Source organism: Bradyrhizobium septentrionale, assembly GCF_011516645.4.
In the GTDB taxonomy this organism is placed as follows: domain Bacteria; phylum Pseudomonadota; class Alphaproteobacteria; order Rhizobiales; family Xanthobacteraceae; genus Bradyrhizobium; species Bradyrhizobium septentrionale.
The window spans coordinates 6,026,945-6,488,317 of the sequence record NZ_CP088285.1 but is presented as its reverse complement, the minus strand read 5'-3'; the positions used below and the strand labels follow the sequence as shown (position 1 = coordinate 6,488,317).

The following is a 461,373-nucleotide window of genomic DNA, read 5'->3' as shown; positions in this document are numbered from 1 at the left end:
GCCGCTGTCGAGATGGTCGCGACCGATCACGATCGGCGCCTTGAGTTCGTCGCGCGCCACCATCTCGTTGAAGGCAAGGCCGAGACGATGGCGGTCGCCGAGGCCGACCCAGCAAATTCGCGCCGGCAGCCCCTGAAACTTGATGCGCGCCTTGGCCATGTCTAGCCAATTGTGCAGATGGCTGTCGTTGGGCATCAGCTCCTTGACCTTGGCATCGGTCTTGAAGATGTCCTCGGGATCCCCTGACAGCGCCGCCCAGCGAAACGGTCCCACACCGCGGCAAAACAGCGGACGGATATAGGCCGGAACGAAGCCCGGAAAATCGAACGCCTGCTTCAGGCCCATGTCCTTCGCCATCTGGCGAATATTGTTGCCGTAGTCGAGCGTCGGGATTCCCTGCGCGTGGAAATCCAGCATGGCCTGAACGTGATCGACGATCGAGGTCTTGGCCGCGCTTTCCACGGCCTTCGGATCGGCGGCGCGCCTGGCTTCCCACTCGGCGAGCGTCCACCCCTTCGGTAGATAGCCGTTGATCGGATCATGCGCACTGGTCTGGTCGGTCACGATGTCCGGCCGCACGCCGCGGCGCACCAGTTCGGGAAAGATCTCGGCCGCATTGCCGAGCAGGCCGACCGAAACAGGCTTCCGGGTCTTGGCCGCCTCGGCGATGATTGCCAGCGCTTCGTCGAGCGTCGCCGCCTGGCGGTCGAGGTAACCGGTGCGCAGCCGCATCTCGATGCGGCTCGGCTGGCATTCGACGGCCAGCATGGAGGCGCCCGCCATCGTCGCGGCGAGCGGCTGCGCGCCGCCCATGCCGCCGAGGCCCGCCGTGAGGATCCATTTGCCGGCGAGACTGCCGCCATAATGCCGGCGCCCGACCTCGACAAACGTCTCGTAGGTCCCCTGCACGATCCCCTGGCTGCCGATATAGATCCATGACCCCGCCGTCATCTGGCCGAACATCATCAGGCCCTGCCGGTCGAGCTCGTTGAAATGATCGAGCGTTGCCCAATGCGGCACCAGGTTCGAATTCGCGATCAGGACGCGCGGCGCATCCACATGGGTGCGGAAGATGCCGACCGGCTTGCCGGATTGCACCAGCAGCGTCTGGTCGCCTTCGAGCTTGCGCAGGGAGGCGGCAATCCGGTCAAAGCTCTCCCAGTCGCGCGCCGCACGTCCGATGCCGCCATACACCACAAGCTCGCTCGGACGCTCGGCGACATCTGGATCCAGATTGTTCATCAGCATGCGCAGCGGTGCTTCCGTCAGCCAGCTCTTCGCGCTGATCTCGGGGCCGCGGGGAGCACGGATGACACGTTCGTTATCCAGTCGGCGGTTCATGACGGATGTTCCTGTGGGCTAAGCAAGTCTTCTAGGCAAGTCTTGGAAACGGATCAGCTGAAAGGGCGGCGATCGCCGTGGCCGGTAACGTATCGGCCTCGATCAGCGCCGCAGCCTTGGCGAGATCGTCGGCCATGTAGCGATCAGCAGCGAGCGCCGGAACGTGCTCGCGCAACGCGGCGATGACGGCCGCGAGCGGCGCACTTGTCGAATGTGGTGCGCGCAGCGTGATCCCCTGCGCGGCAACCAGAAGCTCGATGCCGAGAATGGCCGCGAGGTTGTCGGCCATGTCGGACAGCCGCCGTGCGGCATGCGCGGCCATCGAGACGTGATCCTCCTGGTTGGCACTGGTCGGCGTCGAATCGATCGAGCATGGCAACGCCCGCTGCTTGTTCTCGGCATAGAGCGCGGCCGCCGTGACCTCAGCGATCATGAACCCGGAATTGATACCGGGCTCGGGCGTCAGGAACGGCGGCAGGCCAAAGTTCAGGGCGGGGTCGACGAGCGTCGCGATCCGGCGCTCGCTGGTCGCGCCAATCTCCGCCAAGGCAAGCGCGATCTGGTCGGCGGCAAAGGCCACCGGCTCAGCATGAAAATTGCCGCCAGAGACGATCTCGCCGGTCTCAACCAGGACCAGTGGATTGTCGGTTACAGCATTGGCCTCAATGGTCAGCCCCCGCGCGGCTTGCGTGAGCAGGTCGAGCACGGCACCCGCGACCTGCGGCTGGCAACGCAGGCAGTAAGGGTCCTGTACGCGTTCGTCGCCTTCGAGATGCGATTTCCGGATGTCGCTGCCGTCGAGCAACGCGGTCAAGGCAGCAGCGGCAGCGATCTGCCCGTCATGACCGCGCAACGCCTGGATTTCGGGACGGAACGGCACAGTGGAGGCCATCGCCGCATCGACCGACAGCGCACCGGTCACCAGCGCGGCACGCGCCAGACGATGCGCGCGCAGCAGGCCGGAAATCGCGTAGGCGGTCGAAAACTGCGTGCCGTTGATCAGCGCGAGCCCCTCCTTGGGGCCAAGCGTCAACGGCGCGAGGCCGGCGGCCGCAAGTGCCTCGCGGCCCGGCACGACCTTGCCATCCACGACTGCCTGCCCTTCCCCGATCATGACGGCGGTCATATGGGCGAGCGGCGCCAGATCGCCGGAGGCGCCGACCGAGCCCTGCTGCGGCACCAGCGGATCAACGCCGCGCGCCAGCATGCCCTGCAACTGCTCGATGACGTCGCAGCGCACGCCGGACGCGCCGCGGCCGAGCGAGATCACCTTTAACGCCATCATCAGGCGCACGATCGGCTCGGGTGTGGCCGGCCCGACCCCGCAGCAATGCGACAGGATGAGGTTGCGCTGTAGCAGCGCCGTCTGATCGGGCGCGATGCGCGTCGACGCCAGCTTCCCGAAGCCGGTATTGATGCCGTAGACGGGAACGTCGATACGCGCGGCCTTCGCCACGATCTCCGCAGCCGCCTCGACGCGCGGCCAACATGACGGATCGAGCACGATGGCCGCCCCCGCAAGCACCCGCGCCAGCACGTCCAGGCCGACGGTTCCGGGTGTCACGACGACAGGCGCATCGCGATCACTCATTGTCCCCTCCACACCCGGCTGTGCAGCGGGTTGAAGCCGATGCGGTAGACCAGTTCGGCCGGGCGCTCGATGTCCCAGATTGCCAGATCGCACCATTTGCCGGCTTCGAGCGTGCCGGTCTCGGCGAGCATGCCGAGCGCGCGGGCGCCTTCCCGCGTCACCCCAGTGAGGCATTCGGCTACCGTCATCCGGAACAGCGTTGCGCCCATGTTCATCGCAAGCAACAGCGAGGTGAGCGGCGAACTGCCCGGATTGCAGTCGGTCGCCAGCGCCATGTGCACGCCGTGGGCGCGGAACAACTCGACCGGCGGCTTCTGCGTTTCACGGATGAAATAGAACGCGCCGGGCAGCAGGACCGCTGTTGTCCCCGCCTTCGCCATCGCGGCGGCACCGGCCTCGTCGGTGTGCTCCAGATGATCGGCTGATAGCGCGGAGAATTTTGCGGCAAGTGCCGCGCCGCCGAGATTTGACAGTTGGTCCGCATGCAGCTTCGCGGGTAGTCCGAGCGCACGCGCCGCCGCAAAGACCCGCGCCGTTTGCTCTCCGGAAAATGCGATGCCCTCCATGAAAGCGTCGACCGCATCGGCAAGCCCGGCCTTGGCCACGGCCGGCAGCATCTCGTTGCAGACCAGATCGATGTAGCGATCCTTGTCGCCATCGGCTTCGGGCGGCAGCGCATGCGCACCGAGAAAGGACGTGCGGATCGCAACCTGCCGCAGCCGGCCGAGACTGCGTGCGGCGGCCAGCTGCCGCATCTCGGTCTCGGCATTGAGGCCATAGCCGGACTTGATCTCGACGGTGGTTGCGCCCTCGCCGATCAGCGCGTCGAGCCGCGGCAGCGCGCCGGCGACAAGCTCGGCCTCGGTCGCCTTGCGCGTTGCCGCAACGGTCGAGACGATGCCGCCGCCGGCGCGCGCGATCTCCTCATAGCTCGCGCCCTTCAGGCGAAGCTCGAACTCATGCGCGCGGTTGCCGCCAAACACCAGGTGGGTGTGGCAATCGACCAGCCCGGGCGTGATCCAGCGGCCGCCGCAATCGATCCGGTCGACGGCATCGGCATCCACAGGAAAATCCGATTGCGCGCCTGCATAGACGATGCGGCCGTCGCGCGCCGCGATCAGGCCTCGCTCGACCTCGCCGAGATCGGCGCGATCGCCGCGCATCGTGGCGAGCCGGGCGTTGTGCCAGATGCGGTCGAAGCGCTCTGCCATGCGATCGTCCCCTCGAGGTGGGATGCTTGACTTATATGTCTAGACATATAATCGTGTGCCGGTTCTGTCCAGCCGGCGTGGAAAAATGACACGACTGCATTTCGCATTCGCGCTGCTGACTTCGGGCTGGGCCAGTGACGTGCAGGTCGCCGTCACCGACGGCACGATCGTCTCGGTGACGGGAGGCGTGGCCCCGGCCGCCAGCGATGAACGGCACCAACTGGCGGTTCCGGGATTGGCAAGCCTGCACAGCCACGCCTTTCAGCGCGGCATGGCCGGCCTTGCCGAACTGCGCGGCGACACCACCGATACCTTCTGGACCTGGCGCGAGACGATGTATCGCTTTGCGCTGGCAATAACGCCGGACGACGTCGCAGCCGTAGCAACCCTGCTCTATGTCGAGATGCTCGAGCGGGGCTTTACTCGCGTCGGCGAGTTTCACTATCTGCACCATGATCGGGACGGCTCGCCCTACGCGAATCCCGCAGAGATGGCGGTGCGCATCGCGGAAGCGGCTGAAGCGTCCGGCATCGGGCTCACGCTGCTGCCGAGCTTCTATGCTCATAGCACTTTCGGCGGCGCCGCGCCGCATGCGGGTCAGCGTCGCTTCATCTGCTCGGTCGATCAGTTCGCCGCGCTGATGGCAGCCTCGCGCGAGGCGCTCCGAAAATTGCCCGGCGCCAACATCGGCATCGCCCCGCACAGCCTGCGCGCAGTAGCCCCCGATGAGCTCGCGGCGATCATCCCGCTCGCCGAGGCGGATCCAATCCACATCCACGCCGCCGAGCAGGTGCGCGAGGTCGACGATTGCCTCGCCTGGTCGGGGCAGCGGCCGGTTGAATGGCTGCTCGAAAACGCGCCCGTCGATCGGCGCTGGTGCCTGATTCACGCGACCCATATGACGGAACAGGAAGTCGTTGCGCTCGCCCGCAGCGGCGCAGTGGCCGGCCTCTGCCCTGTGACGGAAGCGAGCCTCGGCGACGGCATCTTTTCGGCGCGCGAATTCCTCGCCGCGGGCGGCCGGTTCGGCATCGGAACCGATTCCAACGTGCTGGTCGGGGTGGCCGACGAGCTGCGTCAACTCGAATACGGCCAGCGGCTGAAGCACCGGGAGCGCAATGTGCTTTCGGGGCGTCCCGGCGCATCCACCGGCCGCGCCCTGTTCGACCACGCGCTCGCGGGCGGCGCGCAGGCGCTGGCACAAACCAAGGCTGGGCTCGCGCCCGGCGCACGGGCCGACATCGTCACCCTCGACACCGCGCATCCGTCGCTGGCCGGTCGGTCAGGCGATGCCGTTCTCGACGGCTGGCTGTTTGCGGCTGGAGGCGACGCGATCGACTGCGTCTGGGCCGGTGGCGCCAAGGTGGTCGAAGGCGGACGTCACAGGCTGCACGCCAGGGCACGCGAGCAATTCAATGCAAGCGTCCGGAGGCTCGTGGCATGAGTTTCGCCTCCGATCGAGCCCGCCCTGATGCGACCGGCAAGCCGACGCTCTACAAACGGATCCGGCTCGACATCGAGACCCGGATCCTGACCGGCGAATGGCCGCCAGGTCACCGCATTCCCTTCGAACACCAGTTGATGGCGCGCTATCGCTGCTCGCGCATGACGGTGAACAAGGCGTTGTCGGAGCTGGCGCAGGCCGACCTGATCGAGCGCCGGCGCCGCGCCGGTTCCTTCGTGCGCCGTCCGCAGCATCTGTCGGCGGTGCTCAAGATCGCCGACATCAGGGCGGAGATCACCGCACTCGGGCGCAGCTATGGCTATCAGCTGATCGATTGCCGCCGGCGCACCGCCACATCAGCTGATCGCGCCCGGCTCGGCGCAAGCAAAGCCGGCAAGGTGGTCGCGATCGCCTGCCGGCACAGCGCCGACAATGTGCCGTTCGCCGTCGAGGACCGGCTGATCGATCTCACCACCGTGCCGGAGGCCGCGACGGCCGACTTTGCACGCGAACCGCCGGGATCATGGCTGCTGCATCATGTGCCGTGGACAGAGGCGGAGCATACGATCAGCGCCGTCGTTGCCGACGATCGCACTGCCAAGGCGCTCGACATCGCGGTCGGCGCGCCCTGCCTCGTGATCGATCGCTATACCTGGCGCAGCGCGCGGACGCTCACCTCGGTGCGGCTGCATTATCCGGGCGAGACGCACCGGCTGGTAGCGCGCTTCACGGGAGGCTGAGGACGTCTTGCGCGGCATAATTCAAGCAATGCATCATAGGGCCACCATTCACAGACGCGTCTCATGCGGCAATCGGCCGCGACTGACGTGAAGAGATCACTCTCGTGAAGAGATCACTGACGTGAAGAGAGCAACAGGGTTCAATCCATCGTCCAAGGGGTCGACAATCATGCGTTCCTTCAAGCTATTGCCTGCAGTCGCAGCTATGCTCGCGTCCACCGCCGCGTTCGCCGATGACGTCAAGGTCGGCGTCGGCATCTCCGGCTGGACCGGCTTCGCACCGCTGACGCTCGCCAGGGAGGCCGGCATCTTCAAGAAGAACGGCCTCGACGTGACGCTGAAGAAAATCCCGCAGAAGGACCGGCATCTCGCGATCGCCTCGGGCGACATCCAGTGCGCCGCGACGACGGTCGAGACCTGGATCTCCTGGAACGCCAACGGCGTCGCGACCAAGCAGATCTTCCAGCTCGACAAGAGCTATGGCGCCGACGGCATGGCGGTGCGCAACGACGTCGCCGCGATCAAGGACCTGAAGGGCAAGACCGTCGCCGCCTCTGCGCCCGGCACCTCGCCCTATTTCGCGCTGGCCTGGATGCTGAAGAAGAACGGCCTCACGGTGAAGGACGTCACCGTGGTGAATTTGGAGCCGGCTGCCGCCGCGCAGGCCTTCGTCTCCGGTCAGAACGATGCCGCGATGACCTACGAGCCTTATCTGTCGACGGTGCGCGCGGCGCCCGACAAGGGCAAGATCATCGCGACCACGCTCGACTATCCGATGGTGATGGATACGTTCGGCTGCACGCCAAAATTCCTCAGCGACAATCCGAAGGCGGCCCAGGCGCTCGCCGACAGCTATTTCGAGGCGCTCGACATGATCGCCAAGGATCAGGCCAAGGCCTACGAGATCATGGGCGCGGATGTGAAGCAGTCCGGCGAGCAATTCGGCAACTCGGCAAAATACCTGCGCTGGCAGGACAAGGCAGCCAACCAGAAATTCTTCGCCGGCGACTTCCTCACCTTCAACAAGGACGCCGCCGAGCTCCTGCTCGAGGTCGGCATCATCAAGGCTGCGCCGAAGGTCGAGGACATCTACGACGCAAGCTTCATCAAGTAACGCAACAATCATTTCGGCCAGCCCCGCCTCGCGGCACTGCGCGCGGGACCGGCGCATGAGATACGCCTGGATACCGTGATGCGTCCCCTCGAGCCCACGACATCGAAGCAGCGCGTGGCCTATGGCCTCGCCTTCTTCGTGCTGTTCGTCGCCCTCTGGTCCTGGGCCACGTTCGGCGGCCATGTGTCGAAGACATTCCTCGCGAACCCGCTGACTATGGTCCAGGAAGGCTACGAGCTGATCGCAAAGCAAGGCTTCCTGTTCGACATCGGGATGACGGTCTGGCGCGTCGTCGGCGGCTTTGCGCTTGCCGCCGCAATCGCAGTGCCGCTCGGCGTGCTGATGGGCGCCTACAAGCCGGTCGAAGCCTTCCTCGAACCTTTCGTGTCCTTTGCGCGCTATCTGCCGGCATCGGCCTTCATCCCGCTGTTGATCCTGTGGGCGGGCATCGGCGAGCTACAAAAGCTGCTCGTGATCTTCATCGGCGCAGTGTTTCAGATCATCCTGATGGTGGCCGTCACTGTCGGCGCCACGCGGCGCGACCTGGTCGAAGCCGCCTACACGCTCGGCGCCCGCGACCGCGGCATCATCCGTCGCGTGCTGCTGCCCTCCGCGGCTCCGGAGATTGCCGAGATCCTCAGGCTGGTGCTGGGCTGGGCCTGGACCTACGTCATCGTCGCCGAGTTGATCGGCTCGTCGTCGGGCATCGGGCACATGATCACCGACAGCCAGGCGCTGCTCAACACCGGGCAGATCATCTTCGGCATCATCGTCATCGGGCTGATCGGCCTGATCTCCGATTTCCTGTTCAAGGCCTTCAACGCCTGGCTGTTCCCGTGGAAGCTCGCATGACCACGCTCAGGATCGATCAGGTCTCGCGCACCTTCCCGGCCCGCGCCGGTAACGCGCCGACCCGGGCGCTCGAGCCGACGACGCTCGATGTCGGCGACAACGACTTCGTCACCATCCTCGGCCCCTCCGGCTGCGGAAAGTCCACCTTGCTCCGGATCATCGCCGGGCTCGACCGGCCCACCAGCGGGCGGGTCACGCTCGACGGGCGCGAGGTCACAGGCCCCGGTGCCGATCGCGGCATGGTGTTTCAGTCCTACACGCTGTTTCCCTGGCTGACCGTGCGCGAGAACATCGCCTTCGGCCTGCGCGAGCGCGGCGTTGGACAGGGGGAGCGTCACGAGATCGCCGACGCCTTCATTCGCCGGGTCGGGCTATCCGGCTTCGAAAATCACTGGCCCAAACAGCTGTCAGGCGGCATGCAGCAGCGCACGGCGATTGCCCGGGCACTGGCCAATGATCCGAAGATCCTGCTGCTCGACGAGCCGTTCGGCGCACTCGACAACCAGACGCGCGCGTTGATGCAGGAGATGCTGCTCGGCATCTGGGAGCGCGACCAGAAGACGGTGCTGTTCGTCACCCATGACATCGAGGAAGCGATCTTCCTCGGCAGCCGCGTCATCGTCATGAGCGCGCGTCCCGGCCGCATCAAGGCGGAGATTGCGGTCGACCTGCCGCATCCCCGCTCCTACAAGATCAAGACCACGCCGGAATTCGTCAGCCTGAAGGAACGGCTGGTCGAGGAGATCCGCACCGAGGCCCTGAAAGTCGCCGAACAGGCCTGACGACCAGCCACGCGTTCAGTGGCTGATCATCCAGGGACGCGCGGTCGGAAAGCCTTTTGCCCCGCTCTTCGTCTTGGTCATCAGCCGAGCCGGCTTCTTCTTGCCCGTGGTGGAGCAGCAGCCGCAGCCCGGCCCGTGCGCGGCCTTGTACTGATCGAGCGTCTTCGGCGCGTGCCGGCTCTGCTCATTGGTGGCGTGCGCCTTGCGCTTGTCCGAAGGCATGCAGAAGAACGCCGGCGCGGTCAGGATCACGCGCGGCGACGTCGTCTCGCATTGCGGGCAGTCCTGCGGCAGGTCGCATTCAGCCATCGGCCGCATGTCGGTGAAGGGACCGCAGTCGTTGCAGAGATATTCGTAGATCGGCATTTCCTTAATCCTTGCGCAATCTTGTGAGGTCTCCCGCGGCGGATGCGGGGCGGCCAATACGCAGCCGTCCCGCATCCTTCGCGCAGGGATCACTTGAAGGATCACTTGTCGGGCGAGATCGGCATCTGGATGTCGCCCTTGATGTGCTTGATGGGACCGGCCGACGACGGCATCACGTCGAAGTCGAAGATTTCCGTCGGCAGCCACAGCGTAGCGCAGGCGTTGGGCACGTCGACCACGCCGGAGATGTGGCCCTGGCACGGCGCAGTGCCGAGGATCGAATAGGCCTGGGCGCCTGAGTAACCGAACTTCTTCAGGTATTCGATCGCGTTCAAACAGGCCTGGCGATAGGCGATGTGGACGTCGAGATAGTGCTGCTTGCCGGCCTCGTCGACCGAGATGCCCTCGAAGATCAGATAGTCCTTGTAGTTCGGCGTGATCGGCGACGGCTTGAACACGGGGTTCTTGATGCCGTACTTCGCCACCCCGTCCTTGATGACGTCGACCTTGATGTGCAGCCAGCCGGCCATTTCGATGGCGCCGCAGAAGGTGATCTCGCCGTCGCCCTGGCTGAAATGCAGATCGCCCATCGAGAGCCCGCCGCCCGGCACATAGACCGGGAAATATATTTTCGAGCCGCGCGACAGATCCTTGATGTCGCAATTTCCGCCATGCTCGCGCGGCGGCACGGTGCGGGCGCCCTCCAGACCGATCTTGGCCTTGGCATCACCCTTGGCCTGGCCGGCATGTGCGGTCGGCGCGAACGGCGGATTGGCGAGACCCGGCACGCGGGTCGGATTGGTCGCGATCAGCTCGGCCTCGCGCTTATTCCAGGCCGCCAGCATCTTCGCATCGGGCAGACAGCCGATCAGGCCGGGATGGATCAGGCCGGCGAAGTTCACACCTGGGACGTGACGCGACGAGGTGTAGAGGCCCTTGACGTCCCAGATCGACTTCTGCGCCAGCGGGAAATGGTCGGTGAGGAAGCCGCCGCCGTTCTGCTTGGAGAAGAAGCCGTTGAAGCCCCACAGGCTCTCCTTCAGCGGACCGACGTCGAGCAGGTCGACAACCAGGAGGTCGCCGGGCTCGGCACCCTTGACGCCGATCGGGCCGGACAGGAAGTGCACGATCGACAGGTCGATGTCGCGCACGTCGTCGGCCGAGTCGTTGTTCTTGATGAAGCCGCCGGTCCAGTCGACGGTCTCGACGATGAAGTCGTCGCCCGGGCTGACCCACTCGACGATCGGAACCTCCGGATGCCAGCGGTTGTGGATCTTGTCGTTTTCATAGGCCGACTTGCTGAGATCGACCTTGATCAGTGTATCTGGCATCGCAATGCTCCCCTTCGTTTACGCGTGATGGTTAGACAGACAAATATTTCGAGATCTGTGCGGCATCGACGCTGTCGCGTGGATCGTCGCGGACGATCTCGCCGTTCTCGATGACGAGCACGCGGTCGGCGATGTCGAGCGCGAAGCTCAGGACCTGCTCGGAGACGACGATCGACAGCCCCCGCTCGTCGCGGATCCGCTTCAGGGTGCGCGCCATGTCCTTGATGATCGACGGCTGGATGCCCTCGGTCGGCTCGTCCAGCAGCAGCACCTTCGGCTTGGTCGCCAGCGCGCGGGCGATCGCGAGCTGCTGCTGCTGCCCGCCCGAGAGATTACCGCCGCGGCGGCCCTTCATCTCGAGCAGCACCGGGAACAGCTCGTAGATATCGCCAGGGACCTCAGAACCGCCGGAGACCACGAGCCCGGTCTCGATGTTCTCCTTCACTGTCATGGTGGAGAAGATCATGCGGCCTTGCGGGACGTAGGCGAGCCCTTTCGCCACCCGTTCGTAGCTCTTCATGGTGCCGAGCTCGGTGCCATCCATGGTCACCTTGCCGCTCTTGGCCGGCAGGATGCCCATCAGGGACTTCATCAGCGTGGTCTTGCCCATGCCGTTGCGGCCCATGATCGCAACGATCTCGTTGGGCGCGACGGAGACATTGAGGCCGTGCAGCACCTCGCTCTGGCCATAGGCGACGTGAAGATCATTGATTGCCAGCATCGACGCGCTCCTTAGTTCTTGCCCATGATCTTGTCCGGGAAACCGGACGCCACTTTCCGGGATCATGGGCTAGTGGCCCAGGTAAACTTCAATGACCTTCGGATCGTTCTTGACGTGCTCCATCGTCCCCTCGGACAGGATCTGTCCCTGGTGCAGCACCGTGACCTTGTGCGCGATGTCTTCGACGAACTTCATGTCGTGCTCGATCACCAGCACCGAGCGGTCCTTGATGATGCGGTTGAGCAGCTCGGCGGTCTTGGCGCGTTCGGACACGCTCATGCCGGCGACCGGCTCGTCGAGCATCAGCAAGTCGGGGTCCTGGATCAGCAGCATGCCGATCTCGAGCCACTGCTTCTGGCCGTGGCTCAGCTGGTCGGCATAGGTGTTGAGGCGATCCTTCAGGAAGATCATCTCGGCGACCTCCTCGACCCGCTGCTTCACCGCGTCGTCGCGCTGGAAGGCCAGCGAGCCGAACACGGTGCGGCCGCGCGGATAGGAAATCTCGAGGTTCTCGAACACGGTGAGATCCTCGAACACCGACGGCGTCTGGAACTTGCGGCCGACGCCGGCCTGCACGATCTCGTTCTCGCGCAGCCTGGTCAGCTCCTGGCCGCGGAACTGGATCGAGCCCGATGTGGCCCGGGTCTTGCCGCAGATCAGGTCGAGCACCGTGGTCTTGCCGGCGCCGTTCGGGCCGATGATGACGCGAATCTCGTTCTCCTCGACATAGAAGGAGAGATCGTTGACCGCCTTGAATCCATCAAAGGACACGGTGAGGCCGGAGACGGCGAGCAGGAAGTCTTTTGGCTGATGGCCGACGAGCATGTTGGTTCCTCCTCACTCGGCCGGTGCGCCGTCGGCGACAAGCCCCGCCGATTTTGATCTTCGCGATGCCAACAGGCGATCGATGCGCGGCTGGACGTGATCCGCCCAGATGCCGGACAGCCCGTTCGGGAACGCCAGCACCACCGCGATGAACAGCGCGCCGAGACCGAACAGCCAGAGTTGCGGGAAGGATTCCGAAAGGCTGGTCTTGGCGAAATTGACCAGCAGCGCGCCCCAGACCGCGCCGAAGATCGACATCCGGCCTCCGACCGCGGTGTAGATCACCATCTCGATCGACGGCACGATGCCGACAAAGGACGGCGACATGAAGCCGACCTCAAGCGTGAACATGGCGCCGCCGATCGCGGCGAATACCGCCGCGGCGCAGAACGCGAATATCTTGAAATTGGCGACGCTGTAACCGGAGAAGCGCACGCGGTCCTCCTGCTCCCTCATCGCCACCAGGATGCGCCCGAGTTTTGTCAGGCGGATGAACTGCGCGGCGACGATGCAACCGAACAGCAACACAACCTCGACAAAGTACAGAATGAATTTGGCGTGATCGGTGCGGATGTCCCAACCGTGCAGCGTGCGCAGGTCGGTGATGCCGTTGATGCCGCCGGTGTAGCCCTGCTGCCCCACGATCAGAATGGTAAGGATCGCGGCGATCGCTTGCGTAATGATCGCAAAGTACACGCCGCCGACCCGGCGCTTGAACATCGCCGCGCCGATGATCAGCGCGAAGAAGGCGGGAACCAGCAAGATCGCCAGCACCGTGACCGGAAAACTATGGAACGGCTTCCAGAACAGCGGCAGCTGCGTGATCTGGTTCCAGTCCATGAAGTCGGGAATGCCCGGCGTCGACTGGATCTTGGTGTTCGCAACCGAAGACGCCTCGAGCTTGAGGTACATCGCCATGCAGTAGCCGCCGAGGCCGAAGAACACGCCCTGCCCCAGGCTCAAGATGCCGCCATAGCCCCAGCACAGCACGAGGCCGATGCCGACGAAGGCGTAAGTCAGGTACTTGGCGACCAGGTTGAGGCGGAAGATATCCAGCGACAGCGGCAAGATGAGAAACAGCAGAACCGCGAGCGCAAGGAAGCCGATCAGTTCGGAGCGATTGAAAAAGCGCGAGTTGATGACCATGACCTGCCTGTTGTTCTTATTTGCGGACCTTGAGCGCGAAGAGCCCCTGCGGACGCACCATCAGGATCGCGACGATCGTCAGCAGCGTGATCACTTTGGCCATCGATCCCGACAGGAAGAATTCCAGCGTCGACTGGGTCTGCGAAATCGAGAAGGCGGAGGCGATGGTGCCGAACAGCGAGGCGGCGCCGCCGAACACCACCACCAGGAAGGTATCGACGATGTAGAGCTGGCCGGCGGTCGGCCCGGTCGACCCGATCATCGTGAAGGCCGAGCCTGCGACGCCGGCGATGCCGCAACCGAGCGCAAAGGTGTAGCGGTCGACCTTCTCGGTGTTGATGCCGACGGCGCCGGCCATCACGCGATTCTGCACCACGGCGCGCACCTGCTTGCCCCAGCTCGACCAGAACAGCACATAGGCCACCGCAATCGTGATCAGGATGGTCAGCGCCATCACGAACATGCCGTTGATCGGGATCTGGATCGAGTCGGTCGCCTGCCAGGAGCCCATCATCCATTCCGGCAGCTCGACGCCGACCTCGCGCGCGCCGAAGATCGAGCGATAGGCCTGCTGCAGGATCAGGCTGAGACCCCAGGTCGCGAGCAGCGTATCGAGCGGACGCTTGTAGAGATGGCGTATCAGCGCCCACTCGACCAGCATGCCGAGCGCGCCGGACGCGATGAACGCCAGGATCATCGCGATGAAGAAGTAGCCGGGAAACAGCCAGGGCGCGATGTGCTGCACCGTGTTCGACGTCATCCAGGTGACGTAGGCGCCGAGGATCATGAACTCGCCATGGGCCATGTTGATGACGCCCATCTGGCCGAAGATGATGGCAAGCCCCAGCGCCATCAGCACGTAGACGGAGAACAGGATGAGCCCGGCAAATCCCTGCATCGCAAGGATGGCGCCGAGATCGCTGATCGAGTAGTCGCCGAACATCGTCGTCCTCCAGTCCAAGGGGCATGCGACGCCGGTCAAGCGACGCTCGTTCCGTGGCGTGGACGATGACGTCCACGCCGCGATGCGTTGCGGAGCTTCGTAGCCCGGGTGAGCGGTAGCGATACCCGGGACTATCCCGCATATCGCTCCGCGCATGCGGGCTACTGGCTCACTGGTAGCCCTTGGGGAACGGATCCGGCTCGACGAGATCGGCGGTCTCGTAGATCAGCTCATACTGGCCATCGGCCTTGGCGCGTCCGACGCGGGTCTTCGACCACAGATGATGGTTCTCGTGGATCCGGACGTAGCCTTCCGGCGCGCCCTTGAACTCGACGCCGGGCGACGCCGCCGCGATCTTGTCGATGTCGAAGGAGCCTGCCTTCTCCACCGTCAACTTCCACAGCCACGGGCCGAGATAGGCCGCCTGCGTGACGTCGCCGATCACGGTCTTCTCGCCCCACATCTTCTTGAAGGCGGGCACGAACGCCTTGTTGTTCGGATTGTCGAGCGACTGGAAGTACTTCATGCAGGCATAGGCGCCGGCGATGTTTTCACCGCCGATGCCGTCGATCTCGTCCTCGGTGACCGAGATGGTCAGCAGCGTCTGCTTCGACAGGTCGATGCCGGCCGCCTTGAGCTGCTTGTAGAACGCGACGTTCGAGCCGCCGACGATGATCGCGTAGATCACGTCCGGCTTGGTCAGCTTGATCTTGTTGATGACCGAGTTGAACTGGGTCGAGCCGAGCGGGAAGTACTCTTCGCCGACCACCTTGCAGCCCTGCAGATGGTTCTCGATGTGCTTGCGTGCGATCTTGTTCGAGGTGCGCGGCCAGATGTAGTCCGAGCCGAGCAGATAGAAGCTCTTGGCGCCCTTCGTCTTGTTGACCCAGTCGAGGCCGGCGATGATCTGCTGCGTCGCTTCCTGGCCGGTGTAGATGACGTTCTTGGACTGCTCGAGGCCTTCATAGAAGGTCGGATAGTAGAGCATGCCGTTGTACTGCTCGAACACCGGCAGCACCGCCTTGCGCGAGGCCGAGGTCCAGCAGCCCATCACGGCCGCGCATTTGTCGTTGACCAAGAGCTTCTTCGCCTTTTCCGCGAAGGTCGGCCAGTCGCTCGCGCCGTCCTCCTGGATGAACTTGATCTTGCGGCCGAGCACGCCGCCGGCGGCGTTGATCTGCTCGATTGCGAGCTTCTCGGCCTCGACCGATCCGGTCTCGGAGATCGCCATGGTGCCGGTCACCGAGTGCAGGATGCCGACCGTGACTTCGCTATCGGTGACTGCAAGACCCGTCGTGTTGACCGCGGAGGTTGCAGGAACATCGGCAAATGCCGGGCGGCCCAGCATCGAAACGGCTGGCAAAGCGGCCATTCCCATCAAGAGCTTGCGCCGAAGCGGAGACTGCAGTCCTGGCTTTGTTTCGTCTGACATGAGCACCCCATCTGGTTCGAGAACGCTTATTGATGAGGCGAGGATTGCTTACTTTTGTGCACCGCACTGATACGTGAGATCGCGTATACTGCACCGCAAAATAGCGACGTAGGTTTTTGGTACGGGATTTGCCCGCGATCAGAGCATCGTGGACCAGGAGTAAGAACGAGTGGCAGGGCGGCAGCGGATAGACCGCGTCAGGCGCCAATACAATCAATGGGTCGCCAACCAGACGCTGGAAGACTACGCGCTGCGCTTCACCGCCAAGAGCGCCAGGCGCTGGTCCGCCGCCCGCGTCGCCAACACCGCGCTCGGCGCGATCTCCTTCCTCGCGCTGGAGGCCATCGGCGGCACCATCACGCTGAACTATGGCGCGATGAACGCCTCCGCCGCGATCCTGGTCGTCAGCGTCATCATCTTCCTTTGCGGGCTGCCGATCGCCTACCACGCGGCAAAATGCGGCATCGATATCGATCTGCTGACCCGCGGCGCCGGCTTCGGCTATATCGGCTCGACCATCACCTCGCTGATCTACGCTTCGTTCACCTTCATCTTCTTCGCGATCGAGGCCGTGATCCTGGCCAGCGCGCTCGACATGTGCTTCGGCATTCCGCGGCCGATCGGCTATTTGATCAGCGCGGTCGTGATCATTCCGCTTGTGATCTACGGCATCACGCTGATCAGCCGCTTCCAGCTCTGGACCCAGCCGTTGTGGATCATCCTCCACATCATGCCGTTCGCGGCGATCGCCTGGGCCAATCCGCACTCCTTCGCCGAATGGCGCAAGTTCGCCGGCGAGCACGGCGATCCCTCGGGCAATCTCGATCTCCTGCTGTTCGGCACCGCGGCCTCCGTCGTGTTCGCGCTGGTGGCGCAGATCGGCGAGCAGGTCGACTTCCTACGCTTCCTGCCGCGCGACCGCCGCACCTCGCGCAAGGCCTGGTGGATCGCTTTATTGAGCGCCGGTCCGGGCTGGATCGTGCTCGGCGCGCTGAAGCTGCTGGCCGGCTCGTTCCTGGCCTTCTTCGCGCTCAGCCACGGCGTCTCGGCCGAGCATGCGGCCGAACCCGCCAACATGTATCTCGAAGCCTTCCGCTACGTGCTGTCGCAACCGGATCTCGCGATGGCGCTGACCGGGACCTTCGTGATCCTGTCGCAGGTCAAGATCAACGTCACCAACGCCTATGCCGGCTCGATCGCCTGGTCGAACTTCTTCTCCCGCCTCACCCACTCGCATCCCGGCCGCGTGGTGTGGCTGGTGTTCAACGTCGTCGTCGCGCTGCTGTTGATGGAAATCGGCGTCTACAAGGCGCTGGAGCAGACGCTCGCGCTCTATTCCAACGTCGCGATCGCCTGGGTCGGCGCGCTGGTCGCCGATCTCGTCATCAACAAGCCGCTCGGCTTGCGGCCGCAGCACATCGAGTTCAAGCGCGCCCATCTCTGCGACATCAATCCGGTCGGTGTCGGCGCGATGACGATTGCGACCGTGGTCTCGATCAGCGCGTTCTACGGCCTGTTCGGCCCGACCGCGAAAGCGCTGTCCGCCTTCGTCGCGCTCGCCGTCGCGTTCATCGCTGCTCCCCTCATTGCCTGGGCGACCGACGGCAAATACTATATCGCGCGCAAGCCAAAACGCAGCTGGCAGAACCTGGAATCGATCCAGTGCTGTATCTGCGAGCATGCGTTTGAGCCCGAGGACATGGCCGCCTGCCCGGCCTATGCCGGCCCGATCTGCTCATTGTGCTGCTCGCTCGACGCGCGCTGCCACGATCTCTGCAAGCCGCATGCGCGGATCGGCGCGCAGGTCTCGGAAGCATTGAGCAAAGTGATGCCGCAGCCGATCTATGCGCGCCTCAACTCGCAGCTCGGACATTACCTCGGCGTGTTCGCGGTCTCGGCCGGTCTGGTGGCGCTGGTGCTCGGCCTGATCTACCTGCAGACCACGGCGGCCGTGCATGCCAACGAATTGCTGGCCGACGTGCTGTGGAAGGTGTTCTTTGCGCTGACCCTCATCATCGGCGTTGTCGCCTGGCTGTTCGTGCTGGCGCAGCAGAGCAGGCGCGCCGCGGAAGAAGAAACGCGGCGGCAGACCACGCTGCTGATCCAGGAGATCGACGCCCACAAGCGCACCGACGCCGAACTGCAGCGCGCCAAGGAAGTCGCGGAATCCGCCAACCTTGCCAAGAGCCGCTATGTCGTCGGCCTGAGCCACGAGCTTCGCTCGCCGCTGAACGCGATCTCCGGTTATGCGCAGCTGCTGGAGCAGGACAACAGCCTGCAGACGCGGCCGCGCGACCAGGTGCGCGTGGTCCGCCGCAGCGCCGACCATCTGTCGGGCCTGATCGACGGCATTCTCGACATTTCCAAGATCGAGGCGGGTCGCCTTTACCTCTCGCGCGACGAGGTGCGCCTGACCGATTTCCTCGATCAGCTGGTCGGCATGTTCCGCCTCCAGGCCGCAGCAAAAGGCATTGACTTCGTGTTCAAGCGGCCGGCGGTGCTGCCGGTCGTGGTCTATGCCGACGAGAAGCGGCTGCGGCAGATCCTGATCAATTTGCTCTCCAACGCGATCAAGTTCACGCAGGCCGGGCGCGTACAATTCATCGTCCACTACCGCAGCCCGGTCGCCGAGTTCGAGGTCACCGACACCGGCCCGGGCATCCAGCCTGACGACCTCGAACGCATCTTCGCGCCGTTCGAGCGCGGCGCGCTCGGGATTTCGCAGCCGCAGACCGGCACCGGGCTAGGCCTCACCATCAGCCGCCTGCTCGCGGGCGTGATGGGCGGCGACATCAAGGTGACATCTAGCGTCGGCGCCGGCAGCACGTTCCGGGTCAAGCTGCTGCTCTCCGAGGTCACCAATCCGCGCCGCGAAGCGCCGGTCGAGGCCCCCATCTATGGCTATCACGGCCCGCGCAAGACCATCCTGATCACCGACGACGATCCGACCCACCGCGACCTCTTGCGCGAGATCCTGGCGCCGCTCGGCTTCATTCTGCTCAGCGCACCGGACGGACCGGGCTGCCTCGCGCTGGCGCAGCATTGCCGGCCGGACATGTTCTTGCTGGATATCTCGATGGCGGGCATGGACGGCTGGACCGTCGCCGAAACCTTGCGCTCCGACGGCCATCACCAGGCCCGTATCCTGATGATCTCGGCCAGCGCGCTGGAGGCCCATGGCGCGCCGCTGGCGCAACCTTTCCACGACGGCTACCTTATGAAGCCGATCGACATCCCGCGGCTGTTAGAGACCATCCGCCTGCTGCTCAGGATCGAGTGGCAGTATGAGGCCGAGCAGGCTCCGCCCCCGCAATGGAAACCCGACAGTGGCTCTCGTCCGCCCGTGAAATATGTCGAAGAGCTGATCAGCCTCGGCCAGCTCGGCTATATCAGGGCGATCCAGCTCAAGCTCGATGAAATCGGCAATGAACATCCCGAACACGCCGACTTCGTCGGCCAGATGCGCACGCTGATCGACCGGTTCGATCTCGATCAGTATATGGCGACATTGAAGATATTGCACAGCTATGACCATTGAACAAAGAAAGCGCGACGTCGCGCTCGTCGTCGATGACTCGCCGGAGACGTTGCGCCTCCTCACCGACGCGCTCGACGGCGCCGGCATGACCGTGATGGTCGCGCTCGACGGGGCCTCCGCGATGCGCATCGTCGAGCAGATCACGCCGGATATCGTGCTGCTCGATGCCGTGATGCCCGGCATGGACGGGTTCGAGACCTGCAGGCGGCTGAAGCGCGACGCCGGGCTGGACGGCGTCCCGATCATCTTCATGACGGGGCTGGCCGAAACCGAGCACATCGTACGCGGGCTGGAGGCAGGCGGCGTCGACTATGTCACCAAGCCGATCGTGGTCGAGGAGATGCTGGCGCGCATCCGGGTCCATCTCGCCAATGCGCGGATGACGCAAAGCGCCCGCGCGGCGCTCGACGTCTCCGGCCGCTATCTGCTCGCGGTCAACAGGTCAGGCACGCTGCTGTGGGCGACGCCGCAGGCGCAGAAACTGCTGTCGGACACGCTCGCCGACGCTGCCGACAATTTCGCGCTGCCGGATCCGATGCCGCAATGGCTCGAGCAGGCGCAGAAAGGTGTTGCCGGGAAGAAGACCGCGACCGTGGCGTCGTTCCCCGGCAACGAGCAGCTTCGGCTGCAATATATGGGCAAGCTCGGCCCCAACGAATTCCTGCTGCGGCTGGCCAAGGACACCAGCGGCGACATGCCGACCGAGTTCTCCAGCGAGCTCGGCCTGACCACCCGCGAGGGCGAGGTGCTGTCCTGGCTCTCCAAGGGCAAGACCAACCGCGACATCGCGCAAATCCTGGGCTTGAGCCCGCGCACCGTCGACAAGCATCTCGAGCAGATTTACGCCAAGCTCGGGGTCGAGAACCGCACCGCCGCCGCGGCGATCGCGGTCAACGCGAGGCACCGCAAGTCCTGAGGCATCCCCCGCTTGGGCTGCGCGCCTCGTCCCGGCCGGCTAGACGTCGAAGAACACCGTCTCGTTGTCGCCCTGCAGATGGACGTCGAAGGTGTAGACGCCGCCCGCGGCGGCCTTGCGCTTTGCAATCAGTGTCGCGCGGCGATCGGCCGGCACCAGCGCCAGCACGGAATCGGCGGCGTTGCCGGCCTCGTCGTCGAAATAGATCCGCGTGTAGAGGTGCAGCAGCATGCCGCGCGCGAACACCGCGAGCGCGATATGCGGCTTCTGCGGCTTGCCGTCGGCGTCGGGCACCACGCCGGGCTTGATGGTGTCGAAGGCGTAGCCGCCGCTCTTGTCGGTGCCGCAACGGCCAAAACCCTTGAACGACGAGTTCGGCAGCGCGCGCTTGTCCTGCGGATCGGAGAAGCGGCCCTGGCTATCTGCCTGCCAGATCTCCAGCATGCAATCCGGGATCACGGCGCCGTCGCCGTCATAGACCTTGCCCTCGACCCGGATGCGCTCGCCCGAGACATCCGGTGTCAGAAGATTGTTGGTGAAGGCGTCATTCCATTCATACTCGCCGTTCGGCGTCAGGCCGTACTTGAAGTAGGGACCGACGGTCTGCGACGGCGTGATTCCATCAGGACGCGGGTTCGACACTTACTTGGTCTCCATCGGCGTGGCGTTGCGGCCGCGCAGCACGATATCGAAGCGGTAGCACAGCGCCCATTCCGGCTTGGTGTTGTCGAGATCGAACGACGAGATCATCCGCGCCCGCGCCTTCGCATCGGTCACCGAGTTGAAGATCGGATCGAACGGGAACAAGGGATCGCCGGGGAAATACATCTGCGTCACCAGACGCGAGACGAAGGAATGGCCGAACACCGAGAAGTGGATATGCGCGGGCCGCCAGGCATTGTGGTGATTGCCCCACGGATAGGCGCCGGGCTTGATGGTGATGAACTTGTAGTAACCCTCGGCATCGGATTGCGTGCGGCCGGCGCCGGTGAAATTGGGATCGAGCGGCGCCGGATGCTGGTCGACGACATGGATGTAGCGGCCGCAGGCATTGGCCTGCCACAACTCGACCAGCGTGTTCGGCACGCCGCGGCCGTCTTCGTCCAGCACATGGCCGTGCACGATGATGCGTTCGCCGAGCGGCTCGCCCTTCGCCTGGATGGTGAGATCATTGTCGTGCTCGCGCACGGTCTCGTGACCATAGACCGGCCCGGTCAGCTCGGAGAGCGTGTGCCGCATCGGGATCAGCGGCTTTTGCGGCGCGCGTTTGAACGCGCTCCGGTACGCAGGGGACAGCCGCGCGGGGTGGACGCTGTTCGAAGCGACCGGATAGATCAACGTCATGGGCTTGCTCCAGACCGAATTGCTGCCGACGCCACCGGCACTGGACGTCAGGCCGGTACCTTGAAATCGTAGGAAATGCGCCCGGCCGGCAGATAGAACAAGGCGATCACGGCGCCACCCCGGACCTCGGGATAGTGCCGGCTGCCCGGATCAGGCGCCGTCCAACCCGGCCCCTGCCAGCCCTGCAAGCCCTTCAACTGCGCGCCCTTGTCGAGGGGAACGACGAGGTTGAGTTCGCCATAGGGATGGCCGTGATACTGGCCACGCAGCACGTCATGATCGTCGTCGTCCTTGAAGCGGCGCGGATCGGCGCTGTTCATGTAGACTGCGGTGATGCTGAACTGGAATGTCTCGGGGACCGGCTCAAGGATGCGGCTGCGCCGATAGTTCGGCCCCTCCACTTCCTGGTTCGCCGCCCAGCCCTCCTCGACGCCCATTTTGATGAGGCGTGCGAGATCCTGGTAAAGCGCGCTCTCTTCCCCGTAGGTCTCGTTGAGCCATCGCTCCATCGCCGCGCTCGGCGTCATGTCCTTGACTTCGCGCAGAAACGGAATGCTGCGTTCGATAAGCTGTTCCCGGCTTCCCATGACTTTCTCCTGTTCTAGTTCTCGAATCCCTTGAAGGAGGCAAACGCCTCCACATCCGCGCGCGGCATCAGCCGCGCCCTCGCCTGCTCCCTCGGGTGGCCCATCGAGATCCCGCAAGCCACCATCTGCTCCGCAGGGATCGACAGCATCGGACGCAAGATCCGGTGGTACTTGGCGAGCGTTTCCTGCGGGCAGGATTGCAGTCCGCGTCCCACCGCAGCCAACATCATGGTCTGGATGAACATGCCGAGATCGAGCCAGCTTCCCATGGCGAGCCGGCGATCGATGGTCACGATCAATCCGACCGGCGCACCGAAGAAGGCAAAATTCTTGGCAGTCTGCCTGCTCCGCGCCGCGGCGTCGCTCTGCTCTATTCCGAGCGAGCCATAGAACAATCGTCCGAACTCCTGGCGACGGCTGAGATACGGCTCGGGGAATTCGGTGGCGTAGTATTGGTACTCGGAGACGTGCTCGCCCGGCTCCCGCTCATAGGCGTGCAGAAGGGCTGCCGATACCTCGGTCTTGGCAGCGCCCGCGAGCACGTAGACATGCCAGGGCTGGATGTTTGCGCCACTCGGCGCAAACCGCGCCACACGCAGGATTTGCTCAATGGTCGACCGCGCGACCGGACTGTCGGAGAACTGACGGCACGAAAGCCGGCTCGCGATCACGTCGTCGATCGGATTGCGCGCAGCCCCGCACACCCCGTTCGCATCAATCACGACTTCTTCACGAACGGGCATCCGCCGTCCTCCGTCGGTCTGAAAGCTTCGTCCCCCGGGATCGTCGCCAACAGCTGGTAGTAATCGAACTGGTACTTCGACTCTTCCGGAGCCTTGACGCGGAACAGATACATGTCGCGGACCAGCCTTCCGTCCTGCCGGATCTTGCCGTTACGGGTCATGAAATCATTCACCGGCAATTCGCGCATCTTGGCGGCGACGGTCGGCCCATCGAGCGTACCGGTGGCTTCGACTGCCTTGAGGTAGTGCATGACAGCGCCATAGGTACCGGCGTGAATCATGGTGGGCACTTTCTTCGTCTTCTCGATGAAGCGCTTCGACCACGCCCGCGTCTCTTCGTTGAGGTCCCAGTAGAAGGCTGAGCTGAGCATCAGGCCCTGCGCGTTTTGCAGGCCGAGGCTGTGGATGTCGGCGATGAAGACGATCAGGCCGGCAAGCTTTTGCCCACGCGTCACGCCGAACTCGCCCGCCTGCTTCACGGCGTTGATAAAATCGCCGCCGGCGTCGGCGAGCGCGATCACGTCGGCCTTGGAGGCCTGCGCCTGCAGCAGGAAGGACGAGAAATCGGGCGTGTTGATCGGGTGCTTCACCGCGCCGACCACCTTGCCGCCGGTGGCGTCGATCACCTTGCGGCTGTCCGCCTCGAGTTGCGCGCCGAGTGAATAATCGGCCGACAGGAAGAACCAGGACTTGGCGCCGAGACGCGAGATCGCGCGCGTCGTACCCTGCGACAGCGCATAGGTGTCGTAAGTCCAGTGGATGCCGGTCTGCGAGCACTCGTCGCCGGTCAGCCGCGACGTCGCTGCGCCGGTGGCGAGAAACAGCTTCTTCTTGTCGCGCGTGATGCCCTGCACGGCCAGCGCGACCGCGGAATTCGGAACATCGAGAATCGCCTCGACGTTCTCGTTCTCCAGCCATCGCCGCGCGATCGCCGAGCCGATATCCGCCTTGTTCTGATGATCGCCCGCGACGATCTCGATCGGCCGCCCAAGCACGTTGCCCTTCAAATCATCCACCGCCATCTGCGCCGCGACGACCGAGCCCAGGCCGCCATTATCTGCGTAGAGCGACGACATGTCAGTCAGCACGCCGAGCCTGACCGGCCCGTTCTGTGCAACCGCGGACGGCGCCACAGCCAGGAGCGTCAGCGCCAGTCCAACTGATTTGCGCACACCACTTCGGGCCGATCTCACGCAGGGCTTCATCGTTTTCTCCTCCCAACCCGGTGGCGACAATTTTGGCCAGAACGTCGCGTTGCGGAAGTGAAAGTCTTGCAGATTGATCCTGAACCGGCTTCAGATCGCCAATGGCAGCGATGCGGCGATGCGCTCCCGGACGATCCGGTCGGTTGCATCCACCGTACGCCTGGCCTTAACTGCACACGATCGTAACGATTTGCCGAAGCGAGCGATCCGCTACAGACGGGACTGCCATCGTGTCCGTTTCCTTCAAGACACTGGACCTGAACCTGCTCAAGGTGTTCGACGCCGTCATGGAGGAGCGCAGCGTGCTGCGCGCCAGCCAGAAGGTCGCGCTGAGCCAGTCCGCCGTGAGCCACTCGCTGGCGCGGCTGCGCGAGATGCTGGATGACGACCTGTTCGTGCGCACCGCGACCGGCATGCAGCCGACGGCCCGCGCGTTGACGATGGCCCCGCAGGTGCGCCAGGCGCTGCGATCGCTGGAGGCCGCGGTCGAGCTGCCGACCTTCGTTCCGGCGGTCTCGACCAAGCCGTTCACGCTCGCCGCCAACGATTTCACGACGATGGTGCTGGCGCCGCCGCTCTTGAAGATCTTGAGCCGGGAGGCTCCGGGAATCGATCTCACCATCAAGCCGGTGACGCGAATCGATCTCGCCGAACAGATCGACCTCGGCCGCATCGATGTCGCGATCGGCGTGTTCTCGTCGCCGCCGAGCCGCTTCCGCACCGCCCTGCTGTTCGAATATGACGACGTGCTGATCGTCGGCAAAAAGCGCAAGCTCGGCCGGCTCGACAAGGCAAAGCTCGCGACCCTGCCGCTGGTCGTCGTGTCCTTTGGTGGCGAACAGGAGGGCGCGATCGGCGGTTACATCTCCGAGCGCGGGCTTGCCAGACGTTCGGAGATGTATGACCGCTCCGCGCTTGAACGGGCGCTGTCCGACAGCGACCGGCCGCCACGGATCGCGGTTTCGCTGCCGCATTTCCTTGCCTTGCCGGCGCTGCTGATCGAGTCCGAACTGGCGGCGATCGTTCCGCGGCCACTGGCGCGCGCGCTCGAGCAGGCGCATGCGATCACGACCCATGAGCTGCCTTACAGCACAACGCCCGTCGAGGTTCGGCTGCTCTGGCACGAACGGGTCGAGGACGAACCGTCGCACGAATGGCTTCACGAGGTGCTCCGCCGCGCCACCGAGGAGTTGAGGCGCGGGCGTTAGCCGAGGGCTCGCACCGGCGCACGCGATGGTCAACCTTCGCAGCGCGTGGCAGAAAGGACGGACCGGCTCATTCCTGCGGAGAATATCGTGGACCGCCTGGCGGCAATGGAGACCTTCGTTCGGGTGATCGAAACCGGATCCTTCTCCGGCGCCGCGCGGCAGCTTCGGATCGGCCAGCCGGCGGTCTCGAAGTCCATCGCGCAGCTCGAGGAATTCCTCGGGGTCAAACTGCTCACCCGTTCGACCCGTGGCCTCACCCCGACGGAAGCGGGGTTGGGCTATCTCGAGCGCGCCAGGCGCGCTCTGGAAGAGGCCGCAGAAGCCGAGCTCGCCGCGCGCGGTGCCGGGGCCGGCCTCAAGGGCCGGTTGCGGATCTGCGCCGCCGTCACCTTCGCCCGCATTCATCTCATTCCGATGCTGCCGAAGTTTCTGGCGCAGAACCCGGAGCTCGAGCTCGAGGTCGTGCTCGACGATCGTCAGATCGACCTTGTGCAGGAGGGCATCGACGTGGCGCTGCGAATTGGCAAGATGACGGACTCGACGCTGACCGCACGCCGCATCGCCAGATGCAAACGCCTGGTGCTGGGCACGCCGGCCTATTTCAAGCGCGCCGGCACGCCGTCCACGCCGAGCGAGCTGAACCGGCATCAGGCCATCGTGTATCTGCGCGAGGGCAGCGTGTGGTCGTTCCGGCGCGACAGCACAGAGCTCGCCGTCACCGTGCAGAGCCGGCTGCGGGTGACCGCCGCCGAAGGCGTCAGGGCTGCAGTGCTCGCCGATGTGGGCATCGCCGTCGCATCGGAATGGATGTTCAGCCCCGAACTCCGGTCGGGCGCCGTACGGGCGGTGTTGCCGGAATGGAGCCTTCCCGCGCTCGATCTCTGGGCCGTGCTTCCGGGCGGGCGCGCCGCGACCGCCAAGGCGCGGACCTTCGTGACGTTCTTCGAGCGCGCGTTCAACGAATGACGAGGTAACCCCCGGGCCCGCGTCGGCGGCCGGTGAGACGAACGAGCATGTCTTCGATCCCCGATGGCATTCAGCGCGCCGCACCGGTGCGTAGGGTGGCGGCAATGGAGTTGCTCATCCCGAGCCTCCCGCCAAGGAGTGTCGCCATGTCCCGCATCTCGATCGTGAAGCGCGCTGTCCATGCCGCCGCCGCGGCCTTCGTCTTCGCCAGCCTGCTCTCACCTGCGAACGCCAACCAGTCCGACACGATCCGCGTCTTTCCCGAGCTTCCGATCAGCGCAACCGCGGATCATGCCAACGTCAAGGCGGCTGCGCTGACAGCGCGCCGGCCCTGGCTGGCGCCGGTCGGCCACCGGCAGCCGCAGCGCGCCGACGCTCCCAAGCCCGAGACCGTGTCGGCATGGGAGCGACAGCAAAAGCAGTTCGACCAGGACGTCGACCGCAAGCTGGTGATCTGCCGCGGCTGCTGACCACTCGATTTATTCCCAGCAGGAATATGCACTAGTCGGACGGCAGCGCTACCCGGCACGGCGGTCTCCCTTAGCTTGCTGCGTGTGAGTTCAACAAATACGGACGGCGCCGCCGTCCACCACGCAGCAGCCGAGGAGAACCGTCATGTCGCTTCAAGCCAAGCTCGATGCCTTCAAAGCCGATTTCGAAGCCGGAAAGCCGCCCTACAGCGTTCCCCGGCCGGTCGTCGAGATCATGCACCGCGCCACCGCGGAGCTGATCGCGTCCGGCGCCGCGCAACGCGCCAAGCGGGCCGGCGACGTCGCCCCCACCTTTTCGCTCAGGGACCCCGACGGCAATTTCGTCCACTCGGCGGATCTGCTTCAGCGCGGCCCGCTGGTGCTCAGCTTCTACCGCGGCGTCTGGTGCCCATATTGCAACATGGAGCTGCAGGCGCTCGAAGCCGCCAAGCCGGCATTCGACAAATACGGCGCCTCGCTGGTTGCGATCTCGCCGCAGACCGCACCGAACAGCCGCAAATCGGTGCGCCAGAACAAGCTCTCCTTCCCGATCCTGTCCGACGTGAAAGGCGAGGTCAGCGAGGCCTTCGGACTGCGCTTCCATCTGCCCGACTATCTGGTCGCGCTCTACATGCAGCTGAAAAACGATCTGCCGACCTTCAACGACGATCCGAGCTGGACCCTGCCGATGCCGGGGCGCTACGTGATCGGACAGAACGGCGTGATCCTCTACTCCGAAGTCAACCCGGACTACACAAGCCGCCCGGAGCCGGAAGACATGATCCCGGTTCTGCAGCAGGCCGCCGCCGTGCGGGCGTGATGGTACACGAAGCGGCCGGTGGCGATCGCCCATCGGCCGCCTCTCTCTCGCAGGCTATCGATCAACAGCCGCGGACATCGCCTTCGGATCGGCCGATGCGACACGCTCCGCCAGCACGTCCGGTCCGGAATGCTGCGCTTTTCGCCACTGCGCCGGGGTGACGCCCATGTGGCTCTTGAAGGCGCGCTGAAATGCGGCCTCCGACTGATAGCCGACCGTCTCCGCCACGCCGCCGGTCGAGAGCGACGATCGCCTCAACTCGTTCGCCGCCAGCGTCATCCTGACATCGGTGAGCAGATCGCTGGCCGATCGCCCGAGCTTGTCCTGGAACTGCCGTGCCAGCGTGGCGCGCGACATGTTGCACAACCGCGCAAGCTCCGGCAGCGACCATGCGCGCGCAGGCGCGTTGAACATGGCGGCCACCGCCGGCGCAAGGCGAGGATCGCCGACCAGTGCAAGAAGACCGCGCGACTTCGCGTCGGTCTCGCTCGCAAGCCGCAGCACAAGCGCAAACATTGCCGTGGACAGCGCGTTCAGCATGGCGCGGCCGCCCAGATGATCGTCCGCCGTTTCGCTGCGCATCAGGGACACGAGTCCGGCGAGCTGTGCGGCCGTCCCCTTTCCCACCCGCGGTCCGGCATGCACGACAAGACGCGGCGGAAGATAGTTGCGCAACAGACGGTCGTGCGGCGGTGCAATCGCGAAGTGTCCGCACAACAGGTCAAGCCGCTCGTCCGAACCCAGGTTTTCGCTGATCGTGAAATTCTGCGCCGCCCGGTTGCGCGCCGGCAGCGGTGTCGCCCCGCTGCCGTCATGCATCACGTGTCGCGGGTTGCCGGGAAGCAGAAGAATGTCGCCGGCCTTCAGCAGCAACGGCCGACCGCCCGCCGGATCGTCCAGGATCGCCGAGCCGGCAAGCACCGCATGATAGGGAATCTCGTTGGTCGCGCCCGGACCCTGGTCGATGCGCCAGGGCACGCTGTAGCTGCAGCGAAGGTCGAGCCGCCCGCGCACCGGCATCATCTCGAAAAGCCGGCTGAGCCAATCCAAGGCGACCTCCTGAAGCGACCGATTTGAGACGATTGAGCATATATGTGAGTTACGGTGACATTCAGTGTCTCACATCTCGATCCTATTGTCACTCCGCAATCGTTCACCAACCCCACCAAGGAGTGCCACCATGTCCCGTCTCTCAGTCCCCAATCTCGAAACCGACACCGGCCCGTCGGGCCAGATCTACGCCCAGATCAAGAAGGCGATCGGCAGCGTCCCGAACACCTATGCGGCAATCGCCGCCCACGGTCCGGCCGCGCTGAAGGCAGTGCTCGCCGCCGATGCCGTGCTCGCCGGCGGCAGCCTGCCCAAGCGCGATCAGGAGGTCATCAAGCTCGTGATCAGCGCCGCCGGCGGCTGCGATTACTGTGTCGCCGCGCATTCGCACCTCGCGAGACTCGCCGGCGTGAAGGCCGACGCGCTGAAGCAGATCCGCGACGGCGAGCCGAGCGGCGATACCAAGCGCGATGCGCTGGTCAATTTCGTTCGCAAGCTCGCGCAGTCGAGCGGCACCGTCAGCGCCGAGGACTTCGCCGCGATCCGGGCGGCGGGCTACAGCGACGCGCAACTGGTCGAGATCAGCCTGGCGTTCGCGACCACCGTCTTCACCAACGTCTTCAACCGCATCAACGACACCGACATCGACTTCCCCGCCGTCGCATGAAGCGACCGCGCGATGTCACGTCAAAAGGATCACGACCATGACCACGCTTTCCAACACCACGCTTGCCAACACCACGCAAAATCCGCTTGTTCGCGCGCTGTATCGGTCCGGCCTGCTCGCGGAGGATCTCGACTACCATATCGTCCGGGCCTCGATGGTGATCATGTTCCTGTTCTTCGGTTACCAGAAGTGGTTTCCGTACGAATTCGAACGGCTGGTCCCGTTCATCAGCAACGGGCCGCTGATCTGGTGGCTGTATCCGGTCTTCGGCCATGCCGGCGCCAGCTATTTTCTCGGCGCCTCGGAATGGACCTTCGGATCCCTGCTGCTCGCAGGCTTCTGGGACAAGCGGCTCGGCGTGCTCGGCGCGCTCGGCTCAACCGGCACGTTCATCGCGACGGTCACCATCATCCCGTTCATGCCGGAAGGCTGGGACGTTGCGGCCGGAGGTTTCCCTGCGATGACCGGCAACGTGCCCTTCCTGATGAAGGATGTCGTCCTGCTCGCCGTCTCGCTCTACCTGCTGAGGCAGGACGTGGTTCGCCTCATCAGGCAATAGGTGGCATCCGCTGATGGCGATGGATCGCCGGCGAACCCTGCGTTCGCCGGCGATCGCGCGTTCACTGGGGACGGGGATTGAGAACCGACGGGCATCGCGACGCGGCAGCGATTGCTGCGGTGCAGGCAAGGCCAGAACGTGCTTCGATGTCGCGCCATAACTCGTTGCCGAATTTGCGGAATACGTCGAAATTGCCGATCCATTTCCCGTGCGAGATCGAATTATCGGATCGGTTGTTCGACCCAGGTCGCGTCGGCGTTGCCATGCATGAATGATCCGCTGCTCTTCGGCCGTGACCATAGTTCCGCCGCGCGGTCCGGGTTACAAAATACCGCCGGTGTTGTTCTGCGGTAAGCCGATGAAGAAGGACGACGTCACGTGCCCGCGCTGCGGGGCTGGATTCCGACGCCTCGAGTTGACGTCCGGCTCAGGAAACAAGGGCGAGTATCGCTGCCCGGTCTGCGAGACGACGCTCGAACTGTTCGATGGCGACAAGCTCGTCGCCTACCGCCTGACGATCCAGCCGTCGATTCGCGCGTTCAAGGATTAGCGGCTCTGGAATGCCAATACGTCGGCACAGCCCCCAATCATGATTGTCGCTTGAGGATGTAGCAGTCCATGATCCAGCCGTGCCGCTCGCGCGCCTCACGCCGCGCGGCGACGATGCGAGGGCCGACCTCGGCCAACTCTCCGGCCATGATGATCTGATCCGCCATGCCGAGATAGGCGCCCCACCAGATCCGGAGCCCTGCCGGATCCAGCGTCTGGAAGGCCGCGCCGCCGTCGAGCATCACGACCACGGTGTTCACGCCGGACGGCCAGCCGCCCTCGCGCAGCCGCCGGCCGGTGGTGACCAGGAACGGCTCGCCGATCTCGTTGAGCGGCAGCGCATGCGCCGCGCACAGCGCCTGGATCGACGTGATGCCGGGGATGACTTCGATTGATGGCAGCGGATCGAGCCGTCGCGCAATCCGCAGGCTTGAATCGTAGAGCGACGGATCGCCCCAGATCAGCAGGGCAACCCGGCCCTCGCCGCCGAGATGGCGCGCGATTTCCTGCGACCAGGTCGCGGCCACCGCATCATGCCAATCGTCCACGCCCCTGCGATAATCCTCCTCGCCGGCATCGCGCACCGGCAGGTCGAATTCGGCGATGCGTGTCCGGTCGTTGCTCAATGCCTCCGCGCAAATCGTTCGCCGCAATTCGGCAAGATCCGACTTCGCGGTCCCCTTGCGCGGAATCAGGATCAGATCGGCTGCATTGATCGCAGAGATCGCAGCGAGGGTGAGCTGCCGGGGATCACCGCAACCGATGCCGATCAGCGAAAGCGTCAGCATGGCCGCGTCACCCTTGGTCCGGCGCCAAAGCACCGAACAGAATAATTGCGGCCGCCGTTGCGGCACCCGCATGCGTGAGCTGTTCGGCAAGGTCCGCGATCGTGGTGCGGACAAGCCGTTCGTCGGCATGACCGAGCGACTCGGCCAGCAGTGCCGGCGTCTCGGGCGCAAGGCCGTGCGCGATCAGCCTTGCCGCCAGCGCGGGGAAAGTCCGGCGGCCCATATAGACGACGGTGGTTGCTTCCGGATCGGCCAGCGCCGCCCAATTCAGGTCCGCCGGCAATTCACCGGTGACGTCGGCGCCGGTCACGAACTGCACCCGGCGCGAGGTTAGCCGTCGCGTCAGTGGAATGCCGGCTTGCGCGGCGGCGACCGAGGCCGAGGTCACGCCGGGAACGATCTCGTAGCCGGTGCCGGCCGCGCGCAGCGCCTCGATCTCCTCCTCGAGCCGTCCGAAGATGCCGGCGTCGCCTGATTTCAGGCGCACCACGCGCACGCCGGTCGCGGCATAATCGACCAGCAGCCGGCTGACATGATGCTGCCTGGCCGACAGCCGGCCGGCACGCTTGCCGACCGCGACAAGATTGGCGCCGCTGCGCGCGAGATCGAGGATCGCGCCCGAGGCAAGGTCATCGTACAGCACCACGTCGGCCTCGCGCAGCCGCGCGGCCCCTTTCACCGTCAGGAGTTCGGGGTCGCCGGGGCCGGCCGAGACGAAGGAGACGAATCCGCTCACCGGTCCTCCGCGATCAGATGAAAGAATGTCCCCGTTGCACGGCCGCGCCGCGATCCGGTTTCGGCCACGATCGCGCCGGTCGCATCGCGCACCGCCGCGAGCGGCGTATCCGGCTGCGCGATGATCGTCGAGTAGTGAAACTCGTGGCCGCGCAGGCGCGCGCCCGGCTCGTGCCCCGGCATCGGTGCAACGAGCTCGGCAAGCCGGTAGCCCAGATGCATGCGGCGTTTGGCATAGCTCGTCTCCAGGCCGAGCAAGCCCGCCATCTCATGGCGCACATCGTCGGCGTCGGTCAGCGCGCTGCCCAGCACCATGTAGCCGCCGCATTCGCCATGCACCGGCTTTGTCGCGGCGAAGGCACGAAGGCCGCCGAGAAACCTCCCGTTGGCGGCAAGCCGGCCGGCATGCAGTTCGGGATAGCCGCCGGGCAGCCAACAGACATCGGCGTCGGCGTCGGGGCCTTCGTCGGCAAGCGGCGAGAACGTCGTGATCTCCGCGCCCGCCGCGCGCCAGGCTTCGAGCATGTGCGGATAGACGAAAGAGAATGCGGCGTCGCGGGCGAGAGCGATGCGCTGGCCGGGCGGCGTGTCGACGAAGCTGCGCGTGGACGATTGCACTGACCGGACATGGGCCGATTGCAGCACGGCGTCGAGATCGACATGCTCGGCGACGAAGCGCGCGGCTTCCTCGATCAGGCCGTCGATCTCGGCCTGCTCTTCGGCCTGCACCAGGCCGAGATGACGCTTCGGCAAGGCAATCTCGGCATGGCGGGGCAGCGCACCCAACACAGCAATGCCCGCGCCTGCCATGGCGCCGCGCACCAGATCCTCATGCCGCTTGCTTGCAACGCGGTTGAGAACGACGCCCGCCAACCGCACGCCGGTGCGGAAATCGCGTAGTCCAGCCGCGATCGCCGCCGCGGTTTGTGCCTGGCCGGAAGGATCGATCGCCAGCAACACCGGCCACCCCATCATCTCGGCGATATCAGCGGTGGCGCCGGTGCCGGACACGCCGCGCGCGGCAACGCCGTCGAACAGGCCCATCGAGCCCTCGGCCAACACCAGGTCGGCGTCCGCGCCGCGGCTCGCCAGGCACTCGATCGCGTCGCGCGCCATGGCCCAGCTATCGAGATTGACGGACGCGCGTCCTGTGGCCACCGCATGAAAGGCGGGATCGATATAGTCAGGCCCGCTCTTCAGGCACTGCACCTTCAGCCCGCGATTCCGATAGGCGCGGGCGAGCGCCAAGGTCAGCGTCGTCTTGCCGACGCCGGATGCCGGCGCCGAGATCACAAGTCCCGCGCTCATCGCGATGGTTCCGGAAAGCGTGGCTCGGCTCCCACCGGACGGTAGCGGCGGTCGTAATCGGCCGCATAGAGACGGCTTTCGGCGAATTCATCCGCACCCAGCGTCTTGCCGACCAGGATCAGCGCGGTGCGTTCGAGTTCTGGGCCAATAGCGGCATCGAGGGTCGAAAGCGTGGCGCGCACGATGCGCTGGTCCGGCCAGCTCGCACGCCAGACGATCGCCACCGGACAGTCCGCGCCATAGTGCGGCGTGAGCTCGGCAACGACCTTGTCCAGCAAATGGATCGAGAGATGGATCGCGAGCACCGCGCCGGTCGCGGCGAAGGCTGTGAGCGTTTCGCCGTCGGGCATCGCGCTTGCCCTGCCCGGCGTGCGTGTCAGCACCACCGATTGAGTGAGGCCCGGCAGCGTGAGCTCGGACTCCAGTGCCGCCGCGGCTGCCGAGAAGGCCGGCACGCCCGGTGTCACCGAATAGGGAATCTGCAATGCGCGCAGCCGGCGCAACTGTTCGCCCATCGCCGACCAGATCGAGAGATCGCCCGAATGCAGCCGCGCGACGTCCTTGCCCTCCGCATGCGCCGCAGCGATCTCGGCGATGATCTCGTCGAGTGACATCGGCGCGGTGTTGACGATGCGCGCATCCCCGGGGCAATGCGCCAGAACACCATCCGGCACGAGCGATCCGGCATAAAGACAGACCGGGCAAGAGGCGATCAGATCGCGCCCGCGCAAGGTCAGGAGATCGGCGGCGCCTGGCCCTGCGCCGATGAAATGCACCGTCATTCGCCGTCTCCTTCCGCGATCGCCGCCGTGGCCATCCGATCCTGTGACGTCGCCCTGACCGAGATCAGGCGCGCACCGCGTCCTGCCGCAGCGATTGCCACAGCTTCGGCGACCGAGCCCGTTCCGAACCTCGCCTTGATGAGCTCGGATTGCGTTGCGGTCCCTGTCCCAGCCAATAGCTCGGCAGGAATGCCCCGGATCGGCAAGCCCAGCTCCTGAGCCAGAACTTTCAATGGCACGGCATCGGCCTTGTCACTCACCGTTGCAACCGCCGCAAGGCCTTCGGAGCCGCCGGCCGCGTCGAGCGCGTCGCGCAAGGATGCGGCGCTGGCGTCGCGCCTGAAGCCGAGACCTGCGACCTTCATCTGATAACGCTCCATTGCACGATCGGCCGCGCGGCCTTCCATGAGCGATACCGCCCCAACGGCTCAACGTGGGCGATCTCCACCCGCATCAGCTCGCCGCCATGGCGGCCGTGCAGATCGGCAAGCAGCGCGTCGGTTTCCAGGGTCACCGCATGCGCAACAAGTCGCGTTCCCGGCGCGATACGCGACCAGATCGCGTCGAACATATCAGCATCGAGGCCGCCACCGATGAACACGGCATCGGGCGCCTCGAGGTCCGACAGGATGCCGGGCGCCTCGCCCTCGATGACGGTGATCCGGTGCGTCAAGCCGAAGCTCGCCGCGTTGCTACGGATGTTCATGGCGCGCTCGCCGCGGGCCTCGACGGCGACCGCCGTCCCGCCGCACAGCGCCCATTCGATCGAAATCGAGCCTGAGCCGGCGCCGATGTCCCACAGCCGCTCGCCAGGCCGCGGCGCAAGCGCCGACAGCGCAAGCGCGCGGATCGGCTGTTTTGTCAGTTGCCCGTCATGCACAAAGAGTGCGTCGGGAAGACCCGAGCTACGCGCGATCCCTTGCGTTCCCCTCGCCTCCACGGCGATCGCGACCAGGCTGGCGCCTGCATCGCCCGCATAACCATCCGCGTGATGCTGCGTGATGGATTCACGCGGTCCGCCAAGCGCCGAAAGCGTCCACATCGAGGACGGCCCCCAGCCGCGGTCCGTGAGCCAGCGCGCGAGATCGGAAGCCGCCTTGCCATCGCGCATCAGGCAGATGATCCGTGCACCACACACGAGATGCAGCAACAGCCGCTCGAACGGTGCCGCATGAAGGCCAAGGCAGATGACGCTTTCGAGCCGCCAGCCCAAGCGCGCCGCCGCGAGCGAGAATGTCGATGGTCCAGAGTATGCGACCCACTCGCCGGCCTGCAGCGTCTCGGCGAGGCCTCCACCGACGCCATGCCAGAACGGATCGCCCGAGGCGAGCACCGCCGTCGGACGGCCGCGGCATTCAAGCACGATGCCCACATCGAACGGCACCGGCCAGGCACGGCCGCGATCGGTGATACCGGCCAGCGCGAGGTGCCGTTCGCCACCGAAAACCGTTTCGGCTTCGCGAAGCGCCTTTCGGCTTGCGTCGGAGAGGCCGGCAAGGCCATCTTCGCCGATGCCGATGATGGTCAACCAGGGATTATTCATGATACGCGCCCTGATCCTGGGCGGAACCGCCGACGCCAATCTGCTCGCCGCTGCAATCGCGCGCGCGGGGATCGACGCGGTCTATTCCTATGGCGGACGCACGCGTGCACCGGCCGACCAGCCGCTGCCGACCCGGATCGGCGGCTTCGGCGGTGTCAACGGTCTTGCCGAGTATCTTCGTTGCGAAGCCATCACGCACGTCATCGACGCGACGCATCCCTTCGCGGCCGAGATGAGCCGCAACGCGATCGCCGCCTGCGCGCAAACCGCAACGCCGTTGATCGCGCTCGAGCGCGCGCCGTGGGACAAGGAAGCCGGCGACCGCTGGATCGAGGTCGCGGACGTCGTCTCCGCAGTCGCGGCCCTGCCGGAGAACCGCACTCACGTATTCCTCGCCATCGGCCGGCAGCACATCGCGCCATTCGGCAGCCGGCCGCAACACGCCTATACGTTGCGATTTGTCGACCCGCCCGAGGGAACGCTGCCATTGCCCGATGCCGACGTCATCGTATCGCGCGGACCGTTCACGCTCGACGGCGAACTCGAGATGATGCGCGGGCGTCGCATTGATTGGATCGTTGCCCGCAACTCCGGCGGCACCGGCGCGCGCGCCAAGATCGACGCCGCCCGTGCGCTTGGCCTTCCCGTCATCATGATCACCCGGCCACCTCTGCCCGACCGACCACGGCTGGAAAGCGTCGGCGATGTAATGCAATGGCTCGATCATCGGACCTGCCTCGGCGCGTAGACCCAGCGCCCGACCCGCCGCGTCCCCGAATTGCCGACGATCACGAGCGTCCGCATATCGGCCATCTCGGGCCTTGCGTCGCGCAGCTCGACCGTCTCGATCCGCTGATCGGGCGTGCTGACGGCGCGCGCGAATACCACGATGCGGTCGCCGCAACCCGCTTCCCGCAAGATCTCGAGCGCGCGACCGAAACCTTCCGGCCGGCTCGCCGAGCGCGGATTGTATATTGCGATGGCAAAGTCGGCTTCGGCCGCGAGCCGCAGGCGCTTCTCGATCAAGGGCCATGGCTTGAGATTGTCGGAGAGGTTGATCGCGCAAAAATCATGACCGAGCGGCGCGCCGGCACTCGCTGCCGCCGCCAGCATCGCGGTCACCCCAGGCAGCACGCGAATCGAGAGGTCGCGCCACTGCGGCGCGTCCTCGAGCGCCTCGAACACCGCGGACGCCATCGCGAAGACGCCGGGATCGCCTGAAGACACCACGACGACGTGGCGCCCTTCGGATGCAAGCCGCAACGCGTCGGCGGCGCGCTGCAACTCGACGCGATTGTCTGAAGGATGCAACGTGAGCCCGGCGCGCGGCGGCACGCGCGTCACATAGGGTGCATAGCCGACGATGTCGGTCGCAGCTTGAAGCGCAGCTGTGACTTCCGGCGTGATCAGCGCCTCGTCGCCCGGTCCCAGTCCTGCGATGGTCAGCGTGCCGGTCATTGGGCCGCCTCCTTGCGCCGCCCCTGCCCGTGCACCAGCACGATCGCAAAATATGGACAGTCGGTTTCGCCGAGCTCCGCGAGCCGGGCGACGCGCTGATCCGGCATGGTGCCGCGTTCGACCAGCCACGCATCGTCGAGACGCCCCGCGGACGCGAGCGCGCGTCGGATCTTCTTCAGATTGCGGCCGGTCTTCATGACGACGAGCGCGTCGGAACTCCGCATCCTCAGTTCCAGCTCCGCCTCCGGCAGCGTGCCCATCAGCACGGTGGTCACGTCGTCGGCCAGCGCTATCGGCTGGCCGACCGAATTCCAGCAACCCGCCATGCCAGGAATGCCGGCGATCACCTCGATCTCGACACGCCCCTGCAGGCGCGAATGCAGATGCATGAACGAGCCGTAGAAATAGGGATCGCCCTCGCAGAGCACGATGACATCGATCGCGCGCGCAAGCCGCGCCAGGCGCTCGGCCCATTCGTCGTAGAAGCTCCCAAGCAGCTGCGCATAGTCCGGACTGTCGAAGGCGATCTCCGTGGTGACAGGATATTCCATCGGATACTCGCTGACGTCGGCGACGAGCAGCCCTTCGACGATGCGGCGGGCCTGGCCCAGCTGGCCCTTCTTGCGGAAATAGGCGACATGCTTGGCGGCACGCACAATGCGATCGGCGCGTACGCTCATCAGGTCCGGATCGCCTGGCCCGAGGCCGCAGCAGATGATGCGTCCCATCTATTCGCTCCGGCTCGCCAGCGCGTTGACGGCAGCGACCGTGATCGCCGAACCACCGAGACGCCCCTCGACCGTCAACGCCGGCGCGGGTGGCGCGGCCATCAATGCCGCCTTGGACTCGGCCGCCCCGACAAAGCCGACCGGGCAACCGATGATCGCCGCCGGCCGCGGGCAATCGGGGTCCTCCAGCATGTTGAGGAGATGGAATAGCGCCGTCGGCGCATTGCCGATCGCGACGATTGCGCCGGCCAGATGCGGCCGCCACAGTTCGAGCGCAGCCGCCGAGCGCGTATTGCGCATCGATTGCGCGAGTGCGGGAACCGCGGGGTCGCCGAGCGTGCAGATGACGGCGTTGCCGGCCGGCAGCCGTGCGCGCGTGATCCCCTCCGAGACCATGCGCGCGTCGCACAGGATCGTCGAACCGTTCTGCAAGGCAGCCCTTGCGCGCGCGGCCATACTGGGCGTGAAGCGGACATGCGCTTCCAGCCCCACCATGCCGGCGGCGTGGATCATGCGCACGACCACCGGCTCTTCATCCGACGTGAAGCGGCCAAGGTCGGCCTCAGTGCGAATGGTGGCAAAGGACTGCCGATAGATCACCGCGCCGTCGGTTTCATAGAAGTGCGGCATCAGCGACCTCCCAGCAGCACGGACGGATTTGCGACGAGGTACGAGTTGGTCAGTCCTCGCATCACCGGCGCATCCCGTGTCGTCCCACGGCGGATGAGATCAAAACCTTCGCTGGTGGCAACGAGGGTGACATCCGCAGGGCCGGAATGCGCACAGCCCTTGGCGCAACCGGATACGTGCAGGCAGGCCTCGGCCGGAATATGCCGCACGAGCGCCGATGCCAGCGCACGCGTATCGGCATGCGCCTCGCCGCAGCGCGGCGCGCCGCTGCAGGCGATGGCGCGGAGCGCCGGATCATCGGCATCAGTGACGAGGTCCGCCCCGCGGGGCATCTCGCGCATCCCCTCCACCAGCAGCATCCGCCACGGCGTCACGCGAAGACCCTGCGCGCAGCCGGCGAGATGGCTCAGCGTCTGGTGCGGCATGAGCCCGAACGCAACGCCGACCATCGCGCCAGACGAATAGAGTCCCGGCACAGGGTCCAACGATCGCGGCACCGGCTCGACATCGCCGCGAAGAGATTTTGGCAGGCGCGCGCCGCCGGCGAGATGAGCCGCAATCCGCCGCCTCTCACCCTTCGCTCCGCCGGTGGCGATGAACCATTCGGCCAGCGCCAGCGCGACCGCCACGGCCTCGCTCCGCGTGACCGAACGCCCGAGTTGCGCGCCATCGGCGCGCACCACCAGTCCTCCGTTGCGATCACGCTCGATCCTGATATCCGCAGACGCGCCAGCCAGCACCCGCTCGCTGCCGTCATCGATTGCGAAACCGAACTTGGTCGGAAGATCGAGCAAAGAACTGGCGAGTGCCCGCTCAAGCTCGGCCGCGAGCCCGCGCGTATCGTCGCCGATAGCCCAGAATGGCGTCACCAGAATGTTGCGCTGCGCCTCGATGTCGGCATCCGTATCCAGCAACCCGAGCTCGCCAATTCCTTCGATCAAGCGCGGATAACGTTGATCGCTGACGCCGCGGATCTGCAGATTGGCGCGGCTGGTCAGATCGATCAGGCCGTTGCCGTAGCGCGCGGACAGATCGGCGATCCCCGTTGCTTGCGCCGCGTCGAGCCGTCCGCCATGCGGGCGAATGCGCACCACGAGGCCGTCGCCTGATTGCATCGGCCGCAGCGCGCCGGGACACCAGCCCTTGATCGCAACAGCGCTCATGACGCCTCCTGCAATGCTGCCGCAATCGAATTGCGCCGCGTCTCCCAGAGCGACGCCTCGTGCAACCGGGTGAAGCAGGTTTCGATGGCAGCCAAGGCAGCCGGGTTCTCGCGCGCCATGAAGCCGCGAACGTCGTCATTGCCGAGCGTCGCGTCGTAATAGAGGTCGAACAGATGCGGCGGCACCGCGCCGGCGAGATGAGCGAACGCCGCCATATGCTCAAGCGTCGCCGTGATCTCGGCGGCACCTCGGAAGCCATGGCGCATCATGCCGGCGATCCATGCGGGATTGGCGGCGCGCGCACGCACCACCCGCGAAATCTCCTCGGTCAACGAGCGCGCATGCGGTTGATCCGGCCGCGTCGCGTCGAGATGATAGAGCGCCGGAACTTCTGCGCCAATGCGCCGGGCCGCCGCCGCGATGCCGGCTTCATGCGCGGCATAGTCCGCGGCCAGCAGCAAATCGGTCTCAGGCAAGTCCTGGGTATGGACAAAGCTGTCGGCGGCCGAGAGCCGCGCCTCGATGCCGGCGCGATCGGGCCGCATCTCGCCATCGGATGCAAAGGCCCAGGACGACGCCGACAGCCAGGCTTCGCCGGCTGCATCGCGCGCCGCCTCGGTGAAGACATCTGACATCGACGCGACGCCGGCGCCGTAGTGTCCCGGGCGGGGGCCAAACACGCGCGACGCGTGCTGTCGGTAGGGATTTTCGTCTCCCTCATCGCTGCGTTCGGACAATGCTTCCGTGGCCGCCTCGAACAACTGGGCAAGACCCGAGAAGACGTCGCGGAACAGCCCCGATACGCGCAGCGTGACGTCGATGCGGGGACGGCCGAGCTCCGCAGGCGCTATGATGTCATAGCCGGCCACGCGGCCCGATCCGTGATCCCAGCGCGGCGCGATGCCGGCGAGATGCAGCGCCATCGCAAAATCCTCGCCGGCGGTGCGCATCGTCGAGGAACCCCAGAGGTCGACGACGAGCCCTTTCGGCCAGTCGCCGTGATCCTGCAGGTGACGGCGCAGGAGTTCTTCGGCGAGCTTCACGCCTTGCGCATGCGCCGACGGCGTCGGCACCGCACGGGGATCGACGGCAAACAGATTGCGCCCGGTCGGCAGCACATCGCGCCGCCCGCGATAGGGCGAGCCCGACGGTCCTGGCGCGACGCGCCGGCCGGAGAGCGCATCGCGTAACGCCGCTTTCTCCTCCGCACCGCAAGCGCCCTGCCCGAACACATGCAGCCCGTCGCCGAACTGGCTTTCCTTGAGATCGCAGACGAAACGGTCGATCTGCGGAATCGCCTCGGCCGCGGAGACCGACGCGGCAAGACCGAGATCGTCCTCCAGCCCGGCGTGACGCGCTTCCTCGCGGATGTCAGCAATCAGGCGCTGCCGCCGTGCCGGATCGAGACCATCAGCTGTCGAATATTCATCGAGCAAGCGCTCGAGCCTGCGCAGGCCTTCCGGCACCGTCGCCTGCGCCAGCGGCGGCGGCAAATGGCCGATCGTCACGGCGCCGATCCGCCGCTTGGCCTGCGCGGCCTCGCCGGGATCGTTGACGATGAAGGGATAGATAACAGGCAGATCGCCGATCAGCGCTTCCGGCCAGCACGCGGACGACAGTGCAACCGATTTGCCGGGCAACCATTCCAGCGTGCCATGCGCCCCCATGTGGACGACGGCATCGATGCGCTGCTGCCTGAGCCACAAATAGAACGCGACATAGGCATGGCGCGGCGTGCGCGACAGATCGTGATAGTCGGCATCGCGATGACCGACATCGCCGCGCTCCGGCTGAACGGCGATGACGGACTTGCCGCACTGGATCGCCGCGAATTGAAACGCACCGTCATGGCAGTTCGGATCGTCCTCCGGCGCGCCCCATGCGCGCGCAAGATCGTCCTGCAGCTGCTGCGGAAGGCTGGAGATGGCCGCACGATATTCGGCCACGTCCCATGTCAGTTTCCGGCGCAAGAGCGCGTCGCCCAGCGACGCCACCGGCTCAAGATCAAACCCCGCGGTCGCGAGATCGGCCAGCAACGCCTCGACCGAGGCAAGCGCATCGAGGCCGACGGCATGCGCGATCTGGTGCGGACGGCCCGGATAGTTCGACAGCACGAGTGCGAGCTGCTTCTCCTGCGCGGGCTTGTCGGCAAGCCGATGCCGGGCTGCCACGCGCGCGGCAACCGCTGCGACGCGCTCTCCATCCGGCCGATGCGCAAGATGCGCGAACTGCAGATCGGGATCGCGCTCGCTCGCCGACTTGAAGCTCACCACGCCCGCAAACAGGCGGCCGTCGACCTCGGGCAACACCACATGCATCGCGAGATCGCCGGGCGACAGACCGCGCAACGACTCGGCCCAATCCTCGCGGCGAGCCGTAGACAGTGCGACCTGGAACACGGGGCATGACGCGGCATCGAACGGCGTGGTGCCGTCATCGCCGGCCGCGGAGAATGCGGTCGCGTTGACGATGGCGGCTGGGGCGCATTGCGCGAACTGAGCGCGCAGCCAATCGACGACATCAGCCGCCTTCAACGAGGCGACGAACACGCCGTAGGCCTCAAAGCCCTTCTCACGTAGCGCTTCGATCAAGGCATCGACCGGCGCCGTATCGCCGGCCGCGAGATAGGAACGATAGAAGGTCACCAGCGCCCGCGGCCGGCCATCCGATGCCGGCAGCGCCGCGACCACACCGCGCCGCGAATCGTAGACGCCGATCTCGGCCAGATCGATCTCGCCGACGACCGGCCCGGCATAGAGCCCGGACGCCAGCGCCAATTGCGCGATCACGGCCTGCGCGGCGACAGGCCCGCCCTTGTCGCACAGCACCTTCAGACGACGCAGCGTCGAGACCGGCAGCGTGGAAAATTCATCTAGCCGCAGATCGTCGCGGCCATCGGCCGGCAACACCACCAAAGCGATGCCGCGCTCCTTCGCCAGACGATGCACCGCGGCCAGCCCGTATGACCAATAGGGCTCGCCGCCGATCAGCCGCACCAGGATGCCGCGCGCGTGCGACAGTGTGCGCTCGATATAGGTATCGACCGAGAGCGGATGGCGCAGCTCCGCGAGATTGGCGAGCCGCAGCGACGGCAGCGCGGCGCGGCCCCGCCGCCAGCCGGCCGCGAAGGCGGCGAGATCGCTGTCGGAAAACGACAACACCACGAGATCGGCCGGATCCTGGCCGAGGTCCCTTGGCGTCGCGGTCTCCTCAAGGCCGCGGCTCTCGCGGAAGACGACGTGCATCAGACACCTAGTCGCGCCCTGATCGCAGCTTCATCGATGTCGCCATGCTCGCCGATCACGACCAGCTTCGACTGCCGCGGCCGTGTGCCCCAGGGCATGTCGAACTGATGCCGCACGCGTTCGCCGACGGACTGCACGAGCAGCCGCATCGGCTTGCCTTCGACCGCGATGTAGCCCTTGGCGCGCAGCACGTTCTGCTCGCGCGCCAGTCCCTTGATCGACGCCACCAGTTCCTCGACATCCGAAACCTCGGGAAGATCGATCACCACGGAGTTGAAATCGTTGTGCTCGTGCTCGTCCTCGCCATCGTGATGCGACGGACGCGACGCGAGATCATCCTCTGCCGCGGCCTCGAGCCCCAGGATCACGCGCGCATCGACGGCGCCGTCGACGATCGGCAACATCGGAACCTCGCGCGGCATTTCAGCTGCAATCACCGCTTTGGCCGCCTTGATCCCTTCCGCGCCGGCGAGATCGGCCTTGGTCAGCAGAACGATATCGGCACAAGCGATCTGGTCCTCGAACACTTCGGACAGCGGCGTCTCGTGGTCGAGATTGTCGTCGGCCGCACGCTGTGCATCGACTGCTGCGGGATCCGACGCAAAGCGGCCGGCCGCGACCGCCTCCGCATCGGCCAGCGCGATCACGCCATCGACCGTGATCCGCGAGCGGATCTCCGGCCAGTCGAACGCTTTTAGTAGCGGCTTCGGCAAAGCGAGGCCGGACGTCTCGATCACGATGTGATCGGGCCTCACGCGTCGCGCCAGCAACTGCTCCATGGCCGGGATGAAATCGTCGGCGACGGTGCAGCAGATACAGCCATTGGCGAGTTCGACGATGTTCTCGGTCGGGCAATTGGCGTCCGCGCACGACTTCAGTATCTCGCCGTCGACCCCTTCGCTGCCGAATTCATTCACTAGCACCGCAAGCTTCTTGCCGTTGGCGTTGCGGATCAGATGCTGGATCAGCGTCGTCTTGCCGGACCCGAGAAACCCGGTCACGACGGTGACCGGAACCTTGGCGAGCGTAGTCATTCTGCGGCCTCCGGCACGACGGCAAGGGGTGGGATTCGAGCGAGTGATTGCTTGCGGAAGATTTCCGGACGGCTGCGCCACGGCACGATGCCGTCAGGCGCCGCAGCATAGGCGGAGGCACCGGCGATCACATCCCTGGCATTATCAGCGGACAGGCGGCCGTAGACATAGGACCACCGCCCCGGCGCGCTGAGCGCGACCGAGCAACCCTGGCTGCACGCCGACAGGCATTCGACGGGAACAAGATTGACGTCATCTGGCACGCCGGCCTCGAGAAGCGCGGCATGCAGGCGCGCACCGGGCGCGAGCTCACCTTCCGCCAGCGTCTGGCCGGCGCGGCAGGTGATGCAGACATGAAGTGTAACGCTCATCGCCCATCCTGGATTGACAGCGGGAGGCGAAGAGGCACACGAACCGATGTGAATGGGTTCGTTCCCCGTCGCGGAACACCCCGTCCGCCGGTCTCACTACACGTTGCGTTGGCAGGTCTCCCGGCTTGCGGAGCAAGATTTCTCCCTCGATACCCACCTTCCCGATCCCTGAAGGGAATCAGTGGCTTTTGGGCATCTCTCCGGTCACGGTCGCGGGGGCGGCTGCTTTTCGGGCCCACCTTGAGCCCTATCGCATTCCCTCTTCGCCTGTCGTAGGACAGGAACCAACGCGGGCCCACCATTCGTCCGTGGCTCGAACTTGTCAAGCCGAAGGAACGTCATGATTTCTGAAGAAAACGGCGCCGAAGACGAGGTCGGCAGCAGCGAGGTTTCGCTGGATGCGCGCCACGCGACCAAGATGGCGAAAAAAAAGGTCGCCCGCGACAAGATCATGGCGACCAAGAGCGGCGAAAAGGGTCTGATCATCGTTCATACCGGCGCCGGCAAGGGAAAGTCCTCCTCGGCCTTCGGCATGATCGTGCGCTGCGTGGCGCATGGCTTTCCCTGCGCGGTGGTGCAGTTCATCAAGGGCGCCTGGGATACCGGCGAGCGCCGCCTGCTCACCGGGCATTTCGGCGAACTCTGCCAATTCCACGCGATGGGCGAAGGTTTTACCTGGGAAACGCAGGATCGCGCGCGCGACATCGCGGCGGCCCAAGCGGGTTGGGAAAAGGCCAAGCAGCTGATCGCAGACCCGAGCCTGCGCATGGTCGTGCTCGACGAGATCAACATCGCACTGCGCTACGATTATCTCGCCATCGCCGATGTCGTCGACTTCCTGACCACGTCGAAGCCGCCGATGACGCATGTCGTGCTCACCGGTCGCAACGCCAAGGATGAATTGATCGAGATCGCCGACCTCGTCACCGAGATGACGCTGGTGAAGCATCCGTTCCGCTCCGGCATCAAGGCCCAGCCGGGCGTCGAGTTCTGACAAGCACCATGGCGCGCGCATTGATGATCCAGGGAGCCGGCTCGGACGTGGGCAAGTCGCTCATCGTCGCGGGCCTGGCGCGCGCTGCCGGACGGCGCGGCCTGCGCGTCTTGCCTTTCAAGCCGCAGAACATGTCCAACAACGCCGCCGTGACCATCGACGGCGGCGAGATCGGACGTGCGCAGGCCCTGCAGGCGCTCGCCGCCGGTGTCGAGCCGCACACCGACATGAACCCGGTGCTGCTGAAGCCGGAGAGCGATGTCGGTGCCCAGATCATCGTGCACGGCAAGCGGATCGCGACCGCACGCGCGCGCGAATATTCCGCTATGAAACCGTCGCTGATGGGCGCGGTGCTGGAGAGTTTTGGGCGCCTCAAGGATCGCGCCGATCTGGTGCTGGTCGAAGGCGCCGGCAGCCCCGCCGAAGTCAATTTGCGCAAATCCGATATCGCCAATATGGGGTTTGCGCGCAAAGCTGACGTCCCCGTGGTGCTGGTCGGCGACATCGACCGCGGCGGCGTCATCGCGCAACTCGTCGGTATCCAGGCGGTGATCGATCCCGAGGATGCCGCGATGGTCCAGGGTTTTGTCATCAACAAGTTCCGCGGCGATCCGACGCTGTTCGACGACGGCTACCGCTTGATCGAAGCCCGCACCGCATGGCGCGGCTTTGGTGTGCTGCCGTGGTTTGCCCGCGCCGGCGAACTTCCGGCTGAAGACGCGCTCGGGCTCGCCGACGCGCGCAAGCCCGGCCGGTGCAAGATCGCCTTCCTTGCGCTGTCACGGATCGCCAATTTCGACGATTTCGATCCGCTGAAGCTCGAACCCGGCGTCGATCTCGTGATGGTGCGGCCGGGCGAAGCCATCCCGGGTGATGCGAAGCTCGTCATCCTGCCCGGCTCGAAATCGACCCGCGGCGATCTCGCCTTCCTGCGCGCGCAAGGCTGGGACATCGATCTCCTGGCGCATCATCGCCGCGGCGGCCATGTCCTTGGCCTCTGCGGCGGATATCAGATGCTCGGCGAGAGCGTCACCGATCCCGACGGGATCGAGGGTCCCGCCGGCGAAACGCGCGGCCTCGGGCTTCTTGATGTCACAACTATCATGACCGAACAGAAGACGCTGACACGCGTCAGCGCGCTGCATGCTGCCACAGCTCAGCCGATCAGCGCCTATGAAATTCACATCGGGCGCACCGACGGTCCGGATCGCGCGCGGCCATTTGCGTCGCTCGACGGCGCCGCTGAAGGTGCCGTTTCCGCCGATGGCCGCGTTCACGGCAGCTATCTGCACGGCCTGTTCACGTCGGACCAATTCCGCAAGGCGTTCCTTGCAAAGCTCGATATTCCCGTGGCCGACCAGCCATACGGCGCCCGGGTCGAGAGCGCGCTCGACGCGCTCGCCGAACACATCGAGACCCATCTCGATGTCGAGGGCCTGCTCGCACTGGCGCGCTAGCGCGACAGCGCGGCAGACAGCCGGGACCATTCGGCCTCGCTGCCGGGCAGACCGAGGCGCAGCCATCCCGGTTTTTGCTGAAACACGCGCGACCAGATCAGCCCGCGGGCAAGCCTGTCCTGCGCGGCCAGCGCGTCGCCGGTCTCGTAGAGACGGAACAGCGGCGTGCCACCGACCAGGGTCCAACCCTGCGATCGCACCGCTGCATCGAGCCTGACGCAGTCGTCCGCCAGCCGTGCGGCCGTCGCCTTTGCCCAGTCGTGATCGCGCAGCGCCCGCCGGCCGATCGCAATTGCGGCCCCCGAAACCGGCCATGGGCCCGCCATCGCCGCAAGCGCGGCGATATCCGTCTCGCTGCCGATCGCGAAGCCGAGCCGCAAGCCGGCAAGTCCGTAGAATTTGCCGAATGAGCGCAGGATCAAGAGTCCCGGTTGTCCGGCCTCTCCTGCAAACGACAGGTCCGGCACGGCGTCCGCAAAACTCTCGTCAATCACGAGCCGCCCAACGCGCGGCAGTAGCGCGAGCAACTCGCGCCGCTCATGGTGCCGGCCATCGGGATTGTTCGGATTGACGACGACGGCAAGATCGGCGCCCGCAAGCGCTGCGAGATCGGACACCTCGTCGACGTCCCATCCGGCGGCCGACAACACTGCGGCATACTCATTGTAGGTCGGCGCAAGGATGCGCGCCCGCCCCCGGGACGCCAGCTGCGGCAGCAGCTGAATGGCGGCCTGCGCACCGCCCATTGCCAGGATCGGCGCATCGGTCGCGTAAGCCTGCCGCGCGGCGGCGTGGAGGGATTCGATCTCGGACCGCGGCGGCAAGGCGCTCCATTGCCGCGGCTCCACATCGACGTCAGGATAAGGCACCCGATTGATCCCCGTCGACAGGTCGATCCAGTCCTCCGCAGCGCCGCCGAAGCGTTGCCGGGCGACATCGAGGTTTCCGCCGTGCTCGCGCATGCGCCGCTCCTTCACGCCAGCGCCAGGACTATGAACGCCCCGGCCAGCAGCATCATGGCGTAACGATAGAGTTTCAGCCCGGCGAAGATGTCGGCGGCAGCCGGATCGCGCGCGCCCTCGTTCAGCCAGGGCTCATCGGCGATGCTGCCGTGATAGATGCGGGGACCGCTGAGCCGCACGCCGAGCGCGCCGGCCATCGCCGCCACCGGCCAGCCGGCATTCGGCGAGCGATGACGGCGAGCATCACGCAACATGCATGACCACGCCTGCGATGGCCGCGGCGCGAGCACCACGAACAACAGCCCGGTCAGCCGTGCCGGAATGAGATTGGCGAGATCGTCGATCCGCGCGGCCGCCCAGCCAAAGGCGTCGTGCCGTTCGGTGCGATGGCCGATCATGGAGTCCAGCGTGTTGATCGCCTTGTAGCCGAGGATTCCCGGCAGGCCGAACAGCGCACCCCAGAACACCGGCGCGACGATGCCGTCGGAGGCATTCTCGGCGAGGCTCTCGAGGGTCGCGCGCGCGATGCCGGCATCGTCGAGCGTTGCCGGATCGCGTCCGACAATCTGCGCAACCGCCGAGCGTGCGCCCGTGATGTCGCCGGATGCCATGGGATTGGCCACCGCCGCGACATGCTCATTCAGCGAGCGCAATGCCACCAGCGGCCACGCCAACACACCCACAAGGACGACGCGCACCCATCCGGATGCGAGCACGGACTGAACCGCCCAACCGAGAGCCGTCGCCAGCGCGATCACCAGGAAAGCGGCCGCGACACCGGCGAGGCGGCGAAACGCCGGCGGATCGGCGTCCCGGTTCCAGGCGCTGTCGACAAGATGGATCAGCCGGCCGAGCCAGGTCACGGGATGCCCGATGCGCGCAAACAGCGGCGACGGCCAGCCGATCAGGGCATCCACCGCCATCGCCACCGCCATCGCTCCCGCAAAACCCACTTAACCCTCTCCTCGCCGCGATCCCCCTGATGCGCAAGACATTGGCCGAGTGCAAGCCCTCCGTGGCGGATTTCGGCTTTGTGTTTCACCGCGATTGGTGGTTAGAGCGGACGTAGACAGGAGATCCCATGGCCGTCATTCTGATCACGGGCGGAGCCCGGTCCGGGAAAAGCCGGCGCGCCGAATTGCGCGCGCGCAGCTTTCCGGAGCGGCCGGTCTATATCGCGACCGCCGAGGCGCTCGATGCCGAAATGGACGAGCGGATCGCCAAACATCGCGCGCGGCGCGGCGGTGACTGGATCGAACGCGAGGTGCCGCTCGACCTTGTCACCGCGCTGTCCGAGACCGACGGCGGCGGCGCAAGGCTGGTCGATTGCCTGACGCTCTGGCTGTCCAACCTGCTGCATGCGGAGCGCGACTGGTCCGAGGAAGTGACGCGCCTGGCGGATGCGCTGCCGCGTCAGCACAGCCCGGTCGTTCTGGTCACCAACGAGGTTGGTCTCGGCATCGTGCCCGACAACGCACTGGCGCGCACCTTCCGCGATGCCGCCGGCATCATGAACCAGACCATCGCCGGCGTGGCAGACGAGGTCGAGTTCGTCGTTGCGGGCCTGCCGATGAAGCTCAAGTGACGTCCGCGATGGATCCAGCCAAAGGCCCCGCGATGGTCTCGTTCGATGATGCGTTTCGCCGGCAACTGCAGGAGCTGTTCGTGTGGCGGCGCGACGTGCGGCGCTTCCGAACCGATCCGCTGCCGGATGGTACGATCGAGCGGCTGATCGAGGTCGCCTGCCTCTCCCCCTCGGTCGGGTTGAGCCAGCCCTGGCGGTTCGTGATTGTCGACGACGCGGCACGGCGCCGCGCGGTGATCGAAGACTTCAAGACCTGCAACGCCGATGCGCTGCGGTCTTACTCGGGCGAGCGTGCCGCGAAATATGCCGCATTGAAGCTATCAGGCCTCGAGGAGTCGCCCGGCCATCTCGCTGTATTTGCCGACAAGACCGACCACATCGGCTCCGGCCTCGGGCGTGCGACGATGCCGGAGACAACAGAATATTCCGTGGTGGCTGCAATCTGCTCGATGTGGCTTGCCGCGCGCGCCGAAGGCATCGGGCTCGGCTGGGTCTCGATCCTCAACCCGGCGCGCATTCAGGAGATTCTGGAAATACCGGACGCCTGGAAATTCATCGGCTACCTCTGCATCGGCACCCCCCAGGCGGAATGCGACCGTCCGGAGCTCGAGAAGGCCAAATGGGAATCGCGGCGAGGTCCGGGTGAATTCACCATCCGACGCTGACGGAGCTCCGGCCACCGGCGGCGCCCCAAGCCGCGACGCACATTGGCGCGCCGACATCGCCTCCCTGGTCTTTGGCGTCCCGGAGCACAGCGCGATCTGCGCGGTGCATCGGGGCGCATTCCGGACGTTGCTCGGCACGGACCCGACGCCGGATGCCTGTCTCGGCTATTTCTGCCAGTTTGAAGAAGCGTTTAGAGCAGCGGCGCGCGCGAAAATCCTGCGCAAGCGCATCCCTGTTGCAACAAATTTGCATCTTACCAGTCGCGACATCGCGCGAAAGCTGCTAGAAGCCGAGCAAATCGAACGTGGAGAACGACCATGAGCCAACCCCAGGTCACGCAAGCTCAAGTCACGGATCTGCCGGTTGCCACCGGACAGGTCGGACGGCTTGCCCAGTCCCTGATGGCGATGACGCTCGGTCTGTTCATCGTCGGCGTGGTCGGCTTCTCGCACATCGACGTGATCCACAACGCGGCGCACGACGTGCGCCACTCCAACGCGTTCCCCTGCCACTGACCGCCTTGGCATGAGCACGTTTCGCTCGATCGTCTTCTCGTCGGTCATTGCCGGTTTCATCGTTGGCCTGATCGTCACGGCGGTCCAGCAGTTCGGCACCGTCCCCCTGATCCTCAAGGCCGAGGTCTACGAGAAGGCGGCCGAGCACAAGCACGAGGCCTCAGCCCCGCCGCGTGCAATCCTGGTGCACGATCAAGCCGCTCATGATCATGGTGCGGAGGCCTGGGAGCCGCGAGACGGGTTGGAGCGCACCTTCTATACGGCGGGGGCGAACATCCTGACCGGGATCGGCTTTGCGCTTTTGCTGTGCGGCTTCTTCTCGGTTCGCAGCGGCGCAACTGGCGAGCCGATCTCGTGGCACGAAGGCTTGATGTGGGGCCTCGCAGGTTTTGCCGTCTTCACGATCGCGCCGGGTCTCGGGCTGCCGCCTGAACTGCCGGGTGTCCCCGCCGCACCACTGATGTCGCGTCAGATCTGGTGGGTGACGGCGGTGCTGGCGACTTCGGCCGGCCTGGGCCTGATCGTTTTCCGGCGTTCGGCACCGGCCGCGATCGCCGGCGTCGTCCTGATCATGCTGCCGCATTTGATCGGCGCGCCCGAGCTGGAGCATGTCGAGACCAACGTGCCCTCGTCCTTGTCGCATCAGTTCGTGGTCGCGGTCACGCTGACCAGCCTGGTGTTCTGGTCCCTGCTCGGCAGCCTGACCAGCGCCGCATTCGCGTATTTCGATCGGCCCACGTCGGCTTGACGGCGTGATGATGACGCGGCTCAGCTCGCCTGCCTGAGCCGCCTCCCGGCCCGCAACTCCCGGTCCTGCACCAGCACCTTCTCCGCATAGAGCTGGTCGATCTCCTGCTCGGACAGCCCGAGCTCGCCCAGGATCGCCTCATTGTGCTCGCCGAGCAGGTCGGCTCTCAGCTCGGTGTGCTGTGGCCATTCAGAGAAACGCATCGGGGCGCCGGGGATGGCAAACTTGCCGATCCGGGGATCGCTGACATGGCGGACCGTGCCGCGCTCGATCAGATGCGGCTGTGCCATGGCATCATTCAGGGTCAGCACCGGCGCGCAGGGAATTCTCTCCTTTTCCAATGCCGCGATCGCCGCATCGCGCGACGGAAACGTCTTGAGCCAGGCTTCGACGATCTCTCCCACCAGCACCCTGTTGTCGGCACGGGCGCGTGCGGACGCGAACCGCGGGTCCTTCTCGAGCTCCGGCCGCCCCAGCGCCCGAACCATTTGCGGCCATTGATGTGCCAGCGCGCAGATCACGAGAAACTCGTCCCGGCCGCAATCGAACACGCCGACCGGGCCGCCGTTCGGATGCAGCGAGCCTTCCCGCTGCGGCACAAAGCTGTCGCCGCGCAGCGAGACCTTCGGAACATTCGCCTCATGCATATGGAAATAGGTGTCGAGCAGCGTCGATTCGATGAACTGCCCTTCGCCGGTGCGTTCGCGGTGCAGCAGCGCAAACCCCACGGCCATCGCCGCAGCAACGCCCGTCGACGCGTCACCGATCGCGACAGGCACCTGCGCCGGCTTCCCGTTGGGGTCGCCGATCACGCCGGTGATGCCGGCGAAGGCCTGCGCAATATAGTCGAAGCCCGGCTTGTCGCTGAGCGGACCGGTCTGTCCGGCAAAGGAGATCGAGCACATGATCAGCCGCGGATTGATCTTTTTCAGCGTCTCGTAGCCAAGTCCGGCGCGCTCCATCACGCCAGGCGTAAAATTCTCCACCAGAACGTCGGCCTTGGCCGCGAGCCGGGTCAGGATCTCGCGGCTCTTCTCGTGCTTGAAGGCGAGCGCGAGGCTGCGCTTCGAATGGTTCTGCTGGAAGAAGTAGGTGCTCTGCGACGTGTTCTTGTAGGCGGGATCGCGCGGCTTGAGGCCCTGGAAGCGAGACCGGTCGCCAAACGGCGCGAGCTCGATCTTGATCACGTCGGCGCCGGCCTCGGCCAGCAGACGCGTGCAGGTCGGGCCCGCGACAAACTGGGTGATATCGAGCACGCGATAGCCGGTCAGCATCTTTGGAGGCAAGGTCATCTCGATCGCCTCTCGTTCAGGCCGGCTGCTTTTCGCGGGCGAGCGAAAGGCCGACCTCCTGCAGCCGCCGCTCGAGCATCGGCACACGGTCGTTGCCCCAGAACTGCTCGCCACGAAACACGCAGATCGGCACGCCGAAGATGTGATCGCCCTGGCTCTCCTGTTGCGCCTCCTCATATTCGCGGCGGCCGTCGCCCTCGAGATAGGCGCGATAGTCGGCACCGGACATGCCGAGCGAGACGATGAAGCGCTCCACCGCATCGACCTCGTCGACGGCGAGTTCGCGGCGGAAGAACAGCTCATAAACAAGCCGGCTGTATTCGATCAGGCGTCCCTGCTTCTCCGCGAACAGTCCGCCGATCAGCGCCGGCGCGGTGTCAAAAATCTTCAACGGGCCGCGGATGATCTTCTTGTCGCCGCGCTCGTTCGCGGACCGCCGCGCATCCATGTAGGAATACTTGACCTTGTATTCCGAATAGACGCTGCGCTGGCCGGAGCCCTTGATCCGCAGCTGGAACGGCCGCCACTGCACCTTGATGTCGTACTTCTTCTCCAGCTCGAACACCGGATCGAATGCCAGCCAGGCATAAGGGCTCTTGTAGTCCGAATACATCTTGAGGATTTCGCGCGACATGGTGTCTCCTTTGTGTCGATGTCATTTGCTTCAGATGATCCGCCTCGACTTCAGATCGCCGATCCTCTGCCCGGAGAGGTCGAGCAGACCGCCATAGATCTCCTGATTATTTTGCCCGAGCGTCGGGGCCGGCGCGGTGTATCCCTTGTGCGTCCGTCCCATCTTGATCGGAAAGCCGGCGCCGATGACGCGTTGCTCCAGCTTCTCGGTCGGATGCGCGACGGCCTGCAGCATGTCGCGGGCATTGAGATGCTCCCAGGCGAGGATGTCGTCGATGTCGCGGATCGGACTTGCCGCGACATCACCGCGATTGAGCGCCTCGATCGCCTCCGCCGTGGTGCGGCCCAGCGTCCATTCGCTGACGATCGCGTCGACGAGCGCATTGTTGGCAACGCGCCAGCCGGTGTTCATGAATTTTTCGTCTTGGGCGAGGTCGAGCCGGTCCATCACGCCCAGCAGCGCGAGCCAGTCCTCGTTTGTTGCGGCGCCGAGCGCGATCGCACCGTCGCGCGTGGCATAGGTGTTGAACGGCGAGAACCGCATGATGCGATTGCCCTGCCGCGGCGCCATTCCCATCTGCTTGTAGCAATCCAAGGGCTCGTCGAGCACCAGCGACAGCAGGCAATCGGCCATCGCGACGTCGACGAATTGCCCCTGCCCCGAAATCCGCTGCTCGGTCAGCGCCGCGAGGATGCCGGAGACGGCAAAGGCGCCCGTGATGCCGTCCGCAAGCGCGGTGCCCGCCTTGCTGGGACCGCTGTCCGGCGCTCCGGTGATCGACATCAACCCGGACGCCGCCTGGATCATCAAATCATAGGCCTTGAGACGCCGGTCGGCGCCGGTCGATCCGTAGCCGGTCAGCGCGCAATGCACGATCGCGGGGTTGACCTGCCGGTTCGCCTCATAGTCGATCCCGAGCCGCTCGGCGGCGCCGGGACGCAAATTCTCGACCAGGATGTCCGACTTGCGCAGCAGCGCATGGAACAGCTCCATGCCCTCCGCCGAGCGCATGTTCAGCGTGATCGACTTTTTGTCGCGGCAGCGCTTCAGATAGGCGAGGCCGAGATCGCTGTCGTGCTTGCGTTCGAGCGCGACGCCGTCCCTGCCGAGGAACGGCGGCCCGGTCATGGTCGGATCGCCCTGCTCCGGGGTATCGATGCGGATGACCTCGGCACCGAAGCCCGCTAGCATCAGGGTCGCAAACGGACCGGAATAGAAGCGCGTCAGATCGAGAACGCGGACACCCCTGAGCGCGCCCTGTGCCGTCATGTTCAGGCTCGCCGTCATCCGGAATTCCCTTCCCGCTCACCGCCCCGTCGTTGTCTTCATCGTTGACGCCGCGGCCATATAGGTCAAATATTTTCCGATCTGGATTATTGATGCCAAAATGGAATGAATGATGCGCCAGCGTCGCCCACGCCAGTTCGAGGTCAGCCTCAAACATCTACGCGCCGCCAACTCGGTTGCGGTGTATGGTAGCTTCACCGCGGCAGCGGCCGATCTCGGCATGACGCAATCGGCGGTCAGCCGCCTCGTGCTTCAGCTCGAGCGGCAGCTCGGCGTCTCGCTGTTCCTGCGCTCGACCCGCAACGTCATCCTGACCGCACCGGGCCGCGAATTCACCGCATCGACGCAGCGCCTGCTCGCCGATCTCGGCGCCCAGGTCGACAATGCCCGTGCGCTCGGCGATCAGATCAAGGGACGCCTGATCATCTCGTGCCTGTTGTCACTGACCCACCACGTGGTGCCGGAGGCCGTGCTGAAATACCGGAAGGCGCATCCGGGCGTCGAAATCCACCTGCGCGAGGGCCTCGGCAGCGAGGTCTATGAGGATGTCCGCAGCGGCCTTGCCGACTTTGGCGTCGGCAACGTCACCGCGCTGGGCCAGGAGGTGGTCAGTGATGACGCAGTGGAAGAGTCCTGCTTCGCGATCCTGCCTTCGCGCCATCCGCTGCGACACAAGAGCACCCTGAGCCTCCGCGAGTTGCGCAACGAAGCCTTCGTCTCGCTACCGACTGGTTCGGGCCTGCGGAAGCAGATCGACAGCGTCGCGACCACGAACGGCATCGTGCTCAATCACAGCACCATCGTCGAGCAGTTCGGCACGCTCTACGACTTCGTCGGCGCCAATGTCGGCATCTCGATCGTTCCGGCGTCGGCATTGCCGCCGCGCGCGCCGCGCGGCGTCGTGGTCAAGCGGCTGGTTTCGCCGCCGCTGGTCCGCAAGATCGGAATCCTGCGGCTGAAGAACCGTCCGCTGACGCCGGCGGCGACCGGATTTCTCGATATCTTCCGGCCGCTGTTCCTGAGCGCCTCACGGCGATAACCGGCACAGCCATACGATGGCGGCAACCGCCCAAATCCAGGTGGGGCGGCGCGATCCTGCCGTTGCCAGGCAAAGATGTCCGCCTGCCAGCCCGGAACCTGCCGGCGTTGCGGGTTCCTTTACCATGCCCGGCGTGACAGGCCGCGGACAAGCGCAATGTCGCGCGACGGGTTCCGATCGTGCCGCGGCCAATTGCAGCGACCGGGTTTACGCAACCTTAGACGATTTGATCCAAATGTTGCGCGTGCATGACGCGATTGGGATGAAGCGGCCGATGTCGCAAAAGTCGGGCCTCGAGGGACATAGGCTGGCCTTCGCTGACGATGCTACGCGTCACCTCGCGACGCCCCAGGATGCTGTAGGTCCGGGGGCCGTGACGCGGCGCGCAACCAGCAGCCAGACGTCCGGCACAGGCGCGCCGGTTTCCGCGTTACGCGAGGCCGACTGGCTCACGGCTGATCGCGTCACGGCGTTCACCCGCGTCTTTCTCCTGCTGTTCATCGGCTGCATCGCGATCATCCCATGGGCTGCGCCGACGATGGATGTCGGCCCTGACTTCGCGGCATTCTGGACCGCGGCAAAACTCGCGCTCGAGGGCCGCGCCGGCGACGCCTATGGCGATACGGGCCGCGCCGCCGTAGCGGCGCTGTTCGGTCAGAAGACCTACGCACCGTTCTTCTATCCGCCGACATCACTGCTGTTCTGGCTGCCCTTCGCGCTGGTTTCCTTTGCGACCGCCGCTGTCATCTGGATCGTCGCGACCGGCGCCGCCTATGCCGCCGCTGTGAGAGCCATCCTCAAGGGCGGGTCCGTCGTTCCCATTCTCGCTTTTCCCGGCGTCTGGGTGTGCGCGTTGTTCGGACAGAACTCGCTATTCTCGGCGGCCCTGCTCGGCGGATCAGCGGTGACGCTGGACCGCTATCCGGTGATCGCGGGCGTGCTGCTCGGCTGCTTCAGCTACAAGCCGCAGGTCGCCCTGCTTGCGCCGCTCGTGCTGATCCTGACGCGGCGCTGGCGCGCGCTCGCAGCGGCGGCTGCAACAACGCTCGTGCTTGTCGTGGCGGCCACCGCCTGCTTCGGGATCGAACCGTGGATCAAATTCATTGCCGTGCTGCCGGAGGCAAGCGCCTGGAGCCTCGGCGGCGAGCCCGGTTTCGAGAAGTTCGCGAGCCCCTACGCCGCGATCAGGCTGGCCGGCGGATCGAGCAACACCGCCTGGCTCGTTCAGGTGGCTGCGGCCGCGGTCGCTATATCAGTTCTGATCCTGGTGCTGCGGAAGCGGCCCGCCGGCGCCGCCGAGATCGCGCTGATGGTCGCGGCGACCGCCCTGTGCGTGCCATCCCTGGGCAGCTATGAGGTGGTGATCCTGGCGATCCCGGGCGCGTGGCTGATTGCGCAGGCGCTCGCGCACGGCTGGCTGCCGTATGAACGCATCGCGCTCGCCGCGCTTTACATGACGCCCTTCGCCATGGTGCCTGCGGGCGCCAACGGCCTGCAACTGGCGCCGCTCGCCGCCGCCGCGCTCATGGCACTTGTCGCGCGGCGCATCAGGCATCTGCCGGTTTTTGACGCTCCGGCCGAAATTGCCAATCACTGAGTTGCCCGACGGCGCAAGCCCCCGCAGCAAAAATATTTCGGTTTATCTGAACACCCAACTCGGTGTATGAATTCTCCGTCTCACCCGATCGAGGGGCGCTGCGCATCGTCACGGGTGTTGTGGTGAGATGCGGTGGACGCTGACGTCACAACTGACGAACGTGACTGATGCGGACGGCGAAGTCGTGTGGTCCTGACGCCCTAGCGGCCGGTGTCTCCCCGCAAAACGCGAAAGCGTTTTTGCGGAGACGGTGACAAACAAGCCCAGTCTCGCCGGGGAGAGCACGAAGTAAGCCGTAAAACCATCGCGCAGGGAAAGCCGGGATGTTCCCGGTTACACCTGTGGTCCTACCTCCGGTGCTTTTTGTTGCACCGGACCCATGGGTGCGATCGGCACCCGGCTTTCCCTGCGCCCTCTGCTCTCAGAGCGGCGAAACGAAATGCAAAGCTCGGACAAATCATGTCGCGAGAATGCGGACGTATGACTCACAAGCCGCACCACACATTCCGCGTCGTCCCGGGCAAGCGAAGCGCGACCCGGGACCCATAACCACGAATGCCAATTGCCTTGCGGCGCTGGGGCTACAGCCTTCTTCAACAATGCAGTCCTGTGGTTATGGGTCCCTGCTTCCGCAGGGACGACAGCGAGTATGGGGACACACAAGCGCAGGTCAAACCCCTATCCGGCCGGCGTCAGGATTGCCTGCTGTGCCGCATGCCAACTCTCTTCGTCGGGCGCACAGAGCAGGCCGCCCGTCAGGTTGACCGGCTTGTACGGAGATCCGTCGAAATGCGCGCTGTAGCCGCCGGCCTCGCGATGCAACAGCCAGCCGGCGGCATGATCCCACGGCATCAGCTTGTTGTAGAACAGCAAATGGCAATGGCCGGACGCCGCCATGCGATACTCGTGCGCGGCACATCGGAGCCAGGCACTGGCGCCAAGCCTGAAAGGTTGCCGGCGACAATCGTGCGCAGCGGCTCCGGCAGGAAGTTGACGCCGACCACCGCGTCCATCTGCTTGACCGGCACTGCCGGCGCCACTTTCAGATCATGCCGCCTGCCGTCCGGCATCTCGAGCCACGCGCCCTCGCCGCGCAGCGCGAATGCCGTGTCGTTGCTCACAGGATCATGGATCGCGCCGAACACGATCTCGCCCCGCATGGTGGCGGCCACCATGGTGCAGAACAGCGGCAGGCTCGAGGTGAAGTTCCGCGTGCCGTCGATCGGATCGATGATGAAGGCAAGCTCCGCGGTTCCGACCTGATCGAGCGCGGCCGGATCGCGCGACGTCGCTTCCTCGCCGATCACGACCGCATTCGGGAAAGCCCGGAGCAGCGCCGCCGATATCGCCTGCTCGGCAAGTTCATCGGCTTCGGTGACCACGTCGAACGCCGATGTCTTGGTACGGACCTCGATCTCCCGCACGCGGCGGAACCGCGGCATGATCTCGCTGCGGCCGACCTCGGCGAGGATGTTTCCGACGTTCAGCGCATCGGCATGAGACAGTTTCACGCGGTATCCTCCTGCGTTGCGCCGGCATCCTATCGTGGAAGTGTGACTGCGTGGCAGTCACCGGCGCTGATTGTAGACATCGATGCAGACGGCGCCGAGCAGCACGAGGCCCTTGATCACTTGCTGATAATCGATGCCGATACCGAGGATCGACATGCCGTTGTTCATCACCCCCATGATCATGGCACCGACCACCGCGCCGCCGACCCGGCCGACGCCGCCATAGGCCGAGGCGCCGCCGATGAAGCAAGCGGCGATCACGTCCAGCTCGAAGCCGAGCCCGGCCTTGGGCGTCGCGGTGTTGAGCCGGGCTGCGAACACCAGCCCGGCCAGCGCCGCCAGCACGCCCATGTTGACGAAGGTGAAGAAGGTCAGCCGTTCGGTCTTGACGCCCGACAGCGACGCAGCCTTGGCGTTGCCGCCGACGGCATAGATCTGCCGGCCGATCACCGTCCGCCGCGCCACAAAACCGTAGAGCGCGATCAGCACCGTGATGATGACGAGCACGTTCGGCAGGCCGCGATACGAGGCGAGCAGATAGGTGAAATAGAGCACCGCACCGGCCAGCACGATGCTCTTGGCAATGAAGAACGCGTAGGGCTCGACCTCGATGCCGTGCGACTGCTCGCGCGTCCGGCTCTTGGCGCTCGCCCATACCAGCGCGAACGCCAGCACGACGCCGATCAGCAGCGAGGTCGGATAGAGCGTGCCGGCACTCGGAAACAGCTCGGGGATGAAGCCGGACGACAGCTTCTGGAAGGTCGGCGGAAACGGCCCGACCGACCGCCCCTGCAGCACCGCGAGCGCAAGGCCCTTGAACACCAGCATGCCCGCCAGCGTCACGATGAAGGACGGAATCTTGAAATAGGCCACCCAGTAGCCCTGCGCCGCGCCGATCGCGGCACCGACCAGCAGACAGACGATGAAGGCGGTCGGGTAGTCGACATGGTAGCTCACCATCAGCACGGCCGCGACCGCGCCGACGAACCCCGCGACCGAGCCAACCGACAGGTCGATATGCCCGGTGACGATCACGAGCAGCATGCCGAGCGCCATGATCACGATGTAGCTGTTCTGCAGCACGAGATTGGTGAGATTGACCGGCTGCAACAGCGTGCCGTCGGTCACGATCTCGAAGAACAGCATGATCGCGAGCAACGACAGCAGCATGCCGTAATTGCGCAGGTTGTTCTTGATGAAGCCGGAATGCTTGGGGGTCTCGGGAAGTGACACCGTCTTGTCGGTCATTGTGCTCCGTCTCCCGCCCGCGCCTCGCCGCCATGGGCACTGGTTCCGGACATCCTGACATTGCGCATGATGGCGCGCATGATCTTCTCCTGCGTCGCGTCGTCCTTCGCGAACTCGCCGACGAAGGCGCCGTCATTCATCACGCAAATCCGGTCGCAGATGCCGAGCAATTCCGGCATCTCCGACGAGATCACCACGACCCCCTTGCCGGCCTCCGCGAGCTCGTTGATGATACAATAAATCTCGTATTTTGCCCCGACGTCGATGCCGCGGGTCGGCTCGTCCAGCAGCAGCACCTGCGGATCGGTCATCAGCCATTTCGACAGCACCACCTTCTGCTGGTTGCCGCCGGAGAGCTGCCCGGCCTCCTGATAGACGTCAGAACAGCGGATCCGCATCCGGTTGCGGTAGTCGCTCGCGGCCTTCAGCTCGACCACATCGTCGATCACGCCACGATCCGACACCTGGCGAAGGCTCGCCAGCGTCACATTCTTGCGGACGTCGTCGGCCAGAAGCAACCCGAGCTGCTTGCGGTCCTCGGTGACATAGGCAAGGCCGGCATGGATCGCCGCCGGCACGCTGGCAAGGTTGGCGTCGCGTCCGTCGAGGCTGATCCGGCCGGAGATATTGTAGCCCCAGGCCCGGCCGAACAGGCTCATGGCGAACTCGGTACGGCCGGCGCCCATCAGGCCGGCGATGCCGACCACCTCGCCGCGGCGCACCTTGAAATCGACGTTCTTGATCACCTGTCTCCCGGTGTGCAGCGGGTGATACACCGACCAGTTCTCCACCGTCATCGCGGGATCGCCGATCGCAACCTTCCGCTCGGGGAAGCGGTGCGCGAGATCGCGGTTGACCATGCTGCGGATGATCCGGTCCTCGTCGACCTGCTCTATCCGGCAATCGAGGCTGTCGACGGTGCGGCCGTCGCGCAGCACCGTAATGCGGTCGGCGACGCGCGCGACCTCGTTCAGCTTGTGCGAGATCAGGATCGAAGCGATGCCCTGCGCGCGGAATGCCAGCAACCGGTCCAGCAGCGCAGCGCTGTCAGCCTCGTTGAGGCTCGCGGTCGGCTCGTCCAGGATCAGCAGGCGCACCTGCTTCGACAACGCCTTGGCGATCTCGACGAGCTGCTGCTTGCCGACGCCAAGATCGGTGACCAGAGTATCAGGCGATTCCCGCAGGCCGACCTGGGTCAGCAGCTCCGCGGTCCGCCGGTACACCGCATCGCGGTCGATCACCCCGAACCGCGACGGCGCGCGCGACAGGAAGATGTTCTCGGCGATCGACATCAGCGGGATCAGCGCCAGCTCCTGGTGGATGATGATGATCCCCAGCGCCTCGGAGTCGTTGATGTCGCGGAACCGGCGCTCCTCACCGTCGAACAGGATCGACCCTTCATAGCTGCCGGCGGGATAGACCCCGCTCAGCACCTTCATCAGGGTCGACTTGCCGGCCCCGTTCTCGCCGACCAGGGCATGGATCTGCCCGGCCTCCACGGTGAAGTTGACGTCGCGCAATGCCTGCACGCCGGCAAAGCTCTTGCTGACGTCACGCATCTCAAGCATCGCCGTCATCAGATCGTGTCCCGCAGCGTCGATCGGTCTCGGCGTTATCGGTAGCCGCTCACCCGCCAGCTTGGCCTCTTGTTTGAGCATGATCTTTTCGGAAAACCGCTAAGCACTTTTCCGGATCATGCTCTAGTCGAATTGCGAGCGCTTGTAGTAGCCGCTGTCAATCAGGACTTTCTCCCAATTGGTCTTATCCACCACGACCGGCTTCAGCAGATAGGACGGAACCACCTTGACTCCGTTGTTATAGGTCTTGGTGTCGTTGACGCTGACCTCCTTCTTGCTCAGCACGGCATCGACCATGTCGGCCGTGACCTTGGCGAGATCGCGGGTGTCCTTGAAGATGGTCGAGTATTGCTCGCCGCGCAGCATCGCCTTGATCGAGGGCACCTCGGCATCCTGGCCGCTGACGAACGGCATCGGCTGGTCCTTGCTGCCGTAGCCGACGCCCTTCAGCGAGGAGATGATGCCGATCGACAGGCCGTCATAGGGCGACAGCACCGCATCGACGCGCTTCTTGCCGTAGAAGGCGCTGAGCAGATTGTCCATGCGGGCCTGCGCGGTCGCGCCGTCCCAGCGCAGGGTTGCGACCTTGCCCATGCCCGTCTGGCCGCTGCCGACCACGAGCTTGCCGCTGTCGATATAGGGCTTCAGCACCGACATCGCGCCGTCGTAGAAGAAGTAGGCGTTGTTGTCGTCGGGCGAGCCGCCGAACAGCTCGATGTTGAACGGCCCCTTGCCGTCCTTCAGCCCGAGCGCTTTCTCGATCGACTGTGCCTGCAGCACGCCGACCTGGAAATTGTCGAAGGTCGCGTAATAGTCCACATTCGGCGTGTCCCGGATCAGGCGGTCATAGGCGATCACCGTGATGCCCTGGGCCTTGGCCTGCTTCAGCACGTCGGACAGCGTGGTGCCGTCGATCGCCGCGATGACCAGCACCTTGGCGCCCTTGGTCACCATGTTCTCGACCTGGGAGAGCTGGTTCGGGATGTCGTCGTCGGCATATTGCAGGTCGGTCCCGTAGCCGCGTTCCTTCAGCACCTTGACCATGTTGTTGCCGTCGTCGATCCAGCGTGCCGAGGATTTGGTCGGCATTGCGATGCCGATGGTCGGCTTGCTCTGGGCGCGCGCGTCCGGCGCGACCGCGGTGAGACCTGCCAGCGCCAGCGCGATCAACGAGACCTTCAATCTGAACATGCGTCACTCCCCTTCTTCCTGGATTGGTTTCCGCGCTGCGGTCGCTGGCGTATCAACCATGACGAGCACGGCATATGGTATACCACCTCGCGACGGCCGAATCTGCGCCGTTGTCAGGGTGATTTGTTGCGAAAAAGTCGATGCAGCCCATGACTGGCACCACCATCCCTCGCGTCGCGTCGATCGCCAGTCCACGCGGCACCGGCCGGCTTCACTCGCCTGCGAGCAAAGGAATTGAAGGGGGCGCAACGGTGGATTCAGGCATCATGAGGCGCGGTCTCCCAAGCTCATTCGTGTGCGCCCCCCACCAGCGTTCAAGGTGGTGTGGCAGCGCAGGGCGACCCTCTTGCGGGGTACTTCGGTACTATTCCACGGAAGAAATGCGCCGACTAGTCACATTGTTTGTGACCTGTACCGGGCAGACCCGCCCGAACGACACGGCGCTGAGCTTACTTGTCGATCGCCGAGAGGTCGTCGACGACGAGCAGCGCCTCGGCGAAATCATCGTCACTGAAATACGCGCTTCGGGTGATGACCACGGGGATGCCCGCGTGCGACGCGGCAACGAGGCCGTTGCCGGAATCCTCGATGGCGATGCAATCCGACGGCGCCAGTCCAAGCCGGGCTAGGACCTCGACATAAACGTCTGGCGCCGGCTTCTTGCGCGGAACGTCATCGCCGGCAACGATCGCCTCGAACAGGTCGGCCCAGTCGAGCCCCAGCGCAACCGAGAGCAGCGCATCGATATTGCCATGCGAGGTCGTGGTCGCAATCGCCATCCGCTGGCCGCGGCGGCGTGCACCGCCGAGGAATGCTCTCACGCCCGGCCGCAGCGGGCAGCCGCCCGCCGCTATCAGCGCGGCGTAGCACGCGGTCTTGATCCGGTGCAGGTCCGCGATATCGGCGAATGTCAGCGACGGCACCGCGTTGCGCTGGTCGAACGCGCGGATGCGCTCCTTGCCTCCGGCGACGCGGAGCAGCCGCGCGTAGGTGACCTGATCCCAGAACCAGTCGAGGCCTGCCTCGGCAAACGCCTCGTTGAAGGCGCGACGGTGCACCTCCTCGGTTTCGGCCAGCGTGCCATCGACGTCGAAGATCAATGCACGGGCGCCCGCAATGATGTCGCGCATCCCGGTCCTTCGGATCACTGCGAGCGCCTGATTCATCGTCCCTCGCCCGCTGCACCGGCTCCTTTGCTGAACACGCGGCTGGCAAGCACGTCGCCGGCCTCGATCGACATCACGTCGTCGGCCGTCAGCGTACGGTCGAGCTTTGCCACGATCCGGTTGGCTTGGCGCAGCCGGATGCGGTCGAGCGCGTTGCGGATCGAGCGCGCATTGGAGAACAGCGGCTGTTCCTTGCGCACGGCGACGTAGCGGATGAAGGCCTCGCGTGCTTCCGGAGAAAGGCGATAATTCTGCTGCTGCAACATCAACTCGGCGATCCAGAGCAGCTCGCCGTCCGAATAGTCCGGGAAGTCGATGTGATGGGCGATACGGGAGCGGAAGCCCGGATTGCTCTGGAAGAATTTCTCCATGCGGTCGCCATAGCCGGCCAGGATCACCACCAGATCCTCGCGCTGCTGTTCCATGATCTGCAGCAGGATCTCGATCGCCTCCTGGCCGTAGTCGCGCTCGTTCTCGGGGCGATAGAGATAATAGGCCTCGTCGATGAACAGCACGCCGCCCATCGCCTTCTTCAATATTTCTTTCGTCTTCGGCGCGGTGTGGCCGATATATTGTCCGACAAGGTCATCGCGCGTGACGCTGATGACGTGGCCGCGGCGCACGAAGCCGAGCTTGTGCAGGATGCCGGCCATCCTGAGCGCGACCGTTGTCTTGCCGGTGCCGGGATTGCCGGTGAACGACATGTGTAGGGTCGGAAATGTCGTCGCCAGCGCCATCTTCTGCCTGATGCGTTCGACCAGCAGCAGCGAGGCGATCTCACGGATGCGGGTCTTCACCGGCTTGAGGCCGATCAGTTCGGAATCGAGCTGGTCGAGCACGTCGCCGATGCCGAGGTCGGCGAATTCATGCCGGAGGTCGATGGTTGCGAGCGGCGTCTCGCGGATTTGTTCGCTGATTTGTTCTTGCGCTTGGGTCATCATCCTCTCGCTTCGAAAAAGGCTCCGTCGCCGCGGCGGCGACGACGGAGAAGTGCATCCGGACCAGGACGGTCGAGGGAGCAATCCGCCTGGTTTACTGGCCGGACGCGGTCACTGGTCGGTGTAGCGTTCGCCCTCGGGGCGCGTCGCCGCATAGGAACGCGTCGCGTAACGGAGGTTACGTCCGGCGGCTTCCTGGCGGTCGAGCCGGAAGCCCGGCTCCTCGCGGGGCCGGTTGACGATGAAGGAGATGCGAACGGACTCCCAACCGTGGCCGGAATCGAAACCGGAGATCCGGATGTAGCGGTCGCCATAGACCCGCCGGCAGTCGGCGAGCTCCTTCATGATGCCGGCCGCATCGCGCAGGTCGAACATCGGCAGGCCCCACATCTCCCAATAGGTGTTGCGGGGATGCGGATCGTCGGTGAACTCGATGTTCACCGCCCAGCCCTTGTCGAGGCAGTATTGCACCTGTGCGGCGATCTGCTCGTCGGTCAGATCGGGCAGGAAGGAAAAGCAGCCTTGGGTAACGCGCATCAGAATCTCCTGTCAAACCGCCAAGCTCGGCGTGGGAACGAAATCGGGGGCATCCGTCGACTCGTAATTGAAGGTGACGTCCTTCCAGACGTCGAGCGCCTCGCGCAGCGGCGTGCAGGTCTGCGCCGCCTTGGCCAGGATCTCCGGTCCTTCATGGACGTAGTCGCGCCCCTCGTTGCGGGCGAGGACCATCGCTTCCAGCGCGACGCGGTTGGCTATGGCGCCGGCCTGGATGCCGCGGGGATGCCCGATGGTGCCGCCGCCGAACTGCAGCACGACGTCCTCGCCGAGCAGATCGAGCAGCTGGTGCATCTGGCCGGCATGAATGCCGCCGGAGGCCACCGGCATCAGCTTGTTGAGGCTAGCCCAGTTCTGGTCGAAGAACACACCGTGCTCGAGCTGCATCGGGTTGAAGTCTTCGCGGCAGATATCGTAGTAGCCGCGCGTTGTGTTCGGATCGCCCTCGAGCTTGCCGACCACCGTGCCAGCATGGATGTGGTCGACGCCGGCCAGCCGCATCCATTTCGCGATCACCCGGAACGAGACGCCGTGGCTGCGCTGCCTGGTATAGGTGGAATGGCCGGCGCGATGCAGATGCAGGATCATGTTGTTCCTGCGCGCCCACTTCGCCATCGACTGGATCGCGGTGTAACCGATCACCAGATCGATCATGACGATGTTGGAGCCGAGCTCATGGGCATATTCGGCGCGCTCGTACATATCCTCCATGGTCGCCGCGGTGACGTTGAGATAAGTGCCCTTGATCTCGCCGGTCGCGGCCTGCGCGCGGTTGACCGCCTCCATGCAGTACAGGAAGCGCTCGCGCCAGTGCATGAAGGGCTGCGAGTTGATGTTCTCGTCGTCCTTGGTGAAGTCGAGCCCGCCTTTCAAGGCTTCATAGACAACACGGCCGTAGTTGCGGCCGGACAGGCCGAGCTTCGGCTTCACGGTGGCGCCGAGCAGCGGACGGCCGAACTTATCGAGCCGCTCGCGCTCCACCACGATGCCGGTTGCCGGGCCCTGGAATGTCTTCACATAGGCGGTCGGCAGCCGCATGTCCTCCAGCCGCAGCGCCTTCAGCGGCTTGAAGCCGAACACGTTGCCGATGATCGACGCCGTCAGGTTCGAGATCGAGCCAGGCTCGAACAAATCGAGATCGTAGGCGATATACGCGAAGTAGCTGCCCGGCGAATTCGGCACCGGATCGACGCGATAGCACTTCGCCCGGTATTTTTCCGCGGCCGTCAGCCGGTCGGTCCACACCACGGTCCAGGTCGCGGTCGAGGATTCGCCCGCCACCGCCGCGCAGGCTTCGGTCGGATCGACGCCGTCCTGCGGCGTGACGCGGAACAAGGCGATGACGTCTGTGTCCTTGGGCTCGTAATTCGGCTCCCAATAGCCCATCCGCTTGTATTCCATCACGCCGGACTTGTAGCGATCTTTGCCACGCACCGTGATCGACTGCTGAATATTCATCGAAATCTCCTGTCGTTCGCCGCCATTTGCTCAAGCGGCCTGGGTCATCTTTCCAATCTGCGGATCGAGCGCGCCGGCGCGGTAGCGACGGGCCATCTCGGGCAGTGCCACCACCTTGATCCTGGCGGCATTGCCGGCCGTGCCGAATTGCTCGAAGCGGTCACGGCAGAGTTCGCGCAGCGCATCCATCGCCGGCTTCAGGAATTTGCGCGGATCAAACTCGCTCTTCGACTGCACCGCGACCTTGCGGAAGGCCGCAGCCATCGCCAGCCGGCAATCGGTGTCGATATTGACCTTGCGCACGCCGTGCTTGATGCCGCGGACGATCTCCTCGACCGGCACGCCCCAGGTTTGCGGCATCTCGCCGCCGAACTGGTTGAACATGTCCTGCAGCGGCTGCGGCACCGAGGACGAGCCGTGCATGACCAGATGCGTGTTCGGCAGCCGCGTGTGGATCTCCTCGACCACGCGCATCGCCAGGATTTCACCGTCGGGCCGGCGCGTGAACTTATAGGCGCCATGCGAGGTGCCCATCGCGATCGCCAGCGCATCGACCTTGGTGGCGCGGACGAAATCGACGGCCTGGTCGGGGTCGGTCAGCAGCTGATCGTGGCTCAGCTTGCCTTCGACGCCGTGACCGTCCTCCTGCTCGCCGCCGCCATGTTCGAGCGAACCGAGCACGCCGAGCTCGCCTTCGACCGAGGCACCGACCCAGTGCGCCATCTCGACGACCCGGCGGGTGATATCGACATTGTAGTCGTAGTCGGCCGCGGTCTTGGCGTCGGCCTTGAGCGAGCCGTCCATCATGACCGAGGTGAAGCCGTAGCGGATCGCGGTGGCGCAGGTCGCCTCCTCGTTGCCGTGATCGAGATGCAGGCAGAGCGGGATCTGCGGATACATCTCCTCCAGCGCATCGATCATCTTCGCCAGCATGATGTCGTTGGCATAGGACCGCGCACCGCGCGAGGCCTGGATGATGACCGGTGCGTCACAAGCGGCGGCCGCCTCCATGATGGCGAGGCCCTGCTCCATATTGTTGATGTTGAAGGCCGGCACGCCGTAGCCGCGTTCGGCGGCGTGGTCCAGCAATTGCCTCAGTGTTATCCGCGCCATAATGGCGTCCTCCTTTCAATTCACTCGTTGCATGAGCTGCTTTGCCGCCGCGGCAACGGCCGCAGGCGTGATGCCGAATTCGCGGTACAGCACGTCGCCCGGCGCGGAGGCACCGAAGCCGGTCATGCCGACGAACGCCCCGTCGTCGCCGAGCCAGCGCGCCCAGTCGCCTTCGACTGCGGCCTCCACACCGACGCGCGGGGCGTCGCCTAGCACCTGGGCGCGGTAGTCGCGCGGCTGCTGGCGGAACAGGTCGAGGCACGGGGCCGAGACGACCGCGGCCTGCACCCCTCCTTCCGCCAGCAGCTTTGCGGCTTCGAGCGCGATCGCCACCTCCGAACCCGTTGCAATCAGGGTGACGTCACGCCCGAAGGCCGGCTCGACGAGAACGTAGGCGCCGAGCGCGACCTGGTTGTCCTTGATATCGTCGCGGACCGTCGGCAACGCCTGCCGCGACAGGCAGAGGATCGACGGCGAGGTCTCCGCCTTCAGCGCGCAGTCCCAGGCTTCCGCCGTCTCCACTGCATCGGCCGGACGGAACACCAGCAGGTTCGGGATCGCCCGCAGCGCCGCCAGATGCTCGACCGGCTGATGCGTCGGCCCGTCCTCGCCGAGCCCGATCGAATCGTGGGTCATCACATGGATGACACGGATGCCCATCAGCGCGGCGAGACGGATCGCGGGCCGGCTGTAATCGGCGAAGCTGAGGAAGGTGCCGCCATAGGGAATGAACCCGCCGTGCAGCGCGATGCCGTTCATCGCCGCGGCCATGCCGTGCTCGCGGATGCCATAATGGATGTAGCTGCCGTCGAGCGTCTCCGGCCGCACCGAGACCTGCGACTTCGCCAGCGTGAGATTCGAATGCGTGAGGTCGGCCGAGCCACCCAGCAGGTTCGGCAAGGCCTCCGCGATCACGTCGATGACCTGCTGCGAGGCCTGCCGCGTGGCGAGTTTTGGCCGCTCGGTTGCAAACCGCCCCACGAGGTTCGCCATCGCCTCGGCATAGGCGCAGGGCAGTTTCCGGTTCAGCGCGTCGTGGAATGCAGACCGCTCGCCCTTGTCGCCCTTGCAGGCGATGCGCGAACGCTCGATCCAGGCCCGCCGTGCGTCACGGCCGCGGCCGCCGAGCTCGCGCCATTCGGCCAGCACCGCATCCGGGATTTCGAATGCCGGATACGGCCAGCGCAGCGCGCTGCGGGTCTTCGCCACCTCATCGGTGCCGAGCGGCGCGCCATGCACCTTCTCGCTGCCCTGCCGGTTCGGTGCACCGAACCCGATCACGGTGCGGCAGGCGATCAGCGACGGACGCTCGCTCGACCGCGCCTGCCTGATCGCCGCAGAGATTGCCTGCGGATCGTGGCCGTCAATGCGGCACACGTTCCAGCCACTGGCCCCAAAGCGCGCCGTCTGGTCGTCCGAGCAGGACAGCGAGGTGGCGCCGTCGATCGAGATGTGGTTGTCGTCGAACAGCACGATCAGCCGGTTCAGCCGCAAATGACCGGCGAGCGAGATCGCCTCATGGCTGAGGCCCTCCATCAGGCAGCCATCGCCGGCGATCACATAGGTGTAATGGTCGACTAGGTCGTCGCCGAAGCGTGCGTTCATCAAGCGCTCGGCGAGCGCCATGCCGACCGCGGTCGCAATCCCCTGCCCGAGCGGCCCGGTCGTGGTCTCGACCCCCGGTGTATGCCCGTATTCGGGATGGCCCGGGGTTTTCGATCCCCATTGCCGGAAGGCCTTGAGCTGACCGAGCGTCATGCTCTCGTAGCCCGTCAAATAGAGCAGCGCGTAGAGCAGCATCGAGCCGTGACCTGCCGACAGCACGAAACGGTCGCGGTCGGGCCAGGCCGGATCGGCCGGATCGAACTTCAGGAAATCGGTGAACAGCACGGTCGCGACATCGGCCATGCCCATCGGCATGCCGGGATGGCCGGATTTCGCCTGCTCGACCGCGTCGACGGCGAGGAAGCGGATGGCGTTGGCCATCTCGTCATGGCTGACGTCGGGCCGGCTGGCAACGGACGCAAGTGCGGTCATATCGTTTGCCTCTTTCGTTCGATCAGTTGCAGGATCAGCGGGGTGAGGATGAGCTGCATCGCGAGGTCGAGCTTGGCGCCGTGGATCACGATCGAGTTGGCGCGCGACATGAAGCTGTTCGGGATCATCGAGAGCAGATAGGGAAAATCGATGCCGCGCGGGTTCTTCAGCCGGATCACGACCATCGATTCATCCGGCGTCGGGATCCAGCGCGCGATGAACGGATTCGACGTGTCGACCGTCGGCACGCGCTGGAAGTTGATGTCGGTCTCGCTGAACTGCGGGCAGATGTAGTTCACATAGTCAGGCATCCGGCGCAGGATAGTGTCGGTCACCGCCTCGGTGGAGTAGCCGCGATGGCTGCGATCGCGATGCAGCTTCTGGATCCATTCGAGGTTGATGACCGGCACGACCCCGATCTTGAGGTCAGCGTGCTGCGCGACGTTCACCTTTTCGGTGACCACGGCACCATGCAGGCCCTCATAGAACAGCAGGTCGGAATTCTCCGGCAGCGGCTCCCACTTGGTGAAGGTGCCGGGCTTGGCGCCGTAGAGCCGGGATTCTTCCTCGTCGTGCACATAGTGCCGCGTCGTTCCGGTGCCGGTCTCGGCATAGTCGCTGAACAGCTTTTCCAGTTCCTCGAACAAATTGGTCTCAGGGCTGAAATGGCTGAAATGCTTGTCGCCGCGCTCGGCCTTCTCCGACATTCTGCTGCGCATCTCGGCGCGGTCGTAGCGGTGGAACGCGTCGCCCTCGATATAGGCCGCGACCACGTTCTCGCGGCGGAAGATGTTTTCGAACGTCTTCTTCACCGAGGTGGTGCCGGCGCCGGAAGAGCCGGTGATCGAGATGATGGGATGTCGACGAGACATGCGCTCCCCCTCAGCGGAACAGGCCGCGCCGCGCGAACAGCGGGGCATCGCTGCTCTCGAACAACGGCTCGACGGTCAGGTGGATCGCATCGACGTCGCGCACGGCGCGCGCCGATCCCATGATCAAGGGCACGCGCTGATGCGGCGTGCGTGCCGAGAGTTCGAGAATGCGCGAGCGGCCGTTCGACGCGGCACCGCCCGCCCATTCCATGATCAGCGCGATCGGATGCGCCTCATACAGCAGGCGCAGCCGGCCTTCGCGGTAGCCCTGGCGCGCATCCGCCGGGTACAGGAACACGCCGCCGCGCATCAGGATGCGGTAGGCTTCCGCCACCAGCGAGCCGATCCAGCGCATGTTGTAGTCCCGCCCGCGCTCGCCGTTCACCCCGGCGAGGCACTCGTCGATGTAGCTGCGCACCGGGCCGCTCCAGTGCCGCCGGTTCGAGGCATTGATAGCGAATTCCGACCCGTCCTGCGGCACCCGCAGGTCACGCGCCGTCAGCACGAACTCGCCGGTTCGCGGGTCCAGCGTGAAGCAGTCGACGCACTGGTCGAGCGCCAGCACCAGCACGGTCTGCGGACCGTAGATGAAGCAGCCGGCGGCACATTGCGCCGTGCCGGGCTCGAAGAAGGTCGAGATGACGTCGTTTCCCTTCGGCCGAATCGAGAAGATCGTGCCGATCGAGATATTGTTTTCCAGATTGGCGGATCCATCGAGCGGATCGATCGCGACACAGAGCGGCGCATCGGGATCGAGCGTCTCCGGCAGCTCGACTTCCTCCGACAGCACCGCGGCGACCGGCGCGGTGCGCAGCGCGTCGCGCATCAGTTGGTCGGCGACGATGTCGATGGTCTTCTGGCGATCGCCGTCGGGGTTGACGCCGCCGCTCTCGCCGCCGATCCCGGCGAGCGATCCGGCGGCGATGATGCGCGAGAGCTCGATCGCGGCACCGGCGAGGGCTTCGATCACCGCAACGGTCGCGGCGCGCAACGGGTTGTGTTGCGTCGGCCACTCCAGATGGGCATGCAATGCAGGACGAATCTCCACCGGCCTCTCCCTTTGATCGCCCTCTGTCCCGAGGTGTCGAGAGGCGACCGCGGGGAGTCGCCTTCCGCCGTATCAACGCGCGATTTGCCGAATTAGGGAAATTTTATTATCTTTGGTCCGGGCAAAGTATTTCTTATGGAGCTTGTCGTGGCCGGGAACTTCTCGCGGGACCTCACCATCCGCCAGCTGCGTGCGCTGTCCACCGTGCACCACGCCGGTTCGATCACGTCGGCGGCCAACCAGCTGAACCTGACGCAGCCGGCGGTGACGCTGCAGCTCCGCAACCTGCAGGCGCTCGCCGGATTGCCGCTGATCCAGCGCACCGGCGACGGCATGGCGCTGACGGATGCCGGCGCGCATGTGCTGACGCTGGTGGAGCGGATCGAGGCGGCGCTCAAGGACTGCGAGCAGTCGCTCGACATGATCGCAGGCCGCAGTGGCGGCCGCGTCGCAATGGGCGCGGTCTCGACCGCGAAATACTTCGTGCCGTTCGCGATCGCGGCGTTCTCGCGCCGCTTTCCCAAGATCGAGGTCACGCTCAGGATCGGCAACCGCGAGGAGATCCGCGACGCGCTGCGCGGCTACGATCTCGACATCGCGGTGATGGGCCGGCCGCCGGCCGATGTCGAGGTCGAGATGAAGCCGCTCGGCCGGCATCCGCACTTCATCATCGCCGCGCCCGATCATCGGCTGGCGCGGCGACGGCACGTCGCCACATCGGAGCTCGCCAATGAAACCTTCATCACCCGCGAGCAGGGATCAGGCACGCGGATGCTGATGCAGCAATATTTCGAGCGGGTCGGGCTGGAGCCGAAGCTCGGCATGGCGATGGACAGCAACGAGACCATCAAGCAGGCGGTGATGGCCGGGCTCGGCATCGCCTTCATCTCCCAGCACACGGTGTTTCACGAGCTGGAGGACGGCCGGCTGGTGGTGCTCAAGGTGAAGGGCTTGCCGATCGTCCGGCAGTGGCACGCGATCAGGCGCATCGACAAGATCCTGCTGCCGCCCGCGCAGGCCATGCTGGACTTCCTCGGCAAGGAGGGCTGGCGCTATCTACCGAATTCGCGCTAGCGCCGCGCGATGCCGCGATGCACGCGCGATCGAGAAAAACGAGGTGGCGCCGTATGTTAGGCATTGAAGTTCCGCGAAGCGCATGTCACATCTTGAGTGCGGCCACCTGACCGTATCCCCCAAGGGAGGATGAACTGCAGAACCAGTCCCCGCCGATGCCTGACTTCAAGGCGTTATTCGAGGCGGCGCCCGGCCTCTATCTGGTGCTGACCCAGCCCGACTTCCACATCGTGGCAGTAAGCGACGCCTATCTGCGTGCCACCAAGACCGAGCGCGCCGCGATCCTTGGGCGCGGGCTGTTCGAGGTCTTTCCCGACAATCCCGACGATCCGGCCGCCGACGGGGTGCGGAACCTGCGCGCCTCGCTCGAGCGGGTGGTCCAGTTCCGCCGCCTCGACACCATGTCGGTGCAGAAATACGATATCCGCAAGCCCGAGTCAGAGGGCGGCGGCTTCGAGGAACGTTACTGGAGCCCGCGCAATACGCCGGTTTTCGGACCAAGCGGACAGTTCGCCTACATCATCCATCGGGTCGAGGACGTCACCAGCTTCATCCAGTTGAAGCAGCGCGGCGTCGAGCAGGACAAGCTGACAGACCTGCTGCGCGAGCGCACCGAGCAGATGGAAGCAGAAATCTTCATGCGCGCCCGGGAGGTCGAGGCCGCGCGCGAACAGCTCGAAGCCGAGCAGAAGCTGCGCCAGGTGCAGAAGATGGAGGCCGTCGGGCACCTCACCGGCGGCATCGCGCACGACTTCAACAACATCCTGACCGTCATCACCGGCCTGATCGACATCCTGGCCGAAGCGGTGGAGCACGATGCCGCGCTGTCATCGGTGACGAAAATGATCAGCGACGCGGCATTCCGCGGCGCCGAGGTGACCAAGCATTTGCTGGCCTTCTCGCGGCAACAGCCGCTGCAACCGCGTGAAGCAGACCTCAACACGCTGGTGCAGGACACCGCGCGGCTGCTGCGCCCCTCGCTCGGCGAGCAGATCGAAATCGATACCGCGCTCGAGCCCGACGCTTGGCCGGCCTTCATCGACCCCAACCATATGTCGACCGCGCTGCTCAATCTCGCCCTCAATGCCCGCGATGCGATGCCCGACGGCGGCAAGCTGATGCTGGAGACCAGCAACGTCATCCTCGACGAGGTTTATGCCGCCGCCAATCTCGATGCGCGGGCGGGCGAATATGTGATGGTCGCAGTCAGCGACACCGGTGGCGGCATCCCGGAGCAGATCCGCGAAAAGGTGTTCGAGCCGTTCTTCACCACCAAGGACACCGGCAAGGGCACCGGCCTTGGGCTCAGCATGGTCTACGGCTTCATCAAGCAGTCCGACGGCCACCTCAAGATCTATTCCGAAGAGGGCCACGGCACGTCGATCAAGCTCTATCTGCCGCGCAGCAGCGGCGACATGGTCGACGTCGAGCCGCCCCCTCTGGTCGACACCCGCGGCGGCCATGAATCCATCTTGGTCGTCGAGGACGATCCGCTGGTCCGCAACTACGTCAGCGCCCAGCTCGAGCAGCTTGGCTATCACACGATGGTCACCGCCAACGGCCCGGAAGCGCTGGCTGCCGTCGACAACGGTTTCGTCTGCGACGTGCTGTTCACCGATGTCATCATGTCCGGCGGCATGAACGGCCGGCAGGTGGCCGATGCCGTGATCGCGAAGCTGCCGTCGGTGCGTGTGCTCTTCACCTCCGGCTACACCGAGGACGCGATCATTCACCACGGCCGTCTCGACCCCGATGTGACGCTGTTGCCGAAGCCCTATCGCAAATCCGATCTCGCCCGGATGATCCGCCAGGTGCTGGCCCAGCCGCCCGCATCGGCGGCGGCCAAGTAACGCCAACGTAACGCGGCTTGCCTAAAGCGCGATGAGATTGGGTTGAATCGTCATCGCGCTTTAGCCTTTTGTTTGAGCATGATCTTTTCGGAAAACCGCTTCGCACTTTTCCGGATCATGTTTTAGGGACCAAAGCTCGAGCGGCTCTGGATCTTCCAGGCGCCGTCGAGCAGGCTCAGCACGTAAAGCGAATCGTACACCCCGATCACCGATCCGTCCTCGCGATAGCGCGTGTAGCGGACCGCGTAATGCGCTTTCGCCGGCGAGGACTGCACGAGCGTCGTCTCGTTCCAGGCGCTGTGGTGCCAGCCGTCCTGTTTGCGCAGCCGCTCGAACAGGTCCATCGGATTGTTGCCGCTCTGCTGATAGACGGTAACCGCGCCGCCCGCGATCCGCACATGCGGGAAGTGCATCAGCGCATCCATGGCCGCGGCGTCATAACGATTGAGCGCCGCCATCCAGCGCGTCAGAACGTCCTGGCATTTGGCTTGGTCGGCGCGCGAAATCTGCGCCTCGACGGTGTAGGTCGGCGCGGACTCAGGCATCACGCGTCTCCACTCTGTTTGCTGGTCTGGCCGGCCGGCACCGCGCATCCGGACAGAAAGAGGGCCGCGCAGGCCCTGGCGCGCGCCTCGATCTCGCTGCGTGCCGGCGGCGGCTTGTGCCCGAACATGACGTCGCGTTGCGGCTTGAACACGAGCATGCCGAGCAGCATGCCCGCGGCAGTCTCCGCATCGTCGAGCACGATCCGCCCTCGCCTCTGCTGCACGCCCAGCCAGTTCGCCAGCGCGGCGATGGTGCGCTGCATGGCCTTTTCGTAGAACGTCTCGGCAATGTCGGGGAATTTGTCGCTCTCGGCCAGGATGATCCGTTGCAGCGCGATCACCTCGGCATCGAGGATGAGCTCGGCGCAGCTCAGCAAGGCGGCCTCCAGCGCCGCCGCAATATTGCGGCCGTCGCAGGCACCGAGATTCACGATGGACACGAACCGGTCCACCCTGTCCGTCACCATGCCTTCGAACAGCGCGAGCTTGGTCGGAATCAGCCGGTAGAGTGTCTTGGTGGAGACGCCGGCGCGGCAGGCGACGTCGGCGATGTTGGCCGCAGCGAAGCCGCGCTCCGAAAACTCACGCCGCGCCGCCTCATAGATGAGGGCGCGCGTCTCGTCATCGGAGCGCAGCTGCGGCCGCCCGCGGCCGCGCCGCTCCGGTGCCGGCGCGCTTTGTCCTGCCTGAGATCCTGCCTGACCTTTGCCCTTTCCGTTCATCAGTCGATCCGAGCCATGCTTTTGGATGATGCCTGTCATTCTATTGACAGTCCCAATATGGGCTTTATTTTGGAAAACATCAAGTTTCCTAATTAATCCCGCCGGCTGCCACTGAAATAGGTAAGATTTTCCAACGGGATAGAACAGATCAGGAGCGACGCCATGAGCCAGCATGAGACATCATTCAAGGCCGAGAGCCAGGTTCCGGCCGAGACCGCCAAGCAATTGATCGCCGCTCCGGAGGCCGCGAAGGCCCCTGCCGCCAAGGGCAAGCTACGCCGCCTGCTGCTGACCGGCGCAGCTCTCGCCCTCCTCGCCGGTGGCGCCTGGTACGGCTGGGATTACTGGACGCTCGGCCGCTTTCAGATCTCGACCGACGATGCCTATGTGAAGGCCGACAACACGACGATCGCGCCCAAGGTCTCCGGCTATCTCAGCGCAGTGCTGGTGGGTGACAATGAGCGCGTGCACGCCGGCCAGATGCTGGCGCGGATCGATGACCGCGATTTCAAGGTCGCGCTCGATCAGTCGAAGGCTGACGTCGCCGCCGCCGAAGCTGCGATCACCAGCAAGCGCGCGCAGCTCGACGTGCAGCATTCCGTGATCGAAGCCGCCCGTGCGACGCTCGATGTCGACACCGCAACGCAGACTTTCGCCGAGCAGGAGAACAAGCGCTACACCGACCTCGCCGGCACCGGCTACGGCAGCGTTCAAAACGCGCAGCAGGCGCAGTCGCGCTACGCCAGCGCGCAGGCTGCTATCGCCCGCGACACCGCCAACCTCGCCTCCGCCCAGCGCCAGGTGGAACTGCTCAAGGCCGAGATCGCCCAGGCGGTCGCGGCGTTGGGACGGGCCACAGCCCTGCAACACCAGGCAGAGCTCAATCTCAGCTACACCACGATCACCGCGCCGATCGACGGCGTCGTCGGCAACCGCACCTTGCGCACCGGCCAGTACGTCCAGGCCGGCACGCAGTTGATGTCGCTGGTGCCGGCTACCGGCGCCTATGTGATCGCGAACTACAAGGAGACCCAGCTCACCAATGTCCGCAAGGGACAGCCGGTCGAGATCGAGGTCGACATGTTCCCCGGTCAGGTCGTGCGCGGCCATGTCGACAGCCTCGCGCCGGCCAGCGGTCAGGAATTCGCGCTGCTGCCGCCTGACAACGCCACCGGCAACTTCACCAAGGTGGTGCAGCGCATCCCGGTGAAGATCGTGCTTGACGCAACTGCCGTCGAGCTGCGGCCGGGCATGTCCGTGATCCCGTCCATCGCGACGCTTTCACATCCTGCCGAGGACGCCCCGCACGCCAAGGCCACCTCGAAACTCGCTGTCGCCTCGTTCAAATAGGTGATGTCATGTCCGACCTCGCGCTCTCCTCCCCCGCCGCCGCGCCCCGCGCCGCGGCCGCCGCCGATCCCAACCGCGCCAGCGTGACCGTCTGGATTTCGATCCTGGCGGCCATGATCGGCGCCTTCATGGCGATCCTCAACATCCAGATCACCAACGCCTCGTTGCTCAACATCGAGGGCGGCATCGGCACCGGCGTCGACAATGGCTCCTGGATCTCGACCTCATACCTGATCGGCGAGATCGTGGTGATCCCGCTGACCGACTACCTCAGCCGTGTGTTCTCGTTCCGCAAGATCATGATCGTCCACGCGACGCTGTTCGCGATCTTTTCGGTCGCCTGTGCCTTCACCCACGATCTGCCGTCGATGATTGCGATGCGCGGCTTGCAGGGCTACTTCGGCGGCGTGCTGATCCCGATGGCGTTCACGCTGGTGTTCACCAAGCTGCCGAAGCCGCAGCAGCCGATTGGGCTGGCGATGTTCGCGCTCGCCGTGACCTTTGCCCCGGCGATCGGCCCGACCATCGGCGGCTACCTGACCGAGAATTACGGCTGGCAGACCATCTTCTTCGTCAACGTGATCCCGACCGCGGTGATGGTCATCACGCTCGATTTCACGCTCGAACGCCAACCGATGCAGCTGCATCTGCTCCGCGAGGGCGACTGGCTCGGCATCATCACGATGGCGATCGGCCTGTCGTCGCTGCAGGCCGTGCTCGAGGAAGGCAACAAGGACGACTGGTTCGGCTCGCCCTTCATCGTCAAGCTCGCGGTGATCGCGGCCGTCAGCCTGACCTTGTTCGTCGTGATCGAGCTCGTGGTCGAGAAGCCGCTGCTCCGGCTGCGGCTGCTGACCCAGCGCAGCTTCGGCTTTGGCACAATCTCGTCAGTGTTCGTCGGCTTCGCGCTGTTCGGATCGGTCTATTTGCTGCCTGCCTATCTCGGCCAGGTGCAGCGCTACAATGCCGAGCAGATCGGCCAGGTGCTGGCCTGGACGGGCCTGCCGCAATTGATCCTGATCCCGCTGGTGCCGATGCTGATGCAGCGCTTCGATGCCCGCCTGATCGCGTTCACCGGCATGGCACTGTTCGCGATCTCCTCCTTCATGAACATTCAGATGTCGCTCGACTATTCCGGCGACCAGTTCTTCGTCCCGAACATCGTCCGCGCCGTCGGCCAGGCGATTACGCTGGCGCCGTTGTCCGCGATCAGCCTCGGTAGCGTCGCGCCGCAGGATGCACCGGCGGCCTCCGGCATCTCCAACATGATGCGCAACCTCGGCGGCGCGATCGGCACAGCGCTGCTCGCGACCATCGTCACCAAGCGCGAGCAGTTCCACTCCAACATCATCGGCCAGTCCGTCCATCTCGGCCGCGAAGAGGTGCGGACCCGAATCGCCGAGGTCACCAACTACTTCCTCAGCCACGGCATCTCGGACCCCGCCACCGCACACAGCCAGGCGATCGTGGCGATCGGAAATATCGTGAAGCGCCAGGCGCTGGTGCTCGGCTTCAGCGATGCGTTTGCTGTGATCGGCGTCGTGCTGGTGCTGGCCGCGATCGCGATCGTTCTGACCGGCAAGCCGAAGAGCGCGGCAGGCGGCGCCGGCGCGCACTGAACTCTCGAGGGCGGCGGCCGCGGCCGTCGCCCTGCTCTCAACTTGCCTCGCGCAACTTGAAGCGCTGGATCTTTCCAGTCTGAGTCTTCGGCAGTGCCTCGACGAAGGCAATCGCGCGCGGATATTTGTACGGCGCGATCGTCGCCTTGACGTGATCCTGCAACAGCTTGACCTCGAGATCGTCGCTGGGCGCGCCCTGCCTCAACACCACGAACGCCGAGACGATCTGCCCGCGCTCTTCGTCGGGTGCACCGACCACCGCGCATTCGGCGACATCGGGATGCCCGAGCAGCGCCGCCTCGACCTCGGGGCCAGCGATGTTGTAGCCCGCCGAGATGATCATGTCGTCGGCACGCGCCACGAACGACAGCCGACCATTCTCGTCGCTGACAAAGGCGTCGCCGGTAATATTCCAGCCGTCGCGGACATATTTGGTTTGCCTGGAGTCCGCGAGATAGCGGCACCCGGTTGGGCCGCGAACTGCCAGCTTGCCAACCTGGCCCGGCGGCAGTTCGTTCATGTCCTCGTCGACGATCCTGGCCTGGTAGCCGGTAACAGGCGTGCCTGTGGTGCCGCCGACCGCGCTGCCCATGCGGTTGGTGATGAAGATGTGCAGCAGCTCGGTGCTGCCGATGCCGTCGAGGATCGGCTTGCCGGTCTTCGTCGTCCAGCTCTCGAACACCGGCGCCGGCAGCGTCTCGCCGGCCGAGACCGCGAGCCGCAGCGACGATAGATCGGCGCCCTTGTCCATCGCGGCCATCATCGCCCGATAGGCGGTCGGCGCGGTGAAGCAGATCGTCGCCTTGTAGGTTTCGATGATCCGGACCATCTCGCTCGGCGCCGCGTTCTCCAGCAGCGTCGCGGTGGCGCCGAAGCGCAGCGGGAAGATTGCGAGCCCGCCGAGACCGAAGGTGAAAGCAAGCGGCGGCGAGCCGACAAACACATCGTCGGGCGTCACCTCGAGCACTTCCCTGGCATAGCCGTCCGCCACGATCAGGAGATCGCGATGGAAGTGCATCGTCGCCTTGGGCTCGCCCGTGGTGCCCGACGTGAAGCCGAGCAGCGCGACATCGTCGCGGCCAGTTTTGACCGCATCGAACTTCACCGGCTTGTTCAGCGCAATCCGGTCGAGCTCGGCATCGTGGTTCTGTGTGCCGTCGAAATTGACGACCTGCTTGAGGAATTTGCTGGTCTTGGCGCAGGCCACCAGTTCGTCCGCGATGCGGCTGTCGGTCAGCGCCAGCGATATCTCGGCCTTGTCGATGATCTTGGCGAGTTCGCCCGCACGCAGCATCGGCATCGTGTTGACGACAACCGCGCCCGCCTTGGTCGCACCGAGCCAGGCCGCGACCAGCGCCGGGTTGTTGCCGGAGCGGATCAGGACACGATTGCCCGGCTTGACGCCGTAATTCTCCACCAGCGCATGCGCCAGGCGGTTCGACCAATCGGTCAATTCCTTGTAGGTGCGCTGGCGGCCGTTGCCGATCAGCGCGATGCGATCGCCCATGCCCTGCTCGACGATGCGGTCGGTCAGTTCGACCGCGGCGTTGAGATAATCGGGATACCTGAATTCAGGCCGGTCGAGCAGCAGCTGCGGCCACTGCTGCATTGGCGGCAGGTTGCGCCGCGCGAAATCGTCGACATGCCCGGATGGGCCGAGCCCGGGAAATTCACCTGACATTCGATTGCCCCTCGCTTTCCATCCAGAAAGGCCAAGATCAAATCAAGACCAACATCGAGAAGACCAGGATCGAGGACGCCCGGCAGCGTTCCAATCGCCAATCATTTTATACTTAAAATAGTTTGGCGCAAGGGTGGAAATGGCGTGGAAATGGCCGCGCCCCTCCCGAAACCTCAGATCTGCGTGAGCTGCTTCAGCCGTGCGACCATCGCCGATCCCGGGTCGGCGAGCGGTGCGATCGCGGTGAAATGATTGGCATCGAGCACGACGCCGAACTGCGTTGCCACGTCCGCCTTGCTCCAGGCATCGACAATGGTCCGGCTCTGTCGATGATATTCGCTGCTCTCATTGCCGCCGACGACGGCATCGAGCGTCGCGCCCGCGGGCGCTTTCCAGAACAGCGGGCTCACCGCCCTTGCTGCGGCGCGGTCGAGCCCGAGTGCCTTGTTGATGGAGGTGCCGACCAGCGGCTCGAGCTCGAACAGGCCGGAGATCGCGTAAGCAGCCTTGACCAGATTTTTTGGCAACGATGCATCGTAGGCCGGCCAATCGGTCGCGAGCATGCATGCGGCAAGATGTCCGCCGGCCGAGTGGCCGGACATCACCAACGGCCGGCCGAGCTTCGCCAGTTCGCGTGACGCCGCGCGCATCTCCGCGATGATATCGCCGACCGAGACGTTGGGGCAGAGATCGTAGCTTGGCACTGCCACACTGATGCCGTGGCCATTGAGGCCCCGTGCGCAGTGGCTCGATGACGAGCCATCGAGCGCCTGCCAGTAGCCGCCATGGATGAAGACGACGAGCCCCGTCACGATCGGCTTCGAACAGGTCGATGACGTTGCGGCTGCCCGGACCGTAGCTCAGCCGCCGCGGCGGGTGCTGCTCGCGATAGGCAGCGGAGTCCCTCGCCCAGCCGGCCATCAGCGCCGGGTTTTCCGGCACCCGCGCCCGGTTGTTGTACTCGACCTCGTAATCGATCCCGGTCACGGCGCTACGCCGTCCTCGCCTTGGCGGAGCGCTGCGCCGAGCCCTTGGCCTTGGCAAGCAGCCGCATCAGTTCGCGGATATCCTTCGGCGAGAGGTCGCCGAAGATATCGGCGATCCATTTCTCGTGCTCGGCCGCCATCTTGCGGAATTCGGCCCGGCCGAGCTTGGTCAGCCGGATGAACTGGACGCGGCGGTCGGCCTCTGAGGTACGGCGATCGAGGTGACCGGACTCGACCAGGCGCTCGACCAGCCCGGTGACGTTGCCGTTGGACACCATCATCCGCTTCGACAGGTCCGACAGCGTCATGCCGTCGGATACCTTGTCGAGCTGGGCCATCAGATCGAAGCGCGGCAGCGTGACGTCGAACTTCTCGCGCAGCTGGCTGCGCACCTCGCCTTCGATCAGCGTGGTGCAGGTCAATAGCCGCAGCCACAGCCGCAGCTCGGTGCCGTGATCGTCGGGCAGTTCGACGGCTTTGGTTTCGGAATCGAGGATCATGCGGCGATCGCGCCTCCACAGCGGGTTCCGGTCGGACCGATTACTTTGAGCTTCAAGCAATTCGCGGCGTCCCGCAAGGACAATTGCGAATCTTGTGTGCTACATCAGTGCCGATCCTGCAATTTCTTTAAACTTCAAGCAATTGGCGCGACGCTTGCATGTGCGGTGCGTGCATGGTGCGCGACGATCGCCCTGACGCGATGCCACATCGCTTGCAGCGGTCGCGCGCGTCAGACTAAGCTGAGGCCAAACAAGTTGAAGCCGAGGCATCGAGCCAGTGGCTGGGGGAGTGAGATGAAGCAATTGACGAAGCTCGCGGGATTGGCGGCGCTGCTGGGTATCGCGGTCAGCCCGGCGGCCGCCCAGGAGAAGATCAAGATCGGCGTGCTGGTGACGACCTCGGGACCGGCCGCAGCGCTCGGCCAGCAGGTCCGCGACGGCTTTGCGCTCGCGATCAAGGACCTCGGCGGCAAGATGGCCGGCCGCGATGTCGAGATCGTCAACGCCGATGATGAGCTCAAGCCCGACGGCGCAGTGGTCAAGGTGCGCGGCCTGCTCGAGCGCGACAAGGTCGATTTCGTGGTCGGCCCGATCTTCTCCAACATCCTGCAGGCGATCCACCGTCCGGTCACCGATAGCAAGACCTTCCTGATCAGCCCGAATGCGGGCCCTTCGAGCTACGCCGGCAAGGAGTGCAATCCGTTCTTCTATGTGACGTCGTACCAGAACGATCAGGTGCACGAGATCCTCGGCAAGGTGGCGCAGGACCGCGGCTACAAGCGGGTCTATTTGCTGGTGCCGAACTATCAGGCCGGCCGCGACTCCGTCGCCGGCTTCAAGCTCGATTACAAGGGCGAGATCGTCGAGGAATCCTACACGCCGTTGAACACGCTGGATTTCCAGCCCGAGCTCTCCAAGATCGCCTCGCTGAAGCCGGACGCGCTGTTCACCTTCATGCCGGGCGGCATGGGCGTGAACCTCGTGAAGCAGTACAAGCAGGCCGGCGCCACCGTGCCGGTGCTCTCCGCCTTCACCGTCGACGAATCCACTCTCCCCGCGCAGCAGGACGCCGCCGTCGGCATGTTCGGCGGCGCGAACTGGGCGCCCAACCTCGACAATGTCAGGAGCAAGAAGTTCGTCACGGCCTATGAGGCCGCCTACAATGGCGTGCCCGGCACCTACGCCATGCAGGCCTATGACGCGGCGCTGTTGATCGACAGCGCGGTCAAGGCGGTGAAGGGCGACCTCTCCAACAAGGACGCCGTCGCGGCGGCGCTGAAGAAGGCCGACTTCACCTCGCTGCGCGGTAACTTCAAGTTCAACACCAACGGCTATCCGATCCAGGATTTCTACCTCACCAAGGTCGCGAAGCGGCCCGACGGCAAATTCCAGACCGAGATCGTCGAAAAAGTGTTCTCGAACTATGGCGACCGCTACGCCAAGGACTGCGCCGCCAAGTGAATCACTCAAAGCGTTTTCAAGCGAAGTGGACACCGGTTCGCGTGAAGAAAACGCGCCAAACAAAGCGAGGGAAACATGACGATGAAAGACGAGATCGCCGGCATCACCCGCGCCAATGAAGGCATCCAGGGCATTTCCTGGAGCATCCTTGGCCAGACCTACGTGCCGAAGAGCCGCACCGAGCATTCGTTCTCCTGGCACGCCACCTTCCCGCCGGGCACCTTCGTGCCTCCGCATATCCATCCCGACCAGGACGAGTACCTCTATATCCTCGAGGGCAAGCTCGACTTCATGCTCGACGGCGCCGACGAGTCAGCCACCCCTGGTGATCTGGTGCGCCTGCCGATGGGCAAGCCGCACGGCATCTTCAACAAGTCGCAGCAGCCGGCCAAGACGCTGTTCTGGGTGTCGCCGACGCGAAGGCTCTACGACCTGTTCTGGGCGATCCACAACATGAAGGAACAGAACCCGGATGACGTGGTGCGGCTCGCCGCCGAACACAACATCCACTTCCTGCCGCCGCCTCCGGCGTAACTCTCTCCTCAGGCGCTACTGCCGCGCCACCACGCGCGCGGCGAAGCCGGCCTTCGCGGCATAGCCGCGCACGATCGCCTCGCGGGCCTCATAATTGAGGATGGTGTCGACGTCGGTGAAGCCCTGCGGCGCGAGCTGCTCGACGGCGTCGATCACGCCTTCCGGCCCGCCGCGGCGGTTGGAGGCGACGATATCGGCGGTCATCGGCAGCCGCTGCCGCTCATAGGCCGCCAGCGCCTGGCGCGGATGCTCCGCTCGCGCCAGCATATCGGCAAGACAGCGCGCATCGAGGATGGCTTGCGACGCGCCGTTAGATCCGACCGGATACATCGGATGCGCGGCGTCGCCGAGCAGCGTGACGCGTCCGCTCGACCAGCACGGCAGCGGATCGCGGTCGCAGCACGGGTACTCCCAGAACTCCGACGTCGCGTTGATCAGGCCGGTGAAGTCGACCTGCGGGATCGTGAAACCAGTGACGTAAGGCATCATCTCGTCGCGCCGGCCGAGATTGGACCAGCCCTCGCGGCGCGGCGGCGGCGAAGAGCCGTCGCCGATCCGCACCAGCACCGCCCAGTTGGTGAGCCGGCTCGCCGGGCTCGAGCCCGGCGCGATCGGATAGATCACGGCCTTGGCGTTCAGTCCGCCGGCGATGATCATCGAGCGTCCGGTCAGGAAGGCCGGCCAATCGGTGGCGCCGCGCCACAGCATCAGCCCGTTCCAGCACGGCCCGCCTTCATCCGGAAACAGCATCTCGCGCACCTTGGAGTGGATACCGTCGGCGCCGATCAGAATGTCGCCGCGCGCGGTGTGCACGTGGCTGCCAGCGCGGTCGAAGAAATAGGCCGAGACGCCGCCCTCGTCCTGCGTGAACGAGCCGAGCCGGCAGCCGGTGCGGATCGCATCCGCGCCAAGACGGTCGATCACGGCCTGATGGATTACGCCCTGCAGGCGGCCGCGATGAACAGAGAATTGCGGCACGTCGTGCCCGGCGTCGAGCCCGCGTTTCTCGTGCCAGACCTGCTGGCCGTGCCGCGTCAGATAGAACAGCTCAAAGGTGCGGATCGCGACGTCGTCGAGCTTGTCGAGCAGGCCCAGCCCCGCCAGCTCGCGGATCGCATGCGGCAGCGTGTTGATGCCGACGCCGAGCTCGCGGATCGTCTCCGACTGCTCATACAGCTCGCAAGCGATGCCGCGCGAGCGAAGCATCAGCGCAGTGGTGAGGCCTCCGATTCCGCCTCCGACGATAATCGCCTTCATCGTCCTTTACTCCACTCACAACAGGACGTTTTTACCCTTGCGCCTAAGGTCGCACGCCCGCTTGTCTGGCCGCAAGCGGGTTTGCGGCCGCCAGTCTTCGCCAATCCGCGCTGTTTCGCCTTAGGATTAACATTGGCTCAGCGCGCTCCCATCCATTCCCGTCACCCCCCGCGCAACGGCTTCGCCGTTGTCGCTGGAGGAGCCGCGAAGCGGCGTCTCGAAGGGTCGACGGCCACCGGCCGGGCCGTGCATCCTTCGAGACGCGCGTTCCGCGCTCCTCAGGATGACGGGTTAAGCAAGGGCCCTCATCCATCAATCCGGCACCACCGCGATCGCCTGGATCTCCACCTTGGCGCGGTCCTCGATCAGGCCGGCGACCTGGATCGCGGTCATCGCCGGAAAATACCGGCCGATGACGTCGCGATAGACCACGCCGATCTCCTTCAGCCGCGCCGAATATTCCTTGCGGTCGACGAGGTACCAGGTCATCGACACAATGTGCTCGGGCCCGGCCCCGCCGGCGGCGGCGACCGCAACGATGTTGCGCAGGGTCTGGGCGATCTGCGCCACCAGATCGTCGGTCTCGAACACGCATTGCCCGTTCCAGCCGATCTGGCCGGCGATGAATATCTGCTTGCCGTGCGCGGCCATGCCGTTGGCGTAGCCGATCGGCTTCGCCCATCCGTCCGGTTGCAGGATCTCGATCATCTCAATTGCCCTCGAAGGCGGGTTTCTGCTTGGCGGCGAAGGCCTCGAAGGCGCGGCGGAAATCACCGGTCACCATGCAGATCGCCTGCGCCTGCGCTTCCGACTCGATCATCTCGTCGACGCCCATCGCCCATTCCTGGTTGAACATCGTCTTCGTCACGCCATGCGCGAACCACGGTCCATCGGCGAGCGAGCGCGCCAGTTCGTGCGCGGCGCCGGCAAGCTCCGCCGGCGGCACCAGGCGATTGTGAAAGCCCCACGTGAAACCTTCCTCGGCGCTCATCGCCCGGCCGGTGTAGAGCAGATCGGCAGCATGGCCCTGCCCGATCACACGCGGAAGCAATCCGCACGCGCCCATGTCGGCGCCGGCCAGGCCGACCCGGGTGAACAGGAATGCGGTCTTGGCCTGCGGCGTCGCCAGCCGCAGGTCGGACGCCAGCGCCAGCATGGCGCCGGCGCCGGCGCAGATGCCGTCGATCGCGGCAACGATGATCTGGGGGCATTTGCGCATCGCCCGCACCACCTCGCCGGTCATCCGGGTGAAGGCGAGCAGGTCCGGCATCGTCATCCGCGTCAACGGCTCGATGATCTCGAACACGTCGCCGCCGGAGCAGAAATTGCCCTCGGCGCCTGTCAGCACGATGGCGCGGACATCGGAGGCATATTTGAGATTGGTGAAGAGGTCGCGCAGCTCCTCGTAGGACTCGAAGGTCAGCGGGTTCTTCTTGTCCGGCCGGTTCAGCGTGATGGTGGCGACACGACCGCTCGCATCGGTCGACCAGCGGAAATGCTTGGCGGGATAATCCTTGAACGGACGGAGCTTTGCTTTCATCTCGGACATGATGTGTTCCTTCACCCGGTAAGGACTTCGCCGCCGGCGACCGCCACGGCTTGTCCGTTGATTGACGATGCAGCCTCGGACGCCAGCCAGAGGATGGTATCGGCGACCTCCTCCGGCGTGACCAGCCGCTGCATCGGATTGACTTTGGCCAGCGCAGCGCGCGCCTCCTGCTCGCTGCGGCCGGTCTTGGCGACGATATTCGCGGCGGCATCCGCCACCAGCGGCGTATCGGTGTAGCCAGGGCAGACCGCATTCACGGTGACGCCGCGCCGGGCATATTCCAGCGCCAGCGAGCGCGTGAGGCCGACGACGCCGTGCTTGGCCGCGACATAGGCGGAGACATAGGCATAGCCGGTCAGCCCGGCAGTCGAGGCCACGTTGATCACGCGGCCGCGGCCGCGCTGCGCCATGGCGGGCAGCACTGCATGCGTCACCAGGAACACGCTGGAGAGATTGCTCGCCAGCATGTCGGCCCACAGCGTCGCGCTCGTCTTGTCGAACGGAGCGCTGGAGGCCTTGCCGGCATTGTTGACGAGAATATCGATCGTATCAGCCTCGGTCTCGATCTGCGCGACCCCCTTGGTGACCGCCGCTTCATCGGTCACGTCGATCGCAACAACAGCGCCGGTGTTCTTGCCGAGCAACGCCGCCGTCGCCTTCAGCGCGTCGATGCGGCGCCCGGCGATGCTGACGCGCACGCCGGCTGTTGCGAGCGCGACCGCTGTTGCGGCGCCGATGCCGGAACCGGCACCGGTGACCAGCGCATGCGCATTGGGCCAGAACCGGGTCATGGCTTCACTCCTGCGGATGCGCGCTCGAGATTGGCCTCATATTGCGACTTGCCCGACACGTACTGCTTCGGCCACGCGATCTGCTTGACGCCGATCTTGGCGGCCTCATGCAGCGTCCAGGCCGGATCGGCGAGATGCGGCCGCGCAATGGCACAGAGATCGGCGCGGCCGGCGGCGATGATCGAATTGGCATGGTCCGCTTCCGAGATCGCACCGACCGCGATGGTGGCGATGCCGACCTCGTTGCGGATCTTGTCGGCGAACGGCGTCTGGTACAGCCGGCCATAGATAGGATGGTCGTCGGCCCAGACCTGGCCCGACGAACAATCGATCAGATCGGCGCCGGCCGCTTTGAACAGTTTTGCGAATTCGAGCGCATCCTCGGGCGTGTTGCCGCCCTCGGCCCAATCGTGACAAGACAGGCGGACCGACATCGGCTTGTCCTCCGGCCACACCGCGCGGATGGCGCGGAACAGCTCCAGCGGATAACGCGCGCGGTTCTCGATCGATCCGCCGTAGCCGTCGGTGCGGCGGTTGGTCAGCGGCGAGAGGAAGCTCGACAGCAGATAGCCGTGGGCGCAGTGCAGCTCCAGAATGTCGAAGCCGGCGCCGGCGGCGCGCCTCGCCGCCGCGACGAACTGCTCGCGGACCTCGTCCATCTCGGCGCGGCTCATCGGCTCCGGCACCTGGCCGTCGGGCAGATAAGGCACTGAGGAAGCCGACACCAGCGGCCAGTTGTGGTCAGGCAGCGGCTCGTCCATGCCCTCCCAAGCAACCCGGGTCGAGCCCTTGCGGCCGGCATGGCCGAGCTGGATGCCGATCTTGGCCCCCGAATTGCGATGCACGAAGTCGACGATGCGCTTGTAAGCCGCCGCCTGTTCGTCGTTCCACAGCCCGCAGCAGCCCGGGGTGATCCGCGCCTCCGGCGAGACGCAGGTCATCTCGGTGAACAACAGGCCCGCGCCGCCGAGCGCGCGGGAGCCGAAATGCACCAGATGGAAGTCGTTTGGCACGCCCTCCTCGGCCGAATACATCGCCATCGGCGAGACGATGATCCGGTTGGTGAGCGACAGGCCGCGAATCTGGAACGGCGTCAGCATCGGCGGCGTGACGCGGTCGTTGGTGGCGGGCACGCCGCTCCGCTCCGCGAACCAGCGCTCATAACCTTCGAGCCATGTCTTGTCGCGCAGCCTTAAGTTCTCGTGGCTGATGCGCTGCGAGCGGGTCAGCAGCGAATACATGAACTGCTCCGGCTCCAGCGTGTCGGCATAGCGCGAGCCGACCACCTCGAACCATTCCATCGCGTTGCGCGCGGCATTCTGGATCCGTGCCACATCGACCCGGCGCAGCTCCTCGTACGCCTTCAGCACCGCCGGAATGCTCTCCCTGGCAGCGCCGTGGTTCTTGAACTGGTTGGTGAGCTCGATCGCGTCTTCCAGCGCGAGCTTGGTTCCCGAGCCGATCGCGAAATGCGCGGTGTGGGCGGCATCGCCCATCAGCACGACATGGCTGTTGCCGTTGAATGCGGTCCATTTGCCGCAGATCAGCCGCGGGAACGACAGCCAGGCCGAGCCGCGCAGATGCCGCGCGTTGGAGACCAGATGGTGCCCCTCGAGGATCTCGGCGAACACGTTTTCGCAGAACGCGATGGAGTCGCCCTGCTCCATCTTGTCGAGGCGGTGGGCGAGATATGCCTCCTCCGTGGTCTCGACGATGAAGGTCGCTGCGCCCTCCTCGAACTTGTAGATGTGCGCCTGGAACCAGCCGTGCTCGGTCTTGCGGAAGTCGAAGGTGAAGGCGTCGAACGGCCTGACGGTGCCGAGCCAGATATAGCGGTTCGGCCGCATCAGCATGTCGGGCTGGAAGGTCTCCGTGTATTTGGTGCGGACCTTTGAGTTGACGCCGTCGCACGCCACAATCAGATCGGCGTCGGGAAACTCAAGATCGGAATTGACCTCGCGCTCGAAGATCAGCTCGACGCCGAGCTCCTCGGCGCGCGCCTGCAGGATGTTGAGCAGCCGCTTGCGGCCGATGCCGACGAAGCCGTGGCCGGTGGTGCGCATCCGCCGGCCCTTGATCAGGACCTCGATATCGTCCCAATGGTTGAACGCCTGCTCGATCGTGTCAGCCGTGACCGGGTCCCATTTGCGCATGTTGTCCATGGTCGCATCCGAGAACACCACGCCGAACCCGAAGGTGTCGTAGGGCCGGTTGCGCTCGACCACGGAAATGACGTGCGCGGGATCAAGCATCTTCATCAGGATGCCGAAGTAGAGCCCGGCCGGCCCGCCTCCAATGCAAACGATGCGCATGGCGTTCTCCCGTTGGCTTCGGCGGGCTGGAGGCACTTCTCCAGCGAGCCGACGCTGGATATTATTTTATACTTAAAATAATTGTCAAGGGCGGATGCTGCCGTCCCACAGCCGTCGTCCCTGCGAAAGCAGGGACCCATAACCACAGGACCGCGCTGTTGGAATGAGCTGAGGCCCCAGCGTCGCACCACAATCGCCATCGGTGGTTATGGGTCCCGGGTCGCGCGGAGCCTGTCATCGGGCGGCGCTTCGCGCCGACCCGTTGGCTTGCCCGAGACGACATCGAAATGTGGCGCCGCCGGCAAGCATGTATCGGCATTCTCGCGGCGCGATGCGCCCGAGATTTGCGTCTCGTTTCGTCGCTCCGGGAACAGAAGGCGCAGAGAAAGCCGGAGTGCCGATCGCAGCGCATGTAAGGGAAGCACCGGCGGAAGGGTTCCCTCTCCCCTTCTGGGAGATGGTTAGGGAGAGGGGTGCCGCACGACGTGCGCTCTCCGTATTCGACACCGCAATAAAAAGAGAGCGGGATTGTGAGGACGTGCTCCCGTCAATCAGTTCGCCCGGGGGCCACCCCGCACCCCAACCCTCCCCCAACGCAAGTCGGGCTTGCCCGACTTGCGAAAATTTACGATGCGCAACCGGGGTAAACCCCGGTTGCGCGGGGAGGGAGCCTGAGAAGCGTGCTCACCTCACCTGCGATGACGACCTCAATGCACCGCCGCGTAAAGGATCTTGTCCTGCGTCGCGTCGGCGGCGTCGAATTCGGCGGCGATGCGGCCGGTGCGGGCGACCAGGATGCGGTCGGACACCGCGAGGATCTCCGGCAGATATGACGAGATCACCACCACCGCCTTGCCTTCGTCGGCGAGACGGCGGATTTCGCCATGAATGTGCGGGATAGTGCCGACATCGACGCCGCGCGTCGGCTCGTCGAAGAAGATGATCGAGGGCTCCTGCACCAGCGTCTTGGCCAGCACCACCTTCTGCTGGTTGCCGCCGGACAGCTCGACGATCCGCGCCTTGCGTTGCAGCGCGCTGATCTTGAGCCGCTCGACCCAGTAATTGGCGAGCTTGCTGCGCCTGGCGCGCGCCAGCAGGAAGCTCCAGCCCTTCCGTGTGGCAAGGCTGCCGATATAGACGTTGTCGTCGACCACCATGGTCTCGAAGAAGCCGTTGGCCTTGCGGTCCTCGGTGATGTAGGCGATGCCGTCATTGATCGCCTGCCGCGGCACGCGGTAGCGGATCGGCTTGCCGCGCAGCCGGATGGTGCCGCCATTGACCAGATTGCGCTTCAGCGCGCCGTAGATGATTTTTGCGATCTCGGTGCGGCCGGAGCCGATCAGGCCGGCAATGCCGACCACCTCGCCGGCATAGACCGAGAACGACATGTTCTTGACCGCCATGCCCATGGTGACGTTCTCGACCGTCAGCACCTTCTCGCGGCGCTGATGGGTCTTCTCCTTGCGGCCGTAGACCGCCTGCGCCACCTCGCGCCCGACCATGTGCTGCACCAGCGCGTCGCGGGTTAGCTGCTTGGCGGGCGCCGTGATTACCAGTTTGCCGTCACGCAGCACGGTGATGCGGTCGGCGATCTGGAGCGATTCCTCCAGCGCATGCGAGATGTAGATGATCGAGACGCCGCGGGCGCGCAGGTCGCGCACCAGATGGAAGAAGTGGACGATTTCTTCCGGCGTCAGCGACGCGGTCGGCTCGTCGAAGATGATGATGCGCGCCTTGTTGTAGATCGCGCGCGCGATCTCCACCATCTGCTTCTTGGCGGTGCCGAGCAGCGCCACCGGCGTTGCCGGATCGACGTGGAAGTTGAGCGACTGCAGCAGCTGCTGGGCCTGGATGTTCAGGGTGCGGAAACGCGTCAGCAGCTTCTCGTTGCCGAGCTCGATGTTCTGCGCCGCCGTCATGGTCGGCACCAGGCTGGTCTCCTGATAGACCATGCAGATGCCGGCATCGAGCGCGTCGCGCGGCTGCTCGAAATTGGCAGGCTTGCCGTCGAGCAGATAGTCGCCGGAGGTGAGATTGATCGCGCCCGCGATCGCCTTGCACAGCGTCGACTTGCCGGCGCCGTTCTCGCCGACCAGCGCATGGACCTCACCGGGATAGAGATCGAAATTGACGCCCTCGATGGCATGAACGCCGCCATAGATTTTCGAGCCGCTGGTGATCCGCAGCACCGGCTCGCGGGTCGCGGACGCATCCGCTGTCTTGGCGCTGGTTGTCGCCTGCATCACGCCGTCATTCATCGCAACTCTCCGGTGTAGCGCAGCAGCCGTCCGGCGCCGCGCGCGGCGATCACGACGCCCGAGGGCGTGGCGCAAGCGGCGGTGATGCCGTGGAAGCGGCGGCCAGCACGGCTGTGCAGGCTGTCGGTCGCCTCGCCGTCGGCATCGAGATGCAGCAGCAGGCCATAGGACCGCGGCGGCGCCCACGGCTTCTGGATGCCGAGTGCCTTGACGCTACCGATCTGCATCGGCTCCAGGCAATCGCTGCCGCCGGTGAGCGCCGGCGCCACCCAGTAATCCGGCGGCATCGTCGCCATCATCTCCTCGCGGAAATCGTCTTCCTTGAGCACGAACTCGATCAAATGGGTACGGCGCGCGAAGACGCCGAGCAGCAGCCCGCCATGGCCGTCCGGATGCAGCCGCGCCGGATAGCCCGCCATGTTGGCGGCGACAATCTCCCGGGCGCCAAGGGCGTTGCCGGCAAGCGCGAAGCGGCTGAGCCGATGCGCCCCGCTCTCGGTGAGCCACAGGCTCTTGCCGTCGTCCGAAACGCTGACGCCAAAGGGATAGGCGAGATCGCGCAGCAGCACCTGCGGATTGTCGAGGCCGGCGCCGCAGCAGACGAGGCGGCCATTGGTGCGCTTCTCCATCAAATCATGCCGCCACTCGCCTGGGCGGCGGCCGGCGCTGCCTTCGACGGCATAGATGCGGCCATCGGGCGCCGCCGTGACCGACAACAGCCCCGTGAGCGCGCTGCCGCCGGCAGCTTCCAGCCAGCGCGGATCCGGCTTTGCGGGATCGATCGCAGCAAGCCCCCTGCCCGCGACGCAGACCAGCAGGCGGCCGTCCGGATGCAATGCGAGCCCGCCGGCATCGTCCTCGAATTCGGCAACGACCGTGCGGGTCGAGAGATCATTGCCGCTGAGCTTGACCACCTGCCGTCCGGCGGAGACATAGACCGCGCCGTCGCCGGCCGCGATGACGTCGTCGATGCCGGGCAGCGGCTCGCCAATCGGTGTGGCTGTGTCGAGCCGATCGTTCGGGCTCATCGCGCCGTCGAGCGGCGGGATCGCGTTCTGGCCGCCGTCGCGGTCGATGACGCTTCTGATATCGCGCAGCAGATGATCGAAAAATCCCATTATTTCGCCACCCTGCTTTTGCGCCCCAATACGCGTCGTAGCCGGTCCAGCTGTCGTCGACGCCGTCGAGCTTGATGCGGCCGATCCGGTTGTTCTCGAGCCCGCCGAGATAGAGATAACCCTCGTGCTCGCGCATCGAGGTCAACGTCGAATGCGAGATGCCGGTCGGGTCCCACCACGATTCCAGCGCTTCGCCCTGCTCGTTGAACTTCAGCACGCAGCCATGGTTGAGCGCCGGCGCCAGCCACTCGTCGGTCGGCACCTGCTTGACCATGCGTAAGCGGAAGCCGGGTTTTCGCGCGGCGAGGTCGAAGGTCGGCGTGCGGATGCCGACCAAAGCCAGCCAGTAGGTGCCATCGGACGCACGGTTGATGTTGTCGGGGTTGCCCGGCAGCTCGTCCATCAGCACTTCGGTCTTGCCCTTGTTCGGCCCATCGACCCAGTGGCGGAACACCTTGCACAGCGAGGTCGACGCAATCAGGATCGACTTGCCGTCATGCGAGACGCAGATCCCGTTCGGGAAATAGAAGTGGTTAATCACGGTGCGCGTGGTCTTGGTCGCCGGGTCGTAGCAGACCACGCGGCCATTCGGCCGGCCCTCGAGGATGTCGAGGGTGTTGGTGGTCATCTCGTAGCGCGTGGTGCAGTCGCTGAAATAGATCTTGCCGTCGGGCGCGATGTCGAGATCGTCGGCCATCCGCAGCCGGGAATCGTCGTTCAGCTTGTACCAGGTGCGGTTGGTCTCGTCGGTGACCTTGAAGATGCCGCCATCGGGCGCGACGCCGTAGACCCCCATGCCGGCGACCGCGACGATCAGGTTCTCGTCGCGATCGAACTGCATGCCGAGCGGCCGCCCGCCGATATGGGCGAACACCTCGCGGGTCTTGAAGTCGGGCCCGGAGAAGCGGATCACGTTGCCGTCGCGGGTCGAGCCGTAGAGCCGGCCCTGGCGGTCGAGGATGACGTCCTCCGGCCCCTCGACCTGATCGACGCCGATCGCCTGGGCGTTGATCAGCCGGTCGTTCTGTGCGTAGGGCGAGGTCGCGCCGGGCTGCACCGCCGGCGCCGAGGCCAGCGGCACGAACGCCGGATTGACATAGATCTTCTGGATCGCCTTGCCGCGATTCTTCGACCATTTGACGTCGATACCGACGGCGGCGAGCAGGATCATGCCGGTTACCGCCGAGGTGACGTAGCCGGGGATGCCCATCCGCACGAGGCCGTTGATCAGCAGGAAGATGATCAGCGCACCGATCATCGCCCGCCACACCGTGCCCTTGCCGCCGGCCAGCGACACGCCGCCGAGCACCACGGCGGTGAGCGCCTGGAATTCCCAGCCGACGCCGGTGGTGGAATCCGTCGAGGCCTGGCGTGCTGCGTAGAAGATGCCGCTCGCCGCACACAGCGTGCCCGACAGCACATAGGTCATGAACAGCATCAGGCGGACACGGATGCCGGCGTGGCGCGCCGCCTTGCGGCTGGCGCCGATCGCGGTGAGATGCCAGCCATAGCGCGAGCGCGACAGGAAGATGTGGCAGATCAAGAGCACCACGAACAGCGTCGCGGCGTTGATGGGAATGCCGAGCACGCTGCCGCCGCCGACGAAGTCCCAGGCGTCGCTCTCGACCGAATTGGTCGCGAACACTTGGGCATAGCTGGTGTTGAGCAGATTGACCGAGGCGCGCAGGATGATCAGCGTCACCAGTGTGGTCAGGAACGGCCGCGTCTTGAGGAAGCCGATCAGGAAACCGTTGATGCTGCCGAGCAGCGCGCCGACCAGCAGCGTCGCCGGAATGGCCAGCCCAACCGGCCATTCGCGCACCAGCAGGAAATACAGCGCCGCGAAATTGCACAGCGCGAAGATCGCGCCGACCGAAAGATCGATGCCGCCGGTGACCAGGCAGAAGCCCATCGCGAGCGCAACGAAGCCGAACTCGGCGAACAGCCGCAGCAGCGAGACCGAGTTCTGCACCGAGGCGTAGTCGGGAATGGTGAGCGCGAAATAGGTCCACAACCCGATCATCACGGTGAAGGGAACCACCGGCTCGAACCACTGCTTGAGCAACAGCTCGGACAGCAAGAGCCGGGGTGAGAACCGCCGCACCGATGCGGCAAAGGAATCGACAGCCATCGACATCGTCAAAGCACTCCCTCGATCATGATGTGAGAACTCCCATCGTGATCTCGTTCTCTTATTGAGCATGATCTTTCGGAAAACCGGCTTCCACTTTTCCGGATCATGCTTGTGATACAGCCGGCGCGGGAATGCCCCCCGCGCCGGCTGTCTCGCGCCTTGTTAGTTCTTCTTGGGTAGCGCGAAGCAGTTGGCGCCCGAGGCGTTGGACTTATCGAGCCAGATCGGCCGCGTGTAATAGACGAGATTGCGCCCGCCAGGCTTCTCGCCGGATACCAGGAGGGTTTCGGCGGCGAACATCAGGTCATGGCCCTGCTCGGTCGCCTTGTAGCTCAGGAACTTGTAGAAATTGCCCGAATTGACCTGATCGCAATCGAGCTGCGAGCCCTCGCCCGAGGCGAACACTTTCACATCGTCGATCTTGCCGGCGTTGCGGATCGCCTGCGCGGCGCCCGACTCCATGATGCCCCAGAAGCCGATCGAGGCGCACAGGTCAGGATGCTGCTGGATCACGGTTGCGGTGACATTCAGCGCGGTGTTGGCGTCCCAGTTGGCGGCCTGGTTCGAAACCACCTTGATGTTGGGATCCTTGTTCAAGACCTCCATGATGCCGCCGACCTGGTCGACGCTGGCGGCTGCGGTCAGTTCGCCCTGCACGATCTGGACCTTGCCCGACTTGCCGGAGCCGGTGCCGCAGGCCTTCACAGTTTCGCTGGCGAGCATCTTGCCGATCTCGCGCCAGTCGGCACCGACAAAGGCGCCGGACTTGTAGTTCGAGGACATGTTGATCTGGATCACATGCGTGCCTTGGCTTTCGGCGCGCTTCAGGTCCTTCATCAACAGCGTGACGCTTGGATTCTGCACGATCAGCACGTCGGGCTTCTGGTCGACCAGCGCGGTCAGCGCCTGCTGCATCGCCGACGGATTGTTGTTGGGATCACGCACGACGTATTTCATGCCGCGCCACTCGGCCTCTTCCTGCACCACCCGGCCCCATTCGTCGGACAGCGGCACGCCGAGCGCGATCGGCAGATAGGCGATCGTCTTGCCCTGCAGCGCCTTGTCGTAGACGGCGCGCAGCTCGCGCGCGGTCTTGGTGCCTTCCTCCTGCGCGGATGCGGCAAACGGCATCGCGGCCAGCGTCGCGCCGGCGAGCAGGATCGTCCAGAACTTGGTCGTCTTCATCGTCTCCTCCACACAAAATTCTTTTGATTGATTGGGAATTGTTCTGATTGATTGGCGCGAGGGGCGCGCCCAGTCGTCTTGTTTCAGTCGCCTTCTTCTAGTCGCCTTGCCGCGCGGTCTCCTCGTCACGGGGATGCAGCCAGTTGTCGAGCACGATGGCGGCCAGCAGCACCACGCCCTTGACGATGTTTTGCACCTCGCTGTTGACGTCCATGATGGTGAAGGCATTGAGCAGCGTGCCGATCAGGACGCAGCCGACCACGACGCTGAACACGCTGCCGCGGCCGCCGATCAGGCTGATGCCGCCGATCACGACGACCAGCACGACGTCGAAGATCATGGTGCCCTGGGTGATCGCCATCTGCATGCTGCCTGTGGTGCCGACCCAGACCAGGCCTGCAATCCAGGCAAGCAGTGCAACCAGCACGTGCTCGAGCACGATCAGCGGCCGCAGCGGGACGCCGGTCAGCCGCGCTGCCTCCGGATTGTCGCCCTGCGCATAGATGAAGCGGCCGATCGAGGTGCGCGACAGGAACAGGTGCATCGCGATCGCGCAGACCGCAAACACCAGGATCGGAACCGGGATGCCGAACAGCCGTCCGGCGCCGAGATACATCAGGCCCGGCGCATCCTTCGGCGCATAGACCACCCAGGCCGGCGCGATCCAGAACGCAAGGCCATAGATCACGAAGCCCGCCGCCAGCGTCACGAACAGCGCCGGCGCCTCGACGAAGGCGACCATCACGCCGTTGACGACGCCGATCAGCACCGCGATCGCCAGCGCCAGCAGCACTGCCGTGAAAACAGGCATGCCGTTCTGCATCTCGATCAAGGCGATCGCCCAGGAACCCGCCATGATCGCGACCTCGGAGAGGTCGATGCCGCGGCTGATCACGATCAGCCCCATGCCGAGGCCGAGCACGCCGAGGATGGAGATACTCCGCAACAGATTCAGGAGGTTGGAGACGGTGGCAAAGCCGTTCAGCGTCAGACCGAACACGATCAGAAGCGCGAACGTGATCAGGAGCACGATCTGCTCCTGGCTCGGCTTTGCGAACATTGTGCCCGAGCGAGATGATGCCGCAGGGACAGCAACGCCGCGCGATGGCGATTGCACGCTCATCGTTTCCTCCAGGTATTATTTTGCTTGAGACTTTAAGAGTGCCGACTAGTATTCGTCAAATGCATTCGACGGATACGGGTAGATCATTTCCATGCATGTACGCGACGTCGACCTGAACCTGTTCGTCGTGTTCGACGCGATCTATTCCGAGGGCGGCGTCAGCCGGGCCTGCTTCCGCCTCAATCTGACACAGCCCGCGGTGAGCCATGCGCTGAGCCGGCTGCGCGCGATGTTCAACGATCCGCTGTTCGTGCGCCGCAACCACGTGATGACGCCGACGCCGCTGGCACGCCAGATCATCACCACGGTGCGCCAGGCGCTCAACGGCCTGGAGACGACGCTGACCCACACCCACCGCTTCGATCCGGCGAAGACGCCGAAGCGGTTCGTGATCGGCCTGCGCAACAATCTCGAGGCGCCAATGCTGAGCGCGCTGATCAACCGGATCAGCACGGTGGCGCCGCTGGTCGAGATTGCGACCGTGCGCAGCGAGCGCAACAATCTGGAGCGCGAGCTTGCCGCGGGCACGCTGGATGTCGCGATCGATACGCTGCTGCCGCTCTCGACGGAGGTGCGGCGCGAGCAGATCCTGACCGAACATATCGCGGTGTTCGCGCGGCGCAGCCATCCCGAACTCGGCACAAGGCTCGACAAAGGCGTATCTGCGCATGGAGCATGTCTGCGTGACGTCGCGGCGCAGCGGCTTGTCGTTCGAGGACTTCCAGTTCCAGCGCCTCGGCCTGACGCGTACCGTTCGCCTGACCTGCCAGAATTTCGCGACCGCCTGCCATGTCGTGAGCCGCAGCAACATGCTGCTGACGGCGTCGGAAAGCGCGGCCTCCGTGCTGGAGGATCCCGGGCTGTTGCAGTGCTTCCCCTGCCCGTTCCCGATCAGCCCGCACGTCAATTATCTCTACTGGCATGCCACCGCCGAGGGCGACACCACCAATCAATGGCTGCGCGAGCAACTGCGCGCCGCCGCTTCGCTGCTGGCCGGCAGCCGTTTCAGCAAGAAGAACCGGCGCGCGGCCAAAACGCGCCCCAGGGTCGGCATCCCGGTGCCGACCAGTATTGCCGCGGAATAGCGGCCACACTGCACACCGCTAAAGCCCGCTCAGCCCGCTGTCTACCGCCAGCGTCTGCGCGGTGACGTAGACGCTTTCATCCGACATGAAGAACAGCACGGCGTAGGCGATCTCCCATGCCGTCGCCTGGCGGCCGAACGGGACATGCCCCTTGCCGCGCGATGGCCGGCCGGCGCCGGCCTCGCGGCCGTTCGGGGTGTCGACCAGCCCGGGATAGACCAGATTGGCGCGGATGCCGCGCCGCGCGCCGGTGTGGGCGATGTTGCGCATCAGGCCGCCGAGCGCGGCCTTGGATGAATCATAGACCGCCATCTGCGATCCCGCCTTCAGCGCCGCGATCGAGGAGATGAAGACGATCGCGCCGCCGTCCGCGAATTTCGGCAAGGCAGCGCGGCAGCACAGCATCGGGCCGCGGACATTGACGTCGTAGATCCTGTTCCACTCCTCGGCGCTGACATTGTCGAGCCCGGTCTTGCCGAAGGTGCCGATGTTCAGCACCATGCCGTCGAGCCCACCCATCGTGTGGTGCGCCTCGTCGATCATCCCGATGACATCGGCCTCCCTGGTGACGTCGGCAGCGATCGCGAACGCGCGGCCGCCGTCATCAGCAATGCGCGCGACCGTATCCTCGGCGGAGGCGCGGTTGATGTCGGCGACCGCGACATGCGCACCCTCGCGCGCGAACAGCAGGCTCATGGCGCGGCCGTTGCCGATCGGATCGGTCACGGCATCGAACACGCGCTGGCCGCCGCCGACCACCAGGATGCGGCGGCCGTTGAGCCGCCCCCTGCCCGGCGCGGTGCCCGACGATTCCGCGCTCAGGGGACGAACATAGCGCTCCGGCTTAGAGTCTTGCGACGTCTCCGACATCTCATCAGCTCCGCTTCTTGCCGCCTTCGTAGACAGCCATGCCGGCGGCCGGATCGAGATCGGTCTCGGTCGCCTCGGTCAGCCGCGCCATCATCATGTAGAAGCCGAGCGCGACGATCGCCTCGACGATTTCCTGGTCGCTGAAGTGTTTGCGCACAGCGGCAAAGGCGGCATCGCTGACGCGCACCTTCTCGACCACCTCGCGGCCGAAGCCGAGCAGCGCACGCTCGGCCGCATCAAGTGCAGCATCGTCGTAATTGCCGCGCTCCACGGCATCGATCTGCGCCTGCGTCACGCCGACGCCGAGCGCGATCGGCACGTGCTGCCGCCACTCATAGGCGCCGCCCTCGAGCTGCGCGGCCTGCAGGATCAGAAGCTCGCGGTTGACCGCCGACAGCTTCTGCTTGTGCAGGATCGAATTGCCGAGCCGCATCACGGGAATCGCATTGGCCTCGGCATGGGCCATCATGCGGAAGATGTTGAGCTTGACCGGCATGCGGTCGAACGCGGCGCGGATGTCTCCGCCGGTCGTCTCCGGATCAATCAGGGGCAGCCTTGCCACGCGTCTCTCCCTTTTTTCGTTGTTTCTTGTTGGTCGTTTCTTGCCGTCCGTCCGGCTTCCCGGTCCGTCCACCTAATGCACCGCACCGGCCGAGATCAAGCGGCCACCCGGGATCGCCCGAATAGCGGGGTTCTGCCATGCGGTTCCGCGCTTGAATCCGCAGGCTTGGGCGGGCATAAGGGGCCCCATCTCCCCTAAAAAAAGCGCCCGTAGCCCAAGGATTTGAGAAGGATTTACGATGCCCGCCTATCGCTCCCGCACAACCACCCACGGCCGCAACATGGCGGGTGCTCGCGGCCTCTGGCGCGCCACCGGCATGAAGAACGAGGATTTCGGCAAGCCGATCATCGCGGTGGTCAATTCCTTCACCCAGTTCGTGCCGGGACACGTCCATCTGCAGAATCTCGGCCAGCTCGTCGCGCGCGAGATCGAGAAGGCCGGCGGCGTCGCCAAGGAGTTCAACACCATCGCGGTCGATGACGGCATTGCGATGGGCCATGACGGCATGCTCTACAGCCTGCCCTCGCGCGAGCTGATCGCCGACAGCGTCGAATACATGGTCAACGCGCATTGCGCCGACGCGATGGTCTGCATCTCGAACTGCGACAAGATCACGCCCGGCATGCTGATGGCGACGCTGCGCCTCAACATCCCGACCGTGTTCGTCTCGGGCGGCCCGATGGAGTCGGGCAAGATCCTGCTCAAGGGCAAGAAGCGCGCGGTCGACCTGATCGACGCGATGGTGGCGGCCGCCGACTCCAACGTGTCGGACGAAGAGGTCGAGGTGATCGAGCGCTCGGCCTGCCCGACCTGCGGCTCCTGCTCCGGCATGTTCACCGCGAACTCGATGAACTGCCTGACCGAGGCGCTCGGCCTCGCGCTGCCCGGCAACGGCTCGGTGCTGGCGACCCATGCCGACCGCAAGAGCCTGTTCGTCGAGGCCGGCCATCTGATCGTCGATCTCGCCCGCCGCTATTACGAGCAGGACGATGCCAAGGTGCTGCCGCGCAATATCGCGAACTTCAAGTCGTTCGAGAACGCGATGACGCTCGACATCGCGATGGGCGGCTCGACCAACACCGTGCTGCATCTGCTCGCCGCCGCGCGCGAGGGCGAGGTGCCGTTCACGATGACCGACATCGATCGTCTGTCGCGCAAGGTGCCGGTGCTGTGCAAGGTCGCACCCTCGGTGCAGGACGTCCACATGGAGGACGTGCATCACGCCGGCGGCATCATGGCGATCCTCGGCGAGCTCGACCGCGCCAGGCTGCTCACCACCGACGGCCCGACCGTGCATGCCGCGACGCTCGACGACGCGCTGAACCGCTGGGACGTGGTGCGAACCAGCAGCGACAAGGTGCGCAATTTCTACCGCGCCGCGCCGGGCGGCGTGCCGACCCAGGAAGCCTTCAGCCAGGACCGCCGCTTCGACGAGGTCGATCTGGACCGCGCCAAGGGTGTCATCCGCAACGCCGAGCACGCCTATTCCAGGGATGGCGGTCTCGCCGTGCTGTTCGGCAATCTGGCGGAAGATGGCTGCATCGTGAAGACCGCCGGCGTCGACGAGAGCATCCTGAAGTTCTCCGGTCCGGCCCGCATCTTCGAGAGCCAGGACGCGTCGGTCGACGCCATCCTCACCAACAAGGTCAAGGCCGGCGATGTCGTGCTGATCCGCTATGAGGGGCCGCGCGGCGGCCCGGGCATGCAGGAGATGCTCTATCCGACCAGCTATCTGAAGTCGAAGGGACTCGGAAAGGCCTGCGCGCTGATCACCGACGGCCGCTTCTCCGGCGGATCGTCGGGCTTGTCGATCGGCCACGTCTCGCCGGAAGCCGCCGAGGGCGGCCTGATCGGCCTGGTCGAGGAAGGCGACATCATCGAGTTCGACATTCCGAACCGCAAGGTCAATCTCAGGGTCGACGACGCCGAGCTGAAGCGCCGCCGCGCAGCGATGGAAGCCAAGGGCAAAGCTGCGTGGAAGCCGGCCGCACCGCGCAAGCGCGCCGTCTCGACCGCGCTGAAGGCCTATGCGGCGTTCGCGAGCAGCGCGGCCAAGGGTGCCGTGCGGATCCTGCCGGAAGAATAAGCGACGAGCTTGGCCGCGTTTGGCTCCGGTCTCGCGGCAGACCAGCTGCACCTCTCCCGCTTGCGGGAGAGGTCGTCGCAGGGGTGCCCTGCCAAAATATCGAAAACAACCCCATGCAAAGTAGCCGGCGACTGCCGACGGACACGGCAACTTGACTCGACGGGCAACTCAGCGGTATTCTTCGATTATCCAGAAATCGTGCAGACGCCCCCCTCGCCCAGGGACTATCGCATACGGCATTTGCGGACTTCAGCAACAGACGCATATGCTATTGCCCTCCCCCGCAAGCGGAGAGGGAGCGCAGAGCGAATGCGGCGCTGATCGCAAACTAGCGTCAGGTCACTTGCAAGTCGGCCGCTTCGATCCGGATGCGGTCGGCGTGCAGCGACCAGTCGCACAGCGCCTGCTCCTGACAGAATTTGAGCTTGGCCATTTCGGTGGCCTGGCCTTCGCTCGAGGCGTCGATCTCGAGCGCGCCCTGACAGACCTCGCGCTGGCGGCCATTGCCGCCGAGCACGTCCTTCATGAAATGAACGACGAAGCGTGACATGGAACCCTCCCTGCTGCGGGGGCAGAGCCCGGGGTTCACGTGCTAGCACTGACACGAGGCGGTGTTGAGTTAATTCGGCGCGCGGTTGCGGCGCACGGTGGAAAACTTACGCGCCGGCCTGCGGCAGGCTGGCAGCAGCGATCGCGACGATCTGCGCAATGCGGCGGCCGATCCTGGCCGGAGCTGCACGGAGGTATGACTGGACCTGTCGCATGACGCATCTTCCTTCCATGCCCGGAATGGACGGGCACAAAAGGAAAATGGCGATTTCTGGCTAAGCCGTCGATATCTCAAGGAAAATAACAACGGACGCTTCGCCCGGCCGCAGTTTGACAGTGGGTTTATTGCTTCATGTCGGGTTACGGCGAAGGAGATATTCTCCGACCCTCTGAGACGCTGCACCGCGGATACCGGCGCTCACCAAGTGTACCGCACCACGCCCTTGCCGGCGTAGGACGAGGTGACGTCGGAGAATTCGCCCTCGAAGGTTGCCGCGGCCGACCAGCCGTTCAGCCATTTCATGTCGATCGATGCCGTGGTCAGCACGGAGTCGGAGGCCTGCGCCGCGCCATTGACGACGAAACTCGCGCCGGGCAGCGCCTGGAAGGTCGCGGCGATCGAGCGGTCCGGATCATAATCATGCGCCCAGGCGAACCGGGTGCGCAGCGTCAGCACGCCATCGGACATTGCAAACGACTTGTCCGTGCGGATGCCGAGTTCGCTTCTGACATCGGTGACGCTCTTCGCACCGTAAGTGAGCGCGAAGGCGGATGAGCCGACCAGGGCCTGCTCGGCATAGCCGGGCAGATCGAAGGTCGTAAACTGGCCGGCGGCGTAGGGCGTGATGCCGATGCCGCCGGTCCAGGGTGCTGCGAAACGATAGCCGCCTTCGAGGCGGCCGGAATAGGTGTTGGCATTGAACTCGGCGCGGAGCTGGTCGATGCCGGCGACCGTGACGGTGCGGTTGGTGGTGATGTCCTGCCAGCCATAGGCGAGCGCGGCGGTGACATAGGCCGCACCTTCGGTGTGGCGGATATAGGCGCCGGCCTGGAACAGATCGGACCGGCCGCTGCCGCTGTTGACGACGGAGAAGTTGGTGCCGCCACCGGCCAGCGCAAAACCCGCAATGGTGTTCGGCGAGAACAGATAGTCGGCGCCGACAGCGGTGCCGTACACGCTGCTGGTGGTATCGTTCGATCCGACCACGGCGTTGCCGCTGGTCGATTGCGAGCCACCATAGCCCGCCGCCCAGACGCTCCAGCGCGGCACAAACGGTATCGGCGGCGCCTTGGTGAACATCGCGTAGGCGTTCGTCTTTCTTGTGGCCGCGTAGGCGTTTGTATCGCCCTCCTCCGCATAGCTCGGCGCGCCCGACGCCGAAGCTACTCCACCGTTCCGGTTCATGAAGGGATCGGTCAGCAGCCCCAGGAACAGGTTCATGGCATCGAACGTGGTCTGCTGCGAGCCGGTTGCCAGTTCACCCGAGGCCTGCGTCAGGCCCGATGGCGTCAGCGTGCCGTAGACCATCGGGATGCCGCCGGTGGTGTTGAAGTAATTGACCAGCGTGTTGGCAACGTTCTGCTGCTTGATCGACAGGCCGCGGCCGTAGTTCGGAGCGGATGGCGGCGGCGTGAAATTCAGCGCCAGATTGAAATAGGCGTGAGTCGCGTCGTAGCTCAGCGTGTCGCTGAAATTTGCCGGCAGATTGACGTTGGTAAGCGTGCCGAAGGTGCCGCTGACGCTGCCGGCACTCAGAATGGTGTATTGCTTGGAGATGTAACTGCCGTTGGCGAACGTTGCGTTGACGCTGGCGCCGCCGAGCGTCGCAGCCCCGCTGACATTGGCAAACGATGCGGTCGAAGGATTGACGGCGACGAGATAGAGCGCGCCGGACTGGAACGCGAGATTGCCGTTCACCGTCATCGACGTGCCCGGCGTGCCGGAGCCCGGCGCGAATGCGCCGCCGCTCTGGATCGTCGTATCGCCGACCGAGCCGGTGCCGTTGAGCAGGCCGCCGGCCCCGATGGTCGGATCGCTGAGCGAGCCGTTCACCGTCAGCGTCGCATTGGTCACCGTCGTGCCGCCGGTAAAGGTGTTGGTGCCGAGCACGAGCGTCGTGCCGGCGGTCGCGTCGAGGCTGGCAGCGCCACCGAGGCCGTCGATCGTGCCGCCTGTCGAGCTGATCGCGCCGTTGAGCAAGCCGTTCTGCAACGTGCCGCCGGCAAGCGCCAACGCCGCCTGGGTCTGCGTGGTGCCGCCGAGATCGAGCGTACCGCCACCATTGACGGTCGTCGTTCCGCTCGTCGCGCCCAGCGTACCGGCGCCGGACAGTTGCAGCATCCCCGCATTGATGATGGTGCCGCCGCTGTAGGTGTTGTTCCCTGACAGCACCAGCGTGCCGTTGCCGGTCTTGGTGACGGCACCCGTTGCGCCGCCCAAGTCCGAGATCACGCCGGAGAGTGCGAGCGAGCCGGTGTCGGCCTGCACCGCCCCTCCGTTGCTCCCGATCTGGACTGCACGGGACGAGGTAAAGCCGGCGCCGCTGACCTCCAGCGTGCCGCCATCGAAAATCAATCGTCCCGAGAAATCCCCAAGATTGGCATCCCCCGAAACAGAGAGCGTGCCTGATGAAAAGGTCGTCCCGCCCGTATACGTGTTGATTCCGGTCAGCGTCAGCGTGCCGGTGCCAACCTTGATCAGCCCGCCGGTCCCGCTGAAAACGCCGGAAACCGGAGTGATAACGCCGGAAAATGTCGTCGAGAGGTCATTGCCGCCGACCGTCAGGGTATTGGCGTCGAGCAGGATGTTGCCGCCCCCTTCGATCGACCCGGCCGTGGTGCCGCCGGTCGTGAGGCCCGAAATGTCGAGCGCACCGGTCCCGTTCAGGATGAAGCGCGCGGTGCCGCCGCTGGCCGTGTCCTGAATCGAAGTCGTGCCACCGCTGTTGGTCGTGATGGTGGCGTTGCCGGCCGTGCTCGAATTCACGAAAGCCAAATCGAAATTGTTGATGATCGTCGCATTGCCGGCCGTGCTGCTATCCCGGAACCTCATTCCGCTGCCGCCATTATTGGTAATGGTGGCGTTGCCGGCCGTGCTGGTGTCGTGGAAGACCAGAAAACCGTTCTCGATAATTCTGGCGTTACCCGCCGTGCTCGCGTTGAAGAAATCCATGAAGAAGTTGTTGCGGATGCTGGCATTGCCGGCCGTGCTGTTGTCGCCGAACTGGAGAGTCCAATTATTGGTGATGGCGGCGTTGCCAGCCGTGCTCGTGTTGGAGAACCCTATTGCGCTGCCGGTAAAGCTGTCGTTGACGATGGTGGCGCTGCCGGCCGAGCTGCTGTCGGAGAACGAGAGCGTGCCGCTGTTGTTGATCGTGGCGCTGCCGGCCGTGCTCGCGTTGAGGAATTGGATTTCGGACGGCGCGTGGTCGGTGATGCTGTTGATGGTTGCGCTGCCACCGTTGATAACAATGCCGGCGCCATTGAACGTAAGTGTCCGACCGAAGAATACTTCGCCAAGGGTAAACGTATAGGCTGAAGCCCCGGCATTGAAAGTCCAGCCACCGACGCTGGTGCTCGACGCCGAAAACGACAGGCTTGAGCTGTTCGTCACTCCGAATGTGGCGGTGCCGATCGGTACTGTTGCCGGTGTCCAGTTGGCGACGTTGTTGTAATCGGCCGTCCCCGGGTTGGGTCCACTTTCCGTAGGGTTGAGAACCCAGGTCGCGTCCTGAGCCGCGGCCGGCAGGCCAGTCACGAATAGCGCCACCGTCGCGAGCAACCCGGCACGCAACCAAGCCAGCGTTCGTCGCGCGCACACGCCGTGCTGGTCGGGCACCACAAAAGTTCCCACTGCATTCCCCTGGAGTCACCGCGAAGCGCCCCGCGCGCAGAGTGCAGTAGTCCTGGTCGTCCAGCAATGAAACTGCGCCCCTTCCTGCGGTTTGCTCTCGCGCGTTGCGAATAACCCACAGCTTGAGGTTTAGTCAGTTGCACAGAGTGCCGAACACACTTCACCTGTTCCAGTTGCGCCGAGCTGTATGACCGGTACCGGGCTTAACGGGGCCATCACGATGCGACGCCGACGCCCCAGGCACACGATATTCCACACTCCCGTCTGCTACTGCGGCATGAACCCGAACGCCTTCTCGAACCGCTTCGCGTAAACCGGCCAGACTTCGGGATTGATGATGCGCGGCGGGCGCTTGCCGTCGAGTGCGTCGAGGATCTGCTCGGCGGCGATCCGTCCCATGTTCATGCGCGCCTCGCGGGTGACGCCGGCGGTGTGCGGGCTTGCCAGCACATTGTCGAACTGCAAGAGCGGATGATCCGGCGGCGGCGGCTCCTTGTCCCAGACGTCGAGGCCGGCGCCGGCAATGCGTTTGTCGCGCAGTGCATCCTCAAGCGCCTTCTCGTCATGGATGAAGCCGCGCGCGGTGGTGACGAAATAGGCGTGCGGCTGCATCAGCGCGAACTGGCGCGCGCCGATCATGCCGCGGCTGTTCTTGTCGAGCGGGCAGGAGATCGAGACGAAATCGGCGCGGCGCAAGAGATCGTCGAGCTCGACCTTCTCCCCGCCCCGCTTCGCCATCTCCTCCGCCGTGAGATACGGATCGTAGGCGATCACCTTCATGTGCAGCAGGCCCTTGCACAGCTCGGCGATGCGGCGGCCGACATTGCCGAGGCCGACGATGCCGACGGTCTTCTCCTTCAGCTCGTTGCCGATCAGGTCGTTGCGGTTGACGTTGGCCTCGCGGCGCAGCCGGCGGTCGGACTGGATGATCCGTTTCGACAGCGTCAGCATCATGCCGAGCGCGTGCTCGGCGACCGAATTGGCATTGCCGCCGGACTGATTGACCACCAGCACGCCCGCCGCCGTGCAGGCATCGACGTCGACGGGATCGAACCCGGCGCCGTTCGACGACACGATCAAAAGGTTCGGCGCGCGCTTCAACAGCTCGGCATGGGCATGGAAGTGCGGCGCCAGCTCGTCGCGGGCCGCGCCGATCTGATAGGCATGCGCGTCGGCGAGGACAGGCGCGAACGTCGCCTCCGGCGTCTCGTTCTCCAAACGATCGAGCCGCACATCCGGCCGCTTCTTCAGGATGTCGACATAGATCTCGTGGGCGAGGTATTTGACGTAGAACACGCGCTTGTTGTTGACGGTCATGTCTTCGGACAGCTCTCAGTTTGGGAAGCCATAGAGTTTTGCGGGATTGTCGACGAGGATGCGGTGCCGGGTCGTCGCTTCCGGCGTCCACTCCTGGAACAGCGTCAGCAGATGGCCGGCGTCGGGCATCTCGCCCTCGACCCGCGGATGCGGCCAGTCACCGCCCCACACCAGCCGCTCGGAGTTGGCCGCGACCAGCGCCTCGTGGAACGGCCGCGCATCCGGATAATCAGGCGCTCGCTGGCTCAGGCGATGCGCGCCGGACAGCTTGGCCCAGCACCAGCCCTCTCCGACCGCGCGCAGCAGGCTCTGGAAGCCTTCGGTGTTGATGCCGGCGGCAGCATCGGTGCGGCCCATGTGATCGACCACGACCGGCAGCCCGAGCGCCTTCAGCGTCGGGATCGTGTCGGGCAAGTCCTTCACATCGATCCAGAGTTGCAGATGCCAGCCGAGCTCGGCCATCACAGCCGCGTGCGTCTCGGCGACGCCGAGCGGAATGCCGCCGCGATAGTGCAACTGGCCGGCGCGGAACAAATGGTTGAAGCGTAGGCCGCGGACGCCGAGCACATGCCATTGCCGCAGCGTGCCCGCCGCGACATCGGCATCGGCCACCGCGACGCCGCGCAGCCGCGCCGGCTCGCGCTGCAACGCGTCCAGCATCGCCGAATTGTCGTGGCCGTGCGCGCTGCCCTGCACCAGCACGCCGCGGCTGAAACCGAGCGCATCGAGCATGCCGAGATAGGTCGCGAGCGGCGCGTCCGGCGGCGTGTAGCTGCGATCAGTGGCATAGGGAAAGCGGTCCGCCGGGCCGAACACATGCGCATGGGTATCGCAGGCCTTCGGCGGCAACTTCTCTCTGGGCGGCGTCACCGGACGCGGCGGCAGGCAGGCGGGAATCTCTGACGCAGCCATCGGCTCACTCCGCTTTCATGCCGGCGGCCTTGATGATCGGCCCCCATTTGTCGTAGTCGGCCCTGATCTTGGCGACGAATGTCTCCGGCGTCGAGCCGATCGGGATCGCGCCGAGCTTGCCGAGACGCTCCTTCACGGCCTCGGTGTTAACCGCCGCGACGAAATCGTGCGAGATTTTTGCGACGAGATCGGCGGGCATGCCGCCAGGGCCGATCAGGCCCCACCACACCTCGGTGTCGTAGCCCGGCACGGTCTCCGACATGCTGGGCACGTCAGGCAGGAACGGCGCGCGCGAGCCCGTCGTCACCGCCAGCGCGCGAACCGTGCCGGCCTGCAATTGCCCGACCGATTCCGGCCCGTTGTTGAACGACATCGGAATTTGCCCGCCAAGCAGGTCGTTGATCGCGGGCGCGCCGCCCTTGTAGGGGATCGCGTTGAGATCGATCTTCGCAAGGCTCTTGAGCAGCTCGCCGGCAAGTTGGGTCGAGGTGCCGTTGCCGGCATGGGCGAAAGAAAGACTGCCGGGCTTTGCCTTCGCCGCGGCGATCACGTCGCCGACCGATTTGAACGGCGAGTCCGCGCGCACCAGCAGCACGTTCGGCGATGACGCCAAGAGCGAGATCGGCGAAAAGTCCTTGAACGTGTCGTAGGGCAGCTTTGGATAAAGGAACGGATTGGTGGCGTGGCCGCTCGCCACCATGATCAGATTGTAGCCATCGGGCGCGGAGGTCGCGATCGCCTGCGAGGCGATCACCCCGCCGGCGCCGGGCCGGTTCTCGACCACGATCGACTGCGTCCAGGTCTTCGACACCGCTTCGGCCAGCGTCCGCGTCAGCACATCGACGCCGCCGCCGGGCGGATATGGGACGAGAATGTGAACGGCCTTGGCCGGGAACGGCTGCGCGGACGCAAAGCCGGCCATCACCATGGCCGCTGCCGCAATGGCGGTCCGCCAGACCCATCCGGCCATCGACGCCTCCCGTCCCTTTATCGTTCCGTCCCTTTATCGTTAAGCCTCTATCGCACGTTGGTTCGGCGCTGGGATGACCGAATTCCGCAGATCGCGTTGCGGCCGCGGCATGTTGACAATCGCATGCACCGCGTCAAGTTGCGTGTCACAAGCGACAGCTAGAGCGTTTTCGAGCGAAGTGGATTCCGGTTCGCGTGAAGAAAACGCGTCAAGCAAAAGAGCTGGAGCCCCGTTCCGATCCAATCGGAACGGAAACGGCTCCGGTGTCGCGCGAGCAGGGAGAACAGGATGGCGGCCGCGGAACAAGCCTCGCCTCAGGACAAGGCTACCTGGCACGGCATCGTGCTGCAGACGCTGAAGCGGAACGAGATCAAGCTGGTGCCCTATGTGCCCGACCGGGTGCTGACCACGCTGATCAAGAACCTGCACGCCGATCCCTATTTCACGACGTTTCCGACCGCGCGCGAGGAAGAGGCCGTCGGCATCGTCTCCGGCGCCTGGATGGCGGGCATGCGCGGCGCGGTGCTGATGCAGACCTCGGGCTTTGCGACGCTCGCCAACGTGCTGGCCTCGCTCGCGGTGCCCTACCAGATCCCGCTGATCATGTTCGTCTCCGAGCGCGGCACGCTCGGCGAGTTCAATTACGGCCAGGCGCTGGTCTGCCGCACCATGCGCCCGGTCTTGGATTCGCTTGCGATGGAACATCACACCATCACCCGGCTCGACGAGCTCGAATTCATCGCCGACCGCTCGATCAAGCAGGCCGTCGCCACCCAGGCGCCGGTGGCGCTGATCCTCTCGCCGCTGTTGACCGGCGGCAAAACCTTCGACAAGTGAGATCAGCCATGACCAACACCCACGCGCGCAACACCAAGGTGATGAACCGCTTCGACCTCACCCAGCGCCTCGTCGCCAAACTGAAGGACGAGGCCGTGATCGGCGGCATCGGCAACACCAATTTCGACCTGTGGGCCGCCGGCCACCGCCCGCAGAACTTTTACATGCTGGGCAGCATGGGACTTGCGTTCCCGATCGCGCTCGGCGTCGCGCTGGCGCAGCCGAAGCGGCGGGTGTTTGCGCTGGAAGGCGACGGATCGCTGTTGATGCAGCTCGGCTGCCTCTCCACGATCGCAACGCTGGCGCCGAAGAACTTGACGATGGTCGTGATGGACAACGGCATCTACCAGATCACGGGCGCGCAGCCGACCCCTGCCGCCGGCCATGCCGACATCGTCGCGCTCGCGCTCGCCAGCGGCCTTGCCAACAGCTCCTGGGCCGCCGACGAGGACGATTTCGAGCGCCTGATCGAGCAGTCGAAACAGGCCTCAGGCCCGTCGCTGATCGGCGTCCGCATCGACGACAAGCCAGGCACCGGCACCACTCGCCGCGACCCCGTGCAGATCCGCGAGCGCTTCATGAACGGCATGGGGGTGAGGCAGCTGCTGTAGGGCGGCAAAGCAAGCAATCAAGTCGCCACGCACTCGCTAAAGTATACTTGCTCTCGCGCTCTAGTTGCGGTTAGCTCGCCGCAAAGCTGGGGCTTTTCAATGATCAAATTGTTCAACGCTGCATTCGCCGCGGGCGATCTTGTGCGGCTTCACTGCAGCTAAGATCGAGGTTTCAGAAGACCTCAAGTGAGTTTCAGATGACTAATGGATTGCAGCCATACGGGCGCCAATCTGCTCCTTTGACGGGAGGTGCCCGCTTTATCCGAGGGTTCAAGCGTATCGGCCTTGCTGTTGGTGGCCTCATCCTTCTAACCGGTCTAGGCACCTCGTTTTTCATTGCCATTGATGCTCAGAGGAACGCCGAAAATCGCTACGGGCAAGCATCCTGCGTCGTGGGAAAGATTCAGCGGAATGAGCCATTGAAGACACTAACTTACGACGCATCGAGCGTCGATTTGATCTCCTCAGGTTGTATGGGGAGTCGCTTCTCAATGAGCATCAACGACGCGCGTACTTACGGAACCCAGATGCCGGCTCCGATGGAAATGATGATCGAGCCGATCTATTTCGGCGCGCTGCTCAGCGTCGGCGGCGCGACCTTAGCCTTTGCCTTCTTTTGGCTTGTTGGCTGGCTTTGTGCTGGCTTTACGAAGGATTGAGTAATAATGACCGTCGATCACGAATTTGGCGGCCAGCACACCGAGATCAAGCTATCGATCGTTGAAGGATACTTGAAGGCGTATACGACTGCGCTTCGCCCCAATTTCAAGCACCTTTGGTATATCGACGCTTTCGCCGGCACAGGAAGTCGGACCGTGCGAACGGACCGCCGCGGCGCAGATCTGGTTGAGGAACCGGTCGAGGAAGTTGTTGAACATCGGCGCGGGTCTGCGCAGATAGCGCTCGGCGTCAGCCCACGCTTCGACTTTCTGATGTTCGTTGAACGCAATCCAAATTACGCCTCCGCTCTTCGCGATCTAGCCGCAAAGCACTTACAGCGATCCATCGTGGTCGCTGAGGATGACGCTAACGATGCATTGAAGAGGTTGGTTGCTGCCAATCGATGGCACGACAAGCGAGCGGTAGTCTTTCTCGATCCTTATGGAATGGAAGTCGAGTGGTCGACCCTTGAAGCGTTAGCATCAACACAAGCCATCGACGTCTGGTTTCTGTTTCCACTGGCTGGCCTCTACAGACAAGCAACGCGCCGTTTAGTGGATATTGACGATGCCAAACGAGCCGCCCTCACTCGGATGTTTGGCTCGTCGACATGGGAAGAAGAACTTTATCCCATCACCGGTGAAGCTGACATGTTCGGCGGTATTCCTGAGCGGCGTCGCGAGTTAGACCCGAGCGGGCTCGAGCAATATGTCCAAAAACGGCTCTCAGAGGTTTTCGCACATGTGCTAAAGCCGCTAGCCCTACCGGTTGACAAACATCCTCAGATGTTTTCGCTGTTTCTTTGCATATCGAACCGGGCGACTGGCGCAATCGGCTTGGCAACGCGTATCGGAAGCCATCTACTGGATCCCAAGCGGCATATCATCATAGGTCCGACCATGAAGTAGCCGGCCGGCCGCCTTCTTATTCTTTCCACCCCATTGCTTGAAGAAAAACGCGGCATCCGAACCGTCACATTGGACTCGAAGTGATTCCACCCAGGCTGGATCTATCGGCCGAGCTCCGGGTCCGCTTTCGCCTCCGACAATTACCCAATCGAGCGGCGGCCGCCAGCCGACGCATGCACCAGCGCGCCTGTCGGCGGCGCGGCCCGTGTTGATGCGATGGTCCTCGCGACCACGTACGTAACCGCGGATATCTAGAGGACCAAGCAGCGGTTCAGCTGAGATAAATCGCACCGAGGCGGGCGCCGTGAGCAGCAAGGGAATGCGCTCGTCTGCTTCCTTCTGGCGCTCCGTCGACACACCGAGCCAAACGTTGGGAAGTGGCTTTGGCCGACGCGCGGTGAGGTAGTCATGCAGTCGCTGCGCGCGCTTGGTCAGCACTTGAAAGATGTGGTGGTTGGCCTCACCCATGACACCAAACACCCGATCGATCCACGCATCCGGGCAGTCTTCATGAAAAAGATCACCCATCGAATTGACAAAGTATGTGGTCGGTCGCCGGCGGCGCAGCGGAGCCGAAATCAAATCGTCAGATGCTAAGGATAGTTTCCCGGTCCAAACCGCCCTTCCCTTCACGCGCTTGGTTGTGCCGTCATAGTGCGGTGCCGTGCCCATTGCTTCGATCCGAGCAGCCATCCGCATGGCGTAGCAATTGGTGCAGCCGGGCGTAGCGATGGAGCATCCGACGATCGGATTCCAAGTCGACTCTGTCCACTCGATCGACGTTTCACCCATGTGTTGCTCCTCGCGGGAAGCGACCCTGACTGCTTACGGTAAATATTCCTTATATCTTGTTGATTTTGCTTGTCACGCATGATGACAAGAGGGCTAAGCTGCCCCTGCGGAACTGCACGAGGAGGCGGGGAATCCATCGTTATCCTGAGCGGCAGAGTCGGGATCGGACGTGCCATCCGCACCTTTCGGCAACCCGCCAGTCCAAAAGTGATTCCTCCTTTGCAGGCGAGAAGCCTCCGAATCAATTCATCCGCAGCTCCGTGATGTGCCGCGGGTCCGGCGCGAGCTCGCCGCGTTCGACGCGCTTGACGATGTCGGTCAGCGCGGCGTTGGCGTTGCAGGCGATGCCGAGCTTCTCGCCTTCGCGCACCACGAGGCCGTTCAGGAATTCGATCTCGGTGCGGCGGCCCTTCTGCATGTCCTGGCCCATCGAGGGGCGCTGCGCCGATGATGTGCGCTTGGCATCCTTGAAGCGCTGCTCGTCGCAGGCGCGCGTCGCGGCCTCGTCGCCCTCGCCGGCCCGCGCGATGATCTCTGGCGACAGATGCAGGATTTCTTCCAGCTGATAGCCCTGGGCCTGGCCGACCCGGATCGCCTCGCTGCCGAGCCGGGTTGAAAAGCGGCGCAGCGGTTCGCTCTGCAGCACCTCGCCGCCCGGCAGGCCGGTGCAGGCCGACAGCCCGTTGCCCATCACATTGGCGACGAGCTTGGACCAGCGCTCGCCCCAGAGATTGGAGGTCGCTTTGGCGCTGTCGGAATAGCCGACGAGACGGCAAACCTCTTCGGCCCGCGCGGTGATGCGGCCATGCACCTCACCGGCGCGAAACACGGTGTGCGCAGCCCCGCCCTTGCCGGCGCCGCGGTGAATATGGCCGGGCTCGGGCAGATTGACGGTGATGCTGCTGGCGATGCAGCCGAGCGTCTTGCCCCAGCCGACAATGCCGGCGATGGTCTCCTCGTTCATGCAGTTCTGCAGCGACACCACGTAACCATCCGCCGCCAGATATTGCCGGATCAGCATCGTCGCCCAGGCCGTGTCGTACGACTTCATGCAGACGAAGGCGATGTCGACCGGCTTTTGCTTCGCCAGTTGCTGCGCGTCGGTGACGTGCAGCGCGCGCACCGGCACCGTGAACTCCGCGACGTCCATCGCGTGCGTAACCCGCAGTCCGTGCTTTCGCATGTGCTCGACATGTTCGGGCCAGGGATCGATGAAGGTGACGTCCTCACCCGCCTGCACCATATGCGCACCGGCGTAGCCGCCGACCGCACCCGCGCCGACGATCGCGATCTTCCGACCCATGGTTCCATCCCCTGCTCTTGGCGGACGCTGGCCGCGCCCGCTCGTTGGAGACAGTCTAGGGGATCAGGCCGTCAGGCCAACCGCTCGGTGCATGTAAAAAGCGGGCCTGTGCCATGCGGGTATTCATGGGATCAAACGAATCCCCGCGGGCGATGTGCCCGCGAGGATGTCGACAGTCAGAAATCCCGGCGCGATCAGTCGATGACCCTCACCACCCTGCGGGTCCGGGAATCCACGATCACGCGGTGATCGTTGACGATCGCATAGTGATATTCGGCGTAGCGCGGCACGGGGTGCAGCACGACTGTATCCGGCAGCGGCTCGCCGACCACGACGCGTTCGCGCACCACCACCGACGGCTCGCCGCGCGGGATCGATCCGATCACCGCATTCGGAATCTCGAGGCCGGCACCGACCGCAGCTCCAACCGTGCCGCCGACTATCTCGCCGACGGGACCTGCGATTTCACCACCGGTCCGCGCACCATTCGCGGCGCCCGCTGCAGTCGTGGACTGCGCGAAGGCCGAACCGGACGCAAGCAGCGACGCAGCAGCGACAAGGGAAACGGCAAAACGCTTGTTCATCATTCTTCTCCTCCGAGATGTGAGCTGCCCCTCAACATCGCGAGCAGTGAGAACGTTCCAGTTCCAACAGCGCAACTTGCGCGCAGACTCCGGTTCCGCGTGCAATTCCCTTCAGTTCCAGCGCACATGAAAGTGCCGCTTCGGAGATGTCCGAAGCGGCATTCATGATCGGTTCAGATTGAAGCGGACCACAGCGGGCGCGCGCCGCTCACTCCGCAGGTTTTCGCGGCGCTCGCCGTCTTGGCGGTCTTGGCGATCTTGGCGGCGGTGCAGCCGCCGGCTTGACGCGGATTCGCATCGTCCCACCCTTGGACTCGATCTCGAAAGCGTTTGTCCTGCGCACCAGCTCGCCCAGGGTGCGGAAGCCGTAGGTCCTCTGATCGAAATCGGATGCCAGATTGGCGAGCTGCCGTCCGACCTCGCCAAGCGTCACCCAGCCGTCCTCGCTCGCCATCTGGCCGATGACCTTCTTGAGGATGGGCGTCGCGGCGTCAGGCGGCTGCAACGGCTGGGCACGCACGGCCGCATCCTGATTGCTCGTCACCCCGCCGCGCAAATTCTCGGTATAGACGAACCTGCGGCAGGCCTGCCGAAAACTCTCCGGCGTCTTCTGCTCGCCGAATCCGAACACGTCGATGCCATGCTCGCGGATGCGGGCGGCCAGACGGGTGAAATCGCTGTCTGAGGACACCAGGCAAAATCCATCGAACCGGCCGCTGTGCAGCAGGTCCATGGCGTCGATCACCAGGGTGATGTCGGACGCATTCTTTCCGGTCGTATAGGCGAACTGCTGCTGGGGGATGATGGCGTGCTTGGACAACACGTCGGCCCAACCCTTGGACCTCGGATTGGAGAAGTCGCCGTAGATGCGGCGAACGCTGGCCTCGCCGATCTTGGCGATCTCCTCGAACAGCGCGTCGGCGATCCTTGCAGATGCATTGTCGGCGTCGATCAGGACGGCGAGTCGGGGCGAACGCAGTTCGGAAGGCATGGCTTTTCTCGGCTGGGAAGCGATGGATCGACGTCTCCGCAAACGGCAGCGGAACCGGCGCGGCCGCCGCATCGGAGCACATCGCGCGTCCCAAGCATAGGCTTCGTGGCCGTCGAGTGGATTTTCGCGGCGACGGCAGCCTTCAGGCGGTGCGGATCAGATCACTTCGCCCATGTCGATCGCCCGGCGGGCGAACTCGATGGCCTTCTCCGCGGTGATCGCATCCGCCGTCGTCGTTGCGTCGTCGCGCACCGAGGGCGGAAAGGCGATCCGGATCTTCTTGCCGTTCGACCGGCGGATGGTGGCGCGCCAGCGATCGACATCGCGCCGGTAGGCATCGATCACATAATCCTTGTAGGCGACGCCGCTCAGGGGCGGCTGCCGCGATGCCATGTCGAGACCGGGCGGCCGGCTTGCGATATCGCGAACCAGTTCGACGATGGCCTCGACGGCATGGTCGCGCGCCACGCCGGTCGCGTCCCTGAGCAGATGGCTCACCGCCGCGTCGATCTGCGCCCTCGCGCGATCGTCGCTTTCAAAATCCGAATCAAGCTGAATTGACATGGTAGGGAAAACGCCTCCTCCGGACCCGCCATCGGATACCTGCCGGGGTATCGCGCGCGTGCAACCACGAGACGTTTAATCGGCTCCCCGTTAAAGCCGGATTATCTGGTAGCCCCCGATTTCTCGGATGCCGTTAACCGGGTGGCGATGCCGCTCCGGAGGACCTCCCAAGCGGCACCGATTGTCGACCAGAGCCGAGCAGGCCCGCACCGTGCGCCGATTTGTCCGCGGCCGCATCTGGCGCCGCAGCCGGGTTCGCACCGCCAATTCCGCACTGATCATCAATTGACATATCACTGCTATCCGTGTGACATTTTATGGAAGGGCCGACAAGAGCCCCGCAACGTCCAGCTGGGGAGGACAGCAATGACCATTGCCGACGTCACCGCATCGGCCGGAAGCCGAGCTCCGGCCGCCGTCGCGCGCACCGCGCAAGCGCAGCAGGTCGCCGACATCGCGGCACGGCTCGAGCGTCTGCCGCTGACCTCCTATCAGCGCTGGATCTTCGGAATCATCGCAACCGCATGGTTCTTCGACAGCATGGACCTGGCCGCGCTGACCTTCGTGCTCGGCTCGATCCGCCAGACCTTCGGCCTCTCGACGGCGGAAGCCGGGCTGCTGTCCAGCATGAGCTTCCTCGGCATGTTCGTAGGCGCTGCGTCCGCCGGCCTGCTTGCCGACCGTTTCGGCCGCGCCCGCGTGTTCCAGGTCAGCATGATCTTCTGGGGATTGGGCAGCCTGTGCTGCGGTCTTTCCACGACGGCGACCGCGCTCGGCGCATCCCGCCTGCTGCTCGGCTTCGGAATGGGCATGGAGTTTCCGGTCGCGCAGTCGATGGTCTCGGAGATCATGCCGGCCAAGAACCGCGGCCGCTACATCGCCTTCCTCGAAGGGTTTTGGCCGCTCGGCTTCATCGCGTCGGGCCTCTTGACCTACTTCGTGCTGCAGGCCGCCGACTGGCGCTGGGTCTTCATCCTGCAGGCGATCCCGGCCGTCTTCGTGCTGGTGGTGCGACGCTACGTTCCGGAATCGCCGCGCTGGCTCGCGTCCCACGGCTATTCCGAGCGGGCCGAAGCGACGGTGCGCAAGATCGAAAGCAGGGTCCGCGATCGTCTCGGCAGCAAGGAACTGCCGCCGGTCGTGCGCCAGGCCGCCGCTCCCGCGTCCGAAGTGACGGGCCTGAGGACGCTGTTTTCAGGCATCTACGCCAAGCGGACCACGATGTTGTGGACCTTGTGGTTCTTCGCGCTGCTCGGCTTCTACGGTCTGACCACGTGGCTCGGCGCGTTGCTGCAGGCCAAGGGATTCCCGATTACCAAATCGGTGTTCTACACGATCCTGATCTCGCTCGCGGGCATCCCCGGCTTCCTGGTCTCGGCGTGGCTCGTCGAATCCTGGGGCCGAAAGGCGACGCTGGTGATGAACCTGCTCTGCGGCGCGATCGCCTGCCACTTCTACGGCTCGGCGGCGGACCAGACCCAGCTCATCATTGCCGGCCTCTGCATGCAGTTCTTCCTGTTCGGCATGTGGTCGGCGCTCTACGCCTATACGCCTGAACTGTACCCGACCCATGTCCGCGCCACCGGAACCGGTTTTGCCTCCGCGGTCGGCCGAATCGGCTCACTGATCGGCCCTTATGTGATCGGCGTGATCCTGCCTGCGGCGGGACAGAGCGGCGTGTTCGCACTGGGCGCCGGCGCGTTCGTGGTGGCGGCGCTGGCGGTGCTGTTGCTCGGCGAAGAAACCCGCGGCCGGACGCTGGAGAGCATTTCGCACTGATGATGCGCTGCTGTTCGCCGCATGCGGCCGGATTCGGCGTCGCGCTGATCGACTGGCCTTGTCAGTGCCATCGGGGCGTGTGAGATATCTGCTGTACACCAGCACGCGTGACCCCGATGGCCGATTCGAACAAGCGATCCAGCACGGTGCGCGCGCGCGCAGCAGGGAGCCGCCGGCCGGCGCGGCAATCGTCCGCCGCCGGTAAGCCGCGCGCTGCCGCGCAGGCCCCACTCCCGCAAGGCGATGTCACCCTCACCGATCGCGCCTATGCCGAGCTGGAAGAGCTGATCGTGACCCTGCAACTGCCGCCCGGCACCGCGCTCTCCGAGCTCGTGCTCGCCAAGCGGCTCGACATCGGCCGTACCCCGATCCGCGAGGCGTTGCAGCGGCTGTCGCGCGACGGCCTCGTCAACATCCTGGCCCGTCGCGGCGTGCTGGTGTCCGAGATCGACCTGCGGGCCCAGCTCCGCCTGCTCGAGGTCCGGCGCGAGCTGGAACGGCTGATGGCGCGCGGCGCCGCCGAGCGCGCCACCAGCGAGCAGCGCGCGCAGTTTTCCGAGATCGCCGCCGGCATGCGGCGCGCGGCGGAAAAATCCGACGATCTGCTGTTCATGCGGCTGGATCACCAGTTCAACACACTGATCTCCGCGGCATCACGCAACGAGTTCGCGACCCGCGCCATGGGCCTGATGCATGGCCTGTCGCGCCGGTTCTGGTACCAGCATTACAAGGAAGCCGCCGACCTGCCGCTCGCGGCGCGGCTGCATGCCGATGTCGCCGAAGCCGTCGCCGAGCGCCACGTCGACGCCGCTGGCGCGGCGTCCGACAGCCTGATCGACTACATCGAAAGCTTTGCGCGTTCGACGCTGTGAGAGCTTTAGATCATGATGCGATTACATCGAATCGCATCATGATCTCATCTCTTTGTTTGAGCATGATCTGTTCGGAAAACCGGATTCCACTTTTCCGGATCATGCTCTAGAACTCGACCACCGTGCGGATCGACCGCCCGCGCCGCAACGCCTCGAAGCTATCATTGATGCCGTCGAGGGTGCAGCGGCCGGTGATCAGTTCGTCGAGCTTGAGCCTGCCGTCGAGATAGGCCTGCGCCAGCAAAGGGAAGTCGCGCCGTGGCCGCGCGCCGCCGTAGCTCGAGCGGCGAAATCGCTTCTCGCCCATCAACGCTCCCCAGCGGAAACTCACGTCTTGCGTGACGTCGATCTTGCCGAGCCAGATCACCTCACCCCCCGGCCGCACCGCCTCCGCGGTCTGCCGAAACGCCAGCGGATGGCCCGCCGCCTCGAGGATGACGTCAGCACCCCGCCCGCGCGTCGCCTGCTTTGCGAACTGGACCGGGTCCTCGCGCGCCGCGTTGACGGCGTGCGTCGCGCCGAGCTGCCGCGCCAGCGCAAGCTTTGCATCATCGAGGTCGACCGCGATGATCGCACCGGCGCCGGCGAGCCGGGTCCGCCCGGACCGCAGCGCCGCGACCGCCTCGTCGAGATCGGCGGAGGAAAGTTCCCACTCATTGTCGAAATTGGCGACGACGCGCTGCATGAACGCTTCGTGCAGCGCCTTCGCCGCTGCGGCGTCGTGCAGATGATCATAGAGCAGCGCGAAGGCCAGTTGTGCCGGCTCCGGCCCCTCATAGCTCCATTCAAAACCGTGTTCGGTGAGCCGAAGCTGGTCGTAATGCTGTGACAGCGGCGCGCCGTCGACCAGCACGGAAATGCCGTCGATGGTGCGGTCCCCGGTATAGCTCGCCATCGGATCCTCCCTGTGCTGCCGCATCATATCAGGATCCCTGTCAGGATCTTGGCGGACGCATCGTGAGGTCCTTCTTGACGACCTCGGGGAATATCCACATCGCGACCGTGGCAAACACGCCGAGGAAAGCAACGGCGTAGCTCGGTCCCCGCTGTCCCAGATAGACCATGAAAAAGTATCCGCAGGCCGCCGTGGCAAGGCACGCCAGCGACAGCATGAGCTTGATGTGGCTTGGCATCGAGACCTCCCTTCAGGTCATCCAGATGTGAAAAGACGGTGCAGCCACGCCGACGAGCAGCGCAAGCGCCGCAATCATGGCGCAGCAGGACAGGCGCAATCCCGCCCGTCCGTCGCGCCACCATTCCGGCAGCGCCTGAAACAGCCCGGGCAGGAACAGGAACAACACACCGCCCACGACAACGACCGTGGTCCAGCGCAGCTCGACCAGGGCGAATGCCAGCGTGCCGGCGAGCAACATCACCCACAATATCGTCGTCACCGTCACCGGCAGAACGGCGCGTCCACGCAGCGGATACATCCCGGCCAGCTGCAGGAAGCCGATACAGCACACGCTCCACAGCAGGCCGAACCAGGCGAGGCCTACGAGATTTGGTTCAAGCTGCGGCATGCGGCACCGATTGCTCCTTCACCACGACCCGCGGCGTCCTCGCCGTCCGTCGCATGTCGGTCTTCACGTAACGCGTGCTGTAGCCGTTGAAGATGTGGCCGAGCAGGCCGCGATTGAGATCGGAGGTGCCCAACAGGCAATCCATCACCGGGAAGGTCAGGTTCATGTTCCGCTCCATCATGATCGACTGGTTGTGATGGGCGGTATGATGCCGGCGGATGGTGTTGACGAACGGCATGTTGCGCACGAAGGCATTTTCCTCGACGTGGCAGCAGAAGTGCATGAATTCGTAGATCAGGTACATCGACGTGGTCGTGGTGATCAGCAGCCAACCGATATTCGCCGAGATCACGAGACCGGCGACGATCGCCGGCGGGATCGACATCAGGGTGAACACCACCAGCGCATAAGGCGGGAAGAAGGTGACGCGCCAGTCGTGATGATCGGCAAAGCGCATTTCCTCCTCGGTGAAGAACTGATGGTGCATCAGCGTGTGGCGGCTGTAGATCGCGCGCAGCAGCGGCACGTTCGACGGCCGGTGCATGACGAAGCGATGCACCGCCCATTCGAAGAAGTTTGCAATCAGGAAGACCGCCGGAATAGTGAGGTATTCCCACCACTTCACGTCGTGCACATTGGCCAGGTAGACGTACAGCGCCGTGAAGCCGATCGTGTAGATCAGCACGACGTGCAGCCAGCCATTGTACCAGCCCACCACGCGCTCGCGATAGGTCGCGCGATATTTGCGCTGGCGGTCGGTCATCCCTGTTGCAGCCAACTCCATCGCGGCTCCCCTCCATCATCCCTCATCTAACATATCAGTAGCACATCAGATGCGAAAGGCAAGCTGCCTTGCTGGGCCGAACGCGATCGGGAAAAGGGATGGCGCGCGGAACCCGCGCAAGACGGAGCAGGAAGCCTGGGCTGGTTTTCGAACGACCGGGTGCTGGCATGAATAGGCCACTGTGGATGATGACCCCAGCGCCGATGCCTTGGGAGAAAAAAGAACAGAGCGCGCAAGTGCCCTTCATGATTACGCAGGCTCAAAAGGAAGCGCTACGGCAGAAGGGCTTCGATGACGATCAGATCGCTCATATGACGCCGGAGAAAGCCCATCAATTGCTTGGAATAACTCCCGCGCAGTCTTACTAACAAACGGAAAGAGGCCGCCAACTGAGGCGCCCTACTCATGGGCGGCCTCGGACCGCCGCCTAAACTGCTTGATTAGCCGGATCAGCGGTCGGATCAGGTGCTTAAAAGCAAGACCTAGGCATGTGATCAGCACCAAGATCGGCCAGTAGGCCACAATCGCAAGAGCGGCCAACCATTCCGGGCTTCGCTGCTCCCGCCAATAATACACCGACGCTGCAACGACGTGGGCCACCAATAGCGCGGCCCATATGGCTAGCGCGACGTTGACCGGCTCATCAAATGTCAACGCTTCCCACGCGGTTTCACCCGTTGAAGGCGTGCTTTCACTTTCCATGGCTGCTCGACCTCCCTCAGCTTTCAACCCCTGCGATGGCGGGCTTATTCCATTTGGAATGCTATGGGGGACGATAGCAGCGCCTTGGCTTGCTGGAGCTCCGTTCACCCACGGAGAACCCTGGGATCAGGACTAGGCCCTTCGATCTAGATCGTGGGAGAGAACACTTGGCGGACCATAAGGATTGCTAAGGCCAGAACATCCGGTGCGCGATCCAGTAGTCCTACCGAGAACAACGGCCAAGCCTTGGTTGCCGTTCGGTTAATTCAAAACAGGCCACTCCAAAAATCAAACTAGGCCACTAGGGGATAAAACAGGCCAGCATCAACGATCGGGCCGATGCCGCGCTTTCCCGCTCACCTCGGCGGCAAGGCTCAGACGGGGTGACTCAATAAAAAGGCCGCCCCGGACGATGTCCGAGGCGGCCTGTGGTCTTCGATGGATCAGACGATCAGAGCAGGCCCGCGCCGCGCGCCCACTTGTACTTGGCGCCCAGCACCTCGACCGGCAGCTCGGTCGAATAGGCGTAGGCCGGAATGCCGTTCTGGTAGAGATATTCGGCGGCTTCCTCGACCTCGACGTCGCCGGCGAGCGAGGCGACGATCGGCTTGACGAAGCCCTTCGCCTCCATCTCCTTCTTCACCTCGACCATGTTGCGCGCGAACACCATCGGCGGCGTCACGATGGTGTGCCAGTAGCCGAGGATCAGCGCGTGGATGCGCTCATCCGAGAGGCCGAGCTTCACCGTGTTGACATAGGTGATCGGCGGCTCGCCGCCGGTGATATCCACAGGATTTCCGGCCGCGCCGAACGGCGGGATGAACTTGCGGAAAGCGGCATCGAGATCCGGCGGCATCTGCATCAGCGACAGGCCGTTGTCGACCACGGAGTCGGAGAGCAGCACGCCGGAGCCGCCGGCGCCGGTGATGATCAGCACGTTCTCGCCCTTCGGCGTCGGCAGCACCGGCACGCCGCGGGCGAATTCCAGCAGCTGCCGCAGGCTGCGGGCCCGGATCACGCCGGACTGCTTGAACACGTCCTCGTAGATCTTGTCGTTGCCGGCAAGTGCGCCGGTGTGCGACGAGGCAGCCTTGGCGCCGGCCGAGGTGCGGCCGGCCTTGAGCACGACCACCGGCTTCTTCTTGGAGACGCGCTTGGCGGCTTCGGCGAAGGCGCGGCCGTCCTTCAGGTCCTCGCAGTGCTGCGCGATCAGATTGGTGTTGGGATCCTGCTCGAAGAAGGCGAGCAGATCGTCCTCGTCGATATCCGACTTGTTGCCGAGGCCGACGATCGCCGACACGCCCATCTTGGCCGACCGCGAGAAGCCGATGATCGCCATGCCGATGCCGCCCGACTGCGACGACAGCGCGGCGTGGCCCTTGACGTCATAGGCGGTGCAGAACGTCGCGCACAGATTGGCCGGGGTATAGTAGAAGCCGTAGATGTTCGGCCCCATCAGGCGGATATTGTACTTCTTGCCGACCTCGACGATCTCGGCCTGCAGCTCGGGCGCCCCGGCTTCGGCAAAGCCCGAGGGAATCAGCACCGCGCCGGGGATCTTCTTCTCGCCGCATTCGGCGAGCGCGCCGGCAACGAATTTCGCGGGGATCGCGAACACCGCCGTGTCGATCACGCCGGGGACGTCCTTGACGCTCTTGTAGGCCTTGTAGCCGAGAATTTCCTCGGCCTTGGGGTGGATCGGATAGATATCGCCCTTGTAGCCGCCGTTGATGAGGTTCTTCATCACCGAGTTGCCGATCTTGCCGTCCTCGGCGGAGGCGCCGATCACGGCCACGCCCTGCGGCTGCATGATGCGGCTCATCGCCGCGACGATCTCCTCGGTCGGACGCGGCGCCGGGCGCGGCTTGTAGTCGAAGTCGACGACGATGCGGACGTCGGCCGCGATCGCGTTCTTGCTGGTGGCGAACACCGGATTGAGGTCGAGCTCGACGATTTCGGGGAAATCGCTGACCAGCTGCGACACCTTGACGATGACGTCGGCGAGGGCCTCGCGATTGACCGGCTCACCGCCGCGCACGCCCTTCAGCATCTCATGGGCCTGGATGCCGTCGAGCATCGACAGCGCATCGTCCTTGGTCGCGGGCGCGAGGCGGAAGGTGATGTCCTTGAGGATTTCGACCAGCACGCCGCCGAGGCCGAAGGCGACCAGCTTGCCGAACGAGCCGTCGGTGATCGAGCCGACGATCACCTCGGTGCCGCCGCCCAGCATCTGCTGGACCTGGATGCCGTCGATCTTGGCATCGGCCTTGTATTTCTTGGCGTTGGCGAGAATGGTCTCGTAGCTCTTCTCGGCGTCCGCCGCGGTCTTGACGCCAACCACCACGCCGCCCGCCTCGGTCTTGTGGAGGATGTCGGGCGAGACGATCTTCATCACGACCGGGAAGCCCATGTCGGAAGCGATCCGGGCGGCCTCGGCCGCCGACTTGGCAACGCCCTCCTTCGGCACCGGAATGCCGTAGGCATCGCACACCACCTTGCCTTCGGGCGCGGTGAGACTCGTGCGCTTGTCGGCCTTGACCGCATCGAGAATTTTGCGGACCGCATCCTTAGAATTTGACATTGGCTTCCTCCTGGGACAGATTTCGTGGCATTTGGTATGCCAAAAACGTAATTGTCAAGGTCGCTTGATGTCGAAAAATATCGAAAAATATAGGCAGCTTGACATCCTGGTATTTGGCATGCCAAAAATCTAGGGTATTTCTTCTGCTAAGAAGACGTCTCCAAGAGGAGGAGACGAGTCGTGCCAGAACCGAAACAGACCAAGGCGTCACCCAACATGGCTGACACAGATATCGCCATCGTCCGGATCGCGCCGGAGACCAGCTTCAAGAACAAGGCCTATGAGGCCTTGAAGGAAGCGATCCTGAAGATGGACATCTACGCGACGCCGGAGCCGGTGATGCTCGACGAACGCGCATTGTCCGAGCGTCTCGGCGTCAGTCGCACGCCGATCCGCGAAGCGATCGCGATGCTCGAGCAGGACGGCTTCGTGAAGACCGTGCCGCGCCGCGGCATCGTGGTGGTCCGCCGCACCAAGGCGGAGATCGTCGACATGATCCGCGCCTGGGCGGCGCTGGAGAGCATGGCGGCGCGCCTGATCACGACCACCGCGCGCAAGAAGGACATCTCGTCGCTGCGCGACTTCTTCAAGGATTTCAGCGACGATCGCCTGCCGCAGGATCACGTCGAGGAATATTCCAAGGCCAACATCGCCTTCCACCAGGCGCTGATCTCGCTGTCGGAATCACCTGTGCTGGTCGACCTCACCAATGACCTGCTGCTGCATGTGCGCGGCTATCGCCAGCTCACGATCGGCCGCAAGGACCGTACCGCGACCTCGCTGCCCGAGCATCTCGGGATCATCGAGGCACTTGAGGCGCGCGACACCGAACTCGCGGAAAAGCGCGCCCGCGATCACACGCTTGGCCTTGCCGCCTATGTCGAGGCGCACGGCCAAGAGCTATTCACGTAGAGAGAACTGTTCACCTAAGACTTAGAGTTCACACACGCTTCAGACGACATTCAGATCGTCCGAACAAGAACGACCAGGGAGACGATGCCGATGCTGAATACCGCTACGAAGTCCGAGGCACCGGGCACCGAGCAAGAGCTGACCGATGGCTTCCATCTCGTCATCGATGCGCTCAAGCTCAACGGCATCGACACCGTCTATGGTGTGCCGGGTATCCCGATCACGGACCTGGGCCGCATGGCCCAGGCGGCGGGCATTCGCGTGCTCTCGTTCCGCCACGAGCAGAACGCCGGCTATGCGGCATCGATCGCCGGCTTCCTGACCAAGCGTCCCGGCGTCTGCCTCACGGTATCGGCACCCGGCTTCCTCAACGGCCTCACGGCGCTCGCCCACGCCACCACCAACTGCTTCCCGATGATCCTGGTCTCCGGCTCCTCCGAGCGCGAGATCGTCGACCTGCAGCAGGGCGACTATGAGGAGATGGACCAGCTCGCGATCGCCAAACCGCTGTGCAAGGCGGCGTTCCGCGTGCTGCACGCCCAGGACATCGGCATTGGGCTCGCGCGCGCGATCCGCGCCGCGGTGTCGGGCCGCCCGGGCGGCGTCTATCTCGACCTGCCCGCAAAACTGTTCTCGCAGGTGATGAACGCCGACGCCGGCCAGAAATCGCTGGTCAAGGTGATCGACGCGGCGCCGGAGCAGATCCCCTCCCCGTCATCCGTCAAGCGCGCGCTCGACGTGCTTAAGAGCGCAAAGCGTCCGCTGATCATCCTCGGCAAGGGCGCGGCCTACGCGCAGGCCGACGAGGCGATCAAGAATTTCGTCGAGAAGAGCGGCGTGCCGTTCCTGCCGATGAGCATGGCCAAGGGCCTGCTGCCCGATCTGCATCCGCAATGCGCAGGTGCTGCGCGCTCGACCGTGCTGAAGGACGCCGACGTCGTGATGCTGATCGGCGCCCGCCTCAACTGGCTGCTCTCGCACGGCAAGGGCAAGACCTGGGGCGAGGCCCCGAAGAAGTTCATCCAGGTCGATATCGAGCCGAAGGAAATGGATTCCAACGTCGAGATCGTCGCCCCCGTGGTCGGCGATATCGGCTCCTGCGTGTCCGCGTTCCTCGACGCGATGGGTGCGAACTGGTCGGCCGCGCCGAGCGACTGGCTCGCCACGGTGGCGAAGAAGCGTGACGACAACGTCGCCAAGATGGCGCCGAAGCTGATGAGCAACGCCTCGCCGATGGATTATCACGGTGCGCTCGGCGCGCTGCGCGCCATCATCGCGGAACGTCCGGACACCATCTTCGTCAACGAAGGCGCCAACACGCTCGACCTCGCCCGCGGCGTCGTCGACATGCACAAGCCGCGCAAGCGGCTCGACGTCGGCACCTGGGGCGTGATGGGCATCGGCATGGGCTATTCGATCGCGGCTGCGGTCGAGACCGGCCTGCCCGTGCTCGCGGTCGAAGGCGACAGCGCGTTTGGTTTCTCGGGCATGGAGGTCGAGACCATCTGCCGCTACAAGCTGCCGATCTGCATCGTGATCTTCAATAATGACGGCATCTATCGTGGCACCGACGTCAACGTTGCCGGCGACGATCCGGCGACCACCGTGTTCGTCAAGGGCTCGCGCTACGACAAGATGATGGAAGCGTTCGGCGGCGTCGGCGTCAACGCCACCTCCCCCGACGAGCTGAAGCGCGCGGTCAATGCGGCGCTGGATTCCGGCAAGCCGACGCTGATCAACGCGGTGATCGATCCGGCAGCGGGCTCGGAGAGCGGCCGCATCGGCAACCTCAATCCGCAGAGCGTTCTGAAGAAAAAGTAAGCCACCCCTTCAACCCATTTTCCCTGCGGGTGCAGGGGTAGACCAGAGTACACGGAGCAAACGATATGACCAAGGCGCTCAAGGGCGTTCGCATTCTCGATTTCACCCACGTCCAGTCGGGTCCGACCTGCACGCAGTTGCTGGCCTGGTTCGGCGCCGACGTGATCAAGGTCGAGCGTCCCGGCGTCGGCGACATCACGCGCGGCCAGCTGCAGGACATTCCGAACGTGGACAGCCTGTATTTCACCATGCTGAACCACAACAAGCGCTCGATCACGCTCGACACCAAGAACCCGAAGGGCAAGGAAGTGCTGACCGCGCTGATCAAGAGTTGCGACGTGCTGGTCGAGAATTTCGGCCCCGGCGTGCTCGATCGCATGGGCTTCCCCTGGGAGAAGATCCACGCCATCAACCCGAAGATGATCGTCGCCTCGATCAAGGGTTTTGGCCCCGGCCCGTATGAGGACTGCAAGGTCTACGAGAACGTCGCGCAGTGCACCGGCGGCGCCGCCTCGACCACCGGCTTCCGCGACGGCCTGCCGCTGGTCACCGGCGCGCAGATCGGCGACTCCGGCACCGGCTTGCATCTCGCGCTCGGCATCGTCACCGCGCTCTATCAGCGCACCCATTCCGGCCAGGGCCAGCGCGTCACCGCGGCGATGCAGGACGGCGTGCTCAATCTCGCCCGCGTCAAGCTGCGCGACCAGCAGCGCCTCGCCCACGGCCCGCTGAAGGAATACAGCCAGTTCGGCGAAGGCATTCCGTTCGGCGACGCCGTGCCACGCGCCGGCAACGATTCCGGCGGCGGCCAGCCCGGCCGCATCCTGAAGTGCAAGGGCTGGGAGACCGACCCGAACGCCTACATCTACTTCATCACCCAGGCCCCGGTCTGGGAGAAGATCTGCGACGTGATCGGCGAGCCGACCTGGAAGACCGATCCGAACTACGCCAAGCCGCCGGCCCGCCTACCCCGCCTGAACGAGATCTTCGGTCGCATCGAACAGTGGACGATGACGAAGACAAAATTCGAGGCGATGGAGATCCTCAACAAGGACGACATCCCCTGCGGCCCGATCCTGTCGATGAAGGAGATCGCGGAAGACCAGTCGCTGCGCGCGACCGGCACCGTGGTCGAGGTCGATCATCCGACCCGCGGCAAGTACATCTCGGTCGGCAACCCGATCAAGCTGTCGGATTCGCCGAGCGATGTCGCGCGTTCGCCGCTGCTCGGCGAGCACACCGACGAGATCCTGCGCGAGGTGCTCGGCTTCTCCGACCACCAGGTCGCCGAGATCCACGATTCCGGCGCACTCGATCCGCCGCGCAAGCAGGCGGCGGAGTAACGGCTGCACTCAGATCAAACGACAAATGGCCGCGGGCAACCGCGGCCATTTTTGTTTGTGGTGGTCGTCGGCTCCTCCAATCGATGGGGACATTGGGGTCCCCGGCGAAGCCGGCGTTCACTGCCAGCCCGCAACCCCACGCATGTCGGGCAAGTGATGTGCAATGCCCTTGTGGCAATCGATGCAGGTCTTCTCTCCGGTAAACAGGAAGCGCTGGTGCGCCACCGACGCCCGGGGGGACTGCTTGGTGATATCCATTGATTCCGCGCTGTGACAGTTGCGGCATTCGAGCGAATCGTTGGCCTTGAAACGGGCCCACTCATGCAGCGCGAGCTCGAGCCGCTTGTCGGCGAACTTGTCGCGGGTGCCGATGACACCGAACAAATGGCCCCAGACCTCCTTCGAGGCCTGCATCTTGCGCGCGATCTTGTCGGTCCAGTTATGCGGAACGTGACAGTCCGGGCAGGTGGCGCGAACGCCGGAGCGATTGGAGAAATGGATGGTCGACTTCAGCTCTGCAAACAGATTTTCGCGCATCTCGTGGCAGCCGGTGCAGAATTTTTCGGTGTTGGTCAATTCGAGCGCGGTATTGAAGCCGCCCCAGAAAATAACGCCGGCGACGAAGCCCGCGATCACCAGTACACCGAGCCCGAACACCGCGCTCGGCCGCACCAGCACACCCCACAGCTCGCGCGCGAAGGCCCATGCGCGTCGGAGGACACCATCTTTCGAGGTTTGCGAATCGGTTGCGCTCATCGACGGCCGCCCGGAGCCGCGCGGCTCAGCATGGTGTCGATGTCGACGAAGTCGTTGCTGACGGGCGGGTTGCTCACGCTCTGCGGTACGTGACATTCGGTGCAGAAAAACCGGCGCGGCGAGATCGACGCAAGGAACTGGCCGTCGCGGTCCATGAAATGGGTAATCGAGACCATCGGCGCCTGCGACTCGCCCGTGCGGGCGCGCGCATGACAGGACAGGCATTTGTTGCTGTTCAGATCGATCTGGTAGCCGTCGATCGAATGCGGGATCACGGGCGGCTGCTCGGGATAGTTCCTGATCTCCCTCTCGGACGTGTTGCGCGTCGGCATCATTGGCGGAGCCGGGCCTTCATTATCGAGCGGCGTCGGCCCGCGCAGCCCGGAATTCAGCGATTGCGCTGCCAACGTACCGGTGCCGGCCCCGATCGCCAGGACGAGCAGGACGATGCGCAGGTTCCTGATCATGAGGGCAGCACCTTCTCGATACGCACCGCGCATTTCTTGAAGTCGGTCTGCAGCGAGAGCGGATCGGTGGCGTCGAGCGTCACCTTGTTGATCAGCTTCGACTCATCGAACCAGGGCACGAACACCAGGCCCCGCGGCGGCCGGTCGCGGCCACGAGTCTCCAGCCGCGCCCGGATAAAGCCGCGGCGAGAGATCACCTTGACCTCGTCGCCGCGTCGTAGCTTGGCCTCCTGCGCATCATCCGGATGCATGAAACAGACGGCCTCAGGAAACGCGCGATAGAGTTCGGGCACGCGGCGGGTCATGGTGCCGGAGTGCCAATGCTCCAGCACGCGGCCAGTTGAGAGCCACAAGGGGTATTCGCTGTCAGGCGCTTCCGCCGGCGGTTCGTAGGGAAGCGCAAAGATGCGCGCCTTGCCATCCGCAAAACCATAGAACTGCACGCCTCTGCCCTGCCCGACGTACGGATCTGAGCCTTCGCGGAACCGCCACTTGGTCTCCTTGCCGTTCACGACGGGCCAGCGCAGTCCGCGCTCGCCGTGATAGGCATCGAACGGCGCGAGATCGTGGCCGTGGCCGCGGCCGAAGCTTGCGTATTCCTCGAACAGCCCTTTCTGGACATAGAAGCCAAACGCCTTGGCCTCATCGTTAGCGTAGCCCGGCGCGATGTCGGAGACCGGAAACCTGTCGACCTGGCCGTTGCGATAGAGCACATCGAACACCGTCTTGCCGCGATACTCCGGCTTCTTCGCCAGCAACTCTTCCGGCCAGACCTCCTCGATCTTGAAGCGCTTGGAAAACTCCATCAGCTGCCAGAGGTCGGAACGCGACTCGCCCGGCGCGGTGACGAGCTGGTGCCAGAACTGGGTGCGCCGCTCGGCATTGCCGTAGGCGCCTTCCTTTTCCACCCACATCGCGGTCGGCAAGATCAGGTCGGCGCCGAGCGCAGTGACGGTCGGATAGACTTCCGAAACCACGATGAAATTGTCGGGGTTGCGGAAGCCCGGATAGGTTTCCTCGTTGATGTTGGGACCGGCCTGCAAATTGTTGTTGACCTGCACCCAGTAGGCGTTGAGCAGACCGTCCTTCAGCATCCGGCTTTGCAACACCGCGTGATAGCCCGGCTTGTCGGGAATCGTGCCTTCCGGGAGCTTCCAGATCTCCTCCGCGTTGTCGCGATGCGCCTTGTTGGTGACGACCATGTCAGCCGGGAGCCGATGCGAGAAGGTACCCACCTCGCGTGCGGTGCCGCAGGCCGAGGGTTGGCCGGTCAGCGAAAACGGACTGTTGCCGGGCTCCGATATCTTCCCGGTCAGAAGGTGAAGATTGTAGACCAGATTGTTGCACCAGACGCCGCGGGTGTGCTGGTTAAAACCCATGGTCCAGAAGCTGACGACCTTGGTCTTCGGATCGGCGTAGAGCTCGGCCAGCGCCTCCAGACGATTGAGCGGCACACCCGACATCATCGCCGCCTTTTCCAGCGTGTAGTCGGTGAGGAATTTGACGTAGTCGTCGTAAGTCATATCGGTTGCATCGTTGGCCTTGGCCGCGCCCGTCGCCTTCTTCTGCAGCGGATGCTCTGGCCTCAGGCCGTAGCCGATGTCGGTCTGGCCACGTTTGAACACGGTATGCGCCGCGACGAAATCCTTGTTCACGCGCCCGGTCTTGATGATGTGATTGGCGATCGCATTGAGGATGTAGAGATCGGAGTGCGGCGTGAATACGATCCCGATGTCGGCGAGGTCGAACGAGCGGTGCTCGAAGGTCGAGAGCACGGCGACCCGCACATGCGCCGCCGACAGCCGGCGGTCGGTCACCCGCGTCCACAGGATCGGGTGCATCTCCGCCATGTTGGAGCCCCACAACACGAAGGCATCGGTGGCCTCGATGTCGTCGTAGCAGCCGGCCGGCTCGTCCATGCCGAAGGTACGCATCATGCCGACCACGGCGGAGGCCATGCAGTGGCGCGCGTTGGGATCGATGTTGTTGGAGCGGAAGCCGGCCTTGAACAGTTTTGAAGCCGCATAGCCCTCCCAGATCGTCCATTGGCCGGAGCCGAACATGCCGATGCCGCTCGGCCCGCGCTGCTTCAGCGCCGCCTTGAACTTCTCGGCCATGACGGCGAACGCTTCGTCCCAGGAGACCGGAGTGAAGTCTCCGTTCTTGTCGTACTTGCCGTCGGTCTTGCGCAACATCGGCTGCGTCAGGCGATCGTGGCCGTACATGATCTTGGAGAGGAAGTACCCCTTCACGCAGTTGAGGCCGCGATTGACCTCGGCCTTGATATCGCCGTGGGTGGCAACGACGCGATTGTCCTTGGTTGCCACCATGACGCTGCAGCCGGTGCCACAGAAGCGGCAAGGAGCCTTGTTCCAGTCGAGTTCGCTGGCATCGCGTTCGGTGACGAGGTTTGCTGCGACCGACGCAACCGGCATTCCACCGGCCGCGGCGGCGATCGCGGCGGCCTCCAGCTTCAGCATCTGGCGACGGTCGATCTTGATTTCGGTCATGGCTGGTCTCCCCGGCGCATTTCAGCAGACGTCGATGGCGTGAAACACGAGCGAGGCGGAATGGACGTGCGGTAACAGAGCGATCATGTTCAGCGTCGCGCCGAGCGCACCAGCATTGGGTGCGTCGACCACCACGACGAGCTTGCCTCTGGGGTCGCGGCCAAAAATCTCGCAGCCGGAAAGGGCGAGGATGTCGGCCTCGACCGCATCAAGGCGCTCGGGCCGGGCCTGGACCAAGATGCTGGCGATCTCGCCGCCGGGTGGCGCCACGACGCGCTCCGCCGTCAAGGCGCGGCCGGTGATCAGCGTACGGCGATTGATCGCGGTCTTGAGCACAACGATGTCTCTCCCTGTCAATGCGGCGGCGGCGGACCGGGAGGGCCGGCTACCATTTGGTAGATCCAGACCGCCAGTCCGTATGACCCCACCGTCGCGACCGCGAGCCCCGGCATCAGGATGGCGGTCAGGAACAGGAAAGCGAAGATTTCCATCCGGGTTTGGCGACGCCGCGCACCTGCGTCGCCGTCTGCGACCACCATGATCATGTCTCTCACTTGGGACGTTGGGGGACGGCATCCGGGCCGCTGCCTTGGACGTCAACTTAACCCGCGACGGTCCGCCGACCGTTGATTCAGATCAATGAACGGCACAACGGCCTCGCGCAGCGAACACATCTTGGCCACCGTCGCGATGATCCCTCGCGCTCGATCCGCCGCGCAAGCAGGCGGCGGAGTAAGCCGACCTTCTCACGGAGCAAAATTTCAAAGGCCGCCGGTTTCCGGCGGCCTTTTTGTTTTGGGGTGCGAAGCGAAATTGAATTCAGGACAGCCGCTCACTCCGATCGATCGCGGCGGGATCGGCGATGCTGCGACCGGTCAACTTCTGCGCACGGCGTCAGTCGTGCCTGACGCCAAGGGTATGCCGGATGATCGCGCTGATCTCGGCGGCGCAAGATCCTGGATAAAATCTCTCAGTGCCTCGGTATCGAACGGCTTGCGGAGTATTCTCAGGCTTGGCGGAGCTGCTTTTGCGGCATCGCTGTAACCGGTCGTAAGGGCTATCGGCAAACCGGGATATCGCGACCGAACTTCTCTCGCGAGCCCGACGCCATCGATGGTCCCTGGCATCACGATATCGCTGAAGACGAGATCGATCTTTGTACCGGTATCGAGCAATTTCAATGCCGCTTCGGCTGAATCTCGATAGATGGTTTCATAACCCAGATGCTCGAACAGCGAGGATGTCACATCCGCCACTTCGGGGCTATCGTCGACAACGAGAACCGTCTGCCGCTGCGGCTGCCTTGGCCTTGCCCGGGCAGCGGCGAGCTCTTTGCTGGTGATCTGCTCGTCTGCGCAGGACGGCAAATAGATTGTGATCGTTGTTCCCTGTCCAACCTTGCTGTCTGCCGTCACCGTTCCGCCCGCCTGGTGCGCAAAACCATAAACCTGAGACAAACCGAGCCCGGTCCCCTTGCCGACCTCTTTGGTCGTGAAGAATGGATCGAACATCTTGGACAGAAGATTCGGCGGAATACCGGTGCCCGTGTCGCCCAGTGTTATCGCAAAGAAGGCCTTGCCACGGCGATCGCCGCCGGTGTCCTGATCTGCGATCACCGCGTGGACGGATAACGTGAACGTGCCGCCGCTTGTCATTGCGTCTCGCGCATTGACGGCGATGTTGACGATCGCAAGTTCCAGCTCGGCGAGGTCCACCTTGACCGGCGCAACACCGTCACCAACGTTCTCGTTGTACACGATGTTGCCGCGCAGCGAGCTCTCGATCATGGTCCGCATGTTCTTGATGGACGCATTGAGATCAACGACCGTCGGGCTGAGATGCTGGTGACGGGAGAATGTCAACAATTGGCGCGTGAGACTTTCGCCGCGTTTGGCTGCGGTTTGTATGGCTTCGATCGCTTTTGGCAGTTTTGGATCAAGCAGGCGTTGAAATATCTGGGCGCTGCCTCCGATGATCATCAACAGATTGTTGAAGTCATGGGCAATCCCGCCAGTCAGCTTGCCGATTGCCTCCATTTTCTGGGACATCGCGAGCTGTTCGCGCGCCTGGACCAGCTTCTCCTCGGCGTCGCGTCGCTCCGTCGCGTCGCGCAGGATACTGATGAAACCGATCAGATTTCCTGCGTCATCACGGCTCGAAGAGACCGAGCCGGTGATGAAAAACGGCGTACCATTCTTTCTGATACGCCAACCCTCTACGTCGTACTTGCCTCCTTCGATTGCCGACTCCAGCGCGTGTGTCGGCGAACCCGCGCGGCGTTCATCCGGCCGATAAAATATCCCGAAGTGCTTGCCTACGATTTCTTCCGAGGTGTAACCGGTGATCTTTTGAGCGGTGCTATTCCAGCTCGTCACATGTCCTTCTCTATCAAGCGCAAAAATTGCATAGTCGACAACGCCTTCGATAAGGGTTTGGAAGTGCCGTCTGATGTTGTCGAGCGCCAAGGCTTTCCGTTCAAGTTGACCGTTCAGTTGGTCCTGGACAGAAAGCAAATGGGCTTCCCTGGTCTGGTGCGTCGCGATTGCCGCGGCCAAGGCAAGCGGCGGCGCCGATACGCTGATCGAAAGCATGAGCAAGGATAGCAGCGCTCCATTCGGATCCATTTTCGGAAATGGATCATTCCCCACCGAGAATCCCCACACGGCCACTCCGATGAAAATCAGCGCGGCCGTCGCCACGGTGCATCGACCGCCGCGCAGGCCGGCCCAGATCAAGGGGAGTAAGACCAGAAAGCCCAGAAGGCTCCGATGCGGCAGCAACACCTCGAGGTCGTTGCTGACGAGGTCGCTCCCGATGAGCGGGCTGTAAGCAACGAGCCCGATGATACCCGCGAGGGCAGCGACCGTGATCGATGCCAACAAGTTCCATTTGGAAAAAATGCGTAAGGGCATCGTCGCCCAGAGCACGATGACAGGAGCAATCACCGGGGCCGCAGCAGCGTCCGCAAGCCACCAGGTCAACCCGGCGACGACGGAATCGGACAAGCTCGATTCGTTGGCGAGCGTGACACCGGCCAAGGCGATGGTTGAGCTGATGATCGTGGTCGGCGCAAAGCAAATGATCGCAAACTTTGCGACACCCGACGATGTGGCAAACGTCTGGCTACCGTTCGACCAGCGGCCAATCAGCCATGTCCCGGCAAATGCAGCAAGCAGGCTGCCGATCCCGGCGGCGCCAAACTCCAGGAGCGATCGGTCGGCCATGAGGCAGGGAGAAACGGCCCCCACCAGGATCGCGGGCCAGATCCGGTAGCCGCGCAGCAGGACCAGCGCGAGCGCAAGCCCGGTTGGTGGCCATAGCGGTGTCGCGGTTGGATTGATCGCCGGAACCAACCGCGCGGATTCGGCAAGGCCACCATAAATCGCGGCAATGATCAGGATTTCGGCCGCGTAGGCGGCAACGCTCCGCGCGTCGCCAAAAGCGAAAATCTTGGCCTTGGCGAACCCTGCCCTTTCCATCGCGAGCCTTTGCAGTGGGCATCTCAAGAATGCGGATGCAGTTTTGACCAAAACATGGCCGCACGATCGTGCGTAGAGAGGCGCCCCGAACCAGCGGCCATCGGGCAGCACCATTGACCTAACAGCGATGGTACACTAGGCACGGCGCCCTCCGGAATACGAATCGGCCCGATCCCGCCGCCTGTCGGCGAGACCATCAGCGATCATTTTCCCTGTTGGCGCAAGAACTCTCGCTGCCGCTTTATTGACCGCTTCGGGTCAGAAGCGGACCTTAGCGCCATCTGCATCTTGTCCGGGCAAAAGGGGCAAACCACAGCCGTGATTTACGAGGCGCGGCGGAACTCCAAACCAGGGCGACAAACCAGAACACCCAAGCAGGCCGCCGAGTAATCGTAGCACTCGATCAGATCGACAAATGCCCGCGGGCAACCGCGGCCATTCTTGTTTGGATGACGGGAGCGCGCTCTCGGTCGGATATTTCCGATGGCTTGGTGGAGGGTGTCAGCGCGATCGTGGCGGCCGGTCTGAACCCTCTGCCCGCGCGATCGCCAAGCCATAGCGACGGCTGATCATCTCATACGGGTCGGCGTGGCTGCGCGGAAACGGATCGCTCGCGACGCCCAGACACAGGTTGAGTTGGCCTGCCGGCCTTACGCTGAAGTAGAACGGAAGTGTCGCGTATCGCGCCACCAACGTTGTCTTGATCTCGACCGGGATCAACTTGCCCTCATGCCGCTCCGCGATGGTCACTGTCGTGGGTCCATCCTGAATCCCGCGATAGGGAAGGACCTCACACGGATCGCTCGGACCGTTATCTTTGCGTACAGGGACAGGATCGGAGATCGACAAGACGACGTCGGCATCGGCGCTGTCGACAACGTCCTCGATCAGGCATCGTCCCTCCTGTGAGAGTTTGACGATGCTGGGGGTCGCGGGGCACGAGCCTTGTTGCTGTTGGAGGCGAAACCGCCGCCACCTCGGCTTGAAGAACTTGGTCGGGTTCAGCGCCTGCTCAACTGGAATTTCCTGAGCCGAACTGTCGTGGCTTAGGTCAGCCGGACGGAACGTATGCTTCGATCCGTCACTGACCAGGCGATAAGCCTTGGCTCCCGTGATCACGATTGTGCCATTCGCCAATGGATCCCCGCTCGAGTCACCGTGGACAAAAACCTGATCGACATTGCCCTCGAACAGCAATTGCTGGCAAAGATCAGCGCATGGCGGCGGCGGCTTGATCAATGGTTGTCCCCGCCAATTCGTCCAGGACATGTCCCTATCCTGATACGGCAGCTCGAAAGATCGCGGCTGAAATGAGCTCTGCGGATACGAGACGTCCGACGCGACGAGACGGTGCAGCAGGTATCCGTCGATGAAGTGGGGCAGCAGCGCAACGGCGGCCAGGCCGAGGAACGCCACGCCCGCTGCGAGCCAGCGCTTTCCAAGGTGTCGATTGATCAGATAAGCGGGCAGCAGGGCGATCGAATAGACGAGCAGCGTGACGGACACGATGAGCACCGAGCCGGGCACGATGAACAGCAATATCCCCACGGTAATCGCGCCGGGAATAAATGCTACGCACGTCAGCACGAACTGGACGACCAAATAGATCGTCACTTCGCGAGACAGGAGCGCGCGCGGATTGCGGTGCCCCGAAACAGGCGCTTGATCTGGCACGTTGCTTCCGCGCATAGGTTGCTGGCGGCTGTAACAAGATCACGAATCTTGGCCGCACGCGTCCGAATATCGGCAGCCACGCCGCAAATAGGTTGCATCAGCGAATTTCGTCAACCAGCAATTCGCCGAATGCTCAATTTTGAATGAAGCCCGAGCGATTTCGGTCAATCGCGCATCGGATCAGCCACCCTCACCGTTCTCAGTATCGCCGCCCTCATCGCCCGGCACATATTCCAGAATATCCCCCGGTGGGCAGTCCAGCTCGCGGCAGATCGCCGACAGAGTCGAGAAGCGCATCGCCTTGGCCTTGCCGGTCTTCAGCCCTCCAGCCCGAGCTTCCACAGCGGCGGCAGATCGGCGAATGGCGGCGTGGTGTGGGCGATGACGATCGCGGCACGCCGGCTGTCGGAATCGATCTTGCTGTTGATCGCCTTGACGTGCGCCTTCACGGCATCGAGCCCGACGCCGAGGATGCCCGCGATCTCCTCGTTCGACTTGCCCTGGGCGATCCACGACGCCACCTCGATCTGGCGCGGCTGACGCGACCACGGCGCAAATGTTCGGCGAGATCGGCTATGGGCTGTCGCTCGGCCGCACCGCGCTCGAGCCGTTCGCCGGCCTCGCCTGGGCCCACCTCGACACCGACAGTTTTGCCGAGACCGGCGGCACCGGTGCGGCCGCACTGCGCGGCGCCGGCACCAGCGAAGATGTCGGCTACTCCACCCTCGGCGCGCGCATCGCCCCGAGCTTCGCCCTGACGGGCGGCATGCAGCTGGCGCCGCGCGCGCCTCGGTGGCCTGGCAGTACGCCTTCGGTGACGTGACCCCGACGGCGGCGCTTGGGTTCCAGAACCTTGGAACCAGTTTTAGCGTGGCCGGCGTGCCGCTGGCCCGCAACGCGGCGCTGGTCGAAGGCGGGCTCGACCTCAAGATCACGCCGCTGGCCAGCCTCGGCATCGCCTATGTCGGCCAGCTCGCCGACCGGGTGCAGGATCACTCGGTAAAGGCAAGTTTTGGCTGGAGATTCTGACCCTTAGGGGTCCGGATTCTATCCGCGCCCCCCCTCAATCTGGGATGCCAACCAGCCGGTTTTGCTGCATTGCACAGTCGTGAATGCTGCTATGCAAACAAGCCCGTTGTGCCTGGCATCTGGTATACATAATTTGGCTGCAGATGATGAGCCGGCCCGTTGCTGGCTTCCAGCCAAAGGGGACACCAATGTCCAAGACCACCGCTTTCGCGCTCGCGCCCTCCTCCACCCTGTTCGCCCGCCTGCTGGCCTCGATCGACCGCCTGCTGATGAAGAGCGCGGAGATCTCCAACCGAAACGGCGATCTGCCGCGCTTCGGCCTCTAGAGCGTTTTCGAGCGAAGTGGACACCGGTTCGCGTGAAGAAAACGCGTCAAAACAAGAATCTAGAGCTTCGGTTCTGATTCAATCAGAACCGAAAAATGCTCTAGGCAAGGGTTTTCCGGCGCTCTCCACCGGATGCGGCTTTCGTCGCGAAACCCGACCCGACATTAAACCTTCGACCAATGGCCCCGATTTTCGGGGCCATTTTCTTTGCGCGCTGAATTACTGTTCCGCGATGCCCACTGAGTCCTGTGCGGCAAAAGCGCGCGTTACCGCTGCGACAGCTTGAACCTTGGCATATCAGATACCAAGATGCCGGTCGCGCGCCATAAGCAACGACAAGGGCGCACTGGGAGGATCAATTGGCGGACATGGTTCAGGCAACTGCGGCCCCGGCGGCCGCGCGTGTCAGCGACACATATCGTTGGACGCAACTCGCGATCGGCGTCGCCGCGATGGTGATGATCGCAAACTATCAATACGGGTGGACGTTCTTCGTCCCCGACATCCAGAAGAAGTTTGGATGGGATCGCGCATCGATCCAGTGGGCCTTTACGCTCTTTGTGCTGTTCGAGACCTGGCTGGTGCCGGTCGAGGGCTGGTTCGTCGATAAATACGGTCCGCGCATCGTCGTCCTGGTCGGCGGCATCCTCTGCGCGATCGGATGGGCGATCAACGCGCAGGCGACCACGCTGAACGGCTACTATCTCGGCATGATCGTCGCCGGCATCGGCGCCGGCGGTGTCTACGGCACCTGCGTCGGCAATGCGCTGAAATGGTTTCCCGACAAGCGCGGACTTGCCGCCGGCATCACCGCCGCCGGCTTCGGCGCGGGCTCGGCGCTCACGGTCGCGCCGATCCAGGCGATGATCAAGGACTCCGGCTTCCAGACCACCTTCCTCTATTTCGGTCTCGGCCAGGGCATCATCATCGTGCTGCTCTCCTTCTTCCTGCTGGCGCCGAAGGCCGGACAGGTGCCGGCGGTCGTGGCCAATGCCAACATCATCCAGACCCGGCGCAACTATCAGCCGACCGAAGTGCTGCGGCAGCCGATTTTCTGGCTGATGTACTTCATGTTCGTGATCGTCGGCGCCGGCGGGTTGATGGTGACGGCGAACCTGAAGCCGATCGCGGTCGACTGGAAGGTCGACAGCGTGCCGGTGACGCTGATGGCGGTGACGATGACGGCCGTGACCTTCGCGGCGACCATCGACCGCGTCCTCAACGGCCTGACGCGTCCGTTCTTCGGCTGGATCTCCGACATGATCGGCCGCGAGAACACGATGTTCATCGCCTTCGGCATGGAAGGTTTCGGCATCTGGATGCTCTACCTCTGGGGACACGATCCGGTGTGGTTCGTGCTGCTCTCGGGCTTCGTGTTCTTTGCCTGGGGCGAGATCTACTCGCTGTTCCCCTCGACCTGCACCGACACGTTCGGCAGCAAGTTCGCCACTACCAATGCGGGGCTGCTCTACACCGCGAAAGGCACCGCGGCGCTGCTGGTGCCGATCGCGAACTACATGCAGCAGTCGTCGGGCAGTTGGGACAGCGTGTTCATCATCGCGGCAGGCGCCAACATCCTCGCCTCGCTGCTCGCGATCGCCCTGCTCAAACCGTGGCGAAAGATCGTGGTCGCGAAATCGGCTATGGCCTGAACAACGACCTCACTCCTGCTGACGAAAGCGCCCGGCCAAAAGCCGGGCGTTTTCATTTCTTCCAGAGCGGTTTTCGAGCGAAATGGACCCCGGTTCCGGCGCTTCGTCTGCCAGATTTGCTGCGACGCAGCAGAAAGATGGGCTTGCTTTCTGGAATATAGTATACCAACTTCCAGCGGCGCTTGCGACGATACGCCACAATAATTGCGACACTCGGTCACAAGACCAGCGCGCTCGGGAGGACTTGATGGTTTCCAGCAATACTGCCGTCACACAAGATCAACCTTCGTCCAGTGGCTTCCGCTGGCTGCAGCTCGTCATGGGCATCGTCTGCATGGCGATGATCGCGAACCTGCAATACGGCTGGACGCTGTTCGTCGACCCGATCGACGGCACGCATCATTGGGGCCGCGCGGCGATCCAGTTCGCCTTCACGATCTTCGTGGTGACCGAGACCTGGCTGGTGCCGGTCGAGGCCTGGTTCGTCGACAAATACGGCCCGCGGATCGTCATCATGTTCGGCGGCGTCATGATCACGCTGTCCTGGGTGCTGAACTCGTACGCTGATTCACTCACCGCGCTCTACGCCGCGGCGGTGATCGGCGGCATCGGCGCCGGCTCGGTGTACGGCACCTGCGTCGGCAATGCGCTGAAATGGTTTCCCGACCGCCGCGGCCTTGCCGCGGGCGCAACGGCCGCAGGGTTCGGCGCCGGCGCGGCGCTGACCGTGGTGCCGATCGCCAACATGATCGCCTCGAGCGGCTATCAGACAGCGTTCTTCGATTTCGGCATCGGTCAAGGCCTGATCGTGTTCCTGCTCGCCTTCTTCATCCAGAAGCCTGCGGTCACGATCCCGCCGAAGAAGAAGCAGCTCAATCTGCCGCAGACCAAGATCGACTTCACGCCGCCGCAGGTGCTGCGCAGCCCGATCTTCTGGGTGATGTATCTGGTGTTCGTGATGGTCGCCTCCGGCGGCCTGATGGCGGCGGCGCAGATCGCGCCGATCGCGCACGATTACAAGATCGCCAACACGCCGGTGACGCTCGCCGGCTTCCAGATGGCGGCACTGACCTTTGCGATCTCACTCGACCGCATCTTCGACGGCTTCGGACGGCCGTTCTTCGGCTGGGTCTCCGACAATATCGGCCGCGAGCACACCATGTTCATCGCGTTCGGTACCGGCGCGCTGATGCTGCTGACGCTCTCCACCTGGGGCCACAACCCGCTGGTGTTCGTGCTGGCAACCGCGGTCTATTTCGGCGTGTTCGGCGAGATCTACTCGCTGTTCCCGGCGACCTGCGGCGACACCTTCGGCTCGAAGTTCGCGACCACCAACAACGGCATGCTGTACACGGCAAAGGGCACCGCCGCGCTGCTGGTGCCGGCCGCCAGCATCGTCGCCGCCAGCTATGGTTGGCAGGCGGTGTTCGTGATCGCGGTCGCGCTCAATGCCACCGCGGCGCTGATGGCGCTGTTCGTGATCAAGCCGATGCGCCGCGCCTTCATCAACGGCAACGAGGCTGCCGCCGCAACCGAAACCGCAACGAGCGCCAAGACCGCTTGATCGAGACCGCCTGACGAGACGGCCTGACGAGACGGCCTGATTTCGAGACTTCCTCCCGAACTGACAGAGGCGCACCTCGGTGCGCCTCTTTCTTTAGGCGCGGCCAGGCATGCCAGATACCAATCGACTTGGGTCGGTAGAAGGTCCGGTCGCTGCACCGGCTCAAAATCGTCCGAAATGTCAGCGACCCTGCCTATTTCAGTGAATTCCCGGTGATAGATTTCTGCCGTGGCCACGTTGACATTTGGTATTTTGTATACCAGAATCCTGTCAACGATAACCCAAGGAGGTTGCCATGCAAGTCGGAGATATCCTGTGCAAGAAAACCCCTCGCGTCGCCACGGTTCGCATGAACGAGACGGTCGCGATCGCCGCGCAATTGATGCGCGCCAGCAATATCAGCGCGCTGGTGGTCAAGGATGTCGTTCGCACCGAAGGCAACACCGCCGTCGGCATGTTCACCGAGCGCGACGTGGTGCGCGCGGTCGCCGAGCACGGCGCAGCCGGCGCCAGCATGAAGGTGTCGCAGTTCGTCTCGGTGCAGCAGCTGGTGTCGTGCACCTCGAGCGACACGCTCGAGCACATCCGTCATCTCATGACCAAGCACCACATCCGCCACGTGCCGGTGATCGACAATTACAGCCTGATCGGCGTCGTCAGCATGCGCGACATCGCAGCCGCGTTCGACGAGGAAACCGCCGCGTCGATGAAACAGTCTGTGCCGGCGTAACGCGCATCTCCGTTGTCGTCGCTCTCAACAGAGGGTTTTCGAGCGAAGTGGATACCGGTTCGCGTGAAGAAAACGCGTCAAAAAAAATCGAGAGCTCGGTTCCGATTCAATCGGAACGGAAATAGCTCGAGGCGCTGCGTGTTCGATCAGCAGCGCCTGGGCAATTGAACAAACACTTCTGCCCCGCTCTCGCCTGACCGCTGCGCGCCCCTTCATTTCCGCATGGGCGCGCCGCCGGCGGCCGGTAGACATTTGCCTGTCAGGACTGCATCCTTCCGCTCGACATCAAAAACAAACCGTGCGCGGCCGTCCGCGTCGCGGAAAATTCCAGCGGAAACCGAGGGCAGAATGATCAAGACACGTTTCACCGAGATGTTCGGCGTCGACCACCCGATCGTGCAGGGCGGCATGCAATGGGTCGGGCGCGCGGAGCTCGTTGCCGCCGTCGCCAATGCCGGCGCGCTCGGCATGATCACCGCGCTGACGCAGCCGACGCCGGACGATCTGCGCAAGGAAATCGCGCGCTGCCGCGAGCTGACCGACAAGCCGTTCGGCGTCAACCTGACCATCCTGCCCGCGATCAAGCCGCCGCCCTACGCCGAGTACCGCCAGGCCATCATCGAGAGCGGCATCAAGATCGTCGAGACCGCCGGCAACAAGCCGCAGGAGCATGTCGACGAGTTCAGGAAGCACGGCGTCAAAGTGCTGCACAAATGCACCAGCGTCCGCCACGCGCTGTCCGCCGAGCGGATGGGCGCCGACGCGATCTCGATCGACGGCTTTGAATGCGCCGGACATCCCGGCGAGGACGACACCCCCGGCCTGATCCTGATTCCGGCCGCCGCCGACAAAGTGAAGATCCCGATGATCGCCTCCGGCGGTTTTGGCGACGCGCGCGGCCTGGTCGCCGCACTGGCGCTCGGCGCCGAAGGCATCAACATGGGCACGCGCTTCATGTGCACCAGGGAGAGCCCGATCCATCAGCTCGTCAAGGAACGCATCGTCGCCAATGACGAGCGCGAGACCGAGCTGATCTTCCGCACCATGCGCAACACCTCGCGCGTCGCCAGGAATGCGATCTCGACCAAGGTCGTGCAGATGGAGAAGGAAGGCGCCAAGTTCGAGGACGTCCGCGAGCTGGTGGCCGGCGCCCGCGGCAAGATGGTCTATTCGACCGGCGATGCCGACGAGGGCATCTGGTCGGCCGGCCAGGTGCAGGGCCTGATCCACGACATCCCGACCTGCGGCGAACTGATCTCGCGCATCGTCCACGAAGCGGAAGCGATCATCCGCGAGCGGCTGGAAGTCATGATGTCCGGCGGCAAGCGCCAGGCTGCGGAGTAGGCATCGAGTAGAATGAGTTGCGGCCCGGCTTGCGTAATCCGTCACCCTGAGGAGGCCGCGCAGCGGCCGTCTCGAAGGGTCGACGGTCACCGGCCGGGCCGTGCATCCTTCGAGACGCCGCTTCGCGGCTCCCCAGGATGACGGAATTAATCTCACGCAAGCCAGGAACAATCCCATGAAAGCCTATGTGTACGGCGCCAACGGCCCCGAGATATCAGACGTCGCAAAACCCGTGCCGAAGGGCACCCAGGTGCTGGTGAAAGTCCACGCCTGCGGGCTGAATCGCGCCGACCTCGGCATGACCAAGGGCCACGTCCATGGCGCGGCCGGCGGCGTCGGCACCGTGCTCGGCATGGAATGGGCCGGCGAGGTCGCCGAGCTCGGCCCCGATGCCAAGGGCGTCAAGGTCGGCGACAAGATCATGGGCTCCGGCGGCGCGGCGTTCGCCGAGTACACGCTCGCCGATCACGGCAGGCTGTTCCGCAGCCCCTCGAACATGAATTTCGACGAGGCCGCCACCCTGCCCGTGGCGCTCGCCACCATGCACAACGCGGTCATTACCAACGGCGCGCTGCAGGCGGGCCAGACCGTGCTGATCCAGGGCGCGAGCTCCGGCGTCGGCCTGATGGCGATGCAAATTGCAAAACTGAAGGGTGCCAAGCTCGTGGTCGGGTCCTCGACCGATCCGATGCGCCGCGGCCGGCTGACGGAATTCGGCGCCGATCTCGCGGTGGACTCGAAGGATCCCGGCTGGGTCGATCAGGTGCTGCAGGCGACCTCCGGCGAAGGCGTCGACCTGATCGTCGATCAGATCTCGGGACCCGTCGCGAACCAGAATCTCAAGGCGACCAAGGTCAAGGGGCGCATCGTCAATGTCGGCCGGCTCGGCGGCACCCATGGCGACTTCAACTTCGACCTGCACGCGGCGCGCCGCATCCAGTATATCGGCGTCACCTTCCGCACCCGCTCGATCGAGGAGATCCGCGAGATCTTCGACGAGGTGCGCAAGGACATCTGGCCCGCGGTGGAGTCGCGAAAACTGCAGCTGCCGATCGACCAGGTCTACAAATTCGCCGACATCGGCAAGGCGTTCGCGCACATGGAAGCGAACAACCACCTCGGCAAGATCGTGGTGACGCTGTAGCGGCTTCGCAGGGATGGGTAGAGCGAAGCGAAACCCATCGACCGGGCCGCGCGGTGAAAGGATGGGTTTCGCTTCGCCCCACCCATCCTACGGTGCTACGGCGCGGCGAGTGCTAACCGCTCTTCGCGGCACGATGGAAAGCTTTGACCTTCGCCAGGTCCTTTGAGTGGACGCTTTCGCGATCGGTCTTCGTCTTTGAGTCAACACCCGCAGGTTGGACCAACCGGATGGCTTCTTTGACATTGTCTGGTCCGAGGCCGCCAGCGAGTATGACCGGAGTACGAACAGTCTCGACAATCGTTCGACTGATGCTCCAGTCATGCGTCACGCCCTGTGCACCGATTTGGGTATCACCTATGCGATGACTATCAAGCAGTATCCAATCAACAATTCCATCATATGCGCGCGCAACGTCTACCGCCAAAGGCCCCGTCACAGGGACGCTGCGCATGAATTTGATTTTTGGCAGAGACTTTCGCAGCGCTACGACATGATCAGGCGTGATCAATTCGATGGAAGCGCCAAGATGCACGATCGGCGGATTAAGCTCCCTGACCATCCGTTCGATGAGAGCGACATCCGACGAGAGGAACAGCGCTGAAAGCACGGACGGCGGCTGGATCGCTTTCATGACAGCCGCTGCTTTGTGAACCGGAAGCTCGCGAGGGAAGGCACCATCGCCGACAAGCACGCCGACATGATCCACACCGATCGCGGAAATCGCCTCGGCTTCGGACGGTGTCGCAACTTCATAGACTTGCGTCAGCATTGTTCTGCACTCTCCCTGAGTCCAGCTCTTTCGCGTACGATGTTCAGCCGACCGGTCCGGGGATCCAATAGTCCCCCGCGAGCGGGCTAACCCTTACGCCATTAATGACTCCGAGCTGCAGGCTTGGATCGAAATAGCGCATCGTCCGCTCATTGAGGTCAATGATGCGGCCAGGCGTTAGTGGCCCCACATCATTTATCTTGACGATGACCTTCTTGCCTGCAGCCTCAACGAGGGCATACTTCGGCCTCGCGCCAAATTGGACCCCACCAAACTTCCGACGCAAACTTGTCTTGATGGCAGCCGCCCACACCGAGCGATCATAACGCTCGCCGGAGGCTGTGCTCGGACCGCCCTCCTCCTTGCCGGGCATGAACGGATTGTACGTGGATGCTGCGCCAACGATCGCATCCCCACAAGCGGCACTGACGACGGCGCTTGAATGAACCGCACCGATTTCACTTCGAGCAGCGGTGCCAGAAATGGCAAGCGCAACTACGGCGCCGCAAACTGCGGCGCTCGAGCCGAACAGCATCATAACTCCTTGACTGATTTTTCGATCGTTCGGTTCCCGATTCCGCAAAACAGGGTCAAGCGAACGCGGAGGCGTTAACTCGTGCCAATTCTTTGCGGATTCGTGCCAATTCCGGCGACGGAACCATTGTGGGAACCGGGCGCGGTCCCACACAGTGTTTTTAATTCTCGCCCGTCTAAGACAGAGATTGCGTCAGCAACATGACCTGAACAGAACCTCTTCGACGACGCGTGAATAGCATATCGGCGTCACCTTCCGCGCCCGCTCGATCGAGCAGATCCGCGAGATCTTCGACAAGGTACGCGAGGACATTTGGCCCACGGATGCGGCGCGCAAGCTGCGGCTGGTGATCGACCAGGTCTACAAACTCGCAGACATCGGCAAGGCGTTCGACCACATGGAAGCCGACAATCACCGCGGCAAGATCGTGGCATCGCTGCAGCTTGTCCGCCACCGCACAGAAACGTTTGAAAACAAAGCCCTGACGCGACGTTTCGTCAGGCATCTGCTAACTTGGAGCGTCGCCCGGATGGCATCGCCATCCGATTTGGGAGGTAAACAGCCATGAGAGCCTCGTTCCGCTTGAACCAGATCGTCTCGGACAAAGCCGTCTTCAACAAGGTCGCCGCGACCACATCGATTGCAATTCTTCTGTGCGGCCCCGGCGGCGTGGCACCTTCAAACGCCGCAACGCCTGCGGGCGATCGCTCCACATCGCTCCCCAACATCACGGTCGACGCGCCGAGGCAAGTCACTTCTCCACATAGACCGAGCAAACGCGCAGCCGTCCACCGTGCCCCCTCCGCTCGGTCGTCGACGATCTCGACGAGTTGCATCGATGGTTGCGCATCCAGCTTCAGGTCGGGCGACCGGCCCTGGGTCGGCTGCTCCGTTTCCGGTCAATACGCCTACTCGACGACATGCAGAAACCCGGCCAACTTCAAGAACTACAACCAATGCCTCGAGGCCGGCCTGAACTTAGGCTGGCGCAGCGTCGAAGCTTCCTGGTATTGCCACAGCCTCGCTGCATCAAACAGCTATAGCGAAAACAAGACTCGCCAGTGAACTCGGACTGCTCCTCGCGCGGCCATCATCTCGACGGTGGTGGATCGTGAGTGGTGATCGCATTCGAGCGCAAAGCACCGGGTCCAAACTCGACCCCAGCGCGTAAGATGGGTAGAGCGCAGCGAAACCCATCCTCTCACGGCGCGGTCACTTGCAGAGCGCGGGGGAAACGCGCCGCGAGAACGAGGATTGATGTCCGAATGACGCCAATGAACCTGCGCAACGGGCCTGCTGGATTCGGAATAGTTCGCAACAACTCCGCGATCCAGTTTGCTGTTGCAAGTGAGTAGCGATTGCGCGTGACTGACGACACTTGATGTTCACAGTCGGCCTGCTACACCGCCGCCCATGAGCTCTTCAAACACCAGCGCACCCTCCACCAAGACCTCCGTCGCCGCGATCTCGATCCTCGCCAGCGGCACCATGGCCGTTGCAAAATTCGTCGTCGGCATCGCCATCGGATCGCTGGCGCTGATCTCCGAGGCGCTGCATTCGACGATCGACCTGGTCGCCACCATCATCACCTGGGCGGTGGTGCGGGTATCGGATCAGCCGGCCGACGCCGAGCATCATTACGGCCACGGCAAGTTCGAGAGCGTCTCGGCGCTCTTCATCATCGCCCTGCTCTACGTGCTGGCCGGCGGCATCCTGGTCCAGGCCTACAGCCATCTGCGCGAGGGCGCGCCGCCGCCGTCGATCTCGGCCGTTCCCTTCATCGTCCTGGTCATCGATATCGGCGCCAATCTGTGGCGCGCCCGCGCGCTGCACCGCGCCGCGCGCGACACCAAGAGCCAGGCGCTGGCCGCCGACGCGCTGCATTTCGCCTCCGACGTGATGGGCTCGACCGCCGTCATTGTCGGCCTGGTGCTGGCAGGCTTCGGCTTCTGGTGGGGCGACGCCGCGGCCGCGATTGCGGTCGCCGTGATGATCGCCCTGTTGGGCCTGCGCATGGCGCGGGAGACGGTCGAGACCCTGCTCGACCGCGCGCCCGAAGGCGCGCTGGAAAAGGCGACGACCGCCATCAAGGCGGTGCCTGGCGTCGTCGACGTCGACCGCCTGCGGGTCCGCATGGTCGGCGCCACCCATTTCATCGACGCCATCGCCAAGGTGCCGCGCACCTATCCGATCGACCGCGTCGAGGACATCAAGCGCAGGGCGCAGCAGGCGATGACCAAGACGTTCGGCGACGCCGACCTCACCTTCACCGCAGTGCCGGTGGCGCGCGACAACGAGAGCGTGCGCGAGCGCATCATGGTGATCGCGCGCAATTCCGGCCTCGCCATCCACCATGTCACCGTGCACAGTATCGGCGGCAGGCTGATCGTCGGCATCGACCTCGAGGTCGACAGCGACATGGCGCTGGTCGCCGCGCACGACATCGCCCACGAGCTCGAGCGCGCGATCCGCGAGGATTTTGGCGAGGACGTCGAGGTCGACACCCATATCGAGCCGCTCGAGCCGGAACTGCCGTGGGGAACCGACGCCGCACCCGACCGCGTCGAAGCCATCAAGGCCGCGTTGACCGGCTTTGCCTCCGGTGGCGCGATCCATGACATCCACAATGTGCGGGTCCGCAACACCGACGCCGGCGAGATCGTCAATTTTCATTGCCGCGCCGCGCCCTCGATGAGTGTGATCAAGGTGCACGAAAGCGTCGACGCAATCGAACGCAAACTGCGCCGCGCGTTCCCCACCGTGAAGCGTGTGATCAGTCACGCAGAACCAACGCGCGCGTAATTCTACGGAGCCGTTCCTGTTTCGGACTCACTTTGCGCGCACTGATTCTGATTTGGACAAGAATTATTTCGCATTAACGAATCGTTGACTCTCGACAGCCTGCGAAATCTGGATTCAAATCATCATGATTCGGATGCCTCGTGGGGAGCATCCGAACCGGGTAAAAAATCAGCTTAGAGCGGGGGTCTAAGGCATGGCGCGCGCGCATGCAGCGAATGCGTGCGTCCAATCCGATTCGATCAAGGGATTGGCGCAATCGATCGCAAAACCGGCCTATCACAGGCTCCTGACGGCCGAGCCTGCACTGCGCCGCGCTGTGCCCACTCTCATCATCGCCTTCCTCATCACGATCTGCCTCGGCGCCTTTGTCCAGGTGATCGACCAGACCCGGCAGAAGCGCGGCGCGATGAAGCGCGACCTCGCTGCGCTGTCCGACATCCTCGCCGAACGTCTCGATCGCCTGACCTCGGTCCGTCGCGAGCGGCTCGTCAACATCGAGCGGATGCAGGAGCTGCTGCCGGACCTGATTCCGTCCTGGGGCATCGCTTACGGCCGCCATGTCATCATCACCGGCGCCGATCACCGCGTGCTGGCGCGGGTGCCGATCGATAGCGCGGGCGAGAACGACCGCATCCTCGACATCGTCTCCACCGCGCAGCTGATGATCGCGCCGGGCCAGCAGGGGACGGTGAACGACATGACGTTGCCGGGCGGCACCGGCGCGCTGGCGATCTCGCAGCTTGTCAAGTCGCTGCCCGGCCAGGTCGTCGTCATCCAGGAGATGAACGAGCCGATCTGGGGATCGGACGCAGCGCTCTCGATAACGTTGTCGGCGACCACGAGCTTCGTGGTGCTGATCCTCGGCTTCGCCTTCCACTGGCAATCGACCCGCGCCCGCGAGGGCGATCTGATCAACGACGCCGTGCGCGGCCGGATCGACACCGCGCTCAATCGCGGCCGCTGCGGATTGTGGGACTGGGACCTGTCGCGCGGCAGGATCTTCTGGTCGCAGTCGATGTTCACCCTGCTCGGGCTCGACAGCCGCAACGACCTCCTCACCTTCGGCGAGGTCAACACGCTGGTGAATTCCGACGACATCAACCTGTTCGAGATCGCCGACCAGCTGATCGCCGGCAAGATCGATCACATCGACCAGAGCTTCCGCATGCGGCATGTCGGCGGCCACTGGATCTGGCTGCGCGTGCGCTGCGAGCTCAGCTACGCTGCGGCCGGCGGCGGCCTGCATCTGATCGGCATCGCCATCGACGTCACCGAGCAGAAGAGCCTCGCGGAAAAGTCGGTCGAAGCCGACCTCCGGCTGCGCGACGCGATCGAGACCATTCCGGAGGCCTTCGTGCTCTGGGACGCCGAGGACCGCCTCGTGCTCTGCAACTCGCACTTCCAGCGGCTGCACAAGTTGCCGGACTCGGCCGTCAGCCCCGGCACCTCCTACGAGACCGTGATCGAGGTCGGCAGCATGCCCGAGGTGCGTACCCGCCTGCACGAGAGCGGCGTGCCGGCGCCCGGCGCGCGCACCTTCGAAGCGCAGCTCGACGACGGCAGCTGGCTGCACATCAGCGAACGCCGCACCAAGGACGGCGGCTACGTCTCGGTCGGCACCGACATCACCCGCATCAAGGCGCACGAGCAGAAGCTGGTCGACAACGATCTGCGCCTGCGCGCCACCGTGATCGACCTGCAGCGCTCGCAATCCGAGCTGGAGCGGCAGGCGGTCGAGCTCGCCGACCTTGCCGAGAAATATTCGCAGGAAAAGACCCGCGCCGAGGACGCCAACGCCGCGAAGTCGAAATTCCTCGCCAATATGAGCCACGAGTTGCGCACGCCGCTCAACGCCATCATCGGCTTCTCCGAGATCATGGGCAGCGGACTGTTCGGCACGCTCGGCTCGGACAAGTACCAGGAATACTGCCACGACATCCTGACATCGGGGAAATACCTGCTCGAGGTCATCAACGACATCCTCGACATGTCGAGGATCGAAGCCGGCCGCATGAAGTTCGACATGGAGCCGCTCGACCTCTCCGGCATCCTCGCGGAATCCCTGCGGGTGGTCTCCGGTCGCGCCGAGCACAAGGGATTGTCGCTGGAATCGGAGATCGAAAGTACGATCTCGGTTGTCGCCGACCGCCGCGCCGTCAAGCAGATCATCGTCAACCTGCTCTCCAACGCGGTGAAGTTCACGCCGGACCACGGCCGCGTGCTGGTGCGCGGCCAGATGCTGGACGACTCGATCGTGCTGCTGATCGCCGACAGCGGCATCGGCATCGCGCCGGAATCGCTGCGCCGGCTCGGCAAGCCGTTCGAGCAGGTCGAGAGCCAGCTCACCAAGAGCTACCAGGGCTCGGGCCTCGGGCTTGCGATCGCGCGCTCGCTCACCAATCTGCATGGCGGCTCGATGCGGCTGCGCTCCAGGCTCGGCGTCGGCACCGTCGTCCGCATCACGCTGCCGCGCGATCCGCGCACCCTGCAGAGCAAGCTGCCGGAGGCGGCGTAAGGCAAATCCCGGCGGCGTGGGCGGCTGCAGCGCAAACGATGCCGCCAATGCATGACGGAGCTTCGCGGATCGCGATTGTTGGCGCGGTCGAAAGCTGCTATTCAGCTACCCTCTCGCGCGACTGGCGACCTTGGATGGAGCACCATCGGGAAGCGCGGAGCAACCTGCCGTTCGCCTGGGCAATCGGGACATCCCGATCAATCGCTTCCTGCAGGAGCTGCCCATGCGCACGTCGATCACGATCACCGGCCTCACAACATATGGCTATCACGGCCTGTTCGAGGAGGAACGGTCGCTCGGCCAGAGATTCACGTTCGATATTTCGGCAACGCTGCGCGAGGTACGGACCCATCGCAGCGATGATCTGGATTGCTCCGTCAGATATGACGCCGTGGTGGACGAAGCCGTGCGCATCGCGTCCTCGCGCAAATTCCAGACCCTTGAAGCGCTCGGCGAGACCATCGCGGCCGGCCTGCTGCGGCGCTTCGCGCTGATGGAAACCGCGACGGTCGCCGTGGCGAAATCGAGCCCGCCAATTGCCCACACCATCGAGCGCGTCGGCATCCAGATCAGCCTCGGCCGGGTCGATCTGGAAATCGAACCTGACAACACGCGCATGGTCACCGCCTGATGACGGACCTCCCGGCCTGCGGGAGCGAGGTTCGACGGCCGCGCGACGCTACGACGGCTCCAGCGTCGGCGCGACCTCACGCGCAACCTGCACCAGGGCCGCGATCAGCGGCGTCATCGGATCGCGCTGCGGGATCACCATGCCGATGCTGTAGTCCACGACCGGATCGACGATCGGAATGCTGCGCACGGCATCGGCAAGACCGAGCGTCTCGGCGAGCTTGGCCGGCATCACGCTGGCCCAGCGGCCGGTCTTCACATGGGTGTACAGCACCAGCAGCGAATTCGAGGTCAGCGTCGGCGTCGCCTCCGCGCCGACCGAGGTCAGCGCACGGTCGATGATGCGGCGGTTCTGCATGTCGGGCGTCAGCAGGCAGAGCGGCACGGTGCCGACTTCCTTCCACGTCACCTGTTTGCGGTCGCCGAACATCGCGTCGGGCGCCGTCAGCAGCCGGTAGCTCTCGTTGTAGAGCGGGATGGTGCGGACCTTGCCGATCGGCTCGTTCTCGATATAGGTCAGCCCGGCGTCGACCTCGAGATTTTCCAAGAGGCCGAGCACGTCGGCCGACGTGCAGGACTGGATGCGGAAGCGCACATCGGGATGACGCGCCCGGAACGGCGTGGTGAGCGCGGCCACCATGCCGAGCACGGTCGGGATCGCCGCGATCCGGATCTCGCCCGACAGCTTGTCCTTGAGGCTGTTGATCTCCTGCTTCATCGCCCGCGTATCGCCGACGATGCGCCGGGCCCAGTCGAGCGTCCGCTCCCCTTCCGGCGTGAAGCCCTGGAAGCGGGAGCCGCGCTGCACCAGCATCACGCCGAGGATCTCCTCGAGCTGCTTGAGGCTGGTCGACATGGTCGGCTGAGTGACGCCGCAGGCCTCCGCGGCCCGGCCAAAATGCCGCTCCTTGGCCAGCGCCAACAGAAGTTCCAGCTTGTCGATCAAGGATCAAACCCCATCGGAAAAACGGTGTCCCAACACTGTCACACGTACCACGACCGCGGCGCGATCCCCAATCCCAATACGCGACGGAAGTGCGTGATTCCAGACCATTATTGCGATCCTAAATGGTCCGATTGCGCAACGCTATTAATCGCGTTTCGCAATCGCCGCATGAGACAGCTTTATTGATGTTTCGAAGGATTCCAATGCAGATGTGCAAAGCAAAAAACTGGATCGTGAGATGCGCGAATGACGGTGCGATACGAACCCTGGGACGCGGCGCGCGGCGCTGACATCATCGCCGAACATGCCGGGCTTGAAGGCGCCACGCTGGTGATCCTGCATGCGCTGCAGGAGGCGTTCGGCTACGTGCCGGAGCCGGCGATCCCGATGGTCGCCGAGGCGCTCAACCTGTCCCGCGCCGAGGTGCACGGCGTGTTCACCTTCTACCACGACTTCCGCAAGCAACCGGCCGGACGCCACGTCCTCAAGCTGTGCCGCGCCGAGGCCTGCCAGGCTGCCGGCGGCGATGCGTTGGCGGCGCGTGCGGAGGCCAAGCTCGGCGTTTCGCTGGGACATACCACGGCCGATGAACGCGTGACGCTGGAGCCGATCTACTGCCTCGGGCTGTGCGCCACCGCGCCGTCGGCGATGCTGGATGGCCGCGTGGTCGGCCGGCTCGATGAGGCACGAATCGACGCGCTGGTCGCGGAGGCACAGCGATGACGATGCGGATCTACATCCCCCGCGATGCAGCGGCCGTCGCCGTCGGCGCCGACGATGTCGCGCTCGCCTTCGAGCAGGCTGCCACCGCGCGTGGCGCCGCGGTCGAGATCGTCAGGACCGGCTCGCGCGGGCTGTGCTGGCTGGAGCCGATGGTCGAGCTTGCGACCGCCCAGGGCCGCGTCGCGTTCGGCCCCGTGACCACGTCTGACGTCCCTGCCCTGCTCGATGCGATGGCCGGCAACGGCCAGCATGCCCTGCGGCTCGGTGTCACAGACGAGATCCCCTGGCTGAAGCGCCAGACCCGCCTGACCTTCGTGCGCTGCGGCGTGGTCGATCCGCGCTCGGTCGACGACTACCGCGCCCATGGCGGCTACAAGGGCCTGGAGCGGGCGCTGACGCTGACCTCCGACCAGATCCTGGCCGACGTCACCACCTCAGGCTTGCGCGGCCGCGGCGGCGCCGGCTTCCCCACCGGCATCAAATGGAAGACGGTGGCGCAGGCCAGCGCCGACCGCAAATACATCGTCTGCAACGCCGACGAAGGCGACAGCGGCACCTTCGCCGACCGCATGATCATGGAAGGCGACCCCTTCGTCGTGATCGAGGGCATGACGATCGCGGGCATAACGGTCGGCGCCACCAAGGGCTACATCTACATCCGCTCGGAATATCCGCATGCGGTCGCGGCGATGAACGCGGCGATCGCAGCCGCCCGGCGCGCCGGCTTGCTCGGCAAGCGAATCGGCGGCTCGGCGCATGAGTTCGATCTCGAGGTGCGGGTCGGCGCAGGCGCCTATGTCTGTGGCGAGGAGACCTCGCTCCTGGAAAGCCTCGAGGGCCGCCGCGGCATCGTGCGGGCGAAGCCGCCGCTGCCCGCGCACAAGGGCCTGTTCGGCCGCCCGAGCGTGATCAACAACGTGCTGTCGTTCGCGGCGATCCCCTTCATCCTCGACAACGGCGCCAAGGCTTACGCCGATTTCGGCATGGGCCGCTCGCGCGGCACGATGCCGATCCAGCTCGCCGGCAACATCAGATATGGCGGGCTGTTCGAGACCGCGTTCGGCGTCACGCTCGGCGAGCTCGTCGACGAGATCGGCGGCGGCACATTCACCGGACGCGAGGTGCGCGCGGTGCAGGTCGGCGGTCCGCTCGGCGCCTACTTCCCCCGCGCGCTGTTCGACACGCCGTTCGACTATGAGGCATTTGCGGCGCGCGACGGCCTGATCGGCCATGGCGGCATCGTGGTGTTCGACGACAGTGTCGACATGGCGAAGCAGGCGCGCTTCGCCATGGAATTTTGCGCGGTCGAATCCTGCGGCAAGTGCACGCCGTGCCGGATCGGCTCGACGCGCGGCGTCGAGACCATCAACAAGATCATCAACGGCGACCGCGTCGCAGAGAACCTCGCGGTGGTCGAAGACCTCTGCAACACCATGAAATTCGGCTCGCTCTGCGCACTCGGCGGCTTCACGCCCTACCCCGTGCTGAGCGCATTGAAACACTTCCGGGAAAATTTTGGCGGAGATTTAGGTCCCGCACCGGCCCGGCTGCAGGCCGCGGAATAGCAAGGAGATCACGATGTCGCTGATCCAGGAAACCGATTTCGGTACGCCAAAATCCAAATCCGAGACGATGGTCACGCTGACCATCGACGGCAATCAGGTCACGGTGCCTGAGGGCACCTCGATCATGCGCGCGGCGATGGAAGCCGGCACCCAGATTCCAAAGCTCTGCGCGACCGACATGGTGGACGCGTTCGGCTCCTGCCGGCTCTGCCTGATCGAGATCGAAGGACGCGCCGGCACGCCGGCCTCCTGCACCACGCCCGCGATGAACGGCCTCGTCGTGCACACCCAGACCGAGCGGCTGAAGAAGCTGCGCAAGGGCGTGATGGAGCTCTACATCTCCGACCATCCGCTGGACTGCCTGACCTGCGCCGCGAACGGCGACTGCGAATTGCAGGACATGGCGGGCGCGGTCGGCCTGCGCGACGTGCGCTACGGCTATGAGGGTGAGAACCACGTCTTCGCCAAGTCGCACGGCTGCGAAAACGACAACTGGATGCCGAAGGACGAATCCAATCCGTACTTCACCTACGATCCCTCCAAGTGCATCGTCTGCTCGCGCTGCGTCCGCGCCTGCGAAGAGGTGCAGGGCACCTTCGCGCTGACGATCTCCGGCCGCGGCTTCGACAGCCGCGTCTCGCCCGGCATGAGCGAGAGCTTCCTCGGCTCCGAATGCGTGTCCTGCGGCGCCTGCGTGCAGGCCTGCCCGACCGCGACGCTGACCGAGAAGTCGGTGATCGAGATCGGCCAGCCCGAACACTCGGTGGTCACCACCTGCGCCTATTGCGGCGTCGGCTGCGCTTTCAAGGCCGAGATGCGCGGCGAGGAAGTGGTGCGCATGGTGCCGTGGAAGGACGGCAAGGCCAACCGTGGCCATTCCTGCGTCAAGGGCCGCTTCGCCTGGGGCTACACCACCCATAAGGAGCGCATCCTGAAGCCGATGATCCGCGAACGGATCGAGGATCCCTGGCAGGAAGTGTCGTGGGACGAGGCGTTCAACTTCGCCGCCGCGAAGTTCAAGGGCATCCAGCAGAAATACGGCCGCGACTCGGTCGGCGGCATCACCTCGTCACGCTGCACCAATGAAGAGACCTATCTGGTGCAGAAGCTGATCCGCGGCGGCTTCGGCAACAACAATGTCGACACCTGCGCCCGCGTCTGCCATTCGCCGACCGGCTACGGCCTGTCGCAAACCTTCGGCACCTCGGCCGGCACGCAGGATTTCGACTCGGTGGAGGACACCGACGTCGTGATGATCATCGGCGCCAACCCGGCCTCCGCCCACCCGGTGTTCGCCTCGCGGCTGAAGAAGCGGCTGCGCCAGGGCGCCAAGCTGATCGTGCTCGATCCGCGCCGCACCGAGATGGTGGAATCGCCGCACGTGAAGGCGCTGCATCTGCCGCTGATGCCCGGCACCAACGTCGCGGTGGTCACGGCGCTCGCCCACGTCATCGTCACCGAAGGGCTCGTCAACGAGAGCTTCGTGCGCGAGCGCTGCGACTGGAGCGAGTTCGAGGAATGGGCGGCCTTCGTTGCCCAGGAGAAATACAGCCCCGAAGCGACCGCGATCATGACCGGCGTCGATCCCAAGGATCTGCGCGAGGCGGCGCGGATCTACGCCACCGGCGGCAACGGCGCAATCTATTACGGGCTCGGCGTCACCGAGCACAGCCAGGGCTCGACCACGGTGATCGCGATCGCCAACCTCGCGATGGTCACCGGCAATATCGGCCGGCCCGGCGTCGGCGTGAACCCGCTGCGCGGCCAGAATAACGTGCAGGGCTCCTGCGACATGGGCTCGTTCCCGCACGAGCTGCCGGGCTATCGCCACATCTCGGGCGATGCCGTGCGCGAGCAGTTCGAGGCGATGTGGAACGTCAAGCTCAACAAGGAGCCGGGCCTGCGCATCCCCAACATGTTCGACGCGGCGATCGAAGGCAGCTTCATGGGCCTCTATGTGCAGGGGGAGGACATCCTGCAATCGGATCCGAACACCAAGCATGTGGTGGCGGCGCTGTCGGCGATGGAATGCGTGATCGTCCATGATCTGTTCCTGAACGAGACCGCGAACTACGCCCACGTCTTCCTGCCCGGCTCAACCTTCCTGGAAAAGGACGGTACCTTCACCAATGCCGAGCGCCGCATCCAGCGGGTCCGCAAGGTGGTGACGCCGCGCAACGGCTATGCCGACTGGGAAGTGACGATCCTGCTCGCCAAGGCGATGGGTTTCGAGATGCACTACAACCATCCGTCGGAGATCATGGACGAGATCGCGGCGCTGACGCCGACCTTCACCGGCGTCTCCTACGCCAAGCTCGACGAGCTCGGCTCGGTGCAGTGGCCCTGCAACGAGAAGGCGCCTGAGGGCACGCCGATCATGCATATCGGCGGCTTCGTGCGCGGCAAGGGCAAGTTCATCGTCACCGAATATGTCGCGACCGACGAACGCACCGGCCCCCGCTACCCGCTGCTGCTGACCACCGGCCGCATCCTCAGCCAGTACAATGTCGGCGCGCAGACCCGGCGCACCGAGAACGTGGTCTGGCACGCCGAGGACCGCCTCGAGATCCATCCGCACGATGCCGAGCTGCGCGGCGTGCGCGACGGCGACTGGGTGCGGCTGGCGAGCCGCGCCGGCGAAACGACGCTGCGCGCCGAGATCACCGACCGCGTGGCGCCGGGCGTGGTCTACACCACGTTCCACCACCCGGACACCCAGGCCAACGTCATCACGACCGACTTCTCCGACTGGGCAACCAACTGTCCGGAGTACAAGGTCACTGCCGTGCAGATCTCGCCGTCGAACGGTCCGTCCGACTGGCAGAAGGCCTATGACGAACAGGCACGCCACTCCCGCCGCATCGCGCCGGTGGTGGAAGCCGCGGAGTAGCGATGCGCGAGCCCGTCTACCAGGCGAACCGGAAGGTCTGGCGCAACGGCGTCTTCAGCGACGGCGCGCGCCTGATCCCGGAGGAGACGCCGCTCGCGCTGACCTATAATGGCGGCACCTACGCCGTGATGATGGGCTCGCCCGAGGACCTCGGCGACTTCGCTGTCGGCTTCAGCCTCAGCGAAGGCATCGTGCAATCGGCCGACGAGATCGAGACGCTCGACATCGTCGAGCTCGATGAGGGCATCGAGCTCCGGATGTGGCTCAGGCCTGACAAGGCCGCGCAGATCGCCCAGCGCCGCAGAAATATCGCGGGCCCAACCGGCTGTGGCCTCTGCGGCATCGATTCCATCGCCGAGGCCGTTCGGCCGGCGGCAGTCGTCCCCGCAGGCCGTGTCTTCTCGCCGCGCGAGATCATGACCGCGGTGGCGGCGGTCGCGCCGCTGCAGGAGATCAATCACCAGACCCGCGCCGTACACGCCGCCGCGTTCTGGACCGCGGCGCGCGGCATCGTCGGGCTGCGCGAGGATGTCGGCCGTCACAATGCGCTCGACAAGCTCGCAGGTGCGCTGGCCCGCGACAAGGTCGTCGCCGGCGATGGCATGGTGCTGCTGACCAGCCGTGTCTCGGTCGAAATGGTGCAGAAGACCGCTGCAATCGGTGCGCCGCTGATCGCAGCGGTATCGGCCCCGACCGCGCTTGCGGTGCGGATGGCGGACGCCGCCGGCATCACGCTCGCCGCGATCGCGCGTGCGGATGGATTTGAAATCTTTACGCATCCGGAACGCGTCACTGGCGCGGTGGCCGGCAAGGAGTCCGCTTATGTCGTCGTCGCCTGAAAAACTGATCTACATGGCGAACCAGATCGGGAAGTTCTTCCACAGCCAGGGCCACGACCGCGCCGTACAGGGCATCTCCGAGCACATCTGGAAGTTCTGGGACCCGCGGATGCGCAAGCAGATCTTCGCCCATCTCGACGCCGGCGGCGCCGGCCTCGAGCCTGACGTGCTCGACGCGCTGCAGAAGCTGAAGCAGCAGGCGTAGCGGTATTGGAAGCGGCTTAGCTCCCTCACCGTCACCCTGAGGAGGCCGCAACGCGGCCGTCTCGAAGGGTCGACGGCCCGACTGTGGCCGTGCATCCTTCGAGACGCCGCTACGCGGCTCCTCAGGATGACGGGTCGAGAGTTAGCCGCCACCCACCATCGCGTTGAAGACGCGGCGCACCTCGCTTTGGGTCTCGCGCAGGCGCGCTTCCAGCGCGGAGAAATCCGGCGCGTCGCCGGCCCGCGCCATCACGCGCCGCAGGTCCTCGCCCGCGGTCTCCGGATTGAACTTGCCGGTGACGCAAAGTCGCAGGATCTGCGTCAGATCGTGATAGAGCCGCGCCGCCGAGCGCAATATCTCGGCCTCGGACTGGCCGAGCAGGCCGAGCCTGGCGGCATGCTCGAGCACCTGCAGCGTCGAGACGCTGAGGATTTCCGGCTTCACCGAGGCATGCGCGAGCTGGAGATATTGCGCGATGAAATCGATGTCGACGAGCCCGCCGGCGGCGAGCTTGAGATCCCAGACATCGTCCTCGCCCTTCTCCAGCGCGATCGCCCGCCGCATGTCGGCGACGTCGGCCGCAGTCGATGCCGCATCGCGCGGCCGGGTCAGCACGCGGCGAATGATCGCCTCGATCTGCTCGCGGAATGCAGGCGACGACGAGATCACGCGTGCGCGCGTCAGCGCCATGTGCTCCCAGGTCCAGGCCTCGCGCTCCTGGTAGTCGGCGAAGGCATCGATCCGCGAGGCGACCGGGCCGGCGCGGCCGGACGGGCGCAGCCGCATGTCGACCTCGTAGAGCACGCCGTAATTGGTGCGGGTCGTGAAGGCGCTGATCAGGCGCTGGGTGAAGCGGGCAAAATACTGCGCGCCGTGCAGCGAGCGCTCGCCGTCGGAATCCGGCGCCTCGCTGTCGAAATCGTAGAGCAGGATCAAGTCGAGGTCGGAGGACGCCGTCATCTCGCGGCTGCCGAGCCGGCCCATCGCGATGATCGCGGTTTCCTGCCGCTTGATCCGGCCATATTGCGCGGCGAACTGGTCGGTGACGAGGCCGTGCACGGTGTGCACGATGCCCTCGGCGACGTCGGCGAAAGCCGTGCTGGCGTGCTGCGCAGACACCGTGCCTGACAGGATCCGCGTGCCGATCAGGAACAGGCTCTCCTGGCCGAACAGGCGGAGGCGGTCGAGGAAATCCTCGTAGGACGACGCATCCTGCAGCGTGGCGGCAAGCCGCTCCGACAACTCCTTCTTGTCCGGCATCGCGCCGAAGAAGCGCGGATCGACCAGGCCGTCCATGATCTGCGGCTGCCGCGCCAGCATGTCGCCGAGCCGCGGCGCAGCACCAAGGATCAGCGCCACCAGCGCAACGAAGTCGCGGTTCTGGCTGAGCAGCGAGATCAGCCGCCCGCCCCGCTGCAGCGCGCCGAGGAAGCGGTCGAACGCCGCCACGGCATCGTCCGGCTCCTCGGCATCGGCGAGACCGTTGATCAGGTCCGGAATGAACTCGAGGAACGCCGCGCGCGTCGCCTCCACGCGCAACGCGCGATAGTCGCCGGCGATCCACTGCTGCACGGTGCCGGCGACCGCGATGGGCTTCTTGAACCCGAGATGGGCCAGATGTTCGATCAGGCGGGCGTCTTCGGGGCCAGCACCGTAGTCGATATCCGGCAGCTTCGCTGTGCCGGTCGGATCGTCACCCTCGAACAGCTTGCCGTAGTGGTTCTGCACGATCTTGAGCTGGCCGAGCAGGTCCTTGGCAAAAGCCTCGCGATTCTCGTAACCGAAGAAATGCGCGAAGCGCTCGACGGCTTCCGGCTCCTCGGGCAGCGAGTGGGTCTGCTCGTCGGCGATCATCTGCAGCCGGTGCTCGACCCGGCGCAGGAATTCGTAGGCCGTCGTCAGCTCGTCGCGCGCCTCGAAGGTGATCCAGTTGCTGTCGGCGAGCACATTGAGCGCCTCCAGAGTCGGCCGCACCCGCAGATCCGGATGGCGGCCGCCGGCGATCAGCTGCTGAGTCTGGGCGAAGAACTCGATCTCGCGGATGCCGCCGCGGCCGACCTTGACGTTGTGGCCCTCGACCGAGATCTCGCTCTGGCCGCGATAGGTCTGCATCTGCCGCTTCATGTCGTGGACGTCGGTCAGCGCGGCAAAATCCAGATGCTTGCGCCAGACGAAGGGCGCCAGCTCGGCGATCAACGCATCGCCGGCCTTGGGGTCGCCGGCGCAGGGCCGCGCCTTGATCATCGCGGCGCGCTCCCAGGTGCGTCCCTCGCGCTCGTAATAATGCAGCGCTGCGTCGGTCGAGATCGCGACCTGGGTCGAAGCCGGGTCCGGGCGCAGCCGGAGATCGACCCGGAAGACGTAGCCCTCGCCCGAGCGCTGCTGCAGCATCCGCGCCATCGCCTGGGTGACGCGCACATAGAACGGCTGCGGCTCGATATCCTCGGCAAGCGAGGTGGCGGCCGCGCGATCGAAGAACACGATCAGGTCGATATCGCTGGAATAATTCAGTTCGCCCGCGCCCATCTTGCCCATCGCGAGCACGATCAGGCCTGAACCTACTTCAGGATGCTCGGGATCGACGGCGGTCATCCGGCCGCGGGCGATTTCCTGCCGGAACAAATATCGCAGCGCCGACTGCACTGAAGTCACCGCGATGTCGGTCAGCGCCGCGGTCACCCGCATCACCGGCCAGACGCCGCCGATGTCGCACAGCGCGATCATCAGCGCGGCCTCCGCCTTCATACGGCGAAGCAGATGCATCACGTCGGCCTCGCTGCCGGCGGCGAGCACCTCGCGCGAATTGGTCTCGATCAGGTCGGCAAGATGCGACTCCGGGTTGCATGACAGGATCCGGATCAGCCGCGCGGCGTCAGTGCGCGCGAGCTCGAACAGATATGGCGAGAACTCGGCGATGCCGCGCAGGATGTCCCGCGCGAACGGATGCTCCAGCAGCGCCGCGAGCGCGGCCGATTGCGCCGGCTCGAGCTCGGCGAACCAGTCGGTCAGACGCTGATCGGCGGATACGGAAACGGCGACATGTGGTCCGGCCGCGAACCGCGCGGCCAGACGATGTCGATCCGCGTTTCCCGGCGCGGCGGCATTCATGCCGCCTTCTGTGGCACATCCTGCGTTTGAGCCGCAAGCCTGTCACTGCCGCCCGCCCGCGCCGGCAGCACCAGGGTCGCCACCAGCCCCGGATGGGCGTCACCGAGCCGCAGCTCGCCGCCGTGGAGCGTGGCAACCGCCGAGGCCAGGCTGAGGCCGAGCCCGGAACCAGGCAGGGTGCGGCTCGCCTCAAGCCGGACGAAGCGCTCCACCGCATGCTTGCGGTCGCCCTCGGGGATGCCCGGACCGTGGTCGGTGACGCTGAGCAGGACCTGATCGCCCGCGCGCCGCGCCTCGATCAGGATCTCCCGCGCATCCGCCTTCAGCGGCTCAACACCCGCGTCCGGCTTGCCATATTTGATGGCGTTCTCGACCAGATTGGCCACCGCCTGGCTGATCAATTCGCGGTTGCCGTGAATTGGCGCCGGCATGGTCTTGACCTGCAGCGTCATGCCGTCGTCCTCGGCCAGCGGCTCGTACAATTCGTGGATGCCGTTGGCGACGTCGGCGCCGTCGAAATCGTCCATGTTGCCGCGCGCCTGGCCGGACTCGGCACGCGCGATCATCAACAGGGCGTTGAAGGTACGGATCAGCCCGTCGGACTCCTCGATGGTCCGTTCCAGCGCCGCGCGATAGTCGGCCTCGCTCCCCGACCGCGCCAGCGCCTCCTCGGCGCGGTTGCGCAGCCGTGTCAGCGGCGTCTTGAGGTCGTGGGCGATGTTGTCGGAGACCTCCTTCAGCCCCGTCATCAGCGCCTCGATGCGCTCGAGCATGGCGTTGAGATTTTCCGCGAGGCGGTCGAGCTCGTCGCCGCTGCGGCCGACCGGCAGCCGGCCGGACAGATCGCCCGCCATGATGCGTTTGGTGGTGCCGGTCATGGCGTCGATCCGGCGCAGCACGCGGCGGGCGACGAAGATGCCGCCGCCGATACCGAGCACGACAACGACGAGGATCGACCATTGCGCGGCCTTGGCGACGATGCCGAACATCCGCCGCCGCTCCTCGAGGTCGCGCCCGACCAGGAGGCGAAAGCCGTTGTCCATCTCGGTGACCCGCACCAGCGCGCGGTGATCGGTGTTGTCCTGGTCGTCGAACCGGCGATAGGCGGTCTCGCTCCAGCCCTGGAGGCTCATTACGCCCGGCGCCAGCGAGCCGACATTGCCGGCCAGCGCCTGCCCGTTCGGCGCCGTCAAGAGATAGAGATTGGCGCCCGGCCGCAGCGCGCGGTTGCCCATGGTGGTCAGCAGGCCGTGCAGGCCGCGACGGTTATAGATGGCAGTGATCTCGCCGATCTCGACGTTGACGGTCGTCGTGATCTGCTCGGTGATCAGCCGCCGCGTGTTCCAGGCGAAATACGCCAGCAGCGAGGCGGCAAACAGCGCGAACAGGAACAAATAGACCAGCGTCAGCCGAAACGCCGTGGTCCGGATCAGTTTGCCGAAGGCGGTCACGATCTACCTGATGCCGTCACGGATCATATACCCCGCGCCGCGGATCGTGTGCAGCAGCGGCCGCTCAAAGCCCTTGTCGATCTTGGAGCGCAGCCGCGAAATGTGCACGTCGATGACGTTGGTCTGCGGATCGAAATGATAATCCCAGACGTTCTCAAGCAGCATCGTGCGCGTCACCACCTGCCCTGCGTGCTTCATCAGATATTCGAGCAGGCGGAATTCGCGCGGCTGCAAGGTCAGCTCATCCTTGCCGCGGGCGACGCGATGCGACAGCCGATCGAGCTCGAGATCGCCGACCTTATAGGTGGTCTCCTCGGCCGGCCCGACATTGCGCCGCGACAGCACCTCGACGCGCGCCAGCAGCTCGGCGAAGGAATAGGGCTTTGGCAGATAGTCGTCGCCGCCGGCGCGCAGGCCCTTGATGCGGTCATCGACCTGGCCGAGCGCCGAGAGGATCAGGACCGGGGTCCGGTTACCCTTGTCGCGCAGAATGCCGATCAGCGAGAGGCCGTCCCGCTTCGGCAGCATGCGGTCCACAACCAGCACGTCGTAATCACCGGTGTCGGCCATCGACAGCCCTTCCTCGCCGTCGGCGGCGAGATCGGCGATATAGCCGACTTCGCGGAATGCCTTGACCAGATAGTCGGCTGACTCGCGGTCGTCTTCGATGATCAGGATGCGCATTTGCGGAGCGGTTGCAGTCACGGGAATTGGCCCTCTGTCAGCATGGCGCGGCCGGCCTGCACATGCAAGACGACCGCGCATAATCTCGAATTGTTAGAGAAAAGTGGGCGGTGAAGCTGGGGGACCTCACCGCCCTGAGACCTTCCGACGGAGGGGGGCATATTCCATCGAAAGGCAACATAGGGAGCGAGCAAGGGGCCCGCCCCCCGGAAAGCGCCGTCGGCGGGGGCGACTGATGCCGGCGACACTTTCCAACTCATAGATAGTTATCCCTTGGCCAGCGGCACTGCCACAAAGCGCGACGAACCGCCGCTCTTCACGCGCATGAGAACGCTGTTCTTGCTGTCACTGCGCGCCGCGGTGATCGCATCACGCACCTCGCCGGCGGTGCCGACCGACTTGCCGGCGACCTCGAGGATCACGTCGCCTTCCTTGAAGCCCCGCTCGGCGGCGGCACTCTTGGGATCGACTTCGGTCACGACCACGCCTTCCTTGCCGGCACCGGCCACGCTGTTGGCAGGCGCCACGGTGAGGCCCAATTTCGGCACGTCGGTGCCGCGGGACGAGTTGCCCTTGTCGCTGTTGTCGGTGTCAGCCTTGGCTTCCAGGGTGTTCGGCAACTGGCCGAGCGTGAGGTTGATGGTCTTGTCCTGGCCCTTGTGCAGCACGTTCAGCTTCACGGCATTGCCTGGCGCGAGACCGCCGATGGTGCGGGCGAGTTCGCGCGCATCCTTCACCGGCTCGCCATTCACGGCGGTGATGACGTCACCGGACTCGATGCCGGCCTTGGCCGCGGGGCCGTTGGCCTGCGGTTCGGCAACCAGCGCGCCTTCGGCCTTCTTCATGCCGAGGCTGTCGGCGATGTCGGAGGTCACCGGCTGGATCTGGACGCCGATCCAGCCACGGCTGACCGAGCCCTTGTCCTTCAGCTGGGCGACGACGCTCTTCACGGTCGCGGCCGGGATCGAGAACGCGATGCCGACGCTGCCGCCGGACGGCGAGTAGATCGCCGTGTTGACGCCCATCACCTCACCGGACACGTCGAACGCCGGGCCACCCGAATTGCCCTTGTTCACGGGCGCATCGATCTGGATGAAATCGTCATACGGGCCATTGCCGATGTCGCGGCCGGAGGCGGAGACGATGCCCGCGGTCACGGTGCCGCCGAGACCGAAGGGATTGCCGACCGCCAGCACCCAATCGCCGATGCGCGGCTTGGTGTCGGAAAGCTTGGCAAACTGGAAGTTCGAGCCGCCCTCGACCTTGATCAGCGCGAGGTCGGTGCGCGGATCGGTGCCGATCACCTTGGCGGAATAGGTCTTGCCGTCGTCGGTGGTGACTTCGACCTTGTCGGCGCCGTCGACGACGTGATTGTTGGTCACGGCAAAGCCGTCAGCCGAGATGAAGAAGCCGGAGCCCTGGCCGGTCACGGCCCGGCCGCCGCCGCGCGGTCCACCGCGCAGGCCCGGAGGCAAGCCATCCGGACCGCCGAAGCGGCGGAAGAAGCGCTCCATCGGCGAACCCGGCTGGAACGGCGAGTCGTCATTGTTGCTGCTGTCGTCCTTGGCGACCTTCTCGTTGATGTTGACCTTGACCGAGATCACCGACGGCTTGACGCGCTCGACGATGTCGGCAAACCCGACCGGCTGCTGGACCTTGCGGACCTCGTTGTTGACCTGGGCGTGCGCAGGCGTCGTGAACAAGTCGGCCGGATTGTGCGACGGGCTGAGGCCATAGGTGGCGGCACCGAGGCCGGCCACGACCGACGCCATCAGCGCGAGTTTGCGGGCAGAAAACAGCGAGCGCTTCGGCGCCTTGTAGGACGGGAGGGTCGAGAGGTCGGGACGTTCGGTCATTGGCTGAAATCTCCAGGGCCAGAATCATTGGTGCGGGGGCAAGCACCTGATGTGTCTGAACATGGGGTCATCAGCCTTACGGCGCGCTGGCTGCGGAATTAAACTTTTGTAATTGAGCGGGCCGCTGCTGCGGCAGAATAGCGCAGGCAAATAAAGGGCTTAAAACGGGGAACTAAACCGGTCTGTCCGGCCCGGATTCAGCCGCCAAGAGCCGTTCCAGGCGGGCCTGCTCGTCGGAGGTCAATCCGGGGGTGGAATCGCCCTCGCCGGCGGCCGGATTTGCTTTGCGCCGGCCGAGCCGCCAGAGCGCAAAACCGCCCAGCAGCAGCGCCAGCGGTGGGGTCAGCCACAGCAGTAGCGTATGCTCGTTGAGGCGCGGCTTCAGCAGCACGAATTCGCCGTAACGGGCGACCAGGAAATCGATCACCTGGCGGTCGCTGTCGCCGGCCGCGATGCGTTCGCGCACCAGGAGGCGGAGGTCGCGCGCCAGCGGCGCCTCCGAATCGTCGATCGACTGGTTCTGGCAGACCATGCAACGCAGTTCCCTGGAGAGCTCGCGCGCCCTCGCCTCCTTGGCCGGATCCGCCATGATCTCGTCGGGCAGCACGGCCCGGGCGGGCATCGCGCCGAGCATCAGGGTCGCCGCAAGCACGGCGGCTGCAAGGTTGCGCGGCCGCATCATTCGGCCGCCTGCAATGCGCGCGCCGCCTTGGTGGCCGGTTTCGGCGCACCGACCCGCAAGCGGCGGTCGGACAGCGACAGCATGCCGCCAAAGGCCATCAGCACCGGTCCCCACCAGATCATCAGCACCAGCGGCTTGTGATAGATCCGCACCGCGATGGCGCCGTCGGCCGAGGTATCGCCGAGCGAGATGTAGAGCTGGCTGGCGCCGCGGGTCAGCAGCGCGGCCTCCGTGGTCGAGGCGCCGCGGGTCGTGAAGTTGCGCTTCGACGGGGTCATCACGCTGACCTTGTCGCCGTCACGCGTCACGGTGAATTGCGCGACCATCTCGCGGAAGTTCGGCCCCTGCCGTGCGTTCACGCCGTCGAGCCGCAATTCGTAGCCGGCGACGCGGGCGACGTCGTCCGGCTTCATCGAACCGATATATTCGCTGTTCCAGGTGGTCTCGCAGACGATCCCGATCAGCGCGACACCAAGGCCGGCATGCGCGAAGGCCGTCCCCCAGGTCGCACGCGGCAGGCCCCGCGCACGGCGCAGCGAGAGCGACAGCGGAATCCGGAACAGCGCGACGCGTTCGGCGAGATCGCACAGCGCGCCCATTATGACGAACATGGCAAGCCCGATCGCGAGCGGCGCCAGCGTCGCACCGCCATAGGTCCACGCCCAGACCAGCGCGATCGCAACCAGCGCGGCGATCCCAGCGACCATCAGCCGCTGCGCCGCGCCGAGCAGGTCGCCGCGCTTCCAGGCCAGCAGCGGCCCGAACGGCACCGCGAGCAGCAGCGGCACGAACAGCGGCGCGAAGGTAAAGTTGAAGAACGGCGCGCCGACCGAGATCTTCTCGCCGGTCAGCACTTCAAGCGCCAGCGGATACAGCGTCCCGATGAACACGGTCGCGCAGGCGGTGGTGAGCAGCAGATTGTTGAGCACCAGCGCACCTTCGCGCGAGATCGGCGCGAACAGCCCGCCCTGCTTCAGCGCCGGCGCGCGCCAGGCGTACAGCGACAGGCTGCCGCCGATGAAGACGAACAGGATCAGCAGGATGAACACGCCGCGCGTCGGATCGGTGGCGAAGGCGTGAACCGAGGTCAGCACGCCGGAGCGCACCAGGAAGGTGCCGAGCAGCGACAGCGAGAAGGTCAGGATCGACAGCAGCACGGTCCAGACCTTGAGCGCGTTGCGCTTCTCCATCACCAGCGCCGAATGCAACAGCGCAGTGCCGGCCAGCCACGGCATCAGCGAGGCGTTCTCGACCGGATCCCAGAACCACCAGCCGCCCCAGCCGAGTTCGTAATAGGCCCAGTAGGAGCCCATCGCGATGCCGAGGGTCAGGAAGATCCACGCCATCAGCGTCCACGGCCGCACCCAGCGCGCCCAGGCGGCGTCGATCCGCCCCTCCAGCAGCGCCGCCACCGCGAACGAAAACGAGATCGAGAAGCCGACATAGCCGAGATAGAGCATCGGCGGATGCACCGCGAGGCCGATGTCCTGCAGCACGGGATTGAGGTCGCGCCCCTCGAGCGGCGGATTGGCGATGCGCAGGAACGGGTTCGAGGTGATCAGGATGAACAGATAGAAGGCGCTGGCGACCCAGGCCTGCACCGCCAGCACATGCGCCCGCAGCGACAGCGGCAGATTGTTGCCGAAGGCTGCGACGAGACCGCCGAACAGCGCCAGGATCGACACCCACAGCAGCATCGATCCTTCATGGTTTCCCCACACACCGGTGATCTTGTAGAGCAACGGCTTCAGCGAATGCGAATTCTCGTAGACATTGGCGACCGAGAAATCCGAGGTGACGTGCAGCGTCACCAGCGCTGCGAACGACGCCGCGACGAACAGCAACTGGGCGAGCGCGGTCGAGCGCGCGACGTTCATCAACGCCGCATCGCGCCAGCGTGCGCCGACGATCGGCACGATGGACTGGATCAGCGCCAGCCCCAGCGCGAGCACGAGGGCGTAATGTCCGCTTTCGGCGATCACCGCATGGCTCCCTGGTTCGGCGCCGCGGAGGCGCTCGGCATGCTGTTCGGCTTGGCCCCGTAATCGTCCTTCCAGTGGCCCTGCTTCTTCAGCGCGTCGGCGACGTCCTTCGGCATGTAGGTCTCGTCATGCTTGGCAAGCACGGTGTCGGCGCGGAACACGCCGTCCGCATCGAGCGCGCCTTCCGCGACCACGCCCTGCCCTTCGCGGAACAAATCCGGCAGGATGCCCTTATAGGCCACCGGCAGCGTCGCGCCGCCATCGGCAACGGTGAAGGTCACGGCGAGATTGTCGCCGCGCTTGAGCGAGCCCTGCTCCACCAGGCCGCCGAGGCGGAAACGCTTGCCCGGCCCGAGATGCTTCTCGGCGACCATCGACGGCGTCGAAAAGAACACGATGGAATCGCGCAGCGCGTTCAGCACCAGGCCTGCGGCGATCGCGAGCACGACGAGCGCGCAGCCGATCAATGTCAAACGCCGTTGCTTCCTGGTCATGGCCCATCCTTGCGCATGACGTTCTCCGAAAACCGCTGTGCACTTTTCGGCGTCATGCTCTATCCATCCAGCCCGAGATTCTTCAGCCCCTCATTGAGCTGACGCAACCGATCGGCATCATTGGCCACCGCCTGACGGGCATCCGCGAGCGCGCTCATCGCCTTGTCGCGCTCCCCCATCACGAGATAGGCGCGGACCAGCCGCAGCCAGCCCTCGACATCGTCGCCATTCGTCTTGAGCCGCGTCGCCAGCCGATCGACCATACCCTGGATCATGGTGCCGCGATCGGCCTCGCTCATATCCTTGGCCGCGGCCATCGCACCGTCGGGCAGTGCGGGTGCGCTGACGCCGCCGACGCGCACCAGCGCGGCCTGCACCAGCGGCCGCCACGGCGCGTCAGACGGCGCCTTCGCCAGCATCTTCTGCCAGAGCGCCGCGGCATCAGCCTTGCGGCCGTCCTGCTCGGCGGCGAGACCGAGGAAGTAGTTGGCCTTGGCATCGTCGCCATTCAGCGCGATCGCGCGCTCGAACTCCGCCTTGGCTTCCGCGGTGACGACGCCGCCGGCGGTCCCGATCATTGCCTCGCCGAGATCGGCGCGGCGATCGGCGCTGTCGCCGGCGTAGGTAATGGCATTGCGATAGGCGCGGACGGCGTCATCGTAGCGGCCGAGGCGCGACAGCACCGGCGCCAGCACCGTCCAGCCGCGGCCGTCGGTCGGGTTCTTCTCCAGATGGGCCTCGACCTGCGCCACCAGATTGGCGAGCGGCTGGTTGGCGTCGGCGACCCGGCTGCGTTCGGCGAGCGGGAAGTCGCCAAGCCGCGGCGAGCCGAGCGCGAGATAGAAGCTGGAGGCAATGACCGGCAAACCGACCAGGGCCACGATCGCGGCGGCGCGCCGCAGCGTGAGACTGCCCTGCACCGGGGTTTCACGTCCGCTCTGGTCGGCGGCGGCCAGCAGCCGGCGGCTGATCTCGATCCGCGCGGCATCGGCCTCGGCGGCGCCGATGATGCCGGCGGCCATGTCGCGGTCGATTTCGGCGAGTTGGTCCCGGTAGACCACGACCTCGCTGCCGCCGGTATCCGTCCGCCCGCGCCGGCTGAGCGGCCAAAGCACGGCAAAGATCGCCGCGACCGTCATCAGCGCGAACACAAACCACAGCGTCATCAAGCGGTTCCCGGATGGAACGGCGGCTTCCGGCAAGCCGCCTTAGAATCGCTTTACACTACCGGCGCCAAGCCCGGCAATTGACAATTGCTGGATCGGCGGAAAGTCGAAATCAGGCGGTTTCCGGTGCCGTTCCGGCGGTATTGCAACGGCGTCTCCGGGGCGAAGGCGCGCGCGACCAAAATATCGAAAACAACCCCATGCAAAGGTGCCGGCGGCCGCCGGCACCCAAATGACGACTTGACATGTCGGGCAACTCAGCGCCACACTTCCATTATTCCGAAATTGTGCAAACACTCGTCGTCCCGCCGTGGGCTCGTCGGTTTGACGTCGAAAATGCTTGCGAACGACGGTGCATTTAATTGCTTGACCTATAAGATTGTCCGGCACGCTCAGGGCGCGACTTTGCAATTAAATGCACTGTCACCGTAATCCCCCAAGCTACGCTTGCTTGTTATCGGATCGTCTCAAATGACGCAGCAACAACATCAAACAGTTCAATGTAAGCTCGGATTCCAAGAACATGGTCGCTGGCATCCATGCCCCCCGAGTATAATCGACTCCCATAAACAAGCCGATCAAACGGACTGTTACCTCTCATTTCAAAAGCACAATCTGGATCGCTCTCGTGGGACATCCAGAATACCAACGGGTCCCCTACACGTTTGGGATCACCCCCGAAATCCAGTCCAACCTCGAAGGTAAGACCACAATCCAACTTCTTTTGCCAACGGTTCCGGCGACGCTTGAATGCGAGCGCGGTGCAGAAATGGTCGACGAAAGGAATGACCCCCCTCTTTTTTCCCGTCCATCCTGTCGTCTGGATCTCTAAACGCTCGCTTTCGCGCTTTCTCCAACTCCTAATGGCGATTAATTCGTTCTCTCTAAATTCCAGATCATGCCAGTACTTCCTGAAATGCTCGAGCAGGCATCTGACAAGAGGTCCATTCGGAACATCCGGGTGAGGAAAATCTTTGCGGGCGAACAGCTCATCCAAAAAGGCCGAGCGATATCGCTGCTCAATGAGAAATGTCCTGTTGTCCGAATTCACCTTTCCAACGGCTCGCATCGTCTCCATCGCTACCTCATCCCAATAGCGATTGAGCAAGTCCGCTTGGCTCGCTCCGCAGAACTCGATCATCCTGTTCTGCCACGCAGCCGGCATCAAGAAGCCGCGCGCTTCAAACGCAAGCTGCGTCGACACTCGGCCTGGCCAGTTTGCCAAGACATCAAAAATGGGGTGCTCGTCCATTCAGTTAAGTCTCATGGGGATTACGGTGACAGTGCACTTAGCTCGTTGGCGATTTAGTGCATTGTTACCGTAATTCTTGCCGTCGAAAATGCCCGCGAATTGCGCGGTCGCGCTACCCCGCGCGGGACGACTTCCGCTCGCCGGTGACGGCGTTTTCGGCCGCCCGGTTCATCAGGGAGGCGTAGTCGTGGCCGAACAGCACCTCGCAGAAGCGGATCGCGGCCTTGACCTGCTGCTGCCGGAAGGCACGGACCCGGGCGTCGCCGCCGCGCAGCGACTGCACCAGCCCCTCGGTCGATTGCTCGACATAATGTTGCAGGTCGGAGAAGGTCCGCAGCGTCACCTCGTTGATGGCGAGCTCGCTGGCATAGGTGCGGCAGACCGCGACGAAATCGATCAGGGCGGCGGCGTCCTCGACCTCGGACATGTCGATCTTGGCGCCTGCCGCGATATCCTTGTCGGCGCGCTGGCGCAGGATGCGGCGGACCCGGCCCGGCACGCTGTCGATCTCCGATTGCAGCGCGTTGGAGGTATCGGCACGGACCGAGGTGAGCTGGCGGCCCCAGGTCGAATCGTTGCGCAGATCGAGCTCGGTGCGCAGGCCGCGGACGCCGTCATGCAGGGTCTTGAGCTGCTCGCCGACATAATCGAAATGCCCGCGCTTGATGTCGGTGCGCAGACAAGCCGCGACGAATGACAGGTCATGCAGCGCGATGGTGACGGCGATGCCGTAGGGCGTGGCCGCGACCCGCAACTCATCGTCGGAGGCCGCCATCTTGATGGCGAGGCGGATGATCTGCCATGGCGCGGCGAGCCGCTGTACAATCAGCGACAATGCGAAGGGCAACAGTTGCGGCGTCTGCAGCGACGGCAATTTGAGCGCCTCCGTGGCCGAGGCGATCTGGGAATCGGCGAACACGCGGATCTGGCTCGGCAGCCGGCTTCCCAGGGTTTCCAGCGCCTCGCGGGCCTGCAGCACCAGGCCGATCGGCAGCAAATCCTCGACGACGCTGGGCGGACCGACGCGCGACAGCGCGCGCTGGCGGTCGTCGCCCTGAGCCGGCGCTGCGATCTTCAGAATGGCTTCCGCGGCAGCCAGCTGGAACCTGCGCGCGGAGATCTCCATCGGACCGCTCTCCGTGGCTGCGGCCAGCGCCGCCTCGAATTCGCGGGCCGCCTCGGGCGCGCCCTCACGAGCCAGCCACTGCCAGATCGGCAGCAGCGAGGCACGCCGGAGCTGGCCCGGTCGCGTCGGGAAATTGGTCTCGGCGAGGAACGGTTCGAGCGGCCGGAACAGGAGCCGCGCCGGGTCGTCGCTGCGCGGCTCGATCTGCTCGTCTTCCTCGGCCCCGCGCACGATCTTGCGCAGCTGCTCCAGGACCAGATTGGCAACAGTGACGTCGTCACCGCGTTCGACGGCGCGCTCCAGCTCGCGCATCAGCAGCGCCTGCGATTGCGGCGGAAGCTGTGCGAGATAATCCCTCAGACGCTCGGTCGATTTCTGGCTCATGCGCCCGGTCGTGAAAGCTTGGTGCCCGGCGAAACCGCCGCAGCCCGTCCGCCCGCGATGATAGAGGTGGGCGCGTTAAGAAGCCGTTTAGGAATAATGACGGCAGCGCCGCCCAAAAGGCCTGCGCCGCGTCCGCAGGGCAAATCGCATATGATGTCTGCGAAGATTGTCCGCGAGTTCGCCTCGCCTCTCCCGCTTGCGGGGGAGGCCGACGCGCCCAGCGCGCGGCGGGTGGGGGCTCTCTCCTCGGGTACAGACCGGATAGATACCCGACAGTTTAGACCGGCATGATTGCCGACAGGTTTCTAGAAGCATCGGCGGGAGGGCCCGACGATGCCGTTCAGAGAGACCAGTCGGATGGAAGAGCGTATCCGGATGCTTATGGAGTACGAGAGCGGGAACTGGAGCGTGTCGGAGTTGTGCCGCCGTCACGGTATCTGCCGCGACACGTTTTACGCATGGCGCCAGCGGAAGCAGAGCGGCGATCCGGAGTGGTTCAGGGACCGTTCGCACGCGCCGCAGCAATGCCGACAAACGACCGATGCGGCGATTGCAGAGAAGGTGATCGCGGCTCGGCAGCGCTTTCCCTATCTGGGACCGCGCAAGCTGCTCGCCCTGCTTGACCGCCAGGCGCCGGAGATCGATTGGCCGGCGGCGTCGACGATTGGGAGCATTCTCAAGCGCGCGGGGCTGATCTCGCCGGTGAAGCGCCGCCGCCGTCCGCTCGACCAGCGGCGTCCCTGCACGCCGGTGCAGGAGCCGAACGACGAGTGGAGCGTGGACTTCAAGGGTTGGTTCCGCACCCGCGACCAGTGCCGGATTGATCCGTTGACGGTGGCTGACAGCCACAGTCGCTTCCTGATCGAACTGCAGATCGTCGCACCGACGACCGAGGGCGTCCGCCCCCGCTTCGAGAGGGCTTTCCGCGAGCATGGCCTGCCGCGGGCAATCCGCTGCGACAATGGTTCGCCGTTCGGCTCGCGCGGCGCCGGCGGTCTCACCACATTGTCGGTCTGGTGGCTGAAGCTCGGCATTACGCCGCACTTCATCCGTCCGGCCTCGCCGCAGGAGAACGGTCGCCATGAGCGCATGCATCGCACCTTGAAGGCGCAAACATCGAGCCCACCGGCAGATAATGCGTCCGAGCAACAGGCCCGCTTTGACGCCTTCCGAGAGCATTACAATAAGGAACGTCCTCACGAAGCGCTGGGCCAACGGCCGCCGGAGGACGCCTATCGAGCATCTCAACGCACCATGCCGGATCGCGAGCAAGACCCCTGGTATGACGCCGATCACCAGGCCCGCCGTGTTCGCGGCAATGGGGAGATTAAATGGAAAGGCAAGTTCGTCTTTATCGGTCAGGCGCTGGTGAACGAACTTGTCGGCATCGCCGAACTCGATACCGGTGACCACGTCGTCCGCTTCTGCGACCTCGACGTCGGTCTCATCGACCGCCGCGGCCTGTTCACCCGGTTCGCTCCGCCTCGTGAGGGGCTGCGCGAACCGGGCGAACAGACCGCTTAACCCAAACTGTCGGGGATCATGCCGGTCCAAAATGTCGGGAATCATGCCGGTTGAACAGCGGAGAGAGCCCCCACCCCAGCCCTCCCCCGCAAGCGGGAGAGGGAGCGCACCGCCTTTGCGGCCGCCGTTCAACCCAATCTCATCATGCCTCTATACCGCCGGCAGCACGAGCTCGGCCCGCAAGCCGCCGATCGGCGCGTTATTCAGGGTGAGATTGCCGCCATAGAGGCCGGCGAGATCGGTCACGATCGACAGGCCAAGCCCCGAGCCGGGCTTTGATTCATCGAGCCGCTGGCCGCGCCGCGCCACCTGAGCGCGCTCGTCCTCGGACAGGCCGCGTCCGTCGTCATCGACCACGATGCGCAGCTTTGGCCCGGCACCCTGCGCCTCCGGCGGGACCACACTCACCTCGATGAACACCTGCGAGGCCGCCCATTTGCAGGCGTTGTCGACGAGATTGCCGACCATCTCCTCGAGGTCCTGCCGCTCGCCGCGAAACCGTGCCGCCGGATCGGCCTTCGCCTCGATGGCAAGATCGCGGTCGCGATGGATCTTCTCCATGGTCCGGCGCAGCGCCTCGATCGCGGGAGCGACATCGGTGATGGTGCTGACGATGGTGGCCCGGGCGGCGATCCGCGCACGCTCGAGGTGGTGCGCGACCTGGTCCCGCATCACGTCGGCCTGCTCCAGCACCTTGCTTGCGAAGGGATCGGCGGCATGCGCGGCCGCCTCGTTCACGATCACCGACAATGGCGTCTTGATCGCATGCGCGAGGTTGCCGACATGGGTGCGCGAGCGCTCGACGATCTCCCGGTTGGCGTCGATCAGCGCATTGGTCTCGCGCGCCAGCGGCGCGATCTCGACCGGAAACCGGCCTTCCAGCCGCTCGGCGCGGCCGGAGCGGATATCGGCGATCGCGTCCGAAATGCGCTTGAGCGGCGCGAGGCCATAGCGCACCTGGAAGATCGTGGTCAGCAGCAGCACGATGCCGAGGGCGGCAAAGGTGCCGAACAGATAATAGTCGAAGCTGCGCGTCTCATCGAAGATCTCGGTGGCGTCGCCGGCGACGCTGACCAGGAACTTGCCGTCGGCGCCGAGATCGACCGGACGCTCCACCACCCGCAGGCTCTGGCCTTCGGGTCCGTCGACATAGCCGAGGCGGACGCCGGCGGCGGTCAGCTCGGCGCCGTGCTCCTCGAGCTTCGGCAGCTTCTTGTCCCACAGCGAGCGCGAGGCGCGGGTCTCGCCCTTCTCGGTATCGGTGCGGGTGATCTGCCAGTACCACCCCGACAGCGGCAGGTCGAACAGCGGCTCGCCGAGCGACTGGAACTGGCGGTCCGCCGGCTCGTCCGGCGTCGCCACCTCGGCGATCAGGGTGCGCAGATAGAGATTGAGCCGCCGGTCGAAGGCGCGCTCGGTCGCGTCGCGATAGACCGACGACAGGATGACGCCGGTGATCGCCAGGATCACCACCACCCAGGCGGTCGCCGAGACGAACAGGCGGGTGGCAAGCGAGCTGCCGCCCATCAGGGCACGGGCCCGAACATCGTGTCAGCGCCAACAGACATTGCGAATCCAGTCCTCCTGGCGCGGATCATGCCAATGCCTGCGTACACCGATCAAGCGCTCTAAGAGCATGATCCGATTGAACAGGATATGCTCTTATCCTTTTGTTTGGTCGCGTTTTCTTCACGTGGAGCGAACCGGTATCCATCCCGCATCAAGTGCGGGACAGGCTTCGCTCGAAAACGCTTTAAGAGCATGATCTTTTCGGGAAACCGCTTCACACTTTTCCGGATCATGCTTTAAGTCGGCGGCGACAGCATGTAGCCCAAGCCCCGAACGGTCTGGATGATATCGACTTCCAGCTTCTTGCGGATGCGGCCGACGAACACCTCGATGGTGTTGGAGTCTCGGTCGAAGTCCTGGTCGTAGAGATGCTCGACCAGCTCGGTGCGCGAGACCACCCGCCCGGTGTGGTGCATCAAATAGTCGAGCAGATTGTACTCGTGCGAGGTCAGCTTGATCGGGTTGCCGTTGACGGTGACGCGCTTGGTGCGGGTATTGAGCGCCACCGGTCCGCACACCAGCTCGACCTGGGCATGCCCGGTCGCCCGGCGCAGCAGGGCGCGGATCCGCGCCAGCACCTCCTCGAGATGGAAGGGCTTGGCGACATAATCGTCGGCGCCGGCGTCGAAGCCCTGAACCTTATCGCTCCAGCGGTCGCGTGCGGTGAGAATCAGCACCGGCATCACCCGCTTGTTCCGCCGCCAGGCCTCAAGCACCGAGATACCGTCCATCTTCGGCAGGCCGATATCCAGCACAACCGCGTCGTAGGGCTCGCTGTCGCCGAGGAAATGCCCCTCCTCGCCGTCGAAAGCGCGATCGACCACATAGCCGGCATCCGTCAGCGCGGTGGTGAGCTGGCGGTTCAGATCCGGGTCATCCTCAACGACGAGCAGACGCACATTGGCCTCCGAGAGTGAGCATTGCGATATCCGGCATCAAATGAGGCTTCCCGCCGTGAACGGCCTATGAATGGAACAGCCAGACGAACCTAAATATTTCGTCAGGTGCACCATCCCCAAGACGCGCGCAAGCCTCGCGGGTTCCATCAATCAGATGCGGACGGAGCGCGTTCGGGTTTCAAATAGAAGTATTATAACACCTTTGCCTTGAACGTTTCGCCGGCCATCCCTTGGTCGCGGAACCACTGCCGTCAGCGCTGTGACCATTTGCACAGACAGCGGGCAGTTAACCTTCGGCGGCCATTTCCATGTCGCTGGCACCGGCGATGGGCTAATCCAGCGACGGTGCGGCGGGGGCACAGGGATCGGAAAAGATCATTGCTTGTTTCAAAAATCAGGACGTTCGCAGTGGTTGTCGGCTGGCTTGCGCTGGCCTTCATCGCATTCGTCACACTGTCCTCAATCCAGGACCGGCCCTCGTTTGCCCATCCGCAGGCCGAGCGTTTCGCGGCGTTTGCGGTGATGGCACTGGCCTTCGTGCTGGGTTATCCGCGGCGCACCGCGCTGATCGTGCTCTTTGTCGTCTTCAGCGCCTTCACGCTCGAGGCGATGCAATTGCTGACGCCGGATCGCCACGGCCGGCTGCTTGATGCGGTCGTCAAGGTGGCGGGAGGTCTCGCCGGCATCGGCGCGGGTCGCCTGGTGCTGCTCGTGCTGCGCAGCCAGTTCGGCCGGTTGAGATCGCGCGCGGAACAATCCGCGAGCTGAGCCGCCGGCGCGCTGCTCCCTTCGTCACGCTTGCGGCCGCGCGGGGCATCATTCCGGCTCAATCGGTTTTGGGGACTTCCGCCGACTTGCTGCCGCCCTGCGCCACGCATTGCTGAAAGAAGTGCAGCCGGTCGCCATTCATCGGCCCGGCACCCGGCCGCTTGTACGGGTAGACCATATAGGCCGCGCGCAAGCACCGTTTCGCCGTCTCGGCATCGGGTGCGGCGACGGCGGCAGTCGACGCCACCAACAGCGCCAGCACGGCACCGAACCGGAGCCAAGCGCCGCTCACGGTTTCTCACATTCCGAATAGAACACGCCGTTTGCGGCCGCCAGCCGCTGCAGGCAATGCCGCTTGTCGGTCACCGCGCCCTCAACGGTGAAATCGTAGGCCTGCGCCTTCAGGATCAGCGCATAGCGTCCCGGCGACAGCGGCGCGTCGTCGCGCGGCTGGACCTCGAACATCTGCGGATCCTCGCTCAGCGGCGCTGCGCGGAACGGGATCGAGATGTTGCGGATCACCCAGGTGTCGTCGCCCTGCGAGACCACCGGCTTTCCGGTCGCGTCGAACGTGGTCTGCTGGGTCACGCGCGCGATCAGGCGCACATCGATCGGGTCGGAGGCGCCGCTACTGCCTTCGCGTCGGAACACGATGAAGCGGAGATGGCCGTCAGGCAATGCGGTCTCGCTTGGCCTCGTGATCGCAGCCGAAATCGCTATCCGCGGATCCGGCGCGCGCCCCTGGATCATCTGCAGCTCGTACAGCCTGCCGCCGCTCTCGGCGTAGACGCCGTAAGCGGTCGGCAGCGGCCGTTTCGGCGCCGGCGGCGCGGCGGCGGCCGGTGCAGGCACGGCCGCGATGACGGCCGGCTTTTGGGTTTCGGCCGGCGCCGGTGCGAGCGTGCCGGCGATCATCGCGCGCGCTGCCGCCAAGGACACACCGCGTTGCTGCAGCAGGACAACGGCCGCGATCAGTCCAAAGAAGCCCAGCATGGCCACATAACGCAGCGGCGCCGACGACGACCATTTCGGACGGCGCAACAGCTCGACCGGCTCGGCGCGATCGAGCGTCGGGATGAATGCGTCCTCGGCATCAATCGAGGAAGGCCCCTCGATCCTCCGCGCAGCGCCCGCCGCCTCCAGAAATGCCGGCAGCGCCCGTGCCGGCGGCACAGCGAATTTCTCGACCGGATGGTTCCGGGTGTGCGCTTCGACGCCTTCGATCGCCGCTTCCAGCGCCTGCAGCAGCCGCTGCTTTTCGTTCGGATCCTCATGGGCGAGCTGCTGCAGCTTCTGCCGCGCGAGCTCGTAGACCGCGCTGCGCAGCTGCTGCGGATCTGACCTTACGGAGTCGATGGTTCGCGCCAGAACCAGCGCGAACTCCACCTCGGGGTGCGCAGGGCTGATGTCCCTGACCGTCCTCTGGGCCGGCGTCGACGTCATAAATGTTAGTCTGGTTTGATCATAACGTTAATGTATTCTAGGTGGCTTTTATCGCTAACACAAATGACCCAGCTTGCAGATGACGCCGTGCTCCAACCCTATCGTACCGAACCGCAACGGGGTTCATTGATCCGTCCCCTGCAAATCCTGGACGACTGGTTGTTCGCGCCGAAGCGGGACCGCCGATCCTGGCGCGACATCCTGCTGCTTGCGGGATGGATGGCGCTGGTGGGCTTCCAGATCGCCCGTCACGTGATGTGGCGCGACGAAGTCCGGGCGCTCACCATCGCGCTGAACGGCGACGATCCGATCGCCATGCTGAGAGGGCTGCACGGCGAAGGTCACCCTGCCCTTTGGTACCTGCTGCTGCGCGGCGCACATGCCGTGTTCGGCCGCGGCGAGGTGCTGCCTGGTGTCGCCTTCGTGGCCGGGCTCGTCACGGTCGCGCTGCTGATCTTCCGGTCGCCGTTCCCGCGGCCGCTGGTCCTGCTCCTGATCACCAGCCATGCGCTACTATTTGAATATGTCGTGATGGCGCGGAATTACGGCATCTTGGCCCTGTTCCTGTTTGCGATCGCGGCCTGCTATCCGGCCCACCGCGACCGCGGCGTCCTGCTCGGCGCACTCTTGTTGCTGCTCGCCAACACCAATGTCGTCGGCGCGATCATGGCCGGCGCATTCCTGCTGTTCTGGCTGTTCGACCTACTCGAGGCTCATGGCTGGCGTTGGTCGCCGCAACTGACCAATTTCGCGATCAATGCCATCATCGCAACGATCGGCGTCGCCATCTGCGCGGCGACGATGCTGCCGACCTATAATGATGCGGCGGCCCGGGACTGGTCGCACGCATCACCGCTAACGGCTGCAATGCTGTCCCTGGTGAACCCCGGCGCGACGTCACTGGGAGCGCTGTTTGCCAATCTGTTGCCGGGGATCGTGGGATCAGTCCTGCTGTTCGCCGCAACGCTCGCCCTGCTGCCGCGGCGGCCGGCCTTTCTCGCCACCATCGCCGCACTTCTGCTGACGTCGCTGTTCTTCGCCGTCGCCGCCAACGGCGCCCACCGCCACGCCGCCGTCTGGCTGTGCTTCCTGATCACGCTCTATTGGATCAGCTGGCGCCAGGTCACCGCGGCATCGATCTCTCGAACTTGGTACGACCGGCTCTTGCCGGCGATCGGACGCGTGTCGCTGCTGCTGGTGCTCGCGATCCAGAGCGCCGCCGGCATCAACGACCTGCGCAACGCGGCGACCGGTGTCGTCGCGAGCCGCAGCGCCGATCTCGGCCGCCTGATCGCCTCGCGCGCCGATCTCGCCAACGCGGTCATCCTCAGCGAGCCGGAATACCTGGTCGAGGCGCTGCCCTACTACGTCAAGAACCGGCTCTATCTCGCCCGCGACCACAAGTTCGGCAGCGTCGTGATCTTTTCGCGCAAGGGCAGGATGGACAGCGATCTCGGCGAGACCCTGCGCCTGGCGCACGAGCTCCGCAACACCATCGGCGCGCCCGTCATCATCCTGCTGGCCTATCGGCTCGACGAGATCACGCCAGACCGGATCTACGACGAGGGCAAGGACTGGCGGACATTCCGCGCCTCGGCCGCGCAGATCCGCGATTTCCGCGCAGCGACCACGATGATCCGCCGCTTCGGCCCCGCCAGGACCGACGAAAGCTTCGATGTCTACCTCCTCAATTAGGCGATCGCCGAGATCGAGGACAACAGGAACGGACCGCGCGATGGCGCTGATGGACAGCAAGGTCGAAGCCGGCAAGCCGCCGGCCGCGGGCATCCGGCAGTATTTTGCCATCCTGCGGCTCGATCACAGCACCAAGCACATCTTCATCGTTCCCGGAATCATCCTCGCCTGCCTGCTGCGCGGCGTACGGGGCGATCATGTTGCCGCCTCGATCGTCCTTGGGCTTGTGGCCGCGGTCTGCATCGCGTCGGCCAACTACGTCATCAACGAATGGTTCGACCGCGACTTCGACCGGCATCACCCGACCAAGTCGCAGCGCTCCGCGGTGCAGAGCGCGATGGACGGCAAGATCATCGGCATCGAATGGCTGCTGCTGGTCGCGCTTGGCCTGGTCTGCGCAGCTGCGTGCAGCCGGCTGATGCTGTTGGCAACCGGCATCTTCGCCCTGCAGGGCATCGTCTACAATGTCCCGCCGCTGCGCAGCAAGGACAAGGCCTATTTCGACGTCATCTCGGAGTCCGTCAACAATCCGCTGCGGCTGTTGATCGGCTGGGCCATGATTGACCCGACGTCGCTGCCGCCGGGCTCGGTGATCCTGTGCTACTGGTTCGGCGGCGCATTCCTGATGGCCGCCAAGCGGTTGTCCGAATACCGCGAGATCGCCGCGTCCCACGGCAGGGAGCTATTGGCGCGTTACCGCGCGAGCTTTGCAGACTATAGCGAGGTGTCGCTGACCGCCTCCTGCCTCAGCTACTCGCTGTTCTCGGTGTTCTTCCTCTCGGTGTTCCTGGTGAAGTACCGCATCGAATACATCCTGGCGATGCCGTTGGTGGTGATGCTGTTCACCACCTATTTTTCGATGTCGACATCGCCGGGATCATCGGCGCAGAAGCCCGAGAAGCTCTATGGCGAGCGCGGCCTGATGCTGATCGTGCTGGCGCTGGTCGCCGTCTTCCTGGTGGCCAGCTTCGTCGACATGCCGTTCCTCGCCCGGCTGGCGGAGCAGCACTATATCACCCTGGATTGAAGTCTCGCGGCCGCGGGTTTATCGCCGGCGCGGATGCGCCTTCTGGTGCCACGCCCAGGCCGAGCGAATGATGTAGCCGAGATCGGACCGCTTCGCCTTGAAGCCGAGGCCGCTCTCCGAGTTGGAAGGATCGGCGACCAGGATCGGCGGATCGCCGGCCCTGCGTTCGCGCACCACACTTGGCACCGCCTCGCCGGTCTCGGCGCGGATCGCGTCGAGCACCTCGCGCACCGAATAGCCGGTGCCGGTGCCGAGATTGAACACGCCGCCGGCGCCGCCGTTCAACAGCAGCTCGAGCGCCGCGATATGGGCGGCGGCGAGATCGTCGACATGGATGTAGTCGCGCACCGCAGTGCCGTCAGGCGTCTCATAGTCCTCGCCGAAGATCGCGAAATCCGGCACATGCCCGAGCAGCGCCATCAGCGCGCGCGGAATCAGGTGCGTCTCGGGATCGCGGAGCTCGCCGATGGTGCCGGAGGCATCGGCGCCGCAAGCGTTGAAATAGCGCAGGCAGACCGATTTGAACTGATAGGCCGCGCGATAGTCAGCCAGCATCTGCTCGATCATGAATTTGGACCGGCCATAGGGATTGACGGTCGGACCTGCGGCGCTCTCGGGGATCGGATCGCGCCCGGCGTTGCCGTAGACGGCACCGGTGCTGGAAAACACCAGGCGGTCGCAGCCCGCCTCCCGCATGCCGCGCAGCAGGCCAAGCGTCCCGGTCACATTGTTGGTGTAGTACTTCTGCGGATCCGCGACGGACTCGCCGACGGCGCTGAACGCGGCGAAATGCATCACGGCGAGCGCATCGTGCCCGCGGATGGTGGCGGCGATCCTGCCGTGATCGGCGACGTCGCCGATCACCAGCGGTCCCCATTGCACGAAGTTGCGGTGGCCGGTGGACAAATTGTCGTAGACCACGGGGACAAATCCCGCCTCGGCAACAGCCTTGGCGCAGTGGGACCCAATGTATCCCGCGCCGCCCGTGATGAGTATCGAACCCCTGCTCGCCATTGAAAATGTCGTCCCTGCGCGGACCAATCCTGCATCCCGACAGACGCAGCGACTGCATGGGTACGACATTCCGTCTGACGCGGCAAAACGACGATGGGATTAGCGTTAAGACCGAGCCGATTTGCCGCCGACGTGGCGGTTAACGCGACCCGAGCGGGACGTTGGTTCGTTGCCCGGCCGGCGGCGCGTGTCGCGACGGCCTCCCATTAGGATAAACCGGTGTTGCCGGCGGCACCGGCTGGGTCGCCTGCGGGCGCGATGTCGGAACGCCGCCGCCCGGTCCATCGATCGAATAGCGGGTTGCTGCGCCCTGCGTGGTCTGCCCGGTGCCCTGCGCAAGCACCGGAGCACTGAAGGCTGCGACCAGCGCCGCAGCTGTGACAAGACTGGCCAGCTTCATGTCGATGCCTCGACGGGTTGGATCGACATCAACCCGTCACGCCGCCAATCGTTCCCGACAACGTGGCGGCAGCCGTCCAGCAATCGGGGCGTCCCTCATATGAAAGTGGCGCGGCGAAATGTCTCGCCGCGCCACTTTTCGATCGATGGGCAGCCTTGAAAAGCTCAGGCGCCGAGCTGCGCGACGGCGGCCCAGTGATCGGGGTTCGCCGGGGTCTGCATCCTGACCCAGCGATAATGCGCCTGCGACCAGTTGCGGATCTGCGCGTTCAGATTGTCGAGCACGATATCGCCGCCGTTGGCGCGGACCACCAGCACCAGATGATGCTCGCCCCAGGAGGTCACCACCTCGCTCAGCAGCAGATTGCGCATCGGCCAGCCGCGCGCCAAGAGCTCATGACGCTTGCTGACGGCGTAGTCGTTGCAATCGCCGCGCGCCGGATTGATCAGCCATTCCTCGCCGGCAAGGCCGCGTTCATTGCGCTGCGGAGTGATCTGGCGATTGACCGAAGCATTGACCTCGATCAGGTCGGCAATGCGCTGCTTGGTCAAGCGCATCGCACCTCCGCGGAACACCATGCGGGCGTGCGGCTTTTGCTTGCATTCATCGGAATAGCGCATGCAGAACATCGTGTAGGCCATCGGCGCCAGCGTCGGCTCGCTGAAGCGGATCTTCTCGATCACGCCGCGCAGCGGCAGCGGAAAGCCGATCATGCCGGCCTGCGTGTCCCGTGCGCTTGTCCCGAGCGCAACGATCGCCAGAACCAGGGCCACCACTCTCTTGACGTTGTACATTCTTCACTCCCCACCGTGACGGGAAGCATGTACGGGAAATGTCTTGAGCCTAGCCTCAAGCGCGCGGCGGCATTTGCCTCAAATGCTCAGCTCTGCACGAGCAATGCGTTAACCAAGCAAGGGTTCCTTCCGATGGCGGGCATTTCGGCTTACCGATATGGCGCGCGCACCGATCTGCGACCGTCAACAAATCCTAACATTATGGGCTTTTGCGGCCTCATTCCGCGGTTTCTGCCAAGGCGGCCGCTGGATGAAGGCGCCGACTGCGCTGCAGAATTTTTTTGTTCCCACGCCGGCATGGTTAGCCACTCGTGAAGCGGCCGGCGCGCTTTGTTAAATGGTCACCCGTTGTCGCGGCGCGATCCCGCTCCAGCTCATGACGAGATCGGCAAGCGTCTTGATCTCGATATCCGCTGGCGTACCGCCGGCGAAATCGGCAACCGATTGCCCCAGCGCGAAGGCGCGAACATAGGCCGAGCGGCTTCCGATCGTCGGCCCGATCGCTTCCTCGAACGTATCGAGCTCCTCGATGAATTGCTGGCCTTCGAGGGTGCGGTGGTCGACGCGGTTCGGCACGATCATGGCGCGGAGCGCCGTCCGCCGCGATGCGCGCACCTCCCGCACGATGTCGAGCGTCCTTGCGGTCGCCTCGATGTCGAGGCCGGAGGGCGTACATGGCATCAGCACGATATTGGCGACTGCGAGCACGGCACCCAGCGCCCGATCGTTGGGTGCGGAGTCAACGACGATGATCTGATGCGGAACCTGGCGCATCAGCGTGGCCCATTCGGCGACCGGCCGGGTTTCAGGATCGAGCTGGTAGACCGGAAACGACAGATTGCCGGGCTCGGCCCAGTGACACGCCGACGCCTGGGAGTCGGCGTCGACGAGTCCCACCGCGCGCGTACGCCGATCCAGTTCTGCGGCGAGCAGGACCGCGAGGGTCGTCTTTCCGACCCCGCCCTTGCGCTGGGCAACTGAGATCACAAGCGGCATCGCAAACTCCTGGCGTTCTTCCCATTGGTGCGCGGGAGGACGCCGTCATCCAACGAGCGTCAGCATCCGGGGCAAGCAGACGCGCTTTGAGTCGTAATTGTCTCTCACAAAGCTCCTCGCCTTCATCCGCATCTTCTTGAAGGCCCTGGGCCGTGACAGCACCGAGATTACCTGATCCGACAGCGCATCAATATCAAAAAACGGCGCGAGGAGACCGTTGCCATCCGAGATGATGTCGCGCAGCGGGGCGGTGTCGGACGCCACCACCGCGCATCCCGCGCTCATGGCCTCCAGCAGCGACCATGACAGCACGAAAGGATAGGTCAGATAGACGTGCACCGAGGAAATCTGCAGCAGCTCGAGATACTGCTCCCGGGGAACCCGGCCGAGGAAATGCACGCGGCGCAGGTCGATGTCCGACCTGATCTCGTCCAGGAACATCGACTTCCAGCTCGCGCCCTTGGGCGGATGCGCGCCATAGGACGTGCCACTGCCGCCGACGATCACGACCTGCGCATTCGGCCGCGCGGCCATGATCCTCGGCAGCGATCGCATGAAGACGTGGAATCCGCGCACCGGCTCCAGATTGCGCGAGACGTAGGTGATCACTTCGTCGTCTGCCGAAAGTGTCGCACCGTTCGGAAGCTGATGCCGCGCGACAGGATTGGGCTTCACCTCGTCGGTGTCCACGCCCTCGTGGATGACCTCGATCTTGCTGCGAAACTCGGCCGGAAAGGTCGACCGCTGCCATGGCGTCGGTGAGACGCCCACGTCGCATTCGGTGAGCGCCAGCAGCGTGGTCGCATTCTTCAGGTGGAGCGCGACATTGCCATCAAGGCCGGTCATGGGAAATTCCGGATCGAAGCCGACGTCCCTGCCTTCGGCGCCGTAGTAGAATTCGCAATACAGGATGATCCTCGCCCTCGGAAACATCGTGCGCAGCGGCAACGTCTCGCCCCATCCGGGATGCGCGAAGATCAGGTCCGGGACGAAGCCCTGCCCCGACAGCGATGACAGCGCATACAGAACCTCTTCCGCGCGCCGCGCTTCGGTATCGAAACGGCGGGCAAAGGGATGCACCGCGGCGGCGTCCGCCTTGGTGGTCGAGTATTTGATCAGCCGGATGTCGGGCGAAGTGACTGCGGTCGACGAACCGACCGCAACGACCCTGTTGCCGGGCTGATCCGCAAGCGCACGCGCAATGTGGCGATACTGGGCTGGAAAGTTATTGTGGACGAAGAGGACGTTCATCGGCGGGCGAGCGCGCCCCCCGGCCGCGCGATCTTCCATTGAGGTCAGGGTCGGCACCATGACCGGGCGTGTGTCATCGATCTGCACGGGTGAAACTATCTTACCGGATTAACATTAAGACCCCTTCTATCACATCAATTTTTGAGGCACACTGTGTGAGAGATATATCGACACATTCGGTTAGGTTCACAGACGACGATGAACGAACAGATCCAGCAGAAAACCGTTGACCTGGCACGAGGTCTGTTCCTGGTCCGGTACAATGGCGCAGATGATAAGACGTCCCCTCCGGTGGTGCGCGTCTATGCAGATCGCGCCAGTCTTAACAATTGTAATATCATTACCGGGCCGGACGTGGTCAATGGAACCCTGTTCGCGCCCGAGACCGCGCTGGTCGTGTCGGTCGCCCGGCCGAGCCGCCTGATCGTCGAGGTCACGGCAGGACGCGCCGGCGGGTCGACCGCCGCCAATATCAAGATCGAGCCGCTGACCCAAGGACAGCCGGTTGGGCAGCCGGCTGGACAGCCGGTCGCGCAGCCGGTCAGCCAGCCGGTCGACACCTACGAGCCTGAGGCCGGCGCCGGCGAGCTGGACGACCTCAAGCTGCTCGCGCATGTTGCGGGTTTGGGCGACGTGACGGTCGGTGCCAACGCCTGGATTGCCGGACCGTCGGCTCCGGCCCGGATCGAGGGAATTGGCCTCGAATGGCCGAACATGCCGCACGATCTCAACCTGCAATATGCGGTCAAATTCGCCAGGCCGCAGCGGGGCGACAATCAGTTCGTTCCCATTGGAACCTTTGCCGGAACCCGGGGACGCGCGTTGGCCATCACCGGATTCTCGCTCGAAGCCACCGGCCCCGGCGTCGATCGCTACGCCATTTCGGCCGAGACCATCTTCCTGGGGGCTCCGGCCCTGCGGGTGTCCGGGAACCGGATTGTGGTGTCGGGCCCTTCAGGCCGGGAACCGCTGGTGGGCCTCAAGCTCAACCTCGAAGAGCGCCGCGTGCAGGCAGCGCCGCTTGCGCCCCAGCAGCCGAGGCGCGTTGAGCCCGTCAATCAAATACCGCGCCTGGAGGGACGGGTGCGGGTGTTCCGGAGCCGGCAGAGCGCCGCAAAGACGGCCGGCTGACATGCGGGCGCATGAGGGCGAGATTTGACCGCCGACGCGCGCAGGATCGCCTTCACGTCCAGAACGCTCCATCACATCGATCTCGAGCGGGCCGCCGTCAGGGCGCTCGAGGCACGTGACTTCCGCCTGGCGTTCGCGCTCACCGATCGCCGCTGCCGGATCCTGCCCCATGCGGACGCCCGCGCCCATTTGCTGGGCGCGGAAGCGCTGTTTCATCTCGATCTCCTGGATGCGGCTGTCGCCAGCGTGGCGCGGGCGCTCGAGCTCGAGCCGGACGATCTGGTCGCCGCGCGGCGCATGATGGCATGGGGCGACGGCGCCGGGCAGATCGACGCTGCACGAAGCGTCGCGCGGCGCGACGACGATCCGGATTCGGTCAGGGGCGCCCTCCTGCTCATCGAACAGGCCGGTCAGGACAGCTGCGCCCGCGTCGACTTCCTCGATGAGGAGGTGAAGGGATGGGTGACATGGCGAGGAGCGGACGCCCCGCATCTTTCGCTGGCGCAGGCGGGCCAATCGAGCACCGTCACGCTTCCCGCCGATTCCCGCCACAGATTCGCGCTCCATGGGCGACACGCCGCGAGCTTCCGCCTGATGCGGCCAGCGTCCGCGACCTCGCAGCTGCTCGAGATCACGCAAGCGGACCGGGTCATCGCAAGTGTCCAACTCCCGGCCAACCGCGCCCCGGATCGCCGGATCGCGCCGCATAGGCCGGCTCGCAGCGGACACGGCGAAACACCGCCGCTCACCATCATCATCCCGGTGTATCGGGATCTGACCGCAACGCGCGCCTGCATCGAGAGCGCGTTGACCGCGATAGCGTGCACGCCGGATTCGACCATCGTCGTCGTGGACGACGCATCGCCTGAACCCGACATCAAGCATTTGCTCGGCGAGCTGGCTGCGGACTCCCGCATACGGCTCCTGACCAATGCGCACAATCTTGGGTTCGTCGGAGCCGTCAACCGGGCCCTTGCCGAGACGACGACCGGCGATGTCGTGCTGCTGAATTCGGATGCGATCGTGCCGAAACACGCGCTGCAGCGCCTGCGCAGCGCCGTGCGTTCGATGCCGGGGATAGGTACCGCGACGCCGCTATCGAACAATGGCGAATACACCAGCTTTCCGGTCGCAAACCGGTCGAACCCCCTGCCCTCGCTCGCCGAACTGGAATTGCTGGATGAATTTGCCGGCGCGGCGAATTCCGGGCTGGCCATCGACATCCCCAACGGCATCGGTTTTTGCCTCTACATCACCCGCGAATGCCTCGAGGCCGTGCGTGAACTCTCCGACGACTTCTATCGCGGCTATCTCGAAGACGTCGACTTCTGCCTGCGCGCCGCAGAGGCCGGATTCCGAAACGTATGCATCCCCTCGGTGTTCGTCGGACATGAGGGCTCGCGCTCGTTTCTTGGCGAGAAGCGCTCGCTGGTGATGCGTAACCTTCGCGTTCTCGAGCACCGCTACCGGCGCTACGCGACCGAGTGCGCGGCGTTCCTGCTTGCCGATCCGCTGCGCGATTGCCGCGCGGCGCTTGAGCTCAAGCTGCTCGCGAACGAAGCGCGCACAGACGGCCCGCACATCATCCTGTGCGGCTCCGCCGCCGGCCGGGCGATCGCCATCAGGCGATGCCGACAGCTCGCGGCGGAGGGCGAGCGCAGCCTGATCGTGCATTTTCGCTCCGAGGGACAACGCCAGCTGGCTGCAGCGTTCGACCCCGACGGCGGAACACCGCAGTCGATCGCGTTCGACGTCGCGACGCATCAGGGCGGCGAGGCCTTTCTGAAGTTTCTCACCGGTCTCGACATCCGCTCGCTTACGATCGCAGAGCCGAACCGCGTCCCCGGCGCATGCCTGGAACAGCTCACGCAGCGCTTCGTCTACGATCTCCTGATCACCGACACCGCGCTTGCAACGCGCCCGGCGATTGGAGCTGGCGTTGATCCCGACTGGTCGGGCCTGATCGCCGGGGCGCGACGCGTGACTGCGATCGGCCAGAGCGGCGCCGACTTTTCTGACGCGGTGCTCGGCCTGCGAGTGGTCAGGTTCAGCGAACCGTCTGCGTCGCCAACGCGGCCTCACGCCGCGAGCGGCCCGACGCGCCTCGGCCTGCTTGCGCTCCACGCCAGCGCTGCGGAATTTCGCTTCATCCGCGCGTTGAGCGACCAAATGGCCGACGCCGACGACGGGATCGAGATCATCGTGCTGGGCACCACCCTTGACGATCTCAAGCTGATGCAGCGGACCAATGTCATGGTCACCGGCGAGATCGCCGCGGCCGACGTTGCCACACTGATCGCGGGTCACGGCATCACGAAACTGGTTCTCGACATCGGCGCGCCGGCGTTTGGACATCCACTGGTGGACGCGCTCCTGGCAACCGGGCTGCCGGCCGCCGCAACAGCGTGGATTCCGGCACCAGGGCGCGGCCGAACAACCGACCTGAAGCTGCGGCCTAGCTTTGATGCCGACGAGACGATCGCCGCCGTATGCGACTGGCTGGTCGAGGGTGTCGCGCTACATCCCGATCGGGGGGACGGTCGGAACAGGCGGCAAATTGGCACGCGCCTTCCATGAGCGGGGCGGCCATGCGAGTGCGGAGAACGGCGCTGAATCCAGCCCCAGCAGCGGGCTGTAATAGGGATCGTCGAGCAGCACCGCTCCCCATTTCGCGCGCAGCATCGCCAGCTCGCGATTGAAGCGGGCCTTGCGATCCGGCGCGGAATCGCGGCCCCGGCTCGCCGACTCCAGGTGAACGAGTTTCGCGTCCGGCGTGAATACGATCCGCTTTCCGAGGTGGCGCAGCTTCAGGCACAAATCGATATCGTTGAAATTGATCGGAAAGCGGATCGCGTCCATGCCGCCGACGGCGACGAAGTCGCGCTTGCGCATCAAGAGGCACGCCGCGGTCACCGCCGAGCATTCGTGCGCCACCTGGAGAAGATCGCCGTAGCCGGGATCGCCATCCATCCGGTCATTGAAGGCGTGCGCGGCAAAGAAGTTGGTGCCCAGCACCACTCCGCCATGCTGCACGACGCTGTTTGGCCAGAGCAGCTTCGCGCCGACAGCTCCGACATCGGGAGCAGCCAGCCGCCACAACAGCTCCGCCAGCCAACCGTCGTCGAGCGCCTGAACGTCGTTGTTGAGAAAGCAGATATTCTCCGTGTCGACGCAATCGACGGCGGCGTTGTTGATCGCTGCGAAGTTGAAGGGCCCTTCGACCGAAATGACGTCGATCTCCTCCGCCGACAGGCTCTCCAGATAGTCCAGCGTTTCAGGCTCGGTCGAGCCGTTATCGACGACAAGAATCCGGGCATTGGTCTCATGTACCGCCGGCGTCACCGTCTCGATGCACCGCTTGAGAAGCTCTGCGCGATTCCTGTTCGGAATAATGATGGTGGTGCGCTCGTTCCAATCGACCGCGCGCCTGACCCGGACGGCCGGAAGGAGGCCAGCCTTTCGCGGCTCGACATTCGCGTCGATGCCGGCTCTGACGAAATACGCTTCGCTTGCGGCGATCAGTTCGGCGATCGCAGCCGACGCATCGATCCGCGGCAACGCCGCAACCGATCCCGGCAGATGAAACGTTCGATCAGGCTCCACGCAGGACAGGAAGATGTCGTAGAGCGACGTCGCCGATCGCAGCGCTTCCAACGCACGTTCCCGGCGCACCGCGAAACAATACGCGCCATAGGCTTGCTCGAGCGCACGTTCGAGGTCGAAGGCCGAAAACGCCAGCGGCCAGACGGCACCGCCCTGGACCTCGACATCGCCGTAGGCAAGATCGCAGTCGACTTCAGATGCAAACACATCGGCGAAGCGCTGCAGGGCGTCTTCCGCGAGGATGGTCCCGCTCAGGCAGAACACGAAGAAATCGCTGTTGGCCGCATCGCCGTCGACAAATTCGCGCGCAGCTCTCGGATCGAACTGGCTGAATCCCTGTGCTGGCAGGCTCGCCGCCGTCCAGGTCGCGTGCCGCTGGGCTTCGAGGCTCTCGATGCTTTCGTCCACCCTGACGTCGCCGATCAGGACGACCGCGGCCTCGGACGACACGTCGGACTGACTTGCCGGCCAGAAGCGCGCTTTCCAGCCTTGATAGGTGTGGAACGGCACCGAGGCCGGCAGCAGCTGGTCGAACAGCTGTCCGCGCAACCGCTCGCTGTCCCAGCGCCCGAGATCGGCGAGGGTTTGCTCCAATCCGCGATCGAACGCGACAAATGCAATCGGCTCGGAGACGAGGCTCCGTCCCGACATTGTCCGCGCCGACAGTCCACGCACGCGACCATCCGCAAAATGCTCGGGCAGATGAAAATCAATCCGGCGGCCGACCCCGAACTCGCCTCCCTGCGCGACGTTGGTCCACCCGATCGGCCTCACGGTCATCACCGGCCGTTGCGCGATCAGGATTTCGATGTCTTCGTCGACGTCTTGAGCAAGCCAGCCTTCGAAGCGCAAACCTCCGGCCCATTTGATATCGCCGATCCGGTGCCACTGTGCCTCCGGTGCGGCGACATCGCAACGAATCGGCGTACCGACGGGACTTCCGATATTTGCCAGCCTGGCTTCAACGATCGTGGCGTTCGAGCCGACCTGATCCTGCACGTGGAAGGTAAAGCCAAATCGGCCATCGCCGATCCCGGCGTCGGCAAGCTCTGTTACAAACTCGTCACACAATGATGACATGTATGGCTCGCCGTCGACGAGCAGTTCGACGGTGTAGCGTCGGCCGAGATCGGCGCGGTCATAAACAAACCCAGAAAACGTGGTGCGATCATATCTGGAGAACTGCGTTTGCAACGACGCGTATTCAGTTCCTGAGGGCTCGTGCTTGCTGATCGTCTTCGTCCTCATGTCAACCCTCAAACGGCGGCTCGGTTGTCAATCGATTGCAAACTGAGAATGACGTCCATGGCGCGCCTTGGGTGATTAGCGAGCACTCAACTGCACTCAGGCAATCACCGTTTGCACAAAAAGCCGCCGACCTTCAACACAAACTATACGTTATAAAACTTGGCGTTATCGGTGCCAATTGTGCTAGTGCTAACTCCTCCTCTCCACACTGATCGACGAGCGGATTCATGAAGATTGCAATGGTTGGAACGGGATATGTAGGTCTCGTGTCTGGAGCGTGTTTTGCCGACTTCGGCCATCAGGTCGTTTGTGTCGACAAGGACGCCGATAAGATCGAAGCCCTGAAGCGCGGCAAGATCCCGATTTACGAAACTGACCTCGATCAGCTCGTCAAGACCAACACCGGCGCCGGACGGCTGACCTTCACGACCGAGCTCGCGGGAGCCGTCGGAGAAGCCGATGCCGTGTTCATCGCGGTCGGAACTCCGTCGCGGCGTGGCGATGGCCATGCGGATTTGAGCTACGTCTATGCGGCCGCCCGCGAGATCGGCGCGGCGCTCAAGAAATTCACGGTGGTAGTGACGAAGTCGACCGTGCCCGTGGGCACCGGCGACGAGGTCGAACGCCTGATCCGCGAGACCAATCCCAGCGCTGATTTCGCCGTGGCTTCGAACCCCGAATTCCTGCGCGAAGGCGCCGCGATCCAGGATTTCCGCCATCCCGACCGGATCGTCGTCGGCACCGAGGACGAGCGCGCCAAGAAGGTGATGGGCGATGTCTATCGTCCGCTCTACCTGAACCAGGCGCCGATCCTCTATACCGCACGGCGCACGGCAGAATTGATCAAATATGCTGCAAATGCCTTCCTTGCCACCAAGATCACCTTCATCAACGAGATTGCCGATCTCTCCGAAAGGGTCGGAGCGAACGTGCAGGAGGTCGCGCGCGGCATCGGGCTCGACAACCGGATCGGAACCAAGTTCCTGCACGCCGGCGCGGGCTATGGTGGCTCCTGCTTCCCGAAGGACACCCGCGCGCTGTTCAAGACGGCGCTCGACCACGACGTGCAGCTGAAAATCGTCGAGGCCACGCTGACTGCGAACGACAACCGCAAGCGCGCGATGGCACGGAAGGTGGCCAACGTGATCGGCGGCGAGCTGCGCGGCAAGATGATCGGCGTGCTTGGCCTGACCTTCAAGCCCGATACCGACGACATGCGCGAGGCGCCCTCGATCCCGCTGATCAACGGCCTGATCGACTTCGGCGCCAAGGTGAAGGCCTACGATCCCGTCGGCATGGAGCAGGCGCGCAAGGAATTGCCCGAAATCGAGTACTGCAAGGACGCCTATGAATGCGCGCGCCAGGCCGATGCGCTGGTGATCGTGACCGAGTGGCGCCAGTTCCGCGCCCTCGATCTCAACCGCATCAAGCAGGAGATGAAGCATCCGGTCGTCGTCGACCTGCGCAACATCTACCGTCCGGACGAGATGGCCGCGCACGGCTTCACCTACGACAGCATCGGCCGGCCGCGCTGAGCGGCCGGGCCCGACGGCAATCACCGCGCGTCGACTCAATCATGCAGCCTCGGTTCTGACGGACTCAGAACCGAGGCTTTTTGTTTGATGCGCTTTATTCGCGCGAACCGGCGTCCACGTCGCGCGAAAGCGTGCTAGGCGTGGGCCGGCGCGCCGAGCTGGACAAATGCATCCAATTCAGGTGCGAGCGCTTCCTGCCAGGTCGGCATCGTCACCCCGAACTGCGCCTTCAGCCGCGACAGATCCAGCCGCGAATTGCCCGGGCGCACCGCCTTGGTCGGGAAATCGGCGGTGGCGATCGGAACGACGTTCTCGACAGCCAGCGTGACGCCGCGCGATCTCAGTCCGTCAACGATCGCACGCGCAAAACCGTGCCAGCTGGTTTCGCCGGCGCAAACAAGATTGACGACACCGCCCCGGCGCACGAGCTGATCGTGCAACGTGGTGATGTTCGGCAGCACGATGCCGGCAACCGCGCCGGCGATCGCGCGTGCGGTCGTCGGCGCACCGATCTGATCGGCCACGATCCGCAGCTCCTTACGCTCGCCGGCGAGCCGCGCGATGGTCCGCAGGAAATTGGTGCCCGTTGCCGCATAGACCCATGAGGTGCGCGCAATCAGATGCGCGCCGCCCGCCGCCTGGATCGCGACGTCGCCGGCAAGCTTGCTCGCGCCGTAGACCGACAGCGGCTCGGTCGGACTGTCCTCGCGCCACGGCATGTCGCCCGAACCATTGAAGACGTAGTCCGTGGAGAAATGCACCAGCGGCACTCGGTTCGCCGCAGCCCATTTGGCGATCGCTTCGGGTCCCTTCGCGTTGACCATGAACGCCAGCTCGCGCTCGTCCTCAGCGCGGTCGACCGCGGTATAGGCCGCCGGATTGATGATGAGATCGGGCTTCAGGCTTTCAAGCTGGCCCGCCAGCTTTTCCGGCTTCGACAGATCGAACTCCGCGGTCGGCGGCGCGATGATCGTGCCGTGGCCTTCCAGCAGTGGCTTGAGCGCACTGCCAACCTGGCCGCGTGTTCCCGTCAGCAAGATCCGCATCAGATTTGTCCATAGGTCGGGAGATTGCTGGCGTCGGCCAACAGCGGCGCGTCGGCATCCTTGGCCGACAGCTGCGGCTTGTCGACGCCCCATTTGATCCCGATCGCGGGATCGTTCCACCGGATCGAGAGCTCGTCCTTGGGGCTGTAGAAATCGTCGCATTTGTAGAAGAAGTCGGCGGTTTCCGAGAGCACCACGAAGCCGTGGGCAAAGCCGCGCGGCACCCACAATTGCCGGCGGTTCTCCTCGCTCAATTCGACCGCGACATGCTTGCCGAAATTCGGGCTGCCGAGGCGCACGTCGACGGCAACGTCCAGCACCTTGCCGCGCAGCACGGAGACGAGCTTGCCCTGGGTGACGGGGTTTTGCAGGTGCAGCCCGCGCAGCACGCCATAGGCCGAGCGGGACATGTTGTCCTGCACGAAGGGCCGCGTGATGCCGTGCTCGACATAGCGGGGGACCTGGTAGGTCTCGAGGAAGAAGCCGCGCTGGTCGCCGAACAGCTTCGGCTCGACGATCAGGACTTCAGGAAGTTCGGTCTTGATGACGTTCATTTAACAAGGGTTCCGATCTGCGCAGGCCCGAAATGTTAATTCGCTCTCATAACAAACTTGTGCGGTGCACGCTATATGTTATGTTCTGATAGTCAAACTGTGAGGGACCATGAAGGGCATTATCCTCGCCGGTGGAACCGGCTCGCGCCTCTACCCCGTGACTACCGTCGTTTCCAAACAGCTGCTGCCGGTGTTCGACAAGCCGATGATCTACTATCCGCTGTCGACGCTGATGCTGGGCGGAATTCGCGACATTTTGATCATTTCGACGCCGCAAGACAAGCCGCTGTTCCAGCGCCTGCTCGGCGACGGCCACGAGATCGGCATCAGGTTCTCCTATGCCACGCAGGAGACCCCGCGGGGTCTCGCCGACGCCTTCATCGTCGGGCGCGACTTCATCGGCGATGACTCCGTGGCTCTTGTGTTAGGCGATAACATTTTCTACGGCCACGGCCTGCCGAGCATGCTGTCGGCCGCCTCGGTCCGCAAGAAGGGCGCCACCGTGTTCGGCTACGTCGTGAACGCGCCGGAGCAGTATGGCGTGGTGGAACTGGACAGCACCAACCGGGCGCTGTCGATCGAGGAGAAGCCGAAGCGGCCGAAGTCCAACGTCGCCGTCACCGGCCTCTACTTCTACGACAATGACGTGGTCGACATCGCGGCCGGCATCAAGCCGTCGCCGCGCGGCGAGATCGAGATCACCGACGTCAACAAGGCTTATCTCGAGCGCGGCGACCTCTATGTCGAGGTGCTCGGCCGCGGCTTTGCCTGGCTCGACACCGGCACCCATTCCTCGCTGGTCGAGGCCAGCCACTTCGTCCAGATCCTGGAGCAGCGCCAGGGCTTGCGCATCGCTTGCCCCGAGGAAATCGCGCTGCGCCAGGGCTACATCTCGCTCGAAGCCTTCGCGAAGGTGGCACAGAAGACCGCCAAGAGCAGCTACGGCGAGTATCTCTTGTCGGTCTATCGCTCCTTCCAGGGCCAACCCCGCACTGCCGAGGTATTGAAACATGCGGTTTAAGGGATCGACGATTTTCGTCACCGGCGGAGCGGGTTTCATCGGCTCCGCCGTGGTCCGTCACCTGCTGCGAGACACCCACGCCCGCGTCGTCAACATCGACAAGCTGACCTATGCGGCAAACCTGGCATCGCTGCCCGGCTCAACCGAGAGCCTGAACTATACGTTCGAAAAGGCCTGTATCTGCGAGGCGCAGAACCTGCGCCGGCTGTTCGAAAAATATCAGCCCGACGCGGTGATGAACCTTGCCGCGGAAAGCCATGTCGACCGCTCGATCGACGGCCCCGGGGAGTTTATCCAGACCAACATCGTCGGCACCTTCACGATCCTGCAGGAGACGCTGCGCCATTGGCGTACGCTCTCGCCGGAGAAGCGTGACCAGTTCCGCTTCCTGCATATCTCGACCGACGAGGTGTTCGGTTCGCTCGGCGACGAAGGCCTGTTCACCGAAACCACAGCCTATGCGCCGAACTCGCCCTATTCCGCCAGCAAGGCATCATCAGATCATCTGGTGCGCGCCTGGCGCGAGACCTACGACCTGCCGACCCTGGTGACCAACTGCTCCAACAATTACGGCCCCTATCACTTCCCGGAGAAGCTGATCCCGCACATGATCATCAAGGGGCTCGCCGGCGAGCCGCTGCCGGTCTATGGCGACGGTCAGAACATCCGCGACTGGTTGTTTGTCGAGGACCACGCCAAGGCTTTGACGCTGGTGCTCGAGCGCGGCGAGGTTGGCGAGACCTACAATGTCGGCGGCCGCAACGAGCGCACCAATCTGCACGTGGTCGAGAGCATCTGCGACCTGCTCGACGAAGTCGTGCCGGCTGCGGCAGGCCCGCGGCGTCAGCTGATCAATTTCGTCAAAGACCGGCCCGGCCATGACCGCCGCTACGCCATCGACGCCACCAAGCTCGAAACCGAGCTCGGCTGGCGCGCCGAGGAGAATTTCGAGACCGGCATCGCCAAGACCGTGCGCTGGTATGTCGACGAGCAGCCATGGTGGCGCGCGATCCTGGAGCGCGGCTACAAGGTCGAGCGCGTCGGGCTGAACCAGTAATAGCCGATCTCTTGCGAGCGCCCGGGTTCAAGGATGTGAACATCAGGCGCTTGCTCGAAATGCCAGAGGCGGTCTTGCGGAGGAACGTTGTCCAAGCAGGAAGCCGGGAAGCGCGATGACGATTCAACCTGATCTCATCGCCGTTTGACGAGCCACATCCGCCTTCCGCCAATGGTGGGCGCTACCCACCAGAGCAATCAAGAAACGACAGGATTCGCCATGAATGTCGCAATGGACGGTCAGGAACTGACACTGTTCAAGAGTTTCGTGGATCTCTCGACGCGCTATCTGGAATTTGGTTCGGGAGGAAGCACCTGGCTGGCCTGCCAAACCAGGAAGGAGTGGGTCATCTCCATTGATTCCTCCGAGGAATGGCTCTCGAACGTCGGCGACGCCACAAGCGGCGCAAGCACCAAACCGCTGCTGCTGCACGTCGATATCGGCAAGCTGCGCGAATGGGGTCATCCGGCGGACCGGGAGCGAGAGAGCTCCTGGCCTGACTATCACGAACTCGTCTGGGAGCGTCCGGAAAGCAAGACTGCCGACCTGTATTTCATCGATGGCCGGTTTCGCGTGGCCTGTTTCGTGCAGTGCGTGCTTCACGCCGCACCGGGCGCCTTCATCGCAATTCACGACTTCGAGAACCGCCCCCACTACCATCCGGTGCGGACGGTCGCGCGGGAAATCGCGCGTGCCAACAACATGTCGATCTTCCAGCGGCCGCCAAGGATCGACGTCGACGCCGCGCAACAGCTGCTGCAGAAATACCGGCTGGAGCCTCTGTAGCCGACCGCCGCGATCAGGGATCGCTTCAAGCACCCCACGATTTATCGGGGCCCTCGCCTGCCGCCCTCTACCAGGCGAGCGGGGCTAACGTATTTGGAAAATCCGGTGCGCCGCGTCTTTGCGGCCATCCTTCGCGACGCGCCCATGGCAGGCACCTCCAGTGACAAAGGCAAAACCTTTGCGCGGAGATGAGGCGTTGTTTTTGTGGCAGAACTGTAGACCCTCATGGCGAGGAGCGCCGCTTGCGGCGCGTCTCGAGCCACGAGGCCAGGCGCTTGCACGGTCGCCGAAGGAGGGCCTGGGCGATAGCCCTCCCCCAGCGAGGAACATCGCTGTTCCCCAGATTCAGCCCGGGATCAGTTTCTTCAGCTCAGGAAGAAATCGTTGAATCGTCGCGTCTTCAACGTCATTGCGATCGCGCAAGGTGAAGAACTCCATCGCGCGGATCTTTTCAGGATCGCCATCGGCCAGCGGCCTGCCGCGCTCGCGCTTCTTCAGCAATTGCTGCCGTGACTTCGTGTAGTAGTGGTTGATCACGAGCTTGTTCCGCTTGGGAGCGGTAATGCGCCCGCCGATCGGGAAAACCGGCGTACCGTCTTCCTGGACGTAGCACCCCAAAATCAGGGATTGATGGGGATGCAGGTAGGCCACGATGGTGTCGGGCCTCAGGATCGACTTCATGATGAAATGATCCGGGAAGTCGTCCGGGGCCCGGCGCGTGAAGGACTCGATGCACAAGCCGGCCGGCCTCGCGTCGTGACCGTTCGATCCGAAATTCAACCACTGCACCGCCACGGCCGGCGCCGGTCCGACCTCCGCCAGGACGTCCTTGATGTTGCCGGCCTCGGTCGGAAACAGGTACTCATCGGCATCAATGAAGGCGCACCATTCCGAACAATTGCGATAGCTGTCGATCGCATGCGAGAAAGCGCGCATCTGACCGAATTCCCCCGCCACGAAATGATACGTGATCATTTCGGGCCACGGGAAGGCCTCGATGACGGCACGCGTATTGTCGGTGCTGCCGTTGTCGTAGAGGTAGAAGTGATCGACCCCTACCAGTTTGTGGAAGTGCAACCATTCCAGCAGATCGTCGCCCTCATTCTTGATGGCGCACACCACTGCCAGGCCGTGCTTCTTCCGATCGATCCCGGCATAGAGCTTCCTCGCCTCCATCACGCGTAGGAGGCCGGCAAACTCTCGCCGCAGATTTTCACTTTTCGGGGCCGCAGCGAGCGCGGAAAGATAGACGTCCTGCGCTTCGGAGGCGGTTCCCATGTTGAGATCCGCGATCGCGAGGCGATGCAACACCCGCGAGTCGGATGGCAGCTGCTTGACGAGGTCGAGAAGGATGCCGCGCGCTCCGGCGAAATCACATGCCTGCACAAGCGCCGCCGCCTTTGCAAACTGGAATTCCTTGTAATCACCGAACTGCTGCTCCAACTGCTTGACCGATTGGATCAGTTCGTCGGGATTCGGATTTGCGATCCGCCCGGAAAAGAATTCTCTAAGCCTTGTCTCGATCTCACTTGCTGGAAGCGTATCGAGATTCACGCCTGAGCTGAAACTAGACAATGCTGGAATTTCCATGTCCAACCTGCGCCGCTCCTCACGAGATCAACAAGCAATTAACATTGGCTCGCACCACGAATTCCTTACTAGCGCACTTATTTTGCGAGATTAAGGCTATAACACGAAGTGCTCACACTTAACTGTTGTAAGGTTATTTCGAGGGAAATCAATACAATAGAGCGGAGAGGCTTGGTGTCGTTTGCACGAAAATCGTGTCACGGGACGGGAACGATCGGAGATCGCCAATGGACAATAGGAACGAAGCAGCTCGGAAGCCGTTCGCGCTCACGCGAAGGATGTTTTTAGCATCGTTATCCGCAAGCTTCCTGCCCGGCGCGCTCAGCGTCTTGGGTTCCGGCCATTCTGCCGCGGCGCCGCTCCCTCACAGGCCTCTCGTGGGCGCAATTCGATGGGACGCCTGGTATTCACCCGGATCGCAGCCGACCGAGGCCGTCAAGCAATCACTCGCCCCTGAAAGATATCGTTGGCGGACTCCCTTCTTCGGGACGCAGGTGAATCGCACGCCCAACACGCTTGATTTTCCGACCTCGATCCAGACCGAGATGGACAAGGAGATCGACCAGGCCATCTTTGCCGGACTGGATTACTGGGCATTTGCCGCCTACGGGGCCAACCATCCGATGTCGAAAGCCCTGTACGAGTTCAGGGCCCGTCCCAAGGCCGCCAATCTCCGATACTGCATGTTCACCGAGCTCGGCCGGTGGGGATCGCAGGCCAAGCTGTCCTCGCTCCCCCACGAGCACATCGGCCTGATGGCGGACAAGAATTATCTGCGGGTGGAGAATGATCGGCCGCTCTACTTCCTGGGCTTTATCAAGGGTGCGGATGTGCAGCGGAGCTGGGGAGGTGTGGAAGGCCTCCGGAGCCAGTTGAGCAAGTTCAAATCCGACGCGAACGAAGCTGGTCTCGCGGATCCCTACATCGTGCTGGCAGGAGACATGAAATTCCTGAGCCAGGAGGCCGCCAATGTGGGCGCCGACGCCGTCGGGTCGTATGCGCTGACAACCGGCAACGGCCGGGGAAGCTTTGCCGATCTCGCGAAATATGCCGAAAAAGGTTGGAATGATCTGGCGGCCAGCCAACTCCCCGTTGTGCCCACGGTGATGACGGGATGGGACAGGCGCCCTCGCATCGAACACCCCGTGCCCTGGGAGACAAAGCAGCGTCCCGGCGACGGGATCACCAATTTCTATACAGCTCCCACCAAGAAGGAATTGGCCGGCCATCTGGCGCAATCGATCAGCTGGGTGAACAGCCGCGCACCCGATCGCCGGGCGCCCGCAGTGCTGATCTATGCCTGGAACGAAAATGACGAGGGTGGCTGGCTGGTCCCCACCATGCCTTGCCAAACCGATCGCCTTGAAGCGCTACGCGAAGTGCTGAAAGCGACTGCGCAGTCGTCGTCCAAGAACCTGTGTTAGATCGCCTTCGCGCGAACCGCGTGCCGGCATCCGTGAAGCAGGTGCGCCGAACCTGAAGCCCCGCTCCGTTCCGATTCGATCGGAACGGACAGAGCCGGCCTTACGCGCCTCGATCAGCGCCAGCGAAGCGGCCTGGTCCGATCGTTCGACTCCACAGTCCGATGCTCCACATGATAGGGCGCGTAGATCTGCTTAACCCAATAATTGAAATTGGGATGCAGCTTCACGAAGTCATAGAATGAATCGCCGAAATTCGACGGACTGAGGCAGGTCTTGTTCTGAGGCCTCGACGTGATCGCATTCAGACAATACGACTCCATGCAGGCCTTGGTCTCGCTCTCCGCCACCTTGCTCAGACTACGGAAACTGTTGGTTGAATGAAGCCGATACAGATAGCGGTCGGTCTCAAGGTAGGTCGGCTCGACTTTCGTCACGGCGCGCAGGGCGAAATCCCAGTCATGGCAGTATTTGAGATCGGCGAGCCAGCCGACCTGCCGCAGCAGCTCACGGCTGAAGACAAAGTTTCCGGTTGAGGCCGCAATCTGCGAATCCAGGAACGTCCATGACAATGGCGTGCTGGAAATCTGAGCGCGGTCGATTGCATAACGCAAACGCGTCGGAAACTGATAGTTGGCGATCGACTTGCCATATTCATCGATCGGCTCGACCGCCGAGAAGCCGAAAAACAGCCGCTCCTTGCCACACTTGTCGGCGAACTGTCGAACCCGATCCTTGGAAAAGGCGTCGTCTGAGTTCAAAAGGAAACTCAGGTCGCCGCCGGTCAGCGACAATGCTCTGTTCCAGGTGTAGTGGGCGCCCAGATTTTGCGGGTTCTTGAGCAGCTTGCAGGAAACAAAGCGCTTCCCGAACGACTTCTTCTTGATGACCTTCTGCGCGACCTCAAAGCTCTTGTCGGGCGAATTGTCGTCCACGATGACAAGTTCGAGGTCGGCAAAGGTCTGTTGATAGACAGTCTCGAGGCATTCCTCGAGGTACTGTTCGTGCTTGTAGCAGGCGATGACGACACTTGCGAGCATAGCCGGCCTCAACGTCTCACGATGATCGAGTGACGCGACCTCACGAGGAGGCTGACTCCGTCGCCGACCTCCAGGACGGCGAGTTGATACTCGCCATCCGCCAGATCCCGAATCGAGAAGGACACCTGAAAACCGAAATAAGAGTCCTTGCTTTCGGCCTTCATGTATTCCTTCACGTCGACGCGCTCGTGCCAGTCAACGATCAGACAGTACCCGCTGTTCGCTGCATTCTCCGCGGCAAGCGACGACAGGACCAGGAATCCCGTTCTTTGCCGGCTTGCTTCGAAAGCCGTGCCCGCGCAGATCCATCCGCGCACCACGATCTCGTATCGCGGATCGGCGATCACCCGCTCACTCGTTTGGGAATTGATGTTTTCAATGACCAGCAACGAGCCCACCGGACCATCGGACGCGCCTTCTGCCTCGACCGGGACGCCGCTTCTGACGCGCTGCACCCCCGACTGACCGAGACCCGATCGATGCAGGTTTGCCAGCACCTCGACATGCGCGGATGATTCCTTCACCGCCCATTCGAGCTCCTGCCTGCTCAGGCAATCCAGAAGGTCCGGAGTATTTCGAATCTGGACCGAAATAGGCTCCGCCGAAGCGACCCGCCTCACGACATCCAGAAACGCACGTCCATAGCGCGAGTCCGGCTCGAGATGAGCACCCTCCGCCCACTCGTTCCAGGAATTGATGAAGACCAATGACTCGGTAAAGCTGTTGCCCTTGGCCCGCAGGGTCGCGTCGCGAAGCCAGACCTCGAACGCCTCCGGACTTGACCTGGTAAAGACGTGACCGCGCGCGCCCTTGCGCGGTGTATTGTCCCAGCGCGGCATCACGGCAGGAAAAAACGGGAAATCGTAGCTCTTGCCGAGAGACGACCGCATGGCGTCGACATAGTCGTACACCTTGCCGGCGAAGGTCGCCGGTGCATCGACGTCGGTCGGCGGCACTTCCCTCGTCGAAACCGTGTGCGGCGGAAATTCGATGGCGGCATCACAATTGACGTCTCGCGGGTCGAACTCTCCGAACGTCATCGCGTTGCAGATCAGAAGCTCGCCGATTCCGAGCTCTCTGGCTCGCTTGCGCCAGATCTCGAACAAGTGCTGCTTGTCCGGCAACAATGACGGCCGGTAGATGACGATGATCTTTCGACCATCGACGGTTATGTAGCGCTCATCGAGCAGCAGATCGGCCATGTCGTCGATAAAGCGAACATCATCGTCCAGCGAGTGATTTTGCCCCAGCAGAAGCTCGGCGTCCGAACCGTCCCACCGGCGGGACCAGTTCTCGTTTGCCCAGCAGATGCAGAACGGCAGGTTCGGCTCGCCGTCCTCAAGCATGAGCTGGAGCGGCTTTTCCAACAGCCTCCGACCCTGAAACCAGTAGACATAATAGCAGAACCCGTCGATGCCGTATTTGCGCGCAAGGTCGCCCTGCTGACGACGCGTCTCCGGCAGCCGGACGTCATAGAAGCCGAGATCAGCCGGCAACCATGGCGATTCGTGCGTGGGGAATTGCGCGCGCATGCGTGCGACGTTGGTCCACTCGGTGAACCCCGGCCCCCACCACCTGTCATTTTCTTCAAATGAATGGAATTGCGGCAAGTAAAAGCAGATGTAGCGCACCTCCTTGCTGGTGCCCTCCGCAAGTCCGGTAACGACCCTGCCGTCGTTGTTCGGAAACAGGAGATCGTCGTAGTCTTCGGTCGAGAAGCCGAGAGCAACCACGACCTCGCTCGGCGCGAAGTTTTCGAACAGGGGTATCTCGTAGTACTCACCGTCGTTCAGACTGACACGGAGATAGATCTGTGCATGCTTGGGTTCGACAAGCGCGTTCCTCAGCGCGCGTGCCAAGCGACGGCGCACGCCCCGCGTCGATAGATTGATCCGAAATCCGGGACGCCCGATCGCGCTCTGCTTACCTATGCTGGCCGGCGCCGGTCGGCCTGTTCGTCCCTCTTCGACACAGTGTGAGGCGACAAAAAGCGCGATCGAAACGGGCGCAGCAGGCGACTGAGCATCCACGATCCAGCCGGAAATCGCGCGCCCCGAATACTCGAGGATCGCGCCGCGCAATCTTGGTCCGGATTGAAGATCGCTTACATCCGGATCCAGGAACACGCTCTGCGAATGATCGTCCTGCTGAACCGGACTGGCAACGGGCTGCATGTCCCTTGTGTCCCTGACGCTCCGTTCAACAATCTTGTTCATTGCCACTCAATCTCCTGCCAACGTTTAACGTTGGTCCCAGTTCTTTCCCGGTGAACCAAAAGTTCGATTCCGAGATCACGTTGTTGTTCAAGCGCACCCAAGATCGATGACCTCCCGGTGCTATCGGTCATCTTCACACAACCAATGATACATGGAAGGTTTACTCCGCGACCGCAACATTAACGCAATCTCTCTGTCGTCGATATGAAAGTCATCGTTCGTCTTGCCCAGATTGTCATCCAGACGTGCCCGCTTCCGTGCCTTCGCGCCCAACAACAAAGCCGCCGACCGTCTCTGCTTTAGCTGCGCGCGACGAGAAGCACTCGCGCAACAACATCAGCCGACGCTCTCGCCCATCGCCTGCAGGCGGCGCAGCGCCCCTTCGTTGTTCTGCTGTGCCGCTTGCCGATACCAGCGCAGCGCGGAATCGCGGTCCTGCGCGACGCCGCTGCCGGCGCGCAGCGCATCGCCAAGCGCGAGCTGGGCTTCCACCATGCCCTGCTCCGCAGCTGCCTTGAACCATTCGGCCGCCTTCGCCGGATCGGCCTCGCGGCCCTGTCCGCGCCCGAGCATCGCGGCAAGGTTGTATTGCGCCGTCGTGTGGCCCTGGCGCGCCGCCGCCTCGTACCACGTGACGCCCTGGGCAAGATCCTGCTCGACGCCCTGCCCGGTGCAATACATCACCGCAAGCTTGAACTGCGCTGCGGCGTTGCCGCCTTCGGCGGCCTTGACGATCCAGCTTGTGGCGGCCTGCGGATCCTTGAGGCTGCTCTTGGGATCGGAATACAGCAGCGCCAGGCTGTGCTGAGCCTCGACATGGCCGGCACTTGCCGCACGCTTGAACCATTGGGCCGCCGCCGGCAGATCGACGGGACCACCTGATCTGCCCATGTGAAGCCCGCCCAGCTGGAATGCCGCGGCGGAGTGACCGACCTCAGCGGCGTCGGTCAGCAGCGTGCGTGCCTGCGCAAGACGCGCTTCGGATGGGTCATCCTGGATCAGAAACACGGCATAGGCCGTCTTCGCATCGGCGTCGCCGCCGTCGGCCGCCTTGCTAAGCCATTCGGCTGCCCGCGCCTGGTCGCGCGGCACCCCGTTGCCCGCCGAGTAGAGCCGGCCGAGTTGCACACCCGCGGCGCTGATGCCGCCCTCGGAGGCGCGCTCGAACCACTTGATCGCGGCCGCGACGTCGCGCGTCACGCCGTTGCCGTTGAGATAGAACACCGCGATGTTGTGGGCCGCCGTGGCGTGGCCGTTCTCGGCCGCACGCTCGAACCACTTCGCGGCCTGGCGGATGCTGGGCGCAACGCCGGTGCCGGTGGCATAGAAACGCCCGGTAAAGAACTGCGCCTGCGCGTCGCCGCGCTCGGCCGCCTTCTCGTACCAATACGCCGCCTCGCGCAGATCCGGCTCCGCAGCAGTGCCGAGCGCATAGAATTCGGCCAGCGCCTGGATCGCCGGCAGGTAGTCCTTCCGTGCCGCCTTGCGCAACGCGGTCTCGGCCTTGTCCAGATCCTTGACGGCCCCTTTGCCGCTCAGCCGCAACAGCGCGATGTTGTACAGCGCGATCGTATCGTCATGGGCAGCCGCACTCTGGAACAGCCGCGCGGCCTCTTCGGCGTTCGCGGGGAGGCCGGTGCCCTTGAGGCTCATGAACGCGAGCGCAACCTGTGCGCGGACATGCCCCTGCTCCGCAGCTTTCTGATACCAGGCCGCGGCCTGCGCGAAATCAACTGGAACGCCGCGCCCTTGATAATGCACGTCACCGAGTGCGAATTGACCTGACGCCGCGTTCTGCTCAGCCGCGGCCTGGTACCAACGCAGGGCAGTCGCGTGATCCCGTGCGCAGCCTTGCCCGTTGGCGTACATGTCACCAAGGATCGCTTGCGCCTCCGCCTTGCCGGCTTCCGCCGCCACCGACATCCAGAGGAAGGCGGTGTCGAGATCCCTGGGCACGCCGGTCCCGTTCGGGAACACCAGATCGTGGACGCTGGCGGCCTTGTCACCCAGACGCGCCGCAGTGGACTGCCGCCACATCTCGGGCCTGTTCGGCCCGACGGCAGCCTGGACGCCGTGGAAGTAGATCAAGCCAAGCTGGAACTGCGCATCAATGTGTCCGCTCAGGGCGGCGCGGTCATACCACGCGACCGCGTCCGGAAGGCTGCCGATAACACCCTCGTTCTTGGCATAGAGCAGTCCGATCCGGTAATCCGCCTCCGGATTGCCCGCTTCCGACGCAAGCCTCCAAAGGCGGAACGCCTCGAGATATTGCCGGTTCTCGTACGCCGCCAATCCCCGTTCAAATGGCTGTGACTCTGAACGGGACGAACCGGGTCGGAACAACTCAAGCAGGGATCGCGCCGATACCGTCATGGCTCACGCATTGCTTCTTTGGCACTGCGCAGCATGCCGCCGAGCAGATACATCGCCACCGAACGGGTGCCGACATTGACATCGCCCTGCAGCGTCATGCCGGGGATGAGGCGGAAGTTCTTCGGAACATCCTTGAAGTTGGTCTCGTCGACCGAGCACCGCGCCTTGTAGAAGGCATCGACAGCCTTTCCGTCATCATCGGTCGTGAAGGCGCCTTCGCTGATCCAGCGAATCTTGCCGTGCGCCGTACCGTGCTCGGCTGCATTGAAGGCATCGACCTTCATCGTGCAGGGGTCGTTCGGCCGAACGAAGCCGACATCGCGCGACAGGATCTGGATCTCGGCCTCGAGCCGCGTCTTCAGCGGCATCAGCGTGATGAAGGGATCGCCCGGCTTCAGCACCGATCCGACCGAGAGCTTGGCGAGGGTCAGCACGACCGACGGCTCTGCCGCCGTCCACCGGACGAGGTCCTGATGCTTGGTGGCCTTGTCAAAGGATGCGCGGGCCGTATCGAGGCTGTTGCGCGTCGTGACCAGATCCTGGCTCAGCTGCGCGTTCCACTGCTCGATAAAAGCCTTGCGATCCGCCTTCAGCGAGTCCAGCTGGTGTTGCGCTTCCAGCAAGGTGTTGTGCGTGTTGTCGATCTGACGCAACAACTCCAGACGGGTATCCTGCGATAGATAAAGGTTGAGCTTGGAGCCGCTGCCGCTTTCAGCGAGCGTCGAGCGCATGTCCTCGATCTTCCCAGCGATCTCGGCACGTTGACCATACCGCTCGTCGTCCTTTTTCGCCTTCTGGATCGTCGCTTCGGTCTGGCTGATCTTGGAGTCGTAGCTGGTCACCTGCGCGTTGTACTGGGCAACGCGCTGGTCGTAGAGCGCCTTTTGCAAGGCGTTGTACTTGGCCGCCTCAGTATCCTTGGTCTCGCGAAATGACAGCGGCTTCCCGGACAATTCGGCTTCGTCACGGGCGACCTGCGCGTCAAGGCTCGCAACCTGCGACTTGTACTGCGTGACGTCGGCCGCGGTGAAGGTCGAGTCGAGGGTCGCAAGCAACTGCCCCTTCTCAACCTGCTGACCGTCCCGAACATCGATCGTCTTGATGATCGACGCGTCGAGCGCCTGCAGCACGTTGATCGAATCGACGGGAACGATCCTGCCGCCCACGCTCGTGATCACCCGATCGAGGCGCGTGAGGCACATGATCGCCACAAGCGATACCAGGAACGCCGACAGCACGAACAGCGTCGCGCGGGCCAGTAGCGGCTCGGCGGCCTCGCGGATCGCGTCGGTCTCGGACTGGAACTGGCGAACGGTCGCGAGCGAAGCTTGGTTAGGAGACAAGGGTCGGACTCCTGAAGTTCTTGTCGCTGCGGCCCGCCGGAACAAGGTGCGTATTCTGCTGGTACCAGAGCGAGCTATAGATGTCGTTTCGTTCCAGAAGTTCGTCATGGCGTCCGATATCGTTGACCACACCGCGATTGAGCACGAGGATCGCATCCGCCTTGGTGAGCGACGACAGGCGGTGCGAGATGATGATCAGCGTGCGGCCGTGCGCAATCCGCGAAATGTTCGCGTTCACGATGGTCTCGCTCTCCGCATCGAGCGCGCTGGTCGCTTCGTCCAGGATCAGGATCGGGGGATTGACGATCAGCGCACGCGCGATCGCAAGCCGCTGACGCTGGCCGCCGGAGAGGTTGGTGGAACCCTCGTAGATATAGGTCTCGTAGCCTCGCGGCAGCTTGTCGATGAATTCCTCGGCGCCGGCCATTCGCGCCGCCCTGACAACGTCGTCGAAGGTCGCATCCGGCTTTGCGGCGGAAATATTCTCGCGGATGGTGCCGCTGAACAGGAAGTTCTCCTGCAGCACGACGCCCACATTGCGCCGGAGATGATCGACATCGTATTCGCGGACATCGATACCGTCGACTTTGATCAAGCCACCATAGTCGGAGTGCAGGCGCTGCAACAGCCGGGTGATCGTGGTCTTGCCCGAGCCGCTCTTGCCCATCACGCCGAGCGTGGTGCCGAGGGGAATCTCGAAGGAGACATTGTTCAACGCCGGCGACACCGCGCCCTTGTACTTGAACGTGACACCGGAGAACTCGATCAAACCCTTCAGCGGGTCCCTCACGCCATGGCCGGAACGTCCCTCTTCCGCCGGCTGATTCACCAGCCGGCCGACGATCGTGACAGCGGTGCGCGCCTCGTCATACTGGTTGATGAGCTGGGCCATCTGCATCAGCGGGCCGGCAACACGTTGCGACAGCATCAAAAACGCAAACAGCGCCCCGACATAGACCGGATCGCCGCTGCTCACCGCCAGGTAGACACCGAACGCATAGGGAGCACTCACCGCCAGCCGTTCCAAGGGACGCACCAGCGTCTGGATCGCAGTTCCGGTCAAGCCTTCCGCAAGACGCGCCTTGGCGACGCGCGCCACCAGCACATCCCACATGTGCCGCTGCCGCGTATCGAGCGCCAGCGACTTGATGGTCCTCATGCCGTTCAGGCTCTGGATCAGAAACGCGCCCTGCGCGCCCTCAGCCGCCAAAGTTGCCGAGGACTTCTTCCGGTAGGCCGGCAGCATCAGGACGAGCCAGGTAACGATCGCTCCAGCAAAAGCCAGAACCATCAGCGTCATGATCGGGCTGAAGAAGAACATGACGGGCAGGAAGAAAAAGAGCGTCGTCGAATCGAGAACAGTCCCGAACAATTGCCCGGTCAGAAAGCCACGAATCCGGAACACTTCGCGGATGTCCCGGGAAATCAGGCCGACAGGGTTCTGTTCGAAGTAATCAATCGGCAGATTGAGGACCTTCTCGAACACGTAAGTCGACAGCTTGACGTCAATGCGTGCCGTCAGGCGCTGCACCAGATACTGCCGCAGGAACGTGAATGCCGCCTCGAACAGGATGACGACGAACATCGCAACACACAGCACGTAGAACGTGTTGTAGGCCTTGTAGAAAATGACCTTGTCCGAGAGCAGCCGCCAGAACATGATCGGCGCCAGGCCCATAAAGCCCAGGATCAGCGCCGCGATCGCGACGTCGCGCAGGATGCGCCGTTCGCGGAACAGCAAGGCGACGACAAAACCCAAGCTGAACGGCTGGGTCTCGTCGGAAATCTCGTAATCGCGCTTGGCCATGACGACATCGCCCGACCAGATGTCCTCAAAGCGCGGCTGATCGATCACGAGCAAGGCATCCTCGCTCGCGTTCGGATCCCGCAACACCACCCGGGTGCTGTTCTCATCGCCCTCGAGGCGCAGCAACACCATGTGGCTGCCGTCGCGCAGGCGAACGATTGCCGGCAGCGCCCGCTTGAGGTGGCTGAGGCCCTTCCAGTCCAGCTTGACGGCCTTTGCCGTCATGCCCGACGAATTCGCACACTTCAGGAGCTCGGGGAGCGTGACTTCCTGGTCGCGCAGGAGATTGTCATGGATGAGCTGCGACGTGGTGAGGTGCAAACCATGCTGTCTTGCCACGATGACGAGACATGCGAGGCCGGTGGGCGGCAGGTCGTCCACCGAAGCAGCGCCGACGAGCGAGAGGTGTGTGGTCATGGATGCCTCGAAGTTTCGACTGCGCAGATCCGGTTCTCAGCGAACTATAACTTATCATTGTTAGTTCGCTAACGCAGCATTTTCAGTAAGCCAGCCAAAAATATATGTATCGAGAAGGTTTGAGAAGCCTGTCTCGACACTGCTGCGGACCGGATTTAACCACGGAACCTTATAACATTGTTTAACATCGACAACCGTCAGGCGGCGCTGACGGTCTCCCGGAAGTCGAACCCGCAGGCCTCCAGGAGCGGCCGGATCCGCCCGTCATCGGCCTCCGGCATCAGCGCCAACGCGCAGATCTCGAAATTCCCGCTGCGCACGGAGACGGTCGGAAACCCGGCGCCGAGCAGCAGGTTCCCCATCCGGTCGCTCGAAAAGCCGGTCTTGTGTGCCATATGATGGCGCCCCTGCTCGATTGCGCCGGAATGTCCGTAGATCATGTCCAATGGACGGATCGGACCGGCCGCCGAGACATAGGCGATCGCACCGAGACCTTGAGTCAACATGTGTTGGGCCACCGCCTCGAGATCGGGCGACATGATCAGCGCGAATCCGTCCGGCTTCAGGACCTCGCGGAACTGGACAAAGGTCGGGTGAATCTCGTGGGCATAGAGGTGCTCCATCAGGTGGGAACACCAGATCGCGTCGAACGAGGCCGGCGGGAACAGTTCGGAGAGATCGGTGATCGATCCGACGATGTCCGGATCCACCTCTGCGTCGACATCCAATCGAATCTCTTCCCACTCAGGCGATGTCAGGAGCGGCTGGATCCGCTTGGCAACCGTCAATCCAGCACCGGCATTCAGCATCTTCTTCTTGGCCAATTCGAGAGCTCCACGCGTTGGTCCGTTAAGCGGCTGATTTCTACAGCGATCGCTTATCTTGACTGATGTTATCAAGGCCGCGGAAAGCTATTGGCCACAGTTCCATCGGGTCAAGCAAGCTTCCCGGCTTTACAAAAGCTACGTGGTCCGAATGTGACGAAGTAACTTCTAACATCCGTCGACGGAAATGCCTGGCGCGGGACTTGTAATGCAGATCTGCCATTCGAGCGGGTCGATCGACAAAGCGTGTTCGGACGCAAAAGTAAGGCGCCGCCTCGGCCAGGGTTGAGGCGCCGTCGTCGTTTGGTGCAGACCCAGGATCCTACAGCTTGGTCCAGTGACCATCGTTGAAGATCAGGTATTCGATGTTGCTGATCTGGGTCACCTGGCCGTTGCTGAAGGTGATGTCCAGAGAGCCGCTCGATCCGGAACTGATGTCGGTCACGTCGGTCGAGGCGTGATCGAGGAAGGTCAGCGAATCCTTGCTGCCGCCACCGCCGTCGATGCTGTCGCTGCTGGTGGCGTTCTTCAGGTAGAAGTAGTCCTGACCATTGCCGCCGACCATCGAGGCCGTACCGGTGGCGGAGCCGACGAACGAGTCGCTGCCGTTGCCGCCGATCAGCGTCTGCGTGCCCGAACCGGCGACCAGCGTGTCGCTGCCGGAGCCGCCGTAGAGGGTGTCGGCACCCGCACCGCCATACACCGAGTCGTTGCCGGCACCACCGTCGAGAAGCGAACCGTGCGATGCATCCGAGTGCGAGTAGAGCGCGTCGTTGCCGCTGCCACCATACTCCGCAACAGTTCCGGGAGCGCCGGTCAGCAGGTCGTTGCCGGCACCGCCGTCCAGCGTGTCGGAACCGATATTGGCAGGGTTATACCCCGCACCGGCAACCAGCGTGTCGTCGCCCGCACCGCCATCGAGCAACGTGCCGAGCCCATAACCGGCGCCTGACTGGAGAACGTCGTTACCGCTGCCACCGTACTCCGCAGCAGTCCCGATGCCGCCCTTCAGCAGGTCGTCACCGGCGCCGCCATCCAGCGTGTCGGCAGCGGCGCTGGCACCACCCTCCAGCGTGTCGTTGCCGTCACCGCCCGACAGCATCGAGCCCTGCGACGCAAACAGGTCCGCGTAGAGTATGTCGTCGCCGGCGCCACCGTAGAGCTGACAGCTGTCCATGCCTGCGACCAGCGTGTCATTGCCCGCGCCGCCGTCGAGAATCTCGTTGCTGAAACCCGCGCTCAACCAGTCGTCACCGGCGCCACCAAACAGTTGATCGTTGCCCCAGCCACCGAACAGCACATCGTTGCCGCTACCGCCGTAAAGCACACTGGAAACGCTCGTATCGAACACCGGGCCGCCGGACAGCAGCGTGTCGTCGCCGCTACCGCCAAACAGTTGCGCTGAGCTACCGCCCCAAAGCCAGTCGTTGCCGGCGCCGCCGTCCATCGTTTCGTGACCCACGCCACCGCCGTACACCGTGTCGTTGCCGGCACCGACGAGGACCGTCGTCCCGCGGTTGTTGTTGAAGGTGACAACGTCGTTGCCGTCGCCGGTCGCGACCAGCACCGGGGCGGCGCCGTTCACGCTCAGCGTCACGTCGCTCTTGGTGGCTTCGATGATCGCCTTCAGCTTTGCGTCAAGCTTGATCGTATTGTTGGCGTTCGTTTCGATCAGGACATTGGCGTCCGGATCCGGGTTGCTGATCCCAGCGCCCTCCTGCACCGGGATCGTGCTGCCGTTATCCGGGCTGTTGTACCCGATCCCCGCCGTGATCAGATAGTCGAGGATCTTTTGCCGGGTTGCGTGATCGATCGTGGAGCCGATCGCGGCCTTGAGCCCCGTCTGGTTCAGGTTTTGCGTCACCATCGATGGAGCTCCTGCTTCGACGCGCTACATCATCGCTAAGCAAACGCTTAAATTATCTCGATGACTCACAATTGGAGCAGGCTGCAACACTCCGAGATTATCAGACAGCATTTCAGAACACCACCTGCAATCGCAAAAAAGCGCCGCCTCAACCAGGGTTGAGGCGGCGCCTTCGTTTAGTGAAGACCTAGTTTGTGAAGACCTGAGATCTTACAGCTTGGTCGAGTGACCATCGTTGAAGATCAGGTATTCGATGTTGCTGATCTGGGTCACCTGGCCACTGCTGAAGGTGATGTCCAGAGAGCCGTTCGATCCGGCGCTGATGTCGGTCACGTCGGTCGAGGCGTGATCGAGGAAGGTCAGGGAGTCCTTGTTGCTGGCACCGCCGTCGATGGTGTCGCTGCTGGTGGCGTTGGACAGGTAGAAGTAGTCCTGACCATTGCCGCCGACCATCGAGGCCGTACCGGTGGCGGAGCCGACGAACGAGTCGCTGCCGTTGCCGCCGATGAGCGTCTGCGTGCCCGAACCGGCGACCAGCGTGTCGCTGCCACTGCCACCATACAGCGTGTCGTTGCCGGCACCGCCGTAAAGCGAGTCGTTGCCGTTGCCGCCGTAGACCGCCGTCGCGTGCGATGCATCGCTGCCGGAGTAGAGGATGTCGTTACCGTTGCCGCCATACTCCGCAGCAGTCCCCGTACCGCCAACGAACAGGTCGTTGCCGTTGCCGCCATACAGCGTATCGGCGCCGGCACCACCGTAGAGCGAGTCGGCACCGTCACCACCCCTGAGGACCGAGGCGTGCGACGCATCCGAGTTCGAGTAGAGCGCGTCGTTGCCGGCGCCGCCCGAGAGCAGATTGTTGCCCGTGCCGCCGACCAGCACGTCGTTGCCGCGACCGCCGACCAGATCAGACGAGGTACCGCCGTAGAGCGTGTCGTTGCCGGAGCCGCCGAGCAGCGTATCGGAACCAGAGCCGAACAGCAGATCGTTGCCTGTGCCGCCGTCCAGCGTGCTGTGACCGGAGGCATTGTCGACGAGCACGTCATTGCCGGCGCCACCACTGATTGAATCGTGCCCCGACCCGCCGAAGACGGTGTCATTGCCGGCGCCGGTGAGAACCGTCGTATCGCCGGTGTTGTTGATGAAGACCTGATCGTTGCCGTCGCCGGTCGCGACCAGCACCGGGGTGCTGCCGTTGACCGTCAGCGTGACATCTTGGCTGGTGGCCTCGATGATCGCCTTCAGGTTGGCGTCAGTGTTAACAACGTTATTGGCGTTGGTTTCGACGAGAACATTGGCAGCCGGATCCGGGTTGGAGATTCCGGCGCCGACCTGGACCGGGATCTCCGTTCCGTCATCGGGGCTGGTGTAGCCGACCCCTGCATTGATCAAATAGTCAATGATCTGTTGCTGGGTCGCGTGATCGATCGTCGAGTTGATCGCGTGTTTGAGGTCGGTTTGGTCGAGATTGTAAGTCGCCATCGAGGTAGCCCCTGCTGGGATACGAGGATTCAAGCCGCTCGCCCACACGTAAGCTGTTGAATCACAACTCGTTTGTTGCGACGCAGCTCAAATGTGGACACACGTTACGAACTTGTTAAGTCCATTGTTAAGTCCGCGGTATCCGGGAGTCAATCAGCAATGCGCTATTAACGTCTGGTTCCATGAGGCTTTTGCGAGACTTAACGCAATTTCAGGCGAGCGCTAACATTCAGCGCAGGCAAGCCGCCAATGTTAGCCGCGGCGCAAAAAAGGGTAGCAATTATACGGGGTTTCACGGGGGCTCGGGTTGGCGCGAGCGCACCGAATTTCGCAGATGTTGTGCGCGCTTCGACGCGATTTTCTGTTCTGAAAAAATATTTCTGCACCGCGTGAGAGCTTTTCCAAAAAAGCGTCAAACTTCACAACCGGCGGGCTGCCAGCCAAGTGTTATGACGCTGCCTGGTTGCAGATTGTGAGCTTCAATCGGGCGAAAATCGTGGAATCAGCCGCAGAATCAGGGCCGCTCGACCACCAGGCCAAACCTGGCGTGCCGTCCGCCCGACGCCGCGATATAACAAATTAACGCCAGATTTGCCGCAATGTGTTAGCGACGCCGGCGTGGAAACGGAGCGACGATGCCCGATCACGCGCGGAGCGCCGATTTGCGGCGATCATCCGCCGACGGTACGCGCGTAGATCGCCTCGAGCAGCCGGCGGTTCTCGTCCGGCGCATAGAGTTCGAGATAGGCGGCCCGTGCGGCCCGTCCCCATGCCGCCGCCAGATCGGGGGCGCCGACAACGTCAGCGATTTGCTGCCGGAGCGCGGCCGCGTCGCCCGGCGGGACCAGCGCGCCCGTTCCGCCGTCGCTCACCACCTCGGCAAGCCCGCCGATCTCGGACGCAATCAACGGCGTCCCGCGCGCGAAGGCCTCGACCACAACCATGGGAAATCCCTCGTACCACAGCGACGGCACGACCAGCGCCCGCGCTTTGGCCATTTCCGCAAACACCTCCTCGCGCGAGATGGCGCCGAGGAACGTGACGTTGCCGCTCGCCCGGGCCTTCAGCGCGGCCGCCTCCGGCCCCTCCCCCGCAATCCGCAACGGCACGGCCGTGCCCGCAACGGCCTCGAGCAGCACGGCGACGCCCTTCTCGCGGCTCAGCCGTCCGACATAGAGCAGCCCGGCGCGCGGTGCCGCCGGATCAGGTGCCCCCGGATCGGCCATGAAATTCGGCTTCACGTCGATCCGGCCGGTGTCGAAGCCGGCCTGCGTGAACAGATTTCGGGCAAACTGCGTCAACGCGATCAGGCGCAGGCCGGGACGCGTCCAGGTGCCGCGGCGCTGGTGCTGCGCGATCATGTAGGCTGAAGCCAGCGAACCCGGCAGCGATCCGCGGTAGCAGCGATGCACGACGCCCCACAGATGGCCGCCATCCAGGCACTTGTGGCAAATGCGGCCGTCGCGCAGCAGCATGCCGCCGGTGCAGATGGTGCGATAATTGTGCAGCGTGACCACGGCCGGCACGCGCTTTTGCCGGCACAGATCGAACACCGCCGGCGAGAGCAGCGGGAAGAAATTGTGGACGTGGACGATGTCGGGGCGGAAGCGATCGATCGCCTCCGCCACGCGCCGCTTTCCCTCCGCATTGTCGGCGATCGACAGCGTCGTCGCGATGCGCGCGACCAGCGAATTGATCGCCTCGTTGCTCACGGTGAGCGTTTCGACGCTGTGGCCTGCGTTGCGCAGCAGGTCGACCTCCGCTTCGAAGACGACGTCCTCGCCGCCGCGTCCCTGATACCTGTTGTGCGCGACCAGAATCTTCATGACCGGCGTGCCGGGTCTGAGAACCAGCGCAACTCCGTCACCAGATTTTGCCTGGCGGCAAGCGTACCGGAGCCGATCAAGGTCGTCGCCGGCACCTTGAGATCGAACGACGGCGAATACCAGCCGGCAGGCAGGGTCTCGTCACCGTGATACGACATCCAGCTGAGCTCTGCCGGCAGATCGAGCTCGCCTCGCCCGCCAGGCCACGACAGCAGCGCCGTGTGCCCATCGAGCTTGCATTCGACCTCAGGACCGAGATGCCAGCTGAGGCTCGCCGGAGCGGTAAGCCCTTCATCGCCACGCACAATATCGGTGACGACGAGCCGCGCCGCCCGACGCTGCAATTGCACCGAACGGCGATGCACGAGGCCTGCGCCGCCCTGATATCCCGCGTGCTCGGCGACCCAGTCTGCGTCTGCGTCTGCATCACGCTCGTCGAGGCCGCTGGATGCGACAAGCCGGCTCTGCGCATGCCGTGTCCAGAGGAAAGGCCCGCCCGACACCGACTGATCGCGCGCGAACAGGCAGAGCGTGTTGTGGGCCAGCGTGGAGCGGAAGTAGGCCCGCCATCGCGGATCGCCATGATAGCAATAGGTGCCGGGGTCGGCGAAGATCTCGACGCCGCCGATCCGGCATTCGATCGACAGCGCATCCGCATGGGCGTGCGCCGCAATCCGGCCCAAGCCGTGCGGGCCATGGTCGCAGCGGCACCACACTGCTCGCTCAGTATCGACGAGAAAAGTCTGCCCCGCCTTATCAAGCAAATGCGGGCGGCGGGCGGGCCGCGCGGCGATCGCACGCGGCTTGATGCCGTCGGTCAGCACAAACGTGCGCAGATCAAACTCCGGCAAACTGGGCCACCAGGGCAGACCGCCGAACAGGCGCGCGCCGGTGCTGAGCAGGCCAAGCCAGCGATTGCCGCCGTGATCGTCGAGCAAGAGGCCAATGCCGTCATCGCCATCGCCCTGACGCGGCGGACGCGCGCGATCGTCGAGCATCGCGGCAATGACATCGCTCATGCGGCACATCGTGGTCCAGACCGCATCGTCAAGCGGGTGTCCCGAGGCTTCGCCCTGTACCGCCGCCGCCAGCAGGAGTTCGAGGACAAAGCCGTGATAATCGGTCGCGAGCTCGCCGTTGCTGCCGCAGGCGAGGGTTTGCGCGATGGCTTGGTGTGCCAGCGTGCTGGCTGCATCCTGGCGCCATCGCGCGCTGTCGCGGAAGAAAGGAAACGCACAGGCCGCGACGAACTGCCCGGCAGCCTCAGCGATGACGTGGTTGTTGGCGGACGAGCCGCGGCTCGGAAACCGCGACAGCCAGTATTGATGGGCATGGAGCTGCGTCACGAAGCGCTCATTGTCCTCGAACAATGCGGGCGCGCCGGTCCAGTTCTGCAGCAGCTGGCGCACCCAGCTCCAGGAGATCAGTCGTACGCCAAGCTCGATGCCGCTGATCCAGTGCGGGCCGCGCGGGAATGGATTTTCGCGCCACCAGCTGGTGAGATGCTCGGCCACGCGCCGGGCGTACCGTTCGTCCGAGGTCAGGTAATAGGCCGACGCGAGCACGGTAAGATGGTGGTGACGCGACGGCTCCCAGATGTATTTGATGTTTCCGACCGCCGCTTCGTCGCGATAGGGAACCGCAAACGCGTACCTGTCGCCCGGCGCCCGCTTGCCGCTGCGGACATCGACGAACCAGTCCGGCTGTTCGCCGAACGCCTGATGATCTCTGGCGAAAACACGCCAGCGTCCGGCGAGAATCTGATCGGCGCTATGGATCAGCCGCTCGGCAGCGTGTTTTGGGGCATTGGCGGACAAGGGCAGCGGCTTCAGGCGCGGCTGCCGCGCGCCCGCCATCAGCCTGGCGCCCGCGCGCCGCGCGATGTCGGGCGGAGCGATCCGCCAGAGCAGGCGCAGCGCCTGGTCGTTCACCCGTCCGGCAAGCTCGGACGGCTCCATGCGCTGCAGTCTGCGCAGATACCAGGCCGGATTCATCTCGCGCCGGTCGCGGCGCGCACAGCGCCATGCCCCGCTGCGCCGATCGCCAGATCGACCGGCGTCCCGGCGGCCGCGCTTTCCTGCACGGCAAGCGTTGCGCGGGTGGTCGCAAGCAGCGAGTCGAGCGCAATCGGCATCGCGGCCCCCGATGCAACCGCCGCAATGAAGGCATCCAGCATCGGCCGCTGGCCCTTGTCGAGCCGCGCTTTCTGCGCCGTCCGCTGTCCGGCGTGCCAGATCTCGAAGCGCGAGAAATTGTCGAAGGCGGCAAAGCCGGTGGTTGCCGATACTTCGAGCGCTTCCTTCGGCACGCGCGGATCGCCACCGGTGAGATAGCTGAGGCTCGCGACCGAGCCGTCGGCAAAGTCGAAGGTCGCGACCAGATTGTCGACGTCCTTGCCGGCGGTACTGGCGGAGACACGCACGGGCTCGGCGCCGAGCCACCAGGACAACACGTCGATGAAATGCCCGCCCTCGCCGACGAAGCGGCTGCCTTCGGTCTCCGCCTGCAGATACCAGGATGATTTCTCCAGCGGGCCGGCGATGACCCGATATTGCAGGGTCTGCGGCCCGGCCGGCGCGAACGCCGTGCGCATGCCTTGCAGCAGCGGCGAGAAGCGACGGTTGAAACCGACCATCAGCCTGTTATTGCCGGTCTCGCGGATGGTCAGTTCCAGCTGATCGAGCGCATCCGTGTCGATCGCCAGGGGCTTTTCGACGAACACCGCCTTGCCGGCGCGCAGCGCGCGCGCCGCAAGGTCCGCATGAGAGGCATGGCGTGTCGCGATCAGCACGGCATCGATATCGTCGGCCTCGAGCACCGAGGCCGCTTCTGTCGAGGCGCGCGCGAAGCCGAACTTGCGCACGGCGGTCGCGCCGCTCAGGCCGGTATTGGTGACGACCTCGACGAGATCGACGCGCTGGTTGTTCGCAAGCTGCGGCAACAGCATGCTGGAGGCATAATTGCCGGCGCCGATGACGCCGAGCCGCACCCGGCCGCTGCGCAGGGCGGCGACCGGGCGATAAATCATCTGCAGCGCGCGGGGAGCGGCGTCGGGATAGGCGAACACCATGCCGAGGCCGACCTCGCCGCGGCTCATGCGCTCGAAGGCCGACGTCGCCTGCTCCAGCGGCACCACTTCTGAGATCAGCGACGAGAAATCGAGCCGTCCGTCGGCAAGCAGCGCGACGATCGCCTCCATGTTGCGCTTCTCGGTCCAGCGCACATGACCGATCGGGTAATCGATACCGCCCTCCTCGTAGAGCGGATCGTAGCGGCCGGGGCCGTAGGAGCGCGAGAAGCGAACGTCGAGCTCCTTGTCATAGAATTCATTCCACGGCAGGTTCAGCGTGCATTTGCCGATGTCGACGATGCGGCCGCGGTCGCGCAGCAATGCTGCCGAACGCGATGCGAGATCGGGATCGTCGCTGCCCGCCGTGATGAACACGCAATCGACGCCGCTGCCCGCGGTCAGCTGGTCGATCCGGGCGCGAAATTCGGCCGCGGCATCGTCCGATGCAACCGCGCAGACTGCTGCGCCCGCGGCCTCGGCCTGGCGGCAGCGTGCTTCAAGCCGATCGAGCCCGACCACCACGACGCCGGCGCTGCGCAGCAGGCGCACCATGATCTGCCCGATCAGGCCGAGGCCGATCACGCAGGCGGTCTCACCGAAACGGATCTCCGACTGACGCATCGCCTGCAGCGCGATCGAGGCGATCGTGGTGAAGGCAGCCTGGTCGAGTGCCGCACTGTCCGGCACCGGCACGCAGAGATTCACCGGCACCCAATTATATTCGGCGTGGGTCGCATATTGATTGCCGCCGCAGCAGACGCGCTGCCCGACCGAGAAGCCGCCGACGCCGTCGCCCACTTCCACGACGGTGCCCGACAGCGAGTAGCCGAGCGGCGTGTAGGAATCGAGGCGGTTCATCACCTTCTGATAGGTCGCAAGCAATCCCTGCTGGCGGACCGAGCGCGCCACCTTGGCGACCTGGTCGGGTCGCGCGCGCGCCTTGCCGAGCAGCGACAGGCGCCCTTCCGTGAACTTCATCATCTCGGTGCCGGTCGACACCGCGGAGAACGCCGTGCGCACCAAAACGCCGCCGGGGCGGCAACGTGGCGACGGCACATCGATCAGCTTGAGTTCGCCGCTCTTATAGTTCTGCGCGATCTGCTTCACAGTCGGTCAACCGCCTCACGTTAACAGCGCTCCTTGTATCGCGCCTACCGCCCGCAATGAAGCCAGGAACATCATCATAGTTATCCTGTTGTTCGTGAATTAACATCGTATCATTCGAGCAACAGGATCGGTTTTGGCGAGATCTCGACCTCGCCGTTGGCGACAGGTCCTTCTCCGCCGTCGAGGCCCTGATAGCGGCTAAAGCGCGGGTCGACCCGGTAAACCGACCGCCCCTTGGTGGTCCACAGGATCAAGCCGTCGCGGCCATCCTGCATATGAAGCGCGACGCGCCAGGTCGACGGCGAGGTCCGGATGGCGGTCACGATGCGTGCGCCGACCAGCCATGACTGGACCGTGCGGTAGGCTACGCCACCCGGAAGCAGCCCGCGCGCCGGGTCCCATAATTTTCCAAAATCGCTACCCCCGCCGGCAAATTCATACCAATAGAAGCGGTCGACACCATTGATCCATTTCAGGATATAGGCCCGCGCCAGACAGCCATCCGGATTGGCCTCGTAGGACGACCAGCCGGCCTCGGTGTCCCAGATCGGCCTTGCGGACAGATCGTGCGCGGCGAGGATCTGCCTGAAGCGCGCAATGATCCCGATCACGGCTTCCGGTTCGCTCGTGTAGCCGTGGAAGGCAAAGATATCGGCATATTGTCCGCCGCCCTGCGCCATGAAAGCCTGTTGCCAGCGATAGCCGTCCGGCGTGCCGTTGGACGGCGGCGTCAGCACCATCAGGCCGGGATCGCTGGCCTTGATGATCTGATAGGCCCGCTTCTGCATCTGGACCATGGTGGCGATATCGCCCGAGTAATATTTGGGATCCTCGGGCTCGTTCCAGATTTCCCAATATTTGATGCGCCCCGCAGCGCGCGCCACCGCTGCGCGCACCCAGTCATCCCATGACGTGAGATCACCGGGCGGCGAGCTTGCGCCCGGCGTGAACGCCGGCGGCGCATCCTTCACCGACGCGGCCCAACGCGGCGTGTAGGCGAGGTTGAGAACGATATCGACATGCTCGCGCTCGGCCGCCGCGAGGATGGCGTCGAAGCGCGCCCAGTTAAAGATGCCGGGCGCCGGATTGACCTGCGCCCAATAGATCGCGCCCCACAGCCGAACGCCGTCGAATTTGAGCTCGGGCCAAGGCTGCGACTGCGACTGCCCGATCGCGTTGACCGTCATGCCGAACAGCGTCAGCGGGATCACGACATTCTCGCGGCTCGCATTCAGCGCATCGTTTGCCGACGCACCACCCCACTGCAGCGGCCATTTGTGGGCCAGCGGCACCACTGCGCTCAAAATCAGGGCAATCAATGCCCTGTGGCCCCAATCCCTCGCTTTGCCTGCCATGTCCGCGTCTCGTCGCCGTCACATCGGTGCCGGGATTGCATAGTGCAAGCCGCGCATGTTAATGCCGATGTTAGTCAGATTGTGATGTTGTTAGGTCAATGGTATAGATCATCGCAGATGTCGAGAGCTGAACCATCACCGCGGCGGATCCTGATTATCGTCGAGAACCTTCCGGTTCCTTTCGATCGCAGGGTGTGGTGCGAAGCAACGTCGCTGCGCAAGGCAGGCTACGAGGTCTCGGTGATCTGCCCGAAGGGCCGCGGCCATGACGCGTCTTACGAATGCCTCGAGGGCATTCACATCTACCGCCATCCGATGCCGGTGGAAGCGCGCGGGATCGCCGCCTACCTGATCGAATATCCGGTCGCGCTGTTCTGGGAGATGTGGCTTTCGATCAAGGTGGCGTGGAAGCACGGCTTCGACGTGATCCAAGGCTGCAATCCGCCCGACCTGATCTTCCTGATCGGCCTCTTGTTCAGGCTCGGCGGCAAGCGCTTCGTGTTCGACCATCACGACGTCAACCCCGAGCTTTATGAAGCGAAGTTCGGCCGCCGCGACATGTTCTGGCAGCTGCTGCGGCTGGTCGAATATCTCACCTTCAAGACGGCGAGCATCTCGATTGCGACCAATGAGTCCTACCGCGAGATCGCGATCAGGCGCGGTCGCATGCCGGCCGACCGGGTCTTCGTGGTGCGTTCGGGCCCCAATCTCGAGCGGGTGCGCGCCCGCCCGGCCGATCCGGCCTGGCGCAATGGCCGGCGCTACAGCGTCGGCTATGTCGGCGTGATCGGCCAGTCGGAAGGCATCGATCTGTTGCTGCAGTCGATCGGCCACATCGTGCACGATCTCGGACGCACCGACATCCAGTTCAACATCGCCGGCACCGGGCCGGAGTGGAACGCGGTCGTCAAGCTCTGCGAGGAGATGCGGCTCTCCGACTACGTCAATTTCACCGGCGCGGTCGCGGATGAGCCGCTGTTCACGATGCTCTCGACCGCGGAGGTCTGCGTCAATCCGGACCGCGTCACGCCGATGAACGACATCTCCACCATGAACAAGATCATGGAGTACATGGCGCTGGGACGGCCGATCGTTCAGTTCGACGTCCGCGAAGGCCGCCGCTCGGCGCTCGACGCCTCGCTCTATGCGGCGAAGAACGACCCGAAGGATTTTGCCAGCAAGATCATTACTTTGATCGACGATCCGTCGTTGCGGCAGACGATGGGGGCATTCGGCCGCAGTCGCGTCGAGCGCGCGCTGTCCTGGACGCATGAGGAGCCGAAGCTGCTTGCGGCCTATGAGGCTCTGTTCGCCGCGAAAGCCCCCGCGCAACGCCCTGCGCCGCGCGCAAATCCGACCGCCGAGCGGTCAACCTCGCATTCCAGCGCGAACGCTGCCGCCGGGCGGGCATCGTCTTGAACGCCATGCCGCTTCACTCACGTCGACCGCAACGCCGCCGCGGTCACGCGCAGGTCCCAAGGTTATTGAAGGTCGAAGCATGAATGTGAGCATTTTCGGCCTCGGCTATGTCGGAACGGTCTGCGCCGCCTGCTTCACCGACCTCGGCCATCAGATCATCGGCGTCGACAAGAGCGTTGCCAAGGTCGACCTGATCCGCGAAGGCAGATCGCCGGTGATCGAACCGGGTATCTCGGACAAGGTGGCGCGCGCGGTTGCCACGGGTCAGCTGACCGCGACCACCGACGCCACCGAGGCGATCGTCAACAGCGACATATCGATGGTTTGCGTCGGCACGCCCTCGTCCGGCAACGGCAACCTCGACCTGACCGCGATCCGACAGGTCGCGATCGAGATCGGCCGCGGACTGCGCGCGAAGAACGCGCCGCATACCGTGACGATCCGCTCCACCGTGCTGCCCGGCACCACCCGCGGCACCGTCGGACCGCTGATCGAGGAAGCCTCCGGCAACCGGATCGGCCGCGATTTCGACCTCGCCTTCAATCCGGAATTCCTGCGCGAAGGCAGCGCCATTGCGGATTTCAACGCACCCTCCAAGACCGTGGTCGGCGCCTTCAACCAGGAGACCGCCGATCGCGTCATGGCGCTCTACAAGGATCTGCCGGGCGCCAAGATCACGCCGCCGGTCGAGACCGCCGAACTGGTCAAATATGTCGACAACAGCTGGCACGCGCTGAAGGTCAGCTTCGCCAACGAGATCGGGACGATCGCAAAGACGCTCGGCATCGACGGCCGCGACGTCATGAACATCTTCCTGCAGGACACAAGGCTCAACATCTCGCCGGCCTATCTGCGGCCGGGTTTTGCCTTCGGCGGCTCGTGCCTGCCCAAGGACGTCAAGGCACTGAAACATCTGGCGCACAGCCGCGGGCTGTCGACGCCGGTGCTCGAGAGCATCCTGCCCAGCAACGACATGATCATGTCGCGCGGTGCCGACTGGATCCTGTCGCATGACGGCCGCCGCATTGCCTTCCTCGGCATCAGCTTCAAGGCCGGCACCGACGATGTCCGCGACAGCCCGTTCGTGGAACTGGTGAAGAGCTTGCGCGGCGAGCAGCGCGACATCCGGATCTACGACCCCAATGTGCGGCTGTCGCAGCTGATCGGCGCTAACCGGGACTTTTTGATGCGCAACCCGGAGCTGGTTGGCCTGTTGCACGACGATGTCACCGCGACCATCGAATGGGCCGACATTATCGTGCTGATGACGCCTGATCCGCGCTTCGTCGCGGCGCTGACGACAACGCGCCCTGACCAAATCGTGCTCGAACTGTCTGATATCGGATTGCCCGAAGAGGTGCGCGCCAGAGTGAGCGGCTTCCACTGGTAGGGAACAGCATGGCCGCCATGGGCCAGATCGACCGACCTGAAATCCGCTTTCACGACGAGATTTCGTCGGGGTGGGAGGCGCTGCATCAGAGCCGCACCTTCAAGGCGCGCACCGCCGCGATGTTCGATCTGCTCGGCAAGGCGGACCTTGCCGGGCAGCATTGGCTCGACGCCGGTTGCGGCACCGGAACACTGTCCCGCCTGCTCGCCGCGCGCGGCTGCGACGTCACCGGGGTCGACGCGTCGTCGGAGATGATCGCGGCGGCACGCGGCCGCTCCGCCGATGATGCACCGGCCGGACGGCTCTCCTTCCAGCAGATCCCGACGATCGCAAGCCTGCCGTTTGCCGATCGATCCTTCGACGGCGTGCTCTGCGCGAGCGTGCTGGAATATGTTCCCGACGTGGCGCAGTGCCTCGCCCAGATCCATCGCGTGCTCAAGCCCGGCGGGCTGTTGCTGGTCTCGATCCCCAACCGCGGATCGCTGCTGCGCCAGGGCTACAAGCTCGCGCACGCGGCCTCCGCGCGCCTGTCGGCGCGGCCGCTGTTCCGCTACCTCGCCTTCTCCAAATTCGACGCCTCGCCGGCCGCCATGCAGGACCTGCTGCGGCAACACGGCCTCACGATGCTCCGCACGAGCTTTGCCGGCTCCCCGCTCCCGCCGGCGCTCGATCGCCGGCCCGCACTGGGCACGCTGATCAATATCCTGGCCCGGCGCGACGATTGACGCGGCCAGCGGACACCTGGCTCACGTCTTGACCGCCATCAGCGACTTGGTCATGCCGAGATATCGCTCGCGATAGATTGTCGCGTCCGGAAACGTCTCCGTCATCTCGCGCCAGTCGAACAGGTGCCAGTCGGGCGCGGTCCGCTTGAACCAGAAGCGGTTGAACACACCGATCAGCGCGATCTGCAGCCGTCTCGGCAACAGGACGACGATGCCGGGCAGCCAGGTGTGGCTCTCGATCGGAAAGTAACGGTACGGCGTCTGCACGTAAAACGACTTTGCCACCCGCGAGATTTCGCCGGCAAAGCGGTTCTGGTGCTGACGCGCGATACTCAGGAATGCCGCCCCGTCCTCGATCGTCACGACCTCCTGCTTCGGCCCGGTGACGTGCTCGATCACCGACGAGCAGAAGCAGAAGTCGAACGCCTGATCGTCGAACGGCAGGCGCTCGGTTTCCTGCAGCAGCACGGTCTTGAAGCCAAAACGCTCGCGCGCGGCCTTGAGGTCGTCGGCCGAGATGTCGCACACCGTGATGTTGCGATGGCGGGGCAGGATCGCGCGAATATGCCGGCCGGTCCCGCCGCCGAGATCGAGGATTTTCGCATCCAGCGGCAGGTTCACGGTGCGAACGAGGAATTCGCCGCGCCGCTTGCGCGCTGCACTGGAAAATCGGGCTTGAATTGCGCCCAGCAATGTCAGTCTCCTGCCTTACTTGATCGCCTCGAAGAAGATCGACTCATCCGGCCGGTTGTCGAGCCGGTCGATATCGGGACAGACGCCCTCCCGGTAGGCCCTTGTATGGGTCTCTGAACACCCCGCGGCGCGGAACAGTGTTGCGAGCGACGCACGGGTATAACCCCAGTGATGCGCGAACGCGACCTCGGAGCGCCGCTCGATCTCGAATACACCCTTGAGGAAGGCCTGCGGCGCGACCGGATCGTAGAGCGCGACGATCCTTTCCATGTCCGGAACGACAATGCGGCACACCCCGCCCGGCGCCAGCACCCGTGCGATCTCGCGCGCCAGCCGCTCGACCTCATCGGGAAACAGATGCTCGAAGACGTGGGCGCTGAACACCGCCGAGAGACTGCCGTCCGCGAATGGCAGCGGTTTTGTCAGATCCATGTAGCGCAGCCCGGCAAACTTGCCCTGGCGGTGCTCGGCATAGCGGGCATCGCTGAGCAGGCCGGCGAGATGCAGCGCCCTCGCCGCAAACGGTACCCGCGCGATCCACAGATGCGTGGTGATGTCGGTGTTGATCCAGCCCTCGATACCGCAATTGAAGGCACCGATATGCAACTTGGATAGCGCGCGGCCGGCTGTGTCGTCGGTCATGTCCGCTCCCGCACCGAATTGGTCAGCACCACTGTGACCACCGACGCTGCGCTGGAGGCGACCATCGCCGCAACCGCGCCCGTCACCTGCCAGGCCTGAGCCGCGAACGGCAGAACGCAGCACAGCGCGGCGAGGCCCGCGATCCGGCTCAGCATGAACCGCTGCGGCTTGCCGGTCGCAAACAGCGGCAGCGCGAGGCCGAGCCACACGGCATCGAGCGCCATCGCAGCCGCCATCAGGCCGAGGCTGCCGGCACCGATCTCGTAACTCTGTCCGTGGATGACAAGCGCGAGAATGCGCTGGCCAAGCAACACGATCACCGCACCATAGGCGACTGCGATCGACCCGAGCAGCAGCGCGTTTTCGCGCGCGGCGGCGGCGACTGCGCTGCGCCTGCCCGCGCGCAGCTCGGCCGCGATTTCCGGCAGGCGGACCGAGAACATCGTCGCGCAGAACTGGCTGAGCGGCGCGAACACCAGGAGCAGGATGCGCAGCGACGCGCTCGCCTCCAGCCCGATCAGCAGGCCGCACACCGGGATCAGCCCGATGCTGCCGATCCAGTAGGTGAGCGAGTTCGCGACGAACCAGCGGCCGTTCCTGAACAGCCGCCGCAGCGAGCTGCGGAAGATCCTGGCTTGCGGCCAGGCGAGCTCGCTGGTGTGGGCAAGCAAAAGGCTGGCTGCGAGCGCCGCCGATATCGCGATGCACGCCATCGCCGCCGCAGCGCCGGCGAGCTTGAAGGCGATCATCAGCCCGGCCGAGACGGCCAGCGCCAAGCAGTAGGTCAGCGATGACGCCGTAGCGCGCGGCAGCCGGCCGTCGAGATAGCAGATGCGGCGGAACATGCTTTGCAAACGCACCGCCGGGATCGCGAGCCCGGTTGCGATCACGAGCCCGCCGGCGCCCCCGCCGATCACAACGATCACAAGGCCCGCGATCACCAGCAGGAGGCCGAGCGCAGCCGAGACCAGCAACGACGACAGATAGAGGCCAAGCCGAAGCTGCGGCCACAACGATGTCGGAATCCGATGCGCGGCCGCCGGCAGCCCGTCGTCGAACAGTCCGCGCAAAAACACCGCCTCGATCAGGATCGAGAACGACCAGGCGACGCTGAAGCTGCCGAACGAACTGACATCGAGCACATTGGCGAGCACGATTGTCAGCACGAAGGCCGAGCCGCTGAGCAGCGCCTGATCGACCAGGCCGAGCGCGACATTGCCCCCGGCGCGCCGCAGCCGGCGGAGCGATCCGCGCACGGCGCCGGCGACCCGCCTTTGGGCCGCCACGCGGTCCAGCCTGTCGGTCAATGCACTCACGCCTCACTCGCACGCAGTCTGGTGAACGCCCGCCGCGGCGCCGCCTGCAGCCTGGCCTCCGGGCCGAAATAGCACCAGAACACCAGCACGCAGCCGAAATAATTGTGCAGCAGCTGGCTGGAGTCGTTGGCCGACGCGATCACAACGAACAGCAGCATCGCGAACGGCGCCAGCCAATACATCCCGCGCCGCTCGAATGTGAAGACGATGCTGTTCCACAACGCCCGTGCCAGCAGCAGCACATAGAGCGCGCCGCCGAGCAGACCGAACTGGAGGAAGGCGTCGAGATAGGAATTTTCGAACGAGCCGAACTCCGTGTTCCATGGCGCCATGCTCGTCAGCTCGTTGGCGGGCGAGTTCGGCAGCTCGTTGAAGAATCCGGAGAACCCGTAGCCGAGCCAGGGATGCTGCCAGAAGAAGTGCGGCCACACCGACCAGAGGAACGAGCGTCCGGTCAGGTTTCCGCTGCGGCCGACCAGCGCATAGAGGTAGTCGCTGGGTACGACGAGCACGACCAGTGCAAAGGACGCGAGCCCAAGCCAGTAGATCGACGCGGCCCCGCGGCGCCCGAGCACCACCAGTAACAGCCCGAAGGTGACCGCGACCGTCGTCAACATGCTGATCAGGGGTCCTGCGGAGCCGGCCGCGGCGAGCGCAACAAAATGGCATCCCATCAGCAGCAGCGACCAGCCGAATTGCCGTCGCGGCCCTGCCAGCATGCGTACGAAGCAGATCAGCACCATGAGCCCGAAGAAGGCACCCGCGAGATTCTTGTGGCCGAACACGCCGGCATAGGCCTGGGTCCCGAGCACCGTCGGCCGATTCAGCGCATCGTAGTTCCATTCCGAGCCGATCACCGGAAACAGCAGGACATGGACGATCAGCACCACGATCCCGATCCGGAACAGCGTGTCGACGAGGCGATCGACCGGGCAGCTGATCACGACCCACGCCGAGAACATCGTGGTCAGCACGTACATCGCGAACTTGATCGACGAGCCGGCGGGGTCGGCGCTCAAGGCGAGCGAGACGGCGGCAAAGGCCACGAATGCCAGATAGAGATGCGAATGCAGCAGCAGCAGGCCGAAGCGCGTCCGGTCGACCGCGATATGCAGCATCAGGAGGATGTAGAGCAGCAGCCACGCGCCGCGAAACAAGGTGGATTCGCCGGCCCGTTCCGCGAACGAGATCCCCTCGACGAAATTGAACAGGAAATAGATGCAGCCGAGCACCATCACCAGATAGGCGTGCAGGAAGACGTCGGTTCGCGACCACCATCTGCCGATCATTGCACGGCTTCCTGTCGCCCTGGTGCGTCCACAAGATGATCGACAGCGGCGATGAAACGCGAAGCCGCGTCCTGAAGCGCATCGCTTCGCACGCTTTGCCGGGCCTGCTGCGACATCGTCCGCCAGCGCGCGGGCTGGTCCAGCAAGGCGCGCGCCGCATCGACCCACGCCTGTTCATCGAGCGCGCAAACAAGGCCATTGTCGTGGTCGCGCACCAGCTCGCCGGCGGCCCCGACATGGGGCGATACCAGGCAAGGAACCCCGCACTGCAAGGCCTCGTTGCACACCAGCCCCCACGGTTCCAGCAGCGAAGGCAGCAGCAGCAGCCGTGATTGCAGATAGACCTCCGAGATCGATGGCCACGGCACATAGCTATCGTGCCGGACCTCGATCCCGGCGGCGGCAAGCCGCGTCAGCATGCGCTGTTCGGCGACGCCGGACCCGACCACGCGGACCTTCAAGGCGGGCAGGATGCGGCCGAGCGCGATCGCGACGTTCTCGAAGAAGATCGCGTTCTTGGCGTCATCGTTGATGCGGGCGCACCACAGCAGATGAAACGGACGTTCCTGAAAATCAGGCACAGTTTTCGGCGGATCCCATGCCGGCACCAGCGGCACCACGAACAGATCCGCGTCGTGGACGCCCTCGCCGCTGAAATAAGCCCTGCCCTTGTCGCTGCAGCACACGACCGCGCCGCACTGGCGCAGCAGCCAGGGCCGCGCCAGACGATGATAGGCGGTATTGGGCATTGTCTCACGCCAGCCGTCGATCGTCAGCGCAAGCGGCTTGCCGTTGGCGCGTGCCCACGCGGCGCCGGCAAGCATGGACGGATAGAGGCCGTTGACGAACAGCAGGTCGGGCGCGAGCCTCTTCAAGGCGCGCGCGATCCCGACATTGACATGGGTGTGCCGCGACCGCGACAGCGGGATCGAGATGCCGGGCACCGTCCGCGTCGTGTAACGCGGCGTGAAGGAGCCGGCCCAGGAGCGGTCGGCCTCCTGCGCGGTGCAGGACAGCACGGCGAGATCCAGCCCACGACTGACCAGCTCGTTGTAGAGACGGTTGGTGTAGGGTGTGATCATGTTGTTGAAGACGACCACGCGCGGCGCCATGGCTCAGCGGTCCTGCGGCAGCGGCGGCGCCTCGTCGCGCCGGCAGAGCGCCCCGCAATGATAGGTCGCAAGCCGGGTCGCCAGCTCCGGGCTGGCCGACAACAGCGTCTTCCGCACGATGCTCTTGGCGAGCCCCTTCGCGGGTGACGAATGGAATGCGTGCACCGGCAGGCTGTGGTCATAGGTGCCGAAGCCCATGACCTTGAGTCCCGCAGTCTCCAGCACCAGGCGAAACGTGCCGGGCGTGTAGAAATTGATGTGGCCGATGTCGAGCGTGGATTGCAGCGCCCGGCGGCTGGTGCGCGCGTGCAGTTCGCAGGGTACCTCGACATAGATCAAACCCCGCGCGACGCGGGCAAGCTCGTGCAGGAATGCGCGCGGCTCAGGCACATGCTCCAGGACATGGCTGGCATAGACGAGATCGAACGATCCGTCCGCGAACGGGATCGTCACACCGTCATAGCTCAACCAGTGGAACGGGACCGCCGCCGCGCCGTCGGTCTCCAGATTGGTCGCGGGATCGATGACGTCGATCCCGGTGCAATCGCGGCCGATGCCGATCGCAGACAGCCGGGCCAGCACGGCGCCGGTGCCGCAGCCGACCTCGAGCACGTTGCCGATTCCAGTGGCGGAGCGGCCCAGCAAGTCCGCGATATGATCGGCCTTGTCGACCGCACAGACGCGCCGCCAGTCGCGCTCGCGTGCCGAATAGACACCCTCATAATGCGCATTGTGCTGTCCGACGCTGAATTCCATCGTCATGGTCTCGCCACAGCTCCTGATGGCATTCGGGCAAGCTCGTCACGTCCGAAATTTGGTTCGCGCTCCAGGCTGCGCCGTTCCGCCGGGGAGCGGCGATCGAGATCGTATCCGATGTCGGCCATTGTGCGGGTCAGGATGTCGACGTTCCGTTTGGGGACAGTTGCGAGGCCGGCCAGCAACTTCTCCCGATGCGCCCATCCAGGTCCCTTCAATAGGTCGATGGCCTCGGTATACAGCTCCGTCTTCACAAGACGCGCGAACTCGGCAACGACCGCACCCGAGAGGTCGGGCGGCAGGGCATCGAACATCGCGAGCGCCATGGCGCTGCGCTTGACCACGATCCAGCCCTCATTGGGGCCGAGCCGGTACGACATGCGCAGCAGGTCGAAATTCGCGTCGGTCAGGCCCTGCCTGATATTGCGGAGCCAGAACAGCACGAGCCAGAGGTAAGGGTCAGCCGGCGCACAGCCGAGCGACTTGTGAATGGCCGCGTCGAGCTCGCCCATCCGAGCGTCCACCCGATCGCCCGATGCGAGCGCGTTCTCGGCAAGCCGCAGCCGGATCACCGCCGTGCTGCGATCGATGGCCGGCATACAATCCGATCGTGCTGCGGCACGCGCGAGGGCCGGACCCAGCGCATCGAGCTCGGCATCGCTGATCGGTACGTTGCGCAGGATCACGTCCCTGGCGCCATCCAGCCGGGTCTGGTCGACAAAGTCAGGCAAGGTGGTCGCGCCCCAGGCGACGGACGAGCACGCGGCCGCGGCCAGCAAGCCGCGCGCGAGCCAGACGCCTGCACGCCTGATCGCCTCACCACGCGGCTCACTCGGTGTAGCCATATCGTCCATAGTGCGAGTTGTAATAGTAGTTCTTGCCGCCATAACCGCTGTAGCGGCTCATCGCGGCGATATCGGCCTTGTTCAGCACGACGCCGAGCAGGTTCTCGTTGACGGCACGGGCGCTGCGCAGCGCCCGTTCGACCACCTGCACTTGGGTCTTGCCCCACTCCACGATGAAGACGAAGGAATCGACGAAGTGCGCGGTGATGCGGACGTCGACCACCGGCGTCAACGGCGGGAAATCAACGATCACGTAGTCATATTGGCTGCGGGCCGCGTCGATGAAGTCCTTCATCTGGTCGGAGGCCAAAACCTCGTGCGAATGCGCGATGCGCGATCGTGTGGCGCCCGGCAGGAAGGCAAGCCCGGTCTCGGGATCGCGCCATATCGTGTCCTGCAATGTTGCATTGTTCGACAGCACGTCGAGGATGCCGCGCTCGGCATTGGCCGCGACCTTGCGGCTGAGCGAGGGATTGCGCAGATCGCAATCGATCAACAGCACGCGCGCACCGCTCTGCGCCACCAGTTGCGCGAACACGAAGGCCAGCGTCGATTTGCCCTCGTTGGGCAGCGCCGAGGTCAGGCCAAGGATCTTTGACGGCTTGGTGACGTTGAGGTCGGCATTGACCTTGATCGAGCGGATCGCTTCCGAGAACCGCGAGAATGGCGAATCGATCGCCGCCCACAGCACCGGTTCGTCGCCGCACCGGATCGTCCGCGGACCGGCCGGCAGATTGGGGCGGACGGCAACCGCGGCCTTGATCTGGCCTGCCGGCACGCGGGGAACGATGGCGACGCAATCCGTGTCGAGGATCGTCTCGACCATCTCGGCGGTGCGGAACACCCGGTCGTAGAGGTCGCGCAACACGCCGAGCCCGAGCCCGGCAATCAGGCCGCCGAGCATCGAGAGCGCCAGCACGACGAAGGTCTGCGGGTGGCTCTTGCCGAGCGGACGCGAGGCACGGGTGATCACCCGCGCCTCGCTGACCGGGAACGACTGCTGCTGCACATTTTCCATGTAGCGCTGCAGGAAATTGTCGTACAGCGAGCGATAGGTCTGCGCGGAGCTCTCGAGCTCGCGCAGCGTCACCTGCGCCTGGTTGGTGGACTGCGACTGCGACACCGAATCGTTCACGGCGCGCTCGATCTCGCTCTGGCGCTGCAGGGCGATCGCATAGTCGCTCTTGTAGCTTTCGGCGAGCCGCTTCAGCTCATCCATGATCGACGACTGGATCTCGCGCATCTGGTTGCGCAGATTGACGGCGGCCAGATGATTGTAGCCATAGCGCGACGACCAGTCGGCCTCGCGGTTGGCAAGCTCGAGATATTGCGAGCGCAGCTTGGTGATGACCTGGTTGTTCAGGGTATCGGCGACCGTCGCATCGGGGACGCCGCTCTTCACCACCGCCTCGATGCGGTCGAGCTTGGCCTTGGCGTCGGTGACCTGCGACTTCACGTGAAGCAGCTGCGTGTTGAGTTCGCCGAGCTGCTGCTCGTTCATCAACTTGCCGCTGGAGGTGACGATGTTGTTGGTCTTCTTGTAGTCGAGCACCGCACGCTCGGCACTGGATGCCTGCGAGCGCAGCTCCTGGATGCGGTCCTGCAGCCAGACGCTGGCGCGGCGCGTCGCCTGGAACTTGGAATCGAGCTGGTCGACGATGTAGGCGTCGGCGACGGCGTTGGCGATCTGCGCGGCGCGCTCGGGATCGAGCGAGCGGAAGGAGACCTCGATCACATAGGTCATGCCGCGGCGGCGGACCTCGAGCTGCTTCTGGAAGGTGCGGACCGCGCGCCGGGTCCGGTCGAACTCGTTGGGCGGCCCGCTGCCCGTGAACAGGCCGGTCACGAAATCCAGCACCGCTCCCGCCGCGCCGACCTTGGAGCCGACGAATTCCGGATCGTCGGTGAGCTTGAGGTCCCGGATCACCGCGAGCGCCACGTTCTCCGACTTCAGGATTTCGACCTGGCTCTCGACCGCGGAGGAATCCACCGGGACGTCACTGACCGGCGATTGCTGCTGGAAGACCTGGAATTTGCGCGTGTCGATGATCATCGTGGCAAGCGCGGTATAGCTCGGCGCCGCAGTCGCCAAATAGCAGATGCCGCCGAACAAGCAGAGCGCGGCGGTCCCGAGGATGACCCAGTACTGCCGGAGCAGATAGGTGACGAACGCGTCGAATGTTTCCGCCAGCGACGGCAGTTCGGCCGAGCGATTTCTCAGATCGACGGACGGCGAAATCTGGTTACGCTGAAGCATCTCGTCCTATCGCCGCGCCGGCAGGCCGGAGCCTGCCCTCGCGCCCTCCAATGAAACCGGGAAGCGTCCCGCCGCCGACACCGAAGCGCATTGCTGCAGAGAGTTCGCCATTGACGATCGGAAGCCGGCTCAGGGAGTAACTGTCGTAAGAAGTGTGGTCGTCCCGTTGCCCGATCCGGTGACCGATGAGGTGAAGCTGAAAATGCCGGTGTTGACGCTGTTGCCGTTGATGGCCTCGAGCGCGCCGCCCCCTCCTGCGCCGCCGGCGCCGAGGGCGCCGGTCTGGCCGCCGGATGCACCGGCGCTGCCCGCGCCGCCGCCACCCGTCGCAGCAGTGCCGCTATCACCCGACGCCGCGGCAAACGCCATCACGGTATCGAGGTCCTTGGTGTCGGCAATCGCCTGCTGGATGCGCGTCGCGTAGGGCTGGTTGCTGCGCACCACGATGCGAGCGGCCTGGGCGAGACCGGCGGCGATCGCGGTCTTCTGGTCCTTGCTCGCCTTGGCCAGCAGCCCGATGATCACATCCAGCGTCGTCGGATCGTTGGTGACGAAATCGCGCGCCCGCGAGGTCAATTCCACCCCCGCGTTCGGATACTGGGTCAGCAGTTGCTCAGGAGAGCCCTTGAAATTCGTGATCGCCTGAGAGAGCTGGCTCTGCCCGCCGGCGGCTTGCGCCAATGCTTCACCGCCGGGCGCCGCGAGCGCCAACATCATCAACACCGCCACGCGCGAGGCGGAAAAGCCGCTGGATCGCTCGAATGTGAACACTGCTATCTCCCTAACGAATACTAACAGTTTGTTAGCATAATCGGAGTTATCGCGCCAATTAAATAGCCTCGCCGGCCGCGGCCCCGGCATGCCCAGCGAAATCAACGTTAACCGGCGGCCCCGCCATAACATTGGCACCGCCGCGGCCGTTGCCCGGCCCGGAGCGGAAGGATTGTGACAGTCCCGCCCCGAGCAAGGCCGCGATGACAACCGCGTAGCCGGTGATCTGGAGCGAGAAATCGATCATCGAATGGATGGCACCGGCGGCCGACGCGCACAGCGCCGCAAGCGGCACGATCACGTCGCGGCGGCGGCTCCGTACGCCATGCGCGAGCACACTGAACGCTGCGAGCAGCGCGACGATGACGGCGCCGGCCATTAACATTCCGCCGTCGGACGCCAGTTCGAGCCAGCTGTTGTGCGCCCGGTTCCAGGTCCCGCGCAGCGAGATGTCATCGGTCCGATAGGCCGGATAGACCCATTCGAAGCTCCCGAAACCATCGCCGAGCCAGGGATGGTCAAAGATCATCCGCAGCGTCGCGCGATAGGTCGAGAACCGGCCCTCGTCCGACAGCCCCATCGTGCTGAAGCGCGCGCCGACGCCGCCGCCGAGAAGCTGCAGCAGGGCGAGCGCGACCAGGCTGCCGACGCAAAGCGCCATGATCAAGCCGTAGCGCGGCGGCATCCGCTTGCGGAAGAAGATCGCGACCGCGACGACCGCGGCGAGCAGCGAGATCCCGACGCCGCCGCGCGATCCGGTCAGAAACATGGCCAGCAGGCAGACCAGCCAGCCCAGCGCATGGCCGGCGAGCCGGCGCCGTGCCGGCCCATCAAGGCGCGCCAGCAGGCGCGACGGGCTGAAACGCCGCGGCGGCCAGTTGCGCTCGATCAGCTCGCAGCCAAACAGCAGCCAGATCAGCGCGCAGCAGCCGTAGTAAATGCCCGCGGTGTTGCGGTTGACGAAGGGCGACGTCAGCCACGTCAGATGCGCCTCCTTCTCATGGAGCAGGAAAATCCGCGTGGGATCGATCGCGAACGTGACGATACCGGCGATCGCATAGACGAGGCCGGCCGCGGCCACTGTCCGCAACAGCCTGCGCGCTATGGCGCGGTCGGCACCGAGCACGACACCGATCGCAAAAGAGAGCAGGCAGACGATTCCAAGGCCGGCGGAATAAAATGGCTGATGGCGTGCGATCGACGCGATCGGCGGCAGTTCGGCGGGCAACAATTTGCCGGCGTCCGCCCAGAGCGCGTTCGGCGCTGCACCGAGCCAGGGGTGGACCGCCGACTGCTCGTGCAACACCAGCAGGGCGAGCGCCGTCAGCAGCGCCGTCACCGCGAGGATTGCGAGCTGGCTGTCGCGCAGGCGCATCGGCAATGCCCCGAGCAGCGCAATGGCGAGCAGGATCGACCAGATCGCGGGCGCTGTGACACCGACCGAGCCGAGCGGCAGCGGGGCCAGCGCGACGACGGCGCAGAACAGCCACGACGACCATCGCACCGGCCACGGCAATGCCGTCGCCTCGCGCGAGCCGGAAGCTAATCGTGAATTTGTCATGAAGCCGGGCGGGCCGGCTCACGCCCCGAAATCAGGGCGCAAGCTTGATCGAATTGCGAAGTAAGGTTGCGTTGTAGGCGGCCACGATCGGATCGTTCACCGTTGCGGTCACGAGGCGGATCTGCTGCATGACCTTGGCATCTTCGACCGACGCCGCATTCGACGCATACAGTACGTCCTTGTTGCGCAGCTGGAAACGCGTGGCCAGGAAATAGCCCGCCGGATCGCGGAAATTGATGTTGTAGACGACCGGGATGATCGGCCCTGAATATTTGCTGACGTCGACGCCGAGCTTGGCGGCGACTTCCGGCAGCTCGCCGCGATAGACGAAAACCGAGGCCGGATCGGCCGATGAATCGTTCAGGCCGCCGGCCTTGGCGACCGCTTCGGCGAGCGAGATGCGCCAGGCCTCGAAGTTGAATTGGCCCTGCGCGCCCGAGGCGCCGAAGGCGACGAAGGTCTGCGGCTCGCGGTAGACATATATGGTGTCGCCGGGATGCGCGTAGATGTTGCTCTTGGGCTCGTAGACCAGCTGGCCGAACGGCACCGTGGTGCGCTTGCCGTCGCGCTCGAGCATCACCCAGGTATCGAAGCCCTGCCCTTTCGGGCCGCCGGCGCGCGTGATCGAGTCGAGCACGCGCTCGCCTGCGGCATTGGCGGGGAAGCGGTTCGGCGTATTGACCTCGCCGAGCACAGAGATCAGCGAGGTGCGCTGCTCGATCAGGGCGACCACGGCCTGCGGCTCGATCGCGCGATTCTTCAGCGCATCGACGATCGAGCGCTGCACTTCGGTCGGGGTGCGGTTCTTGGCGCGGATCGCGCCGGCATAGGAGCCCGTCCAGATATGTTTTCGTGACGGGCATTTGTTGTAGAGTAGCAGGCTCAGGCTGCGTTTGCGAGGTTGAACAGCTTGAGGAGGTTATGGACGGTGCAGATCATTGTCCACTCGGCGCGCACTTTCTCGATGCCCCGCAACAGGAACTGGCGGAAGCCTCTTGCCTGTTTGATCTGCCCGAACACCGGCTCCACCACTTGCTTTCGCAATCGGTAGGGTGTTTCGAAGCCGCCATCGTCGATCTTCTTTCGCATGGCCTGTGTCAGCGGGCCGCCGACTTTTCCGTTCGCTACTGTCGGGTGTTTGGCGCGTCCGGGCGCGACATAGCCATCGATGCTGCGTGTGTCGAGCGCTTCGAGATTGGCTTCGCTGCAGTAGCCGGAATCCGCTGAGGCCTGCCGCGGCTTGCGGCCAAGATTGCTCTCGATGGCCTCGATCAGGGGCACCAACTGGCCCTGATCGCTGCCGTGCTGGGTCAGTTCTTGCGCGACAATGATCTGGGCATGTGCATCGACGGCCGCCTGGGCATTATAGGCCTGAACGAAGCCATCCTTCGACTTCATGATGCGGCTTTCCGGATCGGTGAAGTTGCGTTGCGCCTTGGGATTGGGTTCCTCCGATGGCAGCGCCGCCGGTTTGCCCGGCTTCTTGCGGCCTTCGGCCTGGCGCTGCTGTTCCTTTTCGGCCTCGATGCGGCGCTCTTCCTCCGCCGCCAGTTTGGCGTCCGCTTCCAGCGCCGCCATCGCTTGCTGGATCTTCGCCAGCCGTTTCTGCTTGTCGACGGTCCAGTCCGGCAGTTCGTCGCTGTTGCCGAAAGTCTCATCCTCCGAGGCATCCGCCGCCTCGGCGGCCGCCAGCATGCGAGCGACCTCGGCCTTCAATTCCGCCTCGCGCTTCTTCATGCGCTCATAACTCATCGCCTTGTGTTTCGACGCGTTCGCCTTGATCTTCGTACCATCCAGCGCGACATGACCGAGCTTGACCAGCCCGGCCGTCTCGCACAACTTCAGAACCTGCACGAATAGCGCGCCGAGCGCCTTCAAATGTCGCTTGCGAAAGTCGCTGATCGTCCGAAAATCCGGCGCATCCAGCGCCACGATCATCACAAAATCGTTCCGCTCCCGGCAGGCCTTGGCAATCCGACGCGACGAATACAGCCCACTCGCATAGCTATGCAGCAGCAGCGCCACCATCATCCGCGGATCAAACGGCGGCTGCCCAAGCCCGCTCACATAGCTGCCCATGATCTCCCTGAGATCGAGGCTCTCCCGCACCAGATCAACCATAAACCGCGAGACATGGCCTTTCGGCACGAAGTCCTGCACATTCGGCGGCAGAAGCAGCGTCTGATCGATGTTCCAAGGCCGAAAATACTTGCTCATCGCCCAATGTTGAATCAGACCCGACCAGATTTGAACAGCGACTATCCAGACAAGCTCATAGGGCACCGAGATGTTGCCGTCGGTATCGACGTTCTGGTTCGGCAGCGTGATGTAATTGCCGGGGCGCACGCCGGCCTCGACCGGAATGAACAGACCGCCGGCGGCGGCCTCGAAGATCGTGACGCTGACGACGTCGCCGATGCCGAAGTGGATGTCCTTGGGCGGCGGGCCCTGAATGCCTCCGGCGAGCTGCGGCGCGAACGACGCCAGCACGTTCTCGACCTGCGGCGTGATCTTGACCATCGCATAGGGCAGGCTTTCCGGATCCTTCTGCCCGGCCACGACATCAGAACTCGTCGGACCATTGGTCGGCATGTAATGGCAACCGCTGACCGATCCGGCGGCCGCAAGCAATAACATTGCTCGAATGAAATTCGCACGCGACATCTAAATACTCCGACCGTGCCGTAACATGCCGACTATCGAAATCACAAGGTTCGGTGATATATTGCGATGCAATTGATAGAGAATGTTAGCAAGGTGAGGCAATTCGGCGACACCGGCAACATCATCGCGGGACAAAGCTCCGCATGACGCCACTCCGGCTTTGCTTTCGTGTGATGTCCCCGTTATCTCTGAATGAGATGGTTTGAGTTAACTGATTGAGGGTGTGATGACCCGCCTGAAGCCCCTGGCAATCGCGCTGGCAACCTCTGTGGTCCTGCTTGGCGGATCGGGCGCAAATGCCGCGGAATTGAGCATTACCAAAGCCCCGCGCGCCGTCGAGCGCGTCGGCGGCCACTGCCAGCGGCTGCAATATTGCCAAGGCGACGTCTGCCAGTGGAAACGGGTTTGCTGGCACGGCTGTCCCGACCGCTACTCCTGCGCCCCGCTCTACGGCGCCTACGGACCCTATGGCGGCCGCGACTATTGGGCCGCCTACAGTTACGGCGACCTGCGCCCGTTCTGAATGTTAATCGACTAACATAACAGACCGTCATTCGAGCGCCGGCCGGCATCACGCCGGCGGTTTGCGGCGATCGGATTAACCCCGGCTTAGGACCCGGCCCGATATGATGCGGGCACAGGGTTTGGTTATGTTATTTGTCTTTCTTGGCAATTTGATCGGCGGCGGCGTTCTCGGGCTGCGCCAGCACTGCCTGGTGCTGGTGCCGGTGACGCTCGCGGAACTGGCGCTGCTGGCCGCCATCGGAGGCACGTGGTCGGAGACCATGCTGCTCATGGTCATCGCCATCGTATCGCTGCAAGGCGGATATCTTGCGAGCACGTTCGCCCCACTGCTCTGGTCCCGCCCGCGTATCCCTGTCCTCGCCCTACGCCGCCCGCATTAGAGCGTTTTCGAGCGAAGTGGACCCCGGTTCGCGTGAAGAAAACGCGTCAAAACAAAAAGCTAGAGCTTCGGTTCTGATTCAATCAGAACCGAAGCTCCAACGCGGCATAACGCTGCCTCAGTTGGCGCGCCCGATTTCCGTTGACCTCGCGACGAGCCCGGGGCATCCCGCTGCCTTGCGTTGTCATCTTCCGCAGGAACATCCTCTCCAGGACTTATCCCTCTCGTGTGGAACGTCACAGCTTTCATCTGCATCTTGATCGGGGCGTCGATTCCGGCGGGTCTGCTCGACGCCTCGCTCGCCACCGGTCTCGTCGGCACAGTGACGTCGCTTGGCCTGCTGGCAAGCCTGACCGCGATCCGTCCGGGTGAACTGTCCTTCCTGAAACAAATTGCCGGCCCCGCGGTTGCGGCGGCGCTGGTGCCGGCGGTCTGGATCACCCTGCAGATGCTGCCGCTATCGTTCTGGGCGCATCCGGTGTGGAAGTTCGCCGGCGAAACACTGGGTGTGCCGTTCAGCGGCAGCATCACGGTCGACACCGGCGCAAGCCTTGGCGCGCTGCTGCTCTGGCTGTCGCTGCTCTCGGTGATGCTCGCCGCCGCCGCGATCGCGATCGACGCCCGCCGCGCCGATATGATGAGCCGCAGCATTGGGGCAACGGCCGTGGTCGCCGCACTGATCCTCGTGCTGCACAGCGATCCGCTCAAGGCCTGGCTTGGCGCAGCCGGAGCTGCGCGCGATGAGACAGCAAACGGATTTCTGATGCTCGTTCTCGTCGGCGTTCCACTCGGCCTCGCGCGCGCGCTCGACATCGGCGGCCACGCTGATGGCCGCAGCGCGGCCCGGCTCGCGCAGCTGCGCGCGCTGTTCGCCGCGAGCGCGCTGTTCTGCGCCGCGAGCGCCTGCTGGTACGGGCATCGCGGCGCCGCGATCGCACTCGCTGCGGGCATCGCGCTCGTCCTGATGACCTTCGCCGCGCGAAAGCTTCATCTGCATCGCTGGAGCAGCGCCGGCGCGGCCACGGCGGTCGCGCTGATCGCGCTGGCGACGGCGATCGCCAACCGTCATCCCGACGTGGCCTTTGCCATCGCCTTCACTGACGCCCCGGCCGACCTCGTGCAGTCGACCCACACTCTGCTCGCCGACCTGCCCGCGCTCGGCAGCGGCGGCGGCACCACCGCAACGCTGGCGTCGACCTATATGGACTGGCAAGGCGCAGCCACGCGCCCCGTGGTGGCGACCAGCGCGGCCGCCTTGATCGCCCAGTTCGGTTCCGCCATGTTCTGGACTTTACTCGCGGTTACGGTCGCTTGCATCGCTGCCTTCACGGCCGGTGCGCGCAATCGCGGCCGCGACTGGTCCTATCCCGCATCCGCTGCAGCCGTCCTGCTGACGCTGCTGCTCGCCGCCTTCACCTTGCCGGAATTGCCGGCGCTGCCCGGAGTGATCGTGTTGGGAGCCGTGATCGGAACAGGACTGGCACAGCGGATCAGCCGTTCACGGTTGCAGGCGGGTTAGACCAAATATGCGCAGTCTCCTCCGGCGCCTTGTCGGCCAGCCCGGCGACCTCGAACATGAGGGCGACGAGACCTGCATCTACGCCGTCGGCGACATCCACGGACACGCCGAGCTGCTGCACGAGATCTGCGCACGCATCGATGCCGATATCCGCAAGTTCCGGCCAGCACGACCAATCCAGGTGTTCCTCGGCGACTACATCGATCGCGGACCGGATTCGCGCGATGTGATCGCGATGCTCGATCAACGCCGCCGAACCCACAGCGTGGTCTGCCTGCTCGGCAACCACGAGGCCTGCCTGCTGGAGTTTCTCGTCAATCCCGACATGCTCGCGCAATGGCGGCAGTTCGGTGGTCTGCAAACGCTGATGTCCTACGGCTTGTCGCCCTCGCCCAATCCCGACGCCGCCGAACGCAGGGCGCTGGCGCAACAATTGATCCGTCAGATGCCGCCGGCGCATCTCGCCTTCCTGCGCGCGCTGCCGATCACCTTTTCCTACGGCCGTTACTTCTTCGTGCATGCCGGCGTCCGGCCCGGCATCGCGCTCAAGCAACAGCGCAAGGAGGACCTGCTGTGGATCCGCGACGACTTCCTGGTGTCGGAAGATGATTTCGGCAAGGTCGTCGTCCACGGCCATACGCCGGTGCGTGAGGCCGAACTGCTGCGCAACCGCATCAATGTCGACACCGGCGCCTACGCCACCGGCCGCCTGACCTGCGTCAAGCTGGAGGGAACGCGGCGAACCCTGCTGATGACCGGCAACCGGGCAGCGCGCCATGGCCAATACGATGACTAACACAATGGCTGACGCGGTCGGCCGGCACGCGCGGCGCCTGTCGCCGGCTTTCCTGCCGGCCGCAGTGGCAATCGGTGCTGCGACGCTGGCGCTGTCGGCCTGGTGGCTCGCCGCCGATGCGTTGCGCGGCAAGCCTGGGCTCGCTGCCGAGATCGGTGTGGTCAGAAGCGAGCTGTGGCTCGCCGACGGCTGGAGCGAATTGCCGGCATCGCCGGAGGCGGCCGAAGCCGCCTTCACGCGCGCGCTTCGGCTCTCGCCGATGGACGCCGGCGCCTGGTTCGGCCTCGCCTCGGCGACCGGCCGGTTCGACTGGCTGAAACCGACCGCGTCGCGGGCGCTGAAGATGTCCTACTATACCGGCTTCAACCGCAGCGATCTGATCGGCCCGCGCCTGATCCTGCTGGCGCAGGTCGACACGACGCGCGATGTCGAGCTGGTCGATCTGTTGCGGCGGCAGATCCGCCTGATCCTCACCCGCGCGCCGGAGCTCAAGGGCGCGATCGGCCAGGCCTATCGCGTGGCTGATGACGCCAACCGGCGCATCATCCAGCAGGAATTCAGGGACGCCAATCAAAGCATTCCGCAGTAGCGCGCAAGCGCGAGCAGCCGGCCAGCCGTCGGACGCCCAACCTTCAAACACCCAACCTTCAAACGCCCGTGTGCCGCAGCACCGCACCGATCGTGCGCAACAGGATGCGCAGGTCCAGCATGAAGCTCCAGCTCTTGATGTAGACGAGGTCGTGGGCGACGCGCAGCTGCATATCCTCGATCGCGGGCGTCGCGCCGCGCAGGCCCTGCACCTGCGCAAGACCGGTGATGCCCGGCTTGACGTGCTGGCGTTGCGCATAGCTCGCGATCAGCTTGGAATATTTGTCGTCATGCGCCAGCGCGTGCGGCCGCGGCCCGACCAGCGACATGTCGCCGCGCAGCACGTTCACCAGCTGCGGCAGCTCGTCGATGCTGCGGCGGCGCAGCGTCGCGCCGATCCCGGTCAGCCGCGGATCGTTCGGACGGGCCTGCGTGATGACATCGCCATCCTCGAGCACATGCATGGAGCGGAATTTGAGGATGTGGAATTGCTTGCCGTCAAACCCGTTGCGGCGCTGCCGGAACAGCACCGGCCCTCGTGAGTCGAGCTTGATCGCAATCGCCGTCCCGATCAGCAGCGGCGCGAACAGCAGCAGCAGGCCGCTGGACGCCACGATGTCGAACAGCCGCTTGCCGGCGCGCTCGAACGAAGTGAGCGGCGAGCGCTGCATTTCCAGCGTCGGGATCGGGCCAGACGCCACCATCCGCAGCGCCAGGAACCGTTCAGCCGTCCGGTCGGGCAAGAGCCGCACCGGCAGCGGCGACGCCCGCAGCAGGTCGCACACGAACTGGATGCGCGGCTCCTGCTGCCATGGCATCGCCAGGACGATCTCGTCGGCGCCGCACTCCCGCGCGGCGCGAATGGCTGACGCGACCGCCGCCCGGTCGCCGTCGTCGTCCGACATACCGGAAAGCTGCGCCCGTCGCACCTCGCTGAGACCGAAATCGCGCAGCAGGCTCGATTGCCGCACCCGGGACAATTCCTCCGCCATCCCGACCACGACGGCGCGGCGCGTCGCCAGCATGCCGCGGTCGATCGCGCGTTGCAGCGGCGCCTGGAGCAGCATCCGTCCGGTCACCAGCCCGAGGCCGCCGATCAGCCCGAACGACATCACCGAGCCGCGCGAGACGCCGGAACCCACCTTCAAGAGGAAGATGATCAGGGTCATCAGCAGGACGACCAGCAGCCACCCGCCAAGCAGGCTGCTCCAGCGCCGGTCGAGGCCGGCCAGCACCTGCGCATTGTAGAGGCCCTGCGACTTGGCGACGAACATGTGAAGGATCGCGGCGAGGACGCCGATCCCTAGAAAACCCTCGAAGCTGTTGCTATAAACCGTGTGGTAGTAAAACAGATGATAGGCCGCGCCGCCGATGATGCTGGACAGCACGACGATGATCATCTCGAAGGTGACTGCGAACGCCTCGAGAGAGGCAAAAGCGAATGAAAAGGCGCCGAAGCTAACCGGTGCCTTCGCTAATCGAGCGTCCGAAAGGTCGGTCATCGGGAATTAACATTCGTGTTAACAATTCATATCTCTCTTATCAGGCAGGTGATAAGCTCGCAAGACCTGCCGCACATATCGGGCAGAGAACGACCATGAGCTCGTCAGCTGGCGAAACCGAGGCCGCACTGGTGGCCCTCCTTCACTTGATCCGCCTGATGGGCGCCGAGTTGGTCGCGGGCCAGCATCGCGACGATGTCGAGGTGCTGGTCAAGGCAATCGAAACAAGGCTGCGAGCGGCCCGATTCCCGGCGGAAATGCCGAATCAGGACATTGTCGGAGGTCTGGACCTGGCGCAGGCCAGACTACGTCCGATCTTCGAGGAGCTGCGCGCACGATCTGAAAAAGCGCATCTGAGCGACCAGCTGCTGCTGGCGCCCAGGCCCTCACGTATCCATTAACGGATCAGCTTACGTTAGCTCTGGACTTCACCACGGCGGGACAAACCGCTGCCGCCGCTGGACCTGAGCGCAAGCTTCTCCTCAATCTTCATTTTCTCGAGCAGTAGGTCGGTTACAATCCGACGCAGCCGTTCATTTTCCAGCCGCAATTCGTCAATACGGTTGCGGACAGGGGGGATTCCATCTCGATCATCGGTGCGAGCGGCGAGCTCGGTAACAGTACCGTTCGCATGGTGGCCGCGTGCGGCCTCCTGCTTGCGCCAGCGATGAAATGTCATCACGCTAACGCCCAGCACCTTGCACGCTTGGGCTTGTGACTGCCCCCGCGCCATGAGTTCCTCGGCCTGTTTGACCTTGGAAGTGATCTCGTCAGTAGAATGACGCCTCATTGGTCATCTCGTTGCCCCCTAGATTAGCAATAATCGCATGGCCTATAAGCTATGTAAATGCAACAGGAAATTCAAATTGAGGATATCCCGGGGGACCTTCGGGAGCCTCGAACTTGCCGTCGGCAGCGACGCATTGTGCGAAGAAACGTCGAAGCTGCAAGGGATTTACCCGGAATAAGTACGCAATATTCCCTCGCAAAAGGCATCAGGGAGAAAAAGTTATACGACTTTCTACGTATGAGAATTTGATCTCGATAACTGGCGCACCGTTTGCATTCCCAAGTGAGAAGCAAATGAGAAATACCCAATCGGTCCCTCGACAGATTGTGAGTGCACCATGCCCCTCTGTGATATCCGCGCGGCCAGTCAAGCAAGACTTTCACAAAATCCTAACAAATTAATCTCTCGGCCTTCGCGTCCGGCGGCTTGCGGGCGCGCACGCGCAGCGGTACGTACGAATGCATTGGGTGTCATGAGGGTTTCAACATATTTGAGGATTGTTTTCACGGAACCTAACGTTGATCGCTCGACCCACAAATTAACGATTAAGCGCTTTCCCACCCTTGGCGATCAGGCGGAACCACGACCGCCTGAGAGCCTGCGAACTATTCTGTGCTGACGCCTGTCGGAGCCCGTCTCTGATCAACATTCTTGCGAGGATCGACACTATGGCGCGTCTCAAGGTCTTCGAGGGGAACCAATCCGCTTCCAGCGATGCGACCGACGCCCTGGAACGGCTCGTCGCGGAGAATTTCGAACTCCGACATACCGCCGTCGAGCTGGTCCTGCAGACTTGGATCCTGCGCGAGCGTTTGTCCGATGTCGGGGCGCACAAGTCCGTGCCGCAAGAGCACTGACCGCTCCAGCTGCCCTCCCTCTTACGCGGACTTGCCGGGAAAAGCCGTCAGGGGGCCCGGCCGCATTGCGGAGAGGGCCAAATACTCTTCAACTATAGATTGAATCACCCGCAACCATATGCGAGCCGGCGGCCTTTGCTAGCGCCGGCGCAGACTAGACGCAACTGCTGGGGGAGGAATTCGCGGACGAATGTCAGCGATGAACCCGGCGCAACGCGACGCGCGGGCGGGTCTGTTCACAGGATGCACCGAACGAACGAGACGCAACCGGGCCTTCGTGCAGCTCACGCAACTCAGCGATATCCAGCATCAGCGCAACGACCTCGTCGCGCAGCGATCGATTGGTCGCGAGCAACGCCTCTTCGATCGGCTGATGCAAATGTTGAATCTTGTGCTGCTTCATGGCGCGCCCTCGCTCTGCGGTTACGGGTATGAGCGATGTGATTGAAGTTTGAATGACAAAGCTGATCACGCACATGGAAGGAAATTAATGGGGCAGGTTTGCGACCAACATGGCTCTGACAGAAATTTTCCCACTCAGGTTCCACAACCGGATCGCGAAACATTTAATCGATGACCGTATTGTGTCGTCGCGATGGGAAGTCAGCGGCAGCGATGAGACGCGCGGCGAAACGGCGCAGGTCGCGCCAAGCGTTGAACGCAACCAAGCGCATGAAATCATTCGGCGATCGTTGATTGCAGCGATGGTTGTTGAAACCGGAGGCGCGCGTTCGGGCAACCACAATGTCGCCGCGTCAAAGGCTCGCGCCTTGAAGAGGAGTTCCGACGCCGGACCAGATATTCCACCAAAGGCAGCGTGCACACACTAAATCTGCTGCTGCCGATTGATCGGACTCGCTCTGCGCATAACAGGTTGAACTGAGCAGCATGGATGTGGGCTGCGAGCGCCGCCATCTGCACGGATCGCAGAATGTTTCGATCCATTACGGATAGTGAGACATCGTCTGATTTGATCCGTTCTGATCGGCTCTGACGATGCGGCGGAAGCTTTCAACGCGCGACGTCCGGCCACGGACAATATTCGCCTCGAACCGGAGCCGAACGCGACAATGCTATTCCAATTCGAGATAGATGGCATCGATGCGTTTTCGGCCTGGACGGATCGAGCGAGCGCCTTCGCGCTTCGTCCCCGCATTGGCGCATGGCACGATCATCGCGACGAGCGGCAATCGTGCGCCAACCGCCATAAGCATCGCTAATTCGCAACCGCGTCGCGATCGCGCGCTATTTCGATTTGGCAGCGGCGGCGTCGTCCATCTTCCCGCCATTGGCGACGCACTTGTTGAAGTAGTCGCGCTGGACCTTCGCATTGCCGTTCGCGCTGCTGGATGCCGGATTGCCCGGCTGCCGGGGCGGAAATGCCTTCGCCACCAGCGCATCGCAGGCGCGTGCCACCTTGACGTCGATCGCGCGCGCCGGAACGATTGCGCTGGAGGCGATGGTCACGGCCGAAGCGACGGCAAAACCGATGATAACTCTCATTGTGAAACTCCGTTCCACGCCGAACCGGCTTTTTCTCGCGCTCGGATTCGCAAGCAGCGCACTACGTCCGATCGACGTTGTGATAGGCCCGATACCAATCGACAAATCTGGCGATGCCGTCCTCGATCCGCGTCTGCGGCCGAAAGCCGATTTCGCGCTCAAGATCGGAGACATCGGCTGCCGTCTCCAGAACATCCCCAGGTTGCATCGGCAGCAACTGCTTTTCCGCCTGCCGGCCGAAGCCCTGCTCCAGCAGCCCCACCACATGCATCAGTTCTTCCGGCCTGGAGTTGCCGATATTGTAGACCCGCCAGGGCGCCCTGCTCGAGCCCGGATCGGGATGCGCGCCCGACCAGTTGGCGTCGCCCTCGGGCGCGCGGCCGATCAGCCGCAGCATCGCCTCGACCACGTCATCGACATAGGTGAAGTCGCGCCGCATCTGGCCGTTGTTAAACAACTGGATCGGCTTCCCCTTGGTGATCGCGTCCGCGAAGGCATAGAGCGCCATGTCCGGCCGATACCACGTCCCATAGACGGTGAAGAAGCGTAGCCCGGTCGTCGGGATGCGATAGAGGTGGCTGTAGGAATGGGCGAGCAGTTCGTTGGCCTTCTTGGTCGCGGCGTACAGGCTGACCGGATGATCGACATTGTCGTGGATCGAAAACGGCAGCTTGGTATTGGCGCCGTAGACCGACGATGAGGAGGCAAACAGCAGGTGCCGGCACGCGGTATGCCGGCAGCCCTCCAGCACATTGATGAACCCTTCCAGATTGGAATCCGCGTAGGCATGGGGGTTTTGCAGCGAGTAGCGCACGCCGGCCTGGGCGGCGAGATGCACCACGACCTCGAAGCGATAGCGCTCGAACAGCGCCTTCATCCCGGCGCGGTCGGCGAGGTCGAGTTGCTGGAAGGTGAAGCCACGGTGCTGCTTGAGCAGGTCGAGCCGCGCGCGCTTCAGCGCCGGGTCATAATAATCGTTCAGATTGTCGATGCCGATGACCGGCTGCCCCGCCCGCAGCAGGTGCTCTGCCAGATGGAAGCCGATAAAGCCGGCGCAGCCCGTGACGAGTAGATTGCCTGCGATCACCACGTCCTGCCTGTGCCTTTCGCCTTGCGCCGGAGCCGGCCGGATACGGCGTCAAACGAGGCCGCAGCGACTGGCTTGGCGTTCCGGCCGCAAGGCGCCTCGGTTGGCGCGTCAGTTGCTGGCGGCCGGAGCCTTGTAGTCCGGAAAGCGGCTCAGGACTGCGGCCTTCACGAACTTGAAGTGCGCAATCTCGGTCGCCAGTTCCTTCAGCCGGCGCTGGCCGTTCAAGATCTCGGCGTCAAACAGGTCTTGATGATGGTTGTCAAGCGCCTCGCGTTCCAGATATTCGTCGGTGCCGTTGCCAAGTGTCACCGCGGCGCGGGCCAGCACATCATCGACACGGCGGCCAAGGCCGGATTGCTCGCTTTCGGCGGCCTGTAGCGCGGCCTCGATGGCAGCCATGATCGATCCGATCCGGGCACGATCGGTCTCGGCATCCCGCTCGGCCGAGCGTGCCTTGAAGCCTTCCTCGCCACGCCGCGACCTGACCAGGTCGTGCGCGCGAGCCCGCAGAAACAGCTGAAACATCTGTCAGTATCCGGTTCGGGCCCATTCAGGCGGCATAGATCAAAATCGCCCGGTCTTAGTTAAAAAAGGGTGAATTGCCCTGCTGCCCCGCCCTCAGGTCGGCCTTCCACTTGATCCAGGCCTTGTCGTGCTTGTCGTAGAGCTCAAGCCATCGTCCCTCGACGGCCGATGCACCCTGCTCTCCCCGGTCCGGCAGCTGCGGCAGGGAAGTGTCCAACCCCTCGAATTCCGACGTCTCTTCGAGCGTAAGACCGACCAGCACGCGCCGGCCACTGACATCGACGACATACCGCCTCGGCGAATGACCCCTGAGATCACTCATGCTGTGCAAGTTCCCTCACGATGCGCAGGGCCAACGGCGACAAGAGGCCGGCACGCGAACCGAGCCCGGCTGCCGCAACGAAGACAGGATGACCGATTGCATGTCGCCCGCCAACCCCAACTCACCACAACGTCGCGCTACCTCGATCGAACTAGCCCGTTTTTAAGCACGATCCCTTCGGAAAACCGCTCCGCACCTTTCCGGATCATGCTTTAGAACGCGCGACGCATGTGGCCGAACGCGGTGACCGGCTGCTTCGGTCTCGACGATCTAGCGGCTGACGGCGCCACATACGGCGCATAGATCCGGTACCGCGCGCGGCGCTTGTGCGATCGCCACGAACGCGCGGCGAAACCGGCGAAAAAGCCTGCGACGAACACCGCCGCGAGAATAACAACAGAAGAAAGCATCACAGTCATCCACGTTCGCCCCGATGTTATTAACATTCCGAGTTGTGACGACATCATGATTGGGCGCGCCGAAAGATTGTTCAGCGGCCGAAATTTTTGTGCAACGGAACGGCGCGACAATAATCAGGCGCCGACGCCAGGTGTTCTCGCGCGACAAGTGTTGGCGAGAGACAAGTGTTGTCGAGAGAGAAGCGTTCTCGGCAGCGACGTCTCAGGAAAACCACCAGAGCATGAATTTCAGGAACATCGAGCTGAGAAGATAGATCCACCCCGCCATCGCCAGGACCGTCAATCCGACGAACGCGCCCGAAACGCTTTTCTCCTTGAAGCGCGCCAGCAGCGAGGTTTTTTCTTCTTGTTGATAGAACATCTCAAGCTCGAGGCAGATCCGATTCAAATCAGCTAGCAGTCAATTTCGATGATCTCGTGACGCGGCGCGAGGCAGCTATTCGCGCCCTGCGCATCACTGATCGTCATTGAATTTTGTGAGACCGCGAGCCGCGAGCCGTCGCTCAAGAAAAAAAATGTGCTTGGCTCAAGAAAATTCTACTCGACATGATCCGCGGTTGGACTGCAGCGGCCGTGATCGACCGCACGCCTCTGCGCAGCGATCTTTCCCGCTCAGACGACTTGCAGAGGACCAGGTGCGCGTGTTGCGGGTAGAACGTTCCGCCGCACGTCAGTTAACAATGAGCCTCACCTGCGCAGTTAACGATAAGGGCTTCAGACGCGGAAGAAGACGAACCAGACGATGCCGAGGATCAGGACCGCGAGCCCTGTCGAGGCCGTGAGCAGCGCGAGAACCGAAGGTCCGGGCTCAGCCTGGCGCGCCTCGGTCGGGGTTTCGACGATCTGACCGTGTCGTTCCGTTGCCATGGCGACCTCTTTGCTTAAGTGCCTGTAATTCCGGCGGTTGCTGCTCCCCTTCGAAAAGCCAACGCCTGATCGGGAGCGATGTTCCGGGCCGTTTGACGGCGTTAGCCCGGCACTCGCGCCGCGCACCGCGTCAAACCGGCGCAGGTCGAAGCCACGGTTAACGCCGTTGCGAGATTCACCGGACCGTGTTGTTTCAAACTGGGGTTCCCGGTGTTATCCTTGACCGTTCCGTCGGTTGCGTTATCGGAGTTTTGCCTATGGCCCCCCGCGCCAACTGGAAGGGCTTTTTGCGCCTTTCGCTCGTGACCTGCCCGGTTGCCCTGTACCCGGCGACCTCGGATACCGAAAAGGTCTCCTTCAACCAGATCAACCGCAAGACCGGCCACCGGATCAAATACGCCAAGGTCGACGCGGAGACCGGCGAGGAAGTGGCCACCGACGACATCATGAAGGGCTACAAGGTCGACACCGACACCTACATCGAGGTCACCAAGGAAGAGCTCGACGACATCGCGCTGGATTCGACCCGCACCATCGAGATCGACGAATTCGTGCCGCGGTCCGAAATCGACAGCCGCTATCTGATCCGCCCCTATTACCTCATTCCCGACGGCAAGGTCGGCCACGACGCCTTTGCGGTGATCCGCGAGACCATCCGCAGCTTGAACAAGGTCGCGATCGGCCGCGTGGTGCTGACCAACCGCGAGCACATCATCGCGCTCGAGCCGCTCGACAACGGGCTGATGGGCACCCTGCTGCGCTACCCCTATGAGGTGCGCAGCGAGAAGGAGTATTTCGACGACATCCAGGATGTGAAGATCACCAAGGACATGCTCGACCTCGCCAAGCATATCGTCGAGCAGAAGTCTGCCGAGTTCGATCCGGAGGATTTCGAGGACCGCTACGAGCAGGCGCTGATCGATCTGATCAACCAGAAGCGCAACGGCATCAAGATCACCAAGCCCGCGGCGAAGACCGGCGGCAACGTCATCAACCTGATGGACGCGCTGAAGAAGAGCCTCGCCAACGAGAAGCAGGCCGCTCCGGCCAAGGCGGAGGCGAAGGCGGCGAAGGGCAAGAAGCCGAAGAAGCGCATCGAGGGCCAGCGCGAGATGCTGTTGCCGATCTCGGGCAGCGGCAAGCGCGAGCCCAAGGAGGCGGTCAAGCCCGAGCCGAAGAAGGCCGAGAAGCCAGCGCGCGCGCAGGGCACCGCGGCGCGCAAGAAGGCGGGCTGAGCGGGCGTCACCCGGCGATAGCAACAGGCCGCCGGCTACATCATGAGATTATCGGAAGACGCCCGGCAGGAGGCACGCTGGCAGATCGCGGCCGAGCATCTGATCAACGCGGCGCAATGAGGGGCTGGCTGATGTTCGCGCATATCGCGATGTTGCGCGCGTTGAACGGGGACGATTGAATCCGGAAGAATGCGAAGCGTTTCCGGCTGCGCTTACTTGAAGGCCGAACTGACGGCGTTGAATTGGCCGCTCACACTGGTGCCGATGCCCCTGACGCCGGCGACGATTACGATGCTGATGCCGCCGGCAATGATGGCGTATTCGATCGCCGTCGCGCCGACCTCATCACGCAGAAATCTTGCAAGCAACGCGCGCATGAAAAGCTCCTGTCCGACGCTCGCGGCTTTTTTCTCCCGCGCCGTAGTAATATGCCAGCAAAACTAGGTCACATTGGTTGACGGCCCGTTGAGGGACAGGATGAACGGTCGCTTAAAGGTTGCACAGAATCTGGATGCTAGTTCTGCCTGCAGCTTCCCACCAGCCGGCACGGCGCCAAGCCGCGATTGGGCGTAAACGCATATCAGAACTACCTGATCCGGCCCCGGCCGCGCTTTACCGGCCAGCGGAATCCTGTTCCTTTATCGGACAGGACGACAACGAGGCCGGACCAAACTGGCCGCATCCAGAGGGAGTGACCGTCATGAAGCTCGGCACCGCGATCGCGGAAATCATGAAGCGCGAGGGCATCGAGATCCTCACGGGCTACCCGGTCAACCACCTGATCGAATACGCCGCCAGTGCCGACATCCGCCCGGTGATGGTGCGCCAGGAGCGCATCGGCATGCACATGGCGGACGCGATCTCCCGCGTCACCTCGGGTGAGAAGATCGGCGCCTTCTGCATGCAGCACGGCCCGGGCGCCGAGAACGCGATGGGCGGTGTCGCGCAGTGCTATGGCGAATCCGTGCCGGTGCTGGTGCTGCCGATGGGTTATGCGCGCAGGCTTGCCAATATCGACCCGAACTTCAATTCCAGCCAGGCGATGAAGGCGTTCTCGAAGTCGTCCGAGCCGATCAACATCGCCGCGGAGGTCTGCAACATCTTCCGCCGCGCCTTCACCAAATTGAAGAACGGCCGCGGCGGACCCGTGATCGTCGAGATCCCCGCCGACATGTGGAACGAGGAGGTGCCGGAGCCCTTGAACTACACGCCGGTGCTGCGCACCCGCTACGGCGCCGACCCTGTCCACATCAAGGAAGCCGCCGCCCTGCTCGTCAACGCCAAGCGTCCGGTGATCTATGCCGGCCAGGGCGTGCACTACGCAAAGGCCTGGCCGCAGCTGAAGCGGCTCGCGGAGCGGCTCGCGATCCCCGTCACCACGAGCCTCGGCGGCAAGTCGTCGTTCCCGGAGACGCATCCGCTGTCGCTCGGCTCCGGCGGCCTGGCGGTGCCGCGCGCGGTGCCGAAATTCCTCGCCGAGGCCGATTTGATCTTCGGCATCGGCTGCTCCTTCACCGAGACGTCCTTCGGCATCGCGATGCCGAAGGGCAAGACCATCATCCATTCGACGCTCGATCCGAACCACATCAACAAGGATGTCGAGGCCAGGATCGGTCTGGTCGGTGACGCCGGGCTCGTGCTCGACGCGCTGCTGGAGGAGATCGGCAAGACCGTGACCTCCGACCGCAACGCGAGCGCCGTTGCCGAGGAGATCGCCGCGTCCCACAAGGAGTGGCTCGCCAAATGGATGCCGAAGCTGACGCACAACGACGCGCCGCTCAATCCCTACCGCGTGCTGTGGGACCTGCAGCACACCGTCGACATCCACAACACCATCATCACCCACGACGCCGGCAGCCCGCGCGACCAGCTCTCGCCGTTCTGGAAATCGATCGAGCCGCTGTCCTATATCGGCTGGGGCAAGACCACGCAGCTCGGCTACGGCCTGGGGCTCGCGATGGGCGCCAAACTGGCAAAACCGGACAAGCTCTGCATCAATGTCTGGGGCGACGCCGCGATCGGCTTCACGGGGATGGATTTCGAGACGGCGGTGCGCGAGCGGATTCCGATCATGTCGATCCTGCTCAACAATTTCTCGATGGCGATCGAACTGAAGGTGATGCCGATCTCGACCGAGAAATACCGCTCGACCGACATCTCCGGCGATTACGCCGCGATGGCCCGCGCCTTCGGCGGCTACGGCGAGCGGGTGACCAGGCCGGAGGACATCATCCCCGCGATCAAGCGCGGCATCCAGAAAACCAAAGAAGGCGTGCCGGTGCTCCTGGAATTCATCACCAGCAAGGAGACCGAGGTGTCGCGGCCGGGGACGTGAGGCGCCGCACTCGGCCTCTTCCGCACTTCGCCCACTTGATTTGACCTTGCTTAGGCGGGCAAGCTCCCTCCGACAGAAGATCGGAGGGAGAGATGGCGCGCATCCTGGTGTTGGGAGCCGGCTTTGCCGGGCTGTGGGCGGCGCTTGGTGCGGCCCGCAAGCGCGACGAGATCGGCGCGCGGGCGGCGGACAGCGAGATCCTCGTCGTCGATCGCAACGCCTACCACAACATCCGGGTGCGCAATTACGAGGTCGATCTCGCCGACGTCGCGCTGCCGCTCAAGGACCTGCTCGATCCGGTCGGCGTCAGGCACAGGGTGGCCGATGTCGCGGCGATCGATCCGGCGAAGCGCGAGGTCACGGTCAAGACGGCCGCGGGCACCGAGCGCGTGACCTATGACCGGCTGGTTCTGACCACCGGCAGCGAACTCGTCCGCCCTGCAATTCCCGGCCTTGCCGCGCACGGCTTCGATGTCGACACGTATGAAGCCGCCACCAAGCTCGACGCGCATCTGGCCGCGCTCGGCAAGCAGCCGCCGTCGCAGGCCGGCGCGACGGTCGTGGTCGTCGGCGCCGGCTTCACCGGGATCGAGGTCGCGGCCGAGATGCCGGCCAAGCTTGCTCACGCCGGCATCACCGGCGACCGCCGCATTATTCTCGTCGATCCCAATCCCGTGGTCGGCGCGACCTTCGGCGCGCATGGCCGTCCCGTCATCAACGAGGCGCTGTCCGCGCTCGGCGTCGAGACGCGGCTGAATGTCAGGGTCAGCGCCGTCGACGCCGCCAGCATCACGCTAAGCTCGGGCGAAATCGTTCCGACGGAGACCGTGGTGTGGTGCGGCGGCATGCGCGCGAGTGCGCTCGCCGCAACGCTGCCGGTCAAGCGCGACGCGCTCGGGCGACTGACGGTGGACCATTACATGCGCGCCGAGGGCTTGGCTGATGTCTTCGCCGCCGGCGACGTCGCCGCCTGCCTGATCGACGGCGAGCATCCGACCGTGATGTCCTGCCAGTTCGCGCGGCCGATGGGCCGCTTTGCCGGCCACAATGTGATGGCGGATCTGTTCGGCGAGAAGCTGCTGCCGCTCACCATCGACTGGTATGTGACGGTGCTCGATCTCGGCGCCTGGGGCGCGCTCTACACCACCGGCTGGGACCGCGAGGTGCACACGACGGGCGCCGCCGCAAAACTCACCAAGCAGACCATCAACCAGCAACGCATCTATCCGCCGCGCAACGGCGACCGCGCCGCGTTGCTCGCGGCAGCGGCGCCGACGATCCAGGCGGCGCCGCCGACGCGCAAGTAAGAAGGGCGGCCACCGTGTGACCGCCCCTCTTTTGTCTTGATGCTCGCGCGATTACTGCGACAGCTTCACAAAGTTCGGAAACTTCAGCTTGCCCTCGGCGATCGCTTTCGGCCAGACCGTGATCTGCTTGCCGCCTTGCCACTGGAACACGAGGCCGGTGACGGCGCCCGGGCCCGACTTGATGCCGTGGGTGAACTCGTCGTTCTTGCCGTAGAACTGGATCTTGCCGATGGTGCCGTCGAAGTCCGTCTTCTCGAGCTCGGTGACCATCTTGTCCGGATCGGTCGAGCCGGCGCGTTGGATCGCCTCCGCGATGATGTAGACCTCGTCATAGGCGGTGTAGCCGGTATACGCCGGCGGCGTGCCGAACTTGGCCTTGAAGGCGGCCGCGAACGGCTTTGTCTTCGGCGTCACCGCGACGTCGGGCGTCGCCACCGCGAGCGAGGGCACGCCTTCCGCCGCGCCGTTGGTGTCGCCCCAGAACGACGGGCTCAGCGCCTGCGCGCTGATGCCGAACATCGGGATCGGCACCTGCTGGTTCTTCCACTGCACAGTCGGCTGCACGCCGACATGGGAGATGCCGGTGACGATGACGTCGGGCTTTGCGCTCTCCATCTTGTTGAAGATCGGCGTGAAGTCGGTGGTATCGGGCGAGAAGCGGATGTGCTCGACCACCTTCAACCCGGCCTTCGGCAGGCAGGCCTCGTAGCCGACGTCGAGCGGCTTGGTCCAGGCCGCGTCCTCGCTCATGATCGCAACGGTCTTCATCTTGAGCTGGTCGACCAGCAGCTCCTTGGCGGCGTCGCAAACCAGCTGCGCTTGGGCTGCCGAGGTCAGATAGCCGTGGAACGTGTACTTGTTCTTCTCGTAGTCGTTATGAACCGCCTTGGTGATCTCGTTCGAGGCGGCGCCCGGCGTGATCAGCGGCATCTTCAGCCGCGAGGCCCACGGCTCCAGCGCCAGCACGACCTCGCTGATGTAGCTTGCGATCACGGCCGAGACCTTGTCCTCGCTCACCGCGCGCTGGAAGGCGCGCACCGAGTCCGCCGACGAGCTCTTGTTGTCGTAGGTGACGATCTCGATCTTGCGGCCCATCACGCCGCCCTTGGCGTTGATCTCGTCGGCCGCGATCTGCGCGCCGCCCGGGGTCGCCGCACCCGCTATCGACTGCACCTCGGCGATGACACCGATCTTGATCGGATCGTTGGACTGCGCATAGGCCGGCGCCGCGAGGCAGAGCGCGAGTGCGGAGGCCAAAAAACTCACGCGGGTGGCGGTTGAATATCGTGTCATCATGATCTCCCTTGCTTTGCTTTCTTGTTTGAAATTTTCGAACGTCAGAGAAAGTCTTTGCCGGCCTCCGCGGCGAACCGGCCCGGGTCGCCCTCCCACACGATCCGCGCGTGCTCCAGCACATAGACGCGGTCGGCATGCGGAAGCGCAAACGTCACGTTCTGCTCGCCGAGCAGCACCGTGATCCTGGTGGTTTGGCGCAGCTTCTCCAGCGCCTTCGACAGCAGTTCGAGGATGACCGGCGCAAGTCCAAGCGTCGGCTCGTCCAGGATCAGGATCTGCGGCTGCATCATCAGCGCGCGACCGATCGCCAGCATCTGCTGCTCGCCGCCGGACAATGTCTGCGCCATCTGGCCCTGACGCTCTTTCAGGATCGGGAACAGCTCGAACAGCCAGGCGAGCTGCTTGGCCCGCGCCGCGTCGTCGAGATGCTGGCCGCCGAGATCGAGATTTTCCCGCACCGTCATCTCGCCGAACAGTTCGCGCGATTCCGGGCACTGTACGAGGCCCGAGCGGGCAATCTTCGCCGGCCCCGTGCCGCGCAACTTCTCGCCGCCGCGCAGGATCTCGCCGGTATAGGGCAGGAAGCCCGAGATGGTGTTGAACAGCGTGGTCTTGCCGGCGCCGTTCAGCCCGACGATGGAGACGAACTCGCCCTCATGGACGTGAATCGAGACGTTCTCCAGCGCCTGCGCCTTGCCGTAATGCACGCTGACATTCTCGACCTGCAGCAGCGGCACCTTGTCCTTGAACGAGGTCTCGGGCCGCGCATGGGTTTCGATCGCGCCGCCGAGATAGACCCGCCGCACGGTCTCGTTCTTCATCACCTCGTCGGCGCGGCCGGTCGTGATCTCTTCGCCGAGATACATCGCAAGCACGCGGTCGACCAGGGCTGCAACGCTCTTGACGTTGTGATCGACCAGCATCACCGCGCGACCCTCGTCGCGGAAGCTGCGGATCAATTGCGAGAACGTCCCGACCTCGGTGCTGGTGAGGCCGGCGAAGGGCTCGTCGACCAGCACGACTTTTGGATCGCGCGCGATTGCTTTCGCCAGCTCCAGCCGGCGCAGATCGGCGAACGGCAATGTCGGCGGACGGCGGTTCATCACCGCCCCAAGCCCGACGCGGTCGGCGATCCATTTGGCGCGCTCGGTCAGCGCCTTGTCGGGAAACAGCATGAACAGGCTGTCGGGCAGTAGCGCGACCATGATGTTTTCCAGCACGGTCTGCCGGTTCAGCGGCCGCGAGTGCTGGAACACCATGCCAAAGCCCTTGCGCGCGATCTTGTGCGCAGGCAGCCCGGCCACGTTCTCGCCCTCGAACAGCACCTCGCCCGCGGTCGGGCGCTCGATGCCCATCACGCTCTTCATCGCGGTCGACTTGCCCGAACCGTTCGGCCCGATCAGACCGAGGATCTCGCCGGGGCGCAGCTCGAAGCTTAGATTCTTCACCGCGGTCAGGCCGCCGAACCGCTTGGTCAGGCCGCGTACCGCGAGCGTCGGAGTGGTGATCACAGTCTGGTCCATCAGGAGCGCGCCTCGCGTGACAGGGCCGCTCCGAGGAAACCGCCGGGGAAGAACAGCACGACAAGCAGCGCCACCGCCGAGACGATGAAGGTCGCAAGCTCGCCGGTCGGGCGCAGGAATTCGCCGGCGACGATCAGGAAGATCGCACCTAACGCCGCACCGAGCACCGTGCGCCGGCCGCCGAGCACAGCGGAGACGATCACGTTCACGCCGACCGCGACGTCGACCACGGTGCCGACCGAGGCGGTGCCGAAGTAGAACACCAGCAGCGCCCCCGATAGTCCCGAGAAGAACGCGCTGACGATGAACGCCGCGAGCTTGTGCTTGACGATGTTGAATCCGAGCGCGCCGGCCTGCACCGGGTCCTGCCCGCTCGCCTGCAGCACCAGGCCGACAGGCGATTGCGACAACCCATAGAGGATGGCCGCGCTGATGGTCATGAAGCCGAGCGCGATCCAGTAATTGGCGCCGGCATTGATGGTGATGACATCAGGGATGGTGAGCCCGATCTCGCCGCCGGTCAGGTCAGCGAACACCACGATGAAGTTCTGCAGCATCAGCACTGCAACGAGCGTGGTCAGGCCGAAATACGGTCCCCTCACCCGCAGCGCCGGCAGCGCCAGCACGAAGCCCGCGACGACCGAGGCCAGCGCGCCAAGCAGGATGCAGAGATAGACCGACCAGCCGAACTGGTTGTTGAGAATGCCCGCGGTGTAGGCGCCGGTGCCGATCAGGAAGGTCGGGCCGAAATTGACCTCGCCGGCAAAGCCGAACAGCAGGTCCCAGGCCATCGCGAACACGCCGAAATAGAACGCGACAGTGAGCAGCCCGAGGATGTAGCCCGAGACGTAGAACGGCAGGGTCGCGGCAATCACCACGCAGACTACCGAAACGAAGAACAGGCGCGACGTGAAGAAATTGGCCATGTCAGCGCCTCCCGAGCAGGCCCTGGGGCCGGATATACATCACGAACACGAGGAGCAGCAGCGCTGGAATGGTGCGGTAGGCCGGCGAGATCATGTAGGCCGTGATGGTCTCGAGATAGCCGACGACGAAGGCCGCGATCAGCGAGCCCGAGACGCTGCCGAGGCCACCGAGCACCACGATCGAGAACGCGCTCGCGGTCAGCGGCCCGACACTGTAGGAGCTGACGCCGAGGAACATGCCGAGCAGCACGCCGGCGATGCCGGCCAGAATGCCGTAGATGCCCCACACCACGATATAGATCTGGGTGAGCTCGAGCCCGAGCAGCGTGACGCCGCGCGGGTTCATCGAGGCCGCCAGCACCGCCTTGCCGGTGCGGGTGCGGTTCACCAGGAGCCAGAGCAGACCGATCACGAGGCAGCACACCAGCGCGGTGAAGATGTTGTTGCGCGGCGTGCGGTTGCCGAAGATGTCGACGACGCCCTCGACGATCGGCAGCACCGTCTTGGCGTTGTTGGTGAAGAAATAGGCGATCAGCTCCTGGATCATGATGCCCCAAAGCAAGGTGCCGGTGAGGACGAAGATTTCCTTTTCCTCGTTCGGGATCCGCCTGGAATTCTGGATCGGCTTCACGACCGCGAAATAGGTCGCGAACGACACGATCAGCGCAACGCCGACACCGAACAACGCGCCGGTGTAGATGTCGAGGTGCAGCACGCTGGCCGCGGCCCAGGCCGCGACCGCTGCGGCCACCATGATGGCGCCGTGGGAGAGGTTGAGAACGCCGGAGACACCGAAGATCAAGGTGAAGCCGGTCGCGCCGAGCGCATAGAGCGCACTGATGGCAAAGCCATCGATCAGGATTTGTAAGGCGAGCATCTCAGATTGGCCGCGGCAGCAAGGCTGCCTGTTGTGGAGGACGCGAAACCGAAACCGATGCTCCCGGGAGGGACCTGGGAGCATACTGATCGGTCAGTTCGTGGGGACCTTGACGAAGCTCGGGAACTTGAGATCGCTCTTGGCGACCTCCTTCGGCCAGACCGCGACCTGCTTGCCGCCCTGCCACTGCAGCATCAGTCCGGTGATCAGGCCCTTGCCGTACTTGATCGAATGGGTGAACGGGTCGTCCTTGCCGTAGAACTGGACGCGTCCGATGGTGCCTTCCCAGTCGGTCTTCTCCAGCGCATCGACCATCTTGTCGGCCTCGACCGAGCCGGCACGCTTCACCGCATCGGCGATGTAGTAGACTTCGTCATAGGCGGTGTAGCCCGCGTAGGACGGATAGTTGCCGTAGCGCTTCTTGAATCCTTCCGCGAACGGCACCGACTTCGGCGTCACCGCGACGTTCGGGCCCGACACGCCCTGATACAGCACGCCTTCCGCCGCATCGTTGGTGTCCTTGCCGAAGGTCTCGTTGGTCGCCTGCGAGGAGATGCCGAACATCGGGATCGGCACCTGCTGGTTCTTCCACTGCACCGTCGGCTGCACGCCGACATGGGAGATGCCGGTGATGATCACGTCGGGCTTCGCGGCTTCGACCTTGTTGAAGATCGGCGTGAAGTCGGTGGTATCGGGCGAGAAGCGGATATGGTCGACGACCTTGAGCCCGATCTTCGGCAGGCACTCTTCATAGCCGACATCGAGCGGCTTGGTCCACGCCGCGTCCTCGCTCATGATGACCGCGGTCTTCATGTGCTTCTGATCGACCAAAAGATCCTTGGCGGCATCGCACACCGACAGCGCCAGCGCCGCCGAGGTCAGGTAGCCGTGGAAGGTGTACTTGTTCTTCTCGTAATCGGCGTGGACGCTCTTGCTGATCTCGTTGGAGGCGGCGCCGGGCGTGACGAACGGCGTCTTCAGGCGCGAGGCCCACGGCTCGAGCGCCAGCACCACTTCGCTGATATAGCTCGAGATGACGACGTTGACCTTGTCCTCGTTGACCGCGCGCTGGAATGCGCGCACCGAATCCGCCGAGGATGAGTGATTATCGTAAGAGACGATTTCGATCTTGCGGCTGTCGATGCCGCCCTTGGCGTTGATCTCGTCGGCGGCCAGCTGCGCCGCCTGCGGGATCGACGCCCCCGCGATCGCCTGCGCTTCGGCGATCACGCCGATCTTGAGGGTATCGGCGGCCTGCGCTCCGCTCGGCGCCGCGGCCAGAAGGCCCAACACGGCCGCTCCGGCAAGTTGCTGCATCGCATGAAAAGGCAGTCGCGATGTTGTTTTCACCCTGTTTCACTCCTCTTGTTCTTCTTCGGCCGCTTCGAGCTCTTGGGGCGGGACTATAGCTGCGACAAAATGCGCAGCAAGTGAAACTGCGCGCAGATCGCCATGCATCGACGGCAACTAAAGTAGTGGGTCGGCGCCTTCAGGCTGAACAAAGATGAGGCAGTGCGGGAATAAGAGCGCGGGGCGCCAATCACTCAGATCGTCATCGCAAAGACAGTGAGGTGAGCACGTTGCTCAGGCTCCCTCTCCCCTTGTGGGAGAGGGTGGGGAGAGGGTCCTAACCGGCTACATAGGTAACAGAATAGACCGGCGACATAGGTAACGGGTCAACTGATCGGCAAGGAGGAACTTGCCGATGGGGTGGATGGAGACCTGTGCTGTGGATGAACGGATGCGGTTTGTGGTGGCGGCACAAAAGCACGAGGAGTCGTTTGCGGCGGTGTGCCGGCGGTTCGGAGTGAGCCGTCGGGTGGGCTACAAATGGCTTGCACGGTTCGAGGAAGAAGGCGCGGCCGGACTGTTCGATCGTCCGCGAGCTCCGCTGCATCGTCCACAAAGCGTTGCGGAGAAGATCGCTGAGCGCTGCCTTGAGGTGCGTCGGGCGCATCCTAGCTGGGGGCCGATCAAGGTGCTGGCCTTTCTCGAACGGAAGTCACCTCGGACGGCATGGCCCGCGGCAAGCACGATCGGCGAGCTGTTCGATCGTGAGGGGCTGACGGTGAAGCGCAAGCTGCGCCGGCGCGGGCCGCCCTCGAGCGCGCCCTTTGCCGGTTGCGAGGCGGCCAACGACGTCTGGTGCATCGACTTCAAGGGCTGGTTCCTGACCGGGGACGGCATGCGCTGCGAACCGCTGACGCTCACCGATGCCTATAGCCGCTATCTGCTGCGCTGCCAGGCCTTGGCACGCACCGACACGGATCATGTCTGGCCTGTGCTGGACGCTGCGTTGCGCGAGTTTGGGTTGCCACTCTACATGCGCTCGGACAACGGCTCGCCGTTTGCCTCGCGCGGCGCCGGAGGATTGTCACGACTGTCGGTCAAGCTGATCAAAGCCGGCGTGACGCCGGAGCGCATTGCACCGGGCAAACCTCAGCAGAACGGCCGCCATGAGCGGATGCATCTGACGCTGCTGCAAGACGTTGCCAATCCGCCGGCTCCCACCATGCGCGAGCAGCTCAAGCGCTTGCACAGCTTCCAGCATCTCTACAACGAAGAGCGTCCTCACCAATCGCTCGACAACGCCACGCCAGCCGACCGTTACCAGGCCTCCTCGCGCCGCTTCGACGGTGTCTTGCGCAAGCCGGAATACGCTGACGGTCAGGACGTCCGCTCGGTCCGGCACAACGGAGAGATCAAGTGGTTGGGCAACACGATCTATATCAGCGAAGCGCTGATCGGTGAGCCCGTCGGCTTGGCCGAGGACCCGGACGGCTGGACCGTCAGCTATGGCCCGATCGTGCTCGGCACGATCGCCCATCGCGGTGACCAACTCCGCAGACCCAAACGCAAGGCAAAAGGCTGTGGACTTGAGGACAACGCTACGCGTTGCCCTCAGGGTCCACAGCCCCAACAACAGACCTGAACGAAACGAGAATTGTGTTACCCATGTCGTCGGTCTGAACCGTTACCCATGTCGCCGGTTGCTCAAGAGGGGTGGCCCCGGGCGAGATGATCGGTGAGAGCATTGCTCTCGCAATCTTCGTTCGTTGCAGCGATACGGAGAGAGCACGTCGTGTGGCACCCCTCTCCCTAACCCTCTCCCACAAGGGGAGAGGGAACCCTTCCGCCGGTGGCGCGCTCACGCGCGCGTGCCACTGAGTTGCCCGACGGCGCAAGACCCTCGCGCAAAAATAATTCGCTTTATCAGAAATGCAACTCGGTGTATGAATCCGCCCGTCTCACCCGATCGAGGGGCGCTTCGCGGTCGTCACGAACGCGGTGTGGGATGCGGTGGACGCGGAGCGTGTGACTGACGAGCGCACGCGAAGCGGACGGTGAAGTCGTGTGGTCCTGACGCCCTAGCGGCAGGTGTCTCGTCGCAACACGCGAACGCGTTTTGCGAAGGCGGTGACAAGCAAGCCCAGTCTCGCCGGGGAGAGCACGAAGTAAGCCGTAACCCATCGCGCAGGGAAAGCCGGATTGTTCGGTTTCACCTGTGGTCCTACCCCCGAGCTTTCTACCTTTGCTCGGGGCCCATGGGTGCGATCGGCACCCGGCTTTCCCTGCGCCCTCTGATCGAGAGAGGGCGGAACGAAGAGCAAAGCTCGGACAAATCATGTCGCGAGAACGCGAAGCTGCGTGCCCACCCACACTGTCATCGCCCGGCTCGCCGCCTCCGCTAAAGCTACGGCGCGCCTGAGCATCCAGGCCTCGTCGAAGCCTTGGCGTAGACGGGACCGGGCGATCCAGTACGCCGCGGCCTCTCGGCTCAAGCACTGGCGTCTCTGGAATACTGGATCACCCGCATGCGCGGGTGATGACACCTTGCTGGTTGACGCACATCGAGAATCTGATTCCGGCATTCGCCGGAGCGACGGCTCCCGCCCTACTCCGCCATCTCCGCCGGCGGCCGCGCGGCGGGGCCGGCGAGCGGGCGCTCTTCCATCGTGATCATGCAGATCGACGCCGTGGTCAGCAGCACGGCGGCGGCGCCGAACACGTAGCGGAACGCCGTGATCATGTCGGCCATCGGGATCGCGCTCACGCTGCCTGCGGCCGCAGCATGATGCTCGCCGTTGAGCGAAATATCGGGACCCAAGGTCATCAGCAGGATGGTGGTGAAGGCGGCGACCGTGAAGGAAGCCATCATCGCGCGGAAGAAGTTCATCGCGCCGGTCACGGTGCCGACCTGCGGACGCGCTACCGCGTTCTGCAGCGACACCACGCTGATCGGGAACGTGGTGCCGAGCCCGAGCGCGAACACGCTCATCAACAGCAGCAATCCCCACAGCGGCAGCGTCGTCACCGCCATGCCGACGGCACAGATCGCGGCGACCGAGGTGCCGACGATGGCGACCCGCTTGTAGTGCTTGGCCTTCGCCATGGTCCGGCCGGCGATTGCTGCACCAAAGGTCGAGATCGCCGCGAGCGGGATCAACGCGAGGCCGGCCTCGCTGGCGGTGAGGTGATAGACCACCTCGTAATACAGCGGCAGGTGCACGGTGAGCCCGACCATGGCGCCGAGCGCACAGCCGCCGGCCCCCATCGCGAACGGCACCACCGAGCCACCGAGCAGCGACAGCGGCAGGAACGGCTCGTCGGCGCGGCGCGCATGCCAGACGAAGGCGCCGGCGAGCGCGATCGAGGCGCCGATCATCGCCGTGATGGTCGGCGACAGCCAGGACAGACGGGTGCCGCCCCAGGTCAGCACCAGCATCAGCACGACGGCCGAGGCCATCAGCAGCACGCCGCCGAGCCAGTCAACCTTGCGCTTGCGGTGGAACACCGGGATCTTGTTCATCTTCGGCAGCAGCAGCGCCAGTGCCGCCGCCGCGAGCGGCAGGTTGATCCAGAAGATCATCGACCAGTGCAGATGCTCGGCGAACACGCCGCCGACGACCGGGCCGAGAATGCCGCCGGCCATCCAGACGCTGGAGAAATAGGCCTGATAGCGGCCGCGCTCGCGCGGGGTCACCACGTCGGAGATCACGGTCTGGACAACCGGCATGATGCCGCCGCCGCCAAGCCCCTGCAGGCCGCGGGCAACGATCAGCATGGTCATGCTGGGCGCGATCGCGCACAGCACCGAGCCGACCACGAACAGGCTGAGCGAGGTGATGATCATGACGCGGCGGCCATAGATGTCGCTCAGCGTGCCGAACACCGGCGCCACCGCGGTGGAGGCGAGCAGATAGGCCGTGATCACCCAGGACAGATTAGTGACGTCGTGAAACTGGCGTCCGATCGTCGGCAGCGCGGTCGCGACGATGGTCTGGTCGAGCGCGGCCAGGAACATCGTCAGCATCAGGCTGATCACGATGGTGCGGACTTCATCCGGATTGAGCGGTGCCGGCGGCGCCAGCGGCGGTGCGTCGCTGAGTTCGATCACCTCGCTCGGGAGGCGGGACAGCTCTTCGGCAATGTCGTCGGGCAATGTCGCTTGGTCGGCAGGAATCCGGCTCTGCCGTTCATACTTGTTCATTTGAGGCGTAATGCTGCTGCGCGGGCTGATCCCGCGATGGAATCATTCTCTGCTTCGCAATTTATGCAGCAAATCGATGCTGAGGCAGGCACCCCAGCGCATGGGTGCATCCCACAGCAGTGGTCTCGCGATGACGTGATCGCAGCGCTCGTTGCGACGTCACGCCTTGGTCGTCTTGCCGAGCGCTTTCGGCCGCTTCTTCAGCCGTGCTTGCTTCGGCAACAATCCCGGCCAGCGCACGATATGATCCTCGAGATCGGCGTCGTTGACGTCGATCTCGGTGCCCTGCACCCGCCCGCGCACCGAGACCCCGGCTTCATGAACGGTGTTGGGATCGCCCGAGATCAAAGGATGCCACCAATAGAGGTCCCGCCCCTCCGCCACGAGCCGGTAGCCGCAGCTCGGCGGCAGCCAGTTCAGGGTCCGGACGTTTTCCGGCGTCAGGCGGACGCAATCTGGAACCTGGTCGGAGCGGTTCGGGTAGTCCTTGCAGGTGCACAGGCCGGCATCGAGCAGCTTGCAGGAGATATGGGTGAAGTAGATCCTGCCGGTGTCCTCGTCCTCGAGCTTCTCCAGGCAGCAACGTGCGCAGCCGTCACACAGGCTCTCCCATTCAGCGTTGGACATCTCTTCCAACGTCTTGGTTTTCCAGAAGAATCCCTCCTGGTCCGACGGGCGCTTGGGCGGTGCGGTCATGATATCCCTGACATGGCGGTGCAGCTCTTCTTGGGATGCCGGCGCCGGCTTCGCAAGGGGGTGATCCTGCGGGGTCGCAAAAGCCGGTGGGCAGCGTTAGGGCTTTCATTAAATTCACCAGCCGCGCCATTGGTTTATGGCAGCCGCTCGGATAGAACAACGAACGAGTCCCCAACGACGCAAAAGCGCCTTGGGATTGCCGCAACATCGAAGCAAGACGCTGGCCTGGGCCCGTTTTGGGCAGGCGCAGCGCTGTCGAACTGATCAAGGGTCCGGTCCGCCAGATCATGCCGTCGCATTGGAAACAGAGGGTCCGGAACTTCTTCCTGGACCTCGATGCGCGTATCGACTCGACGCTGTTCTCGTCGGGCAAGGGCCTGCGCGAGCTTTACGAGCGCTATTCCACCTTCATGGACCGCTTCTATGTCGGCCGCTGGAAGCGCTGGGTGTTCATCGAGCCGCTGTCGGAGGCCGCGACCATCGGGCTCGGCGGCATGATCCTGATGCTGACGCTCGCGATCCCCGCCTTCCGCGAGACCGCCGACGAGGATTGGCTGAAGAAGTCCGATCTCGCGGTGACCTTCCTCGACCGCTACGGCAACCCGATCGGCAGCCGCGGCATCAAGCATAACGACTCGATCCCGCTGGAAGATTTTCCGGACAATCTGATCAAGGCGACGCTGGCGACCGAAGACCGCCGCTTCTACGACCATTTCGGCATCGACTTTCCGGGCCTCGCGCGCGCGCTCGTCACCAACGCGCAAGCCGGCGGCGTCCGCCAGGGCGGTTCGTCGATCACCCAGCAGCTCGCCAAGAACCTGTTCCTGAACAACGAGCGCACCATCGAGCGCAAGGTGAAGGAAGCCTTCCTCGCGATCTGGCTGGAGACGCGCCTCACCAAGAACGAAATCCTGAAGCTCTATCTCGACCGCGCCTATATGGGCGGCGGCACTTTCGGCGTCGACGGCGCGGCGCATTTCTACTTCAACAAGTCAGTGCGCGACGTGAACCTCGCAGAAGCCGCGATGCTCGCCGGCCTGTTCAAGGCGCCGACCAAATACGCCCCGCACATCAACCTGCCCGCGGCGCGTGCCCGCGCCAACGTCGTGCTCGACAATTTGGTCGATGCCGGCTTCATGACCGAGGGCCAGGTGTTCGGCGCCCGTCGCAATCCAGCGGTCGCGGTCGACCGGCGCGACGAGAACTCGCCGAACTACTACCTCGACTACGCCTTCGACGAGATGCGCAAGCTGGTCGACACCTTCCCGAAATCCTACACCGAGCGCGTCTTCGTGGTCCGCACCGCGATCGACATGAACGTGCAGAAGGCGGCCGAGGAAGCGATCGAGAACCAGCTCCGGCAGTTCGGGCGTGATTATCACGCGACGCAGGCGGCGACCGTGGTGTCCGATCTCGACGGCGGCATCCGCGCGATGGTCGGCGGACGCGACTACGGCGCGAGCCAGTTCAACCGCGCCGTCGACGCCTATCGCCAGCCCGGCTCGTCGTTCAAGCCTTACGTCTACACCACGGCGCTATTGAACGGCTTCACGCCGAACTCGAAGATCGTCGACGGCCCGGTCTGCATCGGCAATTGGTGCCCGCAGAACTATGGCCATTCCTATTCCGGCTCGGTGACGCTGACGCAGGCGATCACCCGCTCGATCAATGTGGTGCCGGTCAAGCTTTCGATCGAGCTCGGCAAGAACATTGGCGGCCCGAAGGCCGGCCGCGCCAAGATCATCGAGGTCGCGCGCCGCTTCGGCCTCAAGGCGCCGCTGCCCGATACGCCGTCGCTGCCGATCGGCTCCGACGAAGTCACGGTGATCGAGCACGCGGTGGCGTATGCGACCTTCCCGAACCGCGGCAAGGCGGTGACGCCGCATTCGGTGCTCGAGGTGCGCACCGGCGCCGGCGACCTGGTGTGGCGCTGGGACCGCGACGGGCCGAAGCCGCGGCAGGCCATTCCGCCGAATATCGCAGCCGACATGGCCGGCATGATGAGCCACGTTGTCAGCGAAGGCACCGCGCGCCGCGCCGCGCTCGACGGCATTCCGACCGCGGGCAAGACCGGCACCACCAACGCCTATCGCGACGCCTGGTTCGTCGGCTACACCGGCAACTTCACCTGCGCGGTCTGGTACGGCAATGACGACTATTCGCCGACCAACCGCATGACCGGCGGCTCGCTGCCGGCGCAGACTTGGCACGACATCATGGTCGCCGCGCATCAGGGTGTTGAGGTGAAAGAACTCAACGGCGTCGGCATGGGCCAGAAACTGCCGCCACAACCGGCGCAGGCCAATGCCCAAGCCAACGCAGCGCCGCGCATATTGGAGACCAAGCCGGGTCCGCCGCCGGTGCTGACCAAGCGCGGCGCCGATATCCTGGTGCGGGTCGAGAAGCTGCTCGACGACGCCGCCAAGACCGCCAACAAGACCACGCTGAACGAGCCCTCGAAGGCCGGCAAGCCGGAATCCTCGAGCGCGCTGGCGTTCCCCGAAAATTACATTGCCGCGGCCGGGCCGGACGGCGCGACAACAACTCCTGCGCCACGCAAGAACTGACGTGCGGCTCCTCCTCACCACCCTGCTGGCCCTCGTCATCGCCACCGCCGTCGGCCTCGGCCTGACCTACGCGACGGCAACGCGCGGCACCGATCTCGGCACCTTAAAGATCGGCGCCTGGACCGCGCGACCGAAGAACGGCACCTCCGACGTCGACCCGTATTCGCGCGCCACCATCGCGCGCAGCGGCGAATTGCCGATCGGTACCGGCGACGGCATCGCGTTCTCGGCGACATCAGACGACAAGAACAAGCCGCTCGACGGCCGCTGCGACATCGTGGTCAGCGGCGTGACCCCGGCGGCGCGGTTCTGGACGCTGACCTTGTTCGACCGCAAGGGACACCTCGTCGCAAATTCGCTGCAGCGCTACGGCTTCACCAGCCAGGAGATCATGCGCGCCTCCGACGGCACGTTCGAAATCCACATCGCCTCGCGCTCGCGCGCCGGCAACTGGCTGCCGACCGGCGGCATCGAGCGCTACGCGCTGATGCTGCGCCTCTACGACACGCCGGTCGGGGTCGCGACCCGCACCCAGCGCGACGCGCCGATGCCCTCGATCGCAACGACGGGCTGCCCATGATCCGGCTGCTGTTCACCATCCTCGCAGGCGTGCTGCTCGGCGGCGTGGTGCATCTCGTCAGCGTGCTGGCGCTGCCGCGGATTGCCTCGCAGGACGCCTATTCGCGGCTGACGCCGATGACCAAGCTCAACGAGGTGACGCAGCTGCCGCTGGCCGACCCAACCCACTCGCCGATGCCGCTGATGGATCCGGCGTTCGCGATGGCGATCTGCCGCTACGATCTCTCCAGCGCGCCGCTCAAGCTCACCGTGCCGGTCAGCCAGGCCTACACGTCGGTATCGTTCTACACCCGCAACGAGGTCGCCTATTACGCGATCAACGACCGCTCCGCCGGCAAGAAGGTGATCGAGCTCTATTTGATGACGGAAGCGCAGCACAACGAGCTGCCGGAGGACGAGGAAGTCACCGCCGCCGACCGGCTGATCATCGACTCCCCGACGTCGACCGGGTTGATCCTGCTGAAGGCGCTGGCGCCGGAGCCCGGCCTGATGCCGCAGGCGCAGGCCTCGCTCGCGGCCTCCTCCTGCAAGCCGCAGACCGAGCCGGTCGCGGCCAAGCAGGAGGCGCCGCCGCCGCTACCCGCGCCGGCCCCGCCGCCCGCGGCGCGCAAGCGCTAGCTCGCTGCCAGCGCATGCCGGCCGCAACGGCAGGTCTCGTAGTCAACGGGATCGTGGCTGTTGACGATCGTGACGGTCCCGCCATGCGCTGCCTTCAGCTGGCGCAGCCGCTCCTGGTTCTGGATGCGCCTCGTGCGATCCATGTCCGCCCGGCGCTGGAACATGCCGAGCACCAGCGGGATCCGCGGCCTGGCGTCGAGCTGGGCGTGATGGAAATAGGCATCGCCGGCGTGCAGCAGCCATCTGTCCTTGTCGCGCACCGCGATCCCGCAATGGCCAAGCGTGTGCCCCGGCAGAGGGATCATCAGGATGTCGGGCTCACGATCACCGAGCGCGCGCACGCCCTTGAAACCGAACCAGTCCTCGCCATCGGCGCCATAGAATGCCCAGTCCGGCCCGTGCTGCCACTGCGCCGTGATGTAGCGTCCTTGCGGCGGCGCGACCTGATGCGTCACCGCCATGTCGTATTCGTTGCGATGGACATGCACCTTGGCCTTCGGAAAGTCCGGCACGCCGCCGGCATGGTCGCGATCGAGATGCGTCAGCAGCAAATGACGCACATCATCAGGCGAGAAGCCGAGGGCCTTCACCTGCTGCACGGCGGTCTCGGCCGGATCGAGCCGCGGCGTGGTCTGCCGCACCCATCTGCGTCCGAGCCGCAGCGGGTCGGCGATGTCGCCGAGCCCGATGCCGGTGTCGACCAGCACGAGGCCGTCATTGCTCTCGACCAACAGGCAGTGACAGACCATCCGCGCCCGCTGGAAGATGCTGCCGCTGCCGTTCACGAGACGCTTGCCGATCGGGCACATGGTGCCGGTGTTGAGATGGTGGATGCGCATGACCAGTCCTCCGCTGAAGTCCGCGCAGGCTTGCCACTCGCCTCATCATAGGTAAAATATTGTCTCTCTATCCCTACGATAGGACATACCTATGGATATCCGCGAACTCCGTTACTTCGCCGCGGTCTACCGCGAGCGCAATCTGACAGCGGCCGCGAAGCGCTGCTTCATCTCGCAGCCGTCGATCTCGGCGGCGATCACCAATCTCGAGGCCGAACTCGGCACCACGCTGTTCATTCGGCACAAGAAGGGCATGGCCCCGACGGAGTCCGCCGCGCAGTTTCACGGCATCGCCCGCAAGATCATCGACGAGGCGGACGCGGCGCGAAACCTGTTTCGCAAGCCCGCGACGCGGCAGGCGCTGACGCTCGGCCTGTTGCGGACGCTCGATCAGGCCCGGACCATCGCGCTGCTGAAGCCGTTGACGGGTCATGCCGACCTCGCGCTCCGGCTGGTCGGCGCCAACGAGAAGGCCGACGCGCGGATCGTCGCAAAGACCATGGTCACCGCCGGCGAGCACTTCATCCCGCTCTGGAGCGAGCGCTATGTCGCTGCATTGCCGCCGTCGCATCCCCTGACCTTGAAGGAGACGCTCCGGACCACCGACTTCGCCGGCGTTCCGATGATCGATCGTTGCCATTGCGAGCAGCAGGAATTCTTCAAGCGCACCGCACCGCCGCGCAAACCGGTGGCGATCGCGGAATCCGAGGAATGGGCGATGGCGCTGGTCGCGGCCGGGGTCGGCGTTGCGATCGTCCCCGAAGGCGTCGCGCGCGGCAATGCTGATATCGCGGTGCGGGCGCTCGATATCGACGTGGCGCGCCAGGTCGGCCTCGCCTATCCATCCGCCCACCCGCCATCCGATGCGCTGAAGGCGTTCATTGCGAGCCTGCCGCGGCAACCGAACAGTCGCCGCGTCAGATCGACCGCGACGAAAGCGAGGCGGGCCTAGCCCTTCGTCACCACGGCCTGGCCGGCAACCGGCGCGGAGACCAGCGGCGCATTGGCGGTGAGCCGGGCGAGCTCGTTGATCTGGCGTTCGGCGTCCGCGGCCATGCCGTCGGGCGCCTGGATCACCAGCCGCTCCAGCGCCCAGCGGTAGGACGAGATCCGCCGTTCCAGGCTCTGCTGGACCCATTGCACGATCAACGTGTTCTCCTCCATCCGTGCGACCGCATCAGCGCGCTCGCGCGGCGACACGTCGGCGATCAACTTGAGGCTGGCACTGCGCTTGCGGTCGAGCTCGATCACCTGGCTCGCAATGGCGAAGAACGGCTCGAACCGCGTGATGTCGTCGCGAACCTGGTCGATCAGAAGCGAATAGCGCGAAGCGAACGAGCGATGCGGCTCGTCGATCAAATTCCGGCCATACATGGTGCGGTCGAACACGACCCCCTGCCGCCAGGGCGAAGGCAGCGGCTGGTAGTCGCCGAACACGCTCTTCCAGGCCGGGCGCGACAGCGGCGGCTCGACGAACTGATAGGCGAGATCGCGCAGCTGACGTTCGTGTTCGGTGAGCTGGAATTGCGAGGCGTTCTTGCCGACGCTGCCGTTCGCCTCCGCACCCATCCAGCGATGCATGTCGTCGTTGCGGAAATCCGCACGGGTGCGGCCGAAATCGCCGCCGCTGCAGCCCGCGAGCGCCGAGCCCGCCAGCAGCAGGATCAGCGCCGGGAATGGCCGCCACGCGGCGTTCCGCTGCACAAGCTCCGGCATTGCGCGATGTCCGCGATCAGGAGCGGCGTCGGCGACGGCGGCCCTGCGCAGTGCCCTGCTCCGGTCCGCGATCACCACCGGTCTCCTCCGTCGTTCGCTCGATCCGGACGACGGGAAGGATCAGCACGGTCCCCATGCCTTCGCCGGCAGCACCGGCCATGCTCGGCCGCCGCGCAGCCGCATCCGCCGGAAACTCAACGATGGTGCCCATGTTCCGTTCTCTCTGGCCCCGCACGGACATGATTTGCCCCGCGCCTGCCGAGTTAAGAACGCGCATGGTTAATGACATCTTAAGCCGCCGGCACGGACGGTTACGGATGTGGCGCTGTGCCTTAATGGACACGCGCAAATGCGAGCATTCGCCTTCACGGCTTGTTTTCCTTAACCGGCTCTTAAAACAGCCTGCGTAGGCTCGCCGTCACAAGGTTTTCAAACCGAATCTTACTGGCAAGTCGCGTACGCCCGAGATGAGCGCAGCTCCGTTATTTCCTGGTTTCGATGGGCTGATGACGCTCTCCCGCCGCGAGGGCGTCGACATCCGCCCGACGCTGCTGCGCGTCCTGACCGACCTCTATGTGCAGGCCAGCGCACACTCGACGGACGAGGAGCGCCAGTTCGTCGAGCTGACCTCGCGCCTGATCGACGAGGTCGACGACGCGACACGCGCCGCCGTGCGCGCGCGGCTTGCGATCTATCCGGCTACGCCCGCTGGGATCATGGACAAGCTCGGGCTGCGGCGCACTGGTCCGGACCAGCCGATGCCGGCTGCCCCTTCAATTCCCGCGCCCGCACCGTCCGCGCTGCCCGCCAAGATTCCGACCGAGGCCGAGCTGCGGATGGCGGCGAGCCTCGCGATGCGGCCGAACGATGCCGCCGAGATCTCCGACATGTTCTTTGCCGCCAACGCGAAGGAACGCGCGCAAATCCTGCACAATCTGCAGGAGACGCCGCTGAAGGCGGCGGCGCGGATTCCGGCCGCCCGCGCCGCGCGGGCGATCCATATCCTGGAGATGGCGGCGTTTGCCGAAGACATCGATAACTTCACGCTCGAGCTCGGCGAGGCGCTGATCCTGCCGTCGCGGATCGCTGCCGACGTGGTGAATGATTCCGGCGGCGAGCCGCTCGCCTGCGCGATGCGGGCGCTCGATGTGTCGAGCGCCGCGTTCCAGCGCATCCTGATGTTCCTCAATCCGGAAGCCGGCTCGTCGGTCAACTATGTCTACCGCCTGTCGCGGCTGTACGATCATCTGAGCGAGCGCTCGGCGCTGGTGATGCTGGCGGCGTGGCGCGGCTCGACCATGGCGGTGGCGCGCGCCAAGTATCGCTCGTCGCTCTATGACGATGAGCGTCACCGCGCGCGTGCAGCAGCCTCGCAGACGCGATCCGCGATGCAGCCCGCCGGCGCGCCCGCCATCCGTAACCACAAGTCCGGAAGCTAAAGCGCGATGATCGCGCTTTAGCTCTCTATCTTTGGGCATGATCTTTCCGGAAAACCGCGTCACACTTTTCCGGATCATGCCCTAGCTTTTCGCCAGATCGAGAAAGTGCCGCCCGGCGCGGTCCTCGGTCTCGACGATCCAGGCATCGGGATCGAAGCGGAGCTCCTTGGTCAAGCGCTCCTCGACCGAAGGCTCGGACACCGGCTGCGGTGCCGCCGGCACGAACAGCCGCTCGGCGGGACGGCTGTCGTCATAGACGGTCTGCGGCGCCGGCGCGTACAACATCGCGTTGCCGTCCATCAGCGCCACCTTAACGAAGACGGCACCGGCCTCCTCCGCGCCCTTCTTGCGGATCGCGCCGAACACGCCCTCGGTCTGGCAGCGGCGCAGATAGGCCGCGACCCAAATACTTGTTTTCAATCGCATGCGCAGACCTATAGGCCAGCGGCGTGACGCCGTCCAATCGCCGCACGCCAGACGGCGGGTTGACCGACGCGCCGGCCGCTCATATCCTCAGCTTGCGGTGCAAGCTGCGCCCGGGTCCACGGGAAGGGTTGAACCCACTTGCAACATTGAAGCGGCAAATCAAGCCTTTGTGCAGCCGGTTTTGTGGACCATCGGCGATTGATGCACGGAGGTTTCCATGGACCGATCGCGCGCGCGATTGAATCTCGAACATCTGAAGAAACAGGCCAAGGAGCTGATCCGCCTTTACCGGCGGCAGGCGCCGGAAGCTTACGCCCGCTTTCGGCATGCGCTTCCGGCCGCGGCCGGGCGCAGCGACGCCGACATCGCCGCACTCGATCTGCGGCTGCACGACGCGCAGTCCTGCGTGGCGCGCGATCTTGGTTTTGCGTCATGGCCGGATTTGCGGCGCTATATCGAGGCGCAATTGCCGCCCGGCAAAAGCAAGGACGATCGCGTGCGGCGATGGCTGCAGCTGGTCTATGCCGCCGACGTCGACGGCACCACCGATCGCGCCAATCCGCGCGTTGCGGTACGGATGCTCGCAGAGGATCCCGCTCTTGCCACCGATGATCCCTATCTCGCCTGCGCCATTGGCGATGAAGAAACGATACGGCGCACAGCAACCAGTGATCCCACATGGGTCAACCGTCCCGGCGGGCCCCTCAAGCTGCCACCGCTGGTCGCGGTCACGCATTCGAGCTTGCTGCAGATTCCGGAGTTTCAGCCGCGGCTGCATCGCTGCGCGCGCCTGCTGCTGCAGGCCGGCGCCGATCCCGACCAGCATATCGGCAGCCGCTGGCCGCCGGGATCGCTCGATGCGCCCGACGACGGCAATCCGCTGTCGGCACTGTATGGTGCCGCGGGGCGCAATCACGATCTCGAGCTGACCAGGCTTTTGCTCGAAGCGGGCGCCAATCCGAACGACAACGAATCGCTGTACCACTCGCTGGAAGGCTTCGTGACGACAGGCGTGTTGCTCGCGCATGGCCCGCGGATCGCCGGCACCAACGCGATGTACAAGGTGCTCGACGACGAGAACGTGGCGGCGCTCGAATTGCTGTTGCAGCATGGTGGAGATCCAAACGAACCCGCCCGCAATGCGCCCCTGACGGATTGCGGCTCGCCGCTGATGTGGGCGATCCGGCGGCGGCGGTCGCGGAACTGTATCGCGACCTTGCTCGACGCCGGCGCCGACCCGCACGTCACGACACCGGGCGGTCTCAGCGCCTACCGCTACGCATTGCAATTCGGACTGACCGAGGTCGCCGGGCTGCTGCGGGAGCGCAACGGTGCCGAGACGCTTGCCGATGACGAACGCTTCGTCGCAGCGTGCAGCAGTGGCGATGAGCGCGAGGCGCGGCGGATCCAGGCCAGCCGGCCCGACCTTCCCGGCACGCTTTCACCACAGCAATTGCGCCTGCTTCCGGAGCTCGCCGCGGCAGGTGGCGACGACGCGGTGCGGCTGATGGTCGAGTTGGGCTGGCCGATCACCGTGCGTGGCGGCGATTGGGATGCGTCGGCGCTCAATCACGCCGTGTTCCGCGGCAACGCCGCGCTGACGCGCTTCCTGCTCGAGCGCGGCGCGGAGTGGACCGAGCAGCACGGCTTTGGCGACAACGCCTCCGGCAGCCTTTCGTGGGCCTCCTGCAATGAGCCAGTCAGCGGCGGCGATTGGGTGGGCTGCGCGCACGCCCTGCTCGATCACGGCATGCCGCGCGCGGTTCCGGATCGCGACGATCCGGAATGGGTGCTGCTGGCCGGGCGGAAGAAGCTGTTCTCCGACGAGGTCAGGGACATTCTGCTGGGCGAAACACCCTAGCTCGTCATGGCCGGGCTTGACCCGGCCATCCACGTCTTCGCTTCAACAAGTCTAAAAGACGTGGATGCCCGGGACATAGGCGAGCGGAAGCGACGCCGTCCTTCGGACGGCTATGCCCGGGCATGACGAACACACTTTTTCAATGCCGTAGCGGAGAACTACTCGATCGAGTGTCCGATCATCACGCTGAGTTCGTGCACCAGGCGATCGGACATCTGCCCGGTCACCGGCAGCTTGCGGGCGCGCTCGAACTTCGCGATTGCAGTCTGCGTGTCCGCTCCGATCGTGCCGGTCGGCTTGAGCTGGCCGTAGCCATATTCGGTCAACGTACGCTGGACCGCCGCGATGCGCTTGCCGGCCGGGCTCAGATGCGCCGTCGGGATCGGTGCCGGCGGACGAATGACGCTCGACGGTGCGGCGGCTGGCGGCGCGGCGGTCGACTTCATCACCAGGCTCGCCATCGGATCGACCAGCTTCGCTTCAACCGGCTTGGGTTCGGCGGATCTTGCTTCAACGGGTTTGGATTCGACGGGCCTTGCTTCAACCGCTTTGGTCTCCAGCGGCTTCACCTCGACCGGCCTGGGCGGCTCCATGGCAGCGGCGGCCTCCGCCGGGCGCGGGCGCGGCAACGGACTGGCGGCCGCTACGGGCGGTGCCGGCGGCGGCAGCGTCACCACCGAACCGCCGAACATCGGCGACGGATGGCGGCCGGCCTGCAGGAACAGCGCATTGATCAGGATCGCAACGATGGCGGAAACGGCCAGCACGCCCGCGACGAGATCCTTCGGACTGTGCAGCAGCAGACGCAGCACGAGGCCACGTTCTTCCTCGGCCGCGATGGCCACTGCCTTGGCGCCGCGGCGACGGCGCGGCGTTTCATCGTCATCCAAAGTCTGTCTAGGCACTCTTCTTCACCTGATGGGTTTGCTCTTCTAATCCGGACCGCAGCGCGGGCTTGAGGGTCGAGACATTGCTGGACGGCTCGACCGCGGCCGGCGGGGTGAAAGCCAGCGGCAGCGCAACCGACACAATGGTGCCCTCGCCGACCTTGCTCTCCACGTTCATTTCGCCGTTATGCAGGCCGACCAGTCCCTTGACGATGGACAGGCCAAGGCCAGTGCCTTCGTGGCGGCGCTGATAGGTCTTGCCGGCCTGGAAGAACGGATCACCGATCCGCTTGAGGTCGTCAGCTGCGATGCCAACGCCGGTGTCCGAGACACGCAGCAGCAGGCGCGATCCCTCGACGCTGGCCGATACGGTCACCTTGCCGCCGCGCTCGGTGAACTTGATGGCATTGGAAACCAGATTGAGGACGATCTGCTTGAACGCGCGCGGATCGCCATTCACGATCGGCAGATCGTCGGGCACGCGGGTGACGAGGTCGACACCGCTCTCGCGTGCCTTCAGCGCCACCAGGTTGCAGCAATTGAGCAGCGCCGGCCGCGGCGCAAACGGCTCCGGCGAGATCTCGAAATTGCCGGACTCCATCTTCGACATGTCGAGGATGCCGTTGACGACGGACAACAGGTGCTGGCCGGAGTCGTTGATGAGCTGCGCGTATTCCTTGCGGCGCGCCGCATCGAGCCCGAGCACGTCTTCCTGCGCGATCATCTCGGAGAAGCCGATGATGGCATTGAGCGGCGTCCGCAGTTCGTGGCTCATGGTGGCGAGGAAGCGCGTCTTCGAGGCGTCGGCCTGCTCGGCCGCGTTGCGCGCTTGTTCCAGCGCCTGCTCCTGCACCTTGCGATCGGTGACATCGCGGATCACCGCAACGACCTCGGCATCGGCGGCGGTCTGATCGAGCGGGCGGCAGCGCATCTCGGCCCAGATGAATTCGGCGGTCTCGCCGCGCGCGGCGTCGCGGCGCACCCGGAACTCGACGCTGCGCGACTCGCCGCGAGCCGCGTCCGACAGCGCGGTGAGATAGGCCGGGCGATCGGCGACATGAACGCGGTCGAACAGGCCGTGGCCCAACAGCCGCGATGCCGGCACGCCGAGCATGATCTCGGCCGCAGGCGAAATGAAGCGCACCGCGCCATTGCGGCTGTGCCGCGACAGCACGTCGCTCATGTTGTGCGCGAGCAGGCGGTAGCGTTCTTCCTCGACATAGAGCAGCGCCACGCTGGTGCGCGCCAGCGATTCCGCGCCGAAGGCCAGCCCGGCCGCATAGAAGATCGCCGACACGACGCCGAACCCGATCAGCGTGCTGTTGGTCGCGACCGCGGGATCGGCGAACGGCAGCAGGTGATAATGGCCGAGCATGCTGAGCAACGCCGCGCAGATCATCGCCAGCGCGAACGCAAAGGCGACCACACGCCGCGAGGCCGACAATGCGGCCTCGATCGGAATCACGACGAGCCAAACCGTGGCGAACGACGCGATGCCACCGGTGGACGCCGCGATCATCATTACGAGACCCGCGAGCGCCAGCGACGACAGCACGTGCGCGCCTTCATAGCGGCCGGTGCGCGACAGGAACCATGACAGCAGGATCGGCGCGATCAGCCAGGCAAATGCCGCGACCTCGATGGCTGTGGGCGCACCGCGCATCGCCAGGAAGGCCGGAAAGGAAGCCAGCGCCGCCAGGCTGCCGAGCAGCCGCGGCGCCATGAAGGCACGATGGCGCGCACGCGTCAGCGCATCATATTGCGCCGACGGATGCAGCAGCGCATCCAGGCAATCGCGGATCAGACTCAAACTACTCACAGCACTCGCGCTTCGGCTTAGTCGTCAGACAGACGCGCCGGAACGCCTCCTTGGTGATTGCAGGCCAACGTGTCAGAGCGAACTTAAGCGAACGCTAAGGCTCGGCGGCCTGCCGCCAAACACCGTGCATTGGCGAGGCTTGACGCAGCCATTCAGAGCCCATTTGTCGGGGATGGTGAACGACTGGTTTCCGGATGCGACAATCTATGGTTTCGAAAGGGTGGATGCGGCGCAATCTGCGCATTCGGCGCGCACATGCAGCCATCAATCGAAAATTTACGGCGAATCAATTCAGGCGGATTTACCGCGATTTTTCGGCGGATTTACTTCAATGCGGATACTTCCGGTTTATCGACCGCTGCTAAGCCTGAGGGCAACAGCGGCATCGACCGCCCAAGAAGCAAAAGACAAGATAGACGACCGGGATCGCGCCATGTTCTTCCTGCTGCGTTTGGCATTCTGGCTCGGGCTTGTGCTCGTGCTGCTGCCGAGAGACAAAACACCAGAAGCGGACAAGGTGCCGCAGATCAACGCGTCGGACGCGGTGTCGGCCGCGACGGCAACGATCAACGACATGGGTCAGTTCTGCAAGCGCCAGCCTTCCGCCTGCGAAGTCGGCGGCCAGGCCGCGACCGCGATCGGTCAGCGCGCAACCGACGGCGCGCGCAAGCTCTACCAGATCATCACCGACAAGAAGCCGCCGGACCACACCGGCTCGATCGGCGGCGACGATACCGCGTCCGCCCTTGCCGCATCCCGCGACACGCTGACCGCTGACGATCAGACGATCGAATTCCGCCTGCCGCCGACGCCGTGAGCGGAAAATAACAGCGTTTTCGACCGAAGTGGGTACCGGTTCGCGTCAAGAAGACAGGTCGAAACAATAATAGCCGCGGAACCGGTTCCATTTTCGTCGCTTTCGCGGCCCGCCTTCCCTATATAAGCCGTTAAGGATAGGACGCGGGCCACGATGACGACGATCGACGAAATCAGGGACAATTTTGCGCTGCTGGACGAGTGGGACGACCGCTACCGCTACGTCATCGAGCTCGGCCGCACGCTCGAGCCATTGTCGGAAGCGGAGCACTCGGCCCAGAACAAGGTGCAGGGCTGCGTCAGCCAGGTCTGGCTGTCGAAACGGGTCGAGCGCGACGGCAATGGCGAACCCCGCCTGATCTATGTCGGCGACAGCGATGCCCACATCGTGCGCGGCCTGGTCGCGATCGTGCTAACGCTGTTTTCCGGGCATACGCCGAAGGACATCCTCGCCACCGATGCGCTCGCGCTGTTCGACGAGTTCGGCTTCCGCGACCATCTGACGCCGCAGCGCTCCAACGGTCTCCGCTCGATGGTCGATCGCATCCGCAACGATGCGCGCGAGGCGCTGGCGTCGGCCGCGTAAACCCCTACTTCCGCTTCCGGGTCTGCTGGCCCAGTCCCATCTTCTTGGCGAGTTGCGACCGCGCCACCGCGTAGTTCGGCGCCACCATCGGATAATCGGCCGGCAGCCCCCATTTGTCGCGATATTGCTCCGGCGTCATGTTGTACTGGGTGCGCAGATGGCGCTTGAGCGACTTGAAGCGCTTGCCGTCTTCGAGACACACCAGATATTCCGGCGTGATCGACTTCTTCATCGACACCGCAGGCTTGGCCGGCTCGCTCGGCGTGTCGCTGCGCCCGCTCGACACCCGCAGCAAGGCGGCGTGGACCTGGCTGATCAGGTTCGGAATATCCGAGGCCGGCGTCGGATTGTTGCTGAGATAGGCCGAAACGATGTTTGCGGTCAGCTCGACCGGCGTCTTGCCTGACATATCGGACATGGCTCAATCTTCCCCGTGCTAGCGACGGCCCGGCGCCCACCGGACAGTATCCATGTGCAGCAATACATAAATGGAATCGCGTACTACTTGGCGAATATGGGCGGATTGCAGCAAACTTGACAAGAACGGCCGAATTTTAGGCTTCGCGCCGGCCGCTCGCAAGTATTGGCGCGGATCTACGGCCGCTGCTCGAGATGCGACCTGAGCTCGTCGATCGAGGCGAACCGCATCATGCCCTCGGGCATCTGCGCTTCGATCGATCCGTCCGAATAGAGCGAATAGGCCATGCCGTCGACGACGCCCGATTTGAGCACGGTGACCGGGGGCTGCTCCTGCGGCGCCGGCGGATGGCCTGATGACGGCGACGGCGCGGCGGCGGCCGACTGGGTCTCGCCGAAGGTGGACGGCCGGGGCGTACGCCGCGGGGCGACATCGACCGATCTCGGCCGCTCGGCCTTCGGCCAGGCATCATCGAAGGTTGCCGGCGCAGGCTCGGCCGCAGCGGCCGGATTCGGACGCAGTTCCGGCGACAACAGATCCGGCGTGAGCGGCTCGGCAGCACGCCCCTGGGTTCTGTCGCGCTCCTTCCGCGAGGACGAGAACAGCAGGTTGCGCCGCTTGGGCGGCCCTTCGCCGTCCGCGGGAGTTGTGCCCGACACGGGAGGAGGCACCTCGCCCGACGCGCCACCGCGCTGGGGGATTTCGTCGTGCCACGGCGGCGGCGCCGCGGGCGCGGATGGCTGGACCGATGGAGCCAGCGGCGGAGGCGCCGCGACCTTTGGCTCACGCGGCGGCGGGAACACCGGATCGTCGGGAGCGTTGCGCGGGGAAGTTGCAGACGGCGACGGACCCCCGGAACGGATACCCGTGGCAACAACCGCGTCGAGCCGGTCGCCCATGGCCTGGAGCTCGCGCACGACCGCGGCGAGGCCCAGCACGATCGCCCCCGTGCACACGGCGGTCACGCCCGTCATGATCAACGTGCCGCCGACGCTGAATTCCTTGTAGGGAATTCCGAAGCCGACCGCCGCCAAGCCTGCCAAAACCAGGCCCGCGCCGACGACCAACAGACCAACCTTCATCGAACTAACCCCCGGGAGACCCAACCGAAAATCGGCGCGAGCCACCGACGCCACGATACCGTCATAGTGCCCACACCGCCAACCGCCAATTGTAGACAGAAGTTCCCTAAAATCCCGCTTAACCGGCGCTGCGCGCGGCAGATCGCGCTCACGACGACTGCGCCGCAGCACGGCTCCCGTAAATTTACTGACGACGAATTGCTGCCAATATATTGCAATGCATCTGGGAAATTACGCCACATTTACCAATTACTTGGAAACGGAACTGCGCTATGGATGCCGGGGAATGAGGCCCTAAAGCGCCAAACAGGGCCACAGGCACGCCGGTACCACTAGCTATGTCATCGATTACGACGTCTGCATTCGAGGCGCCTGCGCGGCGCTCGATGGAGAAGACCTGCGACGATCTCGCATTCCTCGTCCTCGGCGTGGTCGCCGTGGTCGCCGGTCTCACATTCCGCGATTACGGCCTGGGCTGGGACGACTACACCCACGCTGAATACGCCGACCTGCTGCTGCGCATGTACGGGTCCGGGTTCAAGGACACCGGCGCGCTGTCGTTTGCCAACCTCTATATGTACGGCGGCGGCTTCGACATGGCTGCGGCGCTGCTGCACAAGATCATCCCGCTCGAACTGTTCGAGACGCGCCGCCTGCTCGGCGCGATCGTCGGCGTGATCGGCCTCGCCGTAACCTGGCGCCTGGCGCGCCGCGTCGGCGGTCCGCTGGCGGGACTGGCGGCGCTCTTGCTGCTGGCGCTGTGCCCGACCTTCTACGGCCACATGTTCATGAATCCGAAGGATGCGCCGTTCGCCGTAGCGATGGTGATCCTGATCATGGGCCTCGTCCGCCTGATGGAAGAATATCCGGCGCCCTCGCCACGTACGATCCTGATCGTGGGCTTAGGGGCCGGCCTGTCGATCGGCTGCCGCGTCCTCGGCGGCCTCGCATTGATCTACGCCGTCGTCGGCTTCGCTCCGCTGTGGATCGAGGAACTCCGCAAGCAGGGCGCGCGCGAGGCGACCCATCGCTTTGCCCATGTCATCTATGTGCTGCTGCCGGGGCTTGTGTTCGGCTATCTCGTGATGGGCCTGATCTGGCCGTGGTCGATCATGGAGCCCGGGCATCCGTTCGAAGCGGTGACCTATTTCTCGCACTTCTTCGAGAAGCCGTGGAAGGAGATGTTCGACGGCGCGCTGGTGTCGGTGCCGGACATGCCGTGGTCCTATCTGCCCACCCTGTTCGCGCTGCAGCTGCCCGAAGTGCTGCTGGTGCTGCTGACCGCAGGCGTTGTCATGACCTTCATGTCGCTGTCGCGCAATGATGTGCCGGCGAAGCGCAAGTCGATCATGCTGATGCTGACGCTGGCGGCGACGCTGCCGCTGGTGATCGCGATGGTGAAGCGGCCGGCGCTCTACAACGGCATCCGCCATTTCATCTTCGTGATCCCGCCGATGGCGGTGCTCGCCGGCGTCGCATTCGCCCGCGGCATGGACTGGCTCGGCGAGAACCGCCGCGCCTGGCAGCCTGCGGCGCTCGCCGTGTTCGCGTTCGGCCTGCTGCTGCCGCTCAGCGAAATGATCCGCCTGCATCCCTATCAGTACACGCACTTCAACCACATCGCCGGCACGGTGCGGACCGCCGACAACTTCTTCATGCTGGACTATTGGGGCCTGGCGCTGAAGCAGGCGTCCGACGGACTGCGTGAGCAGCTGGCGGAGCGGCAGGAAGTGCCGCCGCAGCATCGCAAGTGGAAGGTCGCGGTGTGCGGACCGCAACGCCCCGCGCAGGTCGCGCTCGGGCCCGACTTCACGATCGGCTGGGACAGCAATGCCGCCGACTTCGCCATGACGCTCGGCGAATTCTACTGCAAGGGCCTCACCGCCCCTGTGATGGTCGAGATCAAGCGCGACGATGTCGTGTTCGCCCGCGTCTACGACATCCGCGGCCGCAGCATCTCGAGCCTGCTGGCGATCCCGGCGCCGTAGCGCACGATAACCAGGACCGCCTAGAGCGTTTTCGAGCGAAGTGGACACCGGTTCGCGTGAAGAGAACGCGTCAAAACAAAAAGCTAGAGCTCGGTTCTGATTCAATCAGAACCGAGCTCTAGCCTCGCGTGGCACGTTTTGTCGTGCCGGCCTTCGAAGCCGAAGCCGTCGCCTTCCGCGCCTGCTCGATCAGCAGCTGCGCCGCCGGATGAAGCAACCGGCGCTTCAGCGTGACAATGGCGACCGGCAAGGGCTTTCCGAGCGACACCGGCAAGCCCGTTAGTGACCAGCGTTCGGCATTGAACTGCAGCAATGAAGCCGGCACCGGTGTAAGATACTGACCGGTCGCCATCAGCTGCATGCGCAACTGCATCGAATAGGTCGTGACGCCCAATCGCGGCACCGGAAGTCCCTGCGCGCTGAACGCGCCGCTCACGAGGTCGCGCACCGCCGTACCCGGCGGCGCAAGAATCCAGGATTCATCGGTCAGATCCCCGAGGGTGAGCTGCCTGCGCCGGGCGAGACGATGGTTCGTGCCGGCGGCAACCACGATTGGCTCGTCATAGAGAACGTCGACCTTCAGATCGTCGTCGCGCACCGGGCCGGAGATACGACCAAGCATCATGTCGACCTTGCGCTCGCGCAACTCGCGAAATTCCATCGCAGCCGTATTCGCCTCGAGGACGTGAATGACAATGCGCGGATACTGCTCGGCGAGTCCGGCAATGACGGCCGAAAGAAGCCCGCCGGAGATATAGGATTCCGACGTTCCGACCCATACCTCGCCCTTGCCGGGATCGGACAGAAACTCGATATCCTTGATGCCCTGCGCCAGCGCGTCGAACGCCTCGGTGCCGCGCCGGAGCAGCGCCTCGCCATAGGCGGTCGGCGACACACCGCGCGGTGAACGGTCGAGCAAGCGGACACCGAGCGCGGCTTCGAGATCCGCGATGGCCTGCGAGATCGCCGGCTGGGTGAGCCGAAGCTCCGCAGCCGCCTTCGCCATGCTGCCAAGCTTGGTGACCGACGCCAGCACATGCAGGTCGCGCAGCCGAAGCCGGCGGCCGATACGCTGTTCCCAATCCGTGAGTTTCCCAACCATCAGATATTATTATACCCCTATGCGATATTTCGCCATTCTGATTATAGCCCTGTGGCACCAAGGTGACGGCCGTTGAGCACCAACATGCTCGCCCCTCTCGACGGAGACCGCCATGACACCGACTTCGAAATTCGCGTGCGTCACTTCCGCGGCCGTGAGCCTCGGCTTCCTCGCGTTGTCCGGCCTGCACGCACAAGGCACGGCTTCTGCGCCCGCCTATGTCGTCAACGAGGTCGACGTGACCGATCAGGCGGGCTTTGCCACTTACGCCAAGCGGCAGGGCGAACTGATCGACAAATTCGGCGGCCGCTTCCTAGCGCGCGGCGGGAAGGCCGAAGCCGTCGCCGGAACTCCGCTGCCGCATCGTATTACGATCTATCTCTTCGACAGCCTGGCGAAGGCGCAGGCTTGGCACGATGCGCCTGAGCAAGCGGAGCTCGCGGCGATCCGCGACAAAGCCTCGAACTTCCGGTCCTTCATTGTCGAGGGCTGCTCGGCCTGCAAGCCGCCGGCCAGCTGACGATGATCCGGGGGCCGTCGACCAGACGGCCCCGTTGCGCGGGAGCAGCACAATGTCTGATCTGAAGCCCCTCGCTATCGAGAGACTGACGGGCGACAGCGCAATATCCATTGCGGTGATCGAGCGGGAGTTGGGTTTCCTGCCTGACCTGATGCGCGTGCTCTCGCATTCGCGGGCGGCCCTGCACGGCTACCTCGCACTGCGCGCCGCCTTGAAGGGCGGAGTGCTGCCGGCAGCCTTGCGCGAACGGATCGCCATTGCGGTCGCCAACACAAACGGTTGCAACTCCTGCCTTGTCAACCACCGCCACCTTGCGCGTTGCGCCGACGTCAGCGATCAGGAGCTCGATGCGGCAACAGCATTCGGCTCGCGGGACCGGGCTGCGGCCGCGGTCTTGCGGTTCACCAAGGCCGTGATTGCTGCGCGCGGCGGTGTCGATGCCGTGGAGTTCGCGGCCGTCCGCGACGCGGGATTCGGCAACGCCGAGATCGTCGAGATCGCTACGGTGATCGGCGCGAACATGCTGGCGAACTTCGTCAACAATCTCGCACATTCCGCGCAAAACGCTGCCGACGCATGACTGCCACCCCGCCCGTGCCTTGCTGGGGAAAGCACACGGGGCTATCCTTCCCAGAGAAGCAGTATTCACGGGAGACCCCACATGTCGCCGGCCGAAGCACGCTTGAAGGAAATTCCGTCCGGCATGACGGACGCGGAGTGGCAACAGCGGATCAATCTCGCCGCCTGCTACCGGCTGGTCGCGCTCTACGGCTGGGACGATCTGGTCGATACCCACATTTCGGCCCGCGTGCCCGGACCCGAGCATCACTTCCTGATCAACCCCTACGGTCTGATGTTCGACGAGATCACCGCCTCCAGCCTGGTCAAGGTCGACCTCGACGGCAACCAGCTCTCGCAGAGCGACTACAGCATCAACCCGGCCGGCTTCACCATCCATTCGGCGATCCACGAGGTGCGCGAGGACGCCGGCTGCGTGCTCCATCTGCACACCGTCGACGGCACCGCGGTGTCGTCGAGCCCGGAGGGACTGCTGCCGCTGAACCAGACCGCGCAGCTCGTCACCCACGACCTCGCCTATCACGACTATGAAGGCATCGCGCTCGATCACGACGAGCGCCCGCGCCTGCAGCGCGATCTCGGCGGCAAGAACCACATGCTGCTGCGCAATCACGGCACGCTGACGGTCGGCCGCTCGGTCGCCTCCGCCTTCGAGCGGATGTACCATTTGGAGCGTGCCTGCTCGATGCAAGTGGCGACCCGCGCACTTGGCCCGATCGCCTATCCGGTCGAGGCGGAGGCGATCGACAAGAACACCGAGCTCTTGTCCAACCCGGACCGCGCCGAACTGCGTTCGACCCAGCTCGTCTGGCCGCCGCTGCTGCGCAAGCTCGACCGGGTGAACCCCGGCTACCGCGATTGAAATTTCACAATCTTCGGGTAAACTGTTCGCCAACACCCTCTGCACGTTCGGAATCAAAACGCCGCCCAATTCCGGGCGGCGTTTTTACGTGCGGGGCGCCTCGCGCTATTTGGCGTCGGCGAACGCCGCCAGAATCCGCGCCCAGGAGCGGATGCCCTTGTGGTAGCTCTTGAGGTCGTACTTCTCGTTCGGCGAATGGATGTTGTCGTCGTCGAGCCCGAAGCCGACCAGCACGCTGTCGAGGCCGAGCGTGCGCTTGAAGTCGGCGACGATCGGGATCGAGGCGCCGGAGCCGACCAGCAGCGCCTCCTTGCCCCATTCATCGGTCAGCGCGCGGCGGGCGGCCGCGAGCGGCTTCATGTTCCAGTCGAGCGCGATCGCCGGCGCTGAGGAATGATCGGTGAACTCGGCCTTGCAGTCCGCCGGCACGCGCGCCTTCACGTAATCGCGGAACGCCTGGCGGATCTTCTCGGGATTCTGTCCCTCGACCAGGCGGAACGAGACTTTCGCCGACGCCTCGGCCGGGATCACCGTCTTCGAGCCCTCGCCGGTGTAGCCGCCGATGATGCCGTTGATGTCGCAGGTCGGGCGCGAGGAGACCTGCTCGATCAGGAGCCGGTCCTTTTCGCCGGCCGGCAGCGCGAGGCCGATCGGCTTGAGGAAACTGTCCGGCGTCAAATTGAGCTGCTTCCACTGCGCCAGAATGTCCGGCGGCAGATCCTTCACGCCGTCATAGAAGCCGGGAATGGTGATGTGGCCGTTCTCGTCATGCAGGCCGCCGAGGATCCGCGTCAGCACGCGGATCGGGTTCTGCGCGCCGCCGCCGAACACGCCGGAATGCAGGTCGCGATTGGCGGCCTTGATCTTGACCTCGTCATAGACCAGGCCGCGCAGCGAGGTGGTGATCGCCGGCGTGTTGGGGTCCCACATGCCGGTGTCGCAGACCAGTGCGAAGTCGGCCTTGAGGTCATCCTTGTTCGCCTCCAGGAACGGCACGAAATTCTTCGAGCCGATTTCCTCCTCGCCCTCGATGACGATGGTGATGTCGACCGGCAGCGATCCCGTCACGTTCTTCCAGGCGCGGCATGCCTCGACAAAGGTCATCAGTTGTCCCTTGTCGTCCTCGGCACCGCGCGCAACAATGATCTTGCGCCCGTCGGCATGGTCGGTCACCACAGGCTCGAACGGCGGACGGTGCCAGAGATTCAGGGGATCGACCGGCTGCACGTCGTAATGGCCGTAGAACAGCACATGCGGACGGCCGTCGGTCGAGCCGTTCAGCTTGCCGACCACGGCCGGATGGCCCGCCGTCGGCCGCACCTCGGTCTTGAAGCCGAGGGTTGCGATATCCTTGGCGAGATGATCGGCGGCCGCCTTGCAGTCATTGGCGAAGGCCGGATCGGCCGAGATCGATTTGATCCGCAGGAGCGTGAACAGCCGCTCCAGACTGTTGTCGAAATCGGCGTCGATGCGGTCGAGGACGGGCTGCAGCTTGGCATTGGACATCGCGGATATCCTATTGGTTGGACGTTGCGCCAACTTGTAGCGCGCCGGCCGCCTAAGGCAAAGCCGCTCGCCCGCCCCACGCGGAGCGCCGCGACGCTATCGGCGCAGAATTCCGCCGAGCGCACCGCGCACCAGGGCGCGGCCGATCGACCCGCCGACCGAACCGCCGACCGACTTGCCGAGATCGGCGACCACGCCGCCGATCACCTTGTCGGTCACCGAGCGCGTGACGTTGCGCGCGATCACCTGTCCGGTCGAGAGCCGGCCGCGCTTGACATTGGTGCCGAAGATCGTGGCCGCGATCGAGCCGATCTGGCCGAGGATGCCGCCCCCTCCGCCGCCATCGCCACCATCCGCCGGCGCAGCCGCCGTCCCGGCAAGCCGCTTCTGGATGATCTCGTAGGCGGATTCGGCGTCAACAGCGGTGTCGTATTTGCCCTTCACCGGGCTCGCATCCATGATCGCCTTGCGCTCCTCCGGCGTGATCGGCCCGATCCGTGCCGACGGCGGCCGCACCATGATGCGCTCGACCATCGACGGCGTGCCGCCGCCTTCGAGGAACGACACCAGCGCCTCGCCCTTGGCGAGCTCCATGATCACCCGCGCGGTGTCGAGCTTCGGATTGGGGCGAAAGGTCTGGGCGGCCGCGGCGACCGCCTTCTGGTCGCGCGGCGTGAAGGCGCGCAGCGCGTGCTGCACACGGTTGCCGAGCTGCGCCAGCACCTTCTCCGGCACGTCAATCGGATTCTGCGTGACGAAATAGACACCGACGCCCTTGGAACGGATCAGACGCACCACCTGCTCGATCTTGTCCATCAGCGCCTTCGGCGCGTCGGTGAACAACAGATGCGCCTCGTCGAAGAAGAACACCAGCTTCGGCTTCGGCAGGTCGCCCGCCTCCGGCAATTCCTCGAACAATTCCGAGAGCATCCAGAGCAGGAACGTGGCGTAAAGCCGCGGGCTCTGCATCAGCTTGTCGGCGACGAGGATGTTAACCATGCCGCGGCCGTCGCGGTCGGTGCGCATGAAATCCTTCAGCGTCAGCGCCGGCTCGCCGAAGAACTTCGCGCCGCCCTGGTTCTCGAGCACCAGGAGCTGACGCTGGATCGTTCCGACCGTCGCCTTGGAGACATTGCCGTAGCTCTGGGCCGCCTTGCGGATCGGCGCCAGCGGATCTTCCTCGTCGTCGGCAGCCTTCTTGCTGCCGTCGGGCGCGATCGCATCCAGAAGCGCACGCAGATCCTTCATGTCGATCAGCGTGAGGCCGTTCTCGTCGGCGACGCGGAAGGCGACATTGAGCACGCCCTCCTGCACATCGTTCAGGTCGAGCATCCGCGACAGCAACAGCGGTCCCATCTCGGTGACGGTGGCGCGCACCGGATGGCCCTGCTCGCCGAACACGTCCCAGAACACGGTCGAGAACTGATCCGGCTGGAACGTCAGCCCCATGTCCTTGGCGCGTTTGACGATGAAGTCCTTGGCCTCGCCGGCTTCGGAGATACCGGAGAGATCGCCCTTGATGTCGGCTGCGAAAACCGGAACGCCGGCGCGCGCAAATCCTTCGGCCATGACTTGCAGCGAGACGGTCTTGCCGGTTCCGGTTGCGCCGGTGACAAGGCCATGCCGGTTGGCCAGCGCCAGCGTCAGCCACGCGGTCTCCTCGCCCTTGCCGATAAAAATCTTCTCGTCCGTATCGGCCAATGTGTTGTCGGAGGTCGCCATCGCTTCGCCTCTTCGCGCAGATTAGATTGGTTCGATGTCGAACCCGGTTCGATGTGTCGAACCTATGCCATCATATTGCATCTTGCAGGTCGATTGAAACCATCGACGCGTACCGACGTACATCGTCGCTTCACCAGTTCCTCATACTTTATTCCCGGCCAAGTGACGAAAGGCATTGCGCATTGCGACAAGATAGTGTGAATCCGCCGCTCACTCTTGCAGCGAGGCAACAGTCACGGCGCGATCGAAAAAGAAAACGAACTGAAATGCGCGGATCGCTTGAATTTCGTGACACAGGCGCTCAAGATAAATCCTCAAGAACGATCCGGCTAAAGCCGGTTGAGGCGGGGCAATATGGACGAATTGGTTGGACGGCTGGCCGCGAAGGCCGGCATCGATGGTGCTGTCGCTGAAAAAACCATCGGCATCGTTCTGGGTTTCCTCCGTAACGAGGGACCTTCCGACAAGGTCCAGGCTCTGATCGACCAAATCCCCGGCGCCGAAGCGGCAATTGCCACCGCTAACAACAGCGGTGGTCTATCGCGGTTGATGGGTGGCGGGCTGATGGCCGTCGGCACCCGGCTGATGGCGCTCGGATTGAGCATGAGTGAGATACAGAACGTCGCGCGTGAACTTTTTAGGTTTGGCCGCGACAAAATCGGAGCGGATCAAATGGGCGAGATCATCTCGGGGACGCCGGGCCTCAGCCAGTTCGCCTGAAGCATTTTCCCAACGCCTTTTGCGCGTGCGCTCCCTTCTACCTGCATACGAGTATCATGACATACCCCCTCTCCGAGATCGATGGCCTGTCCGCCTATTGCGCCAACAAACTGAAATCGCAGGGTATCCGCACGACCGAAGCGCTGCTTGAAGCCGCCCGCACCGTCAAGGGACGCAAGGAGCTGTCCGCCAAGACCGGGATCAGCGAACAGCAACTGCTCGAGTGGGCCAACATCTCCGACTACATGCGGATTCCCGGCATGGGCAAGGCGAAGGTCGGGCTGGTCCGAGCAGCCGGCGTCACCACGGTGCGCGAGCTCGCCCACCGCAACCCGTCGCGGCTGGCGCAGAGCATGAAGGACGCCAATGTGCGACGGAAGCTCGTCCGCGTGATGCCGTCGGAGAAATCGGTCGAGTTGCTGATCGAGCAGGCACGCAAGCTGCCTCCCAAAATCACCTATTAGCCTTTCTTAAAGGCATCCCGCGGCCGCGCGCGCCACGCATCCCTGCGACATCTTGACTTGCCGCTGCGGTCAGCGCAAAGCCACCGCATGGCGACCAAGCCCATAGCATCGGCGGGGGCCGGCACAGCCGCATCAGCGGTGCTGCCGGCGCTGTTGTCGATGCCCTATCCGGCCGTGATGGGCATCCTGAACGTGACGCCGGATTCATTCTCCGACGGCGGACAGTTCGTCGCACCCGAGCAGGCGCTGGCGCAGGCCCGCAGGCTGGTCACCGAGGGCGCCGACATCATCGACATCGGCGCGGAATCCACCCGTCCCTATGGTTCGCAACCGGTCTCCGCCGATGCCGAAATGGCGCGGCTGAAGCCGGTGCTGGCCGGGGTGATCGCGCTCGGCGTGCCGGTCTCGATCGACAGCATGAAATCGGAGGTCGTGGCCTGGGCGCTCGACCAGGGCGCTGCGATCGCCAACGACGTCTGGGGCCTGCAGCGCGATGCCGGCATGGCGCCGCTGGTCGCCGCCCGCGGCGTGCCCGTGATCATCATGCACAATCGCGAGCAGGCCGATCCGGCGATCGACATCATGCGCGATATCACCGCCTTCTTCGAACGCTCGCTCGAGATTGCCGCGCGTGCCGGCATTGCCGACGACCGGATCGTGCTCGATCCCGGCATCGGTTTCGGCAAGACGCCGGAGCAGAGCATGATGGCGTTGGCGCGGCTTGCCGAGCTCGACTGCTTCGGCCTGCCGGTGCTGGTCGGCGCCTCGCGCAAGCGCTTCATCAGCACGGTCGTGCCCTCGGAGCCGCAACAGCGGATCGGCGGCTCGATCGCCGCGCACCTGATCGCCGTGCAGAATGGCGCGCGCATCATCCGCGCGCATGACGTCGCGGAAACCGTTCAGGCGCTGCGGGTGGCCGCAGCAATCAAGGGACAGCAATGACCGACACGATCTTCATCACCGGGATCGTCATCCATGCCCGCCATGGTGTGTTGGAACATGAGACCGAGGTCGGACAGCGCTTCGTGATCGATCTCGAGCTCTACACCGACCTCTCGGAATCCTCGCGCACCGACCGCCTCTCCGACACGGTCTCCTATTCCAACGTGGTGGCGACCGCGACCTCGGCATTCAAGAACACCAATTACAAGCTGCTCGAGCGCGCCGCCGGCGCGGTGGCCGACGACATCCTGGCCACCTTCCCGCGCGTCAGGGCGGTGAAGGTCACCGTGCACAAGCCGCATGCGCCGATCGCCGCGATCTTCGACGATGTCGGCGTGGTGCTGACCCGCTCGCGCCATCCGCCGCCGCATTCACCGCCCCATGGGTGATCCCCGATGGCTGATGTCCTGATCGCACTCGGCGGCAATGTCGGCGACGTCCGCGCGACGTTTCGCAAGGCGATCGCCAATATCTGCGGCATGACGCAGGCCGCGCTGTTGGCGCGCTCGTCGGATTATTCGACGCCGCCCTGGGGCGATCAGCAGCAGGACAGCTTCATCAATGCCTGCATCGAGATCGAGACCAGCCTCGATCCGCATGCGCTGCTGTTCACGCTGCACAAGATCGAAACCAAGTTCGGCCGCGACCGAAAGAACGAGCAGCGCTGGGGCCCGCGCACCCTCGACCTCGACCTGATCGCCTATGACGACGTCACGCTGAACAAGCCGGAACTGACGCTGCCGCACCCGCGCCTGTTCGAGCGCGCCTTCGTGCTGGTGCCGCTGGCCGAGATCGTTCCGGACCGCATCATCGCCGGGCGCCGCGTCGCGGACGCGCTGGCCGAGGTCTCCGCCGACGGTATTTTCCGTCTAGCGGACCTCGATTAAAGCCAAACCACCGCAAACAACCGTTTGGCTTGGCCGCCCGCCCGTGGCAATTTCCGGCCAAATCAAGGGACCCCCTCGCGGGGCCGGTGAAGGATATTCTGGGCGGATGACGACCTCGACTGACGATTTGCCTCTGGCTTCGGATTTTGCATCGGCGACCTACGACGATTGGCGCAAGCTGGTCGACGGCGTGCTGAAGGGCGCCCCGTTCGAGAAGCTGGTCGGCAAGACCTATGATGGCCTCAAGATCGATCCGATCTACCGCCGCGCCACCAACTTAGGCCCGCTTCCGGGCCGCGCCGCGGCGGCCCCCTGGCAGATCCTGCAACGGGTCGACCATCCCGATGCCGCAGAGGCCAATGCGCAGGCGCTGGAGGATCTTGAGAACGGGGCGACCGGCCTGGAATTCGAGTTTGCCGGCGGTCCCGGCACGCGCGGCTTCGGTCTTGCCGATGCCAGCAAGAAGACGCTGGCGCGGGCCTGCGGCGGCATCCATCTCGATGCCGGCATCATGATCGCGCTCAACCCGGTGCTCGGCCGCGAGAACGCTGGCGAGACCTTTGCCGACATGGTCGAGGCCCGCAAGCTCGATCCGGCCAAGCTCGATCTGCATTTCAATTACCAGGCGCTCAGCACGGCCGCCGTGCGCGGGGCTGCGGCCATCGCCTGGCCCAACTACGAGAAGTCGTTCGGCCAGGTGGTCAACGGGCTGATCAAGCGCGGCTTCAAGGGGCCGTTCGTGCTGGCCGACGGCCGGCCGGTGCATGATGCCGGCGGGTCCGAAGTGCAGGAACTCGCCTTCACGCTGGCGCTGGGCCTCGCCTATCTGCGCATGCTGGAAGCCGCCGGGATCGACCTCGATGCGGCGCGCGCAGGCGTCTCGTTCCGGCTCAGCGCCGACGCCGATCAGTTCCTGACCATGGCGAAATTCCGCGCGCTGCGACGCCTTTGGGCGGGGATCGAAGAGGCCTGTGGCCTCGCGCCGAAGCCGATCTTCGTCAACGCGCAGACCGCCTGGCGGATGCTGACCCAGCGCGACCCCAATGTGAACCTGCTGCGCGCTACCATGGCGACGTTTGCGGCCGGCCTCGGCGGCGCCAACGCGATCACCGTGCTGCCGCATACCCTGGCACTCGGCCTGCCGGATGATTTCGCCCGGCGCGTGGCGCGCAACACGCAGCTCGTGCTGCTCGAGGAATCCAACCTTGCAAAAGTCTCCGACCCCGCGGCGGGTTCGGGCAGCATCGAGACGCTGACCGCGCAACTTTGCGAAGCGGCATGGACGCTGTTCCAGGAGATCGAAAAGGCCGGCGGCATCTTCCCTGCACTCCAGCAGGGGCTGCTGCAAAAGAAAGTCGCCGCGACGCGGGCCCAGCGCGAAGCCAATGTGGCGAAGCGCCGCGACGTGCTGACCGGCGCCAGCGAATTCCCCAACCTGCACGAGGCCGACATCGCGGTGTTGGACGTGAAGCCGGTATCGCTGGCTGCCAAGGTCGATGCCAAGATCAGGTTCGATGCGTTCGCGCCGATGCGGCTCGCCGAACCGTTCGAGGCGCTGCGCGACAAGTCGGACGCCGCGCTGAAGGCGCATGGCGCGCGGCCGAATATCTTCCTCGCCAATCTCGGCACGGCCGCGGACTTCACCGCCCGCGCGACTTTTGCAAAAAGCTTCTTCGAGACCGGCGGGATCGAGGCGATCGACAGCGAAGGCTTTGCCGACGCGGCGGCGCTTGCCGCGGCCTTCACGGCCTCGGGCGCCGCGATGGCGTGCATTTGTTCCTCGGACAAGGTCTATGCCGCAAGCGCCGCTGACGCAGCCAAGGCCCTTCACGGCGCCGGAGCAAGGCTTATCTATCTGGCAGGGCGGCCCGGCGACCAGGAAGCGGCGCTGCGGGCGGCCGGCGTCAGTGAGTTCGTGTTCGCCGGCGGTGATGCGCTGGCGACGTTGCGCGAGGCCTATCGGCGGATGGAGCAGGCATGACAGCAGAAGCACCATCGACCCACGTTCTGACCGGCGGCTGCCAGTGCGGCGCCGTCCGCTTCGCGGTCACGGGCGTCCCGGCCAAGATCAGCATCTGTCACTGCCGGATGTGCCAGAAGGCCTCCGGCGCGCCGTTCGCTTCCTTCGCCGATATCGAGCGCGAGAACTTCAGCTGGACCCGCGGCAAGCCGGCCGCGTTCAAATCCTCCTCGATCGCCGAGCGCGACTTCTGCGCCGCCTGCGGCACGCCGCTCAGCTTCCGCCGGATCGACGGTCCCCGCATCGAGATCATGACCGGCACCTTCGACCGGCCCGACCGGGTGATCCCGACGCAGCAATTCGGAACCGAGTCCCGGCACGGCTGGGTGGTCGGCATCGCCAATCTGCCCAGCCAGACCACGATGCAGAATTACGGACCGGACAAGATGGCGACCATCGTCAGCCATCAGCATCCGGACCATGATTAAGGAAGCCAAGGAATGACCCGCATTCCCAATTTCGCCGATATCGCCTTCCAGCCCGTTGCCGCCGCAGCGCCGGCAGCACGCGCCGAGCCGTGGCTGACGCCCGAAGGCATTCCGGTGAAATCCGCCTACAGCGAGGCCGATCTCGAAGGCATCGACTTCCTCGAGACCTGGCCGGGTATCGCGCCCTATCTGCGCGGCCCCTACCCGACCATGTATGTCAACCAGCCCTGGACCATCCGGCAATATGCCGGCTTCTCCACGGCGGAGGATTCCAACGCGTTCTACCGCCGCAACCTCGCGGCTGGACAGAAGGGCCTCTCGGTCGCGTTCGATCTCGCCACCCACCGCGGCTATGACTCAGATCATCCGCGCGTGTCCGGCGACGTCGGCATGGCCGGGGTTGCGATCGATTCCATCTACGACATGCGTACGCTGTTCGCCGGCATCCCGCTCGACCAGATGAGCGTGTCGATGACCATGAACGGCGCGGTGCTGCCGATCCTCGCGCTGTTCGTTGCCGCCGCAGAGGAACAGGGCGTGCCGCCGGAAAAACTGTCGGGCACCATTCAGAACGACATTCTGAAAGAGTTCATGGTGCGCAACACCTATATCTATCCGCCCGCGCCCTCGATGCGGATTATCTCCGACATCTTCGCCTACACCTCGCAGCGGATGCCGAAATACAATTCGATCTCGATCTCCGGCTATCACATGCAGGAGGCCGGCGCGACGCAGGACCTCGAGCTCGCCTATACGCTGGCCGACGGCGTCGAATATCTGCGCGCCGGGCTTGCCGCCGGCCTCGACGTCGACCGCTTCGCGCCGCGGCTGTCGTTCTTCTGGGCGATCGGGATGAACTTCTTCATGGAAGTCGCCAAGATGCGCGCGGCCCGGCTGTTGTGGGCCAAGCTGCTCAAGCAGTTCAACCCGAAGGACCCGCGCTCGCTCAGCTTGCGCACGCATTGCCAGACCTCCGGCTGGTCGCTGACCGCGCAGGACGTCTTCAACAATGTGATGCGCACCACGATCGAGGCGATGGCGGCGACGCAAGGCCACACCCAGTCGCTACACACCAATGCGCTCGACGAGGCCTTGGCGCTGCCGACCGACTTCTCGGCGCGCATCGCCCGCAACACCCAGCTGTTCCTGCAGCAGGAGAGCGGCACCAACCGCATCATCGATCCCTGGGGCGGCTCCTATTATGTCGAGCGGCTGACCCGCGATCTCGCGCAGAAGGCCTGGGGCCACATCCAGGAGGTCGAGGAACTCGGCGGCATGGCCAAGGCGATCGAGGCCGGCGTGCCAAAACTGCGGATCGAGGAAGCCTCCGCCAAGACCCAGGCCCGGATCGATGCCGGCCGCCAGGCTGTTATCGGCGTCAACAAGTTCAAGCCGGAGAACGAGAAGCCGATCGACGTGCTGAAGGTGGAGAACTCCACTGTACGCCGCTTGCAGATCGACAAGCTCGGCCGGCTCAAGAAGGAGCGCAACCAGACGGACGTCGACGCGGCGCTCGCCGCGCTCACCCGTTCGGCCGGTGAAGGCAACGGCAATCTGCTGGCGCTCGCGATCGACGCGGCGCGCGCCAAAGCCACCGTCGGCGAGATTTCGGACGCGATGGAAAAGGTGTTCGGGCGTCACCGCGCCGAGATCAAGTCCATCACCGGCGTCTACAAGCGAGAGGCAGCGGCGATGTCCAACAAGGTCGCAAAAGTGCAGGCGCTGATCGACGCTTTCGAGGAGGCCGAAGGGCGGCGTCCCCGCATCCTGGTGGCAAAAATCGGCCAGGACGGCCATGACCGCGGCCAGAAGGTGATCGCATCAGCCTTCGCCGATGTCGGCTTCGACGTCGATATCGGGCCGCTGTTCGCAACCGCTGACGAAGCCGCCCGCCAGGCGGTCGAGAACGACGTCCACATTCTCGGCGTCTCCTCGCTCGCCGCGGCGCATCTCACCGCGGTGCCGGAATTGAAGGCCGCGCTGAAGAAGCACGGCCGCGAGGACATCATGATCATCATCGGCGGCGTAGTGCCGCCGCAGGATTACGATGCGCTCTATGCGGCCGGCGCCGAGGCGATCTTCCCGCCGGGCACGGTAATCTCGGATGCCGCCGAGGAGCTGATCCACAAGCTCAACGCCCGGCTCGGCCACAGCGCGGCCGCGGAGTAACGCTGCCGCGTCCCCGTCCACAAGACTCGTCATGCCCGGGCTTGTCCCGGGCTTCCACGTCTTTGGTGGTAACTGAAGAAAGACGTGGATGGCCGGGCCAAGCCCGGCCATGACGATGCCGAATTGGTGGCTCCAGAACCCTAGCAGCGCTATTACGCGATTGCCTGTCCTCCGAAGGGAGTTCTCAATGCGTGCGGCGCGGCTCGTGACGCCTGTTTACTCGCTTTGTCTTGCCGGCCTGCTGGCTTGCCTCTGCCTTCCGGCGCGCGCTGCCGATCCCAAGCCCGACGCTACGGTCAAGACCACGAGCATCGAGGCGAACGTCTATCTCGACGACAAGATCAAGGCAGATAGCGCGCTGGCGGCCGATTGCCTCGCCGAGGGCAAAAAGTGGATCGACAAGAACGCGGCCGAGGCCTCGGCCGCACGCAAGGATGAGCCTGACCTCTTCAAGGACCGCGGCGGCTATTCGTTCGAGCGCAAATATTCCGTGCGCTCCGTCGTCGATGCCGGCCGCTATGTCAGCGTGCTGCGCGACGACTACATGGACACGCTCGGCGCGCACCCGAACACCGACGTCAACACCATCCTGTGGGACGCGAGCGCGAAGAAGCGCATCAGCATCCGCCCCTTCTTCACCGAGACCGCTGACAACGGCCCGACCCTGACGGCGATGCGCAAGGCCATCGTCTCGGCGTTGAACGCCGAGAAGAAGCGACGCGGCGCCGGCGAGACGGCCACCGCCGAATGGTACAAGGAGCTGAAGCCGACCCTGCTCAAGATCGGCGCCGTGACGCTGGCGCCATCGACCGAAGCCGGAAAGAGCTCCGGCCTGACCTTCCACTACCCGCCCTATGCCGTCGGCCCCTACGCCGAAGGCCAGTACGTCATCTTCGTGCCGTGGGAGACGCTGAAGCCGTATCTGACGCCGGAAGGCGCCAGGATTTTTGCCGGCGCACGGCCGAAGGGCGATACGGACGACCAGCAATAGACGTCATCAACAAGCCGCTCCGGCGCCGATCCGCGTTCCCCTCGCCTGCAATCGCCGGCCGTTGTAAACCAGTGCCATGACCGCGTCGAAGCCTGCCTCCCCCGACATCCGCGCCCTCGCAAAGGACCTTCGCGCCGGCCACCGCGCCGCGCTGGCGCGGGCGATCACACTGGTCGAGAGCCGGCGCGGTGACCACCAGGCGGCGGCGCGCGAGCTGGTGCAGGCGCTGCTGCCCGACACCGGCAAGGCGGTGCGGGTCGGCATCACCGGCTCGCCCGGCGTCGGCAAGTCGACCACCATCGATGCGCTCGGCATGTTCCTGATCGAACGCGGCCACAAGGTCGCGGTGCTGGCGGTCGATCCCTCCTCGGCGCGCACCGGCGGCTCGATCCTCGGCGACAAGACCCGGATGGCGCGGCTCGCCATTTCCGACCAGGCCTTCATCCGTCCCTCGCCGTCCTCGGGCACGCTCGGCGGCGTCGCGGCGAAAACCCGCGAGGCGATGCTGTTGTGCGAGGCCGCCGGCTTCGACGTCGTGCTGGTCGAGACCGTCGGCATCGGCCAGTCCGAGACCGCGGTCTGCGACATGACCGATTTCTTCCTGGCGCTGATGCTGCCGGGTGCCGGCGACGAGCTGCAGGGCATCAAGAAGGGCCTGGTCGAGCTCGCCGACATGATCGCGATCAACAAGGCCGATGGCGACAACCTCAAGCGCGCAAACCTCGCCGCCGCCGACTATCGCAGCGCGTTGCACATCCTGGCGCCGCGCTCCGAACACTGGCATCCGCCGGTCGAGACCTATTCCGCGCTGACCGGCGCAGGGCTCGACCGGCTCTGGCAGAAGATCCTCGACCACCGCACCGCGATGAACGCCTCCGGCGAATTCGAGGCCCGCCGCCGCGAGCAGCAGGTGAAGTGGATGTGGTCGATGCTGGAGGGCCGGATGATGGTGCGGCTGCGCGCGGATGCCGCGATCCGCGCCAAGGTGAAGAAGATGGAGGCCGAGGTCGCCGGCGGCCGCATCTCGCCCGCGGTCGCCGCCGAACAGATCGCGGAGATGCTGCATTGAGCGAGAAGCTGCGCATCCTCATCACCGGCTTCGGGCCGTTCCCGGGTGCGCCGTTCAACCCGACCATGCCGCTGGTCAAGCGGCTGACCACGCTGCGCCGGCCGGCGTTCGACGATGTCGCGCTGACCAGCCACATCTTCGACGTCACTTATGCTGCCGTCGATCGCGAATTGCCGGAGCTGATCGCAACGCATCGCCCGCAGGCGCTGCTGATGTTCGGCCTCGCCGGCCGTACCTGGCATCTGCGGATCGAAAGCCGCGCCCGCAACGCGGTGACCACGCGCTTTCCCGACGCCAGCCGCCAGCATGCGCGCAAGGGATCGATCGAGGGCGGCGCCGATGCGCAAATGTTCGGGCCGCACAGCGAAAAGCTGCTGCGTGCCGCGCTGGCGACGGGCATCGATGCACGGCTGTCGCGCGACGCCGGCAGCTATCTCTGCAACTATCTGAGTTGGCGTGCGATCGAGGCCGTGAGCCGAGACAATGACTTGCGCCTCGCGCAATTCGTCCATGTCCCGCCGCTCGCTTATGACGGAACGGCCGCATCAGGCAAATCAGAGATCACGCTGGAACAGCTCGTCGATGCCGGCGAAGCCATGCTGCTGGAGCTGGTGAAACTGACCCGGCAGGCCGCGCGCGCGTGAGCGGTGCGGGCGAGCAGCGTCGGCGAGACATCGGTGTCAAGCGCTCCCGCCGCCAGTTCAACGGCGACTATTTATAGAGATCGTACTCGTGCAACGAAATCCTCGTTTCGCGAACAAGATTTATTAGCGAGAGGATAAACGCTGCGAGAGCAACGACGAATAAAATCGCAACTCCGTATTCATGCTGAAATCTGTAGTACGCGCTCACGAACGCGACAATAACGAGCAAACAAGTGACTATGGCCGTCACCCCGGCAAACAGGATTGCCGTGTTCAACAGGTCCGCACGGCGCTTCAGCCGCGGAATGTCCGCCTTAAGACGCACCCTGACACCGTCACCATCGGTTATGTCATTCAGGACTTGTATTCTGTCGACGACGCGGTTCATGCGGGAGATGAGCACTGAGATGAAAGCAGCAACCGCGCCCAGCAGGAAAGAAGGCGCAGTGACGTGAACAATCACTTGCGAAAGTTGCTCGACGGACGGCGTGTCGGAAATCATTGGGGCCCCATGATCGCCTTCAGTGCATTGGCTTTCCGCTCAAATTGACGCACGGCCCGTGTGTACGCCGCAGCGGGCACGCCTGAGGGCAGCCGGAGCTGCGTGCACCGGCCGGGTTGGCGATGTTGACCATGCCGCCCCCGTGGTCGTTCACCGACCTTATTGGGCGGCCAAGCCTGGAAGCGCCTGCGTGATCGGCGGCGGATTCCATTTTCCGGTGAGAGCTTCTGATCTCGGAGCATAGATGCGCATGGTCAGGTTGAACGCGCCTTTCGGCGCCGGGAGCCAGTTGGCTTCCTTATCCTTGCCGGGGCTTTCGTTTTGGAAGTACAGATCGAGCGACCCATCTGAGTTGTATTTAAATGGCATCCAACTGCTGACGGCGAATCGGTTGAGCGGGTTCGCCACCTGGAAACCATCGTTGTCGTAGAGGGTGATCGACCAGAAAGCGTTCGCCGGAGGCGTGTTGCCTTTCTCAAAGTGAAGCACGTATTTGTTTGAACCATCGAGCGGCTTGCCGGATTCATCGGCCAGATTGGCCGGGTAGACGGCATCTTCAGGGACGTTCGCGCCGAGGCCGAATTGCGCGATCAGGGCACGCTTCAAGTAATAGTTGCCATACACGCCCATGGTGTCGGTGTTCATCGACCAGCCGTTCACGACCCGGGCAAGGGTTGGCAACTTCCACGCGATGAGCTTCTGCGCCTCCTCCGGAGCATTCGCCAGAGCGCTGCGAATGGCCGGGTCCGCCTTATCCAGCTCAAAGCTCTTGCCGGGCTCGATGCCGATCTTCTTCAACCGGGCGATGATAGGCTGATCGGTCATGTGAGGCGGGTTGACCTTGAGAAGCTCAGCGGCGTACGCGAAGAACTTGTCTGCAGGCATGGTATCGACCTGAACCTTCGGGGATGTTTTCATGTCGACGGCCGGATTGATCTTCGCCTCCACCGGCTTCGCCGGCTTGCCCCAGTCCGACAGCGGGGTGATCTTGTAGCCAGCCTGAATCTTGTGAACCGCGTCATAGTCCGGCGGACCGTCCGTTTTGGTTCGTCCAATGATCCACACATAGGGCGTCGGCGCGTTGATGCGCGTTACTCCCGAGGGAGGGCTTCCGCTCCAGCCAGGCGGCGCGATGAGAAAGTTGCCCGCCTGAGTGCCGGTCGTTCGCCAACCGGGTGAAGCGAAGACGTCAGTCCACATGTCGAGCATCGGCAGCAGATAATACCGACCGTTGGTATCGGGCACCGACACGATCAGCGGCTCTGTTGTCAGGTCGAGAAAGGCGGTGGAGTAGAGCGTGTCGAAGTTCGGCCGAACCACGGCCTTGAAGTCAGCGGCCGGATAGGCCGTGAAGTTGTGAAACATGTTGGCCGGTCCGAAGCCGGGTATCTTGCCGGCTTCCACATTCGTGGCCACCTTCCGTGTAACGTCCATCGAAATCAGCGGATAAAAATAAAGATAAGCATCGACGCCGATCGCGCGCGCCTCTTGTTCGGTGATCGACGTTTGAGCGCCAACTGGCGATGGCGACACCGCCAACAACCCGCCAACGAAAAGCGCACCCGCAGCCAAACGCATCATGCATGCCTCCCAAATGAGATTACCGACACCAAGAGCCAATTCCGCGCATCGTTTCCCGGCCTTGATCCAGATCAAGAGGCACGAAATTTCCGGCACAGGTCAAAACCAGCAATGTCCCGCTCAAGCATGAAGTTTTGCGTAGCGGCATCGATGCACGGCTGGCGCGCGACGCCGGCAGGTATCTCTGCAGCTACCGAGCTGGCCGCGATCGAGGCCGCCAACAACGCAGGCCCGAGCGGTCAGAATTATAATAATCCGGGGGTTGGCGCGGGAAGTTGCGTTGATCACTATGAGGTCGGCCCTGTTGCCCGCCCTGAACACGTTGAATATATGCAAGCCGAACTCCAACGGATCCGCGGTGCCTGCAACGCTTTGTCGTTCGATGACGACCATGGCCACCGTATCACCATGAGGTAGCCGCCCGTCGCGGCACTCTGCAATCTATCTCGGCTAATTCCCGATCAATGGGACGCAGCCCCCGACAGCCGGCATCTGCGCCCTATCAGCACATGCCTGACCTTTTTGGCGTGTCGCGAGCATCTTCCGATTCTCAGAAATTATCTTGACAGACACCCCAACTCACGCGTATGAATCCCCGTCCCGCCCGGCATGAGGGGCGTATCGCGATCGTCACGAACGTGCGGCGGGATGCGGTGGACGCCGAACGCGCAACTGACGAGTGCGCGTGAGGCGGACGGCGAAGTCGTGTGGTCCTGACGCCCTAGTGGCCGGTGTCTCGTCGCAAGATGCGAAAGCGTTTTGCGAAGGCGGTGACAAGCAAGCCTAGTCTCGCCGGGGAGAGCACGTATAAGCCGTAGCCCATCGCGCAGGGGAAGCCGGGTTTTTCCCGGTTACACCTGTGGTCCTACCCCCGAGCTTTCTACCTTTTGCTCGGGGCCCATGGGTGCGATCGGCACCCGGCTTTCCCTGCGCCCTCTACAAGAGCGAGGGCGGAACGAAGAGCAAAGCTCGGGCAGATTATGTCGCGAGAACGCGAAGCTGCGTCCCCACTACGTTTGTCATCGCCCGGCTCGACCGGGCGATCCAGTACGCCGCGGCCCCTCGATTCAATCGCTGGCGTCTCTGGAATACTGGATCACCCGCATGCGCGGGTGATGACACCGTGGCGGGTGATGACACCGTGAAATCGCTGTTTGACAATGTGAAACGGCTGCACCGGGGGTTAACCCTACCGGCAACAATCGCTCCGCTGCGGCGGCGTGTTCACCATGCGGCGCCGCATTTCGCGTTACCTAACAGGCGCGAACGCCACCGCTCGCGTCTTCTTGCGAGGGCATGCACCATGGACGTCAGCCGCCGCCATCTGATCGGAGCCTCCGCCGCCGGCGCAGCCGGTGCGCTTGCGATGTCGCCGGACGCTGCGCGCGCGGCCGCCTCGGCGGGCTCGCTCGGCCGCGACGTCACGCAATATGGCGTCCGCCCCGGCAGTCCCGACGACCAGACCCGCAATCTGCAACGCGCGATCGATGATGCGGCGCGCGCACAGGTGCCGCTCGCGTTCCCGCCCGGAATCTACCGCACCGGCCTCCTCCGCCTTGCGCCCGGCAGCCAACTGATCGGCGTGCGCGGCGCCAGCCGCCTGGTGTTCAACGGCGGCGCCTCGCTGCTGGAAGGCGAAGGCGCCGGCGGCATCGTGCTGATGGGTCTCAGCTTCGACGGCGGCAACGTTCCGCTGCCGACGCGGCGCGGCCTCGTGCATTGCCTGTCCGGCCGCGACATCCGCATCACCGATTGCCAGTTCATCGGCAGCGGCGGCAGCGGCATCTGGTTCGAGCAGATGTCGGGCGATGTCAGCAACAACATCTTCACCGACATCGCGACCACGGCGCTGGTGTCGTTCGACGCGCTCGGCCTGATGGTCGCGCGCAACACCATCAAGGGCACCAACGACAACGGCATCGAGATCTTACGCAGCGCGATCGGCGATGACGGCTCGATCGTCGCCGACAACCGGATCGAGGACATCAAGGCCGGCCCCGGCGGTTCCGGACAGTACGGCAACGCCATCAACGCGTTCCGCGCCGGCAACGTGATCGTGCGCGGCAACCGCATCAGGAACTGCGACTTCTCGGCGGTGCGCGGCAACTCCGCCTCCAACATCCACATCACGGACAACAGCGTCAGCAATGTCCGCGAGGTCGCGCTCTACTCGGAGTTCGCGTTCGAGGCCGCGGTGATCGCCAACAATACGGTCGACGGCGCCGCGATCGGCGTCTCCGTGTGCAATTTCAACGAGGGCGGCCGCATCGCAGTGGTCCAGGGCAACATCATCCGCAACCTGCTGCCGAAGCGCCCTGTCGGCACCGACCCCAACGATGGCGCCGGCATCGGCATCTATGTCGAGGCCGACAGCGCCGTCACCGGCAATGTGATCGAGAACGCGCCGACCTTCGGCATCGTCGCCGGCTGGGGCAAATATCTGCGCGACGTCGCGATTTCAGGCAATGTCGTTCGCAACGCCTTTGTCGGCATCGGCGTCTCGGTGGTGCCGGGCGCCGGCACCGCGCTGATCAACAACAACATGATCTCGGAAACCCCGCGCGGCGCGGTGGTCGGGCTCGACCACGCCCACCCCGTCACCACCGACCTGTCAGTAGGTGGCGCCCAGCAATATGCACAGCTGGTGGTCGGCGCGAACGCGGTGCGGCGCTAGGGCGTTTCGAGCGAATTGGCCGGCCGTTCGTCTACAGCGCGTTGCGCAGCAAGGGATAGCGTCGCTGGATGGTGTCGAGGTCGAGCACCGGCGGCCGCATCACCGGCGGCGGCATCTCCAGCGGCGGCGCGTCGGCCACGGTGGGCGGCTCCTCCAGGACTTCCGTCGCCGTCTCCAGCGCGGCCGCGACCGCATTCATCGCGGCCTCCGCCAATGTCGCAGCGTCCGACCGGCGCTCCGGTGCGGGCGAGACGTAGGGCGCCGACGAGATGTAAGGCGGTGGCAATGTGGACTTGCCGCGACCGAGCCAGGACAGATCGATCGGCGAATTGTCGAGCGAGGCCTCGCGCGACAGCAATTCCCGCCAGATCTCGACCGCGGCCCGTGCTTCCCTGATGTTCTCAAGGAAGGCCTGCTCGCTGTGATAGCGGCGCCAACGTCCGGTTTCGAACAGTTCGGTAAGGTGTTCCAGCCTTTGCTCGGCCAGGTTGCACCAGCGTGCAACGATCTGCTGGCCCCTGGCCACGTCGGTCCGATGTGTCATTCAACTTGCCCGCAGGGAAAGAAACGGACGCAGACGCAACCGAACCGAATCAACTGGACGCGACGCTGATATTCTGTGGAAAAGGTAAATAAAGTCTAACTAAATTCTTAATCGCGAACGGGCGATGAGAGAAGTCCGCTCGACTACGGAGTTCCTCGCGCGAACCCCCGTCAAGTCATCGACTTGCATCGTGGTGATGCGAAGCGCGTCCGCACACCGCGCAGCCGAATGATCCACAGCAATCCGTCGCATGCGCTCGCCCGCGGCAGCCATCGCCTCGCGACCACGCTGCGCGCCGTTGAATGATCGGCCGCGTTCGGCGAGCCCTTGATGCAGGGGTGCCCCAAAAGCAAAGACCCGTCCGGGGGGACAACCGGACGGGTCAAAGCCATATGGGCGCTTGGGGTGGATGGGCGCTCGCGCCTGATATAGCCGGGGAGGGATAAACCGCTCCCACACATATAAGTCGTGACAGGATGGCGGACGTTCAAATCCTCGGCGTTTTTTTTAACCTTTGGCGACGTGGTTCCATCGCACCATTGCCAGCCTTCGACGCCGAAAATCACTGTGATTTACAGCGGAATCATCGCTGCGATCGAAGGCGCGGGTTCATGCAACGCGCGGCTCACGGAAGTGTTATTGCGATCAGCTGTCTGGGAGGGCTGCGGCGGTTTGTCCACGGGTGCTGCAACGAAGCGCCCTGGTCCAGTCGTCGGCGGTGATGGCGACGTCCCGCCGTCAGCGGTCGTGGCGAGATCAACCAGGCGCAGAGCGGCCCGACGCCGGCTACGGCGTTTCGACCGCGAGGCTGACGATCTTCTCTTTCTGCAAACGGGCAATCAGTGCGGCGACGCCGCTCTTGTCCATTGCACGGAATTGCAGGCGGAACATGCCGCCCTTACCGTCGACGATCGAGGCCTGGTAATTCTCGAGCAGCGTCGAGATGTCGGCGATCCTGGCGTCGGGCGCAAAGCGCACCAGGAGCCGCGTCGGCGCTGCCGCGACGCCGGCGCCGAGATCACGGGTGATCGGTGCCGCCGCACTGGACGCACTCGCCGGCGCGCTGCGTTCAGCGACATCCAGCGACGCGGTCTGGATCGAAGCCGGCTGGTCGCGCATCAGCACTGCGCCGATCACGCCTGCCTGCAGCAACACCACGACCGCACCAAGGCTGGACGACCAGGCCAGCGTCCGCGGCGACAATTTTGCGAAGAACTCGGAGACCCCGGACGACATCCGCGCCCCCATCGACGGCTTGCGCTCCGGCTCGGCATCGATCGCGGCAAACAGCTTCTGCATGGCGCGCGCCGAGGGCGCACCGAGGCTCTCGTTGAGGCCGATGGTCTCGGCATATTCCTCGCGGATGACGGCATACTGCCGCGCCAGCTCCGGATCGGACGCCAGCGCGTCCTCGACGCGACGCGCATCGCGCGCGTTCAGCGTGCCGGCCGCGTGCCAGGGCAGCAGCATCTCGACATCATCGGGTTCTTGACCCAGCATCTTCTTGCTCGCAGCCATCATGGCCAACCTCGCTCGACACCGGCTGCCTTCAGCAACTCGGCAAGTTTCTTGCGCGCATAGAACAGGCGCGTCTTCACGGTATTCTCCGGAATCCCCACGATCTCAGCGACATCTTCCACGGATTTCTCGTGATAGTAGACAAGATCGACGATCTCCCGGTGTTCCGCCGATAGCCCCCTCAAGCATTTGCGCAGCGTATCGCCGGTGTCCTTCTTCTGCACTACCGTTTCCGGATCGTCGGACGTGTCCTCGATCGCGTTCGCGGCCTCATCGTCCAGTTCGGCGTCTTTCCTCCGCCGCAGCGAAGACAAAGCCTTGAACCGGGTAATCGCCAACAGCCAGGTCGAAACGGCGGATCGTCCCTCGAATTTGCCCGCCTGACGCCACACGTCCAGGAAGACCTCGCTGATGAGGTCCTCCGCCACCTGTTCGTCCCGCACGAGCCGAAGCCCGAAGCGGTACACCCTGACATGATGCCGTCCGTACAGCACCTGCATGGCGAGCCGGTCGCCTTGAGCGATCCGAGCGATCAGAACCTCGTCTGAAGCCGCCTGTGTCGCGCTCAATGGCCGTCTCGCAAAGTTGGTCTGAGGGGGAAGGTGCGTGGTTCGACGCGAGAGGCAAGATTCTTCACAATACGGCAATGTCCAGACCGCATGTGTGATCTATGACACAGTCGGCGACTCAAATGAGGAATAATCGCCGGAGATTCGACAAGCGGTACCATTATACTTAATTCTCTCGCGGACGCCCACCGTCCGGCGCGACCATATCAAGGCTTTGCCGGCAAGCCAGCGCCCTCGCGACGTCACCACCGGCACCGGCCCTCCGCAGGATCGCTCGCGGCCGGCCTCGGGACACGGATTCCCCTTACGAAACAAGGGTGATGCCCGCATTTCACCGGAGCAGATTCGGTTCCCAAAGATACCAAACCTAAAGGCTTTCCCACTTAGATTTTCGCCGGATTTCACCAACGGCGAGACCATGGGCAGCGCTGCGTCGTCACTTCCCGGCCCGATCGCGGGCGCATCGGAAAGCGGCCGTCCCAGGCTGACGGTCGACCGTCTGGCGCGCCGCGCCAGGCAGCGCCGCCAGATCCAATCGATGATCGCCGCCTGCTTCGTGCTCGATGCCGTAGTGCTGCTGATCTACGCGCATGCCGGCACCACGTCGGTTCTGGTCGCGACCAGCTACGCGCTGACCGGCCTCTCCCTGGTCGCCGTCTATGTGCTGCTGTCGGAGCGCGGCTTTCACGAGCGCTTCCGCGATCACTATCTGGTCGCGCCGCAATCGGCGATCATCATGGTGAACCTGCTGGTGTTCACCTACATCGCGCCGGAAGTCGGCGTGCTGTTCCTCTGCAACCTGTTCGTGGTGTTCGGCTTCGGCGCGCTGCGCACCTCGGCACGGCAGACCGCGATCGTCTGGACCATCATGGTGCTGGGCCTCGCCGCACTCTTCCTCGGAACCGACAAGGCGATCGGGATGCCGACCGGCACCCGGATCGACCGCCTCGCCACCATGCTGGTGTTCGCGCTGACGATCGGGCGCTGCATGTATCTCGGCATCTTCTCCAGCTCGATGCAGCAATCGCTGTATCAGAGCGGACTGAAGCTGAAGGAGGCCTACCGCCGCATCGAGGAGCTCGCCGAGCTTGATGAACTGACCGGCACCTCCAATCGCCGCAGCATCATGCGCACGCTCGAAGAGGAGATCGCGCGCTGCGCCCGCAACGGCAGCTCCTGCGCGGTCGCGCTGATCGACCTCGACCATTTCAAGCGGATCAACGACGTCTACGGCCATCCGATCGGCGACGAGGCGCTGCGCACCTTCGCCATCGGCATGTTCGCCAATCTCCGCAGCATCGATCGCTTCGGCCGCTACGGCGGCGAGGAATTCCTGCTCGTGCTGCCCGACCTGTCGCAGGATCAGGCGATGCGCGCGCTCGAACGGCTGCGCAAGATCATCGCCGATCTCGACTGGAGCGCGTTCTCGCCGGGCATGCAGGTGACGATCTCCGCCGGCGTCACGACGCTGAAGCCGCGCGAAAACTCCGACACATTACTCGCCCGCGCCGATGGCGCGCTTTACGCAGCCAAGGCCCGGGGACGCAACCGCATCGCCAGCGCCTGAACCCTTTCATTTTCCTATTCGGCGCCGGAGAAGCCGGCGCCACCGCTCCAGGACAGAGTCATGAGTTCGAAGCCCGCGACCGCCCCCGAAAGTCTGCTCGATGAGCTGCAGACAACCCTCGCCCACGGCACCGTCGCCCGCCGTGTCGAGACGCTGCGTCGCGTCACCGACCTCTTCATCAACGGCTCGGTGAACTATTCGGACGAGCAGGTCGTGCTGTTCGACGACGTCTTCCAATGCCTGCTCGAGCACATCGAGAACTCGGCCAAGGCGCTGCTCGCCAACCGCCTCGCCCCGATCGACACCGCACCGCCGCAGACCATCCGCACCCTGGCGTTCGACGACCTGATCGAGGTCGCCGGCCCGGTGCTGACGCTGTCGCCGCGGCTCGACGACGACACCCTGATCGAGACCGCGCGCAGCAAGAGCCAGGCGCATCTGCTCGCGATCTCCAACCGCAAGTCGCTGAGCGGCGCCGTCACCGATGTGCTGGTGCTGCGCGGCAATGACGAGGTGATCCAGAGCGCGGTCAACAATCCGGGCGCCGAATTCACCGAGCGCGGCTTCACCCGCCTGATCAGCCGCGCCGAGGGCGACGACAATCTGTCGACCTGCGTCGGCCTGCGCCCGAACATCCCGCGGCATCTCTATCTCAAGCTGGTCGCCAAGGCCTCGGACGCGGTCAGGCAGCGGCTCGAAGCTGCCATCCCGCAGCAGGCCAAGGAGATTCCGATCGCGGTGAAGGAAGCCACGCGACGCGCGCGCTCGGCGTCGGCAGCCGTGACGCCCGACACCGCGATCGCGCATGCGCTGGTCAAGTCGCTTTATCAGGACGGCCGGCTCGACGAATTCCAGCTCGCAGCCTTCGCCGAGGCCGGCAAGTTCGACGAAACCAACGCCTCGCTTGCTGCGCTCGCCAATGTCTCGGTCAGCGTCGCCGAGAACATGATGATCGAAACCCGCGCCGAGGGCGTGATGATCCTGGCCAAGGTCTCGAGCCTGTCATGGTCGACGGTGCGGGCGATCATCGATCTGCGCGACGAAATCTCGGGCGGCGAGCCGACCGACCTGCAGGCCTGCAAGGACACCTACGAGCGGCTGCGGCCATCCACCGCGCAGCAGGTGCTCCGCTTCCATCGCATGCAGCAGTCGGCGCCCGCGGCGTGATATCTCGGCCTGATCCGCCGTAGCCCGGATGGAGCGCAGCGCAATCCGGGATCCATTAGCCGCGTGGAGACTCCCGGATTTCGCTCCGCTCCATCCGGGCTACAATCGGGTCAATACCTAAGCGCCCGCTGTCCCATCAGGGCGCCGACGCTCGCGACGATCGCGGTCGCCAGCGTGTACCAGGTGGCGACGAACAGCGGCGAGTCATCGGTGCAATGCGACGCATAGATCGTCGCCGCCAGTCCGGCCGAGAGCAGGCCTGCGATTGCGCCGGCGACCGCGGGCCGCGCCGGGGCGCCCTGCCGCAGCCCGTACAGCGCGCCGACCAACAGCGGCAGCGACATCGCCGGGATCGCAGTCATGCACGCCATCGAGTTCTTGCCGATCAGCCGCGTCATCATCGGCGTACGCTGCGGCATCATCATCTCGCCACTGATCGCAGCAACGAGGATGCCGGCCGGGATCAGCAGCCACCAGCCGAAGCCGCGCAGCGAGGCTTCCGGCCGTGACAGATGCAGGCTGACCGCAATCGCCGAGGCGGCGAGCGCCAGCGTGACCGCGAACTTCAGGTCGAAGAACGGATTATGCATTGCGGTCATCACGTCGGGCCGCGCGCCGAGCTCGGCGAAGAAGATCAGGAGCGAAACCGGCGCCGCCGCCAGCAGCGCCAGCATCAGCGCAAGACCGACCGGCCGCGCACGATAGGCATTGTCGGCGGCAAGGGTTCGAATGAGTTGATCCGTATCCATGCTCATCGGTCCCGTAATTTCGCGGTCAGGCTCGCAAGCCCGCGATGCAGCGCGACCCGCACCGCGCCCTCGCTCATCGAGAACTTCGCCGCGGTATCCTTGATCGACGCACTGTCGACCGCAATCGACTGCAGCACGTCGCGCTGCCGTGCCGGCAACGCCTGCAGCTGGGCGGTCACCTCGCTCGGCGACGCCGTCGGCTCCGGCGTTTCCCCCGGCAGCGTCTCGGCGAAATCGTCGATATTGACGAAGATGCGCCTGCCGCGGCGGCGCAGTGCGTCGATCAGCTTGTTGCGCGCGATCGCGAACAGCCACGGCGCGAAGGGCGCGTTCGTGTCCCAGGTCTGCCGCTTCAAATGTACCGCCAGCAAGATGTCCTGCACGATGTCCTCGGACTGATCGACCGGTTGTCCCGCGCGCGCCAAGCCACGGCGCGTCGCGGCACGGAGTACCGGCGTGATGGCCTTGAGCAGGCGATGATACGCCGCGTCATCGCCCGAAATGGCCGACCGCATCAGGTCGGTCCATTCATCCTCACGTTCGCGCACGCAGGCTCCTGAATTGCAATTCGGCCGATCTTTCAGTTCGTTACACGGCAAGCCAAGAGATCACGAGTTCGTGATCATCATCCTCCGACAAGACCGCGCCGAGGATCAGCTCCAAAGAATCGCTCCGGCGGGTTTCCAGACGTCACGGCTCATAACATTGATCGCTTCGACAAGCATCGGTGCTGCTGCCGTCGATCACGCACTGGGACGAAATTGCCCAGCTTTTGCCCCCGGAAGCCCGAAGATTCCCTTTTTCTGCCCCGGTGTGGACACGCAGCGGGGTCTTTTTTCGCCTCGGGCGGGCGATATGGGGAGATCATCAAAATGAAGATCAAAGCCAGCGGGCGCTTGGCCTTGATGCTCGCGACAGGGTTTGCCGGGCTTTTCGTGGGCCTTGCCGGTCCGCTGCCGGCGTATGCGGCCGGTTCGGATGCATCGGCGGCGAAATCCGACACCGCGACGACCGACACGTCCGCGCAGCAGAGTTCGCGGCATGGCCGGCGCCATGCGCGTCACCAAACTTCCAAGTCGGCTGACAAATCCGAGAGCAAGAAGGCCGCCGGTAACGACGCCGGCAGCGTCACCTCGGCAGGCATGCCTGCCACGGTCGCCAACGCCAACGCAGAGCTGACCTCGGGCGACGACAACGCGGCCGCGACGACAGTGAAGGCCAACGCGTTGATTGCCGCGGCCGACAAGCCCGCCGACGCGCAGCCTGACAATGTCGTGGCGTCCGACCAGCTCAACGATGTCGACCGGGCCCTGCAGCAGGAGCAGCCGGCGGAACAGCCGCAGGCTCAACCGCAGACCGCCCAGCAGGAGGCGCCCCCGGCGCAGCCGTCGGCTGTCGCCGTAGCTGCACCCAAGCCGGCCCCGGTATTGGCGAGCAGCGACAGCTCGAGCCTGGACCAGACGTCGCTGATCGGGAAGATCTTCATCGGCTTCGGCGCCCTGCTCACGGTGGCCTCCGCCGCGCGCATGTTCATGGCCTAGCCAGGGTCCTTGCGGCTGCGGCGCGGGGTGCGCCGCACCGCGGCCCGGTGCCTCGTTTCAGCCACTTGAAGCGCATCCCGCCAGCGGGCACATTGCCCGCCAAATCAGCACGGGGTTTGCGTCTATGGCTACGTTCGAATTCATCATCGTCGAAAGCAAGGGACCGGTCGGCGTCATCACCCTGAACCGGCCGAAAATGTTGAATGCGCTGTCGTTCGGCGTGTTCCGCGAGATCGCCGCGGCGGTCGACGATCTCGAGGCCGACGACAAGATCGGCTGCATCCTGATCACCGGCAGCGAGAAGGCCTTCGCGGCCGGCGCCGACATCAAGGAGATGCAACCGAAGGGCTTCATCGACATGTTCAACAGCGACTTCACCGCGATCGGCGGCGACCGCGTGGCCCGTTGCCGCAAGCCGACTATTGCGGCGGTCGCAGGCTATGCGCTGGGCGGCGGCTGCGAACTAGCGATGATGTGCGACATCATCATCGCCGCCGACACCGCCAAGTTCGGCCAGCCGGAAATCACCCTCGGCACCATTCCCGGTATCGGCGGGACGCAGCGCCTGACCCGCGCGATCGGCAAGTCGAAGGCGATGGATCTCTGCCTCACCGGGCGGATGATGGATGCCGCGGAAGCCGAGCGCTCGGGCCTCGTGTCGCGGATCGTTCCGGCCGACAAGCTGATGGAAGAGGCGCTCGCCGCAGCGGAGAAGATCGCCTCGATGTCGCGTCCGGCCGTCGCGATGGCCAAGGAAGCCATCAACCGCGCGTTCGAGACGCCGCTCGCGGAAGGCATGAATGTCGAGCGCAACCTGTTTCACTCGACCTTCGCGCTCGAGGATCGTTCCGAGGGCATGGCGGCCTTCATCGAGAAGCGCAAGCCGGTCAACAAGAACCGCTAAAGCATGATCCGGAAAAGTGCGAAGCGGTTTTCCGAACAAGATCATGCTCAGACAATCAGCTAGAGCACGATGATCTCATCGTGCTCTAGCTTGCCCGGCTCCGTTGCAATGCTGCGGTGACGAGCGCGCGATAGGCGCGCTCGGCAAAATGCGTCGGCTTGTCGAGACCGAGCCGCGCCAGGCATTCGCGGCCGGCAGCATCGGGCGGATGCCGCATGCCCTGCCACAGCAGGCCCGCGAGTTGCAGCGGCGTGCGCTGCGCCTGCTGCAATATCTGCAAAGCCGGAATCAGCCGCTGCTCGACGTCGGTGAAATCGCTGCCGAACGGGAATGACGGCAGAAGCCCAGCGTCGCGCGCGGGCTTCAGCGCGTCGCTGATCCGCTCGGGATAGTTTTCGCGATGCGCGGCCGGGATCTCGTGATTGCGCGGCAGCTTGCCGGCATCCATGGCCTGCCGCATCAGCTCGCCTTGGAAGCGGGAATCCGCCACCTGCAGCATCGCTGCAATGACATCGGCGTCGGCCATCCCTCTGACGTCAGCGACCCCATATTCGGTGACGAAGATGTCGCGCAGGTGGCGCGGAATGGTTTCGTGGCCGTAGGACCAGCGGATGTTCGACTGCGCTTGTTTGCCGGACTGGCGGGTCGCCTCCAGCGCCAGCACGGAACGTGCGCCTTCCAGTGCGAATGCCTGCGCGACGAAGTTGTACTGGCCACCGACGCCGCTGACAACCTGGCCGTTCTCCAGACCATCCGAGATCGCAGCGCCGAGAAGCGTCGCCATCATCGCGTTGTTGACGAAGCGCGCATCGACGCGGGCGCGGCGCTTGCCGTCCTCGTCGCCGAAGATCTCGTTGGTGAAGGACACCGGCATCATCTGGATACGCGCCAATTGCTCCGGTGGCATCTCGCGCAGCGCCCGGTAGAACGATTGCGGGCCCAGGAAGAATGCGCCGTGCAGGATCACGCCGCCAATGTCGCGCTTGAGGATGCCGGCGTCGATCAGCCCAAGGAACGCCTCGAACAGCATCTCGCTGACACCATAGAGGCCCTTCTCGAACGGCGCGGTCTCGGCCGCGCCGAGCTGTGCGCGACCGGGCGCAAGGCGCTGCATGATGCCGTGGAATTGGGCGTTGTCGCGATGGCGGACCACGAGCCCCTGCGCCAGCGCATCACCGACTTGCCCGATCCCGATCTGCAGCGTGCCGCCGTCGCGGACCAGACCGGCAGCATGCAAACCGATCGCGTATTTGGTGTCGCTGATCGGCTCGGACGGCGGCGCGAACAGCGGGAAATCGGTGTCGGGACTGTCGAGCACCGCGGCGAATTCATCGGCCGGCAAATCGCCCGGCCCGGGCATGAACGGCAGCTCGGAATTGACCTGGCCGATCAGCTTGAACGACGCCCGCCCCTGCGCGCGCGCCCGCAGCACATCGAGCGTCGTGTCAGTGTTGCAGCTCAAACTGTAGCGCGGCACGCCGTCGACCACGCGCTTGGCGACGAGCTGGGGAACGACATTCAATCCGCGCGACAGCAGGTATGACGCCGCATGGGTGTAGTTGGCGGAAATGTAGTGCTGCTGGGCGAACGGCTGATGCAGCCACTGCCCCGCGAGGAAGAAGAACTCGATCACCTTGATGTTGGGCGGCAGCGCGCCACGATGCAGCGCCTCCGCATAGGCGAGATCCGGATAACCGCCGAACAGGCGATCGATCACCGGGCCGATAAAGCGCCGTTCGAGCAGGCTCTTCGGCTTCGGCTTTTCCAGCGTCAGCGCGGAGAACAGCGTCAGACTGATGGAGCGGTCGGCCACCGCGCGCGCGTACAGCGCGTTGACGATGTGGTTGGCCTTGCCGAGGGCGAGCGGCAGCCCGACCACCAGCTCGGTTCCGACGTCACGAACGATGTGCTCCGCGATCGCCTCGGGGTCGGAGAAGAATTTTGGCATCAGCAATGAACCCGGAGCGGACAGTGGATAACCAGCGCCGCTGAATCGGCGGCGGATCGTTCGAACTTATACTTCATATGCCTGACACGTTCGCCTGTGACGAACCGGCAACAGACAAGAACTGAAATGATGTGCAGATGTCGCGTGGCGGTTTGCCTGTGGCGGCACGGCCCCCTAAACAGGTAGATGTGTCGGCGGCGTCGGCGGAGACGGACTGCCGGGGTTTTGGTTTGCGGGATCACATGGTTGAGCGTGCCGCGAGGGTTGGCGATGTAGCGAGGCGCGTGCTTTTGTCGGGCATCGGCCTCGGCGCCCTGGCATGTGCGCTGCTGGCTGATACCGCTGCCCGCGCCGAGAGCCTGCCCGAAGCCCTGGTCAAGGCGTATCAGACCAATCCGCAGCTCAATGCCGAGCGGGCGCGGCAGCGCGCCACCGACGAGAACGTGCCGCAGGCGCTGGCCGCCTACCGCCCGCAGATCATCGCCGGCCTCTCGGTCGGCCTTCAGGCGGTGCGCGACCAGCTGCCGGGCAACGTCATCCAGACCGCGACGCTGAAGCCGTGGCAGATCGGGGTCACGGTGACCCAGACCCTGTTCAACGGCTTCAAGACCGCCAACAGCGTCCGCGTCGCCGAACTGCAGGTGCAGTCCGGCCGCGAGGCCCTGCGCAATGTCGGCCAGGGCGTGCTGCTCGACGCCGTCACCGCCTATACCAACGTGCTGGCCAACCAGACGCTGGTCGAGGCGCAGCGCGCCAACGTGAACTTCCTGAAGGAGACCCAGGCGATCACGCAGCGCCGCCTCAATGCCGGCGACGTCACGCCGACCGATACGGCCCAGGCAGAGGCCCGGCTCAACCGGGGCCTCGCCGATCTCAACGCCGCCGAGGTCAACTTCGCGATCAGCCAGGCCACCTATGCGCAGGTGGTCGGCAATCCGCCCTCCCAATTGCGTCCCGCCGAGACCATCGACCGGCTGTTGCCGCGCAGCCGCGAGGATTCGATCGCGCTTGCGCTGCGCGAACACCCCGCCGTGACCGCGGCCGGCTTTGACGTCGACGTTGCCTCGACCTCGATCCGCGTCGCCGAGAGCAGCCTGATGCCGAACGTGAACGTGCAGGGCAGCGTCAGCCGCAGCCGCGACAGCGATCCCACGCTCGGCACCTTCGGCACCGATCAAGCCTCGGTGATCGGCCAGCTCACGCAGCCGATCTACGACGGCGGCACCGCGGCCTCGCAGACCCGGCAGGCCAAGGAAGTGGCGGCGCAGAGCCGGCTCGTGCTGGATCAGGTCCGCAATCAGGCCAAGACCGCCGTGGTCAGCGCGTGGGTCGCCAACGAAGGCGCCAAGATCGCCGTGTCGGCCTCCGAGTCCGAGGTGAAGGCTGCGGAAGTTGCGCTGGCCGGCGTGCAGAAGGAAGCCGCCGGCGGCCAGCGCACCACCGTCGACGTGCTCAACGCCCAGCAGGATTTGATCACGGCACGGGCACGCCTGATCGGCGCGCAGCGCGACCGCGTGATCGCCTCCTACACACTGCTCAGCGCGACCGGACGGCTCGACGTCAAGACGCTCAATCTCAAGACGCCGGACTATCTGCCCGAGGTGCACTACCATCAGGTCCGAGACGCCTGGCACGGCCTGCGCACGCCGTCGGGACAATAGGCGTTGCGGAACCGTTCGCACATCGAACCGGCCCTTCCCGCCCGCGCTCTCCGCCGATAACCTCCGCCCCCGCCGGCAACCGATAATGCCGGCGCGCGGTTCACGCGCATAACAGCCGAGCACGCAGGGAGACGTCCAATGCTGACGCGACGCGATATGATGCTGGCTTCCATCGCAGCCGGAGTGACCATGACCAGCAGCAACGCTTTTTCCAAGCCAACGCAACCATCCACCCCGGTGAACTTCGACGTGCCTGCCGGTGCGTGCGACTGCCACACCCACATCCATGGCGATCCCGACAAGTTCCCGTTCTTCGCCGGCCGCGTCTATACGCCGGAGCCGGCCTCGCCGGGGGAGATGAGCGCGCTGCACAAGGCGCTGCATATCGAGCGCGTGGTGATTGTGACGCCGAGCGTCTACGGCCCCGACAATTCGTCGTCGCTGTTCGGCATGACGGCTCGCGGGCCGACGGCGCGCGGCATCGCCGTGATCGACGACAAGACCAGCGAGGGCGATCTCGACGCCATGCACAAGGCCGGCTTCCGCGGCATCCGCCTCAACCTCGCGACCGGCGGCGTCAACGACCCCAATGTGGGCCGGCAGCGCTTCACGGCCGCGATCGAGCGTATGAAGGCACGCGGCTGGCACGTGCAGCTGTTCACCAGCCTTCCCATGATCACCGCGATCAAGGACCTGGTCGCGACAGCTCCGGTGCCGGTCGTGTTCGACCATTTCGGCGGCGCCGAGGCCGCGCTCGGCACCGGCCAGCCGGGATTTGCCGACCTGCTCGAGCTCGTCAAGTTGGGCAAGGCCTATGTCAAGATTTCCGGCGCCTACCGCGCCTCCAAGCTCGCGCCGGACTATGCCGACGCCACGCCATTGGCGCAGGCGCTGATCGCGGCCAATGCCGAGCGCATCGTCTGGGGCACCGACTGGCCGCACCCGGATTCGGTGACGCCGCAAGGCAAGAAGGTCACCGACGTGACGCCGCTGTACCAGATCGACGACGGCCGCCTCCTCAACCAGCTGCCGGTCTGGGCGCCGGACGCCGCGGTCCGCAAGACCATCCTGGTCGACAATCCGGCACGGCTCTACGGCTTCACCTGACGTTGTCCTTCGGCCGGCGCGAGAAATAGGAGATCAGCACCGGCAGCGTGATCAGGATGACGAGCGGCGCCAGCATCATGCCGGTGACGACGACGATGGCGAGCGGCTTCTGCACCTGGGAGCCGATGCCCTCCGACACCGCCGCCGGCAGCAGGCCGACGCCTGCCACCACGCAGGTCATCAGCACCGGACGCAGCTGCAACTCGCCGGTGCGGATCACCGCGCGCATCCGGTCATAGCCTTCGTCGATCAGCTGGTTGAACTGCGACAGGATGATGATGCCGTCCATCACGGCGATGCCGAACAGCGCGATGAAGCCGATCGCCGCCGACACGCTGAACGGAATCCCCGAGATCAGAAGCCCGAGCACGCCGCCGAAGATCGCCATCGGGATCACGCTCATGGCCAGCAGGGTGTCGACCATCGAGCCGAAGTTGAAGAAGAGCAGCACCGCGATCAGCGCCAGGCTGATCGGCACCACGATCGACAGCCGCCTGATCGCATCCTGCAGATTGCCGAACTCGCCGACCCACTCGACACGCGAACCCGGCGGCAGCTGCACCTGCTCCTCGATCTTCTGCTGCGCCTCCCGGATCGCGCTGCCGAGGTCGCGCTCGCGCACCGAGAACTTGATCGGCAGATAGCGCTCCTGCTGCTCGCGGTAGATATAGGCCGCGCCCGAGATCAGCTTGATCGAGGCAACCTCGCTGAGCGGGATCTGGGTGATGCCGCCATTGGCGTTCGCCACCCCGATCCTTAAGTTCTGGATCGCCTCCGCGCTCTTGCGATATTCCGGCGCAAGCCGGACGATGATCGGGAAGTGCCGGTCGCTGCCGGGCTCATAGAGGTCGCCGGCGCTGTCGCCGCCGACCGCGACCCTGATCGTGGCGTTGATGTCGCCCGGCGACAGGCCATAGCGCGCGGCACGCGCCCGATCGACGTCGATCTGGATCGTCGGCTGCCCGAGCGAGGTGAACACCGCAAGGTCGGTGACGCCCTGCACGGTCGACAGCACCGACTTGATTTTGTTGGCGGTGTCGGTCAGCGCCTGCAGATCGTTGCCGTAGAGCTTGATCGAGTTCTCACCCTTCACGCCGGACACCGCTTCCGAGACGTTGTCCTGCAGATATTGCGAGAAGTTGAATTCGACGCCCGGGAACTTCTCCTGCAGCTGCGTCAGCAATTGCGCGGTGAGCACGTCCTTGTCGTGGGTGCCGGGCCATTCGCCGGCCGGCTTCAGCGGCGCGAAGAATTCGGCGTTGAACAGGCCGGCCGCGTCGGTGCCGTCGTCGGGACGGCCGTGCTGCGACACCACCGCCACCACCTCGGGACGGCTGCTGATCAGTTTCCGCATCTCGTTGACGTAGGCGTTGCCTTCCTGCAGCGAGATCGTCGGCGGCAGCGTGGCGCGGATCCACAGATTGCCCTCTTCCAGCTTGGGCAGGAATTCGAGGCCGAGGAAGCGCGCGAAGATGATGGTCATGACCACGAGGCCGGCCGCACCGGCCATCACCATCTTGCGGTTGGCGATCGCCCAGTTCAAGACCGGCAGGTAGATCGCGTCGAGCTTCTTGACGATCCACGTCTCGGTCTCGTGGATATGCGCCGGCAGGATGATCGCGCTCAGCGCCGGAGTTACCGTGAAGGTCGCCAAGAGTCCGCCGGCCAGCGCGTAGGCATAGGTGCGCGCCATCGGGCCGAAGATGTTGCCCTCGACGCCGCTCAGCGTGAACAGCGGCAGGAACGCGGCGATGATGATCGCGGCGGCAAAGAAGATCGAGCGCGACACGTCGGCCCCCGCCGACAGGATTGCGTGGCTCTTCATCCCCATCACCGTGTCTTCGGAGATGTGCGCCTGCTCGGCTTCCGACAGCGCCGTGGTCTGCGACAACCGGCGGAAGATCGCCTCCACCATGATCACGGTGGCGTCGACGATCAGGCCGAAATCGATCGCGCCGACCGACAGCAGATTGGCGGACTCGCCGCGCAGCACCAGGATGATCACGGCAAAGAACAGCGCGAACGGGATCGTTGCGCCGACGATCAGCGCGCTGCGCAGATCGCCGAGGAAGATCCACTGCAGCAGCACGATCAGGAGGATGCCAACCACCATGTTGTGCAGCACGGTGTGGGTGGTGAGCTCGATCAGGTCCTTGCGGTCGTAGATGCGCTCGATCTTGACGCCCGGCGGCAGGATCGAGGAATGGTTGATCTCGTGGACGAGTTGCTCGACGCGGGTGATGGTCGGCGAGCTCTGCTCGCCACGCCGCATCAGCACGATGCCCTGCACGATGTCGTCGTCATTGTCGAGGCCGGCGATACCGAGCCGCGGCTTCTCGCCGATCGTGACATGGGCGATGTCGCGGACCAGCACCGGGTTGCCGCCGGACTGCGAGACCATGGTGTTGGCGAGGTCGTCGATCGAGCGGATCAAGCCGACGCCGCGCACCACGGCCGATTGCGAGCCGATGTTCACGGTGTTGCCGCCGACATTGATGTTGGCGTTGGAAACCGCCTGCAAGACCTGCGGCAGCGTCAGGCCGTTGGCGACCAGCTTGTTGAAGTCGACCTGGATCTCGTAGGTCTTGGTCTTGCCGCCCCAGCCGGTGACGTCGATCACGCCGGGCACCGCGCGGAAGCGGCGCTGCAGCACCCAGTCCTGCAGCGTCTTGAGGTCGAGCACGCTGTAGTTCGGCGGCCCCTTCAGCCGGTAGCGGAAGATTTCGCCGATCGGGCTGAGCGGCGAGATGCCCGGCAGCACATTGCCCGGCAGCGGCGCGAGCTGCGAGAGGCGGTTGAGCACCTGCTGCAGCGCCTCGTCATAGGTGTAGTCGAAGGAGAACTGCAGCTTGACGTCGGAGAGACCGTACAGCGAGATGGTGCGGATGGTCTTGAGGTTCTTGATGCCGGCGACCTGGGTCTCGATCGGGATCGTGATGTAGCGCTCGATCTCCTCGGCCGAGAGGCCCGGGCTCTGCGTCACAATGTCGACCATCGGCGGGGTCGGATCGGGATAGGCCTCGATGTTGAGCTGCTTGAACGCAAGCAGGCCGCCGATGAAGACGGCGACGAACATGGCCACCATCAAGTAGCGGCGATTGACGGCAAGGGCGACGAGGCGATCCATTCAGATCGGCACTTTCAACTGGAAGGGACTATTCTTGTTGAGCATGATCTCCGCGCAAACGCGTTCCGCGTTTGTCGCGAGGGAAAACCGGTTTCCACTTTTCCGGATCATGCTCTTACGTGCCGGACGCGGCGCGGTCGATGAAGAGGCTTCCCTTCGTCACGATCTGCTCGCCCGGCTTGAGATTGCCGGCCACCTCGACGAGGTCACCATTGATGAGCCCGGGCTTGATCTGGCGCAGCTCGATCGTCTTGTCGTCGGCTCTCGCGACCCAGACCCGCACCTGGTCGCCCTCGTAGATCAGCGCCTGCTTCGGCACGCCGACCGCCGGATGGTCACCCTTGGAAAAGAGCGTCACATTGGCGAACATCTCGGGCTTCAGCCGATTGTCGGCGTTGTCGATGGTGGCGCGGACCAGGAGCCGGCGCGAGGTCGCGTCGATTGCGGCAGCGACATAGTTGACGCGGGCGGTCAGCACCTTGCCCGGCAGCGCCATCACGCTGAAGGAGAGATCCTGCCCGACCGCAACGCTGTCGGCGTCGGATTCGCGGACAAAGGCGATCAGCCAGACCGTCGAGAGATCGCCGATCACGTAGACCGGGTCGCTGGCGCCGGTCGAGACATACTGGCCGGGGCCGGCCTTGCGCTGGACCACGGTGCCGCCGATCGGCGCGAACACCGTCGTCTCCGGATTGAGGCGGCCCTTCTGCTGCAGCGTCACGATAGCATCGTCGCCGAAGCCGAGGATGTGCAGCTTGTTCTGCGCCGCTTCCAGCAGCGTCTGCGCCGAGCGCGCATCGTTCTGCGCCTGCACCAGCGCCGTCTGCGCCTGCTGATAGTCTTTCAGCGGGATCGCCTTGCCCTCGGACAGGTCCTTGGCGCGCTTCTCCTGGATCTGCGCGAGGTCGAGCGCCGACTGTGCCTTGTTGAGGCCGGTCATCGCCGCGACGTAATCGTTCTGCGCCTGCACGGTGTCGGCCGCCTCGATCACGAACAGCGGCTGCCCCTTCACCACAGAATCGCCCGGCCGCACCAGCAGGCGGGTGACGCGCCCGGTGTAGGGCGAGTAGACCGGGGTGGAGCGGTCCTCATCGATCCCGATCTTGCCCTCGGTCACCAGTTCGGAGCGGAAGGTGTGCTCGGTCACGTTCTGGAAGGTCAGGCTGGCCCACTCGGCCGGCGACGGCGAATAACGTGTCCCCCCCTTGCGGGACTGGCTGGAGACTTCCGACGATGTCTGCTTGTCCGAGCCGAAACGCGTATAGCCGTAGGCGCCCGCGCATGCGGCCGCCAGCACCGCAGCGGCCACGAGCAGGCGCGGGCGGCTAAAGCTCTGCATTCTCTTGGTAAACTCTTTCAGCATGCGGTCCGCGGGGTCGATCGTTGCAGCGTCCGGCGGGACAGCCCCAGCGGTGCGCTAATAGTGCCGAATTGGCGTTTCAAACAACCAAAAAATCGCACTTCGGCGGTGCCTGTCGTTAAAGTTTGGATACCCTGAACGACTGCTGAATGTCTCATCCGGGAAACTCCGGGGCTGGAAACTCCGGAGTATGGCTGCCGAGCGGCATCGCCGGACGGGACCAACGGGCCGGGGTCCTCGACAGGACGGCCGCGTGCCGGACCGAACTCAGCGTGCCAAAGCCGGACGAAACCTGCTCTATGAAGGGCTGCACCGCATCCGCCTTGAGGTCCGCGGTCGCAAGGCCCGCTTCGAGCCGGCCGAGATTCCACAGCCAGCGCCCGGTCTGCGCCAGCGACACCCGAACGTGCCAGCTGCCGCCCTCGCGCGCCTGGCGTGCCCTGGCCATCATGGCGCCGAACGCCATCAAATATCCGGTGGCGTGATCGAGCATCTGGGCCGGCAATTCTTTCGGGCCCTCGATGCCGGCCGCCTGTCCCTCGGCATGATTGAAGCCGGTCGTGGTCTGCACCAGCGAATCGAAGCCGCGGCGTTCGGCCCACGGTCCGGCATGGCCATAGGCCGAGAGCGTCACATAGACGATCCCGGGGTTGATGCGCGCGGCGTCCTCCGGCGAGAAGCCGAGGCGCGCGATCGCCTGCGGACGATAGCCCTGGGAGAGAATATCGGCCTGCGCCACCAGTCCGCGCATCACCCGCCGCCCCTCCTCGCTCTTCAACTCGACGAAGCCCGTGAGCTTGCCGCGACCGGTGTCGATGGTGAGCCAGGGGATCGCCGGCAGATCGGGGCCGGAAATCAGCAGCACGTCGGCGCCATGCGCGGCGAGCGTGCGGCCGGCAACGGGGCCTGCGATCACGCGCGACAGATCGAGCACACGGATGCCGGCCAGTGGCCGGTCGCCGGCGGGCCACGGCTTTGGCGCGGCCTCGCCGATCTTCTCGATCGAGATCAGCGGCAGTTTTGCGAGTTCTTTGGCATGCGGGGTCGCCGACCATTCGTCGTGCGAGCGCATCAGGGCGACGACGCCGCCGGCGGCATAGGCCGCGGTCTCGAACGCCTCGCCATCCCACTGCATCAGCGCGGCCTGGACGTCGTCACGCTCGGCGTTGCAGCCCAGCACCTTGCAGACGGCGTCGCGATGATGCGGGAAATTGGTGTGGAGGCGGACGAAGCGTCCGTCTCTAACGCGATAGACGCCGGCGATCTTGTCCCAGGCCGGTGGCGGCGGCTTGTCGTCGACGCGCAGATAGCGCTCGCTGCGGCATTCGACGACGGCGTGGCGCATGTCGACCGCGACCTCCTGCCGCTCGCCGCTGCGCGCCTTCCAGATCTCGGCCGCGGCAAGCCCGGCCGCGGCGATCGGCGCCTGCGCCGCGGCTGCGACCCGGAACGACGACGGCAGCTGCGGCTCGCTGCCGGTCAGCCGGACCGCGTCGAGCGCGGACGGCGCGCCGCCGGCGCCGGTCCAGATATCGGCGAGGATTTCACGGATGCCCTGCATGCGCATTCCTCTTTGCGATTATTCTATGCCTGCGCATGATGACAATAAGGCGGTGCTCGAACCCGACCGTCATACTTAGCTCTGCAGGAGTTGCAATGGCTGCCATCGATCCCCTCACCGCCGGCGCGGTCTTCATCGCAACCGCGGCCACCGACGCGGTCTATGTCATGTTCACCTCGGCAGTCGTGGCGCGCAAGCGCGTGCCGGCGGCGACCTGGAGCAGCATCTGGTATCTGCTCTCCTCCTATGCGGTGATCAGTTACACCGAAAACTGGGTCTATGTCGCCTTCGCCGCACTTGGCTCGTGGGTCGGCGCCTATGCATCGATCACGTTCCTGCATCGGCCACCGGGCGGACCGCCGGTCGGTGCGGCGGTGGAGTAGTGTAGCTGGTTGAAGCACGCGATACCCTACTCTCGGCGTCGTCCCTGCGAAAGCAGGGACCCATAACCACAAGCGTTCGTCGTTGAGCAAGCTGTGGCGGCAGCGTCTCAAGACAATTGACGCTTGTGGTTATGGGTCCCGGGTCGCGCTTCGCTTGCCCGGGACGACACCGAATTTGGGGGGCACTTGTAAGCTCCACGTCAGCATTCTCGTGTAAGGCACACCTCAGCACTCTCGCGACATGATCGTCCGAGCGTTGCGTTTTGTCGTGCCCTCTTGCGATCAGAGGGTGCAGGGAAAGCCGGGTGCCGATTGCACCCATGGGTCCCGTGCAACAAAAAGCACGGGAGGTAGGACCACAGGTGTAACCGGAGCAATCCGGCTTTCCCTGCGCGATGGTTTTACGGCTTACTTCGTGCTCTCCCCGGCGAGACTGGGCTTGTTTGTCACCGCCTTCGCAAGAACGCTTGCGCGTTCTGCGGGGGACACCGGCCACTAGGGCGTCAGGACCACACGACTTCACCGTCCGCCTCATGCGCACTCGTCAGTTGCGCATTCCGCGTCCACCGCATCTCGACCCACGTTCGTGACGACCGCGAAGCGCCCCTCGATCGGGTGAGACGGACGCATTGAACATCTGAGTTGGGTCACACGTCAAGTTAAATTCTGAAAAGCCGAACAAAAAATCAAACGCCGGGATTCACGGCTCGTAGAATCGTCCTCGTCAGAAGTACTTCTGCCGGACCGAAGCTCCGGCAGAAGCATCACGCCGTTAGCTCACTCCAGCGCGGCCTGGCCGGCGAGCGAGATCACATTGTCCTGCGAGCCCGAACCGCCGCTGACGCCGATGGCGCCGACGACCTTGCCGCCGACGATCAGAAGATTGCCGCCGCGCGAGGCGACCACGTCGTCGAGCGTCGCGAGATAGGAGAAGTATGCTCCCTTGCCCATCAGGTTTTCGAACGCCAGCGTGGGCCGGCGATAGCGCGTCGTGGTGCGCGCCTTGTGCTGCGAGACACCGATCGAGGCATATTGGCAGTTGTCTTGCTTCTCGAAATAGACCAGCTCGCCGGCCGGATTGACGACCGCGATGCAGAACGCATTCCAGTGTCGCTTTTGCGTCTCGGCTACGGCCGCGGAGGCGACCTTCTTGGCGGTCTCCAGATTGATCGGCTCGCCATAGGGCGGCGGCGCGAGCGCATCGGCGACGACGTCGTTCGGATTGTCGGGATTGGGCGCCACTTGGGCAAACGCGCCGGTGGCGGTAGCGAACGCGACGCATGCCGCGCCGATGAGCGCAGTGAAATAACGCATGGAGTGCTCCCGAATGGTTGTTGTTGCAGACCCCGGATCGATCGTCCGGGCGGCGGGACGATAGCAATTGATCCGCGGCGCACAAGGCGAGATCGGATTGGGTGCACCGCGATATTCGCCTGGGTACAATGAAAATCGCATGGCGCGAGGGAATATCGAGGTCGCGCGGTGCTGCGATGGACGTTACAGTCCGCGCGCATCAGCAAGGGACATGCAAATGGATCTGGGTTTGAAGGGACGAAACGCCGTCGTGCTCGGCGGCACGCGCGGCATCGGGCGGGCGATCGCGGCGACGCTGGCCGGCGAAGGCGCGGGCGTGGCGGTCTGCGCCCGCAATGCCGAGCAGGTTGCGGCCGGCGTGGCCGAGTTGAAGGCTGCGGGCGTGCGCGCCACCGGCGAGGCCGTCGATATCACCGACGGCGCCGCGCTGAAATCGTGGATCACTGACGTCGCGACGGAGCTGGGCAGCATCGACATGCTGTTCTCCAATGCCGGCGCCATGGCGCAAGGCGGCGATCCGGCATCGTGGGAGCAGAATTTCCGGCTCGACGTGCTCGGCGCGGTGAACGCCTTCGAGGCGGCGCGTCCATTCCTCGAGGCGAGCGGCGAAAAGACCGGCGATGCTGCCTTCGTCATCATCTCGTCGATCTCGGCCGCGCAAGCCGATCGCGCCGGCTCCTACGGCCCGATCAAGGCGGCACTGGTGCATATGGCGAAGGGACTGGCGCGGCAATACGCGGCGAAGAAAGTCCGGGTCAACGTGGTGTCGCCGGGCACCGTGTATTTCAAGGGCGGCGTCTGGAACATGGTCGAGCAGAACGCGCCCAAGATGTACCAGGACGCACTGGCCCGCAATCCGACCGGCCGCATGGCGACGCCGCAGGAGATCGCGAGCGCAGCGGTGTTCCTGGCGAGCCCGATCTCCTCGTTCACAACAGGCTCGAACCTCGTCGTCGACGGCGCGATCTCGAACCGGGTGAATTTTTAGGGGAACACGACATTCATGGTCGCCCCGTCATCCTGAGGAGCGCGCATCGCGCGGGTCTCGAAGGATGCGCGGCCCACCTACAACCGCGCGGAGAAAGTCGGGGCCGTCGACCCTTCGAGACGGCCGCTCCGCGGCCTCCTCAGAGTGACGGTGAGAGAGCGTCGCCGTAGCTCGACCCTCAATGAAAATCGCGTGACGGCGGCAGGATGCGGACGTTGCGGGGGTGGCGGATCTTTTGCGGCGAGTTATCGCCGTGGTCGCGACGGTCGTCGTTGAGCGGCTCGATCAGCGCCGGGCCTGCCGGCACCGGATGCTTGCGACTGAGGGATTCGTTGGCGAGGCCGATCAGATCGTGGGAGCGGTCGGTCATGCGCTGCGCCACCAGATGCGTGACGCCCTCCGGGCTGCTCTGGATGTAGCCCTCGACCAGGATCAGGCGCGCGCCCATTACTTCTTTCCGATATTGCTCCATCACCTTCGGCCACACCACGATGTTGGCGATGCCACTCTCGTCCTCCAGCGTCATGAACACGACGCCCTTGGCGCTGCCCGGCCGCTGCCGCACCAGCACGACGCCGGCGCAGCTGACGCGGCGGCGGTCGTTGCTTTGGTTGATGGTGTGGCAGGCGACCACGCGCTCCCTGGTGAACATCTCGCGCAAAAATTCCATCGGATGGCCCTTCAGCGACAGGCGGATGGTCTGATAGTCGGCGACCACCTGCTCGGGGCGCGGCATCTCCGGCAGCGGTTTTGCGCCTTCATCCGGCTGCTCGCGCGCGGTGGCGGCCTCGAACAGCGGCAGCGGCACGTCGTCGGGTAGCCGCCGCACCGCCCACAGCGCCTCGCGGCGGTCGAGCCCGAGCGAGCGGAACGCATCGGCATCCGCGAGCAGGATCAGCGCGCGCTTGGGCAGAGCGGTGTCGCGGGCAAAATCTTCCAGCGAGGTGAAGGGCCGGCGGTTGCGCGCGGCGACGATGCGGTCGGCCCAGTCTTTCTCCCCGTCCAAGGCCGCGCGGGAGGTGGGCGGGTTCCCTCCCCCCTTGTGGGGTCCGAGGCGAGCGAAGCTCGCTCTCGAGGTTAGGGAGAGGGGTAAGCCGCACGGGCGGTGGTCGTGGCTTACCCCTCTCTCCAACTCTCCCCCACAAGGGGGGAGAGAGCCCATCCATTCGTGCTTCCCTGACTCATACACGTTTACGCTTCGCGCACTCCGCAGCGCCTGCTGGGCCTTCAACCTCTCCTCATCCTCATCGAGCCAATGAAACCCGTCGATCTGGCGGAAGCCCAGCCGTACCGCGCAATGCTCCCCGTCGCGCTCCTCCAGCGTGTTCTGCGCAAAGCTATGGGAGACATCGACCTCGCGCACCGTGACGCCGTTGTTGCGGGCGTCGCCGACGATCTGCGCCGGGGCATAGAAGCCCATCGGCTGCGAGTTGAGCAGGCCGCAGCAGAACGCATCGGGATGATGGTGCTTTAGCCATGAGGAGATGTAGACCAACTGGGCAAAGCTCGCGGCATGGCTTTCCGGGAAGCCGTAACTGCCAAAACCCTTGATCTGGTCGAAGCAGCTGCGGGCGAAGTCTGGATCGTAGCCGCGCGCCACCATGTTGCCGACCAGCTTCTCCTCATAGCTGCCGATGGTGCCGAGGTTGCGGAAGGTCGCCATCGAGCGGCGCAGGCCGTTGGCCTCCTCCGAGGTGAAATGGGCCGCCTCGATCGCGATCCGCATCGCCTGCTCCTGGAATAGCGGCACGCCGAGCGTCTTGTGCAGCACATTGTAGAGTTCGTCCTTGTCGCCCTTGTCCGGCGACGGCGATGGATAGCTGACCTTTTCCTGGCCGTTCCGCCGCCTGAGATAGGGATGCACCATGTCGCCCTGGATCGGACCGGGGCGGACGATCGCGACCTCGATGACGAGATCGTAGAAGGTGCGCGGCCTCAACCGCGGCAGCATGTTCATCTGGGCGCGGCTCTCGACCTGGAACACGCCGAGCGACTCGCCGCGGCACAGCATGTCGTAGACTTCCTTTTCGTCCTGCGGGACCGAAGCGAGCTCCCAGTGTTCGCCCTTGTGGTCGGCGATCAGGTCGAAGCATTTGCGGATGCAGGTCAGCATGCCCAGCGCCAGCACGTCGACCTTCATCATGTGAAGCGCGTCGACGTCGTCCTTGTCCCACTCGATGAAGGTGCGGTCGTCCATCGCGGCGTTGCCGATCGGCACATAGGTGTCGAGCCGGTCCTGGGTCAGCACATAGCCGCCGACATGCTGCGAGAGATGGCGCGGAAACTCGATCAGCTCGGTGGCGAGCTCGACCGCGAGGTTGATCATCGCATTCTTGGGATCGAGCCCGGCCTGGCGCACCTGCATGTCGTTGAGGCCCTTGCCCCAGCTGCCCCACACGGTGTCGGCGAGCGCCGCGGTGACGTCCTCGGTCAGCCCGAGCGCCTTGCCGACGTCGCGGATCGCGCTGCGCGGACGATAATGGATGATGGTGGCGATGATCGCCGCGCGATGCCGTCCGTAGCGGCGGTAGACATATTGCATCACCTCCTCGCGCCGCGAATGCTCGAAATCGACGTCGATGTCGGGCGGCTCCAGCCGCTCCTTGGAGATGAAGCGCTCGAACAGCAGATCGACCTTGGTCGGATCGACCGAGGTGACGCCGAGCACATAACAGACCGCCGAATTCGCCGCCGACCCCCGCCCCTGGCACAGGATGTTCTGGCTGCGCGCATAGTGCACGATGTCATGCACGGTGAGGAAGTAATGCGCGTATTTCAGCTCGGCGATCAGCGCGAGCTCCTTGTTCAGGGTGGTGCGAAGTTTTTCGTCGATCTCGCCGCCGAAATATTTGTCGACGCCGGCCCAGGTGAGGTCCTCCAGATGCTGCTGCGCGGTCTTGCCCGGCGGCACCGGCTCGTCGGGATATTGATATTTGAGCTGGTCGAGCGCGAAGGAGATGCGTGCAGCGAAGCGCATGGTTTCCGCGATCGCATCAGGGAGATCGCGGAACAGCCTGATCATCTCATGCGCCGGCTTGAGATGCCGCTCGGCATTGGCCTCGAGCCTGCGGCCAACAGCCTCGATCGTGGTCTTTTCGCGGATGCAGGTCAGCACGTCCTGCAACGGACGGCGCGCGGGATGATGATAGAGCACCTCGTTGGTGGCGAGCAGCGACACACCGGCATCAGTGGCGAGACCATGCAGCCGCGCCAGGCGGCGCCTGTCGTCACCGCGATAGAGCAGGCTTGCGGCGAGCCAGACGCCATCGGCGGCGCTTGCCTTGAGTTGCGCGAGCAGATCGAGCGCGTCAGCCGCGTCGAAACGATGCGGCAGCGCCAGCACCAGAAGCTGGCCCTCTGCAAAGTCGAGCAGATCGGACAGAGCGAGCCGGCAATCCCCCTTCTCGATGCGCTCGATGCCGCCGCCGCGCTTGCCGCGGGTCAGCAACTGGCACAGCCGGCCGTAGGCGGCGCGGTCGCGCGGATAGACCAGGATGTCGGGCGTGCCGTCGATGAAGACGATGCGGGCGCCGATCAAAAGTTTTGGCGGATGGGCGACCTTCTCGCTGTTGAGCTCCTTCCAGGCGCGCACCACGCCGGCCAGCGTGTTGTGATCGGCAAGCCCGATCACGGGAATCCCGAGTTCACTCGCCTGATGCACATAGGCGCGCGGATCGGAGCCGCCGCGCAGGAAGGAGAAATTGCTGGTGATGCCGATCTCGGCATAATCAGGCGTTGGCGTATTCATGCGAACAGCCCGTGCACATACCAGGTGGCGGGCAGCGGCTTGCCCTTGTCGTCCCGCAGCTCACTCTCGTAGAGACCGTCGCGGAAGATCCAGAAGCGCTGGCCTTCGGCGTCCTCGACGCGGAAGTAATCGCGCGTCAGCGACATGCCGTCCTGCTTCCACCATTCCATCGCGATGCGCTCGGGGCCTTCGACCCGCACCACGTCGTGCTGCGCGCGCCGCCAAGTGAATTGATGCGGCGGACCGTCGGGCACACTCGCGAACGGCACCTTGATGGGTTCGGGCCGCTCGAATAGTCTTAAGGGCCGCAGCGGCGGCTCGCCGACGGCGCGTTCCGGCCAGGCGGCGGCGCTGGCCGCGGCCAAATGATGCTGCGCCGGCAGCGCGAGCGCGGATCGTTCGGGGATGTGGCTCTCCAGCGGCAGATGCACGACGACGCGTTTTCCGCCGATGCGGGCGGCGATGCGGTCGATCAGCGCCGAGACCTCGTCATTGTCGTGCACGGTGGTATCGAGATCGCGCTGCTGCTGCACCACGATCTCGGTACGCCCTGCGGCAAGGCGGATGAGATCGAAGCCGAAGCCGGGATCGAGGGGATCATTGAGCGCATCGAGCCGCTCGCAGAACAGGCGGTCGATCATCTCGGGCCGCGTCACCGGCCGCCCGGTCTCGACCATGATCGCACGCACCGCGCCGTCGGTGCGGAAGAAGCTCGCCTCCAGCTGCCGGGCGCCCTTGCCCTGCTTGTCCATCGCCGTCACCAGCATCTTGGCGAGGCTTTGTAACGTCAGCGCGATCACGGTGTCGGTCACGACCGGCTCGGGGAAACGCTTCTCGACGATGTAATCGGGCAGCGGCTTGCGCGGGCTGATCGGGGCATCGCCCTGCCCGAGCGCGTGACCGAGCAAGGTCGTGAAGGCTGCGCCGAACCGCGCAGAAATCTCGTGCGGCGCGCGCGAGGCGACATCGCCGATGGTCTTCAAGCCGGCGCGGCGCAGGCCGGTGGTCACAGCACCATCGGCGCCGAGCGCCGACACCGGCAGCGGGCCGACCGCCTCTGCTTCCGCGCCGCTGGCGACGATCTGCCCGGAAGTATAACGCGTCAGCGTGCGCGCCGCGATCGAGGTGCCGGCAATGGCGGCGCTGACAGCAAAGCCGCGCCGGCTCAGCGCATTGGTCACGATCTGCAGCAGCGTGCGCTCGCCGCCGAACAGATGCGCGCAGCCGGTGATGTCGAGGAACAGCCCGTAAGGCGGATCGAGCGCGACCAGCGGCGTGAAGCGGTCGCACCAGTCGGCGATGTCGTTCAGCGTCTTCAGATCGGCGGCGGGATCGGCGTCGTAGACCGTGAGCTCCGGACAGATCGCCCGCGCATTGGCGAGCGGCAGCCCGATCGACAGCCCAGCCCGCACCGCCGCGTCGTCGATCGCTTGCAGCAGGATCGCGTTGTGGTCTTTTGCGACGACGACGCTGGGCGCGTTGCTGCCTAACCCATTCGTGAGGGACGCATCAGCGGATCGGTTCCCTCCCCCCTTGCGGGGGAGGGCTAGGGAGGGGGGTGAGCCCCACGGGCGGTGCTCGTGGCTACCCCCCTCTCCAACTCTCCCCCACAAGGGGGGAGAGAGCCCTACCACCGCCCGTGTGTCGTTCTGCGAGACGTGGTCCCGAGCATCAGCTTGCGAGGCGATGTCCTGCGCGAGCTTGCGCTTGATGCGGTCGATGGGCAGGCGTGGCAGCCACAGGCTGAGGATACGCCGACGGTTCACTGAATTGGCACTCATCACACTTCCATTCCATGATCCATCGCCCGACCGGGCCATGACGATTGCGCACGAGTTCGGCGTCGAAGCGCGGCGCGCCCCAGGCGCTTGCGGCATTGCCGGGCGGCGAATGCGCCGCGCGCACGATCCAGCGCGTCTCCGCGGTCGAGGGGATCGCCGTCGCCGCGATCCGCAGCACCAGCGCGGTAACGCCGGAGGCTTGCGCGGCCAGGGTCAATTTGCGGCTGGCGACGAGATCGAGCTGGCGCGCATGGCCCCAGACCTCGAGCACGACGGCGCCGAGCGCATCGCAAGCGAGCGCGTCGGCCGCGGTGCGCAGAGCGCTGTCGACATCGGCGGCGCGCACCGTGACCAGCAGGCGCGGATCGAGGCCGAGCTCGGCGAGCCCGCGCATCGACAGCGCGCCGTTTTCGCGATCGGAAAAATCCTGCCGCACCCAGACCAGCGGCTTGCGCGCTGAGAGCCGTCCGGCAAGCCCCGCGATGAAACCGGTCGCCGCTCCGCTTTGATGGCCGGCCGCGAACACCTCGTGCAGCGCGGCCGCCGCAAGCCCGCCGCGCAGCATCGCGTCCGCGCTGGTGTGACCGAGCGCAATGCAGTTCGGCATCGCCGCCTCCGATGGCGCCTCGATGCGCGCGATGCTGCCGCGCAGAGACGCAAGCGTACCCGTGCGTGCGCCGTTCATATGCGCCGCTCCTTCCCGTCCAAAATTTGAGGCCGTCACTGATCCGAACAGAGAACCAGGGACAGGCTCAGTTGTTCATGATATGTTCTAATATAAAGCTAACAGGGCCGGCAGAGTCAATCGGATTGGTGAGCTCCGTGATTCATGAGCGGAATCAATGGGATTCAGGAGCGGCCGAACTGGACGCCGCCGGTTCGCCCGCGGCGTCAGGCGCGACAGCCCGGAAACTGGCGGCGTGACGGGAAACGGAGCAATCGCATGCGTATCATCGTGCTCGACAACGACACCGATTTCGAAGGCTGGCGCAAGGCCGCGCGGCGATTGGCGCTGAATGATGTGAAGCCGTCGGATGTCACCTGGACGGTACGTAGCGACGACGAACTGTTGTCGGCATCCTGCGTGAATGAATTGCCTGATACGCCGCAGGCGCAGTTCAACGTCACAGCCAAATTCATCGAGCTGGCAAGGACCGCGATCCTGCATCGCAATGACGAGCGCTTCGCCCTGCTCTATCGCCTGCTGTGGCGACTGCGCAGCCATCACGATCTGCTCAGCGCGACCGATGATCCTGACGTCGCCGAGGCCCACGCGATGGCGCGCGCGGTCTATCGCGATATCGACAGGATGCACGCGCATCTGCGCTTCCGCGAGATCGGCCGCGAGCAGAAGGCACATTACGTCGCCTGGTTCGAGCCGGAGCATCGCATCGTCGAGCATGCCGCGCCGTTCTTCGCCGGCCGCTTCGCCGACATGCCGTGGTCGATCCTGACCCCCGACGCCTGCGCACATTGGGACGGGCACGCGATCTCGATCACGCCGGGCGTTGCCAAATCCGAGGTGCCGAGCGAGGACCGGCTCGAGGAGGCCTGGCGGCGTCATGACAACGGCCGCTTCAATCCGGCGCGGCTGAAAGTGATGGAGATGCCGCAAGCCTATTGGAGGAACCTGCCCGAGGACTCGATCATTAAACCTCTGATCGAAGACGCCATGCGCATGACCAGCGGCCCCTTCATCGCACGCAAGGCCGCCGAGCCGCAGCAGCGGCAGGATACGCCGATGCCCCGCAAGCAAGCTCGCGACATGCATACCCAGGACAAGCAAACTCACGACAAGCACACTCGTGACGCGATCGCGGCCTTGCGCGACGAGGCCGCCGCTTGCCGCGCCTGCCCGCTGTGGAAGGACGCGACGCAAACCGTGTTCGGCGAAGGGCCGCAAGGCGCGACGCTGATGCTGGTGGGCGAACAGCCCGGCGACAAGGAAGATCTCGCCGGCCATCCCTTCGTCGGTCCCGCCGGGCAGATGCTCGATCGCGCGCTCGAGGAAGCCGGCATCGCGCGCGCCAAGGTCTACATCACCAATGCGGTGAAACACTTCAAGTTCGTGCCGCGCGGCAAGATCCGCCTGCACCAGAAGCCGGGCACGCCGGAGATCCGCGCCTGCCGGCAGTGGTATGAGCGCGAGCTCGCCGCCATCAAGCCGGAGCTCGTGGTGGTGCTCGGCGCCACGGCCGCGCAGAGCGTGCTCGGCAAGATCACGCCGATCAACAGGAACCGCGGCCGTCTGATCGACCATGACGGAACCAGGGTGCTGGTCACCGTGCACCCGTCCTATCTGTTGCGGCTGCCCGACGAGAAAGCCAAGGCGCTGGAATATCAGCGCTTTATCGACGATCTGAAAATCGCGGCAGGTCAGCTGCGCAATTCAGCCCACGCGGCTTGAGTTCCGGGGGAACTGCAGGATCACACTTCAACGTGAAATTGTTCAAAACGCTGATAAATCCCTACAACCTTGAATTGATCCGTGATAGCCTCACGTGTCTACGGGCATCGGGCGTCATGTTCACGCCATGACGTACCCTGAGGCGGGCGCGCTGCGCGATTTGCTAGCCCCGATCGTGCGGCGCGCCACCTCATCCTCACTCCCGAAACAGCCGTCCTGGACCGACGATGCGCACGAATGATCGTGCGATATCCACCACCCGCGCCAGTCCCGTCGTGTCCGTATTCGCGGGACTGTTCGAACGATTTCAAGGAGAAGCACGAAGATTCTGCGCATGAAGCATGGCGCGGATTCAAGCACCTGCTTGCGCTGCGCAAAACAACGTTGAGCTTGTCATCTAACCTTCAACTCCATCAGTCAAAAATGGGCCTCAAACTACGAGGGGCGTCAGAATGACCGATATTACACTCAATTCATCGCTGGCCGATGGAGCGCCGATACAGCCGGCGTCGCGGCCCAATCTCGACAAGGGCTTTAACCCGCTCACGATGATCATCTTCTTCGGCATCCTTGCCGCGGGACTTTTGTACGTTGCCTACAGCATCTATTCGGACGTTGACGCCACCGGCACCAAGGTCACCTCCTACCTGCCCTACATGCTGCTGCTGGTCGCGCTGTTGATCGCGCTCGGCTTCGAGTTCGTGAACGGCTTCCACGACACCGCCAACGCGGTGGCCACCGTGATCTACACCCACTCGCTGCCGGCGGAAGCTGCGGTGATGTGGTCCGGCCTGTTCAACTTCCTCGGCGTCTTGACCTCGACGGGCGCGGTGGCGTTCGGCATCGTCTCGCTGCTGCCGGTGGAATTGATCCTGCAGGTTGGCTCCAGCGCCGGCTTTGCCATGGTGTTCGCGCTGTTGATCGCCGCGATCCTGTGGAATCTCGGCACCTGGTATTTCGGCCTGCCCGCCTCCTCCTCGCACACGCTGATCGGCTCAATCATCGGCGTCGGCGTCGCCAACGCGCTGTTGCGCGGCCGTGACGGCACCTCGGGCGTGGACTGGGGCAAGGCCACCGAGATCGGCTACGCGCTTCTGCTGTCGCCGCTGGTCGGCTTTATCTGCGCCGCCGGGCTGCTGCTGCTGCTGAAGGTGATCGTCAGGAACCCGGCGCTCTACGCCGCGCCGGAAGGCAACAAGGCGCCGCCGCTCTGGATCCGCGGCCTGCTGATCCTGACCTGCACCGGCGTCAGCTTCGCCCACGGCTCGAACGACGGCCAGAAGGGCATGGGCCTGATCATGCTGATCCTGATCGGCACCGTGCCGACCGCCTACGCGCTGAACCGCGCGCTGCCGGAGAGCCAGGTGGCCCAGTTCCAGAAGACCTCGGAGGCAGCCTCCAAGGTGGTCGCGGCCAAGGGCGCCGGCCACAGCATCATCGGCGATCCCCGCCCGGCGGTGACCCAATACGTCTCGTCGCACCACATCAGCGAAGGCACCTATCCCTCGCTGTCGGTGCTGGTGAAGGACGTCGGCGACCAGGTGCAGAAGTACGGTTCGCTGAACAAGGTGCCGGCGGAAGTCGTCGGCAACACCCGTAACGACATGTACCTGACCTCGGAGGCGATCCGCTTCCTGATGAAGGACAAGGAAAACGACCTCAGCAAGGAAGAGGTCGCGACCCTGAACGCCTACAAGGCCTCGCTCGACAGCGCCACCAAATTCATCCCAACCTGGGTGAAGGTTGCGGTCGCGATCGCGCTCGGCCTCGGCACCATGATCGGCTGGAAGCGCATCGTCGTCACGGTCGGCGAGAAGATCGGCAAGACCCATCTCACCTACGCACAGGGTGCATCGGCCGAACTCGTTGCCGCCGCCACCATCGGCGCCGCCGACATGTTCGGCCTGCCGGTCTCGACCACACACGTGCTGTCGTCAGGCGTCGCCGGCGCGATGGCGGCCAACGGCTCCGGCCTCCAGGTCGCCACCATCAGAAACATGGTGATGGCCTGGGTGCTGACGCTCCCCGCCGCGATCCTGCTGTCGGGCTGCCTCTACGTGATCTTCTCGCGGGTGTTCTGACCCGCGAGAGCCGCGGCGGCTCTCGCAAGACACGCAAGAAATACGCAAGGCCCGCGCCGCCAGCGCGGGCCTTGCTGCGTGATGGAGGACGTTTCGCGACGGCCGTCTTCAAAGTCTGCGGCTCAGGCGGCGTATGCCCTGGCCTCCTCGGCGAGCAGGCCGCGCGCCCATTTGTGCAGGCCGGATTTGGCCGTCCTGGCGCTCCAGTACATGTCGATCGAGATCGGCACGCGGAACGGCAGCGCAGCGACATGCAGGCCGCCGCGCATCGCCCGCGCCAGATGATGCGGGATCGTCGCGACCAGCCTGGTGCCCGCGATGATGCGCTCCAGGCTGTCGTGGTTAGGGAGGCTGACCACCGGCTCGATCTCGATCTGCTTCACCCTCAGCGCCTCGAGATAAAGCGGCTCCCACTCGCCGCTGTGGGTGATGAAGACATGCTCGGCCTTCGCATAGGCCGACAGCGCGATCCGGCCGCGCGCCAGCGGATTGGCCGGATCCATCACGCAGACATAGTGGTCGGTGAGGATGTGGCGTCTAAAGAAGTTGTCGCCGACGATGCCGACCGGACCGAGCACGATGTCGCATTGGTTCTGCTTGAGATGGACGTCGCCGTGGCCGGCGGCGTCGAGCAGGACAAGACGAACCAGCGGCGCGCCGGCCCGCAGCCGCGCAGTGAATCGCGGGATCAGGGTCTGACGTTCGTGGTAGTTGCAGGAGATCGTCACGCTGCCCTCGGCCGTCGCCGGATCGAATTCTGCCGGCGCGGCGAGCCCGTCGATCTCGCCGATCATGTCCCGCGCCCAGCCGACCAGCGCCGCACAGCGCTCGGTGGCGGTCACGCCGTTGCCGTTGCGGACGAACAGCGGGTCATGGAGCGCGCCGCGCAGCCGCTCGATCGCATAGCTGATCGTGGACTGGTTGACGTCGAGCCGCTTCGCTGCCGCGGAGAACGACTGCAAATCGTACACCAGCACCAGCGTCCGCAACGTCCCGATGTCGATCGGATCGATCGAATTGACCGCCACGCTGCACCTCCCGCATTGCTGGCGGCCCAGCCTATCACAAGGTCATGCAGGATTTCGATGGAGCAGATTGGCCCCATCGAATTGAGTGATTGCGCGCCCGGCGCTAGCTTTGGCGAAAAGACGCTCCCGGGAGGATCAATGACCAGCACCGTGCCTGTCGTCACCGACATCGCGTATCAGGACCTGCTCGACGACCCCTATCCGGTCTTCCGCCGCCTGCGCGAGATGGCGCCGGCGGTCTTCGTCGAATCCGCCCGCCTGACGCTGGTGACGCGCTTCGACGACATCACGCGGATCGAGCGCGATCCCGCGACCTACTCGGCCGACAATCCCGCCTCGCTGGTCAACAGAGTGATGGGGCCGACCTTCATGCGCAAGGACGGCGCGGAGCACGCGATCGGCCGCAAGGCGATCGAGCCCTCGTTTCGTCCTGCCACCATCAAGGAGCATTGGGCGCCCAAATTCACCGCGATCGCGCAAGAGCTGATCGATGATCTGTCCGCGACTGGCGAGGCCGATTTGTTCGCCGCGCTTGCCGCGCCGATGGCCTCGCTCAGCCTGATGGCGATGATCGGCTTTCGCGCGATGCCGTGGCAGACCCTGGCCGAGTGGTCGCAGGCGCTGATCGACGGCGCGGGCAATTACGCCGCCGATGCCGAGGTCGAGCGGAAGGCGATGCAGGCGAGCGCCGACGTCGATGCCGCAATTGAGGCGGTGCTCGATGATCACCGCAGCCACCCCAATCCCTCGATCCTGTCCTCGATGGTCAATGCCAACCCGCCGATGCCGATCGAGGGCATCCGCGCCAACATCAAGGTGATCATCGGCGGCGGACTGAACGAGCCGCGCGACGCGATCCTGACCCTTGTGCTCGGCCTGCTGGAAAATCCGGCACAGAAGGACAGCGTACTGGAGAAGCCGGAGCTATGGCCGTCCGCGCTCGAGGAGGCGGTGCGCTGGATCTCGCCGATCGGCATGTATCCGCGCCGCGTCACCCGCAGCGTCGATCTCTCCGGCATCACGCTGCCCGAGCGCCTTCAGATCGGCCTCTGCGTCGGCGCCGCGAACCGCGACGGCAGCCGCTTCGCCGATCCCGATCGTTTCGACGTGACACGGCCAAAGCAATCGCATCTGGCGTTCGGCGCCGGACCGCATTTCTGCGCCGGCACCTGGGTGTCGCGGCTCACCGTCGGCAAGATCGTGGCGCCGATGCTGTTCGAACGCCTGCGCAACCTGCGCCTCCGCGAGGAGGCGCCGCCGGTCGTGCGCGGCTGGGTGTTCCGCGGTCCGGTGTCGTTGCCGGTGCGGTGGGATTCGTGACGAACGCGTCTGCGCCAGCGTAGCGCTGCGACCGCGCTCTCGCGGTCGCCTCAACTCCCGATGATGCCGACCAGACGAGGGCGACGGTGGTTTGCGAGCGCCTTCTCGGCCGCCAGGGCGCGCAGCCATTCGCGGAAGCTGATGACCTCGGGACAGTCCGCTGTGCCTTCGGGCGCAATCAGCCAATCACCCAAACCGGATCCCTCATTGAGCCGGTCGCAGCGATAGCCCGGATGGTGGCCAAGACCGCGGGCTATCAGCAGGTCGACCTTGCCCTCGACCAACTCGTGCAAGCCGGCGGGCTGCAGCACCCGCAAGCCGATTTCCGCATGCGCGCTGCGAAACTCCGCCAATTCGAGGCGACGCAGGTCGAAGCTGCCATGGACCCCCAACTGCAGCAGCACCGCACCTGCCGGTTTCAATTGCGAGGTCGCTTCCGCAATGCGACGGAAACCATCGGATATCCCGGGCAGGTAGGCCTGGCCGGCCGCCGTCAGGATGAGCTGCTTATGCAGCCGCTCGAACAGGCGCACGCCGAGACGCACCTCCAGCGCTTTCACCTGCTGCCCCACGGCGGCGGGCGTCACATGCAACTCATGCGCGGCCAGCTTGAAGCTGAGATGCCGCGCGGCGGCTTCGAATGCGCGGAGCGCGTTGAGTGGTGGAAGGGCGTAGGTCATCGCGCGGCAGTTTGACATTGATGGGCCGTGGCCTTGCAATAGATTTTCTTGTGCTGGACCGAAGGAAACATGGTTTGCGCCGGCTTGGTGGCCGCAGCTACGGTTGGGTTGCAGCATTTGCGGAGATCCCATGCCTCACCGCCTCGATCATCTCGTTATCTGTGTTCACGATTTGGCGCAGGCCGCGCTGGACTGGCAGACGCTCGGCTTCAGCCTGACGCCAACCGGTGTCCATCCCTTCGGAACCAGCAACCGCCTGGCGATGTTTGGCAATAATTTTCTGGAATTGCTGGCCGTCACCAATGTCGCAGCGATACCGCCGGCCGAGAGCGGCCACTTCAACTTTGCCGCACATCAGCGGGATTTTCTCAGGAACGCTGAAGGGATGTCGATGCTGGCCTTGCACAGCACCGACGCGCACGCCGACGCAGCACGCTTCCGCGCGATGCGCATCGGCGCTTATGCACCATTCGATTTCGGCCGCGACGCGGTGCTGCCGGGCGGCGGCACTGCCCGTGTCGCATTCTCACTGGCCTTTGCCACCGATGCTGCGATGCCAGGAATCGCGTTCTTCACCTGCCAGCAACGCCATCCGCCGGAACTGTTCTGGAAGGCGGAATACCAGCACCATTCCAACGGCGCCCTGCGCGTGACCGAGGTCGTCATCTCGGCGCCGGAGCCTGAGCAACATCGCGCGTTCCTCGAACGCCTGACGGAGAGTGCGGCCGGGCACGCGCCCGGACAACTGACGGTCGGTGAGAGGGGCAATCGGATCACCGTGCTCGGTCCGCCCGAGCTCGCGCGCCGGCTACCTGGTGTCGCCACCGATGGCTCGCCACGCTTTTGCGCGGCGCGCCTGGCGGTCACCGATCTGGATGCGACCAGGCGGGTCTTGAAGAATAACGGCGTCGCGTTCCAGCTGATCGACAATGCGTTACTGATCGCGCCCGCCGCGTCGCATGGCCTGGCTCTGGAATTCGTTGAACAGGAGGAAATCTGACATGGCTCATATCGTCCGTCATAATCCCGCTGCCGTCCACGCCCCCTCCAGCGGCTACAGCATGGGGCTGGAAATTGGCCAGCATCGGCGGCTGCTGTTCATCAGCGGCCAGGTGCCGGAGAATTCCGACGGCAGCGTGCCCGAAGGGTTCGATGCGCAATGCGAGCAGTCCTGGCGCAATGTCATCGAAGTGCTCACCTCCGCCGGCCTCGGCGTCGAGCATTTGGTCAAGATCAACACGTTCCTGACTGACAAGAGCCAGCTGGCCCCCAACCGCGCCATTCGCCGCAAGATGCTCGATGGAAACGAACCCGCATCGACGGTCATGATTGCCGAAACCGTCGAAAGCAAATGGTTGCTGGAGATCGAAGCGATCGCTGCCGAGTGAAGCGCGGCTGCCGCACCAGGGTTTGATGAGAGAGGATGTCCAATGGCTGAGATCATCCATCCGTTTTACGAGTCGCATCGCGGTGCAATGGAGGCCGCCATGCGCCATCGCCTCGACCTTGCGGAGGGGATGTTGCGCGAGCGCGCGCATCTATCCGAAATTGCCGGGATCAGGCAGGAGGTGATGGACGAATTCGAAATCGTGCTCACCCAAATGCCCTATGTCGGAGGCGCGGCAAGTCGCATGAGCGATTTCTTCATGCGTTTGATGGGCTTCATGGCGATCAGCCGCGTGCTCCGGCGACACGGCGTGTCGCTGTCGGTGATCGGCGAAATCGAGCGAGAAACCTACAAGGCGCAATTGCTCACGGTGCCCGAAGCGGAACGTCTCGCCTCGGGGCGTCAATTCATGTCGTCAGAGAATCGGGCTTTGCTGCGCGCGCAGGCGACACAAAGCGCTACAAAAAGCCATCAGAAGGTATTTCCGGAAGATTTCGTCTACGATTTCGTCGAGCCGGGCCCGGGTGACAACTTCGAATTCGGCATCGACTACAAGGCTTGCGGCTTCTGCAAATTCGCGGCTCGCCATGGCGACAAAGACATCTTGCCGAACATTTGCGGGCTTGACTTCGACGCCTATGCAACCCGAGGCATCCACCTACAGAGGACCCAAACCTTGGCTGGCGGCGCGAGCCACTGCAATTTCCGATTCTCGCGGCTCCCGTCGGACTAGAACGACGCGCATGTGCGCTTCGGCTCATGCGCGTCGCTTCTGGCGGCAGTTTCCGGATCACGCCGCCAGCGCGTTCTCCACGATCTTCACGAAATACGAGGTGCCATAGACGATCGCCTCGTCGTTGAAATTGTAGGCGGGGTGATGCAGCCCGGCGCTGTCGCCGTTGCCGCAGAAGATGAAGGCGCCGGGCCGCGCCTCCAGCATGTAGGAAAAATCTTCGGCGCCCATCAACGGCGGCATCTCGTGCACATTGGCCTCGCCCGCGACCTCGCGCGCGACGCGGGTGGCAAATTCGGTCTGCGGCCCGTGATTGACGGTGACGGGATAGCCGCGCTCGTAATTGAGATCGATTTTGGCGCCGGTCATTTTGGCGACGCCATCCACGACTTCACGCACGCGCTTCTCGACGAGCTGGCGGACCTCATTGGTCAGCGTGCGCACGGTGCCGCGCAATTCCGCAGTCTGCGGGATCACATTGTGGGCGTTGCCGGCGTGGAATTCGCATATCGAGATGACAGCGGAATCCAGCGGATCGACGGTGCGCGAGACGATCTGCTGCAGCGCCGTGATCAGCTGCGCACCGACCAGCACGGTATCGATGCATTTGTGCGGCCGGGCGGCATGTCCGCCAAGGCCCTCGATCTTGATGTCGATCGCGTTGGTTGCGGCCATGATCGGGCCGGAGCGGATCGCGAACGAGCCGATCGGAATCCCCGGGCCATTGTGCATGCCGTAGACCTGCTCGACCCCGAAGCGATCCATCAGGCCGTCCTTGATCATCGCGGCGGCTCCCGCGCCGCCCTCCTCGGCCGGCTGGAAGATCACCACAGCATCGCCGGCGAAATTGCGCGTCTCGGCGAGATAGCGCGCCGCGCCTAGCAGCATCGCGGTGTGGCCGTCATGGCCGCAGGCGTGCATCTTGCCCGGCGTCTTCGAGGCGTAAGGCAGGTTGGTCTGTTCATGGATCGGCAGCGCGTCCATGTCGGCGCGCAAGCCGATCACCTTGACGTCGCCCTTGGCCGGCCCCTTCTTGCCCTTGATGACCCCGACCACGCCGGTCTTGCCGAGGCCGGTGGCGACCTCGTCGCAGCCGAACTCCCTGAGACGGTCGGCCACGAATGATGCAGTGCGATGTACATCATAGAGCAGCTCGGGGTTTTCATGGATGTTGCGACGCCAGGCCTGGATATCGGGTTGCAGATCGGCGACGCGGTTGACGATGGGCATGAGAATTCTGGCCTCGAAGGTTGCACGACTTGTGCCTGTTTAGCATGCAAGAGCCGGTCCACCCAACAGATGTGGCATGCCTGCAGCTGGGGCCTGCATTCGCAAACGGGAGGCAGAATGCTTCTCGCGGCACTTTGCGCGGACGTCAGGCCTGATACGATCGCATCCGACCAAAGCCTAATAGTGCCGGAGAAATCTCGCGCGGATACTACCTCAGGTTTCCGCATCGAGAATCCTCAGGCCTTCAAAAAAGGGGCGGCTGCATGACGCCGGATCAGGCGGTCTTGTTCTCCACCATCATCCTGCTGGTGCCGATGGGCTATTTCCTGCTGGCGGCGCCGGCGTTCCTGCTTGTGAAGCTCGACGTCCCACCCGTGACCCGCCTGCTGCGCGGCATGTTCAATGCCTACTTCCTCGTGCTCACGGTCTCGGGTGTGATCGGGACACTGGCCTTTGCTGCGGCTGGCCGGCCGGCCGTCGCGCTTGGCATCGCGTTGATCGCGGGGTTTGCGGTGCTGGCGCGCCGCTGGTTTCTGCAGCGGCTCGATGCCGAGGCGAACGCGCGGGACTCAGGTGATCCCACCGCGGTGCGGCGGCTGCGCCGGCTGCATTGGGGCGGCATGCTGTGCAATGCGGTCCAGGTGTTCGCACTGGTCGCCAGCATCCCCTACATGGCGCCGCTGCCCTGATCGCGGGTTACTCCCCTATTCACGTTTCCGATGCGGATCGTATTTCGATAGGACGTCTTTGAGGTAATCCCGGCTTTTCCATTCCGGCGCAGGTGGCTCGTACCCAGGCCGAGGAACGAACAGATTCGCCGGCACATCCGCGGAAGCGCCCATCAGGTCCGGAACGTAGCGCGGGCAATTTGGAAAGATTTCGCATGTGACGCGCACGACAACCTTCGCGCCATGATGCCCGGCAAGCGCTTCAGCGCTGTCGTGGATCGTTGCCTTGCCCCGGACGCGCGTACGAAACGTCTTGCCGTCGAGGCGTACAAACAGCAAGCCGATGTTCGGGTTGCGGTGGATATTGCCGAGCGTGCGGTACATGTTGTTGCCGTCGTACTCAGGGAACTCAAGCGTGTCGGGCCCAGTGATCTTCACGAAGCCGGGATCGCCGGAACGCATCGAACAATCGACGTTATCCTGATAGCTCGTCGCAATGAAAAAGAACCGCGCCTCTTCGATGAGCTTGCGGTCCTGTTCCCAGAATTCGAAGTGGAGGCGATGCTTCTCGAGGCCGTCGGCGACGCGACGACCGTCGAAGCGGTCCTGCAACTCACGCATTCCGTCGTGGTAGAAAGGGGTGCGGACCGGGTCAGCCACAGTAATCCTCCAGCAAGTTGAGCAACGTTTGACGCGGCCGGAATATTTCCGGGCAATGTAGCCGGCCAATAAAGAAAGCCTATTCATTCGGCATGGGCGTGAAAAGCCATCCAGGTCCGAATCGGCTGAAAAGGCGGAGCATCTACGCACCGCTCGCGCTCGTCGGCGCGCTGCTCGCGATCGGTATGCTGAACCTCATCCTCTGTGTGCCGCGGCCCGGCCCCGAGGTCACACTCGCCGAACCCAGCCGTCCCTGATCATCCAGCGCAAGCCCCGCGTCCTCCGCCGGGCTTGTCTCGACCGGCTGCGTCTGACTAATAGGGACCAACAATAGACGCTTGCCGGGAACGAGGACATGCCGCGAAGGCTCGAGGGTGACTACGATTACATTATCGTCGGCGCAGGCACGGCGGGCTGCATCATGGCCAACCGCCTGTCGGCCGATCCGAAGAAGCGCGTGCTGCTGCTGGAAGCCGGTGGCAAGGACAACTGGATATGGTTTCACATCCCGGTCGGCTATCTCTTCGCGATCGGCAATCCGCGCTCGGACTGGATGTTCAAGACCGAGGCCGAGCCGGGCCTCAACGGCCGCGCGCTCGCCTATCCGCGCGGCAAGGTGATCGGCGGGTCCTCGGCGATCAACGCCATGATCTCGATGCGCGGCCAGGCCGCGGATTACGATCATTGGCGGCAGCTCGGCCTCACCGGGTGGAGCTACAGCGACGTGCTGCCGGCGTTCAAGCGGCTGGAGGATCACTTCCTCGGGGAAAGCGAGCATCACGGTGTCGGCGGCGGCTGGCGCATCGAGGCGCCGCGGCTGTCATGGCAGATCCTCGACGCGGTCGGCGATGCCGCGGAAGAGATGGGAATCAAGCGCATTCCCGATTTCAACACCGGCGACAATGAGGGCACCAGCTATTTCCACGTCAACCAGAAGCGCGGCCGGCGCTGGTCGTCGGCACGCGGCTTCCTCAAGCCGGTGCTGAACCGCAGCAATCTGCGGCTCGAGACCAACGTGCTGGTCGACCGCCTGATCATCGAGAGCGGCCGCGCCGCCGGCGTGCTGTTCCGCCAGGGAAATGAGCAAGGCAATGAGACCGTGGAAGCGCGCGCCAAGGGCGAAGTGATTCTTTGCGCCGGCTCGATCGGCACCACGCAGGTGCTGCAACGCTCCGGCATCGGCCCGGCCGAATGGCTGTCGCCGCTCGGCGTCGACATCGTGGCTGACGTGCAGGGCATCGGCCATAATCTGCAGGACCATCTGCAGCAGCGCGCGATCTACAAGGTGTCGGGCGTGCGCACGTTGAACGAGACCTATTACAACCTGGTCCGCCGCGGCCTGATGGGCCTCGACTATGCGTTCCGCCGCCGCGGGCCGCTGACCATGGCGCCGTCGCAGCTCGGCATCTTCACCCGCTCGGACGCGACGCGCTCGCGCGCCAACATCCAGTTCCACGTGCAGCCGCTGTCGCTCGACAAGTTCGGCGATCCGCTGCACCGCTTCCCGGCGATCACGGTGAGCGCCTGCAATCTGCAGCCGACCTCGCGCGGCACCGTGCGCATCAAATCGACCGCGCCCGACGACAAGCCGTCGATCGCGCCGAACTATCTGTCGACCGAAGATGACCGCCAGGTCGCAGCCGACGCGATCCGCACCACACGCAAATTGATGAAGCAGACGGCGCTGGCGAAATATCACCCCGAGGAATTCCTGCCCGGCCCCGCGGTCGGCGACGACGACGCGTCGCTCGCCAAGGCCGCCGGCGATATCGGCACCACGATCTTCCACCCCGTCGGCACCGCGAAGATGGGAATGGCCAACGATCCGATGGCCGTCGTCGACGAGCGGCTGCGCTTCTACGGCCTGCACGGCCTGCGCATCGCGGATGCCTCCGTGATGCCGACCATAACCTCGGGAAACACCAACACGCCGACCGCGATGATCGCCGAGCAGGCCGCGGCGATGATTTTGCAGGATGCGCGATAGGGCGACGATGACGCAGCCGCAGCGCTTTCTGGTCGGCGATGCCGATGCGCCGATCGCGGTAGTGCGATGGGGCGAGCCGGTTTCCGGCAAGCCGCCCGCGCTGCTGCTGCACGGCACCGGCTTTGTCGCCGAGGTCTGGACCGAAGTGGCCGAGGCGCTGGCCGCCGACCACACCGTCTATGCGCTCGACCGTCGCGGCCATGGCCTAAGCCACAAGCCGGCGGCCGATTGCTACCACTTCCAGGATTTCGCCGAAGACCTCTGCATGGTGGTCGAGCGCCTCGACCTGCATGACATCTACGGCATCGGCCACAGCGCCGGCGCGACCGACCTGCTGCTTGCCACGAAGCTGATGCCGGACCGCTTCGCACGGCTGTTCGTGACGGAGCCGACCGTGATGGACCCGCACGCGCCGCGGACCGGTGGCTTGAGCGAGATGTCGAGCGCGTCCGTGCAGGGCGCGCTGCGCCGCCGGGCCGAGTTCGACAGCGCCGATGCGCTGTTCCAGCGGCTGCGCACCGCGCCCGCGTTCGCGCCATGGACCGAGCGATCGCTTTGGGCCTATGTCCATCACGGGTTTGCAATACTCGACGACGGCCGCGTGCGGCTGCGCTGCACGCCCGAGATCGAGTCCGCGCTGCTGCTGCCGATCGTCCAGGCGATGGAACAGATCTACACCGGCGATGCCCGCGGCAATCCATTCCCGTGGCTCTCCGAGATCACCTGCCCGGTCTGCATCGCCACCACCGAGCAGTCAGGATCGGTCTATAAGTTGATGGCCGACCGCGCCGCGGCGCTGATCCCGCACGCGAGCCGCTGGACGTTCGACGGCGTCGGGCATTGCGTCGCGCAGGAAGCGCCGGAGTTGAAGGTTGCGGCGGTCAGGACGTTTGCAAGACGCGCGGACTAGGTCAAAAAGAAAAGCGCCGTCCCCTGGCGGGGACGGCGGAAGCCACGCACGCAGTACTGGAATGATTGTTAGTGCTTGCCGTGGTGCTCGGCGTGATGCCGGCTCGCCTCGGTGTGGTGATGCTGGGCATGGCTGGCGTGACCGTGGGCGGTGTGGGCGTGATGCGCCGCCTTGTGATGGTCGCCGGCTTCGTGGTGCTTGGCGGCTTCGCGGTGATGACGTGCCGCGTGCTCGTGATGCTCAGCTGCCTTGTGGTGATGCTCAACGCCTGCGTGGTCGCTCATGGTGATCTCCCGGTGTGGCGAATGAAGTCCGCCATTCTTATGCAGGAGCGCTGACATTATGCTGACGGCTGCAAGACAGCTTTGTTGCGGCTGTTCATCTATGTTGCGCAACGTTTCCATGTTGCGACGCGCATCATCGCCGGTCGCCGGTCATGCCGGCGGCGGAAAACGGTCGAAGGTCGGCAGCTCATGCGCATTTTCCATCCAGCGCAGCCGCTCGGCGACCTGGATATGCACGACGGCCGGCACCGCGCCGGGGTCGTCATAGGTGCCGCTCTGAATGTCGATGAACCCGGGCAACAGATTGCCATTGGTGTAGAAAAGCCCGGTGCCGCAATCCGCGCAGAAGTGCCGCCGGCCGTGCTCCGAGGACCGGTAGATCCTGGGCTGCCCCTTGGTCAGCTTGACCATGTCCTCGGCGACCATCACCCAACCGACCATCGGCGCGCCGGCATGGCGCCGGCAATCGCTGCAATGACACAGCGCATGGACGATCGGTTCCCCGATCACCTCATAACGAATCGCGCCGCAGTGACAGCCGCCGGTTACGTCGCCCATGATTTCCTCCGGCCGATCAGTGGTTTGATGGGTCGATAACGCCGCAAGCCGTTGAGCGGCAATGACGCATCTTGCCCTTGCGTCCACCTGTCGCGCGGGCCCTCACGAAATCGTCATCGCGTCCCGACGCACCGCCGCAGCCCCGGGAATAAAGCCCCGGCACCGCTGATCACCTACCCGGAAACCCAATCCCTGGGGCCCACGGGAGACAATGTCATGAGCGGACACGATCACGATCACGATCACCACGATGAGGAAAAGGGCGTCAGCCGACGCAAGGTGCTGGAATGCATGACCTGGGCCGGCACCGGCGTGCTGTGGACTGTCACCGGCGGCGTGCCGCATTCGCTCGGCATCGTCGGCTCGGCACAGGCCGCGGAGGCTGCGACCGGCATGACCTTCATGCAGATCAGCGACAGCCATGTCGGCTTCGACAAGCCGGCCAACCCGAACGCGATCGGCACCTTGGAAGAGGCCATCAACAAGGTCCGCGCGATGCCGGTCAAGCCGTCCTTCATGATCCACACCGGCGACATCACGCATCTGTCGAAGGCGTCCGAATTCGATGACGCCGATCGCATCATCTCGCAGGCCAAGCTCGACGTGCATTACGTGCCGGGCGAGCACGACTTCATCGACGAGGAGATCAAGCTCTACAAGGAGCGCTACGGCCGCGGCACCAAGGGTCCGGGCTACTATTCGTTCGACGCCGGCGGCGTGCATTTCATCGGCCTCGTCAACGTCGTCGACCTCAAGGGCGGCGGCCTCGGCAATCTCGGCAACGAGCAGCTGGAATGGCTGGAGAACGACCTCAAGGGCCGCTCGAAGTCGACGCCGATCGTGCTGTTCGCCCACATCCCGCTGTGGACGGTCTATCCGCAATGGGGCTGGGGCACCGAGGATGGCGCCCGCGCGCTCGAATACGTCAAGGGCTTCGGCTCGGTCACCGTGCTCAACGGCCACATCCACCAGGTGATGCAGAAGGTCGAGGGCAACGTCACCTTCCACACCGCGCGTTCGACCGCCTTCCCGCAGCCGGCGCCCGGTTCCGCGCCCTCGCCCGGCCCGATGAAGGTCGAGGATGCCAAGCTGCGCAGCATGCTCGGTGTCGCCAGCATCAACTTCAAGCAGAACAGCCAGCCGCTGGCGATCATCGACACGCCGCTGCAGGGTTGAGGGAAGAGAGCGATGAGTTCGATCAATCGACGCGACTTCGGTATAGCCGTGGTCGCGACCATGCTGCTGCCGGTCACGGCGGCCCGCGCCGAAGACACCGCGGTCCATATCGACAACTTTTCGTTCACGCCGAACCCGCTCGACGTGAAGGTCGGCACCACCGTGACCTGGACCAACCGCGACGACATCCCGCACACCGTGGTGTGTGCGGGCAAATTCCGCTCCAAGACCATGGATACCGACGGCACCTTCTCGTTCACCTTCACGGAAGCCGGCGAGTACAAGTATTTCTGTTCGCTGCATCCGCACATGACAGGCAGTATCAAGGTTGGGTAACGTGACCACCCATACAATCACAGCCATGCCTGGCCGGTGGCCCTCCGCCCCCGGCCGGGCGCAAGCCGTCTCTCGACCAGCCGGACAGGACACGATGGTTGTCAAAGCGTCGCAAGACGATCCCGAGAAGGCGCGGCGCTTCCGCGAGGCAGCGCTGCCGTATCTCGACGACGCCTACACGCTGGCGCGCTACCTGCTGCGCGATGCCGCCGACGCCGAGGATGCGGTGCAGGAATGCTATCTGCGCGCCTACAAGCATTTCGACAGCTACCGGGGACCTGCCATGAAGCCGTGGCTGTTCGCGATCCTGCGCAATGTCTGCCGCGCCGAATATGCACGGCGCAAGACCGCCCCCACCGCGGTCGAGGAGCTGCCCGAAGGCGGCGAGCAGACCCCGCTGTGGAACGAAGCCCCGGAGACGCCGGAAAAGCAGCTGCTGCGCCGTTTCGACGGCGACACCGTGCGCAAGCTGGTCGCGGCGCTCGCCGAGCCGTTCCGCGAGACCTTCGTGCTCAGGGAAATCCAGAATCTTTCATACCGCGAGATCGCCGATGTCGCCGCGGTGCCGGTCGGCACCGTGATGTCGCGCCTCGCGCGCGCCCGCGCCATGCTGCGATCGGCCTGGCTTGCGGAACAGGAGCAAGTGAAATGACCTGCGAGGAAGCCGAAGTGCTGGTCCACGCGCTGATCGACGGCGAACTCGACGCCGGCCATGCACGCGAAGTGGAAGCCCATATCGAGGGTTGCGCGCATTGCGCCGCCCTGATGAAGGAGTATCAGGAGATTCGCCAGGCGATCGCCGAGAGCGACGTGCGCTACAAGGCGCCGCTCGAGCTGCGCCGCAAGATCGAGAAGGCATTGCCGCTGCCGCAGGTGCAGGCGGCGCCGAGCCGGCGCTCGGTGCTGCGCGGCTTCGCGCTCGGCTCCGCGGTATCGGCGATGGCCGCGACCGGCCTTGTCGCGGTCGTGCTGCGCAATGACGACGAGCAGCGCATCGAGAGCGAGGTGGTGTCGGCGCATCTGCGCTCGCTGCAGGCCGGCCACCTCACCGACGTGATCTCGACCGATCAGCACACGGTCAAGCCCTGGTTCAACGGCAAGCTCGATGTCTCGCCACCAGTGATCGACCTCACCGCGCAGGGCTTCACCCTGATCGGCGGCCGGCTCGACTACGTCAACACCCGCGAGATCGGCGCCGTGGTCTACAAGCGGCGCCAGCACGTCATCAACCTGTTCGTGGCGCAGACGGCGAACACCGAGCGGCACCCGGCGAAGATCTCGACCTTGCAAGGCTTCAACATCCGCCGCTGGAGCGACCGCGGCCTGAACTACTGGGCGGTCAGCGACCTCGGCGCCGACGAGCTGACCGAATTCGGCGACAAGTTCGAGAGCGCGATGCGCGCGAACAAGGAGGGATGAATTCGATCTGTAGCCCGGATGGAGCGCAGCGCAATCCGGGAACGGTCTTACCGCTGTGAGAACCCCGGATTTCGCTTCGCTGCATCTGGGCTACAGATTTGAGCTTACGCCGACTTGCGCACCGCGTTGTCGACCAGCGTCTTGCCGAGCGACCAGATCGCGCCCGGCACCTTGTGGCTGCCGGCGATCACCTCGTCGAACGACTTCTCGATCCAGGCGCAGTCCTGTTCGGTGATGACGAGCGGCGGCAGCAGCTTGATGGTGTGGAGGCCATGGCCGGCGACCTGGGTCAGGATCTTGTGATCCTTGAACAGCGGCACCGTGATGAGCTGGCAGAACAGTCCCTTGTTGGCGGTCTCCAGCAGGTTCCACGATGCCTTCAGGCGCAGCGATTTCGGCGGACCGAACTCGACGCCGATCATCAGACCCTTGCCGCGGACTTCCTTCATCAATTCATAGCCCGGCACCATGCGGGTCAGCGCAAGGCGGAGCTCGGCGCCGCGCTTGGCGGCGTTCTCGACGAGCTTCTCGGCCTTGATGACGTCGAGCGTGGCGATGCCGGCGGCCATCGCCAGATCGTTCTTGGCGAAGGTCGAACCGTGCACGACCGCGCGGTCCATCTGGTTGAAGATCTTGTCGAAGATGCTCTTGCGCGTCAGCAGCGCGCCGATCGGCACGTGACCACCGGACAGCGCCTTCGCCAGCAGCACCATGTCGGGCTCGATGCCCCAGTGCTCGACTGCGAGGAACTTTCCGGTGCGGCCGATGCCGGTCTGGATCTCGTCGGCGATGAACAGCGTGCCGTATTTGCGGCATAGCGCCAGCGCGCCGGGCAGGAACTCGTCGGTGGGCATATTGACGCCCTTGCCCTGGATCGGCTCGACGATGAACGCGCCGACCTGGCGCGACGACAGCGCTTTCTCCAGCGCCTCGAGATCGTTGTAGGGTATCGGGGTGCAGCCCGGCAGCAGCGGCTCGAAGCCGCTGCGGAAATTCGAATCATCGGTCAGCGAGAGCGCGCCGTAGGACAGGCCGTGAAACGAGTGCCCGCAATAGACGATGCCGGGACGGCCGGTGGCGCCGCGCGCGAACTTGATCGCGGCTTCGACGGTTTCGGCGCCGGAATTAGCGAAAAACACCTTGTCCAAATATGGAACGTGTTCCAGAAGCCGTTCCGCGAGCACGCCGGCGAGCGTGGAGACGTCGAGCTGCACCAGATTCGGCAGATCGGCGTCGAGCACGCTCTTCAGCGCCTTGCGCAGGTCCGGATGATTACGGCCGATCGCAAAAACGCCAAATCCGCTCAGTAGATCGAGGTAACGAGCCCCCTGACGATCGAAGAGGTATTGGCCTTGCCCCTTCTTGAAGCCGACGTCGTAGCCGATGGTCTTGAGGACGCGAACGAGCTGCTCGTTGAGGTGACGCGTGTGCATGGCACCGCGCTGCCCCTCCCGCTCCACAAAAATCTCGGAAACGTCTAAATTGGAACTTACCATTCGTTACATACGTCGGTTGATGGCCATCTCGTCAACTTAAAACGCCCAAGAGCGGCGTTTTGACCCCTGCTCGGATCATCAAGTTAAGCACAGGTTTGGACCATGTTGCACTGCCCAAGAACTTTCGCGCGTACAATAGCCTTTTCAGGTTTATTTTTGGCCACCGTATTATCACCGGCATTCGCTGCGGACCCCACGGGCGACTGGAAGGTCGCAGACGGTGTCGCCACCATCCGCGTCGCCCAGTGTAATGGCAGCATGTGGGGTGCGGTGTCCTGGGAAAAAACCCCCGGCGGCAAGGATAAGAACAACCCTGATGCTGCGAAGCAGAGCCGGCCGACGCTCGGCATGCCGATCCTGATCGACATGAAGAAGAAGGCCGGCGCAGATGCGTGGGAAGGCCAAGTCTACAACGCGAAGGACGGCCAGCTCTACAGCTCGACCATCAAGCCCGTCGGCACCGATCAACTCGAGATCCAGGGCTGCGTGCTCGGCTTCCTGTGCGGCGGCGAGACCTGGACCCGCGTCAGTCCGCCGATCCCCCTGAGCGTCGCCGGCAACCCTGCTGCGAAGGGCGCCCTGCCCAAAACGGCAGCACCGCAGACTCCGAAAACCACCGGCGCAGTGGCGCCAGCTACCAAGCCGCCGGCTCAAAAGCAGGCGGTCAACCCGCCAGCCAACGCCAATGCGTCGGCCGATCTCGTGGGCGATATCTGCCTGCTCCCGGACATCGCAAAGCCGACGCGTTAGCGGCGGCGCGCTGACCGCACCGTCAAGCGGAGAAGCCGCGCGCGCCAGCATCACTGGCGCGCTCAACTCTAAAATCGCAGGCCGCCAGGGCGTCAGGCGCCGAAGACGTCAGGTGACGTCGTTGGCTATATCTTCCTCCTTGCCAACCTCGCGCGGCTTGCCCATCAGCGCGGGCTGGAACAGCAACACCGCAGCCAGCGTCGTAACCAGCGACAGCGCAAGCAGCTTGCCCATGCTCGCAGTGCCGGGATGGCTAGACAGCCACAGGCTGCCGAACGCGGTCGCCGTGGTCAGCGCGCTGAAAAAGATCGCGCGCGTCAGGCTCGACTGCAGCAGATTCGTTCTGCCCTGGCGCCACGCCGTGACATAGTAGATCTTGAACGCCACGCCGACGCCGAGCAGCAGCGGCAGCGCGACGATGTTGGCGAAGTTGAGCGGCAGCCCGATCAGCACGCAGATCTCCAGCGTGACGATGCCGGCGACCAGGAGCGGCACCAGCGTCAGCAGCACGTCGACGACACGGCGCAATGCCAGCCACAGCAGCACGCTGATCGCCACAAGCGCCAGAATGCCGGCGTGAATGAAGGCGTCCACGACGACATCGCCAGATTTCAGAATTGAAATCGGTCCACCGATCGCGGTCGGCTCGGCAACGAGCACAGCGTCGGCAAAGCGGCGCAGATTGTCGTTGTCGTTCGGATCGCCCTTCGGCTCCGCCTCGACACGCATCAGGCCATCCTTGGTCTTCCAGCTCGCGACCAGTTCCGGCGGCAGGTTCTGCAGCGTGACGGTCTGGGCCTGCAGCGTGTTCTTGAGCTGGTCGAACACGATCTTCATCGGCGAAACGAAGATCTCCTGCGCCTTGTCGCGGGTCGCCTGGTTCGAATCGGCAAGCTTCTGCAGGGCGTCGGCGAGCCGGCGCGCGGCAACCGCACCCGGCCCCTTGCCATCGCCCGCGGTCCTGCGCAGGCTGTCGACCGAGCTCTTCAGCGACTCGACATTCTCCTGATCCGACGGCGCCGGATCGACCGAGTCGGGGTTGAGCGCGGGGCCGAGCGTCTTGGCCGCCTGCGCGATCAGCTTCAGCTTGGCCGGCTGGTCGTCAGGCACGAAGCTGTCGAGCGACATCACGCGCGACACTTCCGGCAGCTTCTCGAGCTTGGCCTCGATCTTCTTGGCGTCGGCTTCCGAGCGCGTCATCACATTGATGGCGTTGGCGCCGGTGTTCGGGTCCTTGCGCAGGTCGAGGAAGGTCGCGATCGATTCCACCTTCGCACTGCGCAGGTTGATCGGATTGAAGTCGAACTTCATCCAGTGGAGCAGCGGCAGACCAGCGACGGAGATCAAGATCGTGCCGACGATGATCGGGATGCGGTGCTTTTCAAGGAAATGGTCGAGGGGCGCCAGGAAGGCATAGCCAACCGGCTCCCTCTCGCCGGGCGGGTTGAGCAGATCGAGCAGCGCCGGCAGCACCGTGATGCTGGTGAGGAATGCGATCAGCATGCCGGCGCCGGCGATCTTGCCGAGCTCGGAGATGCCCCTGTAGTCGGTCGGCAGGAAGCACAGGAAGCCGGCGGCGGTCGCCATCGCCGCAAGGGACAGCGGCACCGCCGAGCGGCGCGCTGCGTTCTCAAGTGCCAGCGTGAGATTGTCGTTCTTGAAGCGCTCGGAGCGGTAGCGAACACTGAACTGGATACCGAAGTCGACGCCGAGACCGATGAACAGGACCGCGAAGGCAATCGAGAGCAGGTTCAGCGATCCGACCATCATCAGACCGACCGCCGTGGTGAGCGCAAGGCCGATGAACAGGTTCACGAACACGGCGAAGATGATCTTGCCGGAATGCAGCGCCAGCCAGAGGATGACCAGCACGATCACCACGGTGCCGATGCCGTTGGTGATCGCGCCGTCCTGCACGGTGGCGTATTCCTCGTTGGCGATCGGCACGGGTCCGGTCAGGCGGACGCGGGCGTGATATTCGGTCGGGAATTTCAGATCGGCGGCCGCCTGCCGGATCGCGTCGGTTGCGGCCTTGCCCGGCTCCAGCGCCGAATAGTCGATGATCGGCTTGACCTCGATGAAGGCGCGCTTGTCCGAATCGGTCAGCGGCGTGTCGCTGGTGAGCTCGCGCCAGGAGAAGGTCGCGTTGCCCTTGGCGAGGATGGTCTCGACGGTCTGGGAAATCAGGTTGAAGGGCGGAGCGGCATTGTCGAGCTTGACCTGTCCGCGCTTGACACCGGCAAGGCCGGTCTCGAGCGCGCCGGTCAGCCCGCGAATCGAGGGGTCGCCCGCCATGATCTCGATCAGCGGCGCGGCCGATCCGAGTTGTCCCGTGACCTTGCCGACCTCTTCGGTGGGCAGGAACAGCAAGCCGTTCTTCTCGAAGAACTCGCCGGAGCCGAGCGCGGTGATCGCCTCGAAGTTCTTCTTGTCGCCTTGCAGCTTCTCGGTGAGCGCCTTCGCGGCCGAGCTGGTCAGCTCGGGCGTCGCCGCCTCGACCACGGCCAGGATCAGCCGCTCGCGATCAAACGCCTCCTCGAACTGGTTGTCGCGCTTGCGCCAATCCAGATCGGGCGAGATCAGCTTGTTGATGTCGGTGTTGATCGAGAAGTTGCGGGCCGTATAGAAGCCGGCGCCGATCGACAGCAGCACAGCGAAAATCACAACCGGAAGGGCAAAACGCGTACAAGTTCGAACAACGGAGACGACAATATTTGTCAGCACTTCGTTTCTTTCTAATCTCGGGGAAGCATGGCCGAAAACGCCCGCTCTGTAGCGGAGTTCCCGGGACCGATCTAATGTTGTTTTGGTTACCTTCCTCGACGCGATGGCGAGGAAGTTCCAAACGACAGGGAACGGCCACGAGTGGCCGGTATAAACCGCATCAGAGGGCGATAAAGTGACGAACAAGTGAGGGGGACGGAGGGTCGCAGGGCCCAAAATCAACACCATATTACCTCATACGCCCCTCCTGGTTGAGCGCCCACCCGCGCGAAGCGCTACCTTTTTTCCACAAAAGCCTGTATTTCCATGCGCTTGGGGCGCGGATCCCATGCAGGACCTGTGATGGTGCGGACATTGCAACTGACGTTGCGGCGTCCGACGTGTGGAGTGCGTTGCCGAAACGGCCGCAGGGCATTGAATGAGATTGGTGCAATTTGCGTAACGAAAGTCCGATGGAAGTTTTTCTTGCTCAGCCTCGCGGCTTTTGTGCGGGCGTTGTACGCGCGATCGAGATCGTCGAACGCGCGCTGCAGAAATATGGCCCGCCGGTCTATGTCCGCCACGAGATCGTTCACAACAAATACGTGGTCGAAAGCCTGAAGAAGAAGGGCGCGATCTTCGTCGAGGACCTGTCGGAAGTGCCGGCCAAGGCGGTGACCGTCTTCAGCGCCCATGGCGTGGCGAGGAGCGTCGAACAGGAGGCTGCCGAGCGCGACCTGCCCGTGCTCAATGCCACCTGTCCGCTTGTCACCAAGGTCCACAACCAGGGCAAACGCTATATCGCGAAGGGCCGCGCCCTGATCCTGATCGGGCATGCCGGCCACCCCGAGGTCGAGGGCACCATGGGGCAGGTTCCGGGGCCGGTCCTGCTGGTCCAGAGCGTTCAGGATGTGGCAGAACTGAGGCTGCCGACCGACGCCCCGGTCGCCTACATCACCCAGACCACGTTGTCCGTGGACGACACCAGGGACATAATCGCGGCTCTTCAGGCAAAATTTACAGATATTCAAGGCCCGGACATCAGGGATATCTGCTATGCGACACAGAACCGCCAATCTGCGGTAAGGGACCTAAGTAAGCTGGTGGACGTCATTTTGGTGGTGGGGGCCGCCAATAGTTCCAACTCGAACAGGCTTCGCGAAATCGGCACCGAGGTCGGCGTCGCAAGTTATCTGATTGCCGATGGGAGCGAGCTCAACCCGGATTGGCTGAAGGATGCGAAGGCCGTCGGCATTACCGCGGGCGCTTCAGCGCCCGAAGTTTTGGTCGACGATGTGATCGAGGCCCTGCGGCGCATCGGACCGGTGTCGGTCTCGGTTGTTCCGGGCCGCGAAGAGAATATCGAATTCCGGCTGCCGGCCGAACTGACTGCGGGCTGATCTGAACCCACTTCCCTTTGATAAGTGCAGAAAGAAAATCGTCTAATGGCTATACCGTTCTTCAAGGAAATGCGTATCGGCGGTTATCTGATCAAGCAGAAGCTGCTTGGCCGCAAACGCTATCCGCTCGTGTTGATGCTGGAACCGTTGTTCCGTTGCAACCTCGCCTGCGTCGGCTGTGGCAAGATCGACTATCCGGATGCGATCCTCAATCGCCGCATGACTGCGCAGGAATGCTGGGACGCAGCCGATGAATGCGGCGCGCCGATGGTGGCAATTCCCGGCGGCGAGCCGCTGATCCACAAAGAGATCGGCGAGATCGTGCGCGGCCTCGTGGCGCGCAAGAAGTTCGTCTCGCTGTGCACCAATGCGCTGCTGCTCGAGAAGAAGCTCGATCTGTTCGAGCCGTCGCCCTACCTGTTCTTCTCCGTGCATCTCGACGGCCTGAAGGATCATCACGACAAGGCAGTGTCGCAGAAGGGCGTGTTCGATCGCGCCGTCTCCGCGATCAAGGCAGCGAAGGCCCGCGGCTTCACGGTCAACGTCAACGCCACCATCTTCGACGGCCATCCGGCCGAGGAGATCGCAAAGTTCCTCGACTTCACCACCGAGCTCGGCGTCGGCGTCTCGATGTCGCCGGGTTACGCCTATGAGCGTGCGCCCGACCAGGAGCACTTCCTCAACCGCACCAAGACCAAGAAGCTGTTCCGCGACGTCTTTGCGCTCGGCAAGGGCAAGAAGTGGAACTTCATGCATTCCGGCCTGTTCCTCGACTTCCTCGCCGGCAACCAGGAATACGAGTGCACGCCCTGGGGCATGCCGGCGCGCAACATCTTCGGCTGGCAGAAGCCCTGCTATCTGCTCGGTGAAGGCTACGCCAAGACCTTCAAGGAGCTGATGGACACCACCGATTGGGAGACCTACGGCACCGGCAAGTATGAGAAGTGCGCCGACTGCATGGCGCATTGCGGCTACGAGCCGACCGCCGCAACCGCTGCGATCAACAATCCGCTGAAGGCGATGTGGGTGGCGCTGCGCGGCATCAGGACGACCGGCCCGATGGCGCCCGAGATCGACATGTCGAAGCAGCGTCCCGCGCAGTACATCTTCGCCGAGCAGGTCCAGAAGAAGCTCTCGGATATCCGCCGTGACGAGGCGGAGGCTGCCGCCGCCAAGAAGCAGCAGAAGGCTTCCACCGCCGCCTAGGCTTTGTGTGAGCAGAATGATGAAAGGCCTCGGTTCAGCGAACCGGGGCCTTTTTTCGATCAGGAGACCGCCTGCTCTTCCCGGCTATTCCGTCGAAGCACCTTCTCGATTTCGGCCGCGCGCGGCGCGCTGAGTGTGCCGCGCTCGATCCCGAGCGGAACATTGCGCAGGGCCAGTTCGCGATACAGCGCGCCCGAGGGAGGAAAGCGCTCGTCCAGGGCTCGGAGGTGCTTGAGGATCGTTCCAACGTCGCCGCGCGCCACGCAGCCGCCCATGCCGTTGGCGAGGCCACCGTCCAGAACAGCCGCGACCGTGCCGCGCAGCAGCGGCATCATCGCACGCAGCGCGTCGGCCTCGCTGGCGCCAAAACTCTTCCAGAGCTCGACGCCTTCCTTGAGCAGCGCGATCAGGAACGGACCGACATAGTAGGCCGACGCATGATAGAGCGCTCGCACGCCGGCCGGCAGCGCCAGCGGTTCGCAGCCGATGCTGACAGCGAGATGTTCGAGGTCGCGCCTGAAATCGGGCTCTGCCTCGATGCCGACGGTGCATCCGCGCAGTCCCTCGAGCGCGACGTCGGGATTGGCAAACATCTGCATTGGATGAAATCCGCCGGTTGCTGCGCCCGCGGCTTTCGCATGATCGAGTGCCGAAAGCTCGGTCGCGCCGCTGCAATGGACCACGCGGTGACGCGGCTCCCAGCGCAGTTCGCGGCACACCGGCAGGATCGCGTCATCGCTCACCGTCAGGAAAACCACATCGCAGCTGTCCACGACCTGCTGCGCGTGCGTCATCGGCCGCGCCGACGGCACGCGCGATCCGAGCTGCTGCGCGGCATCACGGCCGCGGTTGTAGAAGGCCGCAACGTTCAGATCCGTGCGGGCAAACGCCGGCGCGAGCGTTTGCGCGACGCGGCCGGCGCCGATGAAGCCGATCCGCAACGCCGTCGGCGACGCGCTCATTGCGCATAGCTCCCGTCGATGCGGTCGAGCCTGCGCCGCAGCGCCGGCCATTCCAGCAAGCCGTAACCGGCTTGCAGATTTTGCGCTGTTTCATTCAACACTGGATTGGTGTCGCGCTCGTTGTCGAGCGTGATCTCAGTGCCGGCAAAGCAGGTCACCGTGTTGTCGATCGCGAGTTCGGTCGGGGTGTGCAGCGGCCGGCCGCAGCCGAGCGCATCGACCTGGATCCGGCACGCCTGCTCCAGCCAGTAGATCGCGTTGAAGGCCTGCGGGATCGTGTTGCCGCAGACCAAGAGGCCATGATTGCGAAGCACCAACACGTTGTTGCGGCCGAGATCGGCGACGACCCGATCGCATTCGTCACGATCGATCGCCGGCCCCTCGAAATCGTGATAGCCGATCCGCCCGTGAAACCGCATCGCCGTCTGCGACAGTGGAAGCAGCCCTTCGGCCAGCGTGCTGACCGCCGTGCCTGCCCTGGTGTGGGTATGCAGGACGCACTTCACGTCGGGCCGCGCGCGATGGATCGGGGCGTGCAGATAGAAGCCGGCGACGTTGACATTGTAGCCGTGGTCGGGCTGCAGCAGGGTGCGGCCCTCGATGTCGATCTTGACGAGGCTCGACGCCGTGATTTCCTCGTACAGCATGCCATAGGGATTGATCAGGTACTGGTCGTCATGCCCGGGGATTTGCGCACTGATGTGGTTGTAGATCAGGTCGGTCATTCCATAGAGCGCGACCAGGCGATAGCACGCCGCGAGATCGACCCGGGTTGCCCATTCCTCTTCGCCCACAACGGCTCTGATGTCGTTGACGGCACAAACTTCGCTCTGACGCATATGACTGAGCTTCCTAGTGACGGATGACTGAGGCGCGCGCGACGATACGGCTGAGGCCTTCCGATGTCGGCAGCGTGCCGAACACGTGCATGCCGCCCGCGCCAAGCCTGGATTGCACGAACAGATCGGCGGCAGCGGCGTCGCCATGCCGCAGCATCTCGGCAGCCTGCAACGCATGCGCCATGCGAGTGACCAGCGCCCGCGCATGCCCGTCGTCAGGATATCGCGCAGCCAGTCGATCGGCGAGATCGTCGGTGCTCTTGTCATAGATCGGGTTGAGGCCCCTGCTCGCACGCAGTTCGTCGACGAATGCGTCGCGGCAATTTGCATCGCGTTGCATGGCCCGCAGCACGTCCATGCACATCATGTTCGAGGTGCCTTCCCAGATCGAGTTCAGCGGCGCCTCGCGATAAAGCCGTGCCATCGGGTTCTCCATGATGAAGCCGTTGCCGCCGTGCACCTGCAGGCACTCGTAGGTGAACGCCGGGGCGCGCTGGCAATTCCAGAACTTCATCACTGGAGTGGCGACCCGCGCCAGCAGCCGTTCGTGCTCGCTCGTTTGCAGGCCGTCGGTCGCACGCGCGACCCGAAATGCGCCAAGCATCGCCGCCTCGCTCTCGAGCGCGAGGTCGGCGAGCACATTGCGCTGCATCGGAAGCTCGGACATCGGCTTGCCGAACGCCGTTCGCGTCTGCGCGTGGTTCAAGGCCAGGCTCAACGCCTGCCGCATCAGGCCGGCGGAGCCGACCGCGAAGTCCAGCCTGGTCAGATGCGCATGAGAAAGGATTTCCCGGATGCCGCGCCCTTCTTCGCCGACCAGGATCGACCAGGTGTCGTGATACTCGATCTCGCTCGAGGCGTTCGAGCGGTTGCCGCATTTGTCCTTCAGGCGCTGGATGTGGACGCGGTTGGCGCTGCCGTCGGGCAGCAGGCGCGGCACGAACAGGCAGCTGACGCCGGATTGGGTCTGCGCCAGGGTGTAGAACCCATCGGCGACCGGCACCGAGAAGAACCATTTGTGGCCGGTGATCGCATAGATCTCGCCATGCGCGCCGCGCTCGACGAAGCGCGCGGTGGTCTGGGTTTCGCGCAGATCGGAGCCGCCCTGCTTCTCGGTCATCGCATAACCGATGACCGCCGCGCGCTTCTCCTCGATCGGGAGCCGCCGCGGATCGTAGTCGGCAGCCAGCGTGCGTTCCCGCCACAGGCTGAATTGCGGCTTGCCGGTAAACCCCGCGATCGCAGCGTAAGCCATTCCCGTGGGGCAACCGACGCCGTTCTCGATTTGATTCCAGAGATAGCTCAGCGCCGCGCGGGCCAGATGTCCGTGCGGTTCGCGCGTCGACCAGGCCAGGCTGTGGACTTCGCTCTGGAACGCCAGCGCCATCAATTGATGCCAGGCCGGATGAAATTCGACCCAATCATTCCGGTTGCCATACCGGTCGTGGGTCAAGAGTTTTGGTTCGTGCTCGTTGGCAAGCCGCGCCGCGTCCTGCACGGGTTCGCTGCCGGCATGGGCCCCGAGCGCGGAGAGCTTGTCCTTCGCCCACGGCGCGAGCTTTGCGATCAGGCCGCTCAACGCGCGATCATCGTCGAACGCGTTGAAGCCTGTCGCCGGCCGCGCCTGATTGCGGACTTCGTGGGTCGCAAACGGACTGGCTTTCGTTGCCGCGACGGCAACCGGCTGGACACGCGCATTCATGCGGACACTCTCGATACAGGGGTCAATTCAGGCGTGGCGTGGCGAAACAGCATGCGCGCGGAAAGCCCGGCGATCGATTGTGCGATCGCCTTGGCCGCGTCGGAATCCGGGTCCGCTTCGGGCGCCAGAGGACCAACCAGCGCCTCCATGAAAGCGCCGGTCACGCAGGAGGCCGCGACGTTGGCGTCGATCTCGACGAATTCACCGCTGGCGATGCCGCGCCGGACCAGCCTTGCGATCTGGTCGGCCAGCGCCGCGCGGTATTTCAGGCGCGCCGCGTCGATCTCGGGTTCACAGGGTTCGGCGATCAGTGCGTAGGCCAGACGGCGGCCGCGCATCGCGCGGACCGAGAAGGTGTAAATCGCGTCCACCAGACACTGCGACGCAGATCCTTCGGCCTCGACGATCGCGGCAACCACGGCCACCTCGCGCTCGGAAACCTGCCCCAGCACCTGCGCGTAGAGGTCTGCCTTCGAGTCGAAGTAGCGGTACACGCTGCCCGTGGCCACGCCGGCCCGTGAGGCGATCAGGGCGATCTGGGCATCCTTCCAGCCACTCAGCGCCACGGCCTCCCTGGCGGCATCCAGGATGCGCGCCTTGGTTTCGACGAGCTGATTGAGGCGAACCGCAGCGAGTGCCATCGTGAACCTTAATTCATGAACACAGGATCATAGTTCATACTCGTTCGAATGCCCGTGCTTGTCAAGCATTCGGCGGAGCCTTGAGGTCGCAGCACGGCACCAGGCGCCCCGGAGGCCGCCGGGCGTGGCCGGTGGAGACCAGCGCCACGCCCTGAGGCGGCGGGAACGGGAACCGCGGTATCCCTATCCGGCTGGACAAGTCCCCCGCCGAGCAACGCGCGGAGCCGGACGGGGCGGCATCAAGCCGGCTCATGAGCGACCAAAACAAAAGGCCCGATCGCGATGCGACCGGGCCTTTTTTTGAGGGTGTATCTCGGCGTCAGCGCCTCGCCGGTGGCCTGTCAGGCCTCCACCGGCACCAGCACGTCGTTGCCGAGCAGGAAGCCGCGGCAGCTGCGCAGCGAGCGCAGCGCACGGTTGAAGTCGATACCGGTCGACACCAGCGCCCGCAGCGTCCGCGGATTGCGCGCGATGCCGCTCAGCACCTTGCGCAGGTCGATGTCGCCGTTCGGCTTCACCGCGGATTTCGCAAGCTCGGGCAGCGCCCGGTGCGCGGGATCGCTGATCACGCGCAGCGCGGCGAACGGAATGCCTGCCCTTGCGGCATAGGCTGCCGCGATATGGCTCTCCATGTCGACCGCAGCAGCGCCCGTGATCGAGCGCAGGGCGGCCTTGCAGGCCTTCGCCGCAATCACCTCTTCCACGCCGGCGAGACCGCCACGGACGATCCTGCGGCGCTTCAGCGCGGCGCTGGCGATCATCTCCTCGTTCAGCGCGGATGCCGCCAGGAAACGGGTATCGCCGGCCATCACTTCGGTCGCGACCACCACATCGCCGGATTTCAGCGACGGGTCGAGCCCGCCGGCCACGCCGAACGAGATCACGCCGCGGAACGTCATGGGATCCAGCGTCGCCAGCAATGCACGCAGCTGCTGCGGATCGCTTGAACTGCAGATCACGATCATGCCGGGCCCTGCCGCGATGCGGGCCTCCTGCACCAATCCAGTCACAATCAATACCGGCCGAGGATCAATTCTATTGCCCACGGTCTCGGCGGCCCCCGCCTCAACAATCACATCCCGACCCCTACCACCCTGCTATTGGTGCTTCTCAAATTCCGATACCGCGCCAGCGCCCAGAGCGGAAAGAACTTCGAGTAGCCATGATATCGCAAGTAAAATACCCGCGGAAACCCCGTAGCCGTGTATCGCTGCTCGTCCCACAGCCCTTTTTCCGACTGTGTTGCCTTTAGGTACTCCACCCCCCGTGCAACTGCGGGATTTTCGACCTCTCCCGCCGCCATCAATCCAAGCAAGGCCCATGCCGTTTGCGAGGAAGTCGATGGCGCAACTTCATAACCCTTGTAATCCAGCCGGTAACTGACGGCGTCCTCGCCCCAGCCGCCGTCCTGATTCTGGACCGACGCTAGCCAGTCGACTGCGTTGCGAACCATCGGGTCGTTGCGATCGATCCCTGCGACATTTAGCGCTGAGAGCACCGACCAGGTGCCGTAGACGTAGTTCAGGCCCCAGCGGCCGTACCAGGAGCCCTCAGGCAGCTGGGTGCGGCGCAGATAGGCGATGCCGTCGGCCATCGCCTTGCTGCTCTCTGAGGTCTCGCCGAGCTGGCCCAGCATCGAGATGCAGCGCGCGGTGACATCTTCGGTCGGCGGATCGAGCAACGCGCCGTGATCGGAGAAGGGGATGTTGTTGAGGTAATATTCGAGGTTGTTGGCATCGAACGCGGCCCAGCCGCCGTCACGGCTCTGCAGCCCTTCGATCCACTCGCGGCCGCGCGCGATCGCCTCGTCATATTCCCTGGTCCCGGAGTGCCGCCGCACACGATCCATCGCCATCGCGACCACAGCGGTGTCGTCGAGATCGGGATAGTGGTCGTTGTTGTACTGGAACGCCCAGCCGCCGGGACGGACGTCCGGCGCCTTGACCGCCCAATCGCCCTTCAGCTCCAGCACCTGGCGCGGCTTCAGCCAGTCGAGGCCCTGCTTGGCCTTGGCAAGGGTGTCCTCGCCGCCGGCTTCCTGCAGCGCATGGCAAGCCAGCGCGGTGTCCCACACCGGCGAGACGCAGGGCTGGCAATAGGCCTCTTCGTCGCCGATCACGAGCAGTTTGTCGATGCCGCGGCGGGTGATGGCGCGCGGCGGAAAATTCTCGTCCTTGCCGAGCGCCTCGTACATCATGACGATGTTGGCCATCGGCGGATAGATCGCGCCCATGCCGTCTTCGCCGTTCAACCGTTCTTCGGTGAAGGCGAGCGCGGCGTCGATGGCGCGCTGGCGCAGGCGCTTCGGAAACATCGGCTCGATTGCGCGCAGCACGGCATCGAGCGAGCGGAACAGATAGAACCAGCCAGCGCTCTGATGCGGCGCCTTCGGCGCCATCCGGAGCGACTTCGGATCTTCCAGGAACAGTTCGTCGATGCCGACGCCCTTCGGATTCTTCGCACGCGGCTTCAACGCAGCGAGCACCATCAGCGGCACCATGGTGGTGCGCGCCCAGTAGGAGATCTTGTTGATGTGGAACGGCGACCACATCGGCAGGAGCATGATCTCGATCGGCAGCACCGGCGTTGCGCGCCAGGTCACGACGCCATAGAGCGCGAGCAGGAAGCGCGTGAACACGTTGCTGCCCGACGCCCCGCCGCGCGAACGGATTGCCTCGCGCGCACGCATCATGTGCGGCGCGTCGACGGAGTCACCTATCATCTTCAGCGCGAAGTACGACTTCACGCTGGCGCTCATGTCGAACGGGCCGTCGTGCACCAACGGCCAGCCGCCATGCGCACCCTGGGTGCGGCGCAGATAGTTGGCGATCTTGGCCTCAAGCCCGGCGTCGACCGGCTCGGCGAGATAGTGACGCAGCAGGACGTACTCGGCTGGAATGGTGCTGTCGGCCTCGAGCTCGAATACCCAGTGTCCGTCGGACTGGCGATAGCCGAGCAGTGCTTCGGTTGCCTTGGAGATGCTGTTCTCCAGCGCAACCGGGTCGACTGCGACGCTGTGATCTCTCGAAAGCATTTCGCTCGATATCCTCTTCATCGCGGGCCGGCCCACGCTGGCCGGCGTCGCTCCAATAGGTCGAATCTAGCGCCGGGCCAAAACCAGATCGGCGGCGCGATCCCCCGACCGCACCGATCCCTCGATGGTTGCCGGCAACCCGGTAGCAGTCCAGTCGCCGGCAAGGAACAGGTTTTTTTGCGCCGTCGCGGGCCCCGGACGCAGGGCATTCTGCTCCGGCGTCGCCTCGAATGTGGCGCGGCGCTCGCGCACGATCTGCCACGGCGGCAGGTCACCGGACACGCCCGATGCCTTGCATATGTCGCGCCAGATCGCCTGCGCGAGCTCCTCGCGCGGCATGTCGACCAGGCGGTCGCCATTGCTGATCGTCACCGACAGCCGTTGCGGGAAGGCGAACAGCCATTCCACGAGCCCGCCGACCACGCCGAGAATGGGCGCGGCATCGCGCGGCGGATCGACGCGGAAATGCGCATTCACAATGGCGCGGAATTTGGTCGGCGTTTTCAGCCCGGGCAGCAGCGTGGCCGCGGCGCGCGGCGGCACCGCCAGCACCAGGGCATCGCCGGCCGCCAGCGCGATCTTGTCGCCACCGCCGAAGTCGAGCTCGCTGACGCGATCACCCGACATGACGAGTGCACGCAATTCGTGACTGAACTGGACGCTGTTGCCCCGCTCCTGCAGCAGCTTCACCGCCGGCTCGATCAGGACCGAGCTCAGGCCGTCGCGCGCGATCAGCGGACGGCAGGCCTGCCCGCCGGCGAGCAGCGTCTCGCGCACGATGGCGCCGGCAAGCCCGGCCGAGCCCTCCGGCGGATCGACGTTCAGCGCAGCCAGCAGCAGCGGCTGCACCAGGCGGTCATACAGCGTGCCCTTGCAGGGAATGGTGTTGCCGACCAGCGCTCCGGTACCGGCCCAGGCCAGCGGCGCCAATGCTAGATAATCGCGCAGGGTGGTGTCCGGGACGCGGCGCGCCTCGTCGAACACCCACAGCGGTAAGCGGGAGTCGCCAAGGTCGAGCTGCCAGCGCTGGCCGCCGGCAAGATCGACGAACGGAAACTGCGCGCGCGCGGGTCCCACCAGGCCGGCTTCGGTGCCGATCGAGCGCGCGTAGTTCAGCGCATGGCGGTTGCCCGACAGCAAGAGATGATTGCCGTTGTCGATGGTCAGATTGGTGGCGGCGTCGAAATAGGAACGGCAGCGGCCGCCGGCCTGCTGCGTCGCCTCGTGAACGCACACTTTGTAGCCGCCATTGGCAAGCCGCATGGCCGCGGAGAGGCCGGAAATGCCGGCACCGATGATATGAACGGTCTTTTGCATCAGATGATCGCGTAACGAAGAAGAATGCCGATCTTGGCCGCCTTGGACACACGCACCGGCGCGCGCGGCGCAGTGAAGCCGCGCGCGATCAGGAGATCGAGGATCGCGCGGTAGTATTTCGACATGATGCGCGGCGCGCGCACCGCGCGGCGCGAATTGCGCTTCATGATCTCGTCGGACTTCTGGAAATGCATCTTGGCGCGCTCGGCCAGCGGCGCGCACACTTTCGGGAGCGCGCGGTCGGCGGTGACGCGGGCCGGATCGTTATTGGTGATGCCGGCGTGCCAGAGCCATTCGCGCGGCAGATAGAGGCGGCCGAGGCCGGCGTCCTCGTCGATGTCGCGCAGGATGTTGGTGAGCTGCAGCGCGCGGCCGAGGTGATACGCGAGTTCGATGCCGTCGTCCTCGGGCAGGCCGAACACGCGCACCGACAGCCGGCCGACCGCGCTCGCGACGCGATCGCAATACAGGTCGAGCGTCGCAAGATCCGGCGCGCGGATATCCTGCGGCACGTCCATCTCCATGCCGTCGACGATCGCGACGAAATCCTCGCGCTTCAGCCCGAAGGTCTTCACCGAGGCCACGTAATCCTTCAGCCGCTCCGGCGGATGCCCCGCATAGAGCGCGTCGATATCGTCGCGCCACTGCTGCAGCGCGGCCAGCCGCTCCGGCCGCGGGCCGTCGGAATCGGCGATGTCGTCGACCTGCCGGCAGAAGCTGTAGATCTGGAACATCGCCTCGCGCTGCGCGCGCGGCAGGACGCGCATCGCGGCATAGAACGAGCTGCCCGATGCGGTGCTTCCGTAATTTGCGTTGGCCGCCGCCTCGACACTCATGCGCCTGCCGCCGTCCTGGAGACCGCACGCCGTCCGATCGCGCGCCGGGCGGTCTCGCCGGCGACGCCGCCAAGGCTCTGCAGCAGCAGTTCGACCGGGCCGAGATGCACCCGCTCGCTCAGCGGATCGCGCACCTTCAGCATGTTGACGATCTTGTCGGCGAAGGCCTGGATCACCGAGATCTCGAGGCCGAGCCTGAAATCCTTCACCTCGGCGGCGAGCGACTTGCTCTCGTCGAGCAGCGTCGCAGTGCGCACCGCGAGCGCCTGCAGGCATCCGAGCAAGGCCGGCGGCGATTTCGCCTCGCCGAGCATCTCGACGGTCGCGCCCACCGCGGCCAGCGCATCGCGCGGCAGGTAGACGCGGTTCAGATTCCTGTAGTCCTTGCCGCAGTCCTGCAGATGATTGTTGATCTGCAGGCCGGCGCAGAGCGCATCCGACGCCGCCCAGGTCGAGATGTCCTCGCCGTGCACGTCGAGCATGAATCGCCCGACCGGCATCGCCGAGTAGCGGCAATAGTCGATCACATCATCCCAGTTTTCGTAACGCAGCTTGGTGACATCGAGACGGAACGCCACCAACACGTCGAGCGCATGCCGCGGCGGCATACCGCGCTCGGCAAGCGCCCGGCGCAGATTGACCGCCTCCTTCTGGGTATCGCCATTGCCGAGCAGCTCGGCCTCCATGAGGTCGAGGTAGCGCAGCTTCTCGTCGGCCGGCAGCGTCGCGTGATCGGCGATATCGTCGGCGGTGCGGACGAAGTTATAGAAGGCCAGGATCAGGGCGCGATGCCGCGGATGAATGATCCACGACGCGACCGGGAAATTCTCGTCGCGGTGGGTCTTTCCGGATCGCAGGTCGCTCGCGGTGGTCATGGGAAATTTGGGCTACACTGGTCATGGCACGACGCAGGCGCGAATGGTCAGGCGCATGCGGGGATTTGCGAGCCCCATATAGGGGAATACGCCACCAAAACCAATGCTATCTGTGACCGCCAGCATACCCGGCCCGTGGCCGGCAGGAATGCCGTTCACGGGCCTTGCGGCGGTCCAAGAGACCTGAAGCGGCCTTATTGGCCGTGGGTCTTCAGCACCTGGTCGCAGGCCGCGCTGATCTTGGTGCGGTTCTGCTGCAGGCAGGCGAGAATGGTGAAATCGCCTTGATCGATCACGGAGCGGCAGTGACGCTGCACGTCGCGCGTGCAGGCCTTCTGCTCATCGGGCGTACCGCGCTGCTGCTGCTGGGCGAAGGCGCCGGATGAGAGCGGGATCGACAACAGGGCAAGTGCCAGGAGAAATTTACGCATCGTATTCCTTCATTTCCGACAGCAGAAAATCTGTTCCCGAAAAGCGGTTCGGCATGGCCGGGACGGATTTTTGGGATTGCAGACGCCACGTAACGCGGCAATGGATTGACGACAAGCACTGTTAAATGCGGCTAAATTTACGGCGCTGTAAACCCCCGCATAAGCTATTGAATCTAAAAGACGATTCGCGCCATCACTTTGTCGCGTTTGGCGATTGCGGATCGCGCTTGCGCGTAGCTAGGCTAGATGCCATGCGAGCCGGAGGTTTCTGATTCTGTTCGATGACAATATCGGCGTCGCGCACGCCGTTCTGTCGTTTGAACCTAACATTCTTCGGTGACACTAAACTTCGATGCGGCGAGACGCTTTCTTGCGAAGGAAGCGTTGATTTTGATGGGAAAATTCACAATGACACTGTTTGGTTCCAGCCTTTCTGGGCAGGCTCTCAGGGCTGTGGGCGTCGGCGCCGCGCTCATGATGTCCGCCTCCGCAGTCCATGCCCAGGCCAGCGGCCCGTTCGCCGGTTTTGCCGGCTCCTGGACCGGAACCGGCACGGTGGCGTTGTCCAACGGCACCACCGAACGCATTCGTTGCAAGGCGGATTACAAGGTCGCGCCCTCGGGCCTGAGCCTGAAGCAGAGCCTGCATTGCGCGAGCGACAGCTACAAGTTCGACCTTTCCAGCGACGTCACCAGCCAGGGCGACCGGATCTCCGGCAATTGGAGCGAGGCCAGCCGCAACATCTTCGGCAATTTGCAGGGCACCGCCGGCGGCGGGCGGATCGACGTGTTCGTCGAGGCGTCCGGCTTTGCCGCAAACCTGAACCTGCAGACCAACGGCTCCAAGCAGGTCGTGCAGATCGACTCCAAGGGTGAGATTCGCGGCGTCTCGATCACGATGACGAAGAGCTGACGCTCCCCGACCGATTTCTCCGGCGAACAAAAAAGCCCGGTTCCGACGACTTCGGAACCGGGCCTTTATTTTGCGCGGCCTTTTATTGTCCGCCGATCAGGCCTTTTCGATCGGCGCCGGTTGCCCGCCCTTGCCGCGGAGCTTCTGCGACAGGTTGATTAGGAACATCGAGGTCGGCCGCAGGATGAAAAGGTCTGCGACCAGCGCTGCGACCATCGAGAAGGCGCTGAGCCAGCCGAACAGGCGCAGCGACGGCAGGTCGGAGAACACGGTGACGACGAGGCCGCAGGCCAGCACCACCGTAGTGAGGATCAGTGCGGGGCCGACCAGCACGGTGGCACGCTCCACCGCAAGCTCCGGCGAGACGCCCGGCTTGGTCTCGAGCCGCAACCGGTTGAGGAAGTGGATGGTGGCGCTCAGCCCGAGGCCGAACGACACCGTCAATGCCACCACGCTGGCGAATTGCAGCCCCTCCCCGAGCAGCCACAGCACGGTGCCTGACAGCACCACGGGGAAGATGCCGGGCAGGATGCAGGAGAACATCACCACGACGGAGCGGAATGCCAGCCCGATGAAAACCGCCACCAGCAGAAATTCGACGGTCAGGCCGCGGTTCAATTTTTCGATCATGTTGGCGCTGTTGCGCGCGGCGATCACCGACAGGCCGGTGACTGCGATCTCGTAACCGGGGTGCTCGGCGCGCACCTTGTCCAGCGAGCTATCAAGCTTGTTCACCACCGGAAGCAGCTGGCTCGAGTCGAGATCCGGAACCCGTCCCGACACCACGACCGCATCCTGATCCGCGGAGATGAAGCGGCGGACCAGATGCTCGGGAATCACGCCAACATATTCCTTCAGCGTCGCGACGTCATTACTGCCGGCCTTTTCGGCGAGCCAGCGCCGCAAGGTTTCCAGCGACCAGACGTTGCCGACGCCCGCCGCTGTTTCGACCATCGCGTGGACGTCGGCGATCGTCTTCAAGGTCTCCGGCGAGTACAGCGATTGGCCCTTGGGGAATTCGATCAGCACGTCGACCGGATTGGCGCCGGTCAGCTTGGCGTCGAGCCGGCTCGAGGCCGCCACGGCCTGCCGCTTGTCCGGCACCTGATCGGCGAGCCGGTAGCGCGGCTCGAGATTGGCGTAGATGATGCCGAGGCCACCGACCAGGATCAGCGCGAGCAGGCTGAACAGCCCGGGACGGCCCACCATGCGCACCGCGATCCAGTAGCAGAAATTGCGCAGCGCCTGGACACCGGCGTCGGCGCCCTGGAATTTGACCGCGAACACCTTTTCGTTGCGTACCAGAAGCACTCCGAACGCAGGCACCAGCGACAGCACCGCGATCAGCGCGATGATGGTAGCTGCGAGCCCGGCCTCGCCGAATTTGCGGATCAGTTCGGAATTCGAGAATTGCAGCGCGATGAACGAGATGCCGGCGGTGCCATGAGTGAGCACGCAAGCCGGACCGACCACCATCACCGCGTTCTTGAACGCGGTGTACTTGTCCTGGCCGGCGATCAGGCGGTCGCGTGCCGCAAACGTCAGCTGCATCGAGTCGGAGAAGCTGATCACCATGATGAGCGGCGTCATCACGTTCAGGAACATGTTGAGATTGAAGCCGGCCCAGCCGAGGCCGCCGAGCGCGAGCAGGATCGCAATGATCGGCGGGAACGCGGCGACCACCATGAACGATATCTTGCGGAAGAAGATGATGGCGATGATGCAGCCGGCCAGAATGCCGAGGATATTGTAGGTCAGCCCGTCGCGCTTGACCGCGTTGCGGATCTCGAGCTGCATGACCGGAACGCCGGAGAGCTGGGCGTTGAGCCCGCTACCGCCGAGATCATCGGCCATGATCTTTCTCATGTCCGCGACGACCTTGCTGAGCTTGTTGCTGCCGACAACCTCAGGCTCGAGCGACAACACGATCAGTGCGAGCGTTCCATCCTCGGACAGCAGCTTGCCGCGAATGATCTCGTTGGATTTGACGGTCTCGACGAATTTATCGTAGGCGGCGCCTTGCGGCAGTTCCGACGGGAACAGTGCGGCCGGCAATTTGCCGGGCTCGGGCGCCTGGCGCGCCGAAAAAAGCGAGACCAAGCCGCGCACGCCCTCGACCAGCTGCAGGTCGGTGACCATGTCGCGGATCTTTTCGAGGTTCTCGCGAGCAAGCAGCGTCTTGCCCTCGACCACGACCAGCACGTCGAACTCGGTTGCCGGGAAGCGCTTGGTGACCGCTTCGTACTGCTTGTAGTCCTTGGAATTGGAACGGAACAACTGGCTGAGCGAGTCGTCGATCTTGATCCGCTCGATGCCGAAAACGGCCGCGACCATCAGCGCCAGCAGAATGATGACAGACAGGACCGGCGCCTTGATCGCGATCAGGCCGATACGCTCCAACCCGAATGCGATGCTAGTCCCCGGCCGCGGCTCCTCGATCTTCTCGACGTGGACCCGACTTTCGGAATTCTTCTCGAGCATGCCCTGTCCAGTTCTGAAGCGGCGCGATCTGTCTAGCTTGGGTTATGGGGCGCGAATGAGGCTCGCGAGCGCGACTGATCGGCGCTAGTCCTTGAAAACACGCGAATATTGACCGGCGCGGTTTTACAGGTCCGCCCCCTTGCTCGCAAGCGCGAGCAACACGTTAAATCGGCCGGGAACTGCCGAAAACCGCCGTCAAGTATCTGATTTGCCACACCCCGGTAGCGCATTCCTGGACGATCCACCGCCGCTTTCATCTTTCAACGCGACCCCGGTGATCTGGCGTGCCAGGCCCTCACGCACAAGCCAGGCGATCCTGAATGCGGCTTCCGCATAGCTCAGCCCGGCGCGGTGGATGTTGGAGATGCAGTTGCGGTCGGCATCGGTGAGGCCGATTCGCGGCGCGAAGGTGAGATAGGCGCCCAGACTGTCCGGCGCGGACAGGCCGGGCCGTTCGCCGATCAGCATCACCAGCATGCGCGCGCCGAGGATCGTGCCGATCTCGTCACCCAGCGCGACCCGCGCGCCCGATGCTGCGATCACCGCGCCGGCGTCGATCCCGTCGGCCTTAAGCCGCGGCGCGAGATGCCGGATCAGTTCGACGGCGTGCACATTGACCGCGGTCGGCGACAGGCCGTCGCCGATCACGATGGCGCAGGAGCACGCGGTGACGCCGCTGCTCTCGAGCGACCGCCTCGAAGCGGAATCCAGCATGCGTCCGAGATCGGGCCGGCGCAGATAGTCGCGCCGGCTCTGCGCCTGGCTCGACACTTCGAGCGGTGTGATGCCGAGGCCGGCAAGACCGGCGGCAATCCCGCCGAGATCGAAGGCCGCGTGGACGGCATCGCGGGCGCGGGCGTGATCGAGCGTGAATGCGAGCAGCGCATTGGTCGGTAGGCTGGCCCCGGACCGGCCGAGACCGACGCGCGCCGGCGTGAGTTCGCGCAGATCAGCAAGCGAAGCGGACATTGGCGAAGGGGACGATGGCGCCGGCGGTGTTGTCATGCTGCTATTCAGCGGGAACGGAAGCCTCGCGCAGCCGGAGCGAGTAGTTCGAGGCGTTCTGTCGGCCGCTGGAGGCTGCACGCGCAAACGTGATCAAGTGATGTGCCACCAGGGTCGCCGAGATCAGCCCCTCGATGTCGCCGCGCTTGAGCCGGCCGAGCGCAAACTTCCAGAACACGCGCTTGTAGTCGCCGAGCACGCCGACCTTCCAGAAGATGTTGCGCAGCATGATCAGCCCGCGCCGGATATTGGCCCAGCTCTTCATCTCCGGGCTGACCGGCACCTTGATGCGGTTGGCATAGGTATATTCGCATTGGTGCTGGTAGCGCTTAAACAGCGTCTCGGGCTCGTAGGCGAGCTCCATGCATTTGCGCCAGGAACTGACCACGTCCTCGTAGGGCAGCAGAAACTGCACGTTGGAGTCGCGGCTGTCGTCATCGATCAGCCGTCCCGCCTTTTCGAGGCGATCCCACAGCGGCGTCTTCGGCAGCGCCTGCAGCAGGTTGATGGTGAGGAGCGGAATCCGGGACTCCTCGACAAAGGAGAGCAGCGCGTCACCGGTCTGCGGCTTGTCGGTATCGAGCCCCATGATGATGCCGGAGACGACCTCCATGCCGAAGGAATTGATGGTGCGCACGCCTTCCAGGATCGGAACCATCATGTTCTGATCCTTGTGCATCGCCTTCAGCGCGTCGGGATCCGGCGTCTCGATGCCGACGAAGATCGTCACGAAGAAGGCTTCGCGCATCTTCTCCAGGATCTCGGGCCGCTTGGCGATGTTGAGCGTCGCCTCGCAGGCGAGGCGTGTGACATAGCCGGTCCGCTTCTGCCACTCGATCAGATGCGGCAGCAGTTCGGCTGCCGCCTTGCGGTTGCCGATGAAATTGTCGTCGACGAAATAGACGGTGTCGGTCGCGCCGCATGCACGCAGCTTGTCGAGCTCGGCGATGATCTGCTGCGGCGATTTCAGGCGCGGATTGCGGCCATAGAGCCCGGGGATGTCGCAGAACTCGCACTGATAGGGGCAGCCCGAGGAGAACTGGATGCTGCCGAGAAAGTACTTCTTGGTTTCGGCGAGCTCGTAGGCCGGCAGCGGGAATTCCGTCATCGGCAGGCGATCGAGGGTCTTGAGCACCACCTGCTCGGCAGGACGGCTGGTGTCCTCCGCGAGGCGCTTGATCAGTTCGTTGGTCGCGTCCCCGAGTTCACCGACATGAAGGTAGTCGAACGAGGGATAGTAGTCCGGACAGGCACTGACCGACGGCCCCCCGATCGCGACCGCCAGGCCATAGTCATGCGCGCGGTGGCAGATGTCGTTCATCTGCTGGCGCTGGATGTGCATACCGCTGACGAACACGGCTTCTGCCCACTCGAAATCCTCCGCCGTCGCCGGACGCAGGTTCTCGTCGACGAAGCGAACCAGCCAGTTCTCGGGGAGGTATGCCGCGATCAGCAGCAGTCCCTGCGGTGGCATGAACGCCTTGACACCGTCCGTGAGGGGATAGGAGTGCTCGAAGGTCCCAAACGACGACGTATAGCGCGGAAAGACGCAGAGGATACGCCGTGCTGTCTTTATGCCCTCAGCTCTCATTGAATGACCCCGAAGCACCCGCAAATCTAACCATAGCGCGGAACGCTGGGCCAGAAATTCTTCAACATTGTGGCACTTACCAACGTCACACTGCCGAGATAGTTGCTCTGCAGAATTTAGCTATCCCCTCAGGTCAAGAGCCTGGCAGTGAGGTCGGGCAGCCGCTCCGCATCGGCAACGAGGCGAAAGTCCGGCCCGGCAAGGCCTGCGCGCAGCAGCCAGTCGTCGAATTCGGGCGCCCGCCTCAGGCCGAACAGGTCGCGGATGTAGAGCGCGTCGTGAAACGATGTCGACTGATAGTTCAGCATAACGTCATCTGCGCCCGGCACGCAAATGATGAAGTTCACACCAGCGGCCGCCAGCAGCGTCAGGAGATTGTCCATGTCGTCCTGATCGGCCTCGGCGTGGTTGGTGTAGCAGACGTCGACGCCGAGCGGCAGGCCGAGCAGCTTGCCGCAGAAATGATCCTCGAGCCCGGCGCGGATGATTTCCTTGCCGTCATAGAGGTATTCGGGACCGATGAAGCCGACCACGCTGTTGACGAGCAGCGGATCGAACGCGCGCGCCACCGCATAGGCCCGCGCCTCACAGGTCTGCTGGTCGACCTGGTGATGGGCGTTGGCCGACAGCGCCGAACCCTGCCCGGTCTCGAAATACATCACATTATCGCCGACCGTGCCGCGGCGCAGCGACAGCCCGGCTTCGCGGGCCTCCCGCAGCAGCGACAGGTCGACGCCGAAGCTGCGGTTGGCTGCCTCGGTGCCGGCGATCGACTGGAATACGAGATCGACCGGCAGCCCCTGCCCGATCAATCCGAGCGTGGTCGTGACATGGGTCAGCACGCAACCCTGCGTCGGAATCTCCAGCCGCGTGATGATGTCGTCCAAGAGCCGCAGCAGGGTGCCGATGACGTTCGGATCGTCGCTCGCCGGATTGATGCCGATGCAGGCATCGCCCGATCCCAGCAGCAGGCCGTCCAGGATCGAGGCGGTGATGCCCCTGGCGTCGTCGAAGGGATGGTTCGGCTGCAGCCGCGTGCTCATTCGCCCGCGCAAACCGATGGTATTGCGGAAGCGGGTCGTCACCTCGCATTTCTTCGCGACCAGGATCAGGTCCTGGTTGCGCATCAGCTTCGACACCGCCGCCACCATCTCCGGCGTGATGCCGCGCGAGATCCTCTTTAACGCATCACCGGTGGCGGCATCCGACAGCAACCAGTCGCGGAAGCCGCCGACGGTGAGCGACGACACCGGCAGGAAGCCGGCCACGTCGTGGCTGTCGAGGATCAACCGGGTGACTTCGTCGTCCTCATAGGGGATCACAGGCTCATCGAGGAATTGCTTGAGCGGAACGTTGGCAAGCGCAAGCCGCGCGGCGATCATCTCCTCCGCACTGTCGGCTGCAATGCCGGCCAATCGGTCGCCGGAACGCGGCGGCGAGGCCTTGGCAAGCAGGATGCGCAGATCGTCGAATGCATAGTTGGTGGCATCGATGGTGTGACGATAGAGCATGGGGAATTCGCGTCGCGGGCTGGGACGGCATAGCCTAGCACCACTTTGCGAAAGTCGTGCCACCAGCTTCGCCCTCCGCGCCGGAGGTGTTGATGGTGATGGCGTCCCGTCATCGTCACCGCGGCAGGCGGCCGGCCCCCGGCGGGCTCAGAACGCCCTATAAGACATTGGGATTATTTAGAGATTTTAAGGGTTGCGGCTGCAAAAAACGCACGCGTTAAGAAATTGTCCATGAAGGTTTTGCATAAGCTTTAATCGGCCGAAGGTGCTCCCCGGCCTCCTGGAGTGCCCGCAATGCCCGCCCCCATCACATCTCCCGTCTCCACATCCGGGCCTCCAATGGCATCCCGATTCTCGCTTGCTGCCAGGCTGTACTCGACGTTTGCGCTGATCGCGGCGCTGACCGCGGCCATCACCGTGCTGTCCGACTACAACGCGCGGCGCAACGCCGAGCTGACCGAGGCCGTCGACCTCGCCAGCCGTGCCGCGCTCAATGTCGAGCGGGTCAATTCGCTGGTCTATGCCGTGGTGATGGAATCCCGCGGCATCTACATGTCGACCGATCCGGCGGCGGTGAAGAAATACGGCGACGGACTGCTGGCGTTCAACGAGCGCATCCTCGGCGTGGTGAGGAACTGGGAAACCCTGGTGCAAGCCGACGACGCCAGCCAGTTCGCGGTGTTCAAGCAGCGCATCGAGCAATTCGTCGAATTCCGCAAGGAGCTGGTCCGCCGCGGCATCGAGATCGGCGCCGCAGCCGGGCGTGAATGGGGCGACAACGACGCCAACCGCAACGTGCGCACTGCGCTGAACAAGGATCTCGAGGCACTTTCCAAGGTCTACGCCGAGCGCAGCAAGAAGCTGGCGCAGCAGACCGACACCAACCGCGCAATGGCGCTGCTGCTGACCGGGCTCGGCGCGGCGGCCCTGATCGTGGTGGTGCTGGGCGTGCTGATCATCGCCCGCTCGGTGGCCCGCCCGCTGTCGCAGATCACCACGACCATCAAGCGCGTCGCCGAGGGCGCCGACCATGTTGAAGTGCCGCATGTCGGCCGCCGCGACGAGATCGGTGCGCTGGCCGGCGCCATCAAGGTCTTCCAGGAGGCGATGGACCGCAACCGCAGCCTGAACGCCCAGGTCGCGCAGGACTCCGAGGCGCGCGATGCACGCGGCCGGCATATCGAGACCTCGCTCGAAACGTTCCGCAGCACCATCGGATCGGTGCTCCGCGCGGTGCAGGACAACGCAACCACGATGCGCGACACCGCGCAGACCATCGCAAACGTCGCGGCAGGCGCCAGCGGCCGCGCGGTGGCGGCGGCAGGCGCGACCGAACAGGCCTCGAGCAACGTTGCCGCGGTGGCGGGCGCGGCCGAAGAACTCTCCGCCTCGGTCGAGGAGATCGGCCGTCAGGTCAAGCAGTCGTCCGGCGCGGTCGATCAGGCCGGTGCGCGCACCGACCGCTCGATCACCGAGATCGAGGGGCTTGCGGCCACCACCCAGCGCATCGACGGCGTGCTGAACCTGATCCAGGCGATCGCCGAGCAGACCAACCTGCTCGCGCTGAACGCCACCATCGAGGCCGCCCGCGCCGGCGATGCCGGCCGCGGCTTCGCCGTCGTCGCGCACGAGGTCAAGGCGCTGGCCGGGCAGACCGCGAAGGCAACCGCCGAGATCAGCGAGAATGTCGGCCTGATCCAGGCTTCGACCCGCAACTCGGTGGCCGCCGTGCGCGAGATCGGCCAGGCGGTGCGCGAGATCAGCAACGTCACCGCCAACATCGCAAGCGCGATCGGCCAGCAGGACGCCGCCACGCGCGAAATCTCCGCCAACGCGCACATGGCCGCCCAGGGCAACGAGACCCTGGTGACCAATGTCGGCTCGCTCCGCGACGATATGGACCAGACCAGCAAGGCGGCGGAATCGGTGCTCGCGGCCTCGAACGATCTGACCGCAACCGCCGCGACGCTGTCGCGCGAGGTCGAGCAGTTCTTCCGCAACCTGCGCAGCGACGCCGCCTAGGACCTGCGGCGGACGGGAACCTGAACGGATCACGCGATGCGCCGGAACCCTGCGGGCAGTCCCGGCTAGAGCATTTTCGGTTCTGATTGAATCAGAACCGAAGCTCTAGATTCCTGTTTTGACGCGTGTTCTTCACGCGAACCGGCGTCCACTTCGCTCGAAAACGCTCTAGTAAAGATTCTCCCAACGCACGGGCCCAAATTGCACGCGCTTCAGGTCGGCTTTCTCAATTTGATCTCCCTATGAAAAGTCCCGGAGCGCGGGGGCGCGGGGAATTGGAAGCGAGCAATGAACGGGCTTGTGCAAAAGCCGAAGGCGGTGCCGACCAAACGGCTGCTCGCGCTCGGAATAGGCCTCATCCTGTGCTTTTCGGCGATCTGCGCCGCCATTCTCTGGGAGATGGCGGACAAGGACTACCGGCACGCAAAGGAAGGCGCGACCAACCTCATCGCCTCCATCGCCAGCGAGATCGACCGCACCATCGAGCTTTATGACCTCTCGCTGCAAGCCGTCGCCGATGGCGTCAAGCTGCCGGACCTCGGAAAGATCAGTCCCGAGCTTCGCCAGGTCGTGCTGTTCGACCGCACCTCCACCGCCAAGGATCTCGGCTCGATCCTCGTGCTGAATGCAGCAGGAGACGTCACGCGCGATTCCAGAACATTGACGCCGCGGACCGCAAATTTCGCCGATCGGGACTTCTTCAGGGCGCATCGGACGCGAGCGGACAGCGGACTGTTCATCAGTTCTCCGTGGGTCACCTCGGACGGCGAATATTTGATCAGCCTGAGCCGCCGCATCAGCAATGACGACAGGTCTTTCGCTGGCGTGGTCGCCGGCAGCATGCGGCTCAGCTACTTCCACAATCTGTTTCGCAAGCTGAATTTCGGCTCCGGTGACAGCATGGCGCTGTTCAACGCCGACGGCGCCATACTGATGCGGGCACCGTTCGACATCAGCAAGATCGGGCAAAGCATCAGGGACTCCCTGGTCTTCAAGCAGTATCCTGCACGGCAATCCGGCTCCTACATGACGAAATCGATCGTCGATCATGTCAACCGGCTCTATGTCTTCCAGGAGGTCGGACACCGCCGCCTGATCATCGCCGAGGGTCTCTCGCTCGACGGCATCTATGCCGACTGGTGGCAGCAGTTGTGGCTGATCGGCGGCGTGGTGGCCGCGCTCGGCGGCTTCGCGATCATCCTGATGTTCTATCTGCTGGCCGCGCTCAAACGACGCGCCGCCGCGGAAGACCGGCTCGCACACCTCGCCAGCACCGATGCGCTGACCGGCCTCGCCAACCGCCGCCGCCTCGACGATACCCTTGACGTCGAATGGCGTCGCGGCATGCGCGCAAAGGCGCCGGTCTCGCTTCTGATGATCGACGTCGATCATTTCAAGGCGTTCAACGACACGTACGGACATCAGGCCGGCGATGCCGTGCTCGCCACCGTGGGGCGCTGCATCGCAGCCAGCACCAAGCGCGCAACCGATCTCGGCGCGCGTTATGGCGGTGAGGAGTTCTCGGTGCTGCTGCCCGGCATCGGCAAGGCAGGCGCCTTGGAAGTTGCCGAGCAGATTCGGGCGAAGCTGACGGCCGCGCGCGAATCCGAGCATGAGTTACCGACCGTCAGCATCGGATTGTCCTGCCTCGTCCCTGATCACGAGCGCACATCGCGCGATCTGCTCAAGGCCGCGGACCTCGCGCTCTATCAAGCCAAGCATGAAGGCCGCGACCGCGTCGTCGTCAGCCCGATCGGGTGGGATAAATCGGGCAAGCGGCACGTCGCCTGAAAGAGATCACGCTAGAGCGTTTTCGAGCGAAGTGGATACCGGTTCGCGTTAAGAAAACGCGTCAAAACAAGAATCTAGAGCCCCGTTCCGATTCCATCGGAACGGAAAAGGCTCTAGCGCGGTCGAACGCGCGCCTGCCCCCCGCTCACTCCACCGGCAGCACGTCGACCGCGACGCTGAGCTTTTGCTTGCGCGCGCCGACGATGACGCCGTCGACCGGCGAGACGTCGGCGAAGTCGCGGCCGATGGCGAGAATGATGTGGTCGTTGGCGACCATGAGATCGTTGGTCGGATCGAACCCGACCCAGCCGAGTTCGCTGCCGCACCAGACCGACACCCAGGCATGGGTTGCGTCCGCGCCCTGCAGCCGCGGCTGGCCCGGCGGCGGAATTGTGCGCAGATAGCCTGAGACATAGGCCGCGGGCAGGCCGAGACCGCGCAGGCCTGCGATCATCACATGGGCAAAATCCTGGCAGACGCCGTGGCGTTTCTCGAACACGTCGCGAAGCGGCGTCGAGATCACGGTCGCCTTGGGATCGTATTTGAAGTCGCTGCGGATGCGGCGCATCAGGTCCGACGCCCCGGCGAGGATGCCGCCTCCGGGCAAGAAGCTCGCGGAGGCGTAGGCCGTCGCCGGCCGCAGCACCGGCACCAGCGCGCTGGCAAAGACGTAGCCGACCGGCGAGGCCGCATCGAGGCTCAACCCTTCGAACGCGTGATCGCGCACGCTCTCCCAGGGCGGGCTCGCCGCGTCACGCGTCGGCGGCTGCCGCGCCACCGAGACCCGCGAGCGGGAATCGATCCGAAGGCTGCGATGCGCGGCCTCGATCAGGACGCTATCGGTCAACGTGCCGAAGAAGTCGCGCCGCGCGGTGCGCTCCGCGGGCTTGGGGCGGATATCGACCGAATGCGAGATCAGCTGTTGCCCGTCGCCGCTGATCGGCTCCAGCCGCAGCGAGCAGCGCGCGAAGCTGACCTGGGTCTCGTAGCTGTAGGTCGTGACGTGACGTATGTCGTAGATCACGCCAGCCCCGTGAGCTTCTCCGGCCGGCTGGCGTTCGGTCCATGCGGGAAATAATGCAGCCCGACCGCATCGGCGATGTTGAGCAGGTCCTGCTCCAGCGCGAACAGCGTCTTGACGTCGAGGCTGGCCGCTTCGGCCGTCGTCAACATCGCCTCGACCGCGACCGCAAGCCGCTGCGGCCGCTCGATCAGGCCGTGCTCCTTGAGGCTCGGCAGCGCCGCGATATGCTCGTTCAGCGCGGCGACCTGGAATGCGACCGAGCGCGGATTGTAGGGGTCGAGCACCGCGAGATCGCGCACCGGCGTGAGCAGCGGCTGCACCAGATAGCGCGAGCGATAGGTGATCTGGCAGTCGACCAGCGTGAGCAGGACGTCGAGATCCTCGTCGCCGGCTTCGTCATAGGCGAACTGGCGGGCAAAGCGCGTGGTGTTGATGGCGCGCTCGGCGCGCCGGCCCATCTCGAGGAAGCGCCAGCCGGCGGCGCGGTTCATGTTCTCCTGCGCGAGGCCGGCGAAGCTTGCGAGTTCCTGCAAGGTCAGCTCGGCGGCGCTGACGACGCCGTCGTCGTCATGCACCTCGATCGCGAGCCGCTCGGCCATCTCGGTGATGACCTGCCAGGCATCCGGCGACAGCCGCTCGCGGAGCGAGGTCGCGGTGCGTTGCGCCGATCGCACCAGCGACAGCGCCGAGCCGAACTTCTCCTCGTTCTGCAACGCCTCGAGCGCGACCTTCGCGGGATTGGCGCGCGCGGTCTGCGAGGCCGCGCCCCAGGCGACCAGCATGCGCTGGATGCGTTCGGTCGAATGCATTGTCGGCGTAGCGCCGGTCGAATTCGCCCGCGCCGGATCGCGCAGCGGCGTGCACAGCGCGCGGATCAGCCGGATGGTGGCCTCGGCACGCTCCAGGTAGCGGCCGAGCCAGAACAGATTGTCGGCGGCGCGGCTCGGCAGCACGCCGGCGATGCGGCGGATACGCACGGTGTCGACCGCCGGCAGCAAGGTCGAAGTCGCAACCGCCTTGTCGGAGACCACCCAGACATCGGCGGACACCGCGCCATCGCCCATCGACACCGCGCGCGCATCCGCTCGGTCGGCGATCCGGCAGAAGCCGCCGGGCAGCACGGTCCAGCCGTTCGGCGTCGCTGCCGCGAACACCCGCAGCACGAACGGGCGCGGCGCGATGCGGCCGTTTTCCCACACCGGCGTGGTCGACAGCCGCACCAGTTCCTGGCCGGCATAGTCGATGCCGCGATGGCTGATCGCGTCCCTCAGGCGATCGCGGTCCGCCGCCGACAATTCGCCTGGAAGCACCGGCCCGTGGCCCGGAAAATCCGGAACGCCGCGGCCATAGGCGCCCTCGATCGCGAACTCGTCGAGCCGCGACAGCACCTCTTCGCGGGCGGACTTCTGGCCGCACCACCAGGTCGCGATGTGCGGCATCATCAGGTCTTCGGAGAGCAGGCGCCGGCAGAGATTGGGCAGGAAGCCGAGCAGCGCCCGCGCTTCCAGCACGCCGGAGCCCGGCATGTTGGCGACCACGACGCCGCCCTTGCGCAGGACCTCGACGAGGCCGGGCACGCCGAGATAAGAGGATGCGTCGAGCTCGAGCGGATCGAGCATGTTGGAATCGACGCGGCGGAGCAGCACGTCGAGCCGCTTCAGCCCGGCGACGGTGCGGATGTGGATGCGGTCGCCAGAGACCGCGAGATCGTCGCCCTCGACCAGCAGGAAGCCGAGATAGCGCGCGAGCGTGGCATGCTCGAAATAGGTCTCGCTGAACGCTCCCGGCGTCAGCAGGCCGATCCGCGGCTCGTCACGATCGGCGCTGGCGCGAAGCGAATCGCGAAAGGCCTCGAAGAACGGCGCGACGCGCTCGACATTCATCGACTTGTAGAGATTGGAAAAGGCGCGCGACAGCACCAGGCGATTTTCCAGCGCATAGCCGGCGCCCGACGGCGCCTGGGTACGATCGCCGAGCACCCACCAGCGGCCGTCAGGCCCGCGGCCGATGTCGGCGGCATAGAGATGCAGGTAGCGGCCACCGGGCGGCTTGATGCCGCTGACCGCGCGCAGATACTCGCTGCTGCCGGCGATCGCCGCCGCAGGAATCGCGCCATCGGCGACGAGGCGGCCGTCGCCGTAGAGATCCCGCAGCACCATTTCCAGAAGCTGTGCGCGCTGTGCGACGCCGGCGGCGAGCTGCCGCCAGTCGGCCGCGTCGATGATCAGCGGCAGATGGCTGAGTGGCCAGATCCGGTCGGAAGTGTCGCCGGGCGCGCGATAGGTGACACCGGCCTCGCGCAGATGACGATCGGCGGAGGCAAAGCGGCGCTCGATGTCGGCCGGCGACAGCGCGGCAAAGGCGTCGAAGAAGCGGGCCCAGACCGGCCGCGGTGCGCCGTCCTGAGCAATATATTCGTCGGGAATGCCGGGCAGCCGGACATAGTCGCGGGTCCACTGCGCCATCCGGCGCTGACCGGGACGGGCCCTGCTCTCCTGACTGCTGCCTTGCCCACCCGATGCGGTCATTCCACTTCCCCTTGACACAATTAGTGCAGGAGCAGCGACCGCAAGTCGAGGGTCAAGGGAAACTCAATTGTGCGTTCCTCCGGCGGTGTCTCGATCCTGCCGGGGGTGTGGCCATGATCCTGGAAGCGCGCCAGCCGCCGCGCCTCGGCCTCGTAGGAATTGACCGGCTTGGTCTCGTAGTTGCGGCCGCCAGGATGGGCGACGTGATAGACGCAGCCGCCGAGCGAGCGGCCGTTCCAGGTATCGATCAGATCAAACGTCAGCGGCGCGTGCACCGGAATGGTCGGATGCAACCCGGAGGCCGGCTGCCAGGCCTTGAAGCGGACGCCGGCGACCGCCTCGCCGGCGCGGCCGGTCTCGGTCATCGGCATCCGCCTGCCGTTGCAGGTGATGACGTGGCGACCCTCGACGAATCCGGTCGCCTTCACCTGCAGACGCTCGACGGAGGAATCGACGTAGCGCACGGTGCCGCCCGCAGTGCCCTCCTCGCCGAGCACGTGCCAGGGCTCGAGCGCCTGCCGCAACTCCAGGCCGACGCCGCCGTGATGGACGCGACCGAAGACGGGGAAACGGAATTCGAGCTGGGCCTGATACCATTCCGGTTCGACGTCGTAGCCGGACTGCTTGAGCTCGGCGAGCACGCCGAGGAAATCCTCCCAGAGAAAATGCGGCAGCATGAAGCGGTCATGCAGCGCGGTGCCCCAGCGCACGAATTTGCCCTGCTGCGGCTCGCGCCACAGCTTGGCGATCAGCGCGCGGATCAATAGCTGCTGGGCCAGCGACATCCGCGGATCGGGCGGCATTTCGAGCGCGCGGAATTCGACCAGGCCGAGCCGGCCGGTCGGACCGTCGGGCGAGTAGAGCTTGTCGATGCAGATTTCCGCGCGATGGGTATTGCCGGTGATATCGACGAGGATGTGCCGGAACAGCCGGTCGACCAGCCACAGCGGCGCGTCCATGCCCGCGGGCGGCACGTGCGACAGCGCGATCTCGAGCTCATAGAGCCCATCATGCCGCGCCTCGTCGATGCGCGGCGCCTGGCTGGTCGGGCCGATGAACATGCCGGAGAACAAATAGGACAGCGACGGATGCCGCTGCCAGTACAGCACGAGGCTCTTCAGCAGATCCGGCCGGCGCAGGAACGGCGAGTCCTCAGGCTTGCTGCCGCCGACCACGATGTGGTTGCCGCCGCCGGTGCCGGTGTGGCGGCCGTCGATCAGGAAACGGTTGGCCCCGAGCCGCGTCTTCGCGGAGTCTTCGTAAAGGCCGAGGGTGATATCGACGGCATCGCGCCAGCTTTGCGCCGGCTGCACGTTGATCTCGATCACGCCGGGGTCCGGCGTCACCTTGATCACCTCGACGCGCGGATCGAATGGCGGCGCGTAGCCTTCGACGTGGACTTGCAGTTGCAGTTCCTCGGCGGCGGCTTCGATCGCCGAGATCAGCTCGAGATAATCGTCGACCTTCTCGACCGGCGGCATGAAGGCGCACAGCACGCCGTCGCGCACTTCGATCGACATCGCGGTGCGCACCGGCAGCGGCTCTTCAATGTCCTTGAGCGCCTGCTTCAGCTCCGGATCGATCTCCCCCAGTGTATCGCGTGGTGCCATCGGGTCCTGCTCGACGACATAGGGAAAATCGTCGGGCGGGACGTGTTCGAGCGAGCCGATCGGAAGCCGCAAGCCGAGCGGGGAATCGCCCGGAAACAGGAACAGGTGGCTGCGCCGGATCTTCCAGCGCTCGCTGCGCCAGCGCGCCGGTACGCGATCGCCGAGCGGAGACCAGCGCTGGATCGGCAGCGCAAAGCCCTTCGGTGAAGTCAGCCCCTCGTCAAACACCCGCGCGATCCGTGCGCGCTCTTCCGGATCGGCCAATTTGGAGTTGGCCGGGCTGACATTGTCCGGCAGGCCTGCCTCGCGCTCGAGCCAGAACGCAGTGTCCTCAAAGGCCGGCATGACGTAGTCCGCCTTCAGGCCAAGCCGCGCGGCGATGCAGATTGCGAAGCGCTCCGCATCTGCGATCTCAGCCTTGCGCGGATTTTCGACTGAAGCGATCAGGTCGGCATTGTTCCAGATCGGCTTGCCGTCCTTGCGCCAGTAGAGGCCGAACGCCCAACGCGGCAGGCTCTCGCCGGGATACCATTTGCCCTGGCCGTAATGCAGCAGGCCGCCCGGCGCGAACCGGGTGCGCAGCTTGCGGATCAACTCGTCGGCAAGCGTACGCTTGGTCGGACCGACCGCGGCGACATTCCACTCCGGCGCTTCCGGATCGTCGACCGAAACAAAAGTCGGCTCGCCGCCCATCGTCAGCCGCACATCGTCCTTCGTCAGGTCGGCATCGACCTGCTCGCCGACCCGGTCGAGCCGCGCCCAGGACTCATCCGAAAACGGCCTTGTGATCCGTGGCGCCTCGCGGATCCGCTTGACGGTCATCTCGAAGCCGAACTCGGTATTGGCAATACCCGCGGTGCCTGTCACCGGCGCGGCCGAGCGGTAATGCGGCGTGGCACAGACCGGAATATGTCCCTCGCCGGTCAGCATGCCGGAGGTGACGTCGAAGCCGATCCAGCCCGCGCCCGGCAGATAGACCTCGGCCCAGGCATGGAGATCGGTGAAATCGCTCTCGACCTCGCGTGGCCCCTCGATCGGATCGATGTCCGGCCGGATCTGGATGAGATAGCCGGAGACGAAACGCGCGGCGAGCCCGAGATGGCGCAGCGCCTGGATGAAGAGCCATGCCGAATCGCGGCAGGAGCCGGAGCCAGCGGCAAGCGTCTCCTCCGGCGTCTGGATGCCGGCCTCCATCCGGATCACGTAGCTGATTTTCTTCTGCAACTGCGCGTTCAGCTCAACCAGGAAATTGACCGTGCTGTCGGCGTTGCGCGGAATGTCCTTCAGGTAAGCGGCGAGCAACGGCCCGGGCTCGTCCGTTTCCAGATAGGGCGCGAGCTCGATCTTGAGATCGCCGGGATATTCGAACGGAAAGGCGTTGGCGTAGGGCTCGACAAAGAAGTCGAACGGATTGACCACGGTCATCTGGGCGGTGAAGTCGACCTCGACCTTGAGCTCGGTCGTCTTGTCCGGGAAGACGTAGCGCGCCAACCAGTTGCCCTGCGGGTCTTGCTGCCAGTTCACGAAGTGATTGGCGGGCGTGACCTTGAGCGAGTAGCTCAGGATCGGCGTGCGGGTATGCGGCGCGGGCCGGAGCCGAATGGTCTGGGGCCCGAGATCGATCGGCCGGTCGTATTTGTAGTGCGTGACGTGATGCAGTGCGACGAAGATCGACACGGACCGAGGACTCCAGCAGCTTTTTTGAGCAGAACACTGCTGCCGGTCGACATCAAGCACTAACAACGGGCAGCGATTGCCCAGGAAATATCCGCGCGTGGTCCCGATGTCAGCGATTGGCGCGGCTGCCGACCCTCACCGGCTAGCGGCCGATCGCCCCAGACACCTGCGAAGCGAGCGACTGGGCGAGCATATGATAGCCCTCGGGGGTCAAATGCTGGCCGTCGGGCTGATGGGGGAGTCCGCCCAACATCCCGTTAGGCAGCATGATCACCGCGATGCCACGGGCACTGAGGCGACTTTGAATATCGGCTGTCCGGTCAGGGCTGCCCTTGCGCCGATCATTGCCGCCCGGCTGCAAGATAACTGCACGGGTTCCGTTCGGGACAGCCCGGTCCAGGCGTTGCAGCATCCCTTCCGTGGTGTCGCCATTGATGCCGGCGTTCACGACATGGACGTTCAATCCCTTTGCCCGCAAGATCGCTTCGAGCTGCGCGGGATAGGCCTGGTTGCGCGCCACGCCCTTGCCGTAGGTATTGCTCGCGCCAAGCGCGACAATGTTTGCTGCGTCAGCCGAACCGACGCCAAGACTGAAGGCGGCCAGAAATGCGAGGCATCCAATCGTTCCGAACCGACGCCCGCGCATGCTTCCTCCGCTCCTACATCGTCGCGCCGAGTACCCAGGGCGCGAACTCGGCGCCGCCGAAATCAAAACTCTCGCTCTTGGTCGGCTGGCCCGAAGCGGTCTTGAGGATGAGGTCGAAGATGCGCTGGCCGCATTCCTGCACGCTCTCCTCGCCGTCGAGGATGGTGCCGCAATTGACGTCCATGTCGTCTTGCATCCGCTTGTACATCGGCGTGTTGGTCGCAAGCTTGATCGACGGCGCGGGCTTGCAGCCGAACACGCTGCCGCGGCCGGTGGTGAAGCAGACGAGATTGGCGCCGCCGGCGACCTGCCCGGTCGCGGCGACCGGGTCGTAACCGGGCGTGTCCATGAACACAAAACCCTTCTTGGTGACGGGCTCGGCATAGTGCAGGACGTCGACGAGGTTGGTGCTGCCGGCCTTCGCCATCGCACCGAGCGACTTCTCCAGAATGGTGGTGAGGCCGCCGGCCTTGTTGCCGGGGCTCGGATTGGCATTCATCTCGGCGCCCTCGCGCTGGGTGTATTCCTCCCACCAGCGCATCAAGCCGACCAGCTTCTCGCCAACCTCGCGGCTGACGGCGCGGCGGGTCAGCAGATGCTCGGCGCCATAGGTCTCGGGTGTTTCCGAGAGGATCACGGTGCCGCCGTGACGCACGAGCAGGTCGCTCGCCGCGCCGAGCGCCGGATTGGCCGACACACCGGAGTAACCATCCGAGCCGCCGCATTGCAGCGCCACGGTGAGCTCGCTCGCCGGCACGGCCTCGCGCTTGACCTTGTTGGCATCGGTGAGCGCCTCCTTCACGAAGGCAACGCCGGCTTCCACGGTCTTCCGGGTGCCGCCGACCTCCTGGATGTCCATCGCGCGCAGCCGGCCGGCGAGCTTCTGCTCGGCCATCAACCCGCCGATCTGGTTCACCTCGCAGCCGAGACCGAGCACGATGACGTTGGAGAAATTGACATGCCGGGCATAGCCGCCGAGCGTGCGGCGGAGCAGCGCCAAGGGCTCGTCCTGGGTCATGCCGCAGCCGGTCTTGTGGGTCAGCGCGACGACGCCATCGACATTCGGATAGTCGGCGAGCGGGTTATCGCCGGTGAACGGATTTTTCTTGAACATGTCGGCGACAATGCCGGCAACATGCGCACTGCAATTCACCGAGGTGAGGATGCCGATATAGTTGCGGGTGGCGACGCGGCCGTCGGCGCGGCGGATGCCCTCGAACGTCGCCGGCAGATCGAAGTTCGGCACCGGCTTGACGTCGACGCCATAGGCATAGTCCTTGGCGAAATCGCCCATGCCGCAATTCTGTGTATGCACGTGCTGGCCGGGCGCGATCGGCTGGGTTGCAAAGCCGATGATCTGGCCGTAGCGCCTGATCGGCTCACCTGTCGCGATCGGCTTGATCGCGACCTTGTGGCCGGCCGGAATGCGGTCGACCGTGGTGACGCCGTCAGCCACCTCAAGCCCCGGCGGCAGGCTCGCGCGTGCGATCAGGACGCTGTCGTCGGCGTGCAGACGGATCACTTGTGCCGAGGCCATGGCAGTTCTCCTTCGGAGTTCTTCACCTCTCCCCGTCCTTTACGGGGAGAGGTCGGATCGCGTCAGCGATCCGGGTGAGGGGCAAGGCACAATGTCAATTCCAACGATGGTGCTCGCCGGATGGAGGCCCCTCATCCCAACCCTCTTCCCGCAAGAGCGGGGCCGAGGGAGAAGTGACAATCAGGCCTTGCCGCCGGACTTCTCGCGGGTCGCGTTGACCTGCATCTTGGCGTAAGTCTGCATCAACCCGACTTCGTTCGACAGCGTCACGAGCTTGAAGCCCATGTTGATCGCGCGCACCGCGCCGTCAGCGCCCGAGCAGTGGATGCCGGGGTTGAGGCCGCGCTTGCCGCACTCCTTGATGATCTTCTCGTAGATCTTGAGGATCTCGGGCTCGTCGCGGTCGAGCTTCGGCACCAGACCATAGGAGAAGCCGAGATCGGACGGACCGATGTAGACGCCGTCGATGCCTTCGACATCGAGGATCGCTTCCATGTTCTCGACCGCGGTCTTGGTCTCCATCATCGGCAGCAGCACGATCTCGTCATTCGCCGTCTGCTGATAGGTGCCGGCCGAGCCATACATGCCGGCGCGGATCGGCCCGTTGGAACGCACGCCCTTCGGCGGATATTTTGCGTAGGAGACAAGGTTCTTGGCTTCCTGCGGCGTGTTGACCATCGGACAGATCACGCCATAGGCGCCGCCGTCCAGCACCTTGCCGATGATGCCCGGCTCATTCCAGGGCACGCGGACCATCGGCGTCACCGGATGGGCATGCATCGACTGGAAGCACTGCACCATTGACTGGTAATCCTGCACGCCATGCTGCATGTCGACGGTGACGCTGTCGAAGCCGCACTGCGCGATCACTTCGGCGGAAAACCCGGAGGGGATCGCGAGCCACGCGTTCACCACCGCCTTACCCGATGCCCAGACCTGCTTGACCTTGTTTGCCATTGATCACGTTTCCTTTTGTGTTTCTTCAGGTTTCTTGGAGGGCGGACCTCAGCTGGTCGCCCGCTGGATCGAGACTTCGCTGACGCCGACTTCGCGCGCGGTGTTCACTATCGCCGCCCAGGTGTCGTCAGGCAAGGGGATGCCGTTTTTGGTGCGGTCGGCGCGGGTTTTCCGCTCGGGATCGCCCGGAACCAGCACGGACTCTGTGCCTGCGATCGGCTTGGTGGCGCGGATGAAATCGGTGTAGCGGGTGATCTCGCCATCGAAGAAGTTGCTGGTGTCGATCACCTTAGGATCGATGTAGAACGCCATCATGCCGTTGGCGAAGCGCCGGTCCGACGACGTCGCGCCGGTGCCGGTCAGCGCGCCACCGAGCAGCTCGCAGATGAAGGCAAGGCCCGAGCCCTTGTGATCGCCGAAGGCACGGATCGCGCCGGTTCCCTTGGTGTGGTCGCGCGGCCCGTCCGGCGTGTATGGGCCATACAGCACGTGCGGATCTTCGCTCAGCGTACCGTCGGCATCGACGAGCGCGCCATGCGGCAGCTTCTTGCCGCCGCGGCTTGCCACCAGCACCTTGCCTTCCGCGACAACCGAGGTGGCGAAATCGAGCACGATCGGATCCTGGCCCTGGCGCGGAATGCCGACGCAATACGGCGCGGTCGACAGCCGCTTCTCGACGCCACCGTAAGGCGCGACCAGCAGCGAGCCGGCCGCGGTCACGAAATGGATCGAGACGAGACCTTCGGCGGCGGCCATTTCAGCCCAGTCGCCGACGCGGCCGAGATGGCCGGAGTTGCGCAGCGCGACCGCGGCAAGGCCTGCCTTCTTGCATTTCTCGATGCCGAGCTTAACGGCAATCGGCGTGACGGTCTGGCCATAGCCGAACCTGCCGTCGACCACCGCAAGCGAGGCTGTGTCGACCACGACCTCGGGGGTCTGGTTCGGCACGATCGAGCCCATCTTCTTCCACCTGACATAGACCGGCACGCGGATCACGCCATGGCTGTCATGGCCGGTGAGGTTTGCCGTCGTCAGGTAGGTCGCGATGCGCTTCGCCTCGTCCGGAGCGGACTCCGAATGCGAAAACACCTCGGAGACGAAGTTGATGAGGTTATCGACCTTGATGGTGACCATGAAAGACTAGCTCGCTCGATACAGCAGTTTGTTAAGCGTGGGTTTTGGCGTGGCCGCCGAGATAGGCCGCGGCGATGGCTTCGTTGCCCCACAATTCGTCGGGCTTGCCGCCCAGCACGATCCGCCCGGTCTCGAGGACAAAACCGTGATCGGCGACTGAAAGTCCCATGCGCGCATTTTGCTCGACGAGCAAGACCGTGGTGTCCTTCCTGATCTGCGAAATGATGCGGAACACCGCCTGCACGATGACAGGCGCCAGCCCAAGCGACGGCTCGTCGAGCAGCAACAGCCGCGGCTTCGCCATCAGGCCGCGCGCGACCGCGACCATCTGCAGTTGGCCGCCGGACAGCGTCCAGCCGAGCGCGTTGGAGAAGGCACGGATGTCCGGGAACAGGTCGAACATCGCGTCGGCCTCGCGCGAAATCTGCGACGCCGATACCTTCCGGTTCGACGCGCCGAGCATGATGTTCTCTTTCACGGTGAGGCCCGGAAACACGCGGCGGCCTTCCGGCACATGCGAGATGCCGAGCCGCACGATCGCTTCAGGCCCGAGGCCGGCGATCGAGTGACCGTCGAACATGACGTCGCCGGAGGCTGGCTTGGCGAGGCCTGAGATCGCACGCAGCGTGGTCGACTTGCCGGCGCCGTTGGCGCCCAGCAGCGTGACCACTTGCCCCTGCTCCACGGCAACGGTGACGCCGCGCAGCGCCTCGATCTCGCCGTAGCGGACCACGAGATTGCGGATTTCGAGCAGCGGCATCATTCGCTCCCGAGATAGGCGGAGACGACGTCGGGATGGCGCAGCACCGCCATGGACTCGCCGTCCGCGATGCGGCGTCCGAAATTCAGCACGGTGATGTGCTGGGCAGCTTCCGAGACCAGCGTCATGTCGTGATCGATGATCAGGATGGTGAGGCCTTGCGCTGCGATCCGCTTGAGCAGCTCGTGCAATTCGAGCTTCTCGGTCGAGTTGAGGCCGGCGGCCGGCTCGTCGAGCAGCAGCAGCGTCGGGTTCGACGCCAGCGCCCGTGCGATCTCGATCAGGCGCTGATGGCCGTAGGAGAAGCTCGAGATCAGCTCGTTGGCGCGATTGCCGAGGCCGACGAAGGTCAAGGCTTCCATCGCGCGCTCGGTCAGCGCGTCCTCGCCCTTCCCGATCATGGTGTTGCCGGGACGCTCGGCGCCGATCTCGACATTCTCCAGTGCCGTCATCGAGCGGAACAGGCGGATGTTCTGGAAGGTGCGTCCGAGCCCCGCCGCCGTGCGCTGATGCGGCGCCATATTGGTGATGTCGGTGCCGTCAAGCACGATCTTGCCCGCGGTCGCCTTGTAGAGGCCGGACAACACGTTCAGCGTCGTGGTCTTGCCGGAGCCGTTGGGCCCGATCAGCGCATGCACGCCGCCGCGCTTCACCGCGATATCGACGCCGTCGACCGCCTTGAGGCCGCCGAAATGCTTCGAAAGCCCGGTCACCTCGAGCACGATGTCGCCACCCGTGGTCGCGGGCTTGAGCTGCAAGGCAGCAGCAGCCGCCGGCGCCTTGGTGTGCGCGCGCCAGCGCGTGAAGGCATCCGCGACAAAACCCCAGATGCCGTCAGGCATGAAGCGGATGATCAGGATCACGAACAGGCCATAGATCGCGAGATAAAGACCCGGCACGCTCTTGAGGAAGCGCAGCCATTCCGGAATCAGGATCAACAGCCCGGTGCCGATCACCGAGCCGATCGGCGAGGCCACGCCGCCGAGCAGCGACATGGTCAGGAACACGATCGATTCCGCGAACGAGAACTGGTCCGGGCTGACATAGGCGAAGCCGCCGGCGAACAGGCCACCGGCGAGGCCGCCCAGCGCCGCGCAAACTGCAAAAGCATAGACCTTGGTGCGGAACACGTCGATGCCGTTGACGCCGGCCGCCAGCTCATTGTCACGCACCGCACGCATGGCGCGGCCGAGCTTGGTGTCCGGCAGGTGCCATACGAGGTAGCCGACTATCGCGAGCATCGCGACACAGAAGGCGAGATAGCTCTGCGAGGTCTGGAACAACGCGGGACGACCGATGTTCGGGACGCCGTCCGGCCCGTGCGTCAACCAGATGGCGTTAATCATCACCAGCGTCACGATCTGCTGGAACGAGATCGTGACCATGGCCAGATAGTGCCCGCCGAGCCGCAATGTCGAGGCGCCGAGGAATGCGCCAGCAAGCAGTGCAATCGCGCAGCCGGCGACAAGACAGAGCCAGAAGCTCAGGTGCAAATCGGTGGTTCCGATGCCGACAGCGTAGGCACCGAAGCCGAAGAACGCGGCCTGCGCCAGATTGATCTGGCCGCACAGGCCGAGCACGACCGAGAGCCCGAACACCGCGATCGAGAACGTCGTCGCCTGCATCAGGATGTTGTGAACGTAGCCGTCGAACTGCATCCTGGCGGCAAGCGTCACCACGATGGCGGCGCCGATGAAATACGGCAGATGGCGGATGACCAGCGGCTTCGAGCGCACAGCGGGCGCCGGGATCATGTTGTCGGTGGCGCTCATGCTTTCTCCGCGACGCGTTCGCCGAAGATGCCCTGCGGCCGGAAAATCAGGAAGGCGATCAGTACCAAAAAGGCAAAACCGTCCTTGTACGGCACCGAGATGTAGGCCGCGCCGAACGTCTCGATCACGCCGAGCGCAAGACCGCCGATGATGGCGCCGGTGACGTCGCCGAAGCCGCCGATGATGGTGGCGGCAAACGCCTTCAGCGCGATGGTCGAGCCCATCTGGATCGAGACGAACAGCACGGGTGCGACCAGGATGCCGGCGAGACCGCCGAGCACCGCCGAATAGATGAAGGTGATCATGATCATGGTGGAGACGGAAATGCCGAGCAGCGAGGCCATCTCCTTGTCCTGCGAGGTCGCCTGCAGCTTCTTGCCGAGCAGCGTCTTCTCGAAGAACCAGTAGTTGAAGATCACAAGGCCGATCGTCACCGCGATGATCAACAGATACTGGCTGTCGAGATAGACCGGGCCGAGCTGGATGCCGGGCGTATCGAACCAGCCCTGCAGCACCTGTGGCTGCGGGCCGTAGATCGCGAGCACGGAGTTGGCGAGCAGGATCGAGGCGCCGATGGTGGCGATGATCACAGGCAGATAGGTGCGGTGGCGCAGCGGATAGTAGACACCGAGATTGAAGATGACGCCGAGCAGCGCCATGCCGGCGAGCGCGATCACGAAGGACAGCCAGTAAGGCAGGCCGAGCTCGACGCACACCACCATCAGATAGGCGGCGACCATCGAGAATTCGCCTTGCGCGAAGTTCACCACATTGGTGGCGCGGAAGATCAGCACGAAGCCGAGCGCGACCAGCGCGTAGACCGCGCCGATGCCGATGCCCGTGAACAGGAGTTGAAGGATCAGATCCATGACAAGCGTTCTGTTGAAGGGAAGGATTCAACGGGCGACAGCACTGGCCTCCCCGGCGCCAGCCGGAGAGGCCTCTGCCGGTATCAGTCGTTGAACTCGATATGCTTGTCGAAGAGGATGCTGCCCTTTTCGTTCTTCACGATGTTGTAGCCGTGAAGTCCGTCGCCGTTCTGGTCGAAATTGTATTCGCCCTCGGCACCCGGGAATTTCTTGATCGACAGGATCGCCTCGCGGATCTTCTCGGGTTCGGTCGAACCGGCCTTGTTGATGCCCGCGGCCAGCACGGTAATCGCATCGAAGGTCCAGGAGCTCTGGTTGTCGGGTGCGACCTTGACCGCGTCGCGGTAGAGCTTGCCGAACGCCTTCGAGGCCTCGCTGGAGTCTTCCGCATAGTCCGCGACACCGAAGGTGTTGTAGAGCGCCGGACCGGCGAGCTTCAGCGCGGTGATGTTGACGATCGAGGGCGAGCCGACCCACGGAATGTTGACGCCGAGCTGGCGCAGCTGGCGGGCGAAGATGCCGAGATCGTTCTCGAAGGTGAAGTAGGAGCCGAGGATGTCGGCGCCGGACTGCTTGATCGCGAGCACGACGGGCGTGAAGTCCTGACTCTGGTTGGCGTAGCCCTGGTCGAGCACCGGCGGCGCGCCGGCCTTGGTCAGCGCTTCGGTTAGCGCCTTACCGCCGGCGGTGCCGAAGGCGTCGGTCGAGTGCAGCACGGCCCATTTCTTCTTGCCGAGCGTGCTGACGCCGTATTCGGCGATGACGCGGCCGGAATAGCTGTCATTGGGGCGGAAACGGAACAGCCACTTGTTGCCCATATGGGTGAGGTTCGGATCGGTGCCGCCGATCATCACGGGCTTGCCGAGCTTGAGCACATCGGGCGCCATCGCGTGCACCTGGGTCGAACGGATCGAGCCGAGGAAGCCGACGATGTCGGATTGCGCGGCGAGCTTCGAGAACGCCAGCACGATGCCTGGATTGGTGGTCTGATCGTCCTCGACGATCAATTCGCCCTGCTTGCCGAGAATGCCGCCGGCCTTGTTGACGGCCTCCAGCGCCAGCTTGGCGCCCTTGACGGCGTAACCGCCGGACTCGGCGGCGGGGCCGGTAACGGGCGCGCACATCCCGATCTTGATGGTTGCACCTTGCGCCCTCGCGCTGCCAATCAGCGCGGGAGCAGCGAGACCTGCCGCCAAACCGGCGGAAAACTCACGTCTCGTCAGTTTCATTCAATCCTCCCTGTAAAACGCCGAACTTGCTTGTCGGCTGCATTGAGACGAGTTGGACGCGTGTACTTATTGCCTGTTCACGGCAATCACCGCGCGCCGAACAAACGTTAGCGCCGCTGCAGCGCACCCGACGTGCAACGGCGATTATCAGTCCGATCGTATCCAGCAACTAACCATGATTGTACATTGCACGCAATGGTCAAAAATTCAGCACAGGCGGTGCGTAAATGCCTGTCGCTTGCGACCGCAGCGGAATCACGTGTTAGTGTGGCGGCCGAGCACCCATCCATGTCGATGCCAAGAGCCAAATCGCAGACCAGACGGAAACAGCCGGCGTATGCGCTAATCAAAGCCGCATTGGCCAAGCGCATCCGGACCGGTGACGTTCCGCCCGGCGCCGTCCTGTCGGAATCGGCGATTGCGATCATGTTCGGCTCGAGCCGCTCTCCGGTGCGGCAGGCCTTCGAGCAGCTGGAGCTGATCGGCCTGGTGCGCCGGTTCGACGGCCGCGGCGTCATCGCCGGCAAGCGTCAGGTCGAACCGCGGCGCGTGCCGATCACGCCGGAAATGCTGGGGCTGACCGACGGGCCGTTCGAGGCGGTGCGCAGCGACGCCTGGGACACGCTTTACTACAAGCTCGAACGCGAAGTGATTTACCGGTCGCTGTTCGGACGCTTCCGCGTCAGCGAGCTCGCACTGGCGCGGCATTTCCGGGTCGGGCGCACCGTTGCCCGCAATTTGCTGCTGCGAGCGCAGGCGATCGGAATCCTGGAGAAAGGCGCCAAGTCCCACTGGTACGTGGTGCCGTTGGATGAGGATCGCGTTCGCGACATCTTCGAGATGCGCGCGACGCTGGAGCCGCTGCTGTTGAAATCCGCTGCCGCGAAGATACCGGCGGCGCTGCTCGACCGCATGGCCGAGCGGCTGCGCAAGGGGATCCAATACCGCGACCGCGTCGGTGTCGGGGAGCTCGACGAGATCGAGGGTGACCTCCATATCCAGTGCCTGAGTTACGGCGTCAATCGCGAGATGCTCGAAGCCCTCAAGCGCACCCACTGCGCTTTCGTGATCGGCAAGCACATTCAGGTCGCCCTGACCGCGCCGCAGATCGATTCCTTCATGGACGAGCATCTGGTGATCATCGAAGCCTTGCGCGCGCGCGACGGCGACGCCGCGGCCGCGACCTTGCGCCGGCATATCGAGTGGTCCCATTCGAAGGTTGCGGGCTGGATCGCCGAATTCCGCGCCATCAACGTGATTTCGCGCGTTCCCTACATGGCCTGACCGGCACTGCTGCGCGCCATCGCGCAAATTCCCGGCTACTCGTCAGCCTCGACCTCGGCGTCATCCGTGGAGCTCATTCCGGCAAGGCTTGCTTCCAGCGCGCCCAGCATCTCCTGCAATTCCGCGAGCTTGCGCGCGCCGTAGCGCCTGGTGATGGCGGCGTAGATCACCTCCGAGGTCGGCGCCACCGCCTCGATCAGCTTCAACCCCTTGGCGGAGATCGAAACCACCGCACGTCGCGCGTCGTTCTCCGCCGCCTTGCGCTCGATCAACTGGCGGGCCTCGAGATCGCGCAGGATGCGCGACAGGCTCGGGCCGAGCAGAAACGCCGTGCGGGCGAGCTCGGTGACCTCGATCTCGTCGACCGCGGTGAGCGCCCGCAGGATCCGCCACTGCTGCTCGGTCAGCCCGTGATTGCGCAGCGACGGGCGGAATTGCCGCATCACCGCTTCGCGTGCCCGCAGCAGCGACATCGGCAGCGAGCGCGAAAACTCGCGCATCGGCGTCCGACGCGGCGATCCTTCATCACCTTGCCCTGACCGCGTGTCGTTCGAATTTTTGCGCGCCATTAATCAATCCGCCACAACAAACTTTTGCGGTGCAGCATGCCCCGATTCAGTTTGCAGAAATTCACTTAACATGTTAATCCTCTCCCCAACACCCACTTTTGTGTATCACGCATGGCCCTCTCCAAGGACGATATCCGCGCTGCCGCCGAGCGGCTCGACACTGCGGAAAAGACCCGCAAGCAAATCCGCCAGCTGTCGCTGGAATACCCCCGTATCACCCTCGAAGAGGCCTACGCGATTCAGAAGGTCTGGGTCGAGATGAAGGTGGCGCAGGGCCGCGTCGTCAAGGGCCACAAGATCGGCCTGACCTCGAAGGCGATGCAGAGTGCGCTCAATATCGACGAGCCCGATTCCGGCGTCCTGCTCGACGACATGTTCTTTGCCGATGGCGGCTTGGTGCCAACCGACCGCTTCATCGCAACCCGCGTCGAGGCCGAGCTCGCCTTCGTGATGAAGCATCGTCTGGCTGGACCGGACTGCACGCTGTTCGACGTGCTCAACGCCACCGACTTCGTGGTGCCGGCACTGGAAATCCTGGATACGAGGGTCGAGCGCGTCGACCCCGAGACCAAGGCGACGCGAAAAATCTTCGACACCATCGCCGACAATGCCGCCAACGCCGGCATCGTGCTCGGCGGCCGGCCGATCCGTCCGCTGGAAGCCGATCTGCGCTGGATCGGCGCGCTCTGCTTCCGCAACGGCCAGCTCGAGGAAACCGGACTCGCCGCCGGCGTGTTGAATCATCCGGCGACCGCGGTGGCGTGGCTCGCCAACAAGATCGCCCCGAACGGGCTGGCGCTGGAGGCCGGACAAATCGTGCTGGCGGGCTCCTTCATCCGCCCGATCGAGACCCGCAAGGGTGACACCATTCAGGCCGATTACGGACCGTACGGTTCCGTGAGCTGCTACTTCGCCTGACGCACTCAGCAGGAGCACTGCATGCCGCATTTCACGCTGGAATATTCCGCCAATCTCGACGGCCTCGTCGACATCGGCGCAACCGTCGAACTGGTCCGCAAGGCCGCGGTCGAGACCGGCATCTTCCCGCTCGGCGGCATCCGCGTCCGCGCCATCCGATGCGAGCATTACGCGATCGCCGACGGGCGCGCGAATTACGGCTTCCTCGACATGGTGTTGCGGCTTGGCGAGGGCCGCGATCTCGCCACCCGCAAGAAGGCCGGCGAGCACATCTTCAAGGCGCTGTCGGCGCATCTTGATCCGGTATTTGCAAAAAGCAAATTTGCTTTGTCGTTCGACATGCAGATCAACGACAAGGAAACCAGCTGGAAACGCAACAACATCCACGAGGCACTGAAGGTGGAGACGGTCAATGGATAAAGCCACTCCGAAATCATCGGCCGACGTGTTCCAGGCCAATCGCGATCGCGCCGGTCCCCTGCTCGCCAAGTTGAAGGCCGACGGCATCGGCAATTTGATCGACGGCAAGGTCGTCCCGGCGGCCTCCGGCCAGACATTCGAGACGAAATCGCCGATCGACGGCACCGTGCTGGCGACCGTCGCGCGCGGCAACGCCGAGGATATCGACCGTGCGGCAACCGCTGCTTCCAAGGCGTTCAAGGCCTGGCGCGACATGCCGGCGACGCAGCGCCGCAAGCTCTTGCATCGTGTCGCCGACGCGATCGAGGAGCGCGCCGACGACATCGCGGTGCTCGAATGCATCGACACCGGCCAGGCGCACCGCTTCATGGCCAAGGCCGCGATCCGCGCCGCGGAGAATTTCCGCTTCTTCGCCGACAAATGCACTGAGGCGCGCGACGGCCTCAACACGCCCTCGGATGAGCACTGGAACATCTCGACCCGCGTGCCGATCGGCCCGGTCGGCGTGATCACGCCGTGGAACACGCCGTTCATGCTCTCGACCTGGAAGATCGCGCCGGCGCTCGCCGCCGGCTGCACCGTGGTGCACAAGCCGGCGGAATGGTCGCCGGTGACGGCCGATCTGTTGGTGAAGCTGGCCAAGCAGGCCGGCCTCCCCGACGGCGTGCTCAACACCGTGCACGGTTTCGGCGAAGAGGCCGGCAAGGCGCTGACCGAACATCCCGCCATCAAGGCGATCGGCTTCGTCGGCGAGAGCACGACGGGCTCGGCGATCATGGCGCAGGGCGCGCCTACCTTGAAGCGCGTGCATTTCGAGCTCGGCGGCAAGAACCCGGTGATCGTGTTCGACGACGCCGATCTCGACCGCGCGCTCGATGCTGTCGTGTTCATGATCTACTCGCTCAATGGCGAGCGCTGCACGTCGTCGAGCCGGCTCCTCGTCCAGCACAGCATCGCCGACAAGTTCATCGAGAAGCTGACCGCGCGCGTCAAGGCGCTCAAGGTCGGTCATCCCCTCGATCCCGCCACCGAGATCGGGCCGCTGATCCATGAGCGGCACCTGGCCAAGGTGTGCAGCTATTTCGACGTCGCAAGGAAGGACGGCGCCACCATCGCGGTCGGCGGCAAGCCGCATGACGGGCCCGGCGGCGGCCACTATGTGCAGCCGACGCTGGTGACCGGCGCCAACGCGACCATGCGCGTCGCGCAGGAAGAGGTGTTCGGCCCGTTCCTGACCGTGATCCCGTTCAAGGACGAGGCTGACGCCATCGAGATCGCCAACGGCGTGCAATACGGCCTGACCGGCTATGTCTGGACCGGCGACATGGGCCGCGCGTTGCGCGTGGCGGATGCGCTGGAAGCCGGCATGATCTGGCTCAACTCGGAAAACGTCCGCCATCTGCCGACCCCGTTCGGCGGCATGAAAGCGTCGGGCATCGGCCGCGACGGCGGCGACTACTCGTTCGACTTCTACATGGAAACCAAGCACGTCTCGCTCGCGCGCGGGACGCACAAGATTCAGAAACTGGGAATGTAACCAGCCGTCGTTCCGGGGCGATGCGCAGCATCGAACCACAGATGCGCAATTGCGCATCAGGGAACCTCGAGATTCAGGGTTCACGCTTCGCGAGCCCGGAATGACGAACAAAATTGAGGAAACACCATGCCCGTTCCGACGCACGTCTTCGATCCACCCTTCAACATCATCCGCTGCAGCCATGCCGTGCTCGACGTCACGGACCTGGAGAAGAGCGCCACCTTCTATGCGAACACGGTCGGCCTCCATATCGAGGATCGCGACGACAAGGCGGTGTATCTGCGCGCCAGCGAGGAGCACCAGCATCATTCGGTGGTGCTGCGCAAGGCGCCGAACGCCGCCTGCAACCGGCTCGGCTTCAAGGTCGGCAATGACGGCGATCTCGACAAGGCGGCCGCCTTCTTCTCGGAGAACGGCGTTGCCTACTCCTTCGTCGACCAGCCGTTCCAGGGCCGCACCCTGCAGTTCACCGATCCGTTCGGCTTCCAGATCGAGCTCTACGCCACGATGGAGAAGCGCCCGCATCTGCTGCGGCGCTACGATCTCTACAAGGGCTGCCATCCGCAGCGGCTCGACCATTTCAACGTGTTCGCCGCCGAGGTGCAGGACACCGTCGATTTCTACGCCCGGCTCGGCTTCCGCCTCACAGAGTATGCCGAGGAGGACGGCGCCAACGGCCGCATCGCAGCCGCCTGGATGCATCGCAAGGGCAATGTCCACGACTTCGCCATCACCAACGGCAAGGGGCCGCGCCTGCACCACATCGCCTATTGGGTGCCGACCGCGATGAACATCGTGCATCTCTGCGACGTGATGGCCTCCTCCGGCTTCCTTGCGAATATCGAGCGCGGCCCCGGCCGGCACGGCATCTCCAACGCCTTCTTCCTCTATATCCGCGATCCCGACGGCCACCGCATCGAACTCTACACCAGCGACTATCTCACCGGCGATCATGACCATGAGCCGCTGCGCTGGTCGCTGCGCGATCCGCGCCGCCAGACGCTGTGGGGCGCGCCGGCGCCGCGCTCCTGGTTCGAGGAAGGCTCGACCTTCGCGGGACAAGCGGTGCGCGAACCGCGCTTCGTCGCCGACGTGCTGGTTGCGGATTAAAGACGAATGCAACGAACACCATCCACGTCGTCCCGGCGAAGGCCGGGACCCATAACCACCGAATAGGGTTGCCGAAAGAATGTCTGGCCGCGTACCCACTCCGATGGCCGCGGCGTATGGGTCCCGGCTCCGTGCGCAATCGCGCACTCGGCCGGGACGACACCAATGAATGGATTGCAGATGCCCGCTCCTCGCCTCGCCACCTACTCCATCAACGGCGCCACCAAGTATGGCGCCGTCACCGACACCGGCATCGTCGACCTCTCGTCACGCTTCGTCAGGGACTATCCGACCCTGCGCGAGGCGATCGCCGCCGGCGCGCTGACGAAACTCGTGGAGGATGCCGCCAAGCGTGCGCCCGACCATGCGCTCGACGCGGTCGCCTGGCAGCTGCCGATTCCGGCGCCGGAGAAGATCATCTGCATCGGCGTCAACTATCCGGACCGCAATGCCGAGTACAAGGACGGCTCGGATGCGCCGAAATATCCCAGCATGTTCCTGCGGGTGCCGCGCTCCTTCGTCGGCCACGACACGCCGGTGGTGCGGCCGCGCATCTCGCCGCAGCTCGACTATGAGGGCGAGCTGGTGCTGGTGATCGGCAAGGCCGGCCGGCACATTACCGAGAGCGCCGCGCTCGATCACATCGCAGCGATCACGCTCTGCAATGAAGGCACCATCCGCGACTGGGTGCGCCACGCAAAATTCAACGTCACCCAGGGCAAGAACTTCGATTCCACCGGCAGCCTCGGCCCATGGATCGTGCCCTACACCAGCGAAGCGCAGATCGCCGATATTCGCCTGACCACGCGGGTCAACGGCGAAGTCAGGCAGGACGACCGCACCTCACGCTTGATCTTCGGCTTCCGCTACCTCATCAACTACATCTCGACCTTCACGACGCTGGTTCCCGGCGACATCATCGTCACGGGGACGCCAACCGGCGCAGGTGCGCGGTTCGATCCGCCGCGCTATCTGAAGCCCGGTGACGTCGTCGAGGTCGAAGCCGAAGGCGTCGGCATCCTGCGCAATAGCGTCGTCGACGAAGCGACCTAACCCGAGAAGCAAGTGGACAGTGCCATGACCTCAACATCCGGCGGCGAAGCGATCGTCAACGGCCTCGTCGCCCACGGCGTCGACACCGTGTTCGGCCTCCCCGGCGCACAGATCTATGGCCTGTTCGATGCGTTCCACCAGGCGCAGCTCAAGGTGATCGGCGCCCGGCATGAGCAGGCCTGCGGCTACATGGCGTTTGGCTATGCCCGCTCCAGCGGCAAGCCCGGCGTGTTCAGCGTGGTGCCCGGCCCCGGCGTGCTCAACGCCTCGGCGGCGCTGCTCACCGCGTTCGGCTGCAACGAGCCGGTGCTGTGCCTGACCGGTCAGGTGCCGACGCAATTTCTGGGCAAGGGCCGCGGCCATCTGCACGAGATGCCGGACCAGCTCGCGACGCTGCGCAGCTTCGTGAAATGGGCTGAGCGGATCGAATACCCCGACAACGCGCCCGCGATGGTGTCGCGCGCGTTCCAGGAGATGCTATCGGGCCGCCGCGGCCCGGCCTCGCTCGAAATGCCGTGGGACGTGTTTACCCAGCGCACCCAGGTTGCGGCCGTGAAGCCGTTTGATCAATTGCCGGCGCCGCAGCCCGATCCAGACCGCATCAAGGCGGCCGCCGATCTGATTGCCGGCAGCAAGGCGCCGATGATCTTTGTCGGCAGCGGCGCCATCGAGGCGCGCGAGGAAATCCTTGAGCTGGCCGAGATGATCGACGCGCCTGTCGTGGCATTCCGCAGCGGCCGCGGCATCGTCTCCAACGCACATGAGCTCGGGCTCACGATGGCTTCGGCCTACAGACTGTGGCCGAAGACCGACCTGATGATCGGCGTCGGCACCCGCCTGGAGCTGCCGACGATGTCGCGCTGGCCCTATCAGCCGGCCGGCCTGAAATGCGTGCGGATCGACATCGATCCGGTCGAGCTGCGCCGCTGGCCCGCCGATGCCGCCGTGATCGCGGACGCCAAGGCCGCAACCGCCGATCTCGTCGCTGCGGTCCGCAGGGCCGGCTACAGCAAGACCTCGGGCCGCCGCGCCGCGATCCGCGAGGCGACCGCCGCCACCGAGCACGAGATCCAGCGCATCCAGCCGCAGATGGCCTATCTGAAGATCCTGCGCGAGGTGCTGCCGGCAAACGCCATCGTCACCGACGAGCTGTCGCAGGTCGGCTTCGCCTCCTGGTACGGCTTTCCGATCTACGAACCGCGCACCTTCGTCACCTCGGGCTATCAGGGCACGCTCGGCTCGGGCTTCCCGACCGCGCTCGGCGCCAAGGTCGCCAACCCAAACAAGCCGGTGGTCGCCATCACCGGCGACGGTGGTTTCATGTTCGGCGTGCAGGAGCTAGCCACCGCCGTCCAGTTCAGGATCGGCGTGGTGACGCTGGTGTTCAACAACAACGCCTACGGCAATGTCCGCCGCGACCAGCGCGAGCGCTTCGACGGCCGCGTCGTCGCCTCCGATCTGGTCAATCCCGATTTCGTCAAGCTCGCGGAATCCTTCGGCGTCGGCGCCGCGCGCGTCACCTCGCCCGATCACTTCCGCCCGGTGCTGGAGAAGGCACTGGCCGACGGCGGTCCCTACGTGATCTCGGTGGAAGTGCCGACCGATTCCGAGGTCTCGCCCTGGGCCTTCATCCATCCGGCGAAGAACAATTAGGCGCTTTTCGCGCCGCGTTGCAGCCGCGACGCGGCGATCACGAGCAGGCCCGCACCGGCGACCGACCAGCAGGCGACCGGCGCCCAGTGCACCAGCGGCGCATAGTCGGGAATCTTCTGCAGGCCGCCGGCGACTGCCGCCATCCGCGCAAAGGTGGCAAGCGCCAGCGCCGAGAACACGAGGCCGGTGACCTTGCCTTCCGCGCCGGTCTCCCCGATCGCTAGCGCTGCGGACACCGCGCTCATCAGCATGCAGCCCCAGGCGGCCCCCGCGAGGAACTGCGCCACGATCAGGGCATTAAGGCTTCCGGCAATCTCCGCGGCAATGATGGCGAATGCGCCGAGCAGCCCCGCCGCGCCCATCACGATCAGGCCGCCGCGATGCCTGACGACGATGCTCGCCGGAAACATCGCGATATTGAAGCCGATCCAGAACACCGGCATCAGCCACTGCAGTTCATCCGGTTTGGCGAAGCGCAGGTAGAACGGGGCGCTGTTGATGTTGAAGTGCAGCTGATAGCCGAGCGAAAGCAGCACCATCGACGCGATCAGGAACATCGGCACCGCTCCGAGCCGCTTGGCTGGTGGCGCAAGCCGCTCCGGCTGCGCCTCCTTGGCGATGCGGCGCTCGATCCCTGAGAACGCGAGCGCAGTCAGCAACAGCACCGCACCGGACAACACGAACGGCAGACGCGCATCATGGTTGCGTAGCACGACCCCGAGATACGGCGAGACTGCGCCGGCGATGCCGTAGCCGAGCATCGCGAGCGCCGCGAGAAACGGCACCGAGGGCTCGGCGCGATACTTGCCGAGCAGCGTCAATGGCGGCGCGCGCAACGCCGATGACGTCACCGCCCAGATCACGATCAACGCGATCAGCCAGACCTTTGCGCCCGGCCCGGTGCCGGCCACATAGGGCAGTGCGATGAAGGCGGCGCAGGAGATCGCGGCGAGGATGCCGACGAATACGCCGAGGCGGCCGACCATCCTGGAAATCCTGTCGGCAGCCATGCCCATGGCGGTGTCGGTAATGGTGAAGATGCCCTGATCCATCATCAGGATCAGGATAACGGTCGCAGGCGCAATGCCGACGTCAGCGCACAGCTTTGGCAGATAGATCACGTAGGTGGTCCAGCCCAGCGTGAACACGAGCTGCAGCACGGCGAGATAGACGCCGGTGCGGTTGACGGCGCGGTCGGCCTTGGTGGTCATGTCAGGAGTTTAGACCACCTCTACGATTTGCGGGAGGGGGAGCTAGCGCACCTTGCGGAAGGTCAAATTGATGCGCTGGCGGCCGAGCATGCTGTGCTCGCCATCAGCGAGAGCTGCGACGCCGTGATAAAATAACCGTGACGGTCCGCCCCACACTGCAACATCGCCATGTTCGAGCCGGTAGCGGCGCGGCGTGTCGCTGCGCTTCAGGCCGCCGAACAGGAAGATCGCCGGCAGCCCGAGCGAGATCGAGACGATCGGTGCCGCGTAGTCGAGCTCGTCCTTGTCCTGATGCAGCGACAGCTTTGCGCCGGGGACGTAGCGATTGATCAAACAGGCCTCCGGCGCAAAGCCGGTGAAGCCGGCCTCATCAGCCGCGTCGGCGGCGAGCCTGCGCAACACCTCGGGCATCGCCGGCCAGGGCTGCCCCGTGTCGGGATCGACCGGATCATAGCGATAGCCGCTCGCGTCGGAGACCCAGCCGACGCTGCCGCAATTGGTCATCGCGACCGACATCCGGTGGCCGCCCGGCGTGATCAGATGCCGGAACGGCGCCTGCTTGACGATGACGCACAATGCCGGGATCAGCTCGGCCTCGAACGGCCGGACAAAGCCGCGCAGCAGCACTGCGCCGTCCGCGATCACCTCGCGCGGCGGCCGTGCATCACCAATTGTCTCGAACAGATCAGCGGCCACGCCTCTGCGCACTCACTTTGCGTCGTGGAAGATCACACCAACGGTGTGGCGATGGCCAGCACGAATCCGGCTGACGCCATGACGCAGATTGACACGATAGGGCCCGCGCGTCCCCTGCACCGGACGGTGATGCACGGCAAACGCCACCGCATCGCCCTTGGTCAGCGGCACCACTTCGGGCCGCGACTGCATCCGCGGCCGCTGCTCGGTCAGCACGAATTCGCCGCCGCTGAAATCGCGCCCCGGCTCGGATAGCAGGATCGCGACCTGGATCGGGAACACGTGCTCGCCATAGAGATCCTGGTGCAGGCAATTGTAGTCGCCCTCGCCATATTGCAGCAGCAGCGGCGTCGGCCGGGTCTGCCCGGCATCGTGGCAGCGTTTCAGGAACGCCGCATGCGACGACGGATAGCTGATGTCGATGCCCATCGTCTCGTTCCAGCGATTGGCCGTGGCGGTCAGCCGCGCATACAGCGCCGGCCGCAGCTCCGCGATCAGGTCCGGCAGCGGATAGGAGAAGTATTTGTACTCGCCGCGGCCAAAACCGTGGCGGCCCATCACGACCCTGCTGCGGAACCGGCCGTCATCGGGATAGAGCGCCGCGATGCCATCGCACTCCTGCGGCGTCAGCAAGCCGTTGAGGACGGCGCAGCCCTGGGTGTCGAGGTCGGCGGTGATCTGGTCCCACTCGAGCGCATCGACGCGGGCGGGAATGCCGGCGACTGGGCGGGTGATGGTTTGGGCGGTTGCTGTCATGAGGCGGAATCTGGCCCATGATCACGGCTCGCGCCACCCGATTTCCGACGGAAACATGCCGCAGGAAGCCACCCATTCCCGGTGTCGTCCCGGCGAAAGCCGGGACCCATAACCATCGTCGTCAGTTGTTGAGATCGCTGGGGCCACAGCGTGCCAACCACAATGCCCAGTGGTTATGGGTCCCGGCTTTCGCCGGGACGACGCGTGGAGACAAGTGTTAGCCGACCTTTCCTGGCACGACTTGCGGCCAGATCAGCCCCGTACCGGCAGCGTCACCACGTCGTAGCCGTGGCTGATCTTCCGCTTCAGCACCGGGTCTTCCAGCTCGAACTCGAAGCGGCTGGCCGGGCGGATGCCGCCCTTGGCCGCGAAGGTGCCGCCGAACATCGCGCAGCCGTCGGGCAGCGCGCCCTTGTCGAAGCCGCCGGCGATCAGGTCCTTGACCGGCAGCATGTGATCGAGCGTGCCCTCCTGGTAGAGCACGCGCTGGCCGCCGATTGTGGCCCAGGCGCGCAGGATGAGCTGGTCCCAATGGCCAATGACGTCCTCGAGCTCCCACAGTTCGGAGGCCATCGGCTTGTCGCACATCTGCTTCGAGACCGTGACGCTGTAGCTCTCGACCTTGCGGTCGGTATGGTCGGAGCCGCAGCCGACGAAGATGCGGCCCTGCCAGCCGATCAGCACGAACTCGACCTCGCCGCTGGAGTCCTCGCCGCAGACCTCGATGACGTCGGCAAAGGTGAGCCGGCGCGCCGAGCAGCGGTAATAGATCGGCGTGGTCGCGGGCCGTGCGATGCCGAGCGCCTCGAGCTCCGCGATGTGCTTGTCGCGCGCCACGGGATCGCGGCCGGTCCAGCCGGCGATCACAGCCTGCTTGATTTCGAGCGTGAGCGGCGTGGCGACGCCCTTGTCGTCGACATTGAAGGTGAGTTCAAACACGGATGACGGTCTCCATTCCGGCCGCAAGCTCGAAGATGCGGCGATCCGAACCGCCTGCGGCGGCGAGCATCAGGCCGACCGGCGCCTCGCCCTCGCGATGCGCGGGCAGCGAGATGGCGCAGCCGTCGAGCACATTGATCAGCGTGCAGTTGCGCAGCGCGCGCAGGTTCTCGGTGCCGAATGCCTTGTCGTCGGCGAGGCTGGCGATGGTCGGCGGCAGGTTCGCCGTGGTCGGCAGCACCATCGCGTCATAGGGCGCGATCCGCTGTTCGGTGCGGGCGATGAAAGAGCGCCGCGCGTTGAGCAGATCGATATAGTCGGCGGCCGGAAAGCCCTCGCCGCGCTGGATGCGCACGGCGACGCGGGGGTCGTAGATGTCGCCCTTGCTGGCGAGCAGGAAGCGATGCCAGGCATAACTCTCGGCGGAGGCAAAACCGCCCTTGGCGTTCATGACGCCGACGTCGAGCAGTTCAGGGACCTCGATCCGCTCGATCAGCGCGCCGGCGCGCGACAGCGCGGCGAGCGCACGCTCGAAGGTTTTTGCCACGGCATCATCGAGGTCGTCGAGCGCGACCGTGGTCGGCACCGCGAGCCGCATGCCCTTGACGGGGCGCGGGGTCAGCGGCGTCACCGGTTGATCGGCCAGCACCGCGTCAAGCGCGGCACAGCAGGCGACTGAATTGGCCAGCGGGCCGTAGCTGTCGAGCGTGAACGACAGCGGCACGCCGCCATCGAGCGGAATCCGGCTCTGCGTCGGCTTGTAGCCGACGATGCCGTTGAAGGCCGCCGGGATCCGGCAAGAGCCGCCGGTGTCGGTGCCGAGCGCGCCGAACGCCATGCCGTCGGCAATCGAGACCGCCGCCCCCGAGGACGAGCCGCCGGGCACGTGGCCGACGCTGCGGTTCCAGGCGCTTTTCGGCGTGCCGTAATGCGGATTGATGCCGATGCCGGAATAGGCGAACTCGGTCATGTTGGTGCGGCCGATCACGACGAAGCCGGCGCGCTTGAGCCGCGCCACGACGGGCGCATCGACATCCGGCGGCGCCGAATCGTCGAGCGCCCGCGAGCCCGCGCGCGTCACCTGCCCCTTGATGTCGAACAGGTCCTTGATCGAGACCGGAATGCCGGCGAACGGCGACGGCGCGGCATTGGCCTTGCGCAGCCGATCCATGGCATCGGCGGCTTCCAGCGCGGCGTCGCGGTCGACATGGATGAAAGTGCGCTGGCCCTCGCCGGCCGGATCGGCAATCCTGGCGATGCATTGCTCGACGAGCTTGCGGGCGGAGGTCGCGCCGCTTTCGAGATCGGCGGCAAGGGAGGCGAGTGTCGGATTTTTGGGCATGGTTTTCACTTCACAGTTGGACCTTGTTGTCGCCCGAATAGCCTGTCCGGATCACTTCAACCCGAAGTAGGCGCGGTGCAGGTCTTCATTGCCGCTCATCTCGGCAACCGTGCCGGAGAAGCGGATGCGGCCGCCTTCCAGCACGAATACGCGGGTGGCAATCTCAAGGAAACCGATATTTTGCTCGGCGATCAAGAGCGCCAATCCGCGGCCTTGCAGGCTCGACAACGCGCGGAGCACCTCCTTGACGAACAGCGGCGACAGCCCGGCCGAGGGCTCGTCCATGACCAGGAGCTTCGGCTCGGCCGACAGCGCCTTGGCGATGCCCAGCATCTTGCGCTGGCCGCCGGACAGGCTGGAGGCCGGGTCGCGGCGTTTGTCGCGCAATACCGGGAACAGGCCGTAGAGTTCATCGACTCGGGCGCCCGGATTGGCGTGGCCGAGCGCCTGCGCGCCGACCCGGATGTTCTCCTCGATCGACAGATCGGGAAACACCGCAAGCTCCGACATGTAGGTCATGCCGCGCTTCATGCGGTCCGAAGATCGCATCTTGGTGATGTCCTCGCCGCCGAGCCTGATGTGGCCGCTGCGCGCTTCGATCAGGCCGACCAGCGATTTCAGGAAGGTGGTCTTGCCCGCGCCATTGGCGCCGAGCAGCAGCACGGTCTCGCCGGGGCGGACGTCGAGGTCGACGCCCCACAAGACCTGCATGGTGCCGTAGCCGGCATCGACGCTTTTGGCGTCCAGAAGCGGCGCCGCATCAGTGGGCATGCTCGCCTCCCAGAAATACCTCGATGACCTGCGGCTCGCGCACCGCGGTCGCAAGCGTGCCCTCGAAGATCTCCTTGCCCGCATTGAGCACGATGACGCGGTCGGTGATCTGCTCGATGAAGCCCATCAGATGCTCGACCACGATGATTGCCATGCCGGTTGAGGCCAGCGCCTTGATGCGGCCGGCGATCCAGTCGAGCTCCGCCGGGTTGAGGCCGGCGGCGAGCTCGTCGAGCAGCAACAGCCGGGGCCGCGTCGCGAGCGCGCGGGTCAGATCGAGCATCTTCTGCTGCGCGCTGTTGAGATCGGCGGCGGGGCGGTCGGCGACCTCCTTGAGCCTGAAATCCTCGAGCAGTTCGGGGATCGACGGCGCGCCGGTCGCACCGCCATAGGCCAGCGCCACCTGGATGTTCTCACGCACAGTGAGCGACAGGAACGGTTTTGGAACCTGGAAGGTGCGGTTGATGCCGCGATGAACCAGTCTGTGCGAGGCGACGCCGCCAGAGGACGTGCCGTCGAACACGACCTCGCCGCCGTCGGGCGCATAGAGGCCGGAGATCACGTTGATCGCCGTGGTCTTGCCCGAACCATTGGGGCCGACCAACCCGAGGATCTCGCCCGGCACGACGTGAAAGCTCAGGCCGTCGAGCGCGTGGAAACCGCCGAAGCGCTTGACCAGCTTCGAGACCTTGAGGATGGGCGCTTTCTCACGGGACATGCCACCCCCTGCGCGTTGCCAGCGACACCAGCCCTGCGGGCAGGAACAGCACCAGGCCCATGATCAACAGGCCATAGATCAGCTGAAAATATTGCGGCGTCGTGAACCCGATCAGATTGTAGATGCCGTAGAGAATCAGCACGCCGACGATCGGTCCGGTGATGGTGGCGACGCCGCCGAACAGCGCGAACACGATCGCGAAGATACTGAACTCGCCGGAGAACACGTTGTCGGGATAGAACACCGAGACGTACCAGGCGTAGATGCCGCCGGCGAGGCCGGCGACCAGCGCCGAGGCGAGCCAGGCGATCACCCGCATCTTGATGATGTTGACGCCGGCCATCGAGGCCGACACCGCGTCCTCGCGCACCGCTTGCAAAGCGAGCCCGAACGGCGAGTTCTTGAGATAGACGACCGCGCCGACGGTCAGCGCCATCACCACGACGGCGGCGTAGTAGGCGTGGGTCGGATTGAACGTGCCGGTGAGCGACACGCCATACGGGCCCTTGGTGATCCCCTCCAGCGCCGGGTTGGCGACGAAGTGCAGCACCGCGAGCGAGGCTGCGAGATTGGCGATCGCAAAATACGCGCCCGACAACCGCAGCAGCGGCGTCAGCAGCAGGCCGAGCGCGACCGCGACGAGACCGCCGACCAGCACGGCCAACGGCGCCGGCGTCTGCAGATGCATCACCATGATGGCAAAGCCGTAGGCGCCAGCACCGAAGAAGCCGACATAGCCGAACGGCAGATAACCGGTGAAGCCATAGATGATGTTCACGCCCTGCGCGAGGATCAGGAAGATCACGAAGTTGAACAGCAAGAGATGGTTTTGATAGACGCCGGGCAGCAGTGCGAACACCACGACCAGCGGCGCCAGGATGAAGAGCAGGTGCTTCGATGCGTTAGGCAACGCGCACCCGCCTTCCGAGCAGACCGCTCGGGCGCAACAACAGGATCACGATCAGCAACACATAGGGCAAGAGGTCGGCCCAGGAACTGAGATAGGTCTGCACCAGCATGTAGCAGAGGCCATAGACGACGCCGCCGAGCGCGGTGCCCAGCGGATTGCCGAGCGAGCCGAGCACCACGATCGCAAACGACGTCACCGTCGCATCGGCGCCGAAGGCCGGCGTCACCGAGCCGAACATGAACGGCGCGAACACGCCGGCGACGGCCGCGATGCCAAGCCCGATGCCGAACGCCGCCGCCGAGACGCGATCGACATCGATGCCGGTCGCGAAGGCCTCGTCGCGGCGCGACATCACCGCGCGGGTCAAGGTGCCGAGCCTCGTGTGATAGAGATAAAGGTAGACCAGCGCGATCGCGATCAGGCTGGTGCAGGCCGCGATCACCCACGGCGCGGGAAAGCCCTGGCCGAAGATCTGGATCGGCCCTGCCCCGCCGGCCTTGCCGCCGAACCATTTCACCTTGATGGTCGTGAACACGGTGCCGAGCAGCCGGCTCTGGATCGACCGCTCGCTGGTGCCGGCGAAGATCGTGGTCACGGCCTCGATCACCTGCGAGAGGCCGAAGAACAGGATGATCGACAGCATTTCCGGATTGGCCGAGCCCTGCAGCCGCGGCACCAGCACCCAGTACAGCAGCACACCCGCCAGCACGAAAACCACGAAGGCCAGCGGAATAGCGAACAGCGGGTCGATGCCGGCGACGCCGACCACGCCGAGCGCGATGAAGGCGCCCAGCATCAGGATGTCGCCATGCGCAAGGTTGACGATGCGCATGACGCCGAACACGAGATTGAGACCGATGCCGACCAGGCTGAAATACAGCCCGAACAGCACGCCGGCAACGAGCGCATAGGTCATGCTACCGCTCGCCGCCGAAGGTTACGCCCGCCGCCGAAAATCGCATCACGGCGCCGGATAGATCGGCTTGCCGGTGGCGGTCTCGTGCGGATAGATCGAGACGAACTTGATGTGATCGTGCTCGTCGACCGTGAGCTGGCCGAGCGGCGTCAACTCGCCGATCTGGCCGCCGGTCTCATCCAGCGCGAAGGTGCCATCCAGCGTCTTGAGCTGGCCGCTGAGCGAGAACACCGCGCGGCGCAGCTCCATCTGGTCGAGGCTGGTCGCAACCGACAGCGTCTTCTCGACCACCAGCGCGGTGGTGTAGCCGGCCACCGCATTGAAGCCGAACTCCATCTTGCCGTCATTGTACTTCTTCAGCCAGGCGTCGCGGAAATCCTTCATGGTCATCCCGAAATTGACGGGATAATCCAGCTCGGACGGCGGCACATAGGTCCAGACGTGCTCCAGCCCCTTGGCGCCGACGTTCTTCTCGAGCAGCTCGGTCTCGAGACCGGCATAGATCGCGAACAGCATCTTGAACTTGGTGCCGACGTCCTGGACGTTGCGCAGGAAAGCGATGTCGTTCGGCGCATAGCCGAAATGGATCACCGCGTCGGGATTGGTCTTGCTGATGTTGTTGATGATGACGTTGTAGTTGGTGGTCTCGGTCGGAACGCCCTGGTCGTAGACGATCTCGATCGGCGCACCGGAATCCTTGACGAACTTTCTGAAAGCGTTGGCCTGGGTGCCGGTGAACTCGTTGGTCGCGTAGAGGATCGCGACCTTCTTGATGCCGAGGCCAGGGCCGTCCTGGCTGATGAAGTCAGCCACCGGCTTCGGCCAGACGGTCGACACCGGATCGGCCATCAGCGCGATGTAGGGATTGTCCTTGGAGAAGAAGCTCGCGCCGGTACCGGTCTGGTCGAACAGGAACATCTTGTGATCGCGCGCGATCGCAACCGCGGGCGCCGTCAGCACCGATCCGGAATCGGCGACCAGAAGGTCGACCTTATCCTGAGTGACGAGCTGGTTATATAGCGTAGACGCAGTCGCGGTGTTGCTCTGGTCGTCATAGGAGACGAGCTTGATCGGGATCTTCTTGTCGAACGCCTTCACGAAGACGCCGCCCTCGGCGTTCTTCTGCTCGACCCACAGTTTCAGCGAACTGTAGACTGGCATCGAGATCGAGGCGTAGCGCCCGGACGACGCGTAGAGCGTGCCGATCTTGATTTCCGACGGTGCGTCGGCGGCCGTGGCCTGTGTCGCGAATGCGAGGCTGGCAGCGAGTGCCGCGCCGATGATCCTCAGCATCATATTATTCCTCCCGGGTATCTTGGACCTTCTTGAACCGCGGCCCTTCTACGCGCCGGATCGGAGCGACACAAGCATCGCGGCCTTAGCAATTGTGCGAGGGGCGGAATATACGGCATGCGCGAAACACAGGCCGCTGCGCGGGGCACGGATGGACCGTTGACGGGGCTCGGTCCAATGGCGCATCAAGTCTGTAACGATTTCGGGAGGAAACATCAGACATGGCCGAGCCCGCGCGCGCAAAACCAAAACCGACACCTGAGACCCAGCATTTCTGGGATGGCACCCAGGCCGGCGAGTTGCGCCTGCAGCGCTGCGACGCCTGCGCCAATGTCTACTTTCCGCCGCGGCCGTTCTGCCCGTCCTGCGCCTCGCGCAAGGTCTCGGTCTTCAAGGCGAGCGGCAAGGGCAAGCTCTACAGCTACGTCATCAACCATCGTCCCGCCGCGCCCGGCTTCACGCCGCCTTATGCGATCGCCATCGTCGAGCTCGACGAGGGTCCGCGCATGATGAGCAACATCATCGATTGTCCGCAGACGCCGGAAGCGCTCGAGCTCGACATGCCGCTCGAGGTCGCCTTCGAGGCGCTCGACGACAAGATCACCCTTCCCTTGTTCCGTCCGGCGAAGGGGTAACGCGATGCGCAGGAACCAGGTTGCCGTCGTCGGTGCGGCAGAGACCACCGAGCTCGGCGTCATCCCGAACATGTCGCAGATCCAGCTGCACGCCGACGCGGCGCTGAATGCGATTGCGGATGCCGGCCTGAAACTGTCCGACATCGACGGCTTCGCCACCGCGGTCGAGACCCCGCAGCAGATGGCCCACTATCTCGGCATCACGCCGACCTGGGTCGACGGCACCTCGGTCGGCGGCTGCTCGTTCATGCTGCATGTCCGCCACGCCGCGGCGGCGATCGAGGCCGGCCTCTGCAAGACCGTGCTGATCACCCATGCCGAGAGCGGCAGGTCGATGATCGGCAAGCAGCCGCGCTTCACCGCACCCGACAGCCTCAACGGCCAGTTCGAGTCACCGTACGGCGTGTATGGACCGCCGAGCATGTTTCCCATTCCGGTGCTGCGCTTCATGAAGACGCACGGCATCACCCATGAGCAGCTTGCGATGGTCGCGGTCGTGCAGCGCGAATGGGCGGCGAAGAATCCGCGCGCGACCATGAAGGACCCGATCACGGTCGCCGACGTGCTGAACTCGCGGATGATCGCCTACCCGTTCCGGCTGCTGCAATGCTGCCTCGTCACCGACGGCGGCGGCGCCCTGATCCTCACCTCGGCCGATCGCGCCAAGGATTTCCCGCAGAAGCCGGTGTACATCCTCGGCACCGGCGAGAGCGTCGAAACGCCGATGGTCAGCCAGATGAAGACGTTTGACTCATCGCGGGCCTTCAAGGTGGCGGGCCCGCTCGCCTTCAAGGAGGCCGGCATCGCCCACAAGGACGTCGATCATCTGATGATCTACGACGCCTTCGCGCATCTGCCGCTCTACGGCCTCGGCGACCTCGGCTTCATGCCCCATGAGGAAACCGGCAAATTCATCGCCGACGGCAACACCCGACCCGGCGGCAAGCTGCCGCTCAACACCAATGGCGGCGGGCTGAGCTACATGCACTCAGGCATGTACGGCATGTACGCGTTGCAGGAGAGCGTGCGGCAGATGCGCGGCATCGCGCCGGCGCAGGTGCCGAACGCGAAGATCTCGGTCTGCCACGGCGTCGGCGGCATGTTCGCGGCGTCAGGCACGATCATCTTTACGAACGAACGATAGCAATGGCTGGCGCGAGCGCAGCGCCCAATCTGTCATTGCCGGGCCTGACCCGGCAATCCATCTCCTTCTGAAGAAGGATGGATGCGCGGGTCAAGCCCGCGCATGACGAGTGGGGGCTCCGCATCGGCCTGCGGACATACAGCAACAAGGAGAACCCACATGGCAAAATCACTGCAGGATAAAGTCATCATCGTCACCGGCGCGGGCCGCGGCATCGGCCGCGAGATCGCGCTGCTCTGCGCGGCGGAAGGCGCCAAGGTCGTGGTCAACGATCCCGGTGGCGCCGCCGACGGCGCCGGCTCGAACGCGGCGCCCGCCGAGGAGGTGGTCGAGGAGATCAAGAAGCGCGGCGGAACGGCGGTTGCCAATTTCGAGTCGGTGGCGGAAGCGATCCCCGCCAGCAAGATCGTGAAGACCGCGACCGACCACTTCGGCCGGCTCGACGGCGTCGTCAACAATGCCGGCATCCTGCGCGACATGATCTTCCACAAGATGAGCGTCGAAGCCTTCGAGGCCGTCATCAAGGTGCATCTGATGGGCTCGTTTTATGTCAGCCACGCCGCGGCGCGCATCTACCGCGAGCAGGAGTCGGGCTCGTTCGTGCACTTCACCTCGACCTCGGGCCTGATCGGCAATTACGGCCAGGCCAACTACGCCGCCGCCAAGCTCGGCATCGTCGGCCTGTCGAAATCGATCGCGCTCGACATGGGCCGCTTCAACGTGCGCTCGAACTGCGTCTCGCCGTTCGCCTGGACCCGCATGATCGGCACCATCCCGACCGAGACCGATGCCGAGAAGGCGCGGGTCGAGAAGATCAAGCAGATGGGCCCGGAGAAGATCGCGCCGGTCTGCGCCTACCTGCTCTCGGATGCCGCCAAGGACGTCACCGGACAAATTTTCGGCGTGCGCATGAACGAGATATTCCTGTTCGGCCAGCATCGTCCGGTGCGCTCGGTTCATCGCGGCGAAGGCTGGACGCCCGAGACCATTGCCGAACACGGCATGCCGGCGCTGAAGGGATCGTTCGCCAAGCTCGACCGCTCGGCCGACGTCTTCACCTGGGATCCGATCTGATCTGATCTTGGGATCCGATCTGACAGTTTATGAAAAAGTCGCCTCGGTGAACTCCACGCGCAATCGCGCACGAGGCCGGGGCGACACACTCTTTGGTTGTTTCATCATCGCGTGCCTGCATTGTGCCAGAATTGCGGGTGCATGATCGCCCTCCCCAATAACAACAATGACTGGGAGGACTTTCGTGACAAATCCAAGCAACATTCAGAAACACGAGGGCGACGGCGCGAAGGCGTTCGACCGTCGAACAATCTTGCGCGGCGCAACCGCGCTTGCTGCAACCGCGATGGCTGCATCCGATGCTGCAGCGCGCGACTTCGGCCGCAACGCGGAGCCGCAGCGTTATCCCGACCCCGATATCGTCGTGATCGACGACAAGCGCTTCAAGGCCAAGGTTGGCAACACCGCGATCAAGCGGCTCTACACCGGCTGTCTGTGGGCGGAAGGCCCGGCCTGGAACGCACAGGGCCAGTATCTGGTGTGGAGCGACATCCCGGCCAACCGGCAGTTGCGCTATCTCGACGATGACGGCCACATCTCCGAACAGTTCCACAAGCCGTCGAACGAGGCCAACGGCTCGACCTTCGATTTCGAGGGCCGGCAGATCACGGCTGAGCGCACGCGCCTCGTGCGCTACGAGCACGATGGAACCGTCACGTCATTGGCGGAGCAGGCCAACGGCAAGCAGCTCAACGGGCCGAACGACATGGTCGTGCATCCCAACGACAAGTCGATCTGGTTCACCGATCCCGGCTACGGCGCGATCTCGATCTATGAGGGCCAACTGGCCAACACCGGATCGAAGCAGCCCTACCAGAAGGAAGCGGTCTATCGCCTGGACACGTCGACCGGCCAGGTCACCAAGGTCGCCGACGAACCGTTCAAGCCGAACGGCATCGCCTTCAGCCACGACTACAAGAAGGTCTATGTCTGCGACACCGGCATCACGCATTATCCGAACGCCAAGAACATTGTCTGGCAGTACGACCTCAACGGCGACAAGCTCTCCAACCCGCGCACGCTGATCGACATGACGCTGGACGGCAAGTCGGGCTTCCCGGACGGCATGCGCGTCGACGTCGACGGCAACATCTGGGTCGGCGCCGGCTGGGTCGGACCCGGCTATGATGGCGTGCAGGTGTTTGCGCCCGACGGCCAGCGCATCGGCCAGATACTGCTGCCGGAGACCTGCGCCAACCTCACCTTCGGCGGCAAGAAGCGCAACCGCCTGTTCATGACGGCAAGCCAGTCGCTCTACGCGGTCTATGTCGAGACCAGAGGCGCGCATAATTGTTGATCTAACCGTCGTCCCGGCGAAGGCCGGGACCCATTACCACCGCTGTTGATTGTTGAAGAAAGCTGGGGCCCACATCGTTCACGACACTCGCAGTCGTGGTTATGGGTCCCGGCCTTCGCCGGGACGACGCTGTGGCTAGCCGCTATTCCGCAAGCCCGCCGAGATCCCGTTTATCGTGATCTGAATCCCGCGCAGCACCTGCTCGTCCGGGTTCTGCGCGCGATGCTCCTTCAAGAGTTCGACCTGCACGTGGTTGAGCGGATCGAGATAGGGGAAGCGATTGCGGATGCCGCGGTCCAGCAGCGGGTTGCCCTGCAGCAGCCGGTCGTGGCCCATGATGTCGAGCAGCGTCTCGATCGAGAGATGCCACTCGCGGCGGATCTGGCCGAAGATCTTCTCGCGCAACGCCACATCGGGTACCAGCTCGGCATAACGCGAGGCGATCGCGATCGAGCTCTTCGCCAGCACCATGTCCATGTTGGACAGCAGCGTGCGGAAGAACGGCCATTCCCGGTAGAGCTCCTGCAGGAACGGCATGCCCTGCTCCGGATGCTCCGCGATCCAGGTCTCCACCGCCGCGCCAAAACCGTACCAGCCCGGCAGCATCAGCCGGCATTGCGCCCAGGAAAACACCCAGGGGATGGCGCGCAGGTCCTCGATCTCGCGGGTCTTCTTGCGTGAGGCCGGACGGCTGCCGATGTTCAAGGTCGCGATCTCGTTGATGACGGTCGAGCCCCAGAAATAGTCGGCAAAGCCCTCGGTCTCATAGACGAGGCCGCGATAAGCCTTGAAGGCGAGCGCGGAGAGCTGCTCCATCGCCTTGAGATATTCGGGACGCGGCGCGCTCTGCCGCGGCTGCAGCAGGCTGGTTTCCAGGGTCGCCGCGGCGAGGATTTCCAGATTGCTGCGGCCGACCTCGGCATTGGAATATTTCGAGGAGATGATCTCGCCCTGTTCGGTGATGCGGATCTGGCCGTTCACCGCGCCGCCGGGCTGCGCGATGATCGCATCATAGCTCGGGCCGCCGCCACGGCCGACCGAGCCGCCGCGGCCGTGGAACAGGCGCAGCCGCACGCCGTGGCGCTCGAACACCTCGACGAGTCCGATCTCGGCCTTGTAGAGCTCCCAGCCCGAGGTGACGAAGCCGCCATCCTTGTTGCTGTCGGAATAGCCGAGCATCACCTCCTGTACGCAGCCGAGGCTGTCGACCAGCTTGCGATAGTCGTGCAGCACCAGCATGCGGTCCATGATGCCGCTGGAGGCCTGCAGATCCTCGATGGTCTCGAACAGCGGCACGACGTTGATCGCGCTGCGGCCGGATGGATTGACCAGCCCGACCTCCTTCAGGAGCACCGCGACCTCGAGCATATCGGACATGCCCTTGCACATCGAGATGATGCACTGGGGGATCACCTCGGGGCCGAATTTGGCATGGGCCTCCGCCGCGGCACGGAACACGGCGAGCTCGCTTTGGGTCTCTTCGGAATATTTGACGAAGGGCGAGACGAGCGGCCGCGCGCTGCGCAACTCGCCGAGCAGCAGGCTGACGCGGGCGTCCTCGCCGAGCGCCATATAGGACATGCCGGAATTCGCGGTATCGAGCAGCTCGGCGATGGTTCGCTCATGCACCGCCGAGTTCTGGCGGATGTCGAGCCGCGCCAGATGGAAGCCGAAGCAATCCACCGCGCGCCGCAACAGCCGCAGCCGGCCGCGCGCGATCACGCCGGAATTGTTCGCGATCAGCGAGCGATTGAGCACGTCGAGATCGGCCTGGAATTCCTTGACGCTGGCATAGGGTTCGGCCTTGCCGACCGGCGGCCGCGTGGTCTCGACCTCGAGCCTCCTGGCAGTCGCCGCGAGCCGCGCGTAGATGCCCGAGACGGCCAGGCGATAAGGCTCGCCGCTTCGATGTGGTGAGGTATCGGGCGAGCGCTCGGCAAGGGTCCGGAGCTCGTCCGACACGTCGGCGAGAAACGCCGCCAGCGACAGCTCGGCACCGAGCGCGTGCAGCTCCTCGAGATAGAAGCTGAGCACCCGGCTCGACTGCAGCCGCAGCGTGCCGCGCATCACCTCGGCGGTGACGAACGGATTGCCGTCGCGATCGCCGCCGATCCAGCTTCCCATCCTGAGGAACGAGGCGAGCTCGCCGGCTTCGCCGCCCTCCTTGTTCAGGCGGTCCTCCAGCGCGCAATGCACGCGCGGGACCTCCTGCAGGAAGGTGTAGTCGTAGAACGACAGGCCGTTGGCGACCTCGTCGAGCACGGTCAGCTTGGTCCGGCGCAAGAGATTGGTCTGCCACAGCGTCACAACCGCGCGGCGCAGCTGCTCGTCGCTGGCCTCGCTCTCCTCCGGGGTCATCTGCAGCCGCTCGCGGCGGTCGAGCAGGTCAGCGATCTCCATCTCGCGGTCCATCGTGCTCTTGCGGCGGACCTCGGTCGGATGCGCCGTCAGCACAGGGCTGACCAGCGCGCTCCTGAAGAAATCGCGCAGGTCGGCCGGGCTGATGCCGGCCTGACGGGCATGGACCAGCGTCTGCTCCAGCGTGCTCGGCCGCGGCGCCCCGCTCGGGCCGCGGCTTCGCATCTGGCGGATGTTGTTCTGGTCCTCGGCGATGTTGGCGAGGTGGGAGAAATAGCTGAAGGCGCGGACGATCTGCAGCGTCTCGGCGATCGACATGCCGTCGAGGATGCCCTCCAGCTCCCGCCGCGCCAGCTTGTCCTCGTCGCGATGGAACCGGACCGAGGTCTGGCGGATGCGTTCGACCAGGTCGAATACGTCGGCCCCCTCCTGGTCGCGCACGGTGTCACCGAGGACGCGGCCGAGGAGGCGGATGTCGTCCCGGAGCCGTGCATCCTCCTCCTGCGCCTGCACTTCTGCCGCGCGCCTGGCCTGGGTATCGGTCTCGGAAGGCATGGTCTGGGGAGGCAAGATCTGGGGAGACATGGCTGGCTACTCCAGAGGCTGCCGGGCTCGCTCCAAATGTGCGCATTTTTTGCCGCAGCGCAAGATGAACTTGGGGGCGGTGCACACTGCCTGTCGTCCCTGCGAAAGCAGGGACCCATAACCACCGATGTCCGAGGTTGGCTTCGGATGGGGCCACAGATCGCCCAACAGAGGCATCTGTGGTTATGGGTCCCGGGTCGCGCTGCGCTTGCCCGGGACGACGGTAGCTTGTCGGCCTAAATCCTCCGCCCCTCGCGCTCCCAATACGGGTCACGCAGCCGGCGTTTGAAGATTTTTCCGGAATCCTCCCGCGGCAGGTTGGTCTGGATCTCGATGTGCTTGGGCACCTTGTAGTCGGCCAGCGCGGTCTTCAGCTGGGCGCGGACCCCGGCGATGTCGAGCGTCACGCCCGGCTGCGGCTCGACCACCGCCATCAGCGCCTCGCCGAACTCGGCATCGGGAATGCCGAACACCGCGCAATCGTGCACGCCGGGGACCGCGTGCAGCACCGCCTCGATCTCCGCCGGGTAGATGTTGACGCCGCCCGAGATCACCATGTCGCGCTTGCGGTCGCAGATGAAGACATAGCCGTCGGCGTCGATATAGCCGACGTCGCCGGAGGTGATGAACCCCTGCCGGTCGATCTCGGCTCGCTTCTCGGACTTGTTGTGATAGGTGAAATCGGGATTGCCCTTAATCCGCGAATAGATCTCGCCGATCTGCCCCTGCGCCACCTCCTGGCCGTCGTCGCCGATGAAGCGCAGCTCGGCGCCGGGCGAGATTTTTCCGACCGTGCCGGGCTTGTTCAGCGCGTCCTCCGAAGTTGCAAACGTCACCGCTCCCGACTCGGTCGAACCGTAGAATTCGTAGATCACCGGTCCCCACCAGTCGATCATGGCGCGCTTGACGTCGGCAGGGCACGGCGCGGCGGCGTGGATGATGTGGCGCAACGACGACATGTCGTACTTGCTGCGCACCTCCTCCGGCAGCTTCATCAGGCGGATGAACATCGTCGGCACCATGAAGATGGTGTCGATCCGCTCGCGCTCGATCAGTGCCAAAAATTCCTCCGCGTCGAAGCGCGGCATCAGCACCAGCGCGCCGCCGAGCTTGCCCGAGCGCAGCCCGAAGGAATTCGGCGCGGAATGATACAACGGACCCGGCAGGATCGCGCGTGCTCCCGGCTTCAGCCCGTAAATCATCCCCCGCATCGCTTCCGCATTGGCGGTCTGCTCCGGCGTCGGCGCGAAGCGGCGCACGCCCTTCGGGTGGCCTGTCGTGCCCGAAGTGTAGATCATGTTCTGCGGCTGCGGCACCACCGGGCCGTCATAGCGCGGGAACTGGGCGAGCCAGGCTTCGAAATCGATCGCGAAATCCGGCGTCGCGAGATGATCGGGATTGATCTTGTAGTTGGCGAGGATTTCCGGCGGCGGCGGCACGCTGAGCACGGTGACGTCGGGCGGGATCGCGCCACGGAGCGGATGCAGCATGTCGGCATGGCTGATCAGGACGCGCGTGCCGGAATCCGTCAGCACGTAGTTGATCTCCTCCGGCTTGAAGTGCCAGTTGATCGGCACGCCATATGCGCCGAGCCGCATCGCCGCATAAGCGGCCTCGATGAACGCAATGTCGTTGCGCATCAGCATGCAGACGCTGTCGCCCGGCTTGACGCCGAGCTGGTTCAGGCCGCTGGCAATACGCTCAGTGCGCTCGGCCACCCCTGCGTGATCGCGCCGGCGCTCGCCGCTGACGATGCCGAGGAAGGGTTGGGACGTTTCGCTCATCTGTTGTTGTTCTTCGTTGTTGGTTAGCGACGTTGGCAATTGTCGTCATCACCGGGCTTGTCCCGGTGATCCACGTCTTGCTTTCGTCGTCAAAGAAAGACGTGGATGGCCGGGACATCTGCGCGAAGACGCGCTTCGCGCTTTTGCCCGGCCATGACGACGGAGAGATTCACGTATCCGCAAACCTTGGCGCGCGCTTCTCCAGATTGGCGCGCACGGATTCAGTCTGGTTCGGGCTGCCGAGCAGCTTCTGCTGCTCGACGGATTCCGCCAGCAGTGCAGCGGCCGGATCGACCGACAGATTGTTCAGCATCCGCTTGGCGGCGCGGATGGCATCCGGGCTCTTGCCGGCGATCTCGCGCGCGACCTCGAGCGCCGCGGCGCGCGGGTCGTCGCAGACGCGGGTGGCGAGGCCGTAGCTCTGCGCTTCCTGCGCCGAGAAGACGCGGCCGGTATAGGTCAGCTCGCGCAGGATATCGTCGCGCACCAGGCTTGCGAGGATCGGCGTGCCCGCCATGTCGGGCACCAGGCCCCATTTGATTTCCATGATCGACATCCGCGCGTCGGTCGAAAGGAAGCGCATGTCGGCGCCGAGCGCGAGCTGGAAGCCGCCGCCGAACGCGACACCGTGGACCGCGGCGATCACGGGCACCGGAAGCTGGCGCCAGCCCCACACCGCCTGCTGCGCGAAATTGGCCTTGCCGTGGGTGCGGATCGTCAGGTCACGGTTCTCTCCGCCCGGCACTCCGTTACCTCCGTCCTTCATGGCGGCGAAACGCCCCATGTCGAGGCCGGCACAGAAGGCCCGGCCTTCGCCTGATAGCACCACCACCCGAACGGCTTTTTCCTTGGAAAGCCGGTCGGTTGCGGCGACCAATGCCTCGAACATCGCGGCATCGAGCGCGTTCATCTTGTCGGTCCGCACCAGACGGACATCGGCGATACCGTCCGAAATCGATATCGAAACGCGATCTTCCATTGAAATCTCCTCCGCTGTTCCTTGATGGCGCTTTACACAAAGGCCGTTGTCCGCTTTTAGTCAATCGACCAATTAACTGACAACCCCCGTGGAGGAAACGATGTTCTCTGATCAGCTTCTTACCGGGCGGCGCATCCTGGTCACCGGCGGCGGCACCGGCCTCGGCAAGGCCATGGCCTCGCGGTTCCTGCAACTCGGGGCCGAGGTGCATATCTGCGGCCGCCGCAAGAGCGTCTGCGACGAAACCGCCACCGAGTTGATGGCCGAGCATGGCGGACGCGTGGTGAGCCATGGCGTCGATATCCGCAATGCCATGGCGGTCGACGAGATGATCGAGGCGATCTGGACCACCAGCGGTCCGCTCACCGATCTGATCAACAACGCCGCCGGCAATTTCATCTCGCGCTCGGAAGAGCTCTCCACGCGGGGATTTGATGCAGTGGCCAACATCGTGATGCACGGCACGTTCTACGTCACGCACGCGGTGGGCCGGCGCTGGATCGCCGGCGGGCATCGCGGCAACGTGGTGTCGATCACGGTGACCTGGGTACGCAACGGCTCGCCCTATGTGGTGCCGTCGGCGATGAGCAAGTCGGCGATCCACGCCATGACGATGTCGCTGGCGATCGAATGGGGCCGCCACGGCATCCGTCTCAACACCATCGCCCCCGGCGAGATCCCGACCGAGGGCATGAGCAAGCGCATCAAGCCCGGCGACGAGGCCGGTGCGCGGACCAAGGCGATGAACCCGATGGGCCGCGTCGGCACCATGGAGGAGTTGCAGAACCTCGCAGTGTTCCTGATCTCCGGCGGCTGCGACTGGATCAACGGCGAGACCATCGCCATGGACGGCGCACAGGCGCTCGCCATGGGCGGCAATTTTTACCAGCTGCGCGACTGGAGCGACGACGACTGGACCAAGGCGCGCGAGTCGATCAAGGCGCAGAACGAGAAGGACCGCGCGGCGCGCGGCTGACGCGTCAGCTCGCGCCCCACGCTCAACTGTCGTCCCTGCGAAAGCAGGGACCCATAACCACCGCTTAAAACGACCGGGCACGCTGGGGCCGCAGCGCGCTCGACAACTTGATCTTGTGGTTATGGGTCCCGGGTCGCGCTTCGCTTGCCCGGGACGACGGTGTGGATGGATCGTGCACCACTCCCCGTATTGTCTTTGCTGCCGGATGCCGCCACACTCCGCGCAACCAGAACAAGACGTCACGGGGGAAACATGTCCGCTGCGCCGAAACTGACCAACCTTGCCGACATGGTGCGCGACCGCGCCAGCAGTCTCGGCGATGCGCTGGCCTATGAGTTCGAGGGACGGCAAACCAGCTTCACCGAATTCGACATCAAGACCAACCGTGTCGCCAACGCGCTGATCGCGATGGGCGTCAAAAAAGGCGAGCGCATCGCCTATCTCGGCAAGAACAGCGACTTCTATTTCGAGCTGTTGATGGGTGCGATGAAGGCCGGCGTGGTGATGGCGCCGGTGAACTGGCGGCTGGCGGGCCCCGAGGTCGCCTTCATCGTCGACGACTGCAAGGCACCGATCCTGTTTGTCGGCCCCGAATTCATCACGCAAGCGCGCAATATCAGGGACAAGCTGCCCAGCGTCCGCACTGTCATCACGACCGAGAGCGGCGCGCCGGAATGGCCCGACTATCTCGCCTGGCGCGACGCGCAGAGCGGCGATGATCCGCGCGTCGCGCTCGAGCCAAAGGACATCGCGATCCAGCTCTACACTTCGGGCACCACAGGCAAGCCGAAGGGCGCGATGCTCTCCCACGCAAATTTCCTCAACCTCGTGCAGAGCGGCAACGAGGCCGAGAAGCCGGAATGGAACAAATGGACCACCGACGACGTCTCGCTGGTCGCAATGCCGATCTTCCACATCGGCGGCTCCGGCTGGGGCGTCATGGGGCTCTATCACGGCGCCCGCGGCGTGATCGCCCGCGAGTTCGACCCGACCAAGGTGCTCGACTTCTTCGAGCAGTCCGGCATCACCAAATTGTTCATGGTGCCGGCGGCGATGCAATTCGTGGTGCGGCAGCCGCGCGCGCGGCAGGTCGACTTTTCCCGTTTGAAGTACATGCTGTATGGCGCCTCGCCGATTCCGGCGGCGCTGCTGAAGGAGTGCATCGAGGTCTTCAAATGCGGCTTCGTGCAGATGTACGGCATGACCGAAACCACCGGCACCATCGTCGCGCTGCCGCCGGAGGACCATATCGAGGGGCTCGAGCGGATGCGCTCGGCCGGCAAGGCGCTGCCCGGTATCGAGCTTGCGATCCTCGACCCTGACGGCAAGCCGCTTCCGCCGGGCGAAGTCGGCGAGATCGCCACCCGCTCCGGCTCCAACATGGTCGGCTACTGGAATCTGCCCGAGGCCACCGCGCGCACCATCGACGGCGACGGCTGGCTGCGCACCGGCGATGCCGGCTACATGGACAATGACGGCTATCTCTACATCCACGACCGCATCAAGGACATGATCATCTCTGGCGGCGAGAACATCTATCCGGCCGAGGTCGAGAGCGCGCTGTGCGACCACCCTGACGTGGCCGAAGCCGCCGTGATCGGCATCCCCGACGACAAATGGGGCGAGGCGGTGAAGGCGGTGGTCGTGATGAAGCCAGGCAAAACGGCGACCGCGACCGACATCATCAACTTTACCCGCGAGCGGATCGCGGGCTTCAAGACGCCGAAATCGGTCGACTTCATCCCGGCGCTGCCGCGCAACCCGTCGGGCAAGATCCTGCGGCGGAATTTGCGCGATCCGTATTGGGCGGGCAAGGACCGGCAGGTGAATTAGCCTCCTCTGTCGTCCCGGCGAAGGCCGGGACGACGATGGAGAGAGTGGTTCGCATCACGCCTTCTTCATCCTCTCCCGCAAGACGCGCCAGCGCTCTTGCGCCTCCTCCGGCCAGACCGCTTTCCGATCGTAATACTCGGCGAACACCTTTGCGCCTGAAGGGAACGTCACCCAGCGCTGTTTGGACGACGTGAAGATGTGGACGTCGGGCGGGCACTGATTGGGATCATCAAGCGTGCCGACGCGGACGAAGCGCACTGCGGGTCCCGAGCCCGGATAATTGCTCCAGACCGCGACCTTGCAGCGCGGGCAGCGCGCGATCTTCTGGCCCTTGCCGCTCGCCGACGGCGTGTCGACGATCTCCGGCTCGGCGGCGACGTGCTCGACCCGTTCGGCCTCGTACATCGCGTTGAGCGCATGCACGGTGCCGGCCTCGCGCTGGCACCATGTGCAGTGGCAGGCGTGCACGATCAGCGGCCTGCCGGTCAGGCGGTAGCGGACGTTTCTGCAGGTGCACCCACCTTCCATGTCGACCCGCTCCCTCGTGAATGCCTCAGTGCTTGCCGGCTCCCATGTAGCCGAACAGGAAGCCCGCCACCTTGCGCTTCTGGATTTCCTCGCTGCCTTCGGTGATGCGATAGCGGCGGTGATGGCGATAGATGTGCTCGAACGGCTTGTGGCGCGAATAACCCATGCCGCCATGCACCTGCATCGCGCGGTCGGCGGCCTCGCAACACAGACGGTTTGCCCAGAAGTTGCACATCGAAACCCGGTCCGACAGCGTGTGCTCGACCTGCGCCTGGGTCAGCTGATCCATCTCCCAGGCGGTCTTGCGGATCAACAGCCGCAGCATCTCGGCCTGGGTCGCGAGCTCGACCAGCGGCCACTGGATCGCCTGGTTCTCGGCCAGCGCCTTGCCGAACGGCTTGCGCTCGCGCGCATATTTCACGCTTTCGTTGATGCAATACACGGCGGCACCGAGCGAGCTTGCGGCCTGACGGATCCGGTTCTCATGGACAAAACATTGCGCCAGCGACAAGCCGCGGCCGACCTCGCCGAACTGCGCATCTTCAGGCACGAACACGTCGGTGAAGCTGACGCGCGGATGATCGGTCGGCATGTTGAAGGTCCACATATACTCTTCGACCTTCACGCCCGCCGATTTCGCCGGCACCAGGAAGCAGCTGATGCCGCGGGCGTCGCCGTCATTGCCGGAGGTACGGGCAAACAGCGCGCAATGCGTAGCGACATGCATGCCGGTGGTCCACATCTTCTCGCCGTTGATGATCCAGCCCTTGACGTTGTCACGCGTCGCCGGCACCGCCCTGGTTTCCATATGCGTGGCGTCGGAGCCGTGCTCCGGTTCAGTCAGACCGAACGTGATGCGGTACTTGCCGGTGATCGAGCCGTCGATCATCGCCTTCTGCTCGTCGGTTCCATAGCGGTCGAGCATGGTCACGATCGGGAGATTGCCGACAATCGAGTGCTCGTTCTGCAAATCGTTGTGCAGGCCGAGACCTTTTGCGGCAAAATGTTCGCGGATCACAGCCATCCAGAGATTGGAGCCGTCCTTGCCGCCATAGCGCTTCGGGATCGCGAAGCGCAGATGGCCCGCGGCGTCGGCCAGGTTCTTGGCCTTGCGCAGCAGGAGCTCCCATTCATGGCGAGGCAGGCCGCCCTTGTCGAAATCGGTGCGCGCCCATTCGCGGCGATGGTCGAAGAAGCGGATGTTGTCGTCAGCCGCTTCCAGCGGCTTGATCTCGCGTTCGATGAAGCGGTCGAGCTCGGCGAGATAGGCTGTCAGGTCAGCCGGCAGATTGAAATCCAAGGTCGTCTCTCCCGGAAAATTCGTTGATTTTGGTTTTGCGTCTAGGCGCTATCGCAAACGCGCGTTCGGATCGATTAAGCTGAGAAGCGACAGGCCAAGTCAAGCAGGCCATTGAGGCTTGCGCGCGCGGTCGCGTTGCGTAATTGGATGGCACGGGACGGCGCGCAAGCGTTAGGATGCGCAAGATATTCTTTGCCACAGAAAATCGACGGGAGCCAACATGGATCTGAAATTCGCCAAGGTGACGCGCAAGGGTCCCATCACCATCGTGACGCTGTCGCGGCCGGAGGTTTACAATGCGCTGCATATCGACGCGCATTTCGAGCTCAACAAGGTGTTCGACGACTTCTCCGCCGATCCCGAGCAGTGGGTCGCGATCGTCACCGGCGCCGGCGACAAGGCGTTTTGCGCCGGCAACGACCTGAAATGGCAGGCCGCCGGCGGCAAGCGCGGCTGGGACAAGGGCGGCTTCGCCGGCCTGACCAGCCGCTTCGACTGCGACAAGCCGATCATCGCCGCCGTCAACGGCGTCGCGATGGGCGGCGGGTTCGAGATCGCGCTGGCCTGCGACCTGATCATCGCCTCGGAGAATGCGACCTTCGCCCTGCCCGAGCCGCGTGTCGGCCTTGCCGCGCTCGCCGGCGGCGTGCACCGGCTGCCACGGCAGATCGGGCTGAAGCGCGCCATGGGCATGATCCTGACGGCGCGCCATGTCAGCGCCAAGGAAGGCCTCGAGCTCGGCTTCGTCAACGAGGTGGTGCCGCAGGGCGAGGCGCTGGCCGCCGCCGAGCGCTGGGCCAAGACCATCGCCAAGAACTCGCCGATGTCGATCCGCGCCTCCAAGCAGGCGATCCAGCGCGGTCTCGAAGTGTCGCTGGAACAGGCGATCGCCGAGCAGCGCGAGTATCCGGCGGTGAAGGCGATGGCCGCCTCGCAGGATTACATCGAGGGCCCGAAGGCGTTTTCGGAGAAGCGGCCGCCGAAATGGTTGGGGCGGTAACAGACTGTCGCGTCCCGGACGCGGTGCAGCGTGCAGCGCTGCGCCGCAGAGCCGGGACCTGCGGCTGATGGACCCCGGATCAGCAGCGCCCCGCTTCGCGCTGCGCAGCGTCCGGGGAACGTACCGAAAGTTACGTATTCCCCAACTCCCTCTTGTAGGACGCGTAGTTCGGCTGATCGACGGCGAGCTTGTCCATCGTGGTCTGCCAGAGATGCTCCGATAGCCCCGGCGTCTTCAGGTCGACCTCGCCGCTTGCGATCCTCGCCGAGAGCGCGCGATTGAGCTCCGTCAGCGTCCCGTCCGCGCCGAGCAACTGCTTCAGCCGCGCGGCCTCGGTCTCGTCGCCCGCCTCGGCAAGCGCAAGCTGCCGCGTCACCAGGTCGAGCGCGTTGATGCCGACGCGGAGCTTGAAGCTGTTGTGCCCCTTGATCGCGGGTGCGATCTCGTTGCGCAGGAAATCGGCGACGGCCTTGATCAGTTCGGTGGGTGTCGGTTCGTCCTGCATGGTCATTTTCCCCGCGGAGCCAGCAACCGCAACAGATCGATCTCGGTTTCCGACGCACGCCGCCCGATCATCGCCCGCTCCATCGAATGATCGGGGCCGGAACGGAAGCGCTGCATCATGCCGCAGCACATCACGCCCCAGCGCAGCGTGCCCATCACTTCCCAGAACATCACGCGATCGCGGTCGGCCTTGCGGCCGGCTTCTTCATAGCCTGCGAACAGGTCTTCGCGTGTACCAAAACCGCCGACCGGCTTGTCGATCTCGCCGAAGCGCCACGAGTTGACACAGATCCAGCCGAGATCCTCCATGGGATCGCCGGTATGCGCGAGCTCCCAGTCGAGCACCGCACGCACCCCGTCGGGACCGATGATCAGATTGCCGTGGCGGAAATCGCCATGCACCAGTGTGACGTCAGACGACGGACCGGGATCGTGATCGCGCAGCCAGCGCAGCGCCAGCTCGAACACCGGCCGCGGCCAATTGAAGCCGTGATATTCGCGGCCGAGATCCTCGATCTCCTTGGTCGCGGTCAGGCTGCGCAGCTGCGGCAGCTTTGCCTGCGGCAGGCCGTGAATGCTGGCGATAACGCGGCCGAGCTGGCGCGCCAGGATCGGCCGCGCATTGGCAAATTCCTCGTCGCGCAAAATTTTCCGCGCGATGGTCTCGCCTTCGACGCGCGCCATGATGAAGCCGCGGCCGAGGCCATCCTCCGGCGTCAGCACATGCATCACCTTCGGCGACGGCAGGCCCGCGTCATGCGCGAGCTGCATCAGCGTGGCCTCGGCATCGAGGCCGGCGGCGCGGCCCGGCGCCGCACCATAGCCCGGCGGCGCGCGGCGCAGGATCGCGCCGACATTGCCGTTGGGGTGGACGATGTCGAACGTCCAGGTCTCCTGGCTGGCGCCGCCGGAGAGTTTTGCGGCGCCCGTGATGCCGGTCGCGCCGGGATGAAAGGAGGCGACGCAGCGGGTGAGCTCGGTCTCGATCATTTGCCTTTGAACTTCGCCGGACGCTTCTCGAGGAATGCGGTGACGCCTTCCTTGAAATCCTCGGCGCTGCCCGCGATGCGCTGCGACTCGAATTCCAGATTGAGCTGCTCCTCGAACGAATTCTCCGGGCTTTCCCAGTAGAGTTTTCTGATCAACGACAGCGCGACCGTAGGCCCGTTGGCGAGCTCGTGCGCGAGCTTCATGGTCTCCTCCATCAGCGCGCCGTCGTCATAGACACGGTTGACGAGGCCCCATTCAAGCGCCTTCTCGGCCGGCAGCCGCTCGCCGAGCAGCGACAGCTCGACCGAACGCGCCTTGCCGATCAGCCGCGGCAGCAGCCAGGTCGAGCCGCAATCCGGCACCAGGCCGATGCGGCGGAACGCCTGCAGGAAATACGACGAGCGCGCGCACAGCACCAGATCGCCCATCAATGCAAAACTCATCCCGGCGCCGGCGGCCGGGCCGTTCACCGCGGTCACGATCGGACAGTGCAGCTTACGCAGTCGGCGCAAGAAGGGATGGAATGCGGTCTCCAGCGCCGCGCCGGCGTTGCTCTTGCCCGGCTTCGCTTGCGTGTTGCGGCCCTGCAGATTGGCGCCGGTGCAGAAGGCGCGGCCGGCGCCTGTAATGACCAGGCAGCGCACTTCGTCGCGCTTGTCGTCGATCGCATCCAACGCCTCGGCAAGCCCGCCCAGCATGTCGAGCGAGACCGCGTTCATGACTTCCTGATGGTCGAGCTTGAGGATTGCGACCGATCCGTCGAAGTCGAGCGTGACGTGTTTGAACTGCATGGTTTCCTCTTTACGTTGCTTCGGCGGTTGGTACCGCGGTAGGTCGATGTTTCGACCCATATTTGATTTTTGTGCCGGGCTTGTCCATGGTTGCCGCCAAGCTCGTCCCGAGGCGCACGATTAACGCGCGCCAAACCAAATGGAAACCCCAATGAGTGGCATCTTCGATCTCACCGGCCGCGTCGCCGTCATCACCGGCGGCAATGGCGGCATCGGCCTCGGCATCGCACAGGCGCTGAACGCCGCCGGCTGCAACGTCGCGATCTGGGGCCGCAACGCGGAGAAAAATGCGAACGCGGCGGCTTCGATGAAGGCCGGGCCCGGCAAGGTCGCAACGCAATTCTGCGACGTCACCGATCCCGGCTCGGTCAAGACCGCGATGAAGGCGACGCTCGACACCTTCGGCCGCGTCGACGGCTGCTTCGCCAATGCCGGCATCGGCGGCGGCGGACGCCGCTCCTTCATCGACCGCACCGAGGAGGAATGGCGAAGAATGTTCGCGACCAATCTGGACGGCGTGTTTCATGTGTTCCAGGCCGCGGCGCGCCACATGACCGAGCGCGCCGAGGCGGGCGACAGATTCGGCCGGCTGGTGGCGACCTCGAGCCTCGCCTCGCTGTTCGGCACTGCGCGCAACGAGCACTATGCCGGCACCAAGGCTGCGCTGAACGCGCTGTGCCGCGCGCTCGGCGTCGAGCTCGCCCGCCACGGCGTCACCGCGAACGCGATCCTGCCCGGCTGGATCAAGAGCGACATGACCGCCGGCATCATGGCCAACGACAAGTTCGTCGCCAACGTGATGCCGCGCATCCCGCTGCGCCGCTTCGGCGAGCCGAGCGATTTCGGCGGCATCGCCGTCTACATCATGAGCAAGGCATCGTCCTATCATACGGCGGATTGTTTTGTAATCGACGGCGGGTACACGGCGTTTTGATTATTACGGCGCTCCCGCATCACCGGTGTCGTCCCTGCGAAAGCAGGGACCCATAACCACAGGACTGCGTTGTTGAAGCAAGCCGTGGCCGCAGCGTCGTTCCGCAATGAGCATCGGTGGTTATGGGTCCTGGGTCGCGCTGCGCTTGCCCGGGACGACATCGAATGTGTGGAGCGAGCTTGAGACATACATCCGCATCCTCGCGGCGCAGAAGCGTCCGAGTCTTGCGTTAACTTGCTCCCTCCGTGGATATAGAGGGCACAGGGAAAGCCGGGTGCCGATCGCACCCATGGGCCCTGTGCAACAAAAAAGCACAGGCGTAGGACCACAGGTGTAACCGGAGCAGTCCGGCTTTCCCTGCGCGATGGGCTACGGCTTACTTCGTGCTCTCCCCGGCGAGACTAGGCTTGCTTGTCACCGTCTCCGCAAAAACGCTTTCGCGTTTTGCGGGGAGACACCGGCCGCTAGGGCGTCAGGACCACACGACTTCACCGTCCGCCTCATGCGCTCTCGTCAGTCGCGCTATCAGCGTCCACCGCATCCCACACCGCGTTCGTGACGATCGCGAAGCGCCCCTCGATCGGGTGAGACGGGCAAACCATACACTGAGTTGCCATTACGATAAACCGAAATATTTTTGCGATGGGGGCTTGCGTCGTCGGGCAACTCAGTGGCAGGAGCGCGCGCCTTCCACCCCTCGTCGTTCCGGGGGGCGCCTCTTGGCGCGAGCCCGGAATCCATTCATCAGCAAAACGCCCGGCCCGATGGATTCCGGGCTCTCGCTTCGCGAGCCCCGGAATGACGAAGGGAGAGAGCACCACTACACGCCTCGAGGTCGCTTCCGTCGCCGCAAATCTGCTGCTAGCGTTTGACCGGCACGCCGCGGCGTGCGGGACATTGCGCGGCATTGCGGCGCGCCAAGACAACGCGCCAAAACAAGCAGGGAGGATATTTCAGATGTTTTCACATGTGATGGTTGGCACCAACGACCTGGACAAGGCCAAGGCGTTCTATGACGCGTTGCTGGCCACGCTCGATGTCCGGCCGGCCCGGGTCGACGGTCACCGCATTATGTACCTCACGAAGGCCGGCATTTTCATGGTTTCCAAACCGATCAACGGCGAACCGGCGACGCACGCCAATGGAGGCACGATCGGCTTTGCCTGCAATTCGCCGGAGCAGGTCGAGGCCTGGCATGCGGCGGGCGTCGCCAATGGCGGCAAGCCCTGCGAGAACCCGCCCGGCGTAAGGGAAGGTTCTGGCGTCAAGCTCTACCTCGCCTATCTGCGCGATCTCGACGGCAACAAGATCTGCGCGATGCACCGGATGGTCTGAGTGCCTGTCGCCAAATTCGATTCTGAGACCGACGGCGTTTAAACAACGTTTTAAACGCTGTCGCGATATTCCGCGATGCGGCAGGGATCACGCCGAAAAGCATGCTCGCGCTTCGCAAATCCTAAGTCTATTGTCGGCCGCAACGCGAAATCTCGCTGATGGGAGGACCAAGAATGAAACACGCCTATATCCCGCGAACCACGACCTACAATCTCAATCCTGGCGAAGAACTCAACGATCTCAGGATGTCGGACGAGGTTCGTCCGCTTTACGAGCACGTCAAGAAGTTCATCCGTGAGACCGTCGATCCGATGTCGGTCGAGTTCATGCGACTCGCCGAGGGCAAGAAGGACCGTTGGAGCTTCACGCCGGAGCAGCTCGCGGTATTGCAGAAGGCCAAGGACAAGGCCAAGGAGGAAGGGCTGTGGAACTTCTTCCTGCCCGATGACGAGACCGGCCAGGGCCTGAAGAACCTCGACTATGCCTATATCGCCGTCGAGCTTGCGAAGAATCCGCTGGCGTCGGAGACCATGAACTGCTCCGCGCCCGACACCGGCAACATGGAAGTGCTGGAGCGCGTCGGCACCAAGGAGCAGAAGGAGAAGTGGCTGAAGCCGCTGCTCGCCGGTGAAATCCGCTCGGCTTACGCGATGACCGAGCCGAATGTCGCCTCCTCCGACGCCAAGAACATCTCGACCACCGCCAAGCTGGTCGGCGACGAGTGGGTGATCAACGGCGAGAAGTATTACATCTCCGGCGCCGGCGATCCGCGCTGCAAGATCATGATCGTGATGGTGAAGACTAATCCGGACGCCGCGCCGAGCAAGCAGCAATCGCAGATCCTGGTCCCGATCGACACCCCCGGCGTCGAGATCCTGGGCCCGATGCATGTGTTCGGCCACGACCACGCGCCGCGCGGCCACATGCATCTGCGCTTCAACAATTGCCGGGTGCCGAAGGAGAACATGCTGCTCGGCGAGGGCCGCGGCTTCGAGATCTCGCAGGTCCGGCTCGGCCCGGGCCGCATCCATCACTGCATGCGCACCATCGGGAAGGCCGAGAAGGCGCTCGACCTGATGGTGTCGCGTGGCCTGACCCGCGAAGCCTTCGGCAAGAAGATCGCCCATCTTGGCGGCAATTTGCAGATCATCGCGCAGGCGCGCTGCGAGATCGAAGCGATGCGGCTGATGGTGCTCAAGGCTGCCAAGGCGATGGACGTGCTCGGCAACAAGGAAGCGCGGATCTGGGTCAGCATGGTCAAGGCCATGGTGCCGGAACGCACCTGCAAGATCATCGACCAGGCGATCCAGATGCACGGCGCCACCGGCATTTCGCAATGGAGCCCGCTCGGCGAGATGTACCAGGACGTCCGCCATCTGCGCTTCGCCGACGGTCCGGACGAGGTGCACTGGATGGTGGTCGGCCGCCACGAGCTGAGCATGCCGTAGGCTCTTCTCTCCCCCCACTCTTCGCGGGACGAGGTAAGCAAGTTTGGTAGGGCGGGTTAGCGCAAGCGTAACCCGCCTTTTGCTTTCTTGCGGGCCGGCGGCGGGTTACGCTTCACTAGCCCGCCCTACGCACTCCGGAATGACCACATGGAATACGCCCCAAGCGACCTTACCCAGCGCGAACGCTACAAGGTGCTGACGTCCTTCGTGCTGCCACGGCCGATCGCCTGCGTGACCAGCATCGGGCCGGATGGCGTGGTCAATGCGGCGCCGTTTTCGTTCTTCAACGTGTTCTGCGAAGACCCGCCGCTCTGCATGTTCGCGGTCAACCGCCGGCCCGACGGCCGCGAGAAGGACACCTTCATCAACATCCAGCGCACAGGTGAGTTCGTGGTCAATCTCACCGACGAGCCGCTGGCGCGCGCGATGCACGAGACGAGCGGCGACTTCCCGCCCGAGATCGGCGAACCCGATTATCTCGGCCTCAAGCTCGCGCCCTCAAGCAAGATTGCGGTGCCCCGGCTTGCCGACGCGCCGTTCGCGATGGAGTGCAAGACCTGGAAGCTGATCGACGTCAACGGCGACCGCCAGCTGATCATGGGCGAAGGCATCCACTTCCACATCCGCGACGAATTGTGGGACCACGAGGCGATGCGCGTGCACATGGAGCGCTACCACCCGATCGGCCGCATGTTCGCCGATCGTTATTGCCGCACCGACGACCGCGTGGTGTTTCCCGCGGCCGAGGGCGCGCAGAAGAAATAGCCGAGGACGATAAAATGAGTGAATCATTCCAGGACAACGAAGCCCAGAGCCGGTTTGAACTCGCCGTCGACGGCGCAATTGCCTTCGTGGTCTATCGCAAGACGCCCGATGCGATCACGCTGGTCCATACCGAGGTGCCGCCGGAGCTCGGCGGCCGCGGCATCGGCTCAAAGCTCGCCCGCGCCACGCTGGACGCGGTGCGCACGCAGGGCCGCAAGCTCGTGGTGAAGTGCGAATTCATCCAGGGTTTTATGAAGAAGCATCCGGAGTACGACGATCTGCTTGGATGATGCGCGGATGCGTAGGGCGGGTTAGCGGAGCGCTTCATTTTGTCATGCCCGGCCTTGTCCCGGCCATGACGAGTTTCGCGGAAGGACCAAAGCACGTCGGCAGGATTACGACGCCGCCTGCTCGCCGATCTTGTCCTGCGTCCTGGTCTCGAAATCGCTGGCGTCATGCCGCTCGTGGAGCTGGCTCGACGGCTCGCCCCAGGTGCGGTTGACCATGCGGCCGCGCTTGACCGCAGGCCTCGCCGCGATCGCATCGGTCCAGCGCTGCACGTTCTTGTAGTCCTGTACCGAGAGGAATTCGCCGCCACCGTAAAGCAGGCCCTTGGCAAGGCCGCCGTACCACGGCCACACCGCCATGTCGGCGATGGTGTAGACGTCGCCCGCGAGATATTCGTTGTCGGCGAGACGGCGGTCGAGCACGTCGAGCTGACGCTTCACCTCCATCGCAAAGCGATCGATGGCGTATTCGATCTTGGTCGGAGCGTAGGCATAGAAATGCCCGAAGCCGCCGCCGAGATAGGGCGCGGCGCCCATCTGCCAGAACAGCCAGGAGAAGGTTTCGGCGCGCGTCTTGGCGTCGGTCGGCAGGAACGCGCCGAATTTTTCCGCCAGATAAACCAGGATCGAGCCGGACTCGAACACTCGGATCGGCTCCGATCCGCTGCGGTCCATCAGCGCCGGGATCTTCGAATTCGGATTGACCGCGACAAAGCCGCTGCCGAACTGGTTGCCGTCGATCTTGATCAGCCAGGCATCGTATTCCGCGCCCCTGTGGCCCGCGGCGAGCAGCTCTTCCAGCATCACCGTGACCTTCACGCCGTTCGGCGTCGCCAGCGAGTAGAGTTGCAGCGGATGACGGCCGACCGGCAGTTCCTTGTCATGGGTCGGGCCGGCGATCGGCCGGTTGATGCTGGCGAAACGTCCGCCGCTCTCCTTGTTCCAGGTCCAGACTTTCGGCGGCTCGTAGGCAGAGGTGTCAGTCACGTCATTGGCTCCCGATTTACGTTTTTCCAAGGTGGCGCGGCGATCGCCGTGCATGTCCGCACTAGATGGTGGGCACAGTTGGCTTTGCCCACCCCGTTCTCCCGCATTTTCTACCTTGCGGAATGCGCCGCGAGGGATGCAGCCAGAGCAGCGCTTGCACGCAAGATCGCCGTAGCCGAAACCGGCTTGGCTTAGCCATCCATGATGCGCTAGCGTCGCGGAAGCCTGATGCCAACAAGCACAAAAAACGGCTGCCGGGAGAACCGCTCCATGAAATCACCGATCTGCGACATGCTGGGAATCGATTTCCCCCTGCTCGCTTTCAGCCATTGCCGCGACGTGGTGGCGGCGGTCAGCCGCGCCGGCGGCTTTGGCGTGTTCGGCGCGACCGCGCACACGCCGGACACGTTGGAGCAGGAGCTGAAGTGGATCGACGCGCATGTCGACGGCAAGCCCTATGGCATCGACGTGCTGATCCCGGAAAACATCTCGACCGCGGGTGAGAAGAACGTCACCTGGAAGAGCCTGGAGGCGCGCGTCTCGCAGGAGCACCGCGACTTCACCCGCAACCTGCTGAAGAAGTACGACATCGAGCTGACCAGCCGGAATGTCGCCGACAACCAGCCGCAGCCGTTCGATGCCGAGACCGCGCTGCAGCTGCTTGAGGTTTCGTTCCGGCATCCGATCAGGCTGATTGCGAACGCGCTCGGCGTGCCGCCCAGGGCGATGATCGAGATGGGCCGCAAGCACGGCGTGCCGGTGGCGGCATTGGTCGGCTCCAAGGAGCACGCGCTGCGCCAGGTCGCGGCCGGCGTCGACATCCTGGTCGCGCAGGGCACCGAGGCCGGCGGCCATTGCGGCGAGGTCTCGACCATGGTGCTGGTGCCCGAGGTGATCAAGGCGGTCCGGAGGATCCGCGACGTGCCGGTGCTCGCCGCCGGCGGCATCATGACCGGCAGCCAGATGGCGGCCTGCATGGCGATGGGCGCGGCCGGCGCCTGGACCGGCTCGGTGTGGCTTGCCACGGTGGAGTCGGAGACCTCGGAGATTTTCCGCGAGAAGATGATCGCGGCGTCCTCGCGCGACGCGATCCGCTCCAAGGGCCGCACCGGAAAGCCGGCGCGGCAGCTCCGCTCGGTCTGGACCGACGCCTGGGACCGCTCGCCGGACAGCCCCGGCGCACTGCCGATGCCGCTGCAAAGCATCATCAGCCGCGACGCCTTCAACGCCATCGACCGCTCGGCGGCGGCCGGCAACGAGAAGGCGCGCGATCTCGTCACCTACTTCGTCGGCCAGGGCGTCGGCCTGATCGACAGCGTGAAGTCGGCCGGCGCCGTGGTGCAGGAGTTCAAGGAAGATTTCGTCGAGGCCGTCGAGCACATGAACGCGCTGGTGGCGGAGTGAGTGCACGCGGCCCTCTCCTGGTCATTGCGAGGAGCGAAGCGACGAAGCAATCCATCTTTCCCCGAGTAGAGGTATGGATTGCTTCGCTTCGCTCGCAATGACGCCCAGAACAACGATCGAATCCAATACCTCAAAGTGAAACAACAAGAATGTCGAACAGCATCCCCGAAGACCGCATTCCCGTCATCGTCGGCGTCGGCGAGATCGTCGATCGTCCGAAGGACATCGCCGCCGGCCTCGAGCCGCTCACGCTGTTGGAACAGGCGCTGAAGCGCGCCGAGGCTGACAGCGGGGCCAAGCTGCTCTCTGACGTGCAATCGCTCGACATCGTCAACTTCCTGAGCTGGCGTTATCGCGATCCCGAGAAGCAACTCGCGCAGCGGCTCGGCGTTCAGCCTTCGCATCTCTATTACGGGCCGGTCGGCGGCGAGAGCCCGATTCGCTATCTGCATGAGGCAGCACAGCGCATTGCGCGCGGCGAATGCAGTGTCGCGGCGGTGTGCGGCGCAGAGGCGCAGTCGACCGCGACCAAGGCACAGCGCGCCGGCGTCGAACTGCCGTGGACGCCGTTCGCACACGACGTCGAGGAGCCGAAGCGCGGCGCTGCGTTCCAGAAGCCGCTGGCGGTGGCGCTCGGCGTCTTCCGCCCGATCACGGTCTATCCGCTCTATGAGTCCGCAACCTCGGCGCATTGGGGCCAGACCCCGCGCGAGGCGCTGAAGGAATCCGGCGATCTGTGGTCGACCTATGCGCGCGTTGCGGCCGGCAATCCGAACTCCTGGCTGAAGAAGCGCTTCACCGGCGATGAGATCACAACCGCAACGCCTGACAACCGGATGATCGCCTGGCCCTACACAAAACTGATGGTGGCGAACCCGACCGTGAACATGGGTGGCGCCCTGATCCTGACCAGCCTTGCCAAAGCGCGCGCTGCCGGCGTGCCGGAGGAGAAGCTGATCTATCCGCTCGGCGGCGCCTCGGCGGAAGAGCCGCGCGACTATCTGATCCGCGACCAGTTCGTCGAGAGCCACGCGCAGAATGCGGTGCTGAAGGCGGTGATGGATCTCGTCGGCGGCGACGGCAGGAAGTTCGACGCGATCGAGCTCTATAGCTGTTTCCCCTGCGTGCCGAAGATGGCGCGCCGCACGCTTGGCCTGGGGCCCGACGTGCAGCCGACCGTGACCGGCGGGCTGACGTTCTTCGGCGCGCCGCTCAACACCTACATGACGCATTCGGCCTGCGCGATGGTGCGCAAGCTCCGCAGCGGCGGCACGCTCGGCCTGCTCTACGGCCAGGGCGGCTTCGTCACCAAGCATCATGGCCTCGTGCTGTCGCGCGCGGCGTCGACCGCGGCGCTCAAGCAGGACACCTCCGTGCAGGCGGAAGCCGACCGCAACAGGCGCGACGTACCGGACTTCACCGCCGAGGCGGCGGGCAAGGGCAAGGTCGAGGCTTTCACCGTGATCTATCGTGCCAATGGTGAGATCGAGCACGGCGTCACCATGCTGCGTACCGAGGACGGCCGCCGCACGCTCGGCCGCATCCCGGCGAGCGATACGGCGACGCTGGCGCATCTGCAGGGTATGGATCGCACGCCGGTGGGCAGCACGGGTGACATCGTCACGGCTAGTGACGGCGTGCTGGAATGGCGGGTGGGATAGAAGTTCTCCCTCGCCCCGCTCTTGCGGGGAGAGGGTTGGGGTGAGGGGCTGCTTCCGCGAGTTCTGAACGCGGTGAGACCTGTACCCCCTCACCCGGATTGCATCTCACGATGCAACGTAGCTGAAGCTTCGCTTCAGCGTTCTCAAGAGACGGCCGCCGGAGGCGGCCTACGCCTCTCCCCGCAAGCGGGGCGAGGTAAGACGTGCCTGTCCTAAGCATCTGCCAAAAACGAAGATGCCCGGGACAAGCCCGGGCATGACGAAGAGGACGCTACTGCGTCCTCCCCTACCCCTTCACGTCCTGCTTCTCGGACGCCGTGGTCGGCTTGCCCTTGGCACCGGCGCCGGTGACGCGCACGTGGTCGCCGTCGGCGAGGCCGTCCGGCGGAGCGGTGATGATGCGGTCGTCGGGGGCGAGGCCCGAGGCGATCTCGATCTCCTTGCCGAGGTCGCGGCCGATCTTCACGGCCTTGAACAGCACCTTGTCGTCAGGGCCTACCGTCGCGACCCGCAGGCCATTGCTGTTGAAGATCAGCGCGCTGGCGGGAATGCTGAGCGGCGTGGAGTCGCGCTGCAGGTTCAGCTTCACGCTGGCGTAGCTGCCCGGCATCAGCTCGCCGGACGAGTTGTCGAGCCCGAGCTGCATCCGCGTCGTGCCGGAGGCGACATCGACCGCCTGCGAGGAAGCCTCCACCGTCGCCTGGAAGGCGCGGTTCGGGTAATCCGGCAACAAAAGCGTCGCCTTGGCGCCCATCTTGACCCCCGGGACGTAGTTCTGCGGCACGTTGACGTAAACGCGCAGCTTGGTGATGTCGGAGACCGTGAACATCGCGGGGCCCGAGTTGCCGCCGGCATTGATCAGCGCGCCGACGTCGGTGTCGCGCGACGTCACCACGCCGTCGAACGGCGCCGTGATCTTCTTGTAACCGGCGAGCGCTTCGAGCCGCTCGACATTGGCCTGGCCGGCCTTGACCGCACCGTTCTTGTTGGAGAGGTCGGCCGTGCGCTCGTCGATCTCCTGGGCGGACACGAAGTTCGAGGCGACCAGCGTCTTGCGCCGGTTCAGCGTCGCTTCGGAGAGCTTGGCCGAGGCCTGGGCGCTGGCAAGATCGGCGCGCGCCTGCAGCAATTGCTGGTCGAGGTCGGGCGCCTCGATTTCGGCGATCACCTGGCCGGCCTTGACGCGGGCTCCGATGTCGACGTCCCAGGTCTTCAGGTAGCCGGAAACCCGGGCGAAGATCGGGGCGCGGGAATAGGCCTCGAGCCGGCCTGGCAGGTCGATGGTGGGGGTGAGCGCCTTGGCGATCGGCAGTGCCACCGCGACGGTCGGAACGGCCTGGTCATCGGTCCATTCCTTCAAGCGGGTGTCCTGCTCCTCGCGGGCACGGATCCCGGTGCCGACGATCAGGCCGGCGCCGACCAGCGCCACCACGCCGAAGATGCCCAGTTTCCGGCGCGAAACCGGCGGGCGCTGTTCAGTGGGCGGCATGCGGAATCTCCGATGAGGCGGCGGCTTTGGCGCCTTGCTTCTTGTGTACCATACTGAATACCACGGGAACAAACATCAGCGTCGCGAAGGTTGCAAAGATCAGGCCGCCGATCACGGCCCGGCCCAGCGGCGCATTCTGCTCGCCGCCCTCGCCCAGCCCGAGCGCCATCGGCGCCATGCCGATGATCATGGCGAGCGCGGTCATCAGCACCGGGCGGAACCGGACGAAGCCGGCCTCCAGCGCCGCCGCGACGGGATCACCGAGTTCCTCATAGCGCTCGCGCGCGAAGCTGATCACCAGCACGCTGTTGGCGGTCGCCACGCCCATGCACATGATGGCCCCGGTCAAGGCCGGAACCGACAGCGTGGTCTCGGTCGTGAACAGCATCCAGACGATGCCGGCAAGTGCCGCGGGCAGCGCCGTGATGATCACGAACGGGTCCGACCAGGACTGGAAGTTCACCACGATCAGGAAGTAGATCAGCACGACCGCGCCGAGCAGGCCGAACAACAGGCCGGTGAAGGCCGAGTTCATGGTCTGCACCTGGCCGAGCAGCACCACGGAGGAGCCCTTCGGCACTTCCTTGGCGGTGTCTGATATCAGCTGGCGCACGTCGGTCGCGACGCCGCCGAGATCGCGGCCTTGCGTCGTGGCGTAGATCTGCACCAGCGACTGGATGTCGTATTGCGAGACCACCGCGCTCGAGGTGGCGCGCTTGATGTCGGCGATGCCGCCGAGGATCGGCGCCTGGGTGTTGCCGCTCGCGGTGATCGGCAGCGTCTGCAGCGCGCTCAGCGAGTCGATCTGGTATTGCGGCGTCTGCATCACGATCGAATATGACACGCCGTTATCCGGGTTGAGGTAGTAGGTCGGCGCGATCTGCGACGAGCCGGCGAGGTTCACCACCAGCGAGTTGGTGACGTCGCGTTCGGTCAGGCCGACATATTGCGCGCGGGTGCGGTCGACATCGATGTTGAAGGTCGGATTGTTCGGCGACTGCTGGATCCGGGCGTCGGCGATGCCGGGGATGCGCTTGATCCTGGCGAGCAGCTTGTTGGCATAGGCGAAGTTGGCGTCGAGATTGGCGCCGCGGATCTGCAGATCGATCGGCGCCGGCGCGCCGAAGTTCAGGATCTGGCTGACGATGTCGGCCGGCAGGAACGCGAAGCTGGTGCCCGGGAACAGCCGCGGCAATTGCTCACGCAGCGCGCGGACATGCTCCTCGGTCGGCTTGTGGCCTTCCTTCAGGCGGATCTGGATGTCGCCGTCCTGCGGGCCGATCACGCCGGTGTTGTTATAGGTCATATTGATGCCGGAGATCGGCATGCCGATGTTATCGGTCATGGTCTCGATCTCGCCCGGGACCAGCTTGCGGATCGCCTTCTGGATGTCGGCGAGTTGGTTGGCGGTCTCCTCGACGCGGGTGCCCACCTGGGTGCGGACATGCATCAGGATGTTGCCGGCGTCGACCGTGGGGAAGAAGTTGCGTCCCAGGAACGGCACCAGCAGGAACGACGCAAACACCGCGACGAGGAAGCCGATCACGAACACCTTGCGATGACCGAGCGCCATCGCGAGCAGGCCGCGATAGCCACTGCGAATGCGCTCGAACCGCGCCTCGAAGCCGCGCTGGAACCAGACCAGAGGATTGCGCGACTTCGGCGGCGCGCCCTCGTGATGAACATGCGGCTGCAACAGGTAGTTCGCCATCGTCGGCACCAAAGTGCGCGACAGGATGAACGACCAGATCATCGCGAACATCACAGCTTCGGCCATCGGCACGAACAGGAAGCGCGCCACGCCTGACAGGAAGAACATCGGCACGAACACGATGCAGATACAGAGCAGCGAGACGAAGGCCGGCGTCACGATCTGGTTGGCGCCGTCGAGGATCGACTGCTCGACCGGCTTGCCCTGCTCGAGGTGGTAGTTGATGTTCTCAATCGTCACCGTGGCGTCGTCGACCAGGATGCCGACCGCGAGCGCGAGGCCGCCGAGCGTCATGATGTTCAGCGTCTCGCCGATCAGGGACAGCATGATGATGGCGCCCAGCACCGACAGCGGGATCGACACCGCGATGATGACGGTCGAGCGCCAGCTGCCGAGGAACAGCAGGATCATCACGCTGGTCAAGAGCGCGGCGATCACGCCCTCGAAGGCGACACCGGTAATCGCACCACGGACGAACACCGACTGGTCGCCGATGAATCCGATCTTGAGCGCGTCAGGCATCTGGTCCTTGACGTCGATCACCTTCTGCTTGATGCCGGAGATGATATCGAGCGTCGAGGTGGCGCCCGCCTTCAGCACCATCATCAGGACCGAGCGGTTGCCGTCGACATGGACGATGTTGGTCTGCGGCGGGTTGCCGTCGCGGACCGAGGCGACGTCACGCACATAGACCATCGCGCCGTTGACCTGCTTGACCGGCAGGTCGCCGAGCTCCTCGAGCCGCAGCGGCGAGTTGTTGAGGTTGATGGTGTATTCGAAATTGCCGATCTTCTGGGTGCCGACCGGCGTGATCAGGTTCTGCGCGGCGAGCGCGTTGGCGACGTCCTGGCCCGACAGGCCGCGGGCCTGCAGCGCCGTCGAATTGAGATCGATCTGAACCTGGCGCTGCTTGCCGCCGAACGGATACGGGATCGCGGCGCCGGGCACCGTGACCAGCGGCGTGCGCAGCTGGTTGATGCCGATATCGGCGAGGTTCTGCTCGGTCAGGCCTTCGCCCGACAGCGCCACCTGGATGATCGGAACCGTCGAGGCGCTGTAGTTCAGGATCAGCGGTGGCGTTGCGCCCGGCGGCATCTGCTTGAGCAGGGTCTGCGAGATCGCGGTGACCTGCGCGTTGGCGGTGCGGATGTCGACATTGGGCTGGAAGAAGATCTTGATGATGCCGACGCCGTTATAGGAATTGGCGACGATGTGCTCGATGTCGTTGACGGTCGTGGTCAACGCGCGCTGAAACGGCGTGGTAATGCGGCCGGACATCTGGTCGGGCGGTAGGCCGGTGTACTGCCACACCACGCCGATCACGGGGATGCGGATATCCGGAAAGATGTCGGTCGGCGTGCGCAGCGCCGCCAGCGGTCCGATAATCAGCAGCAGGATCGCGAGCACGACGAAAGTATATGGCCGGCTCAGCGCGATACGGACCAGTGCGATCATAAAAGAGATATTCCCGAAATAGAGCCCGCCCAGGCAGAGGAATCGGCGTTCCAAATGCCGTTCCGCAAAGGCCGATTTACCCGAAGCATGGCAAAAAGGCCAACGCGAGAAACGCAGTTGGCCTTCACTTCCTTGGCATAGCTCCAGAAATGGGCGCGCCTGGTCGCCCCCTGTGCACTAGGCCGCGCGTATCGTGCCCAGGAACCTGCCGACCTCGATCTTGAGGCGCGCGCTGTCACTTGAAAGTGACTGCGCTGCCGAAAGAACCTGCGAGGAGGCCGAGCCGGTCTCGGTGGCGCCACGCTGCACGTCCGTGATGTTGGCCGAGACGTGCTGGGTACCCTGCGCGGCCTGCAGGACGTTGCGGGATATCTCCTGGGTCGCGGCGCCCTGCTCTTCGACGGCGGCAGCGATCGTCGAGGATATCTCCGACAGCCGCTCGATGGTCGACGAGATCTCCTTGATCGCGCCGACCGACTCCTGCGTCGCGGCCTGGATGCCGGAAATCTGCTGGCCGATCTCGCCGGTCGCCTTCGCGGTCTGCTCGGCCAGCGCCTTCACCTCGGACGCCACGACCGCGAAGCCGCGGCCGGCGTCGCCGGCCCGCGCCGCCTCGATGGTGGCGTTCAGCGCCAACAGGTTGGTCTGGCCGGCAATGGTGTTGATCAGCTCGACGACGTCGCCGATGCGCGCGGCAGCCTTCGACAGCTCGCTGACACGATCGTTGGTGGTACGGGCCTGATCGACCGCGTCGTTGGCCATCCGAGCCGATTCCTGGACCTGCCGACTGATCTCGTTGACGGATGACGACAACTCTTCGGTGGCCGAAGATACCGACTGGACATTGGCGGACGCCTGTCCGGAAGCCGCCGCCACCACGGTCGCCAGCTGTTGCGAGCGTTCGGCCGTGGCGGTCAGGGTGTTGGCGGAGGCCTCAAGTTCGGTCGAAGCGGACGACACCGTCTCGACGATATGGCCGATCGCGCTTTCGAAGCCATCGGCAAGTTGCATCATGTCGGCCTTGCGCCGCACGGCGGCCTGCTGGTCGGCCTCCTGCTGCTCACGCTTCAGACGCTCGACTTCGAGCCCGTTCGCCTTGAACACCTCGACGCTGCGGGCCATCTCGCCGATCTCGTCGCGGCGCTGCTTGCCCGGGACATCGGCAGTGAGATCGTTGCGAGCGAGCGCCTCCATCGCCGCCTTCAGGCGGGCGATCGGCCGCGACATTCCCGCGATCCCAATCCACATCGCGACCGCGAGGCCAAGCAAGAGACCGGCTGCAGCCGTCATCTGCACGGTCCTGATCGAAGAATCGGCCTCCTCCGTCATCGCGTCGGATATCCTGCGCGCATCCGCCAGCAGATCGTCGACGAGTTTGATCTGGTCGGTAATCGCGGCCTCCATCAGCGGAACGCACTCCGCCTTGAGACGCGCGGCGGCTTTCATGTTCTCTTCGGGGGAGGTGGTCGTCGCCGCGTATTCGATCCCGGGATCGCAGACCACGAAAGCCTTCTCGAAACCGGCAAGGATGGGTTTGATGGCCGTCCCCTTCTCCGGCATGTGGTTGAGCACGTCCGACATGCCTGCTTTATAGGCCTTTTCGCTGGACTTGGTCTTGGCGAGATATTTGACGTTGCCTTCGTCGGTGGTTTCCACGGCGAGTTGAAACGCCGCGGAAAGATAGGCTTCGGCATGACGCGTCATGCGTGTGGCCAGCGTCGTGTACTTGTCGACGCGGGTCACGACATCGGTGTTGGCATCGTCCATCGCCCTCATGCGGCGTGCCGCAAACAGGGTTTCTCCGATCATGACGACGCCGAGAATGCCAACGATCAGACCGACCTTCACAACGATCTTGAAATTATCCAGCCAGGACATCTGTCGTCTCTCAATACAATTTATGACTTTAAGGAATTCCAGACGTGCGTCGCGTACCGCTCTGCCTTCAAGAGGCCAATCGACATGACGCAGGGCCTGATCGCAGGCCCACTCAAGCTGCATAAGGGCGGAGGAAACGCGACAACGGCATGTTCTCAACCGAACTGCCGGCAGGTTTTCAAAAACGCTACACGCACGCTGCTAGAACAAGGTTAACGTGAATTTCAGTATGACTACGGACGACGCAAACCTCGGACACCTCTGAATAATTGCAGCGCTCGCCACGGCACAACTTTTCGTCGTGCTGTGCAGCCGATCCATGCGCTAAAGACGGAGCAAGCTTCAATCGCGGAGATCCAAAAAGCACGGCCATCACGGCCGGGCTTTTGATCAACGCGCCAAAGCAGAGTTCAGGCCGCGCGGACGGCGTCGAGGAACTTGCCGACCTCGAGCTTGAGACGGCTGCTGTCGCCGGACAGCGATTGCGCCGCCGACAGCACCTGACTTGAGGCCGAGCCGCTTTCGCTGGCGCCGTGCTGCACGTCGGTGATGTTGGCCGAGACCTGCTGGGTGCCCTGCGCCGCCTGCTGCACGTTGCGGGAAATCTCCTGCGTCGCCGCGCCCTGCTGTTCAACCGCGGCGGCAATGGTCGACGATATCTCCGACAGCCGCTCGATGGTCGACGAAATTTCCTTGATCGCGCCGACCGACTCCTGGGTCGCGGCCTGGATGCCGGCGATCTGCTGGCCGATCTCGCCGGTCGCCTTTGCGGTCTGCTCGGCCAGGGCTTTCACTTCGGAAGCCACCACCGCGAAGCCGCGGCCGGCTTCGCCGGCGCGCGCCGCCTCGATGGTGGCGTTCAGCGCAAGGAGGTTGGTCTGGCCGGCGATGGTGTTGATCAATTCGACGACGTCGCCGATGCGCGCGGCGGCCTTCGACAGCTCGCTGACGCGATCGTTGGTGGTGCGCGCCTGACCGACGGCGTCGCCGGCCATCCGCGCCGATTCCTGCACCTGACGGGTAATCTCGGTCACCGACGACGACAGCTCTTCGGTCGCGGATGCCACCGACTTCACATTGGTCGAGGCCTCCTCGCCGCCACTACACGCGGCGTGTTGCGCGCATCAAGGCATCAACGCCAGCGCATCCGAGAAGAACTCCGGCCCGCCGAAATTGCCTGATTTCAAGGCGAGCACCATGTCGCCGTGCTTGGCGCCGACCGCGCGCAAAACCGGCACGCCTGCAGCGATTTCCGCACCGACCAGGAAGCCCGGGATACCAAGCCGGTCGACCACGGCGCCCGAAGTTTCACCACCGGCGACCACCAGCCTGCGCACACCCGACTGCACCAACCCCTCCGCAATATCGGCCATCGCCTGCTCGATGGCATGTCCGGCTGCATCGCGGCCATGACGGGATTGCAGAGCTGCCACCTCCTCGGGGGTCGAGCTGCTGGCGATCAGGATCGGTCCGGCGCCGAACCGGTCTCTGGCCCAGGCGAGCGCGCGCTGCGCCTCCTCCCGGCCGGCGATCACCCGCTCGGGATCGAGGTGCAGCACCGGCATCACCTTCTCGGCGTTGGCGATCTGGCGCAGGGTGGCCTGCGAGCAGCTGCCGGCGAGGCAGGCGGCCGGGCCGCCGATCGCGCTCTCATGCATCGCAGTCGCGGCGTCCGACTTGGCCCTGCCGGCGGCGACCAGCGCCCGCGCCAGGCCAAGCCCGATGCCGGAGGCGCCGACCGACAGGCGGTGATCCAGCGCCACCTGCCCGATGGTCTCGAGGTCGCGGTCGAACACCGCGTCGACGATGGCGGCTCCGATGCCGCCGCGTGCGAGCTCGGCCAGCCTGGCCCGCACCGCCTCAGCGCCGCGGCTCAGCGTCGCCAGATCGACCAGGCCGACCTTGGTCTTGCTCTGCCGCGCCAGCACACGCACCAGATTGGAATCATGCATCGGGTTGAGCGGGTGATCCTTCAGCGGGCTCTCGTTCAGCGGCACCGAGCCCACGAACAGATTGCCCTGGTAGACGGTGCGGCCGGTCTCCGGGAACGCCGGCGTCACCAGCACGATGCTGTCAGAGGAATCGGCGCGCAGCGCGTCCATCACCGGGCCGATATTGCCTGCATCGGTGGAATCGAAGGTCGAGCAGATCTTGAACAGGATGTGGGACGCACCGCGGCCGCGCAGCCAGCTTTCCGCCGCGCGCGAGCGCGTCACGGCGAGGCCGGCCTCGATCGAGCGGCTCTTCAGCGACACCACGACGGCGTCGACCTCGGGCAGCGCCAGATCGTCGGCGGGCACGCCGATGGTCTGCACCGTGCGGAGACCCGCACGGGTCAGCGTATTGGCGAGGTCGGAGGCTCCGGTGTAGTCGTCGGCGACGCAGCCAAGCGACAATTTTGTTGCTGGTGTCACGGCTTCACTCCGGCGTAGGGCTTGAACCAGGCGAGGCCGTCGGTGGTCTTGCCCCGCGGATTGTATTCGCAGCCGACGAAGCCGCCATAGCCGAGCCGGTCGAGCTCGCCGAACAGGAACGGATAGTTCAGCTCCTCGCCGTCGGGCTCGTTGCGCGAGGGGATCGAGGCGATCTGGATGTGGCCGATGACAGGCATCATCTCGCGCAGCCGCATCGTGACGTCGCCATGGATGATCTGGCAGTGATAGATGTCGAACTGCAGCTTCAGGTTCGCGAGACCAAGCTCGTTGATCAGGTCGCGCGCGAAGATGAAATCGTTGAGGAAGTAGCCGGGCACGTTGCGCGGATTGATCGGTTCGATCACGACGTCGAGGCCGTGCGGCGCGAAGAACTCGGCCGCGTATGCGACCGATTTGCGGAACGCCGCGACCGCCCTGGCATCGCTGCGGTCGGCGATGCCGGCCATCAGATGCACCCGCTTGACGCCGGTCGCCGCAGCATAGGGCAGCGCGGTCTTCAGGCTCCGCTGCAGATCGGCGAAGCGATCCGGCAGCGCGGCAAATCCCTTTTCGCCGGCGGCCCAGTCGCCCGGCGGCAGGTTGAACAGCGCCTGCGTCAGCCCGGCGGCCTTCAGCCGCTTGCCGACCTCCTCGGCGGGATGGTCATAGGGAAACAGGAACTCGACCGCGGTGAAGCCCGCTTTCGCCGCCGCCTCGAAGCGGTCGAGGAACGGGACCTCGTTGAACATCATGGTGAGGTTGGCGGCAAAACGGGGCATTGCAAACTCCTGTTATTTCGCGCCGGGAAGCTTGGTGCCGGTGACTTGCGCATACATCCGCGCCACCGACGCATCGTCGTCGCGGCCCATGCCGGCGGCCGATGTCATCAAAAACATCTGCAAGGCCGCGGCCGAGACCGGCACCGGGAAGCGCGCAGTGCGCGCCATGTCCTGGATGATGCCGAGGTCCTTGACGAAAATCTCCACCGCGCTGCGCGGTGCATAGTCGCCGTCGAGCACATGCGGGATGCGGTTCTCGAACATCCAGGAATTGCCGGCGGAGGCGGTGATCACCTCATAGACCTTGCGGATGTCGAGACCCTGTTTGGCGGCGAACGCGATCGCCTCCGAGGCGACCGCGATGTGCACGCCGGCCAGCAGCTGGTTGATCATCTTGAACGCCGCGCCTTGGCCAGCCGCATCGCCGAGTTCGTAGAGCTTGGCCGCCATCGCATCCAGCGCTGGCCGCGCCTTTGCGAACGCCGCCGCGCTGCCGGAAGCGAGAATGGTCAGTTCGCCCTGCGCCGCGCGCTGCGCGCCGCCGGAGATCGGGGCATCGAGATAGTGCCGGCCGGTCGCCTCGAGCTGTTTTGCCAGCCGCCGCGCAATATCGGGGTCCATGGTCGCCGAGGAGATGAAGACCGCATCCTTGGCCATGGTCTCGGCGGCGCCGCCCTTGCCGAACAGGATGGCCTCGGTCTGCGCTGCATTGACGACGACGCTGACGACGATATCGGCATCCTTGGCCGCCTCGGCCGGCGAGCCGGCGCCCTTGCCGCCGTCGGCCACAAAGCGCGCGACGGCATCGGCCGAGACGTCGCAGCCGGTCACGGCGAGACCGGCCCGCCTGAGCGAGGTCGCCATGCCGTATCCCATCGACCCCAGCCCGATGACGGCGACACGTGGTGGTGCGGAACTGGACATGCGGCGATCCTCAAATTTTTGCTTGTTTGAGCATGATTGCCGTTTTCCGGATCATGCTCGTTGCTGCTTGCCTAACACGGCTTGGCCGCGCTGCCAAAGCATGAGACAAAGCGGAAAACGGATGGCGCCATGAGCGAGCCGGAACGGGCGAAACCGGATGAGCGAGACAAAGCTTCGTGAGGACATTTGCCGCTTCGGCCGCTCGCTGTTCGAGCGCGGGCTGACGCCGGGCTCCTCGGGCAATATCAGCGTCCGGCTCGACGACGGCGGCTGGCTGGTGACACCGACCAACGCCTCGCTCGGCTTCCTCGATCCGGCGAAAATGTCGCGGCTCGACGGCGATGGCCGGCTGGTCTCCGGCGATGCCCCGACCAAGGAAGTGCCGCTGCACACCGCGCTCTACCAGACCCGCGCGGCCGCCGGCGCCGTGGTGCACCTGCACTCGACCCATTCGGTCGCGCTCTCGATGCTCCCCGAGATCGACCCGCGCGCCGCGCTGCCGGCGATGACGGCCTATTACGTGATGAAATGCGGCCAGACCGCGCTGGTGCCCTATTATCGCCCCGGCGATCCCGCCGTTGCCGACGCGATCAGGGGGCTGGCCGGGAAATATTCATCGGTGCTGCTCGCCAATCACGGCCCGGTCGTGTCGGGCGACACGCTGGAAGCCGCGGTGTTCGCAACCGAGGAGCTGGAAGAAACCGCAAGGCTCTATCTGCTGCTGCGTGGGCTGAACCCGCGGTATCTGTCGCCGGAACAGGTCAAGGATTTGACCAAAGTGTTCGGGCTGACGCTGCCGGAACATGGGCATGATTGAACAATTGATCGGACAACCGAAAGCAACGGTCGAGTATCTGGCTGACCATCCCGCACTCGTGCCAACGATCGCGGCATGGCAGCACGCGCAATTCGGCTACCTCACGCCGGCGGCCACGCTCGAAGATCGAACCGAGAGGCTCCGTCGATCGCTCCAGAAAGACGCGCTGCCGATGGCGATTGTTGCATTGAGCGAGGACGGAACGCCGTTGGGATCGGCCGGCATCCTTGCGGCGAGCATCACCCACAAGCATCTGACGCCGTGGCTGTCCTCGGTATACGTCCCCGGCGAACATCGCGGACAGGGAATCGCGTCCGCATTGAGTCTGCGCGCGATCGATGAATGCGCCAAACTGGGATTCGACCGGCTGTACTTGTTCACCCCGCATAGCGAAGCAATGTATGCGCGGCTGGGCTGGAAAACCTTTCAACGGATCGAATACAATGGAACGCCCCTCACCCTCATGGAAAGAGGCGCGTCACTGCAACAGCTGTAGGATCTACGGACTAGACATAGCAGAGGTGAGACATGCGGAGGACAGTCATGACGAAGTTCACAGGCTTGGCATTCGCGGCTCTGTTCGTCGGCGGCCTGGCGGGATCCACTGCGCAGGCCGAGGAGACCTTGCAGGACCTGCTGGCGGTCCAGCTGCGCTCGCAGGGCTATGCCTGCGACAAGCCGCTCAAGGCCGAACGGGACGACAAGCTGTCCAAGCCCGACAACGAGGCCTGGACCCTGACCTGCAGCAACGCGACCTACCGCGTCACCCGTGTGCCGGACCTCGCAGCCAAGGTCGAGGTCCTCAAGTAGGTTGTCGGCCTGCACGGGCTAGCTCGATCGTAGCCCGCATGAGCCAACGGGTCGCGCGAACGCGCGCCCGATGACAGGCTCCGCAATATGCGGGACATTTCCCGGATGTCGCATCCGCCTTTGCTCTTCGAGCTACGGCGGACAAGTCGCTCATCCGGGGCGGCTTCTCGCCGCGCACACTGCCGCTACAATCCCAGATACGCCTTGCGCACGTCGGGATTGCCGCTGATCTCGGCGGCGGTGCCCTGCATCAGCACGCGGCCGGTCTGCAGGATGTAGGCGCGGTCGGCGATCTCCAGACACTCGGCCATGCGCTGCTCGACGATCAGAACCGTCATGCCGGCGTCGCGGATGCGCTTCACGGCCTGGAAGATCTCGTCGACCAGCTTCGGCATGATGCCCTGCGACGGCTCGTCGAGCATCAGAAGCCGCGGCCGCGTCATCAGCGCCCGGCCGATCGCAAGCATCTGCTGCTCGCCGCCGGACAAAGTCTCGGCGCGCTGGTCGAGCCGCTCGGCGAGCCGCGGGAACAGCTGGAACACCAGATCGAGCGGCGCGTCGCGGTTGGCATCGCCGCGATAGAGGTAACTGCCGAGCCGCAGATTGTCGTGCACCGAGAGCCGCGGAAATAGCCGGCGGTTTTCCGGCACGAAGGCGATGCCGCTTGACGTGATGACGTGCTGCGGCTGGCCGTCGATGCGCTTGCCGTCGAAGGTGACGGTCCCTGCGCGCGGCCGCTCGGCACCGGCGATCGATTTCAACAGCGTCGACTTGCCCGCACCGTTGGCGCCGGCGACGCAGACGATCTCGCCCTTGGTGACGTCGATCGACACCGAGGAGATCGCGACCAGGCCCTGATAGGCGGTGGTGACTTCACGCACCGACAGCATGACGATCCCCGAGATAGGCAGAAATGACCTCTGGATTGCGGACGACCTCGGCGGGCTTGCCCTCGACGAGCACCTTGCCGAGATTGAGCACGATGGCGCGGTCGACCAGCGGCATCACGATTTCCATCACATGCTCGACCATCAGCACGGTGACGCCGGTGGCGCGGACCTTGCGCACCAGCTCGACGCCGGTCTGCGCCTCGACCGGCGTCAGTCCGGTCAGGACTTCGTCGAGCAGCAGCAGTTTCGGCTCGGTGGCGAGCGCGCGGGCGACCTCGAGCCGGCGCTTCTCCGACGGGACGAGGTCGGCGGCAAGCTTTTCGGCGCGCGCCGCAAGGCCGCAGAATTCCAGCACCTCGTAGGCTTTCTGCCGCGCAACACGCATCTTCGTGTTGCGGATCAGCGCGCCGACGATGACATTGTCGATCACGGTCATGGTCTCGAAGCTCTTGACCACCTGGAAGGTACGCCCAACGCCGCGCTGGCAGCGTTCCGCCGCCGGCAGCCGGGTGACGTCCTCGCCGTCGAAGATGATCGAACCTTGGGTCGGCGGCAGCACGCCCGCGATCAGATTGAACAGCGTCGACTTGCCGGCGCCGTTCGGGCCGATCAGGCCGACGATCTCGCCGCGCCCGACCGAGATCGAGACATCGCTGTTGGCGACGAGGCCACCGAAGCGCTGCCAGACGCCGCGGGTTTCCAACAGTGCCGTCATCGCGCGGCCTCCTTGCGCCAAGGGACCTTGCCGAACACGCTGACCAGACCGCGCGGCAGCGCCAGCGAGATCAAGACGATCAGCGTGCCGTAGACGATCAGGTCGACGCCTCGCCCCGAACCGCCGACGAACGAGCGCGTCAGCTCGGTGAGCGGGATCAGGATGACGGCGCCGAGCACCGGCCCCCACAGCGTGCCGATGCCGCCGAGCACCGCGGGCAGTGCCATCAGCAGCGAGAACTGGAAGCCCATCACGCTTTCAGGATCGATATAGGAGACGAACTGGGCGTAGAAGCCGCCGCCGACCGCGACCAGGAATGCCGAGACCGCCGCGGCGCCCATCTTGGAATTGAACACGACCACGCCGAGGCTTTCAGCGGCATCGGGATTGTCCTTTACCGCGCGCCACCAATAGCCCCATTTGGAGTCCTCCAGCCACCAGGTGACGAACCAGGCGACGCAGGCGAGCGCCAAGGCGAAGTAGAAATATGGCAGCTTGGATCGGGCGAACTGGAATTTCAGCCAGCTGTCGCCGCGCATCGGAATCGTGATGCCGAGCGCGGCACCTGCCCAATCCCAGTTCTGGATCAACAGCAGCGCGATCTCGGCGATCACGATGGTCGCGATCACGAAATAATGCCCGCGCAGCCGGAAGCAGGGATAGCCGAGCGCCATCGCGATCAAGGCGGAGATCACGCCGCCCGCCAGCATGCCGAACCACGGCAGCACGCCGAACTTGGTGAACAGCAGCGCGGTGGTGTAGGCGCCGAGCCCGAAATACAGCGCATGGCCGAGCGAGATCTGTCCGCAATAGCCGGACAGGATGTTCCAGCTCTGCGACAGCGCGGCATACATCAGGGTCAGCACCATGATGTTCTGGACGTAGACGTCCTTGACGAACAGCGGCACCAGCGCGGCGACCACCGCCAGGCAAAGCGCCACGATCAGGTCACGCCTGCGGCGTTGGGCGAAGTGGGTGTCCATCACATCGATCCGAACAGGCCACGCGGGCGGATGAAGACGACCAGGAGATAGACGGCGTAGATGCCGACAGATTTCAGCGACGGCGGCAGGATCAGCGCGGTGCTCGCCTCCACCAGTCCGACGATGATGCCGCCGGCAAAGGCGCCGAACACGCTGCCGAAGCCGCCGAGCGCCACCGTGACATAGGCGATCAGGGCAAAGGAAGCGCCGACGTCGGGATAGATGTAGAAGAAGGTCGCCATGATCGCGCCGGCAAGCCCGACCAGCGCCGCACCAAGGCCCCAGCCCAGCGCGAACACGCGGTTCTTGTCGATGCCGACCAGGGCCACCGCGCCGGCATCCTCGCGCGTCGCTTCCAGCGCACGGCCGAAATCGGTGCGGTTGATGAAGAAGTAGAGCGCAACGAAGGCCGCAATCGAGACCAGCGCGCCGACCAATTGCGGCACCGGCAGATAAATGCCGGCAACCGAGATCGTCTTGCCGCCGAGCCAGGAGTGGGTGACGCTGCGATAATCGGGCGTGAAGAAGAACTGCGCCAGACCCCGCATCACGATGGCAAGGCCGAAGGTCGAGAAGATCTGCACCATGCCGGCATTGGCCTTGGCCCGCACTGCGAAGCGGACGATCAGGAGATAGACCACTGCACCGAACACGAACAAGGCGGCGGCGACCAGCGGCGCCGACAGCAACGGGTCGATCGCAAAGAACGCGAACAGGAAGAAGGTCGCGTACATCGCGATCATCAGGAATTCGCCGTGCGCGAAATTCACGACGTCCATCAACCCGAAGATCAATGCGAGACCGGCGGCGATCAGTCCGTAGAGCAGCCCCATCAGAAGGCCGCTCGCCAGACTCTGGATAATGGCTTGGGCGGTCACGGCCGGCGCCCCGCGACGCCTGCCATGCCATCACGTGTCGTTGCCGGCGAAGCGGAGCAAGCCATCGCCCCGCGAGCAAGACTGCGTTGCGCCGCCGCTTCGCTCCTCGCAATGACGAAATGCGCAGTGCGCTGAATGATCTCGTTCGCTGTCACAATGCTTTCTCCCCCGCCCCTTGCGCCATCCCGACCTATTTCATCGGCCAGACCGCGTCGGCGATCGCGGCCTGCGGCGGGAAGATGGTGACGAACTTGCCGCCGACATATTGCAGCAGCACCGGATCGGCGTCGTTGTTCTGGCCCATGTCGTCGAACTTGACCCGCTTCCAGGGCATGATGGTCTGCTCGCCCGGAATGTCGGTCGCGACCAGCGCCTCGCGGATCTTCTCGCCATCGTTCGACTTGGCGCGGTTGATGGCGTCGGCCATCACGATCAGGCCCATGAACTGGCGCGAGGTGAGATCGTTGAAGTCCTTGCCCGAACGTTCCTTGAACATGGCGTTGAGCTTGCCGACCATCGGACGCTTGGTGGCGAGGTCGAGCGAGAAGGTGCCGCGCGAGATCACGCCTTCCAGCTTGTCGCCGACCGCGTCATACAGCGCCTTCTCGGAAAAACCCGCATCCTGTGCGACGATCGATTTCGGCTTGTAGCCGAGTTCGGCCATGGTCTTGACCAGCAGGATGCCGTCCGTCGTATAGCTCGACGGCATCAGCACGTCGGCATTCGCGGTTTTCAGCTGCTGCACCTCGGCCGACAGCGACGGCGAGTTGGCGCGGTACTTGATATCGGCGACGATCTTGTAGCCGCGTTCGCCGGCGATCTTGGTCTGGGCGTTGCCGGAGTCGGTGCCGAAGATGGTATCCTCGTGGAACAGCGACAGCGTCTCGATCTTGGTGCCCTTCTTCTTCATCGCATCGTAGAAATCGAACATCGCGGCCGAGTACATCTCGTCATGCGGCGCCGCACGGAAATAGAACTTCAAGCCGCGGCGATGCAGGCTCGGCGAGGAATTGTCGGCCGAGAGGAACGGGACGCCGTAGCGTTCGCAGATCTGGCTGACGGTGACCGCAACCGCGCTCTGATAGGTGCCGATCACGGCGCAGACCTTCTCCTGCGTGATCAGGCGCTCGGCTTCGGCACGGCCCTTCTGCGGATCGGCCTGGTGGTCGGCAAACACGAGACGGATCTTGGCGCCGCCGAGGCCCGGCAGGCCCTCGCCCTTCGCGAGCGGCAGATCGAAATCATGGTCCTTGTTGATGACGTCGAGCGCGGTCTCATAGGCCTTCTGCGCATCGACGCCCTGCTGCGCGCTGCCGCCGGAGAACGGATAGATGATGCCAATGACGACTTCGGAGGTTTGCGCGCGGGCCACGATCGGTGCCAGCGCGACGGCGGAGGCGCCAAGCAATACGTTACGGCGAGAGATCGTCATTCGAAATTCCCCTGGTCAGTTTGTTCTTATCGATGTGATGCTTGTAGCGCGCAGTAAAGCCTCAATGAATTGCACGAATTGCCTATTCA

General features: G+C 64.5%; 409 protein-coding genes, 2 pseudogenes and 2 riboswitches (2 of these 413 only partly in view). Of the genes and pseudogenes, 164 read left to right on the top strand and 247 right to left on the bottom strand.

Translation table 11 applies throughout. The annotated features are described in order from the left end of the window. The 3 genes in view from hutU to hutI are tightly spaced (at most 31 nt apart) and all read right to left on the bottom strand, a layout consistent with a single transcriptional unit that may run on beyond the window. Window positions 1-1,341, bottom strand: the 5' portion of a protein-coding gene (gene hutU, locus HAP48_RS32560) for a urocanate hydratase (RefSeq protein WP_166203962.1). Its footprint begins 330 nt before the window's first position; the window shows 1,341 of its 1,671 coding nt (coding positions 1-1,341); it begins with the start codon at window positions 1,339-1,341; its stop codon lies beyond the left edge, outside the window. Between the two features lie 31 nt (window positions 1,342-1,372). Continuing rightward, window positions 1,373-2,932 (bottom strand): histidine ammonia-lyase, encoded by a 1,560-nt coding sequence (gene hutH / locus HAP48_RS32555; protein ID WP_166203961.1) that lies wholly within the window; start codon window positions 2,930-2,932, stop codon window positions 1,373-1,375. Then, window positions 2,929-4,143: an imidazolonepropionase gene (hutI, locus tag HAP48_RS32550; protein ID WP_166203960.1), complete on the bottom strand. Its 1,215-nt coding sequence runs from the start codon at window positions 4,141-4,143 to the stop codon at window positions 2,929-2,931. The genes hutH and hutI overlap by 4 nt, the downstream gene beginning before the upstream one ends. An 85-nt stretch (window positions 4,144-4,228) precedes the next feature. On the opposite strand from hutI, the gene HAP48_RS32545 reads away from it, so the two are divergent. The 5 genes from HAP48_RS32545 (at window position 4,229) to HAP48_RS32525 (ending at window position 9,075) form a co-directional block, all read left to right on the top strand. Then, window positions 4,229-5,587 carry a formimidoylglutamate deiminase gene (locus tag HAP48_RS32545; RefSeq protein WP_166203959.1) on the top strand — a complete coding sequence of 453 codons (1,359 nt, stop codon included), beginning with the start codon at window positions 4,229-4,231 and terminating at the stop codon, window positions 5,585-5,587. Next, window positions 5,584-6,327 carry a histidine utilization repressor gene (gene hutC, locus HAP48_RS32540; protein WP_166203958.1) on the top strand — a complete coding sequence of 248 codons (744 nt, stop codon included), beginning with the start codon at window positions 5,584-5,586 and terminating at the stop codon, window positions 6,325-6,327. The genes HAP48_RS32545 and hutC overlap by 4 nt, the downstream gene beginning before the upstream one ends. A 169-nt stretch (window positions 6,328-6,496) precedes the next feature. After that, a complete protein-coding gene (locus HAP48_RS32535; protein ID WP_166203957.1) occupies window positions 6,497-7,441 on the top strand; it encodes an ABC transporter substrate-binding protein in 945 nt (314 codons plus the stop codon). Window positions 7,442-7,519: 78 nt separating this feature from the next. Continuing rightward, window positions 7,520-8,293, top strand: coding sequence for an ABC transporter permease (locus tag HAP48_RS32530; protein WP_166203956.1), 774 nt, complete (start codon window positions 7,520-7,522; stop codon window positions 8,291-8,293). Further along, window positions 8,290-9,075 (top strand): ABC transporter ATP-binding protein, encoded by a 786-nt coding sequence (locus HAP48_RS32525; protein ID WP_166203955.1) that lies wholly within the window; start codon window positions 8,290-8,292, stop codon window positions 9,073-9,075. The genes HAP48_RS32530 and HAP48_RS32525 overlap by 4 nt, the downstream gene beginning before the upstream one ends. A gap of 15 nt (window positions 9,076-9,090) precedes the next feature. On the opposite strand, the gene HAP48_RS32520 is transcribed toward HAP48_RS32525, so the two are convergent. The 7 genes from HAP48_RS32520 to urtA form a co-directional block, all read right to left on the bottom strand. Beyond that, a complete protein-coding gene (locus HAP48_RS32520; protein ID WP_166203954.1) occupies window positions 9,091-9,441 on the bottom strand; it encodes an FmdB family zinc ribbon protein in 351 nt (116 codons plus the stop codon). Between the two features lie 101 nt (window positions 9,442-9,542). Continuing rightward, on the bottom strand, window positions 9,543-10,772 hold the full coding sequence (fmdA, locus tag HAP48_RS32515; RefSeq protein ID WP_166203953.1) for a formamidase: 1,230 nt from the start codon (window positions 10,770-10,772) through the stop codon (window positions 9,543-9,545). A 31-nt stretch (window positions 10,773-10,803) separates the two neighbouring features. Continuing rightward, complete coding sequence (gene urtE, locus HAP48_RS32510; RefSeq protein ID WP_029080652.1) at window positions 10,804-11,493, bottom strand: urea ABC transporter ATP-binding subunit UrtE; 690 nt, start codon at window positions 11,491-11,493, stop codon at window positions 10,804-10,806. A gap of 69 nt (window positions 11,494-11,562) precedes the next feature. Continuing rightward, a complete protein-coding gene (gene urtD, locus HAP48_RS32505) occupies window positions 11,563-12,318 on the bottom strand; it encodes an urea ABC transporter ATP-binding protein UrtD (RefSeq protein WP_029080653.1) in 756 nt (251 codons plus the stop codon). 12 nt (window positions 12,319-12,330) lie between these two features. Continuing rightward, window positions 12,331-13,464 carry an urea ABC transporter permease subunit UrtC gene (gene urtC, locus HAP48_RS32500; RefSeq protein ID WP_166203952.1) on the bottom strand — a complete coding sequence of 378 codons (1,134 nt, stop codon included), beginning with the start codon at window positions 13,462-13,464 and terminating at the stop codon, window positions 12,331-12,333. A gap of 16 nt (window positions 13,465-13,480) precedes the next feature. Next, entirely contained in the window at window positions 13,481-14,407 is a 927-nt protein-coding gene (gene urtB / locus HAP48_RS32495; RefSeq protein WP_166203951.1) for an urea ABC transporter permease subunit UrtB, read from the bottom strand. 169 nt (window positions 14,408-14,576) lie between these two features. Beyond that, entirely contained in the window at window positions 14,577-15,839 is a 1,263-nt protein-coding gene (gene urtA / locus HAP48_RS32490) for an urea ABC transporter substrate-binding protein (RefSeq protein WP_166203950.1), read from the bottom strand. A 169-nt stretch (window positions 15,840-16,008) separates the two neighbouring features. On the opposite strand from urtA, the gene HAP48_RS32485 reads away from it, so the two are divergent. Both HAP48_RS32485 and HAP48_RS32480 read left to right on the top strand, forming a co-directional pair. Beyond that, entirely contained in the window at window positions 16,009-19,377 is a 3,369-nt protein-coding gene (locus tag HAP48_RS32485; protein WP_166203949.1) for a hybrid sensor histidine kinase/response regulator, read from the top strand. After that, window positions 19,367-20,293, top strand: coding sequence for a response regulator (locus HAP48_RS32480; protein WP_166203948.1), 927 nt, complete (start codon window positions 19,367-19,369; stop codon window positions 20,291-20,293). Before HAP48_RS32485 ends, HAP48_RS32480 begins: the two co-directional genes overlap by 11 nt. A gap of 39 nt (window positions 20,294-20,332) precedes the next feature. On the opposite strand, the gene pcaG is transcribed toward HAP48_RS32480, so the two are convergent. The 5 genes from pcaG to HAP48_RS32455 are packed head-to-tail and all read right to left on the bottom strand — an operon-like array spanning window position 20,333 to window position 24,172. Further along, window positions 20,333-20,935 (bottom strand): protocatechuate 3,4-dioxygenase subunit alpha, encoded by a 603-nt coding sequence (gene pcaG, locus HAP48_RS32475; RefSeq protein ID WP_166203947.1) that lies wholly within the window; start codon window positions 20,933-20,935, stop codon window positions 20,333-20,335. Continuing rightward, the gene (gene pcaH, locus HAP48_RS32470; RefSeq protein ID WP_166203946.1) at window positions 20,936-21,637 is read right to left on the bottom strand and encodes a protocatechuate 3,4-dioxygenase subunit beta; all 702 of its coding nucleotides are present in this window, start codon (window positions 21,635-21,637) and stop codon (window positions 20,936-20,938) included. Between the two features lie 47 nt (window positions 21,638-21,684). Beyond that, entirely contained in the window at window positions 21,685-22,224 is a 540-nt protein-coding gene (locus HAP48_RS32465) for a 4-hydroxylaminobenzoate lyase (protein WP_166203945.1), read from the bottom strand. A 14-nt stretch (window positions 22,225-22,238) separates the two neighbouring features. Further along, the gene (locus HAP48_RS32460) at window positions 22,239-22,967 is read right to left on the bottom strand and encodes a nitroreductase (protein WP_166203944.1); all 729 of its coding nucleotides are present in this window, start codon (window positions 22,965-22,967) and stop codon (window positions 22,239-22,241) included. Next, the gene (locus HAP48_RS32455; protein ID WP_166203943.1) at window positions 22,943-24,172 is read right to left on the bottom strand and encodes an ABC transporter substrate-binding protein; all 1,230 of its coding nucleotides are present in this window, start codon (window positions 24,170-24,172) and stop codon (window positions 22,943-22,945) included. The genes HAP48_RS32460 and HAP48_RS32455 overlap by 25 nt, the downstream gene beginning before the upstream one ends. Before the next feature lie 230 nt (window positions 24,173-24,402). Here HAP48_RS32455 and HAP48_RS32450 point away from each other — a divergent pair, with 230 nt between their 5' ends. The 4 genes from HAP48_RS32450 to HAP48_RS32435 all read left to right on the top strand — a co-directional run bounded on the left by HAP48_RS32450 (window position 24,403) and on the right by HAP48_RS32435 (window position 27,636). Further along, a complete protein-coding gene (locus tag HAP48_RS32450) occupies window positions 24,403-25,380 on the top strand; it encodes a LysR family transcriptional regulator (protein WP_166203942.1) in 978 nt (325 codons plus the stop codon). Between the two features lie 87 nt (window positions 25,381-25,467). Continuing rightward, window positions 25,468-26,346, top strand: a complete 879-nt coding sequence (locus HAP48_RS32445; protein ID WP_166203941.1) for a LysR family transcriptional regulator — start codon at window positions 25,468-25,470, stop codon at window positions 26,344-26,346. Between the two features lie 146 nt (window positions 26,347-26,492). Further along, window positions 26,493-26,816, top strand: coding sequence for a hypothetical protein (locus HAP48_RS32440; RefSeq protein WP_210293345.1), 324 nt, complete (start codon window positions 26,493-26,495; stop codon window positions 26,814-26,816). A gap of 145 nt (window positions 26,817-26,961) precedes the next feature. Beyond that, window positions 26,962-27,636: a peroxiredoxin-like family protein gene (locus tag HAP48_RS32435; protein ID WP_166203940.1), complete on the top strand. Its 675-nt coding sequence runs from the start codon at window positions 26,962-26,964 to the stop codon at window positions 27,634-27,636. Between the two features lie 54 nt (window positions 27,637-27,690). Here HAP48_RS32435 and HAP48_RS32430 read toward each other — a convergent pair whose 3' ends face one another. Beyond that, window positions 27,691-28,659, bottom strand: a complete 969-nt coding sequence (locus HAP48_RS32430; RefSeq protein ID WP_234584010.1) for an AraC family transcriptional regulator — start codon at window positions 28,657-28,659, stop codon at window positions 27,691-27,693. Window positions 28,660-28,816: 157 nt separating this feature from the next. Between HAP48_RS32430 and HAP48_RS32425 the strand changes: the two genes are divergently transcribed. The 3 genes from HAP48_RS32425 (at window position 28,817) to HAP48_RS32415 (ending at window position 30,462) form a co-directional block, all read left to right on the top strand. Beyond that, the gene (locus HAP48_RS32425) at window positions 28,817-29,353 is read left to right on the top strand and encodes a carboxymuconolactone decarboxylase family protein (protein ID WP_166203938.1); all 537 of its coding nucleotides are present in this window, start codon (window positions 28,817-28,819) and stop codon (window positions 29,351-29,353) included. A 37-nt stretch (window positions 29,354-29,390) separates the two neighbouring features. Then, window positions 29,391-29,912 (top strand): YkgB family protein, encoded by a 522-nt coding sequence (locus tag HAP48_RS32420; RefSeq protein ID WP_166203937.1) that lies wholly within the window; start codon window positions 29,391-29,393, stop codon window positions 29,910-29,912. A gap of 358 nt (window positions 29,913-30,270) precedes the next feature. Then, window positions 30,271-30,462 (top strand): hypothetical protein, encoded by a 192-nt coding sequence (locus HAP48_RS32415; RefSeq protein WP_166203936.1) that lies wholly within the window; start codon window positions 30,271-30,273, stop codon window positions 30,460-30,462. Between the two features lie 37 nt (window positions 30,463-30,499). On the opposite strand, the gene cobF is transcribed toward HAP48_RS32415, so the two are convergent. From cobF to cbiE, 6 genes are read right to left on the bottom strand one after another with little or no spacing between them, the layout of a single operon-like run. After that, window positions 30,500-31,249 (bottom strand): precorrin-6A synthase (deacetylating), encoded by a 750-nt coding sequence (cobF, locus tag HAP48_RS32410; protein WP_166203935.1) that lies wholly within the window; start codon window positions 31,247-31,249, stop codon window positions 30,500-30,502. A 7-nt stretch (window positions 31,250-31,256) separates the two neighbouring features. Continuing rightward, on the bottom strand, window positions 31,257-31,985 hold the full coding sequence (cobA, locus tag HAP48_RS32405; protein ID WP_166203934.1) for a uroporphyrinogen-III C-methyltransferase: 729 nt from the start codon (window positions 31,983-31,985) through the stop codon (window positions 31,257-31,259). Next, complete coding sequence (locus HAP48_RS32400) at window positions 31,982-33,292, bottom strand: cobyrinic acid a,c-diamide synthase CobB (protein ID WP_166203933.1); 1,311 nt, start codon at window positions 33,290-33,292, stop codon at window positions 31,982-31,984. The genes cobA and HAP48_RS32400 overlap by 4 nt, the downstream gene beginning before the upstream one ends. Then, entirely contained in the window at window positions 33,289-34,074 is a 786-nt protein-coding gene (gene cobM / locus HAP48_RS32395) for a precorrin-4 C(11)-methyltransferase (RefSeq protein ID WP_166203932.1), read from the bottom strand. The genes HAP48_RS32400 and cobM overlap by 4 nt, the downstream gene beginning before the upstream one ends. Beyond that, window positions 34,071-34,439 carry a cobalamin biosynthesis protein gene (locus HAP48_RS32390; protein ID WP_166203931.1) on the bottom strand — a complete coding sequence of 123 codons (369 nt, stop codon included), beginning with the start codon at window positions 34,437-34,439 and terminating at the stop codon, window positions 34,071-34,073. The genes cobM and HAP48_RS32390 overlap by 4 nt, the downstream gene beginning before the upstream one ends. Further along, entirely contained in the window at window positions 34,436-35,617 is a 1,182-nt protein-coding gene (gene cbiE, locus HAP48_RS32385) for a precorrin-6y C5,15-methyltransferase (decarboxylating) subunit CbiE (protein ID WP_166203930.1), read from the bottom strand. Before cbiE ends, HAP48_RS32390 begins: the two co-directional genes overlap by 4 nt. Between cbiE and HAP48_RS32380 the strand changes: the two genes are divergently transcribed. Then, window positions 35,616-36,365 (top strand): cobalt-precorrin-6A reductase, encoded by a 750-nt coding sequence (locus tag HAP48_RS32380; protein WP_166203929.1) that lies wholly within the window; start codon window positions 35,616-35,618, stop codon window positions 36,363-36,365. The two genes, cbiE and HAP48_RS32380, sit on opposite strands and share 2 nt — an antisense overlap. Here HAP48_RS32380 and cobJ read toward each other — a convergent pair. From cobJ to HAP48_RS32345, 7 genes are read right to left on the bottom strand one after another with little or no spacing between them, the layout of a single operon-like run. Continuing rightward, the gene (gene cobJ, locus HAP48_RS32375; RefSeq protein WP_166203928.1) at window positions 36,341-37,075 is read right to left on the bottom strand and encodes a precorrin-3B C(17)-methyltransferase; all 735 of its coding nucleotides are present in this window, start codon (window positions 37,073-37,075) and stop codon (window positions 36,341-36,343) included. The genes HAP48_RS32380 and cobJ overlap by 25 nt on opposite strands. Beyond that, on the bottom strand, window positions 37,072-37,803 hold the full coding sequence (locus HAP48_RS32370; protein ID WP_166203927.1) for a precorrin-2 C(20)-methyltransferase: 732 nt from the start codon (window positions 37,801-37,803) through the stop codon (window positions 37,072-37,074). Before HAP48_RS32370 ends, cobJ begins: the two co-directional genes overlap by 4 nt. Then, on the bottom strand, window positions 37,804-38,433 hold the full coding sequence (locus tag HAP48_RS32365; RefSeq protein ID WP_166203926.1) for a precorrin-8X methylmutase: 630 nt from the start codon (window positions 38,431-38,433) through the stop codon (window positions 37,804-37,806). It lies immediately after the preceding gene. Beyond that, window positions 38,433-39,596: a precorrin-3B synthase gene (cobG, locus tag HAP48_RS32360; RefSeq protein WP_166203925.1), complete on the bottom strand. Its 1,164-nt coding sequence runs from the start codon at window positions 39,594-39,596 to the stop codon at window positions 38,433-38,435. Before cobG ends, HAP48_RS32365 begins: the two co-directional genes overlap by 1 nt. Continuing rightward, window positions 39,593-42,841 carry a cobaltochelatase subunit CobN gene (cobN, locus tag HAP48_RS32355; protein WP_166203924.1) on the bottom strand — a complete coding sequence of 1,083 codons (3,249 nt, stop codon included), beginning with the start codon at window positions 42,839-42,841 and terminating at the stop codon, window positions 39,593-39,595. The genes cobG and cobN overlap by 4 nt, the downstream gene beginning before the upstream one ends. Then, the gene (cobW, locus tag HAP48_RS32350) at window positions 42,841-43,875 is read right to left on the bottom strand and encodes a cobalamin biosynthesis protein CobW (RefSeq protein WP_166203923.1); all 1,035 of its coding nucleotides are present in this window, start codon (window positions 43,873-43,875) and stop codon (window positions 42,841-42,843) included. Before cobW ends, cobN begins: the two co-directional genes overlap by 1 nt. Further along, the gene (locus tag HAP48_RS32345; RefSeq protein WP_166203922.1) at window positions 43,872-44,246 is read right to left on the bottom strand and encodes a DUF1636 family protein; all 375 of its coding nucleotides are present in this window, start codon (window positions 44,244-44,246) and stop codon (window positions 43,872-43,874) included. The genes cobW and HAP48_RS32345 overlap by 4 nt, the downstream gene beginning before the upstream one ends. 93 nt (window positions 44,247-44,339) lie before the next feature. After that, window positions 44,340-44,550: riboswitch (cobalamin riboswitch) on the bottom strand. Window positions 44,551-44,586: 36 nt separating this feature from the next. Here HAP48_RS32345 and cobO point away from each other — a divergent pair. Continuing rightward, window positions 44,587-45,240: a cob(I)yrinic acid a,c-diamide adenosyltransferase gene (gene cobO, locus HAP48_RS32340; RefSeq protein ID WP_166203921.1), complete on the top strand. Its 654-nt coding sequence runs from the start codon at window positions 44,587-44,589 to the stop codon at window positions 45,238-45,240. A gap of 8 nt (window positions 45,241-45,248) precedes the next feature. Then, on the top strand, window positions 45,249-46,697 hold the full coding sequence (locus HAP48_RS32335; protein ID WP_166203920.1) for a cobyric acid synthase: 1,449 nt from the start codon (window positions 45,249-45,251) through the stop codon (window positions 46,695-46,697). Here the strand turns inward: HAP48_RS32335 and cobD are convergent. Both cobD and cbiB read right to left on the bottom strand, forming a co-directional pair. Continuing rightward, a complete protein-coding gene (gene cobD, locus HAP48_RS32330; RefSeq protein WP_166203919.1) occupies window positions 46,694-47,659 on the bottom strand; it encodes a threonine-phosphate decarboxylase CobD in 966 nt (321 codons plus the stop codon). The genes HAP48_RS32335 and cobD overlap by 4 nt on opposite strands. An 11-nt stretch (window positions 47,660-47,670) precedes the next feature. After that, the gene (gene cbiB / locus HAP48_RS32325) at window positions 47,671-48,612 is read right to left on the bottom strand and encodes an adenosylcobinamide-phosphate synthase CbiB (RefSeq protein WP_166203918.1); all 942 of its coding nucleotides are present in this window, start codon (window positions 48,610-48,612) and stop codon (window positions 47,671-47,673) included. A gap of 128 nt (window positions 48,613-48,740) precedes the next feature. On the opposite strand from cbiB, the gene cobU reads away from it, so the two are divergent. Genes cobU through HAP48_RS32300 form a run of 5 tightly spaced genes read left to right on the top strand, consistent with a single transcriptional unit; the run spans window position 48,741 to window position 51,173 of the window. After that, window positions 48,741-49,244 carry a bifunctional adenosylcobinamide kinase/adenosylcobinamide-phosphate guanylyltransferase gene (cobU, locus tag HAP48_RS32320; protein ID WP_166203917.1) on the top strand — a complete coding sequence of 168 codons (504 nt, stop codon included), beginning with the start codon at window positions 48,741-48,743 and terminating at the stop codon, window positions 49,242-49,244. 32 nt (window positions 49,245-49,276) lie between these two features. Then, window positions 49,277-49,909, top strand: coding sequence for a 5,6-dimethylbenzimidazole synthase (bluB, locus tag HAP48_RS32315; RefSeq protein ID WP_166215371.1), 633 nt, complete (start codon window positions 49,277-49,279; stop codon window positions 49,907-49,909). Beyond that, window positions 49,887-50,231 carry a hypothetical protein gene (locus HAP48_RS32310; RefSeq protein WP_210292706.1) on the top strand — a complete coding sequence of 115 codons (345 nt, stop codon included), beginning with the start codon at window positions 49,887-49,889 and terminating at the stop codon, window positions 50,229-50,231. The genes bluB and HAP48_RS32310 overlap by 23 nt, the downstream gene beginning before the upstream one ends. Continuing rightward, complete coding sequence (locus tag HAP48_RS32305; protein ID WP_166203916.1) at window positions 50,228-50,425, top strand: CbtB domain-containing protein; 198 nt, start codon at window positions 50,228-50,230, stop codon at window positions 50,423-50,425. The genes HAP48_RS32310 and HAP48_RS32305 overlap by 4 nt, the downstream gene beginning before the upstream one ends. Before the next feature lie 10 nt (window positions 50,426-50,435). Continuing rightward, complete coding sequence (locus HAP48_RS32300; protein ID WP_166203915.1) at window positions 50,436-51,173, top strand: CbtA family protein; 738 nt, start codon at window positions 50,436-50,438, stop codon at window positions 51,171-51,173. Between the two features lie 20 nt (window positions 51,174-51,193). Here HAP48_RS32300 and HAP48_RS32295 read toward each other — a convergent pair whose 3' ends face one another. The 3 genes from HAP48_RS32295 to HAP48_RS32285 are packed head-to-tail and all read right to left on the bottom strand — an operon-like array spanning window position 51,194 to window position 54,386. Further along, window positions 51,194-52,465 carry a CaiB/BaiF CoA transferase family protein gene (locus HAP48_RS32295; RefSeq protein ID WP_166203914.1) on the bottom strand — a complete coding sequence of 424 codons (1,272 nt, stop codon included), beginning with the start codon at window positions 52,463-52,465 and terminating at the stop codon, window positions 51,194-51,196. 16 nt (window positions 52,466-52,481) lie between these two features. Continuing rightward, entirely contained in the window at window positions 52,482-53,099 is a 618-nt protein-coding gene (locus HAP48_RS32290) for a DsbA family protein (RefSeq protein ID WP_166203913.1), read from the bottom strand. A 30-nt stretch (window positions 53,100-53,129) separates the two neighbouring features. Next, window positions 53,130-54,386, bottom strand: coding sequence for a CaiB/BaiF CoA transferase family protein (locus tag HAP48_RS32285; protein ID WP_166203912.1), 1,257 nt, complete (start codon window positions 54,384-54,386; stop codon window positions 53,130-53,132). Between the two features lie 112 nt (window positions 54,387-54,498). Here HAP48_RS32285 and HAP48_RS32280 point away from each other — a divergent pair, with 112 nt between their 5' ends. Both HAP48_RS32280 and HAP48_RS32275 read left to right on the top strand, forming a co-directional pair. Next, complete coding sequence (locus tag HAP48_RS32280; RefSeq protein WP_166203911.1) at window positions 54,499-55,425, top strand: LysR family transcriptional regulator; 927 nt, start codon at window positions 54,499-54,501, stop codon at window positions 55,423-55,425. A 274-nt stretch (window positions 55,426-55,699) separates the two neighbouring features. Beyond that, a complete protein-coding gene (locus tag HAP48_RS32275; protein ID WP_166203910.1) occupies window positions 55,700-57,022 on the top strand; it encodes a glycosyltransferase family 87 protein in 1,323 nt (440 codons plus the stop codon). Window positions 57,023-57,700: 678 nt separating this feature from the next. Here HAP48_RS32275 and HAP48_RS50545 read toward each other — a convergent pair. The 13 genes from HAP48_RS50545 to HAP48_RS32215 form a co-directional block, all read right to left on the bottom strand. Further along, complete coding sequence (locus HAP48_RS50545; protein ID WP_338028962.1) at window positions 57,701-57,919, bottom strand: inositol monophosphatase family protein; 219 nt, start codon at window positions 57,917-57,919, stop codon at window positions 57,701-57,703. Then, the gene (locus HAP48_RS32270) at window positions 57,874-58,533 is read right to left on the bottom strand and encodes an inositol monophosphatase family protein (RefSeq protein WP_338028961.1); all 660 of its coding nucleotides are present in this window, start codon (window positions 58,531-58,533) and stop codon (window positions 57,874-57,876) included. The genes HAP48_RS50545 and HAP48_RS32270 overlap by 46 nt, the downstream gene beginning before the upstream one ends. Window positions 58,534-58,590: 57 nt before the next feature. Next, window positions 58,591-59,781, bottom strand: coding sequence for a multiple monosaccharide ABC transporter permease (gene mmsB / locus HAP48_RS32265; RefSeq protein ID WP_166203909.1), 1,191 nt, complete (start codon window positions 59,779-59,781; stop codon window positions 58,591-58,593). After that, a complete protein-coding gene (gene mmsA, locus HAP48_RS32260; protein WP_166203908.1) occupies window positions 59,778-61,358 on the bottom strand; it encodes a multiple monosaccharide ABC transporter ATP-binding protein in 1,581 nt (526 codons plus the stop codon). Before mmsA ends, mmsB begins: the two co-directional genes overlap by 4 nt. A 123-nt stretch (window positions 61,359-61,481) precedes the next feature. Continuing rightward, complete coding sequence (gene chvE, locus HAP48_RS32255; RefSeq protein ID WP_166203907.1) at window positions 61,482-62,549, bottom strand: multiple monosaccharide ABC transporter substrate-binding protein; 1,068 nt, start codon at window positions 62,547-62,549, stop codon at window positions 61,482-61,484. A gap of 449 nt (window positions 62,550-62,998) precedes the next feature. Further along, window positions 62,999-63,679, bottom strand: a complete 681-nt coding sequence (locus HAP48_RS32250; protein WP_420869828.1) for an HAD family hydrolase — start codon at window positions 63,677-63,679, stop codon at window positions 62,999-63,001. Window positions 63,680-63,711: 32 nt separating this feature from the next. Beyond that, complete coding sequence (gene cbbX / locus HAP48_RS32245) at window positions 63,712-64,653, bottom strand: CbbX protein (protein ID WP_166203905.1); 942 nt, start codon at window positions 64,651-64,653, stop codon at window positions 63,712-63,714. A gap of 111 nt (window positions 64,654-64,764) precedes the next feature. Then, window positions 64,765-65,190 carry a ribulose bisphosphate carboxylase small subunit gene (locus tag HAP48_RS32240; RefSeq protein ID WP_029080708.1) on the bottom strand — a complete coding sequence of 142 codons (426 nt, stop codon included), beginning with the start codon at window positions 65,188-65,190 and terminating at the stop codon, window positions 64,765-64,767. A gap of 12 nt (window positions 65,191-65,202) precedes the next feature. Beyond that, window positions 65,203-66,666, bottom strand: coding sequence for a form I ribulose bisphosphate carboxylase large subunit (locus HAP48_RS32235; RefSeq protein WP_166203904.1), 1,464 nt, complete (start codon window positions 66,664-66,666; stop codon window positions 65,203-65,205). A 30-nt stretch (window positions 66,667-66,696) separates the two neighbouring features. Then, a complete protein-coding gene (gene fba, locus HAP48_RS32230) occupies window positions 66,697-67,779 on the bottom strand; it encodes a class II fructose-bisphosphate aldolase (RefSeq protein WP_166203903.1) in 1,083 nt (360 codons plus the stop codon). A 15-nt stretch (window positions 67,780-67,794) separates the two neighbouring features. Continuing rightward, on the bottom strand, window positions 67,795-69,816 hold the full coding sequence (tkt, locus tag HAP48_RS32225; protein ID WP_166203902.1) for a transketolase: 2,022 nt from the start codon (window positions 69,814-69,816) through the stop codon (window positions 67,795-67,797). Further along, window positions 69,813-70,688, bottom strand: a complete 876-nt coding sequence (locus HAP48_RS32220; RefSeq protein WP_166203901.1) for a phosphoribulokinase — start codon at window positions 70,686-70,688, stop codon at window positions 69,813-69,815. The genes tkt and HAP48_RS32220 overlap by 4 nt, the downstream gene beginning before the upstream one ends. A 10-nt stretch (window positions 70,689-70,698) precedes the next feature. Beyond that, a complete protein-coding gene (locus HAP48_RS32215; RefSeq protein ID WP_420869913.1) occupies window positions 70,699-71,730 on the bottom strand; it encodes a class 1 fructose-bisphosphatase in 1,032 nt (343 codons plus the stop codon). A gap of 153 nt (window positions 71,731-71,883) precedes the next feature. Here HAP48_RS32215 and HAP48_RS32210 point away from each other — a divergent pair, with 153 nt between their 5' ends. Beyond that, the gene (locus HAP48_RS32210; RefSeq protein WP_166203899.1) at window positions 71,884-72,810 is read left to right on the top strand and encodes a LysR family transcriptional regulator; all 927 of its coding nucleotides are present in this window, start codon (window positions 71,884-71,886) and stop codon (window positions 72,808-72,810) included. Window positions 72,811-72,965: 155 nt separating this feature from the next. Further along, a complete protein-coding gene (locus HAP48_RS32205; protein WP_166203898.1) occupies window positions 72,966-74,660 on the top strand; it encodes an ATP-binding protein in 1,695 nt (564 codons plus the stop codon). A 122-nt stretch (window positions 74,661-74,782) separates the two neighbouring features. On the opposite strand, the gene HAP48_RS32200 is transcribed toward HAP48_RS32205, so the two are convergent. Together HAP48_RS32200 and HAP48_RS32195 are read right to left on the bottom strand one after the other, a co-directional pair. After that, window positions 74,783-75,205, bottom strand: a complete 423-nt coding sequence (locus HAP48_RS32200) for a nuclear transport factor 2 family protein (protein WP_166203897.1) — start codon at window positions 75,203-75,205, stop codon at window positions 74,783-74,785. Next, window positions 75,205-76,101, bottom strand: a complete 897-nt coding sequence (locus HAP48_RS32195) for a TetR/AcrR family transcriptional regulator (RefSeq protein ID WP_338028960.1) — start codon at window positions 76,099-76,101, stop codon at window positions 75,205-75,207. Before HAP48_RS32195 ends, HAP48_RS32200 begins: the two co-directional genes overlap by 1 nt. Between HAP48_RS32195 and HAP48_RS32190 the strand changes: the two genes are divergently transcribed. Next, the gene (locus tag HAP48_RS32190) at window positions 76,090-77,277 is read left to right on the top strand and encodes an HlyD family secretion protein (protein ID WP_166203896.1); all 1,188 of its coding nucleotides are present in this window, start codon (window positions 76,090-76,092) and stop codon (window positions 77,275-77,277) included. The two genes, HAP48_RS32195 and HAP48_RS32190, sit on opposite strands and share 12 nt — an antisense overlap. Before the next feature lie 8 nt (window positions 77,278-77,285). Next, complete coding sequence (locus HAP48_RS32185; RefSeq protein ID WP_166203895.1) at window positions 77,286-78,896, top strand: DHA2 family efflux MFS transporter permease subunit; 1,611 nt, start codon at window positions 77,286-77,288, stop codon at window positions 78,894-78,896. A gap of 37 nt (window positions 78,897-78,933) precedes the next feature. On the opposite strand, the gene HAP48_RS32180 is transcribed toward HAP48_RS32185, so the two are convergent. The 3 genes from HAP48_RS32180 to HAP48_RS32170 all read right to left on the bottom strand — a co-directional run bounded on the left by HAP48_RS32180 (window position 78,934) and on the right by HAP48_RS32170 (window position 82,063). After that, window positions 78,934-80,577: a benzoate-CoA ligase family protein gene (locus HAP48_RS32180; RefSeq protein ID WP_166203894.1), complete on the bottom strand. Its 1,644-nt coding sequence runs from the start codon at window positions 80,575-80,577 to the stop codon at window positions 78,934-78,936. A gap of 173 nt (window positions 80,578-80,750) precedes the next feature. Then, window positions 80,751-81,389 (bottom strand): alpha/beta hydrolase, encoded by a 639-nt coding sequence (locus HAP48_RS32175; protein ID WP_224496708.1) that lies wholly within the window; start codon window positions 81,387-81,389, stop codon window positions 80,751-80,753. A 179-nt stretch (window positions 81,390-81,568) separates the two neighbouring features. Continuing rightward, window positions 81,569-82,063, bottom strand: a complete 495-nt coding sequence (locus tag HAP48_RS32170; protein WP_166203893.1) for a MarR family winged helix-turn-helix transcriptional regulator — start codon at window positions 82,061-82,063, stop codon at window positions 81,569-81,571. Between the two features lie 294 nt (window positions 82,064-82,357). On the opposite strand from HAP48_RS32170, the gene HAP48_RS32165 reads away from it, so the two are divergent. After that, window positions 82,358-83,524: an ABC transporter substrate-binding protein gene (locus HAP48_RS32165; protein ID WP_166203892.1), complete on the top strand. Its 1,167-nt coding sequence runs from the start codon at window positions 82,358-82,360 to the stop codon at window positions 83,522-83,524. An 81-nt stretch (window positions 83,525-83,605) separates the two neighbouring features. Then, window positions 83,606-84,058: a cupin domain-containing protein gene (locus HAP48_RS32160; RefSeq protein WP_026192554.1), complete on the top strand. Its 453-nt coding sequence runs from the start codon at window positions 83,606-83,608 to the stop codon at window positions 84,056-84,058. Between the two features lie 15 nt (window positions 84,059-84,073). Here HAP48_RS32160 and HAP48_RS32155 read toward each other — a convergent pair whose 3' ends face one another. The 9 genes from HAP48_RS32155 to HAP48_RS32110 all read right to left on the bottom strand — a co-directional run bounded on the left by HAP48_RS32155 (window position 84,074) and on the right by HAP48_RS32110 (window position 97,785). Then, window positions 84,074-85,315, bottom strand: coding sequence for a flavin-dependent oxidoreductase (locus HAP48_RS32155; RefSeq protein WP_166203891.1), 1,242 nt, complete (start codon window positions 85,313-85,315; stop codon window positions 84,074-84,076). A 312-nt stretch (window positions 85,316-85,627) separates the two neighbouring features. Then, window positions 85,628-86,023, bottom strand: a complete 396-nt coding sequence (locus tag HAP48_RS32150; protein WP_166203890.1) for a RidA family protein — start codon at window positions 86,021-86,023, stop codon at window positions 85,628-85,630. Window position 86,024: 1 nt separating this feature from the next. Next, the gene (locus tag HAP48_RS32145) at window positions 86,025-86,864 is read right to left on the bottom strand and encodes an enoyl-CoA hydratase family protein (protein ID WP_175612246.1); all 840 of its coding nucleotides are present in this window, start codon (window positions 86,862-86,864) and stop codon (window positions 86,025-86,027) included. 11 nt (window positions 86,865-86,875) lie between these two features. Further along, the gene (locus tag HAP48_RS32140) at window positions 86,876-87,655 is read right to left on the bottom strand and encodes an SDR family NAD(P)-dependent oxidoreductase (protein ID WP_166203888.1); all 780 of its coding nucleotides are present in this window, start codon (window positions 87,653-87,655) and stop codon (window positions 86,876-86,878) included. Next, window positions 87,652-89,967, bottom strand: a complete 2,316-nt coding sequence (locus tag HAP48_RS32135) for a bifunctional salicylyl-CoA 5-hydroxylase/oxidoreductase (RefSeq protein ID WP_166203887.1) — start codon at window positions 89,965-89,967, stop codon at window positions 87,652-87,654. Before HAP48_RS32135 ends, HAP48_RS32140 begins: the two co-directional genes overlap by 4 nt. 707 nt (window positions 89,968-90,674) lie before the next feature. Further along, entirely contained in the window at window positions 90,675-92,210 is a 1,536-nt protein-coding gene (locus HAP48_RS32130) for a sugar ABC transporter ATP-binding protein (protein WP_175612374.1), read from the bottom strand. A 906-nt stretch (window positions 92,211-93,116) separates the two neighbouring features. Next, window positions 93,117-95,480 carry an ABC transporter permease gene (locus HAP48_RS32120; RefSeq protein ID WP_224496707.1) on the bottom strand — a complete coding sequence of 788 codons (2,364 nt, stop codon included), beginning with the start codon at window positions 95,478-95,480 and terminating at the stop codon, window positions 93,117-93,119. 159 nt (window positions 95,481-95,639) lie between these two features. Beyond that, the gene (locus HAP48_RS32115) at window positions 95,640-96,662 is read right to left on the bottom strand and encodes a sugar ABC transporter substrate-binding protein (RefSeq protein ID WP_029082300.1); all 1,023 of its coding nucleotides are present in this window, start codon (window positions 96,660-96,662) and stop codon (window positions 95,640-95,642) included. Window positions 96,663-96,759: 97 nt separating this feature from the next. Then, a complete protein-coding gene (locus tag HAP48_RS32110) occupies window positions 96,760-97,785 on the bottom strand; it encodes an ABC transporter permease (RefSeq protein WP_224496706.1) in 1,026 nt (341 codons plus the stop codon). A gap of 91 nt (window positions 97,786-97,876) precedes the next feature. On the opposite strand from HAP48_RS32110, the pseudogene HAP48_RS50975 reads away from it, so the two are divergent. Continuing rightward, window positions 97,877-98,359 (top strand): annotated as a pseudogene (locus HAP48_RS50975) (LysR family transcriptional regulator); the annotation flags it as partial. A gap of 94 nt (window positions 98,360-98,453) precedes the next feature. Then, the gene (locus HAP48_RS32100) at window positions 98,454-98,870 is read left to right on the top strand and encodes a LysR substrate-binding domain-containing protein (protein WP_210292704.1); all 417 of its coding nucleotides are present in this window, start codon (window positions 98,454-98,456) and stop codon (window positions 98,868-98,870) included. Between the two features lie 18 nt (window positions 98,871-98,888). Here HAP48_RS32100 and HAP48_RS32095 read toward each other — a convergent pair whose 3' ends face one another. After that, entirely contained in the window at window positions 98,889-99,740 is an 852-nt protein-coding gene (locus HAP48_RS32095; RefSeq protein ID WP_166203885.1) for an SDR family NAD(P)-dependent oxidoreductase, read from the bottom strand. Window positions 99,741-99,744: 4 nt separating this feature from the next. Next, window positions 99,745-100,302 (bottom strand): carboxymuconolactone decarboxylase family protein, encoded by a 558-nt coding sequence (locus tag HAP48_RS32090; RefSeq protein ID WP_166203884.1) that lies wholly within the window; start codon window positions 100,300-100,302, stop codon window positions 99,745-99,747. A 238-nt stretch (window positions 100,303-100,540) separates the two neighbouring features. Here HAP48_RS32090 and ilvD point away from each other — a divergent pair, with 238 nt between their 5' ends. Next, on the top strand, window positions 100,541-102,388 hold the full coding sequence (ilvD, locus tag HAP48_RS32085; protein ID WP_166203883.1) for a dihydroxy-acid dehydratase: 1,848 nt from the start codon (window positions 100,541-100,543) through the stop codon (window positions 102,386-102,388). A gap of 334 nt (window positions 102,389-102,722) precedes the next feature. Here the strand turns inward: ilvD and HAP48_RS32080 are convergent, their stop codons facing one another. The 5 genes from HAP48_RS32080 to HAP48_RS32060 all read right to left on the bottom strand — a co-directional run bounded on the left by HAP48_RS32080 (window position 102,723) and on the right by HAP48_RS32060 (window position 109,989). Beyond that, entirely contained in the window at window positions 102,723-102,938 is a 216-nt protein-coding gene (locus tag HAP48_RS32080) for a hypothetical protein (protein WP_029082305.1), read from the bottom strand. A gap of 417 nt (window positions 102,939-103,355) precedes the next feature. Further along, complete coding sequence (locus HAP48_RS32075; protein ID WP_224496705.1) at window positions 103,356-106,790, bottom strand: autotransporter outer membrane beta-barrel domain-containing protein; 3,435 nt, start codon at window positions 106,788-106,790, stop codon at window positions 103,356-103,358. Between the two features lie 267 nt (window positions 106,791-107,057). Next, the gene (locus tag HAP48_RS32070; protein WP_166203882.1) at window positions 107,058-108,107 is read right to left on the bottom strand and encodes a hydroxyacid dehydrogenase; all 1,050 of its coding nucleotides are present in this window, start codon (window positions 108,105-108,107) and stop codon (window positions 107,058-107,060) included. A 15-nt stretch (window positions 108,108-108,122) separates the two neighbouring features. Next, window positions 108,123-109,019, bottom strand: coding sequence for an amidohydrolase family protein (locus HAP48_RS32065; protein WP_166203881.1), 897 nt, complete (start codon window positions 109,017-109,019; stop codon window positions 108,123-108,125). A gap of 4 nt (window positions 109,020-109,023) precedes the next feature. Beyond that, window positions 109,024-109,989 carry a Bug family tripartite tricarboxylate transporter substrate binding protein gene (locus HAP48_RS32060; RefSeq protein ID WP_166203880.1) on the bottom strand — a complete coding sequence of 322 codons (966 nt, stop codon included), beginning with the start codon at window positions 109,987-109,989 and terminating at the stop codon, window positions 109,024-109,026. A 288-nt stretch (window positions 109,990-110,277) separates the two neighbouring features. Between HAP48_RS32060 and HAP48_RS32055 the strand changes: the two genes are divergently transcribed. The 4 genes from HAP48_RS32055 to tcmP all read left to right on the top strand — a co-directional run bounded on the left by HAP48_RS32055 (window position 110,278) and on the right by tcmP (window position 113,005). After that, window positions 110,278-110,826, top strand: a complete 549-nt coding sequence (locus HAP48_RS32055) for a thiamine pyrophosphate-binding protein (RefSeq protein ID WP_029082310.1) — start codon at window positions 110,278-110,280, stop codon at window positions 110,824-110,826. Window positions 110,827-110,834: 8 nt separating this feature from the next. Continuing rightward, window positions 110,835-111,437 carry a thiamine pyrophosphate-dependent enzyme gene (locus tag HAP48_RS32050; RefSeq protein WP_166203879.1) on the top strand — a complete coding sequence of 201 codons (603 nt, stop codon included), beginning with the start codon at window positions 110,835-110,837 and terminating at the stop codon, window positions 111,435-111,437. 197 nt (window positions 111,438-111,634) lie between these two features. Continuing rightward, complete coding sequence (locus tag HAP48_RS32045; RefSeq protein WP_166203878.1) at window positions 111,635-112,096, top strand: hypothetical protein; 462 nt, start codon at window positions 111,635-111,637, stop codon at window positions 112,094-112,096. A 6-nt stretch (window positions 112,097-112,102) separates the two neighbouring features. Continuing rightward, the gene (gene tcmP / locus HAP48_RS32040) at window positions 112,103-113,005 is read left to right on the top strand and encodes a three-Cys-motif partner protein TcmP (protein WP_166203877.1); all 903 of its coding nucleotides are present in this window, start codon (window positions 112,103-112,105) and stop codon (window positions 113,003-113,005) included. Here tcmP and HAP48_RS32035 read toward each other — a convergent pair. From HAP48_RS32035 to HAP48_RS32015, 5 genes are all read right to left on the bottom strand, one after another. After that, window positions 112,958-113,797 carry a DUF5131 family protein gene (locus HAP48_RS32035; RefSeq protein WP_166203876.1) on the bottom strand — a complete coding sequence of 280 codons (840 nt, stop codon included), beginning with the start codon at window positions 113,795-113,797 and terminating at the stop codon, window positions 112,958-112,960. The genes tcmP and HAP48_RS32035 overlap by 48 nt on opposite strands. Window positions 113,798-114,038: 241 nt before the next feature. After that, on the bottom strand, window positions 114,039-115,100 hold the full coding sequence (locus tag HAP48_RS32030; RefSeq protein WP_166203875.1) for a ketopantoate reductase family protein: 1,062 nt from the start codon (window positions 115,098-115,100) through the stop codon (window positions 114,039-114,041). Between the two features lie 194 nt (window positions 115,101-115,294). After that, window positions 115,295-115,684: a DUF1236 domain-containing protein gene (locus HAP48_RS32025; RefSeq protein ID WP_166203874.1), complete on the bottom strand. Its 390-nt coding sequence runs from the start codon at window positions 115,682-115,684 to the stop codon at window positions 115,295-115,297. A gap of 208 nt (window positions 115,685-115,892) precedes the next feature. After that, window positions 115,893-116,675 carry an NYN domain-containing protein gene (locus tag HAP48_RS32020; protein WP_166203873.1) on the bottom strand — a complete coding sequence of 261 codons (783 nt, stop codon included), beginning with the start codon at window positions 116,673-116,675 and terminating at the stop codon, window positions 115,893-115,895. Between the two features lie 156 nt (window positions 116,676-116,831). Next, entirely contained in the window at window positions 116,832-117,239 is a 408-nt protein-coding gene (locus HAP48_RS32015; RefSeq protein ID WP_166203872.1) for a hypothetical protein, read from the bottom strand. 366 nt (window positions 117,240-117,605) lie between these two features. Between HAP48_RS32015 and HAP48_RS32010 the strand changes: the two genes are divergently transcribed. Both HAP48_RS32010 and HAP48_RS32005 read left to right on the top strand, forming a co-directional pair. Next, window positions 117,606-119,018, top strand: a complete 1,413-nt coding sequence (locus HAP48_RS32010; RefSeq protein ID WP_166203871.1) for an MFS transporter — start codon at window positions 117,606-117,608, stop codon at window positions 119,016-119,018. Between the two features lie 116 nt (window positions 119,019-119,134). Continuing rightward, complete coding sequence (locus HAP48_RS32005) at window positions 119,135-119,890, top strand: GntR family transcriptional regulator (protein ID WP_166203870.1); 756 nt, start codon at window positions 119,135-119,137, stop codon at window positions 119,888-119,890. 106 nt (window positions 119,891-119,996) lie between these two features. Here HAP48_RS32005 and HAP48_RS50540 read toward each other — a convergent pair whose 3' ends face one another. Genes HAP48_RS50540 through HAP48_RS31980 form a run of 4 tightly spaced genes read right to left on the bottom strand, consistent with a single transcriptional unit; the run spans window position 119,997 to window position 122,197 of the window. Beyond that, a complete protein-coding gene (locus HAP48_RS50540) occupies window positions 119,997-120,785 on the bottom strand; it encodes a DUF6166 domain-containing protein (protein WP_338028959.1) in 789 nt (262 codons plus the stop codon). A gap of 40 nt (window positions 120,786-120,825) precedes the next feature. Then, window positions 120,826-121,023 carry a hypothetical protein gene (locus tag HAP48_RS31990; RefSeq protein ID WP_166203869.1) on the bottom strand — a complete coding sequence of 66 codons (198 nt, stop codon included), beginning with the start codon at window positions 121,021-121,023 and terminating at the stop codon, window positions 120,826-120,828. Between the two features lie 12 nt (window positions 121,024-121,035). After that, complete coding sequence (locus tag HAP48_RS31985) at window positions 121,036-121,413, bottom strand: hypothetical protein (RefSeq protein WP_166203868.1); 378 nt, start codon at window positions 121,411-121,413, stop codon at window positions 121,036-121,038. Beyond that, a complete protein-coding gene (locus tag HAP48_RS31980) occupies window positions 121,400-122,197 on the bottom strand; it encodes a sterol desaturase family protein (RefSeq protein WP_166203867.1) in 798 nt (265 codons plus the stop codon). Before HAP48_RS31980 ends, HAP48_RS31985 begins: the two co-directional genes overlap by 14 nt. Window positions 122,198-122,382: 185 nt before the next feature. On the opposite strand from HAP48_RS31980, the gene HAP48_RS31975 reads away from it, so the two are divergent. Further along, entirely contained in the window at window positions 122,383-122,565 is a 183-nt protein-coding gene (locus HAP48_RS31975) for a hypothetical protein (RefSeq protein WP_210295583.1), read from the top strand. A gap of 31 nt (window positions 122,566-122,596) precedes the next feature. On the opposite strand, the gene HAP48_RS31970 is transcribed toward HAP48_RS31975, so the two are convergent. After that, complete coding sequence (locus HAP48_RS31970; protein WP_224496704.1) at window positions 122,597-122,899, bottom strand: hypothetical protein; 303 nt, start codon at window positions 122,897-122,899, stop codon at window positions 122,597-122,599. Window positions 122,900-123,350: 451 nt separating this feature from the next. Continuing rightward, window positions 123,351-125,480 carry an acetate--CoA ligase family protein gene (locus HAP48_RS31965; RefSeq protein ID WP_166203865.1) on the bottom strand — a complete coding sequence of 710 codons (2,130 nt, stop codon included), beginning with the start codon at window positions 125,478-125,480 and terminating at the stop codon, window positions 123,351-123,353. Window positions 125,481-125,696: 216 nt separating this feature from the next. Between HAP48_RS31965 and HAP48_RS31960 the strand changes: the two genes are divergently transcribed. The 3 genes from HAP48_RS31960 (at window position 125,697) to frc (ending at window position 129,556) form a co-directional block, all read left to right on the top strand. Continuing rightward, entirely contained in the window at window positions 125,697-126,392 is a 696-nt protein-coding gene (locus HAP48_RS31960) for a GntR family transcriptional regulator (protein ID WP_051346457.1), read from the top strand. 90 nt (window positions 126,393-126,482) lie between these two features. Beyond that, window positions 126,483-128,213, top strand: a complete 1,731-nt coding sequence (gene oxc, locus HAP48_RS31955; protein ID WP_166203864.1) for an oxalyl-CoA decarboxylase — start codon at window positions 126,483-126,485, stop codon at window positions 128,211-128,213. 65 nt (window positions 128,214-128,278) lie between these two features. After that, window positions 128,279-129,556, top strand: a complete 1,278-nt coding sequence (gene frc, locus HAP48_RS31950) for a formyl-CoA transferase (protein ID WP_166203863.1) — start codon at window positions 128,279-128,281, stop codon at window positions 129,554-129,556. A 117-nt stretch (window positions 129,557-129,673) separates the two neighbouring features. Here the strand turns inward: frc and HAP48_RS31945 are convergent, their stop codons facing one another. The 9 genes from HAP48_RS31945 to HAP48_RS31905 all read right to left on the bottom strand — a co-directional run bounded on the left by HAP48_RS31945 (window position 129,674) and on the right by HAP48_RS31905 (window position 138,963). Beyond that, window positions 129,674-130,312, bottom strand: a complete 639-nt coding sequence (locus HAP48_RS31945) for a NapC/NirT family cytochrome c (RefSeq protein WP_166203862.1) — start codon at window positions 130,310-130,312, stop codon at window positions 129,674-129,676. Next, window positions 130,309-130,779: a nitrate reductase cytochrome c-type subunit gene (locus tag HAP48_RS31940; RefSeq protein ID WP_166203861.1), complete on the bottom strand. Its 471-nt coding sequence runs from the start codon at window positions 130,777-130,779 to the stop codon at window positions 130,309-130,311. The genes HAP48_RS31945 and HAP48_RS31940 overlap by 4 nt, the downstream gene beginning before the upstream one ends. Next, window positions 130,776-133,289 (bottom strand): nitrate reductase catalytic subunit NapA, encoded by a 2,514-nt coding sequence (gene napA / locus HAP48_RS31935; RefSeq protein ID WP_166203860.1) that lies wholly within the window; start codon window positions 133,287-133,289, stop codon window positions 130,776-130,778. The genes HAP48_RS31940 and napA overlap by 4 nt, the downstream gene beginning before the upstream one ends. Window positions 133,290-133,310: 21 nt before the next feature. Then, window positions 133,311-133,625 carry a chaperone NapD gene (locus HAP48_RS31930; protein ID WP_420869827.1) on the bottom strand — a complete coding sequence of 105 codons (315 nt, stop codon included), beginning with the start codon at window positions 133,623-133,625 and terminating at the stop codon, window positions 133,311-133,313. Between the two features lie 17 nt (window positions 133,626-133,642). After that, window positions 133,643-133,828 (bottom strand): periplasmic nitrate reductase, NapE protein, encoded by a 186-nt coding sequence (gene napE, locus HAP48_RS31925; RefSeq protein WP_175612372.1) that lies wholly within the window; start codon window positions 133,826-133,828, stop codon window positions 133,643-133,645. Between the two features lie 336 nt (window positions 133,829-134,164). Then, window positions 134,165-136,768, bottom strand: coding sequence for an MASE1 domain-containing protein (locus HAP48_RS31920; RefSeq protein ID WP_166215352.1), 2,604 nt, complete (start codon window positions 136,766-136,768; stop codon window positions 134,165-134,167). Between the two features lie 501 nt (window positions 136,769-137,269). Further along, window positions 137,270-138,442 (bottom strand): serpentine receptor domain-containing protein, encoded by a 1,173-nt coding sequence (locus HAP48_RS31915; protein WP_166203859.1) that lies wholly within the window; start codon window positions 138,440-138,442, stop codon window positions 137,270-137,272. Window positions 138,443-138,622: 180 nt separating this feature from the next. Continuing rightward, window positions 138,623-138,739: a helix-turn-helix domain-containing protein gene (locus HAP48_RS31910; RefSeq protein ID WP_420869826.1), complete on the bottom strand. Its 117-nt coding sequence runs from the start codon at window positions 138,737-138,739 to the stop codon at window positions 138,623-138,625. Window positions 138,740-138,759: 20 nt separating this feature from the next. Next, the gene (locus HAP48_RS31905) at window positions 138,760-138,963 is read right to left on the bottom strand and encodes a helix-turn-helix domain-containing protein (protein ID WP_224496702.1); all 204 of its coding nucleotides are present in this window, start codon (window positions 138,961-138,963) and stop codon (window positions 138,760-138,762) included. 35 nt (window positions 138,964-138,998) lie between these two features. Here HAP48_RS31905 and HAP48_RS31900 point away from each other — a divergent pair, with 35 nt between their 5' ends. The 8 genes from HAP48_RS31900 (at window position 138,999) to HAP48_RS31865 (ending at window position 146,231) form a co-directional block, all read left to right on the top strand. Beyond that, window positions 138,999-139,265, top strand: a complete 267-nt coding sequence (locus HAP48_RS31900) for an autotransporter outer membrane beta-barrel domain-containing protein (RefSeq protein ID WP_166203858.1) — start codon at window positions 138,999-139,001, stop codon at window positions 139,263-139,265. Further along, window positions 139,235-139,471, top strand: coding sequence for an autotransporter domain-containing protein (locus HAP48_RS31895; protein ID WP_166203857.1), 237 nt, complete (start codon window positions 139,235-139,237; stop codon window positions 139,469-139,471). The genes HAP48_RS31900 and HAP48_RS31895 overlap by 31 nt, the downstream gene beginning before the upstream one ends. Window positions 139,472-139,659: 188 nt before the next feature. After that, complete coding sequence (locus tag HAP48_RS31890; RefSeq protein WP_166203856.1) at window positions 139,660-139,797, top strand: hypothetical protein; 138 nt, start codon at window positions 139,660-139,662, stop codon at window positions 139,795-139,797. A 359-nt stretch (window positions 139,798-140,156) separates the two neighbouring features. After that, entirely contained in the window at window positions 140,157-141,449 is a 1,293-nt protein-coding gene (oxlT, locus tag HAP48_RS31885) for an oxalate/formate MFS antiporter (protein ID WP_175612245.1), read from the top strand. 247 nt (window positions 141,450-141,696) lie between these two features. Then, window positions 141,697-143,013, top strand: coding sequence for an oxalate/formate MFS antiporter (gene oxlT, locus HAP48_RS31880; RefSeq protein ID WP_166203855.1), 1,317 nt, complete (start codon window positions 141,697-141,699; stop codon window positions 143,011-143,013). Window positions 143,014-143,308: 295 nt separating this feature from the next. Beyond that, on the top strand, window positions 143,309-143,743 hold the full coding sequence (locus tag HAP48_RS31875; protein ID WP_166203854.1) for a CBS domain-containing protein: 435 nt from the start codon (window positions 143,309-143,311) through the stop codon (window positions 143,741-143,743). A gap of 348 nt (window positions 143,744-144,091) precedes the next feature. Further along, window positions 144,092-145,087, top strand: coding sequence for an NAD(P)H-dependent flavin oxidoreductase (locus HAP48_RS31870; protein ID WP_166203853.1), 996 nt, complete (start codon window positions 144,092-144,094; stop codon window positions 145,085-145,087). Window positions 145,088-145,262: 175 nt separating this feature from the next. Next, window positions 145,263-146,231, top strand: coding sequence for a zinc-binding dehydrogenase (locus tag HAP48_RS31865; RefSeq protein ID WP_166203852.1), 969 nt, complete (start codon window positions 145,263-145,265; stop codon window positions 146,229-146,231). A 112-nt stretch (window positions 146,232-146,343) separates the two neighbouring features. Here HAP48_RS31865 and HAP48_RS31860 read toward each other — a convergent pair whose 3' ends face one another. Both HAP48_RS31860 and HAP48_RS31855 read right to left on the bottom strand, forming a co-directional pair. After that, window positions 146,344-147,000 carry a phosphoribosylanthranilate isomerase gene (locus tag HAP48_RS31860; RefSeq protein ID WP_166203851.1) on the bottom strand — a complete coding sequence of 219 codons (657 nt, stop codon included), beginning with the start codon at window positions 146,998-147,000 and terminating at the stop codon, window positions 146,344-146,346. Between the two features lie 43 nt (window positions 147,001-147,043). Further along, on the bottom strand, window positions 147,044-147,538 hold the full coding sequence (locus HAP48_RS31855; protein ID WP_175612244.1) for a septal ring lytic transglycosylase RlpA family protein: 495 nt from the start codon (window positions 147,536-147,538) through the stop codon (window positions 147,044-147,046). A 343-nt stretch (window positions 147,539-147,881) separates the two neighbouring features. On the opposite strand from HAP48_RS31855, the gene HAP48_RS50970 reads away from it, so the two are divergent. The 5 genes from HAP48_RS50970 (at window position 147,882) to folB (HAP48_RS31830) (ending at window position 153,483) form a co-directional block, all read left to right on the top strand. Then, the gene (locus tag HAP48_RS50970) at window positions 147,882-148,103 is read left to right on the top strand and encodes a hypothetical protein (protein ID WP_338833588.1); all 222 of its coding nucleotides are present in this window, start codon (window positions 147,882-147,884) and stop codon (window positions 148,101-148,103) included. A 14-nt stretch (window positions 148,104-148,117) separates the two neighbouring features. After that, window positions 148,118-148,600, top strand: coding sequence for a hypothetical protein (locus HAP48_RS31845; protein WP_210292702.1), 483 nt, complete (start codon window positions 148,118-148,120; stop codon window positions 148,598-148,600). A 348-nt stretch (window positions 148,601-148,948) separates the two neighbouring features. Continuing rightward, window positions 148,949-150,337, top strand: a complete 1,389-nt coding sequence (locus HAP48_RS31840; RefSeq protein ID WP_166203849.1) for a cation-efflux pump — start codon at window positions 148,949-148,951, stop codon at window positions 150,335-150,337. A 193-nt stretch (window positions 150,338-150,530) separates the two neighbouring features. After that, the gene (locus HAP48_RS31835; protein WP_166203848.1) at window positions 150,531-152,852 is read left to right on the top strand and encodes a PAS domain-containing sensor histidine kinase; all 2,322 of its coding nucleotides are present in this window, start codon (window positions 150,531-150,533) and stop codon (window positions 152,850-152,852) included. 107 nt (window positions 152,853-152,959) lie between these two features. After that, a riboswitch (ZMP/ZTP riboswitch) is annotated at window positions 152,960-153,040 on the top strand. A 35-nt stretch (window positions 153,041-153,075) separates the two neighbouring features. Continuing rightward, the gene (gene folB, locus HAP48_RS31830; RefSeq protein WP_166203847.1) at window positions 153,076-153,483 is read left to right on the top strand and encodes a dihydroneopterin aldolase; all 408 of its coding nucleotides are present in this window, start codon (window positions 153,076-153,078) and stop codon (window positions 153,481-153,483) included. Window positions 153,484-153,531: 48 nt separating this feature from the next. Here the strand turns inward: folB (HAP48_RS31830) and HAP48_RS31825 are convergent, their stop codons facing one another. Beyond that, entirely contained in the window at window positions 153,532-154,428 is an 897-nt protein-coding gene (locus HAP48_RS31825; protein ID WP_166203846.1) for a LysR family transcriptional regulator, read from the bottom strand. 246 nt (window positions 154,429-154,674) lie between these two features. Here HAP48_RS31825 and HAP48_RS31820 point away from each other — a divergent pair, with 246 nt between their 5' ends. Genes HAP48_RS31820 through HAP48_RS31800 form a run of 5 tightly spaced genes read left to right on the top strand, consistent with a single transcriptional unit; the run spans window position 154,675 to window position 160,650 of the window. Continuing rightward, a complete protein-coding gene (locus HAP48_RS31820) occupies window positions 154,675-155,151 on the top strand; it encodes a formate dehydrogenase subunit gamma (RefSeq protein ID WP_166203845.1) in 477 nt (158 codons plus the stop codon). Beyond that, window positions 155,148-156,716, top strand: a complete 1,569-nt coding sequence (locus HAP48_RS31815) for a formate dehydrogenase beta subunit (RefSeq protein ID WP_166203844.1) — start codon at window positions 155,148-155,150, stop codon at window positions 156,714-156,716. The genes HAP48_RS31820 and HAP48_RS31815 overlap by 4 nt, the downstream gene beginning before the upstream one ends. A 13-nt stretch (window positions 156,717-156,729) precedes the next feature. After that, window positions 156,730-159,606 (top strand): formate dehydrogenase subunit alpha, encoded by a 2,877-nt coding sequence (gene fdhF / locus HAP48_RS31810; protein ID WP_166203843.1) that lies wholly within the window; start codon window positions 156,730-156,732, stop codon window positions 159,604-159,606. A 2-nt stretch (window positions 159,607-159,608) separates the two neighbouring features. Further along, window positions 159,609-160,445, top strand: coding sequence for a formate dehydrogenase accessory sulfurtransferase FdhD (gene fdhD / locus HAP48_RS31805; protein ID WP_166203842.1), 837 nt, complete (start codon window positions 159,609-159,611; stop codon window positions 160,443-160,445). After that, window positions 160,429-160,650 (top strand): formate dehydrogenase subunit delta, encoded by a 222-nt coding sequence (locus HAP48_RS31800; RefSeq protein WP_166203841.1) that lies wholly within the window; start codon window positions 160,429-160,431, stop codon window positions 160,648-160,650. The genes fdhD and HAP48_RS31800 overlap by 17 nt, the downstream gene beginning before the upstream one ends. A gap of 141 nt (window positions 160,651-160,791) precedes the next feature. Here HAP48_RS31800 and HAP48_RS31795 read toward each other — a convergent pair whose 3' ends face one another. The 10 genes from HAP48_RS31795 to HAP48_RS31750 form a co-directional block, all read right to left on the bottom strand. After that, the gene (locus HAP48_RS31795) at window positions 160,792-163,758 is read right to left on the bottom strand and encodes a bifunctional [glutamine synthetase] adenylyltransferase/[glutamine synthetase]-adenylyl-L-tyrosine phosphorylase (RefSeq protein WP_166203840.1); all 2,967 of its coding nucleotides are present in this window, start codon (window positions 163,756-163,758) and stop codon (window positions 160,792-160,794) included. Then, window positions 163,755-165,209: a sensor histidine kinase gene (locus HAP48_RS31790; protein WP_166203839.1), complete on the bottom strand. Its 1,455-nt coding sequence runs from the start codon at window positions 165,207-165,209 to the stop codon at window positions 163,755-163,757. Before HAP48_RS31790 ends, HAP48_RS31795 begins: the two co-directional genes overlap by 4 nt. Window positions 165,210-165,212: 3 nt before the next feature. Beyond that, window positions 165,213-165,893, bottom strand: coding sequence for a response regulator transcription factor (locus tag HAP48_RS31785; RefSeq protein WP_166215344.1), 681 nt, complete (start codon window positions 165,891-165,893; stop codon window positions 165,213-165,215). A gap of 266 nt (window positions 165,894-166,159) precedes the next feature. After that, a complete protein-coding gene (locus HAP48_RS31780) occupies window positions 166,160-167,749 on the bottom strand; it encodes a Do family serine endopeptidase (RefSeq protein ID WP_166203838.1) in 1,590 nt (529 codons plus the stop codon). Between the two features lie 172 nt (window positions 167,750-167,921). Continuing rightward, the gene (locus HAP48_RS31775) at window positions 167,922-168,428 is read right to left on the bottom strand and encodes a cytochrome c-type biogenesis protein (RefSeq protein ID WP_166203837.1); all 507 of its coding nucleotides are present in this window, start codon (window positions 168,426-168,428) and stop codon (window positions 167,922-167,924) included. Continuing rightward, a complete protein-coding gene (locus HAP48_RS31770) occupies window positions 168,428-170,413 on the bottom strand; it encodes a heme lyase CcmF/NrfE family subunit (RefSeq protein WP_166203836.1) in 1,986 nt (661 codons plus the stop codon). The genes HAP48_RS31775 and HAP48_RS31770 overlap by 1 nt, the downstream gene beginning before the upstream one ends. Continuing rightward, window positions 170,410-170,907 (bottom strand): cytochrome c maturation protein CcmE, encoded by a 498-nt coding sequence (gene ccmE, locus HAP48_RS31765; protein WP_166203835.1) that lies wholly within the window; start codon window positions 170,905-170,907, stop codon window positions 170,410-170,412. Before ccmE ends, HAP48_RS31770 begins: the two co-directional genes overlap by 4 nt. 59 nt (window positions 170,908-170,966) lie before the next feature. Then, complete coding sequence (ccmI, locus tag HAP48_RS31760; RefSeq protein ID WP_166203834.1) at window positions 170,967-172,073, bottom strand: c-type cytochrome biogenesis protein CcmI; 1,107 nt, start codon at window positions 172,071-172,073, stop codon at window positions 170,967-170,969. 454 nt (window positions 172,074-172,527) lie between these two features. Further along, complete coding sequence (locus tag HAP48_RS31755) at window positions 172,528-173,325, bottom strand: hypothetical protein (protein ID WP_166203833.1); 798 nt, start codon at window positions 173,323-173,325, stop codon at window positions 172,528-172,530. 112 nt (window positions 173,326-173,437) lie between these two features. Beyond that, window positions 173,438-174,835 carry a serine/threonine-protein kinase gene (locus HAP48_RS31750; protein WP_166203832.1) on the bottom strand — a complete coding sequence of 466 codons (1,398 nt, stop codon included), beginning with the start codon at window positions 174,833-174,835 and terminating at the stop codon, window positions 173,438-173,440. A 357-nt stretch (window positions 174,836-175,192) separates the two neighbouring features. On the opposite strand from HAP48_RS31750, the gene HAP48_RS31745 reads away from it, so the two are divergent. Next, window positions 175,193-176,359, top strand: a complete 1,167-nt coding sequence (locus tag HAP48_RS31745) for an integrase core domain-containing protein (RefSeq protein WP_224496526.1) — start codon at window positions 175,193-175,195, stop codon at window positions 176,357-176,359. A gap of 150 nt (window positions 176,360-176,509) precedes the next feature. On the opposite strand, the gene HAP48_RS31740 is transcribed toward HAP48_RS31745, so the two are convergent. Beyond that, window positions 176,510-177,886, bottom strand: coding sequence for a sensor histidine kinase (locus HAP48_RS31740; protein ID WP_166203830.1), 1,377 nt, complete (start codon window positions 177,884-177,886; stop codon window positions 176,510-176,512). 278 nt (window positions 177,887-178,164) lie between these two features. Then, window positions 178,165-178,827 (bottom strand): response regulator transcription factor, encoded by a 663-nt coding sequence (locus tag HAP48_RS31735; protein WP_163154879.1) that lies wholly within the window; start codon window positions 178,825-178,827, stop codon window positions 178,165-178,167. Between the two features lie 408 nt (window positions 178,828-179,235). Between HAP48_RS31735 and HAP48_RS31730 the strand changes: the two genes are divergently transcribed. After that, window positions 179,236-179,595, top strand: a complete 360-nt coding sequence (locus HAP48_RS31730) for a VanZ family protein (protein WP_175612243.1) — start codon at window positions 179,236-179,238, stop codon at window positions 179,593-179,595. Between the two features lie 58 nt (window positions 179,596-179,653). On the opposite strand, the gene HAP48_RS31725 is transcribed toward HAP48_RS31730, so the two are convergent. Both HAP48_RS31725 and HAP48_RS31720 read right to left on the bottom strand, forming a co-directional pair. Further along, the gene (locus HAP48_RS31725) at window positions 179,654-179,887 is read right to left on the bottom strand and encodes a hypothetical protein (RefSeq protein ID WP_166203829.1); all 234 of its coding nucleotides are present in this window, start codon (window positions 179,885-179,887) and stop codon (window positions 179,654-179,656) included. Continuing rightward, window positions 179,884-181,038, bottom strand: a complete 1,155-nt coding sequence (locus tag HAP48_RS31720) for a hypothetical protein (RefSeq protein ID WP_210292701.1) — start codon at window positions 181,036-181,038, stop codon at window positions 179,884-179,886. Before HAP48_RS31720 ends, HAP48_RS31725 begins: the two co-directional genes overlap by 4 nt. A 63-nt stretch (window positions 181,039-181,101) precedes the next feature. On the opposite strand from HAP48_RS31720, the gene HAP48_RS31715 reads away from it, so the two are divergent. Beyond that, window positions 181,102-182,733: a hypothetical protein gene (locus HAP48_RS31715; RefSeq protein ID WP_234622335.1), complete on the top strand. Its 1,632-nt coding sequence runs from the start codon at window positions 181,102-181,104 to the stop codon at window positions 182,731-182,733. A gap of 40 nt (window positions 182,734-182,773) precedes the next feature. Beyond that, window positions 182,774-183,760: a UbiA family prenyltransferase gene (locus HAP48_RS31710; protein ID WP_166203828.1), complete on the top strand. Its 987-nt coding sequence runs from the start codon at window positions 182,774-182,776 to the stop codon at window positions 183,758-183,760. Window positions 183,761-183,778: 18 nt separating this feature from the next. On the opposite strand, the gene galE is transcribed toward HAP48_RS31710, so the two are convergent. The 5 genes from galE to HAP48_RS31685 all read right to left on the bottom strand — a co-directional run bounded on the left by galE (window position 183,779) and on the right by HAP48_RS31685 (window position 188,215). Continuing rightward, entirely contained in the window at window positions 183,779-184,774 is a 996-nt protein-coding gene (galE, locus tag HAP48_RS31705; protein WP_166203827.1) for a UDP-glucose 4-epimerase GalE, read from the bottom strand. A gap of 139 nt (window positions 184,775-184,913) precedes the next feature. Then, complete coding sequence (locus HAP48_RS31700; protein WP_166203826.1) at window positions 184,914-185,174, bottom strand: hypothetical protein; 261 nt, start codon at window positions 185,172-185,174, stop codon at window positions 184,914-184,916. 164 nt (window positions 185,175-185,338) lie between these two features. Further along, a complete protein-coding gene (locus HAP48_RS31695) occupies window positions 185,339-185,968 on the bottom strand; it encodes a transglutaminase-like cysteine peptidase (protein ID WP_166203825.1) in 630 nt (209 codons plus the stop codon). A gap of 333 nt (window positions 185,969-186,301) precedes the next feature. Continuing rightward, entirely contained in the window at window positions 186,302-186,964 is a 663-nt protein-coding gene (locus HAP48_RS31690) for a ParA family protein (RefSeq protein ID WP_029082364.1), read from the bottom strand. Window positions 186,965-187,009: 45 nt separating this feature from the next. Next, window positions 187,010-188,215, bottom strand: a complete 1,206-nt coding sequence (locus HAP48_RS31685) for a glycosyltransferase family 4 protein (protein ID WP_166203824.1) — start codon at window positions 188,213-188,215, stop codon at window positions 187,010-187,012. Between the two features lie 198 nt (window positions 188,216-188,413). Between HAP48_RS31685 and HAP48_RS31680 the strand changes: the two genes are divergently transcribed. After that, window positions 188,414-189,346, top strand: a complete 933-nt coding sequence (locus HAP48_RS31680) for a hypothetical protein (RefSeq protein WP_224496699.1) — start codon at window positions 188,414-188,416, stop codon at window positions 189,344-189,346. Window positions 189,347-189,370: 24 nt separating this feature from the next. Next, window positions 189,371-191,923, top strand: a complete 2,553-nt coding sequence (locus tag HAP48_RS31675) for a glycosyltransferase (protein ID WP_166203823.1) — start codon at window positions 189,371-189,373, stop codon at window positions 191,921-191,923. Here HAP48_RS31675 and HAP48_RS31670 read toward each other — a convergent pair. Beyond that, window positions 191,864-194,197, bottom strand: a complete 2,334-nt coding sequence (locus HAP48_RS31670) for a glycosyltransferase family 2 protein (protein WP_166203822.1) — start codon at window positions 194,195-194,197, stop codon at window positions 191,864-191,866. The genes HAP48_RS31675 and HAP48_RS31670 overlap by 60 nt on opposite strands. A 227-nt stretch (window positions 194,198-194,424) precedes the next feature. Between HAP48_RS31670 and HAP48_RS31665 the strand changes: the two genes are divergently transcribed. Next, on the top strand, window positions 194,425-195,732 hold the full coding sequence (locus tag HAP48_RS31665; RefSeq protein ID WP_166203821.1) for a UDP-glucose dehydrogenase family protein: 1,308 nt from the start codon (window positions 194,425-194,427) through the stop codon (window positions 195,730-195,732). Window positions 195,733-195,866: 134 nt separating this feature from the next. Here the strand turns inward: HAP48_RS31665 and rfbD are convergent, their stop codons facing one another. Together rfbD and rfbC are read right to left on the bottom strand one after the other, a co-directional pair. Continuing rightward, the gene (gene rfbD, locus HAP48_RS31660) at window positions 195,867-196,778 is read right to left on the bottom strand and encodes a dTDP-4-dehydrorhamnose reductase (RefSeq protein WP_166203820.1); all 912 of its coding nucleotides are present in this window, start codon (window positions 196,776-196,778) and stop codon (window positions 195,867-195,869) included. Beyond that, complete coding sequence (gene rfbC / locus HAP48_RS31655) at window positions 196,778-197,332, bottom strand: dTDP-4-dehydrorhamnose 3,5-epimerase (protein ID WP_166203819.1); 555 nt, start codon at window positions 197,330-197,332, stop codon at window positions 196,778-196,780. Before rfbC ends, rfbD begins: the two co-directional genes overlap by 1 nt. A 109-nt stretch (window positions 197,333-197,441) precedes the next feature. Between rfbC and rfbA the strand changes: the two genes are divergently transcribed. The 3 genes from rfbA (at window position 197,442) to HAP48_RS31640 (ending at window position 200,196) form a co-directional block, all read left to right on the top strand. Then, window positions 197,442-198,353 (top strand): glucose-1-phosphate thymidylyltransferase RfbA, encoded by a 912-nt coding sequence (gene rfbA / locus HAP48_RS31650; protein WP_029082372.1) that lies wholly within the window; start codon window positions 197,442-197,444, stop codon window positions 198,351-198,353. Beyond that, on the top strand, window positions 198,343-199,410 hold the full coding sequence (gene rfbB / locus HAP48_RS31645; protein WP_166203818.1) for a dTDP-glucose 4,6-dehydratase: 1,068 nt from the start codon (window positions 198,343-198,345) through the stop codon (window positions 199,408-199,410). Before rfbA ends, rfbB begins: the two co-directional genes overlap by 11 nt. A 231-nt stretch (window positions 199,411-199,641) precedes the next feature. Beyond that, window positions 199,642-200,196, top strand: a complete 555-nt coding sequence (locus HAP48_RS31640) for a hypothetical protein (RefSeq protein WP_166203817.1) — start codon at window positions 199,642-199,644, stop codon at window positions 200,194-200,196. A 345-nt stretch (window positions 200,197-200,541) separates the two neighbouring features. Here HAP48_RS31640 and HAP48_RS31635 read toward each other — a convergent pair whose 3' ends face one another. Beyond that, the gene (locus tag HAP48_RS31635) at window positions 200,542-201,786 is read right to left on the bottom strand and encodes a glycosyltransferase family 92 protein (protein ID WP_166203816.1); all 1,245 of its coding nucleotides are present in this window, start codon (window positions 201,784-201,786) and stop codon (window positions 200,542-200,544) included. Window positions 201,787-202,013: 227 nt separating this feature from the next. On the opposite strand from HAP48_RS31635, the gene HAP48_RS31630 reads away from it, so the two are divergent. Further along, on the top strand, window positions 202,014-203,210 hold the full coding sequence (locus HAP48_RS31630; RefSeq protein ID WP_166203815.1) for a glycoside hydrolase family 71/99 protein: 1,197 nt from the start codon (window positions 202,014-202,016) through the stop codon (window positions 203,208-203,210). A 113-nt stretch (window positions 203,211-203,323) separates the two neighbouring features. On the opposite strand, the gene HAP48_RS31625 is transcribed toward HAP48_RS31630, so the two are convergent. The 12 genes from HAP48_RS31625 to HAP48_RS31570 all read right to left on the bottom strand — a co-directional run bounded on the left by HAP48_RS31625 (window position 203,324) and on the right by HAP48_RS31570 (window position 223,934). Further along, the gene (locus HAP48_RS31625) at window positions 203,324-204,247 is read right to left on the bottom strand and encodes a glycosyltransferase family 2 protein (RefSeq protein ID WP_166203814.1); all 924 of its coding nucleotides are present in this window, start codon (window positions 204,245-204,247) and stop codon (window positions 203,324-203,326) included. 8 nt (window positions 204,248-204,255) lie between these two features. Further along, complete coding sequence (locus HAP48_RS31620) at window positions 204,256-206,421, bottom strand: glycosyltransferase WbsX family protein (RefSeq protein ID WP_234583546.1); 2,166 nt, start codon at window positions 206,419-206,421, stop codon at window positions 204,256-204,258. Window positions 206,422-206,799: 378 nt separating this feature from the next. After that, the gene (locus tag HAP48_RS31615; RefSeq protein WP_166203812.1) at window positions 206,800-208,836 is read right to left on the bottom strand and encodes an SEL1-like repeat protein; all 2,037 of its coding nucleotides are present in this window, start codon (window positions 208,834-208,836) and stop codon (window positions 206,800-206,802) included. Further along, the gene (locus HAP48_RS31610; RefSeq protein ID WP_166203811.1) at window positions 208,833-210,179 is read right to left on the bottom strand and encodes an HlyD family type I secretion periplasmic adaptor subunit; all 1,347 of its coding nucleotides are present in this window, start codon (window positions 210,177-210,179) and stop codon (window positions 208,833-208,835) included. The genes HAP48_RS31615 and HAP48_RS31610 overlap by 4 nt, the downstream gene beginning before the upstream one ends. Beyond that, a complete protein-coding gene (locus HAP48_RS31605) occupies window positions 210,169-212,403 on the bottom strand; it encodes a peptidase domain-containing ABC transporter (protein ID WP_166203810.1) in 2,235 nt (744 codons plus the stop codon). Before HAP48_RS31605 ends, HAP48_RS31610 begins: the two co-directional genes overlap by 11 nt. Window positions 212,404-212,600: 197 nt before the next feature. After that, window positions 212,601-213,212 (bottom strand): class I SAM-dependent methyltransferase, encoded by a 612-nt coding sequence (locus tag HAP48_RS31600; RefSeq protein ID WP_166215336.1) that lies wholly within the window; start codon window positions 213,210-213,212, stop codon window positions 212,601-212,603. A gap of 337 nt (window positions 213,213-213,549) precedes the next feature. Next, window positions 213,550-215,094, bottom strand: a complete 1,545-nt coding sequence (locus tag HAP48_RS31595) for a calcium-binding protein (protein ID WP_166203809.1) — start codon at window positions 215,092-215,094, stop codon at window positions 213,550-213,552. Window positions 215,095-215,304: 210 nt separating this feature from the next. Beyond that, window positions 215,305-216,624 (bottom strand): calcium-binding protein, encoded by a 1,320-nt coding sequence (locus tag HAP48_RS31590; RefSeq protein WP_224496694.1) that lies wholly within the window; start codon window positions 216,622-216,624, stop codon window positions 215,305-215,307. 623 nt (window positions 216,625-217,247) lie between these two features. Then, window positions 217,248-218,402, bottom strand: a complete 1,155-nt coding sequence (locus HAP48_RS31585; RefSeq protein WP_166203808.1) for a glycosyltransferase — start codon at window positions 218,400-218,402, stop codon at window positions 217,248-217,250. Continuing rightward, entirely contained in the window at window positions 218,399-220,396 is a 1,998-nt protein-coding gene (locus tag HAP48_RS31580; protein ID WP_166203807.1) for a heparinase II/III family protein, read from the bottom strand. The genes HAP48_RS31585 and HAP48_RS31580 overlap by 4 nt, the downstream gene beginning before the upstream one ends. After that, window positions 220,393-222,579: a bi-domain-containing oxidoreductase gene (locus HAP48_RS31575; protein WP_166203806.1), complete on the bottom strand. Its 2,187-nt coding sequence runs from the start codon at window positions 222,577-222,579 to the stop codon at window positions 220,393-220,395. Before HAP48_RS31575 ends, HAP48_RS31580 begins: the two co-directional genes overlap by 4 nt. 110 nt (window positions 222,580-222,689) lie before the next feature. Further along, window positions 222,690-223,934: a glycosyl hydrolase gene (locus HAP48_RS31570; RefSeq protein WP_224496693.1), complete on the bottom strand. Its 1,245-nt coding sequence runs from the start codon at window positions 223,932-223,934 to the stop codon at window positions 222,690-222,692. 117 nt (window positions 223,935-224,051) lie between these two features. Between HAP48_RS31570 and HAP48_RS31565 the strand changes: the two genes are divergently transcribed. From HAP48_RS31565 to HAP48_RS31555, 3 genes are all read left to right on the top strand, one after another. Continuing rightward, on the top strand, window positions 224,052-225,353 hold the full coding sequence (locus tag HAP48_RS31565; protein ID WP_166203805.1) for a glycosyltransferase family 4 protein: 1,302 nt from the start codon (window positions 224,052-224,054) through the stop codon (window positions 225,351-225,353). 79 nt (window positions 225,354-225,432) lie between these two features. Further along, window positions 225,433-226,743, top strand: a complete 1,311-nt coding sequence (locus HAP48_RS31560; protein WP_166203804.1) for a nucleotide sugar dehydrogenase — start codon at window positions 225,433-225,435, stop codon at window positions 226,741-226,743. 8 nt (window positions 226,744-226,751) lie between these two features. Beyond that, a complete protein-coding gene (locus HAP48_RS31555; protein WP_166203803.1) occupies window positions 226,752-227,468 on the top strand; it encodes a class I SAM-dependent methyltransferase in 717 nt (238 codons plus the stop codon). A gap of 21 nt (window positions 227,469-227,489) precedes the next feature. Here HAP48_RS31555 and HAP48_RS31550 read toward each other — a convergent pair whose 3' ends face one another. From HAP48_RS31550 to HAP48_RS31505, 10 genes are all read right to left on the bottom strand, one after another. Next, the gene (locus HAP48_RS31550) at window positions 227,490-228,161 is read right to left on the bottom strand and encodes a class I SAM-dependent methyltransferase (protein WP_166203802.1); all 672 of its coding nucleotides are present in this window, start codon (window positions 228,159-228,161) and stop codon (window positions 227,490-227,492) included. 15 nt (window positions 228,162-228,176) lie between these two features. Next, complete coding sequence (locus tag HAP48_RS31545; RefSeq protein ID WP_166203801.1) at window positions 228,177-228,803, bottom strand: class I SAM-dependent methyltransferase; 627 nt, start codon at window positions 228,801-228,803, stop codon at window positions 228,177-228,179. Beyond that, window positions 228,800-230,119, bottom strand: a complete 1,320-nt coding sequence (locus HAP48_RS31540) for an MATE family efflux transporter (RefSeq protein WP_166203800.1) — start codon at window positions 230,117-230,119, stop codon at window positions 228,800-228,802. The genes HAP48_RS31545 and HAP48_RS31540 overlap by 4 nt, the downstream gene beginning before the upstream one ends. Further along, complete coding sequence (locus HAP48_RS31535) at window positions 230,116-231,408, bottom strand: O-antigen ligase family protein (protein ID WP_166203799.1); 1,293 nt, start codon at window positions 231,406-231,408, stop codon at window positions 230,116-230,118. The genes HAP48_RS31540 and HAP48_RS31535 overlap by 4 nt, the downstream gene beginning before the upstream one ends. Further along, the gene (locus HAP48_RS31530; protein ID WP_166203798.1) at window positions 231,405-232,520 is read right to left on the bottom strand and encodes a glycosyltransferase family 4 protein; all 1,116 of its coding nucleotides are present in this window, start codon (window positions 232,518-232,520) and stop codon (window positions 231,405-231,407) included. The genes HAP48_RS31535 and HAP48_RS31530 overlap by 4 nt, the downstream gene beginning before the upstream one ends. 3 nt (window positions 232,521-232,523) lie before the next feature. Further along, the gene (locus tag HAP48_RS31525) at window positions 232,524-233,282 is read right to left on the bottom strand and encodes a class I SAM-dependent methyltransferase (protein WP_166203797.1); all 759 of its coding nucleotides are present in this window, start codon (window positions 233,280-233,282) and stop codon (window positions 232,524-232,526) included. Next, entirely contained in the window at window positions 233,279-234,055 is a 777-nt protein-coding gene (locus HAP48_RS31520) for a hypothetical protein (protein ID WP_224496692.1), read from the bottom strand. Before HAP48_RS31520 ends, HAP48_RS31525 begins: the two co-directional genes overlap by 4 nt. Window positions 234,056-234,104: 49 nt before the next feature. Further along, window positions 234,105-236,378, bottom strand: coding sequence for a polysaccharide biosynthesis tyrosine autokinase (locus HAP48_RS31515; protein ID WP_166203795.1), 2,274 nt, complete (start codon window positions 236,376-236,378; stop codon window positions 234,105-234,107). A gap of 129 nt (window positions 236,379-236,507) precedes the next feature. Further along, window positions 236,508-237,149 carry a hypothetical protein gene (locus HAP48_RS31510; protein ID WP_224496691.1) on the bottom strand — a complete coding sequence of 214 codons (642 nt, stop codon included), beginning with the start codon at window positions 237,147-237,149 and terminating at the stop codon, window positions 236,508-236,510. Window positions 237,150-237,207: 58 nt separating this feature from the next. Continuing rightward, the gene (locus tag HAP48_RS31505) at window positions 237,208-238,488 is read right to left on the bottom strand and encodes an O-antigen ligase family protein (RefSeq protein ID WP_224496690.1); all 1,281 of its coding nucleotides are present in this window, start codon (window positions 238,486-238,488) and stop codon (window positions 237,208-237,210) included. A 58-nt stretch (window positions 238,489-238,546) separates the two neighbouring features. Here HAP48_RS31505 and HAP48_RS31500 point away from each other — a divergent pair, with 58 nt between their 5' ends. Continuing rightward, window positions 238,547-238,774, top strand: a complete 228-nt coding sequence (locus HAP48_RS31500) for a hypothetical protein (protein WP_166202810.1) — start codon at window positions 238,547-238,549, stop codon at window positions 238,772-238,774. Here the strand turns inward: HAP48_RS31500 and HAP48_RS31495 are convergent. Then, entirely contained in the window at window positions 238,742-239,497 is a 756-nt protein-coding gene (locus HAP48_RS31495; RefSeq protein ID WP_338028958.1) for an SLBB domain-containing protein, read from the bottom strand. The two genes, HAP48_RS31500 and HAP48_RS31495, sit on opposite strands and share 33 nt — an antisense overlap. Before the next feature lie 95 nt (window positions 239,498-239,592). After that, on the bottom strand, window positions 239,593-240,927 hold the full coding sequence (locus HAP48_RS31490; protein ID WP_166202952.1) for an IS1182 family transposase: 1,335 nt from the start codon (window positions 240,925-240,927) through the stop codon (window positions 239,593-239,595). A gap of 673 nt (window positions 240,928-241,600) precedes the next feature. Between HAP48_RS31490 and HAP48_RS31485 the strand changes: the two genes are divergently transcribed. The 5 genes from HAP48_RS31485 to HAP48_RS31465 all read left to right on the top strand — a co-directional run bounded on the left by HAP48_RS31485 (window position 241,601) and on the right by HAP48_RS31465 (window position 245,182). Beyond that, window positions 241,601-241,897, top strand: a complete 297-nt coding sequence (locus HAP48_RS31485; RefSeq protein WP_166203794.1) for a hypothetical protein — start codon at window positions 241,601-241,603, stop codon at window positions 241,895-241,897. A 103-nt stretch (window positions 241,898-242,000) separates the two neighbouring features. After that, window positions 242,001-242,279, top strand: coding sequence for a hypothetical protein (locus tag HAP48_RS31480; protein ID WP_166203793.1), 279 nt, complete (start codon window positions 242,001-242,003; stop codon window positions 242,277-242,279). Window positions 242,280-242,504: 225 nt separating this feature from the next. Continuing rightward, entirely contained in the window at window positions 242,505-243,797 is a 1,293-nt protein-coding gene (locus HAP48_RS31475; RefSeq protein ID WP_166203792.1) for a hypothetical protein, read from the top strand. A gap of 7 nt (window positions 243,798-243,804) precedes the next feature. Continuing rightward, complete coding sequence (locus tag HAP48_RS31470; RefSeq protein WP_175612242.1) at window positions 243,805-244,593, top strand: metallophosphoesterase family protein; 789 nt, start codon at window positions 243,805-243,807, stop codon at window positions 244,591-244,593. A gap of 4 nt (window positions 244,594-244,597) precedes the next feature. Next, window positions 244,598-245,182, top strand: a complete 585-nt coding sequence (locus HAP48_RS31465; RefSeq protein WP_166203791.1) for a hypothetical protein — start codon at window positions 244,598-244,600, stop codon at window positions 245,180-245,182. 58 nt (window positions 245,183-245,240) lie between these two features. Here the strand turns inward: HAP48_RS31465 and HAP48_RS31460 are convergent, their stop codons facing one another. Beyond that, window positions 245,241-246,683, bottom strand: coding sequence for an undecaprenyl-phosphate glucose phosphotransferase (locus tag HAP48_RS31460; protein ID WP_224496689.1), 1,443 nt, complete (start codon window positions 246,681-246,683; stop codon window positions 245,241-245,243). 95 nt (window positions 246,684-246,778) lie between these two features. Between HAP48_RS31460 and HAP48_RS31455 the strand changes: the two genes are divergently transcribed. After that, the gene (locus HAP48_RS31455; protein ID WP_166203790.1) at window positions 246,779-247,084 is read left to right on the top strand and encodes a hypothetical protein; all 306 of its coding nucleotides are present in this window, start codon (window positions 246,779-246,781) and stop codon (window positions 247,082-247,084) included. A 14-nt stretch (window positions 247,085-247,098) separates the two neighbouring features. Here HAP48_RS31455 and HAP48_RS31450 read toward each other — a convergent pair whose 3' ends face one another. Beyond that, window positions 247,099-247,473, bottom strand: coding sequence for a helix-turn-helix domain-containing protein (locus HAP48_RS31450; RefSeq protein WP_166203789.1), 375 nt, complete (start codon window positions 247,471-247,473; stop codon window positions 247,099-247,101). Between the two features lie 668 nt (window positions 247,474-248,141). Between HAP48_RS31450 and HAP48_RS31445 the strand changes: the two genes are divergently transcribed. Further along, on the top strand, window positions 248,142-248,330 hold the full coding sequence (locus HAP48_RS31445; protein ID WP_029084082.1) for a hypothetical protein: 189 nt from the start codon (window positions 248,142-248,144) through the stop codon (window positions 248,328-248,330). Between the two features lie 193 nt (window positions 248,331-248,523). Here the strand turns inward: HAP48_RS31445 and HAP48_RS31440 are convergent, their stop codons facing one another. Next, entirely contained in the window at window positions 248,524-248,733 is a 210-nt protein-coding gene (locus tag HAP48_RS31440) for a hypothetical protein (RefSeq protein ID WP_166203788.1), read from the bottom strand. Between the two features lie 109 nt (window positions 248,734-248,842). On the opposite strand from HAP48_RS31440, the gene HAP48_RS31435 reads away from it, so the two are divergent. Beyond that, window positions 248,843-249,160, top strand: a complete 318-nt coding sequence (locus HAP48_RS31435) for a hypothetical protein (protein ID WP_166203787.1) — start codon at window positions 248,843-248,845, stop codon at window positions 249,158-249,160. 415 nt (window positions 249,161-249,575) lie between these two features. Here the strand turns inward: HAP48_RS31435 and HAP48_RS31430 are convergent, their stop codons facing one another. From HAP48_RS31430 to HAP48_RS31400, 7 genes are all read right to left on the bottom strand, one after another. Then, complete coding sequence (locus tag HAP48_RS31430) at window positions 249,576-249,833, bottom strand: hypothetical protein (RefSeq protein ID WP_210292699.1); 258 nt, start codon at window positions 249,831-249,833, stop codon at window positions 249,576-249,578. Window positions 249,834-249,894: 61 nt separating this feature from the next. After that, complete coding sequence (locus tag HAP48_RS31425) at window positions 249,895-250,923, bottom strand: NAD-dependent epimerase (RefSeq protein ID WP_420869825.1); 1,029 nt, start codon at window positions 250,921-250,923, stop codon at window positions 249,895-249,897. Between the two features lie 108 nt (window positions 250,924-251,031). Continuing rightward, window positions 251,032-251,448, bottom strand: coding sequence for a hypothetical protein (locus HAP48_RS31420; RefSeq protein ID WP_166203786.1), 417 nt, complete (start codon window positions 251,446-251,448; stop codon window positions 251,032-251,034). A gap of 55 nt (window positions 251,449-251,503) precedes the next feature. Further along, window positions 251,504-251,770 carry a hypothetical protein gene (locus tag HAP48_RS31415; protein WP_166203785.1) on the bottom strand — a complete coding sequence of 89 codons (267 nt, stop codon included), beginning with the start codon at window positions 251,768-251,770 and terminating at the stop codon, window positions 251,504-251,506. Between the two features lie 212 nt (window positions 251,771-251,982). Continuing rightward, complete coding sequence (locus HAP48_RS31410) at window positions 251,983-252,189, bottom strand: hypothetical protein (protein ID WP_166203784.1); 207 nt, start codon at window positions 252,187-252,189, stop codon at window positions 251,983-251,985. A 202-nt stretch (window positions 252,190-252,391) separates the two neighbouring features. Continuing rightward, window positions 252,392-252,550 (bottom strand): hypothetical protein, encoded by a 159-nt coding sequence (locus HAP48_RS31405; protein WP_165128757.1) that lies wholly within the window; start codon window positions 252,548-252,550, stop codon window positions 252,392-252,394. A 353-nt stretch (window positions 252,551-252,903) separates the two neighbouring features. Continuing rightward, window positions 252,904-253,056, bottom strand: coding sequence for a hypothetical protein (locus HAP48_RS31400; protein ID WP_166203783.1), 153 nt, complete (start codon window positions 253,054-253,056; stop codon window positions 252,904-252,906). A 257-nt stretch (window positions 253,057-253,313) separates the two neighbouring features. Between HAP48_RS31400 and ku the strand changes: the two genes are divergently transcribed. Further along, window positions 253,314-254,291: a non-homologous end joining protein Ku gene (gene ku, locus HAP48_RS31395; protein WP_166203782.1), complete on the top strand. Its 978-nt coding sequence runs from the start codon at window positions 253,314-253,316 to the stop codon at window positions 254,289-254,291. Between the two features lie 212 nt (window positions 254,292-254,503). Here the strand turns inward: ku and HAP48_RS31390 are convergent, their stop codons facing one another. Then, window positions 254,504-254,668, bottom strand: a complete 165-nt coding sequence (locus HAP48_RS31390) for a Flp family type IVb pilin (protein ID WP_024579538.1) — start codon at window positions 254,666-254,668, stop codon at window positions 254,504-254,506. A 134-nt stretch (window positions 254,669-254,802) separates the two neighbouring features. Between HAP48_RS31390 and HAP48_RS31385 the strand changes: the two genes are divergently transcribed. Together HAP48_RS31385 and HAP48_RS31380 are read left to right on the top strand one after the other, a co-directional pair. Further along, window positions 254,803-256,626 (top strand): thiamine pyrophosphate-requiring protein, encoded by a 1,824-nt coding sequence (locus HAP48_RS31385; RefSeq protein ID WP_275948992.1) that lies wholly within the window; start codon window positions 254,803-254,805, stop codon window positions 256,624-256,626. Window positions 256,627-256,718: 92 nt separating this feature from the next. After that, the gene (locus HAP48_RS31380) at window positions 256,719-257,933 is read left to right on the top strand and encodes an NAD(P)/FAD-dependent oxidoreductase (RefSeq protein ID WP_166203780.1); all 1,215 of its coding nucleotides are present in this window, start codon (window positions 256,719-256,721) and stop codon (window positions 257,931-257,933) included. Window positions 257,934-257,984: 51 nt separating this feature from the next. Here HAP48_RS31380 and HAP48_RS31375 read toward each other — a convergent pair whose 3' ends face one another. The 5 genes from HAP48_RS31375 to HAP48_RS31355 all read right to left on the bottom strand — a co-directional run bounded on the left by HAP48_RS31375 (window position 257,985) and on the right by HAP48_RS31355 (window position 263,872). Further along, the gene (locus HAP48_RS31375) at window positions 257,985-259,229 is read right to left on the bottom strand and encodes an ABC transporter substrate-binding protein (protein WP_166203779.1); all 1,245 of its coding nucleotides are present in this window, start codon (window positions 259,227-259,229) and stop codon (window positions 257,985-257,987) included. Window positions 259,230-259,270: 41 nt separating this feature from the next. Further along, on the bottom strand, window positions 259,271-260,752 hold the full coding sequence (locus HAP48_RS31370) for an ATP-binding cassette domain-containing protein (protein ID WP_166203778.1): 1,482 nt from the start codon (window positions 260,750-260,752) through the stop codon (window positions 259,271-259,273). Next, window positions 260,752-261,678, bottom strand: a complete 927-nt coding sequence (locus HAP48_RS31365; protein ID WP_166203777.1) for a branched-chain amino acid ABC transporter permease — start codon at window positions 261,676-261,678, stop codon at window positions 260,752-260,754. The genes HAP48_RS31370 and HAP48_RS31365 overlap by 1 nt, the downstream gene beginning before the upstream one ends. 1 nt (window position 261,679) lies before the next feature. After that, on the bottom strand, window positions 261,680-262,555 hold the full coding sequence (locus HAP48_RS31360; protein ID WP_018270667.1) for a branched-chain amino acid ABC transporter permease: 876 nt from the start codon (window positions 262,553-262,555) through the stop codon (window positions 261,680-261,682). Window positions 262,556-262,648: 93 nt separating this feature from the next. Continuing rightward, the gene (locus HAP48_RS31355) at window positions 262,649-263,872 is read right to left on the bottom strand and encodes an ABC transporter substrate-binding protein (RefSeq protein ID WP_166215317.1); all 1,224 of its coding nucleotides are present in this window, start codon (window positions 263,870-263,872) and stop codon (window positions 262,649-262,651) included. A 388-nt stretch (window positions 263,873-264,260) separates the two neighbouring features. On the opposite strand from HAP48_RS31355, the gene HAP48_RS31350 reads away from it, so the two are divergent. Beyond that, window positions 264,261-265,487, top strand: a complete 1,227-nt coding sequence (locus tag HAP48_RS31350) for an integrase core domain-containing protein (protein ID WP_420869824.1) — start codon at window positions 264,261-264,263, stop codon at window positions 265,485-265,487. Window positions 265,488-266,450: 963 nt separating this feature from the next. Here the strand turns inward: HAP48_RS31350 and HAP48_RS31345 are convergent. Then, window positions 266,451-268,046 carry an MDR family MFS transporter gene (locus HAP48_RS31345; protein ID WP_166203776.1) on the bottom strand — a complete coding sequence of 532 codons (1,596 nt, stop codon included), beginning with the start codon at window positions 268,044-268,046 and terminating at the stop codon, window positions 266,451-266,453. Window positions 268,047-268,205: 159 nt separating this feature from the next. Then, window positions 268,206-268,742, bottom strand: a complete 537-nt coding sequence (locus HAP48_RS31340) for a YcgN family cysteine cluster protein (RefSeq protein ID WP_166203775.1) — start codon at window positions 268,740-268,742, stop codon at window positions 268,206-268,208. 287 nt (window positions 268,743-269,029) lie between these two features. On the opposite strand from HAP48_RS31340, the gene HAP48_RS31335 reads away from it, so the two are divergent. The 3 genes from HAP48_RS31335 to HAP48_RS31325 are packed head-to-tail and all read left to right on the top strand — an operon-like array spanning window position 269,030 to window position 272,506. Continuing rightward, window positions 269,030-271,309: a transglycosylase domain-containing protein gene (locus tag HAP48_RS31335; protein WP_166203774.1), complete on the top strand. Its 2,280-nt coding sequence runs from the start codon at window positions 269,030-269,032 to the stop codon at window positions 271,307-271,309. Between the two features lies 1 nt (window position 271,310). Further along, window positions 271,311-271,889, top strand: a complete 579-nt coding sequence (locus HAP48_RS31330) for a DUF1214 domain-containing protein (protein WP_029082050.1) — start codon at window positions 271,311-271,313, stop codon at window positions 271,887-271,889. Next, window positions 271,886-272,506 carry a DUF1254 domain-containing protein gene (locus tag HAP48_RS31325; protein ID WP_029082051.1) on the top strand — a complete coding sequence of 207 codons (621 nt, stop codon included), beginning with the start codon at window positions 271,886-271,888 and terminating at the stop codon, window positions 272,504-272,506. Before HAP48_RS31330 ends, HAP48_RS31325 begins: the two co-directional genes overlap by 4 nt. Here the strand turns inward: HAP48_RS31325 and HAP48_RS31320 are convergent. After that, on the bottom strand, window positions 272,503-273,345 hold the full coding sequence (locus tag HAP48_RS31320; protein ID WP_166203773.1) for an MBL fold metallo-hydrolase: 843 nt from the start codon (window positions 273,343-273,345) through the stop codon (window positions 272,503-272,505). The two genes, HAP48_RS31325 and HAP48_RS31320, sit on opposite strands and share 4 nt — an antisense overlap. A gap of 91 nt (window positions 273,346-273,436) precedes the next feature. Here HAP48_RS31320 and HAP48_RS31315 point away from each other — a divergent pair, with 91 nt between their 5' ends. After that, on the top strand, window positions 273,437-274,297 hold the full coding sequence (locus HAP48_RS31315) for a LysR family transcriptional regulator (RefSeq protein WP_166203772.1): 861 nt from the start codon (window positions 273,437-273,439) through the stop codon (window positions 274,295-274,297). Here the strand turns inward: HAP48_RS31315 and HAP48_RS31310 are convergent. Together HAP48_RS31310 and HAP48_RS31305 are read right to left on the bottom strand one after the other, a co-directional pair. Then, window positions 274,294-275,061 (bottom strand): hypothetical protein, encoded by a 768-nt coding sequence (locus tag HAP48_RS31310; protein ID WP_166203771.1) that lies wholly within the window; start codon window positions 275,059-275,061, stop codon window positions 274,294-274,296. The two genes, HAP48_RS31315 and HAP48_RS31310, sit on opposite strands and share 4 nt — an antisense overlap. Window positions 275,062-275,077: 16 nt before the next feature. Then, entirely contained in the window at window positions 275,078-275,272 is a 195-nt protein-coding gene (locus HAP48_RS31305; protein ID WP_029082055.1) for a hypothetical protein, read from the bottom strand. Window positions 275,273-275,567: 295 nt separating this feature from the next. On the opposite strand from HAP48_RS31305, the gene HAP48_RS31300 reads away from it, so the two are divergent. Then, window positions 275,568-276,500 carry a DUF2336 domain-containing protein gene (locus HAP48_RS31300; RefSeq protein WP_224496688.1) on the top strand — a complete coding sequence of 311 codons (933 nt, stop codon included), beginning with the start codon at window positions 275,568-275,570 and terminating at the stop codon, window positions 276,498-276,500. A gap of 81 nt (window positions 276,501-276,581) precedes the next feature. Here HAP48_RS31300 and HAP48_RS31295 read toward each other — a convergent pair whose 3' ends face one another. After that, window positions 276,582-276,926 carry a DUF1491 family protein gene (locus HAP48_RS31295; protein ID WP_166203769.1) on the bottom strand — a complete coding sequence of 115 codons (345 nt, stop codon included), beginning with the start codon at window positions 276,924-276,926 and terminating at the stop codon, window positions 276,582-276,584. Window positions 276,927-277,143: 217 nt separating this feature from the next. On the opposite strand from HAP48_RS31295, the gene HAP48_RS31290 reads away from it, so the two are divergent. Continuing rightward, entirely contained in the window at window positions 277,144-278,787 is a 1,644-nt protein-coding gene (locus HAP48_RS31290) for an ankyrin repeat domain-containing protein (protein WP_166203768.1), read from the top strand. A gap of 158 nt (window positions 278,788-278,945) precedes the next feature. Here HAP48_RS31290 and HAP48_RS31285 read toward each other — a convergent pair whose 3' ends face one another. Continuing rightward, entirely contained in the window at window positions 278,946-279,692 is a 747-nt protein-coding gene (locus tag HAP48_RS31285; RefSeq protein WP_224496687.1) for a peptidoglycan-binding domain-containing protein, read from the bottom strand. Next, window positions 279,685-281,493: a PAS domain-containing sensor histidine kinase gene (locus HAP48_RS31280; RefSeq protein ID WP_166203767.1), complete on the bottom strand. Its 1,809-nt coding sequence runs from the start codon at window positions 281,491-281,493 to the stop codon at window positions 279,685-279,687. Before HAP48_RS31280 ends, HAP48_RS31285 begins: the two co-directional genes overlap by 8 nt. A 433-nt stretch (window positions 281,494-281,926) precedes the next feature. On the opposite strand from HAP48_RS31280, the gene HAP48_RS31275 reads away from it, so the two are divergent. Beyond that, on the top strand, window positions 281,927-282,310 hold the full coding sequence (locus HAP48_RS31275) for a DUF5330 domain-containing protein (RefSeq protein ID WP_166215313.1): 384 nt from the start codon (window positions 281,927-281,929) through the stop codon (window positions 282,308-282,310). 153 nt (window positions 282,311-282,463) lie between these two features. Next, window positions 282,464-282,895, top strand: a complete 432-nt coding sequence (locus HAP48_RS31270) for a SufE family protein (protein ID WP_166203766.1) — start codon at window positions 282,464-282,466, stop codon at window positions 282,893-282,895. A gap of 4 nt (window positions 282,896-282,899) precedes the next feature. Here HAP48_RS31270 and HAP48_RS31265 read toward each other — a convergent pair whose 3' ends face one another. Together HAP48_RS31265 and HAP48_RS31260 are read right to left on the bottom strand one after the other, a co-directional pair. After that, window positions 282,900-283,313 carry a Ros/MucR family transcriptional regulator gene (locus tag HAP48_RS31265; protein WP_166203765.1) on the bottom strand — a complete coding sequence of 138 codons (414 nt, stop codon included), beginning with the start codon at window positions 283,311-283,313 and terminating at the stop codon, window positions 282,900-282,902. Between the two features lie 176 nt (window positions 283,314-283,489). After that, window positions 283,490-284,395 (bottom strand): DUF308 domain-containing protein, encoded by a 906-nt coding sequence (locus HAP48_RS31260; protein WP_166203764.1) that lies wholly within the window; start codon window positions 284,393-284,395, stop codon window positions 283,490-283,492. A 338-nt stretch (window positions 284,396-284,733) separates the two neighbouring features. Here HAP48_RS31260 and HAP48_RS31255 point away from each other — a divergent pair, with 338 nt between their 5' ends. Then, a complete protein-coding gene (locus HAP48_RS31255; protein WP_166203763.1) occupies window positions 284,734-286,383 on the top strand; it encodes a glycosyltransferase family 39 protein in 1,650 nt (549 codons plus the stop codon). Window positions 286,384-286,501: 118 nt separating this feature from the next. Here HAP48_RS31255 and HAP48_RS31250 read toward each other — a convergent pair whose 3' ends face one another. Then, window positions 286,502-287,485: a LysR family transcriptional regulator gene (locus HAP48_RS31250; RefSeq protein ID WP_166203762.1), complete on the bottom strand. Its 984-nt coding sequence runs from the start codon at window positions 287,483-287,485 to the stop codon at window positions 286,502-286,504. 112 nt (window positions 287,486-287,597) lie between these two features. On the opposite strand from HAP48_RS31250, the gene HAP48_RS31245 reads away from it, so the two are divergent. From HAP48_RS31245 to HAP48_RS31235, 3 genes are all read left to right on the top strand, one after another. Then, window positions 287,598-288,005, top strand: a complete 408-nt coding sequence (locus tag HAP48_RS31245; RefSeq protein WP_166203761.1) for a DUF1330 domain-containing protein — start codon at window positions 287,598-287,600, stop codon at window positions 288,003-288,005. Between the two features lie 52 nt (window positions 288,006-288,057). Continuing rightward, a complete protein-coding gene (locus HAP48_RS31240) occupies window positions 288,058-288,585 on the top strand; it encodes a carboxymuconolactone decarboxylase family protein (protein WP_176399243.1) in 528 nt (175 codons plus the stop codon). 81 nt (window positions 288,586-288,666) lie between these two features. Further along, window positions 288,667-289,446, top strand: a complete 780-nt coding sequence (locus HAP48_RS31235; RefSeq protein ID WP_166203759.1) for a class II aldolase/adducin family protein — start codon at window positions 288,667-288,669, stop codon at window positions 289,444-289,446. A gap of 105 nt (window positions 289,447-289,551) precedes the next feature. On the opposite strand, the gene HAP48_RS31230 is transcribed toward HAP48_RS31235, so the two are convergent. Together HAP48_RS31230 and HAP48_RS31225 are read right to left on the bottom strand one after the other, a co-directional pair. Further along, the gene (locus tag HAP48_RS31230) at window positions 289,552-290,952 is read right to left on the bottom strand and encodes a M20/M25/M40 family metallo-hydrolase (RefSeq protein ID WP_166203758.1); all 1,401 of its coding nucleotides are present in this window, start codon (window positions 290,950-290,952) and stop codon (window positions 289,552-289,554) included. Between the two features lie 96 nt (window positions 290,953-291,048). Then, the gene (locus HAP48_RS31225) at window positions 291,049-292,674 is read right to left on the bottom strand and encodes a helicase HerA-like domain-containing protein (RefSeq protein ID WP_166203757.1); all 1,626 of its coding nucleotides are present in this window, start codon (window positions 292,672-292,674) and stop codon (window positions 291,049-291,051) included. Window positions 292,675-293,028: 354 nt separating this feature from the next. Here HAP48_RS31225 and HAP48_RS31220 point away from each other — a divergent pair, with 354 nt between their 5' ends. The 11 genes from HAP48_RS31220 (at window position 293,029) to HAP48_RS31170 (ending at window position 303,008) form a co-directional block, all read left to right on the top strand. Beyond that, on the top strand, window positions 293,029-293,394 hold the full coding sequence (locus tag HAP48_RS31220; protein ID WP_029082072.1) for a hypothetical protein: 366 nt from the start codon (window positions 293,029-293,031) through the stop codon (window positions 293,392-293,394). A 56-nt stretch (window positions 293,395-293,450) separates the two neighbouring features. Further along, the gene (locus HAP48_RS31215; protein ID WP_166203756.1) at window positions 293,451-293,858 is read left to right on the top strand and encodes a DUF4332 domain-containing protein; all 408 of its coding nucleotides are present in this window, start codon (window positions 293,451-293,453) and stop codon (window positions 293,856-293,858) included. 87 nt (window positions 293,859-293,945) lie between these two features. Next, the gene (gene folP / locus HAP48_RS31210) at window positions 293,946-294,800 is read left to right on the top strand and encodes a dihydropteroate synthase (RefSeq protein WP_166203755.1); all 855 of its coding nucleotides are present in this window, start codon (window positions 293,946-293,948) and stop codon (window positions 294,798-294,800) included. Next, a complete protein-coding gene (folB, locus tag HAP48_RS31205) occupies window positions 294,797-295,189 on the top strand; it encodes a dihydroneopterin aldolase (protein WP_166203754.1) in 393 nt (130 codons plus the stop codon). The genes folP and folB (HAP48_RS31205) overlap by 4 nt, the downstream gene beginning before the upstream one ends. Window positions 295,190-295,195: 6 nt before the next feature. Then, entirely contained in the window at window positions 295,196-295,687 is a 492-nt protein-coding gene (gene folK, locus HAP48_RS31200) for a 2-amino-4-hydroxy-6-hydroxymethyldihydropteridine diphosphokinase (RefSeq protein ID WP_029082076.1), read from the top strand. A 106-nt stretch (window positions 295,688-295,793) separates the two neighbouring features. Beyond that, window positions 295,794-297,668, top strand: coding sequence for a methylmalonyl-CoA mutase subunit beta (locus tag HAP48_RS31195; protein ID WP_166203753.1), 1,875 nt, complete (start codon window positions 295,794-295,796; stop codon window positions 297,666-297,668). Then, window positions 297,665-298,135 carry a GFA family protein gene (locus HAP48_RS31190; protein WP_166203752.1) on the top strand — a complete coding sequence of 157 codons (471 nt, stop codon included), beginning with the start codon at window positions 297,665-297,667 and terminating at the stop codon, window positions 298,133-298,135. The genes HAP48_RS31195 and HAP48_RS31190 overlap by 4 nt, the downstream gene beginning before the upstream one ends. 12 nt (window positions 298,136-298,147) lie before the next feature. Then, window positions 298,148-300,304, top strand: coding sequence for a methylmalonyl-CoA mutase (gene scpA / locus HAP48_RS31185; RefSeq protein ID WP_166203751.1), 2,157 nt, complete (start codon window positions 298,148-298,150; stop codon window positions 300,302-300,304). Between the two features lie 187 nt (window positions 300,305-300,491). Beyond that, window positions 300,492-301,295, top strand: coding sequence for an RsiV family protein (locus HAP48_RS31180; protein WP_166203750.1), 804 nt, complete (start codon window positions 300,492-300,494; stop codon window positions 301,293-301,295). A 76-nt stretch (window positions 301,296-301,371) separates the two neighbouring features. Continuing rightward, window positions 301,372-302,364, top strand: coding sequence for a methylmalonyl Co-A mutase-associated GTPase MeaB (gene meaB / locus HAP48_RS31175; protein ID WP_166203749.1), 993 nt, complete (start codon window positions 301,372-301,374; stop codon window positions 302,362-302,364). Next, on the top strand, window positions 302,361-303,008 hold the full coding sequence (locus HAP48_RS31170; RefSeq protein ID WP_166203748.1) for a pyroglutamyl-peptidase I: 648 nt from the start codon (window positions 302,361-302,363) through the stop codon (window positions 303,006-303,008). The genes meaB and HAP48_RS31170 overlap by 4 nt, the downstream gene beginning before the upstream one ends. Before the next feature lie 67 nt (window positions 303,009-303,075). Here HAP48_RS31170 and HAP48_RS31165 read toward each other — a convergent pair whose 3' ends face one another. After that, window positions 303,076-303,510 carry a DUF2721 domain-containing protein gene (locus tag HAP48_RS31165; RefSeq protein WP_166203747.1) on the bottom strand — a complete coding sequence of 145 codons (435 nt, stop codon included), beginning with the start codon at window positions 303,508-303,510 and terminating at the stop codon, window positions 303,076-303,078. Between the two features lie 159 nt (window positions 303,511-303,669). Beyond that, complete coding sequence (locus HAP48_RS31160; RefSeq protein WP_166203746.1) at window positions 303,670-305,091, bottom strand: DUF1254 domain-containing protein; 1,422 nt, start codon at window positions 305,089-305,091, stop codon at window positions 303,670-303,672. A 1,303-nt stretch (window positions 305,092-306,394) separates the two neighbouring features. Between HAP48_RS31160 and HAP48_RS31155 the strand changes: the two genes are divergently transcribed. Next, entirely contained in the window at window positions 306,395-307,765 is a 1,371-nt protein-coding gene (locus HAP48_RS31155; RefSeq protein WP_166203745.1) for a TIGR03808 family TAT-translocated repetitive protein, read from the top strand. Between the two features lie 31 nt (window positions 307,766-307,796). Here HAP48_RS31155 and HAP48_RS31150 read toward each other — a convergent pair whose 3' ends face one another. From HAP48_RS31150 to HAP48_RS31140, 3 genes are all read right to left on the bottom strand, one after another. Beyond that, window positions 307,797-308,309, bottom strand: a complete 513-nt coding sequence (locus tag HAP48_RS31150) for a TIGR03809 family protein (RefSeq protein ID WP_166203744.1) — start codon at window positions 308,307-308,309, stop codon at window positions 307,797-307,799. Window positions 308,310-309,095: 786 nt separating this feature from the next. Continuing rightward, window positions 309,096-309,830, bottom strand: coding sequence for a hypothetical protein (locus tag HAP48_RS31145; RefSeq protein ID WP_166203743.1), 735 nt, complete (start codon window positions 309,828-309,830; stop codon window positions 309,096-309,098). Then, window positions 309,827-310,396, bottom strand: coding sequence for a sigma-70 family RNA polymerase sigma factor (locus tag HAP48_RS31140; RefSeq protein ID WP_029082091.1), 570 nt, complete (start codon window positions 310,394-310,396; stop codon window positions 309,827-309,829). Before HAP48_RS31140 ends, HAP48_RS31145 begins: the two co-directional genes overlap by 4 nt. A gap of 418 nt (window positions 310,397-310,814) precedes the next feature. Here HAP48_RS31140 and HAP48_RS31135 point away from each other — a divergent pair, with 418 nt between their 5' ends. Further along, the gene (locus HAP48_RS31135) at window positions 310,815-311,963 is read left to right on the top strand and encodes a GGDEF domain-containing protein (RefSeq protein WP_166203742.1); all 1,149 of its coding nucleotides are present in this window, start codon (window positions 310,815-310,817) and stop codon (window positions 311,961-311,963) included. Between the two features lie 60 nt (window positions 311,964-312,023). Next, window positions 312,024-313,130: a DUF2336 domain-containing protein gene (locus HAP48_RS31130; RefSeq protein WP_166203741.1), complete on the top strand. Its 1,107-nt coding sequence runs from the start codon at window positions 312,024-312,026 to the stop codon at window positions 313,128-313,130. Between the two features lie 110 nt (window positions 313,131-313,240). Here the strand turns inward: HAP48_RS31130 and HAP48_RS31125 are convergent, their stop codons facing one another. Together HAP48_RS31125 and HAP48_RS31120 are read right to left on the bottom strand one after the other, a co-directional pair. Continuing rightward, window positions 313,241-313,879, bottom strand: a complete 639-nt coding sequence (locus tag HAP48_RS31125) for an NrsF family protein (protein WP_166203740.1) — start codon at window positions 313,877-313,879, stop codon at window positions 313,241-313,243. A 2-nt stretch (window positions 313,880-313,881) separates the two neighbouring features. Then, complete coding sequence (locus HAP48_RS31120; protein ID WP_029082095.1) at window positions 313,882-314,427, bottom strand: sigma-70 family RNA polymerase sigma factor; 546 nt, start codon at window positions 314,425-314,427, stop codon at window positions 313,882-313,884. 324 nt (window positions 314,428-314,751) lie between these two features. Here HAP48_RS31120 and HAP48_RS31115 point away from each other — a divergent pair, with 324 nt between their 5' ends. Together HAP48_RS31115 and HAP48_RS31110 are read left to right on the top strand one after the other, a co-directional pair. Next, complete coding sequence (locus HAP48_RS31115; protein ID WP_224496686.1) at window positions 314,752-315,420, top strand: hypothetical protein; 669 nt, start codon at window positions 314,752-314,754, stop codon at window positions 315,418-315,420. Between the two features lie 124 nt (window positions 315,421-315,544). After that, window positions 315,545-316,324: an enoyl-CoA hydratase gene (locus tag HAP48_RS31110; RefSeq protein ID WP_166203739.1), complete on the top strand. Its 780-nt coding sequence runs from the start codon at window positions 315,545-315,547 to the stop codon at window positions 316,322-316,324. Between the two features lie 85 nt (window positions 316,325-316,409). On the opposite strand, the gene HAP48_RS31105 is transcribed toward HAP48_RS31110, so the two are convergent. Continuing rightward, entirely contained in the window at window positions 316,410-318,272 is a 1,863-nt protein-coding gene (locus HAP48_RS31105) for an acetyl-CoA hydrolase/transferase C-terminal domain-containing protein (protein ID WP_166203738.1), read from the bottom strand. A 242-nt stretch (window positions 318,273-318,514) separates the two neighbouring features. Between HAP48_RS31105 and HAP48_RS31100 the strand changes: the two genes are divergently transcribed. Next, window positions 318,515-319,933: a TolC family outer membrane protein gene (locus tag HAP48_RS31100; protein WP_175612241.1), complete on the top strand. Its 1,419-nt coding sequence runs from the start codon at window positions 318,515-318,517 to the stop codon at window positions 319,931-319,933. Between the two features lie 138 nt (window positions 319,934-320,071). Next, the gene (locus tag HAP48_RS31095; protein ID WP_166203736.1) at window positions 320,072-321,040 is read left to right on the top strand and encodes an amidohydrolase family protein; all 969 of its coding nucleotides are present in this window, start codon (window positions 320,072-320,074) and stop codon (window positions 321,038-321,040) included. On the opposite strand, the gene HAP48_RS31090 is transcribed toward HAP48_RS31095, so the two are convergent. From HAP48_RS31090 to HAP48_RS31080, 3 genes are all read right to left on the bottom strand, one after another. After that, complete coding sequence (locus HAP48_RS31090; protein WP_166203735.1) at window positions 321,033-324,167, bottom strand: efflux RND transporter permease subunit; 3,135 nt, start codon at window positions 324,165-324,167, stop codon at window positions 321,033-321,035. The two genes, HAP48_RS31095 and HAP48_RS31090, sit on opposite strands and share 8 nt — an antisense overlap. 115 nt (window positions 324,168-324,282) lie before the next feature. Continuing rightward, window positions 324,283-325,530, bottom strand: a complete 1,248-nt coding sequence (locus tag HAP48_RS31085; RefSeq protein ID WP_166203734.1) for an efflux RND transporter periplasmic adaptor subunit — start codon at window positions 325,528-325,530, stop codon at window positions 324,283-324,285. A 151-nt stretch (window positions 325,531-325,681) separates the two neighbouring features. After that, complete coding sequence (locus tag HAP48_RS31080) at window positions 325,682-327,088, bottom strand: CoA transferase (protein WP_166203733.1); 1,407 nt, start codon at window positions 327,086-327,088, stop codon at window positions 325,682-325,684. A 95-nt stretch (window positions 327,089-327,183) separates the two neighbouring features. On the opposite strand from HAP48_RS31080, the gene HAP48_RS31075 reads away from it, so the two are divergent. Next, window positions 327,184-327,471: a hypothetical protein gene (locus HAP48_RS31075; RefSeq protein ID WP_166203732.1), complete on the top strand. Its 288-nt coding sequence runs from the start codon at window positions 327,184-327,186 to the stop codon at window positions 327,469-327,471. 777 nt (window positions 327,472-328,248) lie between these two features. Here HAP48_RS31075 and HAP48_RS31070 read toward each other — a convergent pair. Continuing rightward, window positions 328,249-328,785: a GlcG/HbpS family heme-binding protein gene (locus tag HAP48_RS31070; RefSeq protein ID WP_166203731.1), complete on the bottom strand. Its 537-nt coding sequence runs from the start codon at window positions 328,783-328,785 to the stop codon at window positions 328,249-328,251. A gap of 217 nt (window positions 328,786-329,002) precedes the next feature. Between HAP48_RS31070 and HAP48_RS31065 the strand changes: the two genes are divergently transcribed. Further along, window positions 329,003-329,773, top strand: coding sequence for an SDR family NAD(P)-dependent oxidoreductase (locus HAP48_RS31065; protein WP_166203730.1), 771 nt, complete (start codon window positions 329,003-329,005; stop codon window positions 329,771-329,773). Window positions 329,774-329,951: 178 nt separating this feature from the next. Here the strand turns inward: HAP48_RS31065 and HAP48_RS31060 are convergent, their stop codons facing one another. The 3 genes from HAP48_RS31060 to HAP48_RS31050 are packed head-to-tail and all read right to left on the bottom strand — an operon-like array spanning window position 329,952 to window position 335,987. Next, window positions 329,952-333,521, bottom strand: coding sequence for an error-prone DNA polymerase (locus tag HAP48_RS31060; RefSeq protein ID WP_166203729.1), 3,570 nt, complete (start codon window positions 333,519-333,521; stop codon window positions 329,952-329,954). Next, on the bottom strand, window positions 333,518-335,302 hold the full coding sequence (locus tag HAP48_RS31055; protein ID WP_275948991.1) for a Y-family DNA polymerase: 1,785 nt from the start codon (window positions 335,300-335,302) through the stop codon (window positions 333,518-333,520). Before HAP48_RS31055 ends, HAP48_RS31060 begins: the two co-directional genes overlap by 4 nt. Beyond that, window positions 335,193-335,987, bottom strand: a complete 795-nt coding sequence (locus tag HAP48_RS31050) for an ImuA family protein (protein ID WP_166203728.1) — start codon at window positions 335,985-335,987, stop codon at window positions 335,193-335,195. The genes HAP48_RS31055 and HAP48_RS31050 overlap by 110 nt, the downstream gene beginning before the upstream one ends. Before the next feature lie 258 nt (window positions 335,988-336,245). On the opposite strand from HAP48_RS31050, the gene HAP48_RS31045 reads away from it, so the two are divergent. Together HAP48_RS31045 and HAP48_RS31040 are read left to right on the top strand one after the other, a co-directional pair. Beyond that, window positions 336,246-337,709: a UdgX family uracil-DNA binding protein gene (locus HAP48_RS31045; protein WP_166203727.1), complete on the top strand. Its 1,464-nt coding sequence runs from the start codon at window positions 336,246-336,248 to the stop codon at window positions 337,707-337,709. Window positions 337,710-338,161: 452 nt separating this feature from the next. Then, window positions 338,162-339,790, top strand: coding sequence for an inorganic phosphate transporter (locus HAP48_RS31040; protein WP_166203726.1), 1,629 nt, complete (start codon window positions 338,162-338,164; stop codon window positions 339,788-339,790). Window positions 339,791-339,912: 122 nt separating this feature from the next. Here HAP48_RS31040 and HAP48_RS31035 read toward each other — a convergent pair whose 3' ends face one another. Further along, window positions 339,913-340,818, bottom strand: coding sequence for a LysR family transcriptional regulator (locus HAP48_RS31035; protein ID WP_166203725.1), 906 nt, complete (start codon window positions 340,816-340,818; stop codon window positions 339,913-339,915). A gap of 138 nt (window positions 340,819-340,956) precedes the next feature. On the opposite strand from HAP48_RS31035, the gene HAP48_RS31030 reads away from it, so the two are divergent. After that, entirely contained in the window at window positions 340,957-342,138 is a 1,182-nt protein-coding gene (locus HAP48_RS31030; RefSeq protein WP_166203724.1) for a cytochrome P450, read from the top strand. Between the two features lie 50 nt (window positions 342,139-342,188). Here HAP48_RS31030 and HAP48_RS31025 read toward each other — a convergent pair whose 3' ends face one another. Continuing rightward, complete coding sequence (locus HAP48_RS31025; RefSeq protein WP_166215309.1) at window positions 342,189-342,818, bottom strand: LysR family transcriptional regulator; 630 nt, start codon at window positions 342,816-342,818, stop codon at window positions 342,189-342,191. A gap of 130 nt (window positions 342,819-342,948) precedes the next feature. Between HAP48_RS31025 and HAP48_RS31020 the strand changes: the two genes are divergently transcribed. From HAP48_RS31020 to HAP48_RS31010, 3 genes are read left to right on the top strand one after another with little or no spacing between them, the layout of a single operon-like run. After that, window positions 342,949-343,818: a VOC family protein gene (locus tag HAP48_RS31020; protein ID WP_166203723.1), complete on the top strand. Its 870-nt coding sequence runs from the start codon at window positions 342,949-342,951 to the stop codon at window positions 343,816-343,818. Next, window positions 343,778-344,206, top strand: a complete 429-nt coding sequence (locus HAP48_RS31015) for a RidA family protein (RefSeq protein ID WP_224496685.1) — start codon at window positions 343,778-343,780, stop codon at window positions 344,204-344,206. The genes HAP48_RS31020 and HAP48_RS31015 overlap by 41 nt, the downstream gene beginning before the upstream one ends. A gap of 42 nt (window positions 344,207-344,248) precedes the next feature. Next, the gene (locus tag HAP48_RS31010) at window positions 344,249-344,938 is read left to right on the top strand and encodes an L-2-amino-thiazoline-4-carboxylic acid hydrolase (protein WP_166203722.1); all 690 of its coding nucleotides are present in this window, start codon (window positions 344,249-344,251) and stop codon (window positions 344,936-344,938) included. 57 nt (window positions 344,939-344,995) lie between these two features. On the opposite strand, the gene HAP48_RS31005 is transcribed toward HAP48_RS31010, so the two are convergent. Further along, complete coding sequence (locus HAP48_RS31005; protein WP_166203721.1) at window positions 344,996-346,168, bottom strand: M20 aminoacylase family protein; 1,173 nt, start codon at window positions 346,166-346,168, stop codon at window positions 344,996-344,998. Between the two features lie 263 nt (window positions 346,169-346,431). Between HAP48_RS31005 and HAP48_RS31000 the strand changes: the two genes are divergently transcribed. Then, window positions 346,432-346,857, top strand: coding sequence for a hypothetical protein (locus HAP48_RS31000; protein WP_166203720.1), 426 nt, complete (start codon window positions 346,432-346,434; stop codon window positions 346,855-346,857). 15 nt (window positions 346,858-346,872) lie between these two features. On the opposite strand, the gene HAP48_RS30995 is transcribed toward HAP48_RS31000, so the two are convergent. Beyond that, entirely contained in the window at window positions 346,873-347,496 is a 624-nt protein-coding gene (locus HAP48_RS30995) for a pyridoxamine 5'-phosphate oxidase family protein (protein WP_166203719.1), read from the bottom strand. Between the two features lie 355 nt (window positions 347,497-347,851). On the opposite strand from HAP48_RS30995, the gene HAP48_RS30990 reads away from it, so the two are divergent. The 3 genes from HAP48_RS30990 to HAP48_RS30980 all read left to right on the top strand — a co-directional run bounded on the left by HAP48_RS30990 (window position 347,852) and on the right by HAP48_RS30980 (window position 350,731). Then, on the top strand, window positions 347,852-349,483 hold the full coding sequence (locus HAP48_RS30990; protein WP_166203718.1) for a GMC family oxidoreductase: 1,632 nt from the start codon (window positions 347,852-347,854) through the stop codon (window positions 349,481-349,483). A gap of 7 nt (window positions 349,484-349,490) precedes the next feature. Beyond that, the gene (locus tag HAP48_RS30985; RefSeq protein WP_166203717.1) at window positions 349,491-350,393 is read left to right on the top strand and encodes an alpha/beta fold hydrolase; all 903 of its coding nucleotides are present in this window, start codon (window positions 349,491-349,493) and stop codon (window positions 350,391-350,393) included. Between the two features lie 71 nt (window positions 350,394-350,464). After that, window positions 350,465-350,731, top strand: coding sequence for a hypothetical protein (locus tag HAP48_RS30980; RefSeq protein ID WP_166203716.1), 267 nt, complete (start codon window positions 350,465-350,467; stop codon window positions 350,729-350,731). 96 nt (window positions 350,732-350,827) lie between these two features. Here HAP48_RS30980 and HAP48_RS30975 read toward each other — a convergent pair whose 3' ends face one another. After that, window positions 350,828-351,235 (bottom strand): GFA family protein, encoded by a 408-nt coding sequence (locus HAP48_RS30975; RefSeq protein ID WP_166203715.1) that lies wholly within the window; start codon window positions 351,233-351,235, stop codon window positions 350,828-350,830. Window positions 351,236-351,451: 216 nt separating this feature from the next. On the opposite strand from HAP48_RS30975, the gene HAP48_RS30970 reads away from it, so the two are divergent. The 4 genes from HAP48_RS30970 (at window position 351,452) to HAP48_RS30955 (ending at window position 354,166) form a co-directional block, all read left to right on the top strand. Next, entirely contained in the window at window positions 351,452-352,411 is a 960-nt protein-coding gene (locus tag HAP48_RS30970) for a metallophosphoesterase family protein (protein WP_166203714.1), read from the top strand. 12 nt (window positions 352,412-352,423) lie between these two features. After that, window positions 352,424-352,747, top strand: coding sequence for a cupredoxin domain-containing protein (locus tag HAP48_RS30965; protein ID WP_166203713.1), 324 nt, complete (start codon window positions 352,424-352,426; stop codon window positions 352,745-352,747). 94 nt (window positions 352,748-352,841) lie between these two features. Then, window positions 352,842-353,399, top strand: a complete 558-nt coding sequence (locus HAP48_RS30960; RefSeq protein ID WP_029082127.1) for a sigma-70 family RNA polymerase sigma factor — start codon at window positions 352,842-352,844, stop codon at window positions 353,397-353,399. After that, entirely contained in the window at window positions 353,396-354,166 is a 771-nt protein-coding gene (locus tag HAP48_RS30955; RefSeq protein WP_166203712.1) for an anti-sigma factor family protein, read from the top strand. Before HAP48_RS30960 ends, HAP48_RS30955 begins: the two co-directional genes overlap by 4 nt. A gap of 104 nt (window positions 354,167-354,270) precedes the next feature. On the opposite strand, the gene hpnO is transcribed toward HAP48_RS30955, so the two are convergent. Then, window positions 354,271-355,662 (bottom strand): aminobacteriohopanetriol synthase HpnO, encoded by a 1,392-nt coding sequence (hpnO, locus tag HAP48_RS30950; protein ID WP_166203711.1) that lies wholly within the window; start codon window positions 355,660-355,662, stop codon window positions 354,271-354,273. A 102-nt stretch (window positions 355,663-355,764) separates the two neighbouring features. Between hpnO and HAP48_RS30945 the strand changes: the two genes are divergently transcribed. Next, entirely contained in the window at window positions 355,765-356,412 is a 648-nt protein-coding gene (locus tag HAP48_RS30945) for a DUF2147 domain-containing protein (protein WP_166203710.1), read from the top strand. 108 nt (window positions 356,413-356,520) lie between these two features. On the opposite strand, the gene hpnN is transcribed toward HAP48_RS30945, so the two are convergent. Next, complete coding sequence (gene hpnN, locus HAP48_RS30940; RefSeq protein ID WP_166203709.1) at window positions 356,521-359,136, bottom strand: hopanoid transporter HpnN; 2,616 nt, start codon at window positions 359,134-359,136, stop codon at window positions 356,521-356,523. Between the two features lie 452 nt (window positions 359,137-359,588). Between hpnN and ispH the strand changes: the two genes are divergently transcribed. After that, the gene (ispH, locus tag HAP48_RS30935; RefSeq protein WP_029082132.1) at window positions 359,589-360,515 is read left to right on the top strand and encodes a 4-hydroxy-3-methylbut-2-enyl diphosphate reductase; all 927 of its coding nucleotides are present in this window, start codon (window positions 359,589-359,591) and stop codon (window positions 360,513-360,515) included. A gap of 45 nt (window positions 360,516-360,560) precedes the next feature. Next, window positions 360,561-361,721, top strand: coding sequence for an adenosyl-hopene transferase HpnH (hpnH, locus tag HAP48_RS30930; RefSeq protein ID WP_166203708.1), 1,161 nt, complete (start codon window positions 360,561-360,563; stop codon window positions 361,719-361,721). A 59-nt stretch (window positions 361,722-361,780) separates the two neighbouring features. On the opposite strand, the gene HAP48_RS30925 is transcribed toward hpnH, so the two are convergent. The 10 genes from HAP48_RS30925 to HAP48_RS30880 all read right to left on the bottom strand — a co-directional run bounded on the left by HAP48_RS30925 (window position 361,781) and on the right by HAP48_RS30880 (window position 372,358). Then, window positions 361,781-362,683, bottom strand: coding sequence for a Rossmann-like and DUF2520 domain-containing protein (locus HAP48_RS30925; RefSeq protein ID WP_166203707.1), 903 nt, complete (start codon window positions 362,681-362,683; stop codon window positions 361,781-361,783). Further along, on the bottom strand, window positions 362,680-363,522 hold the full coding sequence (locus HAP48_RS30920) for a class II aldolase/adducin family protein (RefSeq protein ID WP_166203706.1): 843 nt from the start codon (window positions 363,520-363,522) through the stop codon (window positions 362,680-362,682). The genes HAP48_RS30925 and HAP48_RS30920 overlap by 4 nt, the downstream gene beginning before the upstream one ends. Window positions 363,523-363,535: 13 nt before the next feature. Further along, a complete protein-coding gene (locus tag HAP48_RS30915) occupies window positions 363,536-365,224 on the bottom strand; it encodes an acyl-CoA dehydrogenase family protein (RefSeq protein WP_166203705.1) in 1,689 nt (562 codons plus the stop codon). Beyond that, the gene (locus tag HAP48_RS30910) at window positions 365,221-365,865 is read right to left on the bottom strand and encodes a TetR/AcrR family transcriptional regulator (protein WP_166203704.1); all 645 of its coding nucleotides are present in this window, start codon (window positions 365,863-365,865) and stop codon (window positions 365,221-365,223) included. Before HAP48_RS30910 ends, HAP48_RS30915 begins: the two co-directional genes overlap by 4 nt. A gap of 341 nt (window positions 365,866-366,206) precedes the next feature. Further along, the gene (locus tag HAP48_RS30905; protein WP_166203703.1) at window positions 366,207-366,911 is read right to left on the bottom strand and encodes a phosphorylase; all 705 of its coding nucleotides are present in this window, start codon (window positions 366,909-366,911) and stop codon (window positions 366,207-366,209) included. A 26-nt stretch (window positions 366,912-366,937) separates the two neighbouring features. Continuing rightward, window positions 366,938-368,899, bottom strand: coding sequence for a squalene--hopene cyclase (gene shc / locus HAP48_RS30900; protein ID WP_166203702.1), 1,962 nt, complete (start codon window positions 368,897-368,899; stop codon window positions 366,938-366,940). A gap of 66 nt (window positions 368,900-368,965) precedes the next feature. Then, window positions 368,966-370,216, bottom strand: a complete 1,251-nt coding sequence (hpnE, locus tag HAP48_RS30895; protein WP_166203701.1) for a hydroxysqualene dehydroxylase HpnE — start codon at window positions 370,214-370,216, stop codon at window positions 368,966-368,968. Continuing rightward, complete coding sequence (hpnD, locus tag HAP48_RS30890; RefSeq protein ID WP_166203700.1) at window positions 370,216-371,052, bottom strand: presqualene diphosphate synthase HpnD; 837 nt, start codon at window positions 371,050-371,052, stop codon at window positions 370,216-370,218. The genes hpnE and hpnD overlap by 1 nt, the downstream gene beginning before the upstream one ends. Beyond that, the gene (gene hpnC / locus HAP48_RS30885; RefSeq protein WP_166203699.1) at window positions 371,049-371,927 is read right to left on the bottom strand and encodes a squalene synthase HpnC; all 879 of its coding nucleotides are present in this window, start codon (window positions 371,925-371,927) and stop codon (window positions 371,049-371,051) included. The genes hpnD and hpnC overlap by 4 nt, the downstream gene beginning before the upstream one ends. Window positions 371,928-372,121: 194 nt before the next feature. Continuing rightward, window positions 372,122-372,358, bottom strand: a complete 237-nt coding sequence (locus HAP48_RS30880; protein ID WP_166203698.1) for a hypothetical protein — start codon at window positions 372,356-372,358, stop codon at window positions 372,122-372,124. 408 nt (window positions 372,359-372,766) lie between these two features. On the opposite strand from HAP48_RS30880, the gene HAP48_RS30875 reads away from it, so the two are divergent. Further along, window positions 372,767-373,270: a hypothetical protein gene (locus HAP48_RS30875; protein ID WP_166203697.1), complete on the top strand. Its 504-nt coding sequence runs from the start codon at window positions 372,767-372,769 to the stop codon at window positions 373,268-373,270. 96 nt (window positions 373,271-373,366) lie between these two features. Here HAP48_RS30875 and HAP48_RS30870 read toward each other — a convergent pair whose 3' ends face one another. From HAP48_RS30870 to HAP48_RS30855, 4 genes are all read right to left on the bottom strand, one after another. Then, window positions 373,367-375,751 (bottom strand): efflux RND transporter permease subunit, encoded by a 2,385-nt coding sequence (locus HAP48_RS30870; protein WP_166203696.1) that lies wholly within the window; start codon window positions 375,749-375,751, stop codon window positions 373,367-373,369. 195 nt (window positions 375,752-375,946) lie between these two features. After that, the gene (gene eutC / locus HAP48_RS30865) at window positions 375,947-376,756 is read right to left on the bottom strand and encodes an ethanolamine ammonia-lyase subunit EutC (RefSeq protein ID WP_175612240.1); all 810 of its coding nucleotides are present in this window, start codon (window positions 376,754-376,756) and stop codon (window positions 375,947-375,949) included. A 4-nt stretch (window positions 376,757-376,760) separates the two neighbouring features. Continuing rightward, on the bottom strand, window positions 376,761-378,347 hold the full coding sequence (locus HAP48_RS30860) for a B12-binding domain-containing radical SAM protein (RefSeq protein ID WP_166203694.1): 1,587 nt from the start codon (window positions 378,345-378,347) through the stop codon (window positions 376,761-376,763). Between the two features lie 128 nt (window positions 378,348-378,475). Next, window positions 378,476-379,858, bottom strand: a complete 1,383-nt coding sequence (locus tag HAP48_RS30855; RefSeq protein WP_166203693.1) for an ethanolamine ammonia-lyase subunit EutB — start codon at window positions 379,856-379,858, stop codon at window positions 378,476-378,478. A 339-nt stretch (window positions 379,859-380,197) separates the two neighbouring features. On the opposite strand from HAP48_RS30855, the gene HAP48_RS30850 reads away from it, so the two are divergent. Beyond that, complete coding sequence (locus HAP48_RS30850; protein WP_166203692.1) at window positions 380,198-381,880, top strand: methyl-accepting chemotaxis protein; 1,683 nt, start codon at window positions 380,198-380,200, stop codon at window positions 381,878-381,880. Window positions 381,881-382,168: 288 nt separating this feature from the next. Continuing rightward, window positions 382,169-383,671 (top strand): sensor domain-containing diguanylate cyclase, encoded by a 1,503-nt coding sequence (locus HAP48_RS30845; protein ID WP_166203691.1) that lies wholly within the window; start codon window positions 382,169-382,171, stop codon window positions 383,669-383,671. Between the two features lie 145 nt (window positions 383,672-383,816). On the opposite strand, the gene HAP48_RS30840 is transcribed toward HAP48_RS30845, so the two are convergent. The 11 genes from HAP48_RS30840 to HAP48_RS30790 all read right to left on the bottom strand — a co-directional run bounded on the left by HAP48_RS30840 (window position 383,817) and on the right by HAP48_RS30790 (window position 399,414). Further along, complete coding sequence (locus HAP48_RS30840) at window positions 383,817-384,695, bottom strand: transglutaminase family protein (protein ID WP_166203690.1); 879 nt, start codon at window positions 384,693-384,695, stop codon at window positions 383,817-383,819. After that, a complete protein-coding gene (locus HAP48_RS30835; RefSeq protein WP_166203689.1) occupies window positions 384,692-387,223 on the bottom strand; it encodes a circularly permuted type 2 ATP-grasp protein in 2,532 nt (843 codons plus the stop codon). Before HAP48_RS30835 ends, HAP48_RS30840 begins: the two co-directional genes overlap by 4 nt. Before the next feature lie 20 nt (window positions 387,224-387,243). Beyond that, the gene (locus tag HAP48_RS30830; protein ID WP_166203688.1) at window positions 387,244-390,510 is read right to left on the bottom strand and encodes a transglutaminase family protein; all 3,267 of its coding nucleotides are present in this window, start codon (window positions 390,508-390,510) and stop codon (window positions 387,244-387,246) included. 142 nt (window positions 390,511-390,652) lie between these two features. Next, a complete protein-coding gene (locus HAP48_RS30825; RefSeq protein ID WP_166203687.1) occupies window positions 390,653-391,156 on the bottom strand; it encodes a GDSL-type esterase/lipase family protein in 504 nt (167 codons plus the stop codon). 13 nt (window positions 391,157-391,169) lie between these two features. Then, on the bottom strand, window positions 391,170-392,693 hold the full coding sequence (locus HAP48_RS30820; RefSeq protein WP_166203686.1) for a UxaA family hydrolase: 1,524 nt from the start codon (window positions 392,691-392,693) through the stop codon (window positions 391,170-391,172). 180 nt (window positions 392,694-392,873) lie between these two features. Beyond that, a complete protein-coding gene (locus HAP48_RS30815) occupies window positions 392,874-393,650 on the bottom strand; it encodes an HpcH/HpaI aldolase family protein (protein WP_166203685.1) in 777 nt (258 codons plus the stop codon). Window positions 393,651-393,698: 48 nt separating this feature from the next. Continuing rightward, window positions 393,699-394,784, bottom strand: coding sequence for a malate/lactate/ureidoglycolate dehydrogenase (locus tag HAP48_RS30810; protein ID WP_166203684.1), 1,086 nt, complete (start codon window positions 394,782-394,784; stop codon window positions 393,699-393,701). Window positions 394,785-394,815: 31 nt separating this feature from the next. Continuing rightward, window positions 394,816-395,544: an ABC transporter ATP-binding protein gene (locus HAP48_RS30805; RefSeq protein ID WP_166203683.1), complete on the bottom strand. Its 729-nt coding sequence runs from the start codon at window positions 395,542-395,544 to the stop codon at window positions 394,816-394,818. Beyond that, on the bottom strand, window positions 395,544-397,316 hold the full coding sequence (locus tag HAP48_RS30800; protein WP_166203682.1) for a branched-chain amino acid ABC transporter ATP-binding protein/permease: 1,773 nt from the start codon (window positions 397,314-397,316) through the stop codon (window positions 395,544-395,546). Before HAP48_RS30800 ends, HAP48_RS30805 begins: the two co-directional genes overlap by 1 nt. Then, entirely contained in the window at window positions 397,313-398,185 is an 873-nt protein-coding gene (locus tag HAP48_RS30795) for a branched-chain amino acid ABC transporter permease (protein WP_166203681.1), read from the bottom strand. Before HAP48_RS30795 ends, HAP48_RS30800 begins: the two co-directional genes overlap by 4 nt. An 83-nt stretch (window positions 398,186-398,268) precedes the next feature. After that, window positions 398,269-399,414 carry an ABC transporter substrate-binding protein gene (locus HAP48_RS30790; RefSeq protein ID WP_166203680.1) on the bottom strand — a complete coding sequence of 382 codons (1,146 nt, stop codon included), beginning with the start codon at window positions 399,412-399,414 and terminating at the stop codon, window positions 398,269-398,271. Window positions 399,415-399,546: 132 nt separating this feature from the next. Between HAP48_RS30790 and HAP48_RS30785 the strand changes: the two genes are divergently transcribed. Continuing rightward, a complete protein-coding gene (locus tag HAP48_RS30785; protein WP_224496684.1) occupies window positions 399,547-400,698 on the top strand; it encodes a GntR family transcriptional regulator in 1,152 nt (383 codons plus the stop codon). 35 nt (window positions 400,699-400,733) lie between these two features. Here HAP48_RS30785 and hpaR read toward each other — a convergent pair whose 3' ends face one another. Then, window positions 400,734-401,267 (bottom strand): homoprotocatechuate degradation operon regulator HpaR, encoded by a 534-nt coding sequence (gene hpaR, locus HAP48_RS30780; protein WP_166203679.1) that lies wholly within the window; start codon window positions 401,265-401,267, stop codon window positions 400,734-400,736. Between the two features lie 111 nt (window positions 401,268-401,378). Here hpaR and hpaH point away from each other — a divergent pair, with 111 nt between their 5' ends. The 6 genes from hpaH to HAP48_RS30750 all read left to right on the top strand — a co-directional run bounded on the left by hpaH (window position 401,379) and on the right by HAP48_RS30750 (window position 407,958). Then, window positions 401,379-402,185, top strand: a complete 807-nt coding sequence (gene hpaH / locus HAP48_RS30775) for a 2-oxo-hept-4-ene-1,7-dioate hydratase (RefSeq protein WP_166203678.1) — start codon at window positions 401,379-401,381, stop codon at window positions 402,183-402,185. Between the two features lie 21 nt (window positions 402,186-402,206). Next, window positions 402,207-402,605 carry a 5-carboxymethyl-2-hydroxymuconate Delta-isomerase gene (locus tag HAP48_RS30770; protein WP_166203677.1) on the top strand — a complete coding sequence of 133 codons (399 nt, stop codon included), beginning with the start codon at window positions 402,207-402,209 and terminating at the stop codon, window positions 402,603-402,605. Continuing rightward, complete coding sequence (hpaE, locus tag HAP48_RS30765) at window positions 402,598-404,142, top strand: 5-carboxymethyl-2-hydroxymuconate semialdehyde dehydrogenase (RefSeq protein WP_166203676.1); 1,545 nt, start codon at window positions 402,598-402,600, stop codon at window positions 404,140-404,142. The genes HAP48_RS30770 and hpaE overlap by 8 nt, the downstream gene beginning before the upstream one ends. A 126-nt stretch (window positions 404,143-404,268) precedes the next feature. Continuing rightward, window positions 404,269-405,252 (top strand): 3,4-dihydroxyphenylacetate 2,3-dioxygenase, encoded by a 984-nt coding sequence (gene hpaD, locus HAP48_RS30760; protein WP_166203675.1) that lies wholly within the window; start codon window positions 404,269-404,271, stop codon window positions 405,250-405,252. A 180-nt stretch (window positions 405,253-405,432) separates the two neighbouring features. Beyond that, the gene (locus HAP48_RS30755; protein WP_166203674.1) at window positions 405,433-406,305 is read left to right on the top strand and encodes a fumarylacetoacetate hydrolase family protein; all 873 of its coding nucleotides are present in this window, start codon (window positions 405,433-405,435) and stop codon (window positions 406,303-406,305) included. Between the two features lie 24 nt (window positions 406,306-406,329). Continuing rightward, complete coding sequence (locus tag HAP48_RS30750; RefSeq protein ID WP_166203673.1) at window positions 406,330-407,958, top strand: thiamine pyrophosphate-dependent enzyme; 1,629 nt, start codon at window positions 406,330-406,332, stop codon at window positions 407,956-407,958. Here HAP48_RS30750 and HAP48_RS30745 read toward each other — a convergent pair. The 10 genes from HAP48_RS30745 to HAP48_RS30700 all read right to left on the bottom strand — a co-directional run bounded on the left by HAP48_RS30745 (window position 407,955) and on the right by HAP48_RS30700 (window position 417,513). Beyond that, entirely contained in the window at window positions 407,955-409,169 is a 1,215-nt protein-coding gene (locus tag HAP48_RS30745) for an MFS transporter (RefSeq protein ID WP_166203672.1), read from the bottom strand. The genes HAP48_RS30750 and HAP48_RS30745 overlap by 4 nt on opposite strands. Window positions 409,170-409,211: 42 nt before the next feature. Beyond that, window positions 409,212-409,865, bottom strand: coding sequence for a DNA oxidative demethylase AlkB (alkB, locus tag HAP48_RS30740; protein ID WP_166203671.1), 654 nt, complete (start codon window positions 409,863-409,865; stop codon window positions 409,212-409,214). Between the two features lie 12 nt (window positions 409,866-409,877). After that, the gene (locus HAP48_RS30735; protein WP_166203670.1) at window positions 409,878-410,621 is read right to left on the bottom strand and encodes a 2OG-Fe(II) oxygenase; all 744 of its coding nucleotides are present in this window, start codon (window positions 410,619-410,621) and stop codon (window positions 409,878-409,880) included. Window positions 410,622-410,873: 252 nt separating this feature from the next. Next, on the bottom strand, window positions 410,874-411,560 hold the full coding sequence (locus HAP48_RS30730; RefSeq protein ID WP_166203669.1) for a DUF2848 domain-containing protein: 687 nt from the start codon (window positions 411,558-411,560) through the stop codon (window positions 410,874-410,876). Continuing rightward, entirely contained in the window at window positions 411,553-412,902 is a 1,350-nt protein-coding gene (locus tag HAP48_RS30725; protein WP_166203668.1) for an amidase, read from the bottom strand. Before HAP48_RS30725 ends, HAP48_RS30730 begins: the two co-directional genes overlap by 8 nt. Window positions 412,903-412,953: 51 nt before the next feature. Then, on the bottom strand, window positions 412,954-413,673 hold the full coding sequence (locus HAP48_RS30720) for an ABC transporter ATP-binding protein (RefSeq protein ID WP_166203667.1): 720 nt from the start codon (window positions 413,671-413,673) through the stop codon (window positions 412,954-412,956). Further along, window positions 413,663-414,391, bottom strand: coding sequence for an ABC transporter ATP-binding protein (locus HAP48_RS30715; RefSeq protein ID WP_166203666.1), 729 nt, complete (start codon window positions 414,389-414,391; stop codon window positions 413,663-413,665). The genes HAP48_RS30720 and HAP48_RS30715 overlap by 11 nt, the downstream gene beginning before the upstream one ends. After that, window positions 414,381-415,301 (bottom strand): branched-chain amino acid ABC transporter permease, encoded by a 921-nt coding sequence (locus tag HAP48_RS30710; protein WP_166203665.1) that lies wholly within the window; start codon window positions 415,299-415,301, stop codon window positions 414,381-414,383. Before HAP48_RS30710 ends, HAP48_RS30715 begins: the two co-directional genes overlap by 11 nt. Beyond that, on the bottom strand, window positions 415,294-416,217 hold the full coding sequence (locus HAP48_RS30705) for a branched-chain amino acid ABC transporter permease (protein ID WP_166203663.1): 924 nt from the start codon (window positions 416,215-416,217) through the stop codon (window positions 415,294-415,296). Before HAP48_RS30705 ends, HAP48_RS30710 begins: the two co-directional genes overlap by 8 nt. 45 nt (window positions 416,218-416,262) lie before the next feature. After that, window positions 416,263-417,513, bottom strand: coding sequence for an amino acid ABC transporter substrate-binding protein (locus HAP48_RS30700; RefSeq protein ID WP_224496683.1), 1,251 nt, complete (start codon window positions 417,511-417,513; stop codon window positions 416,263-416,265). A 218-nt stretch (window positions 417,514-417,731) separates the two neighbouring features. Between HAP48_RS30700 and HAP48_RS30695 the strand changes: the two genes are divergently transcribed. The 4 genes from HAP48_RS30695 to HAP48_RS30680 all read left to right on the top strand — a co-directional run bounded on the left by HAP48_RS30695 (window position 417,732) and on the right by HAP48_RS30680 (window position 421,660). Next, window positions 417,732-418,145 (top strand): Zn-ribbon domain-containing OB-fold protein, encoded by a 414-nt coding sequence (locus HAP48_RS30695; protein WP_166203661.1) that lies wholly within the window; start codon window positions 417,732-417,734, stop codon window positions 418,143-418,145. Window positions 418,146-418,149: 4 nt separating this feature from the next. Then, a complete protein-coding gene (locus HAP48_RS30690; protein ID WP_166203659.1) occupies window positions 418,150-419,289 on the top strand; it encodes a thiolase C-terminal domain-containing protein in 1,140 nt (379 codons plus the stop codon). Between the two features lie 159 nt (window positions 419,290-419,448). Further along, on the top strand, window positions 419,449-420,363 hold the full coding sequence (locus HAP48_RS30685) for an SDR family oxidoreductase (RefSeq protein ID WP_029083977.1): 915 nt from the start codon (window positions 419,449-419,451) through the stop codon (window positions 420,361-420,363). 184 nt (window positions 420,364-420,547) lie between these two features. Continuing rightward, the gene (locus HAP48_RS30680; RefSeq protein ID WP_175612239.1) at window positions 420,548-421,660 is read left to right on the top strand and encodes an SMP-30/gluconolactonase/LRE family protein; all 1,113 of its coding nucleotides are present in this window, start codon (window positions 420,548-420,550) and stop codon (window positions 421,658-421,660) included. A 135-nt stretch (window positions 421,661-421,795) separates the two neighbouring features. Here HAP48_RS30680 and ppc read toward each other — a convergent pair whose 3' ends face one another. The 3 genes from ppc to HAP48_RS30665 form a co-directional block, all read right to left on the bottom strand. After that, a complete protein-coding gene (ppc, locus tag HAP48_RS30675) occupies window positions 421,796-424,588 on the bottom strand; it encodes a phosphoenolpyruvate carboxylase (protein WP_166215298.1) in 2,793 nt (930 codons plus the stop codon). A 251-nt stretch (window positions 424,589-424,839) separates the two neighbouring features. After that, the gene (locus tag HAP48_RS30670) at window positions 424,840-426,387 is read right to left on the bottom strand and encodes an acyl-CoA synthetase (protein WP_166203657.1); all 1,548 of its coding nucleotides are present in this window, start codon (window positions 426,385-426,387) and stop codon (window positions 424,840-424,842) included. Window positions 426,388-426,556: 169 nt separating this feature from the next. Continuing rightward, window positions 426,557-427,366, bottom strand: a complete 810-nt coding sequence (locus tag HAP48_RS30665) for a crotonase/enoyl-CoA hydratase family protein (protein WP_166203655.1) — start codon at window positions 427,364-427,366, stop codon at window positions 426,557-426,559. 100 nt (window positions 427,367-427,466) lie between these two features. Here HAP48_RS30665 and HAP48_RS30660 point away from each other — a divergent pair, with 100 nt between their 5' ends. Beyond that, window positions 427,467-428,342 (top strand): SDR family oxidoreductase, encoded by an 876-nt coding sequence (locus HAP48_RS30660; protein ID WP_166203653.1) that lies wholly within the window; start codon window positions 427,467-427,469, stop codon window positions 428,340-428,342. 252 nt (window positions 428,343-428,594) lie between these two features. After that, window positions 428,595-430,175, top strand: coding sequence for a fatty acid--CoA ligase (locus tag HAP48_RS30655; protein WP_166203651.1), 1,581 nt, complete (start codon window positions 428,595-428,597; stop codon window positions 430,173-430,175). A 54-nt stretch (window positions 430,176-430,229) separates the two neighbouring features. Here the strand turns inward: HAP48_RS30655 and HAP48_RS30650 are convergent, their stop codons facing one another. Beyond that, window positions 430,230-430,703 (bottom strand): GFA family protein, encoded by a 474-nt coding sequence (locus HAP48_RS30650; protein WP_166203649.1) that lies wholly within the window; start codon window positions 430,701-430,703, stop codon window positions 430,230-430,232. A gap of 25 nt (window positions 430,704-430,728) precedes the next feature. Continuing rightward, window positions 430,729-432,003 carry an acyl-CoA dehydrogenase family protein gene (locus tag HAP48_RS30645; protein WP_166203647.1) on the bottom strand — a complete coding sequence of 425 codons (1,275 nt, stop codon included), beginning with the start codon at window positions 432,001-432,003 and terminating at the stop codon, window positions 430,729-430,731. 220 nt (window positions 432,004-432,223) lie between these two features. Here HAP48_RS30645 and HAP48_RS30640 point away from each other — a divergent pair, with 220 nt between their 5' ends. Continuing rightward, entirely contained in the window at window positions 432,224-433,003 is a 780-nt protein-coding gene (locus tag HAP48_RS30640) for an enoyl-CoA hydratase-related protein (RefSeq protein WP_166203645.1), read from the top strand. Between the two features lie 130 nt (window positions 433,004-433,133). Here HAP48_RS30640 and HAP48_RS30635 read toward each other — a convergent pair whose 3' ends face one another. From HAP48_RS30635 to HAP48_RS30625, 3 genes are read right to left on the bottom strand one after another with little or no spacing between them, the layout of a single operon-like run. Next, window positions 433,134-433,508 (bottom strand): DUF6285 domain-containing protein, encoded by a 375-nt coding sequence (locus HAP48_RS30635; RefSeq protein WP_166203643.1) that lies wholly within the window; start codon window positions 433,506-433,508, stop codon window positions 433,134-433,136. 2 nt (window positions 433,509-433,510) lie between these two features. Beyond that, window positions 433,511-434,497 (bottom strand): phosphotransferase family protein, encoded by a 987-nt coding sequence (locus HAP48_RS30630; RefSeq protein ID WP_166203641.1) that lies wholly within the window; start codon window positions 434,495-434,497, stop codon window positions 433,511-433,513. Continuing rightward, entirely contained in the window at window positions 434,494-435,288 is a 795-nt protein-coding gene (locus HAP48_RS30625) for an enoyl-CoA hydratase/isomerase (protein ID WP_166203639.1), read from the bottom strand. Before HAP48_RS30625 ends, HAP48_RS30630 begins: the two co-directional genes overlap by 4 nt. 151 nt (window positions 435,289-435,439) lie before the next feature. On the opposite strand from HAP48_RS30625, the gene HAP48_RS30620 reads away from it, so the two are divergent. The 5 genes from HAP48_RS30620 (at window position 435,440) to HAP48_RS30600 (ending at window position 440,060) form a co-directional block, all read left to right on the top strand. Next, window positions 435,440-436,222, top strand: coding sequence for an SDR family NAD(P)-dependent oxidoreductase (locus tag HAP48_RS30620; RefSeq protein WP_166203636.1), 783 nt, complete (start codon window positions 435,440-435,442; stop codon window positions 436,220-436,222). 957 nt (window positions 436,223-437,179) lie between these two features. Beyond that, complete coding sequence (locus tag HAP48_RS30615) at window positions 437,180-437,557, top strand: VOC family protein (protein WP_166215295.1); 378 nt, start codon at window positions 437,180-437,182, stop codon at window positions 437,555-437,557. A gap of 173 nt (window positions 437,558-437,730) precedes the next feature. After that, entirely contained in the window at window positions 437,731-439,005 is a 1,275-nt protein-coding gene (locus HAP48_RS30610; protein ID WP_166203634.1) for an acyl-CoA dehydrogenase family protein, read from the top strand. Between the two features lie 147 nt (window positions 439,006-439,152). Beyond that, on the top strand, window positions 439,153-439,770 hold the full coding sequence (locus HAP48_RS30605) for a flavin reductase family protein (protein WP_166203633.1): 618 nt from the start codon (window positions 439,153-439,155) through the stop codon (window positions 439,768-439,770). A gap of 14 nt (window positions 439,771-439,784) precedes the next feature. Next, window positions 439,785-440,060, top strand: a complete 276-nt coding sequence (locus tag HAP48_RS30600; protein WP_166203632.1) for a GNAT family N-acetyltransferase — start codon at window positions 439,785-439,787, stop codon at window positions 440,058-440,060. A 105-nt stretch (window positions 440,061-440,165) separates the two neighbouring features. Here HAP48_RS30600 and yghU read toward each other — a convergent pair whose 3' ends face one another. After that, on the bottom strand, window positions 440,166-441,044 hold the full coding sequence (gene yghU / locus HAP48_RS30595; protein WP_166203631.1) for a glutathione-dependent disulfide-bond oxidoreductase: 879 nt from the start codon (window positions 441,042-441,044) through the stop codon (window positions 440,166-440,168). Window positions 441,045-441,314: 270 nt separating this feature from the next. Here yghU and HAP48_RS30590 point away from each other — a divergent pair, with 270 nt between their 5' ends. Both HAP48_RS30590 and HAP48_RS30585 read left to right on the top strand, forming a co-directional pair. Beyond that, window positions 441,315-442,448 carry a nitronate monooxygenase gene (locus HAP48_RS30590; RefSeq protein WP_166203630.1) on the top strand — a complete coding sequence of 378 codons (1,134 nt, stop codon included), beginning with the start codon at window positions 441,315-441,317 and terminating at the stop codon, window positions 442,446-442,448. A gap of 149 nt (window positions 442,449-442,597) precedes the next feature. Further along, window positions 442,598-444,109 (top strand): acetyl-CoA acetyltransferase, encoded by a 1,512-nt coding sequence (locus HAP48_RS30585; RefSeq protein ID WP_166203629.1) that lies wholly within the window; start codon window positions 442,598-442,600, stop codon window positions 444,107-444,109. A gap of 286 nt (window positions 444,110-444,395) precedes the next feature. Here the strand turns inward: HAP48_RS30585 and HAP48_RS30580 are convergent, their stop codons facing one another. The 7 genes and pseudogenes from HAP48_RS30580 to ltnD all read right to left on the bottom strand — a co-directional run bounded on the left by HAP48_RS30580 (window position 444,396) and on the right by ltnD (window position 454,759). Next, window positions 444,396-445,598: an efflux RND transporter periplasmic adaptor subunit gene (locus HAP48_RS30580; RefSeq protein ID WP_166203628.1), complete on the bottom strand. Its 1,203-nt coding sequence runs from the start codon at window positions 445,596-445,598 to the stop codon at window positions 444,396-444,398. After that, a complete protein-coding gene (locus HAP48_RS30575) occupies window positions 445,585-448,764 on the bottom strand; it encodes an efflux RND transporter permease subunit (protein WP_166203627.1) in 3,180 nt (1,059 codons plus the stop codon). The genes HAP48_RS30580 and HAP48_RS30575 overlap by 14 nt, the downstream gene beginning before the upstream one ends. A 177-nt stretch (window positions 448,765-448,941) precedes the next feature. Next, window positions 448,942-450,642, bottom strand: coding sequence for a methyl-accepting chemotaxis protein (locus HAP48_RS30570; RefSeq protein ID WP_166203626.1), 1,701 nt, complete (start codon window positions 450,640-450,642; stop codon window positions 448,942-448,944). Between the two features lie 410 nt (window positions 450,643-451,052). Beyond that, window positions 451,053-451,745: pseudogene (locus tag HAP48_RS30565) on the bottom strand (methyl-accepting chemotaxis protein); the annotation flags it as partial. 21 nt (window positions 451,746-451,766) lie between these two features. Then, a complete protein-coding gene (gene otnK, locus HAP48_RS30560; RefSeq protein WP_166203625.1) occupies window positions 451,767-453,056 on the bottom strand; it encodes a 3-oxo-tetronate kinase in 1,290 nt (429 codons plus the stop codon). Further along, window positions 453,053-453,835, bottom strand: coding sequence for a 2-oxo-tetronate isomerase (gene otnI / locus HAP48_RS30555; RefSeq protein ID WP_166203624.1), 783 nt, complete (start codon window positions 453,833-453,835; stop codon window positions 453,053-453,055). Before otnI ends, otnK begins: the two co-directional genes overlap by 4 nt. 12 nt (window positions 453,836-453,847) lie before the next feature. Beyond that, entirely contained in the window at window positions 453,848-454,759 is a 912-nt protein-coding gene (gene ltnD, locus HAP48_RS30550) for an L-threonate dehydrogenase (RefSeq protein ID WP_166203623.1), read from the bottom strand. 157 nt (window positions 454,760-454,916) lie between these two features. On the opposite strand from ltnD, the gene otnC reads away from it, so the two are divergent. Genes otnC through HAP48_RS30535 form a run of 3 tightly spaced genes read left to right on the top strand, consistent with a single transcriptional unit; the run spans window position 454,917 to window position 456,386 of the window. After that, complete coding sequence (gene otnC, locus HAP48_RS30545; protein ID WP_166203622.1) at window positions 454,917-455,576, top strand: 3-oxo-tetronate 4-phosphate decarboxylase; 660 nt, start codon at window positions 454,917-454,919, stop codon at window positions 455,574-455,576. Continuing rightward, a complete protein-coding gene (locus HAP48_RS30540) occupies window positions 455,569-456,072 on the top strand; it encodes a GNAT family N-acetyltransferase (protein ID WP_166203621.1) in 504 nt (167 codons plus the stop codon). Before otnC ends, HAP48_RS30540 begins: the two co-directional genes overlap by 8 nt. A gap of 47 nt (window positions 456,073-456,119) precedes the next feature. Beyond that, complete coding sequence (locus HAP48_RS30535; protein WP_166203619.1) at window positions 456,120-456,386, top strand: hypothetical protein; 267 nt, start codon at window positions 456,120-456,122, stop codon at window positions 456,384-456,386. Between the two features lie 185 nt (window positions 456,387-456,571). Here the strand turns inward: HAP48_RS30535 and HAP48_RS30530 are convergent, their stop codons facing one another. The 6 genes from HAP48_RS30530 to HAP48_RS30505 all read right to left on the bottom strand — a co-directional run. Then, window positions 456,572-457,276, bottom strand: coding sequence for an ABC transporter ATP-binding protein (locus tag HAP48_RS30530; RefSeq protein ID WP_166203617.1), 705 nt, complete (start codon window positions 457,274-457,276; stop codon window positions 456,572-456,574). Then, entirely contained in the window at window positions 457,260-457,991 is a 732-nt protein-coding gene (locus tag HAP48_RS30525; RefSeq protein ID WP_166203615.1) for an ABC transporter ATP-binding protein, read from the bottom strand. The genes HAP48_RS30530 and HAP48_RS30525 overlap by 17 nt, the downstream gene beginning before the upstream one ends. Next, window positions 457,988-458,974, bottom strand: a complete 987-nt coding sequence (locus tag HAP48_RS30520; protein WP_166203613.1) for a branched-chain amino acid ABC transporter permease — start codon at window positions 458,972-458,974, stop codon at window positions 457,988-457,990. Before HAP48_RS30520 ends, HAP48_RS30525 begins: the two co-directional genes overlap by 4 nt. Next, window positions 458,974-459,852, bottom strand: coding sequence for a branched-chain amino acid ABC transporter permease (locus HAP48_RS30515; protein ID WP_029078033.1), 879 nt, complete (start codon window positions 459,850-459,852; stop codon window positions 458,974-458,976). Before HAP48_RS30515 ends, HAP48_RS30520 begins: the two co-directional genes overlap by 1 nt. Window positions 459,853-460,042: 190 nt before the next feature. Then, complete coding sequence (locus HAP48_RS30510; RefSeq protein WP_166203611.1) at window positions 460,043-461,284, bottom strand: ABC transporter substrate-binding protein; 1,242 nt, start codon at window positions 461,282-461,284, stop codon at window positions 460,043-460,045. A gap of 86 nt (window positions 461,285-461,370) precedes the next feature. Further along, window positions 461,371-461,373 carry the 3' end of a putative hydro-lyase gene (locus HAP48_RS30505; protein ID WP_057017644.1) on the bottom strand. It continues 816 nt past the right edge of the window, so 3 of the gene's 819 nt are visible here — the last part of the coding sequence; the start codon falls outside the window, past its right edge — the gene reads right to left on this strand; it ends in the stop codon at window positions 461,371-461,373.

Bases quoted from the DNA above. Each gene is read 5' to 3' on its own strand.
- hutH (WP_166203961.1), bottom strand. From the start codon at position 2,932: ATGAGTGATCGCGATGCGCCTGTCGTCGTGACACCCGGAACCGTCGGC.
- hutI (WP_166203960.1), bottom strand. From the start codon at position 4,143: ATGGCAGAGCGCTTCGACCGCATCTGGCACAACGCCCGGCTCGCCACG.
- HAP48_RS32545 (WP_166203959.1), top strand. From the start codon at position 4,229: ATGACACGACTGCATTTCGCATTCGCGCTGCTGACTTCGGGCTGGGCC.
- hutC (WP_166203958.1), top strand. From the start codon at position 5,584: ATGAGTTTCGCCTCCGATCGAGCCCGCCCTGATGCGACCGGCAAGCCG.
- HAP48_RS32535 (WP_166203957.1), top strand. From the start codon at position 6,497: ATGCGTTCCTTCAAGCTATTGCCTGCAGTCGCAGCTATGCTCGCGTCC.
- HAP48_RS32530 (WP_166203956.1), top strand. From the start codon at position 7,520: ATGCGTCCCCTCGAGCCCACGACATCGAAGCAGCGCGTGGCCTATGGC.
- HAP48_RS32525 (WP_166203955.1), top strand. From the start codon at position 8,290: ATGACCACGCTCAGGATCGATCAGGTCTCGCGCACCTTCCCGGCCCGC.
- HAP48_RS32520 (WP_166203954.1), bottom strand. From the start codon at position 9,441: ATGCCGATCTACGAATATCTCTGCAACGACTGCGGTCCCTTCACCGAC.
- fmdA (WP_166203953.1), bottom strand. From the start codon at position 10,772: ATGCCAGATACACTGATCAAGGTCGATCTCAGCAAGTCGGCCTATGAA.
- urtE (WP_029080652.1), bottom strand. From the start codon at position 11,493: ATGCTGGCAATCAATGATCTTCACGTCGCCTATGGCCAGAGCGAGGTG.
- urtD (WP_029080653.1), bottom strand. From the start codon at position 12,318: ATGCTCGTCGGCCATCAGCCAAAAGACTTCCTGCTCGCCGTCTCCGGC.
- urtC (WP_166203952.1), bottom strand. From the start codon at position 13,464: ATGGTCATCAACTCGCGCTTTTTCAATCGCTCCGAACTGATCGGCTTC.
- urtB (WP_166203951.1), bottom strand. From the start codon at position 14,407: ATGTTCGGCGACTACTCGATCAGCGATCTCGGCGCCATCCTTGCGATG.
- urtA (WP_166203950.1), bottom strand. From the start codon at position 15,839: ATGTCAGACGAAACAAAGCCAGGACTGCAGTCTCCGCTTCGGCGCAAG.
- HAP48_RS32480 (WP_166203948.1), top strand. From the start codon at position 19,367: ATGACCATTGAACAAAGAAAGCGCGACGTCGCGCTCGTCGTCGATGAC.
- pcaH (WP_166203946.1), bottom strand. From the start codon at position 21,637: ATGACGTTGATCTATCCGGTCGCTTCGAACAGCGTCCACCCCGCGCGG.
- HAP48_RS32465 (WP_166203945.1), bottom strand. From the start codon at position 22,224: ATGGGAAGCCGGGAACAGCTTATCGAACGCAGCATTCCGTTTCTGCGC.
- HAP48_RS32460 (WP_166203944.1), bottom strand. From the start codon at position 22,967: ATGCCCGTTCGTGAAGAAGTCGTGATTGATGCGAACGGGGTGTGCGGG.
- HAP48_RS32455 (WP_166203943.1), bottom strand. From the start codon at position 24,172: ATGAAGCCCTGCGTGAGATCGGCCCGAAGTGGTGTGCGCAAATCAGTT.
- HAP48_RS32440 (WP_210293345.1), top strand. From the start codon at position 26,493: ATGTCCCGCATCTCGATCGTGAAGCGCGCTGTCCATGCCGCCGCCGCG.
- HAP48_RS32435 (WP_166203940.1), top strand. From the start codon at position 26,962: ATGTCGCTTCAAGCCAAGCTCGATGCCTTCAAAGCCGATTTCGAAGCC.
- HAP48_RS32430 (WP_234584010.1), bottom strand. From the start codon at position 28,659: ATGATGCCGGTGCGCGGGCGGCTCGACCTTCGCTGCAGCTACAGCGTG.
- HAP48_RS32425 (WP_166203938.1), top strand. From the start codon at position 28,817: ATGTCCCGTCTCTCAGTCCCCAATCTCGAAACCGACACCGGCCCGTCG.
- HAP48_RS32420 (WP_166203937.1), top strand. From the start codon at position 29,391: ATGACCACGCTTTCCAACACCACGCTTGCCAACACCACGCAAAATCCG.
- HAP48_RS32415 (WP_166203936.1), top strand. From the start codon at position 30,271: ATGAAGAAGGACGACGTCACGTGCCCGCGCTGCGGGGCTGGATTCCGA.
- cobF (WP_166203935.1), bottom strand. From the start codon at position 31,249: ATGCTGACGCTTTCGCTGATCGGCATCGGTTGCGGTGATCCCCGGCAG.
- HAP48_RS32400 (WP_166203933.1), bottom strand. From the start codon at position 33,292: ATGAGCGCGGGACTTGTGATCTCGGCGCCGGCATCCGGCGTCGGCAAG.
- cobM (WP_166203932.1), bottom strand. From the start codon at position 34,074: ATGACGGTGCATTTCATCGGCGCAGGGCCAGGCGCCGCCGATCTCCTG.
- HAP48_RS32390 (WP_166203931.1), bottom strand. From the start codon at position 34,439: ATGAAGGTCGCAGGTCTCGGCTTCAGGCGCGACGCCAGCGCCGCATCC.
- HAP48_RS32380 (WP_166203929.1), top strand. From the start codon at position 35,616: ATGATACGCGCCCTGATCCTGGGCGGAACCGCCGACGCCAATCTGCTC.
- cbiE (WP_166203930.1), bottom strand. From the start codon at position 35,617: ATGAATAATCCCTGGTTGACCATCATCGGCATCGGCGAAGATGGCCTT.
- cobJ (WP_166203928.1), bottom strand. From the start codon at position 37,075: ATGACCGGCACGCTGACCATCGCAGGACTGGGACCGGGCGACGAGGCG.
- HAP48_RS32370 (WP_166203927.1), bottom strand. From the start codon at position 37,803: ATGGGACGCATCATCTGCTGCGGCCTCGGGCCAGGCGATCCGGACCTG.
- HAP48_RS32365 (WP_166203926.1), bottom strand. From the start codon at position 38,433: ATGCCGCACTTCTATGAAACCGACGGCGCGGTGATCTATCGGCAGTCC.
- cobG (WP_166203925.1), bottom strand. From the start codon at position 39,596: ATGAGCGCTGTTGCGATCAAGGGCTGGTGTCCCGGCGCGCTGCGGCCG.
- cobN (WP_166203924.1), bottom strand. From the start codon at position 42,841: ATGCACGTCGTCTTCCGCGAGAGCCGCGGCCTTGAGGAGACCGCGACG.
- cobW (WP_166203923.1), bottom strand. From the start codon at position 43,875: ATGACTACGCTCGCCAAGGTTCCGGTCACCGTCGTGACCGGGTTTCTC.
- HAP48_RS32345 (WP_166203922.1), bottom strand. From the start codon at position 44,246: ATGAGCGTTACACTTCATGTCTGCATCACCTGCCGCGCCGGCCAGACG.
- cobO (WP_166203921.1), top strand. From the start codon at position 44,587: ATGATTTCTGAAGAAAACGGCGCCGAAGACGAGGTCGGCAGCAGCGAG.
- HAP48_RS32335 (WP_166203920.1), top strand. From the start codon at position 45,249: ATGGCGCGCGCATTGATGATCCAGGGAGCCGGCTCGGACGTGGGCAAG.
- cobD (WP_166203919.1), bottom strand. From the start codon at position 47,659: ATGCGCGAGCACGGCGGAAACCTCGATGTCGCCCGGCAACGCTTCGGC.
- cobU (WP_166203917.1), top strand. From the start codon at position 48,741: ATGGCCGTCATTCTGATCACGGGCGGAGCCCGGTCCGGGAAAAGCCGG.
- bluB (WP_166215371.1), top strand. From the start codon at position 49,277: ATGGTCTCGTTCGATGATGCGTTTCGCCGGCAACTGCAGGAGCTGTTC.
- HAP48_RS32305 (WP_166203916.1), top strand. From the start codon at position 50,228: ATGAGCCAACCCCAGGTCACGCAAGCTCAAGTCACGGATCTGCCGGTT.
- HAP48_RS32300 (WP_166203915.1), top strand. From the start codon at position 50,436: ATGAGCACGTTTCGCTCGATCGTCTTCTCGTCGGTCATTGCCGGTTTC.
- HAP48_RS32295 (WP_166203914.1), bottom strand. From the start codon at position 52,465: ATGACCTTGCCTCCAAAGATGCTGACCGGCTATCGCGTGCTCGATATC.
- HAP48_RS32290 (WP_166203913.1), bottom strand. From the start codon at position 53,099: ATGTCGCGCGAAATCCTCAAGATGTATTCGGACTACAAGAGCCCTTAT.
- HAP48_RS32285 (WP_166203912.1), bottom strand. From the start codon at position 54,386: ATGACGGCGAGCCTGAACATGACGGCACAGGGCGCGCTCAGGGGTGTC.
- HAP48_RS32280 (WP_166203911.1), top strand. From the start codon at position 54,499: ATGCGCCAGCGTCGCCCACGCCAGTTCGAGGTCAGCCTCAAACATCTA.
- HAP48_RS32275 (WP_166203910.1), top strand. From the start codon at position 55,700: ATGTCGCAAAAGTCGGGCCTCGAGGGACATAGGCTGGCCTTCGCTGAC.
- HAP48_RS50545 (WP_338028962.1), bottom strand. From the start codon at position 57,919: ATGGCGGCGTCCGGCCATTGCCATTTGCTGTTCTACAACAAGCTGATG.
- mmsB (WP_166203909.1), bottom strand. From the start codon at position 59,781: ATGACCGACAAGACGGTGTCACTTCCCGAGACCCCCAAGCATTCCGGC.
- mmsA (WP_166203908.1), bottom strand. From the start codon at position 61,358: ATGACGGCGATGCTTGAGATGCGTGACGTCAGCAAGAGCTTTGCCGGC.
- chvE (WP_166203907.1), bottom strand. From the start codon at position 62,549: ATGTTCAGATTGAAGGTCTCGTTGATCGCGCTGGCGCTGGCAGGTCTC.
- HAP48_RS32250 (WP_420869828.1), bottom strand. From the start codon at position 63,679: ATGCGCGACATCATTGCGGGCGCCCGTGCATTGATCTTCGACGTCGAT.
- cbbX (WP_166203905.1), bottom strand. From the start codon at position 64,653: ATGACCCAAGCGCAAGAACAAATCAGCGAACAAATCCGCGAGACGCCG.
- HAP48_RS32240 (WP_029080708.1), bottom strand. From the start codon at position 65,190: ATGCGCGTTACCCAAGGCTGCTTTTCCTTCCTGCCCGATCTGACCGAC.
- HAP48_RS32235 (WP_166203904.1), bottom strand. From the start codon at position 66,666: ATGAATATTCAGCAGTCGATCACGGTGCGTGGCAAAGATCGCTACAAG.
- fba (WP_166203903.1), bottom strand. From the start codon at position 67,779: ATGGCGCGGATAACACTGAGGCAATTGCTGGACCACGCCGCCGAACGC.
- tkt (WP_166203902.1), bottom strand. From the start codon at position 69,816: ATGACCGCACTTGCGTCCGTTGCCAGCCGGCCCGACGTCAGCCATGAC.
- HAP48_RS32220 (WP_166203901.1), bottom strand. From the start codon at position 70,688: ATGTCTCGTCGACATCCCATCATCTCGATCACCGGCTCTTCCGGCGCC.
- HAP48_RS32205 (WP_166203898.1), top strand. From the start codon at position 72,966: ATGCCTGACTTCAAGGCGTTATTCGAGGCGGCGCCCGGCCTCTATCTG.
- HAP48_RS32200 (WP_166203897.1), bottom strand. From the start codon at position 75,205: ATGCCTGAGTCCGCGCCGACCTACACCGTCGAGGCGCAGATTTCGCGC.
- HAP48_RS32190 (WP_166203896.1), top strand. From the start codon at position 76,090: ATGAGCCAGCATGAGACATCATTCAAGGCCGAGAGCCAGGTTCCGGCC.
- HAP48_RS32195 (WP_338028960.1), bottom strand. From the start codon at position 76,101: ATGCTGGCTCATGGCGTCGCTCCTGATCTGTTCTATCCCGTTGGAAAA.
- HAP48_RS32185 (WP_166203895.1), top strand. From the start codon at position 77,286: ATGTCCGACCTCGCGCTCTCCTCCCCCGCCGCCGCGCCCCGCGCCGCG.
- HAP48_RS32180 (WP_166203894.1), bottom strand. From the start codon at position 80,577: ATGTCAGGTGAATTTCCCGGGCTCGGCCCATCCGGGCATGTCGACGAT.
- HAP48_RS32170 (WP_166203893.1), bottom strand. From the start codon at position 82,063: ATGATCCTCGATTCCGAAACCAAAGCCGTCGAACTGCCCGACGATCAC.
- HAP48_RS32165 (WP_166203892.1), top strand. From the start codon at position 82,358: ATGAAGCAATTGACGAAGCTCGCGGGATTGGCGGCGCTGCTGGGTATC.
- HAP48_RS32160 (WP_026192554.1), top strand. From the start codon at position 83,606: ATGAAAGACGAGATCGCCGGCATCACCCGCGCCAATGAAGGCATCCAG.
- HAP48_RS32155 (WP_166203891.1), bottom strand. From the start codon at position 85,315: ATGAAGGCGATTATCGTCGGAGGCGGAATCGGAGGCCTCACCACTGCG.
- HAP48_RS32150 (WP_166203890.1), bottom strand. From the start codon at position 86,023: ATGATCGAGATCCTGCAACCGGACGGATGGGCGAAGCCGATCGGCTAC.
- HAP48_RS32145 (WP_175612246.1), bottom strand. From the start codon at position 86,864: ATGTCCGAGATGAAAGCAAAGCTCCGTCCGTTCAAGGATTATCCCGCC.
- HAP48_RS32140 (WP_166203888.1), bottom strand. From the start codon at position 87,655: ATGACCCGGTTCTGGCCCAATGCGCATGCGCTGGTCACCGGTGCCGGT.
- HAP48_RS32135 (WP_166203887.1), bottom strand. From the start codon at position 89,967: ATGCGCATCGTTTGCATTGGAGGCGGGCCGGCCGGGCTCTACTTCGGC.
- HAP48_RS32130 (WP_175612374.1), bottom strand. From the start codon at position 92,210: ATGCAGGCGACAACCAGCGCCAAGACAGCGGATGCGTCCGCGACCCGC.
- HAP48_RS32120 (WP_224496707.1), bottom strand. From the start codon at position 95,480: ATGTCGATGGCTGTCGATTCCTTTGCCGCATCGGTGCGGCGGTTCTCA.
- HAP48_RS32115 (WP_029082300.1), bottom strand. From the start codon at position 96,662: ATGAAGACGACCAAGTTCTGGACGATCCTGCTCGCCGGCGCGACGCTG.
- HAP48_RS32110 (WP_224496706.1), bottom strand. From the start codon at position 97,785: ATGAGCGTGCAATCGCCATCGCGCGGCGTTGCTGTCCCTGCGGCATCA.
- HAP48_RS32100 (WP_210292704.1), top strand. From the start codon at position 98,454: ATGGAGCATGTCTGCGTGACGTCGCGGCGCAGCGGCTTGTCGTTCGAG.
- HAP48_RS32095 (WP_166203885.1), bottom strand. From the start codon at position 99,740: ATGTCGGAGACGTCGCAAGACTCTAAGCCGGAGCGCTATGTTCGTCCC.
- ilvD (WP_166203883.1), top strand. From the start codon at position 100,541: ATGCCCGCCTATCGCTCCCGCACAACCACCCACGGCCGCAACATGGCG.
- HAP48_RS32080 (WP_029082305.1), bottom strand. From the start codon at position 102,938: ATGTCACGCTTCGTCGTTCATTTCATGAAGGACGTGCTCGGCGGCAAT.
- HAP48_RS32070 (WP_166203882.1), bottom strand. From the start codon at position 108,107: ATGACCGTCAACAACAAGCGCGTGTTCTACGTCAAATACCTCGCCCAC.
- HAP48_RS32065 (WP_166203881.1), bottom strand. From the start codon at position 109,019: ATGGCTGCGTCAGAGATTCCCGCCTGCCTGCCGCCGCGTCCGGTGACG.
- HAP48_RS32060 (WP_166203880.1), bottom strand. From the start codon at position 109,989: ATGGCCGGATGGGTCTGGCGGACCGCCATTGCGGCAGCGGCCATGGTG.
- HAP48_RS32055 (WP_029082310.1), top strand. From the start codon at position 110,278: ATGGCGGCCGCGGAACAAGCCTCGCCTCAGGACAAGGCTACCTGGCAC.
- HAP48_RS32050 (WP_166203879.1), top strand. From the start codon at position 110,835: ATGACCAACACCCACGCGCGCAACACCAAGGTGATGAACCGCTTCGAC.
- HAP48_RS32045 (WP_166203878.1), top strand. From the start codon at position 111,635: ATGACTAATGGATTGCAGCCATACGGGCGCCAATCTGCTCCTTTGACG.
- tcmP (WP_166203877.1), top strand. From the start codon at position 112,103: ATGACCGTCGATCACGAATTTGGCGGCCAGCACACCGAGATCAAGCTA.
- HAP48_RS32035 (WP_166203876.1), bottom strand. From the start codon at position 113,797: ATGGGTGAAACGTCGATCGAGTGGACAGAGTCGACTTGGAATCCGATC.
- HAP48_RS32030 (WP_166203875.1), bottom strand. From the start codon at position 115,100: ATGGGTCGGAAGATCGCGATCGTCGGCGCGGGTGCGGTCGGCGGCTAC.
- HAP48_RS32025 (WP_166203874.1), bottom strand. From the start codon at position 115,684: ATGAACAAGCGTTTTGCCGTTTCCCTTGTCGCTGCTGCGTCGCTGCTT.
- HAP48_RS32020 (WP_166203873.1), bottom strand. From the start codon at position 116,675: ATGCCTTCCGAACTGCGTTCGCCCCGACTCGCCGTCCTGATCGACGCC.
- HAP48_RS32015 (WP_166203872.1), bottom strand. From the start codon at position 117,239: ATGTCAATTCAGCTTGATTCGGATTTTGAAAGCGACGATCGCGCGAGG.
- HAP48_RS32010 (WP_166203871.1), top strand. From the start codon at position 117,606: ATGACCATTGCCGACGTCACCGCATCGGCCGGAAGCCGAGCTCCGGCC.
- HAP48_RS32005 (WP_166203870.1), top strand. From the start codon at position 119,135: ATGGCCGATTCGAACAAGCGATCCAGCACGGTGCGCGCGCGCGCAGCA.
- HAP48_RS50540 (WP_338028959.1), bottom strand. From the start codon at position 120,785: ATGGCGAGCTATACCGGGGACCGCACCATCGACGGCATTTCCGTGCTG.
- HAP48_RS31990 (WP_166203869.1), bottom strand. From the start codon at position 121,023: ATGCCAAGCCACATCAAGCTCATGCTGTCGCTGGCGTGCCTTGCCACG.
- HAP48_RS31985 (WP_166203868.1), bottom strand. From the start codon at position 121,413: ATGCCGCAGCTTGAACCAAATCTCGTAGGCCTCGCCTGGTTCGGCCTG.
- HAP48_RS31980 (WP_166203867.1), bottom strand. From the start codon at position 122,197: ATGGAGTTGGCTGCAACAGGGATGACCGACCGCCAGCGCAAATATCGC.
- HAP48_RS31975 (WP_210295583.1), top strand. From the start codon at position 122,383: ATGATGACCCCAGCGCCGATGCCTTGGGAGAAAAAAGAACAGAGCGCG.
- HAP48_RS31970 (WP_224496704.1), bottom strand. From the start codon at position 122,899: ATGGAAAGTGAAAGCACGCCTTCAACGGGTGAAACCGCGTGGGAAGCG.
- HAP48_RS31965 (WP_166203865.1), bottom strand. From the start codon at position 125,480: ATGTCAAATTCTAAGGATGCGGTCCGCAAAATTCTCGATGCGGTCAAG.
- HAP48_RS31960 (WP_051346457.1), top strand. From the start codon at position 125,697: ATGGCTGACACAGATATCGCCATCGTCCGGATCGCGCCGGAGACCAGC.
- oxc (WP_166203864.1), top strand. From the start codon at position 126,483: ATGCTGAATACCGCTACGAAGTCCGAGGCACCGGGCACCGAGCAAGAG.
- frc (WP_166203863.1), top strand. From the start codon at position 128,279: ATGACCAAGGCGCTCAAGGGCGTTCGCATTCTCGATTTCACCCACGTC.
- HAP48_RS31945 (WP_166203862.1), bottom strand. From the start codon at position 130,312: ATGAGCGCAACCGATTCGCAAACCTCGAAAGATGGTGTCCTCCGACGC.
- HAP48_RS31940 (WP_166203861.1), bottom strand. From the start codon at position 130,779: ATGATCAGGAACCTGCGCATCGTCCTGCTCGTCCTGGCGATCGGGGCC.
- napA (WP_166203860.1), bottom strand. From the start codon at position 133,289: ATGACCGAAATCAAGATCGACCGTCGCCAGATGCTGAAGCTGGAGGCC.
- napE (WP_175612372.1), bottom strand. From the start codon at position 133,828: ATGGTGGTCGCAGACGGCGACGCAGGTGCGCGGCGTCGCCAAACCCGG.
- HAP48_RS31920 (WP_166215352.1), bottom strand. From the start codon at position 136,768: ATGGAAAGGGCAGGGTTCGCCAAGGCCAAGATTTTCGCTTTTGGCGAC.
- HAP48_RS31910 (WP_420869826.1), bottom strand. From the start codon at position 138,739: ATGCGCTTCTCGACTCTGTCGGCGATCTGCCGCGAGCTGGACTGCCCA.
- HAP48_RS31900 (WP_166203858.1), top strand. From the start codon at position 138,999: ATGTTCGGCGAGATCGGCTATGGGCTGTCGCTCGGCCGCACCGCGCTC.
- HAP48_RS31890 (WP_166203856.1), top strand. From the start codon at position 139,660: ATGTCCAAGACCACCGCTTTCGCGCTCGCGCCCTCCTCCACCCTGTTC.
- oxlT (WP_166203855.1), top strand. From the start codon at position 141,697: ATGGTTTCCAGCAATACTGCCGTCACACAAGATCAACCTTCGTCCAGT.
- HAP48_RS31875 (WP_166203854.1), top strand. From the start codon at position 143,309: ATGCAAGTCGGAGATATCCTGTGCAAGAAAACCCCTCGCGTCGCCACG.
- HAP48_RS31870 (WP_166203853.1), top strand. From the start codon at position 144,092: ATGATCAAGACACGTTTCACCGAGATGTTCGGCGTCGACCACCCGATC.
- HAP48_RS31865 (WP_166203852.1), top strand. From the start codon at position 145,263: ATGAAAGCCTATGTGTACGGCGCCAACGGCCCCGAGATATCAGACGTC.
- HAP48_RS31860 (WP_166203851.1), bottom strand. From the start codon at position 147,000: ATGCTGACGCAAGTCTATGAAGTTGCGACACCGTCCGAAGCCGAGGCG.
- HAP48_RS31855 (WP_175612244.1), bottom strand. From the start codon at position 147,538: ATGATGCTGTTCGGCTCGAGCGCCGCAGTTTGCGGCGCCGTAGTTGCG.
- HAP48_RS31840 (WP_166203849.1), top strand. From the start codon at position 148,949: ATGAGCTCTTCAAACACCAGCGCACCCTCCACCAAGACCTCCGTCGCC.
- HAP48_RS31835 (WP_166203848.1), top strand. From the start codon at position 150,531: ATGGCGCGCGCGCATGCAGCGAATGCGTGCGTCCAATCCGATTCGATC.
- folB (WP_166203847.1), top strand. From the start codon at position 153,076: ATGCGCACGTCGATCACGATCACCGGCCTCACAACATATGGCTATCAC.
- HAP48_RS31820 (WP_166203845.1), top strand. From the start codon at position 154,675: ATGACGGTGCGATACGAACCCTGGGACGCGGCGCGCGGCGCTGACATC.
- HAP48_RS31815 (WP_166203844.1), top strand. From the start codon at position 155,148: ATGACGATGCGGATCTACATCCCCCGCGATGCAGCGGCCGTCGCCGTC.
- fdhF (WP_166203843.1), top strand. From the start codon at position 156,730: ATGTCGCTGATCCAGGAAACCGATTTCGGTACGCCAAAATCCAAATCC.
- fdhD (WP_166203842.1), top strand. From the start codon at position 159,609: ATGCGCGAGCCCGTCTACCAGGCGAACCGGAAGGTCTGGCGCAACGGC.
- HAP48_RS31800 (WP_166203841.1), top strand. From the start codon at position 160,429: ATGTCGTCGTCGCCTGAAAAACTGATCTACATGGCGAACCAGATCGGG.
- HAP48_RS31795 (WP_166203840.1), bottom strand. From the start codon at position 163,758: ATGAATGCCGCCGCGCCGGGAAACGCGGATCGACATCGTCTGGCCGCG.
- HAP48_RS31785 (WP_166215344.1), bottom strand. From the start codon at position 165,893: ATGCGCATCCTGATCATCGAAGACGACCGCGAGTCAGCCGACTATCTG.
- HAP48_RS31780 (WP_166203838.1), bottom strand. From the start codon at position 167,749: ATGACCGAACGTCCCGACCTCTCGACCCTCCCGTCCTACAAGGCGCCG.
- HAP48_RS31775 (WP_166203837.1), bottom strand. From the start codon at position 168,428: ATGCGGCCGCGCAACCTTGCAGCCGCCGTGCTTGCGGCGACCCTGATG.
- ccmE (WP_166203835.1), bottom strand. From the start codon at position 170,907: ATGACCAGGAAGCAACGGCGTTTGACATTGATCGGCTGCGCGCTCGTC.
- ccmI (WP_166203834.1), bottom strand. From the start codon at position 172,073: ATGACGCTGTGGTTTGTGTTCGCGCTGATGACGGTCGCGGCGATCTTT.
- HAP48_RS31755 (WP_166203833.1), bottom strand. From the start codon at position 173,325: ATGGACGAGCACCCCATTTTTGATGTCTTGGCAAACTGGCCAGGCCGA.
- HAP48_RS31750 (WP_166203832.1), bottom strand. From the start codon at position 174,835: ATGAGCCAGAAATCGACCGAGCGTCTGAGGGATTATCTCGCACAGCTT.
- HAP48_RS31745 (WP_224496526.1), top strand. From the start codon at position 175,193: ATGGAAGAGCGTATCCGGATGCTTATGGAGTACGAGAGCGGGAACTGG.
- HAP48_RS31740 (WP_166203830.1), bottom strand. From the start codon at position 177,886: ATGGGCGGCAGCTCGCTTGCCACCCGCCTGTTCGTCTCGGCGACCGCC.
- HAP48_RS31720 (WP_210292701.1), bottom strand. From the start codon at position 181,038: ATGACGTCGACGCCGGCCCAGAGGACGGTCAGGGACATCAGCCCTGCG.
- HAP48_RS31715 (WP_234622335.1), top strand. From the start codon at position 181,102: ATGACCCAGCTTGCAGATGACGCCGTGCTCCAACCCTATCGTACCGAA.
- HAP48_RS31710 (WP_166203828.1), top strand. From the start codon at position 182,774: ATGGCGCTGATGGACAGCAAGGTCGAAGCCGGCAAGCCGCCGGCCGCG.
- galE (WP_166203827.1), bottom strand. From the start codon at position 184,774: ATGGCGAGCAGGGGTTCGATACTCATCACGGGCGGCGCGGGATACATT.
- HAP48_RS31700 (WP_166203826.1), bottom strand. From the start codon at position 185,174: ATGAAGCTGGCCAGTCTTGTCACAGCTGCGGCGCTGGTCGCAGCCTTC.
- HAP48_RS31695 (WP_166203825.1), bottom strand. From the start codon at position 185,968: ATGTACAACGTCAAGAGAGTGGTGGCCCTGGTTCTGGCGATCGTTGCG.
- HAP48_RS31690 (WP_029082364.1), bottom strand. From the start codon at position 186,964: ATGCCGCTTGTGATCTCAGTTGCCCAGCGCAAGGGCGGGGTCGGAAAG.
- HAP48_RS31685 (WP_166203824.1), bottom strand. From the start codon at position 188,215: ATGAACGTCCTCTTCGTCCACAATAACTTTCCAGCCCAGTATCGCCAC.
- HAP48_RS31680 (WP_224496699.1), top strand. From the start codon at position 188,414: ATGAACGAACAGATCCAGCAGAAAACCGTTGACCTGGCACGAGGTCTG.
- HAP48_RS31670 (WP_166203822.1), bottom strand. From the start codon at position 194,197: ATGAGGACGAAGACGATCAGCAAGCACGAGCCCTCAGGAACTGAATAC.
- HAP48_RS31665 (WP_166203821.1), top strand. From the start codon at position 194,425: ATGAAGATTGCAATGGTTGGAACGGGATATGTAGGTCTCGTGTCTGGA.
- rfbD (WP_166203820.1), bottom strand. From the start codon at position 196,778: ATGCGGATCTTGCTGACGGGAACACGCGGCCAGGTTGGCAGTGCGCTC.
- rfbC (WP_166203819.1), bottom strand. From the start codon at position 197,332: ATGAACGTCATCAAGACCGAACTTCCTGAAGTCCTGATCGTCGAGCCG.
- rfbA (WP_029082372.1), top strand. From the start codon at position 197,442: ATGAAGGGCATTATCCTCGCCGGTGGAACCGGCTCGCGCCTCTACCCC.
- rfbB (WP_166203818.1), top strand. From the start codon at position 198,343: ATGCGGTTTAAGGGATCGACGATTTTCGTCACCGGCGGAGCGGGTTTC.
- HAP48_RS31640 (WP_166203817.1), top strand. From the start codon at position 199,642: ATGGACGGTCAGGAACTGACACTGTTCAAGAGTTTCGTGGATCTCTCG.
- HAP48_RS31635 (WP_166203816.1), bottom strand. From the start codon at position 201,786: ATGGAAATTCCAGCATTGTCTAGTTTCAGCTCAGGCGTGAATCTCGAT.
- HAP48_RS31630 (WP_166203815.1), top strand. From the start codon at position 202,014: ATGGACAATAGGAACGAAGCAGCTCGGAAGCCGTTCGCGCTCACGCGA.
- HAP48_RS31625 (WP_166203814.1), bottom strand. From the start codon at position 204,247: ATGCTCGCAAGTGTCGTCATCGCCTGCTACAAGCACGAACAGTACCTC.
- HAP48_RS31620 (WP_234583546.1), bottom strand. From the start codon at position 206,421: ATGCAGCCCGTTGCCAGTCCGGTTCAGCAGGACGATCATTCGCAGAGC.
- HAP48_RS31615 (WP_166203812.1), bottom strand. From the start codon at position 208,836: ATGACGGTATCGGCGCGATCCCTGCTTGAGTTGTTCCGACCCGGTTCG.
- HAP48_RS31605 (WP_166203810.1), bottom strand. From the start codon at position 212,403: ATGACCACACACCTCTCGCTCGTCGGCGCTGCTTCGGTGGACGACCTG.
- HAP48_RS31600 (WP_166215336.1), bottom strand. From the start codon at position 213,212: ATGCTGAATGCCGGTGCTGGATTGACGGTTGCCAAGCGGATCCAGCCG.
- HAP48_RS31595 (WP_166203809.1), bottom strand. From the start codon at position 215,094: ATGGTGACGCAAAACCTGAACCAGACGGGGCTCAAGGCCGCGATCGGC.
- HAP48_RS31585 (WP_166203808.1), bottom strand. From the start codon at position 218,402: ATGAAGATTCTGGTCGCGCACAACAGGTATCAGGGACGCGGCGGCGAG.
- HAP48_RS31580 (WP_166203807.1), bottom strand. From the start codon at position 220,396: ATGAATCCGGCCTGGTATCTGCGCAGACTGCAGCGCATGGAGCCGTCC.
- HAP48_RS31570 (WP_224496693.1), bottom strand. From the start codon at position 223,934: ATGGCAGGCAAAGCGAGGGATTGGGGCCACAGGGCATTGATTGCCCTG.
- HAP48_RS31565 (WP_166203805.1), top strand. From the start codon at position 224,052: ATGTCGAGAGCTGAACCATCACCGCGGCGGATCCTGATTATCGTCGAG.
- HAP48_RS31560 (WP_166203804.1), top strand. From the start codon at position 225,433: ATGAATGTGAGCATTTTCGGCCTCGGCTATGTCGGAACGGTCTGCGCC.
- HAP48_RS31555 (WP_166203803.1), top strand. From the start codon at position 226,752: ATGGCCGCCATGGGCCAGATCGACCGACCTGAAATCCGCTTTCACGAC.
- HAP48_RS31545 (WP_166203801.1), bottom strand. From the start codon at position 228,803: ATGACCGACGACACAGCCGGCCGCGCGCTATCCAAGTTGCATATCGGT.
- HAP48_RS31535 (WP_166203799.1), bottom strand. From the start codon at position 231,408: ATGATCGGCAGATGGTGGTCGCGAACCGACGTCTTCCTGCACGCCTAT.
- HAP48_RS31530 (WP_166203798.1), bottom strand. From the start codon at position 232,520: ATGGCGCCGCGCGTGGTCGTCTTCAACAACATGATCACACCCTACACC.
- HAP48_RS31525 (WP_166203797.1), bottom strand. From the start codon at position 233,282: ATGACGATGGAATTCAGCGTCGGACAGCACAATGCGCATTATGAGGGT.
- HAP48_RS31515 (WP_166203795.1), bottom strand. From the start codon at position 236,378: ATGCTTCAGCGTAACCAGATTTCGCCGTCCGTCGATCTGAGAAATCGC.
- HAP48_RS31500 (WP_166202810.1), top strand. From the start codon at position 238,547: ATGGCGAGCAGGATCGACCAGATCGCGGGCGCTGTGACACCGACCGAG.
- HAP48_RS31490 (WP_166202952.1), bottom strand. From the start codon at position 240,927: ATGAGCAAGTATTTTCGGCCTTGGAACATCGATCAGACGCTGCTTCTG.
- HAP48_RS31485 (WP_166203794.1), top strand. From the start codon at position 241,601: ATGACCCGCCTGAAGCCCCTGGCAATCGCGCTGGCAACCTCTGTGGTC.
- HAP48_RS31480 (WP_166203793.1), top strand. From the start codon at position 242,001: ATGATGCGGGCACAGGGTTTGGTTATGTTATTTGTCTTTCTTGGCAAT.
- HAP48_RS31470 (WP_175612242.1), top strand. From the start codon at position 243,805: ATGCGCAGTCTCCTCCGGCGCCTTGTCGGCCAGCCCGGCGACCTCGAA.
- HAP48_RS31465 (WP_166203791.1), top strand. From the start codon at position 244,598: ATGGCTGACGCGGTCGGCCGGCACGCGCGGCGCCTGTCGCCGGCTTTC.
- HAP48_RS31460 (WP_224496689.1), bottom strand. From the start codon at position 246,683: ATGACCGACCTTTCGGACGCTCGATTAGCGAAGGCACCGGTTAGCTTC.
- HAP48_RS31455 (WP_166203790.1), top strand. From the start codon at position 246,779: ATGAGCTCGTCAGCTGGCGAAACCGAGGCCGCACTGGTGGCCCTCCTT.
- HAP48_RS31450 (WP_166203789.1), bottom strand. From the start codon at position 247,473: ATGAGGCGTCATTCTACTGACGAGATCACTTCCAAGGTCAAACAGGCC.
- HAP48_RS31445 (WP_029084082.1), top strand. From the start codon at position 248,142: ATGGCGCGTCTCAAGGTCTTCGAGGGGAACCAATCCGCTTCCAGCGAT.
- HAP48_RS31440 (WP_166203788.1), bottom strand. From the start codon at position 248,733: ATGAAGCAGCACAAGATTCAACATTTGCATCAGCCGATCGAAGAGGCG.
- HAP48_RS31435 (WP_166203787.1), top strand. From the start codon at position 248,843: ATGGCTCTGACAGAAATTTTCCCACTCAGGTTCCACAACCGGATCGCG.
- HAP48_RS31430 (WP_210292699.1), bottom strand. From the start codon at position 249,833: ATGAGAGTTATCATCGGTTTTGCCGTCGCTTCGGCCGTGACCATCGCC.
- HAP48_RS31420 (WP_166203786.1), bottom strand. From the start codon at position 251,448: ATGTTTCAGCTGTTTCTGCGGGCTCGCGCGCACGACCTGGTCAGGTCG.
- HAP48_RS31415 (WP_166203785.1), bottom strand. From the start codon at position 251,770: ATGAGTGATCTCAGGGGTCATTCGCCGAGGCGGTATGTCGTCGATGTC.
- HAP48_RS31410 (WP_166203784.1), bottom strand. From the start codon at position 252,189: ATGACTGTGATGCTTTCTTCTGTTGTTATTCTCGCGGCGGTGTTCGTC.
- HAP48_RS31405 (WP_165128757.1), bottom strand. From the start codon at position 252,550: ATGTTCTATCAACAAGAAGAAAAAACCTCGCTGCTGGCGCGCTTCAAG.
- HAP48_RS31400 (WP_166203783.1), bottom strand. From the start codon at position 253,056: ATGGCAACGGAACGACACGGTCAGATCGTCGAAACCCCGACCGAGGCG.
- ku (WP_166203782.1), top strand. From the start codon at position 253,314: ATGGCCCCCCGCGCCAACTGGAAGGGCTTTTTGCGCCTTTCGCTCGTG.
- HAP48_RS31390 (WP_024579538.1), bottom strand. From the start codon at position 254,668: ATGCGCGCGTTGCTTGCAAGATTTCTGCGTGATGAGGTCGGCGCGACG.
- HAP48_RS31385 (WP_275948992.1), top strand. From the start codon at position 254,803: ATGCTAGTTCTGCCTGCAGCTTCCCACCAGCCGGCACGGCGCCAAGCC.
- HAP48_RS31380 (WP_166203780.1), top strand. From the start codon at position 256,719: ATGGCGCGCATCCTGGTGTTGGGAGCCGGCTTTGCCGGGCTGTGGGCG.
- HAP48_RS31375 (WP_166203779.1), bottom strand. From the start codon at position 259,229: ATGATGACACGATATTCAACCGCCACCCGCGTGAGTTTTTTGGCCTCC.
- HAP48_RS31370 (WP_166203778.1), bottom strand. From the start codon at position 260,752: ATGGACCAGACTGTGATCACCACTCCGACGCTCGCGGTACGCGGCCTG.
- HAP48_RS31365 (WP_166203777.1), bottom strand. From the start codon at position 261,678: ATGGCCAATTTCTTCACGTCGCGCCTGTTCTTCGTTTCGGTAGTCTGC.
- HAP48_RS31360 (WP_018270667.1), bottom strand. From the start codon at position 262,555: ATGCTCGCCTTACAAATCCTGATCGATGGCTTTGCCATCAGTGCGCTC.
- HAP48_RS31355 (WP_166215317.1), bottom strand. From the start codon at position 263,872: ATGCAGCAACTTGCCGGAGCGGCCGTGTTGGGCCTTCTGGCCGCGGCG.
- HAP48_RS31350 (WP_420869824.1), top strand. From the start codon at position 264,261: ATGGGGTGGATGGAGACCTGTGCTGTGGATGAACGGATGCGGTTTGTG.
- HAP48_RS31345 (WP_166203776.1), bottom strand. From the start codon at position 268,046: ATGAACAAGTATGAACGGCAGAGCCGGATTCCTGCCGACCAAGCGACA.
- HAP48_RS31340 (WP_166203775.1), bottom strand. From the start codon at position 268,742: ATGACCGCACCGCCCAAGCGCCCGTCGGACCAGGAGGGATTCTTCTGG.
- HAP48_RS31335 (WP_166203774.1), top strand. From the start codon at position 269,030: ATGCCGTCGCATTGGAAACAGAGGGTCCGGAACTTCTTCCTGGACCTC.
- HAP48_RS31325 (WP_029082051.1), top strand. From the start codon at position 271,886: ATGATCCGGCTGCTGTTCACCATCCTCGCAGGCGTGCTGCTCGGCGGC.
- HAP48_RS31320 (WP_166203773.1), bottom strand. From the start codon at position 273,345: ATGCGCATCCACCATCTCAACACCGGCACCATGTGCCCGATCGGCAAG.
- HAP48_RS31315 (WP_166203772.1), top strand. From the start codon at position 273,437: ATGGATATCCGCGAACTCCGTTACTTCGCCGCGGTCTACCGCGAGCGC.
- HAP48_RS31310 (WP_166203771.1), bottom strand. From the start codon at position 275,061: ATGCCGGAGCTTGTGCAGCGGAACGCCGCGTGGCGGCCATTCCCGGCG.
- HAP48_RS31305 (WP_029082055.1), bottom strand. From the start codon at position 275,272: ATGGGCACCATCGTTGAGTTTCCGGCGGATGCGGCTGCGCGGCGGCCG.
- HAP48_RS31300 (WP_224496688.1), top strand. From the start codon at position 275,568: ATGACGCTCTCCCGCCGCGAGGGCGTCGACATCCGCCCGACGCTGCTG.
- HAP48_RS31295 (WP_166203769.1), bottom strand. From the start codon at position 276,926: ATGCGATTGAAAACAAGTATTTGGGTCGCGGCCTATCTGCGCCGCTGC.
- HAP48_RS31290 (WP_166203768.1), top strand. From the start codon at position 277,144: ATGGACCGATCGCGCGCGCGATTGAATCTCGAACATCTGAAGAAACAG.
- HAP48_RS31275 (WP_166215313.1), top strand. From the start codon at position 281,927: ATGTTCTTCCTGCTGCGTTTGGCATTCTGGCTCGGGCTTGTGCTCGTG.
- HAP48_RS31270 (WP_166203766.1), top strand. From the start codon at position 282,464: ATGACGACGATCGACGAAATCAGGGACAATTTTGCGCTGCTGGACGAG.
- HAP48_RS31265 (WP_166203765.1), bottom strand. From the start codon at position 283,313: ATGTCCGATATGTCAGGCAAGACGCCGGTCGAGCTGACCGCAAACATC.
- HAP48_RS31260 (WP_166203764.1), bottom strand. From the start codon at position 284,395: ATGAAGGTTGGTCTGTTGGTCGTCGGCGCGGGCCTGGTTTTGGCAGGC.
- HAP48_RS31255 (WP_166203763.1), top strand. From the start codon at position 284,734: ATGTCATCGATTACGACGTCTGCATTCGAGGCGCCTGCGCGGCGCTCG.
- HAP48_RS31250 (WP_166203762.1), bottom strand. From the start codon at position 287,485: ATGGTTGGGAAACTCACGGATTGGGAACAGCGTATCGGCCGCCGGCTT.
- HAP48_RS31245 (WP_166203761.1), top strand. From the start codon at position 287,598: ATGACACCGACTTCGAAATTCGCGTGCGTCACTTCCGCGGCCGTGAGC.
- HAP48_RS31240 (WP_176399243.1), top strand. From the start codon at position 288,058: ATGTCTGATCTGAAGCCCCTCGCTATCGAGAGACTGACGGGCGACAGC.
- HAP48_RS31235 (WP_166203759.1), top strand. From the start codon at position 288,667: ATGTCGCCGGCCGAAGCACGCTTGAAGGAAATTCCGTCCGGCATGACG.
- HAP48_RS31230 (WP_166203758.1), bottom strand. From the start codon at position 290,952: ATGTCCAATGCCAAGCTGCAGCCCGTCCTCGACCGCATCGACGCCGAT.
- HAP48_RS31225 (WP_166203757.1), bottom strand. From the start codon at position 292,674: ATGGCGACCTCCGACAACACATTGGCCGATACGGACGAGAAGATTTTT.
- HAP48_RS31220 (WP_029082072.1), top strand. From the start codon at position 293,029: ATGGACGAATTGGTTGGACGGCTGGCCGCGAAGGCCGGCATCGATGGT.
- HAP48_RS31215 (WP_166203756.1), top strand. From the start codon at position 293,451: ATGACATACCCCCTCTCCGAGATCGATGGCCTGTCCGCCTATTGCGCC.
- folP (WP_166203755.1), top strand. From the start codon at position 293,946: ATGGCGACCAAGCCCATAGCATCGGCGGGGGCCGGCACAGCCGCATCA.
- folB (WP_166203754.1), top strand. From the start codon at position 294,797: ATGACCGACACGATCTTCATCACCGGGATCGTCATCCATGCCCGCCAT.
- folK (WP_029082076.1), top strand. From the start codon at position 295,196: ATGGCTGATGTCCTGATCGCACTCGGCGGCAATGTCGGCGACGTCCGC.
- HAP48_RS31195 (WP_166203753.1), top strand. From the start codon at position 295,794: ATGACGACCTCGACTGACGATTTGCCTCTGGCTTCGGATTTTGCATCG.
- HAP48_RS31190 (WP_166203752.1), top strand. From the start codon at position 297,665: ATGACAGCAGAAGCACCATCGACCCACGTTCTGACCGGCGGCTGCCAG.
- scpA (WP_166203751.1), top strand. From the start codon at position 298,148: ATGACCCGCATTCCCAATTTCGCCGATATCGCCTTCCAGCCCGTTGCC.
- HAP48_RS31180 (WP_166203750.1), top strand. From the start codon at position 300,492: ATGCGTGCGGCGCGGCTCGTGACGCCTGTTTACTCGCTTTGTCTTGCC.
- meaB (WP_166203749.1), top strand. From the start codon at position 301,372: ATGACCGCGTCGAAGCCTGCCTCCCCCGACATCCGCGCCCTCGCAAAG.
- HAP48_RS31165 (WP_166203747.1), bottom strand. From the start codon at position 303,510: ATGATTTCCGACACGCCGTCCGTCGAGCAACTTTCGCAAGTGATTGTT.
- HAP48_RS31160 (WP_166203746.1), bottom strand. From the start codon at position 305,091: ATGATGCGTTTGGCTGCGGGTGCGCTTTTCGTTGGCGGGTTGTTGGCG.
- HAP48_RS31155 (WP_166203745.1), top strand. From the start codon at position 306,395: ATGGACGTCAGCCGCCGCCATCTGATCGGAGCCTCCGCCGCCGGCGCA.
- HAP48_RS31150 (WP_166203744.1), bottom strand. From the start codon at position 308,309: ATGACACATCGGACCGACGTGGCCAGGGGCCAGCAGATCGTTGCACGC.
- HAP48_RS31145 (WP_166203743.1), bottom strand. From the start codon at position 309,830: ATGATGGCTGCGAGCAAGAAGATGCTGGGTCAAGAACCCGATGATGTC.
- HAP48_RS31135 (WP_166203742.1), top strand. From the start codon at position 310,815: ATGGGCAGCGCTGCGTCGTCACTTCCCGGCCCGATCGCGGGCGCATCG.
- HAP48_RS31130 (WP_166203741.1), top strand. From the start codon at position 312,024: ATGAGTTCGAAGCCCGCGACCGCCCCCGAAAGTCTGCTCGATGAGCTG.
- HAP48_RS31125 (WP_166203740.1), bottom strand. From the start codon at position 313,879: ATGGATACGGATCAACTCATTCGAACCCTTGCCGCCGACAATGCCTAT.
- HAP48_RS31115 (WP_224496686.1), top strand. From the start codon at position 314,752: ATGAAGATCAAAGCCAGCGGGCGCTTGGCCTTGATGCTCGCGACAGGG.
- HAP48_RS31110 (WP_166203739.1), top strand. From the start codon at position 315,545: ATGGCTACGTTCGAATTCATCATCGTCGAAAGCAAGGGACCGGTCGGC.
- HAP48_RS31105 (WP_166203738.1), bottom strand. From the start codon at position 318,272: ATGCCAAAATTCTTCTCCGACCCCGAGGCGATCGCGGAGCACATCGTT.
- HAP48_RS31100 (WP_175612241.1), top strand. From the start codon at position 318,515: ATGGTTGAGCGTGCCGCGAGGGTTGGCGATGTAGCGAGGCGCGTGCTT.
- HAP48_RS31095 (WP_166203736.1), top strand. From the start codon at position 320,072: ATGCTGACGCGACGCGATATGATGCTGGCTTCCATCGCAGCCGGAGTG.
- HAP48_RS31090 (WP_166203735.1), bottom strand. From the start codon at position 324,167: ATGGATCGCCTCGTCGCCCTTGCCGTCAATCGCCGCTACTTGATGGTG.
- HAP48_RS31085 (WP_166203734.1), bottom strand. From the start codon at position 325,530: ATGCTGAAAGAGTTTACCAAGAGAATGCAGAGCTTTAGCCGCCCGCGC.
- HAP48_RS31080 (WP_166203733.1), bottom strand. From the start codon at position 327,088: ATGCAGGGCATCCGTGAAATCCTCGCCGATATCTGGACCGGCGCCGGC.
- HAP48_RS31075 (WP_166203732.1), top strand. From the start codon at position 327,184: ATGGCTGCCATCGATCCCCTCACCGCCGGCGCGGTCTTCATCGCAACC.
- HAP48_RS31070 (WP_166203731.1), bottom strand. From the start codon at position 328,785: ATGCGTTATTTCACTGCGCTCATCGGCGCGGCATGCGTCGCGTTCGCT.
- HAP48_RS31065 (WP_166203730.1), top strand. From the start codon at position 329,003: ATGGATCTGGGTTTGAAGGGACGAAACGCCGTCGTGCTCGGCGGCACG.
- HAP48_RS31060 (WP_166203729.1), bottom strand. From the start codon at position 333,521: ATGAATACGCCAACGCCTGATTATGCCGAGATCGGCATCACCAGCAAT.
- HAP48_RS31055 (WP_275948991.1), bottom strand. From the start codon at position 335,302: ATGAGTGCCAATTCAGTGAACCGTCGGCGTATCCTCAGCCTGTGGCTG.
- HAP48_RS31050 (WP_166203728.1), bottom strand. From the start codon at position 335,987: ATGAACGGCGCACGCACGGGTACGCTTGCGTCTCTGCGCGGCAGCATC.
- HAP48_RS31045 (WP_166203727.1), top strand. From the start codon at position 336,246: ATGCGTATCATCGTGCTCGACAACGACACCGATTTCGAAGGCTGGCGC.
- HAP48_RS31040 (WP_166203726.1), top strand. From the start codon at position 338,162: ATGACCGATATTACACTCAATTCATCGCTGGCCGATGGAGCGCCGATA.
- HAP48_RS31030 (WP_166203724.1), top strand. From the start codon at position 340,957: ATGACCAGCACCGTGCCTGTCGTCACCGACATCGCGTATCAGGACCTG.
- HAP48_RS31025 (WP_166215309.1), bottom strand. From the start codon at position 342,818: ATGACCTACGCCCTTCCACCACTCAACGCGCTCCGCGCATTCGAAGCC.
- HAP48_RS31020 (WP_166203723.1), top strand. From the start codon at position 342,949: ATGCCTCACCGCCTCGATCATCTCGTTATCTGTGTTCACGATTTGGCG.
- HAP48_RS31015 (WP_224496685.1), top strand. From the start codon at position 343,778: ATGGCCTGGCTCTGGAATTCGTTGAACAGGAGGAAATCTGACATGGCT.
- HAP48_RS31010 (WP_166203722.1), top strand. From the start codon at position 344,249: ATGGCTGAGATCATCCATCCGTTTTACGAGTCGCATCGCGGTGCAATG.
- HAP48_RS31005 (WP_166203721.1), bottom strand. From the start codon at position 346,168: ATGCCCATCGTCAACCGCGTCGCCGATCTGCAACCCGATATCCAGGCC.
- HAP48_RS31000 (WP_166203720.1), top strand. From the start codon at position 346,432: ATGACGCCGGATCAGGCGGTCTTGTTCTCCACCATCATCCTGCTGGTG.
- HAP48_RS30990 (WP_166203718.1), top strand. From the start codon at position 347,852: ATGCCGCGAAGGCTCGAGGGTGACTACGATTACATTATCGTCGGCGCA.
- HAP48_RS30985 (WP_166203717.1), top strand. From the start codon at position 349,491: ATGACGCAGCCGCAGCGCTTTCTGGTCGGCGATGCCGATGCGCCGATC.
- HAP48_RS30975 (WP_166203715.1), bottom strand. From the start codon at position 351,235: ATGGGCGACGTAACCGGCGGCTGTCACTGCGGCGCGATTCGTTATGAG.
- HAP48_RS30970 (WP_166203714.1), top strand. From the start codon at position 351,452: ATGAGCGGACACGATCACGATCACGATCACCACGATGAGGAAAAGGGC.
- HAP48_RS30965 (WP_166203713.1), top strand. From the start codon at position 352,424: ATGAGTTCGATCAATCGACGCGACTTCGGTATAGCCGTGGTCGCGACC.
- HAP48_RS30960 (WP_029082127.1), top strand. From the start codon at position 352,842: ATGGTTGTCAAAGCGTCGCAAGACGATCCCGAGAAGGCGCGGCGCTTC.
- HAP48_RS30955 (WP_166203712.1), top strand. From the start codon at position 353,396: ATGACCTGCGAGGAAGCCGAAGTGCTGGTCCACGCGCTGATCGACGGC.
- hpnO (WP_166203711.1), bottom strand. From the start codon at position 355,662: ATGGTAAGTTCCAATTTAGACGTTTCCGAGATTTTTGTGGAGCGGGAG.
- HAP48_RS30945 (WP_166203710.1), top strand. From the start codon at position 355,765: ATGTTGCACTGCCCAAGAACTTTCGCGCGTACAATAGCCTTTTCAGGT.
- ispH (WP_029082132.1), top strand. From the start codon at position 359,589: ATGGAAGTTTTTCTTGCTCAGCCTCGCGGCTTTTGTGCGGGCGTTGTA.
- hpnH (WP_166203708.1), top strand. From the start codon at position 360,561: ATGGCTATACCGTTCTTCAAGGAAATGCGTATCGGCGGTTATCTGATC.
- HAP48_RS30925 (WP_166203707.1), bottom strand. From the start codon at position 362,683: ATGAGCGCGTCGCCGACGGCGTTGCGGATCGGCTTCATCGGCGCCGGC.
- HAP48_RS30920 (WP_166203706.1), bottom strand. From the start codon at position 363,522: ATGCGTCAGAGCGAAGTTTGTGCCGTCAACGACATCAGAGCCGTTGTG.
- HAP48_RS30915 (WP_166203705.1), bottom strand. From the start codon at position 365,224: ATGAATGCGCGTGTCCAGCCGGTTGCCGTCGCGGCAACGAAAGCCAGT.
- HAP48_RS30910 (WP_166203704.1), bottom strand. From the start codon at position 365,865: ATGGCACTCGCTGCGGTTCGCCTCAATCAGCTCGTCGAAACCAAGGCG.
- shc (WP_166203702.1), bottom strand. From the start codon at position 368,899: ATGCTTTCGAGAGATCACAGCGTCGCAGTCGACCCGGTTGCGCTGGAG.
- hpnE (WP_166203701.1), bottom strand. From the start codon at position 370,216: ATGCAAAAGACCGTTCATATCATCGGTGCCGGCATTTCCGGCCTCTCC.
- hpnD (WP_166203700.1), bottom strand. From the start codon at position 371,052: ATGAGTGTCGAGGCGGCGGCCAACGCAAATTACGGAAGCACCGCATCG.
- hpnC (WP_166203699.1), bottom strand. From the start codon at position 371,927: ATGACCACCGCGAGCGACCTGCGATCCGGAAAGACCCACCGCGACGAG.
- HAP48_RS30880 (WP_166203698.1), bottom strand. From the start codon at position 372,358: ATGCGTAAATTTCTCCTGGCACTTGCCCTGTTGTCGATCCCGCTCTCA.
- HAP48_RS30875 (WP_166203697.1), top strand. From the start codon at position 372,767: ATGACACTGTTTGGTTCCAGCCTTTCTGGGCAGGCTCTCAGGGCTGTG.
- HAP48_RS30870 (WP_166203696.1), bottom strand. From the start codon at position 375,751: ATGCTCGAGAAGAATTCCGAAAGTCGGGTCCACGTCGAGAAGATCGAG.
- eutC (WP_175612240.1), bottom strand. From the start codon at position 376,756: ATGACAACACCGCCGGCGCCATCGTCCCCTTCGCCAATGTCCGCTTCG.
- HAP48_RS30860 (WP_166203694.1), bottom strand. From the start codon at position 378,347: ATGAGAGCTGAGGGCATAAAGACAGCACGGCGTATCCTCTGCGTCTTT.
- HAP48_RS30855 (WP_166203693.1), bottom strand. From the start codon at position 379,858: ATGCTCTATCGTCACACCATCGATGCCACCAACTATGCATTCGACGAT.
- HAP48_RS30850 (WP_166203692.1), top strand. From the start codon at position 380,198: ATGGCATCCCGATTCTCGCTTGCTGCCAGGCTGTACTCGACGTTTGCG.
- HAP48_RS30845 (WP_166203691.1), top strand. From the start codon at position 382,169: ATGAACGGGCTTGTGCAAAAGCCGAAGGCGGTGCCGACCAAACGGCTG.
- HAP48_RS30835 (WP_166203689.1), bottom strand. From the start codon at position 387,223: ATGACCGCATCGGGTGGGCAAGGCAGCAGTCAGGAGAGCAGGGCCCGT.
- HAP48_RS30825 (WP_166203687.1), bottom strand. From the start codon at position 391,156: ATGCGCGGGCGTCGGTTCGGAACGATTGGATGCCTCGCATTTCTGGCC.
- HAP48_RS30820 (WP_166203686.1), bottom strand. From the start codon at position 392,693: ATGGCCTCGGCACAAGTGATCCGTCTGCACGCCGACGACAGCGTCCTG.
- HAP48_RS30815 (WP_166203685.1), bottom strand. From the start codon at position 393,650: ATGGCAAACAAGGTCAAGCAGGTCTGGGCATCGGGTAAGGCGGTGGTG.
- HAP48_RS30810 (WP_166203684.1), bottom strand. From the start codon at position 394,784: ATGGTCACCATCAAGGTCGATAACCTCATCAACTTCGTCTCCGAGGTG.
- HAP48_RS30805 (WP_166203683.1), bottom strand. From the start codon at position 395,544: ATGCCGCTGCTCGAAATCCGCAATCTCGTGGTCCGCTACGGCGAGATC.
- HAP48_RS30800 (WP_166203682.1), bottom strand. From the start codon at position 397,316: ATGAGCGCCACCGACAACATGATCCCGGCGCCCGCTGTGCGCTCGAAG.
- HAP48_RS30795 (WP_166203681.1), bottom strand. From the start codon at position 398,185: ATGGATCTGATCCTTCAACTCCTGTTCACGGGCATCGGCATCGGCGCG.
- HAP48_RS30790 (WP_166203680.1), bottom strand. From the start codon at position 399,414: ATGAAACTGACGAGACGTGAGTTTTCCGCCGGTTTGGCGGCAGGTCTC.
- hpaR (WP_166203679.1), bottom strand. From the start codon at position 401,267: ATGGCGCGCAAAAATTCGAACGACACGCGGTCAGGGCAAGGTGATGAA.
- hpaH (WP_166203678.1), top strand. From the start codon at position 401,379: ATGGCCCTCTCCAAGGACGATATCCGCGCTGCCGCCGAGCGGCTCGAC.
- HAP48_RS30770 (WP_166203677.1), top strand. From the start codon at position 402,207: ATGCCGCATTTCACGCTGGAATATTCCGCCAATCTCGACGGCCTCGTC.
- hpaE (WP_166203676.1), top strand. From the start codon at position 402,598: ATGGATAAAGCCACTCCGAAATCATCGGCCGACGTGTTCCAGGCCAAT.
- hpaD (WP_166203675.1), top strand. From the start codon at position 404,269: ATGCCCGTTCCGACGCACGTCTTCGATCCACCCTTCAACATCATCCGC.
- HAP48_RS30755 (WP_166203674.1), top strand. From the start codon at position 405,433: ATGCCCGCTCCTCGCCTCGCCACCTACTCCATCAACGGCGCCACCAAG.
- HAP48_RS30750 (WP_166203673.1), top strand. From the start codon at position 406,330: ATGACCTCAACATCCGGCGGCGAAGCGATCGTCAACGGCCTCGTCGCC.
- HAP48_RS30745 (WP_166203672.1), bottom strand. From the start codon at position 409,169: ATGACCACCAAGGCCGACCGCGCCGTCAACCGCACCGGCGTCTATCTC.
- HAP48_RS30735 (WP_166203670.1), bottom strand. From the start codon at position 410,621: ATGACAGCAACCGCCCAAACCATCACCCGCCCAGTCGCCGGCATTCCC.
- HAP48_RS30725 (WP_166203668.1), bottom strand. From the start codon at position 412,902: ATGCCCAAAAATCCGACACTCGCCTCCCTTGCCGCCGATCTCGAAAGC.
- HAP48_RS30720 (WP_166203667.1), bottom strand. From the start codon at position 413,673: ATGCCCACTGATGCGGCGCCGCTTCTGGACGCCAAAAGCGTCGATGCC.
- HAP48_RS30715 (WP_166203666.1), bottom strand. From the start codon at position 414,391: ATGTCCCGTGAGAAAGCGCCCATCCTCAAGGTCTCGAAGCTGGTCAAG.
- HAP48_RS30705 (WP_166203663.1), bottom strand. From the start codon at position 416,217: ATGACCTATGCGCTCGTTGCCGGCGTGCTGTTCGGGCTGTATTTCAGC.
- HAP48_RS30700 (WP_224496683.1), bottom strand. From the start codon at position 417,513: ATGATGCTGAGGATCATCGGCGCGGCACTCGCTGCCAGCCTCGCATTC.
- HAP48_RS30695 (WP_166203661.1), top strand. From the start codon at position 417,732: ATGGCCGAGCCCGCGCGCGCAAAACCAAAACCGACACCTGAGACCCAG.
- HAP48_RS30690 (WP_166203659.1), top strand. From the start codon at position 418,150: ATGCGCAGGAACCAGGTTGCCGTCGTCGGTGCGGCAGAGACCACCGAG.
- HAP48_RS30685 (WP_029083977.1), top strand. From the start codon at position 419,449: ATGGCAAAATCACTGCAGGATAAAGTCATCATCGTCACCGGCGCGGGC.
- HAP48_RS30670 (WP_166203657.1), bottom strand. From the start codon at position 426,387: ATGAGCGAAACGTCCCAACCCTTCCTCGGCATCGTCAGCGGCGAGCGC.
- HAP48_RS30665 (WP_166203655.1), bottom strand. From the start codon at position 427,366: ATGGAAGATCGCGTTTCGATATCGATTTCGGACGGTATCGCCGATGTC.
- HAP48_RS30660 (WP_166203653.1), top strand. From the start codon at position 427,467: ATGTTCTCTGATCAGCTTCTTACCGGGCGGCGCATCCTGGTCACCGGC.
- HAP48_RS30655 (WP_166203651.1), top strand. From the start codon at position 428,595: ATGTCCGCTGCGCCGAAACTGACCAACCTTGCCGACATGGTGCGCGAC.
- HAP48_RS30650 (WP_166203649.1), bottom strand. From the start codon at position 430,703: ATGGAAGGTGGGTGCACCTGCAGAAACGTCCGCTACCGCCTGACCGGC.
- HAP48_RS30640 (WP_166203645.1), top strand. From the start codon at position 432,224: ATGGATCTGAAATTCGCCAAGGTGACGCGCAAGGGTCCCATCACCATC.
- HAP48_RS30635 (WP_166203643.1), bottom strand. From the start codon at position 433,508: ATGCAGGACGAACCGACACCCACCGAACTGATCAAGGCCGTCGCCGAT.
- HAP48_RS30630 (WP_166203641.1), bottom strand. From the start codon at position 434,497: ATGATCGAGACCGAGCTCACCCGCTGCGTCGCCTCCTTTCATCCCGGC.
- HAP48_RS30625 (WP_166203639.1), bottom strand. From the start codon at position 435,288: ATGCAGTTCAAACACGTCACGCTCGACTTCGACGGATCGGTCGCAATC.
- HAP48_RS30620 (WP_166203636.1), top strand. From the start codon at position 435,440: ATGAGTGGCATCTTCGATCTCACCGGCCGCGTCGCCGTCATCACCGGC.
- HAP48_RS30615 (WP_166215295.1), top strand. From the start codon at position 437,180: ATGTTTTCACATGTGATGGTTGGCACCAACGACCTGGACAAGGCCAAG.
- HAP48_RS30610 (WP_166203634.1), top strand. From the start codon at position 437,731: ATGAAACACGCCTATATCCCGCGAACCACGACCTACAATCTCAATCCT.
- HAP48_RS30605 (WP_166203633.1), top strand. From the start codon at position 439,153: ATGGAATACGCCCCAAGCGACCTTACCCAGCGCGAACGCTACAAGGTG.
- HAP48_RS30600 (WP_166203632.1), top strand. From the start codon at position 439,785: ATGAGTGAATCATTCCAGGACAACGAAGCCCAGAGCCGGTTTGAACTC.
- HAP48_RS30590 (WP_166203630.1), top strand. From the start codon at position 441,315: ATGAAATCACCGATCTGCGACATGCTGGGAATCGATTTCCCCCTGCTC.
- HAP48_RS30585 (WP_166203629.1), top strand. From the start codon at position 442,598: ATGTCGAACAGCATCCCCGAAGACCGCATTCCCGTCATCGTCGGCGTC.
- HAP48_RS30580 (WP_166203628.1), bottom strand. From the start codon at position 445,598: ATGCCGCCCACTGAACAGCGCCCGCCGGTTTCGCGCCGGAAACTGGGC.
- HAP48_RS30575 (WP_166203627.1), bottom strand. From the start codon at position 448,764: ATGATCGCACTGGTCCGTATCGCGCTGAGCCGGCCATATACTTTCGTC.
- HAP48_RS30570 (WP_166203626.1), bottom strand. From the start codon at position 450,642: ATGTCCTGGCTGGATAATTTCAAGATCGTTGTGAAGGTCGGTCTGATC.
- otnI (WP_166203624.1), bottom strand. From the start codon at position 453,835: ATGCCCCGTTTTGCCGCCAACCTCACCATGATGTTCAACGAGGTCCCG.
- ltnD (WP_166203623.1), bottom strand. From the start codon at position 454,759: ATGTCCAGTTCCGCACCACCACGTGTCGCCGTCATCGGGCTGGGGTCG.
- otnC (WP_166203622.1), top strand. From the start codon at position 454,917: ATGAGCGAGACAAAGCTTCGTGAGGACATTTGCCGCTTCGGCCGCTCG.
- HAP48_RS30540 (WP_166203621.1), top strand. From the start codon at position 455,569: ATGATTGAACAATTGATCGGACAACCGAAAGCAACGGTCGAGTATCTG.
- HAP48_RS30535 (WP_166203619.1), top strand. From the start codon at position 456,120: ATGACGAAGTTCACAGGCTTGGCATTCGCGGCTCTGTTCGTCGGCGGC.
- HAP48_RS30530 (WP_166203617.1), bottom strand. From the start codon at position 457,276: ATGCTGTCGGTGCGTGAAGTCACCACCGCCTATCAGGGCCTGGTCGCG.
- HAP48_RS30525 (WP_166203615.1), bottom strand. From the start codon at position 457,991: ATGACGGCACTGTTGGAAACCCGCGGCGTCTGGCAGCGCTTCGGTGGC.
- HAP48_RS30520 (WP_166203613.1), bottom strand. From the start codon at position 458,974: ATGGACACCCACTTCGCCCAACGCCGCAGGCGTGACCTGATCGTGGCG.
- HAP48_RS30510 (WP_166203611.1), bottom strand. From the start codon at position 461,284: ATGACGATCTCTCGCCGTAACGTATTGCTTGGCGCCTCCGCCGTCGCG.